This is a genomic window from Paenibacillus harenae DSM 16969, assembly GCF_000422465.1.
Lineage (GTDB): Bacteria > Bacillota > Bacilli > Paenibacillales > Paenibacillaceae > Pristimantibacillus > Pristimantibacillus harenae.
Map to the genome: position 1 here is coordinate 309,070 of NZ_KE383844.1, position 461,373 is coordinate 770,442.

Genomic DNA, 461,373 nt, shown 5'->3' on the forward strand with positions numbered 1-461,373 from the left:
TTCCCGCCGGGGCCGGGGCCATTCCCGCCGGGGCCGGGGCCATTCCCGCCGGGGCCGGGGCCGTTCCCGCCGGGGCCGGGGCCGTTCCCTGTTCCGTTTCCGGTACCTTTCCCGTTCCCGTTTTTCCCGGGACCAGGGCCTATAGCGTCGGTAACGGTTGTCATTAACGGCGGCAGATTTTTCCCTCACGTCACGCAAGCCTATCGCGTGCCTTTCCGTCCGGGGCTGACGATTTATCATGCCCTTGCCGAGACGCGAGTCGTCCGCTTCAATGTATACGGTCAAATCACATCCGTCAGCGGCATCCCGATCGGCGGCAATATCAGCTACCGGCTCCTATTGAACGGCCGTATCATCCCGGCGACGCTGCTTAGCTTCCCGGTTCAACGCAATAACTCTGTCGCGCTCGAGCTGATCTATTCGCATTTTACACGCGAGGATGAGCAAGAGAGCTTTGAGTAACAAACGAAACAAAGAAGAGCTGGAACGGAACGTCTCCCCGGACGTTTCCTTCCAGCTCTTCTCTTTTCGTGACAATTCCCTCTCAGTTAGAAAGGACATGACCGGCACCGGTTAACCCTATTGTCGCATATGGAGCCAAATTGCCTATTTTCACTTCATGAAATCCATCATAGAGAGTAATCAAAGGTCAAATGAAATCATGTTACTGCAATAATCCAGTATAGCGTCCAGTTCGAGTTGGTGCGAGTGCGGGTGCCGGTGCGACCGTTCCACTAACCCTACGCGGATGCGACCAAGTCCGTTCCTCCCACTAACCGGCGTTCGGATGCGACCGTTTCTCCACTACCCGTACGGGTGCATCCCGGCACACATTCTCCCAAAATCAGCTACTTTATCGCCTTGCCTTTGCCGCTCAACAGCTTCAGTTGGTCATTCTCGTAGCCGACCTCGTAGGTTACCTGATATTTGCTGAGCACATACTGGCCCTCTACCCGCTCATCTACCGATAACACGGCAATGACGGTCGCCCGGTCATCTTCGCCGCCGCTAACGTGCATGTCATCGATGACCACATTCCGGGTGCCGAGATAACCTTCGCGGAATTTCTCGTAGCTCGTGCCTTCCTTCCAATTGCCCCCAAGGAGGGAATACGCATAGACATAATCCGCATTATTTAGGCTGTCATAGAAATGCGTAACGAGATAGCCGGCTAACTCGTCGATCGACGATTCTTCCGCCAGCCCCGCCGATTCATCATCCGTCTCTGCATCAGGCAGCTCATCCATCGGCTCTCTCGACCAGCTCTCCGCAAGATCGATCACGTTGCCGATCGGAATACTGAAGCCGATCGAGCCTTGCTCGTAGCCCGCGGAATTGATGCCGATAACTTCTCCGGTTTCCTGGTCGACAAGCGGTCCGCCGCTGTTGCCCGGCGCGATCGGCGCCGAAATTTGATACAGATCGGAGTATAGATAAGGCTCGATTTCAAAGCTTCGGCCCAGCCCGCTTATAATGCCCGTCGTGACGGTGTTCTGAAAGCCGAGCGGGCTGCCGACCGCCAGCACCTCGTCCCCGACCTCTGCCGTTTTATCGCGTACGACCTGCAGCGGCTCCGTACCGGCCAATGCCGGAACACGCACTACGGCTACGTCCGTCTCCGTGCTTATGCCGATGACCTCGCCGTCCAGTTCGTTAGCGTCAGCCGTTTTTATTTTCACCTTACGTGCCCCGGCTACGACATGCGCGTTGGTGATCAGATCTCCGTCGAGATTATAGAGAAAGCCGGAGCCCTGCGAGCCGTTCTCCGTTTCGATCATAACGACTAATTTCTGCGTTTTAAAAATAATATCCTTAAGCGTCTTCGACTCCCTCTCCGCAGATACGGCTAGCATCGGCTTGCCGGTCAGCAGGTCCGGAACCTCCGTATGTACGGCATACGCCGCCCCTATCCCTCCGCACAGGATCAGGGCCGATGCGACGATGCTTGTCCATGCCCGTTTTCTCATCCCATCGCCCCCTTAATCCAAATACCAAGTCGCATGATCGACGACGACGGTCGTATTCTCAACATATACCCCATACACGGTGCTTATAAAATTCATCGTCTCTCCGGGTTCCACATATTCAGGCGTCGCTAACGCCGTTCCCGTGCCCACCTCTTTGCCTTCCGCATCATACACCGTAAACTCGATCGTAATCGAGTAGATCGGACGGGTGGCCGCGTTCTTTAATTCGCCTTCGATGTTCAGATCACCGAATTCATCCAGCGTCGATTCAATCTTTACGACTTCCACCGCAGCCGTCTGATTCTTCAAATCTTCTGCGGCCGCTTGCTGCATCGCCTGCTCCAGGCGCTGCCGCTCCGCCTTCTCAAACTGCTTCTGCTCCCGCTCAATCCGCTGCGACAGCTCGGTCAAGCGTTCGTCTTCTGCAAAAGCCAGCCCCCTGGCCGTCACATCCAGCGCGTCGCTATAATTTTTTTCCTTCAACAACGCCAGAGCATCCTCATAGCACAGCTCTACGATTCTCGCGATAATCTGCTCCTGCAAGCCGGCTGTTTCATCTTTGTCTAAAACTTTAGCGGCATGAAGCTTTTCCTCCAGCTCATCGACCGTATTCAAACCGGCAAGCTCCGCCGATAATTTCATAACACCGAGCTTCACTTGAATAGTTTCCAGCCGCTCTTTCGATTTCGCGTAAACAGGCTCATCATGTCCGATCAAACCATCCTTCGCCTGCTCAAGCGCTTGCTCCGCTTCAATTAACTTCTGATCCTTCAGCTGCTCTCCGGCGGCTTCAAGCGTCCGATTCAGCTCCATCACCTGACGAACAATATCCATATCCGCTTGAACCGCGGCAAAGTCCGGCCGGGCCTCGGCCGCTTCCGCAAGCTTCGCCAGCGCCTCCGCATATTTGCCCGATAAAGCCTCGGTCTTCGCTTCGCTCTGAAGCCTCAGCACTTTATCATTTATTTCCGATTGATACATATAGTAGGCCAGCACGGCTGCAGCGGCGGCAATCGCAAGCAGCAGCGGCGCGAGCCATACCCACATGGATCGTTTGTCTTTCGTTTTCATGATTTCCGATCTATTTAACGGCTCATCGGCCGGTTCCGTCACAATCGAAACGTTCGTCATCGATATTCCGGCAGCCAGCTCGGCGCTAACTAACCCTTCGGCATCTTCCTTCTCAGCAAGCAGCCGGCCGCATTGACTGCAATAGACGGCATCGTCTGTCCGTTTCTTCCCGCAATGATGGCAATACACTTACGTTCATCCCCCAGCCCACATTCTCTCCCTGTATATCTATCTATTCTATATGAAAAAGTAAATGATCTCCATTCAAAAATAAAGGGAAAGGCAAAACAAGCCGTCCCCTCATCTGAAAGATTTTGGGAACGGCTTGGCAAGCTTAATTCGGGTTGATTACCGGAGGTCCTAACGGACCATGTCGTATCTTCCGCGCCGAACACAATGTCCGCCTGCTGCTTGGAGAAGCAGACATGGTCCATTTCTCCGTTGCCGGGGTCGGATACGGCTGCGTCATATGCCGGAACCGGAATCAGCTGATATCGCTCCATCCAACTTTAATCGTTCCGCTCGACTAACGTAAAGGAATTGTATAGGTCTATTCGGTATAAATGGGTAGAACGAAAGAAACACGGTGCGGAGAGAGAAAATCGTTCTGGTGAAACGAAGTGCTTTAAAGTATGATTTAAAGAGTTATTAAATGAATCCGGATTGGTGACATATGACAGCGAATAAAAAAACAATTGTAATTCTCATGCTCTTTCTCATCGCAATAACGGGGATAAGGCTAACCTGGCTCCATATTCAAAAGCCTTTAGATCATCCTCAAGCAGTAAACGGCACGCTGGACCTGCACGGCTGGAACCTTCCGGACAACCGTACGATTACGCTAAACGGGGAGTGGGAGTTTTTCCCTGCGCGCATGCTCGAGTCAGAAGAGGATGTTCCCCCCTCCGAAGGCGGAGAGGAAAAAAAATACATTCAGGTTCCCGGTAAATGGAAGCATGCGTTTCCGGATAAACGCAACGGTTCCTTACGCTATGGCACATACAAACTGAAAATTCTTCTTGGCGACAACGCCGATAATCAAACCCTCAAATTAAGAATAAATGAAATCCGCAGCGCCTCTGCCGTATATGTGAACGGGCAGCCGGCAGAGGGAGCCGGTCAACCGGCGGAAGAAACTGAACTGCACCAGGCCCGGAACATTCCATACTCCGTCTCCCTCCCTCCCGGAGAACAGCTTGAGCTTATGATTCAGGTTTCCAATCATGCCGGAAACGGCGGGATTACGAAATCGATTCATTTCGGTTCGGTTGAAGCGATTAATCATCGAATTTTACTTTCCATAAGTCTGCAAGTGATACTCTGCGTTGTCTTTTTGGTACATGGACTGTATGCCGTCATGCTCTATCTGCTGGGGGCTGCCAATAAAGGGATGTTCTATTTTGCTATGGTCATCCTCAGCGCCGTTCTAAGCGTGGTGGTTGCGGACGAGAAGCTGCTCTATCTCTGGCTCCCTTTGCCCTACGAGGCAACCGTTAAAATAGCTCTATTGACTTATACCAGCGTCGTTGCATTCATCCCGCCCCTGCTCAGGCAGTTGTTTCCCGAGTTCGGGAATGCTAAGGCGCTGCGCTTGTTTGCAGGCTTCTGTACGTTATACGCCCTGTTCATCCTGATTGCGCCGATGTCTTACGTGCTTGCATTCAGACCCGTGCTGTCGGTCGTCCTGCTGCTTTCCGTCATTTTTTCGGCGCATATTTTGCAATCCGCAATCCGGAAGGACAAGGACGCCATTTATTTGCTGATCGCCTGCTCCAGCCTTGGGGCTAACATTGTATGGACGGTGATCAGCGCCAGAGTATCATATGAGATGATGCATTATCCGTTTGACCTGATCATTACCGTATTGAGCTTTGCCGCCTTTTGGTTCAAACGTTTTTTCAGATCAAACGCGCAAACGAGGCTGCTTGCCGACCAGCTTCAGCTGGCTAATAAGCAAAAGGACGATTTTCTGGTCAACACCTCGCATGAGCTGCGCAACCCGCTGCACGGCATCATGAACATTACGCAGAGCTTGCTGGACGATCGTACCCACCCGGCAAACGAAGAGCATAGGGAACGGTTGGAGATTCAGATCGCCGTCGCCAGGCGTATGTCGCTGCTGCTGGACGACCTGATTGACGTCACGCGGCTGAATGAGAAGACGATCCAGCTGCAGCTCAAGAGCGTCCATGTGCAATCTGTCCTTACAGGCATTATCGAAATGCTCAGATTTATGCTCGACGGCAAACCCGTTTCACTACATATCGATATGGCCGACAGCTTCCCCGCCGTCAAGGCGGATGAGAACAGACTCATTCAAATTGTTTTTAATTTGCTTCACAACGCGATCAAATTCACAGATGAGGGCACGATTGCCGTCAGCGCGTCTATCGCTGGCGGAATGGCGCATATTCATGTTCGGGATACAGGAATCGGGATGAATGAAGAGACGCAGCAGCGAATTTTCTCCCCCTACGAGCAGGGCGAATCGAATCGTTCAAGATCAAGCGGAGGTTTCGGGCTCGGGCTTAGCATCAGCAAGCAGCTTATCGAGCTTCATGGCGGTTCGATATCGGTCGACTCTTCACCCGGACAAGGCTCCGTCTTCACCGTCACTCTGCCTTTATCCGAGAATGCCGATCATCCTATGGAAGCCGGGAACTTCTCTTCCGACGTCCTTGCCCTGCCGTCCGCCGCTGAAGCGGATGCCGTTGCAGACATGCCTGCAGCGGCTTCAGCCGCCGCGGCTAACAAGCCGAAGCTGCTGCTCGTAGACGATGACAACGTTAATTTAAAAGTTTTGACGGACATTCTATGTACGGTCCAATATGAGATTGCAACCGCCACAAGCGCATCCAAAGCGATCGCCATGCTGAAATCCGCGCATTTTGACCTGATTATATCGGACGTGATGATGCCGCACATATCGGGGTATGAGCTGACCCGGCTCATCCGGGAACGGTTCACCATCTCGGAGCTTCCCGTCCTTCTCCTGACGGCAAGAAATCGTTCGGAGGATATTTATGCCGGCTTTCAAGCGGGCGCGAACGATTATGTGGCGAAGCCGGTGAATGCATGGGAGCTGCGCTCCCGCGTCCATGCTTTAGTGGAACTGAAGTCTTCTATCGAGGAACGGCTGCGGATGGAGGCGGCCTGGCTTCAAGCCCAGATTCAGCCGCATTTCCTATTTAACACATTAAATTCGATTGCGGCGCTCGGAACGATGGACATTGACAAAATGCAGGCTTTGCTTGAAAAATTCAGCCATTATTTACGGACCAGCTTCGATTTCCACAACTCCAACCGTGTCGTTTCGATCGATCGGGAGCTTGCTCTCGTCCAATCCTACTTATTCATTGAGAAGGAGCGATTCGGCGGGCGGCTGGAGGTTCAATGGGAGCTGGATGCGGACATCCACCTTTTATTACCTCCCTTATCCTTGCAGACGCTTGTAGAAAATGCCGTGAATCACGGCATATTGCGGCGTGCCGGCGGGGGAATCATTACGATTCGGATTGAGAATGCCGAGGATTGCTTCGAAGTATCGGTGCATGATAACGGCGTGGGCATGCCTGAAGAGAAAATTAGGCAGGCGCTCGATAAGCCCTACGATGCAGGCAAGGGGATCGGCCTGCGAAATACGGATCGCCGCCTGAAACAACTGTATAATAACAAAGGACTGCATATCCGAAGCGCTCCGGGCCAGGGGACGACCGTCGCCTTCCAAATACCGAAATAAGGAATGACCCGCAACGGTTCATTCCTTATTGTCCCGCTTCCAATTGTCGTACCATACGGAAATGTGCATACTTGGCAGCTCGCTTAATTCTTCCGCTAGGGCGGCTGAAAGCAAGCGATATTGGCGATGCACCGAAATGCGGTTGTTGGCTGCCGCATAGATTTGCATTAATGCAAAATGCGCTTCCTCCGCCTGCGGGTGACGATCGCATATTTCAATATATTTCTCAATCGCTTTATCCCGGAGGCTGCAGGACAAGTAAAACTCCGCCAGCTGATAGGAAGTTCGGAGCCACAGCAGCTTTAACCGTTGGCGCTCGCATTCCGCCCACCAATATTCAAATTCCTGCAAGTAGTCTCCTGCGTACAAGTCCATCGCCTTCTCGTAATCCTCGATCGTTTCGTTCGTTATTGGCAGTCCGGACTGAATTCGGCTCTCCCACTCCGCCACATCCAGCGCGACCTTCCCGATCGTTAGAATATAGCCTTCGGTCGCATTCGATATGGTGAAATGATCGCCATACGGCTCCAATGTCTTCCGAATATGGTAGACGGAAGTATACAATTGCGCGTAAGCTCTGCCCGTCTCGTACTCCGGCCATAGCAATTCGATCAAGGTTGACTTCCGGACCAGCTGTCCCCGGTGCTGCAGCAAGTAGAGGAATAGCTCCTGCACACGGGTCGTCCGCCAGCGCATAGTCGTAAACTGGTCCCCGGATTCAATCGATACTTGTTGAAACAGGTTCATTCTAATCGTCTCTTTATCCGCTCTGGGAGAAACGGATGCTTCCTCCAGCCGTGCTTGCAAGCGTTGTACGGTCTTCAGCAACCGCTCCGATTCAACCGGCTTCAGCACGTAATCGAGCGCATTGAGCTCGAAAGCCTGGATGGCGTATTTATCATAAGCCGTTACAAACACGATATTCAATTTAGGCTTGCTTTCCAAAATCCGAGTCGCCAATTCAATGCCGTTGACTTCAGGCAGGTGGATATCCAGAAACACCACATCGGCATCTTCCCGAAGAATACTTCCCTTGGCTTCAATCGGATCGATGAACTTGCCTATAATTTCAATAGCGCCGCCGGAAACCTTTAACAGCTGATGCTCCAAGTAATTTAAAGCCAGGTATTCATCATCTACAAGAATAGTTTTCATTGAGACACCCCATTCGACTGTCTGTCTGGCGCCCAAAATTGCCATCTGCATTTCGCCGCAATAAGCAGGACAAGCATAGTATACGAATTTCTTGTGATTTTGTCGAATGATGTCAGTCGGATGTAAGAGGGATTCCGACCAAGCTGCCCGAACTTTTTATCCACTCGTCAATTTCATTCGGATGCAGGGGCTTTCCGTAGAAGTATCCCTGCATGACATGACAGCCTAACCGGGTCAATAATGCAATATGCTCCTGATTTTCCACCCCTTCGGCGATCACGTCCAACTTCAGATTTTCAGCCATTAAAATGATGGCATTAATAATTGCCCGTTTGCTGGGCGTCTCCAAATCGTTCGTAAAAAGCCGGTCCAGCTTTAAAGCATCTATGGGAATCCGGTCCAACAGCCCGATGGAGGAATAGCCCGTTCCGAAATCATCCATCGAGACTCTGACGCCTAATGCGCGAATTCTCTGCAGCTGGCGGATAATATCGTTAATGTCATGCACCACCACGGATTCCGTTATCTCCAGTTCTAATAATTGCGGATCCAATTCCGCCCTCTCCAATATATCTTGAATCAGCTCAAACAGGTTGTCGCTTTGAAACAGCTTGATGGACAAATTCGCGGAGACCGGCTGCGCAGCCCCTTTCGCTTGCCATAACTTGCACTGCTTGCACGCCTCTTCCAATGTCCATCTCGTCATGGGGACGATGAGCCCGGTCTCTTCCGCAATCGAAATAAACTCAAGCGGCGACACCACGCCCAATCGAGGATGATTCCACCTTATCAACGCTTCGAAACCGACTAATCCATTCGTTTTCACATTCCATTTGGGTTGATACACCATAAAAAACTGTTGAAGCTCAAGAGCCCTCTGCAGATCCTTTTCCAGCTCCATCTTCCGAACCTCTTGAACGCCCAGTTCCTCGTTATAGACGCAGAATCGATTTTTCCCGAGGCCCTTTGCCTTATACATGGCCGTATCCGCGTTTTTCAGCAATGTCAGCCGTTCCGGGCTATCAATAACTCCGATGCTGATTCCTATGCTTGCCGTAACGTACAGCTCATTGTTTTCGATATGATAGACCTTTTTGATTTCATTCAAAATCTCGCTAGCCAACCGTTCCGCACGCTCCGCGCCGCATTGCTTCTCGATAATCAGAAACTCGTCTCCGCCGATCCGGAATACTTGCCGGGTTCCGTTTATGAACTGACGCAAGCGTCCGCCAACCTCGTGAACCAGCAGGTCGCCCACATTATGGCCTAACGTATCGTTGATCGCCTTGAATTGGTCCAAATCAAGAAATAAGATGCCCACCCGCTCATTGCCGGCATGCGAATCAAAGAAACGGTTCATTTCATTTCGGTTCGGCAAGCCCGTAATGGTATCCTGGTAAGCCAGCCTCTCCAGCACATGACGGTCAAAAAACATGGCCCCCCACGATACGGCCAAAATAATAAAAATGGTAATGGTTACGCCATATAGAAGGAAGAGATCGGATGACGGATTGTGTTCCATGACCGTCCCGGCATGGTTTTGAAAGCGCGCCGCCTTCATTCCCGTATAATGCATGCCGCAAACGGCAAACCCCATAACAACGGCAGATAACCATTTTGTAAGACTTGATCTCGAATGATTCCTGAATCGCAGAAACAACAACAAGGCGACATAGGATACCACTAACGCAATAACAGCGGACAATGCCCAAATGACGCGGTTATAACTAAGATGAACGGGCATGATCATGGCTTCCATCCCCATGTAATGCATCGTCACGATCCCGCTGCCCATAACAAAACCGCCGATGGCGATTTTGTGCCAGTTAATCGCTTTAGGCATCGTAATATAAAATGCAATAAACGACGAAATTACGCTGGCCAGCATAGACATTACGGTCAGAAAAACATCGTATCTCACGCTCGTATTCAAATGAAAGGCGAGCATGCCGACAAAATGCATGGACCATACGCCGCTCCCCATGACAAGAGCGCCGGCAAACAGCCAAAAGAATTTCGTTTTACCGCTCGCATCCGAGATTTTGGCCGTAACATTTAATGCGGAATAGGAAGCCAGTATCGCAATTACGATCGATAGGCTAATAATATAATAGTTGTAGCTTCCATCCATTCATCTGCCAACTCCTTCAAAGCTAATAAACCTGCTTATCCATTTCTTTTTTATCACTCTCCGCACAATAAAGCTTTATTTTAATCAGCCGAACTATACAATTTCTCGACTTCAGTCCTAACAAAAACGACCCCGTTGCACCATCGTGCATGGAATCGCCTTTATGGAACGCAAGCTATGATTTTCGCAATAAGGACATCGCTCCTCAAAAACGAAAGGCCGCCCCGAAGACGGCCTCACATTCTTCTGCTTATAATTGCGTTTCCTTAAGCCGCTCAATTAGATACTGCCGGACGTCCGATCCGAGATCGGCGCGTTCGAGAGCGAAATCGATCGTCGCTTGCACGAAGCCGAGCTTGTCGCCGACATCATGCCGACGGCCGTCGAAGCGATAGGCCGACAGCGATGCGATACGGTTCAGCTGCTGCAGGCTGTCGGTCAGCTGAATTTCGCCAGCCTTCCCCGGCTTCGCCCGCTCAAGCAGCTCGAAGATGGCCGGGTCCAATACATATCGCCCGACGACCGCATAATTGGAAGGCGCCTGACCGGGAGCCGGCTTCTCCACGATATCGCGGACGCGGGCTACCTGCTGCCCCGCCTCAATATCAACAATGCCGTATTTATGCGTCTGGTCCCAAGGCACCTCCATCACCGCCACGACGGATGAATGCCGCTGCTCGTACACGTCCATCATTTGGCGTAAGCAAGGCGGGTCGGAGGTCAGAATATCGTCGCCGAGCAGCACCGCGAACGGTTCGCCCGCAATAAAGCGGCGGGCGCACAATACGGCATGACCAAGACCAAGCGGCTCCTTCTGCCGCACATAATAGATGTCCGCAAGCTGCGAAATTTCCCGCACCAGCGCCAGCATCTCCTCATTATGGCGCGCCTCCAGCTCCATTTCCAATTCAACCGATTTGTCGAAGTGATCCTCGATCGCCCGCTTATGCCGCCCGCTGACGATCACAATGCTTTCGATTCCCGATTGGACGGCTTCCTCCACAATATATTGGATGGCCGGCTTATCGATGATCGGAAGCATTTCCTTCGGCTGCGCTTTCGTGGCAGGCAAGAACCGCGTGCCTAATCCGCCTGCCGGAATAATCGCTTTCCGTATCCGCTTATCCATTCACGTATCGCTCCCCATCGTTCCTCTAGTCTGCATGAAAAACATTTCTGCTTTCATCATAACCTTTCCGCACGCAATAATCTATCTGAGGGGGAGAGGAAGGATATTTCCTCCTCGATCAGGCTTTCTTCTTTTTGTTCTTCTCGTAGAACTGCGTCGCTTTGCGGCGGTTGCCGCATCGCTCCATGCTGCACCATCGCCTTTGCCCGCTCTTGGAAACATCAACGAAGTGAAGGATGCAATTCTCATGCTCACATTTGCGGATTCTGTCCGGCGGGACGCTGCTTAACGTATCGAACATCGAACGGATAATGGTATAGCCAATATGATCCATAGGGGTTTTGCCTTCGTACTCCAATACAAGCTTAGCGCCTTGACAACTCGTTGTCAGTTTAACTTTCAGAGCTTCCGTATACGTCTTGATCTCATCAAATACGGATGCCGAGAGGCTGCCTTGGCACTCTAAATCGTTTAGAACTTGTGTGAACATGTTACGCAATGCCGCAAGCCGGTTTCTTAAACGGTCATGATTCACTTGGTCTGATGGATGGTCTATATCAGGCAGCAATAAGCCGTTCTCCTCAAGCCATGACTTGATTATTTCGGGGTCAGCCAACAGGTCGGCCGGTTGTTTATTGCGCATGACCACGGTGTTCAGCAAGTTGATCCAAGCGGCTCCGCCTAATGTAAACAGTGATTTATCCATCATATTTCAGCTCCAGATTGAGATTAATTCAGACTATAAGGTGATCGTTTCTTTGGAATCCAGAATAACCACATTCAGTTCGCGGTTTGCGTTTGCCGCCTGGAGGCGGGCAAGGATGTCAGGCGTTTCTGTATAAAGAGGCGGGTGATGGATAGCCCTGTAATGGATTGGCACTAATGTGGATGCGCCCAAAACTGTTGCTGCCGCTACCGCTTGCTCGGGAGATAAGGTGATCGGCTGTCCGCTAGGCGTCATTCCCGGAAGCTCCAAAACTGCTGCATTCACGGGAAGACAGGCCGCATCGAAGGGGCCGTAGGTTTTCGCTATTTTCCACCAATAACCGTGCCATAACGTATCCCCGCAGTGAATGAGTTTTTTTCCGCCGCTTTCTACTATCCAGGCGACTTGCGGATCTCCGATGCCATCAACCGAATAGGTTGCCGTTATCTTCATATCACCGATCGCGAACGATTCGCCCAGAGCCGATTCATGGATGTTGTTCAGAGATGTTTCTCTCGCAAGCTGCGCCGTTTCCTTAGGGAAGTATACCGGAATATCATCGCCATAGTAAGCGGATATGGCCTCAGGGTCGAAATGGTCACCGTGATGGTGGGTGATCAGGACGACATCGACTGGACCGAATTCATGAAGAGGATACAAAGTTTCGTGCGGCCGGTTGAATTTGCTTGGAAAATGGAATAGAGGGTCGATTACCACATTTGTTGCTTTCCCTTGTATGCGAATGCCGGCCCATGGAAGCTTCTGAACGATCATCATTACCATTCCTCTCGGTTTAAGGTCTAACCCCTTTTCATAACCTTTAATAATTTGTTTATCAGGTTATATTTGGAGTATGCATCCTTTTTTATAACCTGTCAATATAATTTATAGAGGTTAGTGAATTTGATTTTATTTCGACTTACAAATGACCGACTTCTGTTACAACATCCACGCGGAGAAAATAAAACAATTGTCGGAGGACAAGAACAATATATTCATTTCCGAAGTCGGAAGAAGAAACTTGGGAACAAGCACGAATTAGAGAGCAAGATTACAAAATTCACCTTGTGCTATAACTAATGTTGTACTTATTTAAAGACAAAGAGGAGATGAGACGAATGCATAAGTTGAAGGGCAAGGTTGCTTTAGTTACAGGCGCAAGCAGAGGGATTGGAAGGGCCATTGCGGCACGCTTGGCGCAAGAAGGCGCATTAGTAGCTGTTCATTATGGCAAGAACGCGGAAGCAGCGGAAGCAGTCGTTCGTGATATGGAGCGGATCGGGGGGACCGCGTTCACGATTGGTCAGAAACTGGGGTCATCAGAAAGTATACAGGCTCTGTATAAGGCATTGGATGAAGCATTAAAAGAACGTACGGGTGACACTCGCTTCGATATTCTAGTGAACAACGCAGGGATTGCCCTATCGGCTCCTATTGAGGATACGACGGAGGAAGCTTTCGATGATATCATGACAATCAATGTAAAAACACCGTTTTTCCTGACTCAACAAGCTTTGCCGCGTTTACGGGACGAAGGCCGAATTATAAACCTGTCGTCCGCTGTAACAAGAATTTCACTGCCCGCCATTCCCGCCTACAGCATGACCAAGGGAGCAATCAACACACTGACGCTCGCCTTATCCAACCAACTCGGCCCGCGTGGAATTACGATCAATGCCATCCAACCTGGATTCGTGGCCACGGATATGAATGCCGGGATGCTGCAAGATCCTGCCGGACAGAAATTCGGCGCTGATTTTTCTACCTTTGGAAGATGGGGGCAGCCAGATGATGTCGCGGATGTCGCCGCTTTTTTAGCCTCTCCTGACAGCCGCTGGGTTACCGGGCAATTGATTGACGCCAGTGGAGGCTCTCATTTGTAAGCGGACGTGAAAACCAGCTAATGTTTAATGACATATAAACCGTCAAAAAAAGCCCTCGTCGTATGCAAAAAAATGAACGAGGGCTTTCTTCTTAGTTATTATGCTTTACTGCCTACGGTGAAAGTCGCCGAAGCTACGGCATCGTAGCCGCCGCCGTAGAAATAAACGAATTTGTACGTCATACCTTCTTTGTACCTGTCCGGGTAACCATTGTTCCTCGGATCATACGTAAATTTGAATGTTCCGTCCGTCACTTGCGCGTACATCCACCAGATCGAGGCGATTTCTCCCGGCGTTTCATTCACTTCGTATAACCCGATCCAATCGCTCTGAGGCGCTCTGGCGTTCTCGACCGTAACTTCTGCCGTATCTTGTACGCCATTTAATACATTTGTCGACAACGTTATCGTAACATCCTTCACTGCGCCGTCGAGCGTTTTGCCCAGTGCCTTTAAAGACTCTCCGCTTTCATTGCCGTATGCGTCAAGAGCGCGGACCTCGATCTTGTACGTCGTATTCGGCTGCAGTCCGTCGAGGGTCAGCATCAACGGATTCGGGACCGGATCTTTGTAAAACTCCGAGAACGCGAGATATTCCTTGGCGACTTCCCCTGTTTCCGCATTCTTTGCGACGATATTATAATCATGAACGAGCAGATTGTCTTTCGCTTGCGTCAGCAAAACGGTCAGCGCGGTTATCGTTGTTTTGTCGTCTACGACGGAAAGCATCGCGTCTCTGTTGAAATAGGGCGCCTGCTTGTCCCTTCTCGCATCCGTATATTTGAAGTTGTGCTTATTGGCGGGGTAGCTGATTTCAAAAGGTTCGCCCGTCCAGTCATTGTTGTGGATATCGCGGCGTTTGATCAGCACCTTGTTGTTGTGAACCTCTACGATGAGAGCTTGGTTCAAGACATCGGCGCCGTCGGGAACTTCCCCTTGGATTCTTCCGGCATCAAGCCACAAGTAGGCTCCGGTGGACGTTCCGATGGATGTGAAATCCTTTTGATGAATGATTCTGGGATCGTCTAACGGATAGTGCGTGTGGCCGGAGAACGAGATGACTTGCGGGTACGGTTTCAAAGTGTCGTAGAACAGATCTCTGTTTACCGTGAAGCCCCATTCGCTGCCGTAGATCGTGCCTATGATCGGCTGGTGATGGAAGACGAAGATCGGTTTTTTCGGGTCGTCTTCATGCGCCAGCTTCAGCTTCTCGCTCAGCCATCCGATTTGCGTTTCGGTGAATGTTCCTTCAGTCGCGCCGTCTTCCGTACCGAGAACGATAAAATGATACCCTTTAATTGCCTTATGAAAGTAAATGGATTTCATTCCTGTTTTCTCGAGAAACAGGCTTTGGGCGTCGGCAACAGACAAACCGTTCCAGTAGTCATGGTTGCCGATGGCGCACAGGGAGACATCGGCTTGTTTTTTCGCGTTGTAGACGGACATCAAGCCGTCATATTCTTTTACCGCGCCGTTATCGGTCAAATCTCCGACCATCATGAACGCATCTTGCCTCGGGACTGCGCGGTTCAACTGATCCATTGTTTCGGTGAACTTCTTCAGGTTTCGGTCGTTGGAAGTTTGGATGTGAATATCGCTGATCACCGGGAAGACGAGATCGGGTTTATTCCAATGCGTCAGCCGCGCGGATGGATCGGACTCCGCTGCCGCTTTCAAAGGATGAAGCGAGTCCGCGAGCGACAAGCCGATCACGGCGCCGGCGAGCTTGGTCGTTCTTAGCAGAAAGGTGCGCCTATCCATTCCCTGATTCGCGACGTCATCCTTACTTCCGTTCATCTGCCGGTTCTGCTTGTCTTCTTTCATCATCTTGAGCCTCCCTTTCATATTGAATTTGTCTTTCATTCTATCAAACTATAATCGACCAGCGTAAAGCGGTTGTAAGAGAAATAATATAAATATGTAAAGAGGATCGCGCTCTGTACAACTTCATTTCATGTATGGGTTACAGGTCCAAAGCAATACGCCGACCCCCGCAAGGCTTTCGAAACGAAGGATGTGACAATGCCTTGAAGGGCTGCCGCCGCTGTCTAACGGGCGCCATTTCAAAGCATAGCGTTTGGTTTAAGCTTGCGCCACAAGGGGGACACGTACGATAAAGCTTGCGCCGGCAAGCTGGTTGACGTGCGGATCGAGCATGATACTGCCGCCATGGATATTGATGATTTTCTTCGCGATAGCCAATCCAAGCCCGCTGCCGCCCTTGCTTCTCTCCCTGGAGGCATCGCCCTTATAGAACCGCTCGAACAACCGCTCCCGGTCCTCCTCGTGGATACCGACGCCCGTATCAGTAATCTTCACGACGGCGAAGCTGTCCTGCTCCGTCAGCGAGAAAGAAATTTTGCCTCCCTCCGGCGTGAATTTCATGCTGTTGGACAGCAGGTTCATCCACACCTGGCTCAGCTGATCGCGATCCGCCCGGATCACCGTCTCTTCCATGAGCAGCTCCACCGTCTGCTTCTTTGCGAGCCAATGAGGCTCGCAGGCGAGCACGACATCTCTTAATTGCCGGTCCAGACGATAGGATTCCGGGTGAAAAGGATGCTGCTGCGAATCGAGAGATGCCAGATTGAGCAGATTTTCGCTTAAGCGCGACAGCCTGGTGCTTTCTTGCTTAATGATGTTCACGTAACGTTCCCGTTCCGCTTCCGTCACGTCCTCGCTTCGCAGCGCTTCGGCGAAACCGCCGATCGATGTCAGCGGCGATTGAATCTCATGCGATACGCTGGCGACAAAGTCCTGGCGCATCAGCTCAAGCTGCGACAGGCTGTGCGCCATCCGGTTCATGCTGCCCGCCAGCTCGCCCAGCTCATCGCCCCGCTTTTCCGGCAGACGCACCGAGAAGTCCCCTTCCGCCATCCGGGTTGCCGCATTTGTCATCATCTTCAGCGGCCTTACCAGATACCGTGCCGCCACCAGGATGAGAGCCCCCCCGACGATCAGAATCGTAACGAGCAGAGTGACGGCCGTCCATATAAAATTGCTCGTTTGCGGGAACCGGTCCGGCTGCACGAATACCGCCCAGCTCTCATTCCCGAATTGCACGCGCTTGCCGTAAGCAGGCGGAGCAGGCGGTCCTTCACTCTCCTGATCGAACATATTGACTCTGACATCGTTGCCTCCAAAAACGCTGACAAGCTGCTCATATGTAATTCTCTCTATCATCGCCTCGGCTCGCCCGCCCACCATTATGAGACGACTGGAACGGTTAACCGCCGCGATTGACAGACCCTGAAGCGACGACATTTCTTCCAGAAACTGCTGTATCGAAGCCGGCTTCGATACGGCATATAGCTGCTCGATCCGGTCGATGGAGCTGATCAGCTGATCCGGCAGCTGTCCCCTCGCATCCCGCTTGAACAGCTGGTTCGTGAACAAAAAAGCTACGCCGATGCTGATCACCACAATGATAAGGAAGGTAGCCGTAATCCGGACGTACAGGCTGCGGATCATAACCACTCCTCCAGTCTGTAGCCCAGCCCGCGTATCGTTACGATGCGGAAGCGGCAAGACTCTTCGGGAAACCGGTCCCGCAGCCTTTTGATATGGACATCGACCGTCCGTTCGTCGCCTTCGTAATCCATTCCCCATATTTGCTCGATAAGCTGGTCGCGCGAGAAGGTTTTGCCCGGGTAGCTGGCCAGCTTGAACAGCAGCTCGAATTCCTTGGGCGGCAGCGTCACCTTCTTGCCCCCTGCGGTCATATGAAAGTCGGTCTGATTCATTTGGATACCGCCAAACTCCACCGTCTGGGACGAGGCGATCCGATACCTTTTGAGCAGCGCCTTAACGCGGACGATAAGCTCCGGCGGATCGAACGGCTTCACCATATAATCGTCCGCACCCAGCTCGAAGCCCTTTACCTTCTGCGAGGTCTCGCCTTTCGCCGTCAGCATGAGAAGCGGTATATCATAGCTTGAGCGCATGGATGCGCACAACGCCCATCCGTCCATGCGGGGCATCATCACATCGATAATGGCAAGGTCCGCTCGCACCGCCCCCAGCTTCTCCAGCGCGTCAACGCCGTCTATCGCTTCGATGACCTGGTATCCTTCCCTTCGCAGGAAAAGGCTGACCAGCTCCCGGATATTTGAATCATCGTCTGCTACTATAATTTTGGGCATCGATTGTGTTCCCCCAGTTAAACTTTTGAGTCCTGACATCAAGCATACAACAGCAACATGAACGTTACATGAACGATATTGACATGAATTGCAGTTTATAATAATTTTAAAGTAGTACTTATTATTTTACACAGGTTCCGAATGGAGGAAATAGATATGGTATACAAAACAATAATTATCGGCACCGGTCCCGCGGGACTGACATCGGCTATTTACTTGGCGCGCGCCAACATGGAGCCGCTCGTTATCGAGGGCTGGCAGCCGGGCGGCCAATTGACGACGACGACGGAAGTGGAAAATTTCCCGGGCTTCCCCGACGGCATCCTCGGCAGCGAGCTCATGTCCAATATGCGCAAGCAGGCGCAGCGTTTCGGCGCGACGTTCAAGACCGGCTCCGTGAAGAGCGTTGATTTCAGCAAACGGCCGTATACGCTTGACGTCGAAGGGCTTGGCGAGCTTCAAGCGGATTCGATCATTATCTCAACCGGCGCGTCTGCCAAGTATCTCGGCATTCCGGGCGAGCAGGAAAATATCGGCCGCGGCGTGAGCACCTGCGCAACCTGCGACGGCTTCTTCTTCCGAGGCAAAAAAATTATCGTCGTCGGCGGCGGCGACTCCGCGATGGAGGAAGCGGTATTCCTTACCCGCTTCGCTTCCGAGGTTCGTCTCGTTCATCGCCGCGAGGAGCTGCGCGCTTCGAAGATCATGCAGGATCGCGCCCGCCAGAACGACAAAATCGTCTGGAGCCTGAACCGCACGCCGCTCGAAGTAGCCGCTGCCAGCATGGGCCTACAAGGGTTGAAGGTGCGCAATAATGAAACGGGTGAAGAAGAGCTTCTCGAGACCGACGGCTTGTTCATCACGATCGGCCACACGCCGAACACCGGCTTCCTTGGCGGCCAAATCGACACCGACGAACAGGGCTACATCATCGTGAAGCCCGGTACGACCGAGACGAATATTCCAGGCGTGTTCGCCTGCGGCGACGTTCAGGACCGTCAATACCGTCAGGCGATTACGGCAGCAGGCAGCGGCTGCATGGCGGCGTTGGACTGCGAGCGTTACTTGGAAGCTCAGGTTCATGAGGCGGTACACGTTTAAAATTTTTTTAACAAAATGGCACTAGTACAAAATGTGCAAATTATGTATAATCATTTTGTTGAGAGATACAATAGAAAGGCAATGCTACCGCAACCATATGTTCTCCTTGTGCTTCGCGTGAGCGTCGCCTGAACATTTTCAATGGGAAAGGTACAACCTCGGCTTTATTAAGCAGAGGTTGTACCTTTTTCGTGTTTTACGATACAAATTGGCAGAATAAATCCTGAAGGAGCGATGAACGAATGTTATTAGAAGCGATTTATCACAGACCGAAGCAGAACTGGGCGTATGCCTACGACGGCAAGACGCTGCACATCCGCCTGCGCACGGCCAAAGGAGACGCGGACACGGCGGAAGCCGTTGTCGGCGACAAATACGCTTGGACGCAAACGGTCACAACCGTCGCCATGCGCCTTCTCGCATCCGATGCCCTGTTCGACTATTGGGAGACGGCCGTAATCCCGCCCTTCCGCCGGCTGCGTTACGCGTTCCGCTTAACAAGCGGAGAAGAGACCGTTCATGTCACGGAGCAAGGCTTCGTTCCGACGCTGCCGGATAATCCGAATACGTTCTTCGACTTTCCTTATATGAACCCTGTCGATGTGTTCGAGCCGCCGGCCTGGGTGAAGGACGCCGTCTTCTATCAAATCTTCCCCGAGCGGTTCGCGAACGGCGATCCGTCGCTTGATCCCGGGAATGTGCTGCCTTGGGGCGGCGAGCCTACGCCTCAGAACTTTTTTGGCGGAGACCTGCAGGGGGTTCTCGACCGTCTCGACCATCTCGCTTCGCTCGGCATTAACGCGGTTTATTTCACGCCGATCTTCGAAGCGACGACGAACCATAAGTACGATACGCAGGATTATATGAAGGTGGACCCGCATTTCGGCACGAACGAGAAGCTGAAGGAGCTGGTGGACGCTTGCCACGCCCGCGGAATACGCGTCTTGCTGGATGCGGTATTCAACCATTCCGGCAAAACCTTCCCTCCTTTCGTCGATGCGCAGAAGAACGGGCAGCAATCGAAGTATGCGGACTGGTTCCATGTCCGGGAATGGCCGCTTCAGGTCATGGACGGCGTTCCGACCTACGAAACGTTCGCGTTCGAGCCGTTAATGCCGAAGCTGAACACGGAGCATCCGGAGGTCAAGCAGTATCTTCTCGAGGTCGCGCGTTACTGGATAGAAGAGATCGGGATCGACGGCTGGCGGCTTGACGTCGCGAACGAGGTCGATCACCAGTTCTGGCGCGAGTTCCGCCGGACGGTGAAGGCCGTTAATCCGGAGGCGTATATCCTGGGCGAAATTTGGCATGATTCGATGATGTGGCTGCAGGGCGACCAGTTCGACGCGGTCATGAACTATCCGTTCACGAACGCGGTGCTTGATTTCTTCGCCTATCGGAAAATCGATGCGCGTTCCTTCGCCGATGCGATCGGCGCCCAGCTCGCCGCCTACCCGCAGCAGGTGACGGAGTCCGCGTTTAACTTGCTGGACAGCCACGATACGCCGCGCCTGCTTACGATCTGCGGCGACAATACCGAAACGATGAAGCTGTCCGCGTTGTTCCAGCTCACCTATCCGGGAACGCCGTGCATTTATTACGGCGATGAGGTTGGAATGGGCGGCGGCGGCGATCCGGACTGCCGCAAATGCATGGTGTGGGATCCGGCGGAGCAGAATACGGAGCTGCTGCAGTTCTACAAAGCAGCTATCGGGCTTCGCCACAGCTTCCGCGCGCTCCGCAGCGCGGATATCCGCTTCGTGCACGTCGGCGGCGCAGACGGCACGCTCGCGTATGAGCGCCGCGACGGCGATCAGCGGCTGCTCATTGCGCTGAACGCGCGAAGCGAAGCGGCTGAGCTTCGCTTCGCCGTAGAGGCTGCCGCAGCAGACGCCGCGCCGCATGCGGTCGGCTTCACCGGCTTCGCGGAGGCGGCCGGTGGCGCCGTGTCCGCAGCCGATGACCCGGCTGCGGCAGCTGTACCGGCTGCTGCTGCGCCAGCTGCAGCCGCTGCTCGTGGAGGCGGCGCGTCAACCTGGACGCCGCTGCTCTCAAGCAGCAGTGACGGCGGCGCGTCACTGGCGACCGATGCTGCCGGCCGGCTGCAGCTTACCCTGCCGGCATACGGCTATCTCGTTTTGCGGCAGGTACACGCATAAACTATGCTTTATGGCAGCCCCGCTCCCTCGGTGGCTGCCTTCTTTTTTCAAAAAAACCGTCTCATACTCAAAAGAACCAAGTACCTGCCAATGCTAATATCCCCGCCTTATTTTGTCCACATCTCCTGTGTCGGAATATTGAACGCCGGTACGGCTCCGCCGCATGTCGGTTATACTAATAACGACGAAACTTAATTCATGAGCTAAAGAGGGAATCGATTTGCATACGGCACAGAAGCTCTTTCACGAAGCTGAACAATTTATAGCCGCCTGCTATGCGGAATTAGACAAAGCGGACCATATTGATGCAAGGCTGCGCCAAATTCAAGCCGATATCGAGAAGACCGGCTATTATGAGCACACCTGCGAGGAGCTGTCCCATGGGGCAAAAATGGCGTGGAGAAACAGCAACCGCTGCATCGGACGCTTGTTCTGGCAGACGCTTGAGGTCATAGACGCCCGGCAGCTGGAGCTCGAGGACGATATTTGCGGCGCGCTGTTTCATCATATGAAAGCCGCGACCAACAACGGATTAATCAAACCGACGATAACGGTATTCAATCCGGGAATAAGGCAGGAACAACAGGTCCGGATTTGGAATCATCAGCTTATCCGATATGCGGGTTACGAGCGTGAGGATGGGATTCTAGGCGACCCGGCGTCCGTAGCTTTTACAAAAGCTTGCATAGAGCTGGGCTGGGAAGGCTCCGGTACCCCGTTCGACGTGCTGCCGCTGGTCATTCAGACAGGAACGAAGCCGCCGAAACGGTACGACATCCCGAAGGAGCTCGTGCTGGAGGTTCCGCTCTCGCATCCGGAATATCCGGCCTTTGGAGACCTGCAGCTGAAATGGTACGCGGTACCTATGATTGCGGATATGCGGCTGGAAATCGGGGGCATCGCGTACACGGCCGCTCCTTTTAACGGATGGTACATGGGAACGGAGATCGGCGCGCGCAATCTGGCGGATTCGAACCGTTATGATATGCTGCCAAGAACAGCCTCTCTTCTCGGGCTGGACACAAGCAGAAGCAGTACGCTGTGGAAAGACAGAGCGCTTATCGAGCTGAACATCGCCGTCCTTCATTCGTTTAAAACCGCAGGCGTCAGCATTGTCGATCATCATTCGGCGGCTGCGCAATTTCAACGATTCGAAGAGAAGGAGCGCATGAGCGGACGCCGAGTCACCGGTGAATGGTCATGGCTTATTCCGCCGGTCTCCCCTGCCTCCACTCATCTATTCCATAAGTCCTTTGACAACAGCCGCGTACTGCCGAATTTCTTTTATCAGGAGCTTCCTTATTAGGGACTGTACAAGTGTAAACCGCTTTGACTTCTGGCGTTCCGTTAGCAGCCGCTTCATGCAGCCCGGTTCAGTGCCTTCTTAAGCGTGATGCCGGACCCGAATCCCTATGCCCAGTTCCCCGCCCGAAAGACGGGTTCGACCGTTCCGTCCGGCAGTTCGCCGTCAATGTCCAGCTCGGCCGAGCCGATCATGAAATCGACGTGGGTCAGGCTGACATTGGCGCCGCGGGCCAGCAGCTCGTCCGGCCCCATCTTGGTCCCGCCCTCCAGATTGGAGGGGTACGCGCTGCCGAGCGCAAGATGGCAGGAGGCATTCTCGTCGATGCCGGTGTTGTAGAAAATCCGGTTCATGCGCGAGATGGGCGAATCATACGGCACCAGCGCCACTTCGCCGAGATAAGCTGCGCCTTCGTCCGTCTCCAGCAGCGTTGTCAGATGCTCCCGTCCCGATTCCGCGTCATATTCGGTTACCTTGCCGTCTTTAAACGTAAGTTTGATGCCGTCGACGAGCCGTCCGTTCAGGTTAAGCGGCAGCGTGCTCGACACCGTTCCGTTCACCCCGGTGCGGCGGGGCATCGAATACACCTCTTCCGTCGGCATGTTGGCGACAAAATAGACGCCTCTTTCGTTCTCTCCGCCGCCGCCGCGCCACAGATGGCCTTCCGGCAGCTCCACGCGCAGATCGGTGCCCGGCGCCCGGTAATGCAGGCTGCGGTATCGCTTGGCGTTCATCCGGTCCTGCGCCGCTTTCAGATGGGCGATATGCTCGCGCCATGCCTGCACCGGATCTTCGCTGTACACCCGGTTCATGCGGAACACAGCCTCCCACATCGCATCCACGCGGCGCTCCTGCGCCAGATCGGCGAATACCTTGTCCGCCCACGCCCGCGTCGGCGCTTTGATCAGCGACCAGCTGATCCGGTTGTTACGGGTATAAGCCTGATAATTTTTGCGGGCGACGGCAGCCGCCTTCACCGCGGTCGCGACTTTCGTTGAATCGATGCCATTGAACAATTCAGGATCCGGCACTTTAATATGCAGAATCGCGCCTCCCTCTTCGGCCATCCTCTCCAGCGCGTCGGCCTGCCACTGCGGGTAATAGCCGAAGGAGTCTTCCGGCGCCTTCTCGTAACGGATGCGGGTAATCGCTTCATCCTCCCAATCGACCTGTACCAGCTTGGCGCCCGCTTCGTACGCCTTGGCCACGACGAGTCGGGTAAATTCCGCCGATTCCAGCGGTGACTGCACGATCAGCACTTGTCCATGCTGGACGTTGACGCCGACTTTTACAACCAGATTCGCATATTTCTCCAGCATTTTCTTAAATGAGTCCATGTTCTTATTCGCCTCCATAGGGTTAGACTGTACCGTACCAGTTTACCACTGAACTTCGTATTCCTAAAATAAAGGGAAGCTCCGCTTGCCTGGATCACAGGCTCCTGTGACCTTTTATCAAGCAGAGGCCCTGTCTGCGTTCTAGGGATGCCACCGGCTGCTCCGTATTTGCTGAAGCAACGCATGAAGCAAACGCATCGAAGATTTTCTTTTCAGGGAGTATTATTTTTCTAATGGTTGCCATTACCGTTAATTCGCCGATTTTAGCCTCTTTCATGATTTAACGGTTGTCATAGATCCTATTTCCTTGTTTTCTAATGAGTTCGGATAATAATAGTACAGATAGCGGCGATTATAACCGTTAGGTTTTCAAGAACGGCTTTTTGGGGCGAATAGCGATTATGGCAACCGTTAGACCATTAGAGCTCGTTGCTCAGCCGATATGTACGGTCTCGTTGCTATCTGTTCGAAGAATGATTGAACCGGAGAGCGCGTTTAAGCAAATGAAGAACAACCGAGGATTCCGGCGATTTCTGCTTCGAGGCCTAACCGAAGGTAAGCCTAGAGGTCGGGTGGCTTTCGCTCGCCCCCAATTTGCTCAAGAAGGCGGCAATCGACCAAAAACCAGAAATGGCGGTACAGGGCTGACCTCCCTGATACCGCCATTCCTTATTTTTGACGTTCTTCATCAAGCGAGCTGTCTTGTTAAGTGAGCAGACCTGCTTTGAACTTTTGAGACAGCCCCTTTTTCTGATTATTTCCGAACTTGCAAATACTCTTCTAGACGATCCCAAGTTTCCGTAATCCCCTGCTCCATTCCCATATCGATAACGGATTTTAGAGCTTCGGCGGAAACGTACACGGCGCGGTTAACAATCTTCGTCTTACCAGCCTCCTCGATGAAGGACAGCGTACATTCCGTGGAAGGCATGGCGTCCGATTCTATTCCCTCGGCATCCGAGAAATAATCGACGTAAACGATCTTATCGGGCTCATCGATTTCCCGATAAACCGACTTGCCCCAAGATTCCATCCCAAAGAAGTCTCCCTGATTTTTATCCATACATTTCATGCAGTAGTGCCAGGAGCCGCCCGGACGGAAATCCATGTTGGATACAGTAGTCTCCCAGCCGCGCGGACCCCACCATTGCTTCAAATGCTCGCCATCGGAGAAAACCTTGAATACGAGCTCCTTCGGCGCATCGAATACACGCTCCAACGTAAGGACATTTCCGTCTACCTTCGAAATCATTTTGTTCGTCATAATAAAATTCCTCCTAATAATGGTTTTATGATGTTTTTTCTTTAACCATCTCACTCATCGATGTTAATCCCGTTCATTATCTTGCCGTCTCAAATTTTGCAGGTATTTCTCCAAGTTATCGAACCGTTCGTTCCAAATGTGGCGGAAGGTATCGAGCCATCCGTCCAGCGCCTGGAGCGGCTCAAGCCGAAGCTTGTAATGGCGCCGATTGGCGTCTGCATGCACCTCGACCAGCCCTGCTTCGAGCAGCGCCTTCAGATGCTTGGATGCCTGCGGCTGGCGGAGCTTCAGCCGGTCGGCGATTTCTCCGACGGTGAGCGGTCCATCCAACAGAAGCTCCACGATCCGCAAGCGGTTTGGCTCGGCCAGCGCGCTAAACGTCGCGGCGTCCATCGCTTGCAAGTTCCTTTAACAATTCCGATTCTTCATGGAATACGGCGCAGGCATTTGTTTCAGAATAACTCATTTCGGATCACCTCGTTTCGTTTGTTGTACCGTACCCTTGTTTGTAATATACCATTCAAGGAATATTCCTGTCAATGAATATTTAAAACTTTTTTCCGCCATCGTCTATTTAACCGTTTCATGCCTCTGAGCAGGAAAAACTCCCGCTAAATTTGCCCTTGCCGGCACTTTCAATCAATTAAAGGGAATACCTGGCGTTAATGAAGGCGATGATCGCCTCTCTCCACCAAACAGCGCAAATTACCGGGAGAAATTCCAGCTAGTACGTTTGCATGCCGAAAAGGCCAGTTTAGCGGGAGCTTTTCCCTCTAGCCGCTACTCATCTATGTAGTAAAGGGCAGAGAATTTCCGCCCCTCCTTATCAAACCGTACCGTGAGGTAACCAGATAGGGAACCAAATCATCGTAAACATGATTAACCAACAACGTTCGATATAACCTCGATATTGCCGTGAGTTGCCTTAGCATAAGGGCAAACCTTATGAGCTTCCGCGACGACTTCCTCGGCCACGCTGGTTTCTACGCCTTTAATCGCGATGTCCATCGTAATTGCCAGTACATAACCGTCGTTGGCATCCTTGCCGAGTGTAACATGAGAAGCAATCGTCGTACCTTCTGCTTTAATTTTTTTGAGTCTAAGAACGGTGCCGATCGCGCCTTCAAAACATGCGGCGAATCCTGCGGCGAACAATTGCTCCGGATTTGTTCCGGCTCCGTTACCGCCTAATTCCTGCGGATATCTCAAATCCACATTCAAATTGTCATCGCTTGATACCGCTTTGCCTTCTCTTCCGCCCTGAACGTTTACGGTAGCCGTATACAATTTCTTTTCCATTTTAATCATTTTCGTATCTCTCCTTTAATTTTGGACTATTTTATTATTGAATTATTTCGTTGTTTTATACTCTAGACCGGTGACCGCAAGCTTTGCTTGCGTATTAGGTTCAACATATTTGAACGGTCGTTCAAATATGGGCAAAAAAAATGATCAGTCACTTTCCATCAAGATTTACAATAGTGACTGACCCATTCATTCCAATACGGACATATTGATCTCAATAATCTGGTGAAATTTTTCTCTGTCCGTTATCGTCTTCGTCATAACGCGAAGTCCAATTATTGCATTGTTAAAATAAGGAGACAGCCATTCTGCGTTGAGCGTCTTGGAAAGTTCTCCTGATTGCTGGCCTTCCACAATAAGGTCGTGTATTAACCGTTCTGCCTTGGACCATCCCATTAGAACATAATCGATCGACTCGGAATCATGTTTTGCCAACTCAATCGCGGTATTCACGGCAAAGCAGCCGTCAGGGGTCTCGTCTTTCTGCAGGACTGCCAATTCAAGCATCAGTCGAATGGCTTCCTTGGCTGAACGGGTATCAGCCATACGTCGCTTCACCGGACGGATAATCGCCTGATCAAACATTTCAATATAGCGTTTCAATGCTTTGACATACAAGGAATGTTTATCCCCGTAGGTATCATACAGGCTCCCTTTATGAATCCCCAAATGGGAAACCAGATCCTGGATGGATGTCTTCTCATAGCCTTTTTCCCAAAATAAACACATGGCTTTTATCAGAACGGCATCTTCATCGAATTCCTTTGTCCTGGCCAGCTTGTCCTCCCTCCTTCCAAAATAAATTTAGCATATTAAGAACGGACGGTCAAGAATTATTTTGACCGATCGTTCTTAATATGTCGAACCTTAGGAATTTCCTGAGTATGGTAAAATAGGATTGCGATGAAAATCCAATCTGAGAGTTGAAGGTGATAAGAATGAGTCGAAAGGAATACGTCTCCAGAATCAATAAAGTAATCGATTATATCAATAATAATATTGGCACGGAATTGAGTCTCCGTATTCTATCATCCGTTGCAAATTTTTCTCCCTACCATTTTCATAGAATATTCAAAGCAATTATGGGAGAGAATCTATATGATTTTATCCAGAGGATACGGATTGAGAGGGCTGCAAACTTGCTGCTTTATCAACCGGATATGACGGTAACCGAAATCGCATTGAATTGCGGATTTTCCTCGTCATCGATTTTTGCGAGAGCTTTTCGAGCTCATTTTGGCAAGTCAGCAACCTCATATAGGGAATCATTTAGCAAGAATCGCAAAATGAATCGCAAAGATAGTAAAGAACAAAATAATCCCGATCTTTATTATAAAGATTATCCAGTAACACCTGGAAAACTTACGGAGAGGGAACTTTTGAGTAAGAATGTAAGGATTAAATCTTCGCCAACCTACCATGTTGCTTATTATCGCCATCTCGCAGGTTACCAAAAAGGGGTTTACAGCCAAGAAATTTCGGAATCATTCAGGAAGGTCGAAAATTGGGTCGCTTCTCGCAATTTGTTTTTTTCGGCCACTCTAGGCATGGGAATCACTTATGATAATCCGGACATTACAGCGAGCGATAAGTGTCGGTACGATGCAGCCTTCACAATACCGAATGATATCACTGAAGCAAGCGGTGAAATTGGTGTCCAGGACATTCAAGGCGGATTGTATGCGGTTTGCAGGATTGAAGTCAGTAAAGATAATCCGTATGAATTAGCTATCGCGAAGCTGGGGGAGACAGTGGATTATTTATACGGGGAGTGGCTTCCTGATAGCGGTTTCCAGCTTGCTGACAAACCTTGCATAGAAATATACTACCGCGGTGACGAGAAACAACAAGAGCAGGTTGTTATCGATTATTGTTTGCCAATAATCTTAAACTAACGTTTGCCGGAGGTTTATTCATGACCCAATATATTGGAAATGGTGCTTATTGTTACGCAAATTCGACTTCAATGCTATTAGCATCTATCGGAGAGAATATTTCCCCTTCAAAAATTGAAGTTTTAACCGGCGTAGGACTGGGAGCTATTTGGGTTGATCATCTACCCTATTTCAGTAGTTGGGCTGGAATGCCTGACAAAGGAATTAGTGAGGCATTACGAATTCTCGGATTCGAATTTAAGGAGAAATATAGCCAAGATGGCGATGAACTGCCTTTTCAACAATTAGAGCAAGATTTACGAAAGGCGCCCGTCATACTCGGACCTCTTGATATGGGTTATTTACAATATAATCCGGATTATAAGAATCTCTTCGGGGTGGATCATTATGTCCTGGCTTACGACATGGATGATGAGTACATCCATGTTCACGATCCGGCAGGATTTCCATTTGTTTCGCTGTCACACGCTCTTTTTGAAAGGGCTTGGAAAGCGGAAAATGTATTCTATCGTACAAATGGTTATCGTTATTGGTCATCTCCGCTACGAACTGCTTTCCCAACAGAAGAAGAGATTTATCACCGGGCATCCACATTTTTCAAATCCATTTACAAAGAATCACAGGAATATGCGGAGAAGGAAAATAAGCTTTACGGAAAAGAAGCCATCGTTGCTTTAGCCGATAAAATAAATGACGGAAACGCAGCTCCTCATTTCATTGGGCACTTATCTTATTTTGTTTTCAGCGTGGGTTCAAAACGGTCTGGAGATTTCGCGGATTTTTTCCTTCCCTTCAATAAGAAATTATCTGACCTAAAACGGAGACAAGCGCATTTATTCGGGAAATGTCAGTTCAACATGGTTAAGAACAACTTTCAAATCGTTTCCGATACTTTAATGGAACTTGCTTCTGTTGAAAATGAATTTTACGAAGAGCTTCTTAAATAAGGGTTCTATTGTGTGATTGTTAAATAACCGGGAGAGCAATAGCTTTCCCGGTTATTTTTGTTTAGTAAACGAAGTCGTAACATCTTGGTTTCGTTATTTAGACCGTATGGAGTTTTTCTACAGGGAATCGCAGCACCGTTTTCAACTTTGACGGTTCAGTCTTACGGGGATCCGACAAATAAATTTCCCGATGAATTTTACTTGAACGAATAAATCCCTGTTCTATACAAAACTCTTCCATTCGGGCAAAGCTTTTCGGTTCATCGTCAAAACTTCCAATATGCATCATTTGACAACTCAATCCATCTTCGACATGTTCAAACCGAATTTTATCAAGGAACGGATTTGCCCTTTTCCTTTTCGACTGTTCCAAAAATCGTTGGAAATATTCTTCAGTCAAAAAATCGGGTTGGCGTATCATAATTGTGTATTTAAAATTGCTTTTGTCTGTCGCGGGCTTTGACCGATCAAGCAAGTCCCATTCGCCCTCAAGCGGAAAAACCGTATATTCATAGTATCCAGCCGGCACTTTTTCACTTTTGTAAGACATTCTCACTGCATAACTCATACTGTACAAAGCTTCTGTTGCCATGGCGAATTCCTCGCCGTTAGGATCCCCGGAACCACTGACCATAAAAAATGGCATTCTCGGCACCGCCACAATTTCCGGCATCGTTTTCGGCATATAAATCTGCTTATAATCTTTTTTATAATCTACCTTTTTGCCCAAAGCCATATCTCCTTTGTTATCAAATATCAACAACGCGGTTTAACATAGCCTTTTATAAAATCGTGAAGTCGGACCGGCATCGTTGTTTCTTAATTAATTCAATATTAAAAGTAAAACACTGACAACTGTATGTCAGCGTAAAAGACCCTAACATAATTATCGTCCGAATGTCCGGTCCATCATAACAGGCTCCCCCACAGATTCCTGGCGGAATGTCCCCTGTGCATACCCTGTTTATTTCACTTCTGCTCCGGATGTTGAACCTAGGAATAATCTGCTTTTGAATGTTTTTTGTTAGCGGGCGCAAACCAACCGAGAAGGGCAATCGCAACCAGGACGCCATAAAAGATAAGGGTCCAGCCCGTGCTATGCGGAAAATGATGAGCTAACACCCCTATATCTTCATGGGCAAGGGTAATCACAGCAAGCTTCACGCCGACCCATGCCACGATCGCGTAAGCCGTGGTCTCTAAAGCTGGCCGTTGAGCAAGCAGCTTTACAAACCATGTGGCGGCAAATTTGATCAAGACGAGTCCAGCGATTCCGCCAAGCACGACAATTATGAATTGTCCTCCGTCCATACCGCCGAAATCACCAAGCGGCGAATCCGGCAGCCCAAGCGCCAGAGCTACTGCGGCAAGAATAGAATCAATTGCAAAGGCAAGATCGGCGAGAGCAATTTTCCCTACGGTTGGCCAGAAGTCTTTTCCTGCAGCTTCTTTTTTAATATCCTCGCGATTATTTCTGTTAGCCTTGCCGAAGCGCGCTTTGATAATATGCTTGAACCCGAGGTACAGAAGATAAGCGGCCCCGATCGCCTGTATTTGCCAGACATTCGCAATAAAAGAAATCGCAAACAGAGCTGCGAAGCGGAAAACAAAAGCCATTATAATCCCGTAATTGATGGCTTTCTTCTTCTGGTCCTCCGGTAAGTGCTTCGCGATCACTGCCAGCACAAGGGCATTATCCGCCGATAACAAACCCTCCAATCCGATAAGAATCAGTAATGTCCATGCATACTCCAGCCAAAATGAATCCAACATAACCTCTCCTTTCAATGTGTAAATATGGTCCTTTTTTATATAGCATACCCGACAATTTAATGTACCATGTTGACGCCTTCAAAATACTCATTCATTATATTCATGCCTTCGAGATTAAAAAAGGCAATTCAATGAAGGGGGAATGAAACTTTTTATGACTTATCGACTTAAACCTTTGAAAGTGGCATTTGACTTTTTGTCGAGATGCATTTAAAATATTTTCTAATTAAGGTCGATAGATAATCTGTCTGAATTCAATGGGGGCTGCATTAGCATCCGGATAATCGTGAATTGTCCGTCTGAAAATGCAAAGGTTAACTTGATTTCAAGATTGAATATAAATCGGTATACTTCGTCACAGCTATAGTGATGGGGTATACCGTTTTGATTATGGAGGCAATTCATCATGCCCAAAGGCAGATTGGAAGCAGAAATCAGCAGGGCGCTGACGCAATGGGAGAAGGATTTTCTAGGTCGTGGATCAGTTACCGTAAAAACGGATATTCTTCGGGATATGATTATTGTAGTTTTGAGAGGGATCTTAACACCTGCGGAATATAAGCTTTCGGGAACAAGCGAAGGATTAATGTCGATCAAGAAAATTCGCTCCGATTTGATTGAGACGGGAAGAGAAGAATTAGATCGGATCATTGAGGAGCTGACAGGCGAAGAAGTCCTTGCATTTCATACAGATATCAGCACTAAAACCGGGGAAAGAATTATGGTCTTCAAGCTTTCATCGGATATGGAGAAGAAGTTAATGAATCAGCAATAGAAACTTAATAATTGGGAGATCTTCGAAAGCAATAGGCAGTTGAAGATAAACCGGCCATTGGCATGCTCGGACACGGATGAACAGTGTACATATTCACTGTACATTAAGTGTCGGCAGTATGATGATGCGCCGGTTTTTTTATAAAGAGAAAGAACTTGAGGGAGTGACTCATATTGAGTGATATTATTTTACAAAACTTATTGTCACCTGTAGTCTTGTTTTTTGCATTGGGTATCCTAGCAGCTATGATGAAGTCCGATCTGAAATTTCCCGCGGCGCTCAGTGATGCGTTAAGCATCTATCTGCTGATTGCTATAGGTCTTAAGGGAGGGATAGAGCTGTCTCACTACGCTTTAGGCTCTGTGTTAAAACCGATTCTGGGTACCTTGTTTTTGGGCGTATTAATCCCATTCATCGCTATGATCATCTTACGATTCATGAAGATGGATCTGAAAAATTCCATAGGGCTGGCGGCGACATACGGTTCAGTAAGTATTGTAACCTACGGGGCTGCTATTTCCTTTCTTGAGGCATACGGCAAATCGTTTGAAGGCTACATGAATGTCATAGTTGTACTGATGGAAAGTCCGGCGATATTCATTTCTCTGCTGCTATTGAAACTCATGGAGAAGAATAAGGAGCTCGCCATGGTTCATGCCCGGCAAAGAATAGGAATTAGAGCAGGTAATTCGTTGCTCCTCGGCGGTTTGTTTTCCAATGAAGTCATGAGAGAAAGCTTATTCGGCAAAAGTGTCTTGCTCTTGACAGGAAGCCTGCTGATCGGCTGGATTGCAGGAGAGGGAGCAGTGCCGATTGCTAAGCCGCTCTTCATGGACCTTTATCAGAGCGTTCTCATTTTGTTCCTGCTTAATATGGGTTTAATCGCGGGTCAGCGCCTTCCCGAGGTGAAGCAGCATGGCTGGAAAATAATACTCTTCGGCCTTTTCATGCCGGTGCTGTGTGGGTCTTTAGGGGTGTTGGTAGGCAATTATGCAGGCCTTTCAGTGGGCGGCACTGCCTTAATGGGGACGCTGGCAGGCAGCGCATCCTATATCGCAGCTCCTGCGGCGCTGCGCACTTCTGTGCCGGATGCCAATCCCTCCATTTATTTAGGGCTTTCCCTAGGCATTACATTCCCCTTTAATCTGATTATCGGTATTCCATTGTACTATGCACTGGCACAAATGGTCCATTAGCTCCGAAACACTTTTTCTTATCGGCGCGCCAGAGAAGCTGGAACTCTGTGTGATCTCACAGAGTCCTGTCCCCCTTGAAGGGAATCCTCGAGACAACCTGCGGTGGTCTTTTTACTCAAGATCGCCCGTCCCCCTACTGGTTGACTATCTGCTCTCCGCAGGCGCGTATAGCCAATAATTTCGCCTAAATTAGGATAAGGTTCCCCATACCCGAAGTAAATAAATGTCATCGGCTCCTAGACAACCGAATCCTTTATATGACATAATAACTTAAACGATTAAGTTAAAATAAGTGGCCGTTTTTCAAGCAATCTAAGTTCAATGGCGCAGCAGCCGGGAAAGGGAACGTTCTTTATGAAAAAAGCTACGCTGAAGGATATCGCCAAAGCCGCCGGGGTATCCGTCGCGACCGTGAGCTATGTGCTCAACAACGCGCCGAACCAGACAATACCGGACGAAACGAGATGCAGGGTGCTTGATGCCGCCAAGCAGCTCAACTACGTGCCGAACTTGACTGCCAGGTCGCTTGTGATGCAGAAATCCGGCCTTATCGGCATCCTGATCAACCGTCCCGAATCGGATGGTTCATGGAGCCGGCTCCGCCACGCGCATTTTGTTGACGGATTGGAGCGGCTGCTGACGGAGCGCGGCTACCACGTCATATTGTCCGGCCTCGATGCGGCCAACCCGAAGCTCGATATTATTTCGGAGCGAAAGCTGGATGGCGTGTTCGTCGTCGACGCGAAGAAAGAAAGCTTCCACCTGATCTCGAGCCGCTTCTCGGAAGGCGTGCCGCTTATTGCGGTTGACAGCGTCATCGATGACCCCCTGTTCTATAAGCTGAACTATGATTACGAGGATGCCTTCACGAAGCTGGGTGCCTCCGTCAATCTCGAACAGAGCTACCTTATCGCGGAAGATTTCAACAACGCCGAGCTGGCGGCGTCGATTACGCGAAGCTCTGGCATTCCGGCCGATCGGACTCATGTGATGAAGAACGAGGAACGGCTTAGGCAATTCCTTGCAATCAACACGAACCGAACCGGAATTGTGCTCAATGAATTCACTTCCGCCATTGCCGCCCAGCATGTCGATCCCGCCAAACTAGCCGTGATCTGCACGGCAGGCTGCCCCGATATCGTACCGCATGCCGCTTCCCGCATTGCGTTCGGCAGCCGGAAGCCGGAAGCGGCATTCGAACTCATGCTTCAGCTTCTGGACGATCCGGGGAGCGGCCCGAAACAAAAATATATTCAGATTAAAGCCGTTAATGGTTAATGGCACGCAGTATCTTTAGGTCAGCACCAGCCCCCTGTGCTTCGCTGTAATGATTCGCCGTTAGCAGCAGGCAGATCGAACGATAGATGAACCATAAATCAGGTTCATCTCTTTCTTAAATGACTTAAACGTTTAAGTTTATTGTAAATGGAGGAATCGCAATGCTTGAATTAGCGAAAGAATCAAACGCCTCGTCCATGCCCGCCCCGACGTCCATTTGGCGCAACCGCACTTTCCTGTCCGTTTTTATCAGCTACAGCGTTTCGCTGCTGGGCAATACGTTCCACAGCATCGCGCTTAACCTGTGGGTGCTGCAAACGACGGGAAGCGCGAAGTTGATGTCAGCCATTCTGATCACGCATCTCGTCGTCAGCATGCTGTTCGGCTCGTTCGCCGGTACGATCGCGGACCAAACAAACCGCCGGACCTTAATGTGGGTAACCGATCTGATCCGCTTCGCGCTCGTAGCCGCAATCGCCATCCTTGTCTATTTGCCCGATACGCCGTTCGTTTGGATCATTATTTTGACCGGTTTCGTCGCTTTCGCAGGAACCTTCCGAACCCCCGCCTTCCAAGCTTCGCTCGTAGAAATCGTCAAGAACGAGCAGATGACCCAGGCTGTCGGAGCGATCGGCATATCGGATAACGTGGTCCGGATCACAGGCTTTGCGCTGGGCGGTATTGCCGTCGCTTCCTTCGGAGGCGCCGCTGCGATTGCGATCGATGCAGCAACCTTTCTGCTGTCGGCATGCCTTCTCCTGTTCGCGGGGAAGTTCCCTTATTCCGCGGACACGCCCGCGGCAGGGAAACAGTCCTCTTTCAAGGAGGATCTCGCCGTCGGCTTCCGATACGTATGGCAAAATGCGTTCGCGAAAGCTGCGGTCATCTTGCTGCCGCTCGTTATGTTCTTCTTCCTGTCGACATTCATGCTTATCCAGGTGATGGCCGTTCAAATATGGCAGGCGCCGCCGTTCGTCTTCGGGTTATTGGAGGCCTGCATCCCTCTCGGGTATGTGGCGGGCTCCATTCTCATCATGAAACTCGATAAGCGCCTAACGCGAAGGGGGGCATGGATTATGGGCAGCATGCTCGGTATGGGCCCGCTCTTCATTGCGATTGCGCAAATGCCTTCCGCTGCAGCCGCCTTGCCGCTTATTCTGCTTGTCGGCTTCCTCTTCTCGTTTAGCACGACGATTATATTCATCGCGCTTCGCGTCGCCGTTGACTCCTCCGTGCAGGGCAGGGTGTTCGGTCTGCTTGGCGCCTTGACCAGCGTCGCTCCGCCGATTGGTCTTGCCCTATTCTCGGCGCTTTCCGATATTTACGGGCCGGCCGTCATCATTACGGTAAGCGGCGCCGCGATGATCGTATTCAGCGGCATTGCGTGCAGCCGCATGAAGGCGATTGGACGCTTTGACTAGCAACAACCAGTAACCCCTTGTCTAGCGGGAATTTCTCCCGTTAAAAGACCTGCTCCATCGAATCCGTTTCATCTAAAAGGAAATTCTCCCGCTAATACCGGCAATAGCGCAGCAAAACCACCTAGACCTCCGAATTAGAGGGAGGTTTTCCTGCTAACCGCTCTTTCAACGACTTTCCGCCGAAATTAGAGGGACTTTTTCCGGCTAGCTCTCCGCTTTAAACCTCGCTCCGCTCATGCTAGCCGGTAAACCACCGCTCGTTACACTTCCGACCTCATTCCTCCAAAGGTAGAGGGGGCCGATTAGCACGATCATATGCTGCATGCCGACCGATACGCAAAAAAAGAGCCGCCCGATACGCATCCGCGCAGGGCGACTCTCCACTTATCACTTCAATATAACCGTGCTGTAAGCCGGTATGGCCAACAGGCTGCCTTCGAGCACAGCCGCACCGTCCGTCGCGCGAACGAACTCCCCGAACGTACCGAACGTCGCCGAAGGCAACAAATCAACCGTCTGCGCCTCGCCCGACAGGTTATGAACGACAAGCACCCGTTCCTTCCCGGTCACGCGAATATATACGCTTAGCTTCGGATTCGCCGGATCCGGCTTATATTCCGCGATGCCGCCGTCCCGCAGAGCCGGCTCCTCGTTCCGCCACTTGATCAGCTCGCGGTAATGGCTCAGCAAGGAGTCCCTGTCTGCCGACTGCGCCTCTACGGATACGGCCCCCGCCTCCTTGTTATGGCGTGACGGCTCCCACGTCGTCTGGCCTTCGCCGCCCTTCGGATCGCTGTACCAGAGCATCGGCTCGCGGATATACTCATCCGGCTTCGCGCCCTGCATGCCGATTTCCTCGCCGTAATACAGATAAGGCGTACCTGGGAGAGTCAGCAGCAGCGCCGCCGCCATCCGGGCATGGTCAACATTGCCGCCCAGTACCGTCATGACCCGGTTTTGATCATGATTGCTCAAGAACGGAGCATCCACGAACGTCCCGCCCGACGACTTCTCGTATACGCCGTGCGCGCGCCCCAGCGAGAATGCAAGGTCCGGGTCCTGCTCGCCGTCAGCTGCGCTAAGCAGCCGTCCGGCCAAATCGAAATGGAACGCCGAATCCAGCGCTTGATCGAAATACGGCGCGATCACAGCGAGAGAATCCCATACCTCGCCGATCAGATAAGCATCCGGCTTCGCTTCGTTCATCCCCGCCCGGAACTCCTGCCACCACGCTTTATTCTTCGCTTGAATCTCCGGCGTGACGGCCGTCGATGCAAAATCGGCGTAAATATGTTTTGCCGCATCCAATCGGAAGCCGTCGAGCCCCTGCTCCAGCCAATATTGCCCGATCCTGATCATTTCCTCGCGAACCTTCGGCTCATCGAAGTTGAGGTCGGGCATGCCGCCCCAGAAGATGCCCAAATATTTGAGGCTTCCGAATTTGTGCCACGGATCGCCGCCGACCGCGCCGTCCGCCTTCACCACATCATCCGCGCCGGCGAAAGTATACCAGCCGCGATACGGGCTTTTCTCATCCGCCAGCGCTTCCTTAAACCAGGGATGCTCGCTGCTTGTATGGTTCACGACGAGATCCATGATGACTTCGATATCGCGCTTATGCGCTTCGTCCAGCAGCCGCTTCAAATCGTCGAGCGTGCCATAATCCGGATTCACCGCATAATAGTCGGTCGTGTCGTAGCCGTGGTAGCTCGGCGAAGCATTGATCGGCATCAGCCAGATTCCGCCGACGCCAAGCTCCTGCAAATAATCCAGCTTCGCGGTCACGCCGTTCAGATCGCCGATCCCGTCGCCGTCCGTATCAAAGAAGGACCGCACGAATATTTCATAATACACCTCGCCCGGCTGCTCATCTACCGTATAAGAAGCAGCGGCCGGTTCCCGGCTAACGCCCTCTTCCTCCGCAGGCGTAACCGTTGCCTTCCCGCCGTCTGCTCCTTCCTCGTCTGAGCAAGCGGCAAGCAAGGCTAATAACATCGCACACGACAATAACGTTATAATCCGCCGCCATTTCACGATAGCTCACTCCTTTAACCCTTCGATGCGCCGGACGTCAAGCCTTGCACCAGAAAGCGCTGCAGGAAGACGAACAGGAGCGTGATCGGAATCGCGATCAGGACGGCGCCGGCCGCGAACAACGTGAAGTTGCTGTTCTGATACGAGTTAACCAGATCCCACATGCCGACGGCGAGCGTCCAGTTCTCTTTGCTGCGCAGCACCAATTTGGCGAAAATAAAGTCAACCCACGCGCCCGTAAACGTCGTCAGCGCCACATACGTCAGCATCGGACGCGACAGCGGCAGCATGATTTTGATAAATACCTGCAAATGCGACGCGCCGTCGATCCTCGCCGCTTCGTCCAAGCTGCGCGGAATCGTATCGTAGAAGCCTTTTACCACGAAACCGCCAAGCACGGAGCCCGCCGAATAAACAATAATAAGCGCCGCATGCGTATCAAGCAGATTCAGCTGCAGCAGGAAAATAAAAATCGCGATCATGCTCATAAAGCCCGGGAACATGCCGAGAACGAGCATAACCGTCAGCGTATTCTTCCGTCCGCGGAAGCGGAAACGGGATAAAGCATACATGCTGAGCGTTGTCAGGATCGTTGAGAATATCATCGTAAGCGTCGCGATCTTGAGCGTGTTCAAGTACCACACGCCGTAGCGGAAGCTCGGATTCGTAAACAATTCCTTATAATGATCAAGCGTGAATGTCTCCGGAATCAAACTTGTGCTGAACAGTGAAGTTCCGGGCCGCAAGGACGACAGCACCACCCAAAGAGCCGGGTATACCGCGCAGACGGCGATCGCAATCAGAACCAGATAGCTTAAGGTCAACCGAACGAAGGAAGCCGATTTACGCCCCATTTTCATTGGATCATATCCTCCTCTTTGAATGACCGTGAACGGCGATAGTTCCAGATGGAGAAGGACGCTACGATCAAGAATATAACGATGCCGATGGCCGAGGCCATATTGAACTGGCTGTTGTTCAGCGTCAGCTTATAGAGCCAGGTTACGAGCAGGTCGGTGCTTCCCGCGAATTGATAATCGCCCTTGACCGGATCGCCGTTCGTCAGCAGGAAAATCACGTTGAAGTTATTGATGTTGCCGGCGAATTGCATAATAAGAATGGGCGCGGTGGAGAACAGAATGAACGGAACCGTAATAATTTTGAACTTCTGGAAGCCGGTTGCCCCGTCGACGTCCGCCGCCTCGTACAAATCCTTCGGAATCGCCGTCAATACGCCAAGTATAAGCACCATCGAAACCGGAATGCCGACCCACATATTGACCAGAATAACGGTAACCTTCGCCCAGAACGGATCCGTCAGCCAAGGCAGCTTGCCAAGGCCAAAATACCCCAGGTATTGGTTGACCGGCCCGAACTGGCCGTTGAACAGGTTGCGCATCACGAGCAGGGATATGAGCTGAGGAATCGCATAGGGAATAATAAACAGCGTCCGCCACAGCTTTTTGAAGCGTACGCCCTTCGACTCAATCAGCAGCGCGACGAGCATGCCGCCGAAATACGTCGTAACCGTAGCGATAACCGCCCAAATAATCGTCCAGGAGAAGACGCCGAAGAAGGTTCTGCTCCATGTTTTTAACGTCAGCAGATTCGCAAACGTCTCAAAGCCCACCCAATCGACAAGCGATTTCGGGGGAATATGGTTAGGCGACGCATAGTTCGTGAAGGCAAGCATGATCATGAAGATGATCGGCATGATGGTCAGGAACAATACGCCCAGCGCCGGAATCGCAAGCATCAAGTGCGGGAAGTTTTTGTCCGTCACGTGAGCCCATGTCTTCTGAAAATCAGGCGCAGCCACTCCTTGATCTCTTAACTTGCCGTTCCGATAAGCATCGCGGATATTCATAACATAGATAATGATAAAAACAGCCAAGACGAGCAGTGTGATAAGTCCGCTAATAAGCAGGTTGACCGAATGGTCCCCGTCGACCCGCACCATAATTCTTCCGACTTTTTCAAGCCCTTGCGTTTTTTCGCCGAGAGTGACGACGCCCCAGAGCGCTTTTCCTAGATTCGGTATAAAATAAACAAGCGCCGCCGCTTCGACGGCGATCAATATTAATCCTTTCATAAACTGGCGGTTATACAGTTGGCCAAGACCCATGAAGAGTACGGACAAAATAGCCGCGGTGCTGCGATGACGATTCATACCGCCCGGCTCCCTTCCTTTCATATGAGAAAACGTTGATGAAGCGACATGCGCATGTAGCTTCCTGTCTACATCGGTATACCCGCCGAACCGATTCGGCGGGTGATGACCCATGCTTCCAATATGATTATTTTGCCGCTGCTCCGTTGTTCGCGTCCTTGATTTGCTGTACCGCGTTATCAAGCGCTTCTTTCGCGTCCTTGCCGGAGTTCCATACATCGGCGAATGCAGCCGCGATCGGGCTCCATACGTTGCCCATTTCCGGAATGGATGGCATTGGCGTCGATTGATTGAACTGGGCAACGAAACCTTTTACAATTTCATTGTCTTGAACAGCCGGATCACTGGTAGCTTCCGAGTTAGCCGGAATCGCGCCCGTCAATTCAAAGTCTTTCAGTTGAGCCGCTTTCGTCGACGCGAAGCTTGCGAACAAACGCGCTGCCTGCGGATACTTCGAGAATTGGTTGACATACCAAGCTTTAACGCCGGAGAAGGAAGAAGCCGGTTGGCCGTTGATGCTTGGCAGCGGAGCTACGCCGAAGTCGATGCCCTCGTTTTTGTAATCCGCGATCGTCCAAGGACCGTTAATGTCCATGGCAAGCGTACCGCCTGTGAACAGGCCTTTCTTGATGTCATACGTAATGTCGCCGGAGTTCAGCGGAAGCACGCTGTCTTTCAGCGAGCCGTAATATTTCATGCCGTTAATCGCGCCTTCGTTGTTCAAGCCGATGTCGTCTTTGTTCTGACCGTTGTCGCCGTATACGTATCCGCCTGTGGAGATGAACGGATAATTGAAGTAGAAGTTGCCTACTTCCCACATAAGAGCAAATTTATTGTTTGGCACATCATTGTACGTTTTCGCGAATTCTACGATTTCGTCAAACGTTTTTGGAGCTTCGGGGATCAATTTCTTGTTGTAAAATAAAGCGTATGTTTCGATCGAACGAGGGTAGCCGTACAGCACGCCGTCGTAAGTAACCGCGTTGACCGCGATTTCGGAGTTTTCGCTTTTGGATTTCTCTTCATAGAAATCGTTCGGCAGCACAAGACCGGCGGTTACCGCTCTGCCCAGGTTATCGTGCGGGAATACAACGACGTCGGCGCCTAGTCCGGCTGGACCGTCCGTTGTCAGCTTCGTTACCTGGTCGGCTGCGCCAACCTCTTCGAACTTCACTTCGATGCCGTATTTTTCGGTAAATTCCTTCGCGATCGCCTCTACGAAAGGACGCTCTTCTTTACTTTCCCATACCAGCAGAGACGCTCCCTCTTCCGGTTCGATATCTTCAGCGTCTGCAGCGCCTTCATTCGTGCTGCCCCCCGTATTGTTGGTTGGCGCGTTCGTTGCGTTTCCTGCGTTCTCCGTATTGCCTCCCTTGTTGCCGCCGCATGCCGATACGATAAATAGGGCAACGATTAATGACATTACAAACCACTTTTTCATGCTAGGAGATCCCCTTCCATAATGTGTTTCAGCCTGGTTTCGAAAATTGCGCCGTTCCGACCATTCCAATTTCTCACTTTCATAAAATGCTGTTTTCGTACAAACAATAAGCATGCCGGCTGTCTATGCCGCCTTAAACGAGCGGGTTATTTTCCTATTGGACAAGCAAGTGCAAACGTTTGTACAAAATGAGCCGGAAAGTGCTGTGAAACCGGCATTTATACCGTTTTTCACAATAATTATCCGATGGAATTGTCATGAAAGCGTTCTATTCGTGTATTCATCATACAACACGGGCTTGAGTTTGTTAAAACGTTTGCACAGTCCGTTAACCGATCATAATTATAGTATCTCTTCGATTTTCTTCGTATTTCTCTTTCTGCTTCAGTTTTTCAACATTTGTGAAACGCATTCCTTAGATATATATTTACATATAAACAACAGTTGCATTAGGATGAAGCATATAATGCACACACGATTGCGCGAAGGGGCTCAATAGATATGGTTACGATAAAAGATATTGCAAAAGCCGCCGGAGTCTCTCCTTCTACCGTATCCAGGGTGGTATCCAATCACCCTCGAATCAGTAAGGCGACCTCACAGAAGGTAAAACGGATTATGGAAGAGATGGGCTACCATCCGAATGCGATGGCGAAGAGCCTCGTTTCAAAAACGACGCAAACCCTTGCCATCATGCTGCCTCGTCCTGCGGAAGAGCTGTTCCAGGATTTTTTCTTCGGCGAATTGCTTCGCGGTATACTGACGCAGTCCACGCGCGCCGGTTACGATATGCTGCTCACCGCGGCCACCTCGCCCAGCGATGAGACGGAGACGGTATCCCGGCTCGTATTCGGCCGAAGGGTTGACGGCGTTATTCTATTGTCGTCCCGCGTGAACGATCCGTTAATCGACATGCTGAGCAAGCACAATTTTCCGACCGTACTAATTGGACGCACGGAAGATCATCCTAATATTCTATCCGTCGATAACAATAACGAGCAGGCTGCCTATGACGCTACGCATCATCTCATCATCCAAGGGCATGAGAGAATAGGGTTTGTCAGCGGTCCGCCGTCGCTTATGGTGGCGCATGACCGGATGAAAGGCTATCGCAGGGCGATGCAGGAAGCGGGGCTTCCCATTCGCTCCGAGTGGATTGTTGAGGGCGAGTTTCTGCAGCAAAGCGGCTACCGTGCGATGTCCTTCATGATGAGCCTGCCGGAGCGGCCGAGCGGTCTGGTCGTTATTGACGATGTGGTCGGCTTCGGCGTGCTGCGCGGCTTAACCGAGCTCGGCTACAGCGTTCCCGATGATCTCAGCATCGTAAGCTTTAATAACATCGCGCTATCGGAGCTTGCCACGCCGCCGATCAGCTCGATCGACATCGGCACGTACCAGCTTGGCTACACGGCATCCCAAATGTTAATCCGGCTTATCCAGGAAGAAACCGTGCACCAGAACCGCGCGATTATCCCTCACCGGCTGATCGTGCGGGAATCATCGATTCAACCCGTATCCAAAAGGAGCTGACACATATGTCTGACAAGCAGAAACATCTGTCGACGTCCTTGTCGGAGGACGCAACCGTTTCGCAAAAAATTTTAAGCGCAGATAAGCGTGAATCTTATACATCCTTAGAATTTAAAAAACCATATATAGTGGATGCCATTATCGGCAACTCCAAATTTCTGGCCGCGCTCGGACGTACGGGCAAAATGTACCGCCTGTGGTGGCCGAATATCGATTTTCCGCAGCATGTCGATGCCGTGCGGACGGGGCTTCAATGGGAAGGTTCTTCCGTTTCCTGGTTTGACGAAGCGGCGGACGGCTGGTCGCATGAAACGGCGTATATTCCCAAAACGAATATTTTACGCATAAAAGCAAGCTCCGAGCAGCAGCCCGTACATGTGGAGAGTCTGCATCTTGCCGTGCCGGGCGAGGATCTGCTCGTCCGTGAGTATACGTTTACGAACGTAAGCGATCAGCCTGCTTCCTTCTCGTTTGTCCTTCATTCTTCCTTCCTGATCAGCGAGAACCGGTTATATAACACGACCATGTTTAATGAAACCGATGACGCTTTGGTTCATTTTCGCCATACGTATTATTTTGCGCTTTCAAGTGCAAACGTATGCGCAAGTTACCAAGCGGGCTTGGCGTGGGAAGACGTGCAGGAAGGCGTGTTGAACGGCAACACGATTGACATGAAGCCGGACGGCGCGATGAAATGGAACATCGACGGCCTTGCAGCAGGCGAATCCGTCACGATTCCCGTCTATATTGCGGCAGGTCATAATGAAGAGAGCGCGCTGCAGCAATTGCGGACGGCGAAGAGCAAATTGAGTTCGGAATGGGTTGCCGAAACGGCCCGCTACTGGAGTAATTATTTGGCCGCGGCAGCGCCCTGCCCGATTGACGACGCAGAAATTTCGGAGCTATACGACCGTTCTCTGCTTATGTTCAAGCTGATGTCCGACGAGCAGACCGGCAGCATTATTGCGGCTCCGGAATTTGACGAGCATTTCTCCCGCTGCGGCGGTTATTCCTTCTGTTGGGGCCGGGATGCCGCATTCATTACGACTGCGCTTGATAAAGCAGGTCTGGGTTCGTTATCCGACAGCTTCTACGCTTGGACGCTTACAGCGCAGTCTCCTGACGGATCATGGCAGCAGCGCCATTACCACGACGGCAGCCTGGCGCCGTCATGGGGCTTGCAGATTGACGAAGGCTCCTCGATTCTGTGGGGCATGTGGCAGCATTATATGGAGAAGAAGGACAGCCGCTTCGCAGAGCTTGTATGGCCTGCCGTCGAGAAAGGCGCAGCCTTCCTGATCGGATTCCTTGATGCCGGGAGCGGACTGCCTAAGCCGAGCATCGATCTGTGGGAAGAGCGCGAAGCGTCGCATACGTATTCTTCGGCCGCCGTGTGCGGCGGTTTGACCGCAGCCGCGAACTTTGCGGAGCTGGCCGGCCGCGACGAGCTGGCTGCGGAGTGGACGGCTGCGGCTGCGCGAATCTCGGCTGCTATTACGGACAAATGCTGGAACGAGCAGGCGGGAAGCTTCTATCGCGGCATTAATCTTACCGTTAATGGCGGTAAGTACGAGCAATCCCTTGCCGCGGGTGCCGGCGGCTATGCGGTTGAGCGGAATAAAGGCTATAAGAAATATGTGCTGGAGCATGATCCGGTACTGGATATCAGCTTGCTCGGCATTGCCGTACCGTTCGGCGCCGTACCTGCCGATCATGATTACATGCGCCGCACGGCTGACGCCGTGGAGCAAGCTTTGACCGTTCCCGGCGTCGGCGGCATTAAGCGGTATGAGGATGACATCTACATCGGCGGCAACCCGTGGATTCTTACGACGCTATGGCTTGCCCACTACCGTATTCAGACCGGCAGCATCGACGACGCGAAGCGTCTCCTCAAGTGGGCGATGGCGCACCGTACCGAAACCGGCCTGCTGCCGGAGCAAGTGGACAAGAACACGGGCGAGACCGCTTGGGTCGTGCCGCTCACCTGGTCGCATGCGATGTTCATCCTGACCGTCTTTATGCTGGCCGAGGCCGAGGCGGAAGGCGCGTTGAAGTAAGCTTCATTTTGCTGATAAGCAGCTTATTCGGGAAAGTGAATAAGCTGCTTATTTGCGCTTATGCAGCAAAGGGTAGAAAGTATGTAGAGTTTATTGGGCCGCAAATATGCTGCTAAAAGCCCAAATTCGTTCTACGAACCCTGATGCTATCCTGTATTTCATCCAATATAATTCCAGCATTCCTGCCTTTCTTGTCTCTATATTGGATTTTTTGCAACATAAGGAGCTAAATATATCCGTTCTGCATGAATGGAGGGTCATTCAAATGGATGGAATCCAGTATAGCTCCGGATGTCAACGGAATTACTTTTTTTTACTGTATGAAATCCAATATAGCCGTCCACTTTCCAATCGCGTGCAGCTCCCAGCGCCGGTGTGGTGTTGCATGATGGCGGTCGACCAATATACGCCAACCAAGAACAGCAAGCCGAACATGCACCTTCACCAAATACAGCAGACTGATCCCTATTCGGTAACTGATTTTTTCTTTTACCTGATTCGCGTCACTAAAAGAGAATATAGATGCTCATGTAGAGAATATTGATGCTCATGGAATGACTTGACAACCCCGCTCCTATTTGTAATAATTATAAATAAGGAATTAGTCTAATAATTATCACATCTAAAACCACCGTCCTTTCACGTATTCCGAGGATGGTTATAGCGCAGACTACCTTCAGAAAGGATGATAACGATGATTACTGTTCAAGACCATCTCAATTTGCAAATTGCGAACTGGAGTGTGCTTTATATTAAGCTTCACAATTATCACTGGTACGTGAAGGGTTCCCAGTTTTTTACCCTGCATGCCAAGTTTCAAGAGTTCTACGAAGAGGCTGCGCTTCACGTCGACGAAATCGCCGAACGGCTGCTTGCTCTGAAAGGCCGGCCAATTGCAACGATGAAACAGTATTTGTCGACTTCCAGCATTAAGGAAGCATCCGGCGCCGAGAATGCCGAGCAAATGGTCGATCAGCTGATTGCGGATTTCACCACGGTTATCGGAGAATTGAAGGAAGGCATGGAGGCGGCTCAAGCGGCCGGCGATGAAACAACGGCGGATATGCTGCTTGCGATTCATACGACACTTGAGAAACACGTGTGGATGCTTAGCGCCTTTAATGGAAAATAACTTGCACAGATAAAGACCCCAATCTGCTCATGCCATACAAGGTCGAAAGCGATTAAAACCTTAGCATGGAAATGGCGGATTTGGGGCTTTTTCTATTGCTTATATATGAGGTTCCAAAACGTTCTTCCGGCGGCCAAAATAACCTGAAGCGGCCCCGCCGAGGCGGTTATGAGCTATCAGCCTATTAAGCGATCGCAGTGATTCGAGAAGGCGAGCGCTCGAACAGCCGCGCCGCCGGAATGTGCGGGGAACCGGCCATGTGCAAGTATCTGATGCGGCAATCGCTTCACCGTTTCAAGATGCAGCAATGACGTTATATTTTGTTGCAACGGGAGGCATAGTATTATCGTCAACCATACATCCGTCAATTGGATGTTTCGGGCAATCGATGCGTTTATCAATGAAATGAAACACGTCTCAGCGATCGGAGGGGTCTATATTCCAAACTATATTCCATACCTTTTACTTGTTATTATCAGCTTCGTTCTTTTAATACTCTCTTGGCGCAAGGCTAATCACAAAGCGCTGGTTCCGTACTTTTTCTGCACCGTCGGAATTGTCTATTTTTTCGAATATGTGACTCTTATTTTATTCAAAGGTTATGTGTATTTCCCCGGAGTATTCGATAACAGCTATTTCGATAACGTTCTTGGAGCCAACGTATCTAACGGGTTAATTGTCCCGTCCGCAGCCATTTTTATTGCCGCATTTGAGCTCGGATTTTGGTGGATCGCACTCATTGCCGCAGTGTTTATGGGGATTGAGGAGTTGTTCTTGCATCTGGGCATATACCGTCATTTTTGGTATAAGACGATTTATACCGGCCTCAGCCTGCTGGTTCTGTTCCATATGGGAAAATGGATATGGCGTATCATTCGATTCCGTACCGGCCGGTTCATACGTTTCAACGTTCTTTACTACGGAAATATATCCGTACAGGGGACGTTCATGTTTTACTTGGTCGCGATTTTTCATCTGTTCTTTTTCCGTGTTAACTGGTTTGACGACCCTTCCAGAGGCCATATCGCTTTTATCACTTTATATTTTTTCGTTGACTCGATCTTTTACAGCTTGGCAGTTATATTAAGGGCTCATTGGCTTTGGAATGTCTTATTGATCGGGGGATTGGCGTGTATTAATTTTTTGCTGCTAAAACTCAGCGTTCTTGAAATTTCGAGCTATTGGGTTCTAGGGTTATTGACCTTATTGCAGACGGGTGAGCTGTTCCTGCTCATGTATATGCGGAAACTTCTAGTCAATGAAAATCTTTATGAGAACAGCAAGAACCTTGTGTAGGGGGAGTGGAATTCTGCATCATGGTTCCTTGGCTTATGACTATTGCATGTATGCAGGAGGGTTTCGTTCAGGTGAATATCGCTAAAAAAAAAAGGCAAAGGATGACGCCTTAAATCGCAATCACCCTTCGCATGCCGGCCGTTTATTTCGTTATGTCGTTAAATGAATGGAATTTTCGATTGCACCTATAATTATACGAGCTTAACCGAGCAGCTTCCTATTACGTTATCCGCCCATAACGCCAGCAGTCTGTCGTCTTCTTTTAGCGCAGCTACGCCTGCGGGCGTTCCCGTATAGATGATGTCTCCTACTCCAAGACCGTAGCGTTCGCCCACATATTTGACTAGCTCGGATACGCTGAACAGCATGTCCCCGGCATTGCCGCGCTGCGCTTCAGCTCCGTTACGCACGAGAACAAATTCCTTCTCCGCAAGCGCCGCTTCACCAGGGTATGACAGCCAATCGCCAAGCGGAGCAGAACCTTTGAAGCCTTTGGCCGCCAGCCAAGGCTGGCCCTTTGCCTTCAGCTTCGATTGCACGTCTCGCAGCGTCAAGTCCAGTCCGAGCGTCATGCCGTCGATACACGTATCGGCATCCATTCCAGGCTCATAGTCCCTGCCGATTCGCAGCACGATTTCAAGCTCGAAATGCACCTCGCCGGCTGTACCGGGCAGCTCAATCACATTTCCGTTCATCGGCACGATGGCATGAGACGGCTTGGTGAAGACGAGAGGCTCATCCGGCACCTCGTTGCCGAGCTCCAGTGCATGCAGCCTGTAGTTCCGGCCGATGCAGTAAATATTGCGGATTTCATTCGTGTTCATCGGTTATTGTACCTCCTTAATGGTTAAGCCCGTTTATCGAAATCCTCTCATCGCGGCCTATTGTTTCTGGGCGGCGATTTGCTCCGCCAATTCGTTCAGCTCCGTCCAGCGGTCCATCAGCTGCTCCAGCTTCTCCTCCAGCCGCTGCTGCTTAAAAATCAGCTCCTGCAGCCGCACGGAGTCGCTGCTCGCTTCCTCCATGCGTTCGGCAATCGCGCTTAGCTCGGCTTCGGCATCCGCAATCCAACCGTCGATTTGCTCAAAATCCTTCTGGTCCTTATACGACATTTTAAGCGCGCGTTCCCGTCCTGCCGGTTTAGCAGACGCTGCCGCCCCATTCGCAAGAGCTGACGCTGACTTCACCGCAGACGCCGATGCCGCCGCCGATCCCGCTGCGTCTCCTTCGCCCTGCTTCTCAACAAAAGCCTGATAATCCGAATAGTTGCCCGTATGGTGCGTGATTACCCCGTTCCCTTCGAAAGCAATCACCTTCTCTATCGTCCGGTCCAGGAAGTAGCGGTCATGGGAGACGACGAACACGACGCCCGGGAAGTCGTCCAAATAATCCTCAAGCACGGTCAGGGTTGAAATATCGAGATCATTCGTAGGCTCGTCGAGAAGCAATACGTTCGGCGCGTTTATCAGCACGCGAAGCAATTGAAGCCGCCGCTTCTCGCCTCCCGAGAGCTTCGAGATCGGCGTCCACTGCATGGCCGGCGAGAACAGGAACCGCTCCAGCATTTGGCCGGCTGAGATCGTCGAGCCGTCTGCCGTCTTTACCTGCTCCGCTTCTTCGCGGATATACTCGATGACGCGCAGATTCTGATCCATCTCTTCATGCTCCTGCGAGAACCAACCGATCTTGACCGTAGCGCCTAGCTCGACCGTTCCTTCATCCGGCATTAACTTGCCTGCGATCAGCTTCATCAGCGTTGACTTTCCGCTGCCGTTGCGGCCGACGATGCCTACGCGGTCCTCCGGAACCGCGATATAACTAAAATCACGGATCAAGGTCCGATCGCCGAACCGCTTCGTAACCCCCTCCATCTCCACTATCTTGCGACCGAGCCGGCTTGACGCAACCGATACGTCCAGCTTCCCGCCTGCCTGCTTCGGCGCATTCTCTTTCAACGCTTCGAATCTGTCGATCCGCGCCTTCTGCTTCGTCGTCCTGGCCTTCGCCCCGCGGCGAATCCAGGCCAGCTCGTTACGCAGCAAATTCTGGCGCTTCGATTCCGAAGCAGCCTCTCTCTCCTCGCGGTCAAGCTTCAGCTCCAGGAACCGGCTGTAATTCGCCTGATAGAAATAAGCCTGACCCTTGTCCAGCTCAATGACGCGATTGCTGACTCGGTCAAGGAAATAGCGGTCATGCGTAATCATCAGCAGCGCTCCCCTGCGCTTCTGAAGCATGCCTTCCAGCCAAGCAACGGAATCGTTGTCGATATGGTTCGTAGGCTCATCGAGAATAAGGACATCCGATGGCAGCAGCAGCGCAGCCGCCATGGCCACCCGCTTGCGCTGGCCGCCGGATAACGTCTCTACCTTCGCTTCGTAGTCGACGATGCCGAGCTTCGACAGTGCCGTCTTCGCCTCGCTCTCCAGCTGCCAAGCGTCCAGCTCATTCATCCTCTGGTTCGCTTGGATCAGCTGCTCCTGGAGCGTCTCGTCATTCGGCTTCAGCTCAATCGCTTCGAGCGCCGCCGCGTATGCGCGCACCGCGCGCAGCTGCGGCGAATCGCCGCCGAGTACATGCTCGAGCGTCGTCTCGCCCGGCGCGAACACCGGATCCTGCGCCAGCATGCGCACCGTTACGCGATTGCCGACGGATATCGTACCCGAATCTGCCGGCTCCATGCCGGCGATCACCTTCAGAAACGTCGATTTCCCCGTTCCATTCACGCCGATGATGCCGATTTTATCGCCATCCTCAACGCCGAACGTGACATCTTCAAATAACATCTTCTCGCCGTAACTCTTCGTTATATGCTCAACCGATAATAAGTGCATGGGACAAACCTACTTTTTTAGAATGATATAGCCGCAAGAAGCAACCACTCGTATCATACCACAAAACAGGCTGCATCTTCACTTTGCGGTAGTCTAAGCGATTGTACAGCCTTATCTATGTGCAACTCATTTTCCAAGCAGAAACGCCTGTCGGCGTCATCCGGGGACGCCACCGAAACTCATGAAGCAAGCTCAGCGAAAAACGGTATCGTGGTGAAATATATGCCAAGTTTACGTGCTTATAAAGTCTTATATTTTTAGGATATGTTAAATTCTAATGTTGATATTTGACCATAAGAAAACCGCCTTGGTGAAAAGGCGGTTTATTAAGCTATCGTTCCCCATTTGCGGAATGAGCAGTATAACTTAAATTATTAAAACTTACGTTTATGATAGGGGATACCATCGCCATCTTCACAATAGGATTTGAGACTATAAAGGAAAATAGCCCAGTTGTAGTTACAGGAGCGATAAAATGGCGTTACTTCTTTCCAATTCATATGACGCAAAGTAATAAAAGACTTCCCGTTCTTCTCTTCAATATCAAAGGAAATAATCGTACCCATCCATTCTGGATCTGAGTCTATACACTGCCAAACGACTTTTTTATTAGTGATCAATTCCTCTATTCTCATCTTAGTTATGTCATTGCTGCCGAATCGAAATTCATTAATAAAGCCAATCTGATTATTAATAATGAGTTCATTGGTCCATATTTCCGACAGTCCTTCAGCGGTGGTTAAAGTTTCATACACCTTCGACGCTGGAACATGTACGGTTTGCAAGTGCTCGATATTTGCCATGCCTTACTCCTTTCTAACTGCAATAATTTATGTTTGATGCTTATGATAACATATGATGAATATAATAGTTTCTTCTGGATTGCTATGTTGCAGTTATTGCAATTATTTGAAGGTGACGTGCGTGACTTCACCATTTAACTGCTCTGCACATTTTCTCAGAGAATAGCCCTCAATCATACATTCAATAAAACGAACCCAAATATGAGGTCTCCTCGTTCGTTGCAGTGGGGTATTTAATCATCTCCGAACAGTAATATTACCCTCATTATAGAACATTTGTTCGTAATCATCAGATATCAACAATAACGTTTAACATAGCCTTTTTTTAAAAAAGGAGCTTGCACCTCGTCTCAATGACGATTTGGCGCAAGCCCCTATTTACAATTAGCGTTTGCCGATCATTTTCTCCGGACGGACATATTCATCGAACTGCTCCGATGTCAGAAGGCCGCTCGCAATGGCCGACTCCTTCAGGGTGAGACCATTCTTATGCGCGTTCTTCGCAATCGCGGCCGCGTTCTCATAACCGATATGCGGATTCAGCGCCGTTACGAGCATAAGCGATTGATCCAGATTGCGCTTGATCGCCGCTTCATTCGGCTCGATGCCGACCGCGCAATTATCGTTGAACGAAACCATGCCGTCTGCCATCAATGCGAGAGATTGCAGGAAGTTATAGATGATGACCGGCTTGAACACGTTCAGCTCAAAGTTGCCCTGGCTTGCAGCCATCGAGATCGCTGTGTCGTTGCCGATGACTTGGCATACGGCCATCGTGAGCGCTTCGCTTTGCGTCGGGTTGACCTTGCCCGGCATAATCGAGCTGCCCGGCTCGTTCTCCGGAATCGCAATCTCGCCGATGCCGCAGCGCGGGCCGCTGGCCAGCCATCTGACGTCGTTGGCGATTTTCATCAAATCGGCCGCGAGCGCTTTGATTGCGCCGTGCGTGTAGACGATCTGATCGTGGCTGGTGAGGGAGTGGAATTTATTCACTGCCGTCTCGAACTTTTTGCCCGTTAGAGCGGATACTTCCTCCGCAACCTTCACCGCAAAATCAGGGTGCGCGTTGAGCCCTGTGCCAACCGCCGTGCCGCCGAGCGCCAGATCGCGCATTTCTTCGACGCTCTGTACGAGCATCGCGCGCGTTCTGTCCAGCATCGAGTACCAGCCGCTGATTTCTTGGCCAAGCGTGATCGGCGTCGCGTCCTGCAGATGCGTACGGCCGATTTTGACGATGTCATTAAACTTCTCCGCTTTCGCGCGAAGCGTGCCGTTCAGCAGGTCCAGTGAAGGAAGCAAACGATCCTCCAGCGCGATCACGCCAGCAATATGCATCGCAGCCGGGAATGTGTCATTCGAGCTCTGCGAACGGTTCACGTCGTCGTTCGGGTGAATGCGCACGTCGCTGCCGCGTTCCGCCAGCAGGCTGTTCGCGCGGTTCGCGATAACTTCGTTGACGTTCATATTCGTTTGCGTGCCGCTGCCTGTCTGCCAGACGACGAGCGGAAAGTGCTCATCCCATTTGCCGGCTACGATCTCGTCGACGGCTTCGCCGATAATAGCCGCTTTCGCGGAATCCAGAACGCCAAGCTTCTCGTTCGCAAGCGCCGCAGCCTTCTTAATATAAGCCATAGCGTACACGACTTCGATCGGCATCCGCTCTCCGCTGATTTTGAAGTTTTGCAGACTGCGCTGCGTTTGAGCGCCCCACAGCTTGTCCGCCGGAACCTTGATTTCACCCATCGTATCCTTCTCAATGCGATAATCCATGAATTGAACGACTCCTTTGCCACCTATTGATTTGTCTATGAATGACTCTGTTTCTGTTATAACGCTATTCACGCCGAGAAGCAAGCGGACCACAATTGCCCCAGGTCTTAGGCAAGGTCGACCTCAATAAATATCGCATATCTCCCGGACCGGACCAAGTCGTCTGATCGGTTGTATCATAGAGATAGTAATATTGTTCTTGCTCGCTGACGAGAATAAACGGATCACGAATCCGGATCTGCTCACGAAGGATCATTTCGACGTTATCCCTTCAAATAAATACCCTGACAGAGAAGCTCCATCAGGGTATTGTCTTACAAGCCTTTCGCTTCGCGGTAAGCCGCGATATAAGCGGCCGCCTTCTTCTCGATCAGCGACAGGTCGCCGGTCTTCACCGCGTCCTTCGTCAGATCCGAGCCGATGCCGACGGCTACCGCGCCCGCCTTGACCCAGTCCTTCAAATTATCGAGCGACACTCCGCCGGTCGGCATAATGTTGGCCTGCGGAAGCGGTCCTTTGATGGACGGGATAACGCTTGGGGAATACAGATTGCCAGGGAACAGCTTCACGATATCGACGCCAAGCTCGAGCGCGTTCTGAATTTCCTGAATCGTCATCGTGCCCGGCATGACCGGTATCGCGTACCGGTTGCACAGCCTAATCGTATCGGGATTCAGCGCCGGCGCCACAACGTACTCCGCCCCTGCCAGAATCGCCGCCCGCGCCGTTTCCGGATCAAGCACCGTGCCTACTCCGATGATCGCGAAATGATCCGCATCCGGCGCTGCCGAGCTGGAATATTCCTTGGACAGCTGCTCGATGGCGCGCAATGCGAATGGAACCGTCATCGTAATCTCAATCGCTTTGATTCCGCCTTTGATGGCGCGGCGGGCCATCTCCGCCACTTCCTCCGCCGAGTCTGCGCGCAGTACCGCTACTACGCCCGCATCCGTCAGCTGTTGAAGCACTTTAAGCTTTTTCATTCGGTTGCCCTTCTTCCCATTTTGTTCATTTTCGTGCGAAAATGTTCTATCTGCTACGCCTATTATATTCGGAATCCAGCGATTCTTCAATCGTCTATCTACTTGGCATAGTCGATTTCAAGAAACTTCTCCACTTCATTCTTCCAACGCTCGTTCACGAACTGTACATGAAGCGGATGCTCGTTGTAAGCGTCATAATCGGCCTGACTGGCAAACTCCATGGCAAAACCGTGGTTATACTCGTTCTTGGCGCTAACCTGCTTGTATACCTGAAAGTTCGTGACGGTCGGAATCGACGTCAAGATCCGCTGGCCATCCTCCAGAAACCGGCGTTCCTCCTCCGATCCTTTCTCGTGCTTCAAGCTAAAAATAACCGAGTGCAAAATCCATTCCTTCGACTGTGCCGTCATGTCCATCGCTCTCCCTTCCTGGTATTATTCAACCATGATTTGAATGGCGAACTCATCTGACCGACCTCCCATAAGGAATCGTCCGTCTCCTACATGAATTGTAATAATATCAAGCGGAATTAGCAAATATATGCAGATGATTAAGGCGCACAGCCTAGTTTGCGGGAGATACTGCCATCTGCATTAAACGATCCATTTCTTCCCGGTAGCGGCGTTTCCGGCTATCATCCCATCCCAATAATTCGGACATAGCCGATAAAACTCCCTCTTTGTCTTGATGAACGGAATCGATATTGAAATATAGCCGTCCCGTACGACGTACCCAGAAGTCTTCCGGTTTGACGGCTCCTTCTTCCTCTACGGCATATCGCAGCTCGGCCGCCAATGATAGAGGCAACCCATGCGACCCCGCGAAGCTTCGGGATTCGTATGCCAGTTGAAAGAGCTTGGGAGCATTAGAGCCGTAGCGCCGAGCAAGCCGATTCGCAGCTTCTTCATCCAGTCCGCTATAACGGCTTTCCGCAATTTGCTCCTTGACGAAGCTGTCAAATCGCCGTGAACCGCCTACATCGCCGCCGGATATCGGCATATGCTTGGTGCTGCCCGCGGCGGAAAAGCTTTTCCCGTCAGCAGCCATAAGTTCGACCACCCGGTTCACAACGGTTTCGGCCATTTTCCGGTATCCCGTCAGCTTCCCTCCCGCTATGGAGAGCAAGCCGGACGGCGAGAGGAAAATCTCATCGCGGCGAGACACTTCCGAAGGATCCTTCCCCTCTTGCTGAATAAGCGGCCTAAGTCCCGCCCAGCTCGACTCCACATCCTTTTCCTGCAGCTTCATACTTGGGAATATGAAGTTAGCGGCTTCCAGCAAATAAGCCCGGTCCTTCTCCGTCATCGCCGGATGGGCAGGATCTCCCTTGTAGTCCGTATCCGTCGTCCCGAAATACGTCTTCCCGTCGCGGGGTATTGCAAATACCATTCTTCCGTCCGGCGTATCGAAATAAACGGCCTGCCGAAGGGGGAAACGGCGTTGATCGAATACGAGGTGAACTCCCTTCGTAAGCCGCAAAGTCTTACCTTCCTTCGAACGATCCTTTTCCCTTAGCTCATCAACCCAAGGTCCTGTGGCATTTACGACTCTACCGGCACGAACTTCATAGGCTTCTCCGCCGATGGAATCCCTAACGACAGCCCCCGTAATTTTCCCTTGCTCATACAAGAAGGATTCCACTCCCGCATAATTAACGGCAATTGCTCCGTACTCTGCCGCTTTCTTCATCACTTCAATCGTCAAGCGGGCGTCGTCTGTCCGATACTCGACATAGTATCCGCTGCCCAGAAGACCTTCCCGTTTCAAAAGAGGCTCCCTATTCAAGGTTTCTTGGACTTTGAACATTTTGCGCCGCTCTTGTCTCTTTACGCCCGCAAGGAAATCGTATACGCGCAACCCAATGGAAGTCATAAGCGGACCGAACGTCCCGCCTTTGTAGAAAGGCAGCATCATCCATTCCGGCGTCGTCACATGAGGCCCGTTCTCATATACAATGGCCCGCTCCTTCCCGACCTCCGCAACGACGCCGAACTCGAACTGCTTCAAATACCTGAGACCGCCATGCACCAGCTTTGTCGAACGGCTTGAAGTACCCGCGGCGTAATCCTGAAGCTCCGCAAGCGCGACCCGTAATCCTCTGGAAGCGGCATCGAGCGCGATGCCCGCTCCGGTAATGCCGCCTCCGATAATCAACAAGTCAAAGGTTTGTTCGGATAGAGCGGCTAGACTCGCTTTCCTGTTAAGTGAAGATAAAAATTGTTTTCCATGTTCTGACATGATAGTTCCCCCTTATTTCTCGATTGCCGAAAGCTCAGTGACATCCGGATACCATTTTCTGACGGCGGTATGCAAAAAAACCATGACAATTACTTTCAGCTTGCCCAAAGGCTTGCCGAAAGTCGTCATGGTTTCTCCAGTTCTCCAACCGATATTAACTTGTGTCCTAACTATACCACTATTCGTTCTTGAATGCTATGGCCGCTTGAACCGCCCGGCCCCATCCTTTGTACAGCTCGATGCGAAGGTTCGCATCCATTCGCGGAACGAACGATCGTTCGATCTTCTTCAATTGGCGAATTTGTTCGCGATCGCTCCAATAACCGACAGCTAAACCAGCCAGATAGGCGGCTCCGAGAGCCGTTGTTTCATGAACTGCCGGTCTTTCAACCGCAGTACCCAGCATGTCGCTCAGAAACTGCATCAGGAAATCGTTCATAACAACTCCGCCGTCTACGTTTAAGTTACTGAACTCCATACCGGAATCCTCTTCCATTACCTTTAAGACATCCTTGGTCTGGTAGGCCAGCGACTCTAACGTAGCCCGTACCAAATGCGCTTTGGTCGTACCTCTTGTTAGGCCGAATACGGAGCCGCGAACATCACTGTCCCAATGGGGAGTTCCAAGTCCTACGAAAGCAGGCACGACGTAGACGCCTTCGGTCGAATCCACCTGGAAGGCAAGCTCTTCCGTCTCGCCGGCAGAAGCGATGAGACCGAGCCCGTCCCGCAGCCACTGAATGGCCGATCCCGCTACGAAGATACTGCCTTCAAGCGCGTATTCGATCTCACCGTCTATCTGCCATGCGATTGTCGTCAACAATCCATGAGCGGACGTTACGGCCTTCGCCCCCGTATGCATGAGCATGAAGCAGCCGGTGCCGTACGTATTCTTCACACTGCCAGGCGTATGACAGCCCTGCCCGAACAAGGCCGCTTGCTGGTCTCCTACGACGGAAGCGATCGGAATCCGGGCTCCGAACAAGGCTGCATCGGTCTCTCCATATACCTCCGAGGTCATGCGGACTTCCGGCAGCATCGCTTTGGGGATGTCGAGAATATTCAACAACTGCTCATCCCATTTTCCTTCATGAATATTGTAGAGCAATGTCCGGGAAGCGTTGGAAGGATCGGTAACATGTATGCGCCCCCCTGTCAGCTTCCACACCAGCCAACTATCGATGGTCCCGAACAGCAGGTCCCCCTGAGCAGCCTTTTCCCGCAATCCTTCCGTTTCGTTGAGCAGCCAGGATAACTTCGTCCCGGAGAAATAAGGATCGAGCAGAAGCCCGGTTTTGCCCGTAAACAGCGGTTCATGCCCGGAAGCTTTGAGTTCCGCGCACAAGTCCGCGGTCTGTCTCGATTGCCAGACGATTGCCCGCCGTATAGGCTGACCGGTAGTCTTGTCCCACACAACCGTCGTCTCCCGCTGGTTGGTAATGCCGATGGCCGCCACTTGGCCGGGAGCAACCCCGGAGCTATTCAACGTGCCGCGGATGACGTTAAGCGCCGACTGCCAAATTTGCTCGGCATCGACTTCAACCCATCCGGGCTTCTCATAATGCAGAGGAACTTCCTCGCGAGTGATATCCCTGATATTCCCTTCCCGGTCTACCAACATCGCCCGAGTGCTTGTCGTACCTTGATCCAATGTTAAGATATATGATTCCATTAAGAACACCTCTTTATTATTCAGGATTACAGCTCTCTATGCCTTATCTATCGTTAGGGGCGGCTTACGCCCACAATTGCTGCCGGGATGTCGTGATAGCAGCCGCACCCGCACGGAGAGCTTCTTCCACTTCCCCAATCGTACGGATTAATCCCCCTGATATGACAGGGATTCCGGTCCTTTCTCGAACCTCAGCGATCAAATGCGGTACAATCCCTGGTAATACTTCGATGAAATCGGGCTTCGTTTTCCCGGCCAGCTCTATGCTTTTGTCCATCGCTCCCGAATCGATCAGAAAGATTCTTTGGATCGAAATCAAACCATTTTGCTTCGTTTTCTGAATAACGGCCGTTCGCGTGGATATTAGACCTGCGGGACGAATTTGCTGACATAGAAATTCCGCGGCATATTCATCGTTCTTGAGCCCCTCGATAAGATCGGCGTGAAGCAGCACTTTCTTGCCATGCTGATTAGCCAAGTCGACCATCGGCTTCATGAGTCCGACCCGGCCTCCCAACAAGACGATATACTCGAACGAAAGCGAAAGCAGCTTCTCCAGCTCTTTCATACTCTTGATCGCTGGCAGTACCCGTTGGTTAGCAAAAGACAAGTTCGTCACTCCCTATCGTTACATGTGCTATACCGCACTCTTTTTAATATGACATAGGAACGGCACGAATTCAATGAATGAAAGCAAAGAGGCCCGCGGAATTCTAATGCCGGAGCAAGCCCTAGGCGACCGCTATCGTCTTCGGTAATTCCGTACTCATCGGATATGCCAAGCCGGGCAGCTTACAACCCTGACAAACAGCTGTCAGGATTGTTATTCTATAATAAAGACAATAGAACATGATCAAGGGGGTTCACGATATGCAAAAATCTCGGCCGGCCAAAGCTGCAGCGCCAATACTCGGCAAGCGGGCGCTGAATCGCGCATTGCTCGAACGCCAATTGCTGCTGCGCCGCTCGAATTTATCGGCGCTGGAGGCCATCGAGCGCTTAGCGGGCATACAGGCGCAAGCGCCGAATCCGCCGTACTTCGGCCTATGGTCACGGCTCGAAGGCTTTCAACAGGAGCAATTGTCCGGGCTGCTGCACAACCGGGACGCCGTACGGATCGTTCTCATGCGGTCGACCATCCACCTCGTTTCCGCACGGGACTGCCTCACCTTTCGCCCGATCCTGCAGCCTATGCTCGAACGCGCATTATGCTCAGCCTACGGCCGCAAGCTCGACGGCGTAGAGCTCGTGCGCCTTGCAGACATCAGCCGCGAGCTGGTCGAGGCGCAGCCGCTGACCTTCAACGAGCTGGGCAAGCGGCTTGCCGGACATTGGCCGGGCTGCGATCCGGCCGCACTCGCAAGCGGCGCCCGCAACCTGCTGCCGCTTGTACAAGTGCCGCCGCGCGGCATATGGGGCTCCGGGGGTCAAGCTGCGCATACCACCGCCGAGCATTGGCTTGGCTTCCCGCTCGCGGAGACCGCCGCGCCGGACAGCCTGCTGCTCCGTTATCTGGCTGCCTTCGGCCCCGCCTCGATCCGGGATATGCAGGTATGGTCCGGCTTGACGAAGCTGCGCGAAGTAGTCGAGATTCTCCGCCCGCAATTACGCACATTTGAGGACGAGAACGGAAATGAGCTGTTCGACCTGCCGGACGCGCCGCTTCCTGATCCCGGCACCATTTCCCCGCCGCGCTTCTTGTCCGAGTTCGATAACATGCTCTTATCCTTTGCGGATAGAAGCCGAATCATCGACGAAAGATACAAACCGCTCGTCTTTACCGTCAACGGCATTATTCGCGCCGCCTTTCTTATCGACGGCTTTGTGCGCGGCATATGGAGAATCGAGCAGGCGCGCGGAGAGGCCGCACTGCTGATTACACCGTTTGAGCCGCTGAGCCAAGCGGAACAGAAAGCTCTGACGGAGGAAGGCGCGGGCTTGCTCCAATTTGCAGCGGCGGACTGCTCACACGATATCAAATTTTTGATTGGCGATTTATCTACAACTTTAAAATAAAGTCATATATGGGTTATGCAGTTAACAAAAACGTCGGGAATCATAAATCTTTCTTCTACGAAATACTGCTCTAGGCGGAGGTTGTAATTGCTCCGTACTTTGAGCCATTTGAGGCCGTCCGGGGGATTAGGCTACGCGGGGGCATGATTTGCACATCCGGACGGAAACCGGCCGGACTGTAGTTCATCGCCTTATTCTTTTGGAAAAGTACTCCATGGGAAATCGCAGGTTTACTTGGGGACAAGTATGGATCTATATGAGTTGAATGAAAGAAACGAAAGCGTGGAGCGGAGAGAGCCAATCGTCTGGAGAAACGGGCTGGAACAGCGATTGTAAGAATGATTTGCTCTCGCAGCGCTAACAGCTGATGTAAATCAATCGTTCAACTTATATAGAACCTTAGTAGGTATAAGAATTTTTCAAATAGGGTGCTTTTAATGTGTTGGTAACAAAATATTTATCGTCATCGAAAAAATGTGACAATACCTGCAGAGAGTAACATTAAAATGGCAAGTATCATGAGGAAGTATCCAAAAAACCTTATTGGTTTGGGTAATGTGTTTAAATCCACTTTTTTGGGTGGACCTCCGCCTTCAATGTTTTGCATCGGCAGTAGTTCTTCATTAAAAGTGTTATTATGACTGATTTTTTCGAGCGAGCTTGGTTGAGTCTCATATGTGTGTTTTTCATCTTTTTTATCCATAACATCGTCTCCTTACTAATTAATTTCTCTTACCCTATAAGAGCGGAGAAGGTGTATCATCTTTTTTTATTTATGAAAAATAAACATTAATGGAAGGAGCGATCATATGTTGAAAAAAATGCGCAATACCTTGCGCTAATGGGCGAAGACCCTTCGACATCCGTTACCGACCCCTCGGGTCAATGAGGGCACTCTTCGGTTCTCCCCTTAGCCTCAAACCAAACCTTTCAGACATCGGTCCATCCGCTCCAGCGCCTCCGTCAGCCTGGACACGGAAGAGGCGTAAGAGCATCGGATAAAGCCTTCGCCCCCCTTGCCGAATACGTGACCGGGAACGCCTGCGACTTTGGCTTCAACCAGAAGCCTGCGGGCAAAAACATCCGAGGAAAGCCCCGTATGCGCTACGGACGGGAAAGCATAGAAGGCGCCTTCCGGCTCGTGACAGGGCAGCCCGATCTCCCGAAGTCCCTTTACGAATAGTCTTCTGCGCCGGGCGTACGATTCGATCATCGCATCCTTCTCGCCGAGGCCGTTACGAAGCGATTCGATCGCAGCGATCTGACCAAGGATCGGCGCGCACATGACGGTGTACTGGTGGATTTTCAGCATCGCCGCAATAAGATCCGGGTGGCCGCATACGTACCCGATCCGCCAGCCCGTCATGGCAAAAGCTTTGGAGAAGCCGCTTATCAGCAGCGTCCGCTCCTTCATCCCCGGCAGCGATGCAAAGCTGGCATGCTTTTGTCCATAGGTGAGCTCTGCATAAATTTCATCGGAGATGACGATCAGATCGTTCTCGCGGACGAGCTTCGCTATCGGCAGCCAATCCTCATAGGTCATTATCGCACCGGTCGGATTATTCGGATAATTCACGATCAGCACCTTGGATCGCGGTGTGATATGCGGCTTCAAAGCTTCAGCCGTCAGCTTGAACTGATCCTTCGCGAATGTCTCGACCTCGACCACCGTCCCGCCGTTCAGCTGGGCAATCGGCGAATAAGCAATGTAGCTGGGAACCGGCATAATAATCTCATCGCCCGTCGTGATTAACGCCCGCAGCGCCGCGTCAATCGCTTCGCTCCCGCCTACCGTCACCATGATTTCATCTGCGGGCTCATATTGGACCTGGAAGCTGTTGTACAAGTAACCCGCAATCTCCTCGCGAAGCTCGAGCAGCCCCGCATTCGGCGTATAGGTTGTTCGGCCAAGCTCCAGCGCGCGTACGCAAGCGGCCCTGACCAGCTCCGGCGTTACGAAGTCCGGCTCCCCGACGCCGAGCGAGATGATCTCCTTATTCCCTTCAGCCAAGCTGAAAAATTCACGAATGCCCGAAGGCGGGATTTGACGTACAACCGGCGACAGTTTTTCAAACATAGATCCTTTTTCCACAGCTTCTCCTCCTCATGTCTGCGACCCAAAAAAAAAAAGAGACCCATCCCTGTAAAGGGACGAGTCTCCACCCGTGTTACCACCCTAGTTCCGCGCATAAGCGCGGCACTCCGCTCACGTATCCATCAATACGCGTTCCCGTTAACGCTGGACCTGCGGCAGAGCTTACTCACCTTTCAGCCTGCTTCTCGGAGATGGCTTTCCGCTAGCGCCGGAACGTTGGTTTTCAGCTGCCCCAACTCTCTGTCCGAACCGGTGTCTAACGTACTCTTTCTCGTCATCGAATAAAATGCTATTCAACTTGAAATATTGAATCCGCTCTGATCGGAAGATTGTCTCTCACCGAGACCGCCCCGAGGACGGAGCGGGCATGCAGCCCCTTCTCGCCGAAGACGTCCATCATCAGATCGGAATTTGCGATTCATAAATTTTACCAATAATAACACCGATGACGAAGATGCGCAATACTCTTTTTTTTGGGAAAAAAGACGGTTTGGTGAGTGATAGGTTAAACCTATAATTATTATCCATTTTATATATTTCCGATATGGAGAGAAGGACTGTATGATACAACTACCTGATCAGGCTGAGACAGAGGCAGCTAACGAATGGACTGGTGGAGGAGAATGAATGATGAGCGATATCGTAAAAAAACAGTTCGATAACGTCGCAAAGGACTACGACCGGCAGCGCCGGCAGTTAATTCCCTGCTTTGACGATTTTTACGGCATGGCGGCCGATTGGGTCCAGTGCGGGCTTGCGGCTCCGCGCATATTGGATCTAGGGGCGGGAACCGGCCTTTTCTCCGCTTATATGCGAAGCAAGTTTCCGGAAGCCCCGCTCACCCTGATCGACTTTAGCGAAGAAATGCTGAGGCAGGCGCGCGCCAGATTCCAGGATGACCCGAATGTGCGTTATATCACGGGAGATTATACGACCTATCCGCATACGGAACGCTACGACGCCGTCGTCTCCTCTCTCTCCATTCATCACTTGACCCATGCCGGTAAAAAGCAGCTGTTCCGAACCGTTCACGGCTTGCTGGCAGATGGAGGGGTCTTCGTCAACGCCGACCAGGCGGCTGGAACGACGCCTTATTTCGATGAAGCTTATATGGCGAAATGGGAAGAAACGATACGGAGGAGCGGCCTGTCGACGGAAGCGGTCGAAGCCTCGATTGAGAGGAGAAAGGCGGACATAAACGCCAGCGTAAGCGATCAGCTGGAATGGCTTCGCGAGGCAGGCTTCGCGGACAGCGATTGCGTGTACAAACACAATGGATTCGCCGTCTTTGCCGCCCGCTGCCTAGGGTAAGCCGATCGCTCGCGAAGCGGGATTCATGCTTGGGGAAGCGGAGCCTTAAGATGCGCTACGCATTGATATATCCTTTTTTGAAAATAGCGTACCACTGCTCCAGCGCTTCCCCCTGATAGACGCCGAGCCGCTCCAGAATCAGCTTCGCGAACTCCACGGCGGCGCTGCCGTTGGCCGTAATGAGCGGGCCGTCTGCCACCGCCTGCGCATCCACGTAATTCGCATCGCCTCTGTACGCCGGCGCGCCCTGCTTTAAGTTAACCAGCATATTGCCGGTGTGCTTATGCTGCTCCAGAAAACCGTGCCTGCCGAGGAAGGTCGTCGCGTCGCAGATCGCCGCCACTCCCGCCTCCCGCTCCAGGCAATACCGAATAACATCCGCCGCCTTCTCGTTGACCGGCTCGCTCCAGCCGGTTCCGCCGGGCACAATGAGCATCGCGATGTCCAGCTTCGTCCACTCTTCGTCGCCCGCCGCATAATCCGGCAGCACCTTGAAGCCGCCCATCGACGTTTTTGGCTCACGGTCAACAGCGATCGTCTTTACCTCATAACCGGATTGCGGCTGATTTAACTCCGAGCACACATAGCCGGCTTCCCAATCTGCAAATCCGTCGGTCAAAAATACTAACACTTGTTTCATTTAAAATCCCTCCCAGGTTCTTGGCTTCTTCATGCGTTAAGCATATCCCAGCTCCCCTGACAAAGGCTGTCAGTGAAGCTTAACAAGCATTCTTAAATAGATGAAGCATACTGCGCTATCGTGCGTTATAATGTCTGCAGAGGTGAACAAGCATGGCCAAATGGGAAAATATGCTGAAAATCGTATGGTTGCTGCGATCCGGAAAAACAATGACCGCCGAACAGCTGTCCGAGGAATTGGAGATGAGCGTGCGAACCGTCTATCGGTATATCGATGCTCTATGCGCAAGCGGAGTGCCGGTTATTGCGGAGCCCGGCCATGACGGCGGCTATTCGCTGCCCGGCTCGTTCAAGCAGGCTCCTTTATTTTTTGACCCTTCCGAATTGAAAGCCGTGCTCCACGCCGCATTATTCGCCCAAGGCGCCGGTTATCCCTTCGAGGACGATCTGCAGCGGGCGCTGCAAAAAATACAGCTGTATCACGGCGAGAAGAAGCCGGGTGATTGGGAGCGCCTGACTACCGGAATGGACGTCATTCCGAACGCGGGACATCAAGCGCTAAAGCCCGCGCTCCAATTGCTGGAGAAATGCGTAGCGGAACGTTTGACAATAAGCGTCCTCTATTCCAAAACCGCGGATGAAAAGCCGGAGCAGCGGATACTCGACCCGTATGGCCTCGCATTCCGCTCGAACCGGTGGTACATCGCCGCCTATTGCCGCCGGCGGCAGGCCGTGCGCACCTTCCGCGTCGACCGGATCGAACAGGCCCAAGCTACCGGACAGACGTTCCAGCTTCCGGACGGCTTTTCCGCCAAATCGTATTTTGAACAAGTAGCCTCTGTACAAGCACCGGCAAGCGAAGACGCATGCCTCATTCTTCTTGAAGGGTCGGCGGACAGTCTGGACCGTCTAGCGGGCCACTGGTATTTGCGGAACTGTATCGTGGATCGCGGGACCCGAACGCTTGCCCTGCGGATCGACTCGGAAACGATGTTGAAATATGTACCGCCGCTGCTGCTGTCCTACGCCTCTACCGTCCGCGCGGTGGATCCTCCGGAACTGGTGAAGGAGATGCGCAACCTCGTTCTTGAGCTGGCGAATCATTACTCGCCTGAATAATTCGCGTTATTTTGTGCGCAGCAGCCCGCATAATTGACACCCCCCTGTTTTGATCCATCTCATGATACAATGGGCGAGACGGTCATCCAGAGCCATTCAACACTTCTTAGTTAGCTTAACGAAAAGGAGCGAATAGAATGAGTGTGATTTCGAGGAAAGCGGGTGCTATATTCATTCCTGTAAGCGACATTGCGAAAGCGCGGGATTGGTATTGCTCCCTTCTGGGGCTAGAGCCTACTTTCGAGATTATTGCAGGCCACTTGTGCTGTATCCCCATGGATAACAACGGCTTGAATCTCGTCTTGGACAGCAAAATTTTCAACGAAGAGTCCACCTACCGAAATCCGGCCTTTCACTTTAACGCCGACGATATTCAGGAAGCTTATCAATTCATGAAGCAGCGCGGCATCGAGCTTGTTACGGCCATCGAGAACGGACATTGGTTTAATTTCAAGGATCCGGACGGCAACCTGCTGATGATTTGTAAATGTTAAAAGGCTAAAAGGTTAAGCACCTAAATAAGACTAAGCGCGTTGCGAGACGCCTTTGGCTTATTTTTTTCAGGGAATGATCGGGATCCTGAAGCGAGAACTGCTGCAGATCCCGATAGATTTATCGCCGGATGAGCAGGCGGAGTGAAGCAAGCTGTTGGGCGGCTTGAAGCTAAATCGACATGGAATCCATTCGATCGGTCAGTCTACAAGAATGGGCGGCCGGCACGAAACGAGCGAAAGCATCAACTTAACTTCACCGTATTACGCTTCCGGCTCAGGCTCCATGACGGCATCGTCCTTATGCGCCTCAATAAAGGTTACCGCTTCGTACAGTATGGAGGCGGCTTCCGCTCTCGTCAGGATGCGGGCCGGATCAAAGTTACCCTCTTCATCCAGCGATGCGATTTTATACAGCAGCGACCGCTGAATCGTGCCTTGGTAGGCGGCGTTGATGTCCTGCTCGTCCGTGACGGGGATGAGCATCTTAACTAGCGGATACTGGCCCGTCAGCTCAACGGCCTGCACCAGATAATGAACGAACTGTTCCTTGGTCAGCGGCGCTTTCGGGTCGATCTCCGCCGGAATGTCCAGACCGTTATAATGGGCGATGATGAAGTCCTCCGCATACCAGGCGTCATTGGCTACCTTCGTATAATAATCTGCCGCAACCGGCGCACGCATAAAATCGATAGCCGCAAGGCTGATCTGCGTCGTCCGCACAATCAATGAAATCCCTTGCGCTGCGGTTAATTGATCCTCCGGATTAAACGTCGCAGCACTCACTCCTCTTACGATCCCTTTCTCCTGCAGCGCCTTAATTTGAGCTTTATTGTCCACGTTTGCGATATCCGTAAAAACATCGGCCGCGAAAGCCCGAGTTACAATGGATGCGGATAATAGCACTACGGCAGCTGCCATTGCGGCACTCCAACGTTTCTTCATGGTCGTCCACCTCTTCATCTAGTTGTTATGTCCTACCCTTAGGACGGTCACGCGTCAAAAAAGGTTGCAGCTCCTCATGTTCTTTACATTCTCTTTGGAATTAATTAACGGTCTGAAAACAATTGCAAAATACCCGTTTTACAATTGTTACCTAAAATTTAGACAAGGGAGTTCGGTCTTATGCCTATATGCCTATAACGGACACCAACAAACTATTCGAAAGTAGGATGTACGATGAAGAAGAAAATTGCAATTCTTATTGGTGCGGTTTTATTGCTTTCTTCCGTAAGCACGGCGCTTGCTGCTCCGACAGTTCCAACTGCTTCCGCAGTTGAAACCGTAATGACGGACGGTATCGTCGAAAGTACAGCGATGGTTCCTTTACGAAAAGTGTTCGAAGATCTAGGCGCAATCATCGAATGGGATCATGAATCCAAAACGATTCACATCGATTTCCCTGAAGAAGATAAAAACGTTCTTGTCGATGTTGCTGAGAAATCGGCGCTTTACATCGGTTCACAAATCTTTTTTGAAGATAATATGAAGCTGGTTGAAGGCCGCATCTATGTTTCTGCGGATTTTATTGAAACCGTAATGGGCGGGCAAATTGAGCTTGTTCAAAATATGTACAAACTGGTTGTCGTAGAAGAAGCGGCACCGGCACCGGCAGCTTAATAATAATAGAAGAATAGGGAGTGCATGACTTTGTTGAAAAAATGGATGGGTAAAACGCTTCTGATTGCAGGAGTAGCAAGCCTTTTGTTCACATCAGTCGGACAAGCGGCTTCATCTTTAAAAGGAACGATCGATATCGACGGCTCCAGTACCGTATTCCCGATTACAGAAGCGGTTGCAGAAGAATTCGGTAAATTGCACACGAACGTGCGGGTTCCAGTCGGCGTATCGGGTACAGGCGGAGGATTCAAGCGCTTCTGTGCTGGCGAAACCGCCATCAGCAACGCTTCCAGACCGATTAAAGATTCCGAGAAAAAAGCTTGTAAAGATAAAGGGATTTCTTATTTAGAGTTTGCCGTTGCTTATGACGGACTATCCGTTCTGGTCAACCCTAAGAACACTTGGGTAAAATCTTTGACTGTTGAGCAATTACATGCCATTTTCAAAGCAGACAGCACAGTTAAAACCTGGAAAGACGTAAATAGCGCATGGCCGGATGAAGCCATTAAAATTTACTCCCCTGGTTCGGATTCCGGTACATTCGATTACTTCACGGAAGCGATTAACAAGAAAGCGCAATCCAGCCGCAATGATAAACAAATCACGTTCAGCGAAGACGACAACGTGCTTGTGCAAGGTATTGCTAACGACAAAAATGCTATCGGCTATTTCGGATTTGCTTACTATGAAGAGAACAAGAAAAAGCTGAAGCTTGTCCCGGTTGACGCCGGCAAAGGAGCTATTACGCCAACGCCAAAGACGATCGCGAATGGAACTTATGCGCCTCTTTCCAGACCATTGTTCATCTATGTGAATAAGAAGGAAATAGCTCGTCCTGAAGTAAAGGAATTCACGAAATTCTACTTGCAAAATGCCGGTAAATTGGCTACAGAAGTAGGTTACATCGCTCTTTCATCCAAATGGTACCAATCACAATTAAAGAGAGTGAAATAATTTCATTAAATAGAAGTGAAGAGCCCTGCTTTCTTATTTAAATGGGAAGCAGGGTGCTTTTCGTTAACTTACAATCATGATTATAGGGAGTTGCAGGATTTTGGAATTAAGAAAAAATGGTTTAGTTATTCTTATAGTTGTTCTTCTTCTATTCTTGGCGGCTTGCGGGAATAGCCAGGATCCAACGGATAACGGGAGTGGAAACGAAATAACGGAGGAAGAAACCGGATCTGAATCCGAGAATGCCTTGGCCGATGGCGGTGAAGCTCAAATGCTGCTCGCCGGTATGATCGAAATCGACGGCTCCAGTACGGTCTTCCCAATCACAGAAGCCGTTGCGGAGGAATTCGGAAAGATGAACTCCGGCGTGAGAGTGCCGGTAGGCGTCTCGGGAACCGGCGGCGGTTTCAAACGATTCTGCGCAGGCGAAACAGCCATCAACAACGCATCACGCGTCATTAAAGACGAAGAAAAGACATTATGCGAGAGCAATGTCATTGATTATATCGAGCTGGCGGTTGCTTATGACGGCTTGTCTGTGCTTGTGAATAAAGAAAATGATTTTGTAGACAAACTTACGGTTGATGAATTAAAAGCGATCTTCCAGTCCGGCAGCAAAGCCGTAACCTGGAACGATGTCCGCGCTGATTGGCCGAAGGAAAAAATAGTCATGTTCTCACCCGGCACCGACTCCGGTACATTCGATTATTTTACGGAGGTCATTAATGGCGAAGTCAAAGCCATCCGTAATGATACTCAAATCTCATTCAGCGAAGACGACAATGCGCTCGTTCAGGGCATTGCTGGAGATAAATACGCGATCGGTTATTTCGGATTCGCTTATTATGAAGAAAATAAAGACCGGTTAAAGCTGGTTCCGATCGACAACGGCAAAGGACCGATTCTGCCTAATGAAACAACGATTAATGACGGGACCTACGCCCCTCTCTCAAGACCGCTGTATATTTACGTAAGCAAAGACCATTTGTTAGACATGGAAGTATATGAATTCGTGAATTATTACATTGAACAGGCGCCAACGCTTGCGGAAGAGGTTGGATATATCGCTCTTCCCGAAGAGATGTATGCCAAGGACATGGAACTTTTATTGGAATAGGTTCACTTGCAATACGAAGGAGTGCGGGGATATGAGAAATCATTTCCCCGCTTTTTATTATATCGGCGCTATCTGTATTCGACGCTTTTGGCACTACCTAGGCTATCTCCGCTCCAATCGCATGCAGTTTGCCTAGTCAAAATTTCAATCCGCTCCATCCGCCCCGCTTTGACTGTACTTTATACATCCAAAAAGCCGCCAAATACACCATTTGATTGGACAAAATCACTGCTTGACCGGTTTTTCTGATAGAATGGTAAATACATGCCAACACACGGAGGTTACGATATTGGATTACATTGTACTGGACATTGAGTTCAACGGACGAAAGTTTGCGAGCGAGCTGCCGATGGAGGTTATTGAAATCGGCGCCGTTCGTTTAAATAGCGCACTAGAGCAAACGGATGAGTTCTCCTCCTTGATCAAGCCGGTGTACTTCTCCAAGCTGAACAGCTTTATTAAGAAAAAAACCGGGATCCCGCAGGAAGACATCGACCGGGCCGGCCGGTTTCCCAAGGTTATTGCCGACTTCATCGCTTGGCTGAGCCGCAGCGAGTCCTTCATGCTCATTACATGGGGCGGCGAGGATTTGAAGCGGATCGTATTCGATACGAGGATGCACAAGCTGGATGACGGCTTCTGGCTCGCCGCGGACTATTTTGACCTGTTGAAGGGGTATATCCGGTATAAAAATGTCACGAACGACGTAAGCGTCGAAGCCGCGCTGCTCGATCTGGAAATAACGGCCGAAGGCACGGCGCACCGCGCGCTGGATGATGCCCGCATGACCGCGGAAGTGTTCCGCAAAATTTACGGGGTGCTTGACTTCGACCTTAAGCAGCAGTTCAAAGACAGCTTCACCAATGCGAAAGAACGCAGGATGGTGAAGAACGCGATCCGCTCGATGAAGGCGCAGAAGCAGGTACCGAAGTGGGAAATCTTCGCCGAGAAGTATTTGGAGGGGAAAGCTACATTCGAGGATGTGCGAAAGGTTGCCGAGCTTCAGCAGTATTTTGAGGCGGAAACGGAGAAGGCCGCAGAAAAAAAATCATCCGGGCAGATAGGCTAGGACAAGCATCCGCTATGAATATAAATACCAAATCAATGCCGGCCTACGAGCTGCTCTATATTGTCGGCATTATTGCCATATCGTTCTCGTCGATCTTCGTCCGCTGGTCCAGCGCCGATGTCGCCGTCATCGCCATGTACCGCCTCTTCCTGACCAATCTGCTCATGCTGCCGCTCGTATGGAGGCATCGTGCGGAAATGTTCCGTTTCACGGGACGGCAATGGCGCTTGCTGACCGCTTCGGGAATTATGTTGGGCCTGCATTTTCTGCTCTGGATGGCTTCGCTGCGGCTAACGACGGTGGCCAGCTCCACCGTTATATTGACGCTGGAGCCGGTGCTCGTTATGCTGGGCTCCTACTGGCTGTTCCGCACGAAGGCGAACCGGATGATGCTGTGGGGCATGGGCATCGCGATGATCGGCTCCATCGTCATTGGCTCAGGTGATTTCAGCCTCTCCAGGGAGGCGCTGCTCGGCGATATTTTATCTTTTCTGGGCGCAGCGGCCGTCGCCGTTCATATGCTGATCGGCAAGCAGCTTCGCAGCGACATGAGCGCCTTCGCTTACAGCTTCTGGGTCTTTCTCATCGCGGCCGTGGCTCTGGCGGCCTACAACGGACTGCGCGGAACCCCATTCACCGGCTACGGCGCGAAGGAATGGGGCCTCTTCCTGCTGCTTGCCATCGTTCCGACGCTGTTCGGCCATTACTTATTTAACTGGCTGCTCAAGCATATGAGCGCGGCTGCCGTATCGATGTCGGTGCTTGGCGAGCCGGTCATCTCTTCCTTGCTTGCCTGGGCGCTGCTCAAAGAAGTGCTGACCGCCTACCAGCTGGGCGCAGGCGCCTTGATTCTATTCGGCGTATGGCTGTTCATCCGCCATGGCAAGGCTTATGACTAATGAAGCTCTGCAAGCCCGTACAAATCACACTTCGGTATGCAGCAGCTCCGCGGAAGTGCTCTTTTGCGATTCAACGTTGGCGATAAATATTATCAGCAGCGCGTTGACTAGGTCTTGCATTGTGCGGTTTCATTTGCGTATACTCTTTATATCGACATGCAAGAAGGTCAAAAATAAACAGACAGGAGCGAAATGCGACATGACACCACGCACCAAGGAGCAAAACGATGAGATTCGCGCCGCGCGCATTCGCCAAATACTCGCCGCGGCCGCCGACGTCTACTTGGCCAAAGGCGTTATGCTGGAGATCCGCGACGTCGCCGCGCGGGCCGGGCTCGGCTACGGCACGGTATACCATTATTACCGTAACAAGCACGAACTGCTGCACGACATGCTCTGGCATGCGTTCGAGCAGGCGCGGGCGGCGACGGATGCGGCGTTCGACCAAGACGGTGCGCCGCTCGGCCGGCTGCGACGCGGCCTGAAACATTTGCTTCGCCTATGGCTGGATCAGCCGTCCGTATATATCTTATATAAGATGGTTGCGGAAAATTTTCATCACATGCCGAGCGATCGCTTCCCCGGGTTGTACGACCGGTTCCGGCAGGAGCTGTACCAGCCGGTCGCGGCGCTGTTGCGAGAGGGAGGCGGCCTCCCGTACCCGGAGAAGCGGGCCAATATGGTCATCGGGTCGCTGATCGGCTGCGCCGGACTGTATATCCATCACCGGCATATGGAGATCGACATCGACGAAGCGGTGGACGTCTGGTTCGCCGGGACGGTCGGAATCGACCATGAAGACAGGAAGGAGATCTGACCAATGGTGCAATTGAAATCTGCGTCCGAGATCGCCGAGATGCGCAAAGCGGGCGCGCTCGTCGCCGCGTGCCACAAACAGGTGTCGGCGATGATCCGCCCGGGGGTGACGACGCTGGCGATCAACGACGCCGTCGAGCGGTTCATCCGCAGTATGGGCGGCTCGTCCCCGACAAAGGGATACAAGGGGTTCCCCTACGCCACATGCGCCTCGGTCAACGACGTGATCGCACACGGCTTCCCCAGCCGCGTGCCGCTCGCGAGCGGCGACATCGTCACGATCGACGTCGTCGCCGAGTTTGGCGGCTGGGTCGGCGATTCGGCGTGGAGCTACGCCGTAGGCGACGTGTCCGAAAGCGCGAAGCGGCTGATGCGGGTCGCGCGAGAGTGCATGTCGATCGGCATCGACAAGGCGGTCGTCGGGAATCGGATCGGCGACGTCATGCACGCGGTGCAGACTCATGCGGAGAAGAACGGCTACTCGGTCGTGCGCGATCTGCTCGGTCACGGCGTCGGCCGGAGCATGCATGAGGAGCCGAACTACCCCCACGTGGGAAAGCCCGACCATGGATTCCGGCTCAAGGAGGGAATGGTGCTGACGATCGAGCCGATGATCAACGCCGGCGCCCCGCAGATGTTCGTCGAGGCTGACGACTGGACGGCGCGGACGGTCGACGGCGAGCTGTCGGCGCAGTATGAGCATACGATCGCCATCACGGCGGACGGTCCGGTCATCCTGACGGGGTGAGCGCATAAGGCCGTCCCCGCATCGCCGTGTTGGCGCCTATTCGGGGACCCACATTCCTCCACCAGCTCCGTTACCTGTTCCGCCGCTTGCCTCGTCTGATCGGTCAGCTTACGGATCACCGCCGCCACAACGGCGAAGCCTCTGCATGCTTCGCCGACCCGGGAGGCTTCAACCGCAGCGTTCAGAAATATTACCGTTCACATATTTGGTCGTGTAGCTTTGCACGGGTTTTATGGGCATTAAGTGCCTATCCCGATGATGCGGATACCAATGGTATGACCTTGATTCCGGCTTCGCTATTTCTTGCTGCTCCTCATCCCGGCCACGACCTTCAGCTCTCCATCCTCTCCTGCCTCGAAGCGATGATAGGCTTCGGACTCTCTAGGGATGAGCGCCATTTTGCCCTTCTCGTTGAAGTGAATGCCCCAGCCGTATTTCTTCGGCAGCATAGAGGCCCGGAGGCAAGCCGTAGGCTTCGAGAAAAATACCTTCCGAATCTCCGCTCCGTTCTCTGCAAGCTCTTCGGCGGAATATCCTTTATGGCGAACGTGGACCTCGTACATCAGCTCTTCCTGCGTGTAGCCATACGGCTGGCCCGCAGCCAGCTCATACTCCAGGCTCGGCTTCGTCCGGCCGCCCTTCTTGTCCGGCGGCACCGTGCCGAATTCAGCCGGACAATCCGGCGAAACCGTTATGAACGTATTATAGTAGTTCCATTCCATCATGCATTCCTCCCTCTTCAATTCGTACCATTATAGCCTCCGGATCGTTTTTTTTCACAAGCCTATCGAGAACGGACCCGATTTATTTACATTCTTCCTTCCCGTTAAATGAGACTCAGCAGATGGTTGCGAGTGTGTTCGTAAGCGTCCTTCCAGCCCATCTTCGCGTAAAAACGCAGCGCGTCCAATCCCTTGTAATACCTGGCCCCGAGCAATCTTTCCTTGAAATCCGCCGCCAGAATACCCTTACGCTCCTGATCGTCTCTGAACGCCTTTATGACATCTTGACCCGGTATCGCGGTTTCAACAATCGACAAATCTACAAAATAATCGCCGTATGCGCTGTTAGCATCAATAATTCCCGTAATGGCGAGGCCGTCCGTCAGCAGGTTCCATGCATGGCAATCATTATGGACAAAATGCCGATGCGGCGCGTTATAAGGGGAAAATTCCAACAGCCGGGCATAACATTCCTCGAACACATCCTTTTCAAGAAAGGTCGTGCGAAAGAGCTCCGTCCAATTTTCCCAGAAGGTCCCTGCCTGATCTTCCTTATAAAAGTCGGTGACATACTGCTGCCAGCTATCGTATTTCCCGTTACCGTCCGCGTCCAGCCAGCCAAAGCCTTTCGTTGCGCTAACGTCCACCTGGTTCATTCGCGAGATGACTCGGATCAGACCGGGCAGCAGATTCCCTTTCTGCTCATCCGGCAGATCAGCCAGCATGCCGCCTGCGAGCCGTTCTGAAATCGAATAGGTCAGACTCCCGTACGTCCCGTCACTCAGAACTCTCGGGTAAGGCACACCTTGCGAAGCAAGAAGATTAGACACAAAACGCTCTCGATCATAGGCCCCTTCCAAGTCGCTGAACCGTATGACGAAAGCTTTGGCGCCCAGCTCAAAGAAATAAACGCTGCTCAGGTTACCTCCGCTGACAGGTGTAATTCCCGTCGCCTGCTTGCCGTACAATTCATGCAGCAGCCGCTGTACCGCCTCTTCGTTTAGGCTTGGTTTCTCATAGACCGTCATTGCCGTTCCTCCCCTGTATGATTTTGGGTACGTTGCAGCAGTTTGCATGAGCCGAGTTGGATGAAATCCAGTATAGCTCCTCTTATTCGCTAAATGCGGCTCCTATCCTGCACAGATTCCATTATAGCTTAAACCTATACATTTATTGGAATCTATCAGAATTGACAATACTGCCTGATTTGAGGAAAGCCCCCACTATTCGCATCTACAGCAACTAAACAACCTAGATAGAGGAAGATTTCCCTCCTGGCTTATAAGTACGCATAGAGAAAGACGGACTACAGCTGCAGTACCGCCTTCTATTCCATGCTTATGTACAAGAGCTCAAGCAGCTCAAGCCTGCTCCCCGGCCAAGAAACGCCGCAGCGCCGACACGAGAAGATCGTGATCCTCCTGGTCCGGCAGGCCCGAAACGGTAACCGTCCCGATCTGACCCCGGCCTTCAACGAACAGCGGGAACGCACCGCCCGCTCCTACATAATCCTTTAGCGGGAGGCCGTATTTCTCTTCCATCGTCGTGCCTTCACTGCGGAGCCGGCAAGCCGCATGCCAGGAGCTGGCGCCGAAGCGGTTGGCTACATTGTTTTTGCGGCGAATCCAGTCCTCGTTCTCCGGCGACATGCCTTCCATGGCGTGAAGAAACAGCCGGTGCCCTTCCCTCGTAATATCGACCGTTACCCGTTTGTCTCTTTGTCTAGCCTCATCTACGACCATCAAACCAAGCTTTAGCGCCGTATCGTTCGTAAAAGCGCGGAAGCGAAGCTCCTGCTCCTCCTGCTCCATTCGCTTCAGCTGTTGATGCATGGCGTCCATCGCATACAACTCCTCTCAAGTACCATCATGTCAAGTATACTTGACGCCGTTAGGGAGATCCATTCTAAGGACTCAGATCCTTAAACAAACATAGATCAAAAAATAACTTCCGCAGCAAATTTAAAAGTAATTGCAACAGTTAAGCAGCTCCGCCCGCATTGTTGGATGAAATCACTTCAAGAAAAGACCATCACAATCTTTTATTCAGCCTTAGCAGCCGACGGATCGCCTAAGACCGTGTCCAGCCACTGCCTGGCTATCCATTCATGGCCGGCAGCCGTCGGATGCACGCCGTCCCACAGCCAGTAGGACGCATCTGCGCGCTTGCAAGCTTCGTTCAGCGCCTCTTGCATCGGCACGAATACGGCTCCGAATTCCTCCGCCAAATCGCGGACGGTCCGCTGATACGCTGACAGCTTCTCGGACCATGCAGCCCAATTGACTGCAGGCGCGCCGGTATTTAGAATAAATGGCTCGCACAGCACCAGCTTCGTATCCGGCAGCACCTCGCGCGTCTCCTCCAGCACATGCCGGTAAGCGCGCCCGAACCGGTCGGTGACGCCGCTCGGCTCTCCGTTCATCGTTCTCCAGGCGTCATTGACGCCGATCAAAATACTGATCATATCAGGCTTCAGGCTGATCGCATCCTCATTCCAGCGCGCATACAGATCCGATGCCCGGTCCCCGCTAATGCCGCGGTTATAGAAAACAGGCTTATGCTCCGCCCATTCATAGCCGAGCTTCGCCCCGATCAAATAGGCGTAGCTGTGCCCAAGAATATGATTCGGATCGTCACTCCGCCCCCTTGCGCCGTCCGTAATGGAATCTCCTTGAAATAAGATGACCCGGTTTGTCTTCATATTGGTTCCCCCTCGTATGGTTTCACATAACCCTGTGTTATTTCAACAAATCAACAAGGCTGAGGGCACAACCCTAAGCCTCTACCGCTGTCGCCGCCGCTTGACCTTTCGGACGGAATCCGAAGCCGAGCAAAGCGAAGGCAAGGAATGAGGCGCCTAAGAACAAGAAGACGCTGTGTACGGACACATAACGGATGCCGTAGCCGCCTAGCGTCGGGCCCATAATGCTTCCGATGCTGAAGTGGATCGAAGCGATGACATTCGCCGCCGGCAGGATCGCCCGGGGCAAAATATCCGCCGCATACGCAAGGCCGAGCGAGTAGAACGATCCGACCACGCCCCCGGCTATGACGAATAAGACAAATAGCAGCCAAACGCTGCCCCCTGCGGCAGGGATCGCGAAGAAAGCCAGCGAGCCGACGATGCCGCATGCGACCAGCACCGGCTTTCGTCCGATGCGGTCGCTCCATATGCCAAGCGGCAGCTGCAGAACCAGACTCCCTGCGCCGAAGGCCAGCAGCAGAAGGGAAATCCAATGCTGGCTCAGCTCGATGCGCAGGGCGTACAGCGGGAAGCTGCTGTTCATGGAAGCTTCCATCAACCCGTACAGGAAGCCCGGGATGAGTACGAACCAAGCCGCGCGATAGGTGGCCACGAAACGATTCCCCGCCGCTGCGTCCTTCGCTGCCCGTTCGGGCATCTCATTTTTCATCCGGAGCACGAGAAGCAGCACCATGACGAAGAACAGACAGGATACCAGGAACGGAACCGGTTTTCCGAACGGCAGCAAATTAATGCCAAGCGGTCCTAAGCTGAAGCCGAGTCCGTAGGCCATGCCGTACAAGGAAATATATTTGCCCCGCCGGTCCGCCGGACTGGAGCTTACGATCCACAGCTGGGTCGCAAAGTGAAGCGAGCTGTCGCCCACGCCGACAAGCAGGCGCAATACGAACCATGCCGCAAGCGACTGGGTGAACGGAAAGAGCAGACTGGCAACTGTGACCAGCGTGATGCCTGCCAGAATAACTTTTTTGTAACCGAAACGGATAACCGGCTTTTCTACGAAAAACATCATGCAGAAGATTCCAATATACATGGCAGCCGAATTTATGCCGTTCATATCCGCCGTTACGCCGGAATCCTCCAACATAATCGACAGCAGCGGCAGCAGCAGGCCCTGGCTCATACCCGCGACGACGACCACCAGAAGCAAGGTGATTAATCGAAATTTAGAATAATGAGAAGCTGAAGCGATAACACCGGATGACAAGCTGTTGCACTCTCCTTGCGATAACTGATGTGAATCATTTTCCCTTACACATTGTATACCTGACGGCCAAGTCTGACAATCGCCCCTTACTAGCTGCTTATGTGCATATCCCCAACAACAAAAATAAGGCCACCCGGTAGCTTCCGGTTGACCTCATCACGCCATAATAGAATGTTCTAATTATACGAAGAGCTGCGATGCCCGAGTCCGCCATGCCTGTTATTTGTGGCCGGCCAGCCACTCCGTCAGCGCTGCGATCTGCTCTTCCGCCAACTGTCCTTTATAAGCGGGCATACCGCTGCCGCCGTTGCTGATTTGCGCATGAATCTCTTCAGCGGACATTTCTGAACCGACCTTCCTTAAGTCCGGTCCCCCGCCACCCGACAGGTCAACCGCATGGCAGCTTACGCAGTTCTGCGAATACAAGGACTCCGCTTCTGCCGCGCTGACTGCATTTCCGCCGTTGTCGGGTTGCGTATTTCCGTTTGTTCCATCTGTTCCGTTTGTTCCATTAGCGCCATTCGTTTCGTTCGCGCCATTTGTTACATTACCATTATTCGCATTATTGCCGCCGCAAGCCGACAGCATGGCCGCCAGTACAATGACTGCAGTCCATAGCAACCATTTTCTTCTGTTCATTATCGTTTCCTCCTGCATCAGGGAAATTGTGATTACGATACCCCGAACGGATTCGGCTTATGCGCGGCATGGCAAACATTTTCTGAATAGGAAATGCGGCGGAACGTCTTCTCGTTCACGGATGGATTGTTCATCTAATTGCCTACGATAGCTATTATCCAAGAGGTTCGGCGGCAATCTCCCGGATCAATTTCGGCAGCCATTCGTCCAACGGCTGGAACGGGAAGCCCGCCGCATCCGCTTTGGCCGTGTCCATATACCATGGCTCGGGAATGCCGAACGGCGACATATGGGCTGCTTCCGTCTCGCGAAGCAGATTAGCCTGCCTACCTGCCGCTTGTTCGATTAGCGCAATGATTTGCACCGGTGTAACCTCTCCCTTCGAACAGGCGTTAACCGGTCCTTCCAGCGGGGATCGGCCGAGCCAGGCCAGGAAAGACGCCGCTTCGCCCGCATGAATGAACGACATTTGCGCATCCGGGTTCGGCACGCCGAGCGGTTGTCCTTGCCTTACATGTTCAACGTGAAAATGCAGTCTCCGCGTGTAATCGTCATCGCCCAGCACGATGGGAAACCGTACCGCCGCTGCCGGGAACGGCGCTTTTTGAAAAATAACCGCTTCCACAAGCCGCTTGCCTTCCGCATAATCCGCTTTAGCCCGATTCCCGGGAATCGGATAGGTGTAAGGGTCAAAATCGCTCTCCTGCAGCCGGCGTTCACCGAAAGGATAGACGCTTAGCGACGAAGTTACAATATATTTGCCGATACGGCCGGTAAACAGCTTAACCGCCTCCTCCGCCTCCTGCGGCGTGTAGCAAATGTTATCGTACACAACGTCAAACTCTGCGGAGCCGAGCACGCTGCCAAGCGCCGCCGGGTCGGTCCGATCCGCTTGGAGCCGTCTGACCGAACTGCCGAACGAATCCGGCGTATTCCCCCTCGTAACGATCGTCACATCGGCCTGTTCCCCGATCAGCCGTTCAACCAGCCTTTTGCCAAAAAACCTTGTACCGCCCAAGACGAGTGCTTTTGTCACAATGAACACCTCCCGCTTATCAACGTTGTTTTCGCTATCCGCGCTTTTCCCGTAAACAAATAGATTCTCCTCTTCAACCCGAGACCGGTTCCGCTAAAAGCTCCTTATACATCCGTTCCAGTACGGCGACGCCTGACGCTTCGCTCTCTTTCGCCCGCTCCAGCAAACGAACCGCTTCTTCGGCATTCGCCGGATCGTTCGGCTCGCCCCCGTGCGGATGAGGGAACAACTGTTGGAACACGCGGAACGTCTCCGCAACCTCTTCATAATGCTCCGCCGCTTCCTTGGCCCATTCACTCGTTTTCCGTTCCATCTCCGTCCGACCAGACCATTTTGAGGGCAGCGACCTTAAAAATTGCGCGGCGTATTCCCGGGCGTCCAAGGCGACCTCCGCGTTATAGGCGTTGCCGAACGGATTTACCGTACGACTGCGGAAGGCTTGCATCCATGCGTCGTAGCCGGCTAATCCGTGCCTGTATTCTCCGGATAAGGTCGGTGCTTCTTCACGGGCGAATTGCACAATTTTCTCCAGAGACGTTTTCCAGGCTTGCAGCGGATCGACCGGAACCGATTCACGGATACGCAGCATGAAGACGAAGTTGAGCGGCAGCTCGTTTAATTTCGAATATGGCAGCGGGCCCTCATGCGACGGATCTTTGCAGTAAAGCTCCTGCTTCTCGTCGTCATAGCCGTATATCACCCCGAATTCCGGAATAAACAAGCTCCACCCGATTGCCGGTATTCCCCGGTCGATCGTTTCTTGAGCGAATTTAACGGCTTCCTCAAGCTTCTCAGGAGGGGCCGGCGTTCGAAATCCGTGCAGCTGCTCGCAGGTAAAGCCAAGAATCCCCAGCCCATTCTCCAGCAGCTCGGTCGGCGAGAACATCGTCGGTCCGGCAGGGCTTACATCGTTAGGATGGATGTTCATGCGGAACGCATGGCCCGTCAGACCCATGACATCAACGAGCGTGTATAAATCCTTTTTATCCGTGTATTGCAGGGTGGCATAAATCGATTGCGCTGCGGCGGTAAACGTTTTTTCCCAAGAACGATTGGTCATAAAAGAACATCTCCTCCCATTGGTATCGGCGGCGCAAGAATGCGGCGGGTGCATCCGCCGGATTTTTTCTTCTCTTGCGCATAGCCTTGAAAATAGACACGAATCCGTTCCCTTTGCACCTTCGAACGTGAACGGGAGATCGATGTATACACGGAGCCCAGCGATACGCCAAGCGCTTCCGCAATTTCCCCCGGCGACAGCTGGCGGAACACATGCGCCTCGAAAATCGCGCGTTCTTTGGCCGTGAGGCATCGAAGCAGCTGAAAGAGGCCGACATACAGGTCCTTGCGCATGAATTGAACCTGAGGGTCTTGATGAGCGTATCTTTCCTCGTCCAACCGGGCTGTCATCCGAAATAACAAGCGGTCCAAATCGGAGCCTTCGACTTCGTTGGGACATACGGCGAGCTTGGCTTCCAGAACGGAAAAGGAGCTCTCTTTCCCATTAGGGCCTCCCCGGCGAATTTTCATCAAGGCCTGGTTGTGTACAATCCGCTGCAGCCAATATTTGAATCTCCCCGGCTCCATCAAGGTTTCGATCCGCAGAAATGCGGAGATGAGCGCCTCCTGCACGATGTCCTCCGCCAAATGACCCTCCTGGGTGATGGAGGAAGCCCAGCCTAAAGCCCGTTCACGGTGACGGCGCACCAATTCGCCGAACGCTTCCCGGTTGCCCGATCGTGCGTGACCAACCAGCTGTTCGTCCTTCATAGTCACGACCGGCTCGTTATTCGGTTCTGATGAAGCGGAATGCGGAATCAGCTCTTGCCTATACACAGATTCACCCCTGAGTGCAGTATGTATGGTAAACGCTTCGTGTCTTATACTTAGATGCCGGGCGAAGGAGAATCCTTACAGCGCATTGAAATTTTTTTCTGTTAAACGATCGGCCCCAGGACATCGATGGAAATATGCTCGCCCGGCTTACAGTCGTCATCGAATCGATACTTTTCCAGCACCATACCGTTCTCTTTGGCGGAAATCCGGTTAGCTTCCCTGAACTCCGCAAGCAGGGCATACGGGCTTGGCTCCCACGGATGAGGTCCTTCATATCGGACAGCCGCATATCTGGACTCCGGAATCGCGAAGCCCATCATTCCTTCCGGAATATCCGCAAGCCCGCTAACCTGCAAGCAGTAGAAATACGTGAACATGACTTCACAGTTGTACCATGGCGCCCAGTACGTTTCCGGATCAACCGCATGCCGGATCTCGCTCTTCCGTTCCATGAACAGCTGCTTCGTTCTCCCTATTTTGCTGAAATCACCATCTTTGAAGGAGACGTTTACCGGAAACCCTACAAATTTCATCTCGCCCAGCGTCAAAATCTCTACTTCCCCAGCTGTACCGACATTCATTACCGGCTCGCTCATGCGCATCCGCCCTTTCCAGCATCTTTGTTCAACTTCACTCCATATTTTACCTGTTAACTATTTCACCAAAGCCGTTCCAACTCCTCTATTCTGGCATACAAGCAGAAACGACTGTCGGCGTCCTTGTCAGAGGACGCCGACCGTTTACTCCGTATTTTCTGAAGAAACTCATGAAGCAAGCTTATCGAAAAACGGTATCGCAGAGAATTCTAAGCGCATATAAGTGTAAAACTTATAAATTCCAAGAATTTATAAAGAACGCCGCCGGTCCAAGTTGGACCGGCGGCGTTCCTGTTATTATTGCGGCGCCCGCTTCGGCAGCAGCCGGACATAATCGTCCGAGAGCTGCATCAGCTCGAGAATGTAATCATAGTCGGCGCGATAAGCGCTGAAGTCGGTTACGGGCTCCATCGTCCGGATATCGATGGCCTTGCCGTCTTCGAACCCTTTGCCGGGTACGAATAATATCTCGTTGTTGAAAAAGGAGCCTGTCGGCAAATAATACCGCATCCCAATCACATTCCGCTCGATATTGAGCAAATCCTGGCCGAAGGCCGTATAATTTTTCTCCATCAGCGAGATGCCGAGCAGGTTGGAAACGGTTGGCATAATATCGACTTGGCCGCCTACTTGATCTACCGCCTTGCCCTTCGTGCCTGGAACATGAATGAACAGCGGAATGTTGAATCGGCTGACGAGATCATCATACTTGATCCCGAGCTGGGAGCTGGCCCACTCCGCGTCCGTATCCTTGGACTGCAGGCCCGCGTGGTCGCCGTATACGACGAGCATCGTATTCTCCCACAGACCGCTTGCTTTAAGTTCTTCTATAAAAAGGCCAAGCGCGTAATCGGTATAATTGACCGACATGATATAGTCGCCGAGCTGCGTTCCCTTCAAGCCTTCAGGCACCGCGATGTGCTGCCGGTCCTGCGGCACTTTGAACGGGTGATGGCTTGAAGTCGTCACGATTTGCACGTAGAAGGGCTTGTCCTGCGCTTGGTGCTCCTTCAGCTTCTCCAGGCTTACCCGGTACAGCTCCTCATCGGATGCGCCGAACGAGTTGAAATGATCGTTATGGAAGCTGGGCTTATCATAATACTTGTCGAAACCAAGCGCCGGATACAACCGGTTGCGGTCCCAGAACGTTACGTCGTTTATATGAAACGTGTTCGATACGTACTGCTCCTGCTGAAGCAGCCTTGGCAGGCTGGGAATCACCCTGTCGCCGTAGCCGGTAGACATTGCGACCGCCCCGGTCGGATATATCGAGGTGTTCGACATAAATTCGGCGTCCGACGTATTGCCCTGACCGATCTGTTGGAAGACATGCGGGAAATAGAAGCTTTCGCCAGCCAGCTTATTCAGCACAGGCGTAACTTCCTTTCCGTCCAGCTTCAAATGAATCGGAAAGGTCTGAAAGGCTTCCAACTGAACGACGATCACATTCTTCCCCTTCGCCGCGCCGAAATAATCCGGTGTTCCCGCGACCGCCGTGCCCGCGTCTTGATATGGATAACCATCCTGCAGGCCGGCCGCCGCCGCCGCGGTTTCCTCGACGCTGCCGTTCATCGCCTCTTTCTGATCCTCGCCCGCTTTGATTGCGGCCGCGATCTGGTAATTCAGAACGCCGAGGCTCTCGGCCTGCACGATTTCGTTCGGAATCCCGATGCCGGACCGGATGAGCATGCCCGAGGTCACCGCACATACAACGGCAAGGGCAACAAGGATTTTCGGCCTGAGGATCCGCTTCGCTCCGTCATGCCGGACGCCTCTTATTTTGTTAACGACATAAATGATAAACAGAATGGCAAGATCGAGAAAGAACAAATAATTAACGGCTTGAATCGTCGAGCCGACGCTGTCCCTAATTTGCAGCACCTGGTCGAGTCCGCTCAGCGCCGTATAGGTCGGGAGAGTTCCGTAGTAGCTGAAATATAACGTTGAAGCGAATAGCAGCAGCGATAGGACCGCATTCAGCGCGCCAAGCGCCGTACCTTTCCATCTGGCCGGGATGACCAGCTCGACAACGGCCAACAAGACGATGACGGCAGCCGCATCGGCCAATAACTTATCCGCCTGAATGCCATGGAAGACGAAGTGTCGGAAAAGGGCCATTTTTAACATGATGAATATAAAAATAACGACAGTCGGAGACCGGCGGTCCCCGCTAGGTTCAAATCTCAAATTGTTCGCTCCTTTCACGCGCTAATCGTTGAATATTCGCAGTTTGTAAATTTACTGTAAATATACAGGATAGCACGCAAATCGGAGCATATCAAATCCTAGTTGCTGGAAAGGCTACAGGTTAACAGAGCCAGCTTTGAGCTGCCGTCGCTTCGCGTGAACCGTCAGCTGCATTTTCGTACCGTTCGGCGGTAAAGTCTATGAGCTGCTTTCATCGCCATGCCACAGCCTGCGGAACGACTCGTTCCCGGCAAGCAGCTCCTCGGCCGTGCCTTCCGCCTCGATTCTGCCGTCCTTCATTACAATGATGTGGTCGGCCTGCGCCAGGGCGGTCTTCCGATGCGAGACGACAAGGCATGTCGCGTCGCCGCGTTCGCGGAACAGGCGGGACCACAGCTTCTGCTCCGTCTCGACGTCGAGCGCGCTGGACAGATCGTCGAACACGTACAGCTCGCTGTCGCGTACCAGCATGCGGGCCGCTGCCGTGCGCTGCGCCTGACCGCCGGACAGCTTGACGCCGCGAGGGCCGATAACGGTATCGAGACCGTCCTGTAAATGACCGAGGTCGTCCTCCAGCACCGCCGTATGCAGCGCCCTCACCAGCTGACCGGACTTATCCGGATGGCCGAGCAAAATATTCTCGCGCAGCGTATCGCTGTAAAGCCTCGGCACCTGGGCGGTGTACGCGCTTCTGGGCGGGATGAAGAAATCGCCCGGCTCCTTCACTTCTTGCCCGTTCCAACGGACGGTGCCGCCGTCCTGCGGCAATAAGCCGAGCAGGGTTCGGACAAGCGTCGTTTTACCGGAGCCGATCGGTCCCGTAATGACGGTGAATGTCCCGCGCTTCAGTTCCAGGTCGATATCAGCTATCCCTCTTCCCGTCTCGGGATATCGATAGGTAAGCCCGCTCGCTTCTAGCCGTTCCAGCTTCTCTCCGGCAGACAGTTTCGCCGCGGTTGAAATCATTCCCTCATCTTGCAGATGCAAGGAATTCGGCGCCGTCAGCACATCGGCGGGTGCGCCTTGCAGAATGCCGGTCAGACGGAGAAGCGCGACCGCCATCTGCTTGAAATAAGTCAGAAACCTTCCGAAGTTCGAGATGAACTGCGTCACGAACGTTAAGTAATAGACGAACAAGGAGAAGTCGCCGACCGTAAATTCGCCGCCGCGCATTTTCTGCCCGGCGAGCAAGAGAATCAATCCCGTGCCGAGGTTGACGGAGTTGGAGAAAATCGAGTCCAGCGCTTCGGTCATCAATTTATCCTTCAGCATGGTCTTGCGGCGGTCGTCGTTCAGCTTCCTGAAGCGGTCGATGACGCGCTTCTCCGCGCCGGCCACTTGAATCGCCTGCACGCTGCCGAACATTTCGCTGATCGCGCCGGTTACCTTGGCCGTTGACTCGCGGCTGTCCGCGCGGTATTTCTGCAGCCGGGTTGTCGCCAGCTGCGCCGCCAAGACGACGATGACAAGCGGCAGAAACACAAGCATCGTCATTTGGGCATCGATGCGAATTAGAATAAAGCAGGAAACCGCGGCGAAGCAGGTCATGCCGAACACGTCGACGGACCAGCTCACCGCCTCCTCCGATTGATCCACGTCATCCCGGAAATGGCTGATCGCCTCGCCCGGTGAGCACGGAATCGCCCGCGCGCCCGGCTCCTTCAAGATATGCTCCAGCAAATTCCGGCGCAGCACCATGCCCATGCGGAACCGGAAATTCACATCGGTTATGAATCCAATCAGCACCATAGCGCTTCGGGCAAGCGCGGCGGCGAGCAGCAAGGCGATAAGCCCCCAGGTTCCGTAGCCGACTGCCGAGTCGATCGTCAAGGAATCAAAAAACGCTTTTGTAATCAGTCCGGGAAAAATCGGCATTAAATAAATAATCGTCCACATCAGCGCATTGGCGATATACCAGCCCCGGCGATAACAGATCAGCCGCCACATATACGTAAACGTAGTCATACGGTCACCTCCTCAAGACCTGCCGCGAGCATGCGGCTGAAGCGCGATTCCGGATCGGAAGCCAGCTTCGTCCGCGGACCGGCCTCTACGATGCGGCCCTGCTCCATAATAACGATCTGATCCGCCCGCTGAACGGTCGTAAGCCGGTGCGCGATAATGATACAGGTGCGGTTCGTCAGCAGCTTGTCGACAGCCTGCTCCAGCCGATGTTCCGTAAGCGGATCAAGGCGCGACGACGCTTCGTCCAAAACGACAACGCCCGGATCGGTGAGGAATACGCGGGCGAAGGCAAGCAGCTGCGCCTCACCGGCGGAGAGGCTCCCGCCTCCGGATGCCAGCGGCGTATCAAGGCCTTCCGGCAGCGACTCGTACCAGCCGCGCAGCCCAAGCTCGCGCAGAACGCCGATGATCGCTTCATCCGTAATGCGGTCGTCATAGAAGGTCAAGTTATCCCTTACGCTTCCTTGCAGAATCTCGATATTTTGCGTGACGAGCGCCGCCTTCGAGCGAAGCTCCGCCAGCTTGCACTCGCGAATGTCCGTTCCGGCGAGCCGAATGCAGCCCTGTTGCGGATCGTAGAAGCGGAGAAGCAGACGGGCCAGCGTCGTTTTGCCGCTGCCCGTTCTGCCGAGCAGGCCGAGCACCTCGCCCGGCTTTAAGCGCAGGTGGAGCTCCTTAAGCGTCGGTTGATCGTCGTAACCGAACGTTATGCCGTCCAGTTCCACGGACAATGGTCCTGCCGGCAGCTCCGCCCCGGGTCCGTCTTCAATCCGCGGACGCGTCGCAAGCAGATCCCGAATGCGGAGCAGACTGGCGTCCGCCTTCTGCAAATCCTCGATTTGCGTGCGGATCTTCTCGATCGGCTTCGCGAGGAGTTCCGTATAATAGAAGAATCAAATAAACCGTTCCGATGGAAATGCTGCCCGCCTTCCACAGATAAGCGCTGATGGCGAAAGCCATGGCATTGCCCAGCGCAAATACGATGATCGTCGTGATCCACATCGACGAGAAGCCGAGGAACGCGCTTCTCCGAAGCGGCAGCATGCGGCGCATTAACGAATAGAACCGGTTCATGACAAAGCCGGTCGCCCCGTTCGCGCGCGTATCCTCCGTCCCCTCCAGATGCTCTCCGACAAATCCGTAGAACTCGGCGTTGATTTGCCGCCACTTGGCCCATACCGGCACCGCGAATTTGCGGATCCATTGGATGACATACACCGCGAAGGCAACGAACAGCAGCATGCCCGCCCCGATCAGAACATTCTCGCGAAACAATAACACGATGATCCCGATCATAAGCAGCAAATTGCCCGCCAAATGGATAATAAAACTGGAGAAAAAGTTGGCAAGCGCATTCACGTCGCCGTCCACGCGCTCGATGATCGAGCCCGAGGTGTTCGATTTATGAAACGACATATCCAGCTTCAAGCAGTGCTCGGCCAGATCGCCGCGCAGCCGGTTCGTCGTGCGCCATGCGAGATTCTCGCCGGCATAGGTTGCTATGACGGATACGAGCTGCTGGATAAGCGAGAAGCCGATAAACAGCGCAGCCGCGTAATACAACGGTTCTAGCGATTTGTCCGATTGCGCCGTATCGATGAAATAACGGATGATTTGCGGGTTCACGAGCTGCAGGGCAATCGTCGTAAAAAGCAGGATCGCCAGCCCGATCAGCGCCTTCTTCTGCGGAAGCAAATACCGGCTCAGCATCGCATAGTAATGACCGATGGATTTAAAACCTTTTTTCTTGCTCATATGCGTCTCCTTTTAATTAAAGATGTATAAGTATAGCTACTCTATTCGAATCGGCGGTTGCCGTCGAACCATATGTAACGGTAGAGCTTCTGCCATGTTTCGAGTCATGCGACACGCTTCCTTCCCGGGCAAAACATATCCGCATTATAGCACATATGTTCGGTTTGCGGTTGTAAAATAAATCATTCAATTCCGAGATTATAGAGGAAAGTGTCTTCTCGCTAAATATGATAAACTATCATTAAAAAATGATAGAAATAACCAAGGAGATTGCAACCTATGAAACTGGTATCCTGGAATGTGAACGGTATACGAGCATGCGTGACAAAAGGCTTTATAGATTATTTTAAGGGAATGGACGCGGATATATTCTGCATTCAAGAATCGAAGCTGCAGGAAGGCCAGATCGATCTGGCGCTGGGCGACGGCTATTGGCAGTATTGGAATTACGCGCAGAAGAAGGGATACTCGGGAACGGCCGTTTTTACGAAAATGGAGCCTCTTTCCGTGCGGTATGGTTTGGAGGAGGATTCGGAGCCGGAAGGCCGGATTATTACGCTGGAGTTTGAACGCTTCTACCTGGTCACCGTCTATACGCCGAATGCGAAGCGCGATCTGTCGCGTTTGGATTACCGCTTGGAGTGGGAGGACCGGTTCCGCAGCTACCTTCTCGGGCTGGATGCCGTTAAGCCCGTCATCGTGTGCGGCGATTTGAACGTGGCGCATCAGGAGATCGACCTGAAGCATCCAAAGCCGAATATGGGCAACTCCGGCTTCACGCTGGAAGAGCGCGGCAAAATGACCGAGCTGCTCGGCGCGGGCTTCGTCGATACGTTCCGCCATTTCTACCCTGACCGGACGGATGTCTATTCCTGGTGGTCCTTCATGCCGAAGGTTCGCGAGAGGAACGTGGGGTGGCGCATCGACTACTTCCTCGCTTCCGAGCGGCTTCGCCCGTTGTTAACGGATGCCCGCATCGATACCGAGATTTTGGGCAGCGATCATTGCCCGGTTATTCTCGAGCTTGGCGATATCGACGCCGGCTAGGGGCGGGCCGGAAGGGCTGTTACAGCCTTCCGGCGGCTCTACAAGCGGTAGTCCACCATCTTACGCGTTCGACCAAACCTAGCTTTTCTGCGGGCTAGTCCCCTCTCGAACGCTTCCATTCGCCATGAACTCACTTATCCGCCTAGTCGTCGTCTCAAGCTTGCCAGTCTCCCTCCCACCGACTTTCTGCCTGTTAGCTGCCTTACGCGTCCGTCTTTTCACTTAACTCCAATAGAATTATTATAGACCGCCTCTACACGTACATTGCGTTTTCAGCAGCAGAATCAACATACGCTGCCGCCGTAATCCGAAAGACCTATGGACTTTGGATATACAAAATTTCCGGTAAAAGGAAGGAAAACGGAAAATTTTGTCGAATTCCACGTAGTCAAAATTAGGTTTGTGGAGGCGGTATAATGGTTCATTCAGAAGATCATTTCGAAAAAGTTTATAACCATGTAGAAAAATATATGGGTCCTATTGCAGGGGTTTACCGTGAACTGGTTCCGGACAGCTTATCGATCGATATTATAGTGGCGGCACCCACTTTAAAACGGAATCATTATACACTGGTAACATATGGCATGAGCAAATTGCCTATGAATGTCCCGGAAGGTGCTGAAGATTACCGTTTTGCCGAGCTTATGATCTGCCTTCCTCCAACGTGGAAAATTTCAGATGAGGCTTTTGAGGATGAGAGAAATTATTGGCCGATTCGCGAGCTAAAAACTTTGGCAAGATTTCCGCATGAGCATAATACCTGGCTGTATTTAGGTCATACCCTTGCGAACGGGGGAACTACAAAACCGTACAGTGAAGACGTGAAGTTTCAAGCCATGCTGCTTTCGCTTCCGGATGTGGAGGATAAGCAGGCATTTTTTAATTTAGAAATCGGCGAAAAGTCCGTGCACTTCTTCACGCTTGTTCCGATCTACCGGGAGGAAATGGAGTTTAAGTTGAAGAACGGCATGGAGGCTTTGTTTGCAAAGCTCAATAGAATTGGGACGGATGATGTCGTTAATCCAAATCGCAAAAATGTTTGCAAAAAAGTGTTTGGAATCTTCTAGCATACGATTTCACGATTAAAGAGGACTGCATCCGACAGTCCTCTTTTTCTTTTAAACATCTACTTCTATTAACCACAGGCTACAGCCTCTTGTTGGAGGAGCGTCAATCCTTATTTTTTTCGTCGCAGAAGCTTGACTCTCCCCAAGCTGATCCGCGACCACATCCACTTTATGAACGAGCACGGGCATTAAGTAACAGCTTCTGATTTTGCGGCGCGGACGAGCTTTTTTTCTCGGCGATGACTTCCCTCTGCACATGCTCGAAGGGCGGCAGACGGGGCTCGCGTGCTATCTGGCCGCGGCGGCGGACGCCTTCGCGCAGCAGCAATCCCAGCTGCATCTCAGGCAGGTTACATTTTACTTTGCAACAGAGCGAGCGCGGTCTGCATCTTGTCGATGTAGGCCGGGTCGCCGCCGGTGCACATAAGCTTCACGCTCCCGCTTCCCGCGCCGCCCGGAACGCCGTAACGGCTGATTAACGCGGACAGTCTCTTCACCGTGCCCAGATTGCCGTCGACAATCTCGATATGCGGCGGCAAGACCTCCCGGAGAATATCTTTATAGAACGGATAATGCGTGCAGCCGAGCACGATAATGCCGTATTCGTTCAAGTTGTAGCCGGACAGCTTCGAGAGGAAGTAATCGCCCATGACCTTGCGGTCGAACTGCAGCGATTCGCAATAATGAACAAGCTCCGGCAGCGGAAGAGAGTCCACCATTCCTTGCTCGTCCACGCGGGAGACGAGCGCGTAATATTTGGGCAGCAGAAGCGTCAGCGGCGTAGCGAATACGAGCACTCTTTTGCCCGTTGCGCGGATCATTTCCACCGCCGGCTTCACCGCCGGCTCCATTCCGACGATCGGGAGGGAGTACGCCTCCCTCAGCTCGTTGATCGCGATCGATGTCGCCGTATTGCACGCCACGACCAGCGCGTCGATTCCTTCCTTCATCATCATCCCGACGGTTTCGAAAATAAACGACTTCACCTCATCGTGCGGCTTCGTGCCGTACGGAACGTGGAGCCTGTCCGCCATATATAGAAAGTCATTATCAGGCATCATTCGGAGCGCTTCCGCCAGAACGGTAAGACCGCCGATCCCCGAGTCGAAAAAACCAATTCTCATGTGTCACCGTATCCTTACGTTTAATTATCGCTTCTCCTATATTAACTCATCGAGCACGTTCTGGACACCCTCGAGATTCCCGAGTCAACAAAAAACAGGCCCCTGAAGACAGAGGCCTGACCGATTGGCGCTCCAAGGTACCATAGAAACTTGGTACTATGGGGACGCAGAGTCCTGCTGTATAGTTAACTCATCCGAATGATGCTCGCAGATAGCCGAGGTGAAGATGCGCGGTGAAGTTAACAACGGTAAAGAGACAAGAGCTGCAAAGAAAAGCAGACATTCTTAAGCAATATGAGGTTTACGGTTATCAAGTGGCTTATTATTTACTCGAGAATGAAACGCTTGCCGCCGAAGCGGTCAGTCAGGCGTTAATCGAACTGATGCAAGACGATCAATTCTTCGATCAGCCCCAGCCCCTTCAGAAAGAAAAGACGAAGCAAACCTTTATGAAGCAATCGCTTCAAATCAGAATAGCAGCTGCTCGAACGCGGACGGGAACTTAATCCCCTGTCCGCGTTCTTTTGCTTGCCGCCATCGTTTCGCATGTATCATCCGCTGCTACCGCTGCGAGAGCAAAATCATTCTTACATCGCTTCTGAAGCTTCTGCAGCCTCTGCTTCTTGTTCTTCCACACCTTCTGCACCTTCTGTACCTTCTGCTGCTTCTGCCGCTTCGCCAGTCTGCTGCTTCATAAGCTCGGCGACGATCTGGTCCGTCGGTTGTGTAAACAGCGAATACGCGATAGCGGCTTCCTCCTGACGGCTCAGCGCCTGTTTGGAAAGGAAATCGACGGCGCCGCCGCTGTCAGCTTGGACCTCCGGTCCGTGGATGCCGAGAGCGACCATCATTTGCACCGCTTGGACCGCCCAAGCGCTGGTATCTCCGCCAAGCTTAACGCCGCTAAATAGCTCCGGCGAATACTGCAGGCTGTATAGGCGCCACAGCATGACGGCAGCCTCTTGCCGCGTAATGACGCGATCCGGCTCGAACAGTCCTGAGCTGCCGCCCTTCACCATTCCCAGCTCGTGTGCCATCTGAATGAATGCAGCGGCAGGATGTCCCTCGAGATCGGCAAAAGCAAGCTCCGTCGACGAGCTTCCTTTCAAGTTGCTCATAACGAGCATATCCTGCACAAACTCCCCTCTGGTCAGAGGCTGCTCCGGCATAAATTCCTCTGTCGCGTCATTCGGATAATAGCCGAGCGATTGAAGCGCAAGGATGTATTTGCCATAAGGGTGACTCGCATTCACGTCCGCGAAGCCCGCAGGCTGAACGCCCTTCTCCGCGTAACTAAACGGATTAAGATACGGTTCCTTCATATATAGAACGTTACCGTTCCCGTCCAGCTTAAACGCCGTGAATTGTTTGCTCAGCTGATCGACGAATAAATTCTCATCCACCTGCTGCAGCGGGCGCGGGCCGATATACGCATCCGAGATGACGAGTCCGCCTGCATCTTCCTTATTCAGCGAGGAAACCAAGCTGCTGAGCCGAAGATCGGCATAATAGCCGTCAAACTTGCCCAGCTCCCCGGCCGATTGCGGCTCGAAGGGCTCAAGCGCTGCCGGCGCAGCGTATTGCGGGAAGAACTTCTCGATAAATTGCGGATAAAATAAATTGCGCAGCACGCTCGTTTTATTATAAGTAAGGAATACGCCCGTGTTCTGCTCCGGAATAAGGAATAAATAAGAACTGAAGCCGGGCAGATCGCCGCCTTTGGTAATAATGCGGGAGCTGCTTCCCGCTCCCGGCAGCTGGAATGGCGCTTCGAAGCCATAGGTCGTATCGGGCAGCAGCGGGTGAATAGACGAACGGTACTGCTCCATCTGCCCTACCGCGTTCTCCGATAACAACCGGTTCGCGCCTGCAGCCCCGCCATTAAGGAAGGCAATCATAAATTTGCCGATATCTTCCGCCGTTGACAGCATGCCTCCGTGCGGCATGACCGTAGGCGTGAGGGTATACAGGTCTATCGGCTGACCCGCCGCATCGTAACCGACAGCCAGATTGTCCTTCAGCGCTCCCTCCAGCAGAAACCCGCTGTTACCCATGCCTAACGGCTGGAACACCTTGCTTTCCATATAAGTCTTATATGGCATGCCGCTTACCTCTTGCACAATGAGGCCAAGCAGCAGGGAGCCGAAATTGTCATACATGTACGAGCTGCCAGGCTCCCGGACAACCGGAGGCATATTTGCGCGGACATAATCTTCGATTTCGACGACTTTATCCAAATCGTTGTGAATGTCACCTGCCTGCGGGTCACGAATCTCGAACCCGGTCGTATGCGTCAGCAAATGCTCAATCGTAACCGGCTTGTCGAACGGATTGTCAAAGCTGAGATTCGCGACGTACTTGCGGAAGTCGTCCTGCAGGCTTATTTTGCCCTGCTCGACAAGCTGCATAATCGCAACCGCCGTAAAGGTCTTCGATACCGAGGCGATCCGGAACACCGTAGATGCCGGATCGACAGCCGTTTCCTTCGCTTGATCCGCATAGCCGTAGCCTTTCTGAGCGACGACTTGTCCATCCTTCACGATGACGACGGACGCTCCTGTGTACTGCGGCTTGGCGGACTCCGATGCAAAAAATTCTTCCAAAAAGGCGGCGGCATTCTCCGCGTTTAGCTCAGTCGGCTGCCCTGTACTGCCGTCGGCTGCGGCAGAGGCGGCCTGTATCGTAGAAGTAAGCATGAATAAGGTCAATAAAGCGGCTGTGAAGGTTTTCATCCATAGAGACGGTTTTCTCATATGCGTCAGCAAATTCAATGTAACGTTCACTCCATTTCCGGTTTTTATTTTCCGTTCTTAAGCGATTATAACGCTCTCTCCATCTCCCTTCACTCCCTATTAGGCGTTCATGAACGGGCATGGATTGCCGCAATAGTTTGCAATCGGCAATCGACATGACCCTCTATTTCTACGAAATACTGCGTTGATAGATTCACATTTTTTGAGAAAAACTTCCAGTCACCGTACTCATATAAAGATAAGCGACCGCGTTTAATGCTAGCTATATCGCCAAATCGAATGTATTGGGCCGCCTTAGTTTCCAAATTTGAAACTATTCGATTAAAGTTGAAGTCAATAATAATTTCAGTTTTTGACACTATATAAGTTGATCGAAAGAATCGCAGGACTGACCTTTTCGAACCATTCGGCTGCAACAGCGATCGTAAGAATGATTTTACTCCCGCAGCGATAGCTGCTGATGTGAATCATTTGTTTAACCTATATAACTAACAATACGTTTTCGTACTGTTTAAGCACTTGCAATTAAAAGGAGCCGCTCAGAAGGTAGACGAATCTACTTCCGGAACGGCTCCCTTGGCCGATGATTATTATTCCGCTACAAAAGGTTTATCCTGCGATACGGCCAGCTGGTGGAGATAGATGCCCGTTCCATCGCCAATCGCATAGTTGAGAATCCGCTTATTCACAGGAACGAGTGCGGCGCGGTAAAGAGTCGGGAATACGGGAATCTCTTCGACCATCAGCTGCTGCCATTCCTTATAAATGTCCTGGCGAACCTTCACGTCGAACGCTTCCTGAGAAACGCCTGCCGCAAGCAATTTATCCTGCTCTTCGCTCGCATACCGCGGGAAGTTGTAGATGGCGTCGCGACCGTACAATCCTGCCGGGTCAACGTCGATGCCTACTCCCCATGCGCCCTGATACACGTCTACCTTCGGATCGTCTTCGCCGTTCGCGCCGACCCGGTCGTAGAACGTATTGAATTCGACCATCTCCAGCTGAACGTTTAATCCGATCGCTTGCCACGATTGCACATAGTACCGGGCTAGAGGCTCTGCGATATCGCCCCCGGTCATCGAGATAAAGTTAATGACAAGCTCGCTTCCGTCCGGGTTGGTACGGTAGTCGCCGCTCAGTTTGTATCCGGCGTCGTCCAATATTTTCTTCGCCGCTTCCGGATCGTATTTAAGGCCCGGATTGGCGGAATCGTGATACTCCGGATGAGACGGCGGAATAAGCGTCGTTGCGTTCCAGCGCAGACCATGATAGAACCGTTTGCCGACCTGATCATTGTCTACGGCATGCCACATCGCTTTCCGCAGATTGATATCGGCCATTTTCGCCTTTTCATCCGGCGCGACTTTTCCGGCCTCCGCATCCCATTTGCCCAGCTTAAAGCCGATATACGTATAGGCGCGGTCGATTGCGCCCAGAAACTCTACGTTCGACATATCCGCATTGTCCGGGAACTGGTCGACCGGGAAGGAATCGACGAGATCGACGCTTCCGCTCTCCAGCTGCTGAATGACCGTGGTTGGATTAATGACCTTAAGGACCACTTGATCAAGGGCGGGCTCGCCGCGCCAATAATCCGTATTTTTGGTATACACGACCGATTCGCCCGGTACGATGCTTTCGACCTTGAACGGTCCGAAGCCAATCGGCTTCTCGCGCACCTCAGGCGAGGAGGAGATTTTGTCGACGGGCATATTGCCGAAAATATGCTTCGCGAGCGGGTAGCTCCATACGCCGCCGGTTAACAAAGAAGGCGTGGATTGAATATACGTGATTTTCAACTGTTTCTCGTTCAGTACTTCGATCCCGGAAATCGTATCCGCTTTGCCTTCATGGTATTCCGTCATCCCGACGATATTGGTGAAGTTGGAGTCGTAACGGGGACCGTCATATTTCGGATCGCCGATGACCTCATGGGCGAACAGCCAATCCTCGGCGGTTACCGGCTTGCCGTCATGCCAATTGACATTGTCTTTAATGGTGAAGGTGAACGTGCGTCCGTCCTCCGACACTTCATACGTGGCTGCGCCGTCATTCGTATATACGTAGCTCTTATCCCATGTCAGCAGCCCTTCGTCAAACCACCCGAGCACCTGCGAGTCCGGATCGCCGGAGTAGAAGTTCCAGTTCAGCGTTCCCTCGAACGGCGTATCGGACACGAGCCCGAACGTGATCGAGCCCCCTTTAATCGGTTCGCCTTCATTTTTCTTCACGTTGCTGAAATCTTCAATCGAATAGAGGCCGTCTTCAGCGGGCTTGGCGCTCTCGGTAGGCGCCGGACTGCTCTCCCCCTCTGTCGGCGACGGGCTGTTCGTGGCATTGCCGTTCCCGTTGTTGGATGAGCAGGCGGCTAGCATCATCATAAATACAAGAAGCAGCGGTACAAATAAAGACCCTTTTAACCTTGTTTTCTTCTTCAATCGATCTCCTCCTAACAAAATATGTGCCTCTTATCCCTTCCTTTGTCTTGCGTCTGTCGCTCGCTTTAATGCTTGACCGACATTGTTTATGCAAAGCATCAGTACCAGAATCAGTATCGATGCGGGTAACCATATCCACCATCTAAACTCCAGCGTTTGCGGGTTTCTGGCATAGCTGACGAGCGTGCCCAAGCTGGGCGTGCTTTCGGGAAAGCCGAACCCCAGGAAGGAAAGGCCGGATTCCAAGCCGATGTTGGCCGCCAAGTTCAAGGTCATCGTGACGATAATAATGGAGCTTAAATTCGGCAGCACCTGGCCAAACATGATTTTCAGATGCGAGGAGCCGACCGTCCGCGAGGCCTGCACGTACTCCAGCTCTCTTTCCTGCAGCGCTTTGGATCGGATTAATCTGGCGATGCCCATCCAGAGAAAGGCGGTCATGATGAGCGAGAACGATACGATGCCGTATTTCGGCACTGCCGTAACGAAGGCAATGACAACCATTAAGGTCGGCAATATCATGAAGAAATCGACAAACCGCATAAATACGTTATCTACCGTACCTCCGAAGTAACCGGAGGCGAGCCCGATCAGAATGCCGATCATCCCGGTAAGCAGCGTCACGATAATGCCGATCGACAGGGAATTTCGAGTCCCGATAATAAGCTGGCCGAACACGTCGCGTCCGCCATAATCGGTGCCCAGCCAGAAATCGGCGGAAGGCGGCTGATTCAGCGCGAAGAGATCGACGGTGACAATTTGCTTTTGGTCCAAGACAAGAGAAACGCCGTAGACGATCACGACGACCGCGCCAAGGAAAATTAAGGATGCAAGAGCTACCTTATCCCGAACGATCTCCCGCCACAGGATCTTCCAGCTTGACGGACTTTTGCCCGCATCCTGCGCCGCCGTTTGGTCCGCATATGTATTTCCCATTCGATTCACCTCAAGGTCCCGAGTTCTTATTTAATCCGAATACGAGGATCAACGGCGCTTAGGATCATATCCGACAGCAAAGCCCCGATTATGGAAGCTGCGCCGTACAACAGCACGAGCGCCGTCACTACGCTGAAATCCCGCAAAGAAATGGAGCTGAGGAACAGCTGTCCCATCCCCGGATAACTGAAGATGCTTTCGATAAACACCGTACCCCCGATTAACCCCGTAATTTCATAGCCGAAAAAAGCGGCGATCGGCAATAACGAATTCCGTAATATATGCCGGTTATAGACGCGCGCTTCCGACGCTCCCTTCGCTCTCGCGGTTATAATGAAATCTCTCTGCTTCGTATCGATGATTTCGCTCCGCAGCAGCTGTACGGTCGTTACGGTTGTAATCAGCGCCATAGACAGCGCCGGAAGCAGAATATGATAGAATTTGCTGACGACATGCTCCCAGGTTCCCGGCGTAAGGCCCGGCGTAACGCTCCCTTCGGTCGGAAACCAGCCGAAATGAAAGCCGAACGCCCACAGCATTAATAATGCGAAAATAAACAACGGGGCGGCAAAGCCCAGGTAGGTATAACCCGTAATCATGCGGTCTGCCCAGGTGTCGTGATAGCGGCCGCTTATAATGCCTAGCGGAATCGCGATCAGATAGGTGAGCACAAGCGTAAGCAGGGATAGCCAAACCGTGTTCATCATCCGCTGGCCGATTAAGTCGGCAACCGGCATTTTAAAGCGGAAGGATTGACCGAAATCACCTTGCAGCGCCTTCGTGAACCAATCCCAATACTGCACATACCAGGGATTGTTGAGGCCGAGCCTCTCCCTCTGCGCTTCAAGCGCCGCAGGATCGATGCTCGGGTCAAGCAAGCCCGTAAGCGCATCTCCCGGCATGGCTTTGGCCAGCAGAAAGACGAGAATGCTTAATAACAAAATTTGGGGAATCATGATGATCATTCTACGCGCCGTTGTTTTCCACATCGCCCTCACCCCTTCTCAGGCAAAGCCGCTAGATGTGTTTTCGAAACGGGTCTTAACGGATACGCCAGGCCTTCTTCGTCAAAATATTGCTCATAAGCCTGTTCATATTCCGCTTTGACGGCCTCGCGAAACTTGATCAGCCGCTCCCGCTTCGAAGGATCCATATCCGGTATTGCCGTTATAAGGCGCTTCGTATAAATATGCTGCGGATTCTCAAAAATATCTGCCGTTGTGCCCTGCTCGACGTATCTTCCTTTGTACATAATTCCTATATGATCACACATATGCCTAATAATCCCAAGATCATGACTAATAAAGAGATAGGTAAGCTTTAACTGCTTCTGGATATCCTTCAGAAAATTCAGTACCTGGGCTTGTACGGACACATCAAGCGCAGAGACCGGCTCATCGGCTATAATCAGCTTCGGCTTCAGCGCGATGGCCCTCGCAATGCCGATCCGCTGTCGCTGGCCTCCTGAAAATTCATGAGGGTACTTATGGATCGTTTCCGGACTTAGGCCTACCTGCTCCAACAGCTGCTGTACCCGGCGCCTCTCTTCCTGCGCGGACAGCTTCTCGAAATTGCGCAGCGGTTCTGCGACAATATCGAGAACGCGCTTCTTGGGATTCAAGGAAGAGTACGGGTCTTGAAAAATCATCTGGATGTCTCTGCGGAAGCCGGGGCGGCTCCGCACCCCGCCCCCCAGGATGGGCTTTCCTTCGAAGAGGACCGTCCCTGACGTAATCGGATTTAAACCGATGATCGCCCGGCCTGTCGTTGTTTTGCCGGAGCCGGATTCGCCGACAAGACCGTAAGTCTGGCCCTGCTCTATCGCCAGCCGGATACCGTCCACCGCCTTGATCGACCGGAGCTTCCGGTTAAAAATTCCGCCGCGGACCGGGAAGTGGACCTTCAAATCCTGTACCTCAAGAAATGGCATGACGGGCACCCCCCTCCTTCTGATCGGGAAAGCGAAAGCTCTTGTAGCAGGTGCATCTGACAAAATGGCCCGGCGCGATCTCATGCATGCCCGGCTGCTCCTCATGCGCCGATTCGTCGATCCAGGGAATTCGCGTTCGAAAGCGGCAGCCTTGACGGGGGAGATTTTGCAGGGATGGAACAATCCCTTGAATGACATGGAGCCTGGACTTCGCTGATCCGGCGGACGGTATGGACTGCAGCAGCGATCTCGTATAGGGATGCCGCGCATCGGACAGCAGGGTGTAAATATCGGCGATCTCGACGATCTGTCCGGCATACATGACCGCCACGCGGTCCGCCATTTCGGCAACGACGCCCAAATCATGCGTGATCAGCACAACGCCTGCCTCGCTGTCATTTTTCAACCGTCGAATAAGTTCTAGAATTTGTAATTGTATCGTAACATCAAGAGCCGTAGTCGGCTCATCGGCAATCAGCAGCTTCGGCTCGTTCGCAATCGCGATGGCGATGACGATCCGCTGCCTCATACCGCCGGATAATTCATGGGGAAACAGCTCGTAGGTATGCTCCGGACGAGGAATGCCTACTTTCGTAAGCAGGTCGATAACCTTTCGTTTTCTTTCTTTGGCCGATACCTTCGGGTGATGGAGGAGAATGACTTCTTCGATCTGGGAACCGACAACCATGAGCGGATTTAGCGCCGATAACGGGTCCTGGAAGATCATGCCCAGCTCGTTCCCGCGCAGCTTGTTCAGCTTCGAAGGAGGAAGCGCGGCAATATCTTGTCCTTTGTAAAAGATACTCCCCTCGATCCTCGCCCTCGTATGCAGGCCCATAATCGAAAAGGCAAGCGCGCTCTTGCCCGAGCCGGACTCGCCTACAATCGCTAGAATTTCATTCTTTCTCACCGTCAGCGAAACGTCATCCACCGCCGCGTAATAATCATCTAAAATCCGGAAAGAGGTTGTCAGATTTTCAATTCTCAATAATTCTTCATTCAATGTAATCCCCCTTGCGAATCGGACATAGATCGTTTAATTATCAAAAAATTCTGAAAACTATAAACATAACAAGGTTTTGATAGAAAATAGAACATCGGGCTTCCATTTCTTTAAGCATATGCCATATCTTAATACTAGATTAATATACTGTCAAGTATTAACAAATATAACAATTTAACTGTTTTTTCGACACCATTCTACATGTTATTCGACACTCTTCCTGTTACTTGGAGACTAGCAAGTATAGTAAAAGCGTTCGTTAATTCGAATCCAACGCTTCCGGCGCAGGTCAGCCTTAAACGTGGATGATACCGCGCCTATTACGCAGGCGCTGCGGGGATAAACGGAAGGAGCGCCTGTAAATAAAAACAGCCGATCACGGTTGTACCCGGTCGACTGTTTTCACTATTCCATGCACTTTCTTCGGCTCTCTCAAATCGGCTGCGATGATCAAATTGGAACGCATGTCATCTCGATCATAGACGGGATGACTACGGTCTCGCTATAATGGATTTTATCCAGCATAGGAGGCTGTTTTAGTCGATCCCCGTGGCTATATTGTATTTCATCCAGCGAAAAACTCTATATAGCGCCATTTGAAGACAGGAACCCGAATTACACTGTACAGAATCCAGTATAACTCTAGGAACCTGTCATAAATGAGCTACTATCATGGACAAAATCCACTATAGGATCTAATTGTGTAAAACGGCCCGCTCTTCTCCCCTCCGTCCGTACAACCGCCGATTCTTTTTAAGGGTACGATGCATTACGCCTTATTTCCCGCGCAGAGGTATCATTGTTCCAGATATGACAATCCAGCTGCGCGGGAATTTTTTTCAGTCAAAGTAGTTAAGACACATCGCTTCGCGTACCTCCCGCATCGTCTCGCGGGCAATTTCACGGGCCCGATTCGTCCCGGTCATCAGAATTTCATCGACCGCCTTCGGTCTCGACGCATAATAGGCCCGCCGTTCCCGCATCGGTTCAATTAGCTGCTCCACAGCCTGCGTGATTAACTGTTTACATGCTGAACAGCCTAAGCTCCCCCGCTCGCAGCCTTCTCGGATCTCAGCCGATTCTTGAGGACGAAACGCGCGGTGGTAAGCGTAGATCGGGCATATATCCGGATGGCCCGGATCCTGTTTATGCACGCGCGCAGGGTCGGTCTTCGCTCTCCGTATCTTGAATGCGATCTCCTCCGTCGTGGAGTCGAGCTCGATGGCGTTGCCAAGGCTCTTGCTCATCTTCGCGCTTCCGTCCGTTCCCACAAGCCGCGGCATATCGCCTACGAGCGGCTTCGGCTCCACAAGGATCGGCTGGTACAGCTCATTGAACCTGCGTACGATTTTGCGGGACAGCTCCAGATGCGGAAGCTGGTCGTCCCCCACCGGCACGATCGATGCCTTGCAAAAGGCAATATCCGCCGTCTGGCTGACCGGATAGCCGAGAAATCCGTAGTACATGTCGTCCAAGCCGGCCGATTTCGATTCCGCCTTGATCGTCGGGTTATGCCGCAGCGAATTAACGGTGACGAACATCGAGAATAGAACCGTCAGCTCGGCGATCTCCGGCACCATGGACTGCACGAAAATCGTAGTCCGGTCCGGATGGATCCCAACGGATAAATAATCGAGCGTAATGTCCCGCAGATGGCGCCGGATTAATTCCTTTTTGTCAAAATGGGTGGTCAACGCCTGCACATCCGCAAGCAGCACGAAGGTCTCATACTTATTCTGCAGTGCAACGCGATTGCTCAGACTGCCGACGTAATGGCCAAGATGAAGCTTGCCGGTCACCCGGTCCCCTGTCAATACCCGTTCTTTGATCATTGAACATCCTCCTCAAATGTTTGCGCAGCAAACATATCTTCGAAAGCATTTGCTTATTTGGTTGAACATTGAACCGCCGCCACCAACCATCCTCCATGGCCATCACCCCCTTTCAAATGCAAAAAAACCTCATCCAATAAGGACGAGGTTATCGTGGTACCACCTTAATTAACCGATCGCCGCACTGCATGCAGACGTTCCGATCATCTCTAACCGGTGCGGAGACCCCAAATCGCGATCTCGATACCGTTCCCATGATAACGGCGGGAAACCCGGCATTCTCCTACTGCATCCAACGATGGTTCGGCGAAGCAACTCCGAAGGCCATTCGATCATACGCCGGACACCGGTTCACAGCAACCACCGGCTCTCTGCAGTCCATACTCGCATGCCTACTTACCCTTCTTCTGCGTTGTTTCTTGATATGTGTAAGATGTTACTGCATATTGATTATCCCGTCAATATCCAGCTGGATGAAGTTGAACAAGAGCTGTACCTTACGGGCGAATGAAGCTTTAGCAAAGACTGCTGAACTCTACCGGCCGGTATTACGTCACGGAACAAGAGCGATGGCGCGGATCGGCGAACCGCTTCCGCCCGCGATTTTGAGCGGCATCGCCATAAAAAAGCAGACGGGCGGCAGCTGCTCGAGCCGATTGAGACATTCGATTAAATAAATGCTTCTCAACACCTTCCGGTGGAAGTAGCAGGTGCCCGCTACGCCGTCTTTCACCGGCGTGCCCACGGCGGCGGTATCCGTACCGACAGCCCTGACCTTGCGCTCGATGAAGAAATCAGCCGCGTCCTCCGTCATCCCCGGCTGATTATCGGCATAGTAGCTCCACTCCCTGGAGGATGTCCAAAATTTCATCCAGCCGAAATGAATGAGGACGATATCCCCTTCTTGAATCGTCGTATTCGTCCCGTCCAATACCGATTGAATATGCGCCATCGTCGCCCTCTCGCCCGGCTGCCACTCTCTGAAGGTCAGATCAACGACCACGCATCTTCCGATTACCGCGTCAGGCGGTTCATGCTCAATCGTTCGTCCGGACAAGTCGCCGTGAACATGATAAGGAGCGTCGATATGTGTCCCGGTATGCTCGGCAATCGTAAGAAGCTGGTTCGCGTAACCGTCATGCTCGTGCGTCGCCGCGGGACCGATCATAAGCGGAGGATGGGACGGCCACCTCGGAATTCCCGGTTCCAGTAGGACGGATAAGTCGACTGTCTTTGAGGAACGAACAAGGTTATGAAGGATATCGATTGGATTTTCTTCTTTATTCATGGCTGCGGCAGCTCCTTCGTTTCAGGATAAAAAGCGCTATCTTCCCCATCATAGCATCCGATATAAGCGGATACCAGCATGCACAGACAGCATCCCAGGCGCATATCGCGCCGGGGATGCTGCTTCAACTTCACCTTTGGTTCTGCACGAAAACGTAATGAACGGACGATCACTTCGGCGCGAAGAGACCCTTGTACTTCTCGTTGATCGCATCCGTAATCGCCTGGCCGTTTTACGTTCACTTTTTATTCCATGTATCCTTTAACGGGACGATACGGTTGAATACGAGCCGGCCGGATGCCGTGTATTTCGGGTCTGCGCAAAAATAGCCATGCCGGAAAAACTGCATTTTGTCCTCCGGACGCCTATGCAAGACGGATGGCTCAACCCTGCAATCCTTCCATACTTGAAGCGAATCCGGGTTAATGACCTGCTCCCAGGCTCCCTCCTCGGTCGGTATTTCATCATGAAGCAGCAGCCTGTCATACAGATAGACATCGGCCTTGACGGCATGCTCCGCCGATACCCAGTGGATCGTTCCCTTCACCTTACGGCCCGCAAACCCGATTCCGCTCTTCGTCTCCGGATCATAGGTACACCGCAGCTCGGTGATTTCACCCGTTGCCGGATCCTTGACCACTTCCTCGCATCGGATGAAATACGCCCCCTTCAGCCTCACCTCCGCGTTCGGCGCAAGCCGGTGGAAGCCCTTCGGCGGCTCCTCCATAAAATCCTCGCGTTCGATATAGATTACGCGGGAGAAAGGAACCTCCCGGCGGCCCAGCGACTCATTCTCGCTATTGTTCTCGATGGACAACAGCTCCGTGCTTGCCTCCGGATAATTGGTGATGACCGCCTTCAGCGGCCTAAGCACGCACATGATGCTGTTCGTCTTCGCCTTCAAATCCTGCCTGAGCGCATGCTCGAGCATCGAGATATGAACCGTGCTTTGGGTCCGGATACCGCCGATTTCCTCAATGAAGCTCCGGATGCTGTCCGGCGTGAAGCCTCTTCTTCTCAGCCCCCGGACCGTAGGAAGCCGCGGGTCGTCCCAGCCGTCCACATAACCGCCCTCCACCAATTGCCGCAAAAACCGCTTGCTCGTCACTACCCCCGTCAGGTTCAATCGTCCAAACTCTCTTTGCCGCGGCGGTTCCGGGATATCGAGCTCATTCAGAACCCACTCATACAGCGGCCGATGGTCTTTGAATTCTATGGAGCATAGGGAGTAAGTGATACGCTCAATCGTGTCTTGGATCGGGTGAGCAAAATCATACATCGGATAGATGCACCACTTACTCCCCGTCCGGTAATGCTCCGCATGGATAATCCGGTAGATGACCGGATCCCGTAAATTGATATTCGGGGAGGCCATATCGATTTTCGCGCGAACGACCTTGGATGAAGCCGGGAACCCGCCGTTTCTCATCTTCATGAACAGCTCCAGATTCTCTTCAACCGAACGGTCCCGGTACGGACTATTCCTGCCCGGCTCCGTCAACGTTCCGCGATATTCGCTTACTTCCTCGGGCGTTAAATCGCATACGTACGCCTTCCCTATCTTCATCAATTTCACCGCGGCGTTAAAGATTTCATCCGAGTAATCCGAGCCGTAATAGATATGGCTGCCCGGGTCGTAACCGAGCCACTTGATGTCCTCGATAATCGCGTTTACATATTCGATATTCTCTTTAAGCGGATTCGTATCGTCAAAGCGCAGATGAAAATTGCCGTTGAACGTTTTGGCAATCGTATGGTTCGTGTGGATCGCGTAGGCGCTTCCGATATGCAGATAGCCGTTAGGCTCCGGCGGAAACCGCGTGCGCATGTTCCTGCCGAATGCTCCTTCCGCAAGCTCCGATCCGATCAGTTTGTGCAAGAAATGCTCGGAATGAACATCCTTTTCATTATCCATGCCTGCTCCTCCTTGTTAGCTGAGTGATAAAACTAAGCATCCAAGCTTTCTATGCCATAAAAAAAAAATTTCACCTCCAAGACTTCGCGTCTTGGGGACGAAATTTTCGCGGTACCACCCCAGGTTCGTTAATATGTCGCCATATTAACCTCTTCAAGTACGGCATGATCCTCCATGCTTATACTCTAGCTCTATAACGGGAGCTCCCGTCACGCCATCCCCGGCTAAGGTTCCAACGTGCTGCTCAGAGGCTTGGTTCAAGAAACGATCTTTGCTCCTTCTCAGCCGCCGGAGCTCTCTGTATAAAATTTCGTCCCTCTACTCTTCTCTTCATCGCGTTTGAATATTGCTTCTATGGTAGCAAACCGACCTATATTTGTAAACCGCGCTGCGGCAGCCTACATTCCGTACCGCCCGAGCAGCTCGCGGTGGCGGGCTTTCATCCGCAAATAGCTCTCCGCCGCGGCGCCGTTGCCCCAATCGAATATCGTAAATTCGCCGATGCCGAGCCCCTTGTCGTCAACCTCTCCCGAATGGCCGTAGTTCTCCATCATGAAGCCGTAATCCTGTTCGTTGAAGAAGGGATAGACCTTCTCCCACTGCTCCTTCGTCCGCTCGTTCTCGGGACAATACATCATTACGAATGCGCAGCGCAGAGCTGCCAATCCCCTTTCGATATATTCCTCCCGCTGCAGAACGATGCCGTACTCGAGGATGATTTCCGCGAATAAGCTCTGTCTCGCGTCATTCCACTCGCCGTCGCTGTTCATGACGCCGAATCCGCCCAGCGCGTTGACATGAATATAAGGCGGCTGCCAGGAGGCCTGCGTCATCAGCAGTTCGTCCAAGCACCTCTCCCCAATGGTCAGATACCTGCTCTCGCCCGTGTATTGATAACATCTGAGGAAAGCATCGGCACACCAATAGATTGAGAAATTGCATTGCTTGTACATATTATTTCGGATAAATTTGTGCCCGACATGCTCCGCGCTGCCGAAAGGCGAGCAGGACCAGTAGGTTTCGAAATCCTCCCAACGGCCAACCGGAACGACCTCGCCCGCCGTTACATCCGCCGCCTTGACGGCGGCGTCCGCATAATCGAACCGGCCCGTAATCGCCGCAAGCTTCAGCAGCAGCGTCACCGATAACGCCGTTTCCGGCGAATCATGCAGGATGTCCAGCGGCTGCAGCGTCACATAATCAAGCCAAGCCGGGAAATAACCGCGCTCGTCCTGCAGCCCGATCAGCGCATCCGCGTAGTCTACGGCATACTGAAGCAGCCTCTCGTCCTGCTCCAATTCCTCATACCACTTCACCATCCACAGCGCCGTCCAGCTCATATCAAGCACATGATAAGGAGCCGATCTCACGGTTTGCCAAGGCTTCACCGGGTTCCGGTTAGAGTTGCCCCAATAGGCCGTATCCCAGCCCTTCGACCGATTAAGCAGCAAGCCGTTCTCTTCGACCTGCTCCATCTCGGTTGCGATCACCGCAGGGAACAATCCCTCCCGCTGAGGAGCGGATAACGCCAATTCCTTGGTCAGCCTCGCCCTCTCGAGCATAGATTCATCCTTCGTTTCCAAACCGTACCGGTATACGCCATGCGCGGAACGAAGCGAGCTGAACCACGCCTGGTTCCAGATCGAGAGAAACTCTCGCTCGTTAACGGGTCCCGGGTAATTCGGGCTCTGCGTGTAATTGACGATAAAAGCAGCCGCGCCCACTTCCTTGCCGTCCAGTCGAAACTGCTGCCATACGCTTTCACCCCACGTTTCAAAAGCCCAGCGATACGTATACTGCACCAGCTTCATCAGCGGCAGCTGAAGCGGTGCCCCTTCTTGAAACAACGGGCCGCCCCATTTCTCCCACATCAGCTGAAGAACGGGGCGCCAAGGATTTTGCAGCACCTCAGGCTCATCGAAAGTGAACAAATAGAAGCCGAAAGCCACTGTGCCTGCCGTATATTGCGCTCCCGGCTTCCTCCGGTACAGGACATGCTCCTTCACCTCATATTGACTCATGCCGAGCGTGAGCACATTGCGCACCGCATCATTATCCATATACCACCTGACGTCCTGACCCTGCAGCATCAAGTCCAGATCCGGCATCAGCATCAGCGTACGCTGTTCATCCTGCACAATGAGGGCGGGAGAACGAAAGCTGTGCTGGTCGATAATATGATCGTCCGTCGGGGTCAGATGCGGCGCCCAATGAAAGGTTGGAGTAAACGCGGGCTCCACCGTAAGGCGCCAGTCATCCTGCCGGACAGGCTGTTCCAATTGAAAGGTTAATCGGATTCGGAGCACATTCGGACCCAGCCGCTCCTGTTCGACTTCCGGGCGAACCGGGCCGATCGTCCCGTATGAAATTTGATTGACGTACTGGCCAAGGTCATGATCCCCTTCCAGATCCAGTACAAGCTTCTGTTCATTTTCCACAATGACTTCCTCCTACGATTAATGCCATCTTAGATCTGCCTATCCACTATCCTCTAACACCTGACATAATGAGCCTCAAGCGAAGGGAATAGGACATGCTGCACCTCGTTTCTTTTTGAAAAGCAGATCGTGTAAGCGGTTACGAAAGACTATTTCCGTCCCCCGTTTGGCACTCATTGTACAACATAATAAACGCCGTGCAAACAGAATCTCTCGTTCTGTCTGCGTGGCGTTTATCTATTAATTGCGCTTTACACTGTAGGACGGCATCGCTCTTGAAGCAGCTATCTTTCCGTTAGAATTTTATCAATACTTGCCAATTGAATACAAATACATAATACCTCGATTGATTTCTCCAGTTCTTTCAAAGAGGGAAAGGTAGGGGCTATGCGTATATTACGGTCAAGCGGGTCTTTGCCGTAAGGAAAAGTCGCTCCGGCCGCAGTCAATGTAACACCGGCTTCGGCGGCCATCTTCACAACGATCCTGGCGCAACCGTCCAATGTATTCAGACTAATGAAATATCCTCCATTTGGTTTGTTCCAGGTTGCAATATTCTTCCCGCCCAGCTCTGACTCTAATTTATTTAGGACCATCTCAAATTTGGGTTTAATAATAGCCGCATGTTTTTCCATGTGTCTACGTACATGATCCATATCTTTCAGAAATCGGACATGCCTTAGCTGGTTGATCTTATCGGGACCAATTGTCTGGACAGCAATCTGTTTCCGAATATCAGTTACGTTTTCAACGCTTGCTGCCATTGCAGCAACACCGGCTCCAGGAAAAGTAACCTTGGAAGTCGAACAAAATATAAAAACACGGTCGGGATTTCCGGCCTCTTTACATGCATTTAGGATATTTTTCAAATAATCGGGTTTGTCAGTCATATGATGTACAGTATAAGCATCATCCCAGAAAATTCTAAAATCTCTTGCCTTCGTTTTCATATTGGCAAGCCGGTCGACCGTCTGATCCGAATAAGTGATTCCATCGGGGTTGCTGTATTTTGGAACGCACCAAATTCCTTTAATTGTATCGTCTTGGTCGACAAGCTTTTCAACTGCATCCATATCCGGTCCGTCATGAAGCATATCCACTGCAATCATCTCAATATTTAATAATTCACATATCGCAAAATGTCTGTCGTAACCTGGACTTGGGCATAAAAACTTAACGGCAGATTGTTTCCCCCACGGCAGCCCGCCGCCATAAACACCGTGAAGCATTGCTCTGCTTAAGGTATCATGCATCATAGCAAGACTCGAGTTGCCCCCGATTATGATTTCATTTGAACGAACTTCAAGTATTTGGGAAAATAACTCTTTAGCTTCGGATATCCCGTCAACACCGCCGTAATTAAGAAAATCCGAACCGTCCAATCCCTTGGATGTGACTAAATCAAGCATGCTTTTGGAAAGTTCAAGCTGTTCCGGACACGGTTTCCCTCTGGACATATCCAATTTCATTGTCTGATTCTTATACTCGGCATATCTTTCTTTAAGAGATACATCATGCTTGTTTAATTCCGCTCTATTCATGTTCCAAAAATCAGTACGATTTCCCATGCGCCAACTCTCCCGTCAGAGAAAATATGATGAACTCCATTACAGCTAATTATAATAAGAGTACTAATATAAATGAAATTCATATTTATAATATCAGATATAAATGGGATTAATGGATAGATGGCTGGCAAGGGTTTTCATAAATAGCGTCGAACCATTCGGCAGCCTTTCCGGGGTTGAACTATCGTGCAAAAAGTTCAGCGCGTCCACGACTTTCGTCGGGTTCCGCCACTTGCCGCAGTCTGTTCCGAATCGCGACGTTATCTTACCTGAAATACGGTTCGCAATATTTAACTTTAATTAACAATCAAAAAATAAGTCATTAATTCCTCATCATATAACTTCTCTTTATAATTAAATGATTCCCTTTCAATACCATATACTATAAATCCCATAGATTTATACAGTCTTCTCGCGCTCTCATTAACAGTTATAACTCCAAGATTCACTTTTTTTAGTCCGTCAATTTGGGTAGCTTTCGATAATAATTCTTCAATTAACCTTCTTCCCACATTCTGGCCTCTGTATTTGGGTTTAACATAAGTACCCCATAGATTGCCCTTATGATTGAGTTTCTTCGACTGTTCCCGAATGAATCCAACCATCCCTATTATCTTATCATCTTCTGTAAAAGCACCTAAAATGAAATTCTCTTGAGTAGCACTGATTCTAGCTGCAACCGACTCTAGCGTCTTATTAATTGATTCATCATAATCTGCAGAAAATGCTTCCGGATGATCTCGCAGTGCTTCTAGTCTTAAATCCCAAAAAATATCCACATCATCCGGCACTATGTTTCTTATAGAAATCAACATTAACTTACCTCCCAAAAAAGGATGGTCCTCCACTTCGTACCCGTTAGTTGAACAGCCTAAAGCCGATTGATGTGCGTGTCTTTAAAGCCGAAATCATACTTCAACCCATACCCCATGAAACGATCGATTCCGATATGTGCCGTCCAAATCAACCCAATTTCTATTACGAGGTCCATATGTACAACGAGTCCAAATAAAAGGACAAGCGTACTGAGTAAATACGTGTGAAAAAGATTGTAAGTTCTTGCACCTACTACATTTCCTTTCAAATACCCAAGCATTGATATGTCAGGAGCAAGTATCAACAGGATAAACAACCACCAACTGAAATCGAAACGATAATACACAAAAATACAAACAATGAAAACTACCACATTCTCCAATTTGATAAGTATTTTATTCATGGATTATGATTGCTCCTCCAATAATTCGGCCGAATATAACTACCTCTTTTGTTCCCGATAGCATAATTACATTGAACTCGGGGGTGAAAATCTCAACTCATGCTTTGCCGTTTGTATCACAGTTCATTCGCTCTAACAACTCCGAACCGAATGGGTGATCGATGATGTACCGCCAGCTACCGTCCGGCTGTTTTCTTACTACTTCAGATGTGTGACCTTGAATTTGAATCGGACTTCCGTCCTCTGCTGTGTAATGTAGAATGAAATGTGCACGGAGCAAAGCGAGAGCAGTAGCAAGTTGGCCGGTTTGAAGTCCAAAGAGCGGATCGGAAAAATTATCCATGAACCAAGCCGGACGTAAAAAGGAGGAACTAGGGGTCACCTCACTAAACTTTCCTTTTCGCCACATAAAAAAGCCCGCCGCCACAGCAGGCCCACAGGCTTACAGCCATTCACTATACGCAGCAGCCATTCGCCGCAAACTTTCCACCGGATCTCCTGCCGTAAAATACTCCAGGCCTACATACCCTTGATACCCGGCTTCTGTCAACCGCCTAAAAATGTACGGGTAATGAAGCTCTCCCTCACCGAGCTCACCTCGGCCCGGATTGCCTGCCGAATGAATATGCCCAACCCGCTCCAGCATACGGAGCAGATTCGTCGTCACATGCCCTTCGGTAATCTGTTGATGGTAAATATCGAAGAGCATTTGCACTTGCGGATGACGGACTTCTTGCAGAATATCCCAAGCCTCCTGGGAGTAGGACAAAAAATAGCCGGGATGATCGATAAGGGTATTCAGCGGTTCTACGGCCAGCGTCACACCGGTCCCCTCCAGCAGAGGAAGGCTCGCACGGAGTCCTTCTACTAAGCTCCGCCGCTGCTCCTCCCGGGGTACACCGGCTTGCTCACTGCCCACTGTCAAGATGAGCGTTCGGCACTGCAGTCGCTTCGCCACCTCCAGCGTTTCTTTTAATCCATCCAGATAAGCCGAACGTGCGGAGGGTTCTGTCAGATTCGCTTGCTTCACACAGAAGGCACTGAGCGATAAATCCAGTTCCTGTGCCAGCTTTGTCATCAGACCTAAGTCCTTCTTCTCCCAGCCCCAGAACTCGAAGGCCCGAAAGCCCTCTTCCTTCACCTTACGAAGACTGTCTTCCAATCCTAGCTCGCGAAACACGGAATCGATACATACCGATAGCTTCACACGTTACAACCTCCCATACAGCACGGCTCCAGCCTACTATGTAAATCGGAACCAGCCAAAATCGAAATTCGAGCCCGACAGGAAGAGAAAGGTCACCTTCTGCATCCCCGTCACATGTGTCCAATGCAAAGGCTGCTCTTCATATCCCTCGGTCCTTACGAATTCGACCAATTGCTGTTGTTTTCCTTCCGGACTCGTGAAGCGAAGTTGAATCGTGTTCTTCTCAATCGGTGATCTGCCGTAACGACAAGTAAGTACCGAGTACTATCCGCGGGAAGCTATAAACCTGACCCATCCCCGCTCCGCATTTTGTTGCGCCCACTGCAAATGATTGTTATCCGTATAAAGCCGATACGGACACTCTATATAAAGAATGAGATCCAAATACAAATCGTAGAGCGCTCTTCTGTCGCGCTGCGCCGGCGTCAGTTCCTGTATACCGTAGCCTTCAAGGAACGAATGAGAGTTATTGAAATGGCCAAAATACACCTCCATAAGCGGATCGCCCCATAATGTCCGTTCAAAATCGATTATCCCCGTAATTGTACCGTCCTTTACAAACACATTTCCGTCCCACAAATCCCAATGCACAAGTCTGGGCTCTGTTACTTCATCAAGCGAATCGAGCCGGAGCGAGATTTCATGCCGTATCGTATCATAATCGGCAGTCAGCTGTACCCCTGCACTCTCGCCGTCAGAAAGCACGCTTAACAGCATGCGATGAAAGGTGTCCTTCCACGAAGGACCAGCAATGCCGCCTACCGCATAAATGCCGAACCGTTCTCCGCGAATTTCATTGATTCGACGGTTATAAACGCCTAACTGACGTTCAATTCGAGACCTTTGCTCCTCAGTCAGACCCTCCTTCACCTTATTGTAAGGCTCGCCTTCCAGCTTCTCCATAATGAAGTACTCACAATTCACGAGCGATTCCGAAGCGTCATAGGCATAAACGAGCGGAACAGGAACGGAGCCATCCTGCCTCACAAGACGCAGCACCTCCACCTCGGTGTTCATAAGCCCCTGTTCGTACGTCATCATCTTCGTATTCGAAAGCGGCGCCGCCTTCACGATATACGTACGGCCGTCCTCTATCGTAACGGAGTAGGCTGCGTTCGCCCAGCCATCCGTCAGTTCCTTAACGGCTGACGCCGGTTGGCCGAATGCGTGCTCTGTTATTGCAGACAATTCACTTTCGGTCAGATTCCATTTTATTCCACTATTCATAGTTGGTATGCTCCCTCATACAATTTCGTTAATGGCTTTAAACAAATACGAGAATAGATTAACATATTTTGTATGAAGCGGAGTGATTTTTTTTTTTGGTGGGAGCTTTGTTTGAAAGGCGCTGCTTATCACTGCCAACGTTCAACTCTTCGCATTTTCGAGCTGTTCTTTTGGGAGGATTAAGGCTCGAATATGTAAAATGTCAACAGAATTTAATCAAGGGTCTGAGATAGTAATCTTGTCCTAGTTCATTTGCGTTCCCTAAAGAAAAGCCGACTCACACGTTTAGAGAAGTCTTCTATTCCAAAACTTGCCGAATCAATCCGGTTATACCAGTTCGTTATGGTTTCCAATATCCATAAAGGTACCTGTACCTCGCATATCAGAGGATAAAAATGTTTGTATGCCCATACCAAATGTTCCCATCGACTATCGTTTCCTTCCTTGATATATTCCGATACATCAAGAACTTTTCCTTTTCCCTCCTGCAAAAGAACATTTTTTAAATGAATATCCCTTGGGTTCAGCCCCTGACTTCGGACAAACTCGCGGGCCTCCTCAACGTCTTGGATCACTTTCTCTGGAACACGGATACCTTGTAGAAGACAATCATATAAGGTAACTCCTTGTTCAAAACTTAAAACCAAATAGTTAGGTCCGACTCCATAACATTGGGGGAAATACTGCGATCCTTTTAAGCGTTTGTATATACCTGCTTCCACTTCCTTTTTCTCTAATGCCTGAGCGGAATACAATTTATATGCGTAATTAGGGGTGTCCGGGTAGTAAAAGACCGCGGCATCCGTTCCGATGCCGATGCAACGCAAATCTTCTGCAAAACCGATGACGGAAACAGGCTTATTTTTTTCATGACCAACGACCTCAATATCCCTCAATGCTTTCTCAGCTTGTTTCCAATCTGAAAACATAATCATCTTCTCCTTGTTGTTTTGGCATTATTTTCGCCGACGGGTCCATTACCCTATTTTAATCCAAACTGAGCAAGCAATGCACAGTTCTGCACGACAATTCAATGTAAGTAGTGAACCATCAAATCAATTATAATGTCTGAATCGGGTTTTACTGTCCTTCCCATTTCTAAGAGATTGATTGTGAGTACTAAGGAGGAACTGAATATCTTTAAACATTGGGGACAGACTCCATTCATTGTAATCTGCTCCTTAAGACGTCATCAGATATTTCCTGCATTAATTACCCATTATCTGAACAGGCTGCCGAAATATCGGCAGCCTGTTGTTATTGCACTATCGTCAGTAATAGGTAAGCATTTGATGTGCTCTCCGGCTTTTCCCTTGCCCCACACGGAGCGTGCGAGTTTCTCCGCACTCCGCGCGCCATTCACACCCCATGACCTGTCAGACATGACGCATGCAGGAGTATTAGCGGGATGGTTTCGGGAAACATGTCTCCTTCATTTAACAAAGTATTGGTGGATCTGAACTTCCGTATCCGTTTATTCATGCCAAACAACGCCTTATACTCGTTATGACTCCCGCATGAAATGCTTCATGGCTTAGTTGAAATAGTATGATCTCTCCGATAGTGTTCATATGGAAAAACGGTTCAATTAGTCTTTCTTCCAATCTTCCTCGTATTGCGTCTATGACGTCATCTTGTTGTTTATATAAGCTATGTCGAAGTTCAATCAGCAAGGGAGGAGTTTCAACCCAAAATGATGGCATACTGCCTGAAGGAAACATGGAGTGATACCGAGGGGGTAAATGCCTTTCCTTCTGAAGATTGGCAAACACTGCATGATCCCATCCAACCAAGATGTGCCCGATATTCCACCTTATATTATTCGAGAAACCCTCAGGAATACCATCAAGAAGACGATCGTCCAGAGACTCTACTAATTCAATCGTCCATCTTCTCCACATTCTGAATTGTTCAAAAACCTGTTCTTCGCTCATTAATTCAGCCGCCTTATCCGAAATAATTCGAACTACGTCAACGCCCATTCCTTTCTAATCATTCGGCAGGCTTCTGCTACTATCCTGCCGTTCGTAACGAAGGGCTGGCATGCGCAGCCCTTCGGCATTGCTATCGTAGACGTTAGTTCAAAGAGATACTGTCTTTATGTTTACTCCGGGACCATACCACAACCGGAATGAGTAAAAGTGCGAGACCGCCTCCAACAAGAGACAGCGTTGCGTAACTGGAATTAGCTACAACCATGCCGGAAAATGCTCCGCCCGATGCCCCGGCCAGCGCCATTAACACATCAATGGTTCCTTGAGTTTTTGCACGAGTTGCAGGATCTGTGGCATCCACGATAATGGCTGTCCCACTGATCAAGCCAAAGTTCCAGCCAAGTCCCAACAATGCAAGAGCGATTATAAGTACCAGCATAGAATCTGCAGGCGCTGCAGCAGCGACGATACCAGCAGTCAGCAGAACACCTCCCGAAGCTATTGACATGGCTTGGCGACCGATTTTATCAACTAGAACGCCTGTAATGAGGGAAGGAAAATACATCGCGCCGACATGGATGCCAATCACTAATCCTACATCTCCCAAACTATGCCCGTGATGCTTCATGTGTATTGGCGTCATTGTCATAATTGCAACCATCACAATTTGAGTTAAGATCATTACGGTTGCACCTATAATTAAGCCTCTGGTGTTCATTTTATCTGAGCTCATCGTTTGCGAATCTGCTGGTTGGCTTGCTTTAGTTATAGCTTTCGAGACAACGAATGGGTCAGGCCGGAGAAAAATAAAAAATACCATTCCTGCAAGGATGAAAGCCACTGCAGCTAAAATAAAAGGACCCGCAAGAGCCGGGACACCGATTGATATTGCAAATTGGCCCGTAACATCTACCAAGTTAGGACCCGCAACCGCACCGACGGTAGTCGAAACCATTGCTATACTTATCGCTTTTGCCCGTTGGGTTGGCTTAGCTAAATCAGTTCCTGCATAACGTGCTTGCAGGTTTGTAGCGGTGCCTGCACCGTAAACAAGCAGCGATGCAAACAGAAGGACGATACTATGGCTTACTGCAGCCCAAATTACCCCAATAGCACCGATGCCACCTGCCAAGAACCCAACGGCAAGCCCTAATCTCCGCCCGTAACGTTGCGAAATACGTCCAACAAGCAAAGCGGCCGCAGCAGAACCAAGGGTGAACAAGGCGGCGGGAACACCTGCATAACTTTCCTTTCCCAGCATATCTTGTGCAAGGAGTGCGCCGACCGTTACGCCTGCTGCAAGCCCCGCACCGCCGAAAATTTGTGATATGACCACAATCAGCAAGGAACGCTTATACAGCTTTTGCCGCATATCAAGGGAATCGACGTAACCTCGCAAATGGCTGTCTTTTATACTACGGGATTCATGCGTCATCGCTTAGTACCACCTTTCTCAAACTTCATACTAAAGAATCTCCTTGGGTGAAATATTGGAATGCTCTACGTAACGCTTCCATTCGTGTACACCCTCTTCTATACGTGACGCTTTTATGCCTATGCTTTTTAAAATTTCAACCGCTCGAGCAGACATTAGACAATAAGGGCCTCGGCAATACGCCACAATTTCCTTATTAACCGGTAAAGTCGCAAGATGTTTCTCCAGTTGTTCAATAGGAATCGATATTGCACCTGGAATATGGCCCATTATATATTCATCCTCTGGCCGAACGTCTAACAATAAAACTTCTCCTTTTTCCATCAGTACCATAAGCTCCTCTAAAGCTATCGGTTCCATACTTGCGTGATGTTGCAAAATTTCAGTCTTTAATCGCTGAACCTCCACTAACTGCTTTTCGCTAAGTCGATGTAAGGACACCATAAAATCAGCGACAGATCGTTCAGCGATTTCATAAATCACATAGTTACCCTTCTTGTTGAATCGAACCAATCTTGATTCATGCAGCGTTTGCAAGTGCTGCGATACATTTGCAACACTCATTCCGGTAATCTTGGAAAGTTGATCTACAGATTTGGGGCCTTGAGCAAGCAAGTCGATCAGTTCCAACCGTTTCGGACTAGATAGGCACTTACCAATGCGGGCAAACTCCTGATAAAGTTGATCTTTCCATATTCGCTCTAAGTTCGTCACAAACTCACCTCAACTATTCAATTGTTTTATTGAATATTTCTCATATTAAAGCTGCTACTCTTTAATGTCAAGATTTTCCTTCATGTTCAGTTACTAATGATTTACAAATGAAGCTATCCTATGATACTATTGATAAAATTTTCAATAGGAGGCGTCGTGAACAATATACTAGCTGTTGTTTTGGATTTAGACGGAACGTTGTTAAATACCCATCGTGAGGTTTCCCGGCGAAACCTTCACGCTGTATTGGACTGTCACAACAACGGGATTCAAATCATTATTGCTACAGCAAGGCCTTCACGGTCGGTTCGGATGCTGCTGCCGGAAGCACTTCTGCAATTAGGCTGCATGATTTACTACAATGGCGCCCATACCGTGGACACTTCATGTCAAACGGAGGATCATGTGCTGATTGACCATGAAACTGTCTCCGATCTTTATGACGCCATTACCGCCCGAAGTGGTGAGCATCTAGTTTGCTTTGAAGCGCAGGACGCCATGTTTAGTAATCGTTCCTTGGCTTCGGAGCATTTTGATATTCTCGGCATGCCTTCAGACGCTCCGGTTCCTACGGTACTGTCCAGAGAAGAAATTAACCAGCTATGTCCTTCAAAGCTGCTGTTTCCCAATGTGCAAAATATTTACATGGAGTTGAAAAGCAGCTTCTCGCACCGGGTTAAGTTAATTCTAACAGATGGAGGCAGGCTGGTTCAGATTATGAATTCTTCCGTATCCAAGGCGGGTGCATTGGGACAAGTTTTGAGCCGAAGAGGACTTACTCCGGATCAGGTGATGGTTTTCGGGGATGATTACAATGACATGGAGCTGTTTGATCTTTGCGGGTATCCGGTGGCAATGGGGAACGCTATTAAAGAACTGAAGTTTAAAGCCGCCCGAATAACGGAGACAAATGACGATGACGGCGTAGCGGTTACACTTGAAGCGTTACTGCAATCCCGTCGTATACATCAGGATTCTTAAGCACTTAAATCAGATTAGTTATCAAGAGCAATCTGTGGAACTTCTTCCGGGGGAACCAAAGAATCCGCCCTTGAAAATTCATTTGGATCTGATAAGATTTCATCGAATCTAATCCATTTATCCATACCAAACTTTCTCCCTTAGCATTAAAAGCAAGCGTCAAACAGCCCTTATCATGCAGACATGATGAGGGCTGTTTGAATGGCGGCAACTTTGTGTCGATTTTCTCGCTAACTGGGTACTTTACTTATTGTGAGAGCAGTATTATATCCGGTCCCGGAATTCCTCCTGCGCAGCCAGCAGCTGCCCGATCTGCCGCATCTCGGCAACCGTTAAAGGCCCGAATGACATCGCCTTCGCGTTCTCAGTGACATGCTTTACGGTTCGGAAGCCCGGGATGGGAATCGTTACATCGCTTCTAGCCCATAGCCAGGCAAGGGCCCCCTGGGTCAGAGACCGTCCGCCTGAGGTCAACACTTCCCGGATAGCCCGCAATTGGTCCGTCATCTCCTGCGAAGGAACCCCGTCTTTAAAATACGTTAGCCACTCCAAGTCGCCGCGACGCCGGATATCCTTCGGATCGTGCACGTGTACCACTTCCGAATATTTCCCTGTCAACAGCCCCATCGCGAGCGGCCCGCGGTTAATGCTCGCTAATCGGTTGCGTTCACAAACATCCAGCATTGCGGCATTATCGAGAAAGACGTTCAGATTATGCTGGATCGCCACGCAATGCTTGCTCAGAGCGAAATGCTCGGCTCGGTCAGTCATATCGGTGGACCAGCCGAAGAAGCGAATTTTACCCTCGGTTACTAATTCCTCAAGCGCATCCATAACCTCCTGAGCCAGATGCTCCGGATAATCGCCCAAATGAAATTGATAGAGATCGATATAATCGGTACCAAGCCTGCGCAGCGAAGCTTCGCAAGCAGACTTGATGTAGGTACGGCTCGCATTATATCCTGCCGCCATTTTGGTTTCTTCGTTGGTGACGTACCCGAACTTCGTCGCCAGAACCGCCTTATCACGCCGCCCCTGCAGCGCTTGTCCAATCACTCTCTCACTGTGTCCGGCACCGTAATTATCGGCGGTATCGATCAAATTAATGCCGTTATCGAGTGCGCAGTGGATAGCGGCAATGGATTCCCTGTCGTCGGTCTCGCCCCATCCGAACGGCTTGCCCGTTTCCTCGTCGTACCACGGCCCGCCGATCGCCCAGCATCCGATTCCGAGCGCACTGACTTCGATCCCCGATCTTCCCAATTTTCGTTTGATCATTCCTTCATCTCCTTTGAATTTGATTTCATGTTCAGTATAATGAAGGAGATTGGATATCATAAGAGCCAAAAATGAACCAATATTAAGAACCAATTCGAAGGAGAGACATCGATTGTTCGGATTTAGTCCAGTAGAAGGCGCAGGTTCCGTCACGAAGCAGTTATGCGGCTATTTGCGCGAAAAAATCGAGAGCGGAACGCTCTCCCCCGGCCTTCAGCTGCCGCCGACGCGCAGAGCCGCCCAAGAGCTTGGCATAGCGCGGAACATCGTGATTGAGGTCTATGAGCAATTGACTGCCGAAGGATATATGACGTCGAAAGCCGGTTCCGGAACGTATATCGCCAGAGGCATCGAAGTCCGGTCTCAAGCGACGAGCTATTCCCCGTCTTTGCTAGTGTCGGCGTCCCCCGTTATCCCTGTTGCGCACAACACGAAGCTGATAGATTTTGACGCGGGAACACCCGATCTGTCTCGGTTTCCGCGCAGGCTCTGGAGCAAATACGTGAGAGAAATCACAGATTCGGAGCCTGCGAACGTATTTACTTACGGCGATGTTCAAGGAACGCCGGCACTTCGGGAAGCAATCGCCGATTATTTGCACCGGGTGAAGGGCATTCGCTGCAGCACCGATCAAATCGTGATTACGTCGGGCATCTCCGAAGGCTTCTTGTTGCTGGCCTCCGCCTTCTCGGACCGATTCCGCACCGTATATGTAGAAGAACCGACGATCGGGTTTGTCGCCGATATTTTTCGGAAAATCAAGTATGACATTAACCCGATCGAGGTCGATCATCAAGGGATGAATATAAGCCGAATCGAGCGGTCTGCACCTAGCGGATTGATCGTCCTGACGCCCTCTCACCAATACCCGACGGGCAGCATTCTCTCTATTCAGCGGAGGCAGCAGGCCGTCACGCTGGCCGAAACAGCCGGGCATTATATCATAGAAGACGACTATAATAGCGAGTTCCGCCATAAAGGAGGACCGGTTCCACCCCTGCAGCTCCTTGCTCCATCGCGAGTGATTTATGCAGGCACGTTTAGCAAAACGTTGTCGCCTGCGCTGCGGATCGGCTTCCTCATCGTTCCTCAGAACCTAATCGAGCTTGTCGTTCGGACGAAGACGGAATTGAACCTGACGACTTCCGGTATCACGCAGTCGGCTCTCGCACGCTTCATTATGGAAGGCCACTTCAACAGGCATATCCACAAGATGAGGGCTATCTACAAGCGAAAGCGCCTCTTCCTGGCAGATCAATGCCGCCGCATATTTGGCGAATGTGTTGAAGTTGTCGGGGACGAAGCCGGCATGCACGTCCAGCTTGCCTTTCGGCAAGACCTGTACGGACCGATCGATTGGCACGGGCTCGAAGTGTTCGGCGTCCGCCTCTACGCCTTCGACGACTATGCGATGTTGAAAGGACACCACCCCGGCAAGGTGGTACTAGGCTACGGGAATCTGACGGAGGAAGAGATTTCCGAGGGGCTGCGGAGAATCCGGCAATATACCGAAGCTTGGAAGCGCGGTTATTGACTTTCCTTTTCAAAAGATGAATTCATTCAAAATAGAGTAAAAAGCTTTTGCTGCTTCAGCAAAAGCCCTTTCTATATATTCGTCCGATCCCGATGTGATGGACTTTGCCGTGTACGCCGACTGCGGGAACTTCTCGTCGGCGAGCAAATCGTCGCGCTCCTTCACATGGCCGTCGCGCTGACTGTTGCCCGAATCAAGCGCCGTCATATCGACGACTCCTTCGCCAACCATTGCCGCCGCGTCGTTCAAATCAACCGTCCACGAGCCCGTCAAGCAAGGCTTCGGCCGCCTACGAGATCAGCCATGGGCGCTACGATGTCCAACTGCCGCAGAAGGTGAAGGAGCGGGAGCTTAACGAACTGATCGTATCGTTCAAAGAGATGGCCGGACGGTTGGAACAATTGGAGCATTCCCGTAATTATATGCTGGCAGGCTTGATGCATGAGCTGAAAACGCCCGTCACCTCGGTGAAAGGGCTCGTCCATGCGGTCAAGGAAAAAGTCGTGCAGAACGAGGATGCGGACGAATTCCTCAGGATCGCCCTGCAAGAGACCGGTCGGCTGGAGAGAATGGTTGCCGATCTGCTCGATTACAACGCCTTGGCCGCCGGACTCGTTCAATTAAACCGTCAGAATCTGGATGCAGCCGCGCTGCTGACTGAAATCATCTATCAGTGGACGCTGCATCAGGACGAAGATATCCGCGAGCCCGAGCTCTTGCTGTCAAGACAGCCCATAGAGATTGAAGGCGACCGCTCCGCATTCAGCAAATTATCATTAATCTGCTCAACAACATCGTACAGGCCAAACACCCGGACCGCCCGCTCCGCATCCGCATTGTACTCCGCGAATGGAAGGACGGCTGCGCCGAAATCGTTATCGCCGATAACGGCTCCGGCATTCCTTTGTCCGAGCAGGACTTGATCTTCGAACGTTTTTTCCGCGGGGAAAGCAAGAAGCAGATCATACGGGGTCTCGGTCTTGGCTCGACGTACAGCAGGCTAGCAGGCTGCTCGCGCAAGCCCAAGGCGGCGAGCTTATGTTGAAGGAAAGTACCGAAGAGGGCAGTTCATTCGTACTGACGCTGCTGCTTGTTGCAAAATAATATTCTTATGATCCGGTTCACTGAGCTGTCTGAAACGGCAAGAAAAGAGTCCATCCGGAATTGGATGGACTTGCCCTATTCTTTTCAATCCTGCCATAATGGGAAGAAGCTATAGTTGAGCTATAGTTACCCGATGAATGATGTTTTGTTCCTACCCCCATACTCCTACGATGATAACTCCCAGCGTAATTAAAATTGATGTAAGCAATCGTCTTGTACCATGTTTTTCTTGGAGAATAATTATTCCCATAATCGTACCAAATACTGTTCCTATTTCCCTCATAGGAGCGAGCTGAGCTACAGGTGCGAGCGATAAGGCAAATAAGAACAACAGATAACCAGCAGGTGCAATAATCCCGCCTAACAACATTATCTTCCAGTTTACTTTTAGTTCCTTTCGCATGCCTTTGGATTTAAAAGTTACCCATGAAAGAGCTAGTAAATTTCCTATATTTGTTGCTTCGTTTAAAACTACAGGTGAAACATAGTTCAATGCAACCTTATCAACAACAATGTAACTAGCTATGCATATCCCTACTGCCAACGCCAACACTGGCGCCTTTAATGTTGATGAATCAGAATCATTTCTTTTGAGTTTTATGTTGCTTAACAACACGATTCCTATGACAATACAGGTTACGCCTATCCATCCAAATGCAGTTAACTTTTCGTTAAGTAAAGTCACTCCTAAAAGTGGTACTAATAAAGGGCTGGTTCCTCTCATAATCGGATAAACCTGTGATAAGTCACCCACCGAATATGTAGCAGCGAGTAATCTAATATACATTCCGTGCAGGAGCATGGATGCAAGTATTGCCCAACAACCAGTTATAGTTAAGCTGTCATCCCATTCAACTATAGTCCACGGCAAAAACACAATAATTGCGACAAGTTGACAAAACCAAAGAAAAATATTTTTGTTTATGCTTCTTTTAGTATAAAGGTTCCATATTGAATGCAGGCAACCAGAACCGAGTACGAGTATTACAGCTAAACTAAACACTGGATCTGATTCCCAAATAACTTCAGAATTTCCGCCAATACAAGTCCCTCCTTAGAACGATGGTTATATTTATCAACAATCTCAATTTCAAAAATATCACCCACATCCAGCACCGAAGTAGCCATCTCCAATATAGAAGAACTCTGCGCTTGGGAATACTAACGCTACCGTAGCAGTTGATCTCTACTGCACGCATACTCCACAAATATTGAACGAAGCAGGTTCCATTTTTCAACCCTTCAAATATGAAAAAAATACCTCTTTTTATAGGGGGGCCGATTGTTATACTGTAGCTATCCGATTTCGGGAGGGAAGAGCTAGAGCTTGATACCTATTTCTGCAGGCGGTCCACCGGGTTGTTGAAGGAGTTCAAAATGAATAATATAAATAAACTAAACTACATAACATTAAGGGATCTTGTAATTATATTCCCAATAATCATAATAGTGATCGTGTTGAGAGACTTCGAATTTTCTGTTAGTGGTTATGGCGCAACAGCTCTTTGGTTAAATTCATCCATGAATTTAATTATAATTTGTTTACTACTTTATGCATTTATTCGCCTTTTAATTAAAAAAAATATTATATTTAATGAAAAATCACTTTGTTTAGGTAGGATGAAAATGCAATATTCTAATATTAAGAAAATTAATATGAGCAAAAAATTTATTGAAATATACACCAACAATTCGAAATGTCCTTTCTTTTTTTTCGTATTAACAAAGAATGAGATTGATGAAACGAAAAATATCTTTCAAAAAATTAGTATGGAGAATAATATTCCTATAAAAAAATCTTAAGAACTGTCGCGAATTTGATTTTAGTATTTACTTATTTATTAAGCTACTACAGGATAGCATAGTGAAGGGCTGCCACGCGGCAGCCCTTTCGTATTGTATGCTATCGTATCCGTTAGTTCAAGCCACTTTTGGGACTTAGAGCAGACATTATTTCAGCTTTGACAGTTGTGATTTAAATTTATAAACCGCCGGTAACCGGAAGATATGTGCCCGTTACAAACCGCGAGTCGTCTCCTGCTAGAAACGCAACAACCCCTGCCACATCGTCTGGATTCGCGATACGTCTCAACGGCGTAAAGTTACTAATCATTTGCCTGTCTGCATCGCACTAATCCAGGAGCTATCACGTTGGCCGTAACGCCTTGCGGGCCGAACTCCTGAGCGATGTAGGAAGAAAAGCTGTCCATTCCTCCTTTTGCCGTTCCATGCGCGATCATATACGGTGACGGACCACAAGCTACTGGAAATATATATGATTCGACCTGCCTTCTGTTCCACCATTGACGGAATAACCGCTTTTGTCGTTACGAATTCAGCTTTGTATACTCCCTTTCGTTTACTGGTTTGGCATGAAATTAGCGCAGCTTGTTAAAAAAAGTTCGAATGTCTTCAATCAACAAGTCCGGCGCTTCAAGCGCTGCGAAATGGCCACCCCTGTCAAATTCCGACCAATGCACGACATGATGATCGCGTTCGACCATTCGGCGGATCGAAGAATCGTTCGGGAATACTGCAACGCCTGTCGGAACGGTAGAACGCGGCCCTGGTACCCCCCACGACACTGAATCTTCCTTGTAGATGCGAGCCGAGGACCCTGCAGTCCCGGTAAACCAATATAACGACACGTTAGTCAGCAGTAGGTCGCGATCTACTGCATCTTCCGGGAGCGAAAAGGATGGATCGGTCCATTCTTTAAATTTCTCGATAATCCAAGCTAACTGCCCGACTGGCGAATCCGTGAGGCCATACGAAAGCGTCTGCGGACGCGTTGCTTGAATGATAGCATAGCCCGACGTTTCAAAGCCTTGAGAGGTTAACCTGTTATATCGGTCCATTTCCGCATCTGTCAAACCTACGCTTTCCGAAGGATCTCCTAAAGGGAAAGCGGACAACCCGTTGGAGTGAATGCCGATAACGCGATCCGGTGCAATGGATCCAAGTTTCGGAGAAATAATCGCCCCCGTATCCCCGCCTTGTGCGCCGAAGCGTTCGTAACCCAATCGACTCATCAGTTCCGCCCATGCCATTGCTACACGACTGGTGTTCCAGCCGGGTACCGTCGTCGGACCGGAAAACCCGAAGCCTGGAATCGAAGGGATGACCACATGAAAAGCGTCTTCCGATCGACCGCCATGCGCCTTTGGATCGGTTAGCCGACCGATAATATTCATGAATTCGACAATTGACCCCGGCCAACCATGGGTAAGAATCAGCGGCATGGCGTCGGGTTCAGGAGATCGCACATGGAGGAAGTGTATTTGTTGTCCGTCAATCGTGGTTATATATTGCGGGAATCGGTTCATTTCTTCTTCATACTTTCGCCAGTCGTACCCGGACCGCCAATATTCTGCGAGTTCGGCAAGATAATGGACAGGTACACCATAGTCCCAATCAACGCCGCTTAGTTCGTCGGGCCAGCGGGTGCGTGCCAAGCGCTCTCGTAAGTCGTCTATCGATTGCTGGGGAATCTGGATTCGGAAAGGCTTGATATCGACGTTATCGTTGCAGTTAATATCCTCAAGTTGTTGTTCAATCTTACTCATTCGGATTACCTCCTCTATTGTTCGGATCATGGCATGAAGCATGTTCCTGAACAAATGATAATCCATCCTTGTTGACAACGGGCTGTCAACAATCCCGATACATTTCGCTAATTTCTATCGCCGCTTTTTTTACAGCAGAAGCGATCCTCGTGGGTTCCAGCACGCACACCCCAGTTCGAAAACTAAGCAGAAAGCCAATCAACCAGTCGTTTTCCGGATAATGTACACGCACGATAAACGACCCATCGGACTGCCGTTCGATTTCGGACTCATCGAAATGATCCTCGACTTGGACTCTTGCAGCCCCATTGAATTTTAGAACCAAATCGATCATGTTATCATTACGCTTTGGGCCCCATCGCTCGTTCAATTCGGATAAAGAGACTTCCCGTCGCTCAAACTTGTCATGGAGCACTGTTAATCCGCGGATCCTCGATAGTCTGAAGTTGCGAAAATCGTTGCGTTGTAAGCAGAAGCCGTACAAATACCAGGTATACCCCTTCAAAACGAGACCCATCGGTTCAACCCGCCGCTCGGTTTCATTTCCTTGCATGTTTGTATAGGTAAAGAAAATCACCTTGGATTCATCGACGGCTTTGCTCAATGCATCGTATTTTAACTTTTCGGCGTGACTTTTTCGCCAAGGGTGTAGGTCGATCATGACGGATTCCGTCTTAATGAGCCCCTTCCCCTCTGCTTTCGACACTAATGCACCGACTTTTTCCAATAACACGTCAAGCTTCCCGCCGTTATACGCTTTTGATGATTGAAGTCCACGCAAGGCAGTCGTGAGCGCGGTGAGATCATCCATCGATAGCATCTGCCTGTCCAGGCGAAAGCTCTCCATGATTTCGAAACCGCCTTCTCCGCCCGTATAGGAAACGATCGGGATGCCTGCCATATTCAATCGGTCCAGATCGCGGTAAATCGTACGCAAAGACACTTCCAATCGGTCGGCCAAATCCTGCGCTTGCACCCGTTTCCGATTTAATAACAAGATAGTAATGGCCATAAGTCTTTCTAGATTCACTACTTCTCCCCTCTCTGACTCTCTTCTCTTTCCGGATGACGTCGTGGGATTGTTCAGCTATTGTAACCCGTTATCTTAGTCAGCTCTCGATAAAGATTTTTTGAAATATACAGCGGATTCATCATATCCAATGGCTTTATAGAAATCGCTTGCTCTTCTTGTAGCAAGTGCAACCAGCTTTGAACCACGCTCAACTGCTTTTGCTTCAATAAGCACCATAAGGTTCTTTCCGACACTCTTTCCCCTATAATCTTCTAAGACGAATAATTCCTCCACCCAACTGATTAAACCATTTGCGTAAAAAGTGGAGTGATGAAAACCTAATACATATCCAATAATACCTGTTTCAATCTCTGCAACGAATAAGTCTGCATTTTTGTTACTCAAAACTTCAAGAAAGGTTCGTGAGAAATCTGTTTTATTCAACTTAAAACTTGTCGAAAGCTGAGCGGATAAATCAAATAACTCCTCTTCATCTTTAGAAATTGCATTTCTGTAATTAATACTCATTGAATCCCCCCTCGAAATCCAACATGATAAACTTCACTCGATAATATCATTTTATGGATTATAATCCTTTCATTCCTGTCCCGGATTCTCAATGCAACCCATGAACAGCATTGTACCGGTCGAACCGTCTTCGATCGTGAAGAAGAACGGCCTGTTTACGTCCATGGTGAAGGATTGAGTAGCCGACTCCGCTTTCACTTCCACTGATGTAACCGCAGCCGCTTCCGTCCCTTGCTCATTAACTTCGATAAATGTCTTGTGCTGTACATTACTAATGTAAAGATTTGGCGGAATCGGCGCCATGTTTCCGAAGTTTGCCCGTTTCGGGTCAAAAGCGATTTCCATGCCCAAAGCTTTTAAAGCATCGTTCAATGAAACGGAATACTCCGACTTAAATCGCGGCACGCGGAGTTGTCCGTCTTCTAAATGGAACCCCTTAGTCAATTGATCGGGATCCGAGAGCAATACGGACATCATTTTACCGAGACCGGGGCTATCCACCGTTGGCAAGTAAACCACCATCCGTATAGTCCCTTTGCCGTAAGGCATGCGAACAGCCTGATACCCTTCTCCTGCTTTATACTCAAACTCACCTGATTGACTCATCATGGGAACTTGAATCGTCGACCCGTCCGGAATGGCAAATTCGCCATCGGTAGTCGCGTTTTCTTGGAACGGACGCGCCCATTCCCCATTGAAGTAGATTGCGTTTATCAGGAACAGAACCGTCAATGGATCGATTGGTCCTTCTACGATCTTCTCGATCTTTCCATTCGTTTTTTCCTTCACCCATTTGTTGATTTGATCCGGTGTTCCTGGTGCGGTCAGGTCTAGCGACGTCACTTCGGCGTCGTAATAAGTGCGGTTGTTGTCAAGGAATGTTTTATGGAATTCTTTCCCTTCTTTAGCCCACAGTGAATTCGCGATGCTTAACACTACGCTTGGATCCGCATGTTCAAGCACGTAATTCAGCACTTCGTTTCCCATGTTGATGTCTTGGAGCGTCAGCCCATTGATGCGCAGCACATCTTCCATCGCCTTCTTGGTCTCGGCGTCCGCGCCGTTATAAGTCATGACCAATGCGTTCTGAATGCTCAAAGGCGAAATAACCTTGTTACCATCGCGCTTTTCCGATTTCAGCAGCTCTTGATATAACATCAGCCCGAATTTATTATTCGCCTGCACCATTCTTTCGTTCACATCATTTGTAGTATACGTCAAGGTTGTTGGAGCTGGAGTTGTCGCCATATTCATTCTTGACACCCCTCCGCACCCAGTAACCATCAATATTGCTACGATGCAGCAGATAGTTAGCATTTTTCTCATATTAATCTCCTAGAAGCAATTTATCATCCTAGACGGGTGATAATACCGATATGTTGCAATAGGCGTGAAAACCAAAATCGAGGCACTCGTTCCACTAAAGAACGATACCCCCTGTGCCGGCGCTTCCACTATTAAAACTTTTTAATTCCAACTGCTTTCTTTCCCACAACAACTTCCAAAATTTAATCGATCAAAAGAAATGGACTTCTATGAGTTCGAAATGAAAATAGAATGCTGGCGGGGTATAATCAAATATATGATAACACGCAAGGAGGCTCTAAGGAGTGAGAATAAGCGAACTGTCAAAATTGACCAATGTCAGCATACGATCAATCCGGCATTATGATAATAAAGGTCTTCTACTTGCCGAAAGACTGGAGAACGATTACCGGGATTTTAATGAATCTGCCGTAGAACGAGTTAAGGCAATTCAATTATACTTGAAGCTTGGATTAACAATTGAGGAGATCGGGACATTGTTTAAGAGTGAAGTGGCAGATCCAGACGAATATGAATATTGCGAGGAGATGATGGCAACGTACGAAGAGAAATTAAGCACGGTGAATCGTCAAATCGAAGCACTTCATGGATTGAGGAGACTACTGGAGAGGCAAATTGTACTTACGAGTAAAAAAAAAATGACCTAACGCAGTCAAGGCCCGGGAGCATAATGAATCGCTCCAGGGCCGTTTTTATTTTATATTGACATTGACACTAGTGTAATCCTCTAAAATGAGCTTAGTCTCATCCGAAAGGAGTTTTATCATTGAATAGCAGCAACCGAAGTGAGAACATTGGTGTTGGAACCGAGAATACAGTGGGGAAGAGCAAATCGGTGACGGTCATCGGGCTTGGTCCGATGGGTCAGGCGATGGCGGCAGCTTTCCTTAAGCATGGCTATAAGCTGACCGTGTGGAACAGGACATCAAGCAAAGCAGACGAACTCGTAACAAAAGGAGCCGTCAAGGCGTCCACGATCTACGAAGCGTTGGAGGCCAATGAGCTTATCATCCTCAGCCTAACGGACTACGATGCGATGTATGCCATTCTCGAACCTGCATCGGAGGGCCTGTCCGGCAAGGTCCTAGTCAACCTGAGTTCGGACACTCCGAAGAAAGCGCGCGAGGCGGCGAAGTGGCTGGCCAACCGTGGAGCCGGGCATCTCACAGGCGGCGTTCAGGTTCCTCCTTCCGGCATCGGCAAACCGGAGTCCTCCACTTACTACAGCGGTCCGAAAGAGGTGTTCGAGGTCCACAAGGAAACGCTCGAGGTGCTGACAGGAACCGACTATCGGGGCGAAGACCCGGGACTTGCAGCGCTGTACTACCAGATAGGGATGGATATGTTCTGGACATCCATGCTCAGCTACCTCCATGCCTCTGCAGTAGCCCAAGCGAACGGTATTACGGCTGAACAGTTTCTGCCATACGCCTTCGATACAATGTCGTCGCTGCCGAAGTTCATCGAGTTCTACACGCCGCGGATTAATGCGGGGGAATATCCCGGCGACGTGGACAAACTAGCCATGGGATTGGCGAGCGTCGAGCACGTCGTTCATACGACCCAAGAGGCCGGCATCGACATCACCTTGCCAACTGCAGTTCTGGAAGTTTTCAGACGCGGCATGGAGAACGGATACGCCGGTAATAGCTTCACTAGCCTCATTGAAATCTTAAAGAAGTCCGATATTCGTCCATAAAAAAATGGGCCATTCCTAACGGGATGGCCTACGTTGAAGGTTGTTTCTTTTTTCGCTATACCTACTCATTTGCATGTACTTAAAAAAGGATCGTCCAGCCTTGCCTTACTTGATGCCTCGTATAAGAGACTCCGTCCACTTTCAAACCGCTTTGATCGAGCAGGGTGATAATATCGCCCCTGTCCCGAAGGAATTCGCCATCGGTTACCGGGATCGACATAAACTGTCCCGGCAGGATAACGCCATGTAGCTTAAACCTTCGTTTCGCCTTGTTGGCGATGGCCCACTCTGTCAGGTCGATAGCACGGTTGGAAGCATTCAGAAGCGTGACCGTTTCACCGGCTCCTCCTTCAGGCAGTATAACGGCTCCGGCGATTCGAATACCGCCTTTCACCGGATCCGGTATGACACCGGTATCGGGCACAGGTTCCTCCTCTTGGGCGCCGATCGCGTGCCCCGATTGGTCGTCCGTATGCCACAATTGGGACTGAAATGCTAGGAATACGGCGATCCATCTGTCTTCCGACGGGAAATGAATGAGCAGTCCTCCGTCCTGGTAGACGCCGTCGTCTTTCGTAAACCTGCCTTTGTTGCCTTGATTCATATGAATATTGTGAATGCCGTTGCCTGGTTCGAATCCGAAAATTTTGTCTCCCTTACCGTGTTCCGGGCCCCATCGTTCCCCGAATGCGTACAGAATGGCATCATCCGTTTCCATCGCGCGCTTGATGTAGAAGTCTAGCTTCTCGTTCAGATCGTTGTCTCTTCCCGGTATGTCGAAGGCAAGCGGCACCATGTCCTTTCGGTCGAACAGATTGCTGCGAATGTAATCGAGCGCCTGGCCGTCAGGCTTTCTTGCCAGCGGTGTAAAACCAAACGGCATAGCAGGCAAATCGGCAGTCATGACATGCTGAAAATGTTCAATCGTACAATACAAAAGCTCTGACGGATGAAGCTGTGACTTGACATTGACCGCAATACGAAAGTCCTCGTTATCTGTGCTGACGTGTACCTGATAATGGGCGTTCTGGTTCGTGCCTAAACGACGGTCGATCGCTTTGCATTTCAGTACTCCATAGGGGTGAATAGGCATAAGCAGGTCTCCTTCGATCCGGGCTCGACAAGCTCCGTTAGTGACTTTAGTTCTCAAAAAGATTCGTGACGCTTGAACTTTTCCAATATTACACTTTCCACGTGAAGGAAATAATTCCTCTCCCGATTCGTTGTAACTTTTTTGTAAAAAACATCAGCCGATGAAAAACCAGTCCTGAAGAGATCATGGAGAATCTAAAATCTAAATTTCCTGCGGACTCACCACCGAATCAATGGTCATGATACCAGCCTTTATCAAAAATCAATTCAAAGCGTTATGGTATTACCGTGCCCTGGGAATACATGTTTTTCGTTTGTACTTCTTAGTTGTGACCAACTAGTATCCACCTTCCCGTTCGACTCAATATTCATATTGTTTTGGAAAGGCAAATCACCTATAAAAATACCTAATCTTTCGATAACAATACTGATGGAATCATCTGAGTGACCTGGTGTGTGAAGGATATAACCAGGAATACCCAATCTCTCCGTGAATGACGGTTTATCGTTTTCGTTGATTATGTTTTGAGGGTTAATTACAATTTTTTTGAAATCTTGAAACTTTTTCATAGATTCATTTGCGGATTCAAGGAAATCCAGTTGCGATCTGCTGATGATTATTTCAACGCCCAAGGATTGCATCTCTTGTGCGATTCCACAATGATCGGGATGAAAGTGAGTGACAATTAAATAATGAACATCATGCAAAGGGATTCCATACTTTCGTAATTGACTCATCATCTTTCCAAGCGTACCAGGCAAGCCCGTATCGATTAGAAGATACTTTTTTTCGTAGTCGATCGCATAATAGTTTGTCGAACCATATCCAATATTTATAACATTCATTTGCTCCTCCGTTTTTTCCATTCATATTTATTGATATAGAGATCCCCCACAACTTCTGCAATGGGATGGAATCGATCATATGACTGGTATACATCATTTGCCCATTTTAATATTGTTGATTCGAGTTCTTTCTGCCTAAGTCCTATTATGTCCGTAACAGTTAAATGCCCTCTTTCTTGTACGGGCAATGCAGGGATCACGTTATCCGGGTGTGACAATTTGTATAGATCCATAATATTGCTCAACTGAGGTGTTTTCGAATACTCCCATTCTATATTTTGATCAAGTATTAAATACTGTCTGGTGAGATGCAAATTGTTGTTCCATATCCCATGAACCTCCGAATGTTGCAAACAATGCGCATCGGCAAATATAAATTGGTACAGACCGTTTTCACCTGCAAAGTTACTTGCCATATCATTAAAAACATCAAAACATTCAAATACTCCACCATTAGTATTTGACCCGCAAAATTGTCATTTACCGTAACGCTCCAATTTCACGCCTTTTTTCAGGGCTTGTCGCTCTATATTTTGCATAAAACTCTCCTTCGATCCTTCGATAATTATAATCGAATCAAAAGTTTCCCTTAAATCATCCTAACATTACTCAACATAGCTTTGTAAAAAGCTATTCATGTGAAGCAAGAGCGGAAGGATATCTTTATTCTGATTTTGTTTTTTGTCGAATTGTTTCAGTCTGATCAGTAAATCGATAATTTGATCATTCTTTTTTTCAAGATCTCTTACTAATTCGCAGATGGGATGCTTTTGCTCCAATACGATGGTTCGAATATTCTTTAACTTTTTACCTGTTATTTTCATAATGAATATTTTCACAAGGAGGATCAAATCATCATTAGTCACCATCTTCTTCCCATGCTTTTTCTCAAGTGAAAGTAGACCTAAACTGTTGTAATAGGAAATCGTTCTTTCGGTAATGCCGGTAGCCCGCTCTAGTTGACCCGTTGTATAAATTTGAAACGCCCCCTTTGAAACCACTATAAGGGTTAACGCTACGTTAGAGTCAATATATCAATACAGAGTGGAGAGTGGGCATACTCATTTTTACCTGTTTCTAATATTGACGCCTCTACCTTTAACTCAACTCTCCGCTTTACCACTATTTGTGATACGGTTCTCCGTACATCGGTAACGGCATATTTTAAGGCCATCCCTTATTTTTCATGGACGATCACCGAAATTCTTGAAGATTTCAATGAGGCTGGTGAAGCTATCATCAGCATGACCACTTGCAGTACCACGCTTGAAGATATCAAGAACGGCGGTGGGTAGAGAAGTATCGACACCTGCTTCTTTGGAGGTATGAACGACGTGCTCGATGCTCGCCAAGCCCATAGCAAGTCTTTCAACGTCGCCATGGTGCTTTCCTGTGTCGATACGAAGGGTGTAGAACTCAAGTAACTTAGATTTCCGAGACGTATGGCAGGAATTGTTCACCTGTAATGCCGTACGCTCTCGCCACCGCAAAGGCGTGAAGGTAGCTGAGCATTGCGGTCCAGAAGACATCTATCTGAATTTGGTAATACAACATGGCAAGTCCTGGGTCCTCGCCCTTATAATCAGTTCCAGTTAGCACCTCAAGAGTCTCCCTGTGAGCTTCGAAGATGTCAATCGGACCACTATAGAGTGTAATAGACTCCATATTGCCGATTTCTGAAGGTGAGGCTAACACGCCACCGGTGAGATGCCAGGCCCTGCGTTCGGTTAACCACTTCGCTGCTTCGCGTACTTTCTCCGGGGTATCCGAACTCAGGTTGACAATAACTTTGCCGTATAGTCTCTCCGAGACCGATTCGAGTATTGCATACATTGCATCATAGTCCGTCAGGCTGAGAATGACCAATTCGTTGGAGGCAAGAGCCTCGTTAACCGAGGATGCCTTAATGGCTCCCTTTGTCATAAGCTCGTCTGCTTTCTCTGAAGTTCGGTTCCATACGGTCACTTTGTAGCCGCGATTCAAGAAAGCGCTAACCATCGCCTTGCCCATGGGACCTAACCCGATGACCGTGACCGATGAGCGATTCCCACCTGCATTAGCATCACCAAATGACTCGTTGTTTGTTTTCTCACTTTGATTACTACTATTCAATGGAGAAACCCCTTTCAGCTTAAAATTCGATTTGGTGATAAATACTCTATTATAATCTTTTATTCCACCCGTTCCGACATCCTGAGCAGCTCAACCAGTGATGAGATGCTGTGGTCCCGATGGCCTGTCGCTACCGCCCGTCTAAGGAGATTATGCATAGGAGCGTGCCAAGTGACGTCAATGTTCGCCTCCTCGCCTATCTCAAGGTCGTATGCGATAGACTCATGGAAGATGCCGACAGAGGAGGCTGGCTTGGTGTAGTCACCTGAATCGATCTCATCCGCAAAACCTGGCAGGACCGATCCGATCATCTCAAGCCATTTAATGGAATACGGTACCAGCGAGCTTGCCTGCAGGCCGCGTGCCTTTACAAGGGCGGCACCCTGGAAGAAACCAAGGAGGGCCGGCAGCAACGTTCCTCCCACGGCGAACTCATAAAGTTTGGCGAGGTCCGGTTCCCCACCAAGGTAGACGGTGTCGCCGCCAAGCACCTTCAACGTCGTCTCGTACTCGTCGAACGTAGCCTTGTCACCACTGTAGTACAGGAGGGTGTCCGGTTTCCCTACGGCTGCTGGTACATTTTTGACTGCTCCGTCGAGAAACCTCGCACCGTGTCCAGTTGTCCAAGCGGCCATCTTACGAGCACCTGCAGGTGTACCAGAGTTCAGAGAGACTAAGGTTCGGCCAGCCAGTACAACTCCAGCTGGTTCCATTGCCTGGATCGTGGCATCATAAGTAGTAAGGCAAGTAATAACTAATGTGCTTGCCGAGATTGCGTTCTCGATTGTATCCGCGTGTACCGCACCCATGGCAATGAGGGGAGCAGCTTTCACGGCACTGCGGTTCCAGACCGTAGTCGGATGTCCTGCCTTGACGAATGTTTCGGCCAGTACCGAGCCCATATTGCCCAAACCGATGACTGATATTGATAAGCGATTCTCGCCCACCATCATTTCCCCAGTAACGATAGAGTTGTCACTTAAATTTTCCCCTGTACTACTTTGATCTTTCCTCTCCAATTGAAAGTCCTCCCCTAATAAATGAGTTAATTTTGAACCGCAAAACGTCTTCTCTGCGTGTTCAAGCCTGATTCTAAAGTATTACACTAGTGTTAGGGTCAAGAGCTGCCGTAAAAACAAAAAAAGACCACTGAGCAAATAACGATGCTCCATGGCCTATGTGCGAATAAGTGTTATTTTTTTACAACGTCAGCAAGCGAGACAAATCAACTCATTGAAAAAATTACCGCCCAGCATCTTGTCGTCGGGATTTAATAGATTTCGCCTTCATCACCCGAACTGTTACATTGAGTCGGGATTGCCGATGATTCATACGGCTTAAATACTTTTGACATAATGGTGGGACTGCTCAAGCATTTATTCGATTCAAAATCCAGCTTTACTAATCCTACTCCTATTATTTTGCTTTTTTGAGGGATAAAAACTTGGTAACAATATTTCATTGCTTCAATCATCTGTTCTGAGTAAAGCTGTAATGCGACAGTGCAATGGGGGTTCCAATTATCGGGGATGTAATATTGGTTTGCAAACTCAAGTAAATCTTCGAATTCCTTATGATATTGTTTATGCAATTTAATTAAGCCTTCTGTGACAGTTGGATCTATAAATAATGTCCCTGAAGTCGGGAAAGATGCGAGAATATCAAACTTAATATCAAGTTCTGATAGATTTTCAAAAAATGAGTTGAATTGTGTAGAATACCTTTCCAGATCAGGGATATCCTTGTAGACCGCCGCAGTCATATGCGGTCTTATTTCGGAAATCTCGTACATATTTGATGTTATTTGTTCATCATGTAGACCCTTCCAAATACTTTTAACATATTGCTCAAATTTTTCTTCGAAGAAGAACTCGACAGCGTACAAGCATTATCACCTCACATTATAATACTTCATATTACTATTTTTTTGGTGCTTTTATGTAAACTATGAATTAACTTTACCCGTCTGCCCGTTACGGAGAAGGCTGCCTATACATTACTGTCGGCAGCCTTCTATTGCAAATCCGGAGTACAAGCATTCAAACTCTACACTTGCCCCTCCCACTCTAGGTAGAACCGATCCACATATTGCTCCATGTATAGATGGCGTTCTTCAGCTATTTTTTTAGCGGTAATTGTATTTATACGATCCTTAAGTTTAAGCAATTTTTCATGAAAATGGTTAATTGCAGTGCTTTTATCATGACGATACTCTTTGGGTGTCATAGAATCACGAGGTACTATGTCGGGGTCATAAATAGGATGGCCTATCCAACCAGCATAGAGAAAAGTTCGTGCAATCGCGATTGCCCCAATTGCATCTAGACGGTCGGCATCTTGCACCACTTTTCCCTCTAATGTTCTCATTGGTGGATTAGTACCCGCGTTGTACGACATCGTTGAGATAATTTCCAAGACATGCCTGCATTCCTCTTTATTAACCAATTGAGTTTCTAGCCAGTCGCCTACTTTACGGAGCCCGCTCTCCTTTGATTCATTAAGCTTCTCATCAGCTACATCATGTAAAAGAGCAGCTAATACACAAACGAATATATCAGCACCTTCTGCGTCAGCTAATCGTTTACTCATTTGTACAACCCGATGAATATGCCACCAATCATGACCAGTTGGGTCGTTACTCAACTCAGCTTTTACAAACGCTTCCGTTTTCTCTATTATCTTCTTCTGTCTTAGTTCATTACTTGATGTCATATAACTGTTCAACTCCTTCAATGCCAGTCTACCATTTAGAAAATTCCAAATCCGTGTCCAACGCGTTCTCCCAATTGCTTAGCACTTTCTTCAAGATTTCTAGTTGCCCTTCCAATGCGTAATTCGAATCGGAGTAACAGCTTCAAACAGCTGAAAAAATTCTCGATTTCGCACTCGTAAGTCCAATAATTGATAGAGGCCACCCAGCTTCTTCCACTAACATAGGAGAATTATCGAAAAACATATCCTTGCCAAAACTCGCTCATCAGTTCGTTGGATATACGAAGCGCTTCTTCGCGGCTGGAGGCAGGTGTAGACAACATGTAACCATCCTCTCCGTTCCAACCTTTGCTTTCATCCTGCCCGCTTTGTTCGTGAATGGAAATCGTCACTTTCCGGAAATCGTCGGTGGTGTAGATCATGCCGTAAGAATAGTGCTTGGGATGCGCATCCTCGACATAATGGTAAACCACCCACCCTGAACGGTTATTGTCCAGCGGAATCGTCAACTGCCTTTGGTTTTCTGGCACCGGCAGTTCTTCTCCCTCGATATCGACGATTCCGTTGAAGGTTTGATCCCCCAGCCAACTCCTGTACAGCTTCCCTTGAATACGAATGCGTACCAGCTCCTCCGTGCCGCGATTTTCTTTCCCGAGCCGATATTTGACTCCTTGCGCATCAAAATCTATATCCCTTGGGACGTAATAAAATGCTACGCCACCCACGATGATCAAGATCGCGAACGAGAGAAGCGCCTTCCTCCGCATTATTTTTCACCCTTTCTGGCAAGCAGCAAGAAGCGAACAGCACCGCTGCGGAACAAACCGCGATCGGCGTCGTGGTTGTTCCTCCCGACCCGTGCCGCTAACGAGGCTGCGGCAATTCACCGGCTGCCGTCAAATTGTGCTTATTGAGCTAATCGTGTCCCTTTAGCGTACAGACACGCTGCTCCTCGCTCACTTTTTTACTCGTATATATTGACGTTCTTTCCACTCGAACTCATTCTCCAATTGAAATGTGGATAGTTCAAGTACGTGATCGAGCTCCTTTTTAGGTGTGTCCGCAAATCTCTCCTGTCCGTATGCCCAGCAGGAGTACAGTTCTATATCTTCACCGTTCCCCATATTACGACGCAAATAAGCGAATAGCTCTGTTAAGCACTTTTTGCTGGTTTTATATGAAAGGGGATGAGACTGTTTAATTTCGTCATTGATCTTGAAGGAACCGCCTTCAGGGTCTACTTGGTAAACCCAAGGATGACGGAACAGATGCGAGTAATCTTGTCTGGTGATGGGCCCGGTTATATATAAACCTGCAGCATCCTCCTCAGTCTCATAAATCTCCATAAGCTTATCGCCTTGCGGGTATTTCTCCAGTAATAATTGCGTGGGGAGTTGATTCCTGGCGGCAGGATTCACTTTCGTTACATAATCAATAAGAGTAATGAACGTTTTTTTCTGTCCGAACGAACCCGTTGGAAGTTCATGAGCTGCAGCAATATAATAGAATAGGGTCACAGTATTCATTTCATCTCCTATTTGTAGCTGATTCCGTTGATTCTTCTATTATTTATTCTGCATATCCGCTCCATTAACCTGCCCGTCTGCGGTTTCACACCCTCCCCCCTTCCGTCTTTCACCCGCTAGCGCAATGCGCTGCCAAGCGCACAAAAGACCGTTCATATCCGGTATACGGGCTATGAACGGTCTCCCACTTCACATTTTAACAGTTGCCGGTTGCCGAAGTCAGCTTACCCGAAACGCCGCTTTCGCCCACTTATACTCCGGGTCCGTCTGCGTTCCATCCTTGTAAGTCGAGATTAAGGCCCACCGGTCCTTGCCGGACGTATTCGGATAAGAAGCATGGTATAACAAATCATGGAAAATAATAGCATCGCCTCGCGAAGCGGTCAGATCAACTACGGTCTGGCCTTCAAGATCAGCATCCCCCAAACGATTGATGAAGCCGAGGCCGTCCGACGCGTCGCCGCCATGAAACGCCGCTCCCTTTAAGTGGGATCCGGGCACGACTTTCAGGCAGCCGTTTGCTGGTGTGGCATCGTCCAAGGCAATCCATACCGAGATTTTATGGCTTCCTTTCCAGTAAGGGTAATCCTGGTGCCAAGGCGATCCGAAATCGGTCGACGCATTTTTGAACACGAGCTTGTCGCTCAAAAAAACGACTTCTTCTCCGATAATTTCTTTCATCGCCGCGACCAAAACCGGATGCGCCGCGGCTTTTTTGAACAGGGAGCTTGCCACGGCCATCCCCACATAGACGCCTTCCTTGCCGACGCCGTTTTGTTCCACTACTTTTCGCGCTTCTTCCTTGTACAAGGCTGTTTCTTCCTCGGAATACAATCGGGGAAGCACGACATACCCGTTGCGCGAATATTCCTCTTTTACATGTGATGCCATAGCTTATGGCCTCCTCGTCATCGGTTTTGACTGCGTAATACTAAGTTATCTCGCTTGGACGAACTTGGAAATGCACTAAGCCTGCTATTTTGTGACCCGAAACGAACATATTGGCTTATTCATGATTTCGGCGGTTTTTTAAGGAAATGTGTAGATCAAATACGTGCACAAAATCGCTGTTCCCCTGCATTGAGGCACTTGATCGAATCGCCCATACTAAAACCATGATTGATCGGGGAAGGCGCCCTATCATCTGTGGCCCCGTATCTGCAAGATGCACATATTCCTGCACAATGATCGGGACTACGATCAGTAGGCAGCATGACAAGGTGTAGTACAATACGTATATGAAACAAATACGAGGAGCGCTTGCCATGTCATTCGATCTTATTCGTTCCACCGTCGATTTCGGCCGAATTCGACTCATGATGTCCGGCGATTTTATCGTGAAGCCGGGTTGGGTTTACGGTCCGGTCCGCCATCAATATCATCAAATCGTTTATTTTCCGACCGGCACCGATACCCGGTACGTTTGCTCGAACAAGGCGATCGTTCTAAGCAAGCCATGCATCATTATTACGCCGCCCGGAGAAACGTATTCCTATGAATTCGACAAATCCCATCCGGTAAGGCATCTGTTCATCACCTTTTACTGGGAAAGGGACCTTTCCGACGAGAACAACTCATTGCCGCAAAACGAATCCGTCTGTCTGCATTCCGTCGAAGAGACATTCGTACCGCTCTTGATCAAGCAAATCTTGTATTTGTCCAGCAAAAAGGTTTACTTGTGGGAAGACCGGTGCAAGCTGCTGCTCGCTTCGGCGCTTGCGGAGCTGGAAGGACTGAAGGGCATGCCTTCCTCCAAGTTCGCGCCCATCTCCGATACGAAGCATTCCTTGCCCGTATTGAAAGCTTTGGATTATATCGACCGTCATTTAAATGAGCCGATTACAATCACCCGGCTCGCTCAGGAGGCGGGTTGGAGCCATGAGCATTTCACCCGGAAATTCGTTCAGTACACGGGCATGTCACCGCAGAAGGCGATTTTGAGACGCAGAATCGAAAGGGCTTGTCAATTGCTGGTGCAAGAGAGATGGAACATTTCTGAAATCGCGTATGCCGTCGGGTTTCAGAATGTGCATTACTTTTATCGGACGTTCATGAACGTGAAGGGTATGACCGCATCCCAATACCGGCAAAAGTATTCCGCCCCCAATCTGAAGCATTTATCGCCCGTCAACGACTTGGATGCTTCGTATCCTCTGAATCATTATTACTACTACTCCTGAAAGCCCGAAAGGCAGGTGACGTCTATGGCAGCCACGTTGGACGGATCGGACAACCCGGAAAAATCATCGGAACGGAAGCCGGGTCGCCCGGGCAAATGGAAGCCGTTCCGCAAAAATTGGGATCTGTACTTGATGGCTGCGCCCGTACTTGCGTACTTCGTCATTTTCGAATACGTTCCGTTGTACGGCTTGCAAATCGCTTTCAAAAACTTCGTCGCCTCGAAAGGAATATGGGGCAGCTCGTGGGCAGGCTTCGTCCATTTTGAACGTTTTTTTGACAGCTATCATTTCTGGAGATTGATTCGGAATACGCTTGGCATCGGTCTGTATGAGCTTGCCGTCGGATTTCCTTTGCCCATCCTGTTGGCGCTAATGATCCATGAGGCGCGAAACCGGCTGTTCAGACGGTTTGTACAAACGATCACCTATGCGCCGCATTTTTTGTCGACGGTCGTCCTGGCCGGTCTATTGTTTATTTTCCTGTCCCCGCAGACGGGCTTTGTGAACCAGTTCATCCGCCTGTTTGGCGGAGACCCCGTCTCTTTCATGACGGAACCGGGCTGGTTCAAGACGATTTATGTTCTGTCTGGCGCATGGCAGCATATGGGATGGAGCTCGATTATTTATTTGGCCGCCTTGGCCGGGGTCGACCCGCAGCTGCACGAAGCGGCGAGAGTCGACGGGGCCGGGCGAATCCAGCGAATATGGCATATCAATCTTCCCGGCATCATGCCGACCATCGTCATTTTGCTCATTCTGAACGCAGGCCGAATACTAAGCGTCGGCTTCGAGAAAGTATTTCTGATGCAAAATCAGTTGAATATGGAAACGTCCGACGTTATTGCGACCCATGTATACCGGATGGGCATTGCGGGAGCCCAGTACAGCTACTCGACGGCAGTCGGCCTGTTCAACGCGGCCGTCACGTTCGTCATGCTGATCGCGGTCAATGCCATCGCCCGCAAAGTCAATGAAACGAGCCTATGGTAAAGGGGGGGCCCGGAATTGGGGCAAACGAGAGCAGATAAATGGTTCGAAGCTTTTATTTACGTATCGCTGTCGCTTACGGTCCTGATCGTCGTCTACCCGCTCGTCTTTGTTATAAGCGCTTCGTTCAGCGATCCTTCGCACATTATGAAAGGGAACGTATGGCTATGGCCCGTCGAGTTTACGCTTGACTCCTATACGAAGGTGTTTCAGAACAAAAACATATTGAACGGATACCTGAACACGATTGTGTATACCGTTGTCGGCACCGCAATCAACTTGTTGCTCACGACGATAATTGCTTACCCATTGTCCCGGAAAGATTTCGCCGGCCGGAACGTCATTACCGGATTTATGGTGTTTACGATGTTTTTCAGCGGGGGAATGATCCCGACTTATTTGCTGGTCCGCGATTTCGGCATGCTCAATACGATATGGGCACTCGTCATTCCCGGCGCGGTATCGGTATGGAACGTCGTTATTATGCGAACGTTTTTCCAGAGCAGCATTCCGTATGAAATTCAGGAATCGGCCCAGATCGACGGCTGCTCCAACATCCGGATTTTGCTCCGAATCGTTTTGCCGTTGTCGATGCCGATTTTAGCGGTCATGACTTTGTTTTACAGCGTCGGCCATTGGAATGCCTTTTTCAACGCGCTCATTTACATGACCGATCGCGGCCGCTTTCCGCTGCAGCTGTTTTTACGGGAAATATTAATCCAGCACGAGATGACTGACATGGTGCAGGTTCAGGACGAGTCGCTCGTGAAGCATATGATGCAGGTGGAAGGGTTGAAATACGCGGTCGTTGTCGTGGCCAATCTTCCTGTCCTGCTGCTGTATCCGTTTTTGCAAAAGTATTTCGTCAAAGGTGTTATGGTGGGGGCTTTGAAGGGATAACCCTTAAGCAATACATGACAGATCTTGATTAGGGAGGATTTGAGATCCATGAAGAAAAAATGGAAAGTGTCGATGGCTGCCGCGATCTGTATGACTTTATTGGCGGCGGGATGCAGCGGAAACGGCGAGGACGCCGGGAAGACGACGGATCCGGGAGGCGCAGAAAGTCAGCCCAATATGAATGCGGCCGGATTTCCGATCGTGATGGATCAAATCAAGTTGACCTTTATGGCGGGCCAGGCGCCGACGACCAATCCGGACTGGAACAACGTAAGGCTGTTCAACGAGTACGAACAGATGACGAATATCGATATCGAATGGCAGATGGTTCCGGCTGCCGGACTGAAGGAAAAGTTCAATCTGGTCATGGCCAGCCGGGATTATCCCGACGCTTTCCATACGGCCAGACTGACGGCGTCCGATCTGACCAAGCACGGCCAGGAAGGATCGTTCATCAAGCTGGATGATCTGATCGACAAGCATGCGCCGAACTTCAAAAAGCTGCTCGACGCAAATCCGGCTCTGAGAAAGGGCATTACGATGCCGGACGGACATATTTACTCGTTCCCGACTTATTACGATCCGAATTTTACGTATTTGCTCGTCAGTTCGCCCCTGTGGCTCAACAAAACCTGGCTCGATAAGCTGGGTATGGCTCCACCGGACACGACGGACAAGTTCTACCAATATTTGCAGGCCGTGAAAACGACCGATCTGAACGGCAACGGCAAAAACGACGAGATTCCGTACGCGGGGATCAAGCCGGACAATTTGATCAATCATTTGAAAGGCGCCTGGGGCTTGACGAACCGCGGACGCTTGCATGCATATGTCGATATCGATCCGCAATCCGATAAGCTGCGCTTTGTTCCGACCGATCCGAAATACAAGGAGATGCTGGAATATATACATAAGCTTTATAAAGAAGGGCTGATCAATCAAGACATCTTCACGGTGCAAAACAACGAATTTTATGCGAAAGGCTCGGAAGGCATCTACGGATCGTCGATCATTACAAGCATGGAAACGCTCATGAAGCTGACGAATTACATCGGTGCTCCCGCGCTTGAAGGGCCTCACGGCGACCGCGTGTTTTCCTTTATCGGTTCCTCTCTCGCTTCTCCCGGCGCGTTCGTCATCACGGACAAAAACAAGCATCCGGCCGAAACGGTGCGCTGGATCGATTACTTCTACGGCGATGAAGGAAACCTGAAGTTTTTCATGGGCTGGAAGGATGATACGTACGAGGAGCAGCCGGACGGCTCGGTGCAATATTCGCAAAAAATGGTCAACAGCCCTGACGGTAAAACGCTGGAGCAGATCGTCGCGCAATCTTTGACATGGCCGGGCGGTTCTTATCCGGGCATCGTGAAGGAGAAGACATTCAAAGCCGCATTGCCTTCGATGATCGCCGCCACGGAAACGGTAAAGCCGTATCTTCCGGAGGAAGTGTGGCCGGCCTTCATCTATACGCTGGAAGAGAACGATCAGATGACGCAGCTGCATAACGACATCGACATTTACGTGAAAGAAACGCAGGCGAAGTTTATTACCGGCAGCATGTCGTTCGCGGAATGGGACAAGTACGTGGAGCAGTTTATGAAAATGGGCCTCGACGAGTATATGAACATCTATAACGCCGCATACGAACGCTACAAGAAAGGTTGAAGCCATCATGCTGTGAAAGCGATGCTTCGGTGTGTGGATCATTTTACCCATATTCCTGGCAAGAAGCGCGCTTCTCGCCCATATGAAGCGCTCGTAAGGATCGACGATTAAAATTCACCATAGATTACATCTACTTTGCGGGTGGTGACACCGCCTGCAAAGTAGATGTACATAAATGTAATAAAACTTAGGCAAGAAAACGACAGCCCTTATGTCCGCTGCCGTTTCATCGCATTCATTTTAATCCGGATTTTTTCAACCTTTTTATCTGAGAATCTTTAATGATTCTCCAAAGCCAATCGTATACCCTTGTGGATCCTTATTGCGAACTCTTTCATCTGATAATTATTTGTCCTGAGTTCGTATTGAAAAAACGCCCTTTTAAATTTGAATTCAGCATATAAATTATTAATGCCTTCTACCATTGCATATACGTTTACGGCATTTTATCTTACTTTCAACCACTACGACATGGAATCTCTCCTTCAAAATCAATGTTCAATAGAACGGTTCTTGCAGCATTATCTGGGACATAAATAGCATACGAAGAGTTAAAAATCTTCATAAATCCGTAGCTAACCTTCCTCAGTAAATCATGTATCTCATTATCCACTAAAAATTGTCTCCATCTCAGACACAGACAATCAGTAATACGGGTTTGCTTCCAAAGAACGTTCGTACGATCCTTAGCTCAAGGTTGGTATATGAAAAGAAGGGCCATCCGATAAAGGATGGCCTTAATACTTGCCGTTACAAACATCACGGAGAACCCTACCTAAATGACTGGCATTCAGGCACAGTCAGCCATCAGGTTGTTTGGCTCCGCCATGATTGTCGCGTTCGATATGCGCTTGTCCCCAACCTGACAGCGAGCTCATAATCGGAATGAGAGTCTTGCCATAATCACTAAGAGAATATTCTACTTTAGGAGGAACTTGTGGATATACGTTTCTGATGACGACACCGTCATCTGCCAGCTCCCGAAGTTGTTGTGTAAGTATTTTTCGTGTAACTTGTGGCAAAGCTCTCTGTAACTCTCCAAAGCGCTTTGTTCGGCCAATCAGGTGCCGGAAGATATGAGGCTTCCACTTTCCGCTGATTACGGCCAGAGCCTTTTCGACAGGACAGAAAAGTTTTTCTTCGTTCATATTCTATCCTCCCCTGTATCAAAATGGATACCATGTTACTCAAAAGTGCGTTCTTGAGAGAATTCTGCTCAAGCAATTATAATACAAGGCATACAAGCCATACAAGCTGAGCATATTGCGGCGTTTGCAATTGGCGTTGTTGAAAAGCAAAGCATTGAGGAAAAATATATTAGACAAGGGAGAGAAGAATTCAAATGTCAAAATCAATGATGAAGGCAGTGCGTGTGCATGATTTCGGCGATCCAGGTGTGCTGAAATTGGAAGATGTGGAACGTCCGGAGCCGCAATCCGGCGAAGTTCTTGTCCGTGTTGTATATGCGGCAGTGATTCCACTGGATTGGAAAATTCGCAGCGGAATACTGAAAGATATATTTCCCCAGCCGCTGCCGTATATTCCGGGAGCAGTGTTTTCCGGCAATATTGAATCCGTGGGCGACAATGTAACGGAATTTAAAGTAGGCGATTTCGTTTTCGGTAAGATGAAAGGAACTTATTCAGAATATGGGATCGTTTCCGTTTCTGAACCATATTTAAACGGGTTGTTGCATGTGCCCAAAAATCTCAAGCTGGAAGATGCAGCGACGATTGGAGCAGGAGCCGAATCAGCATGGAAAGCTTTGTTCACAGAAGGAAACTTGGAATCCGGTCAGACCGTTCTGATTCATGCTGCGGCCGGCGGGGTAGGACAATTCGCTGTTCAACTTGCTAAATGGAAGGGTGCCAAAGTGATCGGCACCGCTTCGAGCGCTAATCTCGATTATGTAAAATCATTGGGAGCTGATCAAGTGATCGATTATACAACTAATCCATTTGAAGATGTCGTAAAGGATGTCGATCTGGTAATAGATACGGTTGGGGGAAGTACGCAAGATCGATCATGGTCGGTATTGAAACCGAGTGGATGCCTCGTCTCGTTGGTGCAACCGCCCTCCCAAGAGAAAGCACGTGAATTCGAAGTTAAAGCCAAACTTAGCACCGCGTTTCCTACGTATGATGACAATATAGCGGTAGCGCAACTGCTCGCGGATGGCACCATAAAAGCGGAAATTGACAGGATATACCCGCTGAGCGAGGTAAAGGAGGCACACATACGAAGCGAGGGCAGGCATAGTCGCGGAAGAATTCTATTAAGTGCTAATCCCGTTTGATTCCATTGTGTTGGGCCATTATTTGGCAAATGAACAGGATAGAAGTACTCAGACGGGTATGAACCCGTAGCCTTAAGAGGCTGATTCTTCCCATTTTCGCTCATTATGATTTTCTCCCCAAGCACACATCACTTCTAACGGGTATGAGCATTTTTTGGGAGACAGCTGGAATGAGCTTTTCCAAATCACTAAATCGTTTGGTTGATTCGATCAGGTGCCAGTAGTTCTATGACTGGTTTAGTATGAAGTCAATCAAAGAAAATAGAAAAAGGAGATCGATAAAATGAGTCCATCGTATTGGGGGCCAAAGTCTGTAACGTTTTGGCTGGTAGGAGTTGTTACACTATTGATGTTGTATATAGGAGTAAACGGATTTCTTCAACCAGAAGCCGCAATACAAGGTTTTGGTCTACCATTGCAAGATGCTGCTGACAAACCTATTGTTTGGATTAAAGCAGATCGGGATTTATTCATCGGAGTATTTATGCTAGCTTTGATGGTGCTTCGGATGAGAAAAGCATCCATGGTATTTTTATTAGCTGCAACAGGTATGCCTGTAGTAGATGCGATTTTAGTATTGCAAAATGCAGTAGATAAAACGCCATCATGGATTCATATCGTAACAGTAGTATACATGTTGATCGTGAGTTGGATGTTGTATCAACAAGAGAAAAAAGCAAATATTTCATAACTCTACTTGAGTGAAAACGCGCGCCAAATCTACAACCGGTTTAGATCACATAAAAAAGGAAGCTTTAAAGGTCGAGTAGACCGGGGGAATTTCACCCCCAGTCTCTCACAGAACCGAACGTGAAGGTCTCCCTCCATTCGGCTCTTGTAAGTCAGGATTCATTGGCTGAGCCAGCGGCAAATTTCGAGAAATAATTGAACCACCCTCGTATGACAGGATTCATTAACTTTGCTAACTCCTCTATGGAAACAGATTTATGGCGATTACGTATCTCTCTTATGCGATCTCGCAGTCCTTGTCCTGCACTTTTGCTGAAGCCACCCTAATATGAACCTATGCTTTAGACACTTCGGCGCGCAAACGTATAGAAAGAGCCGAAACCCATCCAAACGCCACCAATCCGGCGCACCCCATAATAACGCCGATCCAACTATTCATGACCATGCCCGCTGCGATAAGCAAAGGAGAAATGATGCCCGTCGCTAGGCAATAGGTCTTCCAGCTGCGATCACCTTGCGCGGCAAACCGGCGGGCAAAAACAAAACATGCCGCAACCAGGCAGATGAAAGCCGTAAAGAAAGCCAAAGAATGGATGGCCGCAGAGCTGCTCATCGACGTCGGCATGCCCTCGGGGGCGCCGGGAGGAAAGCTGAGGCCAGGATCTGGCCGGAACAGCCCGGCCGCGATCATGCCGATCCCGTAAATCCCGATGAGCAATGGTCCCCATACGCCTCCCTTACCGCCTTGCAGCAAACTGCGAATTCCCATGGCCGCTAACACCGAGAGACATCCGGTGACGATAAAACCGGTACTCTGAATCCAACCCAAATCGCCCAGTGTTAAGGTGCTGATGGCGTGACGCCTGATATCGAATCCCGTACGAGTGAACGCCTGGATGATGGCTACTGCGAAAAACAACGGTGCGGAAACCGCCCCACCGATCAGTAGCAGTTTATTCAAATTTAGATTGCTCTTTTGGACAATTGCATTTTGCATAGAAATCTTCCTCTCGTAATTATTTTCCCATAAAAAATGTCGCAAGCTCCGATGAAATGATCTTCGCATCAAGCTTCTTCGTATGGCCGAGTCCCTTCTTGCTTTTCAGTTGCGAACGGGGAAGCACCTCGGCCAGCGCCTGAGTGGCGCGACGCATCGAAACCGGGCTCTCCGTGCCCTCGAGCACCAGCGTCGGCATTTGGACCGTGTTCCACGTATCTGCGGGTAGCGGCTTTCCGGTCGTATATCCTTCAAGTAAAGCCGCATCATAAGGGATCGTGTGCGCAACTGCCATCAGGTTGGACCATACACCCGGCATCAAGCGCATGATCCCGACAACGAAAGAAGGTGCGCCCATCCCTTTGGTCATGAAATATTGGATGGCTTCGGCACGGCGATTGTCCGTAATCAACTCCGTCACTTGCCTGATAAAATCTTTTGGCGGCTGGCGGTCCGCCACATCCACGATGAAAGGAGGCTCATGCAGCGCCAATTTCGCGATATTGGCACCCCATGCCGCTGCCTGCAGGGCAAGAACCGCGCCGGACGATATCCCCCAGACATAAGCCGACCCGCCAGCTTCATCGATCAAAGCCTGAAGATCTTCGATCTCTCGCTCGATGGCATAGGGCTGCTTGTCTCCGCTATCCCCGCGACCGCGACGGTCGTAGTTGTAGACCGTGAAGCGCTCCGATAACAGGGAGGCCAACTTCACCAGTCCCGGGAATTTCCGGTAGCTGAACGCTCCTCCGACTAAGATAAGCGCTGGGCCTTGACCGGCTTTGTCATAGGCGATCTTGGTGCCGTCTTTCGATGTTACCGTGTACATGGAAATTCTCCTTTGCAAGTTATTTATCCGAGTTTCTATTAAAGCGACGATCCACCGACGGGAGAATCGACACATCCGCGGAAAAATTATAGATATTTTTCGGGGATCTCATTCACCTGACGAAGCTCGATCTCTCCTACTCCGAATCCGCGGGGATCCGGCATCCGGAATGCCCATTCGATTGCTTCTTCTCTCGATCTTACATCGATAAGCGTGAAGCCGGCGACAAGTTCTCTTGTCTCGTTAAAGGGACCCTCCTTCATAACCGCTTCGTCTCCTGGAACAGGATAAGAGAGACGGGTACCGCTTGAGCTCGGAAGAAGATCTTCGGAGGCGAGCAGCACCCCGGCTCTCGCCAATTGTGCGTTGTACTTCCGCATCGCTGTTAGCACCTCCCGTCTTGTTGGATGTTCGGATTCGGAATCCTTCGTCGCTTTGATGATCAACATGAATCGCATCGTGTGCACCTCCTATTTTTGAGGCTTTTGTATTGCCTCTACCAATACAACGAATGGAATCCATGAAAATCGACAGGTTGGAGGGGTTCTGAAATAAGAAACCGCCCACTGATGGGCGGCTTCCGAGTTATAGCGTGCTGGAGGCTTGTTTTACCAAATCAGTTAGCATTCCGCCATCAATCTGTTGACCATTTCGGAATTTGATCGTCTTCCTTTCCGGAGGGCCGTCGAACACCCCTTCGGGCAACTCCAGCCCCGCCGTATTGAAGATCGTGAAGCTGACAGCATCCTTTGAAGTCGAGATCACTGCTGCATATTTTTTGTTCTTTAGGAAATGAGGCTTGTTGTATTGCATGCGTTCCTGAACGTCGGGAATGGCGTTATGGACGACTTGGCGTAAAAAATGGGATAGACTGGCTTGCCACGGCTCTTTGACTTTCTCGATAAACTCGGTAACCTCTTGGCTCATTTGACCTCTCCTCTCGCTTTCTTGTCTTATTGCGCGGCGCTCTCGGACGCACGCCTCAAGAGCAACTCGCGCTCCTTCTCATTGCGCGCCAGCGAAGCTGCTCGGTTGAATTCTGAACAGGCTTCTTGCTTTCGCCCCAGCTTCATGAGAAAGTCTCCTCGTACGCTGGGTAAAAGATGATAATTTTTAAAGGACGGTTCTTGCATTAACGCATCGACGACTTCTAGTCCCACTTCCGGGCCAAACGCCATCGAGAGCGCGACAGCACGATTCAGTTCGACGACGGGCGATGGCGCGACTTGGGAGAGAGCGTCGTAAAGCGCCGAAATCCGGACCCAGTCCGTCTCGGAAGCCGTGCGGGCACGGGCGTGACACGCCGCAATCGAGGCTTGAATCAGATAGGGACCGAATGCCCTTCCGAGACGCTCGGCTCGTTCGATCGCGGTCAGCCCCCGACGGATAAGAAGGTGATCCCATAGCGCCCGGTTCTGGTCCATAAGTAGAATCGGTTCTCCGCTCGGACTGACCCGGGCTCTGAATCTGGAAGATTGAATTTCCATCAGTGCCACGAGTCCATGGACTTCCGGCTCGTCGGGCGCGATCTCAGCCAACATCCGCCCGAGCCGCAGCGCTTCATCACAGAGCATGGGCCGGATCCAGCTTCCGCCGGAAGTCGCGGCGTACCCTTCGTTGAACATGAGGTAGATGACCTCAAGCACAGACGACAAACGCGCCGCCAGTTCAGCTTTCGGCGGTACTTCGAAAGGAACGCGTGCCGCTGCGAGAGTGCGCTTCGCTCGAACGATCCGCTGGGCGACGGTCGGTTCCGGAACAAGGAACGCGCTTGCGATTTCTTCGGTGGTCAATCCCCCGAGCAGGCGAAGCGTGAGCGCTACCTGCGCCTCGGCGGAAAGGACAGGATGACACGTCGTGAAGATGAGGCGAAGGAGATCATCGCCAACGGGATCGTCGAGCGCTTCATCCCAATCAGGCTCGTGCTGACGGTCGATTTCCCAGCCTAGCTCCTCGTATTTGCGGTCGCGCAACTTGTTCCTGCGCAGGTGATCGATAGCTCGACGTTTCGCGGTTGTCATCAGCCATGCTCCGGGGTTGTCGGGCATACCCGTCTCCGGCCATCGCTCGAGCGCGACGATAAGCGCATCTTGCGCCAAATCCTCGGCAAGTCCAACATCGCGTACCATTCGTGCGAGACCGGCGATAATCCTAGGCGACTCGATTCTCCAGATTCCATCGATGGAACGGTGGACTGCGGATTTCTTCACGACCTCGGCTTCCTCGTGACCTGTGCCCGCATTTCAAGTTCCTTGGCTAACGCTTCCGAGTCCTGGGTCAGTTCCGGCGCCTCCAACACTTGGCGCAGCTCGACTTCCCCTTCGCCGAAGCCGTGCGGATCCGGCATTCGCATTGCCCACTCGATCGCTTCTACCCTTGACTTCACCTCGATCAACGTGAAGCCGGCGATCAGCTCCTTCGCTTCCGTGAAGGGCCCGTCTACCACTTTTGCCTTTCCGCCTGGTTCGGGATAAGAGATGCGAATCGCGCTCGAACTCGGGTGGAGTCCTTCCGCTGCAACCAGCACGCCAGCCCTCGCAAGCTCCTCGTTGTACCTTGCCATTGCGTCAAAAAGCTCTTGACTCGGCATGACGCCGGCCTCGGAATCTTTTGTTGATTTGACGATCATCATGAATCTCATTGTGAATCTCCTCCTTGTTTATGATTTGCCTCTATATTCGCAACGAACGAGAGACATCGGAATCGACAGGTCAAAAAAATTTTTCTAACTTTCTTAATCAGTTGGAATGGCCTATTCGAACATGCCTATTTGGCCTACGACGATAATATACTTTTTAATCAACCGTCAGTCAAGTATTATCAACTATTAGGTCTAATTAAGATTGACTTTAAACCCTAAAATCACTACGATATAGCTAATGTTGGTATTGGAGGTCAAATTTAATGGGTGAAATAAGAAATGCTGAGCGTACTCGGAAAGCGATACTCCAAGCAGCAAAGGAAGAATTTTATGATAAAGGTCACAGGGGGGCTAGAATTGAAGCGATTGCGAAAAGAGCTGGATGCAATAAGCAATTAATCTATCATTACTTTAAAAGCAAAGATCAGCTCATCAATGAAGTTATCGATGATTTCCTTACTTCATTGCCGCAAGGTAATTTTGCTCTTCCGTCAAATCCTGTACAGATTGCGGAATTCAGATACAAAATCAATGTGGAACATTTAGTGGATTTTTTAAAATATACAGCTTGGGAAGCTATAGAGAATATCCCTGAAAATAGTAACGGAGTAGAACGAAGGATGAAAGTCCTGCATTCTTATGTTGAGGATATGAAGTCTAAACAGGAGATGGGACTGGTGCCACTGGAGCTGAACCCGGCTCTAATCACCTTAATGATTTCTAGTCTGACGATTTACCCTCTACTTTACAGTAAGGTTACGCGTATGATCACTGGGTATTCTGCGGAGGACCCGGAATTTCAAAAGCAATGGGCACAGTTTTTACACCTTATTAGTGAACGCATTTTTGAATATGTAAAACCGGAATAGCCACCCGCAAAGTGGATGGTTATATGTGTAAATTATTCATTAGGTTGGACCACCAAGCGATTATCTGGACAAGCGTATGAACACTCCTTGAAATACAGAGTCACCACTTGCTTAGGCGTATCAACAAAAGCCGACCAAAACTAGTTGTGTTCCGATGATGGCAATATCGCATTTAGTTGAGAAAAGGCAGCCAGCCGGCTGCCGTCGTGTTTTTATTAGCTTTCGGTTCGTTATACTCGCTCACTGACTTTGATTAATAAGCAAATGAGAAAATGTGACTAGACAACCTTCACCGGTTGGGGATTGCGCAACAATTCCCACCTTGATGTCCGTGGAGCATTCCAGCCCAAAATATCGAATGGTTTCCCATTTTTGTCCATCCTCTGAATAGTAAAATGAAAAGCAGCTACCTGTTCTCGTAATTTTTAGAAAGGGATTTCGTACTTCCACTTTGTACGAGATACAATCATCCGAAGTCGGGTTGGTCACCACGCTTATAATGGTGGGCCTATTTTCAAAAAACTCGAAACAGAGTTTTGCCCAGTGGGATTCATCCGACATGATCATTAAACATCCTGAATCATAAGGATCCTTCATTTCCACGGACACCCTTGTTTCCACCTGGAAATCCCCTTTGACTTGCTTATAAAGGAACGGTGCGGATGACCTTGTAGATTTTCCTGACGGGTCTATAAAAAAATCCGATTTAGGAGGGGCAACCACCTCGAAGGAACTATCCTGTTTAAAGCTCCAAGTGTCAGGTTCGTTCAACCACTTTAATTCCGAGCTTATCGCGTTATCAACGCAATGGTCAAATAGATTCAATGCCCTCACTCCTTTGTATGAGATGACAATTATACTGTAATATCAATTCCACATTTTATTAAATAATCCTGCCCGATAAGCAGGCTGCCAATCATGCAGACAGCCTGTCGTCATGGAGCTATCGTCATCAATAGGTAAGCATTTGATGTGATCTCCAGCTTTTCCCCTGCTCCACACGGAGCGTGCGAGTTTCCCCGCACTCCGCGCTCCATCTAACTGAATTTACTAGTCCATAAATTCCTCGTTACTTATCCCCACGTTCCTACCCGATCGGTGCAATGCACGCTTGGAAAACAATCGTTCTTTTCCGTTAGACTTGAGGCTGTTCCTCCACTCCCAGCTCCAGCGTTCTGCCGAATCCACCTGTTCTTCACACCCCATGACCTGTCAGACATGACGCATGCAGGAGTATTGGCGGGATGATTTCGGGAAACATGGTTCCTTCATTCCCATCCTCAGTTGTAAAAAGATTAAACTTTCTAATCTCCTGTTTTCACGTTGTTAGAACTTATAACAGAACTTGTCGAACGGTATCCGTTAGCTGAATTCCAGATAAAAGTCATGGTTTTGATATCTAACAACACCAAAACCGGATTATCCTCTTGGAAGCTTAGAAATCCAATTCATTATTGTTAAAAGATGCTCTGCGTAATGCTGATAAGTATTGTTTCCAAGCGCTCCGTCAACAGTGTCCCCCAGCAGCCTGGTGAATTCCCCAAATGGATCAAATGCGGACTCCGGCAACCCCTCTACAACCGCTACGACCTGCCTAAAAGAGGCGTCCCATGCCTGAATGATTTGTTCAAGAGATTGATCGCGTCGAACTGCAACAGCCTGCTCGTTGAATAAATTGATGTCGGTCTCCTCAGGCTCGTAGTGCTTGCCTTCAAGCGCATAACGAATTTCAGTTAAAGCGAACTGTTCATGAGCAATAAAGTGCGAGATGACCTCTTTTATGCTCCACTTACCGTTCACGCCTGGTGTTTCCATCTGCTCAGGCGAAAGCCGCTTGATTCCTTCATTAAATTCTTTATATCCATTATGAAGCCGACACAGAAGTTCACCCTTGCTAACAAAGTCATCCATTACAATCCCCCCAGTATGTGGTTCAACACTCTTCTTCAATATCTACTCTTATTGTACCGACTTCTTTTGGGGTAAGAATTATTTTATCTAAACTATCTTCCCGACCAGTTTAATCCTGCGGCAGCCTCGTTGTGATGGAACTATCGTAACGGGGGAGTTCAACGACTTGTACCGAAAATATGAAAAAAAAGCCAGGCAAGGTACACCACTGATGGCTGGCCTCATTTTGCTTATTGGTGTGGTAACATCTCTACAATTTCACCCTGCACCATTGATGATCTTTTTGTGCGTTACGTTACTTTTATTCAGTTCTGTTGGTTTTATGGATGATCACAAAAAGACAGCGTGGCAAGATCGGTCGAGTAGACAGGTACGATAGCAAGCATTGTTCCCTCATTCATCATCTGATGAAGCCTGCGCAATGATATCCTTCAGCGAAAGCCCCTTGGGAGAAGCGTTGCTGTATATTGTCGGTAACCATCCCGTATCCAGCTATCAAGCACTGATGGATTAATAACGGTCTTATCCCTAAGCTGTAGAAATTGCGGATGGTGCTGTTGCACCCACAGCCTTGCTTCCTTAATATTATCTACGCTGGGAATAACTAATGATTTGGGGATCAGATCGAATAAATTGTTGTTGACCACGCGTTTTTCATACAGCCTAGTGAAAATAGAGGTATAATCATTCCTGATTGTTTTTGAACCACTTGTTCTGCTCATATATGACCGTATACGAAATATTAGTTCTGGAATCGTCACTTACTTCGTTATATTGCTGCAGGGTACTGGGAATCATGTTCTCGCCTGCAGGACTCGTTGAAATGCTGTATTCGTTCTGAAAAGTGCCAATACCATAAACTCTGTCCGCCATGATTTCCTTCGGTTGATAAACCAGAAAACATGCAGCCGCCAAGAGGGTAGCGCTGCTTATTTCGATACCGAACAACAACTTTACCCCATATTGTTGCTATCGTGTTCCTTTAGCCTAATGACCTAGCGCTTTCGAACGCTCCTGCATTATCTTTATCCGATTATTGAGGCATTGAAAACTAAAAATTCGTTTGCATAAAGTTATTTTTTCAAAAACTGCATTAAGAATTCCACATTCGGCAACCCATACTCTTCCTTCTCAACTTCCTCCATAATAAGACAATTGATGATGTAAAAGTACCAAGCCAACAGCTTCCGTGGATCTCCCAGGGAGAATTCTCCAGCTTGCTGCCCTTGAACAAAGATTGGAATAAGCCTGTCGAGTACAACATCCTCTGAATGTTGTTCAAGAATCCGTGCGGCCTCATCTGGAATATCACCCGTCTTGCGGGCCTTTAGAATTAACATAAATGCATATTTGCTGCTCTCATCAAGCATACCTTCGGTTAAAGCTTTGATTTGTTCAAATGGAGAGCCAGGCAAATATTGAAGGTTCTCGGTTTCCTTCTTCGCTTCTTCGATTAACTCCTGAACAAGCGTAGTGAAAAGCTCGTCCTTGGATTTGAAATATCGGAAAATTAGACCTTCGCTGATACCGGCTTCCGCAGCGATCATACTCGTTTTCGTTCCCAAGTATCCGTGCCGGGCAAATCGTTTTAGCGCCGCTTGCTTAATCTGTTCTCTGCGTTCGTCGCGGATCTGATTAAGTTGGTGTTTATTTAATGGGGACAATGATCCTCAATCTCCAATCTTATTAAGGGTTTATCCTCATCGTACCATGAAATCTCTAAATTATCCCCTTTACAATTTCGTTCTCTGTTGCGGTTGCAAGAGGACGTATCCGCTTGATAAGTTCCTCCAGAAATTGCTCCGGGCGGGCAAAACAAGCAAGATGGCCGGCATTCCGAATTAGTACATATTCTTTGAAAGGAGCTTCAATCTTGTTGAAGTATGCTTTTGCCGTTGCAGTCGGCGTAATGATATCTTTATCGCCATGCATAATAAAGAACGGCAATTCAAAGCGCAGTCCAACCTTGTCGAAGTCAAAAGCCACTAACTCGTCAAAAAGGTGGCCAAGGGAGAATTTCATCCCTTTGAAAATATCGATGAGATCGCTGAACTTGTGTTCTGGGGAAGAGAGCATAGACGGCAATATGAGATCCATAATCATATTCGGCACGTCGTTGACCACTTTAACGAGGTATTGATTCCTCATTTCGAAATCCTCGCGGCTCCATCGTGTTGGATCCGGCCCCATTTTCTCGACCAATTGAACTCCTTTCGCATGGCCAACATTGCGGAAAGAGTCCACCGTCAACTGGTACGTGAGATGCTGAGGATCCGGAGAATTTTGATCGGTACCGACATAGGCATAAAAAAGGTCGGCACGCTGTTTCGCCATCATAATCCCGATCAGGCTTCCTACTGAACTGCCGATGAGAATCACTTTCTGCTGTCGGAGTTTGTTGCACAGGTACTCCGACAACTCGATCCCGTCCTGAACAAGGCGGTTAAAGGTGATAGTGCCGCTTCCTTCTTTTCCGTTCCTCGTGAACGTTTTGCCAGCGCCTCGCTGATCCCATTGAACGATGGTGAAACATCTCTCCCAAGAACGAAGCAAAGGACTGAAAATGGAGTATGGGGAAGCTGGTCCGCCATGGATGAACAATACAACGGGATTATGATAATCCTCTCCCCGTATTGTTACCCACTGGTCGATGCCGCCGATTCTAACGTAACGGCCTTCAACGATACGATTCGGCGTATGAATCTGAAGCAGCCTTGTATTTTTGCGTCGATTGCGATTTCGCAGAAATATATCAGGCAGGATGTTCGTTTTACTCATTCTTTGCATCTCCTTTTGAAATGAATAGCGAAACTTTTTTTGAGTGAGTCACTTACTCATTATTAAATTACAACATTCTCCTCTTATTGTCAATCGCGTGAAATAACAGCACTGTTGCCCCGTTAATGCCATCGATTGTCTAAAACTTTATCACTCGCAGGCTAAACCATCGCTTATCAAGACCTAAAATTAAAAAATCCAATAAAACCATGAAGGTTTACATATTATACATATCTAATATGTAAACCCGTTAGTTGAACGAATAAGGCTGCCATCGAGGGCAGCCTATGTTACTATTACGGATATAATTTCTCAAATTCGTTTTTAGTCAGGCCATAAATATATTCGTCATAGTGTAGACCTTTTGTAAAGACCATATCTCTTATTATTCCCTCTTGAATAAATCCAAGATGCTCCTGCAATGCTACAGATCCATCATTAAAGGCATAGACATGAGCGTTAACCTTCCGATATCGTAACTCTCCAAAGTAATATCGAAGTACTGCCTTTATTGCATCTGAAGCATAGCCATTACGCCATTGGTCTCGAAATATCGAGACTCCATATTTGAAAGTTCCATTTCGTGAATTGCAACTATTTGTGCTTATACTTCCGACAAGTGTTCCATCAAATGTTTCAATTGCCAAAAATACATTGTCCCCGTTTGAGGTATTAAGGGCTTGGCGTTCTGCCCACTGTCTTGTTCCTTCTTCTGATCTCGGAAAATGTATTTCATCACAAAGTCTAGCATTAACCGAATCCATATCATTGTTATGAAACTTGTCCCAGTCTGATGACAGAACTGGCCTTAACCTGACTTTCAAACCATCCCACGCATAATTGCTCATATATTGATCCTCCTTAATGATTCATTAAGCCCATTTCATCAGGCATAAGGGTGGAGATCCTACTCGAGGATCTGATTTAGTTATGACTACATTGTTCTCAATCCTTTCTAATATGGGAAATTGTAACATGGTGGAAATCAATTTGAATATGGCTTGGTTATGTAGGCATTAGCGTTATCTGCCAGTTAATTGAGTGAAAAAATGGAGCATCTGCACTGCGCTCCACTATCGTACCCGATAACATAAACCACGATTTGTCAGTTTACAGATAACTTAAATATCAAAGCCCATTTTGCGTTTTTCAATCCCTCCGGAGTTAAATCAATGGTTTCCCACTCATTCTTATCTGTGGCTTGCATCCCCCATACGGCAACCTCGTCATTTTCTGAGACATCCAAGCTTTTATTTAGTTGGATAGTATTGCTTCCTGTATTTCTAATATCACGATCGATGTATGTAATACTTGATGCCGTACCGTTTTTATTCGCAAAAGCTGTTGTGATCTCATACAGTGGTTTACTGCCTTCAATTGAAACTGTCTTAATCGATGCAATAAATTCGCCTTCATAGTCCTTTGTCTTATCTTGTGAATCCTGCATTGAGATACCAATGGAACTGTATGTCTTCGTTTTCGTTCCCTTTTCCCAAAGTTCAATTTTAGCAGAAATATCATTTTTGTTTCCGCCGTACTTCAATTTCACTGCACCCGACATCGTGCCAAGAAAAGGTTGGAATTTCCGTGCCTCTCCGGCAAATAAATCGATTGGCTCCACGTGCAAAGCAGTTCCTTCAACTTGTTTTGTTATTGCTGTTTCCGGTTGGTTGGATACATCCTTTGAGCATGCACACAGCATTGCAGCAGTAATAAGTATCAAACCGATAAGATTTAGCTTCTGCAAAATAATTTACACCCCTTCTTTTCACATTGTCTAATTTACCATTAACCAGGCCATAGTTAGAACACAATTTTTTAAGTATACTGCCTAGCTCAACGAAGCTGCCATTCTATGCCGGCAGCCTCACTGATTTTCTATCTTATCGAAATAAGAAATATAGAAGCGTTCCAATAACAAGCACACAGGTTCCGATTAAACTGGGATAACCAATAATGCCTCTTCCCAAGCGGTAATGACCTGCCAGTAAGAACCATTGAGGCTGCCATTCGTAGTTGCAGCCAACATGGAAGTATCGTTTCCCGTTAGAATTCTTATAAAACGAATAATTTGGAGTTTGAACAAAAACGAGCGCCTCTGTACGATGGGATTACACAAGGGGTCAAAAGCCCTTTAAATCCACATCAGGGGGTCGCTCTACTATGAAGTTTAAGGCACAAGACAAGCAAAATCAACTCATTGAAAACATTACCGTTCATCACCTAGTCGTAGGCGTAGATATCGCCCAGGAAGCTCACGTCGCTCGCGCTGTAAGCTTTCGGGGAATCGCTTTAGGCCATCCACTGGAGTTTGGCAGCCATCTTGAAGGGTTCAAACAGTTAGGCCGCTGGATTCAGGATTTACTCAAATCCTACAAGTTTAATAAAGTCATTGTTGGGATGGAACCTACTGGCCATTACTGGTTTAGCCTAGCACGTTGGCTTATCGATCAAGGCATTGAGGCTGTTCTGGTTAATCCACAGCTTGTTAAGAAGAACAAAGAAAACCGAGATAATACACCATCTAAAAGCGATCATAAAGACGCTTTAGTCATTGCAGATATGATTAAAAACGGGTATTACTCCCCCGTTCGTTTTCAGCCGGTAGCATACGAGGAGCTGCGTATTCTCATGGCAAATCGAGAAACCGTTACTAAGCGCCTTAACGCTGCAGTTAACCAGATTCATCGCTGGGTAGACATTGTCTTTCCTGAACTTCGTCAAGTTTTTAAAATCCTTACCTGCGCCAGTGCAATTGCTACGCTCAGACTCTTTCCATTGCCGAGTGATGTTCGTCGGTTAACGAGGGAGCAAGTCATTTCTGGATGGAAACAATTTATGAAGCGTCACGCCGGGGTTAAACGAGCGGATCGGCTCATTGCACTTGCTAAGTGCAGCGTCGGTACTACTCAAGCACTCCATGCTTACAAGCTTCATCTACAGCACCTGCTTGAAGAATACGACCTGCTTGTCGGTCTTGCAAAAAGCAACGAAACCTATTATTCAACCAGAGTTTTCCCACAGGTAGCATAAGAGATTGATTGTACCTCACCGGCTCAAGCATTCGCAGGATAATAAGAAGCACGGAGTATCGGGATACGTTACGCAAAAGGGCTATGACCCGTTCCGTTAAAAAAATCGACCTCCACCCCTTAGTTAAGATGTGACGAAGGAATGAAAGGGCTATGACCCGTTGAGACATGGGAGCGAATACCAAGATTCATCGAAATAACATTTTTTAAAAACAAGCCTATCATTTTCTACAGCAACACATTTGTGTATAGGGTGAGACCAGCTGAAAATAAATACCCCGTCTTTTTTTAGGTAAGAAGCAATGCGGCGAAAAGTCCCCTCAAGGTCGGCTGTCCAGCCTATGGCATAAATCGAATAAACAAAGTCAAAATAACTCTCTGGTATGCCACATTCTTCTTCCATGGGAGAACAGATTAATGTCGCTGAAAGACCACACGCCGTCAAATGCTGCTTTGTCTTTTCGATTTGGTTTTCCGATAAATCCATTCCCCATAGTTCAGATGCTTTGCGTTCCCCCAGATATTGCAAGGAGTGACCGCTTCCACATCCTATTTCTAGCATCTTTTTTCCTGAGACATCGCCAAAAAGCTTGCACTTTTCTTCCGAGACAAATGCTCCATAGAACGGAAGTGCGGTTTCTCCTAAAACATCAGTTCCTTTTGTATCCCAAAATAAACTATTTGTTTCATGAATACTACGCTTATCCATGTCGACCGAGATGGCGCCAACCTCACCACCGCCTATCATGTTTGTTCTATGAACAGAACTCTTGTCCATGCCGTCGTCCTCCCCAAAAAAGTCCCCTTTATTAGCACTTATATAATACCACATACTGGAACTGCTGCCCGTTACTTCAATGAGCATCAAAAAGGATCTGGCCTCGCGTCAGCTCCTCTACTATCGTGCCGTAATGAAATTCGTGAGTAATACCTACGGAATTACTTCGATTTTAATAGCTGTCACTTGTGGTATACCTGTTAATCTAACAAGTGCATCTGAGACCCAAGCTTTAATTCTTTGTCCTTTCTCCAATGCTCCAAAATCTAAGGATTGTTCTCGAGTGAGCCAAACTTTGTCCGGTTCACCTATTCTTGACTTATTCTTTTCAATCAACATGGTAATGTTATCTTCATCAACTTCTTCAATAATCCCTGTTAGGTATGATTGTTCCTGTTCTTGAGCACATCCCATGGTAACACTTAAAACGGAAACGAGTACAAATAATATAATTTCTTTCACTGTTAACCTCCTTGTTTTTAGCATAGAAAAAGCAGCCGGTCATTCTGGCGGGCTGCCGTCGTGTCTTGATTTCAACCAAAGAATTCGTTAGCATAGACCTTCTTTTTATGATTCATCTAAATACCTAGATCAATTCAACCCATAGCCAGTAAAATAAAAATGGAATTGTACAATCCAAAAGCACTAACAGTACAACGACCTTACTCTTTATTTCGTTTATCATACCTCCAATTGCTTGTTCAAACATCTAGTAATATGAACATCCTCAAACATTTGTTTCTAACCTTGGTGAAGTAAGTGATTCCATTTATTAAACTTCGGGTTTCCGTTACTTCAACGAGACCAGGGAGCAGCTGCCGCACCGATCTGCTCCCTGGTTATTGCGCTATCGTTCCCCATTAGGATTAATGAAGATTTAAGAACACACTTATCGAGCAAAAATACCTGCACTAATCAACAGAACAGCTCCAAAAAAAACAGATGTTGCAAATATGAGTAGATCACATTTATCTTTGTTTATAATCGCCCGAATTGTAATTAAGAAAAACAACATAAATAAAAAGGATAATAAGGCAAAGGGAATATCCAACTTGTTCCGCTCCATTCTAATAATATGATTCTTAAATATCTTAGAGTATTTTACTCAAATAAGCACTTGGATATATAAGTATTCTGAGGGAGCTAAATGCCATCGATAGTCTAAAACTTTATCACTCGCAGGCTATACCATCGCTTATCAAGACCTAATTTTTAAAAAATCAAATGAAATAAAGGGTTTCACATATTATGCATGGCTAACTTGAAAACTTATAAATTATAAACTTAAGATTGCCGTTCGGTAAATTCGCCGGACGATTGATCAAGAAAAAAGACCTCTCTCGAGGTCTTCCGGTCAAACAAGCGGAGCGTCCATTCCCATCGCGGCCCACTCTTCTCTGGCAGGGCCGTAAATCCCCGGAATCGTCAGACCAGCTTGCCGCATCAGGATCGTCAATTGGCCCCTGTGGTGAATTTCATGCTTCACAAATGCGTCTAGAGTGAATCCGTTCTTCCACGGATCCCCATACAAATTGACTTCCTCCAGCAAGGTCTCATCCGTCCATTGGGTGCGGATGGCCTCCAGCATGGATGAAACGGCGGTCCGGTAAGTAGATGCGATTTCGGCAGCCGATGCCGGCGACTCGGTGTGCTTGTATGGCGCATCGAACTTCAGGCCCGTTCGGTGAAGCATCTCCGGAACGGTAGTGACGATATGCCAGGCCAGTCTTCCAAGCGTCCGATAGCCGGGCAGCACTTCCTGCTTAAGAGATTCGTCGGTCAAGAGATCTAGCAGCTTCTGGGTTCCCTCCGCCTCGTATGTATAATCCGCAATAAAGCTTTGCAACGATGTGTACATCATCATTCCTCCTTTTTTTATCTGGACGGCAATCCGTCCAACAGCTATAGTATGGACCCTACCCACTGACAGCGTGTTGTCAGCAGGAAGTATGAAGTTATTGAAAATTACTTGTACAGCTCAACAACCCGCTTGGCTTGACCACTGATTTCCTCGGCCAGGGTTTCCGGCTCCAGCACATCGAGGTCTTCCAGACGCTCCTTCCGGCGGGGGAATACTTCCATATCGACCCGAAGCTGACGGATGCGAGACAGCTTGAACGTTCGATAATCCCTTCTGAGTCTGCAGTAAGCGTATAAGTACCAGGCGCTTCCTTTCCAGGCAAGCCCGATCGACTCTACGGCTCTCTCCTCCGTATCTCCTTCCGAACTTGAATAGGTAAGCCAAACCACATTCCGGTTCCGGGCGGCCAGCCGAAGCGCAGCCAGCTTGTCCTTATCCGCATCCACCCTCATCCACGGGTTCACGCCTATAATCAGCTGTTCTCTCTCCTCCTCCAAACGGTGTCGATCGGATTTGGCAAACAGCGCACTGATCTTGGCCAGCAAATGCTCCATTTGCTGGTCCTGCAAAGTAGACTGCATCCCTTTCAAGGCCGTTACAATAAACGAGAGGTCATCGTAGGTGACAATCTGTCTCTCTATACGAAACTCGTCCATAATCTCGTATCCGCCATCTACCCCCGCAAACGAGGCAACAGGCACTCCGGCAGCATTAATCGCCTCAATATCCCTGTATATAGTACGCAGCGAGACCTCAAACTGGCGGGCCAGTTCTTGAGCGCCTACTCTCTTGCGGCTGAGCAGCAGCATGGTAATACCCAACAATCGTTGGAGCTTCAATCATAGGACCTCCCAGAATAAGACTGTTACCATATATTACCAAATTAACTCGACTTTTTAAAGACTTCCTTCTGCTTATGGAACTTCAGGCAAGTATGCCAACAGCACGAAAAAGCCTCCCATATTGCGCACTGTTTATTGGGCGCTGGAGAGGATTGTATGGATGGCCCGTTTAACTGAATAAAGCTACCGATCATAATTGCTCGGCAGCTCTTTGTTATTGCACTATCGTACCCGTTAGTTCAACAACTATTGGGTTACTTGTGATACAGTTTTATCCGCTGACTGTACAAGTAGCGCTCTCCCCGTACTCTTGTTTTAAGCTAGAGCTTTTCCCAAAAACTCAAGCATTGGGAGGTTAAATTGTTCGGGCCTCTGCAGCGGTGCGAAATGACTCACACTGTGTAGGTTAACTAATTCCGCGTTTGGAATGCTTCGGGCAAGATACTCAGCGTGTTCGCGCATTATGAATTCATCATGCTCACTATGCACAATCGCAACTGGTACCCTGATCTGAGCCAAATCGTACGCCGAATAGTTTGGTTCCGTTTGCATCATGAGGCTGACCGCTTCAGAAAATGCCTCGAATTGATCCGGTGTGGCTGATAGCTGCGCATAGTCCTTCGCATGTCGGCGGAGACACCGGGCAAGGATCGGACTGATCTCCGTAATTTCCTTTGCACCGCTCGGATCCATGTTGCAGCCAAAGAAGAAGACACCAGCAACACGTGTCGGTGCTTTCATAGCAAGAATCATTGCGATGACAGCGCCGTCACTCCAGCCCACCAAACCCGCTTTCTCAAGGTGCAAAGCATCCATTACCGCCAAAACATCGGATGCCATCAATTCATACTTAAACGGTCGCTCATCGCGCGTGCTGCGGCCGTGGCCTCGGCTGTCTACCAAAACCGCACGATAGCCACTCTTCACCAGCGATGGAACTTGATAACCCCAATTGCCACTGTGGCCCAGGCCGCCATGAAGCAGGATCACGGCCGGTCCGGACCCGTAAGTGGCGTACCAGATTCGAGCACCGTCGTGTTCGAGATAGCCTTGATCAATCATGTCCGGCAGCGGTGCAGCTCCGTCCGCTTCAAACCTATAGAGAGCGTCGTCGTACGTATCCATATTAATCTCCTTTTTATCGAGTGGACTTTAATCAGCATCCATTATAGCACAGGATAAACTGGGAAATTTCTTATCGATTGCGGCATTGAACTTAACTCCCGTTACTTCAACGAATCAGGAGCAGGTCGCTACGGCGCCTGCTCCTGTTAATTATTCCGATGTCGTTCTGTACTCATGGATGTTTCCATCAGGCTCAGCAAAGAAAGCAGTTGTTTACCCTTCAATCATGGCGTGATGGTGCAATGCCCTCAATACATCCATTGTCCAAATGCTTTTCCAAATCCTTTGGCTTTCTGCATCCGTATTCCAGTTGAGAACGAAATTCCCCTCTTCGGATTGAGTTATTATTTCATTTTCTAGGCTGCGGATGACTTGGTGCTTTATTGTTTCATATAGCGGACTTTGGGGCGAATGAGCGAAGAAAAAAGGTTTTGCGCTGTATATTGTTGCCCATTTCGACTGATCCGTTTCGATGATCTCAAAAATGTCGGCTTTGAGCCAATCTAGGATTTCTGTCTTATACGGTTCGACGACTCGCGCGGCCAAACGAAGGAAGCAGAGAGCTTTCAAAAAATAAAATTGGTCATAAGTTTTTTTAGGATTTCGAATCGATGATAATGGGGTTTCAGTTACGGCTTCGAGAAAATCGTTTGGAACCAAGTCCCGATATTCGAAAAGAAATCCAACCAATTCAGCACCAGGGTTATCACCCCACCTGCTAGACGTTTCGTTGGGCCTAGGGTGCCAACATTTTAGGGAACAATCATAGGAATCAACAATGTATTGGATCCCCTTTTGAACAATTTCATCCCTGGATGTAGCCCCAACTTCACTGAGATATTGGAAAGCCATGGAGGTATCCATTGCATTGGTATAGATGGGATGCCCTTCACCCATATTTTTGAATCCGCCATCTTCACCCTGATAGTTACTTAGGACACGAAGTAACGCTTGAGAAGAACCTTTTTCGAAGTGAAAGCGAAATAGCTCTTGTTCGAGATCTCTCCCATTTTTCATTAAATAATTTTTTGCGGCTTCGAATTTTTCGAAAGAAAGTTTCAAGTGCTCTACCACCAATCTTATATATCTATTCCCAAACTCTTCTACATAATTGTCTAAAATCCTTCATTTTCGTTCTGGCACACTACTCCCGTAAGCACAAAGAAACGATGGATTGGCTCCATCGCTTATGTTTCAACTATCGTACCCGTAATAAAACTATGTATACCTCCTTGAGATATTCGGCTTACCCCTATATCGGTTCGATGGGATCCCCTTCAGAGTTAATCGGAATGACAGTGCTGAACTGCAGCGATATGGCAGGCGGCACGTGACCGCTTTGGAAGACCTCTTCCAAGAACGCGGTCGTGGCATCGACCGTAACGGCATGAACCGACACCGCATGATGGTCACTGTAGTGAAGAGGCACGTCCGAGAACGACATATGCTGCGCACCGTTCACCCGAAAGAAGCAGGCATTCGTTAGAGCCGTGAACGCATAACGCTGACCATCGATATAGTCATACGCTATTTTCTCGTTCATGGCCGCAGCCATCGCATCATAGGTCGAAGCTTCTTGTCGCAACAGTAAAACGGGAACAGAGGATGTTACGCCGTCCCGACGGAAGAGGTGAAAGCTAGGATCGAGGAGGATAGCGGCCTTTATACGATTGTTCAGCTTGGTCACTTCGAGGACGGCGGCGCCACCCAGCGAATGCCCGACTGCTGCAACGTTCTCCAGATCGATTAATCCTTTCAACTCAGGGTCGGACCGGTTTACAGTCTCGAGATATTCTATAACAGCGGTAATTGACTGGGAGCGGCCTTCCAGAAGACGGTACCAGCCATTATAATCGGAGCTCTTCAGCTCGGCCATTTCTTTCCCTTGTTTAATAAAGCTACCGTCAGGATATACGGTGAATACGGATTCGTGCGGGGCACTAATAGTGACGATAATATACCCCTTCGGTACAAGATTTGAGATGATCCTAAGATACATATCACGTTCCACGCCGAATCCCGGAGACCATAGAATAACCGGCAATGCCTCTCTTATTGTAGTTGCCGTTTCACCTGTCGTTATATCATCGGTGACGTTCAGTTTTTCGAGGTCTACGCCCATCTCCCTTAAAACGGAAGCTGCCTCTGCCTGACAAGGTGTATATAGGTCTATCCCTCTAAGAGGGCTCCCTCCGGACGAAGGGTAAAAAATGCTGATGGCGAGTCGTGGGTCTTGTTCCAAAACTCGTATGGTTCTCCCGATCATCTTATCGCTCCATTCGTGAATGCTTAAAACCCGTACCTACCATATAAACATTCCACTTATTGCCACGTTATCCTGCCTGTTACTTCTATGAGCATCAAAAAGGAGCTGTCCTCGCGGCAGCTCCCCCACTATCGTATCCGTTACTTCAATGAGTTGTATGTTTTTATGGTTTGTTTCCCTTGAAAATCGTACGGAATTACATCTGATTCAATTAGTTTTCTTATTCCGTGTTTATAATACGGCATTTTCTGATCAGCCTCATCAAGACCAACCCACTTTACCACGGCTATTTCATGTGGTCGTGTAATCATTATGTCTGTACTCTTTAGTTTTGCTTTAAACGTTACAAAGATTACGTGCTCACCTTTATCTTCAAAAAAGCATTCGTTTACTGCACTAATACCAAGTAATTCAACTTCGATACCTGTTTCTTCTCTTGCCTCTCTTATCGCCGCAGAAGACCATGATTCGTCGACCTCTACTGCACCACCAGGTAATGACCAACTTGAGGAGTGAATATTTCTAACGATTAATACCTTGTCTTGCTCCTCATTTGTAATTAGTGAATATGCCACATCAACTCTATACACGAATCAGCATCCTTCCACTATTTGGTTAGTTACGTATTCGATAAGTACTTGTTAAACCCTTCTGATTTACTAGCTGTCCATTAATGAAAACCGGGAGCAGTCTGCCGTGACTAAACTGCTCCCTGTTTATCCGTTTAGTAAATTAGATTATCATTCTTTAATAAATGCACCCCCCTAAGGGCAAAGTAATTGGAATACTGTGTAAAAAAGGGGGGATTAAATGAACCAGATTATCGCTTTAATGTTAGCCATATCGTTTATTATGCCACAAACTAACGCCCAAGCAGCACCTCAACCAACCCATGATTCGACACAACTTAGAGTAGAAGACATGCTTATGCTTTTTCTAACCCCCAATAATTATGAAGTAGTTGGAGACTTTTATTATCCTAATATTCTAAAGTTGAAGCCCGAAATTGAGCCGTGGCACATTACTGTTGTTGAAAGCAATAGATTGAATGGATTTCGTGGTTTTATATTCTCAATAACGATTGAGGTAGAACCTACCCTGGGACATCATGTTCCTGTAGGGAAGGACCGTATTACTTATCAAATATCTGTGGGACCTACGGTGAAATTGGTAAACTACACCCATTTAGCCACATATGAATTACCTTCAGATTTGCACGAATATGTAGCTTTTGAAGAAGTTTACTGAGCTCTAGTTTCACAATACTGCAGTTAGTAGCAAAGGCTGCCGATCATGCCGGCAGCCTTTGTATGTGTTTATTGAGCTATAGTACCCGTTAGCGCAACAAAGTTTCGCTCACATAGTCGGGGATGGGACAATGCTCTTAACTCAAAACAGAAGGCACATACGCCCCAGTCAATAGAGGAAATTTCCCCCTGCTGTCGAAAGTATGATCAATAGACTTACCATAGGAGGCATTCAGAACATCCATGAACGAAAACCGACGCTCGCCAGCCATCCATTCGCAGAAACGATTGCTAGTTATAGACGGTATCCCTGGCTCCGGAAAAACGACGGCGGCAATTCGCATACATAACCTGCTAACAGCGCAAGGCGTACGCGCAAGATGCCTGCTTGAGCTGGAAGAGAATCACCCGTTGCTGCCGCCCATGGAGCATTACTATGCGTTGAATACCGCCGAAGGCGCCGATGCCTTCATTCGGCAGCTAGTCGACCGGTACGGCCGGTTCGTCGAGGAGCAGTTGAACTCCCCCGAGGACATCGTCATTATTGAAAGCGTCCTTTTCCAAGATGTCATCAGCGTCTCGCATCTGCAAAGCATGAATATCGCGCAGCTCCAAAGCTTTACCGAATCGCTGCAGCGGCTGTTGATGCCGCTGAACCCTCACCTGATCTACTATTACCACGCCGATGTCGAAGGGCAGTGGCGATACATATGCGGTATACGTGGTAACGAATGGGGACCTGTCTCCTTTAAATCGGACGAAGATTTCGTTCAAGCTGGCGAGGTGTGGAGCGCAAGTCAGGCGTTCGTCCGCACGGCCATCGATGCGTGGCTGATCCCGAAGTTGATCATCGAGAACAAGAATTATACGTGGGCAGAGTATGACGAGCGGATTGACGGCTTTGTGTCGGAATCGTTGCTAAAAGCAAGCGCCAGCCCTGCAATAAACAGAATTCGCCATTCGTAACGGCGAACGTTCAAACCAACCGTCATGAACATGCGATTAAATGGAAAAAGGACTGGCCCGAACTTCCTTTGGTCGTCGAGCACTAACTATCCTGTCCGTTCGTAGTAAAACTGCCTTCGATCCTACGGCAGCTTCATTGAGCTTTTGTATCCGTTAGTTCAATAGCTTTCGCTCATTCTTTGTCTTCAGCAACAAATACTAAGTTCAAGTCATCTTTATGGATAAATATGTTTTCATATATATTCCCTTTAGCGGTCCCCCCTATCTCGGTGCTTACGATTTCGACTTCAACATGATCAAAATGGACACTAGTTGTTTGCTCCTTCTTAATTCCACCAGTCAAAAAGTTCACACCATCACTGAACGATTTGAAAATAATAAGTTTACTTTCAAAGTATTGTTTATCTATATTCAACCACTCAAAATTTTTGAAGACAGAAACAGTGGATCGTTGGGGAATGCATTCAATATGGCAAATTCCACGATACGAAGGGAGAGTATACATATACGCGTGTACATTATTTGGAGTCATAGTTATACCGTATTTAAAGGAAAATGATTCATACACCATCTCATAAAATAACGGAATTACAATATCATCCCATGCATCATAACCAAATGCGTGAATAGGTATTAAATGGGGGTATAGGCTTGTTAACGCATTACTAAAGTTTATAAGTATTTCAGTATCCGAGATCTCGTTTAATCCTAGTTCGATCTCATGGTCAAAGAGCTTTGAATTTCTCCGATCGATCAATATACCATCCCTTTCTGTATGGTCACATTTAACAAACATAGGTAACCTCGTCTTACTGCGTATTGAACTATCGTACCCGTTAACATCCATGCCGCTTACGCGACACCACAGATTATGGAAGCAATTGCGTTCTTCCATGGGAGCGTAATTATTGTTTGCTTTGAAGAAATTCTTGAATTTCTGTTGCAGCACGGTAAGCTCGTTGAATGGCCTCGGAAGGAATATAAAAATCAGGATCTCCACCAAGTAATATACGGATTGAAGGTGCTTTAAGGCTTTCACGTACTTCCGTTAGAAAAAATAAAATTTGTTTAAGTACATCTTTTTGTTCTGAGGTAAGAGCACCCTCTACCTGATAAGCGGCTTCTATTTCTCTAAGGGTTTGAGAATGAGATATATCGAATAAGGTTTTTGTGATTTCCAGCCATTCATTCGAATATTCCGGGTGGAGGTGCACTGTTGGCTCTAATATTCTGTATGTCGCAAATATATTGGAGGAGGTTTCTCTTAAGGACATGCCGGTTTGCTCACCTTTAATAGCGTTATCCAAATAAAACATTGTTTCAATTAAATGGCTCCTTCCATTAGCCACACTTGCTCCTAGAACGTTCGTGATTCTATCTGATTGTTCATTATTTAGTTTCAATTGGAACAAATTTAGTAAAACGGAAATGATCAACAAAACTGCAAAAACCAAAGGTACCAATCGAAAAGTTCGCATTATTATCAACTCCTAATCTTAACAGCTTCAATCACTTACCAACCTGCCGGATATTTGATTTGTACTATTGACAACAATAGATTGATTTCAATTTTTTACCAACTATTCTTAAATGAAAATCTGCTTTCTAATTATCCCAGAATATAACAACTTTGTTTATTGGTAATTGATTCCTCTTAACTAAACTGCCAAATAACCTAACGCCTCGCCTATCAGTACATATGTACAAAATTTCTTATTTTGTAAAGATATAAAAGAGCTGCCACGGCAGCTCCTTCAACTTTACACTTGAATAGTAACAACACGATACTATATCCTTCTTATACCACAGTAATAACACGAAAAACAGAAGTTTCAGAGCGAAAACGAGTTATAACTTATGTAATAACACGAAAAAGCGTTCGATATTTTGAGATTAAAGCGACCACAAAACTGCTTGAATTGGGCAATAAAAAAAGCCGCCCATTAGGACGACTCACTTTAGTGTAAACCCTATAATTGTCGCAGCTTGCCGAATTATTTACTCCCGACGCTACATTCGAAGCCTTCGATGAGCAAGGAAACTTGCGCGTGAATGAAAGGCCATTAAGAGATTCAAGAAACCATTAATGACAATGTAGGTCCGGCGCAGCCGAACCATCATATCTTCTCACACGAAATAGACGTCATGTCGGCAACGACGGCGAAGGCGGTATTAATATATTGGTGTTCTCGTCAATAAACTCATGTTGTCCATATCCACTTCATGCGAATATTTAGACTGCGACCGGCTTGACACCGGCAACTGAGACTTACTTATAGTTCGACGCGATCGTTTCCAGATATTGCTCAATCGGAACCGAATTCCGTAGCGCCAATAAGCTGTTTCCAGCTTCGCCGACGACAGTTCGAAATTGATTGCTTTCCCCGGTGGCTTGCGCAGCGATGGCATCTACGATCGTTTGCGGGTCATCAAGTTGATCTTCAGGCGAATTTTCCATCAAATTGCCTACCTTTTTCATCAGATCATCGTAAGCTTTAACGTTCTCGTCCTTGTTCCAGATGACGCTATGCACGAAATTATTTCCTTTGGAGCCACCTTGCTCGATAAGCCGAAGCTCGATGTTCAATGGTTTGAGCTCGTAATAGAGGCCTTCCGTCAAACCTTCCAAAGCAAACTTGGACATGTTATATAGAGATCCCAACGGGACAGCTGTCGTTACGCCCATAAAGGAGCTGATATTAATAAACATTCCGCCGCCTTCTGCTCTGAAATGGGGCAGGAATTTGCGAATGACATTGATCGGGCCGCGGACATTCACGGCAAACTGCCAATCGATAGTACCCTCTTCGGCTAATTCAAGCGCCCCGTAAGATCCCATCCCCGCATTGTTAACAACAACGTCGATTTTCCCAAAGGCTTCAATCGCATCGTTTACAGCCTTTTGGACTTCCTCCACATTCGTGACATCCAGCTTGAAGATTTTAATATTGTCATGTGTGGTAAGTTCTGTTTCTTTCTCCGGCGTGCGCATTGTCGCGGCTACGTTCCAGCCAAGCTTTGCAAAATGGATCGCCGTCAATTTCCCCAGTCCTGAGCTTGTTCCGGTAATAAAAATCGTCTTCTTTTCCATAGTTGAAATCCCTCCATTATTTATTCTGCAATTGTTCACTTCAGTCGGATTCAAGCATATTAATCACGCTTCTGATATGAGCTAGCACCATTCTTTGCGACCAACAATCTTCATCAAATATATATCGAACGTTCGATCTAAATTTTGCGAAAAGAATCGGGCCGAACCTTAATCGTTCCAACCCTTTTCTTGGATTACTGCGTTCCAGCAAAAGAGAATTGCTTGATCCGCGACATCATCTGTCAGTTCCAGCATATCCTGTTGATGACTCTTAAGGAGATAGACAATGGAGCCGTAGTGCATCTGCACCATCATTTGAGGCTGTAATCGAACGAATACACCTTCCTCAATTGCCTGCTGATACAGCTTCTCCAGTGGTCCGCACCAGCCGTCCCTATAAGCCTCTAGCTTGGATTGCTCGTAAATATAGGGAGAAAACGAATACTGCTCAATGAACCGAAACCCCTTCGGGTACTTAATGCCCAGCTCAATTAAGTTTCGCCAAACCTTGCGAAATTGCGTCAGAATTGAATTGGCTTTGTTCATGTCCTTCATCACGAACTCTCCATTAAATCGCACGATCGCCTTGTACAGTTCGTTAATAATATCTTCCTTGCTGCTGAAGTAGTGATAAATGTTTCCAGTGGAAACACCGGAAACCTTTGCGATTAGCGACATGGATGTCGCCTGAAGCTCCTTGTCGATAATCAGATGCAGCGTTGTCTCCAGAACGGCCTGCTGCACCTTGTTATATTGCTCGAACATGCACCCATCCTCCTTTCGCCTAGAATGATTAGAACGATCGTTCGATCTAATCATAATGCACGACGCGTCCGCTGTCAACCGTCTGGATAAGCAGCGTAAATCTATGGAATGTTTGACCCGCCGTCGCTAACCTGTCGTTTGGCACAATAAACAGCCGTACTGTCAGTTCTTTGTTTTCGAAGGTACTAAACTGCGCGCAGCCGGCGATCCCTTTTCACTATTTTAACCCGTTACTTTAATAGAGCAAATGGAGCCGCGTGCAGCTCCATTCTAACGTATCCTGTTAGTTTAAGATAAGAAAGAACCTTCGGGATTTATTGCGGCGGTTGAAAAACGTCAAACATATTTCCAATAGGATCGTAAAACGTAAAGAAGCTTCCATGTCCTTCAACAACGATAGGACTTATTTTCGCATCAAGTTGTGATAGAAAATTTTGAAATCCTTGAATGTCCTTAACACGAAATCCGATTGTGTAATGATCTTGACCATTTACCTTGAATGTGGCTGCGGTATCATCATTTGTCTTTACTAAAAATAAACTAGGACCCATAGAAAAATCTACAAAAGCAAGATCATCGTTAAGTAGTACTAGTTTTGCGTTCTAAAGTAACTGTATTCGCTATTAACCAATATTTCACTTCCCAATGCACACTACTTAATTTAAGTTAACTGCCAGTTAGTTGAGAAAACGGCAGCTACTAATACCGGCTGCCGTATCTTCTTGTTTATTGCTATCGTACCCGTCCAATTACCTAAAGTTATTTTTTTAGGTTTGCTTTCATAAGAGAGGCAATCTTTTGTTCGTCTCCATTCTGAATCCGTTCCAGTTGATTAATGACAAGTTCTTGCCTTTGTACGGAATGATTTTGACTTAACTTTGCTTTTCCCTCTATCTTGTCGATTCTTATTTTGAATCCTTGAACCCCTTTATTCAGCCCAGCGATAAAGTCTGTGTCTACATCTTGCAATCTATATGAACTATCAGGGGCTTCATACTTCAATACCATTTCATGCAAGGAATCCATTAACTCCTTTTCATCATCAATAAGTTTGACTTCGCCGTATACATGAACAGTCAAATAATTCCATGTTGGAACTGCTTTATTTGTTTCATACCATGAAGGAGAGATATAGCAATGCGGACCATGAAAAATGGCTAAAACAATTTGATTGCTAATATCCTTCCACTGAGGATTCGGACGTGCAAAATGCCCATATAAGTATTTGTTCTCCTTATCCAAAATTAATGGTAAATGAGTAGCGAAGGGCACTCCATTTTGGTGTGAAAATAGTGTTGCAAAGCTATGTGCTTTGATAACGTCGTAAGCGCCTTTTATTTTATCAATGTGAAAATGTGAAGGAATATACATGGTTTTCTCCTCCTCGTTGTCGTTTGCTCTTATAACAAATCTTTCCTTTGCTTAATGACAGAAGGAGCAACTGCCGTGGCGGCAAACTGCTCCCTGGATCGCTGAACTAACGTTCGCCGTTTTCTGAATATCATTCCAGAGAAATGTTATATAAGGGTTTTGCTCATTATAAAATCTATTTGTTCTTCATCCCCCATATAGAAAGAGTGGGCTCCCGTTTGAACAAAGTCCATTCTTTTATAAAAGGTAATTGCTCTCTCATTTTTTTCCCAAACCCCTAGCCAGATCTTCTCTTTATTCCGTTCTATCGCTATTTCTATTGCTTTATTTATTAGATTTTTCCCAAGCCCCTGTTCATGAAATTTTTTCCTTATATAAATCCTCTCGATTTCAAGCGTATCATTGCCCATTTTTTCAGTTTGAGCATTATTGGTGTTTATCTTTAAATACCCGGCAATTTCCTCATTAGAATAAATAAAATAGAATTCCGAAGAGATATTTGATAATTCTTCTTCTAATTGTTTTAAGTTACATGCTTTTTCCAAGTAGGCTTTCACATTTTCAGGTGAATTTTGATTCTTAAATGTCTCATTAAATGTTTTAACACTAATTTCTTGAAGTAATCCTAGATCTTCAAATGTGCATTTTTTTATATTTATAGTCAATTTATTTGTCCTCCTTTACTAAATCAATAATTTCTCTTGTTTCCCTTTTTTACAAGCTCCCAGTCTTTTTCTACATTTTTTTTGACTCTTTGCAGCAGGTTAAAAATCGTTTCCACTTCACTTTCGGAGAATCCAGATAGTGCGGTCATATTGGAATAATCGTTTTCCTTTTTTATAAAAGGGTAAACAGTCTTCCCTTTCTCTGTAGGAAATAGTTTTTTAATTTTTTTGTTATATTGATCGTCATTCTTTTCAATAAATCCATTAATCTCCAATTTCTTTATAGCACGAGCAGCTGTTGTTCGGTCTACCTTTATCGTTTCAGCTAACTTTTCTTGAATAATTCCTGGATTTTCAACTATTCGCACGAGGTACAAATACTGCCCTTTTGTAAGGTCAAATTCTTTGAATTCTATATTGCTTATAGAATCTAATGCCCTGGCAATCATTCCAATTTCACGTAGAATTTCCTTCATATACAACTCCGCTAATTTTGAATTTTCAAATGTGGTAAGAAAATAGTACATTATTTTTGTTGCATTTACAACAAAATTTCTGCAGACTTTTCCATACAAACTTGCCGGTTAGCCATCCATGCCGCTCACACGACACCGCAGATTATGAGAAAAATTGCGTTTTTCCATGGGGGCGTGATGAAGGACTACCATGCGGTAGCCCTTTCTGTGTTCAACTATCGTGTCCCGTTATTGTAAATCGATCTACTCAACGTACTGTGAAGTGCCATGTGCCACTAACTTATTTCCACTGACCGATAACGACAGACATCATTCCCTGGTGCAGTTCCGTTTCACATAAAAAAATGGATGGCCCTGAATGGAGCGAAAGAATAGTCATTTTATTGTCCGGTCGTTTCCAATGTACCTCGAATCCCAGATTACCCATATATTCAGTAGATTCCTCAAGATTTTTAACTGGAACTTGCAAGAACGAAACACTTTTAAGTATCGACTCTACCAAATTAATTCCCCCATCCACTATCCGTGACGTTCAAAATTTACTATACCAACTGTGTTTCTCATTCTGGATAAGGTTACTAAGATTTACCCGCCAGCTCAACGACTGCCAAGCGAATCTACCTGTTAGTAAGAAGTTAAACTTGCCTTTTCCATACTACAACCATTAAATATCCCAATACTATACCGCTCACCATCATGGCTTCGTCGAAGTTCTTATTTAAGGTTTGTGAAAAAGGTAATGAAATTACGGTCCCGGAATAAAACAGCACAGGGAAGAACAGCACATACAAGGCCGGGACTCCGATGATCACCAGCGCTATCAAATCCAGCCTCCACGCTCCGTGTTTATGGAACTCTTTATATAGACGGGGTAACCCCAGCAGAAGGCCAAGAACTACAGGGAATAAGATAGCCAGTAACAGCGTTTCTTGAATGTCCGTGTTGAACGTTTTTTGTGCTTCTAACATTATGGAATGCTTCCATTCAACACCACCGATAAATACTGTAAAAAACAAGGCCACAAAAACCATTAACGACAGCATTCTCTTTATTATAGGATTCATGCCATTCCTCCGGATCTACAGAAATTCATTCAATTCTTATTTGCCTTTCTAATCCCTGCAAAGTTACGTTTAGCTTAATGCGGCGGTGTCATCCGGTTAAAACAATCCCCGGCGAATGAGATTAGCCGTCACGGGGACTTTGCCCACTTCCCTTGGCCATACGGATAATTGACCAATATGACGGATTTCATGGGAGATAACATGCCGCATGACTTCTCCATATTTGAAGTTAACGGGATCCCCCTCTGGCGTTAATTCCGATAACTCCTTCAATTCCATTTCATTGGTCCACGACATGACAAAAGGACGAACTTCCTCGTGGAACCTGGCAGATAAATCCGTTACTTTCTGCAGGCTGGCATAGTTTTCGAATGGCTCAGTGAACTCCGGCTTCCCTTGCAGACTAGATATCCAGCTGAATTCCACAAGCATAAAAAAGACCACGGGCAATCAGCCCGTAGCCAGAAGGTTGCGGACACGCGCACCGCGTATCCTAAGCGCAAAACTGTTCCGTAATGGGGGCTAGTTGCGGTACAACATCTATACGATTTTTATTCATAGCTCCCACCTCCTTTGTCGATTCCATAATCTTACATGACGACTTCCGGAACGTCAACATCTTTTGCCCATCGGGAGAACAGACTACAAAGAAAGCAGCAGGACCTAATCAAATTTTCGATGCCTGCTTGCAAAGAATCAATATGATGGTATAAATCCTTCCTTTACCAAGCAAATTAAACAAATGGATAAATGGCATGAGACTTTAGGAGGCTAGATCAACATGAATACATTTAATGATACCGAAGACCGGAAAGACGGTGTTCAGAAGGATGTTTATGGGGTTCTTAGGGCGGAGACGGAAGTTGATTCCGACGTTAATGAGGACCGCAACCGGGAACAGCAATTGGACGACTCTTTCCAGGATTGGTACCGCAATATCGGATATTGGGTTCAGCAAAAAGAAGATATGACCCAGGTGCCGAAGTCAAACGTCTTTGATGATTTACCTGATAAAGAAACCGAATAAATGTACGATGAATGTGAGCAAGGATGATGACTTTTTTGTTTATGGGACCAAGTTCTTGGTATATGGAGCTTGATCCCAATTTCCACTAATGCTTATTTATTATTTAGATTCCTTAAAACCATCGGCATCTTTTTTGCCTTCTTCGTTAACTTCTTCTCTGACTTGTAATTAGGATTCGCCGATTTAAACCTCGCCGCATCCATTCCGTCCATGATGTTCATCTTAATACCTCCTTTGGTTAACTGTTATTGTCTCCTTATTTAATTACAAAATGGGTTCCAAATACTGTTGCGGCAGCAATAAATGTTCTACTTTTGGGTATCATAAGCCCAAGGTGGTGTATGAGAATGTGGATTATAAAGACCGAGCATAAAAGAGATGCAGACGGCGGAACTGCAGCGCTAGAACTCGAAACAGAAGATAAACGTTTTGATGTAAATATAAGATGGGATGGCTGCGCTGAGATCCATGTATATTCAATAACGGAAGAAAATCGTGAAATCAATGACACCTTCCATACTTGTGATTTAAAAGGATTTATCGATGTGTTGCAGTCGCTCAACAGCGTATGTAAAGAATACTTTGGTGAAGGAAGCTATTGGGAGGACACTCATGATGTTGAATTTGTCTGAACTCGGAAATCTTCACGCCGATATCCAAGCCGTTCACGAGATTGTCCAAACACTAAAGGTTATAATCGATGGTAAAGAAATTGAAATTGAAATCCTTAGAAATCAGGACGGTCATTATTTTTATGAGCTAAGCCATTACTATAAAGACGCGGATAAAACCGATCCCCACGATCCATCGGGGAATAGTTTTTCATCTGTTGAAGAAGCGGCGCGAGGAGCACTCCGCCGCGCTACGATGTTTTACCGGAGTACGGATGAAGGTGGAGCTTGGGTGAGAAATGAGTCTTTCACTCCATAGAAATATACGGCACCGAATATCAGAAGACACCATTAAGGTGTCTTATTTGCTTGAAATGTACCCCAGAACGATCAGACGCTATATACGTGATAAACAACTTAAAGCTTCACAAGTTGGTGGGGAATGTGCTTGATTGCTACCTCAACACCTTGATTATAATTGTATGAGAATACCATTCCTGGAGGGGTAATATTAGCTCAGCGTTATCCATCTACACAGTAATTTCTTCGTCATTCTTTACCACCTAATGAACGAATGAATAAGATTCCGGAAAACGCTGTAAGAAGTGCTCGAATTTCTGATTTCCACAACATATCAATATAAAAAGGGTGGCCGAGTCCAATTCGTTGCACCCAATACAAACTTGGAATAAAGGTTATTATTGCTAGAATAATCGCGAATATAAAGAGTTGAAAATTAACATTTATTTGACCCTTTATTACCCTGTATAAAGCTTTCCACTCCATAAGGATTCCAAAAACGAAGAACAACACACTCATCCGGATATAAGTACTTATTGACGAACTATAACTTAGTGAATTTTTTGCTTCTTGTATTTTATAATAAGTTTCATTCATCAAGTAAAGCGAAGATAATATGCCGATTAAAATGATTACAGAAAAACCAAGTTTATGTTTCAAAACATCGCCTCCTTAATAATTTTCTTTTCGGTTCAGTACAATGCATTCCTGCCAGTTAGCTTAACGATCACATATGAAGCAAAACAAGAGGAGATGCGGATCTCCTCTTGTTTGTAAGCAGCTATTTAATGATTTACCACGTTAACCAACCACTGGTTCGCTGATAGCCACGTAATAATTCATATTCTGCTGTATTGCAACTAAATGAGTGGCTGGGGTCTTCTGCAACTACTGTTTTCACTTTTATTCGATAAGATGTGCTTTTCGCCCCAATCACTCATTTTATCAAGAAACACAATCATCGATCTTCCAGACGATGTCAACATATATTCTACTCTCGGCCGGGGTTCAGGGTATGATTTCCTTTCGATGATTCCATCACGCTCAAGTTCGCGAAGCTGTTCCGTTAGTATTTTTTTCGAAATAGACGGTAAATGCCGCAGTAATCCACTATAACGCACTGGTATGTTATTTTTATATAAGTATCGAAAGATCGGAATTTTCCATCTCCCGCTTAACATCGTAAATACAACCTCTACCGGGCACTCATTAAGTCGGACAGGCATTTGCTCACCTCATTTTTACCAACATTATAACCCATATCATAACCCGTATGGTTGGATACTTAAAAGTGCCTTATTGTTCATCATTCATAAAGTTCATATAATCTCGCGTAGAGAGGAGTGAATGTGAATGAAAATTGGAATCCTTGGAGCTGGAAATGTAGGAAGAATTTTAGGGGAGGGATTTGTTAATTCAGGTCATCTTGTTTTAATCAGCAGCCGAGAACCGCATAACTCGAAACATGTTTCTTGGAAGCAAGTTGTAGGCCAATCCGGGGACATTACATCATTTGAAGAAGCCGCCCAGTTTGGGGAGATCATCATTATAGCACTCCCTTGGTCTTGTTTAAAAGATGTGCTTGAAACGATCGATCCCGTCTATCTAAAAAATAAGACGGTGATTGATGTAAGCAACGCCGTACATTTCGACAACGGTCCGCGCTTACTCCTCCAAGATACATCGGCTGGGGTAATCGTCCAGAAGTTATTGCCGGAAAGTCATGTTGTTAAAACACTCAATACAATCAGCGACAAAATCATGACTCATCCAAATTTCATAGAAGGTTCGCCAATCATGTTTATGTGTGGAAACGATAATCCATCTAAAGATCAGGTCAGAGCTCTGCTGAAAGATATTGGTTGGACAACAGTTATTGACTTAGGTGACATACGGCAAAGCCTTCTGCAAGAATCAATCATGCTTGCATGTGTAATTAGTGAAAATCAATTACAATCGTCAGGATCTGCATTTGCTTTGTTAAGACATTAAATTATTGAATTTCAGCGTACTCTAGCCCGAATTAACGGGACTGCTGTTATCGTCGCGCGGCAGTCCCATAATGGAGAATATTCAACTCGTTTCCCGTCATTATCACAGTTGTAAACAATGCTTTGATTATTTCTTTTGAGAGGCATAAAGAAACCGACAGTATCCGATTTCAGCAGCATTCTTCATCAGTTCAAGATTTAGCCATCCTGCAAACTCATGAAATGGCTTATCGATGAAAGGCCATCTTGTTCGTTCACTAGAAAGAAGCTCATCATCCGGTAACTCAGCCACTGCAGCTTCCCATTTATCACGCAAACGGATTATGGTTTCCTTCGTATCTTTTATATTGCCAGGACAACTAACTTCTTCACGAGATAGCGTCCCATCTCCAAACGAATAGTCAAGAGCCATTGACCACCAAAAGGTAATATGCCAGGTTAACCAAGCAATATTAGCCGGTCCAATATCGTATGCCTCTGATTCCGGCCAATCTGCGCGCCAGACGCCTGATTCATTAGAAACATGGAGTCCTTTTGCGGCAGGTCGCCAGTGATACTCGTCGTCTGTTAGACCTGTAAGATGAATGTCAAGTATTTGCCATGAGATTTGCAATTGAAAGTTTAGTGTATCCCGGATGCTGCTTGTTGACTTCTGAATATTATTATCGTTCATTTCCCCCGCCTCCAATTAGGTGTATAAAACAAACATATAGATATAAAGTTTGTTTATTAACAAACATTTTACTTTTATTAACAACACTCCACCTAAACAACTACAAAATTAGTTTGTTCATTATTGCATAAAAAGCCTGTTCAACAAATCTGCCAGTTAGACTTTATAAAATGAGCAGGCGCCGCAGCGTTCATAATCTGATTCTCGATATTCCCCATCATTTACTCCCATACAATTCTATGATTAAAGTATCACCCTAGAATAACATCCTATTTCCTCAAGTGAGATGCTCTTCAAATCAATCACTTTCGATACATCTACTTCCATTTGTGGCGATGACTTTTTTATTATCACGTGATACAATCAGGACGGAATCCATGGAAATAAGGGTTTGATTCCATGATGGACAAGGAGAGAAAGTATGAAGAGGTTGACTTCAGAAGCAGTGTTATTTCGCAGCAGGGGCAACAGCGACTCAGGGAAAGTATCTTTTATTGAATTGTTTTTTGACTTAATCTTTGTCTTTGCGGTTACCCAGTTATCCCATTCCTTTCTGGAGAACTTTACTTGGGTAGGTGCAGTCCAACTCGGGCTTCTGACAATGGCCATTTGGTGGGTCTGGATATTCACCGCATGGGTGATGAACTGGTTGAATCCGGAAACTACCCGTGTACGTTCTATGCTCATTGGGCTCATGCTGATTGGGCTGATCATGTCGGCCTCGATACCGGAAGCTTTTGAGAAATCAGGGCTTTATTTTGCATCCGCCTACGCCTTGTTCCAAGTGGGGAGAACCGCTTATACCGTCTGGGTACTTCGTAAAGGCTCGACAGAGCTTCGCATCAACTTCATCCGCATTCTTAGTTGGCTGAGCTTATCTGGGATCTTCTGGGTTGCTGGGGGGATTGCACATGAGCAAACTCGGCTGGTGCTATGGTGCATTGCGTTGTTCATAGAATACATCGCCCCCTCCATGGGCTTCTGGTTGCCTAAGATCGGCAGAACCCCAACCACAGTTTGGAATGTGGAAGGATCCCATATGGCGGAGCGATGCGGATTGTTCATGATTATTGCTCTGGGTGAATCGATTCTGATTACAGGGGCGACCTTCGCTGGGCTTGAATGGAATGTCCTTACGCTAAGTTCATTTGCTACCGCCTTCCTTAGCACAGTCGCCATGTGGTGGATTTATTTTGATGTAACAGCCAAAACAGGACATCACTTCATTGCTCATTCCGCCGACCCCGGCAGAGTTGCCCGTTCCGCCTATACCTATACTCATCTACTCTTGGTTGCAGGCATCATCTTATCTGCCGTAGCGGCTGAACTGCTGCTCGCGCATCCAATCGGCCACTTAGATACCAAGACCGCTGCCGTCATACTAGCAGGTCCAGCCCTATATTTGCTCGGTAATATGTTGTTCATGCGTATTGTAGCAGGTGTCGTCTCTGCGCCCTATATAGCAGGTATAATCATGCTGGTTATTCTATTTCCTTTTGCCACCAGTATATCTGCCCTGCTCTTATCCATCATCGCAACTGTTACGCTTATTGTCGTCTCCATTTGGGGCTCCGTTTTCACTGAACGACTTTGCCAAACAAAGCCACTCCTGGGGAACCATAGAATAGAATCGCTTTAGAACTGTAGCGCATTATCGTGTATGCCTCGCGCCGACCAAGGCAACGGCAACAGCCAACAGGACCAATTAGGAATCACCTCCTTTTCCTGCCCTTTACTTCAATGAAGACTGCCATCAAATCGGCAGTCTTGTTCGAGTTTGTTGCGCTATTCTGCCCGTTGAGCAAAGCTGCCATGAGGCACCCCTTCGGCATTGAACTCCCGTGGGTCTTGTTCCAAAACCCGTATGGTTCTCCCAATCATCTTATCGCCCCATTCGTGAATGCTTAAAAGGTCATACTTCGTTTTTTATTCAGATGACAAACTTCGTTCTATTTCCTTTGACCAAAATAATAGGGCTTCATCATTCCCATGACTATCAATACATTGGAAACCTAAAGGCATGCCATCAATTTTAGTTAAGGGTATGCTTACCGTTGGAAGTCCTGCGTAAGACCAGATTGCGGTCATTCCTGCCCATCCCGTTCTTTCAAAACCTTTTGGTGCCACTCCTCCTTGAGCGGGTGAAACCCACAAATCAATGCCATTCTTCATTTTGGCTTGTTCCAAATCAATTCTTAATTTCATTTGTCCAACACGGTATTGATCTAATTCCTCTAAAGGCACGGTTTGACCGTGTTTAATGGCCTCTCTTACTGAAGAGCCATACAGATGTTCATACTGTCGGAACCAACTTTCGTGAACCTGCGACATTTCTGCTTGAACCATTCTGATCATGGCATCGCCTGCTATGAAGGCATCATCCCACGGCATATCGACATTGCGAATTGAGTACCCAGCTTGCTCCAATAATTTAAGCTGGTTTTCGAAAGCCCGTCTAACATCATCGGACATAAAATTCATATACATGCCATTTGGGACACCAAGTATAGGTTTTTTATCCGAATGGAAGGCGTGCCAGTTAGGAATGAAATGAGAACATGCAAATTGCATACTTTCAATGTCCTGTGTGAAAAATCCGATTGTGTCAAAAGAGGGTGAAAGTAGTATAATCCCATCTATTGCGACACGAGCATAGCTTGGTTTAAACCCCACCACACCACAAAATGAGGCAGGGGCAATGACTGATCGGAGGGTCTGAGTGCCGACTGCGATTGGACATATTCCAGCGGCCACCGAAGCAGCTGATCCAGCACTTGAGCCGCCGGGTGTGTGTTCAATGTTATGTGGATTTCGGGTAGGTGTTACGCTATGATAAGCAAATTCTTCTGTAACGGTTTTCCCTGCAAATAGTGCTCCCATTGATCGAAGATTTGAAATAAAGGAGCCTTCGCTCGTTGTCAAAGCATTAGAGGGCAGTTTGGAACCTGCCCGAGTTGGAAAATCATTAACGTGTATCAAGTCCTTAATGGCAAAGAGAATACCAAAAAATGCGGGTCTCTCATTTTGATTAGGGAACTTCTCCAATAAGCTGCTCACATCACTAAATAAGCGTGCTTTGAAATTCTCCTCTGGAATAAAAGCGTTTACATATGGTTCGACTGTAGAGTAACGGCAATACAAATTGGTCAGATAATCAGTTAATGAAACTTTATTTATGTCCGCTAAAGATGCATCCTGAAGAAACAATGATATCCCCTCCAAAGAAGTGGTAGTTTCATTTTTAGGTTACCATAACCTAGGTTACTCCTCTCCGCGACTTGTGATTTTTCTACGTCAATTCTACTGACTTAAGGGTTGTTTGAGGAAATTATTCCGTAAAGGGAATCCCTCCAATATGAGCTCTCCTTCGTTCGTGTCTCTGGGCACGGCAGCGCCTGCTCATCATGTTTATTATTCTTCTATCGTTACCCGCCCCCGGTTTAGCGTAATAATTTATGCAACAGCTTAATTTTCGGTCTAATACTTAAATTTTCACTGGACACTTTCCGTTTTCCGGTTACTTGACCTCAAAGCCTTCGAACGACGCCCAGTGTTCTTCCTCATCGGAGCCGCAATGGCCGAATACCCCGGTCTGCATCCCTTCTTCGCTCCGGTCAAATGCAGGACATTGTCCTATCAAGGTCCACGCTTCTTCTTCAGGCAATCGAAAACCCGCTTCGACGGCTTGTCCATCCTGCGTTAAAGCTAAACGAAGGATGACGGGATCCGACCCGACAGCAGCCTTAGCCACAACGTCCGCTTCAGCGCCTTCCTCACGCACATGTACGACATGTCTGCCTTCGGGAAGAAGCTCGATCACGAGCTTAATATAATGATCGTCATCGTAGTACCACAGAAGCCCGGCCTGCTCGTACGGAAGCAGCAGATTCATCTCTACTATGGCCTGTACCTCGCTTGCGGCTGCCGGCATAGGCCGAACTAGCAGGTTGCGTGCCGTATTCTCGGTTCCGTAAATAGAGCCTGGACGGATACGGATCTGCAGTCGCCCATCCTCATCGAAACTCCAGTCTTCCTCGTTCCCTCTAATCCAACGCCATTCCTCACTCAACACGCCAGTCGCTGCTTTTGCCTCAAAACCTGCTTTCATGCCGAAGTCCCCCTCTGATCTTTTATTCGATTAGCCCACACATACCGAAACTGGTTTCATTATACCTGAACAGCCATAAGAAGAAACATCGTCCGGAATAGTCACTGGGCTATACGGCAACAAGCCGCCCGAGGCATCCCCCCGAGCGGCTTCATTCAGCAGTTCCGTACGTTGTTACTAGCCTCTATCTCTATACGCTCTTTACTTGATCCCGCCATACATGCTCAGGCTGCCAGTTCAACAGCCGCTTGGCTTTCTCGTTGCTTAACAACGTCTCATATCCCTCTAACGGACGGCGGAAATCATTCACTTCCGGGAACCGTTCAGCCATTAATTCCCGGCTTGGAATAGCCATGCTGGTGTCGTCCGCCGTCAGATTAAGCGCTATGCTGCCGAGCCCCTCCGCTTCAATCGCCAGCCGGCAGGCCTCCGCCGCATCTCTTGTATCGATGTAGCTCCACAAAATGCGATCGCGCTGCGCCGGGTCATGAATAAATTGAGGGAACCGCTCGTACGCCTCGGGTGCGATGACATTGCCCAGACGGAACGACACGACCTGCATGCCCGTTCTTCTGTGGATCATATCCGCAGTCTGCTCGTTCACGATTTTCGATAAGCCATAGCTGTCCTCCGGAAGCTGCGGATGATCTTCATCGATTGGCACGTATACAGGTCCGAACCGCTCGCGGGCAAACACAAGGCCGTAGGAGGATTCGCTTGATGCGATAACCGCTTTGCGAATGCCAAGCCCCGCCGCCGCCTCCAGCACATTATACGTAGACATGACATTATTCTGGAACGTTACTTCATTCGAATGCGAATAAGCAACGGGGATGGCGGCCAAATGCACGACGGCATCCGCCCCGGCCAATACGCCGTACACTTCCCCCAGATTGGTTAAATCAACGATTACGGTTCGGCATAAATGCTCAGCCGGTTGTTTGACATCCGCATTGACCACTTCATATCCCTGTTCGACAAAATGCTTAACCACCCATTTGCCGAGCATGCCGCTTCCGCCTGTTACGACTACCTTTGGCACGTTGCTGTCCACTCCTTCTGCTTATCCTAAGAGCTGTTCAATACGCTCCACGATGTCCGTGCTCAATTCAATGCCCGATGCTTTCGCGTTCTCCTCTACCTGCTCCGGACGGCTTGCGCCTATCAAAGCGCTGGATACGTTCGGCTGCCGCAAAATCCAAGCGAGAGCCAGCTGTCCAACCGAGATTTCAAGCTCGGATGCCACCTTGCTCAGTTCAATCACTTTATTGATTTTCTCTTCCGTAACGCCTTTGCGCATGCCGTCCAGCTTTCCCGCGCGGCTGTCAGCCGGAATATCGTTTGCCGAACTGTACTTGCCGGTCAGCAGTCCTTGGGCAAGCGGCGAGAATACAACCTGCCCGATCCCGTTGCGCTCGCCGTAAGGAATGACTTCTTTCTCAATATACCGGTTAAACATGTTATAGATCGGTTGGTTCACGACGATACGATCCAGCAAGTATCGATCCGCAATGCCATGGGCTTCCGCCATCTGTGCCGCCGTCCATTCGCTAACGCCTACGTACAGCACCTTTCCTTGGCGAACCAGATCGTCAAGCGCCCGCAGCGTCTCGTCGAGCGGCGTATTCGGGTCATGACGGTGGCAGTAATACAGATCGACATAATCGGCTCCAAGCCTGTTCAGGCTGGCATGGCACTGCTCCATAATGTGCTTGCGGGATAAACCGCGATCATTGGGCCCGTCGCCCATCTGACCGAATACCTTGGTGGCCAGCACGTAGGATTCCCGCGGGAATGACCGAAGCGTTTCGCCCATCAGCTTCTCGGCCTCTCCCCGCTCGTACACATTTGCCGTATCAAAAAAATTGATTCCCAGCCCATAGGCGGATTGAATCGCTTTCACGGCATTCTCGCGTTCAACGTAACCTCCATATGTCAACCAGCTTCCCAGACTAATCTCACTAACCTTCAACCCGCTTTTCCCTAATTTACGGTATTGCATCTACACTCAGCTCCTCTTCATTTCGATGGCAACCAACCTGTTGTCGGGATATCTCTAGGCCTGCTTCTCTATTCTAGATAAGAGTCGTGTCTTTTGAAAGTAGTGAAATTATTTTTACTTTGTTATAACTAATATAGATACTATACTTGAAGTCACTATTGGAATGGGCATCTTTTTTACGAATCCGCCCGGCCTTCGATGCGTGTTTCCATAAACCGCTCTACTTCCGCCCTCAGCGGCATCCCGCTCTGAGCGCCAAGCTTCGTAACGGACAATGCGCTTGCGGCGACGGCGAAGCGAACCGCTTCTTCCAGCGTCGAGCCTTCGCTCAGCTTGACGGCCAATGCGCCGTTAAACGTATCGCCCGCGCCGGTCGTGTCGACCGCCTCTACCTTTCTCCCCGGCTCGTTCTTGATCGCGCCGTCCGCTAATTTGTAATAAGCCCCCTTGCGGCCGCCGGTCATCACGATACGATTCGGATACAATGCGATCAACTGCTCGTATGTCAGCTCTTGATTGTTATCTAAGCCCATTAATATGCCAAGTTCGTATTCATTCGGCGTTACCAGATACAGCTGCTCCAGCAGCTCGCCGGGCAGCTTCATGGCCGGAGCAGGATTCAAAATAACGGGAATGTCCAGCTTATGAGCCAGCTTAACGGCTGCCTCCACGGTAGCGAACGGAATTTCCTGCTGCAGCAGCACCATATCCGAATTCGCAATTTGATCCTTCAGAAGCGGCAAATCCTCCGGCAGCAAGCAATGGTTGGCGCCCGGAATAACAATAATCCGGTTATCGTTGTCGCATACGGTAATCACCGCAATTCCCGTTGACTTGTGAGGAACCGTTCTCACATATTGCGTATCGACGCCTTCCTTCTCCAGCGCCTCCGTTACCAGCTTAGCGAAATGATCCTCGCCTACGCAGCCGATCATCGTCACCTGTGCGCCAAGACGCGCGCAGGCTACCGCCTGATTGGCTCCTTTTCCTCCCATAAAGCTGGAGAAGGCGGTACCAAAAATCGTCTCGCCTTGGCTTGGCATGATCTCCGTTTGCGTTACCATATCGATATTCATGCTTCCTATTACCGTTATTTTCGGCTTCGCCATACCCGCACCCCGTGTCTTGAATCAGAATGATCATTCGCATAGTGAAATCGGTTACACAATTTTGCCTAATTTTATAATTCGTTCCGCCCCCTGTCAACCACCCAAATCCAGCGCGAAATTTCCCCTCCGCGATCTAACCGGGGGATCGCCTCAGCCGCCCTTCACCTTCCGTTTACGCGTCAGATGCAGCGCAACAAGGAACAATGCAGGAAGCGCAATGCAGAAGCTCAGGTCGAACCACGGATAATCGCGGACAATAATCTCGTTATAGACGGCTATATTGGGCGTGCCGGCAATCGTGAACACAAGCAAAAGCATGCCTAGCGGAATCGTCAGCATGCGGCTTTCCTTCAACCGCAGGAGCTGTGCAATTCCGGAGGTTAGCGAGTAATATACGAGCAGCATTTTGAAGAAAACGGTAATGACCCATAGGAAAGCAAGGATAGCTTCCAATCGCTCCAGGAAATTGCCAATCGATATTTTCTGCGCCAGCACGAATGTCGGGTAATATTTCGTTTCCATGAGATTCGGTCCGAGCACCAGCACGCACAAAGCCACGATGACAAGCAACAGGAAGCCTCCGATGGCGAAGCCCGAGATAATCGGCCTTGTCAGCTTGGTCTTGGCGGCAACATGCGGTACGAGCATGAGCAGAACAACCATTTCCATGAATCCGGCTGCAAACGGAGGAAAAGCCCCGCGCATAATCGGACCGAGCCCGCCCGCCGCAATAGGCTGCAAATTCTCGATTTCCGCCTGCGGCATCAGAAAGACGACAAGAACGGCAAGCAGCGACATGAATACCGGAAAGAGCAGCTCGCTCATTCGCGCGAACGCTTCTACGCCATAGCGGTACGCGATAATAATGACCGACAGAAAAAACAGAAGAATGGCGTTGACGGGCGTTTCCGGCATTAACTGCGTCGTCATGAATTGGCCCATCTCGCTCATCAGCGTTAGACCGCACATGAAAAATTCAATAATAAACAAAATACTTACGGTGCTGCCCGCCCATATTCCTAATCTTTGCTGCGCGGCAGAAATGAGGCTCTCGCCGCGAAGCCGATTTGCAATCGCAGCAAACAGACCGCCCGCAGCCATTCCAAGCAGTAGAGCCAGTACCATGGACAACCATGCGTCCTGCTTGGCCGAAGCAGCCGTAATGGTCGGCAGAATCAGAATCGAATCCCCGATCGATGCGAGAATAATGAGGATCGTGAACTGCCTTACGGACATTTTGGCATTCGTATATTCTTTCATCTTCTTGCCCCTGTCCCCGACATCTGTATTCTAAGCATCTATTCTGTATACGAGCTTTATGATTTGAAACAAATTAGGGAGCCTAACTTCCAGAACGAGAGCGGCGTAGAAGGCCGTTCCCGCAAGCAAGAACAGTATGAACACAACCAGCTCCTTCGTGAGCTTCCGGCGAATCAGTCCAGGCGCTTCCAGCCAGAAAGCGCCCGCCGCAAATGCCAGTACGGCAATCAATGAAGGCATGCTCCATACGCCCTTCCCATCCTTATTTTTTCAAGGTTGATTTGCCTGTCGTTCCCGTTTTGCGAATATATAATTCAATATCGAATTCTACCTTAGCGAGGGGGAAATATTGATCGTTCCAGCTGTCCTCGACCTGCTTCCAATAACCCGGGTGCTCCTTTCCAAACTTGTTGCCGAAGCCGAGTATATCGGATTTCATCCGCTTCGCCCGCCTGACGGCCGCTTCCGCATTGGATTTAAGAACCTGCGCCGTCTCCTCCTGCAGGCGATTGATCGTCGCAGGGTCGGTCACATCGACATCCATGCATGGACTGTCCACGATGTTGGCTTCCGTCAAAATATGAACAATGATCTCAGGCTTGCCATTCCTCAGCTTCGTCTCCAATTTGGATTTCGAGGAGATGACCTCGATTCCCGTATATTTTCGATCGCCGCATGCAAGCTCGATGGAGGTGCTTGTCAGGTTATCCGTAATGTCTGTATATCCTTTGCTTTCCTTTTCACTCAGCCAGCCGATCATCTTATCTTCCTTAAAGGCGGCTATGCCCATATAACGGAAACGGCTTGGAGGCTGAAACTTTTCGATATTGGTTTTGGATTCGGACAATGCCCGATCACCGATCAACTGGATACCGGGGAGCGCAAGCTCGAAGCCTTCTCCGGAAAGTCTGTTCATAACCTCGTCGAGCGTAACCGATACCGTTGGCGCCCAAGCCTTCTCGGAAGTTATCAGCGACCGCTGCATGCTGTGAGTGGGCAGCTTCTCCAGCGGCGTATATAGCTTCAACAGCTTTTCCGCTTTCATCCCCCTCGCGATTTCGATATGAAAGTCCATCCGCGCTTCATTATCGCGCAGCATACCGTCCAGTACATCGTTAATTCCTTTTTTGGCGAGCGTCTCGCTTAATATAAGAAGCTGCAGATGACCCATGTACACTTTGCGCGGAGCTTCAGCCGTCAGGGATCTTGCAGCTTCGAACACCGACTTCCCTCTGCCCTGGAACAGCGTAACGGGCGGACGGTCACTGGTGCTCTTTTGCATCGATATCTCGCTTGGATTGACGGTCTGGAACGATACCAGGTATTCGCCTTCCTCCCAATCAACGCCGATTCCAACCACAACAAGTAATTCATCCAGCTCCCTCCTGCTCCAGCAGCCGGCAAGCATAAGCAAGCATAACCCAATAAGCGTTATCCTATAGATCATGACGGTTCTGCCTCCTTACCATCGCTTGCGGATCCTTCCTCTGCCGGCTCCGATCGAAGTGTCAGGCTTTTTGGATTTCATCCACCTCGGCAAGCGGATAAGCGCGTCCTCCATCTCCGTTGACCGGTAGGGAGCGAGCGGCTCCATATACGCTTCTCCGAAGGAACGCTGCGCGCATAAATGCAGCAGCAGAACGAACAACCCCATAATAATGCCGAACAAACCGAAGCTGGCAGCCACGGCCATAAATGCAAAACGCAGAACCCGTATCGGAATCGACATGGCGTACGCCGGCAGCGTAAACGTGGAGATAGCCGTTACGGATACGACGATAACCATCGCCGCCGATACGATTCCAGCTTCGACGGCCGCTTGTCCGATAACAAGCGTACCGACGACCGATACGGCTTGACCGATCGCGCGCGGCATGCGCAGGCCCGCTTCCCGCAAAATTTCGAACGTCATTTCCATAACAAGCGCCTCGACAAATGCCGGGAACGGCACGCCCTCCCGCTGCGCCGCCAGGCTGAACAGCAGCGAGGCAGGCAGCATATCGCGGTGAAACGTCGTGATCGCGATGTACAGTGAAGGGAGCAAGAGCGAGATGAAGACGCTGCAAAACCGAAGCAGACGAAGCGCGCTCGCATAATAGGCGCGCTGGTAATAGTCCTCCGTTGACTGAAAAAACGCGATGAGCTGAGTCGGCACGATCAGCACGTTCGGCGTGCCGTCCACGACGATCGCAACCTTTCCTTCCAGCAGCTGGGCGGCGACAGCATCCGGCAGCTCCGTATTGTAGACCGTAGGGAACAGGGAATATTTGCCGTCCTCGATTAACTCCTCAATATAGCCGCTGTCGAGAACGCTGTCGATATCGATCGCCCGCAGCCTCGAGCGTGCTTCTTCAACAACAGAAGGCTTCGCAAGTCCGTTGATGTACATGAGGGCGACGTCGGTCTTCGTCAACCGTCCAATGGAAAGCGTCTCGAGCCAGAGCCGCGGGTCTTTAATCTTCCGCCTGATCAACGCCGTGCTGGTGCGAAGCGTTTCGGTAAAGCTTTCTCTCGGTCCTCTTACGGAGGTCTGATTCGTCGATTCGGTAACGGCGCGGCCTTCCCACTGGCGAATGTCCGCGCAATAGGCTTGATCGCTTCCATCAAGAAAAATAATGGCGTCGCCGGACAGCAGGTTCTGATACAAAGATGCCATCTCCGAAACCGTCTTAATGGAACCGATTCCGAACAGCAGCTCCTTCGCTAAAGCTGCCTTACGATTAACGTCTGCCGCGTCCTCCTGCTGTGGCTGTGAATTACCGTTCAAAGAACGGTCTAATACATCAAATATATAATGGTTAACGGCGGCCGCGTTGGACAGGCCGTCAATATATAGGATAGCTGCCGCAGCAGCATCCGCTTCCTCGTATCGGATCTCGCGCATGACGACGTCATCGCTCCCGCCGAAATCGCTCAGGATGCGATCCGTGTTCCGTCCGATCATGGTATCAATCGGGATCGACGCATATTCCTCGAGGATGGGGGGATCATCGAATTGCCGATATTGGGCTGGTGACTTTCGGTGCATGCGCAAACGCTACCTTCTCCACATAGGTCATCTTCTCATCATTATGACCTTTGGATTTTGGGCCTAAACATGTATGGCTGTACACGGAATTTATGTTATATTTTCTATATTAAGATATTTGTGGCGAACCCTATTAAATGCCATAAATAATAAATACGATGAAGGAAGCGAGTGTTCGTTCGTGGCAAATAAAGCGGTAATACTCGGCTCGAATTTTTACACGGGTTTAAGCATCATACGAGGTCTCGGAGCGAACGGCGTCCATACCGTTGCCATGGATTATTCCAAAGAGAATACATACGGCGCTAAATCCAAATATTTAAGCGAGCAGCTCATTGTCCCTCATTACAAGAAGCAGAAGGAAGAGCTTGTGCAATACTTAATCGACTATGCCAAACAACAGGACGATAAGCCTGTTCTTTTTCCAAGCGTCGATCCCTATGTGGAATTTATAGATTCCCGCCTGGATGAGCTTAAAAAATACTATCACATCCCTATGACCGAGCAAGGATTCTGGAGCGGCATCATGGATAAAGAATATCTTCACTCGCTTGCGGTCAAACACGGCGTTTTGGTTCCGGAATCCGTTAGCCCGTCGGAAGAGAACTTCGAAGAACGGGTAGCCACAGGCATCGGATTCCCTTGCATTGTGAAACCGACGGATTCTCCCTCATTCGTGTCCGCGTTCCGCGCTAAAATTTTCACATGCCGCAACATCGACGAAGTACGTGCATCCATCCGCAAAGCGGAGCAGGCCCGGCTTGAGGTCATCGTGCAGCGCATTATTCCGGGTTTCGACGATCATGTGTATACGTATGACGCTTATTTGGATCAGAATAGCAAGGTAACCCATTGGATGACATGCCAGAAGCTAAGACAATTCCCGATCAATTTCGGAGCCTCGTCCTTTACGAAGCAGAAGTATGTAGAGGAGCTCGACCGTATCGGAGCCCCTTTCCTGGAGGCGATCGGCTACAAGGGATTTGCCGAAATCGAGTTCAAGAAGGATGCGGAATCCGGCAGCTTTTATTTATTGGAGATCAATGCCCGGACAACGACCCTGGACCCCCTGCTTCGCAAATGCGGAATCAATTTCCCGCTGCTTGCCTATAACGAGCTCACCGGAAAGCCTATTGGAAGCCAGGCGATTCGGCATGATACAGGCATAGCCTTCTGCTTCCTGTTCGAGGATCTGATCTCCTCCAGGGATTACGTACGAACGAAGCAGCTGCGCGTCATGCAGATCGTTAAAACCCATTTTGCGAGAAAAGCCCCGGCGATCTGGCACATCGATGATCCCGCTCCCGCATTCCATTTCTTATCGATGCTGTTCAAGAAAGCAACAAGGAAGCTGGCGAAGGGCTAGAGGGCTTCTTGCTTAAATTCCCGATGAAAAGAGGCCATCCTTCCGGACGGCCGCCTTTATTTTCAAGCTCATTCGCCTTGAGACTTGCCCAATTAGAGAGACTGTCCGCCTGACGCTTCGAGGCGCTGCGCGTTCACCCAGCCCATCTCATCCGTACACAAAGAGGCGATAACCCCGCCGATATCGTCGGCTTCACCGACTCTGCCTAATGCGGTATGCGAGCCGATAAAATCTCTCATCTCATCATTGTCCCTTACTGCGCCTCCGCCGAAGTCCGTAGCGATCGCTCCAGGGGCGACCACATTGACCCGAATGCCTCTTTTTCCCCATTCTTTGGCCATGTACTTCGTCAAGATTTCGATCGCGCCTTTCATCGCCGCATAAGCTCCGAAGCCCTCAATCACAAAACGGGTCAAGCCCGTTGAAATATTGACGACTCTTCCATTGTCGGCAATGCGGGGAAACAGCTTCTGCGACAGGAAAAATACACCCTTGAAATGCACGTTCATCAGGCTGTCGAATTGTTCCTCTGTTGTTTCCGCAACAGAAGCGTGTATCCCGAATCCCGCATTGTTGACCAAAATATCGAATTGCTCCCGATTCCATTTTTCGTTCAGCACGCCAGCCAGCTGGGAGACAAACGCATCGAAGGAGGATACGTCGCCGGTATCAAGCTGCAGCGCAGCGGCTTTTCGGCCATTGTTTTCAATTTCCTTGACGACTTTCTCCGCTTCTTCCTTCCGGGAATGATAGGTGATAATGACATCCATTCCTTTGCGGGAGAGCGCGATAGCGGAATTTCTGCCGAGTCCCCGGCTGCCTCCAGTTACAAGTGCAATCTTTTGAGTTGAATTCATAGATCCCCGTCTCCTTTTGCTCATTAATGTCAACCACTTGATAACTTGTTATTCGCGGTCTATAGTGAGTATAGAGCTTCGAGTTAACTCTAGGTCAAGGGGTAAGGTGAAAAAAATGAATTATTCCATTAACGAGGTCGCAAACAAATTCGACCTGTCCGTCCACACGCTGCGTTTCTATGATAAAGAGGGCTTGATGCCCTTTATCGGGAGGGACAAATCCGGCAACCGGGTGTTCACCGATACGGATCTCAACTGGGTGGCTATGGTTTGCTGCCTGAAGGATACGGGAATGTCAATCAAAGAGATCAAGCAGTACGCGGATTGGTGCATGGAGGGTATGCAAACGATCGACGAACGGAAAGAGATGCTCGCCGCACATCGCAAACAAGTCTTAAAGCAAATCGAGAACTTGAAGAAAAACATCGAGCTCATCGATTCAAAAATCGCGGTCTACGATAATCCGGAGTTGGCTCAAAAATTGTACGGCAGTCTCGATAAACAACAGTGAGTTCTTCACACGCACAAGGGCAAAGAAACGACTGTGATAAACCCGCTTTCGGACAGCCTCAGCCACTTTGTTGAACGTTACCGAAAAAAGCCGTAAAAAAAATGGGTCGTGGTATACCGGTCTTATGCAGAAACTAATTTATCGATATCCTGCTTCACTGCGCGTCTATACTGGATTTGATCCAGCGTAACATTCAGTTTCGGCTTCAATTCGAACCTATACTGGAAATCATCCAGCGTGCACGCCAACATGCTCGTTTTTTCGGCTGATTTCGCACATTTGATTGGATGGAATACAGTATAGCCGCCGACATACCGCCAAACCAACCAAAGTTACTGCAAAAATCCACTATAGCACCATACAGCGACCAATTGATTTTTTTAGCGGTCAAGTAATAGCGAGACCATCTCGCGGAAAAGTTCAACCGTTCATTGTAGAAAGAAAAAAGGAACCAACCGCTTGCCTAAGCAAGCGCTTGGTCCCTTCCCTATTGTCTTAAATGGCGCCTATCGCATGCTTCGCGCGGGCAAGCTGCGTCGCCTCCACCATGTTGCGCAAGGAGGCGATCGTTTCTTCGAATCCGCGGGTCTTTAGGCCGCAGTCCGGATTGATCCAGAAGAGCTTCGGGTCCAGCACGCGCAAGGCGCGTTCGATCATGCCCGTCATTTCCTCCACCCGCGGAATACGCGGACTATGGATGTCATAGACACCTAAACCGATTCCCAATTTATAGGTATTCAGCTCGAAGCTATGAATCAGTTCGCCGTGGCTGCGGGAGGTCTCGATCGATATGACATCCGCATCCATCGCTTCAATCGAATCAATCATGTCGTGGAACTCGCAATAGCACATATGCGTATGAATTTGCGTCGTATCCTTCACCGTGCACGTGGTCATGCGGAACGCTTTGACCGCCCATGCCAAGTACTCCGCTTGCTCCTCTTCCTTCAGCGGCAGCCCTTCGCGAACCGCCGGCTCATCTACCTGAATCATGCCAATGCCCGCAGCCTCCAGCGCCTCAACCTCTTGCCTTAGCGCATAAGCCAGCTGGTAAGCGATTTGTTCGCGCGTAATGTCCTCCCGGACGAAAGACCAGTTCATGATCGTAATCGGGCCGGTCAGCATTCCTTTCACGGGGCGTCCGGTTCTCGACTGCGCATACTTCGTTTCCTTGACCGTCATCGCTTCCTCGAATGCGACATCTCCGAAAATAACCGGCGGCTTCACGCAGCGGGAGCCGTACGACTGCACCCATCCGTTCTGCGTGAACGCGAATCCCGCAAGCTTCTCGCCGAAAAATTCAACCATGTCCGTCCGTTCGAATTCGCCGTGCACGAGCACGTCCAGACCGATCTCTTCCTGCAGCTTTACCCAAATATCGATCTGCTCCCGGATGAAGGCAGCGTACCGCTCATTGCCCCATTCTCCCTTACGCCACAGCTGACGCGCCTTGCGCACCTCTGCGGACTGCGGAAAGCTGCCGATGGTCGTCGTCGGAAAAATCGGGAGCCGCCATTTCTCCTGCTGCGCAGGATGGCGCTCGGAGAAAGGCCGGCTGCGTTCCGGCTGCACCGCGCTTATGGTTGCGACGGCTTGTTGAATGTCGCTGCGGTTGCGCTCGCCGGATTGCTTCAGCGCCTGAAGCGCACTCTCGTTGAGGTCCAGCTCGTCGGCGACGATCGCCTTACCCGAATTGACGGCTTTCGTCAGAAGGACGAGCTCGTCCAGCTTCTCATCCGCAAAGGCGAGAGCCTCCTTCAGTTCGGGGATGAGCTTCTCCTCCTTGTTCACCGTGACCGGAACATGAAGCAGGCTGCACGACGACTGCACGATCAACCGGTCGGCCGTTACGCATTCAGCCAGCTCTTCCAGCAGCTCCAGCTTTTCGCGAAGCGAAGCTTTCCAGATGCCGCGGCCGTCAATGACTCCCGCCCCCAGCACCTTATCTGCAGGGAAACCAAATTGTTTAATCGCCTGCCTGTTGCCGGCCAATCCATGCACGAAATCAAGCCCGATCCCTTGGACGGGAAGCTGAACGATATCCGTGTAGTTTTCCGCCGATTCAAAATAGGTTTGCAGCATCACGTTCAAGCCAGGCACCGCAGCGGCAAACCTCCCGTAAATCGTCTGCAGCCGCCGAAGATCGTCCGCGCTTACTTTCGTTACAAGAATCGGTTCGTCGATTTGTACCCACTGAACCCCTTCGCGCTTCAGCTCCTGAAGAATCTGTACATAGAGCGGCAGCAGACGTTCCAGCCAGGCATCGGTTTCCGATTTATCGTAGCCTTTGGACAGCTTCAGGAAGGTTAACGGACCTACGATAACCGGCTTGCCTTCGATTCCGAGCTTCTCCTTCGCTTCCCGGTAGGCGATAAGAGGACGATTCTCGGTAACAACAGGCTTCGCCCCATCAAGCTCAGGCACGATATAGTGGTAGTTGGTGTTGAACCACTTTGTCATCTCGCTGGCTGCCGCATCCTTCGTCCCACGGGCAATCCCGTAATAAACGGACAGCGGCACAACGCCGCCTTCATAAGCAAAGCGCTTCGGAATAATCCCGAACATTGCGGCTGTATCCAGAACATGATCGTAATAGCTGAAATCATTGACCGGGATGAAGTCGATGCCCTTCTCCTGCTGCTTACGCAAATGATTCAAGCGGATTTCCTGCAGCTGTCTATGAAAATCCGGCTCCTCCAGCTTGCCGGACCAGAATGCTTCAAGCGTTTTCTTCCATTCGCGCTCCGCGCCGATACGCGGGTATCCCAGAACACTGCTCTTCACCATCTTGCAACACTCCCATATAAATTGTTACAAGAAAGATAACATGTATTCGCTGATATAGCGTAACTGGATTATGCTATACCTAGTCATAGCCTAAAGCTATACCTGAGCTTTTAAGGGGCCGCCGATCGCTCGCTGGAGCGCTTCTATATAGGCCGCGCCGAGCTTGGATAAGGTCGTGTTGCGATGAGAAATCCAACCGACATTGATCGTTTCCTCGCAATCAAGCGGTACGGGAATAATTTCGTTGCCGTTCAGATCGGCGCTCAGAATCCCGGTCGATATCGTATATCCGTTCAAACCGATCAATAAATTGAACAGCGTCGCCCGGTCATTGACACGGATGCTCTTCTTATGGGACAGCGTGCTGAGAATCTCTTCCGCAAAATGAAAGGAGTTGTACTCGCCTTGGTCGAAGGACAGATATGGATAATGCTGAAGCTGGTCAATCGTGACGATCGATTGGTTCGCGAGCGGATTTTTAATGCTGATGAAAATATGCGGCTTAGCCGTAAATAAGCTGTTGAACTGCAAATTCGCCGTTTTGAGCAGCTTGTTGATTACTTTCCCGTTGAACTCGTTCAGGTATAAAATCCCGATCTCGCTTCGCAAGCTTTTGACATCTTCGATAATTTCATAGGTTTTGGTCTCGCGCAGCGTTAACTCGTATTCTTCTTGGCCGTACTCCCGAACGAGGCTTACAAAGGCATTCACCGCGAAAGCATAGTGCTGGGTCGACACCGAAAAATGCTGCGGAGAAGGTTTCGCGTTCAGATAGCGGCTCTCCAGCAATTCCGCCTGCTCGACGACCTGCCTGGCATAGCTTAGAAATTCAACGCCCTCCTTCGAGAGCGAGATTCCTTTATTCGACCGGTCAAAAATCGCAATCTGCATCTCTTCTTCCAAATCCTTAATCGCATTGGATAGGCTGGGCTGCGAAATAAACAGCCGCTTGGCCGCTTCATTGATGGAGCCGCGGTTGGCGACTTCAATCACGTATTTTAATTGCTGCAGTGTCAAATGAAATCATCCCCTCTTCGCTCACGGCAAGAACAAATCATTCTTACGATCGCCGTTGCAGCCGAATGCTTTGAATAGGTGAACCCTGTTCCTTCATTATACATAGAAAACCTGTACGTTCACGGCTATATCTGCTTATCGTGATTTCCTGTTCTCATTCGGATCAAATTTCTCTACGTTGGTTGTCCCCTTCTTTTGGTTATCGTCTATTCCTTCGGCAGGATCGTCCGGTTGGTCACGGGGGAGGACAGGATCACCGACGTGTTGACATTCCCGAAAGGCATAAGCCGCTCCACGAGCTCGCTCAGCGCATCCATCCCCGTTACCGCCGCTTTCAACATATAACTGACCGTCCCCGTTACGCGGTGGCATTCGATTATTTCTTCATCCTTCATAATGCGCTTCTCGAATTCCGACGGGCTTACCTTCAATTCGCTCATTTGAATAATGAGCTGGATGTTCCTGCCGACCGCGGCCGGAGATACCCGGGCGCCGAAGCCCGTAATAACCCCCTTCTCCTGCAGCCGGAGCAGCCGCTCCGAAATACTGGGGCGGCTTAGAGCCAGCCGCTTGGACAGCTCGCTAACGGTCATCCGCCCATCCTCCTGAAGCAATTGGAGAAGCGAGCGATCCAATTGATCCATCATCAGCGGACCCTCCTTCATTTTGCAGATCAGACACCGACAATTATTGCAATGTTACTTACTCTCACATGAATTTCATTCAGTTTATTATATAACCGACTCACGCCGTTTTGTATCCTTATAGTAACAAACTCAAGCAGGCGGTGCATGCGGAATGTTTAAAATATCAGATGACAAATTGAAGGCTATTCTGCGAAATTGGCTTCATATTGCAATAGGCTGCTTCGTTACGACCGGCGGGTTAATTATACTGAAGCATTCGGATATCGTTACCGGGGGAACGGCAGGCCTTACTTTAAGCTTATCGCCGCTGCTGCATGTCCAATTCCACTATTTGTTCGCCCTGCTCAACCTCCCGTTTTTTGTTTTCTCCTTCTTCTATATGGGCTTTTCCTTTACTGTCAAAACCATTCTATCGATTGCGCTTCTCTCCGCATTCAGCGTCATTGACAGCGTACTGCCCGCCTTCGCCATCCCTTCGCTGGTCGGCGCCGTTGTCGGCGGAGCCTTCATCGGGATCGGCCTCTCCACCCTGTTCCGGAACGGCGCATCTCTCGGAGGCGCGACGATTGCTGCCGTTTATTTGCACAATAAACATGGAATTAACCCCGGCATAACGAACTTCTCCTTCGACTTTCTGGTCATCCTCACCAGCTTAGCCGTATTCCCGCTCACCAGCGGGTTGGTCTCCGCCTTATCGATTGCCGTTACCTCGGGTATCTTGTCCTTCTATAAGCGAAGAAAGCGGGGGACTGAGCAAGCGAAAGATGAACCTCTGTCAGGCGCTGCGGCACCGTAATGTTTACTGTGTTTCATCTTCATATTAGACCGACCCAATAAAAGAAACAGCGGCAGCCAGGGACTGAAAATGAAGTCCTAGACTGCCGCTGTTTTATTAAACGATCGTAAGCTTACTTTAGAAATTAACCCCGGATTCCGTTGTAGCCCAAGACTTTCTCCAAGAGCGTGAAACTACGTAGAAAACAAGTGTCATAACTAATACGATCGACCCGATAACAAGGAATCCGGTAGCGTGAGTGCCTGTCGATTCTTTTAATGGACCAAGAATATATTTAGGAAGCACAAATCCTCCTAAACCGCCTGCAGCTCCGACGATCCCGGTAACAACTCCGATTTCCTTGGAGAAACGTTGCGGAACAATCTGGAACACCGATCCGTTACCCATACCCAAGCAAGCCATCATAACACTTGTATAAAGAAGCATAACAAGGAATGAACTAGGCATTGTTGCAATCGCAAACGCGCATATTGTAACTACACTAAACAATATGGTCAAGAATCGCATTCCGCCAACTTTATCCGCAATCCAACCGCCTACGGGTCTAAAGAAGCTGCCCGCTACTACGGTAAGGGTAACCAGGTAGCCTACCTGTATTTTGGTTAAACCGCCTGGATTTACGCCATCGCCATACACATCATAGAAGAAAATGCTGAAGTAGCTGGCAAATCCGACAAAACCGCCGAATGTAACCGAGTAGAATATGGAGAACCACCAGGTGTCCGCAAATTTAAACACACTAAGGTAATCCCTCAAGGTTTTAGGAGCAGGAGCATTCGGAGCATCCTTGGCTAATATTGCATAAACAATCATGATAACGACTAAAGGTATAAGTGCCATTCCAAAAACACTGTGCCATCCGTACGCTGTCGCTAGCTGAGGCCCAAAAAATGTAGCTAACGCAGTACCGCTGTTCCCAGCTCCGGCAATTCCCATCGCCAGACCCTGATATTGCGGAGGATACCAACGGCTGGCCAAGGAAAGCGAAACGGCAAAGCTTGCACCCGCGATACCGAGCAAGAACCCGATCGACTGAATTTGAATCAGGCTTGTTCCGCCGAGCCAACCCCAGAGAAGAGGAATAGTGGTAAGCCCCATCCCGATAAGGCCTGCTTTTTTAGCGCCAATACGGTCCGCCAATATCCCCATCGGTATCCGGAAAATGGAACCTCCCAAAATCGGGATTGCTACCATGGTAGCCTTCTGAGTGTCCGACAAACCAAAATCTTTGGTAATGAAGAGTGCTAAAGCTCCGCAAAATACCCAAATCATAAAGCTTACATCAAAATAGAGAAAAGCTGACAACAAACTTGGAAAGTGACCAGATTTACGAAAACTTTGTGCTTCCATCTTCTCATGCCCCCTAAAATTGATAAACCCTGGTTTCATTTCCGGCTAAATCAGAGCTTTGGCCGGGATTCGTTCATGTTCGTTCGATGCTGCTATCTTAATCGCCTTTTTAAAAACTCGCTCTTTAATACTCGGTATTCCCTCCATTTCTCGGTCGTAATTGGGCAAAAAGAGGCCGACTGACAGAACTGCATAAATGCGAATTCTGTTAATCGGCCCCTTTGCCGTTGCAGCCACACCGTCGTGACTGACTTTATTAATAATCGATGTAAAATACAAAGCCTACCCGTCTACAATTTTGTATGGATAGACTGCAATGCCGGAACTGACACGCCATTGTGCCGTTGAGCAGTTGAAATCTTATATTGCTACTATAATTCGCTTTTTCATTCATGTCAATAAATATAACATAAAATTTTAATTTGATCGTTTTCACTATCAATTACAATCCTTTTTGCCGAATTTCTACATTTTTAGTGTAATGTTTTATGACATACATGTCCATCGAGTTGACATTTCCGAATGCCCAAAACGAAAAAAGCTATTCTTTTTGTTAATAAAGAATAGCTTTTATTCGTTTTCAGGGTGTATTAAAGGGGCCGCCTATTCTTAATGCGAAATATTTCTTATTCCTCTCTCTTCTGAACGGAATCGCGAATGACCAGCTGGGTTGGAAATTTATAAAGCTGATCCACCTCTTTTCCTTCAAGAACCTGAAACAACAGATGGGCGGCCAATGCCCCGCGTTCATACTTGGGCTGCATAACCGTCGTAAGAGAAGGTCTGACATACTGCGCTAATTCAATATCGTCAAAGCCAATGACCGAGACATCGGACGGCACCTTGATGCCATGCTCCTTGAACGCTTTCATGCCGCCGATGGCCATTTCGTCGTTGGCATATACGATTCCGGTTGGCAGGTTCCCTTGCGCGATAAGCATTTTGGTCATACTATAGCCGTTATCCCGGTTGAAAATCCCGAATTGATGCAGATGCCCATTCCAATCCAAGCCATGCTTGCGCAGCGCGCTTTCATATCCGTTCACCCGCATCGCGTGAAGACGGTCCAACGCTTTGCCGCCGACATACGCGATTTCCCGGTGGCCCTGCTCAATTAAATATTCCGCCGCCATGCAGCAGCCCTTCTCGTTATCAACCTCGATGCTGACAACAAATTCGTTATCGACTCTCCGGTCGAGCAGAATGATCGGAAATTCTTTTCGGGCTGATTGCATAATAATGTCTTCGCTAATATTGTAGGCTAATACGATGGCGCCATCGACCCGCTTCTCCGTCAAGAACTTGATCGCGGTGGACGACTCCTCGCCCATCGAGCTGCAAGCGAGCAGGTCATAGCCTTTGGACATCGTCACGTCTTGAATACCCTTCACCAATTCCGAATAATGCGGTCCCGATAAATCCGTCACGATAAGCGCGATCGTACGCGTGCTGTTTCTTTTCAAATCGGAAGCGATTCCGTTTTTCTGATAATTTAACTCGCGCGCGGCTTCTAAAATCTTCTTCTTCGTATGCTTGCTTACTTTGGAGTTATTATTCAAGGCGTACGAGACCGTCGATATCGATACACCTGCCATTCTAGCGACATCTTTAATCGTAGCCATATGTGTCTAGTCTCCCCACACTTCCGAAACAGGGAAATCCCTCGTCCGAAACCGATGTTTTTCTTTGTCTGGGCCATCCGGTTCGAATACCGGCGCCCGTTATGGACAAGGGAGCTATGAATATAGCTCCCCTGCGGCTTCTGCCTATCCGTTATTCGTTGCTGGACTCGAATTTCGCCAGCTGTGCTTCCACTTCTGCAATAACCTTGTCAATTCCGGCCGCTTGCAGTTGTTTTCTGTATTCGGCCACCGCTTCTTTTGGATCCTTGCTCGTCTTGCCGAGCATAAGCTGCATGCCCAGCTGCGAATTCACGTTAGAAATAGCGGCAATTTCCGTCGTCACATTTTTGGAATCAAAGCTGAATCCCATGTAAGGATCGTTGATGGAGAACTTGTCCCATTCCGCATATAAGGTATTTCGAACCGGATTCTCCGAATCCATGAGCAAATTATATTTATCATTCCGCAAGGACCATGCCGCAAAACCGCCGCCGTCAACCTTATCGTCAAAGCCTTCCGGCGTTTTCTTAATGCCATCCTCGATGACGTACTGACGGCCTTCAATACCATACTGAATCAAATTGTAGTATTCCGGATCGGTCATGAACTTCTCGATCGCCATCAGAGCGCGTTCCGGATTTTCGGAATTCGAGCTGATAACGGTGGAGTTCTCTACGCCCATTTTCCGTTTGATCTTCTTGTTCGCTTCAGCGAAGGTATAGAAATAAGGGTCGGCTTCCGGCTGCGCTTTCATATCCGTGCCATACTTGCCGATCCAGTCCTGCGCGTGAGTAAGGTAACCCGCCGAGTTAGCCGCTCTCATGTTCGTTCCGGCATCGACCTGCGAGGACAGGATGTCCTTCGGCCAGTAGCCTTTATCCGACCATTCCCGCATCTTAACGGCCCAATCTTCAAACTCCCGGGTGAAGGCCGGGTGGAATACCTTTTTGTAATCCTCCGGACCTTTGGTCACGAGATTAAGCTCGGTTAAAGCGATGCCTGGCGCGTTAAGCCACATATCCGTCGTGTCGACCAGCATTCTGTACATGTTAAAAGCGTCGTTGGCGTTGCCGTTGATCGGCGGATACGACTCATTGGCAAGCACATTGTCCATGTATTTCTCCATGTCTTCAATGGTGCCGATTTTCTCCATGCCGTACTTCTTCAGCAGGTCGGAGCGGTAGGCAAATCCGGCTGGCGTGTATTCACTGTACAGGGAAGGCACACCGTAGATCTTGCCGTTGAATTTCGAACCCGCCCACGTTTCCTCGGGAATGGCCGCCTTTAACGCAGGGGCAACCTTATCCAGCATGTCCGTAATATCGACGAGCGCATCCTGTCCAGCCAGCGAGAAGTAGGAAACCGCCGCACCCGGAGAACCGTGGGACATATCAAACTTCTCGCCGGAGGCGAACAGCAGCGGATACTTGGTTGCGATATCCGGCCAGTCAATGTACTTAACCTCCAGCGTGGCGTTAATATCGCGTTTCAGCAATTTGTTGATCTCAGCCAGAATGTCCTTGTTGGCGACGCCTTCCGCACCCCATAAATAATAAACCAGCTTAACTTCTTTGGAAATGTCTGCTCCGTTCGAGTTCGCAGACCCGGCCGGGGCTGTAGAAGCGGTGTTTTCCTCCTTTGACGAGCAGCCTGCCAATAGGCTGGTCAGCATGATCGCAGCCAGCGCGAACACCAATAAATTTTTACCTCTCATTTTTGTTGCCTCCCTTTTCTAGTTCCAAATCTTCTATAATAAACACTCCCCGAGCAGAACCAATTGCATGGGGCATTTATTAACCTTTTACTGCGCCAATCGTAAGACCGGATACAAAGTAGCGCTGAGCGAAAGGATACAACAGAATGATCGGGCCCGTGGCCAATACGGCCGTAGCCATCTTAATGGATTGCGTCGGCAGCTCCGCCGTATCAATAACCACGCCCTGATTAATGAGCGCCTGGATATTCGTCTGGTTGATCATGCGCTGCAAGAAGTATTGCAGAGGAAATTTGTCGGGCGTCTGAATGTAAAGCATGCCGTTATACCATTCGTTCCAAAAACCGAGCGCCGCAAAAAGACCGACGGTAGCAAGCGACGGGATCGCCAGCGGAATGAAGATTTGCCAGTAGATACGGAAATCGCCCGCGCCGTCGATCGTAGCCGACTCATATAAGGAATCGGGGATCGCTTTCATGAAATTCCGCATCAGGAAGATCGACCATGCGCCGACTACGCCCGGCAAAATCATGGCGAACAAGCTGTCCTTCAGGTGCAAATATTTCACCATCAGGATATAGCTTGGAATTAAGCCCCCGGCAAACAACGTCGTAAAGTAGATCATAAAAGAGAAGAAATTACGGTATTTGAAATCCTTCCGGTTGAGCACGAAACCTGCCATCGACATCATGAACAAGCCCAATGACGTACCGACAACCGTAATAAAAATCGTTACGCCATAGGCTTTCGATAACGCGGCGGAGTTGTTGATCAGCATGCTATACGCCCTGGTCGACCATTCATTCGGAACCAGCTTGTACCCTTCGCGAATGATTTCCTGTTCATTCATCAAGGAGGACGAGATCATAAGGACAAAAGGAAACAGACAAGCCAAGGCGAAGCAGGCGATGCACAAATAGCTGACGACTTTGATGGAAATACTGCCCAGATCTTCTTTTTCTTTATTTTTTTTCATTCTGATTTCCGCCTCCCCGTTTAAAACAAAGCGCTGTCCGGCTCGATTTTACGAACGATCAGATTAACGACCAAGACAATTACCAATCCGAATAACGATTGATAGAAGCCGACTGCCGCGCCCATGGAGAAGTTGAATTGTCCCACCAGGCTGCGGAAGACATACGTATCGATGATGTCCGTCTGCGGATAGAGCACCGAGTTTGTGCCGATCAGATTATAGAACAGGTCGAACGAGCCTTTAAGAATGCCGCCGAGGCCAAACAGAAACAACAGAATAAAGGTCGGCTTCAGCATAGGCAAGGTCATGTAGCGGATACGCTGCCATCTGCTGGCCCCATCCATGTAAGCGGCTTCATACAGATCGTGGCTTATGCCTGTTATCGTTGCCAGGTATACGATCATGCCATAACCGGTTGCGCTCCATATTTTAAAAGCCACGATGATATACTTCCAAATACCGGGATCCGAATAAAATTCGTAGCGTTCCATACCGAACGAGGTAAACATCGTATTCATAAAGCCGGAATTAAAATTGAACATATTGTAGGCAAACACGCCGACAATAACCATGGAAATGAAATGCGGCAGCAGCAGCACCGATTGCGAGATCTTCTTGAACCATTTGCCCGAAATTTCGGAAAGCATGATGGCAAACACGATTTGAATGATGTTCCCCAGAGCCAGGAAAGCAAAATTGTAAAGCAGCGTATTTTTGGTTATGTTCCAAAGATCGCCCGTTTTAATAAGAAATTCGAAATTTTCCAAACCAAGAAATTTGCTTCCAAAAATGCCTTTGCTAATGTTGAAATCAACAAACGCGACGTATGCCCCCGGCATGACAAGATAGTGAAAGATAATAAAGTATAAGATGACGGGCGAAAGCATTAGAAACAGAATCTTGTTCTTCATTAACTCCCGCAGCATATTTCCGCCATGAACCTTAAGTCTTGTTATGACATACATTCAGCCCAACTCCCGTAATGGTTCTTCTTATAGAAAGCCTTTCCGTTAAACGCGCTCTCATTTCTTCTAAAACATAACCTCCCCACAGTGATGAGATAAAGGTTGCCTGCATTTGCGAAACGTTTCGATTTTTAATTGCACAAGATGATCAATTTTCACGGCAACAACGGATTAGAACAATATCCGCCGCCAAAACAAGGTGTAAGCACTTTCAATTCCAAGATTGTATATCGAAACGTTTCTCTTAAATCGAATATTACTACAGGGTCTCCTTGAAATCAATCCTTTTTTTATAAAAATGTATCCGTTTCCAATCAGCGTCTATTCGCAGGCCTAGTTACCCGGCTTCGCTCATTCGTCGTTCGCAGAGCCGCATATGGGGTAATCTCTTCTATCCATTATCCGCAATAAGCGCAGAAAACTCGAAACGTTTCGAGTTTATCAGTCGACCGATTCACCGATCTGCACCGTGCGCTGGGAATCGTTCAATCGTCAACCGTTTACGGCTTCATTCTTTTTCGCTGCGTCGCTGCCCTTCTGCAGCCTGTCCCGCTGCACGAGATACATGGCCAACAATACACCGATTCCGCCAAGCACTTGATAGACCGTAATCGATTCTTTAAGCAAATAATAGCCCGACACCGCAGCCGTAATCGGAAGGATGTAGCCATAGAAGGACGACTTGAACGGTCCCAGCTTGGCGAGACTCCAATTATGCAGCGTAAATCCGAGCATCGTCGCCAGCAAAGCCGTATATACCAAGCTCATCCAACCCGTTGCCGAAATGGAGGCATAAAAGGCGAAGTCCCCTTTCCAGAGAACGTACGGCAGCAGGACAACGGCTCCGGCGGTCATCTCCCATGTGATCAACAGCATCAACGGGTAGCGCGAAGTTAGCCTGCTCATGAGAATCAGATACACGGCGCCAAATAAACTTCTGAGCAGCAGCAGCAGATCGCCCTGCAGCGTATCCATTCCAAAATGCAGCCCCTGCTCGCCTCCGGCAACGATCACAATTACACTGGCAAAGGCAAGCGGCAAACCGATCAGAATCCGGGGGGTTATTCGAATCTCTCTAAGCGCAAGGGCGATAATGACGGTTAACACAGGCATAAAACCCCGGCCTAATACAGCGCCGTTAGCCGCATTTGAGAACTGCAGCGCGTAAGACAGCATAACCTCCATGCCTACCGCGGAGAGGATGCCGAGGAACAGAATAAGACCCAAATCTCTCTTTTCCATCCGGAGGCTCATTCCTCTTCGGCGGGAATACATATAGGTCATGCACCAAAGCATCGGGATGATACACACATATCGAAGCCCGTTGAACATGACGGGGTCCCACTCTTGGCCGCCGATTTTCATAGAGCTTATATTAATTCCCCACAGCAGGTAAACAGCCAGGAAGCCTAAATGGGGAAGCAAGTTTTTGTTCATGATCGGGTAATCCACCTTTCACGGCTTTGTAAACTTTTGACACCGCCTCCTATTCTACTTCTAATGCCTCTGTAAGTCATCCCCAAAAAGAATGAAGCCGCCAGAGAGGTCCTCCCGGTAGCTTCATTCATGAACGAAGGCTGGGCTTCGTATCGCCAAGGCGCTTGGATTTCGGGGACAAAAAAAACCGGTCGAGACTGCCATCTCGCCGGATTATTATTTTTGTTATTCCAGACTGAATAGCCTGTTCATGGGCACTTGCAAATCTTTGAATACGATCGATTGAATCGTTTCCTGCTCCGTATACAAATGACGAACCTGGTAACTGCCATCCTGCAGCGCATACACATGAACCGTTCGATTGCCAGGATCGGCAATCCAATATTCCTGCACCCCATACTTCTGATATAAGTTGAACTTCTCATTAAAGTCCTTCAATGCGGTGGATGGCGACAGCACTTCAATGATTATGATCGGCACACCATGACAGCCATTCTTAGAAATTTGCTCCTTCGAGCAAACGACCGAAAGATCGGGCTGCATGACGTGATCAGGTGACTGATAATCATCACTCTCGCTGAAGAACACATCAAATGGAGCAACGAACACATAGCAGCTCCGATTCTGAAAGAATGTCCGCAGAGCGAAATGAAGCTCACCAACAATAAATTGATGCAACGAGGTAGGAGCCGGCGACATATTATAGGCTTTGCCGTTAATTAACTCCCACGTTCCATCCCAGGTCAACCAATCTTGAAAGGTATGAATTTTCTTATCATCCGGATTTGACACGATGTTCGACCTCCTTCTGATTTTACGTATCATATTTATCTAATTGTAACATGATCAAGATAATCGTTGCTATTTTCACTCATTCATTACCATCAGTATTACCCGATTATTTACAAGTGTTTCACCCCTAACCTCTCATAGGGGATCCAACAAAGATAAGGCAAAAAAATCTTAATATGTGCTCGATATCGTGCATTCGGTCATGCATGACCGTCGCCCCTTGCCTCAAAGACCGCTACATGTCATGATCACGATACAGCCCATTATTTTCAGGAGGTCTTATACATATGGACCAATTCATTGCCGCATTGAAAGAGCATTATGACTTGGAGATTACAAGCCTTTCACAACAGCAAGGCGGCTGGTCCGCTTTCGCCTATAAGGCGCTTACCCGCAATCAGGCTTATTTCTTAAAGGTTTACGACAAAAGCAGAGCCTCTACTCCAAAATGGACAACCCTCATTGATGACTACGCGCCGGTCCTGGTTTGGCTTCAACAGCACAGCGGTTTGAAAGGCAAAATTCCTGTACCGCTTCTCACAAAGGAAGGCCGTTATACATGTGAAAATGAAGACGGGATCCTTCTGCTCTATGAATATATCGACGGAGAGACGATCGCGGAACGGGAGTTAACGAAGGAACAGGTATCGCAATTGGCGGAAATCATATCCGAGCTTCATTCGTATGACGATAATCTCCCAATGAAGACGGGTGCTTTAAAAGAAAGCTTTGACGTTTCATTTTTGCAGCAGCTGAGCATGATGTTGAATAACGAGTCTAACCCTATGCCGAGCGATGTCGGAGAAATGCTGGAGCCTCATAGGAAACGATTAAACAGTCTGATCGTTGCCGTAGAACAGCTGTCAGCTGCTCTGAAGAACAGTCCATCCCGCTTCGTACTGTGCCATACCGATATTCACAACTGGAACCTGATGCAATCCGGACAGACGCTTCTGTTGATTGACTGGGAAGGATTGAAACTGGCGCCCGTCGAGGCGGATTTGATGTTCCTGACCGACAAACCTTATTATGACGATTTCTTAAGTATTTACCGTGAACGTCATCCGAATTTCACGATCAATCCCGATGCCTTGCGGTTCTACCAGGGCAGGCGTAAATTGGAGGATATCGGAGAATGGCTGGAACAGCTCTTGTTCGATAAGCAGGATGCGAAGGAAAGAGCGGCCACCCTGAGCGGCTTAACGAGGGACTTGCAGAGCTTATCGCAATGAGGTTATGTCAGAAGTTATAATGGAATGAGCAATTAGTTGGCTATTAAAGGAGGCTTACGATCATGTTAGCAGAAATAGAAAAAGTCGAGGCCGGATATATCGCTCGTTACGAGCGGCATTTCAAGCATACCGCCGAACAGGTATGGGCAATGCTGACCGAAAATGACAGGCTTGCGGAATGGTTTCCCGAGCTTCGGGTAAGAGACCTTCGCACAGGCGGCATCATTGCCTTTGACATGCAGGACGGTACGTTCGAGGAAATGGAAATCGTTGATCTGACGCCTTATTCCGCACTGGAGTACACTTGGGGCGAGGACCGTGTCCGCTTCGAGCTCTACCCGGAGGCGCAGCAATGCCGGCTGGTTTTCATTGAGAAGATTAGCACAATAACGGATCAAACACCGAAGGATCTTGCGGGCTGGCATGTCTGCCTGATCGTCATTGAAGTCTTGCTTGACGGCAGGAAGCTGGAGGACCGTATGACAGAGTGGAAAGTATGGTATGAGCAGTATAAAACGCTGCTGAACAGCGTGGAAGGAAAACGCGAACAATGAAAGGGGAATCCGGATGGAAACCTTGAACCAAGCACCGGTCGTGAAAGCAGAAATGCTTATCAGGAAACCGGCCGCACAGGTATTTGAAGCTTTTGCCGATCCGGCGGTCACGACTAAATTCTGGTTCACCAAGAGCAGCGGGAAGCTGGAAGTAGGAAAGAAGATCCGGTGGGAATGGGAAATGTACGGCGTATCCGATGAATTAATCGTCACAGCTTTGGAGCCTAACAAGCGGATTCGAATCGAATGGTCGGACGGCACCGTGACCGAGTGGATTTTTACACCCAGGACGGAGAACGAAACCTTCGTCACGATTATAAACTCAGGATTCTCCGGAGATACGGACGCGATCGTCAGCCAAGCCATTGACTCCATGGGAGGATACACGATCGTACTCTGCGGGCTAAAGGCGCTGCTGGAGCATAACATCAGGTTGAATCTTGTGGCGGACAAGGCTCCCGATGCTCACGTACAGAAATGATCGGCTGCGTCTTCGCCCAGCCTAACCCAAAGGTCGAGTAAGGGAGAAACTCCCTTACCCGGCCTTTTCTACGCTATTTTCTCTTACACTCTAGCAAATGTTTAATCCGCGTCTCTTCGTCCCTCTTCCGCCGAATCCCGCCTCGCTTTGAAGTAAGCCCCGTTCTGCAAATCCGCAACGAAATCCTGCAGCCACTCATAATAGCCGACCGCATGCTTGAGCTTATGCAGATCCTCCAGGCACAGCTTGCGCTCCTCCTCCGACGTTTCGAGCTTCAATATCATCTCCGATAATGGCGGGATGACGGCATCGATCGCCTCGCGCATCACATCGATCTCCCGCTGCAGCTTTGTCGTGAAGAAAGACTGGAAGGCTTTGAAGAAATCGGTCTCCGCTACGTAAAGATCCTTCCGCTCCTCCTTCTCCTTCAGCTTGGTCACCATTTTGGATTCAACGAGCGAACGGACCGCATAGCTCATATTGCTCTTGCTCATGCCCATGCTTGATTTCATTTCTTCCAGCGTCAGCGGTTTATCCTCGAAAAACATAATGCCGTAAAGCTGGCCGAAGGAATAGTTAACGCCGTAAAGGTCCATGGTCTGCGCAATCGCGTCGATCACTCTCGCCCTAAGCTCCTCGCGAGGTGACGAAGGGTCCTGCATTTTGCCTAACGTCTTTTTTTTCACCTTTTTACTCCCCTTCTCTTATGATCGGCTTTACATAATATTCATCTGGTTTTTACAGAGAATTGACCCTTCCATCCCGGTATGAACGTACAATAATTTTTGAACGATGAATCATAATCATGCAATAACAGGATGTATTATATCAAATATTCAATAATATTCGTACGGTTATAAAGGAGGAAAAATGAAATCGGCTCGATTGTACAATGATTTCAAAGCACTGCTGTTCACGCTGCCGGCCTTGGTCCCTCTCGTTCTGTTCTGGTTCTTTCCGCTTGCTTACGTGATCTATCTCAGCTTCATGGAATGGGATTTCATGAGCCCCGAGAAGCTGTTCGTCGGCTTCCAGAACTATCGGGATTTATTCGAAAATCCCGATTTCTACGATTCGCTTCGCGTCACCGTCCTGTTCTGTCTCGGCAGCGTGATCCCCATTATCGTCGCGGGCCTGCTGCTTGCCTTGCTGCTGAACCAGAGGCTGAGAGGCGGCGCCGTCTATCGGACGCTCATGTTCTCGCCATGGGTGACGCCTACGGTTGCCGTGTCCATCGTATGGTCATGGATCTACGAGCCCGATGTCGGACTGGCCAACAACATGCTTCAAGCCGTCGGCATCGAAGGCGTCCGCTGGCTGGAGGATCCGAACTGGGCGCTCGTCGGCGTCTTGCTCGTCACCATATGGAAATCCGCCGGTTGGAGCATGATCTTCTATCTGGTAGCCATTCATAACGTTCCCTCCGATCTGCTGGAGGCTGCGGAGCTTGATGGAGCGGACCGATGGCGCAAATTCATTAATGTGACGCTGCCGCTCATTTCTCCGACGACATTTTTCTTAATTATCGTCCAGACGATTCAAGCGCTTCAAGCCTACGATCAGATCAACGTGCTTACGCAAGGCGGTCCGGCCGGATCGACGCGAACGCTTCTCTATTTGTATTATCAATCCGCATTCACTTCTTTTCAGATCGGGGAAGCATCCTCTATCGCCATTACGCTAATTTTTGGCTGCGTCTTATTGTCGCTGCTCTCCTTCTTTATGGGGCGGCGCACCGTTCATTATACCTAAACCGGCAGGAAGGAGAAATCGTATGCACCTCTGGAGAAACCTAGGCACCCTTGCGCGTCACGTCACGCTCGCCGCCGCAGCCATTCTCATGGCCTTCCCGTTCTATTGGATGGCGAGCAGCGCATTGAAGACAAATGACGAGATCTGGCAATTCCCGCCGACATTCTGGCCGCAGACCCCCTTGTGGGGCAATTTCGCGGAAGCATGGGCCGAGGCGCCGTTTACCCGCTATTTGCTGAACAGCGTGTTCGTAGCCGGAGCCATCGTCGTTATTCAGATCATCAATTCCGGAATGATGGCTTACGCCTTGACCCATATGAAATTCCGCTTGAAGGGGCTCTTCACCTCCGCCATTCTGATCGGATATATGGTTCCTGCCACGGCCACTTATTTGCCAAGCTATGTCATTCTAGGCGAGCTGCATTTGCTTAATTCGTACGGCGGCCTTATTTTATCGAACGGTGTCAGCGTGTTCTCTATCTTCTTGGTCAGACAGGCCTTTCTTCAGGTTTCCCATGAGCTGGTAGAGGCCGGCAAGATGGACGGCGCGTCGCATTTCCGCATTTTGTGGACGATTCTGATCCCGCTGACGCGCTCCTCCTTTGCCGTGCTCGCCCTCATTACTTTTATTGAGCAGTACAACAATTATTTCTGGCCTATGCTCATTACGAAGGACCCGAATCTTCAATTGGTATCGGCCGGCCTTCGCAGCTTTTTCGTCGAAGGAGGTGCATACGGGCTCAAATGGCCGCTTATTATGGCAGCCAGCGCCATGACGATCGCGCCGTTAATCGTATTGTTCGTCTTCACGCAGAAGACGATCATCCGCAGCGTCAACCTGTCCGCAGGTGCAAGCAAAGGTTAGGAAAAAATAAAGAGTGGAGTGAAACCAATATGTCAAAGGTAAAAAAAATGTTTTCCGGAATGGCGCTGACTTCGATTCTGTTCATGACGGCATGCGGCTCGAACGCAGGAAATAACGGGAACGCGGAAGTTTCTCCCCCGGCAAATGCCGGTGCCGCCCCATCCGGATCCCCTGCCGCCGCAGAGCCCGTAACGATTGAATTCTGGTATGGCCTTGGCGGCAAGCTCGGCGAGAACATGCAGCTGCTGATCGACAAGTTCAATGCTTCGCAGCAGGAAGTCATCGTTAAGCCTATCGTTCAGGCGGATTATGCCGAGACGGAGCAGAAGCTTCAAGCCGCTATCGCATCTGGCGACGTGCCCGCAGCCGTGTTATCCTCCAACGTGGAGTGGGCGCGGAAAGGGTATTATGCGCCCTTGAATGAGCTAATAGCAGGACAATCAGACTTCATGCAAGAAGATATTATCCAGACGTTTCTGGAGCAGGGCAAGGTGGACGGAGATCAGTATTTCCTTCCCATGTACGGTACGACTCAAGTCATGTACTACCGGAAGGACGCTCTTGCGAAGCACAACATCAAGCCCGAGGATCTGACAACCTGGGAGTCCCTTGCCGAAGCCGCGGCCAAGATGACCGAGACAGCCGACGGCAAAACTACCTTTTACGGATGGGAGCCGATGTGGGGCAAAGACAATATGATCGATGCCGTACTTAGCAAAGGCGGCAACATACTGAGCGACGACGGCCAAACCGTACTGATCGATTCTCCGGAGTGGATCTCGACGTGGGAGCTGTTCCGCAAATGGATTCATGACGATCAAATCATGCGCATTCATTCCGGCGGACAAGGCTGGGAATATTGGTACAAAACGATCGACGATGTCATGAAAGGACAGGCCGCAGGCTATACCGGTTCCAGCGGCGATCAAGGCGACCTGGACTTCACGCAATTGGCGGCCATGGAGCAGCCGGGCTGGGAAGGAATCGGCGAAGGCAAACCCGTCGCATCGGCCATTATGGCGGGTATCCCGGCAAAAGCAAGCCCTGAGCAGCAGCAAGCCGCACTCAAATGGCTCAGCTTCTTCATGAACGCCGAGAATACCGCCTTCTGGTCGATGAATACCGGCTACATTGCCGTCCGCGAATCCGCGCTCGACCATCCCGATTTCGTCGCGTTCAGCGAAGCTAATCCGCAAAGCACGATTCCGCTGAAGCAGGCTGCCCATGCGTCATCGCCTTTCCTCGATCCGACCGGCGGCAAAATCAACGACGCGCTCGGCATCGCGGCGGACAAAGTGCAAATCGGCAACGTATCCGCCGAAGAAGCGCTGAAGGAAGCGAAAGAAACCGCGCAGCGCGAGCTCGACAAGCTTAACAAATAACGGGAGGCTCTTCGCATGCCGCAACTGATTGCAAAGAACGACGTTTTTTCCGTAGAAGCCGTCTTATTCGATAAAGACGGCACGCTCATGGATTTTATGCACACTTGGGGATATTGGGGCGAGCTGCTGCTCGCCCTCTTCTCCCGGGAGCTTGAAGCAAGGGAGCTAACGCCGCAAATCATGGACGTAACGGCGCTATGGGGATTATACCGCGCGCCAGGCGGCACTATCGCCGATTACGATCGCAACGGCCCCTTCTCAATGGGGACCGCCGGCGAAATTTTGACGCTGTTAACCTGGCAGGGCTACCGGTCAGGGCTATCCTGGGCGGAAGCGACCGTGCTTGCCCGGCAATGCAGCCGGGAAGCCAACGAGCATTTGGAACAATCCCGCATGGTTCGGGCCGTGCCGGATCTTGTTCCGTTCCTGGAGCAATGCCGCGCGGCCTTCATCCCTCTCGCCGTCGTCACGGCCGATGAGACGGCCGCCGCCGAGAAGCATCTGCAGTGGCTTGGCTTGCGGCACTATTTCGCCGCCGTCATCGGCACCGATCTGGTGGAGCGTGGCAAGCCGTACCCCGACATGGTCGATCTGGCCTGCCGCAAGCTGTCCGTGCCAAGCTCTCGGGCGGCGGTTATCGGGGATTCCAACGGCGATATGAGAATGGCGAAGTCGGCGGGAGCGGCGGCGGCCATCGGCATAACCGGACCGCAGGATACCGGGGCGGACCACCTGCCCGACGCTGACGCGGTCATCTCGTCTTATCGGGAGCTCGCCCTGCGGGATAGCGGAGCATGAAAGGCGACGCAGGCACGGGCTGGTTATTGTTAAGCCTTGCCATCGTGCTGGAGTTGTCCGGCACCATGGCCATGAAATACTCGAATAGCTTTACCAATTGGATCCCATCCGTGTTGATGTTCCTCTTCTACGGAGCAAGCTTTACCCTGCTGAACTTTGCGCTTGGCTATATGGAAATCAGTACCGTCTATGCCGTTTGGTCCGGCGTCGGAATCGTACTGATTACGCTGGCGGGATTTTTTATCTTTCAGGAACGATTGTCGTTGACCTCTATCCTATGGATCGGAGTCATCGTTGTCGGGGTCATCGGCTTGAACATAAGCAACAAAGGACATTAATCCGATTTTGGATTTCAGCAGCAAACCGGGAGGTATGTAACCCATATGATGACGGATAACCAGGAAGAACAAGCCGAAGCCCCTCTTCTCGCATTTCAGGTCATAACGGATACGCATGTTACGAGCGATCCGGAGCATGCGCATAACCGCAATTTCGAACGCGCGCTCAAGGATATGATCGCCAATCAGACGGGCTCCTGCGGCATCATGCATGCCGGAGACGTGACGGACCACGGCTTCCCGGAAGAATACGAGGAGCTGCGCCGGATCTGGAACGATCATAAGGATGACCTGCCGGAGCTATATTTCACTACGGGCAATCACGATGTCGGTCTGGGCGTCTGGCAGGATCGCCTAAGCCGGTTCCTGTCGGCAACGGATATGACCGCTCCTTACCATGATCATTGGATCCACGGTTACCATTTCATTTTCCTTGGAACCGAGAAGGGACTGGAGCTATTTTGCGACTTGTCGGAAGATCAGTTGAAGTGGCTCGATGCGAAGCTTGGCGAGGAGGCTTCGCCGGAGCGTCCCGCGTTCGTCTTCCTGCACCAGCCGCTGAAGGACACGGTGGCCGGCTCCTTCGAAGCGCAAAATTGGTTCGGCGTGACGCAGGATTCGGAGCTCAAAGCGGTACTGTCGAAGCATCGCCACGCCATTCTCTTCACGGGCCATACGCATTGGGAGCTGGATGCGGCTCATAATTTCCGCGACGGCGACGGCCGGCTGCCCGCTATGTTCAATGCGGCATCGGTCGGCTATCTATGGACGGACGGGGATGAGCATAAGGACGGAAGCCAGGGCTACTACGTCGAGGTTTACGAGGACCGCGTGCTCGTCAGGGGAAGGGATTTTGCGCAGGGAGCATGGGTGGAGGCCGCGCAGTTCCAAGTGAATTATTCGGTACGCGGATAGAAAAAAAAGCAAACACCGCCACGCAACCGGGGACTGCCCCTGCTCGCCTGACGGTGTTTTTCTAATAGAAGGAAAGCGAAACGCGTCTCGTCCGGAGCAATCGATTAGCCGGAATTGCTTAACGCCTCGTACCCGTTTATTTCGGAAGACCAAAATCCGGCGTTCCGTCATCCTTCCAGCCAAACACCTGCGCTCTCGTATGACGGTTCGGATCGTACAGAGGATCGCCTTCAATGTCTTTGTAATCGCGGGCGTGATACACCAATACGTCCTCTCCGTCTTCGGAGACCGTAAAGCTGTTATGGCCGGGGCCGTACAGGCTGGCCTCCTCGTTCGTCCGGAAGACGGGTGCCGGCGATTTCGACCAGGATTTCGGTTCAAGCAAATCAGCGTCCTCGTCGGCAGTCAGCAATCCCATGCAATAGTGATGATCGGTTGCGCTTGCCGAGTAGCTTAGGAATAAGCGACCGTTGCGCTTTAATACGGCGGGGCCTTCATTGACAAGAAAACCGATGACCTCCCAATCATACTCCGGCTTCGCCAGCATGACCTGTTTGCCCTTCAGCGTCCACGGATTCTCCATGGCCGAGATATACAGATTGGAATTGCCCGGAATATCCGGATCCTTCTGCGCCCACACATAATAAATCACGCCGCGATGGCGGAATACGGTAGCATCCAGGGCAAACGAATCCCATTGCGTGCGAATCTGCCCCTTCTCCTCCCATTTTCCTTCGAGCGGATTGGCTGAAGCATTCTCAAGCGCGTACATCCGGTGATCGAATAACCCGTCCTTTGTCTCTGTCGTCCTGGCGGCTGCAAAATAGATATACCACTTGCCGTCGATCTCATGAATCTCCGGCGCCCAAATATTGGCGCTCAGCGGCCCCGTCTCGTATTTCCGCCATACGACCGAAGGCTCCGCTTCCTTCAACCCCGCTAAAGTCGTTGATCTTCTCAGCTCGATCCGGTCATATTCCGGTACCGAGGCGGTGAAGTAATAATAGCCATCCGTATGCTTATAGATCCACGGGTCGGCACGCTGCTCGACAACGGGATTCGCATAACGTTTATTTTTGTCCATCAACGATGCTCCTTCATGCTTGTTATCCTTTTACGGCTCCAGCCGTCATACCGTCAATAAAGTATTTCTGGAAAGCCAGAAATAAGATCAGAATCGGCAAGATGGAGAAAAAGGAGCCGACGATCAGCAAATCGTAGTTATTTCCGTAAGGGGTCAGCAAGGTCTTCAAACCGATCGGAAGCGTGTACTTCCCGGCGTTGCTGATGACCATAAACGGCCACAATATATTATTCCAGCTGTTCATCCCGTTCAATATCGCCATCGCCGCAAAGGACGGCTTCATGACCGGCAGAATAAGCCGAATGTAGATCCCGTATTCCGTAGCGCCGTCGACCCTGCCGGCCGCGATCATTTCTTTCGGGATGCCTCTTAAATACTGCCTGAAGAAGAAAATTGTCGCGGCATTCGCGATGCCGGGCAAAATGATGGCCGAATAGCTGTTCATCATCCCTAAATGAAAGGTCAACGTATAAAGCGGCAGCAATAAAATCTCAAACGGCACCATCATAATCAGCAGGACGCAAATAAAGAGAAAGTTCTTCCCTCTGAATTCATAAGCGGCGAACCCGTAAGCAACGGTCGCGCTGACAATCAACGTTAAAGCTACCTGCACGATGGTCAGAAATAGAGAATTGGAGAACCAGGTAAAGTAGGAGTGGCTGCCCGTGAACAAAAAGACAAAATTATCGAAGCTCATAACCGACAAATCGAATTGCAAATTCAACCCATACCTGACCAGCTCTTTGCCCGGCTTGAACGATCCGATCGTAATGGCATAGAAAGGAATGAGAATGAGAACGCAGACGACGGAGAAAAAAACAAAAAGGAGTGTTTTCGCACCGATGCTTATTTTCATGTCAGTCCTCCTTCTTAAACATTCCGGTTAATATCAGCTGCGTGATGTTAATCGCCATGGCGATCAACAGCAGCACGATCCCCACCGCCGCCGCATAGCCGAGGTCATTCTTCTCAATGCCTTGCCGGTATAGATAGCCGACAATGGTAAGTCCGATATTTTTAGGCGAGTTATTCCCGTTCCACAGCATCATGCTCTCAATAAACATGGCCAGACCCGCATATATGCTGATCGTAATGACATAGATGGTCGTAGGCTTCAATAACGGCATTGTAATTCTCGTAAACTTCTGAAATGACGAAGCTCCGTCAATGGATGCCGCCTCGTAATATTCTTCCGGAATGCTCTTAAGGCCGGAGAGAAAATACAGCATATTGACGCCGATCCACCTCCAACTGGCCAGCGCAAGCAAAGCGACAAAGCCGGTGACCTGCCCCTTCAGAAACTTGATCGGTTCAACTCCGAACAAGCCGAGGAAGCTGTTAATAAGCGACCCTTCCATTTCACCGAACATCAGCCGGAAGACGGTACCCGCAACGACGATGGAAGTGAGCGCCGGGAAAAAGAACGTCGATTTGAAAAACTCTCTTCCCCACATAAACTTATTGTTGATCAGCACGGCAAACAACATCGGAAACGGAATAAGAATGACGAGCGTCAGCACCATATAAACGACGCTGTTGGATACCGCTTTAAGAAAGACGCCGTCACTCATCAGCTTGGAGTAGTTATCCGATCCGATCCATTCGGACGGTTGGCCCAGCATCGTATGTTGAAAGCTCATTCCTACCGAGCTTGCCAGCGGATAGGCCCAGAAGATAGCGAATACGGCGATAAACGGCAAAACAAAAATATAAGGAGCGACCTTTTGCGAGTATAAGAAGTTTTTTATCATCACGATACTCCTTTGTCATAATAGGGCCGCCCTGATGAGGACAGCCCGTCCCCTTCCCACAAAGCTTTATTATTTCAGCTCTTGCTCGATCTGCTCCTGCGCCGCGTTCAACGCTTCGGCGATGTCTCTTCCGTCCTCGAAAATCTCGTTCAGCGTAATCGTGCACAAAATATTGTTAATCGTAGGCGAAGCGGAGGTTGACTTGATCAATTGAATTTCATCCTTCATTTCATTCAGGACGTCGAATGGATTATTTGCGAAATACTTCACGAATTTATTGTCCGGATTATGCGTGACGTCTTTCATTTCCCATACATCCGTATTGACCGGGTCAAAGCCCAGCGTATTCCAAATCTCGATGTTGGCATCCAGCGACAGCTTGGCGAAAGCGAGGAAATCCTTGGCCAATTGGATGTCTTTGGCCGTCTTCGTTACGACGGTTCCCGTACCGCCGCCGCCCAGCGATCTCGGCATGCCTTCCTTGATGACGGGAAGCGGCGCAATGGCAATCTTCCCTTCCAGATCCGGCATGTAGTTCGTGTAACGGGACATATGCCATAACGGCATCATGGCCGACGCGTAATTGCCGGAGTTGAACTCGCCGTAGGCTTCCTCCGTATCCGGCTGTCCGCCGGCAATCGTAGCCAGCACATTGCTCGCCTGCAGATCCTTCAGAATCGTAAGCCCTTTGATCATTTGCTCCGAGTTCACCTGAGGCTTGATTTCATCGTTCGTAAAGTCCGAATCCTGTTGAGCGAGCATCATGGCTGACTGCCATGTCGCGCTTGTATCGGCCGTTCCCATATATTTGCCCGTTTTCTCGTACACCTGGATCCCGGCTTTTTTATAATCCTCCCATGTGACGATATCTTTGTAATTAACGCCCGCTTCCTCCAAAATCTCCGTGTTGTAGAAAGCGACCGTTGCGCCTACGTGGGTCGGCAGGCCATAGTTCGTGCCGTCCTTGCTGTATAGATCCAAGCGGGATTGAACGATCGTATCTCTGAATGGATCAACCGCATCATTCAACGGTTCCAGCTGCGGCGTACCCGCCAGGAAATTAGGGAATTTGCCAAGCTCTACGTCAGCGATATCAGGCGCCCCTTCGCCTGTCTGCACCGCAATCAGCAGCTTGTTGTGCATATCGTCGTAAGGCATCACCGTTACATTCAGCTTGATTTGGCGTTCAGGGTTCGCTTCATTCCATTTCTTGAGCATCGTTTCAAAATGCTGTCCGTGCAGTTCGACGAACGTCCAGTATTCCAACGAAATCGCGCTCTCGCCCGCCCCTCCGTCAATCACCGTCTTCTCTCCGCCCGCATTGCCGCCGTTCCCGCAACCCGTCATCCATACCGTGAATACCGTTACCATAAATAAAAGAAGCCATTTTTTCTTCATAAGTAGCCCTCCTTGTTATTTACCAATAAAATGCACGTCCATCCCAAGCGCTGATATGTACCGGTATTCCATCAACCAAATTTCTCGTTTCCGCTCTCGCGAAAGCGCATTCATTTTTCACCACCTATTTCACGTTTTTCTAAATCAGTTCTTATTTAACTAAACCAATTCGCTTTCAACAATAAATTAGCATACAAAAAGTGGAATGTAAACATAAAAATATTAATTGGTTAACAAAACCCTAAACTAAAATAATCAGGCCAAAATCGCGTAATTACGACGTAATACGCTTCCAGTGTGTACAAGCAAAGCAACCATGTAGTAATATGTTGAAAGAGAGCGCCACAATTCGTTTATTAATTCATATTTATATAAAACAAATCAAATAGGGATAAGAGAGGGTTTGGTTACATGATCTACATCAAGGATTTGATGGGCGGAATTAGCATATTTAAAGCGTTAAGTTCTGAAATAAGGATTCAAATCCTTGAATTGCTCGCAGATAACCAATCCCTGAATATGAACGACCTCGCGAATAAACTGAACTTAAGCAACGGCGCCGTAACCATGCATATCAAGAAGTTAGAAGAAAGCGGCTTGATCGCAATCAATACAACGGTCGGCAAGCATGGCATCCAGAAGCTGTGTTATTTGAATAAAGACAAGCTCATGATCGACATACGGAAAAAAGAGGCGGATAATCTATACGAGGTTGATCTGCAAATCGGCCACTACAGCAATTACCAGGCCGCTCCGACATGCGGATTGGCGACTAAAGACAGCATTATCGGAGATTTTGACGATCCAAGATATTTCGCCGACCCGCAGCGGATCGATTCGGAAATCATTTGGCTGGCCGAAGGCTTTCTGGAATACCGGATCCCCAATTACTTGAAGCCCAATCAAACCTTCCGCGAAATTCAATTTTCCATGGAGATCGGCTCGGAGGCGCCGGGCTACTGCGACAACTACCCGTCGGATATTTATTTCTACATCAACGGAATTGAAATCGGCTGCTGGACAAGCCCCGGGGATTTCGGCGATGCCAGGGGAACCTTCAACCCCGATTGGTGGCCTCCTCATCTGAACCAATACGGAATGCTGAAGCTGATACGCGTTAACCATGAAGGCAGCTTTATTGACGGATGCCGGATTTCGGATGTGACGATTGACCAAATCGATCTAAACTACAAGAGTGAATTGACCTTCCGCATCGCCGTCACGGATAAATCCGTTAACAAACGGGGGCTGACGATCTTCGGCAAGCATTTCGGCAACTACAGCCAGGATCTGCTGGCCCGCGTTCTCTATGACGTTAACCATGAGTAAAGTTAGGAATCAAGGAAAGGGATGTCTATCACAACCGTGATAACATCCCTTTCCTTGATTTCGAGCCGACTCTGCCAACCTCTTCTTCTAAATATCAAAATCTTCCTCGTCACGTCTGCTGCCGGCCCGCTCTTCCGGCGAAAGCAGTCGCAAGCCGCTTCATCTCTCATATGTAAAAAATACTTTACATAATGAATGGTTTAGGTTACATTATGTATATCAAACTTGACTGGAAAGTAAAGGATATTCTATAGGAGGAGTCAAACATGTCCTACCAAGAAAAGAAGAACATCGTGTCTTTGATCAGCAGCTTACTGATTTTTGGAATTTATAGCTTCTATGTGTTTCAAAAGTACCAAGACAGGAGCCTGGATCAGACGGATGCCTTCAGCTTCTGGGGAGCCTTCATTCTCATCTTGATCCCGGTGACGATCGCGGCCAAAATCATTATTTCTATCGCATTCAGCATTTTCTACAACGTAACGACGAATGAAAAAGAACCTTCGTTCGCCGATGAGCTCGACAAGTTAATTGCATTAAAAGCTACCAGGAATTCTCATTATGGATTTGTGTTCGGCTTTCTTCTGGCGATGGGATCGCTGGTCTTGCATATGCAGCCCTCCGTGATGTTCATCATCCTTATTTGCTCAGGGCTCGCGTCAGAAATCGTCGGCGTTGTCTCGCAGCTTTATTATTACCGGAAAGGAGTCTAAGATGGGCAAAAGTCTTATTGGCAATAACGTACGGAAATTACGGTTTAACCACAATGAAATGACTCAGCAGCAGTTGGCGGATCAAGTAGGGGTAACGCGGCAAACCATCGTGACCATTGAAAAGGGAAACTACTCCCCCTCTCTGGAGCTCGCCTTTCGCATTGCACGAGTCTTTGGCTTGCCGCTTGAGGACGTTTTTTTCTTGGAGGATCACCAATAACCGGTTGGGAGGAATGTGAATGAAAGCGATCGTATGCACAAAATACGGCACACCGGACGTTCTTCAGTTACAAGAGGCAGCCATGCCTATTCCAAGGGACAATGAAGTTCGAATTAAAATCTATGCCGCAACCGTAACGCCGGCGGACTGCTCCTTCCGGAGTGCCGATCCTTTTATAGTCAGATTGGTTTACGGTCTCATCCGGCCCAAAAATAATATTTTAGGGGTTGAGCTGGCCGGGGAAATTGAATCAGCCGGCAAAGACGTGACAGGCTTCAAAGCGGGCGACCGGGTTTTCGGAATAAGCCCGGCCAGCTTTGGCGCTCATGCCGAATACAAATGTCTGCCGGAAGACGCCCCTTTGGCCGTCATACCGGCCAACGCGACCTATGAAGAAGCGGCCGGCCTTTGTGACGGAGCGCTAACCGCATTAGTTTTCCTCAGGGACACTGCCAATATCCAGCGCGGACAGAAGGTTCTTATCTATGGCGCTTCCGGATCGGTAGGCATTTATTCGGTACAGCTCGCCAACTATTTTGGAGCCGAAGTTACCGGGGTATGCAGTTCCGCGAATATCGAATTGGTGAAGGCTATGGGAGCCGATAAAGCGATCGATTACACCAAAGCGGACTTCACCAAAAACGGCGAGACGTACGACATTATTTTGGATGCGGTAGGCAAGCGATCCTTTTCGAATTGTAAAGGCTCGCTAAAGCAAAGCGGGGTCTATCTTACGACGGTCCCTACACTGGGGATCATGCTTCACATGTTCAGGACTTCAAAGACCGGCGGCAAAAAAGCAAGGTTCACCGCCTCGGGCTTAAAACAAAATAAGGAAAATCTCAATTTCCTACGAGAGTTGTTTGAGACGGGAAAAATAAAAGCGGTCATCGATAGACGCTATTCGCTGGATCAAATCGCCGAGGCCCACCGCTATGTTGAAACTGGGCGCAAAAAAGGGAATGTCGTGATCACCGTGGGCCGAAACTTGGCCACGCAAATTACACGCATTTGATCATACCCGTTTTCCTCCAAGTAATCTCGCGTTGTATCGTTACGCTAAAGATGAATGAGGCATCTGTTTAAATGTTTGAATGAAATTAAGAATTCATGTCTTTGAAATACTGATATAGATCATCTGGATTTGATGTTCTGAATATGACTTCTTCTTTTTGAAATAAAAGAATTTGAGGATAACTATCAAGCTTTAATATTTTGTCGTAGTCATATTTCTCTTTATCTCTGGTATCTATAAATGAGACGTTAGTTATGCCATCCTCTTTTAAAAATTGGTTATTGATCTCATTTATTTTTTCATTGACCTTTTTTTGAAAATTTTCATCTAGGGTTACATTACTAAATACATGTACAGAGTAGTCGCCTGTTTGGTTTTCTACTAATTCCTTTATCGCATCCTTTTCCGAACCATTTTCCAAATTACTCGTACAACCAACAACTATAAATAAAGCAATAACCATAACAATCCATAAATGTTTCAAAATTCATACCCTCCTTTTAATTACGAAGAGATTGGTTAGTATCAACCAATCTGAGGAGTCTTTGTAATAATGAAATCGCCATTAGCATTTTCTTTTTATCGTAGCCAAGTTTTATTTTAGTGATCTTTGCTCCATTGTCAACGTATTACCAATTACCAGAACGGTTATCCTCATGGTTATGATCGATCCAAATTTCTTAAAGAGTCCAAGTTCTAACCATTAACAGGAGTTTGAAAAGCTAATCGAAGGTTTGATCGTGCTCTCCATTTCTGGTGCCGGGAGCTGCTCGAAATAATGAATCTGCCGGCCTTCTTTGTATATAACGCCTGCCTTCTTGCGAAGCAGACTCCCTACTTATGATGTCCGCGAGGCTTCTTCCCGCTCCAGCGCTCGTCGACCTTCTCACTGGCCGCTTGGTACCGGGTATCCACGCTCAGCCGGTATTGGTTCGTCGTGTTTTCGAGCGAGCAATGCATCAGGAACATACCGAAGATAAGGACGTCGCCGGCCTCGTATTCCGTCGTCGCCCACTTCCCGCCGAACCGTTCGGTTACGATAAGCGGATCGTCGGTATAATGCCCGATTCCGGCGTCGCGGTCCGAATCCTTGGAGCCGTACGACTGCTTCAGCTCTTCAAAGTTATGGGAGTCCAGACAAATCGCCAGCCCTCCCATTGCGTAGTCAATATCCCCAAGCGGAGACCAGACGGTATAAAGGTTATGCGTGCCCCTGCCCATGTAAACGATGTCGTAATGCGCGCCGGTGAAGTCTCCCCGTCCGACCGCCCGAAGCCACTTGTAATGATAAGTGAGCGATCGTTCCTCAAACAGCGCATCGAAGAAGCCCATGATGCGGTCGCCGTTCAGCACGCTGAGCAGCTCCGGCAAATCCTCGTTCGTCCCGCCCATAAAGATCGTGCGGCTGCCGCCCGCCATAACGCCTTCCTCCAGCAGCGTATCCCGCTCCAGCTTGCCCAACCGGTCCATCTTCTTCAGGATACTCCTGCGCGCCAGCAGCACCTGCTCCCGGTCATGAAAGCCCCGAAGCAGCAAATAACCGTCCTCCTTCAGCCTGTCACGCAGCGCGTCTATGTCGTGCAGCAGCTCATTCGAGCTTCTTAGTTCCGTTAAATGCGGCCCGCCCAGCTCCAATTCCCGGCTTCCTACTTTAACCATCATTTGCAACACTCCTCCGTTCAGATAGCTTTATTGTAGGAGGCCGCCCCTCTTCAAGCCATGGAGCACCGTCTGTGAATCATGTATAATCGTACGTAAATAACTAACGATTGCGATTATATCACAAGGAATCATGTAAAATAGAACGAATCCGCATAAGGAGAGACTCACCGTGGATATGAAGCCCTATATGGATATTCCCTATACGCTTGAAGGAAATCACGAGCTCCCAGACTGCCGCTTCCGGTCCATCTGGAAGGTGCAGGCCAATGACGCTTATCAAGTCGTCAAGCCGGACGGCTTCTCGTTCCCCGGATTATTTATGACCTGCGGCGGGAAAGGCCTGTTCACCCAATCGGAGAAGCAAGCCCAGCTCGTCTCCTGCACGTTTCTTATCGCGGAAGAGACTGCCCCATGCTCGTACGGCTGCCATGGAGGCCACTGGGATTTTTATTTTATCGAGTTCAGCGGACTCGGCATGGCGCGCCAACTGAATCTTCCGATCGGGCACGCGGTGACGACGGCCAAAATGCCCGAGGCTGTCCAGCTTTGCGAACGGCTCATCGACGGGCTCATCCTGCAGCCGGCAGGCTACGGCTATGCCGCGCATCTTATTCTTCAGGAGCTACTGCTCCTGTTTGCACGCGATCAGGCCGCCATTCCGTCCGCCCGCTTCCCTGAGCTGGATGAGGCGCTCTACCGGATGCACAAACATATCGGCGTTCCTTTTCGGGTAGAAGACTTCATTCGCGGCACGGGCTTATCGCGCACCGTTTTTTTCGAGCGGTTCCGCGCCATGACCGGCATGCCGCCCAGCCGCTATATGCTTGAGCTTAAGCTGGCCTCCGCCAAGGCTTCGCTCGAGACAACGAATGTATCGGTGAAGGAAATCGCCGCCTCGCTGAGCTTCTACGACGAATTCCATTTCTCCAAAGCCTTCAAGCAGCGGTACGGCGTATCTCCTCGTGCTTTTCGCGATAAGCGCTAGAGCGCTTAGAGAGGGGAAAATCGATTTTGGCACTGTCAGACCCGACTGTTCGCGAAAGATATAGCTAACATTCATGGAAGCCAGCTTAGTTGCCAAATTTGAAATTAAACGGTTGGAGTTGGTGCTGAATCAGGAGTTAATTTCAAATTTTGAAACTGGTCAACGAAATCCGGAGGTTTCTCTCGCGAATGAAGCGTTTAGTTTCAGTACTCGAAACTAATCGACTAGGTGCCTCATTGTAGTAAAGAATAGTTTCAGTTTTTGATATTACAACAAAAAAGAACCCCAGCCCTGCTCTTAGAGCAGGTCCGAAGGGTCCCTTCCAGCCTATCAGCAATCGTCTGCCGCCGCATTCCGTTCGCGTTCGTTCCGCATTCAGTTCACCTTCGCGGGTGAGTCCGCCGCATTCCGTACGCGTTCGCGGGTGCTTTCAACCGCATTCAGTTCGCAGGCGCGTTCTGCCGCACTCAGTTCGTGGGTGCGTTCTGCCGCACTCAGTTCGCGGGTGCGTTCTGCCGCACTCAGTTCGCGTTCGCAGGTGCGTTCTGCCGGAACTCCGAAGGCGTGCAGCCGGCTTTCTTACGGAAAATTTGCGAGAAATGGCGGACGTCGGGATACCCGGTTTGCTCGGCGATCTCCCCGATCTTCAGCTCGGAGCCGCGAAGCAGCTCCATCGCCCGCTCAATGCGCAGATGAATGATATACTCCTTGAAACCCTGGCCCATCTTCAGCTTGAACAGCTGGCTGAAATACACCGGATTCAGGTACACGATGGACGCCACCTTCTCCAGCGACAGCTCGGAGGAGAAATGCGCATGAATATACTGCAGCGCCACCTCCACCGCCTTCTCTCCGCCGCTGGCATAATGATCGTACACCTGGGTGGCAGATGTCTTGCGCATCTGCCGGACTTCCCGCGGCACGGAAGCAAGATCGGTAATCCGCCCGGTATGCATCACCTGAAACGGGATTTTCAAGTAGCGCTTCAGGTGTGCGCGCAGCCGCTCGATCAGCGCTCCAAGGCTGGCTCCCTCCCGCAGCGTAACGAGACCGAGCAGGCTCTTGGCGTCAAAGCTGGCCACAAAGCCTTGCCCTGCGTCGTCAATCAGCTCGGACAGCACATTCTCTACAATAAAGTGCTCCAGTCTCAGATCGGCGTCGCTGTCCAAGCGCAGCAGAATAAGATGAAAATGCGGGTGCTTGCCGACAAAAGGCGTCAGGTCAATCCCTCCAAGATCGAGATCGGCGGCCCATCGCGCAAATACGGCTTCCCGCAAAAAACGGAGGTTGCGCGTCAGCAGCTGCGACTCCTTGTTCCGCTCGTTCTCCTCGGCGATTTCCTCTCCCAGCTCCCTGATTTTGTCGATCAGAATATCTTTCCCGATCGGCTTCAGCAAATAATCCTTGGCACCCAGCCGGAGCGCTTCCTTCGCGTAAGCAAATTCAGAATAGGCGGAGATCACGACCCACTTGATATGCGAATGACGCTTGCGCGTCAGCTCGATCAGCTTAAGCCCCGTCATGCCGGGCATGAGCACATCGGTCAGCACAAGGTCGATTGACTCGTTCTTGAGCAGCTCGACCGCTTCCTCCGGAAGCTCGGCCATCCAAACCCGATGCTCCGGGAAATGATTGCGTATCGTCCGCTCAATGCCGCTTCGAATAACGCTTTCGTCGTCCACGACGAGAATATTCAAGAACTCTCCCCCTCTCTGCCTGAAATCGGAAACGACGCAATAACGACCGTTCCCCGTCCCGGTTCGCTTTCGACCCGCAGGCCGCAGGTTTCACCGAACATCAGCTGAATTCGGCGGTGCACATTAAGCAGACCGATTCCTCGCCGGCCCGTCTGCCCGGCATCCGTATCACCCGGATCATGCGCGCCTTCCAGCGCTCCGGTTAAACGCCGCAGCGTCTCCGGATCCATCCCTACCCCGTCATCCTCTACAACGATTTCCAGTCTGCCGCCCGCTTCCCGGGAATAAACGCGCAGCAAGCCGGAATGGCTGAGCGGCTCCAGACCGTATTTCACGGCGTTCTCGACAATCGGCTGCAGAATCATCTTTGGAACCTCAACATCCAGCCAGCGCTCCTCCACCTCGATTGAAGTGCGTACCCGCCCGCTAAGCCTTGTTTCAATAATCGTAAAATAATGCTGAAACTGCTCGAGCTCCTGCCTCAGCGTCGTACGGGAAGCTTCCTCCCAGTCGCTGCTGTAGCGAAAAATGCGGGATAAGGCCAGGATGACCCGGCCCAGCCGGTCATTCTCCCGCTCATCCAGCATCCAATAGATCATATCGAGCGTATTGAACAGAAAATGCGGATTCACCTGGGATTGAAGCGCCTGCAGCTGGGCGTTCTTCTCGCTGATGGAAGCGAGCTTGATCCGCTCGACCAGCTCATCCATGCGCTTCACCATCCGATTGAAGGAGTCGACCAGCACGTTAATCTCATAGTAGGACTGCACCTGCACTTTACCTTTGAAGTTCCCGATCTCCACCTGCTTCATCTGATGAATCAACCGCTTGAACGGCGAGGAGAACGAACGCGAGACGAGCGTTGCCAGTACGGTAGCGGCAACGACGAGCAGCAGCGTTACCGTCAGCAGAAACTGCTGCGTCTGCTTCAGCTCCAGCCGCAGCTCCTCATTCGGCGTGATGCCGATCATTGTCCAGCCGGCCATGCCGATTTGGGCGGCGGTTACCATAGCCCCGTCCCTTTCCCGGACGAAAACCTCATTCTTCTTCAGCGTCCCCAGCCAATCCTGCGGCACATTCGCAAAGTCTTCCGTCTCTTCCTTCGTCCGTATAATGTCCTTGCCAAGCGCATCCCGGATGATAACCAGGCTGCTGGGCCCCAAGCTGGCGTTCGACAGGGCCGACACAATGGCGTCCGCATCCGTCTCGATAAGCACAATGCCGATCGACTTCAGCGCGCTAAGCTCGTACAGCTGCCGTCCGAAAGCAAAAACAGGCCGGCGAATTCCCCCGCTCATCAAGGATTCCGGGAATACGCCGAGCCATTTCATCTCGCCGGTGGTCTGCTTCAGCTCGTTAAACCACGACGTCTCTGAATAGTCTCTTACCGAAGCGCCGTTAGTAAGGTCAAAGCTGAACACCTTGCCGCGATTTGTAACAATATGAATGCCGATGATATCGCTCCGCGAATAGAAGATAGCGCCGATGTTATCGGTAATTCTCCGCTCCAGATTAACAGCCTCGACCGGTTCCGCGGCAGCGTACTGCTGGAGCAGCCTCATCAGATCATTGTTGCTGTTCAGCGACTTTGTCACACTGTCGTACCCTTTAAGCAGAAGATCGAACAGGCCGACTGTCTGCGAAATATTTTTTTCGGCAATGACGCCGACCTTATCCCGAATTTGCTCCGTCGCCCGCTGGTAATAAACCAGGCTTACAATAAACAGCAGGCCGAGCATGCTGAGCAGAAAAATCGGGAACAGGCGGCCGTGAATCGTTTGAAAATTTTTCATGATCCTATCTTAACCCTTTACGGCACCGGCTACCATGCCTTTCGTAATTTTCTCGGCGAGCAGGAAATAGGCGACGATAACCGGCAAAGCGCCAAGCACCAGGAACGCGCCGATTGCGCCGTAGTTAACCGAATATTGGCTGACGAAGCTGTTCACGCCGAACGGAAGCGTCTTGAGCCGCTCGGAAGAAATAAATGTCGCCGCTAGTATATATTCGTTCCAAATGTTAATGAAGGTTAGAATGCACACGGTCATAATCGGCGGTACCGACACCGGCAGCATAATGCTGCGGAAGATACGGAATACGCCCGCCCCGTCCATAATGGCCGATTCTTCGATCTCATGCGGAATCGACTTCATAAATCCGCTAAGAATAAAGACGGCGATCGGCGTCTGGAAGGCGATATACGGCAGGATGAGCGACAAATGCGTGTTCAGAATATCGACATTGCTGAACATAATCATGAGCGGGAGCAGCGTGCCCTGCAGCGGAATCATCATGCCCAGCAGAAAGATCAGCAGAACCAGCTGCCCGTATTTCCAGCGGAAGCGCGAAATGGCGAATGCCGTAAGCGAAGCCAGTAAAATAACGCCAACCATGGTCACCGAGGTAACAAGCAGGCTGTTGGATAAATACTTCCAGTAGTTTCCGCTCTCGATGGCGGCGCTGTAGTTGCTCCATTGCCATTGCGATGGAAGGGCGAAGAAATTGCCCGACAATATTTCCTCATTCGTCTTGAACGAATAGAGCAGCAGCCACAGAAGCGGATACAGCTGGGTAACGATCAGTACGCCAAGCACGGCGAATACCATCATTTTGGCAAAAGAGAAACGAATTCGCCGGGTTGCAACGGCAGGCGCGGCCGGTATTGCTGCAGATTGATTCATGCGAAGCGCCTCCTTCTTACGTGTATTTTTTGTCCAGACGAGTGAACAAGAAATTGATAATCACGGTTGCGGCCAGGCAGACAACGACCAGGAATGACGCAATGGCGCTGCCGTAGCCGTATTCCTGCGACAGGAACGACATTTTGTACATATGGCTCGAAATCACGTCCGTCGCATTTGCGGGTCCGCCTCCGGTCATGACCATAATCAGGTCAAACGACTGAAGGGAGCCGATAAATGAAAGCACTACCGATATTTTAAAAATCGGAATGATCATAGGCAGCGTAATATATCGATCGGCCTTGAAGCCGTCCGCTCCGTCTATCTTGGCGGCTTCGTAGATGTCGGCCGGAATGTTCTGAATGCCGGTGAATTGAATTAAGACATGATAGCCCAAGTATTGCCATAAGCCGACCAGAATGATCGCAAAGATGGCGATTTTCGGTTCGGTCAGCCAGGAATGAGTCCATTCCTCAAGACCGATCATAATAAGCAGTTGATTGATCATGCCGCCCATGGAGGCCGGATTATAGATCGTCTTCCACAGTTGCCCAATGACGACGACGGACAAAATTACAGGCAGAAAATAGCTGGATACAAGGAAATTGGGCTTGCGGACATAACGGCTGATCAGAATAGCCACGAACAGCGCAATCGGAAGCTGGATGAGCATAGAGAAGCCAGCCAGCATAAAAGTGCGTCCGACGGCCGGCCAGAAGACGGCGTCCGACGTCAGCATTTTCACGAAATTATCGAAGCCGACAAACGTTGACTCCCCGATGCCGTTCCAGTCCAGCATGCCGCTGTAGAAGGAAATGAGTATTGGAACAAAAACAAGCGAGATGTAAATCAGCAAACAAGGCAGCACGAATGCCGCGATCGTCCACCTGGATACTTTCAGTACGTTCAAGGCATCCAACTCCTTCAAGCTTTATCGCCGATCAAGCGTAAACGGCTGAGCCGGCCTTTGGCGGCAAAGCAATCGTTTCGCGGTGAAATATAAGCTAAATTATAAGTGCTAAACTTATAAAGTCTTATATTTGAAGAAAGGGGGAGCGCTGGGCAGCCCCTTTAACCATCACAAGGCGGCAATTATTTATTGTCTTCGTAAGCTTTCTGATGCTCTTTCGCCACATCGGCAGCTTCTTTCTTGGAAACGAACAGGTTTTGAATGCTGGACAAATGAATTTGGGACGTTCCCGGGTTCATCGTGTTATCGAATGAGAGATCTCCGCCCTTTACTTCCTTGAACAGGTTCAGAACGTCGACTGCCATCTTCGAATAACCGGCAGCAGCAAAGTCCTCATCGATGTTTTGAGCGACGCCGACTGCGCCTTTCACCTTGAACGCTTCGATCGGGTAGTTGATCATAAAGAAGTTCAAGAAATCGAGTGTCTCCTCCAGATGCTCGCTGTTCTTCGATACCGCGAAGCCGCTGCCCGGAGCCAGCATGAACTCGTTCGGATCGCCTTTGCCGTTTACGGCAGGGAACTTGAATACGCCGATATTGTCATTTTTGCTTGCTTCAGAGGTTTCGATACCGCCTGTTGCCCAGCTCCCCATGTAGTACATAGCCGCTTGGCCCGTCTTGAACAGGTTCTCGCCGGCGTTGTAATCGAAGGATGTGGCGCCTTCTTGGAACGCGCTTGCTTGAACCAGCGATTGGAATGCGTCAACCGCCTCGGTGAATGCCGGATCTTCAAATGTTTTGCTGCCGTCCAGTACGGACTGCAGGAAGCCGGGACCGTTCGTGCGGAGCAGGATGTTCATGAACAGGAACGAGCCGGTCCAGCTGTCCTTCTCGCCGATTGCGATTGGCGTAATGCCAGCCGCCTTCAGCGTCTTCGCCGCTTCAACCATTTCCTCGAATGTCTGCGGAACCTCAACGCCCGCTTTCTCGAACAACGATTTGTTGTAATAGACAACGCCGATGTTGTTGCCGTCAGGCAGCGCGTACAGGTTGCCGTCGAATGTGTAGTAGTCCAGAATGCCTTCCTGGAACGTATCCTTCAGACCGTTCTGCTCGACCATCTCATTCAGCGGCGCGAACAGGCCGGCTTCAACGAATGGCTGCATTTGAGCGGCCGGGTTCACGATCGTAATGTCCGGAATTTCCTTGGAAGCCGCTTGCGTCTTCAGCTTCAGCTTCTGCTGGTCGGTATTCAAGGAGTCCAGCTCGATCTTCACATTCGGATGCTCGGTCTCGTACTTCGATACGATTTCGCGAATCATTTTATATTTCGGATCCGTAGGGTCCGGATAAATATTTTGGAAAGTAATCGTTACTTTCTTGCCGTCTCCCGCACCGGCTCCGTTTCCGTTTCCGTCTCCCGCTGCCGGTGTCTCGCCGTTCGTATTTCCTCCATTAGCGCCGCACGCGGTAAGTCCAAAGGCAAGGACGCCGGCCAATGCAAAGCTAAGCCACTTTCCTCTTCTATTTCCCATGTTTATATCCCCCTTAATGGTTATGGAGCTATTATGCTTCATATCCGTTCCTCTCACAATGAAGTTTCTTAGGATGAGATGTTTGTTTTCTTTAGGTGGGGTTATGCTGCATTATTTCCTGAACACGCAAGCAGAAACGCCTTTCGGCGTCCTTGTCAGAGGACGCAAACCGTTTCGCGAAGAATTCTAAACGCATATAAGCGTAAACCTTATAAATTATTAGCATTAAAAAATACCGCCAAACATCATTCCCGTATTCGGAATAATGCCGGCGGTACTGGCCGCAGCCTATCTTAAAGCGATATCGTGCCTTCGAATATCAATCGTCTCACGCATGAACGTTTTGATCGTTGCAATCGCCATTTCTTCGGACTGCCTGGCGGCGGCGAATAGAGGGATAAGCTGTTGATCCGCCGAGCCTGCCAGCCGCTCCGCCTCATCGAATGCCGCCTCCAAGGACTTGTAATGCTCAACCGCCGTTCGAAGCTCTGGCCAGTAGGTCTCCAGCGCGGCAAAATACCGGCTGATGTCCCGTTTGGCAGCGGCATAGCTGCGGATAACGGCCGATATTCCCGAACGGTCATAGTCTCCGCTATGCAGTGCCGCTAGTATGGCATCATATGCCGAACGCCCGCAGGCATAATCCGCTTCGGGCAGCATCGGATCATGCGTTTCCCATTTATGAACGGCTTGCATGAGCGACTCCCTGCAGATTTCAAGATGATCGAGCGCGATGCGATTCTCGAACACTTGGTAGTACCAGTAAGGCGAGGCATTTCTGCCAAAATCCACATACGGCAGCAGCACAAGCTCATCCGCTTCTCCATTCGATATCCATAACGCTTCCCGTTCGTCATCGTAGCCGGCGGCAATGACGAATCGGTTATTCCATAGGATCGCTCCTATTCCGCCGTCAATCGCGCCTTTGATCTGAGCGATGGCATCCCGCTTGTAGAGCGGAAAGGTCGCGTCAAAGTAAAAGCCGGCTCCCGACCAAGCGGCTACGCCGATAAAGTCTGCGGCAAGAAAGTTTTCCGCGATCCAGTTGTAAGCGACAGGCGATTCCGCCGTTAACCGCCGGCTGACCGTAAAGCGAAAGGCTGACGCCGTCATGCCGGCGAGCATCGGCTTCGGGAAGGAAAACCATCTCTTGCGGGTCAATACGGCGTGCATGGCGTCGATATAAGAATTCGACTCAATGGTCATCTTCAAATCCGCTAGTATGACAGCCATAATTGTACACCTCTCTCTGCGCCTGCGCGGTTACTTAGGCGTATGCGCTCCCCAGCGCGGAACGACGGACCGCTTTGGGTCAGGATAAGCGCGGGATATGGCGCGAAACAAATCGACCGCCCGGTCTTCAAGCGATTGCGCGGCCGTCAAGCCGCCGATCAGTTCTTCAATTAGGCTGCGATCGATTTGCCGCCTCCCGTTCGTTTCGGCAATGCTGCCCTCCATATCCGGAATAGACGCGGCTAATTGCTCGTATAGTACCGATGCGTCGTCCAGTTCCGGCCAAATGCCGCGCGCCTCTCGCAAATACGCACAAATTTCTTTTCGGGAATGGAAGTAGGAATCCAGAATATAGACGGCCCCGTTCTCATCGTAGCCGCCTTTATGAAGAGCGTGAATGAGAAAATCATAGGCCAGCTTGCCCGAGGCTATATCCTTGTTCGGCAATGTTTTATAAGGGGTATCCCAGTCGTAAATAGCGAGACGAAGCGATTCGAGAAGCATCGCTTCATCAGAGACAATCACCTTTTCCCCGAATAGCTGGCAATACCAGAATTCGGTGAAATTAAGACCGAAATTGTCATAGAGCACAACTTGACGGTCACCCGACCAGCCGTCCTGAACAAAAAATACACGGTCCTCGTCGTCATAGCCGTCAATAACGCCGAACTCCGGTATCCAATAAATGGCGCCGATTCCCTCGTCCAGACTGTCCTTCGCTGCCTGTACCGCTTTCTGCTGGTAATGGCGGAACGTCGGGTGCCTGGTTCTCCCTCCGTCCATCACCGTAAATAACCCTACATTTTCAATGGCCGGCCTATGCTCGTTAATCCACTGCCCGTAGGCCGTTACCGATAGCGGCAGCAGCTGTTCATGAACCGTAAATTTGAATGCCATCCCGGTAAGCCCGGCGAGCCTGTGCTTCGTACCGTTGAACAAATGGGCTGCCGTCAGTATGGCGTAGAGGCTGTCTATATAAGATTTGGACTCCCGCTTCATCAGAAGCTGTTCCAACCGCACGACCGGCATCGCTTCGTCCCCCCGTCTCCCGTGCTACTCTATCAGGTTCAAGCGACTCAACGCCTGCTCGCACCTGCTCTGAAGCTTCTGCTTCAGCCAGCGGGGAGAAATCAGCTCCTCCCATTCGGCAACGAGCAGATGCTGCAGAAAGCTGTCCGCATCATAAAAAGAAACGGTATAAACAAGCTGCTCCAGCGCATGTATGCGGTAACCGTTCCAGCTGTCCCCATTAAGCGCGGCCGGCAATTTCACTTGCGCCAAATAAGGCGTACGTGCAGGCTTCCTGCCTTCAAAATCTGTCGTTTCCGCCACCGGGCCGTGTTTAAAGGCTGGGCCGGAAATCGAAATCTGACAAATGCCGTCCAGTCTCAAGCTCGTCGGCCTCTCGTCGCCTTCGCCGTGTACAAGGACATAATCGGCATGATAGCGGGAAGCAAACCTGATTGGAGTTACATGCAAGCTGCGCTCCCCTTCCTCGTCCTTATACAGGATCATGACGGACCGGCCTTCCGACATGGCGCTGGAAAGCAGCTCCATATGCTGGATCGTCCGCGGATGAACATCGAAGATCGGCAGGCGCAGACGATCCCCGCTTGCGGTCTCCTTCGTGCTCTCGAATCGGCCAAGCAAGTCGGCGACGCGGCCGACAGACCCGGAATGATCGTAATTGTAATGCCGGTAACGAAGCGCGAGATAGCCGAGCACCTTCTTCTCCTCATCCGTCATATACATATGCGGCAGGATAAACGCCTCGTCTTCATAGCAGTAGCCTCTCTGCTTGGCTACGTATTTCAATGGCGCGCGAAGCGACATTTCCATATATTCAATATCCCGCGCGGCTTGCCGTCTGGAAATCTCGAATTCCTTGGCGAGAAGGCTGCTGTTCGGGTAGTTGCCCGCCCGTACTTGCTGATCAAACCAACCGATACGATGCATGTTGCTCACGTCCAAACAGCCCCTTCCTTTGCTTGTTTCTTCATTACAGCATTAAACGGCCCTTCATGCAACGATAGCTTAACCGTTCACGGCGTCTACCTTCTCCTGCGGTGCGTTTACGCATCGTTTGCATACTTGAAAAGACATTCCCTTCGAGCTTGTTTGCGTATACAGAAGCTTAATTCTGGTGCTTGCGCATATGGGGCAGGTCCCCCTTCCGCGGGAAGGAAGTTTCCATAACACGCGGCCTCTTTTTGTTTTTGGCATCGGTTTCTAACCTCGTTTCTTTGAAGATGCCATCATTATAAAACAAGTGGTACGACATAAAATGTCGTACCACTTGAGCTGTTCATTATTTTCTGTCGGCTGCAGACGATCTAACCTTTTCTTCCATATTTCCTGGCATAGGACATGATGCGGCGATACATGCTTTTATTCATTCGCCTCAGCGGGTAGAACTGGGGTCTGGTATTCACTTCAAGAATCCAAGCCCTCCCTCTGGCGTCCAAGGCAACGTCGAGCCCCAGTTCCCGAAATCCGCTGATGCGCTTGTCAAATAAGCGTCCAACGGATGTGCCGAGCCTCTTCAGCTCAGCTTCCTTCTCCTTGATCCTGGACTTGCTGAACCCCGCTTTCGACATCGTTTGCTGAAAATAGCCGAGATCGCCGCCTTGATGGTAGTTTGTCGCCACCTTGCCCGGCCTGCCTACCTTCGTGAAGAGCGCCGTGCTCTTCCATACGCCGCCGACCGATTTCTGAACCATGACGCGAATGTCGAAAGGCCTGCCGTTCGCGGCGGCAAGCTTAATGCCCTTCTGCATCAGAAAAGAGCGCCCCTTGGCGCGTTTCTTCAAATGTCCATAGAGAGCATCGCGTGTGGGGAAACGTTTTTTTGCCGAGTTATGTTGGGTTTGATAACCGTTCCCGGCCTTTGTTATGCGCACGATATGAAAGCCGCCCGTCCCGCCGGTAGGTTTAAAATAGACGGTGGAGTAGCGGGAAAGCATGCTTCCGAGACTGCTTCGGCTGAACAGCAAGGTCTGGGGAACATAGGATCGAATTTTCGCTGCGCGCAGCAGCCACTTCGTTTTTAACCATTTGCTCTTGATCGAGGTGCTTTTATACCTCATGCCGTCCCTCCTCTCTCCCCTAACATATGAGAGGCGGTTATAGCTTGATCGTGCTCCTGTCTAGCTGCCTTTTTCGTTTCTAGTATCCGCCCGCCGTACGAAGGCTGTCAGCCAAAGCCCGAAGGACCACAGGGTCAATTGGAGACAATGGGCTATTGCCGTAACGAACCCCCGATCCAAAATGAACTTCCTTCACGCCTGTCTGTTCGATAAACGCCTTAATGCCATGCGGCTTCAAGCCGCTGCCGGCTAATATGTTCACCGATCCGCCTTGCGATGCTTCGACCAGCCTGCGTATAGCCGGAATAGCCTCCATGGCCGAACCCGGCCCCGCGGAGGTAAGCACCCGCGTGATTTGAGGATATTGGCCAAGCGTCCGCAGACCGTCAGCCTGGTCCATCAGCTCGTCGAAAGCGCGGTGAAATGTTACTTGTAAGCCGTCTGCCAGCGGCAGCAAAACCTCCATGGCCGGTTCGTCAATTCGCCCTTTCGAGGTCAATGCGCCCAGAACGATACCTGCAGCGCCGCTGGCCGCAATGGCTCTTATTTCTGCCGCCATTGTCAAAATATCATGACCCGAGTAAACGAAGGATCGGCTGTGCGGACGAACCATAACGAACACAGGAATGCTCACGGCTCTAACAACCTGCTCGACTAATCCAATCCCCGGGGTCAAGCCGCCTTCGGTAATAGCGGTAACCAGCTCCAGGCGATCCGCGCCGTTCGCCTCGGCCGTCAGCGCATCCTCCATACAAGCGGCGATAACTTCCAATACCATAACTAAGTAAGCCTCCCGTTTCTCTAATTCTCTCCCTGCCTGCCACTTCTCGTTAGGTGATATTTCACTTCGTTTCTCCGCTGCTGACTGCTGGCATTGATGATAAACCCGGAATAACCACAAAGAACATGCAGCCGCCGCATATTGCGGCACTGCATGTTTCTCTTCAGCTTGCTTCAGGCCTATCGCCTCATCTAGTATTTGGAACGTTCCACCACCACAAACGAAGGATAGGTTTCAAAGGTTGCGATGTTTCGAAAAAAATGAAGCAGCTATATTAATATTGGTCACCTCCAGTTACTTCCCAAGTAGAGCTTCGCGGATAATTTCTAGAGATTTCAGCTTAATATGCGGGAAATCGCTAATAATCCACTGCGGAACTTCGTATACGCGGTCATGACGTACGGCGTTCAGGCCTTTCCATACCATCGTCTCCTGGAGTCCTTTCAGGTTGTCCTTGGCATCTTGGTCCCCGCCTGCTCCAGGAGTCCCTACTTCCATAAAGATATAATCAGCGTCGAAATCAGGCAGCGCCTCCAGTGAGATTACTTCGATTCTCTTCACGTTCTCCAGGCCGGGAACCGGCTTCAGCCCCAACTCGCCAAACAGCGTCTGCGACAACGCCTGGTCCACGCCGTGCACGCGAACTTCTTTCGGCATCACCCTCAAATACAGGAAGGTGGCATCCGGCTCTGCCCGCTTGCCAAGCTCCTCGCGCAATTCGGCAGCTTCCCGGTCAAATTCTGCGAGCCATGCCTCCGCTTCGGCCTCACGGTCAAGATAACGCCCAACCTCCCGCAGCCCTTCTCTCCAGTTATCAGCCTTATCAACCACAATTGTAGGCGCGATCTTCTGCAAATTTTCCAGCGTATCCGTCGAGCGGGCGATAATCAGGTCCGGCTCTGAATCGATCAGGGATTCCATATTCACGCTGTCGCCTAACGGGACGACCTTGGCTAAAGGAGAGCCGTCGATATAAGGCAAATCCGTTTCTCCCAAATACGTGCCCATCGCATGCGGGATTATCCCCAGCGCCAGCAGCGTATCGGCAAGCCGATAGTCCAGCACGGCAATCTTCTTCGGCTCATCCTCCAGAACAGTTTGTCCGCCCGCATGCTCGATTACGCGCCGGTTCGCCTCCCCAGCCGGCTTCGTATCTGTCTCTTGATTGGCAGTCTCATTAGCCGTCGCATCGGCGGTTCCATTAGCTCCGGTCTGTCCGCCTGGCGTTTCCCGGACATTTCCCGAGCATGCCGCAGACAACAGCAGCAGCGCCAAAGCCAGCAGCGGCAGCCCCCTCCTCCCCCGTCCAAACCGTATAAATGACATGATCAAATTGACTTTCATCTCCGCATGCTTCCCCCTTATGTCGATTAGCCGCTCCGGATATAAGCTTATCCTCGCGGTAAATAATAATGATAATCTTTATCAATAGAAGCTATTGTATAGGAAGCCCTGCAGAGAGTCCATGTCTGAATGCAAGATTTTATGCTTGTACAGATTTAAGCGTGCACGATCATCGTTTTGTCCGCTTGCCAGGTTTAACCCTCACAAGTTAATCGGCTGTTATCTGCGCATGAGCGAGTTCAGTAATTGGACCGCCGATTCCAGCTGCCATTCCAGCGAGCTCGGGGCATAGACCATCCACTGAAACCAGTCCAAAATCGCATAACGCTTCGTACGCACCGCAGTATGCCGCTGCCATAACAAATCCTCGGCCAATACCCTCTCCATTCTCGCTTTCTCCTCTGGCGAACATACAAACAGCAGCAGCATATCCGCATCATAGTCTGGCAGCTCCTCGGGCTCCACCTTCATCCAGTTGAAGCCCGTTCCCGGCGCAAACTTGCCTGCTTCCTTCCGGATCGGGTCCGGCGGCGTCAGCTGCAGCGAACGATAGAATACGTGTCCTACGTTCCGCGTGCTGTACATCCTCAAACCGTTTTCCCGCATCACGCCTATCGCAAGTACGGCCCCGCCTGCCTGCTGCCGGATCAGCTTGCGTCCCTGCTCCTCCTTATGCTCGAACCGGTCAAGCCACAACTGCGCATGAAGCTTGCGGTCGACAATGAGCGCAATTTGCCGCAGATGCCCGTATACGTCCATGTTCGTCCATGAAATAGACAGAATCGGCGCGATATCCCCGATATGCTCGCGCGCTTTGATCAGCACGTTATCCTTGCACAGGATAAGATCAGGACGAAGGTTCAGGAATACCTCGCGGCTCGTTTCCCATGCCTCGGAGCCGTGCATAGGCAGGCTCAGCTCTGTCGTATCGAATGTGAAGCTCGGATGCAGCTGGGCAGCGCGGGGCGCCACGCCAAGCGTATACAAATGATCCGTACAAGGATAGGACAGGGAAATGACGCCGGGGCTGCTCTGCTTCAAATAGGCTGTCGGAGGATAACCGGTGCTTTCTTTGAAACGGCGGCTAAAATAAAACTCATCCCGGTATCCGACAGACTGAGCGACCTCGCGTATGTTATGAGCGGAGGCGAGCAACAGCTCCTTCGCCCGATTTATCCTTAGTTGCGTAATATAGGCGCTTGGGGACTTATCCATAAACCGCTTGAACTGCTGCGAGAAATAGACGGGATGCAGACCGGCCATCTCGGCCAGCGTCTCTACGCGGAGGTCCCGATGATAGTTATCCTGAATATAGCGCAGCACCTGCTGCAGCCAATGCTCTTCTTGTTCGGAGCCGCCTGCTTCGCCGGCTGGCGCAATCATCTGCAGCAGCTCCATCAAATACTGCTGCCGCTGCAGACGAAGCACCGGAACAGGAATCGCCGGTGCCGGCTTGGAAAGCAGCATGAGCTGCTGCTTGACGCGATTAAACGGACCGGTGTATTTTCCCTCTGCCGTCAGACCCAGCTGCCGCTCGTACAACCGGTGCCGTTCCGTCCGCTCAACGGCGCGGAATAGATCGAATTTCGCCAAATACAATTTCAGAGGAGTTTCTTTGTTGGGCTTAATGGAAACAGCAGTACCCGGATACAGCAGAAACAACCCATGGCGGGCAAGCTCGGACGACTGCTCCCTGTAGTGCAGTTCACCCTTCCCTTTGTCGCAATAAATAAGCAAGAACGCAGACAATGCCGCAGCTTGCGGATAGATTACGGCCTCCGTATCTTCCACGATGACGGACTCGTGAACTTCTGCCATCAGGCTGTCCCACGGCTCATTCCCTTCCGGCAATTGGCTCATGCCATTCACCTCCTTTGCCTGCATGTTGTAATTCAGATTACCATTCACCGGGTTGTCTTTCCACTTTTACATAGCTGGCAGAAAACACAAGGAGGCTGCAGCAAGTCGCAAACTATATAAGTTGAACGATTGATTTACATCAGCTGTAATCGCTGCGAGAGTAAATCACTCTTACGATCGCTGTTCCAGCCAAATGGTCTGAATAGGTAAGCCCTGTTAGGTAACCATTTGGACTGCAAAAAGCGACCACTTCGTTTCTCCAGAACGATTTGCTCTCTCCGCTTCACGCTTTCGTTTCTTTCGTTCAACTTATATAACAACCTGCCGCAGCCCCGCTAGCGGATGAAAACAATCCGCCATTAATCACGCCTGCTTTATTATCGTTTCAAATGCGCTCCAGCTTCGTCACTCTTCCGTCGGAAATCCATTCCGCCGCATAGACATTGCCTTTCGAATCGACGCATACGCCATGCGGCGAGCTAAACCGGTCATCTCTGTAATATTCCTTCGGAAGATTCGGCCATCCCTGCTGCTTATATGCATTCTGATCTTCTCCCAGGTGCGTAATCAACGTATCGTTTTTATCGAAAATGGTGTATCGGCTGTGTAAATCGGGGAAATACATCTCGTCCCCGAAGAAATAGAAGCTGCATGGCATGTCCATATCGTTATCGAACTGCCGCTTGAATTCGCCGTCCATCGTAAATACCTGAATACGGGAATTGCCTCTGTCCGCAACGTACAGCTCCGGCTCCTGATTGCGGGGATTTACCGAAATCCCGTGCGGGCATTTGAATTGCCCCTGCTCGGAACCCGTGCCGCCCCATGAGCGAATGTAAACGCCTTCAGATGTGAACTGATGAACCCAATTCCGACCGTAGCCGTCCGATACATAAATATCGCCGTTCGGCCCGACCGCCACGTCGGTAGGGACGTATTTGCGCTCCGCATCGTAAATATCCGGACGATCCGGCGCTCCGATCGTTAACAGCTCTTCTCCTTCGAGCGTCAGCTTAACCATAAGTCCGCGACTCGTATCCGTCACGTATAAGTGCTCCTGATGGAAATAAAAACCATGCGCCCCGCCTTCGAACTGTTCCCCGAATGCGCGAATAAACTCTCCTTGCTCCGTGAAAACAACAATCGACGGCGTTCCGGTATGAAATACATATACCCGATCCTCCGAGTCCGTCACAATACCGTGCGTGTAGCCTACATTGACGGAATCCGGCCATTTGGCCCAACCTGCCGCTACCTGGTAAACGTGTGAGTTTGATCCTGCTTTCAAGACAATTCCTCCTCGACTCTGGCGGTTTTTCTGCTGAACATTCACCATCTTCCCGAAGTTGTCCAACCTCAACATCATACCATTTTACCGTTGTTTTTTGGAGATTGGATCTATCTCGGCGTAAGCTGATTTCTCCGCCCATTAACAGAAGCGTGTTCATATAGCGTATACTAGAAGCTTCTGCAGTTCATGTGAAGGATGTGATCATACGAAGTTTATATATACTTATGGGTATCGCCTGGAGGAAATCGGGCTGTGCCAGCTGGAGATGCGTTCTTTTTTTGGTAAACAGTCCGACACCGGCCTCTTAATGAGTGAAATAGCCGTTCATCCCGACCGCAGCCCGTTTATGAGAGAGCGGATTGAGGTGCTCTATGAAGGGGACAGGCTCGAAGAGATTTTGGAGCAGGTGGAGCAAATCGAATTACGCGATCAAACCTTTAAAGTCATCTTCGTCAAAATGAATGATTTGGCGCCGGAAGACAAAATTGAATTCGACGAGCAGCGCGTCATTGAACGCGAGATTGGCATTCATATCGAGGGTGAAGCCGATGTACGGCGGCCTGATCATGTTTTCGGCATTTTAACCTGGGGCGGACGCTGGTATTTCGGCAGCTATATCAAGAGCAAAGCCGTTTGGCTCACCCATATGCGGAAACCAAGAAACTACTCCATTGCCCTAAGCACGCGAGTAGCGCGGGCCGTGGCCAACATTGCCGTACCCGTACCCATGCAGGTGACGGCCATTGATCCCTGCTGCGGCATCGGGACGGTGCTGGTCGAAGCGCTATCCATGGGGATCGATATCGTCGGGCGAGACAGCAATCCTTTTGTCGTTCAAGGCACTCGTGAAAATTTGGACCATTTCCATCTCCAAACCGATGTTGTCTGCGGGGATATATCTGAAATTTCGAATCACTACGATGCCGCTGTCGTGGACATGCCTTATAACCATTTCTCGCACACCTCTTCCGAGGCGCAGCTTTCCTTGCTGCAGCATACTCGCCGAATCGCCGACAAAGCTGTCATTGTTACGGTTGGCGCGATCGACGAACTGATTGTAAGCGCAGGATTTTCGATCCATGACCGCTGTACCACGAGAAAAGGGAACTTCATCAGGCAGATTATTGTTTGCACCTAACCGTATAGCTTACGGTCGTTGTATTCCTCGCATATGCAGGCTCATTGCAGTAAACTGAAATGATGCTCCAATCTACGATTAAGAGGTGTATTACATGTCCATTAATTTTAAACAATCGATTATAAATCGACTAAAAAGAGAAATAGCTCAGCTCGAAACGCAAAGCTTGGACGAGAAGAAGAAGAAAGATACAGCCGAAGCTAAACTGAAGCAATTACATCGGGATAGCAAAAAAAGCGCACTACCGAGCGATTTGAGCAATAAATTAACCCGAATAAATAAATTAAATGCAGAATTAACCGAAATCGCCGGGAGACAAGCTGATTTAGCCAAGCAGTTGGTTATTAAGAAGGCGGAGCTAAAAAACCGCACATAGCTCTTCCTTGAACAGATTGCCATCTGTCTCTATCCGTTACTTCAACAAATTATTTGGCCGGCGGTGTGCATTGGCCCTTCCGCCGACAAAACCAGTCGTCGGAAACAACAGGGATTATGCTTTCTTAATAAATTGTAAGCATCAGACCCTCTGCATTAATGAGGGTTAGAATGATGATTAATGCAGTAAAAAAGATGGCCGCTGCCGTTTTGCCGATTGGATCTTTGACCCTGAAATGCGCGAGACACGCCAATAACATAGTGACTCCAAGCCAAATGCCAGCCCATGCGACCGCCTCTACATACCAGTAGCCTATAATGAGTAATGCTGCTCCGATTAACTGGACGATACCTGTGACGACACGAAACCATTGCGGTAGTCCAAGATTCTTGAAAATATCAGCCCAGTATTTGGCTCCTGCAATCTTGGCGCCTCCTGAAAAGGCATAGTATAAGACAAGTAAACTTTGAAGAACGATGGAGAATATAGTCATTAGGATTTCCTCCCTTTATTTTAAGTGCCAAAAATTTCGTATTACCATTCTGCCTACAACTTTTTGAGCTGCCTACCCATTCTCACCTGATTTTCCCTTCCCGTAGGTGCTTCGAAAACAATAATCAACTCCTTAGTTTAAATGTTCTTTTCGGGACATCCTCGGTATTCTTCGTGTAATCCGGTTTCCCTTGTCACTTACTATGTCGTAAGTCAGCGAGGAAACGTGACGGATACGGTGAAAATTTATTTGGGATAAGTAAAATGCAGAATTCATACATCCTCCGTTGTCACGTTTGTTGAATTTCGTACGACATATAAGTAAAAAGGAACGAAGGAAGAAGTGATGTAATAATGAACGATCATGATTGGCTGGTGGAACAATTCGAGGCGCATCGAAAACACCTGCAAACGGTGGCTTACCGGATGCTCGGATCTTTAAGCGAAGCGGATGATGCCGTACAGGAGTCATGGATTCGTCTTAGCCGCACCGATACTAGAGAGGTCGAGAATATGGGGGGATGGCTGACAACGATAGTCTCTAGGGTGTGTCTGGATATGCTGCGAATTCGTAAATCGCGGCGTGAGGAGCTTGCGCTGGTGAATGTGCCTGAACCGGTTAATAGCCGTCAGGACGAAAGCAATCCTGAGCACGAAACATTGTTGGCCGACTCGGTTGGTCTTGCGATGCTGATGGTCCTTGGAAATTTGAATCCCGCCGAACGCATCGCATTCGTATTGCACGATATTTTCGCCTTATCTTTCTCGGAGATCGCCCCGATTATAGGGCGTAACGAGGCAGCAGCCAGACAACTTGCGAGCCGTGCGCGCCGTCGGATTCAGGGAGCGAAAGCGACTGCGGATTCGGAGGAGTTCAAGCGAAAACGGGAGCTTGTAGATGCTTTCCTAGCAGCGTCGCGTTCTGGAGATTTTGAGAAGCTTCTTGCGGTATTAGACCCCGATGTTGTGCTCCGGCAAGACCCTGCATTTCCTCCGGTCGCAGCATGGCCAGTTGTTCACGGTGCGGAAGCTGTGGCAAAAGGCTTCGCTGGTCGCGCCCATGGTGCACGGCCGGTGCTCGTGAACGGATCTGTAGGCGTGGTTGTTGCTTCTCGCGGTCAAATGCTTTTCGTGCTCGAACTCAAAATTGTGGATGGCAAGATCACCGAGATCGACATGACTGCCGATCAAGCGCGCGTTCGCCGGCTCGACTTAGCAGAAATGAAGAGCCCGATTATGCCGGCAGCTTCATCATAACTGTTTATTGATCTATCCTCCCCGTTGAGAAGACGGCAGCCGGTGAAGTAGCTGCCGTCCCTACGTGCATATTGAGTTATAATTACCCGAGGAAGTTTAACATCTGATCCTATTCCTGCCAGGTCACCGGTTTATCGAGTATGACGCCATCCGTCTCCACCCATTGGCGGAGACTGCCCGCTTGGACTTGAATTACGATGAAAGACAAATCGCCAGTACCGTTATTGCGTAGAGTGCGTTCGCCTTCAGGTGCAACGCGAACCGTCGTGCCTTCCTTGACATCAATAATCTGTCCATCCACCTGGAACTGACCTCGGCCGCCAATGAAAAGGTATAGCTCCTCATTCTCTCGATGTGTGTGATAGAACGGGATCGAGCCTCCTTGCGGAAGTTGGTTCAATGAAACCTCCATACCCGTTAGTCCAAGCCTGTCCTTCAGAAAGTACTTTCCCGGGATGGGGACCTTCGACATACTCATAAGGCTGCTAAATGGACCTGCTTCCACAACGCTGAAATTTATATTATTCATTTGATAACTTCCTTTCAATTTGATTTTAATAAAGGCACAAGATTATTATAGGAAAATTTCATAGGCTGCATTTCTTATGAATTGCTACTTTTTGTTTATTTTATATTTGGCCCTTGGCGGCATTCGAAGAATGAATCACTTCTTGTACCACTATAATATTCATGGGGACTATTGTAAGATGAATAACAAATAAACATGGGGAGATGGATTGCGATGTGGGATCGTAAAGAACTGAAGCGTGAAGCCAAGGATGTGCTGCGGAGATCGTACTGGAAAGCATTTTTGGTAAGCATTATTCTGGGATTTGTCGGTGGAGGCGGCGGCTTTCCCAGCTTTAACTTTAACGCTGGATCATCCGGTTCTTCAGGCATTTCCGACTCCCCCGGCGTGGAGATCGATTGGGGGATCTTCGCCCCCTTCCTAGCTATTGCGATTGGCATCATGATTATTGCCATTTTGTTCGCTCTAGCGTTTCGCATCCTACTCGGGTTTCCCCTCGAAGTCGGTTCGATGCGTTACTTCAAGCAATCTGCGGAACATGAGGCGAACCTGAATCATTTGGGCTTTGCTTTTAACAAGGGCAGGTATCTGGATATCGTGAAAGCGATGTTGTGGAGAGGTTTTCTGAATTTCTTATGGTTCCTGCTCCTCATCATCCCCGGGTTCGTGAAAATGTACGCTTACAGCATGGTGCCGTTTATTTTGGCGGATAACCCCAACATTGGGTATAGGCGTGCGGTGGATGTAAGCAATCAAATGACGCGGGGACATAAATTTCGTATGTTCGTGCTTGATCTAAGCTTTCTCGGATGGATCATCCTCGGAACTCTTGCCCTCTTCGTCGGCGTCCTGTTTGTACTGCCTTATATCAATGCCACAAAGGCGGAGCTGTATCTGAAATTACGCCAACTGGCGCTGAAGGACGGCCTGACAACGGAAGAAGAGCTTCGGCTGACTCAGACACCTGTCTATTAAACGTCAGCTGCCACTTGAATAAACTTATAAGGCTTGATATAACAAATATTTTATCGCCTTAAAATAAAAGCGGAGCCTAAAGACGGGCTCCGCTCATTTTATCTTGTCTTTGATTCCATCAGACGCCGCGATGAGAATCTTGTCAAACCTTTCAGAATCGCTTCTTTTTGGTTTACGGTAGAGAGAAGTTGTAGATGCTGCTAAAGGCGATTACGGTTTTGAACATAAAGGAATAACTGCCGCCCCTAGCGAATGTATTGAAAATAAATCCAAAAAAAGAAACTGGAGAATGCGATGACCTTTCCGATTTTCATCGATCTTGGCTTTATCAAGCTGCATCCTCATGCGGTATTTGAAGCGCTCGCTTATTTTATCGGTTTTCGGGTGTACCTCATCACGCGCAGCAAGGACAAGCTTCCGATTGTGCAGGGCATGTGGGTCATTGTCGGGGCTATTCTAGGAGCAGCTATCGGTTCTAAACTATTGTATTGGCTGGAAGACCCTATGCGGACGATCGCGAACTGGCATAGCTACACCTATTTAATGGAGGGCAAAACGATCGTCGGCGGGCTGCTGGGCGGACTGATCGGTGTGGAGTGGACGAAGAAACGCGTGGGCATTACCCGGTCCACGGGAGATGATATGGCGCTGCCGATTATAGTCGGCATGTTCATCGGGCGCATCGGCTGCTTTATGACAGGGCTTGATGATCATACCTACGGCACGCCGACAACTTGGATAACCGGCATCGACTTTGGCGACGGCATCCTCAGACACCCGACTCAGCTGTATGAAATGTTTTTCTTGCTTGTGCTTAGCGTCATGCTCTACCGGTTGAAAAAAAGAGCGGCCTTGCCTGACGGAGCGGTCTTTCAGCTTTTTATGACGGGGTATCTCTTGTTCCGCTTGACCGTCGATTTTATTAAGCCGACTCCCCATGTCTATCTCGGACTTAACCATATTCAGCTGGCTTGCCTCGCAGGCTTAATCTATTATTTTGCGTTGATGTACAAGTGGCTGGGACAGCCGCTGCGCTCCCATCGAAAGGAACTGTGACGATGACAACCAAAAACAGACCCTATATCTTCTACGAGCTAACGAACAGCATCTGTTCGAAGTGTTTACGCAAGGTTGAAGCTAAAGTCATTATTGAGGACGATCAAGTGTTTCTGCTCAAGTATTGCGGACATCACGGACGCGAAAAGGTACTGATCGCAAGCGACGCCGCCTATTATAAGAAATGCCGCGAATTTCTGAAGCCTGCGGAAATGCCGCAGCAATGGAACACGCCGATCCGCTACGGCTGTCCCTATGATTGCGGATTATGTCCCGACCATGAGCAGCATAGCTGTCTGACCCTGCTCGAGGTCACGGACCGCTGTAATCTGCAATGCCCGATCTGCTATGCGGAGTCCTCCCCGCACCGGGATTCGTGGCGCTCGCTTGAGCAGATCGAGCAAATGCTCGACGCCATCGTCCGTAATGAGGGCGAGCCCGACATTGTGCAAATCAGCGGGGGCGAGCCTACGATTCATCCGCAATTTTTTGAAATATTGGACCTCGCCAAGAGCAAGCCGATCAAGCATATGATGGTCAACACCAATGGCCTGCGCATTGCTCAGGACCGCAGCTTTGCCAAGCGGTTAGCGGAGTATATGCCCGGCTTTGAAATTTACTTGCAGTTCGACAGCTTCCAGGAGGAGGCGCTGCGAGAGCTTCGCGGCGTTGATCTGCGCGACGTCCGCCGCCGGGCTCTGGAGCATTTGAACGAATTCAATATCTCGACCACGCTGGTCGTAACGCTCAAGAAAGGGCTGAACGATCATGAGATCGGCGACATTATCCAGTTCGGCCTGAAGCAGCCCGCCGTGCGCGGCGTGACCTTCCAGCCGATCCAGGCGGCAGGACGATTGGAGGATTACGATCCGGCGAAGGATCGCCTGACTCTAAGTGAGGTGCGGCAAGGCATCATTGACCAATCGGGCGTTTTTCGTGCGGAGGATATGATTCCGGTGCCTTGCCACCCCGACTGCTTGGCGATGGGCTACGCCTTGAAGCTTGGTGGGGAAGTACTGCCGCTTACCGGTTTAATGGACCCTCAAGTCTTACTGGAGGGCGGCCGCAACACGATCGTGTTCGAGCAGGATCAGACGCTCAAATCGAAAATATTCGAGCTGTTCTCGACAGCTCATTCCCCAACCTCTTCAGCGCTTTCGCTGAAAAACCTGCTATGCTGCTTGCCGATGGTCGCCGTGCCTGACAACATCAGCTACGATAACGTATTCCGTGTCATCATTATGCAGTTTTTAGATCCCTATAATTTTGATGTGCGTTCCGTCAAAAAATCTTGCGTTCACATCGTACACCCCGATGGACGAATCATACCTTTTGACACGTATAATATGTTCTATCGCGGCGATCAGGAGAAAAAGCTGGCCGAGCTGAGAAATGAATTTGACATGCGCCCGGGAGGTAAAATCAATGAGTGGAATGAGTGATGAGGAAAACAAGCAGCCAGACGCGCCGTCTTCCGGCAAAGCGCCAGGGCATACCAAGCAGGTATGGCTCGGAATCGGGCTGCTCGCTTTACTGCATTTATTGCTTTTCGTATTTCCTATCGCCTTTTTCTTTATCAGCATCGCGCAGCTCGTATACCTGATTCCTGCTATCGTTATTTTTCGCAAAAAAAGCGGCATCGTTCAAGGATTAGCGATCGGAGCCGGCATTACGGTGCTGTTGAACGCTGCCTGCTTCGGGCTTTTGATTAGCGGGAATTTCCCTCTGTAAACTCTACTATTTGTGAAGTTGATTCCGTGTTGGAGCAGAACAAAGCTGCCGCTCGGCAGCCCGAATTGTTTAGGTAAGGCGAACGGATGCCGATGCAGTTTCCAAAATTGAAACTAAATGATTTTATTTTCCATTGAATAGGAAGTTAATTTCAAATCTTGAACCTATTTAGCGGAAGTCGGAGGTACTGATCACGGATTGAACGGCTTAATTTCAGTTTCTGAAACAAAACGGCTTGCGGAGTCCATTGTAATCGTAATGAATTTCAGTTTTTGAAACTAACTTTACGTACATTCTGCTTGATCGGTTATCCTATCATAATTACCTAGTCATTCCGGCATCGCCTGAATCGGAAGCGAATATTTGGCGAAGCCTTCGCCTTCATAGTTGTAGCGTTCGCAAATAATGTATTTCCGATCATTCGCGCCTACGATAATGTCGTTGTCGTTGACATATTGGTCGACGACGCGGCAGGCCGCATCATAGTCGCCACTCTTGTTGGGCACGACAACGCATTTCTGAGGTGGCAATGTCGTCTTGAAATACCATTCTGGAACGCCGTCGAAAGAGTCAACTTCCACACAGAGGATATAGGCGTGCATATCGGACTCGCTCTGCGTAGGAACCTCCGGCCAAATGCCGAATTGAATGGAGGGGTTTTTGACGAATGGGAAATGCTTTGTCGACGACAATAACCCTTCTTTCGCATGATGGTACTTACCGCTCATGTCTTTCAAGCTGATGCAAGGAATTCCTATTAGCTTCAATTCGCCATGTTCTACGATCTGCGGCTTCATATCTTCCATCATTTTCACCTCGAATTGGGATTGTCGTCGTATGACTTTGAGCGCCTGCGTGACATATTGAGGCTGATAGTTTTCTTCACTGGTTTTCTTTGCAGAGTTGTTCATTCCGTGCACTCTCCTCTAACAGGATAGGAATATAAACTTTCACAATGGCGTCCCGCTCTATATTCATTCCTTGAAACGTGTGATATTCCGCGAACCATTGCCTCTTATCGTCCAGCCGATAGCTGGCGTTCGCCGAGATCCAGCGGTGCATCTGATCCAGAACGCCGGTCAATAAGCCATATGTCTTGGATACGCAGCAAGCATATGAACCGGAATCCATGTACTTCTGCTCGAGTCCTGCCATATCCTTGGCTGCCGGTTCAGCTGCAAGTATCCCGTTCTCCCACCAATATTCTTCATAATCTTTAGCGCCGTAATGATAGGACATATAATATTTCCCTTCGTCGTCCCGTTGGTTTCCGTCAGACTTCCTCTCGTACCAATCGATCAACCGCTGTTCGGCAACCCTTTGAGCTTCGGCTCCGTATCCCCGGCAAAAGAAAGCTTTTGCCGTCACCAGATCGACGACTTCAATCGTTTCGTTGCGAAGCTTTCGTTGCACGGGGAGGTTGAGGTTCATTCTTGTTACTTTGCCGTTGTATGCGATGAACTCCTCCATGTACTGATGCTTGCCGATTTCAAATGTACTCTTCGGCAGCCATTCTGACAGTAACCGGTTCCAGCCGTCCTGAACAGTCTTAGGTGACTGCGCGGCGATTTTTCTTATGGCATACAACCCTCCGATGAACGGCTCTTCCGTAAAGGCATCATTCACAATACGTTTCTCTTCACTGATGATGAGTACTTTGTAACCATACCGAAGCCCGCCGTCCGTTTCAGGAAGATCGGTATTATGGCCGAAAATCCGCATCTTTGCGGATTTTCCCGCCTCGCTTGCTGCAAGCTTCTCGTTAACAACCCGAAAAGCCTCATTTTCCATCCCTTCTTCCTGCTCGGAAATGTGCAAATAGGCATACATCTTGCCCGGCATGAACCGAATGACTTTGACGTCGGGGAACCGTTCGGTCTGCTCTCTGTCTTCCATGTAGGCGACTTGCTCGCGCAGGCGGATCGGCTCGAAGCTGAAGTAAGTGTCGGCATTGCGATAGACGGCCGGAGTCAATCCGACGATCTTCTTGAACACCTTTGCGAACGCATGATAAGACTCGAATCCGCTTTCCCACGCGAGCTCCTCCACCGTACGTTTCGAATTTCTCAAATGATTGGCGGCGACACTCATTCTTCTTTTGCGAATGTAGTCCTTGACGGGATGTCCGGTAAGCGCATAGAAGACCCGATACAATTGGGCAACTGAAGCGTAAGACTCTTCTGCAATTTTGGTGAGATCCAACTCTTCTCCCAAATGCGCCTCGATATAGTCGATCGCCCTTTCTACTGATTCCTCATAGCTCATTTTCGTCACCTGTCATTTAGTCTTCTTGATTATCATTATACCAAAGGAAAATGCCCCCAGTATGTTCGAAATTCTCGAAAATCAAAAGACCGCCGCTTAAAGCGGCAGCCCAAACCTCCGTCGGATTCCCGCCTTTGCTATTTGTTATAAATCAATTTAACTTAATTTCCACCTTGATTATACCGGTTAATTATTTGACAATATTCATGGGAAATAGGCTATCGGTATTCACGATCTTAATATCCCAACTACGACCTAAAGGAGTGATGGTGTTTGAATACGAATCAAAACACAATAGAATCTGTGAGAGGTCGTTATTTGTAAACAATTGGACCTCTCATCAGGCAATGGGAGGCAAACCGGCAATGATGTCGTTAAAGAACATGGTACGGGGATCGGAAAATGAGTCCGTAGCCAGACAATTGATTCCGTTTTGGGAACATGATACGGGGACGTTAAAGTTTTGGAGAGCAAGCAGCAATTTCGTCTACTTGTTTGAAAGAAACGGTACCCGGTTTTTTCTCCGGTTTATCCACGAAGAAGATAACACCATCGGGAATATTCAGGCAGAGCTTGATTTTATGCTGTACCTGATTTCCAAAGGCTATCCGACAGTCGCTCCCGTCCCTTCCAGAAACGGCAATTGGATCGAAACAATCCGGACGGCGGCTGACGGAAGTTATTACGGCGTTGTATTCGAGCAATCCAAGGGAATCCATCTTCCGCTTGATCAAATGACGGATCGGCATGCCGAGGAGTGGGGAAGATCGCTTGCTTCACTGCACATTTTATCCGAAACGTATTCTTCCGGAGCGGCAGCGCGAGGAAGCTGGCTCGATACGCTGACATTCGTTTCTTCCATATTGCAACGGCATCCCCATGAGCAAGGCGCCTGCCAGGAGCTTGAACAATTGCGCGGACAGCTCTCGGAGCTTCCTGCCGGCGCGGAACATATGGGACTGATTCATTATGATTTTGAGACCGACAACGTTTTTTATGAGGCGGAACAATCGCGGTTTTGCGCCATCGATTTCGACGACGCGATGGTTCATTGGTACGCGATGGATATTGCGTCCGCGCTATCGGATCTGGTGGAACAAGAGGATGACAACTCGCAGCGGAAAATAGAGCATTTTCTAACCGGGTATCGGTCGATCAAGCCTCTGGATGAACGTTACGTTCAGTTCTTTCCCCTATTCCAAAGGTTTGCAGACCTCTATACTTTCGCTCGACTGCTCCGCAGCGTTGAGGATATGGATATCCACGGCTCGCCGGAGTGGGCGATCAGACTCAGGGATAAGTTGATGGGCATATGCGATCGGATACGCAGGCGGTACCGACCGGCAGTTACACTCAGCCCCATAGATCAAAGCAATTGGTATGCCTGCACGCAACTTGAAGTAACGGACGAACAAAAGAACGTTTTTCCTGTATCGGCTGTCTATTGGCTCGCAGAGTCGGCCTACTGCGGGTTTACTCCTCTGGCTATTTACGATGGCGAACAATTAGCGGGCTTCGCGGTTTGCGCCGTCGATCCCGACGACGGGAGCTGCTGGATCATGGCCTATATGATCGATCGCAAATTCCAACATAGAGGGCTCGGACGTTATGGCATGGAGAAGCTTATAAACCATATCAAAGAGAAGCACGGCTGCCACAAAATCGTTCTTGGACATCGGCCTGAGAACGAGCGGGCAGCCGGGTTATACACTTCACTTGGATTTATAGAAGTAAAGCGTGATGAACATGAAGTCATACGTGAATTGAGATTTTTGAAATAAGGATGACTTTATAATCCCCATAAAATTTCGGTTCACTTGGGGCTGTCTCAAAAGGGATAAGCTTGACTGAGGGATAACTAAGGCCCTTAGCCGTATGCCTATACTGGAATTCATCCAGTTTAAGAGCGGATTTTTGTCCCAGATGGTGGCTATCGTGGATTTCATCCAGTGGAAAGCCTCGTATCTGATTATGAGTCCTCAAACAGATAAAGTTACTGCGAAAAATACTGTATAGGCCGAAATTAGGATGTGATGCTCGATAGTTACTGTACGAAATCCAGTAAGGATGTGATGCTCGATAGCTACTGTACGAAATCCGGTATAGGTCTAGTCGCTATACCCTTTCCTCGACAGGAATCTGATCGGTAATCGCCTGGTCATACTCTTCTCTAGTCTTCATTACCGTGGGGTAATGTTCAGAAGCCCATACCTTTAACATTCTCAAGTACGGAATCAATGTTTCTCCAAGCGGAGTTAGCGTATACTCTACGATCGGCGGTACCGATGGCGTGACTTTACGGCTGACCAATCCGTCCCGCTCCAGCTGCCTCAACGTTTGCGTTAACATTTTCTGCGATATCCCTTCGATGCGCCTCTTGATCTCTCCATATCGGATCGTACCGTCCTCCAAGGAATAGATGACCAATGCGGTCCATTTATTGGATATAATCTCGAGTACATGGCTATAGCTGCAAGCGGTCAGGGATATGTCAAATGTCTTCATGCGCATCCCCCTCCTTCCCTTACGCACCTTCGAGTTCGTAACCGACCTGAAAGTGCCGTCTAGCTACATCTTAGTATATGGCTTATTGTGTGTCTATACCTCGATAAGGAGAGATGCAAAATGAAAGCTTACGTCATTCAAGGCGGTTTCGGACTCGATCACATTGTAGAAGTCGATCGCCCGGTTCCAACCCCCGCCCGTGGAGAAGTACTGATTCGAATGAAAGCCGTATCGCTGAACTCACGCGATATGGGCGTTATAGACGGATTTTATAATCCCGAACTGAAAGAACCGCTCGTTCCGGTATCCGATGGAGTAGGCGAGATCGTCGCCTTAGGCGAACAGGCCGGCAAATTCCGGATAGGAGAACGCGTGAGCGCGATCTTTACCCAAAGCTGGCTGGCTGGCGAAGCTACGCAAGAGAACTGGATATCGTCGTTAGGCAGTCCGCTGCAAGGGCTGCTCGCGGAATATGTCGTGCTGCCTGAAGAAGGATTGGTTCGCGTACCCGAATTTCTGACCGATGTCGAGGCGGCGACTCTGCCTTGCGCCGGCGTTACGGCGTGGCATGCGATCGTGGAAGAGGGCAAAGTGAAGGCCGGCGATACGGTTGTCGTCCAAGGCACCGGCGGCGTCTCCTTATTCGCCCTGCAATTCGCCAAGCTGCAAGGCGCCAAAGTGATCGTAACGTCAAGCAGCGACGACAAGCTGGCACGCGCGAAAGCGTTAGGCGCCGACTATGGCATCAATTACAAGGAAACGGTGGAGTGGGACAAAGCCGTATTGGAGTATACGCAAGGCCTTGGAGCCGATCATATCGTCGACCTTGGGGGCGGAGCAACGCTTAACCGTTCCATCTCCGCCTTAAGGGTAGGCGGTCAAATCAGTATCGTCGGCATTCTATCTGGAGCCAGCGTCGAAGGATTGGCCATTGTCCCTGCCATTCTTAGAAGAGCGAAGCTTCAGGCGATTAACGTAGGCAGCCGGGCGATGTTCGAGAGCATGAATACCGCTATCGAGCATCATCGTCTTCGCCCAATCGTGGATAAGGCGTTTCCGTTCCCGCAAGCGGTCGAGGCCCTCGCCCATCTGGCGAAAGGCTCCTATTTCGGCAAGATCGCCATCCTATTTTAATTCAAACGAAACAAAGAGCGATCCTCTTCCTAATCGGAGAAGATCACTCTTTGCCATTTTCGCAGCTCGATTGCCTACAAATCGGCGTTTAATGAGATTTGCCCATTTGCAAAGACGATATCCGAAATAAATTCGGTTCCCTCAATGTCGAAATTCACAAAGCAGTCAAGGTTGGAAATGGCTGCGGTAAACAGAGACAAGCTGCCGTCATGGTTATCTGTAAGGAGCATATCTCCGCCCGTATGCGTGTAATCAAGGGTTACGATTTGTTTAGCAGCCGGATTGAAATAAGCCGCATGAGAGCGGTGAAGCCCGGAGCCCCAGGAATAGGTGAAATACAATTCCGATCTTCCATCGCTGTCCAAATCGGCAAGAGCCATGCTCGTCACGCCGAAGCCCCCGAACCATTCACCGAGCGAATATACTTTACCCTCATATAGCAGGAATGAAGCGGAAGACGTGTTATATTTGAAAATCATATAATCGGAGTTTTCTCTTACATATTCAGGTGTAATGTTATAGCACGTGTCTGTGTCATAGCCCGATTCAAAGTCCTTTTGCAGAGCTAGAAAGGCATCGACTTCTTCCTGAGCTCCGACCAAAGCGGATTTCACCGGCAACTCCCCGTCAAGCTTTTTAATTTTAAAAATATTCCAGAAATATTCATTCTTTTGGACATTGGCGGCATCCTTGTGCACCTTTGCCAGCCATATCTCTCCATCCAGCAGATAGAGCCGATAGGCAGGAGAAACGGACGGATCGGTTAATGCGTACTGGTACCGCCCTTTATATGATGAAATATCAGGAACACCGGTACCTTCCACAAGAAAACTATTCTTATACTCATGCTCATCCACCGTTATCCGCTCGTAGACGATTTCCATTTTTTGCTGATTACCGGCTTCGTCGGTTAGGATGAGTGCGTTTTCAGTTAGGGTGTAGTATTCCTCATACCCCTCTGTGGCGATAAAGGAGCTGAGCGGATTCATGTAAACCTGTTTTTCGAACCCATAACTGCCATACAGCTCCCCCGTCTCCTTCGGCATTTCATTCACCGTTGGATTCGCGGCACAAGCGGCGATAGCTATTATACAGGCAACGGCTGAGAAGGCGGCAATCCATCTTTTCGGCTCCTTAAAGCGCAGAACATTGTTCACGCGCTCCCGTACACCAGTCTCTCCGAAAGCCAAGCGGATGAGAAGCACTGCAACGATCGCAATAGACGCCGTGGTGCTCATGTTTAGCACTATTAAAAACAGCGTTTCCAGTCTCATCCCTCCTTATGTTCATCAATCAAGCGTTTGAGCTTGTCTGCTTCCTTTTTGGAAAGGGTCTTATTTCCGAAAAACGAAACGAGAAACTGCGGCAACGAGCCCTCGAAGGCCGACTTTATAAAATAGACACGACCAGCATAAAGCGATAATCGCTTTCATATGGCTTCAAGTTTATCATATTTGCCTCCCACGGGGTTTATCATTATAAACCGCAACCTCAGATTATAACCATAAACCGAGGTTGTCAATCAGAGAGTTAATCACATCCAACCGGTTTCAGGCATAGTGTAAAAGGTAATCGGCATTCGCCCAGTTCGGGCAGACACTTTATCCCCAAGGGGGACGGGAAATGCAAAAGAATTTCGGAAGCTACACAAAATGCGAGGATATCCCCATATCTCACCCACCGCAGTATCAGCCGCAGCAGCCGGGCATCGAGTCTATCATGATTCCAAGACCGGTATCCGAGAAGGCTTCCTATACCGGATCCGGCAAGCTGCTCGGCAAAGTTGCCATTATAACCGGCGGCGACAGCGGTATTGGAAGGGCGGTCGCCTATGCCTTTGCCAAGGAAGGGGCGGATATCGCCATCGCCTATTATAACGAGCATGGCGATGCCAAAGAGACGCAAAGCCGGGTGGAGCAAATAGGAAGGCGTTGTCTGACGATGGCAGGGGACATCGGCGACGAGGACTTCTGCAAGTCGGTCGTGGAGCAATCCATGCGCTGCTTCGGACGAATCGATACGGTCGTCAACAATGCGGCTGTCCAATTTAATCAGCCCAGTATCGAACTCATTACCCGCGAGCAGCTCGAATTGACGTTCCGAACGAATATATTTGCCATGTTTTATCTGGTCAAAGCGGCTCTTCCCTATTTAAAGCCCGGCAGTACGATCATTAATACGAGCTCCGAAACCGCGACTAGAGGATTTCGCAATCTGATCGATTATTCTGCCACCAAAGGCGCGGTCAGCACTTTTACCCGATCGTTGTCGATGTCGCTTACCGAACGCGGAATCCGCGTCAATGCTGTGGCTCCCGGGACAACGTGGACGCCGCTTATTCCGGCGTCGCTGCCGCCGGAGTACTATATATCCTCCGGCTACGATACGCTCTTGAAACGAAGCGCGCAGCCGGCGGAAATGGCCCCGGCTTATGTATATCTTGCATCTGACGATTCCTCCTATGTCGTCGGCCAGGTCATCCATATCAACGGAGGCTCGTATTTCGGTTCTTAAGATTATTCCGGCGATAAGGAGTGTCTGAGGGGAGAACGCTTATGAAGAACAAAGATGATATCCAGTCGCAAACGGATAAAATCTTTCAGAAGAACTCGCGAAAGAAAGCTCTAATTATTCAAGGCGGTTACGAGCCTCATAATCCCCGTGCAGTAGCCGAGGTGCTCGCGGCCTTGCTCGTCCGGGAAAACTTTGAGGTTGAAATATCGGATACGCTCGGTATATTGGATGATCGGGAAAAGCTGATGCGGGTGAATCTGATCGTTCCCGTATGGACGCTTGGAACGCTCACCCCGACTCAACTGCGCAATCTCTTGGACGCCGTAAGCGGCGGAGCCGGTCTTGCCGGGATGCACGGCGGCATGGTGGACGCATTTCGCTGCGAGGTCGAGTATATGCTGATGGTGGGCGGTCAATTTGTCGCGCATCCCGGTGGGGCGGGCATTACGTATGAGGTTCGTATTTGCAGCCGGGATTACCCGATCACGGCGGGTATCGGCAATTTTGTCGTCACAACCGAGCAGTATTATATGCTTGTCGATCCAGCCAACGTTGTTCTGGCGGCCACCTGCTTCCCGCGCGCACGCTTTCCGGAAGTCTGGAGACCGGTGTCTATGCCGGTCGTATGGATCAAGCAATACGGGGACGGCCGGGTGTTCTTCAACGCTTTGGGACACTCTCTCGATATCGTAACCAGGCCGGAGGTGCTGAAGATGATGCAGCGGGGAATGGCTTGGGCGGCACGTTGACCGGAGCGGTCCCCAAGCAGTTCGAAAGGAAGTGATCTCTTGAGAATTTGTATTGCGAGCGACGGACATACTTTGCGTGCAATCGCGGATCTGTACCAGATACCGCTTGACGGGCTGACAGAGCTCAATCCGCATATAGCGGAGCCTGACCGGAACATTGGCGGCAGCGCGGTAAATCTTCCCCCGCTGCATAGGGACAATAGGGAACGGCTTTACATCCCCCCCGATTGCCCGCCTGCTCCTGAAACCGGTTATCTCGACCAATGGATTCCGCTTACGCCGCTTGAAGATATGGAACGCACCGTGTATGACGTCCTGATCGTCGGAACCGGCGCGGGAGGCAGCGCCGTGCTCTGGCGGCTATGCGAGCAGCTCCGCGCCAAAGGCAAGAGGATCGGCATCATCGATGCAGGCGGCCTTCTGCTGCCGATGCACGCCCAGAACCTTCCGACGATCGATGTGAAGCGTTACGTGCAGTTATTTACGAATCCCAAATTCTCGATCCCGATTGGCAAGCAAATCCCGGACTTTCCCGCAGCGACGCTGTTTCATGCGCTTGGAGGAAGAACCTTGTTCTGGTCCGGCGTCTCCCCGCGCATGCATCCATCGGCACTGTCGAAATGGCCGGTTTCGTTAAAGGAGATGAGCTATTACTACAACGTTGCCGAAGATATTATGAAGGTTTCCCGGGCGTATACGGAAGGCTCTTCGCTGACGCAGCAGCTTGTCAAGCTTCTTCGGGAAGGCGGATACACCGAAACTTCGGGCTTTCCGCTTGCTGCGGACACGGCCCAGACCCGTTACGGGCGCGTCAAGTCGAACGTATTTTTCAGCGCTATGAATTTTTTCGGCTACTCCTTGAATCTTAGACCGTTCGATTTGGCCGTCAATGCGTACGCGGTCAAAGTGCTTTCTCACAACGGAAAAGTTGCAGGAGTAGAGGTGAAATGCAACCAAAGATCGCATATTCTTCAGGCAAAGAACGTCGTCCTGTCGGCAGGCGCGTTGGAAACGCCTCAGCTTCTGATTCATTCCGGAATTCAAGGCGGGGCGATCGGCCACTACTTAACCAACCATTCCTTTCTTATGGCGCACGGGCTGATGGACAGGGAGAACTTTCCCGAGTTGATGGGTACGCTCGGCGTATTGATTCCGCAGACGGAGAGTCAACCTTTTCAAATTCAGCTTTACGGACCCGGTGAATATTTCTGGTACAGCTACGAGCGACAGCCGATTCGCAAAGAAGTAGGCGTCCGATTCGAAGGCTTCGGCATCGTGGAATCGCGGTATAGGAATCGGGTATATCTGGACCCTAGCCGGCTGAACAAATACGGCGTTCCCGAAATTCAGATCGACTTCTCTTACAGCGATAGAGACCGGGAAATCATAGAGATGACGGCACGGGGAATCGAGCGGGTATCCGATATTATTCAGGCGCCGCTGCTTACGGAGAATGGCCGTTCGGACCTGTGCCTGATGCCTGCGGGACAAGATAATCATGTATCCGGAACTTGTCGAATGAGCGAGAACCCCGCATTGGGCGGTACGAACCCTTTTGGCGAAGTGTTTGGCATGCCAGGCTTATTCGTGGCCGACAATAGCGTTCTTCCGCCGATCGGCGCGTCCAATCCGACGCTTTCGACGGTGGCGCTGGCCATACGTACCGCGGACTATTTGGCGTCGCGGCTCTGATCCGGCGACCGGCGCCGCTGCATATCTTTTTACTGCAGCGAGCCGCATCGCGATTAAAAATAGATGAGTATAGTCCGCGCTCTTAACAATCTGGCATGCAGTGAGGATGCACGAGCTGATCCATTCTAATAGCCTTTTTTGATCTCATGGACCTGCCTCAAGAAGTCGCCCGGCAGGACGACTCCGCATCATGTTTTCGCAGCATTAGGTTCGATAATAGGACAACACCCAGCACACGCCGTTTCGGTCGGTAACGATCGCTAGCAGCCCGTTAAACGGAGCTTCGTACACTTCCGTATTAATCGTCCCTCCTGCTGCAAACTCACCGTATATCCTCCTGAAACCTTCCTCCGTATCGATTTTCAAGAAGACTCTCACGTAGTCGCCTTTCAGCAACGGCTTCGACGCTTGAGTATCGGCAAACTTAATACTTGCACCCTCCACATGCAGATCCGCGTTGAGCACCGCTTCCCCTTGCTTACGCAGAATCTTGACTTCGCCGCCCAAAACGCTTTGATAGTACTTGATTTCGTCCTTGCAGTTATCAACTACGATAAACGGTTGCGCTATCATCATTTACATCCTCCTAAGGTTCATTTGATCATATTTGGAACGTGCGATTTCAATGGCGTGAGAGACATCTTGCTCCGTATTCAAATACACAGACACCCATCCTGAACCGGGATACATATGATGCGCCATTGCTTTCCCCTCATTAACCCATCGGTCGCGTTCCGATTTTGGCAAAAGCAGGTCAAATAGGCGGTCACCATGAAGATGCCCGATTTCCTTGCCGTTCAATTGAAATTCTATCCCTCCGAACCGATGAGGATGGATCGTGACGCCAGCCCAGGACGACAGCTCTTCGGTCAAAACTTTTCCTCCGTTTCCACTCATCTCGGCATCTCCTCCTGTTCGCTCAGATTGCGAAGTACGGTCTTCAGCAGGCTTAACAGCAAGTCATACTCCTCGTCGGCAATGCCCTTCCGGGTCTTGTTCTTAACGCGATTCAGCGCTGCCTGCACCTTCGGCGCCACCTCGCGTCCCGATTCCGTCAAATAGAGCAGCTGGTAGCGATTGTCGGCGGGATCGGCTTCCCTGCGTACGTATCCTTCGGCTTCCAGCTTGGCGATCGCCTTGGCGGTAGTCGTCTTGTCAATGAGCAGCTTCTCGCTCAGTGCTTTCTGTGTGGTTGCTTCCATACGCGCAATCGCCATCAGAAAAATATACTGCCCGCTTCCGATTCGATATGGCGCCAACTCGGTTGAGATCAATACCTGCATATGGCGATAGATGGCCGAAATGTATTGGCCGTGCGATTCCGTTGCGCCTTTGCCATTTTGCCCCCAAAGTTCGTTCAGTTTACTCCCCCCTTAAATAGAATGCTATTGCAACTAATTATAGGATATGCGATATAGGATGTTATTGCAACTATTTTTTTTAAAACTCATCCAGGCGGTGTTTCATGACAGAGGCCTTATCATACTAAAGTATCTGTTTTAACTTACCTTTTCCTGTCATATTGTTATAAAAGATAGGTATGATAGGGAGGTTAAATAGGTTGAGGAAGAGTACAAATCCTTTTAGAAGGTCTGCAGTCATTACCGGAGTGTTATTAATAGCCGGGATGGTTGCAGGTATATTTAGTGTTGTTCCTGTTATTGATGGAGCAGACTACATTGTCAAGGCTTTTACATATGAAAACCAGGTACTACTAGGAGCGTTTTTCCAGTTGTTAATGGTGGTTGCATATGTCGGTATTCCTATTTTGATGTATCCGATTTTAAGTAAGCATAATAAAGGTTTAGCACTTGGATCTGTTGCTTTCGGCATTATTGCAGGCGTGTTCATTATTATTGGTGTAATCATTCTTCTGTTGCTATTGGCATTGAGCCACGAATTTGCAAAAGTCGGAACTCTGGATGTGTCGTATTTTCAGACCTTAGGCGGATTGTTACAGGCAGGACGCGATTTGGTGAACCATGTGGCAACGACTCTGGCATTTGTTTTAGCTATGCTCTTGTTTAACTGCATATTTTACCAGACAAAACTAGTACCGCGTTGGTTGTCGGTTTGGGGTCTTATTGGATCTACAGTGTCCATATTGGCAAGCTTATTATTTATGATTCGCTTCATCGGTCTGGATGCAGCCTACATGATGTTGAACATTCCAATCGCCTTTCAACAATTGGTTTTGGCTAAATGGCTAATCGTTAAAGGATTCAACGGGACGGTACAGGATTCTAAATCAAATTAATATGAAAGCTAGCTTTCTCGCACACCGGCTGGCGTCTCGGCTTATGCAGCTTCTTTCCGTTTAAGTTCGCGAGCGAGTATCTTCATAAAAAATACACCGCCCAAGGTTTTCGACTCTTGTGGCGGTGTATTCATAAATCATATACTTCTACTTTTTCAACAGAAGATACAGGAAGTAAGGTCCGCCGATGAGCGCGACCATAATGCCCGCCGGAATGCCTGCGGGATCGACGAGATTGCGTCCAACGGTATCTGCGAACAAGAGCAGCCACCCGCCCATAAGTACAGCGATTGGAACGTAATACTGGTGACGGCGTCCAATAATCGCCTTGGCGATATGCGGAGCCATCAGACCGACGAACGCGATGCCTCCGGTGACGGATACGGCCGCAGCGGCCAGAGCAACGGCAATCCCGAGCAGCAGCAGCCGGTTCCGGTTAATGGAGACGCCGGCCCCGACGGCAACCGCTTCGTCCATCGCCAGCAGGTTAAGAACGTTGGACTTATACAGCGTGTACGGAAGCAGGATCGCAAGCCACGGCATGAGCGACCATACGAACGGCCAATCCGCTCCCCAAATATTGCCCGCCAGCCACTTCGCGATAAAATCGACCTTCCTGTAATCGGCCGAAGAGATCAGGACAATCATTAAGCCTGACAGCGCCATCGCGAAGCCTACTCCAACGAGCACGAGCTTGACAGGCTGCAGCCCCGTCTTTTTGGAATAAGAGAACAAATAGATTAGTGCGGCAGTGGCCAGCGCTCCTCCGAACGCGACAAGCGGAAGCGCATAAGCGAACGTCTTCGGATCGAGAGGGAAATAAAGAAAAAATACCGAAATCGCCACGCCTGCTCCCGCGTTAATGCCGACAATGCCGGGATCGGCCAAATCGTTTCGCGTAATGCCTTGCAGGATTGCGCCGGACAGAGCGAGAGCCATGCCGGCCAGCAAAGTCACGACGATTCGCGGCATACGAATGGAGAACAGTACGAGATTTTCCTTGGTTGTACCATGCCCAAGCAGCGCCTGGATCAACCGATCGAAAGAGAGCGACCCGGAGCCAATGCTGATTCCAACAACGATCGTCGCCAGGATAAGCAGCAGCAAGGTCACGAGGACGGCAGCTTGTTTTTGAACTTTCGCGGCCCTGATCATGACAGCGACTTCACTCCTTTACGCACAACGAACAAGAAGAACGGGAGCCCGAGTACCGCCATAATAGCCACGACCGGCGTCTCGAAAGGTGCGAAGAGCGTTCGGCCGAGCGTATCCGCCATTAACATAAACGTCGCTCCCCAGACGATCGACATCGGGATGACCGCGCGATAATCGGTCCCGAACAGCGCTCTTACCATGTGGGGAATCATCAGCCCGATGAACGCCATGTTTCCGACGAGCGCAACGGCCGCACCGGCCAGCAAAATAATCATGATGTACAATACAGCTTTAATGTAAGCCGTTCTTAGCCCCAAGCCTACGGCGACTTCTTCATTCAAGCTTAAAATCGTAAGCGACTTGGACAAGACGATTGCGACAAGGAGGGCAACGACGATGAAAGGACTAATGACTTGAATTTGCCCCCACGTTGTGCCGACCAGCCCCCCTGCTGTCCACATCGTCACGTCTTTGGACGACTTGAACAAGAGGCCGATACCGTCCGATACGGCATACAGAAATGCGGACACCGCCGAGCCGGCCAGGACGATCCGGAACGGAGACAAGCCGCCTTTCTTCGCCGCGCCAATGCCGATAACAAGAAGCATGCCCAGCGCGGCCCCGACGAAGCAGATGAGCATGATCCCAAAATAATTTAGCGCCGGCATCACGGCAATAGCCAGGGCGAGCGACGCGTTCGCTCCAGCAGTCAGCCCGAGCAGTCCGGGGTCCGCAAGCGGATTGCGCGTCAAGCCTTGCATGATCGCGCCGGCCACCGCAAGCGCGGCGCCGACAAGCATGGCGGCCACTTCCCGCGGGTAACGGATTTCCCGAAGCATCGCGATCTTATCATCCCCGACACGGTTAGCCAGGACATGCCAGAGCTCGCGCAAAGACACATCCTTCGCGCCGAGCAGCATAGCGAGCAAGAACATGACCGCAAGCGCCGCAAGGCTGATTGCGATTTTGAGGGCAAAAGAATGGAACGACCGACTGCCACGCATGATGCGTTTCCTCCTTCCAGGTTATAATGACGCGAAAAAACCGAGATCGCCTGCATCTTGCCTGAGGCATCTCGGCCTTCTTCACCAGTCCGCATGCTATGCGAAGCTTATTTCAGGAAACCTTCCTTGAAGATGTTCAACAGATAATCGAGTGTCATTGGATCGCTGTACGTTGCAGCTTCCGTTTCGATCTCAATGATGCGGTTATTTTTGACGGCAGGAATTTTCTGCCAAGTATCTGTCTGCATGAAGGAATTGTCTCCCTCGGCGCTTCTGCTTAGAACGACGTAATCGCCGGCGTAGTCACTGAGAACTTCCGGGGATAGGGTATAGTAGCCCGGACCAAGAGCATCCGCTTTAACTTTCTCCGGCATGTTCAGTCCCATCGCCTGATACAGCAGCTCGGTTCCCCGCGCCCAGTTGTTGCCGAACACATAGAAGTTTTTCGAGTCGGTCTCGATGACCGATACCGTCGCGTCCTCGCCGATCTTCGCTTTGATTTCTTGTCCGACTGCTTCAGCCCGCAGCTTGAAATCGTCAATCCAAGCCTGCGTTTCCTGCTCCTTGTTCAGCAGCTTGCCGATTTCGAGCTGCTGCGCCAGGTAATCCAGTTTCCCCCAAGTGTATGCGACTGTAGGCGCGATCTCCTCCAGCTTATCGATACTTTTGCTGCTTGCGTCAGCAATGATCAGATCCGGTTCCAGCTCTACGATCTTCTCCAGATTGTCTTCGGATACAACGGTTACCCCGGTCACTTTCTCGGTGAAAATCGGGTTTTTGAACGTCCACTCATCGACGCCGATAACCGTTCCGTTCAGCGAGATGACGTTCAGTGCGTTCGTTAGAGCGACAATGCGCTGCGGATTGGCCGGCACTTCTACCGGGCCGAGCTCGGATTGATATGTAATCGTGCCGGAGTTGGTCGATGGCTCGGACGCCGCCGGCTCGCTAGCGCTTGGAGAAGGCGATCCGTTATTCGCGTTATTGCCCCCGCAAGCACTGATAATGACACACAACAAAAAAATAAATGGAATAAGCAGTTTTTTATTCACCTTGATGATTCCCCCAAATGATATTGATTATCAACCTCACTTGAACTAATATAACTATATTTAACTGGGTTGTCAACAAAATAAACGCTGTATTCTAGGCCATTATCACCAGACATTCCTCTCTTTCCCGCATAACACAATGAACATCGTTTCCTGAATGACATAAAGGGCAAAGAGACAAGGATCGATAAAGGTAACCTTGGCCTGCACAGGTCCGCCCGATATGCAGCCCAGCAAGAAGTCCGTATAATAATAAAACCAGATTTCCTTTTCTTTAACTACATTAAGCGCGTAGCAGTCGGCAATATCCGCCGCGTGATTCCCGTATACTTTGTTGCCGAGTTCATCACAGGCTACAAGGCCGAGAGCACCTATGGATTCTTCGATTCTTTTATCTGCTACGATTAGCACCTTGTAGGCTTTTCGCATACAGACTCACGTTTGTGAGGCCCGCATCCTGCAGGGAGAAGACGTTCGGCGTTGCCGTAACACCGAAGTCGCATTTCCTCATCACGCGTCCCTTGACTTAAGTCAATGAACATTCATAGCTCTCCCATTACAATGAGATCAAAACAATAATGAGGGGGTTATTCGATGGTTAGCTCAAAACAAGAACGATCGGATCAGCGAAAAGCTGCGCTGACTGGGGGAATATCGCTTATCCTGATGGTGTTAGCCGCATTTTTTTCGTATGGCTTTATCCATGGAAGCCTTATGGCGCAAGGGGATGCCGGCACTACGTTCCGGAACATCCAGTTATCGAGCATGCTATTCAAGGCTGAAATTTTTGGTTGGGTCGTCATCCTCATCTGCGATATTGCGGTCGCTTGGGCCTTCTATATTTTTCTGAAGCCTATCCATCGCCATCTTTCTTTGCTTGGCGCGTGGCTCCGTCTTATTTATTCGGCGATTCTGGGAATAGCGATCGCAAACTTATTGTTCGTCATGCACCTTACGGATAAAAGGAATGATCCATCCCTGTTTCCAACCGATTATCTTCAAGCTCAGACGCTTCTGCATATGGATACATTCGAATCGATCTGGTCTGTTGGTTTAATTATTTTCGGGGGACATCTTCTAATTGCGGGCTATGTCGCTTTCAAATCAAGCTCTATCCCTAAACTCGTTAGCATCTTATTATTAATAGCCTCCGTCGGCTATATCGCGATTCACATATGCAGCACTTTTTTGCCGCAATATGAAGGGGTTGTTTCGGTACTTGAATATGTATTCATGGTGCCCATGTTTGCGGGAGAATTCGGCTTTGGATTATGGCTGCTTTTCAAAGGAGGCAAATCATGAACTTTGGACTCGTTTCTTAATTCTGCTTAATGATTCCGGAGTCAAGCCCAAAAAACTTGCCAATTGATGCTGGGGTACCCGATCGATTAATTGAGGCCGGTTCCGTAACATCGATTTGAATCGTTCTTCGGGTGTAGACGCGATAAATGCTGCGAACTCCTCCTGCATCTGCCCGAAACTTTCTTCGATCATCTTGCGTGTCATTAGCTCCAATTGCCTGTGTTTGCGATACATTTCCTCTTCGGTATACAAGTCGCCAACGACAAGACAGGAGTCTTCCAGACACATAAAGGCATACTCGGACGGTTTAGGATGAACGAACATCGAGATAGCTTGTTCTTCCGTATAGAAGTTGGACGTGATCTCTTTGCCTCCTTCGTCAACCGAATACTGCCTGACGCAACCCTTCAGCACGAAGTAACATTTAGCGGGAACGTCTCCTTGTCTAAGGAGTACCGTTCCTTTTTTATATGCCTCAACAAGGATCTCGTCGAGAATCGTCTGCTGGTCTGCTTCGTTAAGAGGGGTAAATCTAGTCATATACTTAAGCAATAAGTTCTTCATTGGATTTTCCTCCTCTCTGCTAACAATAGACCCGTTCATTTATCGCCGTTTGGTACAATTAATGGCCTCGCTGAATAACACACGATTTTTCCAAAACTCTGTTTATGAGGATCGAACGTCACAGAAGTACAGAGCCTCGACGTAGAACGCAATTTTCTCATAGACTTTTCCTTCGAAGCTGTTTAGACTCGATAATTCCGTCAATCCTTCAAGAATTCCTTCCCCGTAATTATACTTCAGCGACTGAATTCGATCCTGTGTCATATAATCGGCATTATTGTTCTGATATGTTTCTAGCGTCTTATCAAACAATTCATCGTGTTCATATAAACATAGATGCTGTTGTATTCATCCGTAATTTCCGCTGGGATCGGCGGACTCTCGCTAAACCCAGCCTCATCCTGATCACCTGCTATGTAATATCCTTTACTGCGAATCGGCGTCTTCCCGTCCAGCAATCGACCTAACATTGATTAGTACAAGTTCACGCGATATTCCCCTCTCGCGGGCATAACCATTGTTTATTGCATGTATAAACTCACACCGTTATAATAAAACTAATGAAGGAGCCGTGCGCCAACACGACTCCTAGCACAGTAGACCGCTTCAAAGGCAGTCGGCTTTGGTTATTTAGTCAGAAATAGACCGTTCACCTAGCAGAGGGGCGGTCTATTCCTTTTGGTTGATCGCTGCAACGATGGTAACAACCACCGTTAGCAGCGCAATAATTAACGCACCAAAACTGATCATCAGCGTCAACGCGTCTTTAACCTCCATAGGCATCCCTCCCTTATTGGAGAGGTAGCCCACCACCCTTGCAAGCATTCTATGTGCTTGTCCTATTATAGCATAATTTGTCAGATGGATTAACAGACAAACGAATACTATTCTATGCCTTTCAGCTATTCCTCGTCCCCGCCGCCACCGGATGGTAGGTGGCTACAACACTGTTGTTTGCAGCATGTTGGTGGTTGTTTGCAGTCGAAAGCCTATCGACGGATGCGCAAAATATTGATGCATACGATCGTGCTCGACCCGAAGCTTCATGAACATGTTTTCAGAGCGCGAGCGTTGACTCCGTGTTATCTTTTAGCGCATTTAAGTACAGTGCAAAGAGGACATCGCCGTAAAGGTGTATCCGAGTCGCATACTATTATCCTGCTCAAGCCATCTCTACGTCCCCCGTCGCCACTAGATTTCCCTCATAAAAATCCAACCACTCCAGCTATCAAGTTTTGTATAAAGCCATTTTAATTGTACATTTCGAATGAAACTCTGCATCTCAAATTCGGATTTACAAGGAACTATGCATCCGGAATGGAATCCGGAAAAAAACTCTTATATGTAAAATTTATCGTGACGGGCTCCCTCTTTTCTGCTATTGTTTATTCAATTTATTCTTATAATTCAAGTTGGGTGGAGTGGTCGGACATGAGGGCTTACGGTTACCTGATTAAAATGCGGATGCTGACCTCGCTCGCCTACCGTTTCGACGTGTGGATCGGCATGATCGGCGACGTCATCCTGCTCGCGGCGACGGTCTTCATCTGGAAAGCGGCATACGGCGGCGACGTTCTCGGGTCGGGCGCATCCGTCGTCGGGCTGGACGGCATGATCACGTACACGGTCATCTCCGTCCTGATGACCGCCGTGTTCAGCACCGGCGTACAGAACACGATTTACACCCAAGTTCGTGAAGGCAACATCGCGCTAGACTTTATGCGCCCGCTGAACCTGCTCGGCATCTATTTGTCCGAGGACCTTGGGACCATGGTCAGCTCGATCGTGAACAAAGCGGTTCCGCTCGTGCTGATGGCGGCTCTGCTGTTCGGATTCCCGATGCCGGACAGCCCGATAGCGGCCGCGTTGTTTACCGTCAGTTGCATGCTCAGCTTCATGATCTTGTGGCTCATGAGCGCGATGGTCGGACTCGTTGCTTTCTGGGTGGCCGAGCTCGGCAATCTGGGCATGGTCAAGGATGCGTTCGTCCGCGTGCTGTCGGGGAGCATGGTGCCGCTATGGTTTTTCCCCGAAGGGCTGCAGCGGGTGTCGGAGTGGCTGCCGTTTCAGTATACGTACCAGCTGCCGCTCAGCGTCTACATCGGCATGGCAAAGCCCGCGGAGGCGCTGCGCGGAATGGGCGTGCAGTTGATCTGGATCGCATTGCTCGGCGTGCTGCTCGCTTGGATTTGGACGCGGGCGCGCGGCAAAGTGATGGTACAGGGAGGATGAGGCGAGCATGAGCGATGTTAGGCACTATTTGACCGTATTCGGCTATTACGCGAAGCTGGCGATTCAGCGGCAGCTCGAATATCCTCTTTTTCTCGTCAGTTGGCTGCTCATGATCCCGACGCAATATTTCGCCGGCGTGTGGATGCTCCGCATTATCGTCGACCGGTTCCAGCCGCTCGAAGGATGGGCGTTCGACGATCTCGCATTTCTGTACGGCCTCGGGCTGCTCAGCCACGGGCTCGTCGTCGTGTTCTTCATCCCGACTTGGGGCACCGAGTTCGCGGTTATTCGCGGAGAGTTCGATCGGCTGCTGCTTCGTCCGATGAACGTCTTTTTCCAATTCATTACCGGATATTTCAACTTCATCGGACTAATCGACCTCATACCGGGCGTCGTCATCTTCTTGTATGCGGCACACGCGGTCGATTTCGTCTGGGGACCCGGCAACGTCGTCAAGCTTGCGCTCGTCGTGATCGGCGGCCTGTTCATTCGCGGCAGTTTGTACACGATCGTCGGGGCGGTCGCTTTCTGGACGAAACGCAGCCGAAACCTGATCAACATGTCGGTTGCGACATTGGAGCGAACGACCATGTATCCGCTGACCCTGTACCCGCATGCGGTGCAGGCGGTGCTGACGTTTCTGTTCCCGATCGGCTTTATCAGCTTCTATCCGGCGGAGAGCTTCCTTGGCAAGACATCATCGCTGGAGCTGCCGCTTGGCATGGCGATTTGGACGCCGATCGCGGGCATCGTCTGCATGGCTGTTGCTTATACGATTTTCCGGATGGGATTACGCAAATACGAGAGCGCAGGTTCATAGGGGGCATATAGAGTGGCGATTATCGAAGTTAACGATTTGGTTAAGGAATTTGTAGTCGTGCGCAAAAAAACGGGACTTGGGAGCGCGCTGCGCAGTCTGGTTCTCCCGGATAAAAAGATTGTGCGGGGCGTGGACGGCTTGTCGTTCGACATCGAGCAAGGGGATATCGTCGGGTATATCGGACCTAACGGCGCGGGAAAAAGCACAACGATCAAAATGTTGACGGGCATCCTCCACCCGACGGCCGGCAGTATCCGTGTCTGCGGCTTGTCGCCGCAGAAAGAACGCAAAGCCGTCGTGCGCCAGCTTGGTGTCGTGTTCGGTCAGCGCACGCAGCTGTACTGGGATTTGCGCCTGGGCGAGACGTTCGAGCTGCTCAAGCGGATTTACCGGATCGAGGACAAACGGTTTAAGGCGACGCTGGACATGCTAAACGACGTGCTGCGCATTGAGGATTTTATCGATACGCCAGTGCGCCAGCTTTCGCTCGGCCAGCGGATGCGGGGCGATCTGGCTGCGTCTATGATCCACGAGCCAACGGTGCTGTTCCTCGACGAACCAACAATCGGGCTCGACGCCGATGCAAAGCATGCGATTCGCCGGTTCATTCGGACGATGAACCGCGAGCGGCGCATGACGGTCGTATTGACGACGCATGACCTCGACGACGTCGAGCAGTTGTGCTCGCGTCTGCTCGTCGTCAATCACGGCCGTATCGTCGAGGACGGACCGCTGGACGCGATCGTCGGAAAGTTGGCGCCGCACCGCCTGCTCGTGATCGAGCTCTCCGAAGCTGCGCAGTTGCCCGGGCATGAGCACGCGAAGATCGTGCGGCAGGACGGGCTCAAGGTGTGGTATCAGTTCGACAAATCCGGCATTACGGCGGCCGAGCTGATCGCCGACTTATCGGGAAAGCTGCCGATCCGCGACCTTAGCGTCCAGGAGCCGGACATCGAGGACGCGATTCGTGAGGTCTATCGGACGACCGGGTGAAGCGCTATCCTTACCCGGCAGGCATTAGCTTGAGTTTCTCTAAGCGTATCTCGTCTAACAGAGAAGCATTCGCGAGAAAATCTTCTTGATATCCGTATTGTAAATAGAGGAAAGAGGGATTACTCCCTCTCCCCTCATTCCTTGTGCCAGGTTATCAACTGTTCTGCCTTTTTGCGGGGGCGTGGTTGCGGTATATTGTCTGGAGAGTAATATCCCATATGAAGGGCGCCAACGACCTTCTCCCCGGGTTGAACCCCGATGGCCTTGCGGAATCGCGGGTCCCAGTTGTATTCATTGGTTTTCCAGACGACTCCGATTCCCCGGTTCCATGCCAACAGCTGAAAGTTCTGAATAAATGCCGCGCACGCCAGAAGAGCTCCTCAGCCTCCCTCGGCCGCGGTTCTTCTCTGGCGACAACAATCAGGTGTGCGGCCGCATTTTCACAGTAATCCCGCTTCGCACTCTCGCCATATTGCTCGAGTTCTTGCCGGGTATAAGTTTCAAGCACTGCCTGTGCAAATGTTTTCCGTCCTGCATCCGAGAAGAGGATAAACCGCCACGGATCCTTGGCTGAATGATACGGCGCCCATACGGCATCGTTCAGCCATTCAAGGATTACCTGATCCGGAATACCTTGCTTGCTGTACTTCCTGACGGTTCTCCTCTCCCGAATCATTCGGGCCAATTGATCGTACATCGCTGCTCGACTCCGTCCCGGTTAATTATTTTTTTCAAATACGTTCACGATCTCATCGATGGCATATGCGTTGGCTACGGGCGAAAAACCGAAGTTAAACCATTCATTATCCCCCACAAGATAAACATGACCATTTTTAACCGCATTAAGATTATTCCAGACCGAACTATCTGACATGTCTTCATAAGCTGTTCTCGCCTGTTCCGCATTTTCGCCGCTGTCCACCTGGAGAATGATATGGTCCGGATTGTATTCCGGCAGCATTTCCAAAGAGACGTTTACACTGCCCTCGTCTTTCGGAATAGCGTCAACCGGTTTCAGGCCAAGCTCCTGGTGAATAATTCTCCCTCTACTCGACAGTTCCCCAAAAATATAGGTTCCTTTAGGGGTTACTCTCATTTGAACTACCCCTACTTAAACACTAACGCGGGTGAGGATTCTGGGTAAGCCCGCCCAATGGCAGGTAGTTTGACCAGGCTAGCTCCGCGGTTCCCGCGGTTGAAACCTTGACGCTCACATCAAGGCTTGGAGGCGCAATCCTTCCTTCAAAATGTTTCTGGCTGCATTATGATCGCGGTCATGGTGCGTTCCGCATGCGGGGCACTCCCATTCTCGAAGTCCCAACTTCTTGACCTCGGGGTTGCGATAGCCGCAAGCCGAGCACAGCTGGCTTGATGGGAATGCTTCCCCTACCATGATGACGCTTCGTCCGTACCATACCGCCTTGTAGACAAGCATAGCGCGAAAACGGGACCAGCTCACTTCACCGATCTCCCGTGACTACAGGGTTTTGCCGGTAAGAAACCCGAGCGCACCAGATTCCCGCATACAGCTTCCCATTCTTGAAGCCCGCGTCATGCAAGGCGAAAACATTCGGCGTCGCAGTACAATTATTTTCCTTCTAAATAGGTTATCTCTTCATGGCTTACAATGATATTCCCCTCATCGATATCTCCCCATTGTCGATCCGAAGTAACGATTGCTTGGAGCGGCATGGACTTAGAAGCGTCCCCTTTTTTCTTTTTCCTTACATCATAGAGATAATAAGAAACATCTTTCACATGAAGGCCGTAACTATCTGGTTCCTTAAGCTCTACCGTATAGGATTTCATCACGGCGACATTTTCGTTCATCCATCCCGCAACTTCTACTGCAGCACCCTCTTGCCCGCCTTCAGCCTGAATGGATCCTATTGGAAGTCCGTCCGGGTTATAAAAATCGATTTGCATAGGAGCTATTTTCAAATAGTCGATATCGATCGCAAGGATTCGATCCAATTCGCCCTCTGCCCGGTCCATCCAGGCAATCGTACCGGTCGGATTCCACTTTATTTTCTCAGACGGCACATATTCCTCCTGCGGCAGTGGTATAGTCTGAAGCGGAACCCCTTTATTATCGTAAAAGGTCAATTGTCCGCTCTCATCATCATGTACAAACCTCTCGAAGGTTGGCGAGAGGAACAGGGATGGCGCTCCGGTCGTCGAATGAGGGATTACGCGATATTTCAGAAGATGGACATCGTCCTCTCCTGTCTTCAAGTCAAAGATCCACACATTCCCGAGGTAACTCTGCATGAACAATTTCTGCTCATCGGCTTTCCACTGGGTTTTGTAGATGTAATCATACTCATTCGTAAGCGGCCAGAAGTTTTCTCGAAGCCGTTCGGTTGTTCCCGTAACCACATTGTAAGTGGACAAGTGGTATTGCCCCGCTTCTTCCGTTAGTTCAGATTCCAGAAATAATAAACGATCGTCAACGAGCGGAATTAACATATTATAACTGCTCATGAATGTGTTGTTCCAACGATTACCGGAATTGCTCAGCCTATCGTTCCATTTCACATGCACCTCGTCCGTAGAAGGATCATGGGCTACCAAAGCGTTGATTGCATTATGGTTCCCATAGAACAAATGAATGGTGTGATACGAGATTCCCTGCAGCTCAACTTCAGGCCCTCCGCTTAACGTATAGCTATCTTGTGATAGACCAATCGGTTTGGCAACAAGATCACCGTTAGCGTTCCGCTCTGCTTTAAATTCCAAGGCTTTCAAGTTTAATTCCTCGAAAATAATCTTTTTCATCTTAGCAGTAGATTCCTTCGTAAGCCTATAGCCGGTATGTGTATCTGTCATATCCATAAGCATGGCTTGCTCGCTTGTTTCGTCGATCCATAGATGAAAAGCGTATTCCTTGTATTCCGAAGCAAGAACGATATCATAGTCGGGAATTGCCGTGTTTAATATTCCTGGTATTTGCACTGCGGTATGGATAGCTCGAACGATTATATCTATTATTTCATGATCTGTGAATTCAACTGCAACCTCAGGATTTACTGAACCGTGAGCGAGTGAACTCGCGAGTATGATTTGTTTGATATTCTCATTAATCTTTAGATTTTCAATTAGTTGTTCTTCTGATTGAAACAAGTCAATTAAAGCAGCCTTCGCGGTTCCCGCCAGCCTGTAATGCCCATTCTGGCCGGATTTGATGAATAAGCCGTCATTCTCTCCCCTCAACCAGAATGAGAACTTCACGCCTTCACTATCCGCAAATTCTACAGAAGCCATATAATCAGGTGAGGCGATATCAAGCTGCGCACTGTCGTATTTAGCAGTATGAATGGCTTCATTGAAACGTTCCATTGACTTCTGGTCCGTTATGGTCATCAATCCGCCGCTAACGGTCTGGATAGTAATAGAATTAACAGCGTTAAGATCGGTCAATGTTCGGTTCTTTCTCTTATCCTTATCGTTCGAATCGACACATCCAACAAGGATCGCTGAAATAACGATTAAGAGAATGAGGAGATTTATCTTCTTCAAACAAACACCCCTTCCTATTTTAACCATCTAGACGTCAGATCGAGGATAACAGTTGCACAATAGTAAGAAGGTGGGGGCCAGTACGGCGGGAATACCTCCGAAGATATGCTAATGCCCATTTGCAACGATCTCCCTTGACTACGCTTAAGAGCAATTTGGGAGAAGAAGTTTGTAGACTAAAAATTCAAATGCCGTAGAGTAGGAGCAAGCGGAACAGCCTCGACAGTTGACAGAAGGTGGCAGCAGTTGGTAGTGAAGTGACAACCGCCCAACTGTGGATCTCTCAGGAGTTTCTGCAACTGTTTTATTCAACTTCTTGTTTGTAGGCCGTTGAACGAAACACAACAAAAAAGGACCGCAACAGGTCATACATCCATGACCCGTTGCAGCCCTCTATCCATGTCCCACAACGAACCCCTTTTCTTGAATAGTTCCAACGTCGAAAAGCAGGGGTTCCGATCAGCGCGGCGGGAATGCCTCGATGGATATGCCAAGACCCATGTGCAACGACCTCCCTTGGCTAAGCTTGGGAGCGATTGGAAATTAAGAAGCCAGTGGAGGGGTTGTTGAAACAGTATGGTTTGAGCCAAGGCGAAGTATCCACCTGTGGCTAGGTCAAGCCGAATAGAACGCCAACAAAAGGCCAAGTGAAGCAAGGTGGCACCTCAAATGGTGGTTGGAGCTTTTAAGAGGCTTCAACGCTGTTGTTTGCAGCTTGATGGCTGTTGTCAGCAGTCGGCTCTTCCCCGATTGAACGGCTTCCCTCGGCTTTGCTACGCTTTTGTTGTACCTATCCTGCCAGTTTACCTGCGTGCAATCATGGATGGAAATGCTTGGCCGTTATGTGTCGTAGTGTAACGGCGAATCGTTCCGGTTCCTCAAAAGGAATGTTATGTGCGGATTCTTCAAATCGGATTAATTCTTTCGATGGTGCATTTAATATATTGAAAAATTCTTCTGTTATTTCATTAGGGGTATTATAATCATATTTTCCCAGTAAAAAATAAACTGGTACTTTAACTTCAATTATTTGTTGAAATAGATTAACATTCAATACTTCAGCCCACATTGTTTCAATCGAAAATAAATTCCCTTTTCTTAATTTTACGATATCTGCATCCGTGTACTCTGTTCTATCCCTAATCGTATCCTCGGTCCTTCTAAAAAACTCCCTGTGCTTATATACGACACCTCCGAATTGATTCAACCATTTTCTTTGGATAAACAAGCCTTTCAGCATATCCTGATAAGGCGGACAACCGATTTGAGTTAACTCATCAATTGCTTCTTGAATTTTATTCTTTTCAGCATAATCCATAGTAAATTTGTAACTCAGCCACTCACCTCTGGCCAAATGTACACTTTGTCCTACTCCGATATACGAATAAAATAATTCCGGGTACCTTTGGATCAATAACATGCCTATAATACTTCCCCATGAATGGCCGACAACAAATATCTTCTTTTTTTGAAATCTGTTGGCTAAAGCCACTGTTAACTCATGTGCGTCTTGAACAAACTGATCAATATTCATGGTTTCTTCAGAAATGCCGTCATTATAAGATAATCCCGAACCACGTTGATCCCAATTGACAACAATATAACTTTTTTCTAGTAGTGACTGATGTTCTGGTGCCCAACCGATCTGTGCATTTCCAGGTCCCCCGTGAAGGAAAAGGACAATCGGATTGTTTACATTCTCGCCTCGGATAAGTATCCATTGGTCTAAATTACCGATCTTCATCTTCTCTAAAGAACTAATGCTTGAATCACAAGCAATAACCGGGGTTGATCCTTTTATTCCCAATAGCATCTGCCTCCTTTTGCCGAGTATTTCAATGACTTGCTGCACTAACCAGCATTATAATACAGAAGCGTTAGATGGAATCTTGGTGCAAATCCGGATTTAAAATGAATTGAACATATTTTCTTCTCTTTCTTGTTTGCAATCTGTTGAACGGGAAACATGATCAGGGCTGTGAGCGACCTGCCCGCCAACAGCTGTCAGAGCCCCTAACCCCGACGCGATCTCTCGGCTCTTACTCTTCCCCCGTCGCAATCGGATTCCCCTCATAGCTAATCCAATCGCTCCAGCTTCCCGCATACAGCCGCACCTTGTTATAGCCCGCCTCCTGAAGCGCGATCACGTTCGGCGTCGCGGTCACGCCAGAGCCGCAGTAGACGATGATCTCGCGGTCGCGGCCCAAGTCGGCGAAGCGCTCGGCTTGCGCGGCATCGTTCTTCCAAGCGCCCGATTCCGTCAGGCCGTCTTTCCAGAAGCGGTTGATCGCACCAGGGATGTGGCCCGCCGCCTTGTCGAGCGGCTCTACCTCGCCCCGGTAGCGCGGCGCTTCGCGCGAATCGATGAGCGTCACGCGTTCGTCGCCGAGCCATTCCTTCACTTCGTCCATCTCCGCCAGCATGTTATGCTGGACTGTTGCCAGGAACTTCGACGGAATGAGCACCTTCTGCTCCGACGTAACCGGGAAACCCGCGTTCGTCCAAGCCGTGAAGCCTTCGTCCATGACGTACGCCTGCTCATGCCCAAGATACTTGAGCAGCCACCACAGACGCGAAGCCATCGCGCCGCCCTGATCGTCGTATGCGACGACGCGCGAAGCGTTTCCGATTCCGACGCGGCTGAGCGTGCCCGTCAGTTCCGCGGCGTCCGGCAGCGGATGACGTCCGCCATGCTCGTCCGCCGGCGCGGACAGGTCCTTCTCCAAATCCAGATAGACCGCTCCCGGAATGTGTCCGGCTTCGTACAACTCCCGGCCGGCATCCGGCTTGCCCATCAAGAAGCGGCAGTCTACGATGACCATGTCCGGCTCGTACATGCGGGCCAGCACCCATTTTAACGAAACGATATTCTTCATTCAGTTCTCCGTCCTCTCTATTTCCATTCATCGCAATGATTCTCTTCAACTCCGTTTTAACGCTTCCTCCGTCCCCGCCTCACCATACAACTCGTTCAAATGCTCGATATGAGCCACTCCCCAGTCATTCATGGCCTGAAGCAAGGGGGTCAATCGCTGACCGTACGCCGTAATGGAATATTCGACCTTGGGAGGAATCTCGCGATATACCTCGCGATGGATGATATCGTGATACTCTAATTCCCGCAGCTGTTGCGTCAGCATTTTTTTGGTCACATCCGGGATCGCTTTTTGAAGCTCGCTGAATCTCATCGTGCCGTTTGATAATAAACGAAGTAAAATAACGGGCTTCCATTTCCCGACAAGGATGTCGAGCGCCGTTTCAAATTTACAATACGTGGTCATTCGATCGTCATCCGCTCCTTTAATGGCCTAAGGTTTATTTTTCTATACTACGTTTATTAAAAGTGCCTACTTCCGAATAACCATCCCAATCCATATTATATAGCTGAGCATGCATGAAGAACAATCATTGGAGTGATCAACATGAATATCGCGTTATGGATCGTACAAGGGCTTCTGGGAGCGGGCTTTATTTTTTCGGGTTGGATGAAGGCGTTCCTGCCTGTGCAGGCAGCAGCGTCATGGCCTTGGGTAAAAGATGTGCCGAGAGGGTTCGTTTCCTTTATCGGGATAGCGGAACTCATTGGGGCGCTGGGGTTAATTGCGCCTCAGGCGACGAATGTCGCACCCGTATTGACGCCGATGGCCGCCATCGGGCTGGCCGCCATCGTACTTTTCGGCGCCGTCTTCCATGTCATGCGCAAAGAATATCGTGAAATCGGCGTGAACATCGTGTTCATGGCGTTAGCCCTATTCGTGGCCATCGGCCGCCTCTGAACCGGAAACGTTTACGGGGTTCCTTACACGGCTTGCCCCGGCCTCTTGTTGCAAGCGGCTGGACGAAAAGACCAAAGAGGACTGCGGCAGCCTGCCTTCCGGCAACCTGTCGCAGCCCTAAATCCGCGTTCGAAACGGTCCAATGCCGTCTCTTCTTCTCCTGTGACAATCGGTTTTTCCTCTTGGAAATTCACTCGCTCCAGCTAGCGGAAGCGCTTCGGTAACCGATAATCGAGGCCGGATCTGAAATCAACTCTGATTCTCGACCAGCTTATACTCGGGAGTTTCCTCCCCTTGCCATAGAAGCCGCATTTCTTCGCTCGTTGCCAGCAGCTCGGACAGGCTGCCTTCCGCCTCAATCCGGCCGTCCTTCAAGACGATGATGTGATCGGCTTTGGACAGTGCGGCCCGACGATGGGATACGGCAATGCAAGTCATATCGCGCTCCTTGAATAATCCGTCCCATACCTTCTGCTCCGTCTCCACATCGAGTGCGCTGGACAGGTCGTCAAATATATACAAATCAGCGCCTGTCATCAGCATGCGGGCTGTCGCAGCCCGCTGAATCTGACCGCCGGACAGCATGACGCCTCTTGGGCCGACGAATGTCTCCAGACCTTTATCCAGATCGCGGATGTCCTTATCCATAACGGATAAACGAATCGCGCGTTCAAGAGCGAATTCACTGTCTTCTTTCCCTACCGCTATATTTTCCCTCAGTGTATCACTGAACAAACGCGGAACCTGCGGCGTATAGGCAGCATAGGGCGGCATCAGAAAACTCGCCGGGTCAACCTCTTGGCCGTTCCAGCGAATCGTTCCCCGCTGCTTGGGCAGCAGCCCGAGCAGCGTCCTTACCAGCGTCGATTTGCCTGAGCCGATACGGCCGGTAATAACGAGGAATTGGCCGCGCTTCAATCTGAGATGAATATTCTCGATCCCGTTGTCCGAATTCGGATATCGATAATTTAAGCCGCTTGCCTCCAATTCACGCAGCTTTTCTCTATCCACCTGCAAGGTCTCGGGCTGCGGAGGCGGTTCCTTATGCAGATAGGTTTCCCGAAACTCCATAATGCGGTCCTCTTCGCCGGATCTGAACAGCATCCGCATCCGGTCGAATGAAACCTTTAGCCGCTTATGCTGGAACACCATATAACCGAATAAAGAGATGCTGTAGCCGATACTCATCAAGTAGCTTGTAAACAACGCGAAGTCGCCTACTGTAAATTGACCGGCCTTCATCTCCGCTGCGCACATAAGTAAAACAAGCCCGGTGCTGATGCTTAGCACATGCTGGCTGAGCGATTTCATCCATTGCTTGAACAAATCATCCTTGAGCGCCGCCTGACGGCGGCTTTCGTTCAAATGCTCGAAGCGTTTGGAGACATGCTCCTCAGCCTGCCCAAGCTTCAATGCTTGCACTGCCCCGAAGGTCTCTGCGATGAAGCTCGTCACCTTCCCTGTCGCCTCACGGTTCTGCTTTCCGTAGCGGCGGGCGCGGCTCCCTGATAAATTGTTGATCAGCGTTACCAGCGCAAACGGCAGCAACGCAACAAGCGTAATCCGCCAGTTGATCGAAGCCATAATACTAACTGACATGACGGCGAACACGAACATTCCCCAAAAATCGACCCAGGATTCCGCATATTCAACGGCTTCATTAACGTCATCGCGAAATCGGCTCATCGCCTCGCCCGGCGATGCCGGCAGGTTCCTTCCGGGCCAGCGCATAATGCCGGCCAGCATGTTCGTGCGCAAGATCGCTTGAATATGATAAATATAAGTAATCCACTTATAAAACGCCGCGAAAAAAACGCCGACTCTTGCAAGCCTGACAACCGCGATAAACACAAGCGGCGCAGCAAGCCACATAAACTCCGAGCCCTCGACAGCCACCCGGTCAAAAAAACGTTGCATGCCGATGCCGATCAGCAGCGGCAGCGAATGAAAGGCGCACCATAACACGCCATTCACAAGAAATAAGGCCAGTCTGAATCGAAAGAGCCGGCCGATAAACCCGGTGATTGTCATGCAAGCTCCTCCTCTCGTCCGCTTTGCAGCAGTCTGGCATAATGCGATGCCGGATTCGCCGCCAGTTCTTCCCGCGGTCCGAATTCCAATTGCAAGCCGTCGCCCACCACCATAATTTTATCCACCTGCTCCAAGGTAGCCAGCCGATGAGCAATGATGACGCCCGTGCTGTGCTGCAGCAATTGATCCACTCCGGATTGCAGCATCGCTTCCGTCGCGGCGTCAAGCCGCGAGGAAGGCTCATCCAGAACGATCAAGCTCGGCTTGCCAAGAAACACCCTGGCAAGCGCGAATAACTGCGCTTCTCCAGCCGACAGCGATGAGCCGCCCGCTGACAAATGCGTATCCAACCCTTCCGGTTGAGCCAAAATCCAGGGACGCAGACCAAGCCGTTCAATCGTCTCCATAATAGACGTATCGGATACGTTCTCGTTGAACAAGGTTAAATTGTCACGAAGGGTGCCGTCGAACAATTGAACATCCTGCGTCACCATACCGACCCGGCGGTACAACGCCGGCAATGCGAGCTTCGTGATATCAACCCCGCCAATGCGAATAACGCCGCTGTCCAGATTGTACAGGCGAAGCAGCGCCCGGCTAAGACTGGACTTCCCGCTGCCTGTTCGCCCAATTATGCCGAGGCGCTCCCCCGGCTGCAGCGAGAACGAAATATTTTGCAGAACCGGTTTATCCTTGTTGTAGCTGAAATATACTTGTTCAAACTCCAGACTGAGCGCGCCCTCTGGAAGCCGCTCATCTTCGCCGTCAATGATCTCCGTGCGCTGGGACAGCAATTCCCGGGAACGAAGCATACCCGACTTTGCCTTTTGGAATTCCTGCACCTGATCGCCAAGCCTTTCAATCGGATCATTCAGCATTTGCGTATATTGGTAGATCAAATACAGCATGCCCAGGCTGATCTCGCCAAGCATATAGTAACGAACGCCCAGTACCATGACAGCCGTCACTGCCAGCGTAAACAAGGCAACTGTCATATTCCAAGGTACAACGCGAAGCATCCAGGCTCTTCTCCCTTTCAGAAAGACGGCGCGCATGGCACGGTGGAAGCGATTCATGACGTAAGGAACATGCCCGTTCGCCTGCACATCTTCGATGCCGGCAATCCGCTCTTCGATCAAGCTGAACAGAGTGGCGCTCGCTTCACGATCGATACTGGAAGACTGGACGCCCACATTGCGGATTATCGTCATCGCCAGAACGGATAGAAGCGTAAACGCCGTCATCACAACAGCGATCGGCACATTGACCGTATACATAAATCCGAGAATGCCGGTGAGCAACACGAAGCTGCCGATGACTTGCACAATAAACATGGCAAAAAAATTAGAAATGCTGGACACGTCTCCGTCAATACGCTCGATCATTTCGCCCGGCGTCTTCTGGTTATGGAATCGCATATCGAGCCGCAGGCAATGCTTCAGCAAATCGCCGCGAAGTCGATTGGTCGTGCGCCAGGACACATCGTTCCCCAAGTAAGTGACCGCGACCCCCAGCGATTGATTGGCGACAGCGAGTACAAGAAACAAAGCCGCAAGCTCCAGCAAATCGGCCATCCTCCCGTTCCCCGCCGCCGCATCAATAAAGCGTTGAATGACATGCGGATTAATCAATTGCAGACTCGTCGATCCAAGCAGCAGAATTAACAGCAGGAAGATCCGCCCCTTAACCGGCTTCAAGTAACGCAACAACCAAATCGTAGATATTTTCTGTTGGTCAGCCATGGCGTCTCCTCCTTCTCATTAGCAACAACAATGTATAGTCTAGTCGATATTCAGCCGTGCCGCCAGATAAAAAACATTTATAATCGAACGCGGTCAGCTTTGGTTCCGGCATATGGGGCAGTCTATTTCTTTTGGTTTAACGCTACAAAAATGGTGACAACCAGCATCAGCAGCGCTGCGATAAGCGCACCAAAAACCAATCATCAACGTCAATGCTCTTTTAACCTCCACGGGCATTAAATTAACAATGGCCGGCAACCGCTTATGAGCGCGGGAACTACCGGCCTTTTTCAACTGCGTACATGGGTGCTGTACGATATATCAAAGCAATACGAGCGGAGACTTGGTCAGGTACTTCCTGAACGTTTTTTCAGAGTCGCACGTTGACCCATGTTGACTCCGGAGCATAAAAAAATACATCGCCAGAGCTCACAAGCCGCATGGCGATGTATTCATCAGAAGCATACTAACTAGTTTCCACTCGTTTTCTCCTCGTCCCCCGTCGCCGCCGGATTCTCGCTATATGAGATCCACTCGCTTCAGTTTCCCGCATACGACTTCGTTGTTTCGAATCCCGCATCCCGGAGGCCGGGAACATCGGGTATTGCGGTTGCCGCCGCCTCCATCACACCCAAGCATCGTTCGAGTAACCGCGCTCTTCCCAATACCCGACATGCTCCCCTTCGATCAGCTCGATCCGGTTCAACCACTTCACCGACTTGTACGCGTACATCTTCGGCACGATAAGCCGGACCGGTCCGCCGAGGTCGCTCGGAATCGGCTTGCCGTCATGCATGACCGCGACCATGACATCGTCCATGTCGGCCTGCTCCAGCGTCAGCGTATCGGTGTACACCCCATCGCCCGAGTAAAATTTCACGGTCTTGGCGTTCGGCTTCACGCCCGCTTCCTTCAGCAGCGTCTTAAGCGGGATGCCCTCCCACGTGTTCTTATATACCGACCAGCCCGTCACGCAGTGGAAATCGCTGACCTGCACCGTCCGCTTCAGCGCCACGAACTTTTCCCAGTTCCATTTGAAGCTTTTGTTGACAAGGCCATCGATCGTGAACGACCAGTTCCCATTCGAAAAAGCAGGAATCGGCGTTACCGTATACACGCGAAAATGTCCCTGAGCCCCTCCACCCATCGGCGGCGCCGAAGCAGGCAGCGGTACCGGATCGGGCACGAGCGTATTCGCGTTCTCCTCGATCAGCTTATCGATCGTCTGGCTGCCCCCGGCGCTTCCAAGCGAGCTGCCCAGCCACTTCAAGAAAGATGGCCCAAGCGTAACCGCCAGCCCGGCGCCGATCGCCCCGCGGATGAAAGCTTTCCGCGTATAGACCGGCTGCGGCGCGGCGGGATGTAGCCCCTGTCCCTCTGTCGCACACGCGTCATTCTTAATCGTTCGGCGGCTGGGTTCCTTCAGCCATTTGACCCGCGTAATCGAATGGTAAATGATATAGGGAAGCCCGATCCAGGTGAGCAAATCATGCACGACCAGAGCTGCGTTCGAGACGCCCGGACCGACCGCCTTGAACTGCCACAGCAGCACGCCGGAGACGAACCAGCCAAGCAGCAGCGCGAGCACGACAAGCACATTGAACCGCTGCCACGGCTTCTGCTTCAGCTGCTTCCAATGCTTCCCGGCAAGCAGCAAATAGTAGACGACCGGCAGGATCGACGCAATGCCGACGACGATATGCAGCCACTTGATCCATACCCGTCCCTCGCCAAGGAAACCGCGCCAGAACCCGCCGATCAGAACGAGTCCCGTTAAGGCCAGAATGACAACGATCCAGCCGTTCCACGCATGAAGCGAGACCAGCTTCTTCCCATAGCCCTTGCGCAAGCGCTCCAGTAATCCGCTCATTCGTCATCCGCCTCCTTTTTCCCGTGACCTCCAACTCCGCGCAAGCTTATCCCCTCGGCAGCCTCCGGAAGGGTGAACCAGAACTCGCTCCCTTGCCGCCTGGCTTCCCGAACGCCAATCTGCCCGCCATATTGCTCGACAAGCCGCTTCGCGATCGAGAGGCCAAGACCCGCACCGCCGCCTTCGCGGCTTCGCGATTGATCGGAGCGATAGAATCGTTTGAATATCCGATCCCTCTCGCCCGCCAGAACGCCCTCGCCTTCGTCCGAGACAGACAGCCTGGCCATTCGTTCCTCCGATTGCTCCGCCTCTATGGAAATGACGCCGCCCCGCGGAGAATGCCTTACCGCATTCTCGAGCAGATTTTGCAAAATCCGCTGCAAATGCCGCGGCGCGATCTGCAGTTTCAAAGGCCGCTCGGACAGCTTCACCTTAAGCTGCAGCGACTTCGCTTCAAGCGGCAACGTGAACCGCGGCAGCAGCTCGACAAGCACATCCTCCACGATCGACAGCCGGAACTCCTCCGGCTCCTGCTTCACCCTATCGAGGGTCGATAACTCGAACAAATCCTGAATCAATTCGCCGAGCCTCACGGTCTCGGAACGAATGGTAGCGAGGTAAGAGCGAAACGTCTCCTCATCCTGGATGACATCGTCCTCCAGCGCCTCTACATAAGACTGTACCGAAGCAAGCGGCGTTCGCAGGTCATGCGCCATATTCGCGACAAGCTCCCTTTGTGCCGATTCGGCCGCCTTCACCTGGCGGAAGCTCTCCTCCAGGCTGCTTCCCATATGATTAAACTGCTCGGCCAGCTGCCTGAATTCTTTGAGCCCCGTATGCTCGACTCTCGCCTTCAGATCGCCCGCCGCAATGCGACCGGCGCCTTCCCCGACACGCCGTACCGAAGCTACCAACGGACGCAGCAGCACAAAATAAAGCGCCGCCGACACCGCCCCCGCGCCAACCGTGGCAGCCGTCAACCATATGAACTGCTCCATCGTTAATAGCATGTAACGGTAGAACGCCACCAACAAAATAATAATAAACGCAAGGCTGATCGTATTCGCCAGCAATAAATAAGTACGCAGCTTCATCCGCCCGCTCCCTTGCCGTCCAGCTTATAGCCGATTCCCCACACCGTCTTGATCCAGCAAGGGTCGGACGGATTGTCTTCGATTTTCTCCCGCAGGCGGCGAATATGCACCGTGACGGTCGTCGTGTCTCCGTCGTATGCGACATCCCAGATTTGATTCAGCAGCTGGCTGCGCGAGAACACTTTGCCCGGGTAGAGCGCTAACAAATGCAGCAGATCGAACTCCTTGGCGGTCAGCTCCGCTTCCTCTCCTCGAACGGTTACCCGCCTTTCCTGAGGGAAGATCGATAATCCGTCGAAAAAGAGCGGCTTCTCCGCTCCCGCTGCTGATCCCCCTGCGCCACCTGCTGCAAGTAGCTGCTCTTTTGCCGCCGCAACGGCTTGAACGCCCGTTCTTCTCAAAATATTTTTGACGCGCAGCACGAGCTCCCGCGGACTGAACGGCTTCGTCATATAATCGTCGGCGCCCATCGTTAGGCCAAGCAGCCGGTCGGCTTCCTCCCCTCGTGCCGTCAGCATAATGATCGGCGTCTCCTCGACCTGCCGTATCCGGTCGCATACCTCGATCCCGCCAAGCTTCGGCATCATCAGATCGAGCACGAGCAGATCCGGACGATGCTCGCTCCACAGGCTCAGCGCTTCCTCGCCGTCCGCCGCCACCCAGACCGAACAGCCCTCGCGCTCCAAATAACGACGGCAAACATCCGTAATATTCCGTTCATCGTCGGCTACAATAATTTTGGCGCTCACCGCTGGTCCCTCCTGCTTCTATCCGCATCTTGTTCTCTACCTACATTATACAATTGTTTCTGTACGGATACGACTCCAACCGGCAGCAGCAGCTTCTGCACTGCAGTGACTGCGAGCCTTCCTGTCAGCTTTCTAAATGTATAACGAACAGCAGACAACGGCCAGCATCCTTTCATCAAGGAGAACCGACCGATTGCCTGTGCAAATCATTCTTTTTCCATGCATCCTCAGACTCTAATCATCTCTCTTGACATGGGCACCCTCTTACATCCCTTTGCCGTCCTTCTCCGCTTCCTTCATACCCTCATCCATCATGTCTTCTTCCTTCATGCCTTCATCCATCATGCCTTCTTCCTTCATGCCTTCTTCCTTCATGCTTTCTTCCTTTATCTCGCCGTCTTTCATCTCTTCTTCGCCCATTTCTCCCTTTTTCATATCCTCGCCGCCCATTTCCGCATCCTTCATCTCTTCATCCTTCATACCTTCATCCATCATGCCTTCTTCCTTCATGCCTTCATCCTTCATGCTTTCTTCGCTCATCTCGCCGTCTGTCATCTCTCCGCCCATATTCTCATCTGCCTTACTCCCATTCATTTCGGATTGCGCATTATCCGAGCCGTTCATCTCCTCCTTCATCTCATTCTCATTCGCATTACAAGCGCTTAGCGCAAGCATGCTCCCCAGTAATAGCACAGCCAAAATTCCTTTTCTCATTTTCATTTCCCTCCCGGATTCATTTCGTAAGATTACTCTACCTGCCCCTCATCTTAACGAACAATCGTAACCATACAAGAACGAACCTCTTGCGAAAGCATTAGAAATACCTTACGAATGTATGACAGACCCGACCCCGTCTTCTCCGAAAATAAAAGCAAGAAGCCATAATATACATTGACAGGAATATTCCTTATGGGGTATATTTGGAGCGTGAAAACCTTGCATCGTCTGGCTGCGTTTATGGAAAAATATAAAAATTACGTTTCTTTGGAGGAATGACTATGTCAGAAAGCAACGGCACAACAAGCGGCGCCGAGAAGGAGTTTGTCATTACGCGCGTGCTCAACGCCCCTCGCGAGCTCGTCTTTAAAGTATGGACCGAAGCGGAGCATATGGCGCACTGGTGGGGGCCGAAGGGGCTCACGCTCAGCGTCGTCAAGCTGGATCTCCAGCCCGGAGGAATATTCCATTACATCATGCGGACCCCGGACGGCGATGAAATGTGGGGCAGATTCCTGTACCGGGAGATCGTCGCGCCGGAGCGGATCGTCTTCGTCAATTCCTTTTCCGATGCGGAAGCCAATATTACCCGGCCTCCGTTTGACGATCCATGGCCGCTCGAAATATTAAATACGGTAACCCTTGCCGAAGATAACGGCAAAACGACGCTCACCCTCAAGAGCTCCCCGATCAACGCGACTGCCGAAGAGGTGCAGGTGTTCCAGGCGGGCTTCGATTCGATGGAGCAAGGCTATGGCGGAACGTTCGATCAGCTGTCCGAATACTTGGAAAAGGTGTAATAAGCAAATCACCGCCCGCCGGAGGCCGGCAGGCGGTGATTTATCATCTCATTCAGGCGATGTTAACAGCTCTTCGGCTTTATTGGCAGCTTTTATGACTGAATGATTTCAAGTGTTTCAGCACTTCGCCCTCAGGATGGATCCCATCGCGTTAATACGACCGGACCTTCCTTCGTGATGGCTACCGTATGCTCAAATTGAGCCGCCCAAGCGCCGTCGCGTGTCCGGGCGGTCCAACCGTCGTGTGCAATGTAAATGTCCGCACGCCCCGAAGTTATGATTGGCTCGATCGTGATGACCATGCCCTCTTCCAATGGAATGCCCTGGCCTGGCAAACCGCTATGCACAACATCGGGGAATTCGTGCATGCTTCTGCCGATCCCGTGACCGACGAAGGAGCTCACGACCTGAAAGCCTGCCCGCTCCGCTCTCGACTGTACCGCATAGCCGATATCGCCGAGCCTGTTGCCCGGCATGGCCTGCTTGATCCCGTCAAGAAGAGCCTGCTTAGCGGTCTGGAGCAGCTTCTCAGTCGCCGATGTCGTTCTGCCGATCGCATAGGTCCATGCGGAATCCGCCTTCCACCCATCCAGATCAGCTACCATATCTATCGTAACAATGTCCCCTGTCTCCAGCGGGACCGAATCGGGAAAACCGTGGCAGACCACTTCGTTAACGGATGCGCAAGTCGCAAACGGGTAGCCTTTATAGCCCTTCTGAGCGGGTGTAGCTCCCCGATCCAACATAAATCGCTCAACAAACCGATCGATTTCCTGCGTGGTTACGCCCGGCGCAATTCGTTTGGAAAGCGCCTTGTGACAGGCGGCGACAATACGCCCAGCCTTCCGGATTCCGCGAATATTTTCCTTCGTCTTTAAATCCACTGCCATGAGACTGATAACCTCCTTCAGTTTTACGTAGCAAAATCCGGCCTCGTACACCTCGATTAGGTCTTGCTTGTAAAATCCGGTTTCGTAAACAACTGCTCAAGGTTTTGTACCGCAAAAATCCGGCTTGGCAAGCATAGGCTCAGGTTAGGCAAGCCAAATCCGGTTATGTAAGCGTATACGAGACCGTTTTCCGCTTCCGAACGCATCCGGATTTGTCTATGTTTTAACTTATTCGCGCGGAAGGGTAGGCATACCGGATGAATATGACGAATTTATGCAAAAATGTTCGTGTGATGCGCAGCCTGTATTTTGTACATGGAATTGGTCTTCTGACGCCAGCTATGCCAAACAACAAAAAGGCCTTGCCGCCTGTGCGAGCACAAGAGGCAAAGCCGGTTTATCCATTATGATATTAGCCAACCGAGGAGTTGATCCTGCCTAATTCGTGTTCAACCAATGTCGTTAGTTCATCCTCGTAGCCGCCGGTAATCCGGTATTTACGAATATAATCCTTAACAAACTTTCGCGGGTCCTTGGGTTGAAAAATTCTCGTGAGTTCCTTCAGGCTTTCCTTGACTTCATTTTGGCTGTGTTTCGCCATGAAATCTCCTCCCCTTTACGTTGGATGGTCGTCCTAAACAGCAATATACGAGACCGCAAGCGGTAATTGCACCTCAAGAACCCCCGTTCGGTGCAGGCATCTCCATGGCTGAAATGTCACAATGTTTTAATTTTTCTTACTATTATAACATTTTAGATGAAAAATGAAAGTTAACATTTCCTAATCATGCGGGGAGGCTTGTTCGGGTTTAGCCTCAGACTTGTATCCGTTCTCCGCTCCATTGGCCGTATAAGCTTGAAGCGGAGGCGATTCATCGGCTTTCGGCCGGGTTGATGCAGACAGTCGGTCTTTACGAAACATTCTTAAATAAGCAATGACTCCAACAACAGCTACGATGATGCCAAATGCGAGTACAAGCACCGTTACCCAGCCTTGAACCATGATCTCGCCCCCTCTCCATACTAAAATTTATCGGAAAATTTCAATCATTTGTTTAACCTTTTCCAAAACCGAAAAGGTTTCCATATATTAGGTATTATTATAGCGAATCCGAGACGGTCAAGCAACTTGCCAAAGTAACGGCTCAAAGAATCCGGTAGGCGCCGCTGCCCCATGCGAGCAGCTTGCCGGCATCATCCTTCACTTCCGCCTTAAGCGTCAGCGTCCTCTCCGTCCGGTGCACTAACCCGGCCTCGCAGGTTAGTACTCCGCCCTTGCTGCTGGTTAGAAAATGCGTATTCATACTTGCCGTTACCGCACGCTCGTTCGCTTCCGACAGCATGGCGACGAGCCCCATCGCGTTATCCAGCAGCGACATCAATACGCCCCCGTGGACAAGGCCGAGCAGGTTGAGATGCTGCGGCGACGCGTCCAGGCAAATCGTCGCTTTGCTAGCGTTCGCCTGCACGACCTCACAGCCGAGCAATCCCCAGAACGTCGACTGCGCGCGTTCCGCCAGCCGCGTCAGGTGACCGGCCTGATCCGCCTGCTGGACAAACCATTTTTCATCCATGCCGCTTAGCCTCCTTTATCCTCCGGGGATGAATCGATATGAACCTTGGCCTCATCCTCCTGAAGCTTGCGCCGCAGCACTTTGCCGACCATCGTTTTTGGAAGCGTTTCCTTAAACGAATAGTGATGCGGCACCTTATAAGCGGCGAGCCTCTCTCTGCACCAGCGGTCCAGCTGGCTCTGCGACACCTGCCACCCTTCCTTCAATACGATAAACGCTTTAACCGACTCGCCCCGATAGGCATCCTTCACGCCGATAACCGCCGCTTCCCGCACGGCCGGATGCTCGAACAAGACCTCCTCCACCTCGCGGGGATAAATGTTAAAGCCGCCGGCAATGATCACATCCTTCATTCTATCCATGATGGTAAAAAAGCCGTCCTCGTCCATCGTTGCCAGATCGCCCGTATGCAGCCAGCCGCCCCGCAGCACCAGATCCGTCTCCAGCGGCTTATTCCAATAGCCCTGCATGACCTGCGGTCCCCGAATAACCAGCTCGCCCAGCTCGCCGGCCGGCAGCCGCTCGCCCGTAACCGGATTCACAACGGCGGCGTCCGTATCCGGAAACGGAAGACCGATCGTACCGATCTTGCGCTTGCCCCATAACGGATTGGCATGCGTGACCGGAGAGGCTTCCGTTAACCCGTAGCCCTCGATCAGCTTGCCGCCGGTCATCGCTTCGAACTGCTCCTGAACCTCCAGCGGCAGCCCCGCCGACCCGCTGATACATACATTAATGGATGACAGATCGTTGCTCGCCGCAGCTTTATGATTAATAAGCGCGACGTACATCGTTGGCGCACCCGGAAAAATCGTCGGCTTCTGCCGGTTAATCGTCCGAAGCACCGTCTCCGTCTCGAAGCGCGGCAGCAGAACCAGCGTGCCGGCGCGCGAGACGGACATATTCATTAATACCGTTAATCCAAACACATGAAACAGCGGAAGCGCGGCCAGAAATTTTTCTTTGCCGTCAACTGCCTTGTAGCACCATGCCGAGGTTTGCAGCGTATTGGCCGTCAGATTGCGATGCGTCAGCATGACGCCTTTCGGCGTTCCCGTCGTTCCGCCCGTATACTGCAGGACGGCAAGGTCGGAGCCGCGGGCGGGCTCGGGCAGCGCCGCATGCTCCGTTCCCGCAGCAAGCAGGCGTTTATAGGAGACCACGCCCAGCTTGCCGTATGGAATGTCCGCGCGGAAGCCTTCTTTGCGCTGCTTAAGCGGATACAGCATGCTTTTCGGAAAAGGAAGGCCATCCTTAATAGACGTAATAACGGCATGCCGAAGCTGCGGCAGCGGACCGCTCCCGGGCTGCTCGCCCCGCACTCTGGCCAGCCTTGCATAAAGCAAATCGACCGTAATGATGGCCACGGCTCCGCTGTCCGCCATCTGGTGCTCGAGCTCCCGCTCCACGTAGAGCGGATTCGTCTGCACGACGACGCCTCCTGCCAGCAGAACGCCGTAATACGCGATGACCGCCTGCGGGCAATTCGGCAGCATAATGGCGACCCTGTCGCCCTTGGTTACCCCAAGCGATTGAAGACCGGCAGCCAGACGGAGGGCATCCGCATGAAGCTCGCGGTAGGTCACCGTTTTGCCCATAAAATGCAAGGCCGCATGATTCGGATAACGATTAACGGCGTTTAACAAAAACTGAACGATGCTCTGATCGGGATAATCCAATGAGGCAGGGATCTCCGCCGGATAGTGACGGAGCCACGGCCGGGGAAGGTACTCGGCCTCTGCGGCAGGGTCGGCGGATGAGGCGGCGGTTGGTTCGGTAGGCGGATCGTTAGCAATTTTATTAGATGAGGCTGCAATTGGTTCGGCAGGTCTTTCGTCAGGTGATTCTTGAGCGGCTCCGACGGTTGGTTCGGCAGGCGGTTCGACTTCGAGAGACGATTCAAAAGGCGCGTCGACAGGTGATTCGATTAACGAGTCGACAAGCGATTCGTCAGACGAATCAGCAGGCAATTCGTCAGTTGCTTCGACAGATGATTCTCCTGAAGCTTCAGCCTGCTGAATCTCTAACTCACCGCCGGGCGGTGAGGCGGCGGCAGGAGTCTCCTCCGTGGCATTCTCTTGCGTATCGTTATTTGACGGCTGCTCGGGCAAAAGCGGGTCTTGCGGTCTAAGCGGATCCATTTACGGCTCTCCCCTTTCACACGACATAATGCTCGCTTCGAATGACGCGTGATGCAATCTTGCGCTTCAAGGCTACCGTATCGGCAAGCGGCGCCCGCATGAGCTTCTTCAACACGGACAGCTGCATTTGCAGCCCGTCTCCCTGCTCCAAAGCGGTAAGCGCCAGCTTAGCCAGCGATTCAACCCGCTCCATCGCTTCCTGTACGAATACGGTCGTCATGGCGACCGCATGCTCTGTTTTGTCGGCTGATGCTCCTTTCGTTATTTTTTGCGTCCTCAGCAGCGCGCTCTCCATTGCAAAAATCTGAATCATCAAATCGGCTAAAGCGCACAAAACCTCCTGCTCCTCTTCAAGCCTTGTTCCTAGCTTTTGGACCGCAAGGCCGCCAACGGCGAGAAATGCTTTTTTCGCTTGGCCGACCCTGAACGCTTCCTTGCTGAGCGGTTGATCGAACGGTGGAAGCGGCATCGGCTGCATCAGTTCGGCTTGCAGCGCCTTCACTTTACGCAAGAGCGGCAGCTCGCCTTTGAGCGCTTTTTTCATCAAGGTGCCGGGAATGAGCATGCGGTTAATTTCATTCGTCCCTTCAAAAATACGGTTAATCCGTGAATCCCGGTAAATCCGCTCCACCTTGTACTCGCGGATATAGCCGTACCCGCCGTGAATTTGCACCCCTTCATCCGCTACAAAATCAAGCGCTTCGGAGGCAAAAACTTTTACGATGGAGCACTCCAGCGCATACTCCCCGATCGCCTTCGCCACCTGCATGCCGTCATTCGCCGCGCCTTCCGCCTCCGTACTCTTCAGCATCGCATCGATCCAGCCCGCCGTACGGTATAAGATGCTCTCCAGCACGAACGTGCGGATATTCATATCGGCCAGCTTGGCGCCAATGAGCGGATAGGAGGAAATCGCGCGCCCGAACTGCTTGCGGGTATTCGCGTAAGACGAAGCCAGCTCGATCGTTTCTTTTGCGGACCCGAGGCATCCGGCCCCCAGCTTGAAGCGGCCGATATTCAAAATATTAAAAGCGATATGGTGTCCTTTGCCGATCTCGCCAAGCACATTTTCAACCGGAACCTTCACATCTTCAAAAAATAACGGGCGCGTCGAGGAGCCCTTGATGCCCATCTTATGCTCCTCCGGCCCGATGCTGAATCCAGGCATCCCTCTCTCGACAATAAAAGCGGTGAAATACTCCCCGTCCACCTTCGCGTACACGATGAACAGATCAGCGAAACCGGCGTTCGTGATATACAGCTTCGAGCCGTTCAGTACAAAATGCTTGCCGTCCGGGGACAGCCTCGCCGTCGTTTTCGCGCCGAGCGCATCCGAGCCGGAAGCCGGCTCCGTCAAGCAATATGCCGCAATTCTCTTGCCTGATGCCAGGTCCGGCAAATAGGCCCGCTTCTGCGCGGGTGTGCCGAAAAATACGATCGGAAGCGTGCCGATCCCCGTATGCGCCCCGACCGAAAGCGCGAACGACGACGCACGTGACATCGTCTCCGCCAGCAGCGTCGTGCTTACTTTATCGAGCCCAAGCCCGCCGTAGGCCTCGGGCACATCCGCTCCGAGCAGGCCGAGCTCGCCTGCCTTGCGCATAAGCTCTACCGTAAGGTCATAATTCAGAGCCTCCAGCTCCGCGTCGCGCGGAATAATTTCCGCTTCCAGGAACTGCTGCGCAGCCTCCGCCATCATCCGCTGCTCTTCCGTGAAGTCCTCGGGCGTCACGACCGACTCCGGCACACTGTCCTCCACGACAAACCGGCCGCCAAAACGTATCGTCTCCGTCATGCCGCTGCACTCCTTTCGATCCATTCATTTCAACTGATCAACCATTTTCCATTCGGGAACATAAACCTATAACACGCTTCAATCCCGTTCTCTTATCAGCGGCCCTTTTCGAAATATATACACCTCATATACACACCAAATACAAACCATATACACCTTTCACATAGCCCGTTTCTCCGGTCACGGCTTATCAACCCATTCTAAGTACCACCTGCTGGGTCTTATACAAAGTTACTTCAAGCCTTCCACCCCTCCAGCGTCGGGGTCCGGTTCCCGCGTCCGCCGGTTTCTACGATCTTTACACTTCCAACACGCGAAACGTCCTATTCCGTCGGTTTCTACGAGCCATACACTTCCAACACGCCAGCCGCTCCCATTCCGCCGCCCACGCACATTGTTACTATGCCGATCCCGCCGCCCCGCCGGCCTAGCTCATGTATAAGCGATACGGACAGCTTCGTTCCCGTACAGCCAAGCGGATGGCCGAGTGCAATCGCCCCGCCGTTCACATTCACCCGCTCCGGATCGATGCCCAGCTGGTCGATAATCGGCACGCATTGCGCGGCGAAGGCTTCGTTCAACTCAAATAGATCGACCTGCTCGAGTGTAATCCCCGCCTTCTTCAGCGCCTTCGGCACCGCCTCGATCGGACCGATGCCCATCACCTCGGGCGCAACCCCTGCTACGCTATAGCTGCGGAACGCCGCCAGCGGCTTAAGCCCGAGCTCCGCCGCCCGGGCGCGGCTCATGATGATGACGGCTGCCGCACCGTCGCTCATCTGCGAGCTGTTGCCTGCCGTAACGGTTCCTTCGCGGGCGAATGAAGGTTTTAGCGGCGCCAACGTCTGCATCGATGTTTCCGGGCGGACGCCTTCATCCGTATCGAAGGTAAACACCTTCTCCCAAGGACGCCCCGCATCATTTACGCCCGATCTGCTGACCGTAAGCGGCACAATCTCCTCCCGGAAGCGGCCTGCTTCAATGGCCTCGGCCGCCTTGCGATGGCTCGATGCCGCAAAAGCATCCTGCATCTCCCGCGTCACGCCATAGCGCCTTGCCACCTCCTCGGCGGTATGCCCCATACCCATATAAACCTCGGGCTTCGCGTCGACAATGGCCGGATGCGGCGACAGCTTGAAGCCGGTCATCGGCACATGACTCATGCTCTCAACGCCACCCGCCGCAATAATATCCGCCTCGCCAAGCCGGATACGCTCAGCCGCGTAGGCGATCGCCTGCAGACCTGAAGCGCAGAATCGGTTAATCGTGACGGCCGGCGTTGTCACCGGCAATCCTGCATAAAGCGAGATCGTTCGGGCAAAGTTCAGCCCCTGCTCGCCCTCCGGCATGGCGCAGCCGATGATCACATCTTCGACCTGGTCCGGCGACAAGCCGGGCAGCCGTTCGAGCGCGCCCTGCAATACGGCGCGTCCGAGATCCTCCGCCCTTGTCTCCGCGAGACTCCCCTTCGCCGCTTTGCCTACTGCCGTCCGCACGGCGGCAACAATTACAGCATCGCGATCATGTTCGGTAAACGGTGTTGATGATGTCGACATCGCGTCTCCCTCCCTATACTTTGATTATGTGCGGGTGCGCCAGGGTGTCTCTGCCGCACGGCGCATGGTTCTGCCGCACGGCGCACGGTTCTCGTGCATGGCGCACCTACGTGCATGGTGAACCACGTGCGGCGCACGCTTCTCGCTTGCACAACATGCGGCGAGCACAACTTGCGGCGTGCTCGAATTAAGGGAAAATCTCCCGCTAATCCTGCGGTTTTCTAGCTTTAATGTGAATAGAGGGAAAATCTCCTCTTCATCCGAGCTAAATTAGACTTTCGGCCGCAAACCGTCCGAATTAGTAGGAGGATTTCCCGCTAACAGCCGTAAATCCGCAACAATATGTCTATTTTGAGGGAAGAATTCCCTCTATTTCAGGTGTGTGGCAGAGTACTCTGCCATCTAGGGTACGGTCGCTCTAAATCCGCAGCGACCTGCCGGCTCTACCGCTGCGCTTAATTTCGCAGCGGCTTGCCTGTGGACAGCATGTGGCTCATGCGCTGCTGTGTTTTTTGCTCGCCGCACAAGCTGAGGAATGCTTCGCATTCCAAATCGAGCAAATATTGCTCGCTCACCTCCGCGCCCGGCTTCACGTCGCCGCCGGCCATCACATGCGCCAGCTTGCCGGCGATTAACGCGTCATGCTCGCTGATATGGCCGCTTAGCCGCATCGCCTGCACCGCAACCTTGAGCACTGCCTTGCCCTCGCGCCCGGCAACGCGAATGCGTTTCTCCACAGGCGGCGTATAGCCCGCCCGGTCCAGCTCCAGCACCGCCCGCTTCGCTTCGGCGATGCGCGACTCCTGCCGCATGATCACGCGATCCTGCGGCCGCATCAGGCCCAAACGGTTAACCTCGTGGCCGCTTGAGGACGCTTTTGCCAGCGCGATCGTCTCGAACAGCGCATTTAAGTATGGCTGCAAATCTCCCATCTGCTTGCCGCTTCCCGGAGTATGCGCCCGTTCGGCTGCCATCGCAGCTGCCTCCTTACAGCCCCCGCCTGCAGGAATAAGGCCTACCCCCGTCTCTACCAATCCAAAATAAGTCTCCGGCGAGAAAATAATCCGATCCGCAGGCAAGCAAGCTTCCACTCCCCCGCCAAGCGTCATCCGGTGCGGAGCCGCGACAACCGGACGTTCAAGCCGCTTCAGCTCCAGCATGCTGCTCTGGAAGAAGCGGATTATATCCTCGACTTCCTCCCATTCTCCGCTCTGAGCCTCCATCAGAAGCAGCATCAGATTCGCGCCGACGCAAAAATTACGGCCCTCGTTCGCAAGCACGAGTCCCCGCCAATTTTGCTCCACCTCCTTCACGCTTTGCCGGATGGCCGATAAAATATCACCGCCGATCGCATTGTTCGGAGAATGGAACTCCAAACATACGACATCATCGCCAAGATCGATTAAGCTCGCTCCTGACGTAGACAGCACCGTTTTGCCGGAGGCTTTGAGCGCCGCGAGAGAGATACTGTCCGCTTCCGGCACTTCCAGCCTATAGGAGCCGCCTGCCGCATATACCCTTTTATCCCCCTCCATGCCGTAAAAGCTCTCATGCCCGCCCTCGATCCAAGCTGTCACCCATTCCGGGATCTCATCGCCCTCCTGCCGCATCTGCTGCACCGACTGCGCCAGCCCGATCGCATCCCACAGCTCGAATGGGCCCAGCTCCCAATTAAAACCCCAACGCATCGCCCGGTCGATGTCCGAAATGGAATCGGCGATAATACCGACCTGAGCCGCGGAATATAGGAGCGTCTTCTTGATCGTCGACCAGGCAAACTGAGCATATCGGTCGCGAGGATCGGTGCGGAGCAGCGCCTTTACCTTCGCTGCCGTTCCCTTCGCGGCTTTGGACGCATCAATAACCGGGGAGCCGACAGGCCGCTTCGGACCGTACTCGAGCGTATCCAGCTGAAGCGACTCAATCTCGCTGCCGCTCTTTCCTTTCACCTTCCGGTAAAAGCCGGCGCCGGATTTTTCGCCCATCCGCCCGCTCGCAACGAGCCGTTCAAGCAGCGCCGGCCTGGCAAAAACAGCCTGCTCCCCAGGGTCGCTGCTCCTCTCCCGCACATTGTCCACGACATGCAGCAGCGTATCCAGTCCGACCAGATCCAGCATACGGAACGTCGCCGTTTTGGGCCTGCCCATGGCAGGGCCGGTGAGCGCATCCGCTTCCTCCACCGTAAGACCGAAGCGCTGCATATCCTCGAGCGTCACCAGCATGCCGAAGGTACCGATCCGGTTGGCGATAAAATTCGGCGTATCCTTCGCAATGACGACTCCCTTGCCTAGCCGCTTCTCGCAAATCTCGCGCAGCAGGTGCACGGCCTCGGGGGCCGTATCCATGGTCGGAACGATCTCCACCAGCTTCATATAACGAGGCGGATTAAAAAAATGCGTTACCGCAAAATGCCGCCGGAATCCCTCGCTCCTCTCCTCCGTCATGGACGCCGCCGATAAGCCTGATGTATTCGTCGTCACAATCGTGTCCGGCTGCCGGACGGCGTCTATGACGGCGAACACCTCCCGTTTAATGTCCAGCCGCTCGACAACCGCCTCGACAATCCAATCGACATCCCCGAGCGCTTCGGCATGATCGGTCAGATTGCCGGGCGTCACTCGATTCGTCCAGGAAGGATCGTAGAGCTGGGCAGGCTGCGCTTTTCCCATACGCGCTATGGCCGCGCCCGCCAACCGGTTGCGCACCTTGGCATCGGCGAGGGTAAGCCCCTGCTTCTCCTCTTCAGCCGTTAATGTCCTCGGCACAACATCGAGCAGCAGCACACGCATGCCTGCATTTGCAAGATGGGCGGCAATGCCCGCCCCCATCACGCCCGAGCCGATGACGGCCGCTCTCCGGATCGAGCCTGCATTTCGAATCGATGATAATTTGGTCATTGGCAGCCTCCTTAAAATTAGTTTCATAGGTGAAAGATCCCCTTATTTCGCGTTCTGAAGCCCTTCAAACAAAATAACAACACAAAAACCAGTTACTCCAACTTCTAATAACCTTCGTCCCTTGCAGTTACCAACCACCGTCCCCAACCAATCATCAATCACGAAAGAACCGCGCTTCGCTCACCGGCCGCGCGTTTCAGGTGCATTTCTGCACCTCATTTCATGCTTCGCTCACCCTATTCGCTATTCAGGTGCATTTCTGCACCACATTTCACGCTTCGCTTACCCTATTCGCTATTCAGGTGCATTTCTGCACCTCATTTCACGCTTCGCTTCCCGGTCGCGCTATTCAGGTGCATTTCTGCACCACGTTTAGCGGACGTTTCTGCGAGTCAAAGGTAAAAGTGCCGTTCATTTCACTCGTTTAGCGGACATTATGCAAATCAAAGGTATTAATGCCGTTCATTTGGCTCGTATTGCGGATGTTCGGCGAATCAAGGGTAATTGTGCCGTTCATTTTGTTCTTTCACCCTATTACTCGCCAAAAACACTCTCCGCCAGCAGCTCCGCCACATCGCGCGCGATCACCCTCTCGTCCGCCGACAGCGCTTTTAAGCCATCCTCCATCATCGTCAGGCAATAAGGGCACGCCGAGCTGATCACCGACGGCTTCACCTCGAGCGCCTGCGCGGTTCGGGCATGATTAACGCGCGTTCCCGAGTGCTCCTCCATCCACATGAGGCCTCCGCCCGCGCCGCAGCACATCCCGTTCGAACGCGAACGCTCCATTTCCTCAATGGTGACGCCCGGAATCGCGCGAAGCAGGCTGCGCGGCGCTTCATAGGTATCGTTATAACGGCCGAGGTAGCACGAATCGTGAACGGTAACGCGCTCATCAACCGCGTGAACCGGTCGGAGCGCACCCTCCACCAGCAGGCGGGCCAGCAGCTCGGTATGGTGCTCCACGACCACATCCCCGCTTAAGCCGAAGTCGGGATATTCGTTTTTGAACGTGTTATACGTATGAGGACAGGCGGTAACAATCCGCTTGACGCCGTACTTCTCCAGCATTTCGATGTTTTCGCGGCAAAGCTCTTGAAACAGCAATTCGTTCCCGATCCGCCTAGCCGTATCGCCCGAGCTTCGCTCCTCCAAGCCCAAAGCGGCAAAGCTGACGCCCGCACGGTCAAGCAGCCGCACCACATCGTACAGAACGCGGCGGCTTCGCATATCGTAAGAGCCCATAGAGCCCGCCCACAGCAAAACATCCGCTTGCCGCCCCTGCCGCTTCAGCTCCTGCATGGTTTCCACCCGGATGCCGGTACGGCTTTCGCACTCGGTTATCCAGGCGGCGCGTTCGGCTCGGGGCAATCCCCACGGATTGCTTTGGCGCTCGATGTTTTGAAGAGCGCGTTGTCCGTCGGGTGGCAGCTTGCCCTCCATGAGCACAAGATACCGGCGCATATCAATGATTTTATCCACGTGCTCATTGCCGACAGGACACTGCTCCTCGCAATTGCGGCAGGTGGTGCACGCCCAAAGCTCCTCCTCCGTTATGACCTCGCCGACCATCTCGATCTCCTCGGGCTTCGCGCCTTCCCGCTTGTTCCATGCCCCCGATTGAGCGGCCATCGTCGGCGCAATCGTCGTCCCCCCTTCGGCCGATGACTCCCATGCAGGCAGAACAGCCCCCATCACATGAGCATAGGGCTCGCGGTCTCTCGACTGCCACAGGCTGGCGGGAAGCCACGGCGACTTCGATGTAATGGCCGCGCCTTTTTCGGTCAGATGGTCCCGCAGCTTGACGATCAAATGCATCGGCGATAGCAGCTTTCCGGTGCTGGCGGCCGGACACACATTCGTACAGCGACCGCATTCGACGCACGCATACAAGTCGAGCATCTGCTTTTGCGTAAAATGCTCCACCTTCCCCGCGCCAAACGACTCCGCCTCCTCATCCTCCAGATTAAGCGGAGTAAGCCGGCCGGGAGGCGCGCTGCGCCGAAACCATAAATTGACCGGGGCGGTCAGCAGATGAAAATGCTTCGACTGCGGCACGTAAATCAGGAAGCTAAGCAGCACCAGAAGATGCAGCCACCAGAACAATTCCGTACCGAAGCTCGCCGTCCAGCTTTGCGGCTGAACCCCGGCCGAGTGAAGCAGCTCCGCAAGCGGTTCGCTTATCGGCGCGTATTTTGACGCTACTGTGTGGCCGGAGCCCGGCTCCGCCGCCAGCCGCTCGAACGCCAAGCTGAACAGAACAGTGAACATCAACGAGCCGATAAACCACATCACGAGCGAAGGCTTCCAGCCTCGCTTCAGCCGGGGAAGCCGCTCTCCATAGCGGCGGAATGCCCCGTACAGAACTGCCGTCAGCACCAGCGCCACCGTGATCTCCTGCGTCCAGGCAAACCAGCCGTAATAAGGGAGCGGCAGCGGTGTGCCCTGGTTCAGCCCTTTCCAGATCAGGTCCGCCGCACCGAACTGAAGCACAATGAATCCGTAAAAATAAACCAAATGCATAATGCCGCTTCGAATATCGTTCAGAAGCCTGCGATGTCCGAAGACTTGGGCGCCGAAGCTGCTTTGGCTTCCGTTCCTCCGTTTATACCGCGCAAATACGGACGGTACTCCCAGCCGAATATACGAGACACGCCTCAGCACTACCGTCACGAACATCCAAATCGCAAGCGTAACGACAGCAGCGAACAACAACCATTTTCCCCAAACCATCATCTGCCCTGGCGTCAAAAAAGACCAAGCCGTTGCCATATGCCCCGCCCCCTTATATGCCGGTCTGTGTAACCAACACCTATGCGCGAAGTATTCGGACAAGCATTGAAGCGCTTACAAAAATAGCCGCGGTGCTCATATATATGACCTTTTGATCGCGAACATGCCGCCCTCCCGGTGAAAGCGGACGGTCTATTCGGCCGGGCTGCCACATATCGTAGCACTGATGGACAGTTGTGTGAGGCATTTCAAAATACCGGAATAAGTGAGGGAGCTTCTATGCTGAAAATCGTGGTGCTTCTCAAGCAAACGTTTGATACCGAGGAGAAAATCGTCGTGACGCCGGAGGGCGTAGATGAACGCGACGCCAAGTTCGTCATCAACCCTTACGACGAATATGCGTTAGAGGAGGCAATCCGGCAGCGGGAGAAACACGGCGGACAGGTCATCGCCGTCACCTGCGGTCCCGAACGCTCGCAGGATGCGCTTCGCACCGCGCTTGCGATCGGAGCGGATGAGGCAGTCCGGCTGGACAGCGGCAAGCTGTCCGATGACAGCGCCTCTGTCGCTGCCGCGTTAGCCGCCGTCATCGAACCGTTGAAGCCCGATTTGCTGCTGGCCGGTTTATTCGCGGTCGACAGCGGCTCGGGAAGCGTTGCGCTCCAAGCGGCGGAGCGCCTGGGGCTGCCGCACGCATCGTCGGCGGTGAAGGTGGACATTTTGACGGCTGCAGAGCTTATGGCGCTGCCTGCAGCAGGTGAAACCGGTCCGGCAACGGGACAAAATGCGGAACGATACGCGTTAGTAGAGCGTGATGTGGAAGGCGATACGGAAACCGTGGCTATCCCGCTGCCTGCGCTCATCACCGCGCAGCAGGGGCTGAACGAGCCGCGTTACCCGTCGCTGCCGAACATTATGAAGGCAAAGCGCAAGCCGCTAAGGACGTTGACGGTGCAGGAGCTTCCAGAGGAAGCAAGCCTCGCGGCCGCTGCTCCGCGCACCGTGCGCACGCAGTTGCTCCCGCCTCCGCCCCGCGCAGCCGGCAAACGCATTCCCGGCTCGCCCGCCGAGCAAGCGGCGTCACTTGTTTCGCTGCTTCAGTCGGAAGCTAAGCTTTTGTAGGTCACTTGTTTCGCTGCTTCAGTCGGAAGCTAAGCTTTTGTAGGAGGAGAGCTAGGGGGACAACTGATTCCTGTCCTTCCCCCATCCTCTTCTATGTTGCAGTTTGTACAGCAGAATGGGGGTATTACGTTGAAGGGCTCGCTGTCTTACTACCCTGCACCCTTCGTCTACTCTGCTGTTCAATAAGTTAGTTTCAGATGATTTACATTTAGCGTGCTTAACTGTTACAGGAGAGGAGCTGCAACATATGCCTAAAACTATACTCGTGTTTGCCGAGAGCCGGGACGGCGCCCTCCGCCGCGTCGCGCTGGAAGCGCTCGGCGCTGCGCGGCGGCTCGCAGGCAAGGACGGCGCTGTCCATGCCGTCCTTGCCTGCTCCGGCGGCGCGGCGGAAGAAGCCGCCGCGCTGCTTGCGCGGGGGGCGGACGTCGTGCATATCGCCGACGATCCTTCCCTCCGCGCCTATGCGCCCGAGGCGTGCATCGCCGCCCTCGGCGCAGCCATGGACGCGGTGCGGCCGGACGCGCTATTGCTCGGCCACACCGCTATGGGGCGCGAGCTCGCGCCCCGAGTGGCCGCGGCCCATGGCGCCGGCCACATCGCCGACGTCACCGCCATCGAAGCTTCTGACGATGGCGGCGACGTCGGCTTCATCCGCCCGCTCTTCGCCGGCAAGGCGTTCGAGCGGCGCAGCTTTACGCCGGGCGCACCGTGGGTGATTACGGTGCGCCCGAACAACCTGCCGGCGGCGGAGCCCGTCGAAGCCGCCGAACGCAAGGGCACCGTTCAGGCTCTGCCGTTCACGGTGCCGCCGCTGTACACCGCCGTGCGCAGCCTGGTGCGCCGCACCGGCGGCCAGCTCGATCTCGCCGAAGCCGACGTTGTCGTTTCCGGCGGCAGGGGCGTGCGCAGCGCAGCGGGCTTCGAGCCGCTGCAAGCGCTCGCGGCCGCGCTGGGCGGCGCGGTCGGGGCCTCCCGCGGCGCCTGCGACGCAGGCTATTGCGATTATGCCCTGCAGATCGGGCAAACCGGCAAGGTTGTCACGCCGCAGCTCTATATCGCCTGCGGCATCAGCGGCGCCATCCAGCATTTGGCCGGGATGAGCCAGTCCCGCGTCATCGTCGCCATCAACAAAGATCCCGACGCGCCGATCTTCGGCGTCGCCGATTACGGTATTGTCGGCGACTTGTTCGAGGCAGTGCCGCTGCTGACCGCCGAGCTTCAGCGCGTCCGCTCCTGATCCCAGCGGTTATGAACATCCCATTCCAAATTACATCTCTATCCCGTTTGTTTCAACAAGCAACTGACTTTAAGCGATAAGCTGCTAAAGTGTAAAACGGAAAAAGGGCGTTCCCCCCATCTGCCTCAACAGGGACAAATGGAGGGGGAACGCCCCTTTTTTACCGCTAATTCCTTCGTTCTACTGCACGATTAACGCCGTAACACCGTTATTCCCCGCAGAAGAACGCCGAGCCGCTCAATATCGAGAGCTTGTCCTTATCCCCGCCCCGCCACAATCAAGCGTAATCCGGGCGAATTTCCCTGATGCAGTCCGGCGACTCGTAGGTCTCGTCACGCACCGCATTGGTAACGGGATACGCCCGCATGAGATACGAATCCATAGCCTCCAGATGCTTGCGCAGGCTGCTGAATTCCGTTATGCGCGGGTTAAGCCAATCCTCCATGCCTTCCTCATCCAAAATAACCGGTACCCGAGGCTGCCATACCGACATCGCGCCGGACGAGGCTGCCGTAATCATCGTGAAGGCCCTTACCTCCTGGCCATTCACGTTTTTCCAACAATCGTACACACCCGCGATGCCGAGCAGCGGCTGGTTCGGGATCACGATATGCATCGCGCGCGGATCGCGTTCCTTCCCGAATTGCTTCTGCCCAAAAAAACCGCTGCACGGCAGGACACAGCGCTGCCTCCGCAGCATCCGATCCAAATAAGGCTTTTCCGATAGGGTCAAATGATCCGCATTAACGGAATCCTTCGCCCAGAAAGGGAACAGCCCCCATCTCGATTCCTGCAGCGTCCGCTGATCGAACCGGTCGTTCATGACGATCGATACCGTTTGCGTCGGCACCACGTTGAACCGGTTCGTATACCCCCGAATTACCTTTTTGACCTGAAACATTTCCACCATATCGCCAATTTCTGCCGTTAACGAAAAACGTTCAATCATCGCGACCACCCTTTTCACGTTGTTTGAACCAGTTTTTGTTAAAAGCAGTCATACTATGCATGGAAAGCCAAATCTTCTCAGGCGAACGATCTATCTGCCTGATTATCTGATACAGACTTCGTCTTACATCGTAAACCGCTTCCGGAACTTGAGCGGCGGCATCCCCGTATGCGAAGCGAACAGCCGCGAGAAATGCGGCGTCTGCCGGAAGCCCGTCTCCTCCGCGACTCGCGCGATCGTCCAGTCGGTCTTGATAAGCAGCAGCTTCGCCTGGTCCAGCCTGTAATAGAGCAAATATTGCTGCGGCGTGCAGTCGAACACCTCTGTCATGCAGCGCGTAATGTAATTCGTATGCAGCTGAAGCACATCGCTCAGCATCGTATTGCTGATCGGGCTGCGGTAATTCAGCTTCAAATAAGCGGCGGCGCGCTCCGCTACCGATACGGCGGCTTTCGCCGCATCCGACCGCCAGCCTTCGTCGAGCATTTGCAGCAAATGCAGGAACCGCTGCTGCCGTTCCCAGAAAGCGCCGTGCGACGAGCTTTTGGCCGCTTCGTGCAGCTGCGAGAAGATATGCTTCGCCTCGTCCGGGTAGGTCAGCTTCATTTTTTTGGGCAGGCGGATCGCATAGGTATAGTAGTCGCCGCGCAGCGAGCCGGTCTGACTGCCTTCGGTTTCCTCCCAAGCGCCGACCGTCTGGAAGTGAATCCAATCGAACACGGTCTCCTCCTCGCACGGCTTCGTGGAATAATGCCACCGGTCCGGCCGCAGGATGAGAACGTCACCCGGTTCGAGCGTCCATCTGCGGTTCTCCTCCGCGACGTGCAGCGCCCCCTTGTTCACGAACAGCAGATCAAATACGCCCAGATTCGTCCGGTTCGGATGCTCTTCGCCGGCTCGGTAGGTTAAACGATTAGATTCTATAAAAAACGGCAAAGGCGGCGAACGGAACGTTAGCAATAATTCCTCTGACAACCTGATCTCTCCCCATTCAAAACGGATGATGAAACGCACGAACCGCAAGCCGGAGTTACGCAGAATACGATTCTGTGATGCCCGGCGTTAAGCAAAAACCGTTTTGCAATCATTTCTTAATTGTGTAAACGCGTGAAACTTCCCCTGTGTAAATATGCAAAAAATGACTACAGACCATGTTACTTGAAATCTGTTTCGTTTGTCTACAATAAAACAAAAAAGACGGCTTCTCATCCCGCTTTTAAACGGTTTGTCTCTTTTTTAATAGAAAAAGGTACACTCTACTCTGAAATGAGAGAATGTACCTTTATTAAAATAGATGAATTTATAAATTTAGCACTTATAACGATATAAGTTGAACGAAAGAAACGAAAGCGTGGAGAGGAGAGAGCAAATCGTTCCGGAGAAACGAAGTGGTCGCTTTTTGCAGTTCAAATGGTTACCTAACAAGGGTTTACCTATTCAGACCATTTGGCTGAAACAGCGATCGTAAGATTGATTTGCTCTCGCAGCGACAACGGCTGATGTAAGTCAATAATTCAACTTATATAGTAGAATGTTCCGGAAAGAATGTTCTTACGGACGATCGGCTAACCCGCGTTTTGCTCCGTAAATCTCGGGGCTAACGGTTTAACGGACGTCAGAAGCGTTATCATCCCAAAATGAACCATTTGAAAAATCTAACGGTCATGAGAAGCCTTATGGGGCCGATTTTCACTATATTCCCATTGATTTATTGGAAATAACGGCTCTTGCGTCCGTTAGATTCCGATATCCGTGGTTTTCGTTATAACGGCTCTCGCGTCCGTTAGATTTCAATATCTGTGGTTTTCTTTGAATTAACGGCGCTCACGTCCGTTAGATTTCGATATTCGTGGTTTTCTTTGAATTACGGCTCTCACATCCGTTAGATTTCAATATCCGTGGTTTTCTTTGAATTAGCGTCTCTCACGTCCGTTGTCAGAAGAAAATAAAGTATTAGACTGAAAAATAAAGTGTTAGACTAGGAAAATAAAGTTGTAGACTTAGAAAATAAAGTAATAGACTGGCAACTGGTGCCCGTTGGTTAACGGGAGCATAAGGAATTTTTGAAAGGTTATTGATACAATAGAAAGGTGGGAGATATTTGATAGAAACAAAGCGTCTTATAATTAGAGAAATGGTGCAGTCCGATTATGATGCATTGTGCGGAATATTGTGTGATGAGGAAGTAATGCGTGCTGCTTATGAAAGTGCATTCAACTTAGAAGAAGCACAAAATTGGCTTAACAGACATCTTAAAAGATATGAAGAATATGGTTTTGGACTTTGGGCTGTTGTATTAAAAGAAACAAACGAAATGATTGGTCAATGTGGCTTGACAATGCAAGGCTGGAGAGAAAAAGAAATTTTGGAAATAGGATTTTTGTTTCAAAAAGCGTATTGGCACAAAGGTTACGCAACAGAAGCGGCAATTGCTTGCAAGGAATACGCTTTTTCAGTTCTTAATGCAAATAGGGTTTATTCTATTATTAGGGACACAAATATAGCCGCTCAAAAAGTTGCTGTTCGAAACGGTATGAATATTATTGATAAAGATACTAAGAATTTTAGGAATATAGATATGGAATTTTTTCTGTATTCTGTAGAGCGAACAAAATGAGCAGGTGAAATTGAAAAAGGTTTCCATGATGAACCCATATACTGTTTGAAATTGAGCTAACGGAGAACGTTAGTTCAACAAAGCGGCGGCAGTCTAATACTTTATTTTCTCGTTCAGAGCTGCCGCCGGTGAAAATATTTGGGTCAGTCTAAAACTTATTTTTCAATACCTGATATTTTTCAAACTCTGAAACAGCGTCAAATCAACCAACCCAGTCTAATACTTTATTTTCTTTGGACCTCCGTTAGATTTCGATATCCATGGTTTTCTTTGAATTAACGGCTCTCGCGTCCGTTACAGTTTGGTCTTATACTTGCGTAAATTCAGAATCGGTCTACTAGGCTTATATTTCACCGCGAAACGGTTGCGTCCTCGGAAGGACGATCGCCAACGTCTCTGCTTGTGACATCAATCATTCAACGACCCCCAACGTCTCTGCTTGTGACATCAATCATTCAATGACCTCCACATACGGGTCTTTACTCTATCCCGCCGCCGCTAGGCTTGCTACCCGTCTGCCCAGGCTTCTGCCCTGCTCTTTCTCCGTCTCCGTCGGATTATATTCGAATTTAATGCTTTCGCCCGCGATGTCGGCGCCCAGCTTCCGCAGCTTCATTTCGATTGTATCTACCGCGCCGCAATAGATGGGATAGGATGTGTCGCCAGAGCCGAAGACCGCCGCCTTCTTGCCGGACAGATCGAGTGTGTCCATTTCTTCGTAAAAATCCGTAAACTCATCCGGAAGATCCCCGTCCCCCCAGGTATAGGCGCCAATGATGATCCCTTCATAATCGTTGAGCTCGGCCGCGCTCGCATCGAACGCTTCCTTGGCTACGACCTCTGCGCCCGCTTCCTTTGCGCCCTCGGCGATCGCCTCGGCCATTTCCTCCGTATTTCCCGTCATACTCGCATAAACGACCAGTATTCTCGGCACCCGTCATTCCTCCGCTTCCCCATTCTTTTATCCTCAGCACGTAGCATGCTATACGTTTAACGATTGGATTCCATTGAATAACGTCGCCATATGGATGCTCTCGCCTTGCATATCGACATCCGTCACCGGACAGCCGAGCTTGACAGGCAGAAGAGTCACCTGATTGCAAAGGATCGCAAACTGGAACAGTCCTCTATCGGTACAAGCGAATACGTCTTTGCCCTTGGCCTGCACGGAGAAAATAAACGGTCTGCCGAAACGGATCCGGTCAAACCTTCCCTTCTTGTCTCCAATAATCAACTCGCCTGAATCGCTTGACCCGATAAGATGTCCTTTGAACACAACCAGGCTTGTTATGCTTGCCTGCAGTTCGAAATGAGCCCATTCATCCATGAAACGGTCATAGAGCGAAATACCGCTCTCGTGTCCGGTAATTAAATACTGGGGCAGATTCAGAAAGTCATAGACCCGCTTATCCGCGCAGGCCATCTTCTCCCATTTGAGACCGGCCTTCGTCCAGAGGCCGTACTCCGTGGCCGCATAGCTGGTTCCGCCGATTTTGCGGTACTGGTAGCACGGTATAGACAGTCCGTCATTTTCCCATACGTCTCCATTCCATTCATATAGGCCGCTGCTCGAGCATGCGTGCAGCAAATCGTGCTGCAGCTGCAGCCGGTTCACATGCGTCCAATCCGGCAGCCCCGAATGAAGCTTCTCCCATTTCCCCTCCGTATCGATCTGATAGACCCCGTGACCGACCGATGCCGCGAACAAGCTGTCCGAACCGGCCTTGATCGATGAGAAAGGAAAGAGCAGCCAGTTCCAGGGCTTACTCGCTTCAGTCTGCATGACATTCTCTCCTCCAAATGCAATATCGCTGCGGGAAGCGTTCAAGCGTTCCCGTTATTATAATTGATAACGATTATCATCTTCATGTATATGATAACCATTATCAACAACGTTGTCAATGATCCCCTTATTCTGTTTATTGGCATCCTGGTGACGGCTGCTTGTGAAACTCCGTACTGCGCATGCGCACCGCAGGATAAACGAAACAGCCGATCAGGGTATATCGCTTCTGATCGGCCGTTACATCATTTCACTTAAAGCCCCAGCTCCAGCTTCAACAATACCTTAATCTGATCCTTCTGAAACTGTACATCGCGTACCTTTACCATATCCTGCAGCGGCAGGTCGATCGGTATGATCATCGTCTCCAGCAAATGAAGGGGGAGCCCGATGTCCTTCACCGACAGCGATTGCGGCCGCAGCGCAATGTTGGAATCCCGCCGCTCCAATCGGTATACCGCATCCAGCACTGCCGGAATTCTATCCTTGTACGTCACATTCATATGGGCGACCAGCCTGCCTTCTTCCAGCTCGAAGAGGGCGCCGTCCAGCCGGACATCTTTCGCCAGCTCGATTGCCCCATCCCCATTCCCGTCGTTCCCGCTAGCGGCATATTTGCCTTGCAGATGCATTTTGATCAAATGATTGATATCCGATTCGGTCAGCACCAGCTCCGGCTTTCGTTTTTTGACCATATCCATGGCTTTCGCTTTGACGTCGATCGGCTCGTAGCTCATGTCCAACTGGTCGTCCGGCGCAATATACGACAGCAGCCACCAGGCTGCGCCGCCAAGCAGAAGGATGACGATCACTAGAGTCGTCAGCAATCTTCTTATCGCTCTCCGCATCCGGCATCCCTCCTATTCCGTTATTCTTGCAAGCAGTGGAGTCAATTTTCATAGATCGTGCTATAATGTATCAAAAATCATGCTGCTGTTTCATGGAAGCCGAGAGGAAGATCCGTTATGAATCTGAACCAAACCCCGACAGAGCGCATAGGCCTCGAAGAAATCGTTCAGGCTCAAATGCATTTGAAGGATGTCGTTACCCGTACGCCGCTGCAGCATAACCGCGTGCTCTCCGAGAGGTACGGCTGCCAGGTGCTGCTCAAGCGCGAGGACCTGCAAATCGTTCGTTCGTTTAAAATAAGAGGCGCGTTTCATCTGATGCGCTCCCTGGATTCCGATACGTTAGCCAAGGGCGTCGTCTGCGCCAGCGCCGGCAATCATGCGCAAGGCGTGGCCTACTCCTGTCAAACTCTTGGCATCCCGGGCAAAATCTACATGCCCAGCACGACGCCGCGGCAAAAGGTGACGCAGGTGTCCTTCTTCGGCGGCTCGCGGGTTGAAGTCATTCTGACCGGCGATACATTCGACGACGCCTATGCAGAGGCGGTTGCCGAAAGCAGCCGAAGCGGCATGGCATTCATCCACCCCTTCGACGACCGCAAAATCATAGCTGGCAACGGCACGGTCGGCCAAGAGCTTATGGAAGCCGCTGAATCCGCGCCCGACTTCGTATTCGTAACCGTCGGCGGAGGCGGCCTTGCCGCCGGCGTTGCCTCTTACGTGAAATCCGTCTCTCCTTCGACGAAGATCATCGGCGTAGAACCGGAGGGCGCGCCTTCGCTGAAGGCTTCGCTGGATGCCGGTGCCGTTACCCCGCTCGATCAAATCGATAAGTTCGTTGACGGCGCGGCCGTTAAGAGGGTAGGCGATTTGACGTTTGCGATATGCCGCGACCTGCTCGACGGTGTCGTTACCGTACCGGAAGGCAAGGTTTGCACCACGATGCTGGATCTGTACAACGAGAATGCGATCGTTGCCGAACCCGCAGGGGCGCTGCCGATTACCGCGCTCGACGCGTATCGTGACCAAATCAAAGGCAAAACGGTAGTTTGCATCGTAAGCGGCGGCAATAACGATGTCGACCGGATGCAGGAAATCAAAGAACGTTCGTTGATTTACGAAGGATACAAGCATTATTTCATGGTAAGCTTTCCGCAGCGCGCAGGCGCGCTTCGTGAATTTCTCGATCAGGTGCTCGGTCCGAACGACGACATTACAAGGTTCGAATATACGAAGAAATCCAACAAGGACAACGGTCCCGCCTTGGTCGGCATTGAGCTGAAGCACCGCTCCGATTACGATCCGCTCGTCGAACGCATGGCGAAGAAAGGCTTTCAATTTCTGGAGCTGAACAAGGATCCGGTCCTGTTTAACCTGTTGATTTAACCAGTTGATTTAACCAGTTGGTCGGCCTGCTGCTTCAATAAACGGATTTTGTGCTTCTCATTATCGGGTTTCAGCAAAACCGCCCAGCCCCCGCAATCGGGAGCTGGGCGGTTTTGGTTTTACCAGGCGTAAGCGCGAGGCGCTTCGCCGCCGGGGCCCGGGAAGATTTCGTCGATGCGTCTAAGCGCGGACTCATCCAGCGAGATTTCCACCGCACGCAGCGACCGCTTGAATTGATCAAGCGTGCGCACGCCGATGATCGGCGCCGTAACGGCCGGATTCGCCAGCAGCCATGCGAGCGATACAAGATCCTCCGGCTCGCCCAGCTCGTCGCAGAATGCCGAATAGGCTTCCAGCTTCTCGCGGTGCTGCTCGAACCGCTTCGAATCGCCGCTGCGGCGGCCTCCGTCCTTGCGGCGGTGATTACCCGCGAGCAAGCCGCCGTCCAGCGGGCTCCATGGAATAACGCCAAGCCCCAGCGCCTGCGAAGCCGGAAGCACTTCCAGCTCAGGCAGACGGCAGAGCAAATTATATTTATGCTGCTCGGATACGAGTCCGATCAAGCCTCTTGCCTTCGCTTCGCCCTGCGCGACCGCGATATCCCAGCCGGCGAAGTTGCTTGAGCCTATGTAGCCGACTTTTCCCTGCGCCGCCGCCGTTTCGAATGCTCCCCACAGCTCGTGCCAGTTGACGCTGCGATCTACGTGATGCATTTGATACAGCTCGATGTGGTCGGTTTGCAGACGCTTCAGGGAACTCTCCAAATGCCTGCGGATTTTATAAGCCGACAAGCCAGCCTCCCGGTTTGGACCGTCATGAGGGTCATGCATATCGCCATATACTTTAGTAGCGAGAACCGTACGCTCGCGTCTTCCGTCTCCTTGCTGGAACCATTTGCCGATAATTTCTTCCGTGCGTCCCGCATTTTCGCCCCAGCCGTAAATATTGGCCGTATCAAAAAAGTTGATTCCTGCGTCCATAGCGGCATCCATAATACGGAATGATTCCTTCTCGTCGGTGTCCACGCCAAAATTCATCGTACCGAGGCACAGCCGGCTAACCCGGAGACCCGATCTTCCTAATTTCGTGTACTGCATACTCTTCATCGCTCCTTCAATTTATGAATAAAATGAATTACTCATTTATTATACAAAAATTACACAAAGTAACCAAACCGCGTAAATGCCCGCTTTACATTCATCCGCTATACTATCGGCAGGAGGTGCGACACATGATAAGATTCGAACAAAACCGGCAGCCCAAATTGTTAATTTTGTACGCTTCCTACGGAGAAGGCCATCTGCAGGCCGCACGCGCCATTCGCGATGCGCTGGAGGAGCAAGGCAACCATCGGACGGTCATGGTTGATCTGATGGCCGAATCTCACCCCTGGCTGAATGAGATGACGCGCCGCTTCTATCAGCGGAGCTATACGCACATGCCCTCCCTGTACGGCTGGATGTATGATTTCACGAGACCGATGAAGCATGATTCGCTGTTTGGCGGCTTGCTGCATTCCTTCGGCCGGGACAAAATAAGGCGGATTCTCGCCGCCGAGCGGCCCGATGCCGTCGTTCATACCTTCCCGCTCTTTGCCCTTCCCGAACTTAAGCGGCGCAAGCGACTATGGCCGCCCTCATATGCGGTGATCACCGACTTTGACCTTCATCGCCGCTGGGTTCACCCGAGCATTGACCGCTATTATGTCGCAACGGATGATTTGAAGAGAGAACTAACCCATCTCGGCATTCCCGGCAGCTCGATTCAAGTAAGTGGCATCCCGCTCAAGCGCGGCTTCCGCCAGGCGGAAGCAACCGCCGAGCTTTACGAGCGGTATGGGCTGCAAGCGGATAAACCGGTCATACTGATCATGCCGGGCGCGCAAGGCGTTATGCCGGACGTAGAGCTGATTTGCGGAGGATTGCTGGAGGATCCGAACGTGCAGGTTGCGCTGGTGTGCGGCTATAACCATCAACTGAGGGAGACGGTACAAAATCAATTCCGGCGCCATCCGGATAGGTCGAGGCTGCATGTCTACGGCTATGTCGAGCAAATTCACGAGCTGATGGCGATTTCCGGATGCCTGATTACGAAACCGGGAGGCGTTACGCTTTCCGAAGCGATCGCGGCCGGGCTGCCTATTTTTATCTACAGGCCGGTTCCGGGCCAAGAGAAACAAAACGCCTTGTACCTGCAGTCCAAAGGAGCTGCAATCTTGGCGTATGCGCCGGAAGAGCTTGCAAGCCAAATCACGAAGCTGCTCGGCGACCCTCTCCGGCTTGCCGCAAGCAGGCTGTGCACCAAACAGCTGCAAGCGTCGCAAACGCCTGCGGAAAGCATTGTTTTGGATATTCTATCCAACTTGCGTATAATAGATAGAGCATCCATTCTATAACCTCGGATAAGGAGCTTGTGCGTGCAAACAGTTCAAAAGTCATGGTTTGGAGCGGAGATGAGGCTCATCTCCGTTATTTTGTTCATTGTCGAATTTGTCAGAGGCGCCGTTCTTGTCAGTCTTCTTCCGATCTACGGCGCCAAGACGTTAGGGCTCGCACCCGATGTGATCGGTATCGCGATCTCTGCCCATTACATAACGGATACGCTGCTAAAAATGGTCATTGGCTATTTGCTCGACCGTTTCTCCATCCGCCTCGTTGTCCTGACCGGACTGATTATATCGCTTGCCGGTGTTTATTTCTTGCAGTTCGCCGAGCTCCCGTGGATGTTCATCGGCTCTGCCGCGTTATACGGCATCGGGATGTCCCCGATCTGGATCGTGTGCCTGACGAGAGTGTCCGAGGAGAAGCGCGCTACGCAGATGGGGCTTCTATACACCATTTGGATGGTCGGCCTTGGAAGCGGACCGATTGTATGTAATATTTTGCTTGATTACAGCGTATCGTTTACGTACCAGCTGCTTGTCTGGATGTCGCTGCTTGCCTGCCTGCTGACTTTCTTCATGAGCAAAGAGAAAGCCGTCAGCCTGCAGCAGCCCCCGCTTCGCAAGCAATTCGCCGTTCTTAAGGCGAGGCTCGGTCATATGAAGCTTCTGCTTCCAGGCATGATATTGCAGACGACAGGCGCGAGCATGCTTGTCCCGATCCTGCCAAGCTTTGCCGATCAGGAGCTTGGGCTGTCCGGCACCCAGTACTCGATTCTGCTCACTGTCGGCGGAGTATGCGCTGCTGCAGGGCTGATTCCGATGGGCCGCCTCTCAGACAAGCTGGGCGGCAAAAAGTGGTTCCTCGTCGCCGGCTTCGGCGCCTTTGCGCTCGGACTGTACATGCTGGCATGGGGACTCTCATTTTGGTATTGTTTACTTATAGCCATCACGCTTGGCCTATCTTATGCCGCCGTGCTTCCCGCTTGGAATGCGCTGCTCGCGACCTATGTGCCGCCGAAGCAGGAAGGGCTCGGATGGGGCATATTGTCCACCTTTGAAGGCATTGGCGTTATGATCGGTCCGGTTGCCGGAGGTTTTATCGCGGCCTGGAGCGGGGAAACCGCCGTCTTCTGGGTCAGTGCCGTCCTATTCGGGCTCATAGGCGCCTTTTATTTATGGTTTCCCTTTCAAGCCTTCGCGGCAAGCGGCGATGCTACAAACAAGTAGAACGGAGTTACCTGTATGAATGAATGGGTCAATTGGATGGAATATATTAAGCATATGGACCTTGATTCGATCCAGCGGACGCTGGAGAGTTATTCCGGGTGGGGACCTCTCCCGGGCATCCTGCTTCCGATGATCGAGTCGTTTCTCCCCTTCCTGCCGTTAATTGTCATCGTTGCGGCAAATGCGAATATTTACGGCCTCGGCTTCGGTTTCTTATTTTCGTGGATCGGCGTGACGGCCGGAGCGGTATGCGTATTTTGGATCAGCCGCAAGCTGGGCCGCAACGTCAAGGGAAAATTGGAGAGGCGCTTTCCCAAATCGGAGCGGTTCTTCAATTGGGTCGAGCGAAAGGGCTTTACGCCGCTCTTCCTGCTTGCCTGCTTCCCCTTTACCCCGTCCATTGTCATTACCGTCGTATCCGGTCTCAGCAAGGTGCCGTTCCATACGTTTCTGCTTGCAACTATTCTCGGCAAATCCGTTATGATCTTCAGCATATCCTTGATCAGCTTCGACATCGGCAATCTCGTCGACGAACCATGGCGAATCTTCGTGTCCATCACGGCCGTTCTTGTCATGTGGTTTGGCGGGAAAAGGCTGGAATCACGCTATCAAGTCAACGGATAAGGCGGCGTGATGACGGCTTTATTCCTGAACGGGACCATGTACGCGGCTATGCCTTTCATGTCCTGGTTTGACGCCGGCGCCACCGCCATCGTCCTCCTCGTCGCCGGAGCGCTGCTTGGCGGCATGTTCATGTTCGTCCGAATCGCCACGGACGATTCCGACAGATATAAGGAGTTGAAGGAAATCGTGGAGACGCTGTTCGGCACCCCTGCCCATCTCAAGCGGCAGCCGGAGGAGAATGCCGGCTCAACTCCCGCCAAGAGCCAATCCGCCGCGTCTTCCGGTACGGTAAGCCCCTTCTCCGAGCCGTGTCCCGCCTGCGGCATTACAGTCACCGAACGCGATTCGGACTGCCCCGCCTGCGGTTTGCGTTTATTGTAAGGCCTCCTCCCTTTTAACCGCTTGCACTCATACATATCTTCCTTTTGTGGCAAACTATTGAGGATCTTCTTGTGAAGATATCGCCTATGATGAATACGCAGGAGGGGTGACCACATGGCAAACGAGCATACGTCTAATCAGCAGAAAGCAGCAAGCAAGGCGCAATCGAAGGCAGACCGCGGCCAGGCCGACAAACAAGCGGCTAGCGATCTCCAATCGGATGCTGACCGCGCAGCGGTGCCGAAGCACGGATTATAAGCACAGGAAGGTTGGTTGACACGATGAGCAATCAAGATCATCATGAAATGAATCCGATGTCCGGCGAGCCGGTCGAGGTCAGAGGCGTTTACAGCAACGAATTGGGCCGTGAAGAGAAGCTGGATCGAGGAGATGTCTTCCCGGCTGATCCGCAGATCGGAACGACAGAATGGGAGCTCGTTGAGCTCGAATTCAACAATCACCATAAAGGACATACCGATCCGCGACTAGTGCCGCATGATGACGACGACGATCCGGAAGCGCATATGCAGCATCCCCGCCGTCACACGACCACTAGCAAGAAACAGGATAAACAGTAGTTATAGTAGAACAGACATCCAGCAGGACGCATCAGGCCGGAACACGAAACTCGTGTATCCGGCCTGATGCGTCTTGGTTTACGACTGCACTTCCTCCGTATCCTCCAAGCCGGCGTCTTTCGCCTGGTCTTCCCGCTGCTGCACTTGGTCAAGCAGCTTATCCAGCCGCCGCAGATGATAGGCATACTCGAATAGGCCAGATGCGACAAATACAAGCCGCTTATGCCCATCCGGATCCTCCAGAATCGAGGCGGTCAGTTCCTCGATCAGCCGGTCCTCCCGCTCGTCCTCCGGCTCAATCTGCGCTTTTGGCTTCATTTTTCCATCGGCCTTCAGCAAAATATTCTCGTGATACTTCGTCAAATCCTCAAGTCGGCGGTCAAAGCGCTGCGCCCATTCGCCCGCATTTGGCGAGGCAAAGTAATGCTCCTCCACCAGATCCAGCAGGTCCGCCCCTTTCTGCAGCGTCTTGATCAGCTGCTTCGACAGGAGCAGCTGGCGGGCATGGCTCGTCTTCGCGCGGGCCAGCAACTTGCGCTCCTCCTCGAATACGGCATAGCTTTCCTCCAGCTTGCGAAGCGTGCCGTGAAGATGTTCCTTCTCCTTCCGGAACACCTGCTCCTTCATCTCATTCGAGATCGCGGTCCGCAGCAGCAGCGAAAGCTGGCCGTACGCCCGTTGAACAAGCGCAGTGAATTGCCTGCGCGGCCGCGGCGGGAAGACAAGCACATTGACGGCGAACGATGCGCCGATCCCGGTTAACACCATTAAGAACCGCTCGACCGCCGAATCCCAGCCTTGCCCGTTCGCTTCCATAATGGCCACAACCGTAACGAGAGTCAGGCTGATCGTACCCTCCATCCGCAGCCGGATACTGATGAGAATGACAACGATACAGACAAGCCCGACCGCTATCGGCGTATGTCCGAACAACCGGACGGCGGCAAGCGCGATTAGCGCGCCGAGCAGATTCGTTTGCACCTGATCCGTCACTCGTTGCCAGGAACGGTAGATCGACGGCTGTATCGTGAAAATAGCCGCAACCGCCGCAATAAGCGGAGACGCGAAGCCGAATAGGCCGCTTAGATAGATCGCTAACGCGACCGCCATTCCCGTCTTTAATACTCTTGCGCCAATCGTCATAGAGGAACAGCCTCCGTCAGCTGCAGCTCTGCGGAAGCCGCCTCCCTCCCGTTAACCCAGATCGATATCCGGTGAATGCCGGCATAATGCTTGCGCGTCGTTAAATCCGCGAAGCGGTGCACGCGCGAACCTTCCGGAGCGGCGCCCCCGGCAAATTCCCGGTCAGACAGCAGAAACCGTTTCAACGACGTTTTACCGCCGGATTTCACAAAATCAATGCCATACTCAATCCGCAGCTTCGCCCGCTCCCCCTCGCGCAGCCGTACGCGGTAATGAAGCGCAGCCTCGCCTCCGATCGGAACGCTCGTTGGCGTCACGCTAACTTCCGCTAACGAAACCAGCGGGTTTGCAGCGTCATCCTCTTCATGCTCCGTATATCCGAACAATGCCATCACACGCGGATTGGCTTTCTTGATCAGCGTCCGGCAGCCGTGCCTGACGATCCAGTCCGTCTTATCGTCCTGCCCGATCCATGATGCGGCCAGCTCCGCGACGAGCTCCGGATGGTCCTTTGCGATATCATTCAAATTGTTCGCCACGCTCTTGCGCACATAGAGGGACGAATCGCGCTTCAGCTTGTCCAGTATCGGAAGGACGGGAGACGGGTCCCGTTTAAAAAGCGGCAAAGCCTGTGCCCAAGGCAGGCGCGGTCGGATGCCCTCGCTTGCCAGACGCCGCACATGCTCGTTCGGATGCTCCGCCCAGGCCAGCATCTGCGCAACCATCCGGTCAGGATCGGCTAATATAAACGCCCGAACCGCAAATTCAGAGGTCGAGCGTTTCGTGAACCGCTCCAGCGCCGCTATCGATAGATCCCAATTTTCAGACGCCATGCCAAAAACCTCAACAAAGTCGGGAAAAAACAAATAAGGCAGCCCCGTACATTTCTCATCGATGCGATATAACACAGCCAGCGCCTCTTCGTAGGCTTGAGGCAGGGCAGCGCCAAGCGCCGCCGTTATTTTACGCGTACGGGCTTTCAGCTCGAGCTGCTCCCAATCTCCGTCCCTCACGTTCCCGGCAAAGGCCGTCCCGTCGAATGGCGCCCAGTCCGATTTCACCAACCCGGCAAATCGTTCAATAAATAATCCGTCATATATGGCCTTAAGCGGCTCCGCCAACGCAAATCCTCCTCCTGCATTCCTCATTCTTATAATTTAACAAAAATAGCCCGGAAACGCACCTTCCGGAGCGCTCCTGGGCTGTCTTCAATACATTCGCCGCTTAGGCGTAACGGCCGATTACGTCTGAAAGCTGCTGGGCAATTGCGTTCGGACCTGCCGCAAGCTGCTCATTGGTAAAGCGGACGCGGACAAACGATTCGTCCATATCCATCGCTTCAGCGAAGAAGCTCGACAAGCCGCGCGCGCGGCGGTCGATCTGAAGCACCAGCTCGACTTCCCGGTCCGACGGGTAGAACATCAACTCGAGCTCATCCAGCCTGCCGCGGAATTGCGTTGTCGGCACGAACTCCAGCTCTTGCACGAACGGCATTCCCCGGCCGAGACGGGAGGAATACTCGCACTCCGCCTTGCGCAAGCGGAACCCTAATACGTTAACGGCTTCAAGCACGGTATTCATCGGTGCCGTCGGAACAACTTCAATGCGGTCATTGTCGCCCGGATCTACGCCGCCGCGTACGTCTAGCTCCGTCTTCACCCATACCGGCGCGCGTCCGATCGTAAGCGGCGTCTGATGAGGCAGCCGGAACGAGAACGGCACCTCGCGCTGCTCTCCCGCCTTAAGCGTGAACGGCGCGCTTACATGGAATCGGCCGACTTCTCCGCGCTGCGTATATTTATTGTCATTGCTTTCGCGTATATATTCTGTCATAACCGATAGCTGGATCGTTTCAATTTGCTGTTCTACGTTGCCGCCCTGTATCCGTACCACTCCGCGGACCTCTTCGCCCGGTGAATAGCGCGGCTTCTCAAGCAGCGTATCAATCTTTGCAGAGCCAATTCCGATACTGGCCAAAAAACGGTTAAACATGTTTACGACCTCCACTCAATTGGTAGTTACCTTACTGCATAAGCATATTACGGCATCTTGAAAAATAGGTTTCAATTTGGGAACGCCGTTATGACATGCCGTTATGTAGACTTGGAATGCTTCTTATAAGGCAATCGGATCCGGAAGATCGTTCCGACGCCCATTTCGCTCTCTACCGTAATTCGACCTTGATGGTTATCAATGATTTTGTAGGTAACCATCAATCCGAGGCCGGTTCCCTTATCCTTCGTCGTATAGAACGGCTGCCCAAGCGTGGACAGCTGCTCCTTTGAAATGCCGGATCCTTCATCCTGTATCCGGATGCCGATCGCTTCCGACTCATCCAAGGACATGTCGACCGCGACCACTCCCCCGTCCGGCATCGCTTCGATCGCATTTTTAAGCACATTAATAAAGACCTGTTTCAATTGATTCTCTACGCCCATTACCCACAAAGGCTGATCGTCCGAACGGTAGTCAATGATGACATTATGCAAATTAGCCTGCGTTTCAAGCAGCGTGAGCGTTTCAGCCATCATCTGCCGGACATCCCTGCACGAGAAATCGTATACCTGCGGCTTGGAGAGCATCAGCAGCTCGCTAACGATGGATTCGATCCGGACAAGCTCCGATTTCATAATATCATAAAAATGGCCGTTGTCCGTTCTGCCCGAAGCGATAAGCTGCAAAAAGCCTTTTAACGAGGTGAGCGGATTACGGATTTCATGCGCGATGCCTGCCGCCAATTGCCCCGCCACATAGAGCTTCTCTGAATTAATTAACAGCTCTTCGTTCTTCTTCCGTTCCGAAATGTCGCGGATAATGAACTGCTCGATCTGCCTGCCCGAGAAGGTGGCGCTCGCTCTCACGATTTCCGTATACAGCGGCTTTCCTTTCATGGAATGCCACAGCAGCTCAATCGGCTTAACCTGTCCGCTAATATGTCCGGCCTTCAGCCAGGCGGCCATTTCCAGATGACAGCTCTCATCCAATCGCCGGTAGATACAAGTTCCAATGATGTCGCACTCGCTCAGCGCCTCGAACATCGTCAGTCCGGCGCGGTTGATAAACTCCCACTTGCCTTCGCTGATTAAGGCGATCGTGTCCAAGGAGTTCTCAACCAGCAGCCTGTACCGCTCGTTAATCTGGCTGTACCGGTTCGCCGCGATCCAGGTCGTGAGACTAAAGCTGAGGATGATCAACGTGGAGACGCCTAGCATGAACGCCAGCAAAAACAAATAGTCATTCATTTGCTCCGTCGACAGGATGTCGGAATACTCCAGTGTCAAAGCATGCAGCCCCAGCTGGTGCATCAGCATATTGGACAAGCCGAGCGCAAGGCTGCCCTTTAGCTTATATTTAGCCGGTCTCTTCTTCTCCAGCCAGTAAAGAGCCAAATACGCCCCCGCGAAGCTGGCCATAAAAGAAAATCCGTACATCAGCCAGTTCATGTGAAACCGGATAACGGAATCGGAAAGCATCGACATATAGTGGAGCATCGTAGCGCCAATCGCCATCAGCGCGGCGCTGAACAGAAGTCTGCCTCCGGAAAGCTCCCTCTTGCGCAATACGAGCAAGGCCAAATAAATAATGATGCCGCATACGATCAGAATGAGAAGAATATTCCAATCAATAATGATTCTATAGTCGGACGCCAGCAAGGATACGACATGCATCGTCCATATGCCAAGCCCGAATACGGCAGCCCCGCCCGTTGTCCAGTTCAAGCTGTCCGTGCGTTCTCTCGGCTGCGCTTGATCGACCATATTCAGCATCGTATAGGAAGCGAAGCACATGATGGTCAACGAAAGCGCCAAGTAATAGGGGTCTCCCTGAATGATAGGGTCGTTCATGGTACTCCTTCAATTTCAAAATATTTACTTGCTCAATAGGAAATTCGACAATATCCAATAAAATCCTTTCTTACGTTCGTGGAAAATTGCATATTTTTGTCAGAAAATAAGATGAGAGTTTCTCAGCATCCCTTTTTCGGCTAAAATGGTAGAATGGACTCGGTAGATTCGGTCTATACTTGAGAGATAAGATAGGAGTGAAATGATGAAAATCATAAAAGAGTTTAAAGAATTTGCCATGAAAGGCAATGTCATCGACCTCGCAGTCGGCGTTATTATCGGCGGCGCATTCGGGAAAATCGTAACCTCCCTCGTCAATGACATTATTATGCCGCCGGTCGGCGCTATATTGGGCTCTGTCAGTTTCAAGCATTTGAAGTTTTATCTCGTAGACACGGATACGATGACAGAGGAAGACTTAGCAAAGGCCCCTGCTATCGCCTACGGCCAATTCATCAATGTTTTGCTGGACTTTTTGATCGTTGCATTCTGCATTTTTATGCTTATAAAAGTCATTAACGTTCTCCGCCGCAAAGAGAAGAAGGCGGAAGAGAAGCCGGCTGAACCGACGGAGAAGGAGTGCCCGTACTGCTTGTCCCAGGTGCCGATCAAGGCAACGCGCTGCAAGCACTGCACGTCCCAGCTGGAGGCTGCCCAGCATGGCTGAGGAGCTGTTCGATATTTATGACTGGCAATTGCGTCCGCTCGGAACCGCTACGCGCGCGGAGACCCATGCGCACGGGTATTGGCACCGCACCTTTCACTGCTGGCTGACCAGACGCGAAGAGAACCGCCGATTCGTGCGGTTTCAGCTTCGCCAGGCCGGCAAAGACACGAATCCCGGCTGCTATGATATTACGGCTGCCGGCCATTTATCCGCCGGAGAGACGATTCGCGATGCCGTGCGGGAGCTCGAAGAGGAGCTTGGCGTAACGGCTGCGTTCGAGCAGCTCATTCCGCTGGGTCAGATTCGCGAGGAAGCAAGCGGCGAGGTGAACGGCGCGCTATTCATCGACCGGGAGGTCAGCGACGTCTTTGGCCTTGTCTGCGAGACGGCTTTGACGGAGCTGCGGCTCCAGCCGGAAGAAGTGGCCGGGATTTACGAGGCCGACCTGGATGAGCTAATTGCTTTGTTCGAGGGCTCGCTTGGCGAGGCTGCAGCGATTGGCGCCGAGCTTGACGGCAATACAGGCAGCCTGACGCCGGCGCGGCGGTCCGTGAAGGCAAGCCAATTCGTACCGCGCGATGCGTCTTATTATGTGAGCGTGCTTCGGGCGCTGCGCGATTGTACGTAACTTGAGCATCGCCTCCGCTCGAGCGGCCGCGAACCCCCCACGCTCTCTCCCAATTGCTGTACCACATGTCAATTAATCCATGGATATTATAGAACTCCGTATACCGTGGCGCCAGGTCGAAATCATCCAGCTCCGGCTGATTGTACAACTGGGCCGCCATTCCATGGAAGCAGCCGTGCAGCTCCATTTCGATAAAGCTTCCCAGTTCGTCAAGCGTCCGGAAGGACAGCGGGTTATACGTAACCCTCTGTTCCGCGGCGGCTTTGTAGCAGGGCGTGCGGCGAAACGCCTCCGGCACCTGCGTCCAACCCGCAATCAGCCTCCGGTCATACCCCTGCCGGTCATACCAGCTGTACACACGATTAATGTAATCGCGATGAAACCGCAGAAATTTTTCTCCAAATCCCGGCGGAGGCACAGTCCCCGGGGTCACATGATTCGTATGATGCCACACGCGGTGCTCATCTAACAGCGCTTGCGGAAAATTCGGTATTCGCGGCATCCCGTTTCCCTCCATGCTTGTTCGTTTTTTCCGGTATTCACTCAGCTCAGCTTATAGTATGCGATGGCATGCGCCTGCGTGAGTATATGCCCATATCCATGTACCCGATGAGCATCGTCCGCATTCATCCTTCTCGTCAAATATGTATCGGTCAGATAGCGCCAGTCTCCCAGAAATTAAAAGAGCTGCCCGAAGAGTCTACAGACTCCCTGGACAGCGCCTATCTACTAAAATCTAGAACAAGGAATTATGGCGGCGGCATTGATCTTGCACACTTCTAACACAAATATCGAACGTAACCGTTACGTCGTTGTATCTGCCGAATTGACAGCAGATTCTAACGCAATCCTTATCGCGCATTCTGAAGAAGCTTACTACGCGGCAGTCGCAATCCAGCAACCGCTGAATCGTTCTCGCGTCGTGGCAGCGAATGGCTTTCACCAGCTTCTCTGCGACATTTTCGTTTCTCAGCTGATCAAAAATTTTGCTTAGCTCTTTGCCGGCTTCCTGCACTCCTTCAACAGCCGGATCCTGTTTTCTGCGACCTTCGCTCTTGCATCCGCAGCTAGAAGAAGATATGCGTACACGACGACGCGAAGATTTGCGAGTTTTTACGCTGCGAACTTTCACTTTTAATTTGGCGGACATTTCTATCCCCCCTTCCCTCCTGAATATACTCTATTCTATGTTCTAGTAAGAGAATGGTATGGACGTATAGTCCCCGACAAATGTTGAAATCGGATTTTTCACATGGCGAGCCCTTTCGACAGAAGGTTGTCCATTTAGACAACAGCGGTCTACCGCGGCGCGTGGAATCATACATATGAATGGAAGGAATTGTCGATGAAAGAGGTGAGCAGTCATTTGTTCGAACGAATAAATCGGCTTCAGGTAGAGCTGCCGCCATCCCCTTATGCGGATGCGAATGCCGCGGCGGCTGTTCAAGAGCTGCTTGGCGGTAAATTCGGTGAAATGTCTGCACTGAACAATTACATGTACCAGTCGTTTAATTTCAGGGAGAAAGAGCGGCTTAAGCCATTCTATGATCTGTTGGCCATCATAACGGCGGAGAAATTCGGTCACGCAGAGCTTGTAGCCGCGGCAATTAATAGGGTGCTTACCGGCACGACAAGCCCCGGCGACCCCAATTCGGCGCCGAAGAAGGAGGGCCTAAGTAAACGCAACAGCTATTTTTTCACCCGAACGGCGCAGGCCTCGATGCCCGGCGATTCCATGGGCCGTGCCTGGTCAGGTGACCATGTATGCAGCAGCGGCAATCTTGTGCTGGACCTGCTGCACAATTTCTATCAGGAATGCGGCGCTCGCACGCACAAAATGCGGGTCTATGAGATGACCGAGCATCCGACTGCGCGGGCATTGATCGGCTTCCTGCTCGTTCGAAGCGGCGTTCACGTGCTCGCCTGTGCGAAAGCGCTGGAATTAGCGACAGGCGCCGACGTGAAAAGCCTGATTCCTATTCCCGACCTCAGCAACAACCGCTTCGAAACGGCACGGAAATATGAAGCGATGGGGCTGGGCAATAAGCTGTACACGTTCAGCCCGAATGATTACAAGGATGTCGTGCTGATCTGGCATGGCCAGAATCCGCTCACCGGCGCGCAGCTCGAAGTCATTCAAGGAGCGCCGCAAGGAGCGCCGATGCCGGATCTGAGCGAGGTGCCCGAGGAGTTCGCGCCCGGCATCTCGCAGGAGAATTTCATGGGAATCGCGCAGCGGCTCCGGAAGAATGCCGGTCTATAGCCCGAACGAGATCACGCAGCCTAACCAAGAAGACCTCCTTATTCGCCGGCAGCGGCTTGCTTGGAGGTCTTCCCCGTCTCTTCATTTCTTCGCGTGCCCGCTGTGGTATACTTGGGCAATAACGAGAAAAATGAAGGTGATCACGATGCAATTTCTAGCCATGCTCACGATGCTTATCGATCATATCGGACTCATCTGGTTTCCCGAAGATGCAGGCTGGAGAATCGTCGGACGGCTGGCAATGCCGATCTACGCTTATGCCATCGTGCTCGGTTACTTCCGAACAAGCCATATAAACCGTTATTTGAAACGATTGGCCTGGATTGCGCTTATCTCGCAGCTGCCTTATCAATTTGCCTTTCACCTGCTTGAAGTCAATACGGTAGGCTCCTTATTCATGTGCCTGCTGCTTCTTCGCCTTCTCGACAAATATAAGGGGAAGCCCGCCGTTCCGTATTTGATCGCAGCTGCTTTCGTTATCCTGCTTGAAGTGCTGCCCTTCAGCTACGGCGCCTATCTGGTTCTGCTCGTATTGATTTACCGCTATGCCGAAGCGCAATGGATGACGCTGCTTCATTTCTCGCTCAATGCGGCCAGCGTGTTCGTAAAAGGCTGGGTTCTTCAACTATTCAGCGTGTTTGCTACCGTGTTCATCATCTATTTACCCGGCTTTCTGCGCAGTCTCGACAAAATCCGCATGCCGCGATTCGTCTGGCGCAGCTTTTACCCGCTTCATCTAACGATTCTTGCCGTGCTCTCGTATTACATGAGCAATCAAAGCTTTCAGGAATTATTGGACTTTATGTAAAAAGTTCCTTATGAACGGAGCCTGTTCATCAGCTCCCTCAGCTCTTGCCCGCACAATGCGGCTGAATGCCAGCCCGGTTCATCCTGTCCGAGCAGCCGTCGCACAAAATGGGTAACGGCCTGCGGAAGCGCAAGCTCTTCCTCCCAGCCGCGCTCTCCCTGCCCTTCATCCGGCACATATCCCGCATACATCATGAACAAGAACAAATGGCCCAGTCCGTATAGATCGCTGGCGGGAACGGGGACTCTCATCCGCCTTTTCACTGCCGACCAGCTGCTGCCGGCTAAGACATCCGCTTCCGCAGCGGCAGGCTCCGTTTCCTTCAATCCAGAGCGCAGCGGCTCCGGAAGCCGCTCGCCGATCCGGCAGGATAGACCGTAGTCGATCAAATAAATCCGATCCTCCTGCATCAGCACATTCGGGATGCGGACATCCCGGTGGACAAAACCGGCTTGATGCAAATAATCCAGTGTCTGCAAGAGTTCCTTGACGATACGAAGCGATTCCAGCAGCGAAAATGTGCGGCCTTGCGCCATCATTTTATGCTCCAGATTATCGCCTTCGACGAGCTCCATAATAAGCGCTTCATGGCGGCCACGCCTCTCGTACCGAATCCACTGCGGAATTCGCGGATGCCGCAGCTCCTGCAGTATCCGGCTTTCCCGCTCCAGCAGCAATCTTCCGAGCTCCTTCTTGCTGGGCATGTTTCGTTTCAGAAGAACGGTTCGGCCTGTCTCCATATCCGTGCATGCATAAGCTTGGCCATAGCTGCCCATACCAAGAAAACGATTGATGCGATAGCGGCCCATCCATAGAATGCCGGTCCTGAGCGGATAGTCCTGCCACTGGCGGATCATTTCCGAGCCTCGCGCTATTGGGTTCCACACCGTTACTCACCTCCGGGAGCGGCAAAGATGATGCTTTCGAAGCGAAGTTTTGCTTCGCAAAACTTTTAAGCGCCTAATTTTACAATATCGCACATCAATCCACAACTGTCCTAGAAACCTTATCGACAAAATAACGTACTTATTAACATATGAAAGCTTACGCTTTCGAAATCCTTTTTTGCTTCACAAAACATTAAGCGTATGCTTTCGAAGCGAAGTTTTATCCAAAAAATTTTTCAGGAGGTTGATATCATGTTCAAGCATCTGCTTCAACGTTTATTGCACTCCGTTACCGGCCGCAAAAATCACGGCTATCATCACTATAGCAGCAGCGATTACAAGAAAGGCTATCATCAGCCGCAAAATCGTCCGCCCTACTACCCGCCGAAGGGACACGGCTATTACAAAAAAAAATACAGCAGTTACTCCAGTTAAGCAAAAAAGAAACTCGATTAATGTCGAATTTTGTTGAATGTTAGGAAAATGTAAATAAAATAAACAAAATCCTGACGACTGTTTCATAAGCGGCTAAAAGATTTACGTTAGAATGGGGGAAATCGATCGGAGGTGTCAGCATAAATGATGAAAGTCATTACCTTCAAAAGTCGTTCGGTCCCTGTCTACTACCCTAACGAACAATCCGCATCAGTAGATCTGCTTCATCATAAATTGTACGAATTGGAATTAGACTTTGATTTCCGCAAAAAATGGAGACGTATCAAATCCGTAGAAATGGTACGGGATGTCGCTATTTTTCAATACAACGACGGAACGAAGCTTTACCTGGAAGTATGTTAGGCCGCATAAGCCAAAAGACCTGTTGACACACGCGCCCCGTGTGATTCTTCAGGTCTTTTTGCATTCCTTTCATGCGGAAAAGGAGCCTCAACGCTGCTTGGCGAATACCAATGGGGTACGGCATTTATCCGGACTAAGGGAGGAAACAAGAAGATGAACGACAGCCGCAGCCGTCTAAAGCCCGAAGTGTGCGCCTACCTTGAGCGTATTGGGTATGAAGGCAGCACGGAGAACAGCGCGGAAGTGCTTGCCAGGTTACAGGAGTGCCATCTTCACCGTGTGCCTTACGAGAATTTCGATATCTTGCGGCGGAAGCCGCTCTCGCTTGAATTGGATGATCTGATCGATAAAATAATCGTTCGGCGGCGCGGCGGCTACTGCTTCGAGTTAAACGCCTTGTTCGGCTGGCTGCTGCGGGAGCTTGGTTATTCCGTAACCGACTTCGTTGCCCGTTTCTGGCGCGACGAGCCTAATCCTCCGCCTAAGCAGCGGCATCATGTTCTTAAAGTCGAAGTCGATGGCGCGTTCTATTTGTGCGATGTAGGCGTGGGTGGAATTGTGCCTCTCCGGCCGATCAAGTTGACCGAGGGAGAGGTGCACGTGCAGGGCTCCGAGAGCTACCGCATGGAACGCGACGGGCAATTCGGCTGGGTGCTATGCGAATCCCATCACGGCCAGTGGCGGTGGCTGTACTCCTTCACCGAGGAGCCAAAGCTGCCTAAAGATTTTATTATGGCTACATACTGGTGTGAGAACGCTCCTGAATCTATATTTACGAGAAATCCTATGGCTGCGGTGCGAACCGCCGAGGGACGCAACACGATTGCCGGAGAACAGTTTCGTATTTTCACCTCCGAAGGCGTTAAGACGCTGACGCCCCATTCGAAGGAAGAGTATAACGAGGCGCTGCGCACTTATTTCGGAATCGTGCTGGAATAAGCATTCATTGAGGCCGGCTCGGAACGGCGGATCATTGACAGGTCGAGCAAAGCCGACTCCATCGGCATGCTGAGGAGCAGCCCCTGTACGTAATCGCAGCCCCATTTGCGCAGCATCAAATATTGATCGTCATATTCAACGCCATCGGCTATGACCTCCAGCCCAAGCCTGTGAACAAGCTGAATAATGCTTTCGACGACGATTCGTTCCGCGCTGTCATTTTTCATCTTGCGTATAAAGGACTTATCGATTTTCAAGCATTGAATAGGTAATTTATTCAGGTTTGCCAGGGAGGCGCAGCCGGTTCCGAAGTCGCCCAATACGGTACGCACGCCCGATGCGCGGAGCCCGCTTAGCGCCGCTAAGGCTGTATCTGAAGTAGAAATAATCGCATGCTCCTTGATTTCGAGTTCAAGAGAGGCTGGAGCAAGATTGTACTCCTTCAGGATATGCAGCACCGTCCGGGCGAATGTCGGGTCCTGAAGCTGCAGCGGAGATACGATAACCGACATGATCAGACGGCTGTTCGTACCGATGGGGTTCAGCTCGCGCAGCATCCGGCATGCTTCGCGCAGAACCCACTCGCCGATTGGGATGATTAACCCGCTATGCTCGGCGAGGGGGATGAATTCGAACGGCGTAATCATGCCCAGCTCGGGATGATTCCAGCGGATTAGGGCTTCAAAGCCTCGGAGTCTCCCGTCTTCCGTGTGATAGACCGGCTGATAGCTCAAATGAAACTGGCGCAAAAAAAGAGCAGGCCGAAGCGCCGCTTCGATATCTGTCCGTCGATTCAAAAACAGCGTATCCTCCATATTGTAAAACCGCACCCGATTGCCGCCGTGCTCCTTCGATTGGTACAAGGCCAGTTCGGCACGGCATATAAGCTGTCCACTCGTCCGTCCATCCTTCGGATATACCGCTGCGCCGATGCTGGAAGATAAATAATGTTCGGTTCCATCGAACTCGATGGGACGTTCAACCGCGTTTTTGATCGCCTCAACGGCCAGCAAACCTTGCCTATCCTTGCCCTCGAGCGGCATCGCTACGAGAAACGTATTGCCTCCGATCCGCCTAACTGTCGAGGATACCGTTCTCGATTCCCTGAGCCGTCTGCTGACCATACCCAGAACATAATTGCCGAATTCCATGCCCTTCGTTTCATTCACGCAATAAAACCGGTCCAAATCAATAAGCGCCACGATCATCTGCAACCCTGCCGCACGAACAATGCTCACCGCTGCCTCCAGCTGCGCAAAAGCTTCATTGCGGCCGGCCTGACTGGCCAATGCATCCCCCATTATTCCACTCCCTATACCGATCCGTTAATTTATTCCAGTTTGCCAATAAAGTATTAGGAAAATTAAGCAGATAGCTTTAGAAGAGTGTTAGACTTCTTAATAAGCGCGCAAGCAGAAACGCCTATCAGCGACCTTGTCAGAGGACGCAAACCGTTTACTTCCGAGAACCATCCCGGCTTATTGAGGTGAGGCGAACAGATGCTGGCGTAGTTTCCAAAATTGAAACTAAACGGCGGAGTCTGGTGCTGAATCGGTATATTCCCAGCTTTATGCAATTTTCATCCAAATCGGGGAATCTCATAAATTGCTAATCATCGTAAAAGAACCATCCCGGCTTATCGGAATGGTTCATCTAGAGATGGTCTCTATTCATAGGCTAACTCTGGCTTATGCTGGGATGCTGCGCTATGTACTTATAGCCGAAGCCCCATACCGTCCGGATCAGCCTAGGCTCCTTCGGGTTCTGTTCGATCTTCTTCCGAAGATTGACGATATGTACATCAATGGCGCGATCCGTAACGAAAGAATCGAAACCTCGAATCGCATTGATGAGTTCTTCCCGGCTAAACACTTTGCCGGGATGGGCCAGAAAGAGCTTCATCAACTCGTATTCCGAGAAGGTGGTTTCCACCAATTGCCCTCTTACGAGCAGCAGCCTCCGCTCATAATCAAGCTGGATCGCCTCATGCTCATCAACCGTCTCGACCGCAGCCGCAATTTGGAAAGCCGTCTCGGCCCGCAGCGAATTCGAACGTCGAATTAACGCCTCGACACGGGCCGTCATTTCATGCATGCTGAAGGGCTTGCACATATAATCATCCGCGCCTGCCTTCAATGCCTGAACGCGCTCGGATACCTCGCTCTTCATCGAAAGAATCATAATGGGAACATTCGAACGTTTTCGAATATGCGCGCACACTTCCATACCATCCAGATCAGGCAAAATTAAATCAAGCAGCACCAGGTCCGGCGAAAAGTCCGCGGCAAGCCGCAAGCCCTCATCCGCGCGGTATGCCTGCATGACGGAGTAGCCCTCTTCCGATAAATACATAGATAGCATATCACTCATCATGACGTCATCTTCTATAACTAGAACTTTGTACATTGTCGTCACCCTTTTTGAAATTCTAAGAATTTATAAGTTCTATCACTCTTATTTGCGCTTAGAATTCTCCTCGAAACGGTCCACGTCCTCTGACAAGGACACCGGCTGGCGTTTCTGCTTGGGACCTGCGGATCTCTGTCAATATTTATTGTAACTCTACTATACAATACAGAGATTCAAGGGACAACAATTTGTTAGAAAATTGTTAGGGTTTATTGTCGAACATGTTTGGCACGCTGCGAATTCCTTCCAATAGCCGCTTAAGCGCCATTTCCAGCACATCGATGGACGCCCGCAGCAGCTCCCGGTCCGGATTCGGATGTCTCGCGAGCCTATCCGCTTCAAGCGCGGCCTCCTGCAGCTCAAAGGCGGACAAATAACCCGCCGCTCCCTTCAGCGTATGAATCATCCGCTTCATGTTATCAAGCTCAGGCTGAAGGAGCATGGTGCGCAGCTGATCTGCGAACCATTCATAATCAAGCGAGAACTGCTCCATCATATGCAGCAGAATCGGCAGCTTCCCGTTTACCCTATCCAGCGCGCTTTCCACGTCCATGCCGGCTATAGCCGGCAGCAAGGCGCTATCCTCCCGCGATGGAATGGGCAGTGATCCCGTCTTCCGGATTAGCTCGCGGCCTTCCTTCAGCCAATAGGATATGACCGTGTGCAGCCTCTCGGAAGAGATCGGCTTCGTCACGATATCGTTCATTCCCAGCTTCAAGTAATGCTCATGATCGTTACGGAGCACATTCGCCGTAACCGCTATGATCGGAATTTCATTATACTTCTCCTGCCCGCGTATCATACGGACCGCTTCGGTTCCGTCCATGACCGGCATATGGATATCCATCAAAATCAGATCCCAATGCCGCTCTTCCAGCTTCCGCAGCACTTCTTGGCCATTCTCCGCCAAGCCGACCTCATAGCCCTGCTCCTTCAAAATTTCAATCGCGACGAGTTGGTTGATTTTATTATCCTCTGCGAGCAGGATCCGTGTATGCGAGCCGGCACCGGTAACCGGAACAGGCGATGCCTCGTCTTCCTGTCCCTTCCCTTCGGCCCGCTTCTGTTCAAGGGCGTTGTCGATTGCCCGCAGCATGTCTGTCCGAAGAATCGGCTTTATTAACAAAGTGAGCGGTCTCTGCTCGCCCGGCAGCTGCATCATTTCGTCCCGTCCGTAGGACGTCGTCATCGCGATCGTCTTCACGCCGGCTGCTTCCGCTTCCTCGTGGAATTCCAGCCAGGTCTCCGCGCCGTACATGTCCGGCATCTCCATATCAAGCACGATAAGCCGCGGAAGCGCTCCGGCTCCAATACGCCGGAGGCGGTCCCTTGCCCGTTTCCAAGAATGGAAGACGATCGGGGTTAAACCAAAGGCTTCGACGATATGGCTCCAATGCTCGGCCATTCCCTTATCATCCTCGACGATCCAGAGCGGCTGCTCTCTCATTTCATCGTTGACCTGCCTGCGCTGGCCGCTGTACTTGTGAGTAAAGCCGAACGGAATCGTGAAATAGAATTGGCTGCCGACGCGAGCCTCACTTGCTGCCTCCAGCTTGCCTCCCATGAGCTCAACCAGGGAATGGGAGATGACGAGCCCAAGGCCCGTGCCGCCGAATTTGCGTGTTGTCGAGCCATCCGCCTGCGTAAACGGCTTAAACAGCTTCTCGACCTGCTTCTCGTTCATCCCGATTCCAGTATCCGCAACGAGGAAGCGGATATAAACGATGCTATCCGTTTCTTCAGCCACTTCGAGTTTCAGCTCCACGCTGCCCCTGTTCGTAAACTTAATCGCATTCATACATAGATTGAGAAGTACCTGTTCAAGCCGCATCGCATCGCCGATAATCGTCTGCGGCAAATCCTCCGGCATGTCGATGATGAATTCGAACTGCTCCTTGCCGCCAAGGAACACGCTTAATTGATTGGTCAGCCTATGCATCAGCTCTTCCGGCTGAAACGGCAGCCGCTCGAGATCTACCTTTCCCGCCTCGATCTTGGAAAAGTCCAATATATCATTAATGATCCGAAGCAGCGTTTCCGAGGAAGTGTTCATCTTATCCACATAATCCTTCTGCGATGCGGAAAGTCCGGTCTTGCGCATCAACTGCGCCAGGCCGATAATCCCGTTAAGCGGCGTCCGGATCTCATGACTCATCAGCGCCAGGAATCTGCTCTTCGCCTGATTCGCTTCCTCCGCTTCATGCGTCGCCTGGACAAGCTTCGACTGAATCATTTGCTGCTCGGAGATATCGCGGGCGATACAAGAGTAGTAGAGCTCTCCGGTATGCTCATTCTGATGCGCGACAACGACCATGGAGACATGCAGAGTATCGCCGCTCTCCTTGCGAAGCTGCACGCCGCTCTCCCAATAGCCGTTCTCCTTGGCCAGCTCGGCTCCCTTTACGAGCTCCGCATACATGCTCTTCTGCAAGAAGCTCTTCACCTTATAGCCGCCGTCCATTACGCTGCCGATCCCCATCATCTCGCGGCCGGCGCGATTCATGTAAATGATTTTGCCGTCCGTATCCGCCGAAGCGATCAAATCCTTCGCCGATTCGACGATATCGAGCAAGCGGTTGCGGGCAATTTCCACATGCTTCCGGTCGGATACATCCAGCACCATGCCGACGACGCCGGAGAATCTTCCATTTCGGTCACGCAGCCCGTTCGAGCTATGAAGGGTAGGGATTTTGGTTCCGTCCTTATGGATGAAGGTCCATTCCCGTTCATAAGAGAAGTTTTCATTGCGCAGTTCCTTGAACACCTCGAGTCCGGGCTTCACCTCTCTCCCGAGCCTGGCCGACAGCCTCTCCGCCTCCGCATGAATCTCGTCCATATCCATAAATAAAAGCGGCGTTGCGATCCCTGCCAGCTCCTCCGTCTTGTAACCAAGCATGTCTTCCGCGGTTTTGTTTAAATAAGACACCTTATAATTATTGTCTAATACGATGAAGCCGTATTGATTCTGGTTAATGATCGCTTCCAGCCGGTCGAACATCTCCTGCAAATGCACCATCATGCCGTTTACGGAGTGGGCAAGCTGGCCTACCTCGTCATGCGGCTCCACCGCCAGGTGCTCGGCTTCGAAGCGCCCGGCCGCTGCCTGCTCCGTAACGCCAAGAATATTTTCCAACCGTTTAATGATGCGTTCAAAATAGAGAAGGAAAAAGATAACGATAATGACCTCCGCTACCGCGATCATCGTAAATATGCGCCAGAAGATCGGGTTCAGGCTCTCTCCCAGCTTCGCCATAGGCTCCTGGAGAGAGATCCGCCATGGCGTCCCGCTCACCTTGGTATGGAAGGCGGCATAATCCTTGCCGTTAATCGCCACCCTCACCATACCCTCGTTTGTCTCCAGCATGCTGTCGACAACCGGATTCAAGGGATAACCTTCACGATATGAAAGATAGCTGTCCATACGCGTCGAATCAGACCGAAAGAGCATGGCGCCGTCATCGTTAAACAGGATGCGGGTTACCGCACTCTCGCCTTCGGCTGCGACGTATTCGAGCAGCTTAGAGAATAATATCGAGGCGTATACGACGCCCTTCGCTTCATTCGAATTCCCGTAGACAGGCACGGCAATGAACGACAGCGGCGCATCCGAGAATTCCGGCGTATACGGATCCGTCAACATCACCTGGCCCTTCATCGCTTCTTTGAAGAAAGGCTCTTCTCCCATCCCGAGCGTTTCGCCTTTCATGTTCCTGCTTCTCCCGCCGCTATCGATGAAGCCGATGGAATAATAGGGGCTTCCGCTCCGGGTCAATTCCGCATTAAAATAATCCAGCCGCTCCTGATCCGTTCCGAAGCGCACCATTTCCGTACGGCTAATGACAAGCACCTCCGCTTTGAGGACCGCTATCCAAGACGCCATGTCGTTCGCCCGGCTTCTCAGCTTACTTGTTGTTTTCTCGATTTCCGAATGAAGAATAGCCTGCTTGACCGCCGAATAATTCCCTACCCCGGCGATAAGCAGCGGTATGAAAGAGATAAGGACAATTAATATCAAGCCTTTCGTCCGCATGGACATCTTGTTCAAGCCGCTTCCCCCTCCTGCTGTGCATGATCGCCGCTTGTCGAATGTTGACACTATTATACCTTCCAGATGCGGTTAGGAGAAGACAAAACGCCGGAACTAGCCGCGCTTCCGCGCTTCCAATTCCAGCGTTCCGTGATATCTATTGCGTATCCTTCGCCAATCGATCGCCGCAGCTTACTCTGCAGCGAGAATGGTTTCAATCCGGTCAAGCTCCGCTTCGGAGAAATCCAACCGGTTCAAAGCCGCGACGTTGTCATCGATCTGACCGACCCTGCTTGCGCCGATTAAAGCAGACGTTACCTTGCCGCCTCTCAGTACCCAGGAAAGCGACATCTGGGCAAGCGATTGACCTCGTTCCTGCGCAAGCTCGTGGAGCTGCTTCACCTTACTCAGCTTGCTCTCCGTAATGTGGTCCGTATTCAGGAATACGCTTGGACCTGCCGCGCGGGAGTCGGACGGCACGCCGTTCAAGTAGCGGTTGGTCAACAAGCCTCCGGCCAGCGGCGAGAATACGATCGAGCCGATCCCTTCCTTCTCCAGCACATCCTGCAAGCCATTCTCGATCCAGCGGTTCAGCATGGAATAGGACGGCTGATGAATGAGACACGGCGTACCAAGCTCCTTCAAAATAGCGGCGGCGCGAGCCGTCTGCTCCGCGCTGTAATTCGAGAGGCCGACGTAAAGCGCCTTGCCTTGGCGAACGACATGGTCGAGCGCCATCATCGTTTCCTCCAGCGGCGTGTCCGGATCGGGACGATGATGATAGAAAATATCGACATAGTCCAGCTTCATCCGCTTTAAGCTTTGATCCAGGCTGGAGACCAAATATTTTCTCGAGCCCCATTCGCCGTACGGACCTTGCCACATATAATAGCCCGCTTTTGTCGAGATGATCATCTCATCGCGGTATGACGCGAAATCCTGCCGGACGATTTGTCCGAACGTCTCCTCCGCCGACCCCGGCGGCGGTCCATAGTTATTGGCGAGGTCAAAGTGGGTAATGCCCAGATCGAAAGCCCGGCGGATCATTGCCCGGCCGTTCTCCAGCTGGTCAACCCCTCCGAAATTGTGCCATAATCCCAATGAAACCGCGGGAAGCTTTAATCCGCTTCGTCCTGCGCGGTTATACTTCATGCCCTCGTAACGATTGTTTGCTGCTGAATAGGTCATGTCCGGTCGCCTCCAAAGTCTGAATGGGGAATCCTGAATCTTGTATGTAAAAAACCTGCTGCAGCTATTATTCTACAAGTTAGCGCGGACAAAAGATATCCCTATCCCCTCACCCGCTTCCTTTCCAATTTCAAATGCGGGCTGTTCCTTACCGTTTCTTCGAAGAAGGCAGGCTGCTCGCGAACAAGCCGCTCCCACGCTTCCACGCAGCGGGGATCGAAGTGTCTTCCGCTTTCCTTCTGTATAATTTCCATGGCCGCTTCATGCGACATCGCTTTGCGGTAGGACCTGGAGGAAGTGAGAGCGTCATAGACGTCCGCTACGGCCGTGACGCGCGCCAGAAGCGGTATTTGCTCGCCAGTCAGCTTATCCGGATAGCCGGTGCCGTCCCACTTCTCATGATGGGAACGGATAACGGACAGCTCCTCCGGCATAAAGCCCAATCTCTTGCAGAGGTCGTAGCCGGATACGGGATGCACCTCAATGACCTCGCGCTCCTTCGGCGTCAACTTTCCGGGCTTATTCAGGATCAGGTCGGGAATGCGCAGCTTGCCGACGTCATGGACGAGGCCGCCTTGCGCAATCGCCCGCAATTCACCGGAGGACAGGTCCATCTCCTCGCCCAGTTTCAAAGCGTACAAGGCTACGCGGTAATTATGACCGGCCGTATAGGAATCCCGCGCCTCCGTTGTCATGACCAGCTCCCTGACGCTGGTAGACATATAAGTGTTAATCCAATCCCGCGGATTCGCCCGGAACATCAATTTAACCGAGGAGGTTATGGATTTCGAGCTTACATATTGATTGACGATGCCGGCTACCATAACAATAACCGATGCGAGCAGCAGGAAGTGGTACAGCCACCAGCTGGCATTCCATGCCTTCCCCGTTACGATTATCAGCTGGGCAACGATCATCCAGCCCGAACTGTACACGACAGCCATTTGCAAAGGAAAGCGGGAGGATAAATAGGTGTTCAAATAACGAAGCATTGTCCAGCCGTTCACGACAACGATAAAAACCGTCACAATCCACATCATCGTCTTATCTTTCAAATGAAAATATTGCGTGATATCCGGGAACGTCCAAAGCGCGGCGCATATCGCAACAAGCAGCGCCGTCCAGACCGGCATCAGCCAACGCTGCCATTCTGCGAACCACTTGATAAGCGGCTGATCGACGGAGACGGATGACAGCCACAGCCAGATAACCGCCAGCATAATGCTAAGCTGGGCCGCATTGCCGGAAATGCTTGAATGATGCATGAGAAAGCCGGGGGTCGATAAACCGTGAAGGGCAAACATCGCGGCCAGGGATACATAGGATAAAGAGAGAAAGCTAATCTTAATGTTACGCAGCTGCGTCGCCACGATGCCTACCGCGATGGCAAGAACAAGCGCAATCACGGAAATAAGACTGACCATATAAAAATGCTCCTGCGGCGCATTAAAGCTCCTATCCGCCGCCGATGCCCGCAGCAGCGAATAGCCGAGCAGCGGTATGGCCATCGCCAATATCAACCGTATGTATACTCCCGTATTTTTCTGCAAGCCCATATCCTCCTACAATTCATACATAGTTTGTGGTTGTACATATACCGCCTGAAGGTGGTGTGAAGGGATTCGCACTATGGTGAGGAATTCGGGTCTGATCTATCGATTCATTTGCCCCTAATCTGTAAAAATAATGTTGATGTATGTTGAATTATATTCTAATCCAATCATATCATCCCTTTTGCATCCTATAAACTACAATTAATATGAATCGACAATTTGTGCAAGACCTATTTTTATTTTATTTTCGTTTAAGGTTTTTTTGTGCTTGTTTTGTTATAGTATTGAAAGACAGACAATCTGAAGGGAGTTTAAGGAATGAATAACAATGACTCGCAGTCCAAAAAAGACGCAGAAAACGAATTGGCTGCGAAAGAGGAGCGTTACGCGAACGATAACGAAGATCGGCAGGACAAGCTCTCGGAGCAGGATGCTGCCATAGAGGAGGAGCTTCAGCAGGAGGCCTCCGAGATGCTGCCGGAAGATGCAAATGAAGAAATTCGCGCAGCTTCGGCCGATACTGTGGAGCAGGCGCCAAGAGGAGGAAGCAGCAAGGTATGGATCGCCATCTCCGCGGTTCTCGCTGTTTTGCTCGTCATCGTCATGATAAAACCGCCTTTCGGAGCAGCCGGCAACGAAACGGTTGCTACCGTTAATGGCGTTAAAATTACGAAGGACAAGCTATACGACGCATTGGTGACGGCCGGCGGGGCGGCTACGCTGGACAACGTTATTACGGAAGAGCTTATCGACCAAGAGGCCCAAGCAAACAACGTAACGGTTACCGATGCCGATGTCGACGCCGAGATCGAAATGATTAAGAAACAATTCGGCGATGACGCGACTTTTAATAGCACGCTTGCCCAATACGGCATGACACTCGAATCGTTGAAGAAGGATACGAAGATCAACCTGACGATCCGTAAAATTTTGGAGCCGAAGACCGAAGTGACGGATGAAGAGATTCAGCAGTTCTACGATGCGAATAAGGAAGGGCTGGGAACGCCTGAGCAGGTTCAAGCTTCTCACATCCTGGTTGCTACGAAGGAAGAGGCTGATGCGATTCTCGCCGAGCTGAAGCAAGGCGGAGACTTCGCCGCCATCGCGAAGGAGAAATCGACTGACCCGGGCTCCAAGGATAACGGCGGCGATCTTGGATTCTTCGGCAGAGGGGATATGGTTGCCGAATTCGAGGAAGCGGCATTTGCGCTGAAAGTAAACGAACTTAGCGGTGTGGTGCAAACCGAGAACGGCTTCCACGTCATTAAGAAAACGGCTGAGAAAGCGGCCGTCGTTCCGACTTTTGAAGAGAAAAAGGAAGAAATTAAAAACCAGTTGGTTGCATCGGAAGCAAATGAGCTTTCCGAAGCGTGGCTGGCTGAAATCCGCGAGAAAGCGAAGATCACGAACACGCTCGCTCCGGAAGAAGCGACGGACGACGCTGCAGACCCTGCAGCAAATGCGGCGGAGTAAACCATAAAATGGACCGTGTTCCAGAAGATCGATTCGATCTTGCGGAGCGCGGTCCTCTTCTTTGTATGGAGGCCGCTCTCCGCTTGGAGGGGAAGCAAAGAGCGGCTTTTGAAGATAATATATCCTATTCTATTTTTTCGATTCGGAGTAGATATATGTTTTACTAGATTGAACCATTTTGAAAGGCGCGTTCCATTGCTTCCAGGATAGCCGGCTGATGCCGGGGACCGCAATATGTCACGGCGGGCGCAAAACGGTGCGGAACCGTGTATATGAGTATGGTATGATGGAAAGAAACGTTTTTCAATAAACCGTTTGGAGGGAAACAAGTGAGTAACTATGAAGTAAGAACCTACCGGGATACGTATGCCATGTACGAATTAACGGAGCAAAGCACGAATTCCAGGGTGCTGGTCTGTCCGGAGCGCGGCGGGATTGTAACCTCGTGCCGGCTTCACGGGCTGGAGCTCTTTTATTTGGACAAGGCGACGTTCGAGCACCCTACCGCGAATATTCGCGGCGGCAATCCGATCCTATTCCCGATCTGCGGACAGCTTGAGGATCAAGCTTTTACGTGGAACGGGAAGCCGTACAAGATGGCTAACCATGGCGTCGCCCGCACGGCGGCGTGGGAGGTTGTCGGCACATCGGCTGACGGAGAAGCTTCCGTTACCATCCGCTTGCAAAGCAATGAGCAGCTGCTGCAGTCCTATCCGTTCGCATTCGAGCTGGTTTTCACCTATGCGCTGCAGGACGGGCAATTACATACGCGCCAGCAATACCGCAACCTGAGTGAAGCCGAAGCCATGCCGTTCTATGCGGGGTTCCACCCTTATTTTGCGATTGACGGGGGCAAGAACATCGCTTACGAGACGGACGCGACCCGTTATCTGGACTATAACGACAATCAAGTGAAGCCGTTCGAGGGCGCCGTCGATTTGGAGGGGCTCGTGGAATCCGTCTGCTTGCTGGACACGAAGAAGAACGAAATTTCATTCCCCGGCGCGGAAGGCGCTCGCGTGCGACTGCGTTACGATGAGATTTTCAAATATATGGTGCTGTGGTCGGTGAAGGACCGCCCGTTCGTATGCGTGGAGCCATGGATGGCCATGACAGGTGAGCTTAATCGCCAAGAAGAGCTCGTCATGCTGAACGCCGGCGAGGAACTTCGCGCGAACTTGACGATAAGCTGCGAGCGTTAAAGGCGGCAGCGGATGGCGGATGATTGTCCGCCTACCCTGCCCCCGTTCCGCTTGCTTCTAGTACCCTTCTCCCTGCCCGCCGGTTACGATCGCGATGCCGGAGCTTGCGCCGATGCGGGTCGCTCCGGCTGCAATCATTTGGAGCGCAGTCTCGCGATCGCGAACGCCGCCTGAAGCCTTAACGCCGAGGTCCGGTCCTACCGTACGGCGCATAAGCGCGATATCTTCTGCGGTTGCGCCGCCCTTGCCGAAGCCCGTAGACGTCTTCACAAAGTCGGCGCCCGCTTTTTTGCAAATATCGCATGCCGTTACCTTCTCTTCATCCGTCAGCAAGCCCGTCTCCAAGATTACCTTCAGCACAGCCTGTCCCTTCACCGCCGCGGCAACGCCTTCCACGTCGCGCTGAACGCCTTCAAGATCGCCAGACTTCAACAGTCCGATGTTCAGCACCATATCGATTTCGGTGGCGCCGTCCTCAATCGCAAACTTCGCTTCGGCCGCTTTCGAAGCCGTCGTCGTCGCTCCCAGCGGGAATCCGACTACCGTTGTAATGCCGACATTCGAGCCCTTCAGCTCTTCCGCCGCCGTCTTGACCCAGCCCGCATTTACGCACACGGTTGCGAATTGGTACTGTCTCGCCTCACGGCAAATTTGCAAAATCTCTTCCTTCGTCGCATCGGCCTTCAAAATCGTATGGTCGATCATCGCCGCGATTTCCGCCTGCGTATTATTGGTACTGTTACTCATCTCTAATTCCTCCGCTTCCTCACTTTACGTTTGTCTAGCGCGGCTGAAGCGCGCTCGACCCAATACGACCTATCCTATCCAATTCCTAGAATGAGATACGCATATCCAGATTCATTATACGAAGCTTTAGGGAAAACAACAATGTTCGCCATCCCAACGTTTTACTTTTGTGCTGCCGTTACGCTATGATGGATATGCTTGTTTGAAGCGGATTTCCACGGTTGCGGCTGAAAGCTCCGCTTTACCAAATTTCAGGAGGTACATCCGGCATGGAGAATATGTTAAGCAAAATAAATGAAGCTGCGGCCTACATACGCGGCCGGCTGCAGACGCAGCCGCAAATCGGCCTCATTCTCGGCTCGGGACTCGGCGTTATGGCGGACGAGGTAACGGAAGCGACCGTCATTCCGTACGAGCAAGTCCCCCACTTCCCCGTTTCCACTGTGGAAGGACATTCCGGCGAGCTTGTCATCGGACAGCTGGAAGGCAAGACCGTGCTCGTTATGAAAGGCCGCTTTCATTATTATGAAGGCTATTCGATGAAAGAAGTCGTGTTCCCCGTCTACGTGATGAAGAAGCTCGGAATCGAGACGCTGCTCGTCACGAATGCGGCAGGCGGCATGAATCGTTCCTTTGCGGCAGGCGATCTCATGCTTATTACGGATCACATTAACAACACGGGAAGCAACCCGCTGATGGGCGCTAATATTTCCGAGCTCGGACCGCGCTTTCCCGATATGTCGCAAGCTTACAACCGCGAGCTGCGCTCCATCGTAGCAGGCCAGGCGGACGAGCTCGGCATCAAGCTGCAGCAAGGCGTCTACGTCAGCATCTCGGGTCCTGCCTACTGCACGCCGGCCGAGCTGTCCATGATGGCCGGATGGGGCGCCGATGCCGTCGGCATGTCGACCGTACCCGAGGTGACCGCGGCTAACTACTCAGGCATGCGCGTCGTCGGCATCACCTGCATTACCGATATGGCGATCGGCGACGAGCTTGAGCCGCTGACGCATGAGCAGGTCGTCCGGGTGGCGGAACAAGCCCGCCCGAAATTCATTTCGTTAGTGAAGGCTTCCGTCCGCTCCATCCCGCTTTAATATTTGCCAGTTGAAACGCTTCTCCGCCTTGTCGCGGGGAGGCGTTTTTTTTCTTAACGATTTTTTAGAATATTCAAAAAGGTTTTTCATGGAAATATGTAGAATACCTATTGTTGGTATTACGCAAAAATACGATGACGGAGGATGAGAGTTTTATGCGTAAAAAGAAGCACTGGATTACCTCAACTTTGCTCGCTTCCGCCCTGCTGCTCGGTTCTTTAAGCAGCGCCGCTGCCGCAGATGATACGGCGGCGCCGGCGGGCAAACATTTTACCCTGCTGCATACGAATGATATGCACGCCCGAGCGGTGGAGTCAACAAGCGGCGAGATGGGATTCGCGAAGGTAGCCGGCATTTTCGACAGCTACAAGAGCCAGAACCCGAACACGCTAGTGCTGGACGGCGGAGACGCGGTTCACGGCACGACCTTCGCAACACTGGTAAACGGCGAAAGTATCGTAGAGGTTATGAACAAAATGGGTTACGATGCGATCGCTCCCGGCAATCATGAATTTAATTATGGCTCTGCCCGCCTTCTCGAGCTGGCGGACAAGCTCTCCATCCCGATGATCAGCGCAAACGTGCAAGGTGAAGGCGGAAGCCGTCTGTTCGATCCTTACATCATTAAAGAGGTTGACGGAGTGAAAATCGGTATATTCGGTTTAACGACGCCCGAGACCGCCTACAAGACCCATCCGAAAAACGTCGAAGGCATCGCCTTCACCGATCCGGCGAAGGAAGCGCAGCTTATCGTGGACGAGCTGCAGGACAAAACCGACGTTATTATCGCGCTCGGACACATCGGCATAGACGAATCCAGCATCGATACGAGCTTGAAAATCGTGAAGGAGGTTGCAGGCATCGACATTTTCGTCGACGGCCACAGCCATACCGTGCTGGAGGATGGCCTGACCGCCGCTAACGATACGCTTATCGTTAGCGCGGGCGAATATACGAAGTATGTCGGCGTCGTCGACTTCTGGGTAGACGGCGGCAAGGTTGTGAAGAAGCAGGCCACGCTTATCGATCAAGAGGAAGCGAAGGATATCGTTCCTAATGCCGAGGTTGCGGCTGTTGTGAATTCGGTTCTCAAAAGCCAGGAGACGATCCTTTCCGAGGAAGTCGGCGAATCGTCCGTCCTGCTTGAAGGAGCGCGCGAGAAGGTACGGGCGGGCGAAACGAATCTCGGCAACCTGCTGACCGACGCGCTTCGCGATATAACAGGCGCGGATGTCGCGCTCACGAACGGCGGCGGCATACGGGCTTCGATCGATGAAGGCGTCATTACGAAAGGCGAGGTCATTACGGTGCTGCCGTTCGGCAACCAGATCGTGACGCTGGAGGTAACCGGAGCGGATATTAAAGCCGCGCTGGAGAACGGAGTGACCGACTTCCCGAATCCGAAGGGCGCATTCCCTCAAGTCTCCGGCATTACGTTCATGATCGATTCGGCCGCCGCTGCGGGAGACCGGGTGCACTCTATTATGATAAACGGCAAGGAGCTTGAAGCGGAGACTAAATATATGCTGGCGACAAACGATTTCGTAGCGGCAGGCGGCGACGAGTACACCATGTTCGCCCAATATCCGCAGGCCGGCATGTACGGCTCGCTCGACGAAGCGCTCATCGCGTATATTCAGAAGCTCGGCAAAGCCGAGGCAACGGTCGAAGGCCGGATCACGGAAGGCGCCAAACCGGCTCCTCCACAGCCGGATCCTAAACCGGAGCCGAAGCCCGAGCCGAAACCGGAACCTAAACCGGAACCTAAACCAGAACCAATGCCGGAGCCTGCTCCAGCTGTCCATATCGTGAAGAAAGGCGATACGCTGTGGGCCATTGCCAAAAAACACGGCACGACCTGGCAAAAGCTTCGCGATATCAATAATCTGAAAAATCCGAATCTCATCTTCATCGGACAAAAGATTAAACTCTCCGCCTAATCGGCTCTAGCAAGCAGAAACGCTTGTCGGCGTCCTTCCGGCGATGCAACCGTTTCGCGGTGAAATTTAGCCTGGTTATGAGTATACTTTCTTATCTTTCAAAAGAAGAGCAGTCTCAAAGGGTCGTCGCACCCTTCGGGACTGCTCATTTCTCCTCTCCCCGCGGCCGGCCTTACACTTGCACCGCATTCTCATTCATCCAGTACCTTTCGCTGCCCGGCAGATCGTCGAACCAGGAGGCGTCCTTCGGACAATCCAATACCATGAACCGGCCGTAATGCCCTTCCTTCGATTGGTGATATTTCAAATAAGCCTTCCCGTTCTCGATCGCCAATATTTCAATTTTGCCGGAGGAATGGCTCATCGATAAGCGCACCCGCTTCCCGAGACCCGACGTCTTGGCCTTCGCCTGCTCCACGATGCGGTACGCCCGCTCCAGCGGCACCACAAAATCGCGGTTGCCCGCAACCGGCCGGTTAATGAAGAAATAATAAGGCGTCACGCCCGCCCATGACAGCCGGTCAAGCAGCTGAGCAAGCACATCCGGATCGTCATTAATGCCGCGAATGATCGGCGTCTGATTCACGATGATCGCTCCAGCCTGATGCAGGACGTCGAAGCCGCGCTTCGCCTCCGCCGTAATCTCTCTCGGATGATTGATATGAGCCATCACATAAATGCGCTTCTCCGGCGTAGAATACTGGCGGATCAGCTCCAGCAGCTGCTCATCCTCGTAAATGCGCATCGGATTAAAGACGGGAATTTTCGACCCGAGACGAATGATTTTGACATGCTCGATTTCCCGCAGCTGCCCGATAATCGATCTCAGCTTCGGCGTGCCCAGGATCAGGCTGTCTCCGCCGGTCAACAGCACGTTATTGATCTCCGGATGCTCCGCGATGTAGGCGAGGCCCGGTTCCACATTAGACACCGCTTCCTTCACGTCGTTGCGGAACAACCGCTTGCGGAAGCAGTAACGGCAATACGCGCCGCATACCTCCGAGACGATAAGCAGCGCCGTCGTCCCGTATTTGTGCTGGCAGCCCGGCACCACATAGTTTGTCTCCTCGTCGGACGCGTCCCAGCGGCCGTACTCCATCAGCTCGCCCTCATTCGGAATGACAAGCCTGCGAATCGGATCCTCCGGGTCATCCCAGTCGATAAGGGATAAGTAATAATCGTTCACGCGAAAAGCGAATTTTTCCGTTATCGGTCGCAGACGCTCCCTTTCGATCTCCGGTATAGCGGTAATTTTATCGATACTCATCATGTACTTTGGCTGCGGCATCCAAACTCCTCCTCTATAGAATTTCGTGTGCACGCTTCGCCAGTGGGGGGCCAAAAACGCAAAAAAGACCCTACCGGACACAACTGTCCGCCGGAGAACCGCAAGCAAAGCGCAGTCCGAGACTGTGCCTCATGCGATTCCCGCATAGGGTCAATGATAAGTGAAATTTATAAAGTCTGATGACCCATCCACTGCCGACGAGGTTAGCTGACGGACTCGGGTAAGATGGTACCCTAAGATCGGCATCGCTGCGCAATCCATTCGCCCCACAAAAATGGTTCCCCCGCTTTCCGATACCAACAATCGGAAATTAAGCGTAACTTAAGTTTACATAAATACAAGCCCGGCCGTCAACCGCGGCGCGGGAATGCCGACTATCTTTGGATAAGCTTGAAATCATCGTAATGGAAGCCCGGCGCAACGACGCACGATACGAGCACCGGCTCATCGCCAAGCGGTCGCGCCATTTGCCACTCGTTCGCAGGGACCAGAGCCTGCGGCTGCTGGCCGGCCTCAACGTCCGGTCCGACAATGATTTCTTTCCTTGTCTTCGGCGCCGCCTCCGTTCCGCCAAGCGTGAGCAGCAGGGGACTGCCGGAATGCCACAGCCACAGCTCGTCCGAATAAACGGTGTGCCAATCCGAGAACTCCTCCGGATGAAGCAGAAAATAAATAGATGATGCCGCGAATCTCGGCCCTGAATAAGGCGCCCCGAGCACCTCCTTCGGAATTTCAAAGCTTGCCTTCCATATCTCTTTGTACCAGCCTCCTTCAATATGCGGCTTCAACTCAAGCGCCTGCACGAGCGGAGACAGCTGTTTCTGTAGAACTCCCATCCTGTTCATCCTTCTTTCTCTATTTTTTAAAAAATGGATTACTTATTTTATAACGCCCTGCGCGTTACGTCAATTCAGTAAACGGGTGGGAATATCGGACTGACGATCGTCTCGAGAGGCGAGTTTTCCATCATTGTCACCAACTTGAGGGCGACCGCCTCTCTCGAGATTATTTTGCAGCCGTTTGCCGCCTTATATGTGCTCATTCTCGCGATACTCGGGCTGCTGCTGACGAAAGAGTCGAAGCTCATCTTCAAAGGGCTGAGCAATGTGTTTCGATGGGAGAAACCGAAGCTTCCGAAAGAAGCCAGGTCGGTTAACGAATCTTCGGGCGGATGAGATGGGGAATGCTGCTGAGCCAAACGGCTGTGTATGCGCCGATGACACTGGCGAATTCGGGTGCGGGCTCTGCGCCGGTAGCACAGGCAAGGGACGCTGGTGGACATGGCGTTAGTGACTGCTAATTAGACCGGAGCGACGGATTTGTGCAATAATGCCGGCAGTTGCTGTGAAAAATGGTTTCATAGAAATTATCAAGACCTAAACTTAAGAAAATCAATTAAAATAAAGGGTTCTACATATTATGCATGACAAATATGTGGAACCCTTATGTTTAACTATCGTGCCCGTAACAAAGCTGCCGATCTATGCCGGCAGCTTCGTCCTGGTAATTCTTTATGCTATAGTACCCGATAGTTGAATGATTTAATTATAATATTCCAACTTTTTGTCCTATAGCCTGACAGCAGGGTAGCTTCTCTTTAAATAAGGGCCGACTATTGACCCAAGACATAGAGCGTATTTTTCTTCTGAGCCTTGCCAAGTTCCTTTGCCAGCTTGATTCGTTGCGCTTCCCCGCCGCTTAAAGTTGGAGCTGGTTGTCCAAGCGAGATATATCCTAACCCCACCTTGATTAGGGTTTCCAGCATGTTCGAAATGGTCCTATACTCTCCGAATACTTCTAGCGCATCCTCCACACTCAACGTTAACACATCGTAGATGCTCTTCCCTTTGTAAGTAACTTGCAATATTTCATCTTTATATCTAGTTCCTTTGCAAGCTAAACATGGCCGATTGATTAAACCGAGCGGCCCCATATCCACCGTTTCCACCCCGTCCCCCTTGCAGGCCGGGCAGCATCCGAACTCCGTATTAAAAGAGAAGTGACTGGCAGTAAAGTTTTTATCAACCGATGCTTGTTGCTCGGCGAATATATGTTTCTTCTATCATTTAAGGATGGCGGCGCAGTTCCCGGAGATCCTCTGCTGAAACCCGCTGCCTGTACTTCTTCAAGACTTTGTGGGGAATGTCCAGGAACAAATCGTTCGGAAGCTCAAAATTGCGAATCATTCGGGGCTTTTCGACATATCTTCGGTTCAATAGCCCATTTCCTGTAAGTTTTAGAAATGATAATGTGGGTTAGAACGGGAAATATGGTAGTATTTCCATGTTCATCATCAAAACTGAGGTAGTGGTGAACAGAGTAAATTGCTCTGTTACGTAATTGTCAAAAAATTAGGCTAGAGATGAAATGCCTAGTGATCGCTGGGTTCGTAACTGATCCCCAGTGCTATTTCGAAAAGCTGGTGAGAATTCCTTCCACCAGTAGCTTCCGATTTCTTTTACTGTTATCGGAGAGAACAATCAATCCCCAGAAAGACAGTATACGGGCTTGTCTATAAAATTAGCCTGTACATATTTGAATTATGAAAGGATGTTTATTATGAAAAAGACAAAAAGGTTTTTAGGTTTTCTCTTGGCTTTGGGTATGCTTTCTTCTTTTGGTACTGTTGCCAGTGCAGAGGCAAATAATGCTGAAACAGAAGGAACTGCCCCCGCTGGCGAGATCGTTTTAACCCCTGCAGAAAACGATAACTATTTTAGAAGTCTAACCAAAAATGAACGGGCGAAAATAAACGAAAAAATTCGGATTGCTGAGGAAGTTGCAGAGGAACGTGCGGCTAAAGCCTCCATAACAAGAGCAACACCAACTAAGATTTCAATACCGGGTACGTTCACTATGTATCAGCAAACTGAAAGTCAATACTGCGTTCCAGCAACTGCAAAGAGTATGGTGCAATATCTTACTGGGTCATCTGATAGCCAAGCTACGATAGCAAGTGCTTTGGGAACCGGTGCCAACGGCACAGATCCTACAACGCTTGCGCCATACTTAAATAGCAAGCAAAGTACAGTTAATTATGTTTATTCTGCAAATCCAAGTCAAACAGCTATGGGCACTTATTTATATCACGATGTTGTAACCATGCAATCGCCGGGGTCGATGGGGATTTCAAATCCGACTGGAGCAAATTGGCATTATTCAACAAATGGTCACAGCCTGGTGGTTAACGCAATATATGACGACAAGTCTAAAATCCAATTCGCCGATCCACTTGGCGGAACGCAATCTGGATGGGCATATTATTATGAAAAAACAGCAACTGTTGCTAATAGTGTTTGTACACGGGTAGTTTGGTAAGATTTATTAATAAAGAGGTGTTTGTTAAGCAAACACCTCTTTATTTCAAGTTGATGGCTTTTGCGAAAAGGAAGGGTTAGTTTGAAAAAAATAATAGGTTTGCTTGGCTTGGCTTTTATAATGATTCTATGTAGTTGTGATGACAATTCCGAAAACGATTTTGAACAAACAATTACCGCAAGCACTTCGATTCCAAATGAAACAATTTCGATTTATGACATTAACAATGCAAAAATCGGAGAAATTGAACGTTATGGAATCTTAGTGCTAACCGATGACAGCATTATTTACAATAAGATTCCGACTGGGTCTGTTGACTCGATAACCGAAATGGATTATTATCGTTACATTTTTGAAACAAACGAAAATATAAAATTGGGTACAGTTAAAAATTGGTCATACGAAGCTAAGTATGACACAACAGTCATTGGTAACTCTTTATACATGATGGTCACAACTGGTGAAATATCGGATATTGAAAACAGAACGCTTCATCTTTATAAAGTGGACTTAATCAGTAACACTATGTCAGTTATTTTTTCTGAAGAAGGGGGATTTCCCTACAACACCATGACAGCTGTGGGAAATAAACTGTTAATGGTTAGAATAATCCCTACCGGCGGTTCTGAGTTAGAAGAATATAACACAGAAACGAACGAGAGAAAGATTCTAAAGAAATTTGATTTTGATGACAAAGCAAATACAGGAGAAGCTATCCGACAGATAACATCAGACGAAAATACAATTTCATTATTACGGTTGAAAATAGAATCAGATGGGAAATTATGGTTGTACCTGGATGTATACGACCATGATATGAGTTTCCTGCGTTCTGTTGATGTGTCAACGATTTCATCTAATTCTACCGACTCGCCCGAGAGCGAATTACGTCAAGGAGTATCAAATTTTGTCATTGCAAACGATTATATCTACTATGCGAATTTTAGCATTACAAGATTTTTAGGAAAAATTGAAAATGACTCCCTACGCTCTATTATGGATGTTAATCCAGAATTCGAAATGTCCTCAGAATCTGTAAAAAGCAAATCTTCGGGTTTATTTTATCAATCGTTCGGCAAAGACAATGATTTATATCTACTAAATTACACAGACGGCACGCTAAGAAAAACGACGTTTAATGGTGATGACGAAAGGTATTATTTCATCAACATTTCGAGAAATACAAATGACAATCTCTTAATTACAATGAAATATAAAGACCCCAAAACAGGAGAGGAACTTGTGCCAAAATTATACTATGTTAATTTGTCAGATTTGGAATTTTCATAGGTTCACTCCCTTATAATCATGTTCACCGTATTACCCTATTACAAATGAAGATGGAGTACGAGATGATAATGTATTTTTGTTGGAACATGAGAATGATAGTCGCGTATGGAAAGCCAGAAGTTTAGAGGATACCATACTGTGATATTATAACGATGAAATATACGCAGAACTGCGGGTAGGCCACAAAAACCTACCCGCCCCGTTGAGTTATCGGGGAACGATAGTTCAATGAAGATACGAAGGCAGACGGTCAGAACGATCGGCCTTTTACCAACTAACCGGGCAATACCGGGACAGTATGACTTTTGGTTTCACCAAAACTCATATTCATCAACGTCGTATCCATTTCGCAGTAAAGCTCCAATAATAGTCCTCTTAATCAGTCCGGTTGGTTTATAGTGTATGTTTCCGCAGACACTAGTAATTGTTGGCCGGCTAACACCGCTCCATTTATGCAACTGTTGTTGCGATATCCCCTTACGGTCCAACCAAGCTCCTAATTTCGTTCTATCCCGTCCTAGATTCTCACTCCATGCCATGATAATCCCTCCCGTTATAACTCGTTTGGGATTATTTTGGACAAGGACAGCTAAAATTATACCTGCTCTATGAATATTTTTAGCACTTTGTGCAAGCTATGCCCATAGGATAGTTCCATAACCAGATATGGAACGACAGACTTCGGCGCCAGTCTAGTTCTATAACCGGTTATAGAAGGGGTGATTCGACAACATGGCAATATTGGCAATTGATGCGGGCGGAGACACAACGAAGATTTATGACGGCAGCAAGCTTCACCGCTTCCCTTCAACAATCGGTTATGACTGGAGGGAGCGGAATCTTAACCAGCAGCAGGGCGAGCACGATTTTGAATGGGTATATCGCGGGCAGCGCGGTTTTGCCGGAACACTGGCGCTACATGAGAGCGAGTGCGCGGAGAGTAGGAAAGGAGATACAAAGCCCACCCGGACGCGCTGCTCCGGATCCTGATCGCATTACACCAGTATGCTGAGGGAGTAGAGTACAAGATCGTCGTCGGGCAGCCAATCAAGACACACACATCCGAGGAAAAGCGACTCATCAAGGAAATGGTCATCGGTCGGCACGAGCTGACGGTTAATGGCCGGCAGCGGCAGCTTCTAATCACACGTTGCGAGGTTGCGGCGGAAGGGGTGACAGCGGCTTTGCTGATTCCCGGCGGCGGGACGGTCCGGGTGATCGACATCGGCAGTGGCACGGTGAACTACGGTACGCTGATGGACCGCCGCTTTAATGATCGTGGTAGTTTCACTCTCGTATCGGGCATGGAAACTATTCGCTCCGTTAATCCAGTTGCTTTCGGTCGCCAGATCGCTCTCAGGGCGCTTGCGGCAGGTTGGGGCAAGGATGATGCTGTCTATCTATGCGGAGGCGGAGCGGAGCCGTTACTGGCGGCCATACATGCTTATTTCCCGAATGCCCAGCTGATCCCGGGTGATCCGGTTACCGCAAACGTCCGAGCATTTTATTTGATCGCGAGGAAGCTCTATGGCTAAGGACATAGCAATCATTCAAGTGTGTTTCAATCTGCTCGATCCGTATCAGCGGGCTCTCTATGATCGGGCCGCAGGCTTTCCGAATCGTTCGGGTTACGTTAAGCGGTTGATTCAATGGGATGCAGAGCGCGCGGGCAGAGGGAAGTTGTTGCTACGCCGTACAGGTCAAATACGGCGGTCACAGACGATTTTCAGGCAGAGGGTTTTATTTAAGGGAGGGTGATGACTATGGGAATCTTGGCACCAGCTTTACAGATCGCCGGTATTGCAATCAGCAGCGAGTTTATCAGCAGGTTGATGGAAGAGAACGGGCACGGCGGCAAGGTAGTGTTCGTTAAAATCATTTCCTACATCGGCTGTGCTTACATTGCCTTTAATTGCTGGTGGGACGGGGTTCGGTACGTGGCGCATACGTTCGGGGTGAGCTTGTGATTCGCGCATCCGCTCGTTCTGATCTTGCTGGATGGTCGCTTGTCGGTTTGGCTTCTGTAATTGGGGTTTATGTTTGCTATTTGTTTGTTTCGGTTTCAGGATCTATTGCCCATTCCATCGTCAAAATATTCATCTGATTCCATGTATAAAAAATTTCTTTTTGAACATAATCGGTTTTCGGTCCTGGTTTCGCGGGCTTCGCCGCGTTCATCCGAATTTTGTCCCAGATTCCTACGTACGTAATCGGCATAGACATTTTGAAGCGACCGATCGGCTCTTGCGTTACAACAACACATTTTTCGATGGACTGCCAGCCCTCCAAAGTGCCGAGTTCATGCGGTGCAGATGATGGTTTGTAAAGGAGTTCATCCTCTTCTTCCAATTCCTCATCTTGTTCCGTATTCAAATAATGTTTGAGCAGGGGTACAAGCGTGTCAGAAATGAGTGTACTTTTTCCGCTGCCGGAGACACCGGCGATCCCTACCATGACACCAAGCGGTATCGTGGCAGTGACATCTTTTAAATTGTGCAGGTTCGCATTACGGATCGTCAATGTTGGCGTTTGTTCCGAGACGGTACGTCGTTGCTCCGGCTTTTTGTATGGCAGCAGTTTCTTACCCGATAAATACGGGCTTATGCCCGATGATTCAGAACGAAGATAGTCCTCAAGATTTCCTTGAAATATCAAATGTCCCCCCTGTTTTCCTGCAGCTGGACCTAATTCCACAATATAATCTGCTCCTAACATGACATTCGTGTCATGCTCCACTGCGATCACGGTATTTCCGGAAGCGGTGAGTGATTTCAACTTGCCTAGCAGAATCGTTTTCCGATTCGTGCAACCCTGCTGAAGGCTCATCAAATACATAGAGCAAGGAATCAAACTGGGATTGAAGATGGAACATCAGATACAGCCGTTGAAGTTCCCCTCCGCTTAAAGAGGGGATGCTTCTTAAGACTGTCAAATGGGATAGTCCTACATCCAGAAATAAATGAAGCTGCTTTGCCAATCGTTCAGCAATTTTCCTGCCCTGGGAAGTGAAGTCCAATTCCTTATGTAAAAGACTGTCCATGAACTTCGAAAGGTCCGCTATCGTCATGTTACAAAGTTCGCCCACATGTTTTCCCAAGCACAAGTTCTATCCTATATACAATTTCAACTTGTCGATTTCGATGAGATTGAACTGACGATATTCTTCCACATCGTCTATTTCTCCCCCAAGTTTTTTGTCCGGTCTGACTGTATCGTCATCGTGGCATGACCTAATTTTACCATAATTACATAGTTTTCATTAAAGAAATCTGCCAGTTAGCACAACAGGCTGCCGAGTGAATCATCAGCAGCCTACGTAGTGAAGCATTATGAAGCTATCGTACCCGTTCAATGAACAATGGAGTGGTGGACTTAGAGATTAGAGAAAATATCGTGCAAGTTGTTCCAATTTTGTCCGACCCAAATGTTTTCTTCTCGAAATCTCTTTAGTGGAATTGAATCATTTTCACTTTCAACAGTTACCCATTCCGCTTCTTTCCACCAGGTTAATCTAACGGACCTAACCAACTTCTCTATCGTTAATGGCTGATATTCACGGTAACCTTTTACGAAAGCACTCACTCTGCCCATATTGATTGACCCAATATCCAATGTACAGGACAATATAGGTCGTGAAATATCAAATTCAGGATAAACGTAATGCATTCTATCAAAGTCAAGAATGGCGGTTAATGAATCGTTCGTGAATAAAAGATTATCTACAAATAAATCCCAGTGCCCCCAGCCTCGTTCGCAATTTAAAAAAATATCGATTTCCGTTTCATCAATGATTTTCCTTTGTACCTCCAATGCCCTGATCGTCTTTTCGCATTTCATGTTACCTGCATGAGCCCATCGTTTGTTCCAAAGCCCAAGCATCTCTTCTTTATTTCGAATATCCCAATGTAAGGGATAAGGTTTCGCATTTTTTGAATTTAGTAATTGATGCATCCTACCTATGGCATTCCCCAGAGTGTACGATTGATTTTCGTTTGCCGAGCCTGGTGGTATAACGTTCCCTTCACATAAACTCATTAATACGAACCGCTCTTGAGCGGGCGTCCTTAAAACATGCCTCCCTTGATTTAAAAACAACTTAGGAGTAGGGATACCTTGCTTATACAGATTAAATTGATGGGTCAAAGAAATCTCAAGACCATTAACGAAGTTTTCGGGATAACGTGTCTTATTGTATTGCTTTACAAATAAACTTCCTACATCCGTTTCAATTTTCCATTTTAGATTTAAGTAACCTTGCTCGATCTGCAAGAAATCATAGATTTTTATCTTAAAAGTATCAGAAATAGAGCTTAGGATATCATCCCTGATTAAAGCAACTGCATCGGACATTATACTCCCCCAATTAGACAGAACTGGTGTTCGAAACTCATTATAAACTAAGTTATTAGGGAAGTCATTACTACGCAAAACTTCGGACGCCGGATGCGGATCAGCTCGAGACGACGGTCGTCCGCCGCGATCTGCTGTCTTACGCCATGCTCGTACTGCTCGAGCGGCTGACGCCGACAGAGCGAACCGTTTTTGTCCTGCGTGAGGCGCTGGGCTTCGATTATCCCGAAATAGCCGAAATGCTCGGCAAGCGGGAAGCGAATTGCCGCAAGCTGATGAGCCGGGCAAGAAGCAAGATGGGAGTATCCGAGGAGGAGTCGGTCTCGGCAGAAGCGGTTGAATTGGAATGGGTTAGCCGGTTCCTCACATCCCTCGAGCAAGGCAACGTCGATCATGTGCTGTCTTTGCTAACCGAAGACGTTTTGCTCGTCGCCGACGGAGGCGGAAAAGCAACCGCGTATAAACGTCCGGTGCAATCGAGCGATCACGTAGCCCGAGCTCTGCTCGACGGGTTCAAGAGCATAGGGTCCTATCAGGGAAAACTTCACTTCGAGGCTGTCCCTCTGAACGGTGAGACCGGCATAGTACTCCGTTCGGAGGTTGAAACTCTGGCCGCAATATTAATACAACTCCGACGCGGAAAGCTTGCCAGAATGTATGCCATACGAAACCCGGATAAGCTTGCCTGGGTTTAGTCAGTCGACTGCGGATTTTTCCAAGTCTCCTTCAAAGTTAAATAATTTACAAAGTAAGGCCCATCCCGCAATGGGTGGATTTAATACTTGCCGTTAAAGACAGCGCGGGGAACCGTATCACAAACATAAGCCAAGGATCATTAAGTGCGGCGCGGAATATCCATCCGTAAGTATCAAGCCTGAAGCAGTCTCCAAGCCGGTGCTGCTTCAGGCTTTTTTCACATGAACATACCTCACTTGCGCACCATCCCTCCCCCTCACTTGGCTGACGCGGAAGCAGTCGCGTATAATCGAACCATATCGAACGAATTCGCGTTCGCGAATAAGAAAGGAATCATTCATCCATGAGCGTACGACTGTTATATATCGAGGACGACCGGGAGATCGGAAGCTTTGTCTGCAAGCATTTGGAGAAGCAGGGCTATGAGGTCCACTGGGTGACGAGCGGCGAAAGCGCGCTTAAAGCCGCAGCTGGCTGCAAGCTGGTTATTCTCGACGTCATGCTGCCGGGACTTGACGGCTTTACCGTCGGACAGCGGCTGAAGAAAGCGGATCCGGCGGTCCCGATCCTCATGCTGTCAGCCCGTACCTCGATCGACGACAAACTGCAGGGTCTGCAGTTCGCGGACGACTATTTGACCAAGCCCTTTCATCCCGACGAACTGACGGCGCGCATTGAGGTGCTGCTCCGCCGGTCCGGCGCTGCGGGCTCCGAGCCGGTCGCCGTAAAGCATCTGCTCGTATACGAGCAGCAGAACCGGGTCGTTAATAGCACGACCGGAGAAGAAATCACGTTGACCGGAAAGCAATTTCATATTTTCAGCTATTTGCTTCGCCATCTGGGACAAATCATGACGAAGGAGCAAATTTATGAAGCCGTCTGGGGTGAATCTTTTATCGAAGGGGATAAAACGTTAATGGTTCATATCCGTTATTTGCGCGAGAAAATCGAGCTGAATCCGGCGGCTCCCGAGGTCATCGAGACGGTGCGCGGCATCGGATACCGGGTACGCCCGTGAAGAAGCTTGTGAAGCGGCCCCGCGGCCCCCGATTTCATCAAACCCTGTTGACGCGCTACCTGCTTATTATTCTATTCGCTTTTCTGTTTATCCCGATCATCTTTCCGCTGGCATCCTTTGTTTATATGCTCACCGAAGAGTATACGAGCAGCCGGAATGAAGACTATTTAAAATACGGCGATGGCAGCACCCTCGAAGCGATGTGGCATCAGGAGGCTTCTCAGCTCGATGAAGAAACGCCGGAGCAGACTGACCGCAAGCTGCAGGAAATGAAAAGAAATTATCCGGAAGGCTCCTTCTTCTGGGTCGACGCGTCGGGAGAGACGCAGCTTCAGCTCCCCCGGCAGGAGCAGCTTCCCGAACGATGGACGCATGCGGATGCGATCCGGTATATGAAGAAGCACATCGACGGCGATCCTTACACGGTCGTTGCTTTCATCGGCCCGGATAACTCCGGCGCCGGCTTCATGGTCATGCAACTGCCGCGGTCTCTGATCCAGCTATCGACTCCGGTCGGAGCCGGAACGCCCTTCTATATCGCATTTCTGTTCATCATGTTCGCCTTCTTCGTCCTGCTGTCGCTGCTCTTCTTCCGGCAAATCCGCAGGCGGCTGCTCCGGCTGCAGAGCGCGATGAAGGTGCACGGCAGCGACGGCCTCCCGATGCCGATCGTGCAGAAGAAGCAAGATGAGATCGGGGAACTGGAAGCCGCCTTCAATGAAATGACCGATCAGCTTCGCGGCAGCAAGGAACGGGAAAGCGCCGAGGAAGAGCTGCGCAAGCGCCTCATCGCCAATTTATCGCATGATTTACGAACGCCGCTTACCGTAATGAACAGCCATGCGTATTCGCTTCGTGGCGAAGCGCTCAGCGAGCACGGGAAAGCCGCCGTTAAGCAATTGGAGCAGAAAATCGCCAGTCTGGGCAGCCTGATCGAAAATCTCTTGTCTTACACGCTGATGACCGGAGGACGTTATCCGCTAAAGCTGGAGCAGCTGGACGTGCTGCGGCTGGTTAGAGAAAGCGCGGCGGCCTGGTATCCGCTGTGGGAACAGGAAGGCATCGAGCCCGATATCGATCTGCCTGGCGAGCCTATCATTTGGCGCGTGGATAAAGAGGGCTTCCGGCGCGTGCTCGATAATCTATTTCAAAACATCGTTCGGCATGCGCACAACGGGCAATATATCGGTCTCTCCTCGGAGACTCGCGAGGGACAGACGGCACTCGTCATTTCCGACCGGGGAGCCGGCATGGAGAGCGAGTCAAGCGGCAAAGGCGCCGGCATTGGCCTCGCGATCGTGGAATATCTCATTGCCGAAATGGAGCTCGAATGGCGCACGGAAAGCACCGCAAACAGCACCCGTATCAGCATTTTTCCCCGGCAATTGCAAACGTAGCACGGATTGGCCGGCCCTAAGGAATTTTCTCCTTGGTCAATTTTAAACGAAATTTAAACTTGCTCCGACCGCCCTTTAACCTTCATTCGCTAAAGTAGGCAATGAGGTGATTGGACATGAATAATTGGGTCATAGAAACGAAAGGGCTAAGCAAGCTCTATAGAGGGCGTTATGCCGTCAGCAATCTGAATTTGAAAATCAAAAAGGGAGACATCTACGGCTTCCTTGGGCCGAACGGCGCGGGCAAAACGACGACCATCCGCATGCTGCTCGGATTAATTAAACCGTCGAAGGGCTCGGTTCATATTTTCGGGCAACCGCTTGAAAAGGAACGGCTGTCGATCCTGCGCAAGGTCGGGTCGCTCGTCGAGTATCCTTCCTATTACGGCCACTTGAGCGCGATCGACAATCTGGAAGCGATCCGCCGTATTATAGACGCTCCCTCCGCCAAAATCGACGAGGTGCTGAACATCGTCGGTCTGTCGAAGGACGCCCGCCGTCCGGTAAAAGGCTTCTCTCTCGGGATGAAGCAGCGTCTTGGCATCGCAAGCGCGCTGCTCGGCAATCCGGAGCTGCTGATCCTAGACGAGCCGACGAACGGCCTGGATCCTTCCGGCATCCAGGAAATTCGTGAGCTTATCAAGCAAATGCCGAAGCAGCACGGAATTACCGTTCTCCTCTCCAGTCATTTGCTGAGCGAAATTGAGCTTACCGCAGGGACGGTAGGCATTATCCGGCACGGGGAGCTCGTGTTCCAGGATACGATTGAGCGTCTGCACCGGCAGGCGCATGAGCAGGGCACCCTTTCGCTCGTCGTGTCAGAGCCGGAGCAGGCTGTTGCCGTATTGCAAGAGCAGGGGCTGGGCGTTAGCCTGATGAATAACGTCATTCTGCTCAAACATATCCCCGACGCCGCGATTGCGCAGGCCGTCAAACGGCTTGTCGAGCGCAATCATGCCGTCTACCGGATCGAGGAGAAACGCCAATCGCTGGAGCAGCTATTCCTCCAAATCGTCGGGGAGGGTGGCCGACCATGATGCTCAAAGCTTTTTCTTCCGATCTGCTGAAAATCCGGGGCAAGGGCTTATGGTTTCTCATCGCGCTCGGTCCTATCGGGCTCGTTGCGATGCAGGCTCTTAATTTCGGGCTCCGATACGATTATTTGTCGCAAAGGCATGCCGGACGGATGTGGGAGGCGCTGCTCGGCAACATGCTCATGTTCGTTCCGATCGCGCTTTATCTCGGCGTGACGCTCGTCTCCTCCCTGCTTGCGAACGTCGAGCACAGCACAAATGCCTGGAAGCAGCTGCTGGCGCTGCCGATTTCCAGAGGCGCCGTATTTTGCGCGAAATTCGCGCTTTGCGTTCTTCTGCTCGCCGTCTCCTGCTGCCTGCTGGCCATCGGCACGGTTGTGCTCGGCCTATCGCTGAAATTCGGCATGGATATTCCGTTTATGGCGATTTTGAAGCTGAGCTTCCTGCCGTTCATCGCTGCCCTGCCGGCGCTGGCGCTTCTGCTGTGGCTGAGCCTGACGGTCAAGAACCAGGCGCTTCCCGTGACCTTCGGCATCATGTCGGCCATCGTCTCCGTCTATTCAGTGAATTTGTCCGAATGGTTCCCGCTGAATTGGCCTTTGTTCGGCTATACGGGCCCGCGTCAGGAGCTGTTTGTTGGAGCCGGCTTCCTGTGCGGAGCCGTGATTTTGCTCTTCGGAGCCGTTCATTTCAATAAAAAGGATGTGAATTGAGGATGGCAAGCTTCCTTCGATTACTCGCTTCGGAACGTCTCAAGCTGTCCAAATCGTACATCTGGCTCCTTGTTCCGTTAAGCCCGCTCCTGTCGCTGGCGATTGGACTGCTCGTATCGCTGGATACCATGGATACGACATGGAAGTACGGTAATTACGCCATTCTCGTCACGGCGATGGCCTCGTTCCATGCGATGCTGTTTCTTCCCGTCTTAACGGGCATTTTCTCGGCATTCGTCTGCCGGTACGAGCATGGCGGAGGCGGCTGGAAGATGCTGCTGTCGCTCCCCGTTTCCCGCACGGCATTATTTTTCGCCAAATTCACGGTCGTTGCCTCATTGCTCGCGGTTACGCAATTGCTCTTCCTCGCCGCGGTGTTCGTCGCCGCTGCCTATCAGGGCATTGACGGCACGATCCCGTGGAGGTTGCTGCTCACCGGAATCGGCGGAGGCTTCCTTGCCTGCTTGCCGCTGGCCGCGCTGCAAATGCTCGTATCGGTCGGCTGGAGCAGCTTCGCCGCGCCGCTTGCGATCAACGTCGCTTTGACCGTGCCGAATATGCTTATTATTAATTCGAAGACATTTGGTCCGCTCTATCCTTGGGCGCAGCCGATGCTGGCCATGCTCTGGTACGGCGAGGAGGATTTCGGCAGCCTCGCGCTGCCGATGGAGAACATTGTTATAACCATTCTGGGAAGCTTCGCCGTCTTCCTCGCGGCCGGACTTCTCTATTTCAACCGCAAAGAACAAGCGTAACAAAAACAGGCAGTCCCTCGGGTCTCCACGACCTTACGGGACTGCCTGTTTCATTATTTGCTGCCGAACTGCGCGTGATGCAGCCGGCTGTAGATGCCGCCCGCTCCCACCAGCTCCTCGTGGCGGCCTTGCTCGGAAATGCCCTCCTCGGTCACGACGACGATCCGGTCCGCATTCTTGATCGTCGCGAGCCGGTGCGCGATGACGAGCGTCGTCCGCCCGACGGACAGCTCGGCAAGCGACTGCTGAATCGCCGCTTCCGTCTCCGTATCGAGCGCCGACGTCGCTTCGTCGAGAATGAGGATCGGCGGATTCTTGAGGAACATCCGCGCGATCGCAAGACGCTGCTTCTGCCCGCCGGACAGCTTCACGCCGCGCTCGCCGATGACCGTCTCCAGCCCATCCGGCTGTGCCAGAATAAAGTCCTCCAGCCGCGCGCGGCGGGCCGCGGTCCAAATCTCTTCATCGGACGCGCCAAGCTTGCCGTAGACGATATTCTCGCGGATCGTTCCCGCGAACAGAAACACGTCCTGCTGTACGATGCCGATCTGCTTCCTTAGCGATTCAAGCTTCAGATCGCGGATATCATAGCCGTCGACGGAAATGCCGCCGCTCCCGATTTCATAGAACCTTGGCAGCAGGCTGCATAGTGTTGTTTTGCCGGCGCCGGAAGGCCCGACGAACGCGACCGTCTCCCCTGCCCGGATCGTCAGATCGATGTTCTGAAGCACCTTCGCTTCGCCTTCGTAACCGAACGTAACGCCGCGATACTGAATATCGCCGCGCAAGCGGTCAACCTGGACGGCGCCCGGCTTATCCGCAACATCCGGCTCCGTCTCCATCAGCTGCACGTAACGCTTGAAGCCTGCAATCCCTTTCGGGTAGCTCTCGATGACGGCGTTAATTTTCTCGATCGGCTTGAAGAAAATGTTCGTCAGCAGAACAAACGCAACGAATTGCCCATAATCCAGCTCACCCTTAATGACAAACCAAGTTCCCGCGATGAGCACGAAAATGGTGACAAGCCGCATCAGCATATACGTAATGGACGAGTTCAAGCCGATGAGCTTGTAGGAGAACAGCTTCGCATCGCGGAAACGGAGGTTGTTCGCCTTGAACAGCTTGCCCTCATGCTTCTCGTTCGAGAAGGCCTGCACGACGCGGATCCCGCCTACGGTGTCCTCGACGCGCGCATTGAAATCAGCCATATCCGAGAGCAGCCGGTCGACCGCCTTCGTCATTCTGCCGTTGAAGTGCAGAACGAGCCAAATAATGACCGGAATGATGACAAACGTTAAAATCGCCAGCTCCAGATTAATGTAAGCCATAATGCCGAAAGCGCCGACCAGCGTCATGGCCGCGATAAACATGTCCTCGGGCCCGTGGTGAGCGACCTCGCCGATCTCGAACAAATCGTTCGTGAGGCGGGAGATCAGATGACCGGTCTTCGTGTTGTCGAAGAAACGGAAGCTCAGCTTCTGCACATGGTCGAACAGCTTCTTGCGCATGTCCGTTTCGATGTTAATACCGAGCATATGGCCCCAGTAGGTCACGACATATTGAAGGATCGTATTAATGACATAGATAACGAGCAAAATGGCGCAAGCCGTAAGAATGAGCCCCCAATTCTCGTCCGGCAGCAGGGTGTCGATGACATAGCTGACCGCGAGCGGGAAGCACAGCTCGAGAACCGCGAGCGCAACCGCGCAGCAGAAATCGAGCAGGAACAGCTTTTTGTACGGCTTATAATAGGAAAAAAAACGTCGAATCATCCTTTATCCGTTACTCCTTCTTCTCTCTATAGTTGATAATCATTTTCGTTTAAAATGATATAGAAACGCGCCGCGGCTGTCAATCAATTGTCGAAATCGATCCGCTCATGATGCGTATACACATTCATCTCGCCGCCGCGGATAAATCCGACGCAAGTAATGCCCAGATCGTTGGCCAGACGAAGCGCAAGGTCCGTCGGCGCCGACTTGCTGAGCAGGATGCCGCAGCCGATCTTGGCCGTCTTCAGCACCACCTCCGAGGACAGCCTCCCGCTGAAGGCGATCGCCTTATCCGAGGTGCGCAGCCGGTGCAGCAGACAGTAGCCAAACAGCTTGTCGAGCGCGTTATGGCGTCCGATGTCCGTCCGCACGGCCAGCAGACGGCTGACCGATCCGATCGCCGCGTTATGCACGCCGCCCGTGCTGCGAAAGTCGGCCGAGCTGTCCTGCAGCTCGCGCATGAACCGGATGCACTGCGAAGCCGGGATGCGGGTGCGGGTCATGACGGTTTTGGCCGTCAGCATATCGTTATGAAAATAAAACTGCCTGCTCTTCCCGCAGCAGGAGCCGATAAAGCGCTTCGAGTATTGGCTGCGGTCCGCGGACAGCTTGTGCTCCAGCTCGACATAGGCAAAGCCGGTATCCTCATGGATCGTCATCTTCTTCACCTGCCCGGCGGCGCGGACGACGCCCTCGGAGGCGAGGAAGCCGATGACCAGCTCCTGCAGATCGGACGGCGAGCATACGAACGTCGCGAACTCGTCCCCGTCGATTTTCAGGGTAAGAGGAAGCTCCGCCGCGATGGTATCCTCCATTTCTAACGGCTCGCCGCCGCCGCTGTACTTTCGCATTTTCCACTTCGCCGTATTCGAAAAGTCCATGCGTCCGCGCTCCTTTCTTCCTATTCACCATACCTGATTTGCGGCAGCGGCGGGTTCGTATTTACACCCCCATCTACTCGCTTACCCAGTTACTCACTTACTTACAAACGTTCTCCTGCCCCCTACGCCGGCGGCTCCGTCTCCAGCTCATCGATTCGCTTCTCCACGTACCTTGTATCTTTCAACGCATGATAGGTATCGGCACGCTCCACGACTACCGTGGCGTTGTATTCGGGAATGCCCGCTTCCGGCTCATATACCCCTTTGGCGAACAGGCTGTTTCCTTCCGGCCAATAGACCTCGATATTTCCGCGCGCCATATCCTCGCATTTCACTCTGCCGTGAAAGGCGCCGGTTCGGTTATAGACAACGACGGCGTCGCCTTCGTCCAACCGCAGCTCTGCCGCATCCCGTCCGTTCATCAGCACATCGTAACGCCCTGCAGCATTGAACGCATCCTTCTCGCCATAGATCATCGAGTTGAACTGCTTGCCCCGCTTCGTCGTCGCGTAGAAATGACCCTCCGGCTTGCGCAGCTCCGGCAGCTCGATCGCCAGCAGATTCCCTTTCCCGTCCGCCGTTGGACATTCGCCGCCCTCGCAAAGCCATGCCCCTCCCCATTGGAACACGTCGCCTTGATTCTGCAGCAGCTGAATGCCGTCGTAGCTAGGCGCAGTACGGGCAATCTCTCTCCGAACGGCAGCGGCATCTTGGAAGGTAACCGCCTCCCGAAGCTCCGGCTTGACGCGCGCCGCCAGGTCCGCATAAATCTCCCATTCCGCCCTGGCTTCTTCCACCCTGGGACCGTCTATCGCCGGCGAAAAATAAACCATGCGTTCGGTGGACGTGGACGTCCCGCCTCCAGGCTGCTCATAACGCGTCATGGCAGGCAGAACAATCACCTCTTCCCGGGCATCGAGCAGCGTTGAGCTGTTCAGGATGATATCCTGGTGCACCCGCAGCTCCACCGCCTCCAGACAGCGCTTCACAAAATCCGGGTCAGGCATCGTCTCGACAAAATTGCCGCCCGAGGTATAAAATAGCTTCAGCTTGCGCTCATGCCGATCCGGAAGCAGCGCGTTTTCGAGCGAAACGCCAACGATATCGCCTTGCCATTCCGGGAGCCGGAAACCCCAGGCCTGTTCGATTCGGCTGACATCCGCTCCTTTGAACTCGCCGCCCGGCAAGCTGAAAGGGTCAGCCCCCATCTCCCCCGAGCCCTGTACGCCGCTGTGCCCGCGGATCGGCATAAGGCCGCAATGCCCGCGCCCGAGAAATCCCCGCAGCAGCGCCAGATTCGCAACCTGCGAAATATTGTCCGTACCGAAGCGGTGCTGCGTCAGTCCCATGCTCCAGACGAACACGCCGGACTTCGAGGCGGCCAGCAGCTCCGCGAACTCCTTCATCCGTTCTTTGGCCAATCCCGATGATTGCTCGAGCAGCTCCCAGCGCTGCTTCTGTACATGCGCCTTCAGCTCCTCATATCCGTTCACATGCGCCCGCACAAAAGAATGATCGATCGCCGAGCCTTGCCGTGTCTCCTCCATCTCGAGCCAATGCTTCATGACGCCGTGCATGAATGCGATGTCTCCGCCGATGTTCACCTGATAGAAGTCATCGGCCAGCTTCGTCCCGAACAGCGCCGATTCCGGAATCGACGGAATCCAGTAGCCCTCCATCGCAGGCTCGCGGTAGGGGTTGATGACGATGATTTTCGTCCCTTTCCGCTTGGCGGCGTACATGTACTTGGTCGAAACCGGCTGATTGTTGGCTGCCACGCTCCCCCAGAATACAAGCACATCCGTGCCGATCCAATCCTTATAGCTGCAGGTAGAAGCACCCACGCCAATTGATCGCTTTAAGGCCGTCTTGGATGGAGAATGGCAGATCCGCGAGGCGTTATCGATGTTGTTCGTTCCGATTAGCCGCGCCGCCTTCGCCGCCATATAGTAGGACTCGTTGGTAATTCCGCGCGCCGTTAAGTAAAATGCCAGCTGCTTCGGGTCGATGGCCCTTGCTTTGGCCGCTATGCGGTCCAGCGCCTCATCCCAGGACAGCCTGCGGAAGCTGCGCTCCCCTTTGCCGCGAATGAGCGGATAAGGCAGCCGGCCAAGCTTGCGCAGCTGCGTGCTGTCGAGCTTCCGGAGCTCATCGATATCGGAATGAAGGATCGACGTCTTAATGGCAGGCATTGTATTCAGGCGCAGCACGTTAAGCCGCGTTGTACATAGATGCGGACCGTCAAGCGTCTGATCGTAAAGGCCGGACACGCCAAGGGCGCAGCCGTCGCACACCCCCCGCGTCAAAATCCGGTAGGCGTAAGGCAAATTGTCGCGGTTATCCCAAACAACCTTCAACGTGTCGCGAATGTGATGCGGCTTGACACGCCCCAGGCCGAACGGCGCCTTGCTGACCCACAGCTTCGGGTCAGGACGTCTCGGCAGCTTAATCGGCCCGCTATGCTTCGTTGTCGCCATAAACCATTCACCCCGTTAACTAGTTTATCAATTAAGCGTAATTTAGCTTCATCCTCCCATCAGCTATATCGGGAAAATAAAACTTGTAGACCTGGGAAATAAAGTATTAAACTAATTTTATATAAATTGAACGATCGATTTACATCAGCTGTTATCGCTGCGAGAGCAAATCAATCTTACGATCGCTGTTCCAGCCAAATGGTCTGAATCGGTCAACCCTGTCAGGTAACCATATGGGCTGCAAAAAGCGACCGCTTCGTTTCTCCAGAACGATTTGCTCTCTCCGCTCCACGCATTCGTTTCTTTCGTTTTATATAGACCGTTCTTCTAACTAATTCTTTAGAAAGGGTGACCCATAAAAATGGCAGCTTCAAAGGGAGATTTAAGAACTTGCGGCAAAGGACACAACTACTATAAAAGCAGCGACTGTCCTACCTGCCCGGTCTGCGAACAAGAACGGAAACCTGACGAAGGATTCCTTGCCCTGCTCTCGGCGCCGGCAAGAAGAGCATTGGAACACAATGGAATCACTTCATTGCAGCAGCTCGCAAAATATAGTGAAAAAGAGATCTTGCAATTTCACGGGATGGGACCGGGATCTTTGCCTAAACTTAGAACAGCTTTGCAGGAAAACGGGTTGTCATTCAAAAACGAACATCTACATGGTATGAAGGCAGACCTTAGCGAATGACTAAGACTTTCATTCTCGTCTAGCTCGAGTAAGCGCATACAATAAAGAGCTGAGGAAGGTGGAGAAGGCGCGCTCAGCGTGAGACAAGCAGCAGCGAAGGCATTCATCCCTCTGACCAAGTCCCTGGTAAGCGGCCACAATTACACTCCCTCACCTGTCCCGCTTCAATTAGGCTGCACCTGCACCGCAGCCTGCTTGCCGCTCACCTGGATGCCCGTCTGCTTCCTGCCGTTATCGGCAAGATCCTTCAGCATGCGTTCGAGCAGCTCTTTCGCCTTCTGGCCTTCCTTTCCCTGGATGCGCACGACAAGCTGTACGCCGCTTCCTGTCGCGAGCAGCTTCGCCGCCTGCCTGAGCTTCGTATCATAATCATGCTCTTCAATATGCGGAGTCAAGCGAAGCTCTTTCACCTTGCCAGACTGCTCCTTCACCCGGGTTTCCCGCTTCTCACGGCTTGCCTGCTGCTTCGCCTGCCCTTTGGCTGTCAGTCTGCACGGCGGCGGACTGCTCATCAGCGAGGTGCAGACCAAATCAACCTTCAACTCGCGCGCCATCGCGAGCGCCTCCTCCCGGGATACAATCCCAAGATCCTCGCCGTTCACGCCCGTCAGCTTCACTTCCGATGCGCGTATTTTCTCATTCATCATCATCATCGATGCCATCCGTATCCCTCGCTTCCTTGCTAAACATACGGAAAACGGCAGCCTGCAGCAACCAAACCGCCGTTGTTCCTTTCCCTTATTATACTCTTTCTTCGAGCATCCAGCGCGGTCTGTTTGCCGATGGCTGCGCCCGGACCGCCCCCGTCTCCTGCCGCCCCGCGTGCTGTTCGATTCACTTGTGCACTCCGATTAGAGCAGGCCAAGTTGTTACTGCTGCAAACCGATCTTGCCGTCTCCCGCATCGCCGAGGAGGTTGGCTTCAATAACGCCGCCTATTTCACGTCCTGCTTTGCCAGATTCGAGGGCATCACGCTCCAGCAGCGCTTCTCCTACGGTTGAAGCAGCAAGAAGCAGCTTCGATTGGAGCCCCTTACCTTGTTAGATCGCACTCCTTATAGGGAAAAACCCCTGTTAATCTCACCGCTTAGCCGCTGCCTCATCTTTTAAAAGGAAGGCTATATTAAATTCTAATGTTGATTTATGACCAAAAGAATACCGCCTTGTGAAAAGGCGGTTAATTGCTATCGTTCGCCGTTAGCGCAGTGGATGGTGCTATTCGTATCCGGGTGCATTGATGTATTGGGCTGTCCTTGAGCGCCCGTAAGTTACTGTCGTTGGCGTTCATTTGCTTCGATTTGACGGAGGATTTCGTCAACGACGTGCGCGATCGGAGCGGTGGCGTCGATTATAATCCCGTTTTTAGGAATGCCTTCTTTCGTTTGATGCAAGCGCGCACTAATTTCCCGTTCCTCTGGTCTGCCACCCCAGTCAGTTGGGTCCAGCGCCACTCGCTCATCAATCCGCCGGAGAGAGGTTTCCAGGTCGACCTCAAGGACAAACACGCCGTCGAAGAGGTCGATGAATTTGGGGTAATTCCGCGAACCACCGCAGAAAAATGTTACCGCCTCATCCTGATTGTCGACCAAAGCTTTTACTTTATCAACATGCCAAATATGGTGTTCGGGTTTAAAGCCATCCGTCGGGGTACCAGTTTCCGGATCGCCTTGATAAGCCAATACACGGTCACCATGAATAGCATGGTAGCCGCGCCGCTGCAATTCGTTGCAGACCGTAGTTTTGCCGGCGCCGGAAACGCCTCCAATCAGATAATTCCTAATGCCCATGGCAGACCCTCCATTCAACTGGATAAGCACAATATATTAGATGTTTCTAACTGTCACTAAACTCCCGTTTTTAGTTTAACAAAAATAAGTAGCTCGGCCTTTATCCATCATCATCTGGGAAGACGCACGGGAGAAAGAAGGGGACGTCCGGAAAGGGGACACCAGCATGCGGAACAGCTTTTTCTCCGCAACGTTTGGTGGCCGCTTCGCGGACAACTGGATGAGCTTCATCCGGAATATGAGGTTCTCGATTGGCGGGGCCGATCTTACTTCGCCGACTTCAGCTGGCTGCCGGGTCTCGTAAAGCTGCTCATAGAAATCAAAGGCTTCGCCGCGCACGTCAGAGACGTGGACCGGCAAAAGTACTGTAATGAATTAAATCGCGAAACGTTCCTCCACGCAATGGGTTACCATGTCATTTCTTTCGCATATGATGACGTCGAGCAACGGCCCGAATTATGCATCGCCTTGCTGCGTATGGTACCGAGCCGCTATCAGACACAACAGACGCCAGTCTCAAGAGCGCTGCTCGCTGAGAAAGAGGTCATTCGTCTTGCCGTTCAACTGGCTCATCCGGTCCGGCCGAAGGACATTGCCGATCATTTTCAGATTGACCAGAAGACGGCGGTACACATGTTGAAGAAACTATGTTCAAAAGGCTGGCTTTCCCCCGCTCGAAGCGGTAAAGGAAAGAGAGTCGTCCGGTACGAACTCGGCCATGGCATGCTGAATTATTTAGACTAACCGGAAAAACTCCCGTTTTAATCACCGCTTGACTGCCGTTTTACTGTTTAATGGGACAATGTCCCCTCTAATTGGAGCAGCTTGGGCGAAATAGCCTTATTGCACCTTTTTTAGCAGGAGCAATTCCCGGTAGAGTCCCCCAAAGGCAAATTCGGGCATTTAAATGGAGGAATCCCCGTTAATCGGGGCACTAAAACGTCACTACAAACCGTGACTTATCTCTCGAAAGAGAACGGCTGCTTATTTCGATCATGTTATCTGCCTCGGGGCTGTCACAGGGTTCATGGGAAGGTTGAAGCAAGCGGCCGACAGCCTAATACTCAGCACGCCGCTCCTCAGCCTTCCGAAACACTCATCAATCTATAAAACGACGCCGGGTCGACAGGACCGCTGAACAAATAGCCCTGCGCGATTTCACAGTTAAGCTTCTGGAGGCAATCCAGCTGGTCCGCATCCTCTACTCCTTCCGCAACGACTTGTATGTTCATTTGATTTGCCAGCGTTATAATCGCCTGAACGAGGTTACGGTCAATGGACTGATAAAGGATATCTTGAATGAAGGAACGGTCAATTTTCAGCTCATCGATAGGCAGATATTTCAAATAGGCTAACGAGCAGTAACCGGTGCCGAAATCATCCATGCTGATTTTCACGCCTAAAAGCTTCAGCTCCTTTAACACATGGATCGACGATTCAAAGTTAATCATGTTGCTTTCCGTAATCTCAAGCATCAGATGCTCTGCATGAATGCCGGAATCACGTATCGCATGCTTGACCACATCAACAAAATTTCGCTGGACAAACTGCCGCGATGAAATATTTACCGATACCGAAAGCGGAGAACCGGTCCGTTCCTGGAACATTCTAATTTGCCGGCACGCCACGCCGAGCACCCACTCCCCCAGCGGGACGATTACGCCCATTTCTTCGGCGACAGGAATAAACTCCGCGGGCGGTATGCTGCCATACACCGGATGGTTCCATCTCACCAAAGCTTCGACGCCTACAATTTCCCCCGTGGCCATCAGCACTTTGGGCTGGTACATCAGATAAAGCTGTCCCCTGTCAACGGCTAGCGGCAGCTCGTTCTCAATAAGCACCTTACGCTTAAGGTCGCATAGCCGCCGTTCATCCATATGCTGGTTCAGCTTTCCTTCAATATGCTGATCAAGCGTATAGAAGCCTAAGCGGGTAATCGTCTCCTCATCTTCCCCGTCGCTCGGGTAACTGGAGATTCCGCATTTGAATTCAAGCTTGATCTCATCATCGCCGATCCGGTAAGGCTGGCTTAGCTGCTGCTCGATAAAGGCGTACAGCGTGAGCGTCTGCAGCTTGGATACGCCAGGAAGTAAAACTTTAAATTGATCGTCCGCCACTCTCGTCGTGACGGACTTCCCGTTCTGCGCTTGATTAAGCCGGCCCGCGATCATGACGAGCAGCTCGTTGCTGTTCGTCCGCCCGATCGTGCTTCTCAGCCATTTGAACCGGTCGATCTGGATCAGCAGAAGCGTAAACTCCCGTCGTTCAGTTAATAAGCGGTTTAACTCGTCATATAGCACCCTCGGGTTTGGCAAACCCGTTAAATAATCGTGGTTAGCGAGAAAATGGATCATTTTATCCGCTTGCTTGCGGTCGGTAATATCCCGGAACACGGATACAATCTCTACCCGTTCCCCCTTCCGGAACGCCTTCGAATTGACTTCGACGGCGACGGATGCGCCATCCTTCCTTCTGATTTCAACCTCGTCCACCGCTGCGCTGTTTTTCATTAAATCAACAACCGCGGAAAAATGATCTCTGATACTTATGTATTGCAAAGGAGAAGCGCCGCCAAGCTCGTCTTCGTTATAACCCGTCAACCGTTGAAATAAATCATTTGAACCTCTGTATTGCGGGGTAAAATCTTCATTCATGGTAAACAACGCGATTCCATCGTTAGCATGCTGAAAGATTTCACGGAAGCTCTCTTCGCTTTGCTTAGCCTTCTGCTCAGCCTTCATCAGCCGGCCAACATACCTTGAAATTAAGAGATAGAGCAGGATTCCGGTGACGAAGACGTACAATGCGCCCTTCAACGTTTCCTCCCATTGAAACCCGTGATACACCCAGAAGTCCGTACCTACGATCCAAACAATGCCGCACAGCATGTATAGACCAACAATCTTTGTGACGCTTACATTCAACATGGAGCTTAGTCTATGCTTGAACATTCGCCGAATCGCTCCTATCCGCTAACCCTTCTCAGCCAATAGATTCGACATTTTACTACAAAATCCTCCATTCTACTTCCGCAGCAATTTCCAAACCCTGGCTAAAGCAAGTATCAATAAGCAGACGGACAAGCCGATGCATCCCCCCGTAAAATCCAACAAAACGTCCGTCGTATTCCCCGTCCGGTGTTCGGAGCTGAGCTGATTCCATTCATCCGCAGCCGGAACCGCAATGACAACCAACAGCGTCGCCAGAATCGCGCGGAATACGCGGCGAATATTGAACGAACGCACGAACATAAAGAATAGAGCGGCAAATGTGGCATAAACGAACAGATGCGCGCCTTTGCGAAAGAGAAATTCAATAAATTTGTATGGATTAGAATGCGAATTTACCGTAGTATACTGGTATTTAATCGTTATATCGGGCAGCCACCTGACTAAATCATGAAAGCTGAAAAATCGGAGTAACAAAGGTTGTATACTTTGCTGTTCATACGATTGGGATGAGAATACGAAGACAAGCGTGAGCCACGCTGCAAGCAATATTCCCCATAACAGGGGAGGCAACCATCTTCCATTGTTTTTCATCAATAAACCTACCTCCTTTGAACCTATCCTCTCTATCATACTTGAAAAGATAAGGACGGACAAAATCCATCCCTAAGCTTCATGCTGAAGTGCTTTTAGGATGTCTCTTCAAGTAATGCGAATACCGTTATCATCTATTGGAAGATTCCTAGTTTAGCCCGTCCGGCTTTGCGTCGCAGAATTTCTTCAGGTTTTCATTGAGAAAAAAAAACGGAAGAACAAGGAATTCTTGTCCTTCCGTCATCCGAATGATCAGCCCCGGTTAAGCCTTCTTGCGCTCGATACTAATCCACACCAGACCGGCAGCCATACAGGCGGCGCCGCACATTTGCAGCAGCGTAATTGTCTCGCCAAACATAAAGTAGCCTGCTGCGACAGCCGCCGCCGGCACCGCATAACGGAAGAAGTTGGAGCGCGTCGCCCCTACTTTAAACATGCAGGCGTTCCATACAACGAAAGCCAGCACCGTGCAAATGAGCACATTATAGGCGATAGACAGATAATGACCCATATTGAGCGCCTGCCAATCCGTCTCGCCCCAAGCGCCGAACGTCAGCGGAAGCATGAACAAGGAGCCGAAGGCGATCGTCCAGGTGCTCACACGCAGCGCCGAGTATTGCTTCATCAGCGACATCGAGCTCAAATTAAACAAAGGGCCGATGATGCTGACGCCGAACGCCATTGCGTTGCCAAGCATGTTCTCGGACGACAGATTGAAGCCCTCGCCGCCGCCGAGAATTACGAAGCATACGCCGACGATCGAGATTGCTCCTCCGACGATAAGCCGGGCCGTAATCGATTCCCGCATGAACAGCGGCGCGAATAAGGCGGCGAAGATCGGCCAAGGCGCCACGTTCAGAAGCGAGGCATTCGCGAGCGTCGTATATTTAATGGAATACATCACGGTAATTTCAAGCAGCGTAATACCGATCAATCCGATGAGGGCCAGCTTAGGGACGATCCTCCACGGAATGCCGACGCTCCCCTCCATGCGCCATAGGATGAAGAAGAAGAACGGCACAGCCAGTCCAAATCTTAAAATCGAGAAAACAATCGGATTAAACGATTCCATCCCTAACCGGGAGATGCCGAAGTTGGCTCCCCAAATAACGGCAACCAGCACCAGACCGCCGTAATTCAACCATTTGTTATTCATTTTCTCCGCTCCATCCATGCTTGTTATCTCTATCTGTATAAGTCCTCGTACATCATAGCATGAAGATGCCGCCTTGTAATAGCTATTCAAGCATAAACGGCTAATGCCTTCCTTAGGTGGCAAAAGCAACCGTTTCGCGGTGAAATATAAGCCAAGTTATAAGTGCAAAACTTATAAAGTCTTATATTTTTAAAAAGATGTCAACAGCCTTCATGACGCAACCTGATTTTGATTGTATTGCGTGTGAAAGCGCTGTACATTACGATTAATTCAGTTGCCGGAGGCGAATAATAAACTAACCGGCAGATTTTTGAAATGGAGGTTCTAACATGAGTAAACAGGCATCGGACTCCAGAGGCGTAAAAGTATCTGTCCAACGTTTCGGCCGCTTCCTTAGCGGCATGGTTATGCCGAATATCGGCGCCTTTATCGCTTGGGGACTTATCACGGCTTTATTTATACCGACAGGCTGGTTTCCAAATGAAAGCCTAGCCATGCTAGTAGGCCCAATGATTACTTATCTGCTGCCGATTCTTATCGGATACACCGGCGGACAAATGATTCACGGCGTACGGGGCGGCGTCATCGGCGCGGTCGTCACAGCCGGCGTTATTGTAGGTGCGGACATTCCAATGTTTCTCGGCGCGATGATCGTCGGCCCTTTCGCTGCATGGGTCTTGAAGAAGTTTGATAAATGGATTGAGGGTAAAATCCCTTCCGGCTTCGAAATGCTGATCAACAACTTCTCGTCCGGCATCATCGGCGGCGGTCTTGCCCTTCTTGCGTTCAAAGCAATCGGCCCCATCGTTGCCACATTCAGCAAGCTTCTCGCAACCGGCGTGGACTTCCTGATCGACACCGGCTTGCTGCCGCTCGCTAACATTCTGATCGAGCCGGCCAAGGTCTTGTTCTTGAACAATGCGATCAACCACGGCATTCTCGGACCGCTCGCTCTTGAGCAGGCATCCAAAGCCGGGCAATCCATTATTTACATGCTGGAATCGAACCCGGGACCGGGTCTTGGTATTCTGCTCGCTTATTGGCTCGTTGGCAGAGGAACGGTTAAGCAATCGGCGCCGGGCGCCGCGGTTATTCATTTCTTCGGCGGTATCCATGAAATTTATTTCCCTTACATTCTGATGAATCCGCGCCTCATCCTTGCGGCAATCGCGGGCGGTGTCACAGGCACGTTCACGTTCTCAATCCTCGGCGCAGGCCTTGTCGCCGCTCCGTCTCCGGGCAGTATTATCGCCTACATGACCATGACGCCAAAAGGAGGCCTCTTCCCGATGCTGGCCGGCGTTGCAGTCGCAACGATCGTATCGTTCCTCGTCGCATCGCTTCTGCTCAAGACGAGCAAGCAAACGGACGAAGAAGGCGATGAGCTGGAGCGCGCATCGCAGAAGGTGCAGCAGATGAAAGCGGAAGCGAAAGGCACCGCCGCTGCCGCGGCTGCGGGTACGACTGCAGCTGCCGCTGCCCAAGCGGTACGGAAGTCGAACGATCAAGTGAACAAAATCGTCTTCTCCTGCGATGCGGGTATGGGCTCAAGCGCGATGGGCGCGTCTATTCTTCGCAAGAAGATCCATGCGGCCGAGCTTCCGATAACGGTCATCAACACGGCGATCAGCGATATTCCGAATGATGCCGATATCGTCATCACGCACAAAACGCTTACGGACCGTGCCCGTCAGAAAGCGCCTGACGCGGAGCATATTTCGATCGACAACTTCTTGAAGAGCCCGGAATATGACACACTGGTTGAAAGACTAAAAAACTAACTATCTATGGCCGCTTAACGCTGACAGAGCTCTGTCGGCGTTAAGTTCATTCCTCGTTAAGGAGGATGATCTCTTATCAAAGCATCTACCAGGCAGCGCCGTATCATTGAGCTTCTGCTCGAGCAGAAGCAGGAAATAACCGCAGCCGACATTGCCGAGATCGTCGGAACGAGCACGAGAACGATCCATCGGGAGCTGCTCGATATCGAGCCTCTGCTCGAGGCCAGCGGCATTACGCTTCATAAAATATCCGGTTTGGGCATCAAGATCGAGGCCGATCCCGAGACGATCGAGCGCTTCAGGCAGACGATCGTAAGCACCGACCCCCTCGAGTATGCAGCGGAAGAACGCAAGGTGCTCATTCTGTGCAGACTGCTTGAGTATGAGGAGCCGGTGAAGCTGTTCTCTCTCGCAAGCGAGCTGCGCGTGACGATGCCCACGATCAGCCACGATCTGGTTGAGCTGGAGGATATGATTACGAAGCAAGGCTTGATCCTCGTGCGAAGAAGAGGCTACGGCGTCGAAATTGCCGGCCCCGAGGAAGCCAAGCGCAGCCTGATCAGCCTGCTCGCTTACAGTCATCTGGATGATTCCGATGTATTCGGACAATACAAGGACCAGGCTGCTGCGCATCCGATTACGGCACAGCTGCTCGGCATGGTCGGCAAAGAAAGCTTCATGAAGCTCGAGCAAGCTTTATGGGAGCTGAACGGCGAATGGCAGAACGACTTGACGGATACCGCCTATACGCGGCTGCTCATTAAGCTTTCGGTGACGCTCACTAGAGCCGGTCAAGGCCATCTCATCCCCGCCCGAACAGGCGGACCCTATCGCGAGGTCAGCCTGCTCGAGCGGCTGCTGGACCGCCTGCAGCTAAAGCTGCCGGATGAAGAGAAGCAGTATCTGGCCGGACTGCTAAGCCAAGAGGACGTTCAGAAGAAAGCGCTGCTGATCCACCACGACGATATGTCGCTTATCGAAACCGTGACGCTGCTCATCCGTTATGTGCAGGAACGGATTGGGGTCCCGCTTCTGCAGGACCGGTCGCTTGCCGAAGGATTGATTCAGCATATCAAACCGGCTTTCCAGCGCATCAGGGAAGGCGTCGCCATCCGCAATCCGATGCTGGCGCCGATCAAGAAGGATTACGGCCCGTTGTTTTCCATCGTTCGCCAAGGCGTTAACGAGCTTATTCGATCGATAGAGGTGCCGGATGAGGAAATCGGCTACATTGTTATGCATTTCGGCGCTTCCCTGGAGAGATTCAAGCAGTTTCCGCGAACAATAAGAGCGGTGCTTGTCTGCACAAGCGGAATCGGTTCCTCCAAGCTGCTCGCCGTGCGTATCACGAAGGAACTTCCGCAGATCGAATTGATCGGCCATCACTCCTGGTATGAGGCCGCAAGAATGTCCGCGAGTCAATATGACCTGATCATTTCGACCGTTGACCTGCCGCTGGATCCGGATCAATACATTAAGCTCAGTCCTCTGCTGACTCGGGAGGAATCGAATAAGCTTCGCTCTTATATAGAAGGAACGACGCTCAAGAAGCTGGCTCCGGAGAACAAAAGCGAAGCGGAGGACGGATCCGCGACCGCGGACGACGGACCATCGCCGATCGACCGCTTCGTGCTGCTTCAGCGTTACAGCGAGGGCATTTTGCAGCTGCTAGGCGGTTTTCGCGTTCATGACTTGACCGTCGAGCCAAGCGGCATGCGCTTGGAGGATCAGCTCCCCCGGATGATCGCGCTGCTTGCACGACCGGAGGCGCTGGAGCATGGCGATAAAATCGCGGCGCAGCTCATTGCGAGAGAGCGGCAAGGAAGCCTCGTCATTCCGGAAACGGAGCTTGCGCTCATTCACACCCGAAGCGAATGGATTCAGGAGCCGCTCCTTATGCTGTACAGATATAACGAGCCCCTTATGCTGAGCGACGATGAAGACGGAGCCATTAGCGCCATGCAGGTTCTCATGATGCTTGGCCCGATGAAGCTGGACAAATACAGCCTCGAGATTCTCAGCGAAATAAGCGCCATGCTGCTCCTACCGGATATGATCAACGCTTTGACGAACGGCGATTTGCCAAGCATCAAGGCATTCATTTCGCGCAAGCTGGAGCATTATATAAAAACCAAAATGGACTGGAGAAGTTAAACCATGACTATTCTAGCAAAAGAGAAAATCAGACTGAATGTACAAGTAAAAGACAAATACGAGGCGATCCGCATGGCCGGACAGCTGCTGGTTGAAGCAGGTCACGCGCCTGCCGAATATATCGGGAAAATGATTGAACGCGAGGATGCACTGTCCACCTATATCGGCGGCGGTCTCGCCATGCCGCATGGCACAAACGATTCAAAGGCGTTAATCCGCTCGACCGGCCTTGCTATCCTGATCGTTCCTGACGGCGTCGACTTCGGCGGCGACGAACCGGCGCAGCTGATTATCGGCTTGGCGGCGGTCGGCGACGACCACCTGAACATCCTCACGAACGTGGCCATGCTCGTATCCGAGGAGGAAGACATGCAGCGCATTCTGAACGCGGCTTCGGAAGAGGAACTGATTTCGATTTTCGAAGAGGGAATGCAGGGATGAAGGCCGTACATTTTGGCGCTGGTAATATAGGCCGGGGCTTTATCGGATTGCTGCTGCACGACTCGGGGTATGAGATTACGTTCGTTGACGTAAATGATACGCTTGTGTCGCACCTGCAGGAGAAGGGACAGTACACGGTCAGGCTCGCCAATGAGCAAGCGGATACCCGCCTTGTTGATCATGTCACTGCTATTGACGGGAAAAATACCGCTTTAGTCGCGGAGGCGATTGCTTCCGCAGACCTCGTCACGACCGCCGTCGGCGTGTCGGTGCTGAAGCATATTGCCGGCGCGATCGCTAGAGGAATCGAGCTTCGTATGGCCGGAAGCAGGCAGCCGCTTCATATTATTGCTTGCGAGAACGCATTGGGCGGCAGTACGACGCTGAAGGAGTTCGTGTATGAGCACCTGCCGGCTGATGTAGCCGCGGACTCCGCTCAGGTCGTTGCGTTCCCGGATGCAGCCGTGGACCGGATTGTGCCGCTTCAGCAGCATGAGGATCCCCTGCTTGTCACAGTCGAGCCGTTCTACGAATGGACGGTAAACCGTTCAGCCGTTCTGCCGGGGCACCGGGAAATCAAAGGCGTACACTATGTCGACAAGCTCGAGCCCTATATCGAACGCAAGCTGTTCACCGTGAATACGGGACACTGCTACGCCGCTTATCATGCATACTTGAAGGGGTATTCGACCATTCAGGAAGCGATGAAGGATCAAGCAATTGTAAGTGAGGTTCGAGGCGCTTTGCAGGAATCGGGAGCCGCGCTCATTCAGACCTATAAGTTCAATGAGGCGGAGCATAACGCGTATATTGACACGATTCTGGAACGGTTCGTTAATCCGTATTTGATTGATGAGGTAACGCGAATCGGCCGCTCGCCGATCCGCAAGCTTTCGACGAATGACCGACTTGTCCGGCCAGCCTTGCTGGCGCAGGATTGCGGCGTCGTTGTTACGCATCTGACGAACGCGATGGCAGCGGCTTTGCACTTTGACGCTGCGGATGACCCGGAAGCTGCCGAGCTGCAGCAAGCCATTAAGGAGCTTGGTTTAGAGCAGACAATCACAAAATATACGGGCCTTGATGAGCAAAGCCCTCTTCATAAGCAAGTCGCGGAGCAGTACCATGAGCTGGGAAGGCTGCATCCGCAGGGAAAGGAATGATCAAACGATGACAACAGCATTGAAAGGCATAGGAGCATCGCCCGGCATTGCCATTGCGCGCGTTTTCTCCCTCTCATCCGAGCGTTATATTCCCGTTCGGACGACGGTTACCGATACTCAGCAGGAGGTCGCGCGGTTTCGTGAAGCCGTCGCCGTCGCCCGCAAGGAAATCGAGGCTATCCGTATTTCTGCGGAAGAAAAGCTCGGTGCGGAGAAAGCGGAGATTTTCGAAGGTCACCTGATGCTGCTGGAGGACCCTGATCTCATTGATGCCATAATAGAGAAAATCGGGATCGAATCCGTTTGCGCGGAATTCGCGCTTTATGAAGTATCGCAGTCGTTTATTGAGCTGCTGCAATCGATGGAGGATGAGCTGCTGCGCGGACGCGCGGTCGATATCGAGGACGTCTCCGGCCGCGTCATGAGCCGTCTGCGCGGCGTTCCGCATATGGATCTCGCCAACCTGACGGAGGAATGCGTCATTATCGCGAGGGATTTGACGCCGTCGGATACGGCGCAGCTTAATCTCCATGTCGTCCGCGGCTTTATTACCGAGGTGGGCAGCCGTACTTCCCATTCCGCGATTATGGCCCGCTCGCTGGAGATTCCGGCAATCGTGGGAGCCGGCGCATTGGTGCGCGACATCCCGGAGCATGCGATGGTGGTGGTCGACGCGAATGAAGGAATCGTGCTAGTGAATCCGGCAGCGGATGAACTGGCAGCTTATCAGGAGAAGAAACGTAAGGATGACGTCCGAAGGAGTGAGCTTGCGAAGCTGAAGGATCAGCCGAGCCTTTCGGCGGACGGCAAGCGGGTTGAGCTGGCCGCCAATATCGGAAAGCTCGAGGATATTCAGCGTGCGATCGATAACGGCGCCGAAGGGATCGGACTGTTCCGCACGGAGTTTCTCTATATGGGCCGCAGCTCGCTTCCGACGGAAGAGGAGCAGTTCACCAGCTATAAGTACGCGCTTGAGAAAATGAACCCGAAGCCGGTCGTCATCCGCACGCTCGATATCGGCGGCGACAAGGAGCTCCCTTATATGGAGCTGCCGAAGGAAACGAATCCGTTCCTCGGTCAGCGCGCCTTGCGCTTATGTTTGGACCGGCAAGATCTGTTCCGCACGCAGCTGCGGGCGCTGCTGCGCGCCAGCACCTACGGGAATTTGAAAATCATGTTCCCGATGATCGCGGTGCTCGAGGAGCTAGTGGAAGCGAAGAAGCTGCTGGAGGAGGAGCAGCAGAAGCTTCTGGCCGAAGGCGTAGCGGTGTCGGAAGCGATTGAAGTCGGCATGATGGTTGAGATTCCGGCCGCCGCGGTGTCCGCCGATCTGTTCGCACCCGAGGTAGACTTCTTCAGCATTGGGACAAATGATTTGATCCAATACACGATGGCGGCCGACCGCATGAACGAAACCGTTGCCTATCTGTATCAGCCATGGCACCCTTCCCTGCTTCGTCTCATCCGCATGGTTATCACGGCTGCCGAAAAGGAAGGCAAATGGGTCGGCATGTGCGGCGAGATGGCGGGCGAACAAGCAGCGATCCCATTATTGCTGGGACTCGGCCTGCATGAATTCAGCATGAGCGCCGGCTCGATTCTTTCCGCGCGGGAGCTGATCGGCCAGCTGAACCAGGCGGAATGGGCCGCACACGCGGAACAAGCGCTGACGATGCGCAGCACGCAGGAAATTACGCAATTTGTTGAATTTATAAGAAATGGAGTGACCAAATAATGGTTAGTCAAACTTTTACAATCGTTAATCCAACGGGCTTCCACGTCCGTCCGACCAAAACCTTCGTCCAAACCGCCAGCACCTTCCCTTGCAAGGTGAGCGTGATCAATAAAGGCAAGAAGGTCAACGGCAAAAGCTCCTTAAGCATGCTGACGCTGGGCATCGCCGCGAAAGAAGAAGTAACGCTCGAGATCGACGGCGAGCAGGAAGAACAAGCGCTCGAGACGCTGGGCAAGCTGCTGACGGAGATTCACGAGTAGGATTGGTTGGCGGGTTGGCGTGGTGCGGGGAACTTGGTTGAAGTCCGGAGAAGCTCGGTTGAGACTTGTATAATGATCGGATGTAACTTATTTGTGATTCGTGTGATGCTCGGTTGTAACTAGTTGAAGTTCGTGGATGTTATTGATGCTCTGTGAAACATAGTTGAGACTCGTGGATGTTCGCTGATATTCAGTTTTAACATAGTTGAGACTCGGCTGGAGCTCCTGTGATGTTCGGCTAAAGCCCGGTCGATTAAAACTCGTGTGGCCTGCGGTTAACGGGAATTTCTCCCTCATTATTCTATTTTCAGCCTCAAGTGAAGTTTAGAGTTTTGAAAAAACCAATTTTAACTCCCTTACGCAAAACGAGCCTTAGAAGCAATTCTAAAGGTTCGTTTTTTGCATATTTTTTATTTCCCGTAAAGTAATGCCGACGCTGGTAAGCTTGGGAATAAGCGAATAATCAAAACGTTCTCAAAATGTCATATTTGTTATCGTCGTTTTTAATATAATAATCCATTGATTCAGTAGTCAAAATAATTTGGTCACCCGTGTCAATCTTATAAAATGTTTTTACAATTGTTGTATCTTTTTCCGTTATACTAACTTCATTTTTCCCTAAAATACTCTTTCCTTGAAAATGAATTAATAATTCCTTTTTACTTTCCTTTTCATCGAGGCTCATTTCTATCATCTTGCTCATTTTAAAATAATAGCTGCTAGCATCTTTATTTCTACCATAACTTCTTTCAACAACCAGCAAATATGGCTCTTCATTTTCCGATTGAATTAAATATCCGTATAGAAATGGAGATAGCACCTTGATAAGATTTGAATTAATATGACCGATCTTTTCAACGTTATCAGAATGAGTTAACATACGTATTGAATTTAGAGTAGGCTGAGGAGGTTTTTTAGTAAAATCATATATTAACCTACCACCAACAATTAAAAGTATGATTAAAACAATGATGAATATCCCTCTAAAATCTTTCAATCTAATGCTCACTCCGCTCGACCACCTCTAGTTTTTCTTAATAGCCGTATTGTAGGGGGTATTCCCTAGTGTAGGAATATACTTAAAGGCATCAGTTGAAGTAGCAGCCCGATGATCATTCACACGAATAAAGCTTGTGGTTCCTGTAGTTTTTTATTAAAGTATTTTACTTATATTATAAAATCTAATAAAGGCATATTGCGGATAATCTACTTGAAGCTGTTTTTGATCCAATCTGCCCACGGGAAGATAATACTCGTAAGTTTCATTAGAATCTATTTTTGTAATTAACCTTAGGTCAGATCTATCACTATTCGTTTCTCCTTTTGTACCCTCGTCAATTACGTTCGAGTTATTGACCAGTACTAATAAGTGGTCTTGAAGCTCTCCTTTTTGATATACGTGTTCAGAATCATTATAGATTTTTATTTTTAATGATTCATATCCATCATTTTCGCCATATGAAATATTCAAAGGGATAATATTTGTATTAAATTGATAATCTACACGTTGCTCATTATTCATTCTCTCTAAGGGTCCCGTTAGAAAAAATTTCTCATAATTCATTGATACTACTTTATTTTTCGAATCCCAATTTATAGGGATTTCTAAGCCTTCTGCTACCCATTTTGCCGGTATCATTATAGTTCCATTTTTGTTTGCAATAGACGTATCTAATTTTACATTTTTCCCGTTAATTATAGCCTCCTTCTTGTTAAGAGCAGCTATAATAGATAATTCTGATGATTTGAAAGTAACTGTTTTGGTACTATTATTCCATTCAATTTCTCCATCGAGAACATCCGAGAAAACTCTCAATGGAACTAATGTTCTATTATTTGTATCAATATATGGCATTGTTCCTTTTGAATAGATTAGAAATGCACCATTAAGTTTTAATTTTAAGGCATTATTTTGCAGTGATTCTGCTGAAGTACTCGTCAAAGGGACTAATAAACATAAGAACGCAAAAAAAGTCATTAAAATGTTTTTTTTCATAAAAATACCTCCGTTTAATTTGATAATACCATAAGTAATAAACAAATTCACTCGGGTTACCCCAAGTGAATTTGTTTATGAGCCTCTGCCAAAATCGCGAATGCCTTGATACACAAAGAGAATGTCAACTCGCATATTCGTTCGTTTGGGCGTGTTTCAGACGATTTTTTTATACTTGCCGGATAGGGTTATAAGTGGTGATCATATCCAATTGGAACGTCGATGGAGGATCGCTTTTTCCGTGCAAAAAAATACCATGATGCCGTCTCCTCTGATAAAATAGAAGAAGGAAAATCTAAAAATATCCATTAACCTCTCTTGTTTACGCTTTTAACCCATTAAAAATCACATAGGTATCTTTTTACCATTTTACACAAGTCTGGAAACTTAAAATTAGGAGATTAGAGATGAAAGATTTTAATATGTTACTTCGAAATGAAGGGCTGGATAGGTTTGAAACAGAATTATCTGCAGTTGTAAGACCGGCAATTCGAATTCAAACAAATGAGATAAGGGAAGAAGCTATTCCAGTTGGAGCATCGAAGATCGGAGGAAGACCTGATTTACCAAAAGGAATATCCTGGCCATACTTTTCGGTAAGTATGCCTTATTCGTTCATCGGACAGATAAATATGGCTGATATTGAAGAAACTAAGAGGTATCTACTTCCAAAAACGGGGATGTTATATTTTTTTTTAACATCTGATAATTTGTTCAGTATGACGGGAGACTATTATAATGAACAAAATGCTAGAGTGTTTTATGTGAATGAGGCGATTGATCTGGAGAGGGCTGATTTCCCACATAACCTAAATCCCAATTGGATATATAAAGCTTGTGAAATCAAGTATTGTTACGAACCTAATATGCCGCCTGCTGAATACTCTGTTGTTAAAAGTCTTGGAATCAGCCTGGAAGCTAAGGAGCTTTTTAAAAAATACTGTAATTTTTCTGAGGCATTTCTTGAAAAACACAACTTCACTGCTAATTTTATAACTAAACTTATGGGCTATCCCGACCAAATACAAGGCGACCTACAGATACAGTGCGATGATAAGTTTCCTCTCGACTGGATATTACTTTTTCAGGTGGATTCAGACTATGAAAAAACTCACATGATGTGGGGCGATTATGGGAGGTTGTATTTCATGATTAAACAGCAGGACTTAATCGAAGGTTTTTTTGAAAACTGCTTTGTAATTTACCAATGTTAATTAATTTTCTATGCCGAAGGCTCAAGAGATAAAGCAGCAGCTACTACAGCGAATGATGCCGCCGAACAATGAATCCATAAGCAAGATTTCAAAGGATAGCGGAATATCGGAAACAGCGCTATATAAATGGAGAAAGGAAATTACTCGTGACGCCAGGCGTCAATCACAGGCCAATAAGCTTAGCGTGTCGGAACAGCAAAAAAATAATGAAGTCATTAACAACCGGAATTCCAATGCTTACAACCCCCATCAGATTGTTCCCAGGCTAGCGGATCTAAACCTGTCTAGCATCGGAGTCTGCCTTCTATCGCGTTATGCATCTTATCCTGGCAGTCCGATGAAGGGGTCGACCTTACTATATAAGTTGAACCAGAGAATTGCGCGACTCGAGTGGAGAGATATGGCTAACACATGCCACTTGATTCGTTTAACGGCCGCCACATACGTTATTTGTGCAATATCGGCCATTTTAAAAATGTAACGGAGCTGACAGACGCTATTTCCCGATTTCAGCTCATTTTCGGGCTGAAAATCTTCGGATAAGGCCTGTAGCAGCCGTTACAATTTTGAAACGTGCTTTTTTAGCAAATAAGGGCTCAGACAACCGTTAGAGTGAGAATGATTAAAATCATTCCTCATTCTGCCTGGTGTACGGCAATTCATTTGTTCAACTTATATAGAAGCCGGTTTGTCAGTTATTAGTTTTTAGATTTGTTAGCAGCGGCTGCGTTTAATTTGCCGATACTGAAGCAATCCCTTTGTCTTCGTTATCCTTTGCCTTACGGTGTGAAAAAGTAAAGTAGGTTAACGAAAGCGCCCCGAACAGTACCGCATTTCCCGCGAGTGTCAGCATATAGCCGCCGATGGAGCTGAAATCCCCGCTGGAGATGATGTCTCTTAGACCGGCAATGGAATAAGTCATCGGCAGGTATGGCGAGACGCTTTGCAGCCAGCCAGGCAAAAGTTCGATCGGGAACGTACCCGCGGAGCTTGTAAGCTGGAAGATCAGAAGAATGACCGCGATGAATCTTCCCGGATTTCCCATCGTTGCAACCAGAAACTGAATAATCATCATAAAGGTGATGCTGATTAAGATCGTAAACGCCATAAATAACCCTAGGCTTTGCACCTCAAGCTTCAGTATAAAGAGGAGCGCCGCATCCGCGATCAACGCTTGAATCGTACCAATGAGCGCCAGCGTGAGCGCCTTGCTCCAGAACCAGCTCCAGCCATTGGCCGGACGGCCTGCAGGCTCTCGAACCGAATAAATAATCGTCAGCAGCATCGCCCCAACGTAGAGGCCGAGTGAAAGGAAGTACGGCGCAAGCCCCGTGCCGTAGTTCACGACCTCTGTCACCTTCTCCACATCCAGCTTAATCGGATCGGCGAACATATCGACTTGCGTATCCGTCAGATTCAAGCCGGCGGTTTGAGCCGACGCTTCTCCGAGCTTGCTCGAAAGCTCCTGGGAACCGTCTTCCAGCTTCAGCAGCCCGGAAGCCACTTCATGAGCGCCGTCTTCAAGCTCCATCGAACCGTTAACGAACGGCGCAACGTTTGTGGCCAGCTTAGACAGCCCTGCCGACAGCCGGCCCGCACCGGCATTTATTTGCTGAGCGCCTGTCGACAGCTCCGCTCCGCCTGCGCTTGCCTCGGATAGCTTGGCGCCGAATTGCTCCATGCCGGCTGTGAAATCCGCCGCTCCGGCAACCAATTGTTCGCCGCCTGCCCCAATCTTCTCCGCACCTTCCGCCGCTTCCCGCAGCTTCGCATCGAAAGCGGATAAGCCGCCGGACACCTTCGTCAGTCCGCCGTTTAATTGTGCGGCTCCGCCGCTCAGCTTCGCCTGCCCTGCGGCCGATTGCTCCAGACCCGCAGCCAGCTCCCGGCTCGCCTTCAACATATTGGCGAAGCTATCGCTCTGGGCCAGCTGCGGATTTGCCTCCGCAAGCTGCGCCAGCCCATTCGCAAGCTGCGCCGCGCCCTGCTTCAGCTGCTCTTCGCCCGCAGCCGACTGCTCAAGCCCGGCAGCCAGCTCGCCCGCTGCTTGCTGCGCATCCCCGGCGCCTTGCGCCAGCTCGCCGCTCGCTCCGGCGAGCTGCCCCAAGCCTTCGCCGAGCTCCGCCGCTCCGGCGCCAAGCTCACCCGCGCCGCCGCCGAGCGATGCGGCTCCCGCGGCAAGCTGCTGCTGCACGTCCTGCAGCTGCGCCAGGCCGCTTGCGAGCGAGGACGCGCCGCCTGCGAGATCGGCGCTGCCAGCTGCAAGCTCGCGGCCGCCGCCGTTCAGCTCGGCGGCCCCTGCCTGCAGCGTCAGCGAACCGCTGGCGAGCTTGGCCAAATTATCCGCGATGAGCTCCGCTCCATCCTGCGCCTTCAATGCGCCGTCGGCCAGCTCGCCGGCGCCGTCGCTTGCTTTTCCGATGCCGTCCGCAAGCTCCTCCATCTGCTCAAAAACAGTCCGCGTATAAGCCGCGGTAACCTCCTTATTCAACTCCGCCTTCATCGTATCGACCGCTTTGCTGCCGATCTGCGAAGCCAGGAAGTTGTAGCTTTCGTTAGCCAGATAAGTCAGCTGCGCGGGAGACGGCTTATCCGACGTCAGCGTCGTTGTCTTCTCGGAGAAGTCCGCCGGAATCTCAATCGCCATGTAATAACGGTGATCGGTTAATCCGGATTCCGCCTCCTCCTTATTCACGAAGTGCCACTCAAATTCCTCATTTTCCTTTAACTGTTCCTCAAAATCGTCGCCGATATGCATCATTTCTTCATTATAAAGGTAACCCTTGTCCGCATTGACGACCGCGACCGGCATTTTGTTCAAATGACCGTACGGGTCCCAGAAGGCACCGAGAAACATCGAGGAATACATGACCGGAATCAGCAGCACCCCGATAACCGATATGAGCAGCATTTTGTTGCGGGCGATCCCGGACAATTCTGCTCCGAACTGTTTGAATCCTTTAAATTTCAAATTGTCCACTCTCCATTTTAACGAATTGACCGAATTTGTCATTTGGTCATTTAATAGCGTAAAAAAAGGCAGCAGGCTCATTCCTGTTCCTGTGCCGGAGCCAATCCTTCTTGTATATATAATCGCAGCTGCTCGGCAACTTGCTGCTTGCCCAGCGGTTCATGCGTTTTTGTCCATTCCACGGTGAGTGCCATATAGAGCTTCAGCATGACGAATGCAGTCATTTCCGGGTTGCACGGCTTCAATTCGCCCTTGTCGATGGCCGCTTCCAATTGCTGCCGAATGTAGCCGACAACCGCCTTCTCGATTTGCAGCATACCCTCTTGCGCCATCGGCGTGCCGATCTCGCGGACCTCCTGCGACAGCTTCAGCGCCAGCTCATGCTCCTCGCGGAATTCCAGCAGCTGCTCCAGCGCATCGTACAAATTTTCGAAAAATCGCCGATTCGGATCAACGACCCGCTCCGCGACCTGCTTCATTTCAAGGATAAGCCGCTGCATGATTTCATGGAAAAGCTCTTCCTTATTCGTAAAAAAGGTATAAATCGTCCCTTTTCCCACATTTGCGATCCGGGCTACCTGATCCATCGTTGTCGCTTTGTAACCAAACATCGCAAACGACTTCGCCGCCGCATCGACGACCTGCTTCCGCCGGTCAATCGCCACCGCTGTCGCCTCCTTTCTTTCTAAAACTGACTGAAAAACCATTTCAGTCAGTTCGACTAAAACATCATAGCACGCTGCACGGCGGATTGCAACTTGGGTTTTATTCTGCCTACCTCCATCCACCCCGCCCAACTGAAACTAAACTCCCGCCTTCTCCATCATCCCGCGCGCGATCCATACGCCCGCCGCGCCGGCTTGAGCCAGTCCGCGCGTGATGCCTGCGCCGTCCCCGCCGCAGAATAGTCCGGCGATTTCCGTCTCGAATGAATCCGTCAGCTTCGGACGGGCGGAATAAAACTTCGCTTCAACGCCGTAGAACAGCGTGTGCTCGGAAGCAATACCCGGCGTTACCTTCTCCAGCGCCTCCACCATCTCGATCAGGCTGCGCATCGTATTGTACGGCAGCACAAGCCCGAGATCGCCCGGCACCGCTTCCTTCAGCGTCGGCTCCAGAAAGCCTTCGCGGATCCGGCTTTCCGTCGAGCGTCTCCCTCGAATAATATCGCCGTACTTCTGGACGATCACGCCGCCGTTAGAAAGATCATTCGCACGTTTGCAGATTTCCCGCGCATATTCGTTCGGTTTATCAAACGGCTCCGTAAACTTATGCGACACAAGCAAAGCAAAGTTCGTATTCGGCGAGCCAAGAGCCGGATCCTTATAGGAGTGACCGTTCGCCGCCATGACGCCGCTATGATTTTCGACGACAACATGCCCGGACGGATTGCTGCAGAACGTACGCACCCGCGTGCCGACCGAGGTGTTGAATACGAATTTCCCTTCGTACAAATGCTCGTTGATTTCACGCATTACCACATCGCTCGTCTCGACGCGCACGCCGACATCGACCTGATTATTGTACATTTGCAGGCGCCGCTTCTTCAATATTTCCGACAGCCATTTCGAACCGTCGCGGCCCGGCGCGATCATGACCAGATCCGCTTCATGCGAATCGCCGCCCTTCAGCGTGATGCCCCGCACCTTATGCTTGCCATCCTGCTTCACCGTTATCATATCCTCGACTTCCGCCTTGAACAGCATGTCGATCCGCGGCTCCAAGTAGGCGCAGATGGACTGCAATATCTCCAGATTTTGCTCCGTTCCAAGATGGCGAACCTGCGCTCGCAGCAGCTTGAGCCCCGCCGCGTAGCCCCGTTGCTCGATATCGCGGATCGTCTCCGTCGTCGGGTCGGTAATGTTCGTCGTAGCGCCGTGCTGCAGATTAATATCGTCCACGTAACGAATCAGCTCAAGCACCTTGGAAGGAGCCAAATAATCGGTCATCCATCCGCCGAACTCCGTTGTAATGTTGAACTTCCCGTCGCTGTAGGCGCCGGCGCCGCCGAAGCCCGCCGTGATCGAACAGGCCGGCAGGCAGCCGGCAAAATCCTTTTTGCCAGCGGCAGGCGGACACAGCTTGATTTTCTCCTCCAATATCGGACAGCTGCGTTTATATATCGAGTGGCCCTTATCCACTAACAAAACCTTCCAATGAGGCGCTTTCAATGTCAGCTCATAACATGCGAAAATACCGGCCGGACCTGCTCCAACCACAATAACATCGTATTTGCTCATACTTCTACTATTCCTCCCGTATCGCTCGAATAGACACAAAAAATCCTGACTCCGAATAGGTATGCCAAAGCAGCCTATCCGTAGCCAGGAATTATCGGTTCCTTGTAGAAACCCTCAAACCGTATCTTTGAGGATATACGAACATAAGAAAGCATAGCGCAAAATAACGAATGTGTCAACTGACCAAATCATAATTGTTCGTATTCGGTTGAATTATACGCTTTTTCATTATTTCAATTACCCGATACACATCCAAAAGACGAACATTGGACAATCCTCACCGAGACACAAATACACCCGCCCCCGTCTCGGGATGACTTTGCTTTGTCAAAAGAGATATAATACTTGTACCGGCTCATCATCATCTGCCATGCAGAACAAAAGGAGTGTTTCCGAACATGTCATACAAAGAAATTACGTCCATAGAGGAATGGAATAAGGTTTACGAGAACTCATCCGAGCGTCCTCTCGTCGTTTTCAAACACAGCACAACCTGCCCGGTCAGCGCGAACGCGCACCAGGAGTTCTCGAACTACCTGAACGGCACGCCGAATCAGAACGTGGAATACGTACTCGTCAAGGTGATTGAGTCGCGCCCCGTATCGAATCAAATCGCCGAGGACACGTCGGTGAAGCACGAATCCCCGCAAATCATTTACATCGATAAAAAAGCAAAGGTGTGGACCGCTTCCCATTGGTCCGTCACCAAAGCGCATATTTCCGCCGTACTCGACTAGAGCCGTACATCAGCATTCGATCGGGTTAGATAGATGCGGAGCTTCAACCAGCAGAAACGCCTGCCCTTAGCACTTGTCAGAGGACGAAACCGTTTCGAGGAGAATTCTAAGCGCATATAAGCGTAAAACTTATAAATGCTTAGTGATTAAAAAGCCCAAACCTTCGCCGACATGCGATGGATTGGGCTTTTTTTTCGTGCAGCAGCTTAAATGCTTATTCCTCCGGATCCAGCTTGCATTCCGACAGCTTGAGCATCTTGGTGCGGTGCTTCCATTTGTGACCGAGGAAGATGGCCAGAAATAATGGAATGCCTACATAAGAAGCGATCATATACCCCCAGTCGATGCGGCCGTCATTCAGCGCGCCGACAAATTGGCCGAAAATTACGATCAGACAGAGCGCCATCGCAAGCAGCGGGCCGAACGGAAACCATTTGGCACGGTACGTCAGCTCATTCAGGCTCCGCCCCTGCGCCGCAAACGCCCTCCGGAAACGGTAATGGCTGATCGCGATGCCAAGCCAGACGATGAAGCCCGACATGCCCGATGCATTGAGCAGCCATACATAGACAACGCCGTCGCCGAAGAAGGATGCGAGAAAAGCAAGCATGCCGAGCGCAGCCGTCACAAGCAGCGACGCAGCCGGCACGCCGCGTTCATTCAGCTTGGCCAGAAATCGGGGGGCTTTTCCGTCCTTCGCCAGCACCCAGAGCATCCGGGTCGATGCGTACATGCCGGAATTGCCGGCCGACAGCACCGAGGTCAGAATGACCGCGTTCATGACCGAAGCCGCAACGGCAAGTCCTGCTTTTTCGAAAATAATCGTAAACGGACTCGTTGCAATATCGCTGCTTGCGATTTGCTCGTCGGTATGCGGGATCAACAGGCCGATGAGCAGGATGGCGAGGATATAAAACAGCAGAATGCGCCAGAAGATCGTTTTGATCGCTTTCGGGATATTTTCGCGCGGATTCTCGCTCTCGCCCGCCGTAACCCCGATCAGCTCGGTTCCCTGGAAGGAGAAGCCGGCTGCCATGAACACGCCCAGGATAGCCAAAAAGCCCGCGGGAAACGGGTTTTCCGTCAAATTCCGGAAACCCGCCGCTTCCCCCCTCCAAATGCCGACGACCATCATGAGGCCGAGCGCAATGAACACGATAACCGTTATGATTTTGATCATGGCAAACCAATATTCCGATTCGCCGTACCCTTTAACCGATAATAAATTCAACCCTGTCATCAACAGCAGAAATAATCCGCTCCATAGAATCGACGGACTGTCCGGAAACCAAAATTTCATGATCAAGGTCGCGGCCGACAGCTCGGCGGCGATCGTTATGGCCCAGTTGTACCAATAGTTCCATCCTAAAGCGAAGCCCAGCGAAGGATCGACGAAACGGGTGGCATACGTGCTGAACGTTCCCGATACCGGCATATGCGTCGCCATTTCCCCCAGGCTGGTCATTAAGAAATATACCATGATGCCAATCAGCGCATAGGCAAGCAGCGCTCCGCCCGGACCCGCCGAATGAATCGCGCCGCCGCTCGCCAGGAAAAGTCCCGTCCCGATCGAGCCTCCCAGCGAGATCATCGTGATATGCCTTGCTTTTAGCCCTCTGCGCAGCGAAACTGCGCCTTTTTGTTGCTTACTCAACGATTAACACTCCATTCATGCCTTCTCTAGTTGCGCGATATGCCCTAAGTTTGCTAATTTTTCCGTTTTTTATCCACAGCTCCCGCAAATAAACCGTTCAAACGAACTAACCGATGGACAGAAATTCATTATATAATGAATAGGAAATAATTCTATGGTAATAAGAGAGGAATGGTACAATGTTTGGAAAATTGGCTGCAGACGCTCTTGGACTGAGCGACATCGGGTCGGTAATCAAGCCTGAGGATTACAGCAAAGTCGATTCTGACGACTATGTCATGCACGAGGACAACGAGAAAATTTATTTTCTCATTAAATCGAAGTCGGACGAATATTGCTTCACCAATCTGGCGCTTATCCATTTGGACGGCACGAGCGCTATGAGCAAGAAACGCACGCTGAAGCGTTATTCCTACAGCGCCAACCAGATCTCGCAGGTTTCTCTCGAAACGGCCGGCACGGTCGATCTTGATGTCGAGATCAAATTTTCGATCGGCTCGGTTCCCTTCAACATCGACGTGAACAAGAAGCACATCGAAGAGCTGAAGGACCTGTATAAGGCGCTGATCAAAATCTCGGAAATTACGCGCGAGAATGAAATCTCGCTTGAATACGCAAGACGCAGCCTGGATCTCGCGTCCTCGACGCTGCAGCACATCCACAAAGGCGATTTCAACATCGTCGAGCAGTTCGACGGCCTGAATAAATCCGCCTTCAACTGGCTCGTGAACACGCACAAGCAGTACAAGGTGAAGGATTTCGGCACGATTTTCGAGCGGTATATTAATAACTAGGAAAAAAGCAGACCGGCGTTTTCGTCGGTCTGCTTTTTGGGGCTTGGGTAAAATTTTGAACGAATGCGGCTGGGCTTCTTCCGATCCGACAGCAGCCCAATCAAATCACCAGCCTATGAATAGGTTAATATCAGCAGGTAACGGGAGGCTGGGTAAATGAAGGATCGCAGCGACGTGCTAAGCGCCGAAGACATCGGATTAATTGCGGCTATATTAGTGTTGGTAGGCGATGTATTCGCCGTATGGGCGTTGCTCAAAGCCAGAAAGGAAGAGGCAGGAAACCATAAATAGCCGCAAATAACCTCACATAACCACAGATAACAAGAGATAACAAGACATAACCACTGATAACCACAGATAACTACAAATAGCCGCAGATAGCCTAAAGAAGTCTAAAGAAGACTAAACGAACAAAAAAAATCTCGTTAAATCTCAGTAATCATAAGTAATCTAACCAACAACAAATCGCTTCATATCCCCCCTCAGCTCAATGAGCGAGGCAGTTTAGACTCCATACACATCCATCGCCGCCAGCACGCCGCGTCCGGCATCCACCCGGTAGCCGTGACGCAGGAGCACGGCCTCCAGCGCCCCCAGCGTCAGCAGCACATTGCGCTTGCTGCAGCTGTAGCCCATCGTGCCGATGCGCCATATTTTGCCCTTCAGCGGGCCGAACGAGCTGGCGATCTCGATGCCGAACTGCCCGAGAAGCATCGTTCTCACCGATTCGCCGTCGATGCCGGCCGGGATTTCAACGCAGGTGACGACGGTCATTTTGCACGAAGGGTCGCCGTACAGCTTCAGCCCCATCGCCTCAATACCGGCCATTAGCGCAGCTTCATGCTGACGGTGCCTGATATAACGCGCCTCGAGTCCCTCTTCCAGGACAAGCCGGAGGCCTTCGCGCAGCGCATACAGCATCGAAGTCGCTTCCGTATGATGATTAAGCCTAGCCGGGCTCCAATAGTCCTGCAGCTGGCTAATATCCAAATAGTTACTTTGGATCGGGCGCAACAGCGGATCCTCTTCGTCGTCAACCGGTAGAAGGCCCCTTTCGATTTTTTTGCGCTTCTGCAGCTTGGCTTCCGCGCGTTGGTTATATGTAATCGGCGCCATCCCAGCCGGTACGGACAAACATTTCTGCGTGCCGCCGATGACCGCATCGAGGAGCAGCCGGTCCGTTGCCACCTCAATTCCGCCGATCGTCGCGACGGCGTCAACGACGAGCAGCGCCCCCGTCTCTCTGCACACTTGCCCGATGCCTTCCAGCGGCTGTATCCTCCCCGTGGACGTCTCGCCGTGCACAAGGGCGACCAGAGCCGGGCGATGCTCGCGAATCGCGGCCGCAATCTCGGAAACGTCGAAGACGGCGCCCCATTCTTTCTCCAGCGTAACCACCTCCGCGCCGCACCGCTTGGCGATTTCCGTCAGCAGGTGGCCGAAGCGCCCATAGATGGGCACCAGCACCTTATCCCCGGGTTCGATCAACCCGACGAGCACAGCCTCAATGCCGGAACGGGACGTCCCGTCGACGGGGAACGCCCATTCGTTCGAAGTCATGAACAGCTCCCGGAGCATGCCCATCGTTTCATTCATCAGCGACGTAAACTCCGGATCGAACTGTCCCAATATCGGGTAAGACATCGCCCGCAGCACGCGCGGATCGACCTCCACCGGACCGGGTGTCATAATGGTGCGCGGCGACGGCGACAAGTCCCTGTATGCCTTCATGGTAGCCCTTCCCCCTCATAGCCTAATCGATAGAGCAGCTCCGTCAGCACGAGCGCTCCTGCAGCCAGATCGCGCGGCTTCGTGTATTCCTCCGGCGAATGCGATATGCCTCGCCTGCTCGGAACGAACAGCATTGCCGTCGGGCAAATATGCGCGAACATTTGGGCATCATGCCCCGCTCCGCTAACCATCCGCTTCGACGGCACGGACAGGCTGCAGATCACCTCATCCATCTGCCGCTTCAACTCGTCATTCATCGGCACCGGCGCCTCTTGAAACCATACCGTGCCTTGAATGGTTAGCTGCCTTGCATCCGCCAGTTCCGTAAACGTACGCATCACCCACTCACAGAAGCTGTCGAGAGCCTGCTCGTCGACATGCCGCGCGTCTACGGTAAAACTTACCTTGCCGGGCACGACATTCGGCACATTCGGCTGCACCTGCAGCCTGCCGACGGTAGCGACTAGCGGATCGCCGAGTCTGACCGCTTCCTTGCGCAAAGCCTGCATCATCGAGCTTACGCCTTCCAATGCGTCCTTGCGCAGCCGCATCGGCGTAGTCCCCGCATGGTTCGCCTCCCCAAGCACCTCGAACTGCAGCCTGCGCTGTCCGGCAATCGCTTCGACGACGCCGATGACCGCCCCTTCCGTCTCAAGGACGGCTCCCTGCTCGATATGCGCCTCGATAAAAGCCCCAATGTCGCTGCGGCGGCTTTTCCTCCCGACGCCTTCGCCGAAGCCGCAGCTGCTCATGGCATCCGTGAAGGTCACGCCGCGCGTGTCCCGCAAACCGGCGACATGCCCAAAATCCCGTTTGCCAACGATGCTGCCCGAGCCCCAATAAGCCACCGGAAACCGGCTTCCTTCCTCTTCGCACAGCGAAACGACCTCCAGCGTACGCTTCGGCTGGCCGAACTGCCGACGCAAATAGACGAGCGCCGCAATGCCGGCCGCTATGCCGTATGCCCCGTCATACATCCCGCCCTGGATGACCGTATCGATATGCGAGCCGGTTAGAACGGAAGGTGCCGAAGCATCCTCGCCCGGTAATTTTCCGAATAAGTTGCCAACCTCGTCAAACTCCGCTTTCAGGCCGAAGCCGTCCATTTTGAGCGCTAACGCCCGTTGCGTCTCCAGCCAGCCGTCAGAGTAAAGCAGCCGCGATATGCCGCCTTGTTCATCCGTGCCGTACGTTGCCAGCTCATTCAATATCTGCATGACGAAGCTTTCAAAATAGTCCAGCAACCGCTCCTTTTCCTGCGGATGAGAAAGTACGCTTCGCGCCATAGCTGCTCCTCCCTTCCTGTCAGCGAATGCCTATCGAACCCACCGGCCCTGCATCCGGCCGCTTACGCCCTGCTCAGCGTCATATACCCGCCGTCCGGCAAGGTAAGTCGCTGCGACCTTACAATGCATGGTCTCGCTTATATAAGGACTATGCTTATGGCGATGATACAAATGCGCGGCTTCCAAAATATAAGTCTTATTCAGGTCAACAAGCACAAGATCCGCATCCATCCCGATCCGGATCTCGCCTTTGGCAGATTGAAGACCGAACCGTTCCGCCGGGCCGCCGGACAGCAGACGGCTGAGCAGCGGAAGCGGAATGCCGCGGCGCACGTGGCCTTCGCCGATGACCAGCTCCACCGAGCTCTGAGCGCCGGCGATGCCGCCCCACGCATCGAAGAAATTGTCCGCCTCCTTCATGGATACGGGGCAAGGCGAGTGATCGGAAGAGATCATATCCAGATCGCCCGCAGCGACGGCGTCCCACAGCTTCTCGCGCTCCCCATCGTCGCGCAGCGGAGGCGAGCATTTCGCAGCCGCTCCCTTCCGGTCCAAATCGGAAGACGTAAGGACCAAATAGTGCGGACACGTCTCGACGGTTACATCCATGCCTCGCAATCGCGCCTTCCTGATCGCTTCAACTCCCGCCGCGCTGCTGATATGGACAAAATGCAGCTTGCAGCCCGTCTGCTCCGCGTAGAATAACGCGCGGTTAACGGCTTCCAGCTCCGCTACGATCGGCCGCGACGCCACGTAATCCGCCGGGGTCAAGCGCCCCGACGCGCGCATCGCCTGGCCGAGCTTCGATACGATCGGCTCGCTTTCCGCATGCAGGGCAAGCACCTTGCCAAGCCCTGCAATGATCTTCATTCCTTCGAGCAGCGTATAGTCATCAACCTCGCGGAAGGCATCCTCGCCCGGATCGCCCGGCGAAGACATAAACGCTTTGAAGCCGACGACGCCGGCTTCATGCAGCGCTTCAAGCTCATGCAGCTTGCCCGGCACCAGCCCGCCCCACAGCGCGTAATCCACATGGGAGCGGTCCTGCGCGGCTGCAAGCTTCTGCTGCATGGCCGATACCGTTACGGTCGGCGGGATGCCGTTCAGCGGCATGTCGACGTAAGTCGTGCAGCCGCCTGCCGCAAGAGCGGCCGAGCCGGTCTCGAAGCCTTCCCATTCGCCGAGCCCGGGTTCGTTCAAATGCACATGAACGTCAATCATGCCCGGCATAACGGTAAGTCCTGCGGCATCAACCACTGCAGCCGCGGAGCCGGCGTCCAGCCCCTCGCCCAGCTGGACGATTTTCCCCGCCAGTATTCCGATATCCAGCGCCGCCACTCGATCCTTAAGCACAACGTCTCCGTTTTGGATGATTAAATCCAGCTTGCGATGTCCCCCCATCCGGCTCCCTCCACCTCTCGCGTTGTTTGCCCTGCTCCCTTTACTTTAGCTCGACGGAGATCAGGCTCGAATCCACTTCCTTCAGCAGGCTGAGGTCATGGTAGGAAGACGGCGCCGGTACCGATTTGATGTTGCCCACGCTCTTCAGATACTCGCCTACAGCCGGACCGTTGCTGCCGTTCACATAAGTGTCGCTTACCTCCATGGAATAGACGTTGCGCATCATGATCTGCGTCAGCTCCTCCTCGCCGAGGTGCAGCTCCGGAGCCAGAATTTTAATCGCTTCCTCACGGTTGTCATTAATGTAATCCGTCGCTTTCTTCAACGCGCGCAGCACAGCTTTCAGCGTATTCGGATTTTTCTCGATAAAATCGTCGGATACTTGAATCGTCGTATGCACGCTCATCCAGTTCACGTCGCCCTGCTTATCGGGCAGCTCGCTCTTCGTCCCGCTGAACAGGAATTTGCCTCCGCCTTGAATCGCCTTCGTAATGAACGGCTCCCATGCAGCCAGCGCGTCGATGTCGCCCTTCTCGAGCGCAACAACCGCGTCGCTTGGCGCCAGATTGACATATTTGATTTTGCCGGCGTCCACGCCAAGCTCTTCCGCCATGTTATTGATCGCGATCATCACGTCGGCTCCGCTCGGAATGCCGATCGTCTTGCCCTCGAGATCCTTCGCGCTGTTCAGTTCCAGCTTGCCCGATCCGACAACCGCTTGCGTACCGGCGATTTGAGCCAGCGGCGCGATGATTTTGACCGGAATATCCGTCGATTTCAAAATAATGTCCATGAAGTTCGTTTGAATGCTGACCGGCGCGCTGCCCCCGGCGACCATCGGACCGATATCCGGACCGCTCTCGATCAGCTGGCTTGTTACGGTAAGGCCCTCCTCCTTGAAGTAGCCCAGCTTATCCGCGATAATTTGCTGCGACGAGATTTGCGCATCGCGCACGCCGACCAGCGTCAGCTCCGTCATCTCAAGCTCCGTCGACGCGCCGCTGTTAGCCGGAGCATTCGACGCTTCATTTCCGCCCGTAGATGCCGGTGCATTATTTCCGCCGCAAGCGGCAAGCACAAAGGTTAACGACATTAAGGCAACAGCGGATTTCAACCATTTTCCGGATTTCTTCATTGATATTCCCTCCATTTTTTCTCTATTCTTTTTGGTTTGAAAAAAAATTCAGCCAACCGTTCCTATCGCGGAGCTACTTCTCGACGGCATCGCGAAGTCCGCCTTTGCGCCAGACCATGATCCTCCTCTCAACCAGCTTCAACAGGTATGAAAACAAGCTGTATTCCAAGCCAATCAAAATGATGGCAACGAACATATTCGTAATTTTAAAATAATTTCTGGCGTCCACGATGATATAGCCGAGGCCCGACTTCGCTCCCATCATTTCGGAGACGATCAAGGCGGAGAAGGATAAGCCCAAGCTCACCTGCGCGCCGACGAGAAAATTCGGGATCGCCGAGGGCAGCATGACTCTCGTAAAAACCTGCCGCTCCGTCGCGCCCAAGCTGAGAGCCGACCGGATCAGCGTGGAAGGCACCGACTTGAAGCCGTCAAGCGTATAGACGAGCACCGGAATGAACGTTGTCCATGCGATAAGCAGCACCTTCGGAAACTCACCGATGCCGAACCAGATAATGAACAGCGGCAGCAGCGCCAGCGCCGGAATCGGACCGACCAGATTCAGAATCGGCGAGAACCAGTTCTCCACCGCCTTGAATTTACTCATAATGACGCCAATCATTACCGCTGCCGCGCTGCCGATTACGAAGCCAAGCAGAATCCGGATCGTGCTTGACAGGATGCTGTCTGTTATAATGCCGGTCTTCGCCAGCTCCCAGCCCTCGCTGAGCAGCACCGTCGGCGCGGGGAGAAAGTTCGGATTGAACAGCTTCGCGCTTTCATTCACCCTGGAGAACAGCTCCCACAACACGAAGAACAGCAGCCCCGGAAGAACGTTATATTTTTGAAAAAAACGCTTTGCCCCGCTCATTACGACCCCACCTTCGCAGCTGCAGGCTCCTCGTATTCATCGTCCATCAGAACGCGTTCGATTCTGCTCATCATTTCTCCGAAGCCCGCGGAATAAGATGATCTCGGATGCTTAATGCCAACCTCGAAAATATCCGCAATCTCGCCATGCTTCATCACGACGACGCGATCCGCCAAGTAGACGGCCTCGCTGATGCTGTGCGTAACGAATAATATCGTCGGCTTCAGCTGACTGCAGATTTTCTGCAGCTCCACCCGCATCATTTCCCGCGTCAGCACGTCCAGCGCGCCGAACGGCTCATCCATGAGCAGAATATCCGGCTTGCTTGCCAGCGCCCTCGCGATGCCGACGCGCTGTTTCATTCCGCCTGACAGTTCTGCCGGATAATGCGAAGCGTACGTTTCCAATCCGACCAGCTTCAGGAACTCTCGCGCCGTCTCCTTGGCTTGCGCCTTGGGCGCCTTCTGCACCTCCGGCCCGAATGAAATATTGTCCAGAACCGTCATCCACGGGAACAGCGCGTGATCCTGGAACACCATCCCTCTTGATTTGGACGGCCCCTTGATCGTTTCCCCGTCGACGGTCATTGCGCCCTCATCTGGCAACAGATAACCCGCAATCATATTTAACAGCGTTGATTTGCCGCATCCGCTATGGCCTAATATGCATATGAACTCATGTGAATGAACGGTAAGATCGACGTTTTTCAGAATCGTCCGGCCTCCAAAGCTCTTCCCGACCCCTCGCACTTCCAGCTTCATTCCCTCAACCCCAATCCGATCAATTGTTAGATTATCTAACACATATCTGATGCATAGCTACATCATAATCGGTCCTATTCAAAAAGTCATTGTGCAGCTTAGCCAAAAATATACCGCCATTGTTGAATATTATAAACAAGCATCCATTTACAGCCGCTTTCACTAGTGATATATTGTGTCATATAATATAACACTCACTTGAAGGCGGTGCTGCGGTCATGCTGCTCAAAGAACTCATTTCTCTTCCCGTTTACGCGAATGCGAAGGTGGTTGCCGGACGCGCGGGCATGACGAACAGCGTCCAATCGGTCAATATCATGGACGCGCCGGATATTATTCATTATTTGAAGCCGCAGGAGCTGCTTCTTACGACCGGCTATGCGATGAAGGATCATCCGGAGGCTTTGCTCGCGCTTGTCGCGAATATGGCGGAGGTCGGCTGCGCCGGGCTGGCGATCAAGACCAAGCGGTTCTTCCAGGAGGTTCCGGCGGATGTGCTTCAGCGCGCCGAAGAGTTGCAATTCCCGATTATCGAGCTGTCCCTCGAACAATCCCTTGGCGATCTGGCCAACTATTCGCTAAGCCAAATATTGGAGAAACGGACGGACGAGCTGCATTATGCCTTGTCCACGCACAAGCAATTTTCGCAAATGATTATGCAGGGCAAGAGCACGCAGCATGTCGTCGATGCGCTCGCGGGGCTGATAGCCTCGCCGGTCCTATTGCTGAATCAGCAGGCGGAGCCGCTCTTCCGCTCCGGCTCCATGCCGGAGAAGCTTTACAGCAGCGCACTGCCGTTGCTGCAGCTGGAGCTGGCGGCTCGACAACCCGCGCCGGCCGCTTATACTCTGCAGCTTGTCCCGCAGGAGGCTGCCGGAGCGGTATATACGGCCGCGGAGCTGCAGCCGATTGTTACCTATCAGTTGGAAGGCTTCTTAATCGCATTAACCAACGATAACGATAGCGGCAGACAGCTTGCCATTCTTAGCAAGCATGCATTGGAGCAAGCAGCCAACGTCATTGGTCTGGAGCTCATGAAGAAGCAAGCCGTGAAGGAGCGGTCGCGCCGGTATAAGAACGAATTTTTCTCCGATTTCGTTGACGGCTTGATCGCTTCGGAGCAGGAGCTCATGCATCGCAGCAGAAATTACGGCCTGCTCCATCATCCCGTCTACATCAGCGTCGTCGCGCGGCGCGATACTTCATTCGGGCATCCGCACGACTCCGGCGCACTGGAAGATGCGGATGGACGCTACATATCGGAGCGCGACCGGCATTACAACTTGCTCAAGAGCGAATTCGCCAAGCTGGAGCTGAAGTTTGTGCTTTTTACGAAAAACGATTATTTCTGTTTTCTGATCGCCCTAAAGTCCAATCAAGACGTCGCCAAGGGAAAGGACAGCCATTTTCTTGAGCAGCTGAAGGGTATCGTGTTCACCCTTAGCCACACCCACGGCATTCCCGTTTCGATCGGCTTCGGCAATCCGGTCTCGCAGTTAACGGATATCCCCGTCTCCTACAAGGAAGCGGTCGAAGCGCTCCAGACCGGCTATGACGCGCGCAAGACGCAATTCGTTCAGCCCTACCGCGCCAAGAACATCACCAGCCTGCTGCGGATGATTCCCAAGGAGGAGCTGAGGGAGTACTATAAGGAGACGTTCAAGGATTTGCTGAGCATCGAAGGCAAAGAGCGCCTTGATCTGCTTAAGACGCTCAGCACCTTCTATGATACGCATTGCCAGCTTGCCGAGACAGCGAAGCTGCTGTTCGTACACCGCAATACCGTCACGTACCGCCTCGATAAATGCGAAAGGCTCACCGGCCGCGATCTGCGAGACCCGGTCGAGAGCCTGCGATTCCGCGCCGCCTTCCAGATGGAGCCGCTTATTCAGGCGGAATAACTGGAGGAGTCGCGCTGCTGTAATCTAACGTGCTGCCGGGGTCGCGAAAGTTGCAGGCAGCAAGAAGGAAGAACGAATAGGATGAACTAGGAAAGAAAAAGCTACAGTCCGCGCCGCGCCTTCATGCATCTGAGCTTGTAGGTTTTGCCGTAAGCTTTGCCGTAACGGATAATTCTGCGGAGCATGGATCGATCCGGCAAGAGCGCGAACGGGCACGGGTCGGGCACGGTGTTCACCTCCAAAATCCACGGCTTCAGGCTCCGGTCGAGCGCCAGGTCAAGGCCGACCTCGACGATGCCCGGGTACGCACGGTGAAGGCGCTTGACCGTACGGATGCCGATACGGTCCATATTCTTCAGCAGGCGCGATCTGGATTTGCTATTCATGCTGCCCTTCAATAAATAGGCAGTTGGATAGATCGAGCCGCCCTGACTGCCGTTTGTTACGATTTTATGGGGATGGGCGACCCGGCCGACCGTTCCGGTAGCCTCCCACCCTCCCTGCGGCGAACGCTGGACGACAAGCCGGATATCGAAGGAGCGGCCTCTATGCTTCAGCAGCCGCACCCCCTTTTGCACCAAATACCTTTTCCCCGCGGTTTCCTTCTTAAGGGAATAATGGAATTTGTCATAGGATGTGAATATTCTTCTCCTCACGCCGCGCTGGTACGAATAACTCGCCCTCTTGCGACCCGCTCTTTTTATTTCCGCCTTCATCACCCCGCGTCCAAGCGATCCGTGCGTCGGCTTTACATAGACCATCCTGTACGTGCCCAGCATTCTCTTCAAGCTTCGCTTCGTCAGAAGGACCGTATACGGGATATGCCCCCGCAGCGTCCGATCCTTCCACAACACCTTCGTCTTAGCCCACTTATCCGATATACGTCTGCCTCTCTTGCCTGTCGATAAGGTCTTGCCTTTCTTGTTTTTCTTACTTTTCTTCCTGTTCACGTACTCCCTCCACTCTTATATTTGCTCTCAATAGCATACGAACCTTTTGCAAAAATGGATGTAGGCCGCTGACGTCGTAATCCGAACCAACACGAAACGAGAACATATGCTTAATTAACATATGGATCCAAAATGCTAAAACATTAGGAGGCTCGAACCGTTTGTCTAACCTGACCCCGCTTCAACGGCAAGTTATGCAAATCTCCAGCTATCACCCCTGGTACGGCGCTTTGTTACAACGGGAAAAAATAGGCGCCGCGGCAGCGGAGCTTTCGAAGCTCCCTCTTATAACGTCGGATATTCTGGAAAAGTACTATTTCACGCAGCAAAATAGGACGGAGCCCGGATTGTCCATATACAGGACGTCCGGTACCTCGTCCGGTATACGGAAGGCCATCTATTACTCCGAAGAAGACGACGAGAGCTATATCGCAAGCAAAGCGGCATGCTTCGAGGAGTGGCTGGCAGAGAGTCTGCCTGGCCGCAATTCTCCAGACGGACGCTCGGGTTTCGTTCGCAAAGCTCTCGCGGACATGGGGACCGGGCACGCGGCAAACACGGCTTTAACGATTTTCGAACGGATGGGCTTGCAAGCGGACTCGCTTTCCTTCTCCCTGCCGATCGAGGAGCATATCAAGAAGCTGGAGTCCTTCCGCCCGGAGCTGCTGTATACGATGCCGTCAATTCTGGATGCCATTGCAGCCGCGGCAAGGGATCCGCAAGTGCTCGGCATACGGAAAATCATAGTGGTCGGCGAAATCGCAACGCCGGAATGGCAGGAGAACATCGCGCAGCGGTTCGGTATTCGCCGGAGCGATATTTTGGATACGTACGGCTCCATTGAGATCGGCGCGATCGCATCTTATTCGCATGCCCTCGGAAAATACGTTTTTGCCGACGGCATTTATGCCGAAGCCCTGCCGGCCGAGCAAATCGATCCGCTGTTCGAACCGCTGCGGGACAACGAGTCGGTACTCGTGCTTACCTCGTATGTCCGCACGCTATTTCCCGCGATTCGTTACGTCACCTACGATGTCGTCAGGGATTTTCAAACGGTGGAGGTAGACGGAAAGCCTCGGCAGTGCTTCACCTGTATTTCCAAAAGAATCGGCGCAGACCTGAAGCACGGAGAGAAAATCAGCATCTACGACATCGAAAGCGTCGTGCATCAATTCGCCAAAGATGCGGAGCTGCGCGTACGGCTGCAGGACAACAGATTATCCGTCCGTATCAGGAGCCAATCGCTCGACGAGAACTTGCTCGATCAGATTCAGCAAGCGCTCGAGCACAAAATCCCGGATATCGGACTTATGATACGAAACCGTATTTTAACAGGCATTACCGTTACTCGCGCGGCAGAAGACGAGCAGCTTGAGCAAGGTGCGGTTAAAGCGAAGAAATTATATTTTTGAGAGGTGATCCCCTGCTCATGGCGGAAAATATGCTGTCCATTATCGGGAACACGCCGCTCGTTCGGCTCTCGAAGCTGTTTGCGAATGAACGCGGCATTCAGGTATACGCCAAGCTGGAGCTGCTTAATCCGAGCGGCAGCGCGAAGGACCGGTCTGCCATTCGGATCATTCAAGCGGCCTGGGAAGACGGCCGTATCGGTCCTGGCTCAGTCGTTATCGAATCCAGTTCGGGCAATATGGCGATTAGCCTTGCGGCGATCTGCTCTTACCTCGGCATGCGCTTTATCTGCGTCATCGATCCGAAGACATCGCAGCAGAACATCCGGATCATGCGGGCATACGGTGCCGAGATCGAGTTAGTGGAAGCGCCCGAGGCGATAAGCGGCGAGTTCCTTCCGGCCAGGCTGCAGCGTGTGCAGCAGCTGCTCCGGAACATTCCGAACAGCTACTGGCCGAATCAATACGAGAATGAAAATAACTACTTGTCCCATTACGAGGGAACCATGCGTGAAATTGCCGAAGCGCTGGAAACTGTTCATTATGTGATCGGAGGGGTCAGCACCTGCGGTACGATGCTGGGCTGCGCCCGTTATGTGCAGGAGCATAAGCTTCCAGTGAAGACCGTTGCCGTCGATGCGGTTGGCAGCGTTATTTTTGGCGGGGCGAAGGGTTATCGGCGGTTTCCCGGCCTCGGCGCCGGCATCGTTCCGTTATTCGGGCAAACCCGGTTCATGGATTTTGCGATAAATATATCCGACCGGGATATGGTCATCGGCTGCAGATCGCTCGTACAGCAGGAATCGATACTGGCGGGGCCATCCTCCGGCGCAGTCGTCTCGGCTCTGAAATCGCTGGAGCCCGAGATACCCGATCATTCGGTATGCGTCGTCATTTTGCACGACCGGGGAGAACGTTATATGGATACGGTTTACTCAGATGAATGGGTAGAGAAGCAATTCGGGAGCGATATGTAAAGCAGGAAAGGATCGTGAACATGCTATACCTGGGAGACGAACATATACGTCAAATCGGATTACATTGGGAAGAGCTTGTGAACTGCGTGGAGACTGCCGTGAGACTTATGGATAAAGGCGAATATGCGCAGCCGTTGAAGCCTTACTTGCGATATAATAATCCGGCTAACCGGATTATCGCGATGCCTGCTTATATCGGCGGCAGCATGAACACAGCCGGCATCAAATGGATCGCCAGCTTTCCGGGGAACATCGATGCGGGTCTTCCGCGCGCTCACAGCGTAACGCTGTTGAACGACGCCGATACCGGCATCCCTTATGCGATGCTGAACACGCCCCTGCCAAGCGCGGCTCGAACGGCTGCCGTCAGCGGCATGCTCATTCGCCATTTCCTGCGCTCGCAGACTGCTTCCCGAACATTCCGGCTTGGCATTATCGGTTTTGGGCCGATCGGTCAGCTCCACTATGACATGTGCTGCCGTTTATTCGGCGACCGGTTGGAGCAGCTGATGATTTATGATATTCGCAAGCCCGTCCCTGGAAACCCTGCTCTTGCCGGAGTAAGCGCCTCATTGCGCGATTGCACGCAAATCGCTGACAGCTGGCAGCAATTATACGGCGAAAGCGATATCGTCATGACATGCACGGTAAGCACGCAACGTTATATCGACGCTCCACCGCTTCCAGGAAGCCTGCTTCTTGATGTATCCCTGCGGGACTATACCGAGACCGCAATCGGCGGAATACAGCACATTATCGTCGACAATTGGGAAGAAGTATGCCGCGAGAATACGGACATCGAGCTGCTTCACCAGAAGCGCGGTTTAACGAAAAACGACACCCGCTCATTAGCGGATGTCGTATGTCGCAGCGCTTTGGCAGAGCTCTCCCCTGCGGATACCGTCTTATTTTGCCCGATGGGAATGGCATCGTTTGATATCGCAATTGCCCATTATCTGGTCAGGCGCGCCGAGACGACGGGCATCGGAATCCGGCTTACATGAGCTCTTCCTTCCTCCCTTTACCTGCCAACCGGCCCAAGCCGGTTATGGTGAAAGGGATAGCTCACCGTACCGGAACCCTTTTCATTCGAACTTCCCTCAATTGATTTGAGCGAATCCGTCAGCTCCATGAACCATTCCTCGTCCCATGTAGCTAACGCCATATCGATTAAATTATGGACAACCTGGGCATTATCTAATTTTATATCGGTGGAGCTTCTGAGCCAGTGCTCCCGAACAGCGACAACTTTACCAATGGTTTCTTCATTATCCGAATTGACAACATAAACCGTAACGATTCCTTGCAGGATATCGATTGTGTCAATAAAACCGTGAATAAGCTCGCCTTCTTTTGATTTCCCTTGCACCCAATCGCCTATGTTAAATTTCATCCTGAAGCACCGCCTATCCTTATAAATTAAAGAACCCGTCTAACTGTAACTTCTTTCAATACTGTTAGTTTAATTATTACAGTTCAGTTTGTCAAGTTCACTTCACATTCTGCTTTAATAAATTTGATTCTAGAAATAACGGAGAAATTGCTGATCGGCTACCATCTCGTATCGTATGCCATAGCCGGACTTATAATCGGCGGATGCGGCAGCCAAAGCCTGACTCGCCTTGGCTCCTCCATGATTTAATCTAGCTCCATCCCCAGAAGAAGCCGTCACGTTCCCAAGCTGCCTTGCCTCGATGCAGCTTGCGGAACAACTTCTTAACTTCTTTGTCGATCGATTGGTTTCCGTGCTCATTCACATAAATAAACGACTCGCCAAAGCGGCTTTTAATGTAATCTACTGCCGTGCTTTGATGCAAGATCCCCTTATCCTTTACTTCGTTCAGCATCCACTCTGCGACATCTTCCGCCGTATAGCTCATATCTCTCATTCCTTTCATTCCTTTCAATCCTTTCATTCCTTTCAATCCTTTCATTCCTTTCAATCCTTTCATTCGAATTGACAACCTGCCGATGATTTATATATATTATATTTATTGCAATTTAATTTTTTAAAATACATTGAAAAGGAGGAGCGCAGTTTGAACTCGAATGAAGCTTTGAAGCTGGACAACCAAATATGCTTTGCCCTCTACGCCTGCTCTCGGGAAATGACCAAGCTTTATCGCCCAATGCTTGAAAAGCTAGATCTAACCTATACGCAGTATGTCACCATGCTGGCGCTATGGGAGCAAGACCACGTATCGGTAACAACGCTAGGCAGCAAGCTTTATCTTGATTCCGGCACATTGACGCCTCTGCTTAAGAAACTCGAAGCCGCCGGACTTCTTACCCGCACCCGAGACCGCAGCGATGAACGAAGCGTAATCGTCGAACTGACCGAGCAAGGGAAGGCGCTAAAAGAAAAGGCAGTCGATATTCCCGCCCAATTAGCCTGCAAGATCGAGGGCACCCCCGAGGATGCTTCGATCCTGCTTGGACAAATTCGCGAATTACTCCATCGGCTTCAGCATAGCTCAACCAAAGAATAAGCTCAGGGAGGTAGAATAAATATAATGTCTCTTTACGATATTGATGTAAAATCGATTAACGGCGAAACCGTCACGCTCGAGCCTTACAAAGGACAAGTGCTGCTCATCGTGAACACAGCTACCAAATGCGGCTTTGCGAACCAATTTTCCGGCCTTCAAACGCTGCATGATAAGTACCGCCAGCATGGATTTTCCGTCCTGGGCTTTCCTTGCGGCCAATTCGCTAATCAAGAGCCCGGGAGCGACAGCGAAGTAGCTGAAACATGCCAGATCAATCACGGCGTGACCTTTCCGTTGTTCGCGAAAATTGATGTAAAGGGCAGCAGCGCTCATCCTCTTTTTCAGCATCTGACGAATGAGGCGCGCGGCGTTCTCGGATCCAAATCCATCAAGTGGAACTTCACCAAATTTCTGATCGACCGGAACGGCAAAGCGCTGAAGCGCTTCGGATCAACGGATACGCCGGAGCAGGTCGAGCCTTATATTCAGAAGCTGCTGAATAACAAAGGATGACCTACAAGCATTAGTTTACGGTATTAATTCTAAACCTGCTATATGTAAAAAACACGACAAGCAAAAGCATCAGCGCCGCAAAAATATGCGCGTTATTCAGTATGAAGGAATTTCCGGGGCCTTGCTCGGTCAGCAAAAGGCCTCTTTCCCCTTCCCTTCCCGGAATTCCGTAAACGAAACCATACATGACATTCTGACCCCAATGAATGCCCGTACTCATCCAGATTGATCCGGTTTTCAACAGCGTATAGCCAAGCGAAAGGCCCAATATCATCGAGAAGACGGTGTTTTGCACGTTAAAGCCTGCCAGCCAGACATCGTCAACGGCATAAATCATTGCTGATAGTAATAATAAGAGAAGGCTCGGAATCTTGTCCTTTAAATGGGCAAAAACATACCCTCTAACAATGAGATCATTGATCAACGATCCAAGAAACATGCCTGCTAAAGCTTCTATCAAAAAAATGACCGACTCCGGCGCCACTTTTACACCCGTCACCCGAATATTACCGAAGATCCAAAGCAGCATATACATAGTCGCCCAAATAACCGTTCCGTATACAAAACCAATTCGCAAATTTCTTTTCCAGCCATAATGTGCTTTCATGCCTAAATCCCTAATCCCGTTCAATCCTGTCAACCTCGCCACATGACGGGCCAGCACAAAAAAGAAAGCAGCATACAACAGCCACGGAACAGTGCCCAATGGAATAAAATGCGGAATTAAATTGAAATACAAATCAATAATCAGAAAACCCATTACCGGGAATAATATGCCCATCGAACCCCCCTTCTTCTATATAGAGGTACCATTGTATAACTACAATATATAACCACTATATAACCCACTAATATATAACCACTAACAATATAACCACTAAAATTATAGCTAGAGCTAGTATATTCGCAATTCAAAACTTTATGGCCCCGACTTTACTTTCCACCTGTCCTCCCTCCTCTTCCGCGCACGCTATCCGCTTCCGTGCACGCTTCCTTTTTTCGCTTTAAGACACTATCCCCTTTACTCAGGATCAGTGATCCGATCGCTATCCATTAACATTTTTATCACTAAGTCTTTCACAGCCTAAGTTATTTGAATCCATTTCCCCGCCCCTACTTTACTTTCCGCATGCCCTCCCTTCGCTTCCGTGCACGCTATCCGTTTCCGTGCACGCTTTCCGCTTTAAGAGACTATCCCCTTTACTCAGGATCAATGATCTGATTCGCTATCCTTTATCATTTTTATCACTAAGTCTTTCACAGCCTAAGTTATTTGAATCCATTTCCCCGCCCCTACTTTACTTTCCGTCTGCCCTCCCTTCGTTTCCGTGCACGTTATCCGCTTCCGTGCACTCTTCCTTTTTCCGCTTTAAGACACTATCCCCTTTACTCAGGATCAGTGATCCGATCGCTATTCATTATCATTTTTATCACTAAGTCTTTCACAGCCTAAGTTATTTGAATCCATTTCCCCGCCCCTACTTTACTTTCCGCATGCCCTCCTTTCGCTTCCGTGCACGCTATCCGTTTCCGTGCACGCTTCCTTTTTCCACTTTAAGACACTATCCCCTTTACTCAGGATCAATGAACTGATTCGCTATCCAATGTGGGATGCACTGGATTGTGAGCAGAGAACATCAACTTGATATCACGCACCGAAATCGAGCCCCGTATCTAGCGGCCGGCAGATCCAAATTATTTTCAAGGATCAATTGCCCAAAAATACTATTGTAATTTCTTCTAATATTTGCTAGAATGAAGAAATAGGAACAAATGTTCGCATTCAGTCAAGTATTAGGAGGGTCTTAATGGACCGCATTATGAAGTTTAATAGGCTGTTTCCCAGTGATAAAGACTGCATAGAAGCCATTCATAAACTAAAATGGCCATCCGGCTTCCGTTGCCCCGGCTGCGAACACCATTCTGCTTATACGATTACCACACGACGGCTTCCATTATATGAATGCGCAAAGTGCGGCCGGCAGAGCTCGTTAACCTCGGGTACGGTCATGGACAAAAGCCGCACACCTTTGCGCAAATGGCTGCTCGTCATGTATATTGTTGCTACTTCCGAGAACGGCATAAATGCTGTGCGGCTATCGGCGCTTATTAAAGTTACCTATAAAACAGCGTGGTCCATGTTGAACAAACTTCGCCGAACGATATCAATAACCGATCGCAGAACCCTGCTTTCTGGTAGGGTAGAAGCCAAAATCGAAATTTATATGAGGCAGCTTTTGCTTACATTCGATGACTTTGAGCGGGAGCATGCCGCAATTGCGGCTCGCTCGATCTCTCCGGATGGTTCTTCTTATTTAAAAATTAAACTTGTTTCTTGTGAACAAAATCCGCGCACATTATTAAACAAAGATGCGCAACAAGAGTTCATAGACTCGCATGTCCATTCTGATGTCGCTCATGTTGAGTTTACCAGAAGATATGTCAACCTCCCACGAACGGAAACCTTACTGCCGCGTTTAGCAAGAAAGGCTTTTCAGTGGATTAACGATACATTTAAAGGTATAGGAATCGCCTATTCGCAGTTATACCTTGATGAATTCTGCTTTCGTATTAACCATACTAATCATTCCGGGCATTGCCCGTTCCAATACTTGCTCCAGCTATGCCTCAACGCACTACAACGCCAGCCGTTCAAAGCACCCATATGAGTCTATACCAATCGTATCACAAATGCTTCATACCGTTAATCGCCAGCAGCCATCCACGCCCTGAGGCATCACAATGAAGGAAAATAGAAAATAATTATTTTCAAGACAAAAATCTCAAACTGTTTTATCGGCTCTAAGGCATGTAGGGTCTATCTGGGTCTATCTGGGTCTATCTGGGTCTATCTGGGTCTATGCTGGGTCTATGCTGGGCTTATGTGGAGTTTGTACAGTTTAATATGCATTTTTTATGCCTACTGTAAAATGGATTACATACTCGAGCTATGCGATTCATCAGCTCCTACGTTAAACACCCGACCAGATATACGCTAATGTCATACCGCATAAGTGAAATAACTGAAATAGTTTTGAAAGCTGCCACTAGCCTGAGCCGATGGGATAGTGTCTTAAAGAAGAAAAACAAGGGATATTATTTAGGAAAATACTAAGAAGATGCAGCATTTGGTGTGCTATTGATTTGCTTATGTGTGCTATTGATTTGCTTTTGAGTGCTATTGAATTGCACTTGGGGATGTGGATACGATCATTTCCGCCCATTCGCAATAGAAGGAGCCGATATGCTAATATACAAAGTGGATAATATAAGCCCATTTTTTAAACGTAGTTAGGGAGGAAACTTACATGCAGAATCATCAAAAACGTTTCGGAGTGCTGTTGCTCCTCATGGCTGTTCTTCTCGTTATGGCCTCAGGCTGCGGGGGGACTAAAATGAACTCCGGGAACAATAGTCTTGGATCCGGCGGCAATGCAAGTACGAACGCGCCAACTGAGAGCCCTACGGAGGAGCCGGCAGCGGACGAGCCGGCAGCGGAGGAGCCGATAGCGGACGAGCCTGTACTGCTGGGACCGGACAAGCATCCGGTAGTTACGATCGAGCTAAGCAATGACAAAATTATTAAGCTGGAGTTGTATCCGGAGATTGCTCCTAATACGGTAGACAACTTTATTTCTCTCGTTCAGAAAGGGTTCTATGACGGTCTTATTTTCCACCGTGTTATACCGGGTTTTATGATCCAAGGCGGCGATCCGGAAGGAACCGGTATGGGCGGACCGGGTTACAGCATTCCTGGCGAATTCAGCGGGAACGGCTTTGAGAACAAGCTAAGGCATACGAGAGGAATTCTATCGATGGCAAGAACGAACGAGCCGGATACTGCAGGCTCGCAATTTTTCATTATGGTAGCCGATGCTCCTTCGCTGGATAATTTGTACGCCTCCTTTGGCAAGGTTACAGAAGGCATGGAAGCCGTGGATGAGATCGTGAACCAGAAAACCGGAGCAAACGATAGACCTGTTGAACCGATTTCCATGAAAAAGGTTACGGTCGACACGCTTGACATGACATTCGAGGAACCGAAGAAGGCTGAATAAGAGAATTAGGATTTGGTTCTGGAGAATACAAATGAAGGATAGGAGAAGGGCTGAGCCCTTCTCTTCTTTAATTTCAAGAATAGAATAAAATGAAATCATTGGGAATTGACTTACTTAACGCCTAGTCTCATCCGGTAGCTGAACATGACGTCCAGCGTTCTTCCGGCAAAATAGTTCTCAACGATGCTTTGGTATGCTTTAATTTCCTGATCAAGTCCAGTTGATCCGAGCTTAAACACAGATTGTATGCCGCCTTGGCTCACAGCCAATCCGAAATAGCGCTTTGCATCGCATTGTTCCTTATTATCGAACACGATTTCCTTCGAAAACCGAAACAAACCGCTGTTTCTGATTTGAGTCAAATGCTGTTCCTTGTCGCGTTTACTTGCCCGATATTTCTCTGGGACATGTATTGCAATGATCGCCTCGGACTTGTCGATAAGCCGCTTGTAGGCAGCCTCGACTTGCCAATGCAGCGTTGGCGGCCAGTCGCAGTCATAAGCAGCGAAGATTCCGCCTTCTCGGAGAACTCGGGCAAACTCACGAAGCGTGCTAACCGGCTCCATCCAATGGAACGATTGTGAGCATGTCACGATATCGACGCTGGAAGACTCCAGCGCCAACTGATCAGAGTAGCCCTTCTGGAAGGAGATATGTTCTGCATTCGTGAGACCTGATAAATGCTCTAGAGCCTTGCCTCGCATATCATCGTTTGGTTCGAAACCGATGACCCGCTCCGCCCTTTCCTTCCAGACGAAGGAGGACAACCCCGTGCCGCAGCCTACATCGGCGACTACGCCCGGCTTTCTGCCTAGGTAGTTTGATAAAATTTCGACTACCGTTTCGGGCGCTTTGGGACGATGCCGGTCATAGTCATTTTCGAAACCGGAGAAACGGTCTATATTACTCTGCAAATGGCTCCCTGAAGACATGAAGACAACCTCCATTCTAATTTGGGCATGCTTCTTACCAATAGTATACAACAACGATGGCAGCCGATTAAACTTTGCTTTGCGATCCCTTTTTCAAGTTTGCTTATTGCTAATTGGCCGATTTGTGACTTACTATTGTATTAACAAATCCAATGAGGAAAGTTGGTTTTTTCTATGAAGGAAATTCCGATACCGTTTGTGCGAAGCAATCAGGCTGGCATCGTCATTGTCCTCAGTATCGCGATTGTATTTCAGTTCCCATGGCTCATCGCCGCGCTTTGGATTATTCAAGTCATCGGGCTTGCGTTCGGTCCTAGAGCGAATGTATTTATTATTGCGGCACGTCCATTTCTTACACGCCTGATCGCTTCCGCCAATACAGAAGCTGCAGAGCTTCAGCGGTTCAATAATTCCCTCGGCGTAGGGTTTCTGACTCTTTCTCTGCTTAGCTTGGCGCTTGGCTGGGAGCTTGCCGGATACATCTTTGCCGGTATGATGGGCTTGGCCGCGCTGGGGGCGATTCTAGGGTATTGCATTGGCTGCACCATTTATTTTCAATACAAGCAATTTCTCGCCCGGAGATTGAAACGGGATTAACCAAGCAAGCTTGCTGATAAAAGCGTACTGAGCATAAAGCAAGCATAACAAAGCAGAGAAGCAGAGTTAATAACGCGGAGCTATAGTGCGGAGCTGTAGAGCAGAGCAGTAATGCGGGACTGTAGAGCAGAGCTTTAAAGCAGAGCAGTAGTGCGGGCTAGAGCTAATAAGGTTGAACTGTCCACGTGGAGCTAAAATGAGACGCAGTGAGCTAGTCAGCAAATAAAGGTGCCTTTGCGGTTCGGTTGGAACCTCAAAAGCACCCTTATCATTATAGCTTCACTACCGTTCTCCCTCTGGAGCGGCCTTTTAGCATCAAACCAACCCGTTCGCTTATTTGCTCCAGGCTAATTTCTTCACTTAACCTCTCCAGCATCGGCGGCTTGTACACCGATGCAAGCAGTTCCCATATCTTGGCTCGCTTCTCTTTGCTTACCATTACGGAATCAATACCGATGAGTCGCACTCCCCTAATGATAAATGGATATACGGTCATCGCCAGCTCAGTGCCTCCCGTTAAACCGCTGGCTGCTACGACTCCGCCATACCTCATGCTCGGCAGTATGGAAGAGAGCGTCCGGCCGCCGACACAGTCGATCGCGCCCGCCCATTGCTGCTTGCTTAAAGCGCGCTTCGCGTCAGTCAAGAGCTCTTCACGAGATAGGAATTGCTGAACACCAGCTTCAAGCAGTATTTCGTGCATATCCGGCTTTCCGGTACTGGCGGTCACCCGGTAGCCCAGCTTTGCGGCAATCCCAGCAGCTATGCTGCCTACGCCTCCCGAGGTGCCCGTAACGAGGATCGGACCATCCTCCGGTTGAATGCCATTTTGCTGAAGCTCGAACAAGGACAACGCTGCCGTTAACCCGGCTGTTCCCAGAATCATAGCCTCTCTCATCGTCAATCCGTCCGGAAGCTTCAGTGCCCATTCGGCCGGTACTCTGGCATACTTGCTGAAACCGCCGAAATGACTGACGCCCAGACCAAAGCCGGTCACAATGATTTTGTCGCCCGGCTGAAACTGGCCGCTTTCACTTGTTACCACCGTACCCGCCAAATCGATCCCCGGAATAATGGGGTAATTTTGCACGATGTTCCCGTCCTTTATGCACGCCAGCGCATCCTTGAAGTTAACGCTGGAATACGCGACTTTGATGAGCAGATCTCCCTCGGGTAAATCGCTGAGACCGATCTCCTTAATTTCCGCTTCAACCTCATTATCCGATTTGTTTACGACCAAAGCTTTGAAGGTTGACATGCGTACCCCCTCCTTACGAATTCAACCGTTTCGGCTTACTTGTATTACGGGTAAACAATCCGGTTATGAACCTTGGATAATCAAATTTAACCGGCTTGTCCTTTACGGGATCTTTCAAGTATTTTATCATAATCAAGTTATAGCATTTCCAATCCGCTGCGGATAGTAAAAATATCACTTTTTCGGAAAAAGCGAAAGACCCGTAAGTATGCAGCTTACAGGTCAAGTTCGTATGATCTGATCGATTAAGCATGTGAAACATACTCTCACCGGTAAATGCTTGTCGAAGCTCTTACGTCATTCCGAACAGTCAGCCTGCGCAAAAATTCAAAGTCCGGGTAAACGACCAAATCCTGAAGATATGCTGAGATTCGGCTTCCCGGCCTTCTCATCCGGTTAAGCGCAGCGATGATGTCCTGTCCCGACTCAATGCCGATGCCGTGTCCGAAATACAAATTATCATCCAGCATGACGACGTTCTCGCCCTGCCACTCCGGCGTATCGGGATCGTGGTCGGGATTTTTGAAATACAGCACATCGCCGGGATATGCTTCGTTCCGATTATTGACCGTAATTAGGGATAAATCACGGTCGTGCTGCCAATCCCGCAAAAACAGGTTTTGAAAATATGCGTTAAAAACGGCATCGCCAAGTGTATCCAGAGCAGCTTTGTAAAAAACAATAATAATTGCGCCGGCACACTCGAAAGCGTAAAGCCTGCCATTATAGAAAATATCGTTAATGCCAACCGAAGGAAGCACCCCTCGTCTGAGCTGAAATCCGCCGTTTGGCGTTCGAATCCAAAGCCGCTCATTACATCTCGAGGTATCAAATGTAGCAAAGCTCACCCCGCTGGCATACATCGCTTTCGCCGCTTCGACCGTATGATAACGCATCTTCAGCTCGAATTCCAATGCATCAAGCGAGGAGTAGCGGTAGGTAACCGGACTTCTCTGCTTTTCCCGCAGAATCTCGCGTTCCAATTCCGATAGCCCCAACGGATTAATCTGGAAAATACTGCTGCCTGCAACAAGAATCACCCTATGTCCCCTCCAAACCTTCAGATGGGTTATTGTACGTGCAAGGGGGTTCTTTGGTGAGGAAGCGAGCAAGCCATCCAAACGATGCCGCAAATCAGCGCAGCCGGAATCGCTCCCCAAATACCGGCGAGCTTAAAGCCTGCAATAGCTGACCAAGCCAGCATCGGAAACAGCAGAAGCCAGAAACGCGACAGCGTCTGCCCTCTCTTCGCATCCTGCTCCGCCCAAGGGAATTGTGCGATAAACGGCTCCGAAAACCACTGCTTCCACTGCAGCTGCAGCCAAGAAGCGCCGACCGTCGTTAAGGCGACGAGTAAAAAGACAGCTACAGGCCCCGGCACCAAAATAACGGCGTACGAGGATACCGATATGAAGCTTAGCCAAACACGGATATGCGTCATCCCGCGTAAAAAAGCTTTCAGCCGCATCTCGGCCAGCATCGTCCCGGCATCCGATTTCCTGAATAACCGTTGTGACCGGCGATAGAAAAAGGGACGCTTAAAGCGAATGAGAGGTTTCGACTCGACGACCTGGCTCATTAACAGCTCCGTACTGCGCAAGCGCGCCTCGCTCTCCAGCTTCATTTCCGCTTCAAATCGAATCGCCGATCGCAGCGCATACCAAAGCAGCACGATAAATATGGGAATGCCCACAGCAATTGAAATATAGAGCACCGCGTTATTCTGCGCCCCGGCTATCATCGGAAAGAGATAAGCTGCGGCGAACAGCAGCATGCATAGCGATTTGATCACCCATTCTTGCCAGCCTCTATATTTGCCATTCAGCGCGTGGCTGCTAATGGACATCGCCATCCCGGTGATCAACGTAAAGCAATAGCCCAGGCCCATTTGCGGCCATGACATTCCTTCCGCATTCGCTAAGAAAGGAAGCAGAATAAGATACGGCAGCAGGAGGACGACCGCTTTTACCGCAAAAGTATACAGGATCCCCCTCCGCCTTAAAGCTTGCAGCCATTCCGGCCGCTGCAGGAGGAACAGCCGATCCGCTTCTTCTACAAAGATACGGACCTGGCCGAGCAGCATGAGAATAAACAATACGATGGGATACAAAATCGTCCAGGGGATGCCTGCCGCCCAGTCCGGCATGTCCATCCATAACTCGCGATACAAACCGCCGAATATAATAAGGCCGGGTATGAGCAAATAAAGCCAAACCGACCAGTCCATCACGCTGCTCCATACGCGAAGCTGCCGCTTCATGTTATTTCTCATTCGAATCCGGAAAAGTTGATGCGCCGTCATCATGACTCTCCACCCCCTAGGTCAAGGCATGGAAGCACTCGAACAACGTCGCGTCCTCCGCACGGCCCGCATCGATTCTCACCTGCGCCAGCGTACCTTTGGCAACGACGGATCCGCTGTTGATCAGCACGAAGCTTTGACAGATCCGCTCCGCGGTGTCCAGTACATGCGTGCTCATAAGCACGCCCGCCCCCCGCGCCCGCTCGAGCTCCAGCAGCGACAGAAAATCATTCGTCGCCCGCGGATCCAAACCGACAAAAGGCTCATCCACGATATAGATATCCGGCTCAAGCAGAAATGCTATAATCAGCATCAGCTTCTGCTGCATGCCCTTTGAGAAGTGGGTCGGATAATGGTCCCGCTCCTCCGATAACCTGAACCGCTCCAGCAGCTCATTGGCTTTCGAGGCAAACTGACTTTCTTCTATGCCAAAGGCTGATGCCGCCAGCCTTAAATGCTCCCACAGGGTCAAATATTCGTAAAACACCGGCTGCTCCGGAACATAAGCATACCTTTTTCTTTGGCCGCCAAGCTGAACCTCTCCGTTCACATAGGCTATTAAACCGAGAATGGTTTTGATTGTCGTACTTTTACCCGCTCCATTGGGCCCGATTAACCCGACGAGCTCGCCCGGCGCAACCAGCAGCGCGACATCGCGTATAGCCGGCTTCTCTTCTTCATAGCCGGCTTCCTTAATATCTATGTGCAGAACGTATTCCTGCCCGCTTCCTTTTTCAAAACCGTGCATGTAGCTGCCTCCATCCTTCAACTCCTATATAACCTATTACACTTCTACGAGATTACCCTCGATCCGTGTCATATAGAAGAGCGTAGCTGCATCAAAATACGCAAATATATTTTGATTGCCATATATATTACAGCAAACCGGCTTCTATCAGGCCGTTCCGGATACCCTGCTCATCGACATGCGTAGTTACGTAATCCGCGAAAGGCAGCAACTCCGGATGCGAGTTACCCATGGCGATCCCGAACCCGACGGTCTCAAGCATTTCCTTATCGTTCAGGCCGTCCCCGAAAGCAACCGCATCTGCGGTCGAAAGACCCAGCTTCTCCAGCAGCGCGGCAATTCCTTGCGCTTTCGAGCCTCCGGCCGGCAGCACGTCGATTGCTTGCGGGTGCCAGCGGATGAGCTTCAGCTCCCCTAGCAAATCATCATAAACTTGCTCATCGGGGCTTTCGCAGTGAAGGAACACTTGGTAGATGCCGTCCGTCTTCCAAAACTCCGGATTATACCCCGGCAAATCCACCTTCAGCGAATTGACCGACTCGATAATAAAAGGATGGTCCTCTTTGTCGGCGAAAAAAGCATGCTCCCCCTCGAAGACAAGACCGTGGTTATGTTCGGCCGCCCGCTTCACCAGCGCCTCCAAGCTGCCCTTCTCGATTTCGCGCTTATACAGCGGAACCCCTTTGTAGACGACATACGCTCCGTTCAAACAGACGAATGATTCGATTCCCAGCTTCTCAGCGAGCGGTTTGATGAAGTATGGCGCTCGGCCAGTGGCAATCACCGGCTCGACTCCGCGTTCTTTCAGCTCGGCAATTGCTTTTGCCGTATCCTCCGGTATTTCCTTATGCTCATTGATCAGTGTTCCGTCGATGTCAAAAAACACGATTTTGTAACCCATACTGCTTCCAACTCCTGTTCCTTGCGCAGACGTAGGACGCCTGTCCTTTTTTTCATAAGTATATAGAGTTTCCTACAAAATAGAAATAGCCGAGGCGCTGTACGAAAATGTCAAGCCCAGGCAAGAAGTAGTTCGAAGGTCGCTTGACTCCCGCCTTCCTTCTCCTGTATATTGATGGAGATTAGTTGAATACGTACGGCTTACGAAGGAAGCACCCGTAAGAGAAGGCGAATACCGCCTATCTTGCAGGTGCTTTTTTTTTGCGTTGTTCGCCGTCAATCAAGGAGGCTCATTAACTATGATTTCCGTTCAAAAGCTAACCTTCTCTGCGCTCGCTTTGCTGTTCGTCCTGCTAGCCCTGCTTCATCCCGTTCCCGCAAACGCCGCCTCGTTTGAATTTTCCGTTACCTACAAATCGTCCTTCGACAAAATGGTAGCGGCCGCGGACAAAGCGACCTCAGCCAAGCTGGCCTCGCAATACGCACAGCTGCAGACCGTGCAGAAGCAGGACATCGAATGGGACGCCAAGATTAACCATCTTCATTACCGGAATGAAGAGGCCGAGCTCTCTACCCGCAATCGGATCAAAGCAATCGACGCGGCGAAGCTTGCTCAACTGGTGGCCGATGTAACAAAAACCAAGAAGAAATACGAGCCGCTATTCGATCTCTATGATTCGTTAAGACAGCAGCTCAGCCTGGCTAAATCTTTCAAGGATAAATGGCTCGTCAGCGTTCTGACGCCGCAGGTTGAAGCGACGAAGGCCGCCGTTACGCTGGCCAAGCTGGATATCCGCAATAAAGAGGCGGCATTGAAGAATGCGAAGACCTCCGCCTCCCAAACCATAAAGAAGCTAAAGGACATGCTGGCAGCCATCGAGACGGTGGAAATCAAAATTAAAGCGGCGAAGAGCTCGGTCAGCAGTACGAAGAAACATTTTACGACGGAAACTGCCGTATTAAAGCTGGTCGTAAAGAAAGGAGATTCCAACGGGGCGCTCAGCTCCTTCACCAGGCTGCTCTCCTACATGAAGCAGATCCATGAGCAGAAGCAAAAAATGTTCTCCTATGAGGAACAGATCTCGGCGATTATCGCGAAAGTCGATTCCCAAATGGCTGCAAAATAACGCCGGTAGACAACGAAGACACCCACGAGGGTGTCTTTTGGTTGATTAGATTTTCCCGGGGAGAAATATCACCACCGTCGTGCCGGCGCCAAGTTGACTCGAGACCTCCATTTTCCCGTTGTGAGAAGCAATGATTTTATTCACCATCATCAGCCCTAGACCATTGCCGTCCGGCCTCGTTGTATGAAACGGCTCGCCAATCCGCTGCAGTACTTCTTCCTGCATGCCTATGCCGTTATCGGTAAAGCTAATCCGTTGATAGGAGCCTGAGGTATCTAGCACGACGCTGACCTCCCCGCCGAACGGGAGCGCCTCCAGCGTGTTTTTTAAAACATTTAAAAAGGCTTGCTTGATTTGGATGCGGTCGCATGGAATCGTAAGCCCTTGCCTAAACTCACGTCTCACCTTGATGCCATTCGTTTCATATTGACTATCAAACAGGGCCAAAGCCTCCTGAAGCAGCTTCTCGCATGGCTCGTCCTTGAACGCAGCCGCCTGCGGTTTGCCTAATATCAAAAACTCGCTGACAATCGCGTTCATTCGCTCCAGCTCGGTCATCATGAGGTCGTAATGAGCGGGATTAATGTTTTTGCCCGCTAATTGGAGCATGCCCCTTACCGTCGTCATCGGATTTCGGATTTCATGGGCGATGCTTACGGCTACCTGGCCCGCAAATACAAGCTTCTCGGACTTTCGAAGCAGCTCCTCCGCGCTCTTCATTTCCGTTATGTCCCTCATGCTGCCGACTACCCGGATCAGACACTGCTCCCGATCATGGATAGGCACAACATCCAGCAGCATGTGACGGGGCATTTGGTTTAATAGCAGCGTAATTTCCGCACCTATGCAAGCTTCCTGGTCAAGGATAGCCTGCTCAAAATACTCCCCGATCCCGTTCACGTCGAAAACACGTCTTCCGAGACATTCCTCCTTGCTCCCGATTTCGGGAAAAAGCACCGCTAAGCTGTTCTCGTTCAGATCCATTATAGTGCCATATGCATCTGTGATGACGGCGCCGCAAAAGTTGGTTTCCAGCAGCACCTGATTCAAAATCTGCAGCTGGGTATTATGCTGCCGCAGCAAATACTCCCGTTCAATCGAATCTACAATAGTTGATAAAAGAGTGAGCAAATGAGGGTGAGAAAAAACGATATCCGTCATCAATGACACGGTGCCGAGCATTTGCCCGCTATCCGCTTTACGCAGCGGAACACTGTAACAGGCCAGACGGTGCAGCACTTCGTGGAAATGATCCTCACCCAGAAGCTGTACGGGCTGTTTATGGAGCAGACATAATGCAGGAGAATTGGTGCCGACTTCCTCGTCAAACCGGACACCTTCAACGATGCCCAGCTGACGTACCGTATCAATAATGGTGGGGTCGCCTTTAAAATCCAACACGTAGCCTTTATGATCCGAAATGGCGACAAGAAAGGGATTTCCCGATACGGATAAGAGGAATTTATCCGCGAATTCGTAACTGACTTCCAATATTTCTTTGTACTTGCTGCGCTGCGCTTCCAGCTCCGCCGCGGTATATTGCTGTTTATGAAAGGGAAGCGCGTTCGGATCAAGACCGATCCGCCGACAATGTTCATTTGACTCCATAATCATTTGCTTATCTATCATGTAAGTGTAACAAACCTTTCTAAATGACTAACATCCCTTTTATTGGTCTATTACCATTATTCTACCTGAAAGCCGGACTATCCTTCCCCTTTTTTATTAAAAATAATTTAGGTGGGGCAACCAAACCCGAACCCACCCAAACCCTCCCTTCCAAGGGAGGGCCCCAAGGGTTGCATCCTCTGGACACCCGCAATTGGGCTAACGTCTGTACAGCAGAGGCGAGTGTGAGCGGCGGTCGCGTAGGAGCGCTTTCATCCTTGCGGGACACGCTGGGAGTTTGGAGTGAATACGGGACACACTGGAAGTTTGAAGTGATTGCGGGACAGAGTATCATCATTTCCAAACAAGAACAAAATCGCGCCATCCTTATAGGGAGGGCGCGATTGTATGATTGATGTTAGTGTTTCAATTTAACCTCGTTAAGGATACGGTCGATAACCGCCTGCAGCGTGTGAGCGCCGAGATCGCCTTGGCCTCTTTGGCGCAAGGAGACTGTGCTTTGCTGCAGCTCGTTCTCGCCTAATACGATTGTGTAAGGCACCTTCTCCAGGCCGGCCTCGCGGATTTTGTAACCCAGCTTCTCGCTGCGGTCGTCCGCCTCGGCGCGAATACCGGCTGCAGCGAGCGAACGTCTCACCTCATAGGCGTAATCCGCATATTTATCCGAGACCGGCAGTAGCTTCACTTGAACCGGGGACAGCCACAGCGGGAACGCGCCCGAATAATGCTCCGTCAGTATGCCGACAAACCGGTCGATCGATCCGTATACCGCGCGGTGTATAACAACCGGCCGATGCTTTTGGTTATCCTCGCCGATATAGGACAGTTCGAATTTCTCCGGCATCTGAAAATCAAGCTGAATCGTGCCGCACTGCCAGCTCCGCTTCAAGGCGTCCAAGATATGAAAATCGATTTTCGGGCCGTAAAAGGCTCCGTCGCCTTCATTCAACCGGTACGCAATTCCCCGGTCCTCCAGGACGTTTTTTAGCGACTGCTCAGCCTGATCCCATAGTTCCTGCGAGCCCATCGAATCATCCGGCCTCGTCGACAGCTCCACTTTATAAGCGAAGCCGAACACGTTATACATATGGTCGATCATCGAGATGGCCCGTCCGATTTCATCCTCGATCTGATCGGGACGAACGAACAGGTGGGCATCGTCCTGACAGAACGTACGCACCCGCATCATGCCGTTCAGCGCTCCCGAATACTCGTGCCGGTGAACCTGTCCGAATTCCGCAAGCCGCAGCGGCAGCTCCCGGTAGGAGCGGCGGCTGTTTTTGAAAATCAGCATATGCCCCGGACAATTCATCGGCTTCAGCGCGTATTTCGTCTCATCGACGTTTGTAAAATACATATTTTCTTTATAGTGATCCCAGTGGCCCGATTGCTCCCACATGCGGTTGTTCATCATGAACGGCGTCCGCACTTCCTCGTAGTCGCCTTGCCGCAGCAGCTCTCTGGCAAATTCCTCGAGCTCTGTGCGCACCGTCATCCCTTTCGGCAAATAGAACGGCATCCCGGGCGCTTCCTCCGAGAACATGAACAAGCCCAGCTCCTTGCCAAGCTTGCGGTGATCGCGTTTCTTCGCTTCCTCAAGCAGCTGAAGATGCTCATCGAGCTGCGGCTTTCTTGGGAAAGCCGTGCCGTAAACCCGCTGCAGCATTTGATTATTGGAATCGCCGCGCCAGTAGGCGCCTGCGACATGCAGCAGCTTGAACGCCTTGATTCTACCCGTCGACGGCAGGTGCGGGCCTCTGCACAGGTCGACAAACTCCCCCTGCTCATACAGCGTAATGACCACATCCTCCGGCAAATCGCGGATAAGCTCCAGCTTTAACGGCTCCTCCATTTGCCCGAACCGTACATTCGCTTCCTCCCGGCTCACCTCGCGGCGGCTGATCTGCAGATCTTCTTGAATGATCCGCTGCATTTCAGCTTCGATCGCGGCGAGATCATCGCTGGATAACGGCTTCTCTACAGCGATATCATAATAGAAGCCGTCCTCGATCACCGGACCGATCCCCAGCTTTACGGCCTTGCTGCCGTAAATCCGCTTGATAGCCTGCGCCATGACATGCGCCGTGCTGTGACGGCAAATCTCGAGCCCTTCCGGGCTGTCCAGCGTCACGAGCTCAATCCGTCCGTCCTCCCGAACGGCATGCGACATGTCGACGAGCTGTCCATCGAGGATAGCTGCCACTGCGTTCTTTCTCAGGCCGATACCGATCGATCCCGCGATTTCTTCCACGGTCGTGCCCTGCACATATTCCTTTCTTGTTCCATCCGGCAAAATTAATTTCATCTTCATCCTGCAGCCTCCAATCGAATAAAAGTTGAACGCAAAAAAACGCCTCTCTCCACAAAGGGACGAGTGCGTTCAGCTCGTGGTTCCACCCTCATTCGATCCGCTGCTTTCTCCGCCGGCCTTCGGCCAGCGCTTAACAGCATGCAGGATCCTTATTGAGCATCCGGTAACGGGGATGAGACGGTGTCATTTACTGCCGCGACGAAGGAGGCGCAGGTTCAATCACACGGCTGCAAAGGGGTAATCTCGCAACCGTAGCTGAAGAAGCTTGCAGCAATCGCTTCTCTCTCTGTGCAGCCCGTTATTGGAAATCATGTCTTTGGTCATAGCCTATTTATGGCTTGATTGTAATCTGAATATTTCGATTCGTCAACCTCACTAGTCCATCGTCCCTACACCGTCGCCGACCGCTCATGCAAATAGTCGGACGGCGAGCTCCCCGTGCTTCGCTTGAAAATGCGGTGAAAATAAGAGACGTCGTTATAGCCCAAATAGTCTGCAATCTCGCTGATCGTCAGTTGCGATTCGGTCAGCATGTAGACAGCGGTCTTCATGCGCTGGTTATGAACGTACTCGCTGATCGTCTGATTGGTGACGGTCTTGAATAAAGTCGCCGCGTAGTTCGGCGTCGTCTTGATAACGTCGCCGAGATCCTCTTTGGTTACCCTGCCGCGGTAATGCGTCTGAATATACTGCTTCATGCTCTCCACGCGCCGGTGCTTCTCCGACGGGATAACGCCCCGGTCCCGCTCCTGGTTCAAATAGATGAGCGCCTCCGTCAACAATGCCTGCGCCATCTGTTCGAAGTACGACGGACGTTCCTTCCACTGCGTCAGAATTCCGCGCAAGCGCTCCTGGATCACTTCGTAGCAGCCCAGCTTCTGCTTCAGCGGCTCCTGCAGCTGCAGGACCGGAAGGGCGGCTTCCGCAGCCGCCCGGAAATTGACGACATATTTGGTATGCAGCACGGTCGGAATGCTTTTGCCGTAATAAGGGACATGGCCTGGAAGGAGCAGCAGATCTCCCTTCTCCAAAATCACCTTCTCCTTCTTCACCCAATAAACACATTTGCCGTAAGTGACCAATGCGAGATGAAAGCTCCGGGTCTCTCCCAAGCCCTCCTCATACCAATCGGCTCCGTTGTCCTGATGCGCATCCGAAATCGCAAGCATCCGATCGCCTCCATCGTACTATAGTATATTTATAGTACTATATTTCTTATTTCGTTTCGAGCGGCCGCGTTACAATGAATAAAACGAGGAGGCCTTCAAACATGCTAAAAACAAAAATTATTTGTACGATGGGACCCGCTTGCGATTCTATTCCGACCCTCAAGGAAATGATCCAAGCCGGCATGACCGTCGGCAGACTGAATATGGCTCACGGCGAATTAGAGGATCATGTGCAGCGGATGGAAAATATCCGGCAAGCGGCCCGGGAGCTGGGGACGTTCGTGCCGATTATGATGGATATCAAGGGACCGGAGGTGCGGATCGGAAAGCTGAAGGAAGCGTCCTGCGAGCTAATCGTCGGCGAGGAGCTCGTCCTTACCACCGATGAAGCGCTTGGCGACGCAAGCCGGCTGCCCGTCAATTACCCAGGGCTGCCATCCGTGGTTACGCCTGGCGACCGGATTCTAATTGACGACGGGCTCGTAGATCTTACCGTGCTCTCCGTAAACGGCGGCGACATCCGCTGCAGCATCGTTAGCGGCGGGACGCTGAAGCCAAGAAAAGGCGTCAATCTTCCCGGCATCAAGACGACGCTGCCTGGCGTTACGGAACGTGACGTAAAGCATATTCACTTCGGGCTGAAGCATAACGTCGAGATTATCGCTGCTTCATTCGTGCGCAAAGCGGAGGATATTCTGGAAATCCGCAACATTCTGGAAGAAGCCGGCGCCGGACACGTCCAGATCATCTCCAAAATTGAAAACGAAGAAGGCATGACGAATCTGGACGCCATTATCGAAGCTTCGGACGGCATCATGGTCGCGCGCGGCGATCTTGGCGTCGAAGTGCCGATCGAAGATGTGCCGATGATGCAGCGCGAGATGATCAACAAGTGTAATCTGGTGGGCAAACCGGTCATCGTCGCGACGCATATGCTTGAATCGATGCAGGTGAACCCTCGCCCTACGCGCGCCGAGGTGAGCGACGTCGCCAATGCGGTGCTGCAGGGCGCCGATGTCGTGATGCTGTCGGGAGAGACCGCAGCCGGCAAATATCCGGTTCAATCCGTCCGGACGATGGCGTCGATCGCGGGAAAAGCCGAGATGATGATCGATTACAACGAGCAGTTCACGAAGAAAAGATCGCAGCACAGCACCGACATTACGGAGGTCATCAGCCAAGGCGTCGTCAGCTCGTCGCTTGAGCTGAACGCGAAGGCAATCCTCACTTCAACGGAAAGCGGCTTTACCGCTCGAATGGTGTCGAAATATCGCCCGCAAGCGCCGATTATCGCCATTACGCAGCATGACCACGTGCTGGCGAAAATCTGTCTGCTCTCCGGCGTTATCCCCGTGAAGGGCGATGCCGTAACAACGACCGACGAAATGTTCGAATCCGCGACGCGTAACGCGGCGGCAACGGGCTTGATCGTTCCCGGCGACACGATCGTCCTCTCTGCAGGGGTGCCGCTCGGCCAAGCAGGAGCAACCAACCTGATCAAGGTTGCGCAAGTATAAAGCGGCAATCGTCAGGAGCTTGCCGGTATCCGCTGATATCGGCAGGCTCCTTCTCTTATGACAGGCATGAGGTTTCACAATATGTATGCTTATTCCCCGCTTGTGAATGATAGTATAATGGGAATACACTAATCGGCAATTCGTAAGGAGGAACAAGGGGCATGATGAAAGAACATACGGTCCATTTCAAAATTATCCGGGGCAAAGAAACGAAACATTTAACAGGCTTAATCTACCTGGAGGAGAACGCGAAGCCTACCTTGCAGGATTTTGCGCAATGCTTGAAGCAATGCGGTCACGATGTGCATATCGAGAACGGGGAGCAGTTTATTTTCAGATCGAATAAGCCCGGTGAGGATTACCTGATCGACGTTCTGGAGGACTATCAGCCGGGTGCAAAAGATCCCCTTGCCGAAAATCTGGCCAAAAGCTTCATCAAAAATACCCCGATTCTTTAACCAGCAGCACGCGGCAGACTAACGCCTTAGCCCCATTTTACCGCGCTCATTATCCTCATTTTTAAGACTTTGGAAATATTTTCAACCCAGCCGCGTTATGTTACGCTTTCTTCATCAAATAAAACACCAAGCCCGCAGCAAGGTGCAATGACAAGAAAGTTGGTGGCTCTTGCGTAACGCTGAAGCAGTCATTACCGTATACATGATTCTAATTTCATTGCCGCTTATCCTGCTCGCCTTCATGGTGATCAGGCAATCGTTTCAATCCGACCGGGAGATCAAACGAATTTTGAAAAAAGGACATTCCGCCGAAGCAACGGTCAGCTCGTTACGCCAGACCAATTCCGAAATCAACGGCCATCCCGAGGTATTTATCGGCTTAACGATTCCAAGAGAGCATGAGGAGCCTCTTCGCACGATTATCAAAACCGCCATTGATATGGTTCATATTCCCGAGTATCAGCCCGGCCATAAAGTAAGGGTTAAAGTGCTGGAGGTCGACGGGAGAGTAAAGGTGGCTTTGGATGGTTCACAGGTTTATTAACGCAAAGAGCGCCTCGTTGGGCGCTCTTTTGCCTCGCAGCACCGCCGGATAGACGGTGTTCCCTCCGATTTATTTTTTCGTCAAACGGACAATAAAGAATACGCCCTCGATGATCAGGCCGATCACAAAGCCGGCAACGACGGCCTCCAGAAAGGCAAAGAGGCTGATCAGGTCTTCCCACCCGGTCGTACCATTGGCGTACATGCCCATCCATACTAGTCCGGCCGCCAAGCCTATTTGAGAAAACAGCCACAATCTCCAGGCACCCAGCCACCCGGTGAATCCGAAGAGGAACGACAGGATCGCAGCGAGTATCATAAAACGGAAAGCATGCGTTCCGGTAAATGGCTGACCCAGCAGTACAAACCGGATGATCCATAGCAGAACGCTGGTAAGCAATGACGATACACCGGCAATCAACCACCACTGGCTGCTTCTTGCCGCAGGAATCCAGCGCATACGATACGCCCCCTTTCTTATTTTCAAGCCTGCTTACCCTTATAAACGTTTGCTAGGTTGACTATGTTTCGTTCAAACGAAGCGTTTGCGATCAAGATCGAGTCTAACCCTTCGCCGGCGGAAATTCGTTTACTAATCAAACGGCAACCGGAAACAGCAGTTTGAACTCCGTTCCCTTCCCGAGTTCGCTCTTCATGTCTACCTTTCCGTTCATCTTCTTTATAATGCTGAACGATACCATCGTACCGAGGCCGGTTCCCTTTTCCTTCGTCGAATAATAAGGGGTTCCGAGCCTCTTCAGCTGTTCAGGGGTCATGCCGTGCCCGGTATCGCTAATGATGATAAGCGCTTGACCATGCAGCTTATCGGTCCGGAGATCCAGAACGCCGCCTCCCTGCATGGCTTCTATTGCGTTTTTGCCAATGTTGACCAAGGCTTGACGGAATTTATAACGGTCTCCCACAATATATGGCGTACATTGCCGGATTAAATTGACGTTGATTTGAATATTATTGTAATTCGCGTAGGTCAGCAGCACATTGGCCAAGTACTGAACCTCTTCATTAATATTGATTTTCTCGACCACTTCCGGGTCGGGCTTGGCGAGCGAAAGATAGTCGGTAATGATCAGCTCCGCACGGTCCAATTCCTCGAAGCATATTCTTTTATAATATTCCTTCTTCTCTTTGTCCAGATCGGCCGAACCGAATAAATGGATAAAGCCTCGAACTGTCGTAAGCGGGTTCCGGATTTCATGAGCGACGGAGGCGGCCATGTCCCCGACGATTTTCATTTTTTCACTCTTAAAAACCTCTTCCTGCATATAGAAGTAATTTTTCAGCAATTCAATTAAATAGACGCATAGTCCGATGAAAACGCCTTGCAGCAAATAGGTTTGCACCGTAAGCAGAGGCTTACTGGTCAGCAGCTCAAGCTGTCCCGTCAGTGTAAGATAGATACTGAATGTAAGAAGCTTAACGAGCGTGCATAAAATAAAGGCTGTTGCAATTTTTTGCGCTAATTTCATGGAACTGAAAAATTTCAGAAAAAAAAGCACGAAAACAAAGCTTGGCAGCAGCGCTGCCAAATACTGCAAATCGTTGGAGTTGCCCAAGATATAGCGATATACGTTGATCGTCAAATATAACAATAAAGAGACCTGCCACCCGCCGTATAGCGAACCGATGGCCAGCGGAATCGAACGAAAATCATAAATTAATCCGTTTAGATTGACAGGAATGGACATCGTAATGATTAGAGGCACGGCGAACAGGAGATATAATAAAAACCGGTACAGCAGCGTACTGCTTTTGGTTTTAAAGATATAGGGGTACATAAGCAGCGGGGTAAAGATAACGAAAATATTCAATATAAAATCTTTCAAGTAGCCTATCATAGGAGCCCCCAGCTTACGAATTCTCGGAATAGTGAACGGATGTAAACGACAGTATCAATATATCACAAATAAGAGAATAAGAGGCGGGGAAATGAAAGAAGTTGCTCAAGAACGACGCCCGCCCGGATGGAGCAGCTTCGCTTCCCGCGAGGCGTACGCCAGCCGTTCGGGCATTTGATTACACGGATGGAATATCCTAAGATAGGAGTAGGAATTCGAGGAGGCGACCGTTCAACATGAAACAAGAGATCATGGACAGATTCATTTCGTACGCAAAAATAGATACGCAATCTGAAGAGAGCAGCGACACCTGCCCTTCCACCCCCGGACAGCTGACGCTGGCCCGCATGCTGGTTGATGAATTAAAGGCGATCGGCATGCAAGAAGTGACGATGGACGATAACGGGTATGTCATGGCTACGCTGCCGGCCAATACGGATAAGGAAATACCGGTCATCGGCTTTCTTTCCCATGTGGACACGGCTACCGATTTCACCGGCGCTGGCGTAAATCCGCAAGTCGTAGAGGGCTACGACGGACAGGACATCATCTTGAACGCGGAGCAGCAGATCATCCTGTCTCCGCGCGACTTTCCGGAGCTCGCCGGCTACAAGGGGCACACGCTGATCACAACCGACGGCACCACTCTGCTTGGCGCTGACGATAAGGCCGGAATTGCGGAGATTATGACCGCGATGGCTTACCTGATCGCTAATCCGGAGATAAAGCACGGTAAGGTGAGAGTCGCCTTCACCCCGGACGAGGAAATTGGCAGAGGTCCGCATAAATTCGACGTCGCCGCATTCGGGGCAGCCTTCGCTTATACGATGGACGGGGGCCCTCTCGGAGAGCTCCAATACGAAAGCTTCAACGCCGCCGCAGCCAGCATCAAGGTCAAAGGCAAGAACGTCCATCCAGGTACGGCCAAGGACAAGATGATCCATTCGGCCAAAATCGCCATGGAGCTGCACGGACGCTTGCCCGAAAAAGATGCGCCTGAACATACCGAAGGTTATGAAGGCTTCTACCATCTGACCTCCTTCGAGGGAGACGTCGAGCAGACGCAGCTCCGCTATATTATCCGGGATTTCGACCGGGACCGGTTTAACGGAAGAAAAGCCGAGCTGACCCAAATCGTGGAGGAGCTGAAAGAGAAATACGGAGCCGAGCGCATCGAGCTTGCCTTCAAAGATCAATATTTCAACATGAGAGAACGCATCGAACCCGTCATGGAAGTGGTCGACATTGCCCGGCAAGCGATGGAAAACTTGGGCATTCATCCAATCATTCAGCCGATCCGCGGCGGCACCGACGGCTCCCAGCTTTCCTATATGGGATTGCCGACGCCGAATGTGTTCACCGGCGGGGAAAATTATCACGGCCGCTTCGAGTACGTATCGGTCGACAACATGGTGCTGGCTGTAAAAACCGTCATTGAAATTGTGAAGCTATACGGCGAGAAGGACTAAATATATGCTTGAAAATGACCTGAGATAAGGGGATGACGTCCGTGAAAATCGGAACGGCGCGAACGATCGCAGCCGAGTGGGTAAAGAAGGAGGCCAGCCGGGAGGCCGGCTTCCGGGGCGCCTATTTCAGCGGCTCGACGGTAGGACAGCCTGACGCCGCTGCGCTGCCGGCCGCATCCGACATCGATGTGGTGGTCGTTCTCGATCAGGCCGAGCCTCCGCTCAAGCTCGGGAAGTTCATCTACCGGGGCGTCCTGGTGGAAGCAACCTATCTAACCTGGAACCGGCTCGCATCGGCTTCGGAGGTGCTGTCGTCTTATCACTTGGCTGGCAGCTTCCGCGCGGATACAATCATTGCCGATCCAACGGAACATCTGCGCCGGCTGCAAGCAGAGGTGTCCCTCCGATTCGCTGAGCCGGAATGGGTTCGCCGCCGCTACGAGGAAGCTCTGCTGCGAGTCGAACACGGGATTCGTGCAACCGATACCTCCGCACCGCTGCACGACCAAGCGACGGCATGGGTGTTCCCGACCGGAGTGACCACGCATGTGATACTCGTTGCCGCGCTCCGGAACCCGACTGTTCGGCTCCGCTATCTCGCTGCCCGCGATGTGCTTAACGAATACGGACACGCCGATCTCTATCAGGATCTGCTGGAGCTGCTCGGCTGCGTTCATCTGACTCCCCAGCGCGCCTTGCGCCATCTTGCCGAGCTGGAGCGCACCTTCGACGCCGCAGCGGCAGCAGCCAAGACACCGTTCTTCTTCAGCACCGACATCACGGCAGCAGCGCGGCCGGTCGCTATCGATGGAAGCCGCGCGCTCATCGAGACCGGCCGTCACCGCGAAGCGGTCTTCTGGATCGTCGCGACCTTCGCGCGCTGCCAAAAGATTCTCGCCGCAGACGCTCCTCTAGAGCTGCAGCGCGAATTCGCTCCAGCCTTTGAAGCTATCCTCGCCGACCTCGGCGTCGCCGATGCAAGCGACCGCATCCGCCGCGGCGAAGAGGTTCTCCGGCTCCTGCCGAGGCTCCGCGATACCGCGGAGACGATTCTGTCCGCCAACCCCTGACCTCGCTCACCCTATTCGAACAGCCCAACCGAGTACAAGAAAATGAATACGATTAACAAAGGAGCAATATAGCGCAGCAGGAACATCCACGACTTGTAGAGCCATCCGTTAAGCCCGGCTTCGGCTTCAATGATCGCTTTGTTCCAGAACGCCGCTTAAGGCGTCACTCCAATTTCTTCGCGATCAGCTTGGTTTAACCATGTGGCAAGTATGACGTAAAAGTCCCTGCGGCACGTGCTTCAAGCGCGCTGCAGGGACTTTGTCTCTCTATATAATTATTCGTTCAAATAAGTATTAATTCGATTGGCGAGGGAACCCGCTACCGCGTCTGCGGATTTGCTGCCGGAGAAATAAGCCGCCGATTCCTCGGCAATCATGCTCAGCACTTTCGGGTCTTGATTGCTGTATTTCCCGATGTTCGGCATCAGGTTCTTGATTTTCTCGATATCCTCGTCGCTCAGCTTCGGCGTGACGGTTTCTCCGTCCGCCCCTCTTATCATGATGCTGTTTTTCTTCCCGTCGCCTCCGGTGCTGGTTCCCTCCAGCATATTCCTTGTCTCAATCAGTTTGTTGCTAAGAGCCGTCTTATTCACCGGGAAGCTCATCAGGGATCTGGAAGACTGCATCTCCTCGGAAAGCAGATATTTAACGAACGACCACGCCGCTTCCTTCACTTCCGATTTGGCGTTCAGGCCGAGCACCTGGCCCGATTTGAACGGGTAACCTTCGTCCTGGCCCGTCCCCGGAGGACGGATCATGTCCAGCGGTTCCCCGCCGACTGCCTGCGGTTTAATAGCGGCTTCCATGGGAGAAGGCATACTTGAATAGCTGAAGCTGGTATTCGCCGGTCCCATCCTATCCGCGGTTGCGAGACCGTTGTCATACATTTGCCTGATCTTCTCCATGTAGGATTGGAACGCATCGGCATCGAACGTCGCGGAATCGCCGTCCTTCTTCACCAATTGCCCGTATACCGATTCGGTGAGGTAGCGAAGCAGCGCTTCGGGCGCCATCATGGAAATGCCGAATTTGCCATCGCCGCTTGTTTTGCCGATCAGGTCGACGAATTGGTCCCACGTCCACGTTTTATCATCCAGCCCGTTCTGCTCGAGAAGGGCTATATCCCCGAGCATGGCATCCAGCGAGAATGAGGTTGGGATGCCGTACCAGCCTTCGCCTCTCGAAACGCCCGCAAAGACGTTCTCATAATAATCGGATTTGTTGAAGCCCGCGTCTTCTCCGGCCGCTTCGTTCCAATCCGACAGAAGCCCTTTCTCCGCGTATTTGTCGACCGGGAGATATTCAACGGAGATGATGTCCGTCGCGTTGCCTGACATAATCGCGGTATTCACGTTGTTCGCGTATTTCTCTACATCTTCCTGCTTAGGGCCCGTATCCTCTCCGCCTTTCCGCATCACCATTTTGTCGCCCCCGCTCGTGTCCGCGGGCACAAGCTCCTCGATTTGAATGTCGATGTCCGGGTTCGCGGCTTCGAATTTCTGTTCCGCTTCCGTTAGGAAACGGTCCTTGGTCAGGACGCTCATCGTTACGGCCGTCTTGCCGTCCGTCGTTTCAGGTGCGCTGTTCGAAGATTCCGGTGTTCCGCTCGTTTCGTTATTCGCTTTGCCTCCCGAGCACGCCGTCATAGCGGCGCACAGCAGAATTAGCGCACCCGATTGCCAAGCTTTCCTTTTTCTCATATCGATTCCTCCAGATTTCGTTGGATTTGATTATTAATAACGAACGCGGTCTCCATCGCTGATCGGTTCGCTGGATTCCTTGACATATTGCTCGTTAGGCATCAGCCCGTCCGTCACTACCGTATCGCCATTCTCGTCTTTGATCGTGATGTAGGTCTTGCTGACGTAATAAGCGGCGCCGAGAGGACCGTCCTTCTCCGAAACCGTGTATATGTAATAGCCGTTATTGTCCTCTTCAAGGACGGATTTCGGTATTTGCATCCCGAATGATTTGCTCTGGCTCGTGATGCTGACGGCGGCTTTCAATCCAGGCTGCAGGTTGGCATCCTTCAAATCGAATGTGATTTTTTTGCTGCCGCCCTCCGGCTCATCCTCGATTTCGGAGATAATTCCCTCTACGCTCCTCCGCGGTTCTTCATCAAGATGCACCTTAGCTTTGTCTCCGATGCGCAGCATCGCAGCGTCGTCGCTGTTCGCCGTAATGGAAAACTGGTAGCCGGAAGCGTCGTCCGCAATTTCGATAACAGGCTGCCCGCGGCCGGCGGCGGCGCCCTCGGCAGCGTTAAGCGAAGTGATGACGCCGTACACGGGTGATGTCAACATGCCGCCTTCGGTGATTTGCTTCTGCAGGTCGCCGATTTTACGCTGCTGCATCTGCATATCCAGCTGCTGCATTTCGATATCGCGTTTCAGGTTGTCGACACCGGTCGTATCATCGCTTCGCAGCAGCATTTTCAATTGGTCCGCCATTTTTTCCAGCTGAATCCTTTCCTGCTCATAGCGGGTCTTTTCATCCTCTAACGTCCTTTTTGTTGAAGAAGTATCGAATGTAATGAGCGGGTCGCCTTGGCTCACCCGGTCGTTCTTACTTATGTGGATCTTCTCGACCTTCCAATCCCCTTCCGGAAAAAGCTGCGCTGTATGCGCCGATTGCAGGAAGCCCTCGCCCGATACGTCCAAGTCAAGTCCTCCCGTTTCGGGCTTCTCGACAGATACTTTGGGCAAGGACATCCCCTGTATCGTATTGGACAGGAACGTAAGCGCGAGAAGCAGGGTGAAAAAAAGGCCGATCATCCAGCGCAGCGTCTTTTTTCGTCGTTGCATGTTCGAATGTTTAACCTCCTAAAGTTTTGTGAAGCATAGGCTTCTTGGCATTCTTCGCAACAAAACTCGCTTCGGAAGCATACGCTAAGTTTTGTGAAGCATAGGCTTCTTGGCATTCTTCGCAACAAAACTCGCTTCGGAAGCCTACGCTTATTCACCCCTTGATTCCCGACATTTGAATGCCTTCCACCAAATGCTCCTCGCCGTAGAGAAAAATAAGCACCATCGGCGTCATGTACAGCACGGATGCGGCGAATGCGACCCCACGCGCTCCTTCGGCGATATTCGCCAAATAGACGGACAACGGCTGGCGGATCTGCTCGGTCAGAAACAAGATCGGCTGTTCGACCATATTCCAGTTATCCACGAAAGATAATAAGATGAGAGCGGCAATGCCCGGTTTGGCAAGCGGCAGCGCGATATGCAGGAATGCGCGAAAATAACCAGCGCCGTCGATCTTCACCGCTTCCATGTAAGCATCCGGAATACCCATCATGAACTGCCGCAGCAGAAACACGCCGAACGACGCGAAGATACCGGGAAACACGATCGCTCCATAGCTGTTCAACAGACCAAGCTTATCCGCGATCAGGTAATTCGGCACGAGCGTAACTTGAAACGGCATTAGCATCGCCAGCAAGTAGACGAAGAAGAGTTTGTCTCTTCCCGGGAACGCTAATTTGGCGAAAGCAAACCCGGCTAACGTGCCGACGACCGCCTGCCCGAGGATGATCGGCAGCGTCAGCTTGACTGAATTCCAGAAATGCAGCAGAAATTTCGGCCGTGCCAGCAGCACCTCGCCGAATTGGGATAGCGTGACGCTCTCCGGAATGAGGCGAATGGCTGTATGTTCGCGGGCAGAAGCGGAACCGCCGCTGTTCAAAGCATCGTAATGGCGGCTGATTTCATCCTCGGACATGAACGAGTTGCTTGCCGTCAGCACGACGGGAAACAATATCGCAGCCGCGATCAGGACAAGGAATATGACTTTGAAACTCGTTACGATATGGCGTAAAGCGGCAGTCATTGCTCAAGTGCCCTCCTTGATTGTCTTTCCGCCCAGAACAAGACGTACACCGTTGCCCCGATCACGATCGACAGCAGAACCGCCGCCGCCGTTAATTTCGGATAGTCCAGCGACTGGAACATGTTGTTCATAAAGTGCTGCAGCGTATAGATGGAGTCATGCGGATAGGCTCCGGCCACCAAATACGTTTCGCGAAACACCTTGAACGACGAGACGATACTCATGACGATCACGAAAAAAGATGTCGGCGCGAGCCCCGGCCACGTAATATGCAGAAACTGGCGGATCGCTCCCGCACCGTCGATGGATGCTGATTCGTACTGTTCCGCCGGAATATTGGATAAGCCCGCAAGAAAGATGATCAGGTTGTAGCCGGCGTTTTTCCATACGAAAGCGGTTAGCATAACGGCAAAGGCCCATCTCGTGTTCATCCAGTCCACGGGATCTATTCCCCATTGCTGGAGCAGGCCGTTGACCGCCCCGTTCCATTGCAGAAGCAGCTGCCACACCAGGATGACTGAAGCGACCGGCACGACCAGCGGAAGAAGGAACATGGAGCGGAACGATTGCCGGAAAGGCAGCTTCCCGTTAAGAAGCATAGCCAGTCCCAAGGACGCCGCGAAGACCACGGGTACGCTGACACCGGCGAACATCAGGGAGTTGATGAACGCTTTGCGGAATGAGCCGCTTGCCCACAAGGCTCCATAGTTCTCGAGGCCAACAAGATTTCCGTTCACGGGGTTGTCGATCAACGAATAATAAGCAACCGCCCCGAACGGGATAATGAAAAACAGGAGAAACCCGGCAAGGCTCGGCGCCAGGAACAGCAGCACGAACGGTGCGTCCCGCCGGTATTGTTGTCCAAGCCGTTTCAGATAATTGCCTCCTTTCATGAGCGAATGGCTTCTCGCCCTGTCGTCATCATGGCCCCATCTTATCCGCTCTGTGTGACAACCGTGTGACAAGCCCTGTCGTGACAAATCCGTACATGCTCGCTTACAATTAAGGCAATGAAACGGACAGGGATCTGCTGAAGGGAAGGAAGGATCAACATGAAACCGAAGGTTCTTATTGTTGAGGACGAACGGCGCATCCGGGAGTTGATCGCCGATTATTTGGAAGAGGACGGCATGGACTGGTGCGAATGCGACCGCGGCGACAAGGCCCTGGATATATTCAGGGGGCATGAGCCGCAGCTGGTGATTCTCGATATTTTGATGCCGGGCCTCGATGGGTACGACGTGTGCGAAGCGATCCGGGCCGAGTCGGACGTGCCGATTATTTTCCTAACGGCCAAGTCGGAAGAAGACGATAAGCTGCTCGGTTACGACCTGGGGGCCGACGATTATGTGACCAAGCCGTTCAGCCCGAAGGTGCTGGCGGCCAAAATAAAAGCGCTGCTCAAGCGGGCCGAGACGGCAAAGAAGGCGCTGTCCAGCGAGAACGACGGCGAATGGTTGGATGTGGAGGGTCTGATGCTAAATGTCGAGGCCAGGGAAGCGTCGCTTCACGGCGCGCCCCTCGTGCTCTCTCCCAAGGAATTCGATTTGCTGCTCCACTTCATCCGTAACCGCAATCGCGTACTAAGCCGCGAGATGCTGCTGGACGCCGTGTGGGGATATGATTACGAAGGATTTGCCCGGACGGTCGATACCCATGTGAAGAGGCTGCGCCAGAAGCTGGGCAACCGGGCGGAGTGGATCGTTACCATGAGAGGCAACGGCTATCGGATGAAGGTGACGCCGTGAACCGCTGGAGGCACTCCGTCGCGTTTCGGCTGTTCGCCGTCACCTTTCTCGTCGTTATGCTTCTTCTAGGGGTACTGCTATCGGTACTCGCGGGCAGCTTCTCCTCGTTCTACGAGCGCCGGCAAATCAAGGACATTACGGCGCAAATGAATCTCATCCGGGACCGTTTCGTACAGGAAAAAATGAAAATCCCCTCTCAAGTCGGGATCCCTCCGTATTTTTTTCAGTTTGAAAACGATTATTACGCAAGAATATCGCTGGTAACGATGGATAACGACCGCATGCTCGTCCAACGATTTTCCCGGAAGCAGAACGATGAATCCCGCGTCCCTGTAACATCGGACCTGGATCCTGAACAATTTTTCGAATACTTGAAACCCGGCCCCGATATGCAGGATGCGAAGTTTATGCTCGGGCTTCAGGAATTGCGGCGAAACAGAGAAGCGATTGCACAGGTTATGAATCAGGGTAAAACGCTCGTGTATCGTTCAAGCGGGATCGGGGCGATGGAGTATGAGGGCGAGCAATTGCTTGCTGTCGCTCGGGTAGAGTCCAGCGGGAACGGAAACGGAACCTTCCTGTTCGCCATCTCCTCGCTGCAGCCGGTTATCGGGGCGGCAAAGGTCATTCGCGATTTCTCCTGGTATGCGTTCGGCGTCGCTTTCCTGCTGGTGCCGCTCCTGGCCTTCCTGTACGCCGGCATTCTGACCAGGCCCCTCCGATCCTTGAACGCTCTAGCCGGCAGGCTGGCATCGCTCGATTTCACCGTCCGCACAAGGTGGCGCCGCAAGGATGAGATCGGCGAGCTGGCGCGAACTTTCGATTTTCTGGCGGATAATTTACAGTTGGCATTGGCTGAGCTTCATGAAGCCAATGACAAGCTGCGGGAGGACATCGAGAAGGAAAAAAAGCTGGAGCGCATGCGCCGCGATTTCGTAGCCGGTGTTTCCCATGAGCTCAAAACGCCGCTCAGCCTGATCGGAGGGTATGCGGAGGGCTTGCAGGACAACATCGGGTCCGGGGCCAAGCGGGAGAAATACGCGGAGGTCATTCTGGAGGAGACGCGGCGCATGTCCGCCATTGTCGGCGATATGCTCGATCTATCTCACCTTGAAGCCGGACAATATCGGCTTGCCCTGGAGCCGTTCGACGCATCGGACCTGCTCAAGGAATCGGCCGAACGCGCGCAAGCGATCGGGGCGGGGAGCCGCTTCCGCGTAATCCTTTCTTTGCCTGCTGAAGGCAAAGAATCCATAAGGGTCACTGCGGACCGGTTCCGCGTTGATCAAGTGCTGACCAATCTGGTAACGAACGCCGTACGGCACGTTCCGGAAGGAGGGACGGTCACGCTGGCGGCTTGCCGCGACGGCGATGAATGGCGTTTCACCGTCCATAATGAAGGAGAGCCTATTCCGAAGGAGGAGCTTCCCCGCATCTGGGGCCAATTCTACCGCATTGATAAAGCTCGGAACCGGGAAAGCGGCGGTACCGGTATCGGGCTTGCCATTGTGAGGCAAATTCTCGAGCTGCACGGCAGCCGGTACGACGCGTGCAACGAGAAAGGCGGCGTGACTTTTGCTTTCACGCTTCCAGCCAAGAATTAAACTTCCACAGGTTTATAGCGCTGTATCATTTCCTAAGCATCAAAAAAAACCGATCGTGGGCGATCGGTTTTTTTCCGCCACTCGAACGGCTATGCTGTTTCTTTGCTCTTCTCACTTAAGCCAAGCTTCGTGACAAGCGGCTTTATCGTCAGTCCTTGCACGAGCAGCGAGAACAATACGACGCTGAAGGTTAATACCAAGACATCGTCCCTTCCTTCGAAGGTTGGCGGAAGGCTTAGGGCAAGGGCAATCGAAAGACTTCCTTTCAAGCCTCCCCAGTTCAGCACCGCTTTCCATGAACGCGGGAATCCTTTGATGAAATGCACGCTCGCATAGAGCGCAATCGTCCTCCCTAGCAATACGATGACGATCGCCGCCGCGATCATAATCCACTTGCCCTCGAAGTCGATGTTTTTGATCTCGAGCCCGATCATTAAGAAGATGAGGGAATTTGCTACTAAAGTAACGACATCCCAGAAAGAGTTGATGTTAGTCTTCGTCGTCTCCGACATGCCGATACGAGCCCCGTAGCTCCCGAATATCAAGCCGCCGACGACAACCGCGATTACACCGGACACATGGAAATGCTCGGCGATAAAAAAACTGCCGAAGAACAACAGCATGGAAAAAGCAATTTCCAGCGGATAATCATCATAGAAACGGATAATTTGCGAGAACACGTATCCGAGGACCGCCCCGATAAGGATGCCGCCCACAGCGAATTTCATAAACAATAATAAGCCGCTGCCAAGCCCCATCCAGCCAAGCTCCATGTAGGAAAGAAGGTATACGGACGATATTTGAAACAGCACGACTGCGATCCCATCGTTAAATAACGATTCTCCTTCAATAATCGTTACGACCTTCTTGGGTACGCCAAGTGATTTGAAGATGGAGATGACGCTGATCGGGTCCGTCGCGCTCATTAGCGCAGCGAAGGTAAAGGCCACGATGAGCGGGATATGCAGCAAATAATAGGCCGAGAAGGCAATGATCAGGAAGGACAGCAAGGTGCCTCCGAATGCCAGCGCCAGCACCGGCTTGCTTTGCTCCCTGAGGTGGGAGAACGGCAGCTTTAACGTTGCGTCGCCCAATAAGATAGGCAGGAACAACGAAATAATGACCGCTTGAAACACATGCGATTGCGTGATGAACGACTCCGCTTCTTCCAATAACGGAATATGCGTAATGCCGAGAAGAAGCCCAACGATCACCAGAGCGATGGAATAAGGCTGATTTAACTTCTTGGCGATTGCGATAACAAATACCGATACCCCGAGCAGCACAAGCAGCTGAATAAATGTTTCGTTAAATAAATGCATAACTTCCCCCTGATTCTGTAAATGAATTTACATCCATAATAGCCTATTGTAAAAGCTTTACCAATAGATAAGCTCAGAATCCTCATCTTATGTTTAAAAAAATGCAAAAAAGGGGCTGCACCTTAGCCATGAATATCGCCAAGGGCAGCTCCTTCCTGTCTTTCATATCCGGCTACGCAAAAAATCCCGACCGCCCTAAGCGATCGGGATTTTCAAACGCGATTGCAACTCGCGCTGCAAGTAAACTCATACGCCGGAAGTTGGCCAGCTCATTACGGTTTCCAGCATCGTTTGTAAATTTCTGGCGCGATGCAAATTCGGCTTAGCCTTTAGCCTCGCGAATTCCTCTTCGATATGACGGACATAGTCGCCGCGCAGCCGCTCCAGCTGATCATCCGTCAGAGCGTACAAGAAGTGGCGGACGAAGTCATAGGAAAGATAACCCTCCATGCTCTCGAGGAAGGAGTATGGCGATTGCTGGTACCACTCTTTGGCATATGCTTTCAACGCATCCGTTATGCGGTCGTCACCGCCAGCCATTGCCAGCAGCCGGTCGGCTGAGATGAGATTCCGGTATTGTACGGCATTTCCTTCAGGATATGTATTCGGCAGGGCATAGAATCGCAGCAGCTTCTCCAAAATACGGACATACTGCTCCGGATCTGCGCGCTTCGTTTGAAATTGACAGATGACCGCGGCATGCGCGATTTCCTTCAGCAGCTGGAGCGCTTCGGCAGCTTCCTTCTTGCTCGGCGTACCGGCAAAGAATACGCCCTGATTCCCCGCCCGAATATCCGCACGGTCAATCGCAAGATGAAGCTCATCCTCGAACTGCTCCTTGCTGTAGGGCAGCCACTGCTCGAAACGGTCCATCAGCTCCCCTCGTATGCCGAACTCTCTGCGGATGATGGAGCCGAGCTGAATCCCGCCGCTTCCGCTAACCTGCATGAAGATTTCGTGCAGCAGCTTTTCGAGCGATTTGGCCTTTTTCACGGCATGGATGTCTGCATCAGGGACCGTATATACCGCCTCAGCCTCCTTCCGCTCGAGCATGGCCGTGAATTGCCTGATCTCGGATAGCAGCGCTTCACTCATCCTTACCCCTCCTTTTTCCCCTTATCATTCCACCGTTCGGTTATTTTAAGCTTCCCTCTCCAATCGCTTATTGACTGCAGCATTGGCCTCTGTTAAAATTTGATTAAACGATCAAATAAAAATTTAAACGATCAATCAATTTTAAGGAGCGGATAACGATGAAATCAATGACAAGAACAACGATAATAACGTGCCGGAGCGGGTAATCAAGTGGCTTCCTCTATTCAGCGCGGTAGTAGGCGGCGGCGCACTTTGGTATACTTGGATCAAATATCTCGATATGGCGGAGCCTGCTGTTCCCTGGTATGGATGGATCCGGCTTGCGTTTACGCTGTTGATCGGAGTGCTGTGCCTGGCGGCGACCGTCTTATTGCTGCTAGGGAAGCCTTTTGGAATGTCTGTTTTAAAAGGCGGGTTAACTCTGGTTCCTATCATGCTTATGATGAATCTGGTTATTCTGGTCATTCGGATCATCCAAAATATTGCGCTCGGAAAAGCACAGCCTTTCTTCGAGCGTATCTTCACAGAGCCAAGAAATTTTGCTATTCCGATTATTGTAATGTCATTGATATTGTTAAGCGTCATCAGCAAGAAGGAGAAAAATAAAAACAGTCATTAAGGAGAACATATGAAGGAAAGCAGCAGAAAAGGAGAAGGAAAACAATCGTTTATCGCGGAAGCAAGGCGTGAGCAAATGTTCGAGGCGGCAATTCAAACGCTTGACGAGATCGGATACGTACATGCAAGTCTTGCGCAGATCGCCAAGCGGGCGGGCATTAGCACGGCGCTCATTTCATACCATTTTGCAGACAAAAGCGATTTGATGAATCATCTGCTGATAAGACTTTTAGAACGCTCAACTTCTTACATTTTAGACCGTGTGCAAATGGAAAGTACGGCCCGCGATAAACTGAATGCTTTCATCACAGCTAGTTTAGCTTACCAAGGTACGCATCCCGCGCATAATACGGCGCTGCTGGAAATAATCTTTAACGCAAGGACGCCCGATAACGTTCCGTATTATAAATTAGGCGATGATGACGAAGAAGACCACATCCGGAATGCGCTTCTGCAAATTTTGCGTGACGGTCAAGAAAACGGCGAATTCGGAGCCTTCCATGCCGAGGTAGCGGCTACCCTGATTCAAGGCGCTATCGCCGAGTATATGCTGACCAATACGGCTATCACCAAAAAGGTCGATCTGGAAACGTACAGCAGCGAGCTGATCGGTCTCGTGGAGAAAATCGCGCTCCATCCGAAACCATTGCCGGTTGAATAATCCGGGCGCAGTCAGGAAAACTTATGTACCATCCCCATACGTTTAGAGGTGTGAGTCCCCATTGGAATGGTACGGCAAATTAAACGACTACTTCCCTGAGCATGAAATGAAAAACCCGCAGCAACTCAAGGAGCTTATCGAAGAACACGATTATTACCACAAAGAGGAAACCGATGATTACGTGATGCTTTACGCCGATTTCCCGGACTTTATATTTATCGATTATCTGCTGGTCACCTCCAACACCCGGGGGAAAGGCTTCGGAACCAAAATCCTCGATAAGTTGAAGGAACAAGGGAAAATGATTCTTCTCGAAGCCGAACCGGCTTTGCCTAAGGACAGCGACAGCAAGCGGCGGCTTCAATTTTATGAGCGGAACGGTTTCAAAAAAGCGGATCTCATCCGATATACCCGCAGAGACGAGCAGGATGAGCCCTATTCCATGCACATCCTGTATTGGTCGCCTGCCGGCATGCCGCAAGCGATTGTGAAGGAAATGATGGAGCTCGCATGCGACGAAATTCATAATTTTAGGGCGAGAAGGCATTATGGACGCCAGCTGGTCGATCTCGATGAAGCGTTGGAATGGAAACAGTGACCCTCTCACTGTCAGTAAGCCGAACAGGCTGCCGAAGGATCGGCAGCCTGTTGTCATTGCCCTAACGTTACCCGACAGCTTAACGGCTGTAACGGATCGGCAAATGTTTATGATACGGTTCGACGTGCTTTCTGTAACGGCATGTTATCGCTTAGACCAAGGGTCTGCGCTGTTGAAGCATGAATTTCGCGGATAAGCTCCGGATTTTCCAATAGTGATTCGCCATAAGAAGGAATCATTTCTTTTATTTTCGGTTCCCACGCTTTGATATGCTGCGGGAAGCACTTCTTCATGACTTCAAGCATGACGGAAACGGCCGTAGAAGCACCCGGAGAAGCGCCGAGCAATGCTGCGATCGAGCCATCAGCGGCACTAATAACTTCCGTACCGAATTGAAGCGTTCCTTTGCCGGCAGCCGTATCTTTAATAATTTGCACACGCTGGCCTGCTACCAGTAAATCCCAATCCTCGCTTTTGGCGTTCGGTACAAAATCCCGTAATTCTTCCATGCGCTGTTCTTTCGATAACATAACTTGCTTGATCAGGTATGTCGTCAATGAAACGTTTTTAACGCCTGCCGCCATCATCGTTACGAGATTATGCGGTTTGACGGAAGTTAACAAATCGAACATGGAACCGGATTTTAAAAACTTTGGCGAGAAGCCGGCAAACGGTCCAAAGAACAACGATTCTTTCTTGTCGATCACTCTGGTGTCCAGATGCGGAACAGACATCGGAGGAGCGCCGACCGGAGCTTGGCCGTATACTTTTGCATGATGCTGCGCTACGACATCCGGGTTCTGACACACCATAAACAGTCCGCTTACCGGAAATCCTCCAATCCCTTTTCCTTCGGGAATACCGGATTTTTGCAGCAAATGCAGACTTCCTCCGCCTCCGCCGATAAAGACGAATTTCGCACTGTGACGTTCGACGGTACCGCTATCGACATTCCGCACCTTCAATTCCCACAAGCCGTCGCTCGTACGTTTAATATCATCAACATGATGGTTGAATACGATATCGACGTTTTGCTTCTTTAAGTGGGCGAACATTGTGCGCGTTAAAGCGCCGAAGTTGACATCCGTTCCCGATTCGATTCTTGTAGCCGCTATCGGTTTATTCGTTGTCCGGTCCTTCATCATAAGCGGAATCCATTCCATCAGTTTTCCCGGGTCATCGGAAAATTCCATTCCCTGAAACAGGGGATTGTTAGACAGCGCTTCATAACGTTTTTTCAAAAACGTTACATCCTGTTCCCCTTGCACAAAGCTCATATGAGGTACAGGCATGATAAAGTCCCGCGGATTACGGATCAGACTGCTGTTTACAAGGTAAGACCAAAACTGCCTTGAAACCTGATACTCTTCATTCACTTTTAAAGCTTTGCTAATATCTATTGATCCGTCCGGTTTCTCGACGGTGTAGTTAAGCTCGCACAGTGAAGAATGCCCCGTTCCTGCATTATTCCATTCGTTGGAGCTTTCCTCTCCCGCGTTTGCGCGCCTCTCAAACACTGTAATTTCCCAGTCCGGTACTAATTCTTTTAGCAGGGACCCCAAAGTAGCACTCATGATTCCGGCACCAATTAAGATAACATCTGTTTTCGTTTGTCTGCTGCTCATTTTTACCGTCCTTATACCCTACAATTTGCAGAAAGGATGTAAGCACTTCTGCTTAGGCGCCACAGCAAGCCAGGGGGCGACCAAGTCACACATCTTTTCCGGATCAATTATTAATCTGTTCTTAGTCTATCACTATTATTAATAGATTAAAATATTAATTTACTTTTTTATCAACGTTATAAGCTATTAAAAAGCTGGTAAAAAGGGAAGAAGCGGACAGCAGCCGGCTTCAAAAAGTGTTGAATAAATGACTGATAAATCGGCAATAGCCGTTAATTGTGCTTTATCTCCTTTTCCGCAATCCGTCAGGACCACCTACAGTAAAGTGAAAATAAGAATACACAGCTGTGATTTTCTCACATCGTGCCCCTTCATTCCTCTATTGCAAGATCGTTCTCTTTACACCATTCAATAACTAATTCCCTCATCCTTTGTTCTTTGAATGCATACCATTGTTTTTCGACGCCATGTTCAATGATTCCGTCTTTAAATCTTCTAAATGCCCCTCTTCCTTGAATAGCTTCAAACAATTCTTCCCGAACTTCTGCATTTTCTAATGTCTTGATAAATTCTTCTACTATTTCATACTCACGGTACTCGCTTCTTAATGTGAAATTGAGGTAAACCTCGTCTTCATCCTCTATAATTTTTATGGCTTGTTCAATGTTCTCTCTTTGCCAATCCGGATATATTTCAAGTGGCTCTTCATCTTCTGCCGCTCTCATCTCTTCGCTCGATAATGTTATAACCTCTCCTGTCCGGGTGTTTATATATGTAAGGGTCTCATCCATTTGAATTTCAATTTCCGAAATTAGATCATCTAATTTTACCGTTGCTGCTCTCTTCATTTCACGTCTCTCCTTCATTGAAATTCCTTCTTCAAAACAGTTTATTCAAATTATCAGAATAAATCAAAGAGGAGCTGCTTTTAAAGCACTAACTCCTCATCAACTATTGTCAGCCTTTGCAAATAAAGTCCGTTTATTTTTCAGGATCACTCATACTGGCAGGTGAAAAATGAAAGTAAAAATCGCCCTCCACCTGCGAAGCAAGTGAAAGGCGATTTTTTACTTCATATTACAATTACAGCCAATCTGCGTAAGCAAGCAATCGATAGATGACAACCGCCGCTTGAGCGCGTGTTGCGGTTGCTTTCGGATGGAGATGCTCTTTATCCACCTCTTCGATTAGCTTCGCCTCTACTGCAGACGAGAGTGCATTTCGAGCCCATATAGAAATTTCATCCTCATCCTTATAAGGCTTCAATCTTTCTTGAGATTCATCTACATCGTCCTTGCCGAGCAGCTTAAGGGCTCTCATCACCATTAAAGCCATTTCTTCTCTTGTAACCGGGTCATTAGGCCGGAATCGTCCTTGAGCGCCCTGCACTAGCCCCCATCTCGAAGCGGCGTTGACGTATTCATAGTACCAAATCCCATGAGCTACGTCCTGGAATGAGAGTGCCGCGCCTTCCTTAGGCAGCTTTGCTTGCTTTGAAAAAATCTACACAAGAAGCTTGGAAATTTCCGCTCTCGTAATGGTGCGTTCAGGTAAAAAATGCTGTTTGCCTACTCCGTTCACGATATGGCGGCTAATCAGTACCTCTACGTTTTTACGGCTCCAGTGGTTGATCAGATCTATAAAGATAGGATCATACAGCAGCACCGCATAAGTGCCATGCTCTATGACATTCGTTTCGATCAACGCGCCCATCGCATTGACCTTTCCTCCGACGTACTTCCATTGTCCCGGCTGCTGTGGATCCTCCCGATATATTCCTAATTTCAGATGATTAACTCCAGCCAATTGCTTCGGATCGTAGGTTAGCGATAGGTGCATCGGCAGCTTCAGCTGTTGACCGCTTTGTTCCTTTACGGTGTAGGCGGCCGAGAAGGCCTTCCACTCGTTTCCGCTTGGCAGCACGATTTTCTCGGAATCTGAAATGTGAAGTTGCGCATTTCCTGTAAATGCATGAGGCGGAAGCAACAGCATTATTTTACCGTCAAAAGCTTCAATCTTCCCGCCTTGCTCCGTCACTCTGTGCAAGAATGGATCGTCTAGTATCGGCGGCGTTGAGCTTGCATGAAAATCCAATTGTTCGGAAGATTTGCTTCTCGGGGCATTTAGACCATTTGGAATTGCGCGAATGCCGGGAATGCGATTTACCGGCGATACAATCATTGTATATTCGCTATCATCAGCATATTGAGCCCTTAAACAAAGAAGAGGCTTATATGGGGCAGCTGTTACGTTACATATAGGAGGCAGACCCCACCTCCTTCATAACCATTTGGCAGCAGGGCGAAATGATTGCTTTCTACGGAAAGGTCCCTTTACATAATAAAATGCTGCAAGTGTTGGCGAACGAATCCTTATTTCAACCTTTTATCCGTAGATGGAAGCCAATACCGAAAGCATTCTTGTTATCATTTTTAGGAATCAATCCGGAACTCGCGGAAAATACTCGAGCATACATCCTTAATACGATGATCAATCATTTTCTCCTTTCGGAATGGATAATCGATTTCACTTGTCTAAAAGAGTGGTTTCCTGTATTCGAGCTCGCAAAAATTGATCTAGAGAAAAAAGAAAAACTTTGGGGAGATGTTGGTCCGCGAAATAGGCGATCTTGAAATCGAGGATGTAACTTTTAACTTGCTAAAGGACTACTTGGCTAAGCAATCAGCTCGATTAAAGCCAAGTAGTCTAGGACATCGAATATACCGCCGGTTTTTCTAGTAATTTACGAATAAGAGGGTTGGCACTGGTAACAGTAACAGCTTCGCCGGTATTTCCCTAAAAGTTGATTTCCCATATTACATTGCACATAAGCCGGATTCCTTAGCGTACGGGTTGTCCGACATATTAGAGTAATTTTTCGCTTAGCGTACGTTTTACGCGACGTTAAAATGTTGGCGGGACCCCTACATCTGCCTCGAACTCTTCCTAAAAGTCATAACTATTTAACTTCAGGAAAAATCCACTTTCCTATCGGTTCGAAGATTGCCGTAAGCGGGATGGCCGGACTCGGTATATCTACATCGGCAATGAGCATAGTCCCAATCACTGCGGCGGTCAGCATCAACCCAATATTAACGATTATTTCTATCTTCGTCTTTCCATGCAAAGCGCGAAATTGCCAAAATGACAAATATGCAACAAAAAGCAGGAATAATGCAATGGTTAGAAAAATCATTACCAGGCCACCTCCAGCCGTTATGGTTCCGTCAAAGACAGCATGCGTTTACGTTTGATGACAAGCGCAGTCAGCAGCATAGCTAACGGAATAATGATTTGAAACGGTATGGAATACCACTGCCATATTTTGGTTGCAAATTTGATCATTTCCATGTTGTTCTTATACATAAAGAGTGAAAATTCCAGCATTAACAGACTCAACGGAATAAGATATAAGCGGTACTGTTTGCCGGGCAACGCTGAAGAAAACGATTTTGCGCTTGCATAGAGACATACGCTTATTTTGACAAATGCCCCCAATAAAAAAGTAATGATGGTTATCGGTTCTACGCGTTCAAGGAATTCTGCAATGGAAATATACTGATAGGCCGTGTAACTCGGGAAGAGTAATTTCGACGATATATTTCCCAGTACCAAAGTATTTCGAACGTTGCTGAGAAGCAGCATAAAACCTGAGATTAGAAGCGCCCACAACACTGTTTTCTTCGCCTGTCCGATCTTGTTAATTTGCGGAATAATCATTGCAAACACAATGGTTTCTCCGAACGGAAAGCCAACCAGTTCCGTCATTCCTTCCAATATCGGCATCCAACCGCGATCGACTACAGGCAGCAGATTTTCAGGTTGGAGATCCTTTATCATTAGGATGGAAAGCATTCCTTCCACCAATACAAGAAGAAGAAGTGATACCGAGCAGCGGGAAAGCACTTCCATACCGGCATAAGCCGCCCATAAAACAATCGCAGTCATCGTAGCAGCGATCATGAGAGGCGACGTCTCGGGCAGCGCAATGATCAAGATATATTCATAAAAGTTTTTTAAGACGAGAACCGCGAGATGGAAGCTGTACCAAGCATAGATGAAGCCGATAAGGCGCCCGGCCCACACACCGAACAATACTTCAGCGATCTCAACGAGAGTCCTGCCAGGATATAACTGGCAAAGATGCGTATACATCCAAATAATACCGTACGATACAATAACGCTCAAAATAATGGAAATCCAAGCATCGTGTCCGGCTACGGCGGCAAGAGGCACTGTTAGCGGGGTACCGACTATCCACATAATCATCAAAGCTGTAAGTCCACTGCTGGAAAGCTGCTCGATTGAATGTTTCATTTCACTTTTACTCCTTCCATACCTGCCTAAAACTTTTAAAGATGACCGTTTTGAATCTCTCCAGCCCTCATTTGACTATCTCTTGCTCCCTCAAATGCACCGGTGGGCCTGACATGCCTGCACGTTTTAAAACAAAATCCACATCGACTGTAACGACAGCTTTCGCGAATTTCTTGTCCCATTTCAGCTTGAGTTTTTGCCACTCTTTATTGTTCTTCTTATGAAGCTGGTCACCGAACCCGAAAATATCGGCTGCGTATTTCTTCTGCACACTCGCAATCATCTTCTGTGTATCCTTACGAACCACCCTCATTAACGTATCTTCCACCAAGTAATAATAATTCGGATTCGAGAAATCAAGATGAGTATTGTTCTCATCCAACGTTCCAGTTCCTTTTAAATGAACGGTGAAGCTTACCTTACCTCCTTTAACCTCCGGTACTATCTCCCGACTGGTGCTGTGCAATGTTACACCGACGTTACCTTTGTGTTCCGGCAGCTGCAGGGTCATTACACCTCTTTTCAACTTTCCCGTTACCCATAGCATAAGCTGGGAATCATAATTATTTAGATAGCCCACAAGTTTCAAATTTTTAAATATTGCCGAATGATTTAATTTAAACGTCAGCTTGTTTTTACTTTTTTCGCTGCCTATTTGCTGCCCCGGTACCAATTCGATCGCCCCCATGACCGGTTCGATTCCTTCTCCGGAAGCTGTGTTCAGCAGATCGCGTAACGTGACAGCCGTACGCCCGAGAAGAACTTCCATCTCACGCACCGCTTCAGTTGGGAAGAACTCCAGCGGGTAATCAACCTTAAGCGCCTCGCTCCCCTTCTGCTCTTTGACAACGAGTACATAAGTACGGAGCCGTGTTTTTGGGTTCCGAGAAAAGTGATCCATGATTTCTTTGATCCCTTTCCTTGCGAGCTTCTCTCCGATCAACAGGACGCGTCGGTGGGAGATGAACAACCTTCTGGATAGTTTACCCTGCAATTGCTCCATAACTTCCTGAGCGTTTTTACCTGTTCCCGTTTCGATGAAATAATTATTGCGACCTTGCGAAACATTTCCGATCTGGCGAGCAGGCACAGCGACTTGAATCATGCCCACATAACGGCCATCATCCTTTAGATCAATGGAAGAAGCCATCACCATCGCAATATCGTTGATCTCCGCACGATCCTTGCAACCTGCGCATACCATTGCCAATACAATAAGCAAAGCAACGATCATCCCTCCGCGCATCTTATTGACCTTCCTTCTTATCCGTCTCATCGCTTTGATTCGGACCTGGCCGTTGACCCGAAGGAACGCGTAGAGGCTCGTTATAGCCTGTCAGCCGAGGTCGCAGTTTCATTGCCCAGTGCGGCGCACGGAACAGAATATCTTTCAACCCGCCTATTGACAGCGGCGCGACCGGTTCGAAATATGGAATTCCAAACGATCGTAATGAATTTAAGTGAATCAGTATACAAACAAATCCCAGCCCAATGCCGTAAAGACCGAGCGTCCCTGCCAGCAGAATGAGCGGAAAGCGCAGAAGGCGGGTGCTGAAAGCAAAATTAAACCGGGGTATGGTAAAATTGGCAATGGCCGTAATCGAGACGACGATAACCATCGGTGCGGAAACGATACCTGCTTGCACCGCCGCCTGTCCGATTACAAGTCCCCCTACAATACTGACAGCAGAACCAACCTGCCTCGGCAAACGAACGCCCGCTTCACGCAGTCCCTCGAACGTTATTTCCATTAATAGCGCTTCTGCAAGTGCCGGGAATGGACTCGCTTCACGAGCTCCCGCAATACTTAGCAGCAGATTCGTAGGGATCATCTCCGGATGAAATGATGCAACCGCCACATATAGCGAAGGAAGAAAAAGAGAAATTAAGATAAACCCAAAACGTATATAACGAATGAATGTCGGAATTAAGAACCTTTCATAGTAATCTTCTGCACTTAGCATCAAGTTCCAGAATGTGACCGGCACAATGAGTGCGGCTGGCGAGCCGTCAACCAGAATTGCTATCTTGCCTTCGAGCAAATTAGCCGCAACAATATCCGGCCGCTCCGTGGTATGCACTTGCGGAAACGGAGAGAAGGGCATATCTTCAATGAATTCTTCGATATAATTGGACTCGATCACCCCGTCGATCTCGATTCGCGTTATGCGCTCACGTACTTCCTGCACGACGGAATCCGTCGCAATCCCATCGATGTAAACGACTGCCACCTTCGTCTGTGTAAGTTCCCCGACTGTAAACGACTCAATCTTGAAACGCGGTGTTTTCAAACGTTTGCGAAGCAAAATTATATTGGTTTGGACCTGTTCAATAAAGCCTTCACGCGGTCCTCGAATAAGCGGTTCTGCCTCCGGCTCCTCTACACTACGCGATGGAAGACGCTCCAAGCCGACGATCAATACACTCAACTCACCGTCGAGAACAATTGCCACACCCCCGTCAAGCACACCTTTTACAAGATCATCAAATGTGTCTGCCGTACGGATTTGCCCTACTCTCAGCGTATGCCTCAATTGTTCGGCCAAGCTCAAAAGCGATTTTGCTTCGCATTTACTTTCGCTATCCCGCACCGTTTGCAATAATTCATGTTCGAGAAGCTTCTTATCAACCATTCCGTCTACATACACCAGCAATGTTTGTATTCCAAATAGATCCAATGATTGAAATACGATGTCCGAACAATTCTCGAATGTCTTTTCCAATTGCTCCCGATTGACGTCTAATTTATGATTCATGACCATTTTCGGCTCGGACACAAGATTCAACTCCTGTATTGGCTTATAAATACGGGACGATTTCATCCATTTCTTCATATATCTTTTCATATCCGATTCCTTCTTTTTCCTTCTTTATTTATATATAAAGTTGAACGGGTTCCCCTGTTTTACAGATCAATGTATGGAAATCAGATTGAAAAAAACATAACTTCATTTCCGTTTTATGGATTACGACTTCAGTATCCCCTGCTTCATCTAAAAAATACAAAACGGCTTCATGCGGCTTGATATCGGGAACGGCCCATTGTATCTCTATGGGGTCCCACCACATGCCCATCAAGCTAAGAACCTTCATTTTGGAATCAAGTGATGAACTCTCTTATTTTCATGAGTAGTCGATTTGTTTACTTACAAATAAACATGATGCCAAATAAGCCTAAACCACGAGGCTTTTTTTAAAAACGTTAGCTATGCAACCTTCTTGGTAGACGTGGTATACTCGCAAACAACACCTAAGATATGAAAGCCAAAGAACTCAGCCTTCCACTAAAGAAGAAAAAGAGAAAACTAGTTTCAAAAAAATAGTTAAGTAAATTAAATCAAGCGGAATCACAAGCTGGGTGGTTCGTCTGGCGGGGGTTCGGACGGATCATAGAAAAAACGACGAAAGCGTTAACCTTCGTCGTTTGGCTTCAATTTAAGTTTTCGTTCAAGTGTATTCTTCAATATGTTCCTTACTCTTGTAATTGTTGCTTTTCCTTTGGACAAGTCAACAATTCTATTAGTAATTTCCATCTTAGATAAGCTATTTCCTCAAATAATTGCGCTATTAAAAAAAGCAGAAAGCCGATATTACACACAGGCTTTCTGCTTTTTTCATTTATTCTACACCAATCATGACGTTAAACAAAACCATAGCTACTTCAGCTCGGCTCGCATTTTTATGCGGGGCAAAGCGATTGTCAGAGCTTCCTTGAACTATCCCATTGACTGTTGCTGTTTTTACGTAAGGAATTGCCCATGCAGGAATTTCTTTGGTATCTTTATAGTTCAATTTATAACCATTTTGCAAAGGCTCGTCTAATCCGCGTATAAGAATAGCAATCATCTCAGCACGTGAAATCTTTTGGTTCGGCTTTAGTGTACCGTCTTCATAGCCGTTAATAATTCCTGCTTGAACGGCCGTTTGCCAATACTCTTCAGACCAAGCCGGGATTTGATTTTTATCTGTAAAAGTAAGATTCTTTTTCTCAGGTTCCAGTCCTAAAGCTTTCACAGTCATCGTGATAAATTCAGAACGTGTAATTGATTGATTTGGCTTAAACTCATTATTTGCATACCCATTCACAATGCCGGAGTCTCTTAGAACCATAATCGGTCCATTAGCCCAATGATCTTCAGATACATCTGCAAATGGAGGTTGTTCTTCTACTGGAGCCATTGCAGCTGCGAACCGGCCAATGAGACTTTCCTCGCCAAATTCCGTTACAAGCTCCGGATCTTTCTCTAATTGCTGAACAGTAATAACCTGGTCAGCCGGCGGGACTGTGTACGTCACTGATTGGTTTTGATTCCAGGATTGAGAGTGCAGCTTCAAAGTGAAATAAATAGTTTTTAATCCTTGTGGCTCTGCTACCCCTGCTTCAGATAAGACGCTTGCAGGAGCATGAACTGTAATCACCGCGTCAGTTTGGTCAAATTCTTTATCGGAATTAATCCAGGTATCCAGCGAAAAATCAACGTCCCAACCAGCTGCTTTCAACTCTTCAGCGTTTACCGCTTTGAGTTCTTTAACCAGATTCGACAGTTCATCTTTTACACTGGTACCTGTTTCCAAATCCTCGGTTGGAATAATTTCGCCAAAGATGCTTTTCAGCTGATTATCCAGATCAGGAGATTTACTTAGATTCTCTAATGTAGATATTAGAACATCGACCATTTCTTTAAATTCCATCGTAATGCGTACATGTGTAGCTGTTTCGCTGCTTCCGTTCGGGAGTGTAACCGTTTCTTCTCCCAGAATATCGACATGCCGGAGAGTAAACGGATTCTGTTTAACAATCTCTTCCATGAACTTTTTCATCTGTGCGGTAACCTCTGCTTGAGACTGCTCAGACGTTTCATTTTCAATGCCTAAAAACTTATTGTCGGCTGTAGATTTTACATACAAATCGCTGCCCTGAATGTAAACGTCAAGAGCCGGCTTTTTAGCGCTTGGCCACAGCTCCGTCCCCATGATCGGGGTTGGATCTTGTAAAGAGATCTCCATGTGAGCATTCTGAAGATCCTTTTGTTGTTGAGCGATGATCACACCGCTTTTTAACACTTGTAATACCCGTTTTAATTCATCATCTTGTACAGGTACGTTGGTGTCAATCGTCACTGTGCTTTTCGACTCAAAAGAGGTTACATCTATTCCTTTTTTAAACGCCTCTGTAAAAATAGGGGCATTCGACACACAACCTGTCAGCAATAGTAACGCAGATAGAATAATAAATACCGTCTTTCTCAAAGTTGTTCTTCCTCTCCTGGTGTAATTTCATATTTTTATAACCATTTTACAATACATTGTATAATATTAATATTATTAAAAATTGGGAGTACCAGTTCTATTCGCACAAAAAATTACACGACTGTTCTTATCCATGACATTCGTGTTCTGCCAGTTAGTAAGCGTCAAACAGCCCCCACCATGTTTTCATGATGAGGGCTGTTGTTTACGACAGCTATTATTGTTGTTTAAATACACGGCAAACTAGAGGCAGCGCCTGTGACCATTGAATGCGCGATTGAGTTGAAGCCTTTAAAGGTTGACAGTGGCAGAAGCCTTTACTCTCCTACTCTGATACCTTGCAACAGCCCAGTCAATAAAGAAGCCCGCAGCCATAAAGATAAGAAACACATTCGGGTAACCATACCTGTTGAAGGCGACGAATGGAACATAGATTACTGTAAAATAGGCCAATGCAAGCAGTAAAAATAAATACGGAATCTTCTTTTGCCGGAGGGCTCGCATAAGCATAATCAGCAAACCTGCTGCTCCAATCAGCATAAATACGATATGATAAATGCCCGCGATCCATATATTTACGCCAAATACCGTTTTCCAATAGTAAGGAACCGCGTATAATCCAATTACTTTATCGACCGTATACCATTTCAAATATTTCAATGGCTGATGCTGGAAGCCGAAGATTACAATTTTTTGGGCCGTTTCCGCCAGAGCGGCATCGGAGCCTACAAATAAATTATCACTGCTGCCCTCGTATTCCGGATGGGCGTCGAAGAAGGCCTTTGAAGGCGCCCCGTAGTGGATAAGCGCACCCAATAGCATCGGATTGCCTGCTGATTGCGTGAATGGAATGAATTTATCAAACGTGATGTAATTCCGAACCCACCATGGAGATAGAAGAAGGATCATCGTTAGCGAAATAACCGCCGTATGCTTCACTATCGTTTTCCAGGATACCCTCTGCACAAGCCATAAAAAGAACCAGACAGCGGGAAAAAGCACCGTATGCGGCTTGAAATAACAAGCTAGTCCAACCATAACGGCCCCAATAACGTAATACTTCGTTTGCTGGCTCTTTAAGGCGAGAAGGCTAAAGCAAATGAGCAATATGAAAAGGGTGCGGAACATCGTTTCCGATAAAATGGCGCCGGAAGCAAAATAATCGGGCAAATAAAGCGCGGTTGCGATACTGGCAATAATAGCCGCTCTACTATTAAAAAGCTGATTTGCCGCTACAAAAATCAAATAGATCGAAAAGGCCTGAAGGGCTGCCTGAAGGACTCGGAATGCTATAACCGCTCCATCTCCTTGTCCGAAGATGAGCATGAGACCAGCCAGCACAACCGGCATTCCCGGCATGATGAAAGTTGACGGCTCCTCGCCGCTGTTATAAGCAATCGTGTGCTTATTCAACAAAATCTTAGCGCTATTTACATACTTGACGTCGTCATTATTCAATTTTTCATAAGACCCCAGCAGAAAGTGATCGCCATACAACAGAACGGATGCGGTGCTAATTGAGAAAACGAGAATGATGATTACGAGTAAAGTGCTGCGAATAGGACGGGATACGTGGTTAAGCTTAAACAAAATTTACACACCTTTCTATCTATATATACGAAGGATATAGAATTGCCTTCATAACTATAATTGAAACGAACGTGGCTTGTACAGCCCAATCTATAAATTGGAATTCGTTTGCATATTTTTACTCTTCATTAAGAACGAATAATAAAGCTTTTTTGTTGCGTTAACCTGGGTGCGAAGGAAACATAATGAGGAATGGGCGTTGATATTTACAAAAAAACTGACCTGCCGGTACTTTCATACCGCAGGCCGTTTCTCATTTGCTACACTTTTAATATCGTTCTCAATTCAAGTAAATCGTCAATGGTGGCATCTGCTTGCGCAAGTTCGTCCTCTTGGGCAAAATCAAACCGACAGCCAATCGCCATCAAACCATTGTTTTTTGCGGCATTGATATCAGACAGTTAAACCTGATACGTTAGTTCTTGTGAATACGCTCAACATATTCTTCCTTGGTTAGCCCGAACAAAATGGAATCAAAATATCTTCCATCCGTGAAGTACACTTGGCGACGGATACCTTCTTGAACACATCCTACTTTTCTGAGCATTGCAGCCGAGGCCTCGTTCCCTTCTAGAACGGAATCATTAAACTTATTAAGCCGACGCTCGAAGAAAGCATATTTTAAGAGGATATGTACGGCCCTGGTGCCGTAACCCTTTCCTCGATGATCTCTGTCGATTTGAATTCCGATGCTAAACGTACCGTTTCTTTCGTCGATGCTGTTAAGGTTAATTCCGCCGACATTTTCACCATCTAAATCTTCGATCGTAAACATAAGGCGATTCGATGAGAAGTCTGAGTACCTATCCGCAAAAGATTTTGCTTCTGTAACCGTTGGCGGCAATTCAACGGCACATTCTAAAAGGCGTCGTGCAGGGGAATCAAAACGGTTGATATAGTGGCTTTCCCAATCCTCCGGTTGGATCGCACGCAATCTTATAGCTTCATCTTGCCAAAAGTATTTGCTGAAATCTATATTTCGCACAGGCGTACCTCCAACATTATTTACTTAATAACAATTTAAACCATGGATATCGAAGGTTGGTAGTCATTTTTAGTTATAAGTAAACTATCCGTTGGCGAGATCATTGGTATCGGGCCAGCAAGTCGGAGAGCCTTCTTCGGATTGCTTCTTTCAATTCCATCGGTCCCTCCAGAATCGTCTCATTCCCAAGTCCAATGAAGAATTCCGCGAAAAAAGGAATGTCGCTGCGGGACACGTCCTTGTCGATCGCCCCGCTTCCGTCTTCGCGCACATGCAGCATGGGGACAAGCCAAAGCTCGGCTTCGCAACGCTGGACGCCGGATCGGCTCAGCTCCGCGCGAAGGCGAACGGGATCCCTCGGTTCTGCGGCATGCTGCCGGCTAAGGCGAATGTCGCCCAGGTCAATCGGATCAGTACCGGATGTGTCATACACCGCCTCACGAATCCGGTCGCACCGGAACACTCGAAAGCCCTTGCGCAGGAAGCAGTAGGCCGTACAATACCAGAATCCATTATTCGCATAAATGCAGACCGGCTGAATCTCTCGGCATCTCGCCGCTTCTTCCTTCGACTCGTATTCGACAGTCAGCACCTTTTGGTGTACGGCAGCTTCAAGAAGAATGCCCAAGCAAGGGGCATCGCCCCTTCTAGTCGGCGTAACAAAGTCGACCCGGTTTTTCATGCTGTCGATTCGGTCCCTAACGTCCCCGGGCATATGGAGGTAGAATTTGTTTAACGCCGAGACGGATTCCGCTTCGAACGGCAGCGAGGAGTAATGGCGCAAGGCGTGCACCGCAAAGAACATCGCTACGGCCTCTTCCTCCGTGAATGCGATGGGAGGCAGAACTCTTTCCCTTAAGACCTGATACCCCCCATGCGGACCTACTTCCGAATAAAGGGGTACACCCAGTTCGCTGAGCTCCTGCAGATCCCTCAGAATCGTGCGTTTTGAGACCTTGAATTCGTCGGCAAGCTCCTGAACCTTAAAGCGCTTCTTCCGATTTACGGTCATCATCAATTCCATCAGCCTCTTGGACTTGAGCATCCTGAATATCTCCTCTTTTATAAATAGATGAGTTAATGACATGTTCTGTCACTATTATGCCTTACCATTGAAACTGTTAGCAACATCTATCAATAGGAGTGTTGACCATGCGTAAATATACCGTACTATTTTTCCTTATTATGTTCATGATTGGAACCGATACTTTCCTTATTTCGCCTTTGCTCCCGACGCTGCAGACGCAATTTGGCGTCTCGACGGGGATTGCCGGATGGATGCTCGGCTCTTATACGCTAGGATCGGCCGTCTTCGCCCTGATCGCCGGTCCTCTGTCCGATGGCTGGAACCGAAGAACCGTTCTGCTTTGCGGACTGCTCGGATTCTCTGTCTCGACGATTCTGTGCGGCTTCGCGGACAGCTTCTGGACGATGTGCCTTTTCCGCTTTCTTGCCGGTGTCAGCGCGGCCTTCACGGCACCTCAGGTATGGGCATCCATTCCTGCCGTTATGCCGGCTTCCAAAATATCGAAGACAATAGGTGTCGCCTTCGCCGGACTTGCTGCTTCCCAGGCGCTTGGCGTGCCGATCGGAAGCTGGCTCGCAGTCGCCCACTGGTCCGTTCCGTTCTGGACGATTGGAATCGCTTCGTTGGTGCTGATCGCCGTCGCTTTCTACTTGCTGCCCGACATAAAACCCGGCACCCGCGAGCGGGCATCGATCCTTCGCCGGTATGTCCCGCTGATCACAAGCGGCAAGGCAAGGAGCGGCTTCCTTGCCTATCTGCTCCTTCACTTAGGCAGCGGTACCGCATTCGCCTTCGTCGGCAAATGGTTGGCCGATCGCTTCGAGCTTCCAATCGGTCAGATTGGTACCGTAATGATGTTTCTCGGGTTCGGCACTTTGCTGGGAAGCATGATTAGCTCCTTTGCGACCCGCAAGCTGGGTAATGCGAACGCAATCGTAACAGGAATGTCTTTGCTCGTGGTACTATACGCGGTTATGCCCCATCTATCCATTCTCCCTATTGTGACGATCGTCTATCTGATCATTTTCGCGACGCTCGGTATTGTCTTCCCGATTGTTATGGAGGCGCTCACTTCGCTGAACGCCTCTATCCGGGGAACCATTTCCAGCTTGGCCAACTCGACGATGAACGGCGCGAACACGCTCGGTGCATGGATAGCCGGCATACTCTATGTTCAGCTCGGCGGATATTCATCGATCGGCATCTTCTCGGCGGTCTGCCTTGCTCTCTCGCTCGGAACGTTCCTGTTCGGCGGCGTTATGGGGAGAAAATCAGCGCGTACAAGCCCGAAATCGACAACCGCTTCCTAAAAAAGCAAAGAGCAGTCCCCCCGCGACCATTTGCCGCGGAAGGGCTGCTCTTTCGACCCTTTAAGCCGTCATTGCTCGAAAATACTTATTAGCAGCCGGCCGAAACATTAAAATGAATGCAGTGACTACTGCGGCCAAATGAACAATTCGGCTTAACCCGAACAGACTAGAGTATAATGTCAAACCAGTAAAAGCTTTGTCAAGCGAGTTCCCTTCCAAAATCCACTGGATTGGATCAATTATCAAGGAAAGAGTTCCAACCCCGCCCAGAAGAATCGATAGAGCTATACGAGCCCAGTTATTCCCGCGATACATTTTAACAATGATGTAAACGAGTACAGTAAAGATTATCGTTCTGACACCAACTGCCATAAGAATACTACTTCCTGACCCTGAGTCTTCAGATAGGATTTGAGTAACAGCGATGATCATTTCAAATACTCCGGCTGCAACTGCAACGAGCCAAAAGAGAAATGACTTTTTTACCTCCTGTGGAACCCTCTTATTGTTCATCGTAACATCCCCTTTCAGATGATTATTTTATCTCCATCTTACTTTGGTGGGGATATATTCCATAACCAGCCTGAGACTGATTTGTACTCGATCTTGAGATCCAGGACACAAAACCAGCTTCCCCGCCCGTACGCCAGCTCTCATCTGACGTCTGTTCGAGTTTTTTGAGCACTCATACTCTGTTTCCATTTCGATTATTCGTTAATGGATATAGGTATCCTGATAGAATCAGTACCCATAATTTTTTTGCCGCCTTTTATATTGGAGCCGACTTCGACACCAAATTCAAATGTCTCTGGTTGATATTTGGCATTTTTATCAGGAACCAAATCAATTACGACCGTTCCTGTGCCGCCTCCCGTTGGTCTATAACTGCGGTCTCTTCCGACTTCAATCCACGCTTTCCAATCGGCTC

Annotated in this window: 432 protein-coding genes, 17 pseudogenes, 2 riboswitches and 3 other annotated features (1 of these 454 only partly in view); of the genes and pseudogenes, 159 read left to right on the plus strand and 290 right to left on the minus strand. The window is 50.5% G+C overall.

The features are described 5' to 3' along the window. On the plus strand, positions 1-462 hold a 462-nt coding region (locus H581_RS38490; RefSeq protein ID WP_036720075.1), incomplete at its 5' end, for a hypothetical protein. Between the two features lie 386 nt (positions 463-848). Here H581_RS38490 and H581_RS0125450 read toward each other — a convergent pair. Next, positions 849-1,967 carry a S1C family serine protease gene (locus H581_RS0125450; RefSeq protein WP_028612454.1) on the minus strand — a complete coding sequence of 373 codons (1,119 nt, stop codon included), beginning with the start codon at positions 1,965-1,967 and terminating at the stop codon, positions 849-851. A gap of 12 nt (positions 1,968-1,979) precedes the next feature. Then, a complete protein-coding gene (locus H581_RS0125455; protein ID WP_028612455.1) occupies positions 1,980-3,227 on the minus strand; it encodes an FxLYD domain-containing protein in 1,248 nt (415 codons plus the stop codon). 484 nt (positions 3,228-3,711) lie between these two features. Between H581_RS0125455 and H581_RS0125465 the strand changes: the two genes are divergently transcribed. Further along, entirely contained in the window at positions 3,712-6,777 is a 3,066-nt protein-coding gene (locus tag H581_RS0125465) for an ATP-binding protein (protein WP_028612456.1), read from the plus strand. Between the two features lie 18 nt (positions 6,778-6,795). Here H581_RS0125465 and H581_RS0125470 read toward each other — a convergent pair whose 3' ends face one another. The 5 genes from H581_RS0125470 to H581_RS0125490 form a co-directional block, all read right to left on the minus strand. Beyond that, complete coding sequence (locus H581_RS0125470) at positions 6,796-7,932, minus strand: response regulator (protein WP_028612457.1); 1,137 nt, start codon at positions 7,930-7,932, stop codon at positions 6,796-6,798. Positions 7,933-8,044: 112 nt separating this feature from the next. After that, positions 8,045-10,063, minus strand: a complete 2,019-nt coding sequence (locus tag H581_RS0125475; protein ID WP_028612458.1) for a bifunctional diguanylate cyclase/phosphodiesterase — start codon at positions 10,061-10,063, stop codon at positions 8,045-8,047. A 250-nt stretch (positions 10,064-10,313) separates the two neighbouring features. Continuing rightward, the gene (galU, locus tag H581_RS0125480; protein WP_028612459.1) at positions 10,314-11,192 is read right to left on the minus strand and encodes a UTP--glucose-1-phosphate uridylyltransferase GalU; all 879 of its coding nucleotides are present in this window, start codon (positions 11,190-11,192) and stop codon (positions 10,314-10,316) included. 118 nt (positions 11,193-11,310) lie between these two features. Continuing rightward, positions 11,311-11,901, minus strand: coding sequence for a CGNR zinc finger domain-containing protein (locus tag H581_RS0125485; protein ID WP_156889692.1), 591 nt, complete (start codon positions 11,899-11,901; stop codon positions 11,311-11,313). Between the two features lie 30 nt (positions 11,902-11,931). Continuing rightward, positions 11,932-12,675, minus strand: coding sequence for an MBL fold metallo-hydrolase (locus H581_RS0125490; RefSeq protein WP_245600151.1), 744 nt, complete (start codon positions 12,673-12,675; stop codon positions 11,932-11,934). A 341-nt stretch (positions 12,676-13,016) separates the two neighbouring features. Here H581_RS0125490 and H581_RS0125495 point away from each other — a divergent pair, with 341 nt between their 5' ends. Further along, positions 13,017-13,781 carry an SDR family oxidoreductase gene (locus H581_RS0125495; protein ID WP_028612462.1) on the plus strand — a complete coding sequence of 255 codons (765 nt, stop codon included), beginning with the start codon at positions 13,017-13,019 and terminating at the stop codon, positions 13,779-13,781. A gap of 98 nt (positions 13,782-13,879) precedes the next feature. Here the strand turns inward: H581_RS0125495 and H581_RS35390 are convergent, their stop codons facing one another. The 3 genes from H581_RS35390 to H581_RS0125510 all read right to left on the minus strand — a co-directional run bounded on the left by H581_RS35390 (position 13,880) and on the right by H581_RS0125510 (position 17,922). After that, positions 13,880-15,607, minus strand: coding sequence for a metallophosphoesterase (locus H581_RS35390; protein WP_245600152.1), 1,728 nt, complete (start codon positions 15,605-15,607; stop codon positions 13,880-13,882). Between the two features lie 255 nt (positions 15,608-15,862). Beyond that, positions 15,863-17,251 carry a sensor histidine kinase gene (locus H581_RS0125505; protein ID WP_028612463.1) on the minus strand — a complete coding sequence of 463 codons (1,389 nt, stop codon included), beginning with the start codon at positions 17,249-17,251 and terminating at the stop codon, positions 15,863-15,865. After that, a complete protein-coding gene (locus tag H581_RS0125510; protein ID WP_028612464.1) occupies positions 17,248-17,922 on the minus strand; it encodes a response regulator transcription factor in 675 nt (224 codons plus the stop codon). Before H581_RS0125510 ends, H581_RS0125505 begins: the two co-directional genes overlap by 4 nt. 156 nt (positions 17,923-18,078) lie before the next feature. Between H581_RS0125510 and trxB the strand changes: the two genes are divergently transcribed. From trxB to H581_RS0125525, 3 genes are all read left to right on the plus strand, one after another. Continuing rightward, positions 18,079-19,023 carry a thioredoxin-disulfide reductase gene (trxB, locus tag H581_RS0125515; protein ID WP_051251369.1) on the plus strand — a complete coding sequence of 315 codons (945 nt, stop codon included), beginning with the start codon at positions 18,079-18,081 and terminating at the stop codon, positions 19,021-19,023. A gap of 242 nt (positions 19,024-19,265) precedes the next feature. After that, positions 19,266-21,182, plus strand: coding sequence for a glycoside hydrolase family 13 protein (locus tag H581_RS0125520; protein WP_028612466.1), 1,917 nt, complete (start codon positions 19,266-19,268; stop codon positions 21,180-21,182). 220 nt (positions 21,183-21,402) lie between these two features. Next, positions 21,403-22,488 (plus strand): nitric oxide synthase oxygenase, encoded by a 1,086-nt coding sequence (locus H581_RS0125525; protein WP_028612467.1) that lies wholly within the window; start codon positions 21,403-21,405, stop codon positions 22,486-22,488. A 104-nt stretch (positions 22,489-22,592) separates the two neighbouring features. On the opposite strand, the gene H581_RS0125530 is transcribed toward H581_RS0125525, so the two are convergent. Continuing rightward, entirely contained in the window at positions 22,593-23,822 is a 1,230-nt protein-coding gene (locus tag H581_RS0125530) for an aminopeptidase (RefSeq protein WP_028612468.1), read from the minus strand. Between the two features lie 458 nt (positions 23,823-24,280). On the opposite strand from H581_RS0125530, the pseudogene H581_RS39765 reads away from it, so the two are divergent. Continuing rightward, positions 24,281-24,470 (plus strand): annotated as a pseudogene (locus tag H581_RS39765) (transposase); the annotation flags it as partial. Positions 24,471-24,576: 106 nt separating this feature from the next. Here the strand turns inward: H581_RS39765 and H581_RS0125540 are convergent. The 5 genes and pseudogenes from H581_RS0125540 to H581_RS39385 all read right to left on the minus strand — a co-directional run. Further along, positions 24,577-25,086 carry an SRPBCC domain-containing protein gene (locus H581_RS0125540; RefSeq protein ID WP_028612470.1) on the minus strand — a complete coding sequence of 170 codons (510 nt, stop codon included), beginning with the start codon at positions 25,084-25,086 and terminating at the stop codon, positions 24,577-24,579. Positions 25,087-25,149: 63 nt separating this feature from the next. Then, positions 25,150-25,479 (minus strand): ArsR/SmtB family transcription factor, encoded by a 330-nt coding sequence (locus tag H581_RS0125545; protein ID WP_028612471.1) that lies wholly within the window; start codon positions 25,477-25,479, stop codon positions 25,150-25,152. Between the two features lie 486 nt (positions 25,480-25,965). Beyond that, positions 25,966-26,394 carry an organic hydroperoxide resistance protein gene (locus tag H581_RS0125550; RefSeq protein WP_028612472.1) on the minus strand — a complete coding sequence of 143 codons (429 nt, stop codon included), beginning with the start codon at positions 26,392-26,394 and terminating at the stop codon, positions 25,966-25,968. 186 nt (positions 26,395-26,580) lie between these two features. Continuing rightward, positions 26,581-27,009 (minus strand): TetR family transcriptional regulator C-terminal domain-containing protein, encoded by a 429-nt coding sequence (locus H581_RS0125555; RefSeq protein WP_245600174.1) that lies wholly within the window; start codon positions 27,007-27,009, stop codon positions 26,581-26,583. A 6-nt stretch (positions 27,010-27,015) separates the two neighbouring features. Further along, a pseudogene (locus tag H581_RS39385) lies at positions 27,016-27,120 on the minus strand (TetR/AcrR family transcriptional regulator); the annotation flags it as partial. A 209-nt stretch (positions 27,121-27,329) separates the two neighbouring features. Between H581_RS39385 and H581_RS0125560 the strand changes: the two are divergent. Together H581_RS0125560 and H581_RS0125565 are read left to right on the plus strand one after the other, a co-directional pair. After that, a complete protein-coding gene (locus H581_RS0125560) occupies positions 27,330-28,286 on the plus strand; it encodes an AraC family transcriptional regulator (protein WP_028612474.1) in 957 nt (318 codons plus the stop codon). 20 nt (positions 28,287-28,306) lie between these two features. After that, entirely contained in the window at positions 28,307-29,233 is a 927-nt protein-coding gene (locus H581_RS0125565; RefSeq protein WP_028612475.1) for an ATP-binding cassette domain-containing protein, read from the plus strand. 97 nt (positions 29,234-29,330) lie between these two features. Here H581_RS0125565 and H581_RS0125570 read toward each other — a convergent pair whose 3' ends face one another. Both H581_RS0125570 and H581_RS0125575 read right to left on the minus strand, forming a co-directional pair. Next, the gene (locus tag H581_RS0125570) at positions 29,331-29,963 is read right to left on the minus strand and encodes a GyrI-like domain-containing protein (protein WP_028612476.1); all 633 of its coding nucleotides are present in this window, start codon (positions 29,961-29,963) and stop codon (positions 29,331-29,333) included. Positions 29,964-30,226: 263 nt separating this feature from the next. Then, positions 30,227-31,003: a TerC family protein gene (locus tag H581_RS0125575; RefSeq protein ID WP_028612477.1), complete on the minus strand. Its 777-nt coding sequence runs from the start codon at positions 31,001-31,003 to the stop codon at positions 30,227-30,229. Between the two features lie 409 nt (positions 31,004-31,412). Between H581_RS0125575 and H581_RS0125580 the strand changes: the two genes are divergently transcribed. The 4 genes from H581_RS0125580 (at position 31,413) to H581_RS0125595 (ending at position 35,676) form a co-directional block, all read left to right on the plus strand. Beyond that, positions 31,413-31,781 (plus strand): Na-translocating system protein MpsC family protein, encoded by a 369-nt coding sequence (locus H581_RS0125580; RefSeq protein WP_028612478.1) that lies wholly within the window; start codon positions 31,413-31,415, stop codon positions 31,779-31,781. 173 nt (positions 31,782-31,954) lie between these two features. Continuing rightward, positions 31,955-32,977: a sodium-dependent bicarbonate transport family permease gene (locus H581_RS0125585; RefSeq protein WP_028612479.1), complete on the plus strand. Its 1,023-nt coding sequence runs from the start codon at positions 31,955-31,957 to the stop codon at positions 32,975-32,977. Positions 32,978-33,331: 354 nt separating this feature from the next. Further along, a complete protein-coding gene (locus tag H581_RS0125590) occupies positions 33,332-34,255 on the plus strand; it encodes a LacI family DNA-binding transcriptional regulator (protein WP_028612480.1) in 924 nt (307 codons plus the stop codon). A gap of 161 nt (positions 34,256-34,416) precedes the next feature. Next, complete coding sequence (locus tag H581_RS0125595) at positions 34,417-35,676, plus strand: MFS transporter (RefSeq protein ID WP_028612481.1); 1,260 nt, start codon at positions 34,417-34,419, stop codon at positions 35,674-35,676. Positions 35,677-36,063: 387 nt separating this feature from the next. On the opposite strand, the gene H581_RS0125600 is transcribed toward H581_RS0125595, so the two are convergent. From H581_RS0125600 to H581_RS0125615, 4 genes are all read right to left on the minus strand, one after another. After that, complete coding sequence (locus H581_RS0125600; RefSeq protein WP_342663451.1) at positions 36,064-37,710, minus strand: alpha-amylase family glycosyl hydrolase; 1,647 nt, start codon at positions 37,708-37,710, stop codon at positions 36,064-36,066. Between the two features lie 14 nt (positions 37,711-37,724). Beyond that, positions 37,725-38,564 carry a sugar ABC transporter permease gene (locus H581_RS0125605; protein WP_036720253.1) on the minus strand — a complete coding sequence of 280 codons (840 nt, stop codon included), beginning with the start codon at positions 38,562-38,564 and terminating at the stop codon, positions 37,725-37,727. 2 nt (positions 38,565-38,566) lie between these two features. Next, positions 38,567-39,880 carry a carbohydrate ABC transporter permease gene (locus H581_RS0125610; RefSeq protein ID WP_028612484.1) on the minus strand — a complete coding sequence of 438 codons (1,314 nt, stop codon included), beginning with the start codon at positions 39,878-39,880 and terminating at the stop codon, positions 38,567-38,569. A 127-nt stretch (positions 39,881-40,007) separates the two neighbouring features. Then, positions 40,008-41,321, minus strand: coding sequence for a sugar ABC transporter substrate-binding protein (locus H581_RS0125615; protein ID WP_028612485.1), 1,314 nt, complete (start codon positions 41,319-41,321; stop codon positions 40,008-40,010). A 501-nt stretch (positions 41,322-41,822) separates the two neighbouring features. Here H581_RS0125615 and H581_RS0125620 point away from each other — a divergent pair. From H581_RS0125620 to H581_RS36705, 4 genes are all read left to right on the plus strand, one after another. Continuing rightward, positions 41,823-42,851 carry a LacI family DNA-binding transcriptional regulator gene (locus H581_RS0125620; RefSeq protein ID WP_028612486.1) on the plus strand — a complete coding sequence of 343 codons (1,029 nt, stop codon included), beginning with the start codon at positions 41,823-41,825 and terminating at the stop codon, positions 42,849-42,851. Between the two features lie 5 nt (positions 42,852-42,856). Continuing rightward, positions 42,857-44,911, plus strand: a complete 2,055-nt coding sequence (locus tag H581_RS0125625) for a glycoside hydrolase family 15 protein (RefSeq protein WP_084134780.1) — start codon at positions 42,857-42,859, stop codon at positions 44,909-44,911. A 685-nt stretch (positions 44,912-45,596) separates the two neighbouring features. Beyond that, complete coding sequence (locus H581_RS0125630; RefSeq protein WP_028612488.1) at positions 45,597-46,043, plus strand: Dps family protein; 447 nt, start codon at positions 45,597-45,599, stop codon at positions 46,041-46,043. A gap of 405 nt (positions 46,044-46,448) precedes the next feature. After that, entirely contained in the window at positions 46,449-47,339 is an 891-nt protein-coding gene (locus H581_RS36705; RefSeq protein ID WP_156889693.1) for a hypothetical protein, read from the plus strand. A gap of 191 nt (positions 47,340-47,530) precedes the next feature. Here the strand turns inward: H581_RS36705 and H581_RS0125640 are convergent, their stop codons facing one another. The 10 genes and pseudogenes from H581_RS0125640 to H581_RS0125685 form a co-directional block, all read right to left on the minus strand. Further along, positions 47,531-48,163 carry a fumarylacetoacetate hydrolase family protein gene (locus H581_RS0125640; RefSeq protein WP_028612489.1) on the minus strand — a complete coding sequence of 211 codons (633 nt, stop codon included), beginning with the start codon at positions 48,161-48,163 and terminating at the stop codon, positions 47,531-47,533. A gap of 57 nt (positions 48,164-48,220) precedes the next feature. Beyond that, positions 48,221-50,170: an ABC-F family ATP-binding cassette domain-containing protein gene (locus H581_RS0125645; protein ID WP_028612490.1), complete on the minus strand. Its 1,950-nt coding sequence runs from the start codon at positions 50,168-50,170 to the stop codon at positions 48,221-48,223. A 374-nt stretch (positions 50,171-50,544) separates the two neighbouring features. Next, positions 50,545-50,973: an SRPBCC family protein gene (locus H581_RS0125650; RefSeq protein ID WP_028612491.1), complete on the minus strand. Its 429-nt coding sequence runs from the start codon at positions 50,971-50,973 to the stop codon at positions 50,545-50,547. A gap of 111 nt (positions 50,974-51,084) precedes the next feature. Continuing rightward, a pseudogene (locus H581_RS38090) lies at positions 51,085-51,207 on the minus strand (IS1595 family transposase); the annotation flags it as partial. Positions 51,208-51,357: 150 nt separating this feature from the next. Further along, a complete protein-coding gene (fumC, locus tag H581_RS0125655) occupies positions 51,358-52,743 on the minus strand; it encodes a class II fumarate hydratase (protein WP_028612492.1) in 1,386 nt (461 codons plus the stop codon). Between the two features lie 314 nt (positions 52,744-53,057). Then, positions 53,058-53,726, minus strand: a complete 669-nt coding sequence (locus H581_RS0125660) for a bifunctional 2-keto-4-hydroxyglutarate aldolase/2-keto-3-deoxy-6-phosphogluconate aldolase (protein WP_028612493.1) — start codon at positions 53,724-53,726, stop codon at positions 53,058-53,060. Between the two features lie 98 nt (positions 53,727-53,824). Further along, positions 53,825-54,142: a Dabb family protein gene (locus H581_RS0125665; protein ID WP_425414647.1), complete on the minus strand. Its 318-nt coding sequence runs from the start codon at positions 54,140-54,142 to the stop codon at positions 53,825-53,827. A gap of 148 nt (positions 54,143-54,290) precedes the next feature. After that, positions 54,291-55,964 (minus strand): glycerol-3-phosphate dehydrogenase/oxidase, encoded by a 1,674-nt coding sequence (locus H581_RS0125670; RefSeq protein WP_036720081.1) that lies wholly within the window; start codon positions 55,962-55,964, stop codon positions 54,291-54,293. A gap of 178 nt (positions 55,965-56,142) precedes the next feature. Further along, positions 56,143-57,636, minus strand: coding sequence for a glycerol kinase GlpK (glpK, locus tag H581_RS0125680; protein WP_028612496.1), 1,494 nt, complete (start codon positions 57,634-57,636; stop codon positions 56,143-56,145). Between the two features lie 64 nt (positions 57,637-57,700). Continuing rightward, positions 57,701-58,246 carry a glycerol-3-phosphate responsive antiterminator gene (locus H581_RS0125685; protein ID WP_028612497.1) on the minus strand — a complete coding sequence of 182 codons (546 nt, stop codon included), beginning with the start codon at positions 58,244-58,246 and terminating at the stop codon, positions 57,701-57,703. Positions 58,247-58,506: 260 nt separating this feature from the next. Here H581_RS0125685 and H581_RS0125690 point away from each other — a divergent pair, with 260 nt between their 5' ends. Further along, positions 58,507-59,652 (plus strand): winged helix DNA-binding domain-containing protein, encoded by a 1,146-nt coding sequence (locus tag H581_RS0125690; RefSeq protein WP_051251372.1) that lies wholly within the window; start codon positions 58,507-58,509, stop codon positions 59,650-59,652. A 463-nt stretch (positions 59,653-60,115) separates the two neighbouring features. Here H581_RS0125690 and H581_RS0125695 read toward each other — a convergent pair whose 3' ends face one another. Both H581_RS0125695 and H581_RS0125700 read right to left on the minus strand, forming a co-directional pair. After that, on the minus strand, positions 60,116-60,355 hold the full coding sequence (locus H581_RS0125695; protein WP_028612499.1) for a hypothetical protein: 240 nt from the start codon (positions 60,353-60,355) through the stop codon (positions 60,116-60,118). A 213-nt stretch (positions 60,356-60,568) separates the two neighbouring features. Beyond that, complete coding sequence (locus tag H581_RS0125700) at positions 60,569-61,729, minus strand: aminotransferase class I/II-fold pyridoxal phosphate-dependent enzyme (RefSeq protein WP_051251419.1); 1,161 nt, start codon at positions 61,727-61,729, stop codon at positions 60,569-60,571. 67 nt (positions 61,730-61,796) lie between these two features. Then, positions 61,797-62,034 (minus strand) — a binding site (T-box leader). A 343-nt stretch (positions 62,035-62,377) separates the two neighbouring features. Between H581_RS0125700 and H581_RS0125705 the strand changes: the two genes are divergently transcribed. Further along, positions 62,378-63,058, plus strand: coding sequence for a class I SAM-dependent methyltransferase (locus H581_RS0125705; RefSeq protein ID WP_028612501.1), 681 nt, complete (start codon positions 62,378-62,380; stop codon positions 63,056-63,058). Positions 63,059-63,113: 55 nt separating this feature from the next. Here the strand turns inward: H581_RS0125705 and H581_RS0125710 are convergent, their stop codons facing one another. Further along, the gene (locus tag H581_RS0125710) at positions 63,114-63,698 is read right to left on the minus strand and encodes a type 1 glutamine amidotransferase family protein (RefSeq protein WP_028612502.1); all 585 of its coding nucleotides are present in this window, start codon (positions 63,696-63,698) and stop codon (positions 63,114-63,116) included. 152 nt (positions 63,699-63,850) lie between these two features. Here H581_RS0125710 and H581_RS0125715 point away from each other — a divergent pair, with 152 nt between their 5' ends. Further along, positions 63,851-64,816: a helix-turn-helix transcriptional regulator gene (locus H581_RS0125715; RefSeq protein ID WP_028612503.1), complete on the plus strand. Its 966-nt coding sequence runs from the start codon at positions 63,851-63,853 to the stop codon at positions 64,814-64,816. A 137-nt stretch (positions 64,817-64,953) separates the two neighbouring features. Further along, positions 64,954-65,310, plus strand: coding sequence for a VOC family protein (locus tag H581_RS0125720; protein WP_028612504.1), 357 nt, complete (start codon positions 64,954-64,956; stop codon positions 65,308-65,310). Positions 65,311-65,571: 261 nt separating this feature from the next. Here H581_RS0125720 and H581_RS0125730 read toward each other — a convergent pair whose 3' ends face one another. Continuing rightward, a complete protein-coding gene (locus H581_RS0125730; RefSeq protein ID WP_028612505.1) occupies positions 65,572-66,252 on the minus strand; it encodes an S-layer homology domain-containing protein in 681 nt (226 codons plus the stop codon). A gap of 234 nt (positions 66,253-66,486) precedes the next feature. Between H581_RS0125730 and H581_RS0125735 the strand changes: the two genes are divergently transcribed. The 7 genes from H581_RS0125735 (at position 66,487) to map (H581_RS0125770) (ending at position 72,530) form a co-directional block, all read left to right on the plus strand. Next, entirely contained in the window at positions 66,487-66,927 is a 441-nt protein-coding gene (locus tag H581_RS0125735; RefSeq protein ID WP_028612506.1) for a copper amine oxidase N-terminal domain-containing protein, read from the plus strand. 33 nt (positions 66,928-66,960) lie between these two features. Beyond that, positions 66,961-67,881, plus strand: a complete 921-nt coding sequence (locus H581_RS0125740) for a PstS family phosphate ABC transporter substrate-binding protein (RefSeq protein WP_245600175.1) — start codon at positions 66,961-66,963, stop codon at positions 67,879-67,881. 100 nt (positions 67,882-67,981) lie between these two features. After that, entirely contained in the window at positions 67,982-68,998 is a 1,017-nt protein-coding gene (locus H581_RS0125745) for a PstS family phosphate ABC transporter substrate-binding protein (RefSeq protein WP_342663452.1), read from the plus strand. 289 nt (positions 68,999-69,287) lie between these two features. Next, positions 69,288-70,067 carry a 3'-5' exonuclease gene (locus H581_RS0125750; protein WP_028612509.1) on the plus strand — a complete coding sequence of 260 codons (780 nt, stop codon included), beginning with the start codon at positions 69,288-69,290 and terminating at the stop codon, positions 70,065-70,067. A gap of 14 nt (positions 70,068-70,081) precedes the next feature. Next, positions 70,082-70,966, plus strand: coding sequence for a DMT family transporter (locus H581_RS0125755; protein ID WP_028612510.1), 885 nt, complete (start codon positions 70,082-70,084; stop codon positions 70,964-70,966). Between the two features lie 199 nt (positions 70,967-71,165). Further along, positions 71,166-71,783 carry a TetR/AcrR family transcriptional regulator gene (locus tag H581_RS0125765; protein ID WP_028612511.1) on the plus strand — a complete coding sequence of 206 codons (618 nt, stop codon included), beginning with the start codon at positions 71,166-71,168 and terminating at the stop codon, positions 71,781-71,783. A 3-nt stretch (positions 71,784-71,786) separates the two neighbouring features. Next, the gene (gene map / locus H581_RS0125770) at positions 71,787-72,530 is read left to right on the plus strand and encodes a type I methionyl aminopeptidase (protein WP_028612512.1); all 744 of its coding nucleotides are present in this window, start codon (positions 71,787-71,789) and stop codon (positions 72,528-72,530) included. A 62-nt stretch (positions 72,531-72,592) separates the two neighbouring features. On the opposite strand, the pseudogene H581_RS39770 reads toward map (H581_RS0125770), so the two are convergent. From H581_RS39770 to H581_RS35415, 14 genes and pseudogenes are all read right to left on the minus strand, one after another. Beyond that, positions 72,593-72,721, minus strand: a pseudogene (locus H581_RS39770) (methyl-accepting chemotaxis protein); the annotation flags it as partial. 105 nt (positions 72,722-72,826) lie between these two features. Beyond that, the gene (locus H581_RS0125775; protein ID WP_245600153.1) at positions 72,827-73,255 is read right to left on the minus strand and encodes a DUF6157 family protein; all 429 of its coding nucleotides are present in this window, start codon (positions 73,253-73,255) and stop codon (positions 72,827-72,829) included. A 101-nt stretch (positions 73,256-73,356) separates the two neighbouring features. Continuing rightward, the gene (locus H581_RS0125780) at positions 73,357-74,280 is read right to left on the minus strand and encodes a phosphotransferase family protein (RefSeq protein ID WP_028612514.1); all 924 of its coding nucleotides are present in this window, start codon (positions 74,278-74,280) and stop codon (positions 73,357-73,359) included. A gap of 333 nt (positions 74,281-74,613) precedes the next feature. Continuing rightward, positions 74,614-75,093 carry a heme-degrading domain-containing protein gene (locus H581_RS0125785; RefSeq protein ID WP_028612515.1) on the minus strand — a complete coding sequence of 160 codons (480 nt, stop codon included), beginning with the start codon at positions 75,091-75,093 and terminating at the stop codon, positions 74,614-74,616. A 200-nt stretch (positions 75,094-75,293) separates the two neighbouring features. Then, positions 75,294-75,953 (minus strand): SGNH/GDSL hydrolase family protein, encoded by a 660-nt coding sequence (locus H581_RS0125790; protein ID WP_028612516.1) that lies wholly within the window; start codon positions 75,951-75,953, stop codon positions 75,294-75,296. A 73-nt stretch (positions 75,954-76,026) separates the two neighbouring features. Beyond that, positions 76,027-77,223: an MFS transporter gene (locus tag H581_RS0125795; protein ID WP_281169571.1), complete on the minus strand. Its 1,197-nt coding sequence runs from the start codon at positions 77,221-77,223 to the stop codon at positions 76,027-76,029. A gap of 219 nt (positions 77,224-77,442) precedes the next feature. Continuing rightward, positions 77,443-77,862, minus strand: a complete 420-nt coding sequence (locus tag H581_RS0125800) for a c-type cytochrome (protein WP_028612518.1) — start codon at positions 77,860-77,862, stop codon at positions 77,443-77,445. A gap of 154 nt (positions 77,863-78,016) precedes the next feature. Continuing rightward, a complete protein-coding gene (locus H581_RS0125805) occupies positions 78,017-78,898 on the minus strand; it encodes an NAD-dependent epimerase/dehydratase family protein (protein ID WP_028612519.1) in 882 nt (293 codons plus the stop codon). Positions 78,899-78,971: 73 nt separating this feature from the next. After that, positions 78,972-79,958: a hypothetical protein gene (locus tag H581_RS35400; RefSeq protein WP_051251374.1), complete on the minus strand. Its 987-nt coding sequence runs from the start codon at positions 79,956-79,958 to the stop codon at positions 78,972-78,974. Then, positions 79,955-80,734 carry an RNA polymerase sigma factor gene (locus tag H581_RS35405; protein ID WP_051251375.1) on the minus strand — a complete coding sequence of 260 codons (780 nt, stop codon included), beginning with the start codon at positions 80,732-80,734 and terminating at the stop codon, positions 79,955-79,957. The genes H581_RS35400 and H581_RS35405 overlap by 4 nt, the downstream gene beginning before the upstream one ends. A 101-nt stretch (positions 80,735-80,835) precedes the next feature. Continuing rightward, entirely contained in the window at positions 80,836-81,330 is a 495-nt protein-coding gene (locus H581_RS35410) for a GyrI-like domain-containing protein (protein WP_051251376.1), read from the minus strand. Between the two features lie 297 nt (positions 81,331-81,627). After that, entirely contained in the window at positions 81,628-83,517 is a 1,890-nt protein-coding gene (locus H581_RS0125825; protein WP_028612520.1) for a sulfatase-like hydrolase/transferase, read from the minus strand. Between the two features lie 198 nt (positions 83,518-83,715). After that, positions 83,716-85,482, minus strand: coding sequence for an ABC transporter ATP-binding protein (locus tag H581_RS0125830; RefSeq protein WP_028612521.1), 1,767 nt, complete (start codon positions 85,480-85,482; stop codon positions 83,716-83,718). Next, positions 85,479-87,237, minus strand: a pseudogene (locus H581_RS35415) (ABC transporter ATP-binding protein). Before H581_RS35415 ends, H581_RS0125830 begins: the two are co-directional and overlap by 4 nt. Positions 87,238-87,516: 279 nt before the next feature. Here H581_RS35415 and H581_RS0125840 point away from each other — a divergent pair. Together H581_RS0125840 and H581_RS0125845 are read left to right on the plus strand one after the other, a co-directional pair. Continuing rightward, complete coding sequence (locus H581_RS0125840; protein ID WP_028612522.1) at positions 87,517-88,284, plus strand: exodeoxyribonuclease III; 768 nt, start codon at positions 87,517-87,519, stop codon at positions 88,282-88,284. Between the two features lie 416 nt (positions 88,285-88,700). Then, positions 88,701-89,351 carry a suppressor of fused domain protein gene (locus tag H581_RS0125845; protein WP_028612523.1) on the plus strand — a complete coding sequence of 217 codons (651 nt, stop codon included), beginning with the start codon at positions 88,701-88,703 and terminating at the stop codon, positions 89,349-89,351. 350 nt (positions 89,352-89,701) lie between these two features. Here H581_RS0125845 and murI read toward each other — a convergent pair whose 3' ends face one another. Then, complete coding sequence (gene murI / locus H581_RS0125855; RefSeq protein ID WP_028612524.1) at positions 89,702-90,475, minus strand: glutamate racemase; 774 nt, start codon at positions 90,473-90,475, stop codon at positions 89,702-89,704. 233 nt (positions 90,476-90,708) lie between these two features. On the opposite strand from murI, the gene H581_RS0125860 reads away from it, so the two are divergent. Beyond that, positions 90,709-90,981 carry a hypothetical protein gene (locus tag H581_RS0125860; RefSeq protein ID WP_028612525.1) on the plus strand — a complete coding sequence of 91 codons (273 nt, stop codon included), beginning with the start codon at positions 90,709-90,711 and terminating at the stop codon, positions 90,979-90,981. A gap of 81 nt (positions 90,982-91,062) precedes the next feature. Here H581_RS0125860 and H581_RS35420 read toward each other — a convergent pair whose 3' ends face one another. The 20 genes from H581_RS35420 to H581_RS0125970 form a co-directional block, all read right to left on the minus strand. Then, positions 91,063-93,246 carry a serine hydrolase domain-containing protein gene (locus H581_RS35420; protein WP_245600154.1) on the minus strand — a complete coding sequence of 728 codons (2,184 nt, stop codon included), beginning with the start codon at positions 93,244-93,246 and terminating at the stop codon, positions 91,063-91,065. A gap of 572 nt (positions 93,247-93,818) precedes the next feature. After that, on the minus strand, positions 93,819-95,609 hold the full coding sequence (locus tag H581_RS0125870) for an oligopeptide ABC transporter substrate-binding protein (RefSeq protein ID WP_051251421.1): 1,791 nt from the start codon (positions 95,607-95,609) through the stop codon (positions 93,819-93,821). Positions 95,610-95,696: 87 nt separating this feature from the next. Beyond that, complete coding sequence (locus H581_RS0125875; protein ID WP_028612527.1) at positions 95,697-96,602, minus strand: ABC transporter permease; 906 nt, start codon at positions 96,600-96,602, stop codon at positions 95,697-95,699. Between the two features lie 26 nt (positions 96,603-96,628). Beyond that, a complete protein-coding gene (opp4B, locus tag H581_RS0125880) occupies positions 96,629-97,591 on the minus strand; it encodes an oligopeptide ABC transporter permease (protein ID WP_028612528.1) in 963 nt (320 codons plus the stop codon). Positions 97,592-97,596: 5 nt separating this feature from the next. Next, positions 97,597-98,532: an ABC transporter ATP-binding protein gene (locus H581_RS0125885; RefSeq protein ID WP_028612529.1), complete on the minus strand. Its 936-nt coding sequence runs from the start codon at positions 98,530-98,532 to the stop codon at positions 97,597-97,599. Beyond that, positions 98,519-99,535 carry an ABC transporter ATP-binding protein gene (locus tag H581_RS0125890; RefSeq protein WP_028612530.1) on the minus strand — a complete coding sequence of 339 codons (1,017 nt, stop codon included), beginning with the start codon at positions 99,533-99,535 and terminating at the stop codon, positions 98,519-98,521. Before H581_RS0125890 ends, H581_RS0125885 begins: the two co-directional genes overlap by 14 nt. Positions 99,536-100,374: 839 nt before the next feature. Beyond that, the gene (trpS, locus tag H581_RS0125895) at positions 100,375-101,367 is read right to left on the minus strand and encodes a tryptophan--tRNA ligase (protein ID WP_036720086.1); all 993 of its coding nucleotides are present in this window, start codon (positions 101,365-101,367) and stop codon (positions 100,375-100,377) included. Positions 101,368-101,502: 135 nt separating this feature from the next. Then, positions 101,503-101,786 (minus strand) — a binding site (T-box leader). Between the two features lie 134 nt (positions 101,787-101,920). Beyond that, complete coding sequence (locus H581_RS0125900) at positions 101,921-102,655, minus strand: cyclase family protein (protein ID WP_028612532.1); 735 nt, start codon at positions 102,653-102,655, stop codon at positions 101,921-101,923. A gap of 238 nt (positions 102,656-102,893) precedes the next feature. Then, positions 102,894-104,570, minus strand: a complete 1,677-nt coding sequence (locus tag H581_RS0125910; protein WP_028612533.1) for a glutamine--tRNA ligase/YqeY domain fusion protein — start codon at positions 104,568-104,570, stop codon at positions 102,894-102,896. Positions 104,571-104,660: 90 nt separating this feature from the next. After that, positions 104,661-104,913: a binding site (T-box leader), on the minus strand. 55 nt (positions 104,914-104,968) lie between these two features. After that, entirely contained in the window at positions 104,969-107,008 is a 2,040-nt protein-coding gene (locus tag H581_RS0125915) for a hypothetical protein (protein WP_156889694.1), read from the minus strand. Positions 107,009-107,292: 284 nt separating this feature from the next. Continuing rightward, entirely contained in the window at positions 107,293-108,576 is a 1,284-nt protein-coding gene (locus H581_RS0125920; protein ID WP_028612535.1) for an aspartate aminotransferase type Ic, read from the minus strand. Between the two features lie 296 nt (positions 108,577-108,872). Then, positions 108,873-109,391, minus strand: coding sequence for a GNAT family N-acetyltransferase (locus tag H581_RS0125925; protein ID WP_051251377.1), 519 nt, complete (start codon positions 109,389-109,391; stop codon positions 108,873-108,875). 56 nt (positions 109,392-109,447) lie between these two features. After that, entirely contained in the window at positions 109,448-109,795 is a 348-nt protein-coding gene (locus H581_RS0125930; RefSeq protein WP_028612537.1) for a DUF4260 domain-containing protein, read from the minus strand. Between the two features lie 97 nt (positions 109,796-109,892). Next, positions 109,893-110,204 carry a YybH family protein gene (locus tag H581_RS36710; RefSeq protein WP_028612538.1) on the minus strand — a complete coding sequence of 104 codons (312 nt, stop codon included), beginning with the start codon at positions 110,202-110,204 and terminating at the stop codon, positions 109,893-109,895. Positions 110,205-110,237: 33 nt separating this feature from the next. Beyond that, complete coding sequence (locus tag H581_RS0125940; protein ID WP_028612539.1) at positions 110,238-111,002, minus strand: hydroxypyruvate isomerase family protein; 765 nt, start codon at positions 111,000-111,002, stop codon at positions 110,238-110,240. A gap of 264 nt (positions 111,003-111,266) precedes the next feature. Beyond that, the gene (locus H581_RS35430; RefSeq protein ID WP_051251378.1) at positions 111,267-112,229 is read right to left on the minus strand and encodes a phosphotransferase family protein; all 963 of its coding nucleotides are present in this window, start codon (positions 112,227-112,229) and stop codon (positions 111,267-111,269) included. A gap of 248 nt (positions 112,230-112,477) precedes the next feature. Beyond that, positions 112,478-113,158 carry a protein kinase family protein gene (locus H581_RS0125955; protein WP_028612540.1) on the minus strand — a complete coding sequence of 227 codons (681 nt, stop codon included), beginning with the start codon at positions 113,156-113,158 and terminating at the stop codon, positions 112,478-112,480. 549 nt (positions 113,159-113,707) lie between these two features. Then, on the minus strand, positions 113,708-114,163 hold the full coding sequence (locus tag H581_RS0125960; RefSeq protein WP_028612541.1) for a DinB family protein: 456 nt from the start codon (positions 114,161-114,163) through the stop codon (positions 113,708-113,710). Between the two features lie 142 nt (positions 114,164-114,305). Then, positions 114,306-115,598, minus strand: coding sequence for an MFS transporter (locus H581_RS0125965; RefSeq protein ID WP_028612542.1), 1,293 nt, complete (start codon positions 115,596-115,598; stop codon positions 114,306-114,308). Between the two features lie 30 nt (positions 115,599-115,628). Beyond that, positions 115,629-116,312, minus strand: coding sequence for an ArsR/SmtB family transcription factor (locus H581_RS0125970; RefSeq protein ID WP_028612543.1), 684 nt, complete (start codon positions 116,310-116,312; stop codon positions 115,629-115,631). 156 nt (positions 116,313-116,468) lie between these two features. Between H581_RS0125970 and H581_RS0125975 the strand changes: the two genes are divergently transcribed. After that, entirely contained in the window at positions 116,469-117,293 is an 825-nt protein-coding gene (locus H581_RS0125975) for an HAD family hydrolase (RefSeq protein ID WP_169507545.1), read from the plus strand. A 264-nt stretch (positions 117,294-117,557) separates the two neighbouring features. On the opposite strand, the gene H581_RS0125985 is transcribed toward H581_RS0125975, so the two are convergent. Continuing rightward, entirely contained in the window at positions 117,558-118,571 is a 1,014-nt protein-coding gene (locus H581_RS0125985) for an aldo/keto reductase (RefSeq protein ID WP_028612545.1), read from the minus strand. A gap of 112 nt (positions 118,572-118,683) precedes the next feature. Between H581_RS0125985 and pdxR the strand changes: the two genes are divergently transcribed. Next, positions 118,684-120,105: a MocR-like pyridoxine biosynthesis transcription factor PdxR gene (pdxR, locus tag H581_RS0125990; protein WP_028612546.1), complete on the plus strand. Its 1,422-nt coding sequence runs from the start codon at positions 118,684-118,686 to the stop codon at positions 120,103-120,105. A gap of 9 nt (positions 120,106-120,114) precedes the next feature. On the opposite strand, the gene H581_RS35435 is transcribed toward pdxR, so the two are convergent. Further along, positions 120,115-120,378: a YceI family protein gene (locus H581_RS35435; protein WP_028612547.1), complete on the minus strand. Its 264-nt coding sequence runs from the start codon at positions 120,376-120,378 to the stop codon at positions 120,115-120,117. Between the two features lie 149 nt (positions 120,379-120,527). Here H581_RS35435 and H581_RS39775 point away from each other — a divergent pair. Together H581_RS39775 and H581_RS39780 are read left to right on the plus strand one after the other, a co-directional pair. Further along, positions 120,528-120,695, plus strand: a pseudogene (locus H581_RS39775) (histidine kinase dimerization/phospho-acceptor domain-containing protein); the annotation flags it as partial. Positions 120,696-120,898: 203 nt separating this feature from the next. Then, complete coding sequence (locus tag H581_RS39780) at positions 120,899-121,150, plus strand: ATP-binding protein (RefSeq protein WP_425414655.1); 252 nt, start codon at positions 120,899-120,901, stop codon at positions 121,148-121,150. Between the two features lie 210 nt (positions 121,151-121,360). Here the strand turns inward: H581_RS39780 and H581_RS0126005 are convergent, their stop codons facing one another. The 7 genes from H581_RS0126005 to H581_RS0126035 all read right to left on the minus strand — a co-directional run bounded on the left by H581_RS0126005 (position 121,361) and on the right by H581_RS0126035 (position 127,569). Beyond that, on the minus strand, positions 121,361-122,212 hold the full coding sequence (locus H581_RS0126005) for a DMT family transporter (protein ID WP_028612549.1): 852 nt from the start codon (positions 122,210-122,212) through the stop codon (positions 121,361-121,363). A gap of 978 nt (positions 122,213-123,190) precedes the next feature. Beyond that, positions 123,191-123,322: an SDR family oxidoreductase gene (locus tag H581_RS39105; RefSeq protein WP_245600155.1), complete on the minus strand. Its 132-nt coding sequence runs from the start codon at positions 123,320-123,322 to the stop codon at positions 123,191-123,193. Next, positions 123,315-123,449: an SDR family oxidoreductase gene (locus H581_RS39110; protein WP_342663453.1), complete on the minus strand. Its 135-nt coding sequence runs from the start codon at positions 123,447-123,449 to the stop codon at positions 123,315-123,317. Before H581_RS39110 ends, H581_RS39105 begins: the two co-directional genes overlap by 8 nt. Positions 123,450-123,587: 138 nt before the next feature. Continuing rightward, on the minus strand, positions 123,588-124,775 hold the full coding sequence (locus tag H581_RS0126020; protein ID WP_051251380.1) for an epoxide hydrolase family protein: 1,188 nt from the start codon (positions 124,773-124,775) through the stop codon (positions 123,588-123,590). 85 nt (positions 124,776-124,860) lie between these two features. Continuing rightward, positions 124,861-125,805 (minus strand): helix-turn-helix transcriptional regulator, encoded by a 945-nt coding sequence (locus H581_RS0126025; protein WP_028612552.1) that lies wholly within the window; start codon positions 125,803-125,805, stop codon positions 124,861-124,863. 75 nt (positions 125,806-125,880) lie between these two features. Next, the gene (locus tag H581_RS0126030; RefSeq protein WP_028612553.1) at positions 125,881-126,315 is read right to left on the minus strand and encodes a GNAT family N-acetyltransferase; all 435 of its coding nucleotides are present in this window, start codon (positions 126,313-126,315) and stop codon (positions 125,881-125,883) included. A 69-nt stretch (positions 126,316-126,384) separates the two neighbouring features. Beyond that, positions 126,385-127,569 (minus strand): serpin family protein, encoded by a 1,185-nt coding sequence (locus H581_RS0126035; RefSeq protein WP_051251381.1) that lies wholly within the window; start codon positions 127,567-127,569, stop codon positions 126,385-126,387. 356 nt (positions 127,570-127,925) lie between these two features. On the opposite strand from H581_RS0126035, the gene H581_RS0126040 reads away from it, so the two are divergent. Together H581_RS0126040 and H581_RS0126045 are read left to right on the plus strand one after the other, a co-directional pair. Further along, a complete protein-coding gene (locus tag H581_RS0126040) occupies positions 127,926-128,288 on the plus strand; it encodes a MerR family transcriptional regulator (protein WP_028612555.1) in 363 nt (120 codons plus the stop codon). Positions 128,289-128,407: 119 nt separating this feature from the next. Continuing rightward, positions 128,408-129,340, plus strand: a complete 933-nt coding sequence (locus H581_RS0126045; RefSeq protein WP_028612556.1) for an NAD(P)-dependent oxidoreductase — start codon at positions 128,408-128,410, stop codon at positions 129,338-129,340. A 448-nt stretch (positions 129,341-129,788) separates the two neighbouring features. On the opposite strand, the pseudogene H581_RS39115 reads toward H581_RS0126045, so the two are convergent. The 11 genes and pseudogenes from H581_RS39115 to H581_RS36715 form a co-directional block, all read right to left on the minus strand. Further along, positions 129,789-130,433, minus strand: a pseudogene (locus H581_RS39115) (DUF2278 family protein); the annotation flags it as partial. Between the two features lie 266 nt (positions 130,434-130,699). After that, on the minus strand, positions 130,700-131,278 hold the full coding sequence (locus H581_RS0126055) for an MBL fold metallo-hydrolase (protein WP_028612558.1): 579 nt from the start codon (positions 131,276-131,278) through the stop codon (positions 130,700-130,702). Continuing rightward, positions 131,275-131,739 (minus strand): annotated as a pseudogene (locus H581_RS39785) (DUF5946 family protein); the annotation flags it as partial. The pseudogene H581_RS39785 and the gene H581_RS0126055, both read right to left, overlap by 4 nt. 144 nt (positions 131,740-131,883) lie before the next feature. Next, on the minus strand, positions 131,884-132,279 hold the full coding sequence (locus tag H581_RS37460; RefSeq protein ID WP_169507546.1) for a MerR family transcriptional regulator: 396 nt from the start codon (positions 132,277-132,279) through the stop codon (positions 131,884-131,886). A 183-nt stretch (positions 132,280-132,462) separates the two neighbouring features. Continuing rightward, a pseudogene (locus H581_RS35445) lies at positions 132,463-133,390 on the minus strand (NAD(P)-dependent oxidoreductase). Between the two features lie 59 nt (positions 133,391-133,449). Beyond that, on the minus strand, positions 133,450-134,409 hold the full coding sequence (locus H581_RS0126075; RefSeq protein WP_211231504.1) for an NAD(P)-dependent oxidoreductase: 960 nt from the start codon (positions 134,407-134,409) through the stop codon (positions 133,450-133,452). A gap of 251 nt (positions 134,410-134,660) precedes the next feature. Then, positions 134,661-135,275 (minus strand): 2'-5' RNA ligase family protein, encoded by a 615-nt coding sequence (locus tag H581_RS0126080; protein WP_028612562.1) that lies wholly within the window; start codon positions 135,273-135,275, stop codon positions 134,661-134,663. 161 nt (positions 135,276-135,436) lie between these two features. Next, complete coding sequence (locus H581_RS0126085) at positions 135,437-136,102, minus strand: HD domain-containing protein (RefSeq protein WP_028612563.1); 666 nt, start codon at positions 136,100-136,102, stop codon at positions 135,437-135,439. Positions 136,103-136,332: 230 nt separating this feature from the next. Then, positions 136,333-136,869: a hypothetical protein gene (locus H581_RS0126090; RefSeq protein WP_028612564.1), complete on the minus strand. Its 537-nt coding sequence runs from the start codon at positions 136,867-136,869 to the stop codon at positions 136,333-136,335. A gap of 189 nt (positions 136,870-137,058) precedes the next feature. Beyond that, entirely contained in the window at positions 137,059-137,628 is a 570-nt protein-coding gene (locus H581_RS0126095; RefSeq protein WP_028612565.1) for a hypothetical protein, read from the minus strand. Positions 137,629-137,847: 219 nt separating this feature from the next. Then, positions 137,848-138,519 carry a phytanoyl-CoA dioxygenase family protein gene (locus H581_RS36715; RefSeq protein WP_028612566.1) on the minus strand — a complete coding sequence of 224 codons (672 nt, stop codon included), beginning with the start codon at positions 138,517-138,519 and terminating at the stop codon, positions 137,848-137,850. A 374-nt stretch (positions 138,520-138,893) separates the two neighbouring features. Here H581_RS36715 and H581_RS35455 point away from each other — a divergent pair, with 374 nt between their 5' ends. From H581_RS35455 to H581_RS0126120, 4 genes are read left to right on the plus strand one after another with little or no spacing between them, the layout of a single operon-like run. After that, positions 138,894-139,808: a helix-turn-helix domain-containing protein gene (locus tag H581_RS35455; RefSeq protein ID WP_051251383.1), complete on the plus strand. Its 915-nt coding sequence runs from the start codon at positions 138,894-138,896 to the stop codon at positions 139,806-139,808. Positions 139,809-139,832: 24 nt separating this feature from the next. Then, a complete protein-coding gene (locus tag H581_RS0126110) occupies positions 139,833-140,798 on the plus strand; it encodes an ABC transporter permease (protein ID WP_028612567.1) in 966 nt (321 codons plus the stop codon). A 15-nt stretch (positions 140,799-140,813) separates the two neighbouring features. Next, positions 140,814-141,695, plus strand: coding sequence for an ABC transporter permease subunit (locus tag H581_RS0126115; protein ID WP_028612568.1), 882 nt, complete (start codon positions 140,814-140,816; stop codon positions 141,693-141,695). Between the two features lie 48 nt (positions 141,696-141,743). Continuing rightward, entirely contained in the window at positions 141,744-143,363 is a 1,620-nt protein-coding gene (locus tag H581_RS0126120) for an extracellular solute-binding protein (protein WP_036720093.1), read from the plus strand. Positions 143,364-144,163: 800 nt separating this feature from the next. Here H581_RS0126120 and H581_RS0126125 read toward each other — a convergent pair. After that, positions 144,164-144,511: a winged helix-turn-helix transcriptional regulator gene (locus H581_RS0126125; protein WP_028612570.1), complete on the minus strand. Its 348-nt coding sequence runs from the start codon at positions 144,509-144,511 to the stop codon at positions 144,164-144,166. A 194-nt stretch (positions 144,512-144,705) separates the two neighbouring features. On the opposite strand from H581_RS0126125, the gene H581_RS0126130 reads away from it, so the two are divergent. Continuing rightward, on the plus strand, positions 144,706-145,659 hold the full coding sequence (locus H581_RS0126130; RefSeq protein ID WP_051251384.1) for an NADP-dependent oxidoreductase: 954 nt from the start codon (positions 144,706-144,708) through the stop codon (positions 145,657-145,659). A gap of 103 nt (positions 145,660-145,762) precedes the next feature. Here the strand turns inward: H581_RS0126130 and H581_RS39125 are convergent, their stop codons facing one another. Continuing rightward, a complete protein-coding gene (locus tag H581_RS39125; protein ID WP_245600179.1) occupies positions 145,763-145,843 on the minus strand; it encodes a hypothetical protein in 81 nt (26 codons plus the stop codon). Positions 145,844-145,942: 99 nt separating this feature from the next. On the opposite strand from H581_RS39125, the gene H581_RS0126135 reads away from it, so the two are divergent. Next, positions 145,943-146,350: a DUF4267 domain-containing protein gene (locus H581_RS0126135; RefSeq protein WP_028612572.1), complete on the plus strand. Its 408-nt coding sequence runs from the start codon at positions 145,943-145,945 to the stop codon at positions 146,348-146,350. Positions 146,351-146,501: 151 nt separating this feature from the next. Here the strand turns inward: H581_RS0126135 and H581_RS39790 are convergent, their stop codons facing one another. The 7 genes from H581_RS39790 to H581_RS0126165 form a co-directional block, all read right to left on the minus strand. After that, complete coding sequence (locus tag H581_RS39790; protein ID WP_084134824.1) at positions 146,502-146,642, minus strand: group II intron maturase-specific domain-containing protein; 141 nt, start codon at positions 146,640-146,642, stop codon at positions 146,502-146,504. Between the two features lie 41 nt (positions 146,643-146,683). Continuing rightward, entirely contained in the window at positions 146,684-147,346 is a 663-nt protein-coding gene (locus H581_RS0126140; protein ID WP_036720096.1) for a DUF998 domain-containing protein, read from the minus strand. Positions 147,347-147,365: 19 nt separating this feature from the next. Further along, entirely contained in the window at positions 147,366-148,175 is an 810-nt protein-coding gene (locus tag H581_RS0126145) for an alpha/beta fold hydrolase (RefSeq protein ID WP_028612574.1), read from the minus strand. Between the two features lie 86 nt (positions 148,176-148,261). Further along, on the minus strand, positions 148,262-148,633 hold the full coding sequence (locus H581_RS0126150; RefSeq protein ID WP_028612575.1) for a YciI family protein: 372 nt from the start codon (positions 148,631-148,633) through the stop codon (positions 148,262-148,264). A gap of 127 nt (positions 148,634-148,760) precedes the next feature. After that, on the minus strand, positions 148,761-149,102 hold the full coding sequence (locus H581_RS0126155) for a DUF1801 domain-containing protein (RefSeq protein WP_028612576.1): 342 nt from the start codon (positions 149,100-149,102) through the stop codon (positions 148,761-148,763). A gap of 26 nt (positions 149,103-149,128) precedes the next feature. Next, positions 149,129-150,385, minus strand: a complete 1,257-nt coding sequence (locus tag H581_RS0126160; RefSeq protein ID WP_028612577.1) for an RNA polymerase sigma factor — start codon at positions 150,383-150,385, stop codon at positions 149,129-149,131. Beyond that, positions 150,382-150,816 (minus strand): YciI family protein, encoded by a 435-nt coding sequence (locus tag H581_RS0126165; protein ID WP_028612578.1) that lies wholly within the window; start codon positions 150,814-150,816, stop codon positions 150,382-150,384. Before H581_RS0126165 ends, H581_RS0126160 begins: the two co-directional genes overlap by 4 nt. Before the next feature lie 263 nt (positions 150,817-151,079). Here H581_RS0126165 and H581_RS0126170 point away from each other — a divergent pair, with 263 nt between their 5' ends. Next, positions 151,080-151,685, plus strand: coding sequence for a TetR/AcrR family transcriptional regulator (locus H581_RS0126170; RefSeq protein WP_028612579.1), 606 nt, complete (start codon positions 151,080-151,082; stop codon positions 151,683-151,685). A gap of 240 nt (positions 151,686-151,925) precedes the next feature. On the opposite strand, the gene H581_RS0126175 is transcribed toward H581_RS0126170, so the two are convergent. The 7 genes from H581_RS0126175 to H581_RS0126205 form a co-directional block, all read right to left on the minus strand. Continuing rightward, the gene (locus tag H581_RS0126175) at positions 151,926-152,510 is read right to left on the minus strand and encodes a DUF1349 domain-containing protein (RefSeq protein ID WP_028612580.1); all 585 of its coding nucleotides are present in this window, start codon (positions 152,508-152,510) and stop codon (positions 151,926-151,928) included. A gap of 594 nt (positions 152,511-153,104) precedes the next feature. Next, positions 153,105-153,596 (minus strand): DinB family protein, encoded by a 492-nt coding sequence (locus H581_RS0126180; RefSeq protein ID WP_028612581.1) that lies wholly within the window; start codon positions 153,594-153,596, stop codon positions 153,105-153,107. Positions 153,597-154,280: 684 nt separating this feature from the next. After that, entirely contained in the window at positions 154,281-154,544 is a 264-nt protein-coding gene (locus H581_RS0126185; RefSeq protein ID WP_028612582.1) for a hypothetical protein, read from the minus strand. Positions 154,545-154,669: 125 nt separating this feature from the next. Then, the gene (locus tag H581_RS0126190) at positions 154,670-155,260 is read right to left on the minus strand and encodes a TetR/AcrR family transcriptional regulator (RefSeq protein WP_028612583.1); all 591 of its coding nucleotides are present in this window, start codon (positions 155,258-155,260) and stop codon (positions 154,670-154,672) included. A gap of 55 nt (positions 155,261-155,315) precedes the next feature. Continuing rightward, positions 155,316-156,374, minus strand: coding sequence for an alpha/beta fold hydrolase (locus tag H581_RS0126195; RefSeq protein ID WP_028612584.1), 1,059 nt, complete (start codon positions 156,372-156,374; stop codon positions 155,316-155,318). Positions 156,375-156,670: 296 nt separating this feature from the next. Beyond that, positions 156,671-157,222 carry a GNAT family N-acetyltransferase gene (locus H581_RS0126200; RefSeq protein WP_028612585.1) on the minus strand — a complete coding sequence of 184 codons (552 nt, stop codon included), beginning with the start codon at positions 157,220-157,222 and terminating at the stop codon, positions 156,671-156,673. Between the two features lie 257 nt (positions 157,223-157,479). Further along, positions 157,480-158,121 (minus strand): hypothetical protein, encoded by a 642-nt coding sequence (locus H581_RS0126205; RefSeq protein ID WP_028612586.1) that lies wholly within the window; start codon positions 158,119-158,121, stop codon positions 157,480-157,482. 416 nt (positions 158,122-158,537) lie between these two features. Here H581_RS0126205 and H581_RS0126210 point away from each other — a divergent pair. Then, positions 158,538-159,341: pseudogene (locus tag H581_RS0126210) on the plus strand (IS110 family transposase); the annotation flags it as partial. Positions 159,342-159,578: 237 nt separating this feature from the next. Here the strand turns inward: H581_RS0126210 and H581_RS35460 are convergent. From H581_RS35460 to H581_RS0126250, 8 genes and pseudogenes are all read right to left on the minus strand, one after another. Next, positions 159,579-160,184: pseudogene (locus tag H581_RS35460) on the minus strand (class I SAM-dependent methyltransferase); the annotation flags it as partial. Positions 160,185-160,337: 153 nt separating this feature from the next. Then, complete coding sequence (locus tag H581_RS0126220) at positions 160,338-160,646, minus strand: hypothetical protein (protein WP_028612588.1); 309 nt, start codon at positions 160,644-160,646, stop codon at positions 160,338-160,340. An 892-nt stretch (positions 160,647-161,538) separates the two neighbouring features. Further along, on the minus strand, positions 161,539-162,042 hold the full coding sequence (locus H581_RS0126225; RefSeq protein WP_028612589.1) for a DinB family protein: 504 nt from the start codon (positions 162,040-162,042) through the stop codon (positions 161,539-161,541). Positions 162,043-162,149: 107 nt separating this feature from the next. After that, positions 162,150-162,884, minus strand: a complete 735-nt coding sequence (locus H581_RS35465; protein ID WP_051251385.1) for a helix-turn-helix transcriptional regulator — start codon at positions 162,882-162,884, stop codon at positions 162,150-162,152. Between the two features lie 318 nt (positions 162,885-163,202). Next, on the minus strand, positions 163,203-164,012 hold the full coding sequence (locus H581_RS0126235) for an alpha/beta fold hydrolase (protein ID WP_028612590.1): 810 nt from the start codon (positions 164,010-164,012) through the stop codon (positions 163,203-163,205). A gap of 213 nt (positions 164,013-164,225) precedes the next feature. After that, entirely contained in the window at positions 164,226-165,074 is an 849-nt protein-coding gene (locus tag H581_RS0126240) for a prenyltransferase/squalene oxidase repeat-containing protein (protein WP_028612591.1), read from the minus strand. A gap of 190 nt (positions 165,075-165,264) precedes the next feature. Beyond that, on the minus strand, positions 165,265-166,134 hold the full coding sequence (locus tag H581_RS0126245) for an alpha/beta hydrolase family protein (protein ID WP_169507547.1): 870 nt from the start codon (positions 166,132-166,134) through the stop codon (positions 165,265-165,267). Between the two features lie 284 nt (positions 166,135-166,418). Beyond that, complete coding sequence (locus tag H581_RS0126250) at positions 166,419-166,868, minus strand: NUDIX hydrolase (protein WP_028612593.1); 450 nt, start codon at positions 166,866-166,868, stop codon at positions 166,419-166,421. 220 nt (positions 166,869-167,088) lie between these two features. On the opposite strand from H581_RS0126250, the gene H581_RS35470 reads away from it, so the two are divergent. After that, complete coding sequence (locus H581_RS35470) at positions 167,089-167,526, plus strand: DUF3888 domain-containing protein (RefSeq protein ID WP_051251386.1); 438 nt, start codon at positions 167,089-167,091, stop codon at positions 167,524-167,526. Between the two features lie 242 nt (positions 167,527-167,768). Continuing rightward, the gene (locus H581_RS0126260) at positions 167,769-168,491 is read left to right on the plus strand and encodes a P-loop NTPase family protein (RefSeq protein ID WP_028612594.1); all 723 of its coding nucleotides are present in this window, start codon (positions 167,769-167,771) and stop codon (positions 168,489-168,491) included. 172 nt (positions 168,492-168,663) lie between these two features. Here the strand turns inward: H581_RS0126260 and H581_RS0126265 are convergent, their stop codons facing one another. The 9 genes and pseudogenes from H581_RS0126265 to H581_RS35475 form a co-directional block, all read right to left on the minus strand. After that, positions 168,664-169,287 (minus strand): hypothetical protein, encoded by a 624-nt coding sequence (locus H581_RS0126265; RefSeq protein WP_245600159.1) that lies wholly within the window; start codon positions 169,285-169,287, stop codon positions 168,664-168,666. A gap of 109 nt (positions 169,288-169,396) precedes the next feature. Further along, positions 169,397-169,969 carry a hypothetical protein gene (locus H581_RS0126270; RefSeq protein ID WP_028612596.1) on the minus strand — a complete coding sequence of 191 codons (573 nt, stop codon included), beginning with the start codon at positions 169,967-169,969 and terminating at the stop codon, positions 169,397-169,399. A gap of 791 nt (positions 169,970-170,760) precedes the next feature. After that, positions 170,761-171,582 carry an SDR family oxidoreductase gene (locus tag H581_RS0126275; RefSeq protein ID WP_028612597.1) on the minus strand — a complete coding sequence of 274 codons (822 nt, stop codon included), beginning with the start codon at positions 171,580-171,582 and terminating at the stop codon, positions 170,761-170,763. Positions 171,583-171,750: 168 nt separating this feature from the next. Further along, positions 171,751-172,347, minus strand: coding sequence for a TetR/AcrR family transcriptional regulator (locus tag H581_RS0126280; RefSeq protein WP_028612598.1), 597 nt, complete (start codon positions 172,345-172,347; stop codon positions 171,751-171,753). A gap of 759 nt (positions 172,348-173,106) precedes the next feature. After that, positions 173,107-173,718 carry an FMN-binding negative transcriptional regulator gene (locus H581_RS0126285; RefSeq protein ID WP_028612599.1) on the minus strand — a complete coding sequence of 204 codons (612 nt, stop codon included), beginning with the start codon at positions 173,716-173,718 and terminating at the stop codon, positions 173,107-173,109. Positions 173,719-173,864: 146 nt separating this feature from the next. Further along, the gene (gene paiA / locus H581_RS0126290) at positions 173,865-174,383 is read right to left on the minus strand and encodes a spermidine/spermine N(1)-acetyltransferase (protein WP_028612600.1); all 519 of its coding nucleotides are present in this window, start codon (positions 174,381-174,383) and stop codon (positions 173,865-173,867) included. 23 nt (positions 174,384-174,406) lie between these two features. Continuing rightward, a complete protein-coding gene (locus H581_RS0126295; protein ID WP_028612601.1) occupies positions 174,407-174,859 on the minus strand; it encodes a MarR family winged helix-turn-helix transcriptional regulator in 453 nt (150 codons plus the stop codon). A gap of 635 nt (positions 174,860-175,494) precedes the next feature. Then, positions 175,495-175,923: a hypothetical protein gene (locus H581_RS0126305; protein WP_028612603.1), complete on the minus strand. Its 429-nt coding sequence runs from the start codon at positions 175,921-175,923 to the stop codon at positions 175,495-175,497. A 96-nt stretch (positions 175,924-176,019) separates the two neighbouring features. Then, a pseudogene (locus H581_RS35475) lies at positions 176,020-176,349 on the minus strand (DinB family protein); the annotation flags it as partial. A gap of 355 nt (positions 176,350-176,704) precedes the next feature. On the opposite strand from H581_RS35475, the gene H581_RS35480 reads away from it, so the two are divergent. Then, positions 176,705-176,950, plus strand: a complete 246-nt coding sequence (locus H581_RS35480; protein WP_036720098.1) for a hypothetical protein — start codon at positions 176,705-176,707, stop codon at positions 176,948-176,950. 92 nt (positions 176,951-177,042) lie between these two features. On the opposite strand, the gene H581_RS39390 is transcribed toward H581_RS35480, so the two are convergent. After that, positions 177,043-177,171, minus strand: a complete 129-nt coding sequence (locus H581_RS39390; protein WP_281169573.1) for a hypothetical protein — start codon at positions 177,169-177,171, stop codon at positions 177,043-177,045. A 126-nt stretch (positions 177,172-177,297) separates the two neighbouring features. On the opposite strand from H581_RS39390, the gene H581_RS0126325 reads away from it, so the two are divergent. Further along, positions 177,298-177,582 carry a hypothetical protein gene (locus H581_RS0126325; protein WP_028612604.1) on the plus strand — a complete coding sequence of 95 codons (285 nt, stop codon included), beginning with the start codon at positions 177,298-177,300 and terminating at the stop codon, positions 177,580-177,582. Further along, positions 177,563-177,880 carry a hypothetical protein gene (locus H581_RS0126330; protein ID WP_245600160.1) on the plus strand — a complete coding sequence of 106 codons (318 nt, stop codon included), beginning with the start codon at positions 177,563-177,565 and terminating at the stop codon, positions 177,878-177,880. The genes H581_RS0126325 and H581_RS0126330 overlap by 20 nt, the downstream gene beginning before the upstream one ends. 230 nt (positions 177,881-178,110) lie before the next feature. Here H581_RS0126330 and H581_RS0126335 read toward each other — a convergent pair whose 3' ends face one another. Together H581_RS0126335 and H581_RS39795 are read right to left on the minus strand one after the other, a co-directional pair. Then, entirely contained in the window at positions 178,111-178,521 is a 411-nt protein-coding gene (locus H581_RS0126335) for a hypothetical protein (protein ID WP_028612606.1), read from the minus strand. A gap of 200 nt (positions 178,522-178,721) precedes the next feature. Beyond that, entirely contained in the window at positions 178,722-179,087 is a 366-nt protein-coding gene (locus H581_RS39795; protein WP_084134792.1) for a winged helix-turn-helix transcriptional regulator, read from the minus strand. A 127-nt stretch (positions 179,088-179,214) separates the two neighbouring features. Between H581_RS39795 and H581_RS0126340 the strand changes: the two genes are divergently transcribed. Next, entirely contained in the window at positions 179,215-179,853 is a 639-nt protein-coding gene (locus H581_RS0126340) for an NADPH-dependent F420 reductase (protein WP_028612607.1), read from the plus strand. 126 nt (positions 179,854-179,979) lie between these two features. Here H581_RS0126340 and H581_RS0126345 read toward each other — a convergent pair whose 3' ends face one another. Next, complete coding sequence (locus H581_RS0126345) at positions 179,980-180,525, minus strand: DinB family protein (RefSeq protein ID WP_051251388.1); 546 nt, start codon at positions 180,523-180,525, stop codon at positions 179,980-179,982. A gap of 421 nt (positions 180,526-180,946) precedes the next feature. Between H581_RS0126345 and H581_RS0126350 the strand changes: the two genes are divergently transcribed. Further along, positions 180,947-182,164 carry a low temperature requirement protein A gene (locus H581_RS0126350; RefSeq protein ID WP_028612609.1) on the plus strand — a complete coding sequence of 406 codons (1,218 nt, stop codon included), beginning with the start codon at positions 180,947-180,949 and terminating at the stop codon, positions 182,162-182,164. 287 nt (positions 182,165-182,451) lie between these two features. On the opposite strand, the gene H581_RS35485 is transcribed toward H581_RS0126350, so the two are convergent. The 9 genes from H581_RS35485 to H581_RS0126400 form a co-directional block, all read right to left on the minus strand. Further along, positions 182,452-183,732, minus strand: a complete 1,281-nt coding sequence (locus tag H581_RS35485; protein WP_051251389.1) for an amidase — start codon at positions 183,730-183,732, stop codon at positions 182,452-182,454. A 310-nt stretch (positions 183,733-184,042) separates the two neighbouring features. Continuing rightward, entirely contained in the window at positions 184,043-184,633 is a 591-nt protein-coding gene (locus H581_RS0126365; protein WP_028612610.1) for a beta-xylosidase family glycoside hydrolase, read from the minus strand. Positions 184,634-184,823: 190 nt separating this feature from the next. After that, positions 184,824-185,675, minus strand: coding sequence for an NAD-dependent epimerase/dehydratase family protein (locus H581_RS0126370; RefSeq protein ID WP_028612611.1), 852 nt, complete (start codon positions 185,673-185,675; stop codon positions 184,824-184,826). Positions 185,676-185,696: 21 nt separating this feature from the next. Next, positions 185,697-186,635 carry an aldo/keto reductase family protein gene (locus H581_RS0126375; RefSeq protein WP_028612612.1) on the minus strand — a complete coding sequence of 313 codons (939 nt, stop codon included), beginning with the start codon at positions 186,633-186,635 and terminating at the stop codon, positions 185,697-185,699. Positions 186,636-186,811: 176 nt separating this feature from the next. Next, positions 186,812-187,744, minus strand: a complete 933-nt coding sequence (gene rbsK, locus H581_RS0126380) for a ribokinase (protein WP_028612613.1) — start codon at positions 187,742-187,744, stop codon at positions 186,812-186,814. Between the two features lie 150 nt (positions 187,745-187,894). Next, the gene (locus H581_RS0126385) at positions 187,895-189,004 is read right to left on the minus strand and encodes a GerAB/ArcD/ProY family transporter (protein ID WP_028612614.1); all 1,110 of its coding nucleotides are present in this window, start codon (positions 189,002-189,004) and stop codon (positions 187,895-187,897) included. Between the two features lie 30 nt (positions 189,005-189,034). Then, a complete protein-coding gene (locus H581_RS0126390) occupies positions 189,035-189,244 on the minus strand; it encodes a hypothetical protein (protein ID WP_028612615.1) in 210 nt (69 codons plus the stop codon). A gap of 22 nt (positions 189,245-189,266) precedes the next feature. Next, positions 189,267-190,451, minus strand: a complete 1,185-nt coding sequence (locus tag H581_RS0126395) for a Ger(x)C family spore germination protein (protein WP_028612616.1) — start codon at positions 190,449-190,451, stop codon at positions 189,267-189,269. Between the two features lie 15 nt (positions 190,452-190,466). Continuing rightward, positions 190,467-192,032: a spore germination protein gene (locus H581_RS0126400; RefSeq protein WP_028612617.1), complete on the minus strand. Its 1,566-nt coding sequence runs from the start codon at positions 192,030-192,032 to the stop codon at positions 190,467-190,469. Between the two features lie 181 nt (positions 192,033-192,213). Here H581_RS0126400 and H581_RS0126405 point away from each other — a divergent pair, with 181 nt between their 5' ends. Continuing rightward, entirely contained in the window at positions 192,214-193,398 is a 1,185-nt protein-coding gene (locus H581_RS0126405; protein ID WP_028612618.1) for a carboxylate--amine ligase, read from the plus strand. A 92-nt stretch (positions 193,399-193,490) separates the two neighbouring features. Here the strand turns inward: H581_RS0126405 and H581_RS0126410 are convergent, their stop codons facing one another. After that, positions 193,491-194,255: an SDR family oxidoreductase gene (locus H581_RS0126410; RefSeq protein WP_028612619.1), complete on the minus strand. Its 765-nt coding sequence runs from the start codon at positions 194,253-194,255 to the stop codon at positions 193,491-193,493. 115 nt (positions 194,256-194,370) lie between these two features. Here H581_RS0126410 and H581_RS0126415 point away from each other — a divergent pair, with 115 nt between their 5' ends. Further along, entirely contained in the window at positions 194,371-194,766 is a 396-nt protein-coding gene (locus H581_RS0126415) for a MerR family transcriptional regulator (RefSeq protein WP_036720101.1), read from the plus strand. Positions 194,767-195,261: 495 nt separating this feature from the next. Here H581_RS0126415 and metE read toward each other — a convergent pair whose 3' ends face one another. From metE to H581_RS0126435, 3 genes are all read right to left on the minus strand, one after another. Further along, a complete protein-coding gene (gene metE, locus H581_RS0126425; RefSeq protein ID WP_028612622.1) occupies positions 195,262-197,553 on the minus strand; it encodes a 5-methyltetrahydropteroyltriglutamate--homocysteine S-methyltransferase in 2,292 nt (763 codons plus the stop codon). A gap of 96 nt (positions 197,554-197,649) precedes the next feature. After that, entirely contained in the window at positions 197,650-198,570 is a 921-nt protein-coding gene (locus H581_RS0126430) for a LysR family transcriptional regulator (protein WP_028612623.1), read from the minus strand. A gap of 206 nt (positions 198,571-198,776) precedes the next feature. After that, entirely contained in the window at positions 198,777-199,214 is a 438-nt protein-coding gene (locus tag H581_RS0126435) for an Lrp/AsnC family transcriptional regulator (RefSeq protein ID WP_028612624.1), read from the minus strand. A gap of 154 nt (positions 199,215-199,368) precedes the next feature. Between H581_RS0126435 and H581_RS35490 the strand changes: the two genes are divergently transcribed. Then, the gene (locus H581_RS35490) at positions 199,369-200,013 is read left to right on the plus strand and encodes a YitT family protein (protein WP_051251390.1); all 645 of its coding nucleotides are present in this window, start codon (positions 199,369-199,371) and stop codon (positions 200,011-200,013) included. Positions 200,014-200,130: 117 nt separating this feature from the next. Here H581_RS35490 and H581_RS0126445 read toward each other — a convergent pair whose 3' ends face one another. From H581_RS0126445 to H581_RS0126480, 7 genes are all read right to left on the minus strand, one after another. Further along, positions 200,131-201,363: a nitrate/nitrite transporter gene (locus tag H581_RS0126445; protein WP_028612625.1), complete on the minus strand. Its 1,233-nt coding sequence runs from the start codon at positions 201,361-201,363 to the stop codon at positions 200,131-200,133. Between the two features lie 626 nt (positions 201,364-201,989). Beyond that, the gene (locus H581_RS0126455) at positions 201,990-202,985 is read right to left on the minus strand and encodes a LacI family DNA-binding transcriptional regulator (RefSeq protein WP_028612627.1); all 996 of its coding nucleotides are present in this window, start codon (positions 202,983-202,985) and stop codon (positions 201,990-201,992) included. A 151-nt stretch (positions 202,986-203,136) separates the two neighbouring features. After that, on the minus strand, positions 203,137-204,699 hold the full coding sequence (locus tag H581_RS0126460) for a DUF3502 domain-containing protein (protein WP_028612628.1): 1,563 nt from the start codon (positions 204,697-204,699) through the stop codon (positions 203,137-203,139). 79 nt (positions 204,700-204,778) lie between these two features. Then, the gene (locus tag H581_RS0126465; RefSeq protein ID WP_028612629.1) at positions 204,779-205,675 is read right to left on the minus strand and encodes a carbohydrate ABC transporter permease; all 897 of its coding nucleotides are present in this window, start codon (positions 205,673-205,675) and stop codon (positions 204,779-204,781) included. A 20-nt stretch (positions 205,676-205,695) separates the two neighbouring features. After that, the gene (locus H581_RS0126470; RefSeq protein WP_245600161.1) at positions 205,696-206,640 is read right to left on the minus strand and encodes an ABC transporter permease; all 945 of its coding nucleotides are present in this window, start codon (positions 206,638-206,640) and stop codon (positions 205,696-205,698) included. 492 nt (positions 206,641-207,132) lie between these two features. Continuing rightward, complete coding sequence (locus tag H581_RS0126475; protein ID WP_036720314.1) at positions 207,133-208,077, minus strand: DMT family transporter; 945 nt, start codon at positions 208,075-208,077, stop codon at positions 207,133-207,135. A 225-nt stretch (positions 208,078-208,302) separates the two neighbouring features. After that, complete coding sequence (locus tag H581_RS0126480) at positions 208,303-208,869, minus strand: Uma2 family endonuclease (protein WP_425414648.1); 567 nt, start codon at positions 208,867-208,869, stop codon at positions 208,303-208,305. Between the two features lie 287 nt (positions 208,870-209,156). Between H581_RS0126480 and H581_RS0126485 the strand changes: the two genes are divergently transcribed. The 3 genes from H581_RS0126485 to H581_RS0126495 all read left to right on the plus strand — a co-directional run bounded on the left by H581_RS0126485 (position 209,157) and on the right by H581_RS0126495 (position 211,136). Beyond that, positions 209,157-210,101, plus strand: a complete 945-nt coding sequence (locus H581_RS0126485) for a phosphotransferase family protein (protein ID WP_028612633.1) — start codon at positions 209,157-209,159, stop codon at positions 210,099-210,101. Between the two features lie 62 nt (positions 210,102-210,163). After that, positions 210,164-210,655: an SRPBCC family protein gene (locus tag H581_RS0126490; RefSeq protein WP_036720104.1), complete on the plus strand. Its 492-nt coding sequence runs from the start codon at positions 210,164-210,166 to the stop codon at positions 210,653-210,655. A gap of 13 nt (positions 210,656-210,668) precedes the next feature. Next, entirely contained in the window at positions 210,669-211,136 is a 468-nt protein-coding gene (locus H581_RS0126495) for an SRPBCC family protein (protein ID WP_028612635.1), read from the plus strand. 101 nt (positions 211,137-211,237) lie between these two features. Here H581_RS0126495 and H581_RS0126500 read toward each other — a convergent pair whose 3' ends face one another. Then, positions 211,238-211,798, minus strand: a complete 561-nt coding sequence (locus tag H581_RS0126500; RefSeq protein WP_036720316.1) for a GbsR/MarR family transcriptional regulator — start codon at positions 211,796-211,798, stop codon at positions 211,238-211,240. Positions 211,799-212,006: 208 nt separating this feature from the next. Here H581_RS0126500 and H581_RS0126505 point away from each other — a divergent pair, with 208 nt between their 5' ends. Genes H581_RS0126505 through H581_RS0126530 form a run of 6 tightly spaced genes read left to right on the plus strand, consistent with a single transcriptional unit; the run spans position 212,007 to position 217,186 of the window. Further along, positions 212,007-212,888 carry a carbohydrate ABC transporter permease gene (locus tag H581_RS0126505; protein ID WP_028612637.1) on the plus strand — a complete coding sequence of 294 codons (882 nt, stop codon included), beginning with the start codon at positions 212,007-212,009 and terminating at the stop codon, positions 212,886-212,888. 22 nt (positions 212,889-212,910) lie between these two features. Continuing rightward, positions 212,911-213,753: a carbohydrate ABC transporter permease gene (locus H581_RS0126510; protein WP_028612638.1), complete on the plus strand. Its 843-nt coding sequence runs from the start codon at positions 212,911-212,913 to the stop codon at positions 213,751-213,753. Positions 213,754-213,782: 29 nt separating this feature from the next. After that, the gene (locus H581_RS0126515) at positions 213,783-215,135 is read left to right on the plus strand and encodes an ABC transporter substrate-binding protein (protein WP_028612639.1); all 1,353 of its coding nucleotides are present in this window, start codon (positions 213,783-213,785) and stop codon (positions 215,133-215,135) included. Positions 215,136-215,150: 15 nt separating this feature from the next. Continuing rightward, positions 215,151-215,933, plus strand: a complete 783-nt coding sequence (locus H581_RS0126520) for an HAD family hydrolase (protein ID WP_028612640.1) — start codon at positions 215,151-215,153, stop codon at positions 215,931-215,933. Beyond that, on the plus strand, positions 215,930-216,271 hold the full coding sequence (locus H581_RS0126525) for a DMT family transporter (RefSeq protein WP_028612641.1): 342 nt from the start codon (positions 215,930-215,932) through the stop codon (positions 216,269-216,271). Before H581_RS0126520 ends, H581_RS0126525 begins: the two co-directional genes overlap by 4 nt. 45 nt (positions 216,272-216,316) lie before the next feature. Then, on the plus strand, positions 216,317-217,186 hold the full coding sequence (locus H581_RS0126530; protein WP_036720107.1) for a metallophosphoesterase family protein: 870 nt from the start codon (positions 216,317-216,319) through the stop codon (positions 217,184-217,186). Positions 217,187-217,322: 136 nt separating this feature from the next. On the opposite strand, the gene H581_RS0126535 is transcribed toward H581_RS0126530, so the two are convergent. The 4 genes from H581_RS0126535 to H581_RS0126550 form a co-directional block, all read right to left on the minus strand. Beyond that, positions 217,323-218,270 carry a glycoside hydrolase family 43 protein gene (locus H581_RS0126535; RefSeq protein ID WP_028612643.1) on the minus strand — a complete coding sequence of 316 codons (948 nt, stop codon included), beginning with the start codon at positions 218,268-218,270 and terminating at the stop codon, positions 217,323-217,325. A gap of 22 nt (positions 218,271-218,292) precedes the next feature. Continuing rightward, the gene (locus tag H581_RS0126540) at positions 218,293-219,126 is read right to left on the minus strand and encodes a carbohydrate ABC transporter permease (protein WP_028612644.1); all 834 of its coding nucleotides are present in this window, start codon (positions 219,124-219,126) and stop codon (positions 218,293-218,295) included. 1 nt (position 219,127) lies between these two features. Then, positions 219,128-220,021: a carbohydrate ABC transporter permease gene (locus H581_RS0126545; RefSeq protein WP_028612646.1), complete on the minus strand. Its 894-nt coding sequence runs from the start codon at positions 220,019-220,021 to the stop codon at positions 219,128-219,130. 69 nt (positions 220,022-220,090) lie between these two features. After that, positions 220,091-221,419 (minus strand): extracellular solute-binding protein, encoded by a 1,329-nt coding sequence (locus H581_RS0126550; protein ID WP_028612647.1) that lies wholly within the window; start codon positions 221,417-221,419, stop codon positions 220,091-220,093. Between the two features lie 411 nt (positions 221,420-221,830). Between H581_RS0126550 and H581_RS0126555 the strand changes: the two genes are divergently transcribed. The 4 genes from H581_RS0126555 to H581_RS0126570 all read left to right on the plus strand — a co-directional run bounded on the left by H581_RS0126555 (position 221,831) and on the right by H581_RS0126570 (position 224,696). After that, entirely contained in the window at positions 221,831-222,748 is a 918-nt protein-coding gene (locus tag H581_RS0126555) for an ArsR/SmtB family transcription factor (protein WP_028612648.1), read from the plus strand. A 266-nt stretch (positions 222,749-223,014) separates the two neighbouring features. Continuing rightward, positions 223,015-223,461 (plus strand): hypothetical protein, encoded by a 447-nt coding sequence (locus H581_RS0126560; RefSeq protein ID WP_028612649.1) that lies wholly within the window; start codon positions 223,015-223,017, stop codon positions 223,459-223,461. A gap of 1 nt (position 223,462) precedes the next feature. Beyond that, positions 223,463-223,681, plus strand: coding sequence for a helix-turn-helix transcriptional regulator (locus H581_RS0126565; RefSeq protein ID WP_028612650.1), 219 nt, complete (start codon positions 223,463-223,465; stop codon positions 223,679-223,681). A gap of 19 nt (positions 223,682-223,700) precedes the next feature. Then, positions 223,701-224,696 (plus strand): NAD(P)-dependent alcohol dehydrogenase, encoded by a 996-nt coding sequence (locus tag H581_RS0126570; protein ID WP_028612651.1) that lies wholly within the window; start codon positions 223,701-223,703, stop codon positions 224,694-224,696. Between the two features lie 85 nt (positions 224,697-224,781). Here the strand turns inward: H581_RS0126570 and H581_RS0126575 are convergent, their stop codons facing one another. Further along, positions 224,782-225,180: a hypothetical protein gene (locus H581_RS0126575; RefSeq protein WP_028612652.1), complete on the minus strand. Its 399-nt coding sequence runs from the start codon at positions 225,178-225,180 to the stop codon at positions 224,782-224,784. Positions 225,181-225,530: 350 nt separating this feature from the next. Then, on the minus strand, positions 225,531-226,358 hold the full coding sequence (locus H581_RS0126580; protein WP_028612653.1) for a phytanoyl-CoA dioxygenase family protein: 828 nt from the start codon (positions 226,356-226,358) through the stop codon (positions 225,531-225,533). Positions 226,359-226,533: 175 nt separating this feature from the next. Between H581_RS0126580 and H581_RS36720 the strand changes: the two genes are divergently transcribed. Then, positions 226,534-227,343 (plus strand): helix-turn-helix transcriptional regulator, encoded by an 810-nt coding sequence (locus tag H581_RS36720; RefSeq protein WP_245600181.1) that lies wholly within the window; start codon positions 226,534-226,536, stop codon positions 227,341-227,343. Positions 227,344-227,864: 521 nt separating this feature from the next. On the opposite strand, the gene H581_RS0126590 is transcribed toward H581_RS36720, so the two are convergent. The 13 genes from H581_RS0126590 to H581_RS35500 all read right to left on the minus strand — a co-directional run bounded on the left by H581_RS0126590 (position 227,865) and on the right by H581_RS35500 (position 243,758). Next, entirely contained in the window at positions 227,865-229,040 is a 1,176-nt protein-coding gene (locus H581_RS0126590) for a response regulator (protein ID WP_028612655.1), read from the minus strand. Further along, positions 229,037-230,833, minus strand: a complete 1,797-nt coding sequence (locus H581_RS0126595) for a sensor histidine kinase (protein ID WP_036720109.1) — start codon at positions 230,831-230,833, stop codon at positions 229,037-229,039. Before H581_RS0126595 ends, H581_RS0126590 begins: the two co-directional genes overlap by 4 nt. A gap of 9 nt (positions 230,834-230,842) precedes the next feature. Next, entirely contained in the window at positions 230,843-231,721 is an 879-nt protein-coding gene (locus tag H581_RS0126600) for a carbohydrate ABC transporter permease (protein ID WP_028612657.1), read from the minus strand. 16 nt (positions 231,722-231,737) lie between these two features. Then, positions 231,738-232,631: a carbohydrate ABC transporter permease gene (locus H581_RS0126605; RefSeq protein ID WP_028612658.1), complete on the minus strand. Its 894-nt coding sequence runs from the start codon at positions 232,629-232,631 to the stop codon at positions 231,738-231,740. 182 nt (positions 232,632-232,813) lie between these two features. Then, positions 232,814-234,166: an extracellular solute-binding protein gene (locus tag H581_RS0126610; protein ID WP_028612659.1), complete on the minus strand. Its 1,353-nt coding sequence runs from the start codon at positions 234,164-234,166 to the stop codon at positions 232,814-232,816. 288 nt (positions 234,167-234,454) lie between these two features. Then, positions 234,455-235,399, minus strand: coding sequence for a hypothetical protein (locus H581_RS0126620; protein WP_028612660.1), 945 nt, complete (start codon positions 235,397-235,399; stop codon positions 234,455-234,457). Positions 235,400-235,429: 30 nt separating this feature from the next. Continuing rightward, entirely contained in the window at positions 235,430-236,428 is a 999-nt protein-coding gene (locus H581_RS0126625) for a hypothetical protein (protein WP_028612661.1), read from the minus strand. A gap of 24 nt (positions 236,429-236,452) precedes the next feature. Next, positions 236,453-237,355 carry a helix-turn-helix transcriptional regulator gene (locus H581_RS0126630; RefSeq protein ID WP_245600182.1) on the minus strand — a complete coding sequence of 301 codons (903 nt, stop codon included), beginning with the start codon at positions 237,353-237,355 and terminating at the stop codon, positions 236,453-236,455. Positions 237,356-237,732: 377 nt separating this feature from the next. Beyond that, entirely contained in the window at positions 237,733-238,485 is a 753-nt protein-coding gene (locus H581_RS0126635) for a YheC/YheD family protein (protein ID WP_028612663.1), read from the minus strand. A 79-nt stretch (positions 238,486-238,564) separates the two neighbouring features. Further along, complete coding sequence (locus H581_RS0126640) at positions 238,565-239,263, minus strand: copper homeostasis protein CutC (RefSeq protein ID WP_028612664.1); 699 nt, start codon at positions 239,261-239,263, stop codon at positions 238,565-238,567. Between the two features lie 297 nt (positions 239,264-239,560). Further along, complete coding sequence (locus H581_RS0126645) at positions 239,561-240,610, minus strand: ABC transporter substrate-binding protein (RefSeq protein ID WP_028612665.1); 1,050 nt, start codon at positions 240,608-240,610, stop codon at positions 239,561-239,563. 219 nt (positions 240,611-240,829) lie between these two features. Beyond that, positions 240,830-242,470, minus strand: coding sequence for a helix-turn-helix domain-containing protein (locus H581_RS0126650; RefSeq protein WP_028612666.1), 1,641 nt, complete (start codon positions 242,468-242,470; stop codon positions 240,830-240,832). 385 nt (positions 242,471-242,855) lie between these two features. Continuing rightward, positions 242,856-243,758, minus strand: a complete 903-nt coding sequence (locus H581_RS35500; protein ID WP_051251392.1) for an NHL repeat-containing protein — start codon at positions 243,756-243,758, stop codon at positions 242,856-242,858. Between the two features lie 217 nt (positions 243,759-243,975). Here H581_RS35500 and H581_RS0126660 point away from each other — a divergent pair, with 217 nt between their 5' ends. Next, entirely contained in the window at positions 243,976-244,899 is a 924-nt protein-coding gene (locus H581_RS0126660) for a TRM11 family SAM-dependent methyltransferase (RefSeq protein WP_028612667.1), read from the plus strand. 94 nt (positions 244,900-244,993) lie between these two features. Beyond that, positions 244,994-245,275 (plus strand): hypothetical protein, encoded by a 282-nt coding sequence (locus H581_RS0126665; RefSeq protein WP_028612668.1) that lies wholly within the window; start codon positions 244,994-244,996, stop codon positions 245,273-245,275. Between the two features lie 124 nt (positions 245,276-245,399). Here H581_RS0126665 and H581_RS0126670 read toward each other — a convergent pair whose 3' ends face one another. Next, a complete protein-coding gene (locus H581_RS0126670) occupies positions 245,400-245,768 on the minus strand; it encodes a DoxX family protein (protein WP_028612669.1) in 369 nt (122 codons plus the stop codon). Positions 245,769-246,121: 353 nt separating this feature from the next. On the opposite strand from H581_RS0126670, the gene H581_RS0126675 reads away from it, so the two are divergent. Beyond that, a complete protein-coding gene (locus H581_RS0126675) occupies positions 246,122-247,024 on the plus strand; it encodes a sigma-70 family RNA polymerase sigma factor (RefSeq protein WP_028612670.1) in 903 nt (300 codons plus the stop codon). A gap of 109 nt (positions 247,025-247,133) precedes the next feature. Here the strand turns inward: H581_RS0126675 and H581_RS0126680 are convergent, their stop codons facing one another. Then, positions 247,134-247,553: a cupin domain-containing protein gene (locus H581_RS0126680; RefSeq protein ID WP_028612671.1), complete on the minus strand. Its 420-nt coding sequence runs from the start codon at positions 247,551-247,553 to the stop codon at positions 247,134-247,136. A gap of 213 nt (positions 247,554-247,766) precedes the next feature. Between H581_RS0126680 and H581_RS0126685 the strand changes: the two genes are divergently transcribed. The 4 genes from H581_RS0126685 to H581_RS35510 all read left to right on the plus strand — a co-directional run bounded on the left by H581_RS0126685 (position 247,767) and on the right by H581_RS35510 (position 251,315). After that, positions 247,767-248,528 (plus strand): DUF975 family protein, encoded by a 762-nt coding sequence (locus H581_RS0126685; RefSeq protein ID WP_028612672.1) that lies wholly within the window; start codon positions 247,767-247,769, stop codon positions 248,526-248,528. A 294-nt stretch (positions 248,529-248,822) separates the two neighbouring features. After that, positions 248,823-249,584, plus strand: a complete 762-nt coding sequence (locus H581_RS35505; RefSeq protein ID WP_036720112.1) for a prolipoprotein diacylglyceryl transferase — start codon at positions 248,823-248,825, stop codon at positions 249,582-249,584. Positions 249,585-249,586: 2 nt separating this feature from the next. Next, positions 249,587-251,026, plus strand: coding sequence for a radical SAM protein (locus H581_RS0126695; RefSeq protein WP_028612673.1), 1,440 nt, complete (start codon positions 249,587-249,589; stop codon positions 251,024-251,026). Further along, positions 251,010-251,315, plus strand: a complete 306-nt coding sequence (locus H581_RS35510; protein WP_051251393.1) for a hypothetical protein — start codon at positions 251,010-251,012, stop codon at positions 251,313-251,315. The genes H581_RS0126695 and H581_RS35510 overlap by 17 nt, the downstream gene beginning before the upstream one ends. A 329-nt stretch (positions 251,316-251,644) precedes the next feature. On the opposite strand, the gene H581_RS0126705 is transcribed toward H581_RS35510, so the two are convergent. Then, on the minus strand, positions 251,645-252,226 hold the full coding sequence (locus tag H581_RS0126705) for an effector binding domain-containing protein (RefSeq protein WP_245600162.1): 582 nt from the start codon (positions 252,224-252,226) through the stop codon (positions 251,645-251,647). Then, positions 252,198-253,580, minus strand: coding sequence for an AraC family transcriptional regulator (locus H581_RS0126710; RefSeq protein WP_028612675.1), 1,383 nt, complete (start codon positions 253,578-253,580; stop codon positions 252,198-252,200). Before H581_RS0126710 ends, H581_RS0126705 begins: the two co-directional genes overlap by 29 nt. A gap of 365 nt (positions 253,581-253,945) precedes the next feature. On the opposite strand from H581_RS0126710, the gene H581_RS37485 reads away from it, so the two are divergent. After that, entirely contained in the window at positions 253,946-255,361 is a 1,416-nt protein-coding gene (locus H581_RS37485) for a GNAT family N-acetyltransferase (protein WP_084134798.1), read from the plus strand. A 334-nt stretch (positions 255,362-255,695) separates the two neighbouring features. On the opposite strand, the gene H581_RS0126720 is transcribed toward H581_RS37485, so the two are convergent. Beyond that, positions 255,696-256,085 carry a winged helix-turn-helix transcriptional regulator gene (locus H581_RS0126720; RefSeq protein ID WP_028612676.1) on the minus strand — a complete coding sequence of 130 codons (390 nt, stop codon included), beginning with the start codon at positions 256,083-256,085 and terminating at the stop codon, positions 255,696-255,698. 120 nt (positions 256,086-256,205) lie between these two features. On the opposite strand from H581_RS0126720, the gene H581_RS0126725 reads away from it, so the two are divergent. After that, positions 256,206-257,219 carry a zinc-dependent alcohol dehydrogenase family protein gene (locus H581_RS0126725; RefSeq protein WP_028612677.1) on the plus strand — a complete coding sequence of 338 codons (1,014 nt, stop codon included), beginning with the start codon at positions 256,206-256,208 and terminating at the stop codon, positions 257,217-257,219. 74 nt (positions 257,220-257,293) lie between these two features. Here H581_RS0126725 and H581_RS0126730 read toward each other — a convergent pair whose 3' ends face one another. Then, the gene (locus H581_RS0126730) at positions 257,294-258,493 is read right to left on the minus strand and encodes a hypothetical protein (RefSeq protein ID WP_028612678.1); all 1,200 of its coding nucleotides are present in this window, start codon (positions 258,491-258,493) and stop codon (positions 257,294-257,296) included. 349 nt (positions 258,494-258,842) lie between these two features. Here H581_RS0126730 and H581_RS0126735 point away from each other — a divergent pair, with 349 nt between their 5' ends. The 3 genes from H581_RS0126735 to H581_RS0126745 are packed head-to-tail and all read left to right on the plus strand — an operon-like array spanning position 258,843 to position 262,174. Then, positions 258,843-259,733: an SDR family oxidoreductase gene (locus H581_RS0126735; protein ID WP_028612679.1), complete on the plus strand. Its 891-nt coding sequence runs from the start codon at positions 258,843-258,845 to the stop codon at positions 259,731-259,733. Positions 259,734-259,774: 41 nt separating this feature from the next. Further along, positions 259,775-260,482 (plus strand): ThuA domain-containing protein, encoded by a 708-nt coding sequence (locus H581_RS0126740; protein WP_051251394.1) that lies wholly within the window; start codon positions 259,775-259,777, stop codon positions 260,480-260,482. Between the two features lie 39 nt (positions 260,483-260,521). Beyond that, entirely contained in the window at positions 260,522-262,174 is a 1,653-nt protein-coding gene (locus H581_RS0126745) for a GMC oxidoreductase (protein ID WP_036720115.1), read from the plus strand. 204 nt (positions 262,175-262,378) lie between these two features. Here H581_RS0126745 and H581_RS0126750 read toward each other — a convergent pair whose 3' ends face one another. Genes H581_RS0126750 through H581_RS0126760 form a run of 3 tightly spaced genes read right to left on the minus strand, consistent with a single transcriptional unit; the run spans position 262,379 to position 263,457 of the window. Next, entirely contained in the window at positions 262,379-262,750 is a 372-nt protein-coding gene (locus H581_RS0126750; RefSeq protein WP_245600163.1) for a VOC family protein, read from the minus strand. Next, positions 262,751-263,071, minus strand: coding sequence for a luciferase domain-containing protein (locus tag H581_RS0126755; RefSeq protein WP_028612683.1), 321 nt, complete (start codon positions 263,069-263,071; stop codon positions 262,751-262,753). Then, on the minus strand, positions 263,068-263,457 hold the full coding sequence (locus H581_RS0126760; protein ID WP_084134799.1) for a MarR family winged helix-turn-helix transcriptional regulator: 390 nt from the start codon (positions 263,455-263,457) through the stop codon (positions 263,068-263,070). Before H581_RS0126760 ends, H581_RS0126755 begins: the two co-directional genes overlap by 4 nt. 257 nt (positions 263,458-263,714) lie before the next feature. On the opposite strand from H581_RS0126760, the gene H581_RS0126765 reads away from it, so the two are divergent. Next, a complete protein-coding gene (locus tag H581_RS0126765; RefSeq protein ID WP_028612685.1) occupies positions 263,715-264,431 on the plus strand; it encodes a DUF4386 family protein in 717 nt (238 codons plus the stop codon). 147 nt (positions 264,432-264,578) lie between these two features. On the opposite strand, the gene H581_RS0126770 is transcribed toward H581_RS0126765, so the two are convergent. The 4 genes from H581_RS0126770 to H581_RS0126785 all read right to left on the minus strand — a co-directional run bounded on the left by H581_RS0126770 (position 264,579) and on the right by H581_RS0126785 (position 268,071). Continuing rightward, positions 264,579-265,586 (minus strand): FecCD family ABC transporter permease, encoded by a 1,008-nt coding sequence (locus H581_RS0126770; protein ID WP_028612686.1) that lies wholly within the window; start codon positions 265,584-265,586, stop codon positions 264,579-264,581. Next, the gene (locus H581_RS0126775) at positions 265,583-266,590 is read right to left on the minus strand and encodes a FecCD family ABC transporter permease (RefSeq protein ID WP_028612687.1); all 1,008 of its coding nucleotides are present in this window, start codon (positions 266,588-266,590) and stop codon (positions 265,583-265,585) included. Before H581_RS0126775 ends, H581_RS0126770 begins: the two co-directional genes overlap by 4 nt. 107 nt (positions 266,591-266,697) lie before the next feature. Beyond that, positions 266,698-267,642, minus strand: a complete 945-nt coding sequence (locus H581_RS0126780) for an iron-hydroxamate ABC transporter substrate-binding protein (protein ID WP_028612688.1) — start codon at positions 267,640-267,642, stop codon at positions 266,698-266,700. A gap of 105 nt (positions 267,643-267,747) precedes the next feature. Next, positions 267,748-268,071 (minus strand): hypothetical protein, encoded by a 324-nt coding sequence (locus tag H581_RS0126785; protein WP_028612689.1) that lies wholly within the window; start codon positions 268,069-268,071, stop codon positions 267,748-267,750. Positions 268,072-268,236: 165 nt separating this feature from the next. Here H581_RS0126785 and H581_RS0126790 point away from each other — a divergent pair, with 165 nt between their 5' ends. After that, on the plus strand, positions 268,237-268,944 hold the full coding sequence (locus tag H581_RS0126790; protein ID WP_028612690.1) for a DUF4386 domain-containing protein: 708 nt from the start codon (positions 268,237-268,239) through the stop codon (positions 268,942-268,944). On the opposite strand, the gene H581_RS0126795 is transcribed toward H581_RS0126790, so the two are convergent. After that, the gene (locus tag H581_RS0126795; RefSeq protein ID WP_028612691.1) at positions 268,939-269,508 is read right to left on the minus strand and encodes a Crp/Fnr family transcriptional regulator; all 570 of its coding nucleotides are present in this window, start codon (positions 269,506-269,508) and stop codon (positions 268,939-268,941) included. The genes H581_RS0126790 and H581_RS0126795 overlap by 6 nt on opposite strands. Positions 269,509-270,177: 669 nt before the next feature. After that, positions 270,178-270,285, minus strand: coding sequence for a putative holin-like toxin (locus H581_RS38510; RefSeq protein ID WP_169507548.1), 108 nt, complete (start codon positions 270,283-270,285; stop codon positions 270,178-270,180). Between the two features lie 654 nt (positions 270,286-270,939). Between H581_RS38510 and H581_RS0126810 the strand changes: the two genes are divergently transcribed. Genes H581_RS0126810 through H581_RS0126820 form a run of 3 tightly spaced genes read left to right on the plus strand, consistent with a single transcriptional unit; the run spans position 270,940 to position 273,553 of the window. Next, complete coding sequence (locus tag H581_RS0126810; RefSeq protein WP_028612693.1) at positions 270,940-271,740, plus strand: ABC transporter permease; 801 nt, start codon at positions 270,940-270,942, stop codon at positions 271,738-271,740. Between the two features lie 7 nt (positions 271,741-271,747). Beyond that, positions 271,748-272,560, plus strand: a complete 813-nt coding sequence (locus H581_RS0126815) for an ABC transporter permease (protein WP_028612694.1) — start codon at positions 271,748-271,750, stop codon at positions 272,558-272,560. A gap of 12 nt (positions 272,561-272,572) precedes the next feature. Then, a complete protein-coding gene (locus tag H581_RS0126820) occupies positions 272,573-273,553 on the plus strand; it encodes an ABC transporter ATP-binding protein (protein ID WP_028612695.1) in 981 nt (326 codons plus the stop codon). 134 nt (positions 273,554-273,687) lie between these two features. On the opposite strand, the gene H581_RS39395 is transcribed toward H581_RS0126820, so the two are convergent. From H581_RS39395 to H581_RS0126855, 8 genes and pseudogenes are all read right to left on the minus strand, one after another. Beyond that, positions 273,688-273,888, minus strand: coding sequence for a nitroreductase family protein (locus H581_RS39395; RefSeq protein ID WP_281169575.1), 201 nt, complete (start codon positions 273,886-273,888; stop codon positions 273,688-273,690). 137 nt (positions 273,889-274,025) lie between these two features. Then, positions 274,026-274,250, minus strand: a pseudogene (locus tag H581_RS39400) (nitroreductase family protein); the annotation flags it as partial. A 21-nt stretch (positions 274,251-274,271) separates the two neighbouring features. Further along, positions 274,272-274,649, minus strand: a complete 378-nt coding sequence (locus H581_RS0126830) for an ABC transporter substrate-binding protein (protein WP_028612696.1) — start codon at positions 274,647-274,649, stop codon at positions 274,272-274,274. 114 nt (positions 274,650-274,763) lie between these two features. Then, positions 274,764-274,997, minus strand: a pseudogene (locus H581_RS0126835) (zinc ribbon domain-containing protein); the annotation flags it as partial. Between the two features lie 143 nt (positions 274,998-275,140). Next, positions 275,141-277,072 carry a YhfM domain-containing protein gene (locus tag H581_RS0126840; protein ID WP_028612698.1) on the minus strand — a complete coding sequence of 644 codons (1,932 nt, stop codon included), beginning with the start codon at positions 277,070-277,072 and terminating at the stop codon, positions 275,141-275,143. A gap of 817 nt (positions 277,073-277,889) precedes the next feature. Beyond that, positions 277,890-278,879, minus strand: a complete 990-nt coding sequence (locus H581_RS0126845) for an alpha/beta fold hydrolase (protein ID WP_051251395.1) — start codon at positions 278,877-278,879, stop codon at positions 277,890-277,892. A 232-nt stretch (positions 278,880-279,111) separates the two neighbouring features. Beyond that, complete coding sequence (locus H581_RS0126850; RefSeq protein WP_028612700.1) at positions 279,112-279,948, minus strand: sulfurtransferase; 837 nt, start codon at positions 279,946-279,948, stop codon at positions 279,112-279,114. A 45-nt stretch (positions 279,949-279,993) separates the two neighbouring features. Then, positions 279,994-280,353 carry a winged helix-turn-helix transcriptional regulator gene (locus H581_RS0126855; protein ID WP_028612701.1) on the minus strand — a complete coding sequence of 120 codons (360 nt, stop codon included), beginning with the start codon at positions 280,351-280,353 and terminating at the stop codon, positions 279,994-279,996. Positions 280,354-280,494: 141 nt separating this feature from the next. On the opposite strand from H581_RS0126855, the gene H581_RS0126860 reads away from it, so the two are divergent. Next, positions 280,495-280,848: a DoxX family protein gene (locus H581_RS0126860; protein WP_028612702.1), complete on the plus strand. Its 354-nt coding sequence runs from the start codon at positions 280,495-280,497 to the stop codon at positions 280,846-280,848. Between the two features lie 249 nt (positions 280,849-281,097). Here the strand turns inward: H581_RS0126860 and H581_RS0126865 are convergent, their stop codons facing one another. The 8 genes from H581_RS0126865 to H581_RS0126890 form a co-directional block, all read right to left on the minus strand. After that, positions 281,098-282,879, minus strand: coding sequence for an ABC transporter ATP-binding protein (locus H581_RS0126865; RefSeq protein WP_028612703.1), 1,782 nt, complete (start codon positions 282,877-282,879; stop codon positions 281,098-281,100). Beyond that, positions 282,876-284,621 (minus strand): ABC transporter ATP-binding protein, encoded by a 1,746-nt coding sequence (locus H581_RS0126870; protein ID WP_028612704.1) that lies wholly within the window; start codon positions 284,619-284,621, stop codon positions 282,876-282,878. Before H581_RS0126870 ends, H581_RS0126865 begins: the two co-directional genes overlap by 4 nt. A 122-nt stretch (positions 284,622-284,743) precedes the next feature. Further along, entirely contained in the window at positions 284,744-284,788 is a 45-nt protein-coding gene (locus tag H581_RS39530) for a hypothetical protein (RefSeq protein WP_342663459.1), read from the minus strand. Positions 284,789-285,246: 458 nt separating this feature from the next. Next, positions 285,247-286,491, minus strand: a complete 1,245-nt coding sequence (locus tag H581_RS0126875; protein WP_028612705.1) for a molybdopterin-dependent oxidoreductase — start codon at positions 286,489-286,491, stop codon at positions 285,247-285,249. Beyond that, positions 286,488-287,585, minus strand: coding sequence for a sensor histidine kinase (locus tag H581_RS35530; RefSeq protein WP_084134802.1), 1,098 nt, complete (start codon positions 287,583-287,585; stop codon positions 286,488-286,490). Before H581_RS35530 ends, H581_RS0126875 begins: the two co-directional genes overlap by 4 nt. Further along, positions 287,582-288,334, minus strand: coding sequence for a response regulator transcription factor (locus H581_RS0126885; protein ID WP_028612706.1), 753 nt, complete (start codon positions 288,332-288,334; stop codon positions 287,582-287,584). The genes H581_RS35530 and H581_RS0126885 overlap by 4 nt, the downstream gene beginning before the upstream one ends. Then, a complete protein-coding gene (locus H581_RS38100; protein ID WP_156889695.1) occupies positions 288,331-288,492 on the minus strand; it encodes a hypothetical protein in 162 nt (53 codons plus the stop codon). The genes H581_RS0126885 and H581_RS38100 overlap by 4 nt, the downstream gene beginning before the upstream one ends. Positions 288,493-288,598: 106 nt before the next feature. Beyond that, positions 288,599-289,048 carry a midas domain-containing protein gene (locus H581_RS0126890; RefSeq protein WP_028612707.1) on the minus strand — a complete coding sequence of 150 codons (450 nt, stop codon included), beginning with the start codon at positions 289,046-289,048 and terminating at the stop codon, positions 288,599-288,601. Positions 289,049-289,332: 284 nt separating this feature from the next. Between H581_RS0126890 and H581_RS0126900 the strand changes: the two genes are divergently transcribed. After that, positions 289,333-289,851, plus strand: coding sequence for an SRPBCC family protein (locus tag H581_RS0126900; RefSeq protein WP_028612708.1), 519 nt, complete (start codon positions 289,333-289,335; stop codon positions 289,849-289,851). 131 nt (positions 289,852-289,982) lie between these two features. Here the strand turns inward: H581_RS0126900 and map (H581_RS0126905) are convergent, their stop codons facing one another. Continuing rightward, a complete protein-coding gene (map, locus tag H581_RS0126905) occupies positions 289,983-290,741 on the minus strand; it encodes a type I methionyl aminopeptidase (RefSeq protein ID WP_036720125.1) in 759 nt (252 codons plus the stop codon). A gap of 257 nt (positions 290,742-290,998) precedes the next feature. On the opposite strand from map (H581_RS0126905), the gene H581_RS38650 reads away from it, so the two are divergent. Further along, positions 290,999-291,151, plus strand: coding sequence for a hypothetical protein (locus H581_RS38650; RefSeq protein ID WP_156889696.1), 153 nt, complete (start codon positions 290,999-291,001; stop codon positions 291,149-291,151). A 2-nt stretch (positions 291,152-291,153) separates the two neighbouring features. On the opposite strand, the gene H581_RS0126910 is transcribed toward H581_RS38650, so the two are convergent. From H581_RS0126910 to H581_RS0126950, 8 genes are all read right to left on the minus strand, one after another. After that, positions 291,154-291,342: a hypothetical protein gene (locus tag H581_RS0126910; protein ID WP_028612710.1), complete on the minus strand. Its 189-nt coding sequence runs from the start codon at positions 291,340-291,342 to the stop codon at positions 291,154-291,156. Between the two features lie 180 nt (positions 291,343-291,522). Next, positions 291,523-291,744, minus strand: a complete 222-nt coding sequence (locus H581_RS0126915; RefSeq protein ID WP_028612711.1) for a hypothetical protein — start codon at positions 291,742-291,744, stop codon at positions 291,523-291,525. 142 nt (positions 291,745-291,886) lie between these two features. Next, on the minus strand, positions 291,887-292,315 hold the full coding sequence (locus H581_RS0126920; protein WP_051251396.1) for a PaaI family thioesterase: 429 nt from the start codon (positions 292,313-292,315) through the stop codon (positions 291,887-291,889). Between the two features lie 5 nt (positions 292,316-292,320). Further along, on the minus strand, positions 292,321-294,456 hold the full coding sequence (locus H581_RS35535; protein ID WP_084134803.1) for a long-chain-fatty-acid--CoA ligase: 2,136 nt from the start codon (positions 294,454-294,456) through the stop codon (positions 292,321-292,323). A gap of 16 nt (positions 294,457-294,472) precedes the next feature. Then, entirely contained in the window at positions 294,473-296,251 is a 1,779-nt protein-coding gene (locus tag H581_RS0126930; RefSeq protein ID WP_028612713.1) for an acyl-CoA dehydrogenase family protein, read from the minus strand. 338 nt (positions 296,252-296,589) lie between these two features. Beyond that, positions 296,590-297,807, minus strand: coding sequence for an acetyl-CoA C-acyltransferase (locus H581_RS0126935; RefSeq protein WP_051251397.1), 1,218 nt, complete (start codon positions 297,805-297,807; stop codon positions 296,590-296,592). A 455-nt stretch (positions 297,808-298,262) separates the two neighbouring features. Continuing rightward, the gene (locus tag H581_RS0126940; protein WP_051251398.1) at positions 298,263-300,704 is read right to left on the minus strand and encodes a 3-hydroxyacyl-CoA dehydrogenase/enoyl-CoA hydratase family protein; all 2,442 of its coding nucleotides are present in this window, start codon (positions 300,702-300,704) and stop codon (positions 298,263-298,265) included. Between the two features lie 534 nt (positions 300,705-301,238). Then, the gene (locus H581_RS0126950) at positions 301,239-303,476 is read right to left on the minus strand and encodes a heterodisulfide reductase-related iron-sulfur binding cluster (RefSeq protein WP_425414650.1); all 2,238 of its coding nucleotides are present in this window, start codon (positions 303,474-303,476) and stop codon (positions 301,239-301,241) included. A gap of 243 nt (positions 303,477-303,719) precedes the next feature. On the opposite strand from H581_RS0126950, the gene H581_RS0126955 reads away from it, so the two are divergent. Beyond that, positions 303,720-304,559, plus strand: coding sequence for an electron transfer flavoprotein subunit beta/FixA family protein (locus H581_RS0126955; protein WP_028612717.1), 840 nt, complete (start codon positions 303,720-303,722; stop codon positions 304,557-304,559). Positions 304,560-304,806: 247 nt separating this feature from the next. Next, on the plus strand, positions 304,807-305,799 hold the full coding sequence (locus H581_RS0126960; RefSeq protein WP_028612718.1) for an electron transfer flavoprotein subunit alpha/FixB family protein: 993 nt from the start codon (positions 304,807-304,809) through the stop codon (positions 305,797-305,799). A gap of 277 nt (positions 305,800-306,076) precedes the next feature. Here the strand turns inward: H581_RS0126960 and H581_RS0126965 are convergent, their stop codons facing one another. Both H581_RS0126965 and H581_RS0126970 read right to left on the minus strand, forming a co-directional pair. Then, the gene (locus tag H581_RS0126965; RefSeq protein ID WP_028612719.1) at positions 306,077-306,748 is read right to left on the minus strand and encodes an SOS response-associated peptidase; all 672 of its coding nucleotides are present in this window, start codon (positions 306,746-306,748) and stop codon (positions 306,077-306,079) included. A 123-nt stretch (positions 306,749-306,871) separates the two neighbouring features. After that, on the minus strand, positions 306,872-307,723 hold the full coding sequence (locus tag H581_RS0126970) for an AraC family transcriptional regulator (protein WP_028612720.1): 852 nt from the start codon (positions 307,721-307,723) through the stop codon (positions 306,872-306,874). Positions 307,724-308,849: 1,126 nt separating this feature from the next. On the opposite strand from H581_RS0126970, the gene H581_RS0126975 reads away from it, so the two are divergent. Continuing rightward, entirely contained in the window at positions 308,850-309,365 is a 516-nt protein-coding gene (locus H581_RS0126975; RefSeq protein WP_028612721.1) for a GNAT family N-acetyltransferase, read from the plus strand. Positions 309,366-309,849: 484 nt separating this feature from the next. Here the strand turns inward: H581_RS0126975 and H581_RS0126980 are convergent, their stop codons facing one another. The 3 genes from H581_RS0126980 to H581_RS0126990 form a co-directional block, all read right to left on the minus strand. Continuing rightward, positions 309,850-310,299, minus strand: a complete 450-nt coding sequence (locus tag H581_RS0126980; protein WP_028612722.1) for a flavodoxin — start codon at positions 310,297-310,299, stop codon at positions 309,850-309,852. 48 nt (positions 310,300-310,347) lie between these two features. Continuing rightward, a complete protein-coding gene (locus H581_RS0126985) occupies positions 310,348-311,148 on the minus strand; it encodes a hypothetical protein (RefSeq protein ID WP_036720127.1) in 801 nt (266 codons plus the stop codon). Between the two features lie 254 nt (positions 311,149-311,402). Continuing rightward, positions 311,403-311,996 (minus strand): hypothetical protein, encoded by a 594-nt coding sequence (locus tag H581_RS0126990; protein ID WP_028612724.1) that lies wholly within the window; start codon positions 311,994-311,996, stop codon positions 311,403-311,405. Between the two features lie 117 nt (positions 311,997-312,113). On the opposite strand from H581_RS0126990, the gene ilvA reads away from it, so the two are divergent. Continuing rightward, positions 312,114-313,382, plus strand: a complete 1,269-nt coding sequence (gene ilvA, locus H581_RS0126995) for a threonine ammonia-lyase IlvA (protein ID WP_028612725.1) — start codon at positions 312,114-312,116, stop codon at positions 313,380-313,382. A 119-nt stretch (positions 313,383-313,501) separates the two neighbouring features. Here the strand turns inward: ilvA and H581_RS0127000 are convergent, their stop codons facing one another. After that, entirely contained in the window at positions 313,502-314,479 is a 978-nt protein-coding gene (locus H581_RS0127000; RefSeq protein ID WP_028612726.1) for an aldo/keto reductase, read from the minus strand. A gap of 134 nt (positions 314,480-314,613) precedes the next feature. Here H581_RS0127000 and H581_RS0127005 point away from each other — a divergent pair, with 134 nt between their 5' ends. From H581_RS0127005 to H581_RS0127030, 6 genes are all read left to right on the plus strand, one after another. Beyond that, positions 314,614-315,777, plus strand: coding sequence for an MGDG synthase family glycosyltransferase (locus H581_RS0127005; RefSeq protein WP_028612727.1), 1,164 nt, complete (start codon positions 314,614-314,616; stop codon positions 315,775-315,777). Between the two features lie 21 nt (positions 315,778-315,798). Continuing rightward, positions 315,799-316,992 carry an MFS transporter gene (locus tag H581_RS0127010; RefSeq protein WP_028612728.1) on the plus strand — a complete coding sequence of 398 codons (1,194 nt, stop codon included), beginning with the start codon at positions 315,799-315,801 and terminating at the stop codon, positions 316,990-316,992. Between the two features lie 15 nt (positions 316,993-317,007). Beyond that, the gene (locus H581_RS0127015) at positions 317,008-317,616 is read left to right on the plus strand and encodes a TVP38/TMEM64 family protein (protein ID WP_028612729.1); all 609 of its coding nucleotides are present in this window, start codon (positions 317,008-317,010) and stop codon (positions 317,614-317,616) included. 9 nt (positions 317,617-317,625) lie between these two features. Then, complete coding sequence (locus tag H581_RS0127020; protein WP_028612730.1) at positions 317,626-317,997, plus strand: zinc ribbon domain-containing protein; 372 nt, start codon at positions 317,626-317,628, stop codon at positions 317,995-317,997. Positions 317,998-318,111: 114 nt separating this feature from the next. Then, a complete protein-coding gene (locus H581_RS38515; protein ID WP_169507549.1) occupies positions 318,112-318,255 on the plus strand; it encodes a hypothetical protein in 144 nt (47 codons plus the stop codon). Positions 318,256-318,278: 23 nt separating this feature from the next. Further along, a complete protein-coding gene (locus H581_RS0127030; protein ID WP_028612731.1) occupies positions 318,279-318,575 on the plus strand; it encodes a hypothetical protein in 297 nt (98 codons plus the stop codon). 78 nt (positions 318,576-318,653) lie between these two features. Here H581_RS0127030 and H581_RS0127035 read toward each other — a convergent pair whose 3' ends face one another. The 4 genes from H581_RS0127035 to H581_RS36725 all read right to left on the minus strand — a co-directional run bounded on the left by H581_RS0127035 (position 318,654) and on the right by H581_RS36725 (position 323,563). Next, entirely contained in the window at positions 318,654-319,718 is a 1,065-nt protein-coding gene (locus H581_RS0127035) for an FUSC family protein (protein WP_028612732.1), read from the minus strand. After that, a complete protein-coding gene (locus H581_RS0127040; RefSeq protein ID WP_028612733.1) occupies positions 319,715-320,839 on the minus strand; it encodes a DNA alkylation repair protein in 1,125 nt (374 codons plus the stop codon). Before H581_RS0127040 ends, H581_RS0127035 begins: the two co-directional genes overlap by 4 nt. A 103-nt stretch (positions 320,840-320,942) precedes the next feature. Further along, a complete protein-coding gene (locus tag H581_RS0127045; protein WP_028612734.1) occupies positions 320,943-321,710 on the minus strand; it encodes a sporulation protein in 768 nt (255 codons plus the stop codon). A 101-nt stretch (positions 321,711-321,811) separates the two neighbouring features. Continuing rightward, positions 321,812-323,563, minus strand: a complete 1,752-nt coding sequence (locus H581_RS36725) for an ATP-binding protein (RefSeq protein WP_051251399.1) — start codon at positions 323,561-323,563, stop codon at positions 321,812-321,814. 202 nt (positions 323,564-323,765) lie between these two features. On the opposite strand from H581_RS36725, the gene mscL reads away from it, so the two are divergent. The 3 genes from mscL to H581_RS38110 all read left to right on the plus strand — a co-directional run bounded on the left by mscL (position 323,766) and on the right by H581_RS38110 (position 325,327). Further along, positions 323,766-324,230 (plus strand): large-conductance mechanosensitive channel protein MscL, encoded by a 465-nt coding sequence (gene mscL, locus H581_RS0127055; protein ID WP_028612735.1) that lies wholly within the window; start codon positions 323,766-323,768, stop codon positions 324,228-324,230. Continuing rightward, positions 324,223-324,858 carry an NUDIX hydrolase gene (locus H581_RS0127060; RefSeq protein ID WP_028612736.1) on the plus strand — a complete coding sequence of 212 codons (636 nt, stop codon included), beginning with the start codon at positions 324,223-324,225 and terminating at the stop codon, positions 324,856-324,858. Before mscL ends, H581_RS0127060 begins: the two co-directional genes overlap by 8 nt. Positions 324,859-324,937: 79 nt before the next feature. Next, a complete protein-coding gene (locus H581_RS38110; protein ID WP_156889697.1) occupies positions 324,938-325,327 on the plus strand; it encodes a hypothetical protein in 390 nt (129 codons plus the stop codon). Positions 325,328-325,594: 267 nt separating this feature from the next. Here the strand turns inward: H581_RS38110 and H581_RS0127065 are convergent, their stop codons facing one another. Next, positions 325,595-326,008: a hypothetical protein gene (locus H581_RS0127065; RefSeq protein ID WP_028612737.1), complete on the minus strand. Its 414-nt coding sequence runs from the start codon at positions 326,006-326,008 to the stop codon at positions 325,595-325,597. A gap of 216 nt (positions 326,009-326,224) precedes the next feature. Here H581_RS0127065 and H581_RS0127070 point away from each other — a divergent pair, with 216 nt between their 5' ends. Both H581_RS0127070 and H581_RS0127075 read left to right on the plus strand, forming a co-directional pair. Then, entirely contained in the window at positions 326,225-327,121 is an 897-nt protein-coding gene (locus H581_RS0127070) for a manganese catalase family protein (RefSeq protein WP_028612738.1), read from the plus strand. Continuing rightward, positions 327,108-327,929: a TraX family protein gene (locus tag H581_RS0127075; protein ID WP_245600167.1), complete on the plus strand. Its 822-nt coding sequence runs from the start codon at positions 327,108-327,110 to the stop codon at positions 327,927-327,929. The genes H581_RS0127070 and H581_RS0127075 overlap by 14 nt, the downstream gene beginning before the upstream one ends. A gap of 8 nt (positions 327,930-327,937) precedes the next feature. On the opposite strand, the gene H581_RS0127080 is transcribed toward H581_RS0127075, so the two are convergent. Further along, entirely contained in the window at positions 327,938-328,816 is an 879-nt protein-coding gene (locus H581_RS0127080; RefSeq protein WP_028612740.1) for a serine/threonine protein kinase, read from the minus strand. Between the two features lie 252 nt (positions 328,817-329,068). Here H581_RS0127080 and H581_RS0127085 point away from each other — a divergent pair, with 252 nt between their 5' ends. From H581_RS0127085 to H581_RS0127095, 3 genes are all read left to right on the plus strand, one after another. Next, positions 329,069-329,251: a hypothetical protein gene (locus tag H581_RS0127085; protein WP_028612741.1), complete on the plus strand. Its 183-nt coding sequence runs from the start codon at positions 329,069-329,071 to the stop codon at positions 329,249-329,251. Between the two features lie 144 nt (positions 329,252-329,395). After that, positions 329,396-329,614 carry a hypothetical protein gene (locus tag H581_RS0127090; protein WP_028612742.1) on the plus strand — a complete coding sequence of 73 codons (219 nt, stop codon included), beginning with the start codon at positions 329,396-329,398 and terminating at the stop codon, positions 329,612-329,614. Positions 329,615-329,767: 153 nt separating this feature from the next. Then, positions 329,768-330,553 carry an arylamine N-acetyltransferase family protein gene (locus tag H581_RS0127095; RefSeq protein ID WP_028612743.1) on the plus strand — a complete coding sequence of 262 codons (786 nt, stop codon included), beginning with the start codon at positions 329,768-329,770 and terminating at the stop codon, positions 330,551-330,553. On the opposite strand, the gene H581_RS35545 is transcribed toward H581_RS0127095, so the two are convergent. The 5 genes from H581_RS35545 to H581_RS0127120 all read right to left on the minus strand — a co-directional run bounded on the left by H581_RS35545 (position 330,529) and on the right by H581_RS0127120 (position 339,727). Beyond that, on the minus strand, positions 330,529-331,854 hold the full coding sequence (locus H581_RS35545) for a putative bifunctional diguanylate cyclase/phosphodiesterase (protein ID WP_051251400.1): 1,326 nt from the start codon (positions 331,852-331,854) through the stop codon (positions 330,529-330,531). The two genes, H581_RS0127095 and H581_RS35545, sit on opposite strands and share 25 nt — an antisense overlap. A gap of 376 nt (positions 331,855-332,230) precedes the next feature. Beyond that, the gene (locus H581_RS0127105) at positions 332,231-332,959 is read right to left on the minus strand and encodes a response regulator transcription factor (protein ID WP_028612744.1); all 729 of its coding nucleotides are present in this window, start codon (positions 332,957-332,959) and stop codon (positions 332,231-332,233) included. 205 nt (positions 332,960-333,164) lie between these two features. Beyond that, positions 333,165-336,998, minus strand: a complete 3,834-nt coding sequence (locus H581_RS36730) for a response regulator (protein WP_245600183.1) — start codon at positions 336,996-336,998, stop codon at positions 333,165-333,167. Between the two features lie 183 nt (positions 336,999-337,181). Further along, positions 337,182-338,177 carry an L-glyceraldehyde 3-phosphate reductase gene (gene mgrA / locus H581_RS0127115; protein WP_028612746.1) on the minus strand — a complete coding sequence of 332 codons (996 nt, stop codon included), beginning with the start codon at positions 338,175-338,177 and terminating at the stop codon, positions 337,182-337,184. Between the two features lie 101 nt (positions 338,178-338,278). Next, positions 338,279-339,727: an HD-GYP domain-containing protein gene (locus tag H581_RS0127120; RefSeq protein ID WP_245600168.1), complete on the minus strand. Its 1,449-nt coding sequence runs from the start codon at positions 339,725-339,727 to the stop codon at positions 338,279-338,281. A gap of 321 nt (positions 339,728-340,048) precedes the next feature. Here H581_RS0127120 and H581_RS0127125 point away from each other — a divergent pair, with 321 nt between their 5' ends. Together H581_RS0127125 and H581_RS0127130 are read left to right on the plus strand one after the other, a co-directional pair. Beyond that, entirely contained in the window at positions 340,049-341,203 is a 1,155-nt protein-coding gene (locus H581_RS0127125) for a peptidylprolyl isomerase (RefSeq protein ID WP_028612748.1), read from the plus strand. Between the two features lie 329 nt (positions 341,204-341,532). Further along, complete coding sequence (locus tag H581_RS0127130) at positions 341,533-342,405, plus strand: aldose epimerase family protein (RefSeq protein ID WP_028612749.1); 873 nt, start codon at positions 341,533-341,535, stop codon at positions 342,403-342,405. A gap of 57 nt (positions 342,406-342,462) precedes the next feature. Here the strand turns inward: H581_RS0127130 and deoC are convergent, their stop codons facing one another. Beyond that, the gene (gene deoC / locus H581_RS0127135) at positions 342,463-343,152 is read right to left on the minus strand and encodes a deoxyribose-phosphate aldolase (RefSeq protein WP_028612750.1); all 690 of its coding nucleotides are present in this window, start codon (positions 343,150-343,152) and stop codon (positions 342,463-342,465) included. 269 nt (positions 343,153-343,421) lie between these two features. On the opposite strand from deoC, the gene H581_RS0127140 reads away from it, so the two are divergent. Beyond that, the gene (locus tag H581_RS0127140; RefSeq protein WP_028612751.1) at positions 343,422-344,249 is read left to right on the plus strand and encodes a purine-nucleoside phosphorylase; all 828 of its coding nucleotides are present in this window, start codon (positions 343,422-343,424) and stop codon (positions 344,247-344,249) included. Between the two features lie 155 nt (positions 344,250-344,404). Then, a complete protein-coding gene (locus tag H581_RS0127145) occupies positions 344,405-346,189 on the plus strand; it encodes a 5'-nucleotidase C-terminal domain-containing protein (protein ID WP_028612752.1) in 1,785 nt (594 codons plus the stop codon). 172 nt (positions 346,190-346,361) lie between these two features. On the opposite strand, the gene H581_RS0127150 is transcribed toward H581_RS0127145, so the two are convergent. Both H581_RS0127150 and H581_RS0127155 read right to left on the minus strand, forming a co-directional pair. Then, the gene (locus H581_RS0127150) at positions 346,362-347,477 is read right to left on the minus strand and encodes a KamA family radical SAM protein (protein WP_028612753.1); all 1,116 of its coding nucleotides are present in this window, start codon (positions 347,475-347,477) and stop codon (positions 346,362-346,364) included. A 177-nt stretch (positions 347,478-347,654) separates the two neighbouring features. Beyond that, a riboswitch (cyclic di-AMP (ydaO/yuaA leader) is annotated at positions 347,655-347,804 on the minus strand. A gap of 47 nt (positions 347,805-347,851) precedes the next feature. Beyond that, a complete protein-coding gene (locus H581_RS0127155) occupies positions 347,852-348,313 on the minus strand; it encodes a cupin domain-containing protein (RefSeq protein ID WP_036720129.1) in 462 nt (153 codons plus the stop codon). Positions 348,314-348,403: 90 nt separating this feature from the next. Here H581_RS0127155 and H581_RS0127160 point away from each other — a divergent pair. Then, positions 348,404-348,652, plus strand: a pseudogene (locus tag H581_RS0127160) (cation/H(+) antiporter); the annotation flags it as partial. Between the two features lie 437 nt (positions 348,653-349,089). Here the strand turns inward: H581_RS0127160 and H581_RS0127165 are convergent. After that, the gene (locus H581_RS0127165; RefSeq protein WP_028612756.1) at positions 349,090-349,425 is read right to left on the minus strand and encodes a hypothetical protein; all 336 of its coding nucleotides are present in this window, start codon (positions 349,423-349,425) and stop codon (positions 349,090-349,092) included. Positions 349,426-350,036: 611 nt separating this feature from the next. Here H581_RS0127165 and H581_RS0127170 point away from each other — a divergent pair. The 6 genes from H581_RS0127170 to H581_RS0127200 all read left to right on the plus strand — a co-directional run bounded on the left by H581_RS0127170 (position 350,037) and on the right by H581_RS0127200 (position 354,052). Beyond that, positions 350,037-350,795 (plus strand): cysteine peptidase family C39 domain-containing protein, encoded by a 759-nt coding sequence (locus H581_RS0127170; protein ID WP_028612757.1) that lies wholly within the window; start codon positions 350,037-350,039, stop codon positions 350,793-350,795. 81 nt (positions 350,796-350,876) lie between these two features. Continuing rightward, positions 350,877-352,085 (plus strand): hypothetical protein, encoded by a 1,209-nt coding sequence (locus H581_RS0127175; protein ID WP_028612758.1) that lies wholly within the window; start codon positions 350,877-350,879, stop codon positions 352,083-352,085. Between the two features lie 732 nt (positions 352,086-352,817). Next, positions 352,818-353,075 carry an acetate and sugar kinases/Hsc70/actin family protein gene (locus H581_RS0127185; RefSeq protein WP_028612760.1) on the plus strand — a complete coding sequence of 86 codons (258 nt, stop codon included), beginning with the start codon at positions 352,818-352,820 and terminating at the stop codon, positions 353,073-353,075. Further along, positions 353,075-353,620, plus strand: coding sequence for a ParM/StbA family protein (locus H581_RS0127190; RefSeq protein WP_245600184.1), 546 nt, complete (start codon positions 353,075-353,077; stop codon positions 353,618-353,620). Before H581_RS0127185 ends, H581_RS0127190 begins: the two co-directional genes overlap by 1 nt. Further along, on the plus strand, positions 353,613-353,843 hold the full coding sequence (locus H581_RS35555; protein ID WP_036720132.1) for a hypothetical protein: 231 nt from the start codon (positions 353,613-353,615) through the stop codon (positions 353,841-353,843). Before H581_RS0127190 ends, H581_RS35555 begins: the two co-directional genes overlap by 8 nt. Before the next feature lie 5 nt (positions 353,844-353,848). After that, entirely contained in the window at positions 353,849-354,052 is a 204-nt protein-coding gene (locus H581_RS0127200; RefSeq protein ID WP_028612762.1) for a hypothetical protein, read from the plus strand. 76 nt (positions 354,053-354,128) lie between these two features. Here the strand turns inward: H581_RS0127200 and H581_RS36735 are convergent, their stop codons facing one another. The 3 genes from H581_RS36735 to H581_RS0127215 form a co-directional block, all read right to left on the minus strand. After that, entirely contained in the window at positions 354,129-354,779 is a 651-nt protein-coding gene (locus tag H581_RS36735; protein ID WP_156889698.1) for a hypothetical protein, read from the minus strand. Positions 354,780-354,810: 31 nt separating this feature from the next. Next, positions 354,811-355,182 carry a hypothetical protein gene (locus H581_RS36740; protein WP_028612764.1) on the minus strand — a complete coding sequence of 124 codons (372 nt, stop codon included), beginning with the start codon at positions 355,180-355,182 and terminating at the stop codon, positions 354,811-354,813. Positions 355,183-355,457: 275 nt separating this feature from the next. Further along, positions 355,458-356,435, minus strand: a complete 978-nt coding sequence (locus H581_RS0127215; protein WP_028612765.1) for a phosphotransferase — start codon at positions 356,433-356,435, stop codon at positions 355,458-355,460. Between the two features lie 146 nt (positions 356,436-356,581). Here H581_RS0127215 and H581_RS35565 point away from each other — a divergent pair, with 146 nt between their 5' ends. From H581_RS35565 to H581_RS0127245, 6 genes are all read left to right on the plus strand, one after another. Beyond that, positions 356,582-357,130: a sigma factor-like helix-turn-helix DNA-binding protein gene (locus H581_RS35565; protein WP_084134805.1), complete on the plus strand. Its 549-nt coding sequence runs from the start codon at positions 356,582-356,584 to the stop codon at positions 357,128-357,130. Positions 357,131-357,474: 344 nt separating this feature from the next. Continuing rightward, positions 357,475-358,149 carry a response regulator transcription factor gene (locus tag H581_RS0127225; RefSeq protein ID WP_028612766.1) on the plus strand — a complete coding sequence of 225 codons (675 nt, stop codon included), beginning with the start codon at positions 357,475-357,477 and terminating at the stop codon, positions 358,147-358,149. After that, entirely contained in the window at positions 358,146-359,546 is a 1,401-nt protein-coding gene (locus H581_RS0127230; RefSeq protein WP_028612767.1) for a sensor histidine kinase, read from the plus strand. The genes H581_RS0127225 and H581_RS0127230 overlap by 4 nt, the downstream gene beginning before the upstream one ends. 116 nt (positions 359,547-359,662) lie before the next feature. Beyond that, the gene (locus H581_RS0127235; RefSeq protein WP_028612768.1) at positions 359,663-360,583 is read left to right on the plus strand and encodes an ABC transporter ATP-binding protein; all 921 of its coding nucleotides are present in this window, start codon (positions 359,663-359,665) and stop codon (positions 360,581-360,583) included. After that, positions 360,580-361,293, plus strand: a complete 714-nt coding sequence (locus H581_RS0127240) for an ABC transporter permease (RefSeq protein ID WP_028612769.1) — start codon at positions 360,580-360,582, stop codon at positions 361,291-361,293. Before H581_RS0127235 ends, H581_RS0127240 begins: the two co-directional genes overlap by 4 nt. Before the next feature lie 2 nt (positions 361,294-361,295). Beyond that, positions 361,296-362,048, plus strand: coding sequence for an ABC transporter permease (locus H581_RS0127245; protein ID WP_028612770.1), 753 nt, complete (start codon positions 361,296-361,298; stop codon positions 362,046-362,048). A gap of 53 nt (positions 362,049-362,101) precedes the next feature. On the opposite strand, the gene H581_RS0127250 is transcribed toward H581_RS0127245, so the two are convergent. The 3 genes from H581_RS0127250 to H581_RS0127260 form a co-directional block, all read right to left on the minus strand. Next, entirely contained in the window at positions 362,102-363,820 is a 1,719-nt protein-coding gene (locus H581_RS0127250; RefSeq protein ID WP_028612771.1) for an ABC transporter ATP-binding protein, read from the minus strand. An 83-nt stretch (positions 363,821-363,903) separates the two neighbouring features. Further along, positions 363,904-364,701, minus strand: a complete 798-nt coding sequence (gene fdhD / locus H581_RS0127255) for a formate dehydrogenase accessory sulfurtransferase FdhD (RefSeq protein ID WP_028612772.1) — start codon at positions 364,699-364,701, stop codon at positions 363,904-363,906. A 122-nt stretch (positions 364,702-364,823) separates the two neighbouring features. Then, on the minus strand, positions 364,824-367,178 hold the full coding sequence (locus H581_RS0127260) for an FdhF/YdeP family oxidoreductase (protein ID WP_028612773.1): 2,355 nt from the start codon (positions 367,176-367,178) through the stop codon (positions 364,824-364,826). A 361-nt stretch (positions 367,179-367,539) separates the two neighbouring features. Between H581_RS0127260 and H581_RS35570 the strand changes: the two genes are divergently transcribed. Continuing rightward, on the plus strand, positions 367,540-367,869 hold the full coding sequence (locus H581_RS35570) for an RNA polymerase alpha subunit C-terminal domain-containing protein (RefSeq protein WP_051251402.1): 330 nt from the start codon (positions 367,540-367,542) through the stop codon (positions 367,867-367,869). 164 nt (positions 367,870-368,033) lie between these two features. On the opposite strand, the gene infC is transcribed toward H581_RS35570, so the two are convergent. Together infC and H581_RS38520 are read right to left on the minus strand one after the other, a co-directional pair. Further along, complete coding sequence (infC, locus tag H581_RS0127270) at positions 368,034-368,522, minus strand: translation initiation factor IF-3 (RefSeq protein WP_028612774.1); 489 nt, start codon at positions 368,520-368,522, stop codon at positions 368,034-368,036. Between the two features lie 29 nt (positions 368,523-368,551). Continuing rightward, complete coding sequence (locus tag H581_RS38520) at positions 368,552-368,707, minus strand: hypothetical protein (RefSeq protein ID WP_169507542.1); 156 nt, start codon at positions 368,705-368,707, stop codon at positions 368,552-368,554. A gap of 10 nt (positions 368,708-368,717) precedes the next feature. Here H581_RS38520 and H581_RS37490 point away from each other — a divergent pair. Then, positions 368,718-368,870: pseudogene (locus H581_RS37490) on the plus strand (helix-turn-helix domain-containing protein); the annotation flags it as partial. Positions 368,871-369,136: 266 nt separating this feature from the next. On the opposite strand, the gene H581_RS0127280 reads toward H581_RS37490, so the two are convergent. Continuing rightward, positions 369,137-369,655: an AAA family ATPase gene (locus tag H581_RS0127280; RefSeq protein WP_028612775.1), complete on the minus strand. Its 519-nt coding sequence runs from the start codon at positions 369,653-369,655 to the stop codon at positions 369,137-369,139. A 166-nt stretch (positions 369,656-369,821) separates the two neighbouring features. On the opposite strand from H581_RS0127280, the gene H581_RS39535 reads away from it, so the two are divergent. Both H581_RS39535 and H581_RS39540 read left to right on the plus strand, forming a co-directional pair. Beyond that, the gene (locus tag H581_RS39535; RefSeq protein ID WP_342663455.1) at positions 369,822-369,959 is read left to right on the plus strand and encodes a hypothetical protein; all 138 of its coding nucleotides are present in this window, start codon (positions 369,822-369,824) and stop codon (positions 369,957-369,959) included. A 44-nt stretch (positions 369,960-370,003) separates the two neighbouring features. Further along, complete coding sequence (locus H581_RS39540) at positions 370,004-370,399, plus strand: hypothetical protein (RefSeq protein WP_342663456.1); 396 nt, start codon at positions 370,004-370,006, stop codon at positions 370,397-370,399. Positions 370,400-370,734: 335 nt separating this feature from the next. Here H581_RS39540 and H581_RS35575 read toward each other — a convergent pair whose 3' ends face one another. From H581_RS35575 to H581_RS0127310, 3 genes are all read right to left on the minus strand, one after another. Further along, positions 370,735-372,609 carry a putative bifunctional diguanylate cyclase/phosphodiesterase gene (locus H581_RS35575; RefSeq protein WP_051251403.1) on the minus strand — a complete coding sequence of 625 codons (1,875 nt, stop codon included), beginning with the start codon at positions 372,607-372,609 and terminating at the stop codon, positions 370,735-370,737. A gap of 72 nt (positions 372,610-372,681) precedes the next feature. Then, complete coding sequence (locus H581_RS35580; RefSeq protein WP_051251404.1) at positions 372,682-373,200, minus strand: VanZ family protein; 519 nt, start codon at positions 373,198-373,200, stop codon at positions 372,682-372,684. A 262-nt stretch (positions 373,201-373,462) separates the two neighbouring features. Beyond that, positions 373,463-374,356, minus strand: a complete 894-nt coding sequence (locus H581_RS0127310) for a DMT family transporter (protein WP_028612778.1) — start codon at positions 374,354-374,356, stop codon at positions 373,463-373,465. Between the two features lie 329 nt (positions 374,357-374,685). Here H581_RS0127310 and H581_RS0127315 point away from each other — a divergent pair, with 329 nt between their 5' ends. Continuing rightward, positions 374,686-376,137 (plus strand): PTS mannitol transporter subunit IIBC, encoded by a 1,452-nt coding sequence (locus H581_RS0127315; protein ID WP_028612779.1) that lies wholly within the window; start codon positions 374,686-374,688, stop codon positions 376,135-376,137. Here H581_RS0127315 and H581_RS39135 read toward each other — a convergent pair whose 3' ends face one another. Beyond that, positions 376,138-376,380 (minus strand): hypothetical protein, encoded by a 243-nt coding sequence (locus tag H581_RS39135; RefSeq protein WP_028612780.1) that lies wholly within the window; start codon positions 376,378-376,380, stop codon positions 376,138-376,140. Between H581_RS39135 and H581_RS0127325 the strand changes: the two genes are divergently transcribed. Genes H581_RS0127325 through H581_RS0127345 form a run of 5 tightly spaced genes read left to right on the plus strand, consistent with a single transcriptional unit; the run spans position 376,288 to position 381,890 of the window. Next, positions 376,288-378,291 (plus strand): BglG family transcription antiterminator, encoded by a 2,004-nt coding sequence (locus H581_RS0127325; protein ID WP_425414656.1) that lies wholly within the window; start codon positions 376,288-376,290, stop codon positions 378,289-378,291. The genes H581_RS39135 and H581_RS0127325 overlap by 93 nt on opposite strands. Before the next feature lie 3 nt (positions 378,292-378,294). Next, complete coding sequence (locus tag H581_RS0127330) at positions 378,295-378,732, plus strand: PTS mannitol transporter subunit IIA (RefSeq protein WP_028612782.1); 438 nt, start codon at positions 378,295-378,297, stop codon at positions 378,730-378,732. Then, complete coding sequence (locus tag H581_RS0127335; protein WP_028612783.1) at positions 378,729-379,895, plus strand: mannitol-1-phosphate 5-dehydrogenase; 1,167 nt, start codon at positions 378,729-378,731, stop codon at positions 379,893-379,895. The genes H581_RS0127330 and H581_RS0127335 overlap by 4 nt, the downstream gene beginning before the upstream one ends. A gap of 7 nt (positions 379,896-379,902) precedes the next feature. After that, complete coding sequence (ptsP, locus tag H581_RS0127340) at positions 379,903-381,630, plus strand: phosphoenolpyruvate--protein phosphotransferase (protein ID WP_028612784.1); 1,728 nt, start codon at positions 379,903-379,905, stop codon at positions 381,628-381,630. Beyond that, complete coding sequence (locus H581_RS0127345; RefSeq protein WP_028612785.1) at positions 381,630-381,890, plus strand: HPr family phosphocarrier protein; 261 nt, start codon at positions 381,630-381,632, stop codon at positions 381,888-381,890. Before ptsP ends, H581_RS0127345 begins: the two co-directional genes overlap by 1 nt. Positions 381,891-382,353: 463 nt before the next feature. Here H581_RS0127345 and H581_RS0127350 read toward each other — a convergent pair whose 3' ends face one another. Together H581_RS0127350 and H581_RS0127355 are read right to left on the minus strand one after the other, a co-directional pair. Beyond that, entirely contained in the window at positions 382,354-382,899 is a 546-nt protein-coding gene (locus H581_RS0127350; protein WP_028612786.1) for a hypothetical protein, read from the minus strand. A gap of 144 nt (positions 382,900-383,043) precedes the next feature. Beyond that, complete coding sequence (locus H581_RS0127355; RefSeq protein WP_028612787.1) at positions 383,044-383,886, minus strand: copper amine oxidase N-terminal domain-containing protein; 843 nt, start codon at positions 383,884-383,886, stop codon at positions 383,044-383,046. A 407-nt stretch (positions 383,887-384,293) separates the two neighbouring features. On the opposite strand from H581_RS0127355, the gene H581_RS0127360 reads away from it, so the two are divergent. Further along, complete coding sequence (locus H581_RS0127360; RefSeq protein WP_028612788.1) at positions 384,294-385,100, plus strand: YwqG family protein; 807 nt, start codon at positions 384,294-384,296, stop codon at positions 385,098-385,100. 730 nt (positions 385,101-385,830) lie between these two features. On the opposite strand, the gene H581_RS0127370 is transcribed toward H581_RS0127360, so the two are convergent. From H581_RS0127370 to H581_RS0127380, 3 genes are all read right to left on the minus strand, one after another. Further along, positions 385,831-388,071, minus strand: coding sequence for a YhgE/Pip domain-containing protein (locus H581_RS0127370; protein ID WP_169507551.1), 2,241 nt, complete (start codon positions 388,069-388,071; stop codon positions 385,831-385,833). A 77-nt stretch (positions 388,072-388,148) separates the two neighbouring features. Beyond that, a complete protein-coding gene (locus H581_RS0127375; protein ID WP_028612790.1) occupies positions 388,149-388,736 on the minus strand; it encodes a TetR/AcrR family transcriptional regulator in 588 nt (195 codons plus the stop codon). Positions 388,737-388,874: 138 nt separating this feature from the next. Then, positions 388,875-390,311 carry an NAD(P)/FAD-dependent oxidoreductase gene (locus H581_RS0127380; protein ID WP_028612791.1) on the minus strand — a complete coding sequence of 479 codons (1,437 nt, stop codon included), beginning with the start codon at positions 390,309-390,311 and terminating at the stop codon, positions 388,875-388,877. 61 nt (positions 390,312-390,372) lie between these two features. After that, a riboswitch (purine riboswitch) is annotated at positions 390,373-390,472 on the minus strand. Between the two features lie 237 nt (positions 390,473-390,709). Between H581_RS0127380 and ytxJ the strand changes: the two genes are divergently transcribed. Beyond that, positions 390,710-391,048, plus strand: a complete 339-nt coding sequence (ytxJ, locus tag H581_RS0127385; RefSeq protein WP_028612792.1) for a bacillithiol system redox-active protein YtxJ — start codon at positions 390,710-390,712, stop codon at positions 391,046-391,048. 214 nt (positions 391,049-391,262) lie between these two features. Here ytxJ and H581_RS0127390 read toward each other — a convergent pair whose 3' ends face one another. Beyond that, the gene (locus H581_RS0127390; protein WP_084134829.1) at positions 391,263-392,639 is read right to left on the minus strand and encodes an amino acid permease; all 1,377 of its coding nucleotides are present in this window, start codon (positions 392,637-392,639) and stop codon (positions 391,263-391,265) included. A 242-nt stretch (positions 392,640-392,881) separates the two neighbouring features. Here H581_RS0127390 and H581_RS0127395 point away from each other — a divergent pair, with 242 nt between their 5' ends. Next, a complete protein-coding gene (locus H581_RS0127395) occupies positions 392,882-393,496 on the plus strand; it encodes a PH domain-containing protein (protein ID WP_028612794.1) in 615 nt (204 codons plus the stop codon). Positions 393,497-393,652: 156 nt separating this feature from the next. Next, positions 393,653-393,787 carry a hypothetical protein gene (locus H581_RS39405; protein ID WP_281169577.1) on the plus strand — a complete coding sequence of 45 codons (135 nt, stop codon included), beginning with the start codon at positions 393,653-393,655 and terminating at the stop codon, positions 393,785-393,787. Positions 393,788-394,000: 213 nt separating this feature from the next. Here H581_RS39405 and H581_RS0127405 read toward each other — a convergent pair whose 3' ends face one another. The 6 genes from H581_RS0127405 to H581_RS0127430 form a co-directional block, all read right to left on the minus strand. After that, on the minus strand, positions 394,001-395,227 hold the full coding sequence (locus H581_RS0127405; protein ID WP_028612795.1) for a pyridoxal-phosphate-dependent aminotransferase family protein: 1,227 nt from the start codon (positions 395,225-395,227) through the stop codon (positions 394,001-394,003). After that, complete coding sequence (gene allC / locus H581_RS0127410; RefSeq protein WP_051251406.1) at positions 395,224-396,513, minus strand: allantoate deiminase; 1,290 nt, start codon at positions 396,511-396,513, stop codon at positions 395,224-395,226. The genes H581_RS0127405 and allC overlap by 4 nt, the downstream gene beginning before the upstream one ends. A gap of 30 nt (positions 396,514-396,543) precedes the next feature. Further along, the gene (locus H581_RS0127415; protein ID WP_028612797.1) at positions 396,544-397,914 is read right to left on the minus strand and encodes an allantoinase; all 1,371 of its coding nucleotides are present in this window, start codon (positions 397,912-397,914) and stop codon (positions 396,544-396,546) included. 40 nt (positions 397,915-397,954) lie between these two features. Next, a complete protein-coding gene (locus H581_RS0127420) occupies positions 397,955-399,049 on the minus strand; it encodes an ABC transporter substrate-binding protein (RefSeq protein WP_028612798.1) in 1,095 nt (364 codons plus the stop codon). 73 nt (positions 399,050-399,122) lie between these two features. After that, positions 399,123-399,920: an ABC transporter permease gene (locus tag H581_RS0127425; protein WP_084134809.1), complete on the minus strand. Its 798-nt coding sequence runs from the start codon at positions 399,918-399,920 to the stop codon at positions 399,123-399,125. Continuing rightward, complete coding sequence (locus H581_RS0127430) at positions 399,920-400,681, minus strand: ABC transporter ATP-binding protein (protein WP_028612800.1); 762 nt, start codon at positions 400,679-400,681, stop codon at positions 399,920-399,922. The genes H581_RS0127425 and H581_RS0127430 overlap by 1 nt, the downstream gene beginning before the upstream one ends. 218 nt (positions 400,682-400,899) lie before the next feature. Between H581_RS0127430 and H581_RS0127435 the strand changes: the two genes are divergently transcribed. Beyond that, complete coding sequence (locus H581_RS0127435) at positions 400,900-402,582, plus strand: PucR family transcriptional regulator (protein WP_028612801.1); 1,683 nt, start codon at positions 400,900-400,902, stop codon at positions 402,580-402,582. A gap of 101 nt (positions 402,583-402,683) precedes the next feature. Here H581_RS0127435 and H581_RS0127440 read toward each other — a convergent pair whose 3' ends face one another. Further along, positions 402,684-403,532, minus strand: coding sequence for a YheC/YheD family protein (locus tag H581_RS0127440; protein ID WP_084134810.1), 849 nt, complete (start codon positions 403,530-403,532; stop codon positions 402,684-402,686). A 161-nt stretch (positions 403,533-403,693) separates the two neighbouring features. Between H581_RS0127440 and H581_RS0127445 the strand changes: the two genes are divergently transcribed. Genes H581_RS0127445 through H581_RS0127455 form a run of 3 tightly spaced genes read left to right on the plus strand, consistent with a single transcriptional unit; the run spans position 403,694 to position 406,922 of the window. Next, the gene (locus H581_RS0127445; protein WP_028612803.1) at positions 403,694-404,944 is read left to right on the plus strand and encodes a phenylacetate--CoA ligase family protein; all 1,251 of its coding nucleotides are present in this window, start codon (positions 403,694-403,696) and stop codon (positions 404,942-404,944) included. 17 nt (positions 404,945-404,961) lie between these two features. Continuing rightward, on the plus strand, positions 404,962-405,918 hold the full coding sequence (gene sbnA, locus H581_RS0127450) for a 2,3-diaminopropionate biosynthesis protein SbnA (protein WP_084134811.1): 957 nt from the start codon (positions 404,962-404,964) through the stop codon (positions 405,916-405,918). 20 nt (positions 405,919-405,938) lie between these two features. Beyond that, positions 405,939-406,922 carry an ornithine cyclodeaminase gene (locus tag H581_RS0127455; RefSeq protein ID WP_028612805.1) on the plus strand — a complete coding sequence of 328 codons (984 nt, stop codon included), beginning with the start codon at positions 405,939-405,941 and terminating at the stop codon, positions 406,920-406,922. A gap of 17 nt (positions 406,923-406,939) precedes the next feature. Here the strand turns inward: H581_RS0127455 and H581_RS0127460 are convergent, their stop codons facing one another. Further along, positions 406,940-407,311: a hypothetical protein gene (locus H581_RS0127460; RefSeq protein ID WP_028612806.1), complete on the minus strand. Its 372-nt coding sequence runs from the start codon at positions 407,309-407,311 to the stop codon at positions 406,940-406,942. A gap of 250 nt (positions 407,312-407,561) precedes the next feature. Next, entirely contained in the window at positions 407,562-407,798 is a 237-nt protein-coding gene (locus H581_RS0127465; protein ID WP_028612807.1) for a DUF6953 family protein, read from the minus strand. Between the two features lie 159 nt (positions 407,799-407,957). Here H581_RS0127465 and H581_RS0127470 point away from each other — a divergent pair, with 159 nt between their 5' ends. Beyond that, complete coding sequence (locus tag H581_RS0127470; RefSeq protein WP_028612808.1) at positions 407,958-408,407, plus strand: MarR family winged helix-turn-helix transcriptional regulator; 450 nt, start codon at positions 407,958-407,960, stop codon at positions 408,405-408,407. A gap of 24 nt (positions 408,408-408,431) precedes the next feature. Continuing rightward, positions 408,432-408,920 (plus strand): glutathione peroxidase, encoded by a 489-nt coding sequence (locus tag H581_RS0127475; protein WP_028612809.1) that lies wholly within the window; start codon positions 408,432-408,434, stop codon positions 408,918-408,920. 10 nt (positions 408,921-408,930) lie between these two features. On the opposite strand, the gene H581_RS0127480 is transcribed toward H581_RS0127475, so the two are convergent. Further along, complete coding sequence (locus H581_RS0127480; RefSeq protein ID WP_169507552.1) at positions 408,931-409,680, minus strand: CPBP family intramembrane glutamic endopeptidase; 750 nt, start codon at positions 409,678-409,680, stop codon at positions 408,931-408,933. A gap of 1,048 nt (positions 409,681-410,728) precedes the next feature. On the opposite strand from H581_RS0127480, the gene H581_RS35585 reads away from it, so the two are divergent. Both H581_RS35585 and H581_RS35590 read left to right on the plus strand, forming a co-directional pair. After that, the gene (locus H581_RS35585; RefSeq protein WP_051251407.1) at positions 410,729-411,589 is read left to right on the plus strand and encodes a transposase; all 861 of its coding nucleotides are present in this window, start codon (positions 410,729-410,731) and stop codon (positions 411,587-411,589) included. Between the two features lie 639 nt (positions 411,590-412,228). After that, positions 412,229-412,978, plus strand: coding sequence for a peptidylprolyl isomerase (locus H581_RS35590; RefSeq protein ID WP_036720137.1), 750 nt, complete (start codon positions 412,229-412,231; stop codon positions 412,976-412,978). Between the two features lie 110 nt (positions 412,979-413,088). Here the strand turns inward: H581_RS35590 and H581_RS0127495 are convergent, their stop codons facing one another. Beyond that, positions 413,089-413,910: a class I SAM-dependent methyltransferase gene (locus tag H581_RS0127495; RefSeq protein WP_028612812.1), complete on the minus strand. Its 822-nt coding sequence runs from the start codon at positions 413,908-413,910 to the stop codon at positions 413,089-413,091. A 174-nt stretch (positions 413,911-414,084) separates the two neighbouring features. Here H581_RS0127495 and H581_RS0127500 point away from each other — a divergent pair, with 174 nt between their 5' ends. Next, positions 414,085-414,507, plus strand: coding sequence for a DUF4395 domain-containing protein (locus H581_RS0127500; protein ID WP_028612813.1), 423 nt, complete (start codon positions 414,085-414,087; stop codon positions 414,505-414,507). A gap of 271 nt (positions 414,508-414,778) precedes the next feature. On the opposite strand, the gene H581_RS0127505 is transcribed toward H581_RS0127500, so the two are convergent. From H581_RS0127505 to H581_RS0127530, 5 genes are all read right to left on the minus strand, one after another. Further along, positions 414,779-415,765 carry a YhdH/YhfP family quinone oxidoreductase gene (locus H581_RS0127505; protein ID WP_028612814.1) on the minus strand — a complete coding sequence of 329 codons (987 nt, stop codon included), beginning with the start codon at positions 415,763-415,765 and terminating at the stop codon, positions 414,779-414,781. A gap of 266 nt (positions 415,766-416,031) precedes the next feature. Continuing rightward, a complete protein-coding gene (locus H581_RS35595; protein ID WP_036720140.1) occupies positions 416,032-416,805 on the minus strand; it encodes a protein-glutamine gamma-glutamyltransferase in 774 nt (257 codons plus the stop codon). 29 nt (positions 416,806-416,834) lie between these two features. Further along, positions 416,835-418,070 carry an ABC transporter permease gene (locus H581_RS0127520; RefSeq protein ID WP_028612816.1) on the minus strand — a complete coding sequence of 412 codons (1,236 nt, stop codon included), beginning with the start codon at positions 418,068-418,070 and terminating at the stop codon, positions 416,835-416,837. Positions 418,071-418,083: 13 nt separating this feature from the next. Then, the gene (locus H581_RS0127525) at positions 418,084-418,815 is read right to left on the minus strand and encodes an ABC transporter ATP-binding protein (RefSeq protein ID WP_028612817.1); all 732 of its coding nucleotides are present in this window, start codon (positions 418,813-418,815) and stop codon (positions 418,084-418,086) included. Positions 418,816-418,942: 127 nt separating this feature from the next. Continuing rightward, positions 418,943-419,716, minus strand: a complete 774-nt coding sequence (locus tag H581_RS0127530; protein WP_028612818.1) for a Cof-type HAD-IIB family hydrolase — start codon at positions 419,714-419,716, stop codon at positions 418,943-418,945. 298 nt (positions 419,717-420,014) lie between these two features. Here H581_RS0127530 and H581_RS0127535 point away from each other — a divergent pair, with 298 nt between their 5' ends. Further along, the gene (locus H581_RS0127535) at positions 420,015-420,842 is read left to right on the plus strand and encodes a hypothetical protein (protein ID WP_028612819.1); all 828 of its coding nucleotides are present in this window, start codon (positions 420,015-420,017) and stop codon (positions 420,840-420,842) included. Between the two features lie 45 nt (positions 420,843-420,887). On the opposite strand, the gene H581_RS0127540 is transcribed toward H581_RS0127535, so the two are convergent. The 3 genes from H581_RS0127540 to H581_RS0127555 all read right to left on the minus strand — a co-directional run bounded on the left by H581_RS0127540 (position 420,888) and on the right by H581_RS0127555 (position 425,951). Then, the gene (locus H581_RS0127540; protein WP_028612820.1) at positions 420,888-422,471 is read right to left on the minus strand and encodes an ATP-binding protein; all 1,584 of its coding nucleotides are present in this window, start codon (positions 422,469-422,471) and stop codon (positions 420,888-420,890) included. 397 nt (positions 422,472-422,868) lie between these two features. Continuing rightward, complete coding sequence (gene thrS, locus H581_RS0127550; RefSeq protein WP_028612822.1) at positions 422,869-424,782, minus strand: threonine--tRNA ligase; 1,914 nt, start codon at positions 424,780-424,782, stop codon at positions 422,869-422,871. Positions 424,783-425,171: 389 nt separating this feature from the next. Beyond that, positions 425,172-425,951, minus strand: coding sequence for a helix-turn-helix domain-containing protein (locus tag H581_RS0127555; protein WP_028612823.1), 780 nt, complete (start codon positions 425,949-425,951; stop codon positions 425,172-425,174). Positions 425,952-426,052: 101 nt separating this feature from the next. On the opposite strand from H581_RS0127555, the gene pyk reads away from it, so the two are divergent. From pyk to H581_RS0127570, 3 genes are all read left to right on the plus strand, one after another. Beyond that, the gene (gene pyk / locus H581_RS0127560) at positions 426,053-427,468 is read left to right on the plus strand and encodes a pyruvate kinase (RefSeq protein ID WP_028612824.1); all 1,416 of its coding nucleotides are present in this window, start codon (positions 426,053-426,055) and stop codon (positions 427,466-427,468) included. 161 nt (positions 427,469-427,629) lie between these two features. Further along, a complete protein-coding gene (locus H581_RS0127565) occupies positions 427,630-427,926 on the plus strand; it encodes a hypothetical protein (protein WP_028612825.1) in 297 nt (98 codons plus the stop codon). Between the two features lie 169 nt (positions 427,927-428,095). Continuing rightward, a complete protein-coding gene (locus H581_RS0127570) occupies positions 428,096-428,470 on the plus strand; it encodes a hypothetical protein (RefSeq protein WP_028612826.1) in 375 nt (124 codons plus the stop codon). 69 nt (positions 428,471-428,539) lie between these two features. On the opposite strand, the gene H581_RS0127575 is transcribed toward H581_RS0127570, so the two are convergent. Next, positions 428,540-428,929 (minus strand): hypothetical protein, encoded by a 390-nt coding sequence (locus H581_RS0127575; RefSeq protein WP_028612827.1) that lies wholly within the window; start codon positions 428,927-428,929, stop codon positions 428,540-428,542. A gap of 136 nt (positions 428,930-429,065) precedes the next feature. Beyond that, positions 429,066-430,325, minus strand: a complete 1,260-nt coding sequence (locus H581_RS35600) for an ATP-binding protein (RefSeq protein WP_051251408.1) — start codon at positions 430,323-430,325, stop codon at positions 429,066-429,068. 236 nt (positions 430,326-430,561) lie between these two features. On the opposite strand from H581_RS35600, the gene pepT reads away from it, so the two are divergent. Both pepT and H581_RS0127595 read left to right on the plus strand, forming a co-directional pair. Next, positions 430,562-431,794, plus strand: a complete 1,233-nt coding sequence (pepT, locus tag H581_RS0127590) for a peptidase T (RefSeq protein WP_028612828.1) — start codon at positions 430,562-430,564, stop codon at positions 431,792-431,794. A 32-nt stretch (positions 431,795-431,826) separates the two neighbouring features. Beyond that, positions 431,827-432,864: a hypothetical protein gene (locus tag H581_RS0127595; RefSeq protein ID WP_342663457.1), complete on the plus strand. Its 1,038-nt coding sequence runs from the start codon at positions 431,827-431,829 to the stop codon at positions 432,862-432,864. 275 nt (positions 432,865-433,139) lie between these two features. Here H581_RS0127595 and H581_RS0127600 read toward each other — a convergent pair whose 3' ends face one another. From H581_RS0127600 to H581_RS0127615, 4 genes are all read right to left on the minus strand, one after another. Beyond that, entirely contained in the window at positions 433,140-434,564 is a 1,425-nt protein-coding gene (locus tag H581_RS0127600; RefSeq protein WP_028612830.1) for an ABC transporter substrate-binding protein, read from the minus strand. A gap of 33 nt (positions 434,565-434,597) precedes the next feature. Continuing rightward, complete coding sequence (locus H581_RS0127605) at positions 434,598-435,668, minus strand: efflux RND transporter periplasmic adaptor subunit (protein ID WP_028612831.1); 1,071 nt, start codon at positions 435,666-435,668, stop codon at positions 434,598-434,600. A 154-nt stretch (positions 435,669-435,822) separates the two neighbouring features. Next, a complete protein-coding gene (locus tag H581_RS0127610) occupies positions 435,823-436,695 on the minus strand; it encodes a carbohydrate ABC transporter permease (RefSeq protein WP_051251409.1) in 873 nt (290 codons plus the stop codon). Then, positions 436,692-437,588: a carbohydrate ABC transporter permease gene (locus tag H581_RS0127615; RefSeq protein WP_028612833.1), complete on the minus strand. Its 897-nt coding sequence runs from the start codon at positions 437,586-437,588 to the stop codon at positions 436,692-436,694. The genes H581_RS0127610 and H581_RS0127615 overlap by 4 nt, the downstream gene beginning before the upstream one ends. 159 nt (positions 437,589-437,747) lie before the next feature. On the opposite strand from H581_RS0127615, the gene H581_RS0127620 reads away from it, so the two are divergent. After that, positions 437,748-438,443 carry a response regulator transcription factor gene (locus tag H581_RS0127620; RefSeq protein WP_028612834.1) on the plus strand — a complete coding sequence of 232 codons (696 nt, stop codon included), beginning with the start codon at positions 437,748-437,750 and terminating at the stop codon, positions 438,441-438,443. Next, positions 438,440-440,047: a sensor histidine kinase gene (locus tag H581_RS35605; RefSeq protein WP_051251410.1), complete on the plus strand. Its 1,608-nt coding sequence runs from the start codon at positions 438,440-438,442 to the stop codon at positions 440,045-440,047. The genes H581_RS0127620 and H581_RS35605 overlap by 4 nt, the downstream gene beginning before the upstream one ends. An 89-nt stretch (positions 440,048-440,136) precedes the next feature. Here the strand turns inward: H581_RS35605 and H581_RS0127630 are convergent, their stop codons facing one another. After that, positions 440,137-441,369 carry a cation:proton antiporter gene (locus H581_RS0127630; protein WP_028612835.1) on the minus strand — a complete coding sequence of 411 codons (1,233 nt, stop codon included), beginning with the start codon at positions 441,367-441,369 and terminating at the stop codon, positions 440,137-440,139. A gap of 246 nt (positions 441,370-441,615) precedes the next feature. After that, positions 441,616-442,464 (minus strand): hypothetical protein, encoded by an 849-nt coding sequence (locus tag H581_RS0127635; RefSeq protein WP_028612836.1) that lies wholly within the window; start codon positions 442,462-442,464, stop codon positions 441,616-441,618. 190 nt (positions 442,465-442,654) lie between these two features. Between H581_RS0127635 and H581_RS0127640 the strand changes: the two genes are divergently transcribed. The 3 genes from H581_RS0127640 to H581_RS0127650 all read left to right on the plus strand — a co-directional run bounded on the left by H581_RS0127640 (position 442,655) and on the right by H581_RS0127650 (position 444,341). Then, positions 442,655-443,083, plus strand: coding sequence for a hypothetical protein (locus H581_RS0127640; protein ID WP_028612837.1), 429 nt, complete (start codon positions 442,655-442,657; stop codon positions 443,081-443,083). Between the two features lie 9 nt (positions 443,084-443,092). Next, positions 443,093-443,743: a TetR/AcrR family transcriptional regulator gene (locus tag H581_RS0127645; protein ID WP_028612838.1), complete on the plus strand. Its 651-nt coding sequence runs from the start codon at positions 443,093-443,095 to the stop codon at positions 443,741-443,743. A 61-nt stretch (positions 443,744-443,804) separates the two neighbouring features. Next, positions 443,805-444,341 (plus strand): GNAT family N-acetyltransferase, encoded by a 537-nt coding sequence (locus H581_RS0127650; RefSeq protein WP_028612839.1) that lies wholly within the window; start codon positions 443,805-443,807, stop codon positions 444,339-444,341. 107 nt (positions 444,342-444,448) lie between these two features. On the opposite strand, the gene H581_RS0127655 is transcribed toward H581_RS0127650, so the two are convergent. From H581_RS0127655 to H581_RS0127720, 13 genes and pseudogenes are all read right to left on the minus strand, one after another. Next, complete coding sequence (locus H581_RS0127655) at positions 444,449-445,966, minus strand: malate:quinone oxidoreductase (protein WP_028612840.1); 1,518 nt, start codon at positions 445,964-445,966, stop codon at positions 444,449-444,451. A gap of 371 nt (positions 445,967-446,337) precedes the next feature. Beyond that, positions 446,338-446,814, minus strand: coding sequence for a UPF0158 family protein (locus tag H581_RS0127660; RefSeq protein WP_028612841.1), 477 nt, complete (start codon positions 446,812-446,814; stop codon positions 446,338-446,340). A gap of 235 nt (positions 446,815-447,049) precedes the next feature. Beyond that, a complete protein-coding gene (locus H581_RS0127665) occupies positions 447,050-447,469 on the minus strand; it encodes an S-layer homology domain-containing protein (protein ID WP_342663460.1) in 420 nt (139 codons plus the stop codon). Further along, positions 447,470-448,003, minus strand: a complete 534-nt coding sequence (locus H581_RS0127670; protein ID WP_245600185.1) for an S-layer homology domain-containing protein — start codon at positions 448,001-448,003, stop codon at positions 447,470-447,472. A gap of 922 nt (positions 448,004-448,925) precedes the next feature. Continuing rightward, positions 448,926-449,162 carry a hypothetical protein gene (locus tag H581_RS0127680; RefSeq protein WP_028612845.1) on the minus strand — a complete coding sequence of 79 codons (237 nt, stop codon included), beginning with the start codon at positions 449,160-449,162 and terminating at the stop codon, positions 448,926-448,928. Positions 449,163-449,182: 20 nt separating this feature from the next. Continuing rightward, positions 449,183-450,283 carry a GerAB/ArcD/ProY family transporter gene (locus tag H581_RS0127685; RefSeq protein ID WP_028612846.1) on the minus strand — a complete coding sequence of 367 codons (1,101 nt, stop codon included), beginning with the start codon at positions 450,281-450,283 and terminating at the stop codon, positions 449,183-449,185. A gap of 67 nt (positions 450,284-450,350) precedes the next feature. Next, a complete protein-coding gene (locus tag H581_RS0127690) occupies positions 450,351-451,529 on the minus strand; it encodes a Ger(x)C family spore germination protein (RefSeq protein WP_028612847.1) in 1,179 nt (392 codons plus the stop codon). A 1-nt stretch (position 451,530) separates the two neighbouring features. Further along, complete coding sequence (locus tag H581_RS0127695) at positions 451,531-453,117, minus strand: spore germination protein (protein ID WP_028612848.1); 1,587 nt, start codon at positions 453,115-453,117, stop codon at positions 451,531-451,533. Positions 453,118-453,901: 784 nt separating this feature from the next. Then, positions 453,902-455,533, minus strand: a complete 1,632-nt coding sequence (locus H581_RS0127705) for an S-layer homology domain-containing protein (RefSeq protein ID WP_028612850.1) — start codon at positions 455,531-455,533, stop codon at positions 453,902-453,904. A gap of 291 nt (positions 455,534-455,824) precedes the next feature. After that, positions 455,825-457,123, minus strand: coding sequence for a glycosyltransferase family 39 protein (locus H581_RS0127710; RefSeq protein ID WP_028612851.1), 1,299 nt, complete (start codon positions 457,121-457,123; stop codon positions 455,825-455,827). 260 nt (positions 457,124-457,383) lie between these two features. Beyond that, positions 457,384-457,524: pseudogene (locus H581_RS39545) on the minus strand (nucleosidase); the annotation flags it as partial. Positions 457,525-457,538: 14 nt separating this feature from the next. Continuing rightward, a complete protein-coding gene (locus H581_RS0127715) occupies positions 457,539-458,108 on the minus strand; it encodes a GNAT family N-acetyltransferase (RefSeq protein ID WP_028612852.1) in 570 nt (189 codons plus the stop codon). Between the two features lie 100 nt (positions 458,109-458,208). Beyond that, positions 458,209-459,153 (minus strand): helix-turn-helix transcriptional regulator, encoded by a 945-nt coding sequence (locus tag H581_RS0127720; RefSeq protein WP_028612853.1) that lies wholly within the window; start codon positions 459,151-459,153, stop codon positions 458,209-458,211. A gap of 107 nt (positions 459,154-459,260) precedes the next feature. On the opposite strand from H581_RS0127720, the gene H581_RS0127725 reads away from it, so the two are divergent. Continuing rightward, a complete protein-coding gene (locus H581_RS0127725; protein WP_028612854.1) occupies positions 459,261-460,445 on the plus strand; it encodes an MFS transporter in 1,185 nt (394 codons plus the stop codon). A gap of 60 nt (positions 460,446-460,505) precedes the next feature. Here the strand turns inward: H581_RS0127725 and H581_RS0127730 are convergent, their stop codons facing one another. Both H581_RS0127730 and H581_RS0127735 read right to left on the minus strand, forming a co-directional pair. Further along, on the minus strand, positions 460,506-460,958 hold the full coding sequence (locus H581_RS0127730) for a hypothetical protein (RefSeq protein WP_028612855.1): 453 nt from the start codon (positions 460,956-460,958) through the stop codon (positions 460,506-460,508). Positions 460,959-461,152: 194 nt separating this feature from the next. Continuing rightward, positions 461,153-461,373, minus strand: partial view of a hypothetical protein gene (locus tag H581_RS0127735; protein WP_028612856.1) — the 3' portion only. 391 nt of this gene lie beyond the right edge of the window; only the last 221 of its 612 coding nucleotides appear in the window; the start codon falls outside the window, past its right edge — the gene reads right to left on this strand; it ends in the stop codon at positions 461,153-461,155.

Bases quoted from the DNA above. Each gene is read 5' to 3' on its own strand.
- H581_RS0125450 (WP_028612454.1), bottom strand. From the start codon at position 1,967: ATGAGAAAACGGGCATGGACAAGCATCGTCGCATCGGCCCTGATCCTG.
- H581_RS0125465 (WP_028612456.1), top strand. From the start codon at position 3,712: ATGACAGCGAATAAAAAAACAATTGTAATTCTCATGCTCTTTCTCATC.
- H581_RS0125470 (WP_028612457.1), bottom strand. From the start codon at position 7,932: ATGAAAACTATTCTTGTAGATGATGAATACCTGGCTTTAAATTACTTG.
- H581_RS0125475 (WP_028612458.1), bottom strand. From the start codon at position 10,063: ATGGATGGAAGCTACAACTATTATATTATTAGCCTATCGATCGTAATT.
- galU (WP_028612459.1), bottom strand. From the start codon at position 11,192: ATGGATAAGCGGATACGGAAAGCGATTATTCCGGCAGGCGGATTAGGC.
- H581_RS0125485 (WP_156889692.1), bottom strand. From the start codon at position 11,901: ATGATGGATAAATCACTGTTTACATTAGGCGGAGCCGCTTGGATCAAC.
- H581_RS0125490 (WP_245600151.1), bottom strand. From the start codon at position 12,675: ATGATGATCGTTCAGAAGCTTCCATGGGCCGGCATTCGCATACAAGGG.
- H581_RS0125495 (WP_028612462.1), top strand. From the start codon at position 13,017: ATGCATAAGTTGAAGGGCAAGGTTGCTTTAGTTACAGGCGCAAGCAGA.
- H581_RS35390 (WP_245600152.1), bottom strand. From the start codon at position 15,607: ATGATGAAAGAAGACAAGCAGAACCGGCAGATGAACGGAAGTAAGGAT.
- H581_RS0125505 (WP_028612463.1), bottom strand. From the start codon at position 17,251: ATGATCCGCAGCCTGTACGTCCGGATTACGGCTACCTTCCTTATCATT.
- H581_RS0125510 (WP_028612464.1), bottom strand. From the start codon at position 17,922: ATGCCCAAAATTATAGTAGCAGACGATGATTCAAATATCCGGGAGCTG.
- trxB (WP_051251369.1), top strand. From the start codon at position 18,079: ATGGTATACAAAACAATAATTATCGGCACCGGTCCCGCGGGACTGACA.
- H581_RS0125520 (WP_028612466.1), top strand. From the start codon at position 19,266: ATGTTATTAGAAGCGATTTATCACAGACCGAAGCAGAACTGGGCGTAT.
- H581_RS0125530 (WP_028612468.1), bottom strand. From the start codon at position 23,822: ATGGACTCATTTAAGAAAATGCTGGAGAAATATGCGAATCTGGTTGTA.
- H581_RS0125540 (WP_028612470.1), bottom strand. From the start codon at position 25,086: ATGACGAACAAAATGATTTCGAAGGTAGACGGAAATGTCCTTACGTTG.
- H581_RS0125545 (WP_028612471.1), bottom strand. From the start codon at position 25,479: ATGGACGCCGCGACGTTTAGCGCGCTGGCCGAGCCAAACCGCTTGCGG.
- H581_RS0125550 (WP_028612472.1), bottom strand. From the start codon at position 26,394: ATGATTAAAATGGAAAAGAAATTGTATACGGCTACCGTAAACGTTCAG.
- H581_RS0125560 (WP_028612474.1), top strand. From the start codon at position 27,330: ATGAGTCGAAAGGAATACGTCTCCAGAATCAATAAAGTAATCGATTAT.
- H581_RS0125565 (WP_028612475.1), top strand. From the start codon at position 28,307: ATGACCCAATATATTGGAAATGGTGCTTATTGTTACGCAAATTCGACT.
- H581_RS0125580 (WP_028612478.1), top strand. From the start codon at position 31,413: ATGCCCAAAGGCAGATTGGAAGCAGAAATCAGCAGGGCGCTGACGCAA.
- H581_RS0125590 (WP_028612480.1), top strand. From the start codon at position 33,332: ATGAAAAAAGCTACGCTGAAGGATATCGCCAAAGCCGCCGGGGTATCC.
- H581_RS0125595 (WP_028612481.1), top strand. From the start codon at position 34,417: ATGCTTGAATTAGCGAAAGAATCAAACGCCTCGTCCATGCCCGCCCCG.
- H581_RS0125605 (WP_036720253.1), bottom strand. From the start codon at position 38,564: ATGGGGCGTAAATCGGCTTCCTTCGTTCGGTTGACCTTAAGCTATCTG.
- H581_RS0125610 (WP_028612484.1), bottom strand. From the start codon at position 39,880: ATGAATCGTCATCGCAGCACCGCGGCTATTTTGTCCGTACTCTTCATG.
- H581_RS0125615 (WP_028612485.1), bottom strand. From the start codon at position 41,321: ATGAAAAAGTGGTTTGTAATGTCATTAATCGTTGCCCTATTTATCGTA.
- H581_RS0125620 (WP_028612486.1), top strand. From the start codon at position 41,823: ATGGTTACGATAAAAGATATTGCAAAAGCCGCCGGAGTCTCTCCTTCT.
- H581_RS0125625 (WP_084134780.1), top strand. From the start codon at position 42,857: ATGTCTGACAAGCAGAAACATCTGTCGACGTCCTTGTCGGAGGACGCA.
- H581_RS0125630 (WP_028612488.1), top strand. From the start codon at position 45,597: ATGATAACGATGATTACTGTTCAAGACCATCTCAATTTGCAAATTGCG.
- H581_RS36705 (WP_156889693.1), top strand. From the start codon at position 46,449: ATGAAACACGTCTCAGCGATCGGAGGGGTCTATATTCCAAACTATATT.
- H581_RS0125640 (WP_028612489.1), bottom strand. From the start codon at position 48,163: ATGAACACGAATGAAATCCGCAATATTTACTGCATCGGCCGGAACTAC.
- H581_RS0125645 (WP_028612490.1), bottom strand. From the start codon at position 50,170: ATGCACTTATTATCGGTTGAGCATATAACGAAGAGTTACGGCGAGAAG.
- H581_RS0125650 (WP_028612491.1), bottom strand. From the start codon at position 50,973: ATGGCAAATATCGAGCACTTGCAAACCGTACATGTTCCAGCGTCGAAG.
- fumC (WP_028612492.1), bottom strand. From the start codon at position 52,743: ATGGATTATCGCATTGAGAAGGATACGATGGGTGAAATCAAGGTTCCG.
- H581_RS0125660 (WP_028612493.1), bottom strand. From the start codon at position 53,726: ATGAAAAAGCTTAAAGTGCTTCAACAGCTGACGGATGCGGGCGTAGTA.
- H581_RS0125665 (WP_425414647.1), bottom strand. From the start codon at position 54,142: ATGGACATGACGGCACAGTCGAAGGAATGGATTTTGCACTCGGTTATT.
- H581_RS0125670 (WP_036720081.1), bottom strand. From the start codon at position 55,964: ATGTCAGAACATGGAAAACAATTTTTATCTTCACTTAACAGGAAAGCG.
- glpK (WP_028612496.1), bottom strand. From the start codon at position 57,636: ATGGAATCATATATCTTAACATTGGATCAAGGTACGACAAGCACTCGG.
- H581_RS0125690 (WP_051251372.1), top strand. From the start codon at position 58,507: ATGCAAAAATCTCGGCCGGCCAAAGCTGCAGCGCCAATACTCGGCAAG.
- H581_RS0125695 (WP_028612499.1), bottom strand. From the start codon at position 60,355: ATGGATAAAAAAGATGAAAAACACACATATGAGACTCAACCAAGCTCG.
- H581_RS0125700 (WP_051251419.1), bottom strand. From the start codon at position 61,729: ATGTTTGAAAAACTGTCGCCGGTTGTACGTCAAATCCCGCCTTCGGGC.
- H581_RS0125705 (WP_028612501.1), top strand. From the start codon at position 62,378: ATGAGCGATATCGTAAAAAAACAGTTCGATAACGTCGCAAAGGACTAC.
- H581_RS0125710 (WP_028612502.1), bottom strand. From the start codon at position 63,698: ATGAAACAAGTGTTAGTATTTTTGACCGACGGATTTGCAGATTGGGAA.
- H581_RS0125715 (WP_028612503.1), top strand. From the start codon at position 63,851: ATGGCCAAATGGGAAAATATGCTGAAAATCGTATGGTTGCTGCGATCC.
- H581_RS0125720 (WP_028612504.1), top strand. From the start codon at position 64,954: ATGAGTGTGATTTCGAGGAAAGCGGGTGCTATATTCATTCCTGTAAGC.
- H581_RS0125730 (WP_028612505.1), bottom strand. From the start codon at position 66,252: ATGAAGAAACGTTGGAGTGCCGCAATGGCAGCTGCCGTAGTGCTATTA.
- H581_RS0125735 (WP_028612506.1), top strand. From the start codon at position 66,487: ATGAAGAAGAAAATTGCAATTCTTATTGGTGCGGTTTTATTGCTTTCT.
- H581_RS0125755 (WP_028612510.1), top strand. From the start codon at position 70,082: ATGAATATAAATACCAAATCAATGCCGGCCTACGAGCTGCTCTATATT.
- H581_RS0125765 (WP_028612511.1), top strand. From the start codon at position 71,166: ATGACACCACGCACCAAGGAGCAAAACGATGAGATTCGCGCCGCGCGC.
- map (WP_028612512.1), top strand. From the start codon at position 71,787: ATGGTGCAATTGAAATCTGCGTCCGAGATCGCCGAGATGCGCAAAGCG.
- H581_RS0125775 (WP_245600153.1), bottom strand. From the start codon at position 73,255: ATGATGGAATGGAACTACTATAATACGTTCATAACGGTTTCGCCGGAT.
- H581_RS0125780 (WP_028612514.1), bottom strand. From the start codon at position 74,280: ATGACGGTCTATGAGAAACCAAGCCTAAACGAAGAGGCGGTACAGCGG.
- H581_RS0125785 (WP_028612515.1), bottom strand. From the start codon at position 75,093: ATGGACGCCATGCATCAACAGCTGAAGCGAATGGAGCAGGAGGAGCAG.
- H581_RS0125790 (WP_028612516.1), bottom strand. From the start codon at position 75,953: ATGAAGACAAACCGGGTCATCTTATTTCAAGGAGATTCCATTACGGAC.
- H581_RS0125800 (WP_028612518.1), bottom strand. From the start codon at position 77,862: ATGAACAGAAGAAAATGGTTGCTATGGACTGCAGTCATTGTACTGGCG.
- H581_RS35400 (WP_051251374.1), bottom strand. From the start codon at position 79,958: ATGACCAATCGTTCTTGGGAAAAAACGTTTACCGCCGCAGCGCAATCG.
- H581_RS35410 (WP_051251376.1), bottom strand. From the start codon at position 81,330: ATGAGCGAGCCGGTAATGAATGTCGGTACAGCTGGGGAAGTAGAGATT.
- H581_RS0125830 (WP_028612521.1), bottom strand. From the start codon at position 85,482: ATGACTACGTTTACGTATATGTGGCGGCTGATCTGTTATCGCCGGGGC.
- H581_RS0125840 (WP_028612522.1), top strand. From the start codon at position 87,517: ATGAAACTGGTATCCTGGAATGTGAACGGTATACGAGCATGCGTGACA.
- H581_RS0125845 (WP_028612523.1), top strand. From the start codon at position 88,701: ATGGTTCATTCAGAAGATCATTTCGAAAAAGTTTATAACCATGTAGAA.
- murI (WP_028612524.1), bottom strand. From the start codon at position 90,475: ATGAGAATTGGTTTTTTCGACTCGGGGATCGGCGGTCTTACCGTTCTG.
- H581_RS0125870 (WP_051251421.1), bottom strand. From the start codon at position 95,609: ATGATGATGCTAGCCGCCTGCTCATCCAACAACGGGAACGGCAATGCC.
- H581_RS0125875 (WP_028612527.1), bottom strand. From the start codon at position 96,602: ATGGGAAATACATATGCGGACCAAACGGCGGCGCAGGATGCGGGCAAA.
- opp4B (WP_028612528.1), bottom strand. From the start codon at position 97,591: ATGTGGAAAACAACGGCGCGTAGAATGATCATCATGATTCCCCAAATT.
- H581_RS0125885 (WP_028612529.1), bottom strand. From the start codon at position 98,532: ATGCCATTTCTTGAGGTACAGGATTTGAAGGTCCACTTCCCGGTCCGC.
- trpS (WP_036720086.1), bottom strand. From the start codon at position 101,367: ATGATCAAAGAACGGGTATTGACAGGGGACCGGGTGACCGGCAAGCTT.
- H581_RS0125900 (WP_028612532.1), bottom strand. From the start codon at position 102,655: ATGAATAAAGAAGAAAATCCAATCGATATCCTTCATAACCTTGTTCGT.
- H581_RS0125910 (WP_028612533.1), bottom strand. From the start codon at position 104,570: ATGGATAATGAAAAGGATGTTCATTCCGAGCATTTCTTGCACAAACTG.
- H581_RS0125920 (WP_028612535.1), bottom strand. From the start codon at position 108,576: ATGGGAAATCGTACTGATTTTTGGAACATGAATAGAGCGGAATTAAAC.
- H581_RS0125925 (WP_051251377.1), bottom strand. From the start codon at position 109,391: ATGTTGATTTCTATAAGAAACATAGTGCCGGATGATGTGGATATTTTT.
- H581_RS0125930 (WP_028612537.1), bottom strand. From the start codon at position 109,795: ATGAATAAAATACTTATCAAATTGGAGAATGTGGTAGTTTTCATTGTT.
- H581_RS36710 (WP_028612538.1), bottom strand. From the start codon at position 110,204: ATGTGGCGAAAAGGAAAGTTTAGTGAGGTGACCCCTAGTTCCTCCTTT.
- H581_RS35430 (WP_051251378.1), bottom strand. From the start codon at position 112,229: ATGAATAGTGGAATAAAATGGAATCTGACCGAAAGTGAATTGTCTGCA.
- H581_RS0125955 (WP_028612540.1), bottom strand. From the start codon at position 113,158: ATGTTTTCAGATTGGAAACAAGCTGAGAAAGCATTGAGGGATATTGAG.
- H581_RS0125960 (WP_028612541.1), bottom strand. From the start codon at position 114,163: ATGAGCGAAGAACAGGTTTTTGAACAATTCAGAATGTGGAGAAGATGG.
- H581_RS0125965 (WP_028612542.1), bottom strand. From the start codon at position 115,598: ATGACGCATGAATCCCGTAGTATAAAAGACAGCCATTTGCGAGGTTAC.
- H581_RS0125985 (WP_028612545.1), bottom strand. From the start codon at position 118,571: ATGATCAAACGAAAATTGGGAAGATCGGGGATCGAAGTCAGTGCGCTC.
- H581_RS39105 (WP_245600155.1), bottom strand. From the start codon at position 123,322: ATGATTAGTAACTTTACGCCGTTGAGACGTATCGCGAATCCAGACGAT.
- H581_RS39110 (WP_342663453.1), bottom strand. From the start codon at position 123,449: ATGATCGCGCATGGAACGGCAAAAGGAGGAATGGACAGCTTTTCTTCC.
- H581_RS0126020 (WP_051251380.1), bottom strand. From the start codon at position 124,775: ATGAGTAAGATTGAACAACAACTTGAGGATATTAACTGCAACGATAAC.
- H581_RS0126030 (WP_028612553.1), bottom strand. From the start codon at position 126,315: ATGAGTATTAATTACAGAAATGCAATTTCTAAAGATGAAGAGGAGTTA.
- H581_RS0126035 (WP_051251381.1), bottom strand. From the start codon at position 127,569: ATGAATATGGCGACAACTCCAGCTCCAACAACCTTGACGTATACTACA.
- H581_RS0126055 (WP_028612558.1), bottom strand. From the start codon at position 131,278: ATGAATGTTATAAATATTGGATATGGTTCGACAAACTATTATGCGATC.
- H581_RS0126085 (WP_028612563.1), bottom strand. From the start codon at position 136,102: ATGACATCAAGTAATGAACTAAGACAGAAGAAGATAATAGAGAAAACG.
- H581_RS0126090 (WP_028612564.1), bottom strand. From the start codon at position 136,869: ATGCGGAGGAAGGCGCTTCTCTCGTTCGCGATCTTGATCATCGTGGGT.
- H581_RS0126095 (WP_028612565.1), bottom strand. From the start codon at position 137,628: ATGAATACTGTGACCCTATTCTATTATATTGCTGCAGCTCATGAACTT.
- H581_RS36715 (WP_028612566.1), bottom strand. From the start codon at position 138,519: ATGGCATCACATGTAAAAGAGGAATATTCGCGCAACGGGTATGTCGTG.
- H581_RS35455 (WP_051251383.1), top strand. From the start codon at position 138,894: ATGTCATTCGATCTTATTCGTTCCACCGTCGATTTCGGCCGAATTCGA.
- H581_RS0126110 (WP_028612567.1), top strand. From the start codon at position 139,833: ATGGCAGCCACGTTGGACGGATCGGACAACCCGGAAAAATCATCGGAA.
- H581_RS0126120 (WP_036720093.1), top strand. From the start codon at position 141,744: ATGAAGAAAAAATGGAAAGTGTCGATGGCTGCCGCGATCTGTATGACT.
- H581_RS0126125 (WP_028612570.1), bottom strand. From the start codon at position 144,511: ATGAACGAAGAAAAACTTTTCTGTCCTGTCGAAAAGGCTCTGGCCGTA.
- H581_RS0126130 (WP_051251384.1), top strand. From the start codon at position 144,706: ATGTCAAAATCAATGATGAAGGCAGTGCGTGTGCATGATTTCGGCGAT.
- H581_RS0126135 (WP_028612572.1), top strand. From the start codon at position 145,943: ATGAGTCCATCGTATTGGGGGCCAAAGTCTGTAACGTTTTGGCTGGTA.
- H581_RS0126140 (WP_036720096.1), bottom strand. From the start codon at position 147,346: ATGCAAAATGCAATTGTCCAAAAGAGCAATCTAAATTTGAATAAACTG.
- H581_RS0126145 (WP_028612574.1), bottom strand. From the start codon at position 148,175: ATGTACACGGTAACATCGAAAGACGGCACCAAGATCGCCTATGACAAA.
- H581_RS0126150 (WP_028612575.1), bottom strand. From the start codon at position 148,633: ATGCGATTCATGTTGATCATCAAAGCGACGAAGGATTCCGAATCCGAA.
- H581_RS0126155 (WP_028612576.1), bottom strand. From the start codon at position 149,102: ATGAGCCAAGAGGTTACCGAGTTTATCGAGAAAGTCAAAGAGCCGTGG.
- H581_RS0126165 (WP_028612578.1), bottom strand. From the start codon at position 150,816: ATGAGATTCATGATGATCGTCAAATCAACAAAAGATTCCGAGGCCGGC.
- H581_RS0126170 (WP_028612579.1), top strand. From the start codon at position 151,080: ATGGGTGAAATAAGAAATGCTGAGCGTACTCGGAAAGCGATACTCCAA.
- H581_RS0126180 (WP_028612581.1), bottom strand. From the start codon at position 153,596: ATGGATGACTTTGTTAGCAAGGGTGAACTTCTGTGTCGGCTTCATAAT.
- H581_RS0126195 (WP_028612584.1), bottom strand. From the start codon at position 156,374: ATGAGTAAAACGAACATCCTGCCTGATATATTTCTGCGAAATCGCAAT.
- H581_RS0126200 (WP_028612585.1), bottom strand. From the start codon at position 157,222: ATGAGCAATTATGCGTGGGATGGTTTGAAAGTCAGGTTAAGGCCAGTT.
- H581_RS0126225 (WP_028612589.1), bottom strand. From the start codon at position 162,042: ATGTACACATCGTTGCAAAGCTTTATTGCGGATTATACATACGAGGCG.
- H581_RS0126235 (WP_028612590.1), bottom strand. From the start codon at position 164,012: ATGGATACGTACGACGACGCTCTCTATAGGTTTGAAGCGGACGGAGCT.
- H581_RS0126245 (WP_169507547.1), bottom strand. From the start codon at position 166,134: ATGGGCGTAGACCTCGAAAAACTGAACGTCACCGATGATATAACGACA.
- H581_RS35470 (WP_051251386.1), top strand. From the start codon at position 167,089: ATGAACCAGATTATCGCTTTAATGTTAGCCATATCGTTTATTATGCCA.
- H581_RS0126260 (WP_028612594.1), top strand. From the start codon at position 167,769: ATGAACGAAAACCGACGCTCGCCAGCCATCCATTCGCAGAAACGATTG.
- H581_RS0126265 (WP_245600159.1), bottom strand. From the start codon at position 169,287: ATGTTTGTTAAATGTGACCATACAGAAAGGGATGGTATATTGATCGAT.
- H581_RS0126270 (WP_028612596.1), bottom strand. From the start codon at position 169,969: ATGCGAACTTTTCGATTGGTACCTTTGGTTTTTGCAGTTTTGTTGATC.
- H581_RS0126275 (WP_028612597.1), bottom strand. From the start codon at position 171,582: ATGGAAAAGAAGACGATTTTTATTACCGGAACAAGCTCAGGACTGGGG.
- H581_RS0126280 (WP_028612598.1), bottom strand. From the start codon at position 172,347: ATGTTCGAGCAATATAACAAGGTGCAGCAGGCCGTTCTGGAGACAACG.
- H581_RS0126285 (WP_028612599.1), bottom strand. From the start codon at position 173,718: ATGTATATTCCTTCACATTTTCACATTGATAAAATAAAAGGCGCTTAC.
- H581_RS0126295 (WP_028612601.1), bottom strand. From the start codon at position 174,859: ATGAAGGAAATTCTACGTGAAATTGGAATGATTGCCAGGGCATTAGAT.
- H581_RS0126305 (WP_028612603.1), bottom strand. From the start codon at position 175,923: ATGAATCCTATAATAAAGAGAATGCTGTCGTTAATGGTTTTTGTGGCC.
- H581_RS35480 (WP_036720098.1), top strand. From the start codon at position 176,705: ATGAATACATTTAATGATACCGAAGACCGGAAAGACGGTGTTCAGAAG.
- H581_RS39390 (WP_281169573.1), bottom strand. From the start codon at position 177,171: ATGAACATCATGGACGGAATGGATGCGGCGAGGTTTAAATCGGCGAAT.
- H581_RS0126325 (WP_028612604.1), top strand. From the start codon at position 177,298: ATGTGGATTATAAAGACCGAGCATAAAAGAGATGCAGACGGCGGAACT.
- H581_RS0126330 (WP_245600160.1), top strand. From the start codon at position 177,563: ATGATGTTGAATTTGTCTGAACTCGGAAATCTTCACGCCGATATCCAA.
- H581_RS39795 (WP_084134792.1), bottom strand. From the start codon at position 179,087: ATGCCTGTCCGACTTAATGAGTGCCCGGTAGAGGTTGTATTTACGATG.
- H581_RS0126340 (WP_028612607.1), top strand. From the start codon at position 179,215: ATGAAAATTGGAATCCTTGGAGCTGGAAATGTAGGAAGAATTTTAGGG.
- H581_RS0126345 (WP_051251388.1), bottom strand. From the start codon at position 180,525: ATGAACGATAATAATATTCAGAAGTCAACAAGCAGCATCCGGGATACA.
- H581_RS0126350 (WP_028612609.1), top strand. From the start codon at position 180,947: ATGAAGAGGTTGACTTCAGAAGCAGTGTTATTTCGCAGCAGGGGCAAC.
- H581_RS0126365 (WP_028612610.1), bottom strand. From the start codon at position 184,633: ATGAAAGCAGGTTTTGAGGCAAAAGCAGCGACTGGCGTGTTGAGTGAG.
- H581_RS0126375 (WP_028612612.1), bottom strand. From the start codon at position 186,635: ATGCAATACCGTAAATTAGGGAAAAGCGGGTTGAAGGTTAGTGAGATT.
- rbsK (WP_028612613.1), bottom strand. From the start codon at position 187,744: ATGGCGAAGCCGAAAATAACGGTAATAGGAAGCATGAATATCGATATG.
- H581_RS0126385 (WP_028612614.1), bottom strand. From the start codon at position 189,004: ATGAAAGAATATACGAATGCCAAAATGTCCGTAAGGCAGTTCACGATC.
- H581_RS0126390 (WP_028612615.1), bottom strand. From the start codon at position 189,244: ATGCCTTCATTGATTGCCGTACTGGCATTTGCGGCGGGCGCTTTCTGG.
- H581_RS0126395 (WP_028612616.1), bottom strand. From the start codon at position 190,451: ATGATCTATAGGATAACGCTTATTGGGTTATGCTTGCTTATGCTTGCC.
- H581_RS0126400 (WP_028612617.1), bottom strand. From the start codon at position 192,032: ATGCACCGAAAGTCACCAGCCCAATATCGGCAATTCGATGATCCCCCC.
- H581_RS0126410 (WP_028612619.1), bottom strand. From the start codon at position 194,255: ATGAATTCAACTCAAAAGATTGCACTTGTAACTGGAGGCAGCCGGGGA.
- H581_RS0126415 (WP_036720101.1), top strand. From the start codon at position 194,371: ATGAATTATTCCATTAACGAGGTCGCAAACAAATTCGACCTGTCCGTC.
- metE (WP_028612622.1), bottom strand. From the start codon at position 197,553: ATGGTGAAGAGCAGTGTTCTGGGATACCCGCGTATCGGCGCGGAGCGC.
- H581_RS0126435 (WP_028612624.1), bottom strand. From the start codon at position 199,214: ATGGATCAATTGGATCGCTCGCTTCTCCAATTGCTTCAGGAGGATGGG.
- H581_RS35490 (WP_051251390.1), top strand. From the start codon at position 199,369: ATGTTTAAAATATCAGATGACAAATTGAAGGCTATTCTGCGAAATTGG.
- H581_RS0126445 (WP_028612625.1), bottom strand. From the start codon at position 201,363: ATGGAAGCACAAAGTTTTCGTAAATCTGGTCACTTTCCAAGTTTGTTG.
- H581_RS0126455 (WP_028612627.1), bottom strand. From the start codon at position 202,985: ATGGCTACGATTAAAGATGTCGCTAGAATGGCAGGTGTATCGATATCG.
- H581_RS0126460 (WP_028612628.1), bottom strand. From the start codon at position 204,699: ATGAGAGGTAAAAATTTATTGGTGTTCGCGCTGGCTGCGATCATGCTG.
- H581_RS0126465 (WP_028612629.1), bottom strand. From the start codon at position 205,675: ATGAAAAAAAATAAAGAAAAAGAAGATCTGGGCAGTATTTCCATCAAA.
- H581_RS0126470 (WP_245600161.1), bottom strand. From the start codon at position 206,640: ATGTATGTCATAACAAGACTTAAGGTTCATGGCGGAAATATGCTGCGG.
- H581_RS0126475 (WP_036720314.1), bottom strand. From the start codon at position 208,077: ATGAACAAAAACTTGCTTCCCCATTTAGGCTTCCTGGCTGTTTACCTG.
- H581_RS0126485 (WP_028612633.1), top strand. From the start codon at position 209,157: ATGGACCAATTCATTGCCGCATTGAAAGAGCATTATGACTTGGAGATT.
- H581_RS0126490 (WP_036720104.1), top strand. From the start codon at position 210,164: ATGTTAGCAGAAATAGAAAAAGTCGAGGCCGGATATATCGCTCGTTAC.
- H581_RS0126495 (WP_028612635.1), top strand. From the start codon at position 210,669: ATGGAAACCTTGAACCAAGCACCGGTCGTGAAAGCAGAAATGCTTATC.
- H581_RS0126500 (WP_036720316.1), bottom strand. From the start codon at position 211,798: ATGCAGGACCCTTCGTCACCTCGCGAGGAGCTTAGGGCGAGAGTGATC.
- H581_RS0126505 (WP_028612637.1), top strand. From the start codon at position 212,007: ATGAAATCGGCTCGATTGTACAATGATTTCAAAGCACTGCTGTTCACG.
- H581_RS0126510 (WP_028612638.1), top strand. From the start codon at position 212,911: ATGCACCTCTGGAGAAACCTAGGCACCCTTGCGCGTCACGTCACGCTC.
- H581_RS0126515 (WP_028612639.1), top strand. From the start codon at position 213,783: ATGTCAAAGGTAAAAAAAATGTTTTCCGGAATGGCGCTGACTTCGATT.
- H581_RS0126520 (WP_028612640.1), top strand. From the start codon at position 215,151: ATGCCGCAACTGATTGCAAAGAACGACGTTTTTTCCGTAGAAGCCGTC.
- H581_RS0126525 (WP_028612641.1), top strand. From the start codon at position 215,930: ATGAAAGGCGACGCAGGCACGGGCTGGTTATTGTTAAGCCTTGCCATC.
- H581_RS0126530 (WP_036720107.1), top strand. From the start codon at position 216,317: ATGATGACGGATAACCAGGAAGAACAAGCCGAAGCCCCTCTTCTCGCA.
- H581_RS0126535 (WP_028612643.1), bottom strand. From the start codon at position 218,270: ATGGACAAAAATAAACGTTATGCGAATCCCGTTGTCGAGCAGCGTGCC.
- H581_RS0126540 (WP_028612644.1), bottom strand. From the start codon at position 219,126: ATGAAAATAAGCATCGGTGCGAAAACACTCCTTTTTGTTTTTTTCTCC.
- H581_RS0126545 (WP_028612646.1), bottom strand. From the start codon at position 220,021: ATGATAAAAAACTTCTTATACTCGCAAAAGGTCGCTCCTTATATTTTT.
- H581_RS0126550 (WP_028612647.1), bottom strand. From the start codon at position 221,419: ATGAAGAAAAAATGGCTTCTTTTATTTATGGTAACGGTATTCACGGTA.
- H581_RS0126555 (WP_028612648.1), top strand. From the start codon at position 221,831: ATGATCTACATCAAGGATTTGATGGGCGGAATTAGCATATTTAAAGCG.
- H581_RS0126560 (WP_028612649.1), top strand. From the start codon at position 223,015: ATGTCCTACCAAGAAAAGAAGAACATCGTGTCTTTGATCAGCAGCTTA.
- H581_RS0126565 (WP_028612650.1), top strand. From the start codon at position 223,463: ATGGGCAAAAGTCTTATTGGCAATAACGTACGGAAATTACGGTTTAAC.
- H581_RS0126570 (WP_028612651.1), top strand. From the start codon at position 223,701: ATGAAAGCGATCGTATGCACAAAATACGGCACACCGGACGTTCTTCAG.
- H581_RS0126580 (WP_028612653.1), bottom strand. From the start codon at position 226,358: ATGATGGTTAAAGTAGGAAGCCGGGAATTGGAGCTGGGCGGGCCGCAT.
- H581_RS36720 (WP_245600181.1), top strand. From the start codon at position 226,534: ATGAAGCCCTATATGGATATTCCCTATACGCTTGAAGGAAATCACGAG.
- H581_RS0126595 (WP_036720109.1), bottom strand. From the start codon at position 230,833: ATGAAAAATTTTCAAACGATTCACGGCCGCCTGTTCCCGATTTTTCTG.
- H581_RS0126600 (WP_028612657.1), bottom strand. From the start codon at position 231,721: ATGAATCAATCTGCAGCAATACCGGCCGCGCCTGCCGTTGCAACCCGG.
- H581_RS0126610 (WP_028612659.1), bottom strand. From the start codon at position 234,166: ATGGGAAATAGAAGAGGAAAGTGGCTTAGCTTTGCATTGGCCGGCGTC.
- H581_RS0126620 (WP_028612660.1), bottom strand. From the start codon at position 235,399: ATGGCTGTCATACTAGCGGATTTGAAGATGACCATTGAGTCGAATTCT.
- H581_RS0126625 (WP_028612661.1), bottom strand. From the start codon at position 236,428: ATGCCGGTCGTGCGGTTGGAACAGCTTCTGATGAAGCGGGAGTCCAAA.
- H581_RS0126630 (WP_245600182.1), bottom strand. From the start codon at position 237,355: ATGCATCGTATCGGTTGGTTTGATCAGCAAGTACGGGCGGGCAACTAC.
- H581_RS0126635 (WP_028612663.1), bottom strand. From the start codon at position 238,485: ATGAGGTATAAAAGCACCTCGATCAAGAGCAAATGGTTAAAAACGAAG.
- H581_RS0126640 (WP_028612664.1), bottom strand. From the start codon at position 239,263: ATGGTATTGGAAGTTATCGCCGCTTGTATGGAGGATGCGCTGACGGCC.
- H581_RS0126645 (WP_028612665.1), bottom strand. From the start codon at position 240,610: ATGAAAGTCAATTTGATCATGTCATTTATACGGTTTGGACGGGGGAGG.
- H581_RS0126650 (WP_028612666.1), bottom strand. From the start codon at position 242,470: ATGAGCCAATTGCCGGAAGGGAATGAGCCGTGGGACAGCCTGATGGCA.
- H581_RS0126665 (WP_028612668.1), top strand. From the start codon at position 244,994: ATGTCCATTAATTTTAAACAATCGATTATAAATCGACTAAAAAGAGAA.
- H581_RS0126670 (WP_028612669.1), bottom strand. From the start codon at position 245,768: ATGACTATATTCTCCATCGTTCTTCAAAGTTTACTTGTCTTATACTAT.
- H581_RS0126675 (WP_028612670.1), top strand. From the start codon at position 246,122: ATGAACGATCATGATTGGCTGGTGGAACAATTCGAGGCGCATCGAAAA.
- H581_RS0126680 (WP_028612671.1), bottom strand. From the start codon at position 247,553: ATGAATAATATAAATTTCAGCGTTGTGGAAGCAGGTCCATTTAGCAGC.
- H581_RS0126685 (WP_028612672.1), top strand. From the start codon at position 247,767: ATGTGGGATCGTAAAGAACTGAAGCGTGAAGCCAAGGATGTGCTGCGG.
- H581_RS35505 (WP_036720112.1), top strand. From the start codon at position 248,823: ATGACCTTTCCGATTTTCATCGATCTTGGCTTTATCAAGCTGCATCCT.
- H581_RS0126695 (WP_028612673.1), top strand. From the start codon at position 249,587: ATGACAACCAAAAACAGACCCTATATCTTCTACGAGCTAACGAACAGC.
- H581_RS35510 (WP_051251393.1), top strand. From the start codon at position 251,010: ATGAGTGGAATGAGTGATGAGGAAAACAAGCAGCCAGACGCGCCGTCT.
- H581_RS0126705 (WP_245600162.1), bottom strand. From the start codon at position 252,226: ATGAACAACTCTGCAAAGAAAACCAGTGAAGAAAACTATCAGCCTCAA.
- H581_RS0126710 (WP_028612675.1), bottom strand. From the start codon at position 253,580: ATGAGCTATGAGGAATCAGTAGAAAGGGCGATCGACTATATCGAGGCG.
- H581_RS37485 (WP_084134798.1), top strand. From the start codon at position 253,946: ATGATGTCGTTAAAGAACATGGTACGGGGATCGGAAAATGAGTCCGTA.
- H581_RS0126720 (WP_028612676.1), bottom strand. From the start codon at position 256,085: ATGAAGACATTTGACATATCCCTGACCGCTTGCAGCTATAGCCATGTA.
- H581_RS0126725 (WP_028612677.1), top strand. From the start codon at position 256,206: ATGAAAGCTTACGTCATTCAAGGCGGTTTCGGACTCGATCACATTGTA.
- H581_RS0126730 (WP_028612678.1), bottom strand. From the start codon at position 258,493: ATGAGACTGGAAACGCTGTTTTTAATAGTGCTAAACATGAGCACCACG.
- H581_RS0126735 (WP_028612679.1), top strand. From the start codon at position 258,843: ATGCAAAAGAATTTCGGAAGCTACACAAAATGCGAGGATATCCCCATA.
- H581_RS0126740 (WP_051251394.1), top strand. From the start codon at position 259,775: ATGAAGAACAAAGATGATATCCAGTCGCAAACGGATAAAATCTTTCAG.
- H581_RS0126750 (WP_245600163.1), bottom strand. From the start codon at position 262,750: ATGATGATAGCGCAACCGTTTATCGTAGTTGATAACTGCAAGGACGAA.
- H581_RS0126755 (WP_028612683.1), bottom strand. From the start codon at position 263,071: ATGAGTGGAAACGGAGGAAAAGTTTTGACCGAAGAGCTGTCGTCCTGG.
- H581_RS0126760 (WP_084134799.1), bottom strand. From the start codon at position 263,457: ATGCAGGTATTGATCTCAACCGAGTTGGCGCCATATCGAATCGGAAGC.
- H581_RS0126765 (WP_028612685.1), top strand. From the start codon at position 263,715: ATGATAGGGAGGTTAAATAGGTTGAGGAAGAGTACAAATCCTTTTAGA.
- H581_RS0126770 (WP_028612686.1), bottom strand. From the start codon at position 265,586: ATGATCAGGGCCGCGAAAGTTCAAAAACAAGCTGCCGTCCTCGTGACC.
- H581_RS0126775 (WP_028612687.1), bottom strand. From the start codon at position 266,590: ATGCGTGGCAGTCGGTCGTTCCATTCTTTTGCCCTCAAAATCGCAATC.
- H581_RS0126785 (WP_028612689.1), bottom strand. From the start codon at position 268,071: ATGCGAAAAGCCTACAAGGTGCTAATCGTAGCAGATAAAAGAATCGAA.
- H581_RS0126790 (WP_028612690.1), top strand. From the start codon at position 268,237: ATGGTTAGCTCAAAACAAGAACGATCGGATCAGCGAAAAGCTGCGCTG.
- H581_RS0126795 (WP_028612691.1), bottom strand. From the start codon at position 269,508: ATGAAGAACTTATTGCTTAAGTATATGACTAGATTTACCCCTCTTAAC.
- H581_RS38510 (WP_169507548.1), bottom strand. From the start codon at position 270,285: ATGGAGGTTAAAGACGCGTTGACGCTGATGATCAGTTTTGGTGCGTTA.
- H581_RS0126810 (WP_028612693.1), top strand. From the start codon at position 270,940: ATGAGGGCTTACGGTTACCTGATTAAAATGCGGATGCTGACCTCGCTC.
- H581_RS0126815 (WP_028612694.1), top strand. From the start codon at position 271,748: ATGAGCGATGTTAGGCACTATTTGACCGTATTCGGCTATTACGCGAAG.
- H581_RS0126830 (WP_028612696.1), bottom strand. From the start codon at position 274,649: ATGAGAGTAACCCCTAAAGGAACCTATATTTTTGGGGAACTGTCGAGT.
- H581_RS0126850 (WP_028612700.1), bottom strand. From the start codon at position 279,948: ATGAAGAATATCGTTTCGTTAAAATGGGTGCTGGCCCGCATGTACGAG.
- H581_RS0126855 (WP_028612701.1), bottom strand. From the start codon at position 280,353: ATGACCACGTATTGTAAATTTGAAACGGCGCTCGACATCCTTGTCGGG.
- H581_RS0126860 (WP_028612702.1), top strand. From the start codon at position 280,495: ATGAATATCGCGTTATGGATCGTACAAGGGCTTCTGGGAGCGGGCTTT.
- H581_RS0126865 (WP_028612703.1), bottom strand. From the start codon at position 282,879: ATGACAATCACCGGGTTTATCGGCCGGCTCTTTCGATTCAGACTGGCC.
- H581_RS0126870 (WP_028612704.1), bottom strand. From the start codon at position 284,621: ATGGCTGACCAACAGAAAATATCTACGATTTGGTTGTTGCGTTACTTG.
- H581_RS0126875 (WP_028612705.1), bottom strand. From the start codon at position 286,491: ATGAGCGGATTACTGGAGCGCTTGCGCAAGGGCTATGGGAAGAAGCTG.
- H581_RS35530 (WP_084134802.1), bottom strand. From the start codon at position 287,585: ATGAAGCTGCGTACTTATTTATTGCTGGCGAATACGATCAGCCTTGCG.
- H581_RS0126890 (WP_028612707.1), bottom strand. From the start codon at position 289,048: ATGAGAAAAGGAATTTTGGCTGTGCTATTACTGGGGAGCATGCTTGCG.
- H581_RS0126900 (WP_028612708.1), top strand. From the start codon at position 289,333: ATGTCAGAAAGCAACGGCACAACAAGCGGCGCCGAGAAGGAGTTTGTC.
- map (WP_036720125.1), bottom strand. From the start codon at position 290,741: ATGGCAGTGGATTTAAAGACGAAGGAAAATATTCGCGGAATCCGGAAG.
- H581_RS38650 (WP_156889696.1), top strand. From the start codon at position 290,999: ATGAATATGACGAATTTATGCAAAAATGTTCGTGTGATGCGCAGCCTG.
- H581_RS0126910 (WP_028612710.1), bottom strand. From the start codon at position 291,342: ATGGCGAAACACAGCCAAAATGAAGTCAAGGAAAGCCTGAAGGAACTC.
- H581_RS0126915 (WP_028612711.1), bottom strand. From the start codon at position 291,744: ATGGTTCAAGGCTGGGTAACGGTGCTTGTACTCGCATTTGGCATCATC.
- H581_RS0126920 (WP_051251396.1), bottom strand. From the start codon at position 292,315: ATGGATGAAAAATGGTTTGTCCAGCAGGCGGATCAGGCCGGTCACCTG.
- H581_RS35535 (WP_084134803.1), bottom strand. From the start codon at position 294,456: ATGGATCCGCTTAGACCGCAAGACCCGCTTTTGCCCGAGCAGCCGTCA.
- H581_RS0126930 (WP_028612713.1), bottom strand. From the start codon at position 296,251: ATGACGGAGACGATACGTTTTGGCGGCCGGTTTGTCGTGGAGGACAGT.
- H581_RS0126935 (WP_051251397.1), bottom strand. From the start codon at position 297,807: ATGTCGACATCATCAACACCGTTTACCGAACATGATCGCGATGCTGTA.
- H581_RS0126940 (WP_051251398.1), bottom strand. From the start codon at position 300,704: ATGACCAAATTATCATCGATTCGAAATGCAGGCTCGATCCGGAGAGCG.
- H581_RS0126950 (WP_425414650.1), bottom strand. From the start codon at position 303,476: ATGGCAACGGCTTGGTCTTTTTTGACGCCAGGGCAGATGATGGTTTGG.
- H581_RS0126960 (WP_028612718.1), top strand. From the start codon at position 304,807: ATGCCTAAAACTATACTCGTGTTTGCCGAGAGCCGGGACGGCGCCCTC.
- H581_RS0126965 (WP_028612719.1), bottom strand. From the start codon at position 306,748: ATGATTGAACGTTTTTCGTTAACGGCAGAAATTGGCGATATGGTGGAA.
- H581_RS0126985 (WP_036720127.1), bottom strand. From the start codon at position 311,148: ATGCAGACTGAAGCGAGTAAGCCCTGGAACTGGCTGCTCTTTCCTTTC.
- H581_RS0126990 (WP_028612724.1), bottom strand. From the start codon at position 311,996: ATGCGGAGAGCGATAAGAAGATTGCTGACGACTCTAGTGATCGTCATC.
- ilvA (WP_028612725.1), top strand. From the start codon at position 312,114: ATGAATCTGAACCAAACCCCGACAGAGCGCATAGGCCTCGAAGAAATC.
- H581_RS0127000 (WP_028612726.1), bottom strand. From the start codon at position 314,479: ATGCAGTACACGAAATTAGGAAGATCGGGTCTCCGGGTTAGCCGGCTG.
- H581_RS0127005 (WP_028612727.1), top strand. From the start codon at position 314,614: ATGATAAGATTCGAACAAAACCGGCAGCCCAAATTGTTAATTTTGTAC.
- H581_RS0127015 (WP_028612729.1), top strand. From the start codon at position 317,008: ATGAATGAATGGGTCAATTGGATGGAATATATTAAGCATATGGACCTT.
- H581_RS0127020 (WP_028612730.1), top strand. From the start codon at position 317,626: ATGACGGCTTTATTCCTGAACGGGACCATGTACGCGGCTATGCCTTTC.
- H581_RS38515 (WP_169507549.1), top strand. From the start codon at position 318,112: ATGGCAAACGAGCATACGTCTAATCAGCAGAAAGCAGCAAGCAAGGCG.
- H581_RS0127030 (WP_028612731.1), top strand. From the start codon at position 318,279: ATGAGCAATCAAGATCATCATGAAATGAATCCGATGTCCGGCGAGCCG.
- H581_RS0127035 (WP_028612732.1), bottom strand. From the start codon at position 319,718: ATGACGATTGGCGCAAGAGTATTAAAGACGGGAATGGCGGTCGCGTTA.
- H581_RS0127045 (WP_028612734.1), bottom strand. From the start codon at position 321,710: ATGTTTAACCGTTTTTTGGCCAGTATCGGAATTGGCTCTGCAAAGATT.
- H581_RS36725 (WP_051251399.1), bottom strand. From the start codon at position 323,563: ATGAACGACCCTATCATTCAGGGAGACCCCTATTACTTGGCGCTTTCG.
- mscL (WP_028612735.1), top strand. From the start codon at position 323,766: ATGATGAAAATCATAAAAGAGTTTAAAGAATTTGCCATGAAAGGCAAT.
- H581_RS0127060 (WP_028612736.1), top strand. From the start codon at position 324,223: ATGGCTGAGGAGCTGTTCGATATTTATGACTGGCAATTGCGTCCGCTC.
- H581_RS38110 (WP_156889697.1), top strand. From the start codon at position 324,938: ATGGATATTATAGAACTCCGTATACCGTGGCGCCAGGTCGAAATCATC.
- H581_RS0127065 (WP_028612737.1), bottom strand. From the start codon at position 326,008: ATGTCCGCCAAATTAAAAGTGAAAGTTCGCAGCGTAAAAACTCGCAAA.
- H581_RS0127075 (WP_245600167.1), top strand. From the start codon at position 327,108: ATGCCGGTCTATAGCCCGAACGAGATCACGCAGCCTAACCAAGAAGAC.
- H581_RS0127085 (WP_028612741.1), top strand. From the start codon at position 329,069: ATGTTCAAGCATCTGCTTCAACGTTTATTGCACTCCGTTACCGGCCGC.
- H581_RS0127090 (WP_028612742.1), top strand. From the start codon at position 329,396: ATGATGAAAGTCATTACCTTCAAAAGTCGTTCGGTCCCTGTCTACTAC.
- H581_RS0127095 (WP_028612743.1), top strand. From the start codon at position 329,768: ATGAACGACAGCCGCAGCCGTCTAAAGCCCGAAGTGTGCGCCTACCTT.
- H581_RS35545 (WP_051251400.1), bottom strand. From the start codon at position 331,854: ATGGGGGATGCATTGGCCAGTCAGGCCGGCCGCAATGAAGCTTTTGCG.
- H581_RS0127105 (WP_028612744.1), bottom strand. From the start codon at position 332,959: ATGTACAAAGTTCTAGTTATAGAAGATGACGTCATGATGAGTGATATG.
- H581_RS36730 (WP_245600183.1), bottom strand. From the start codon at position 336,998: ATGTCCATGCGGACGAAAGGCTTGATATTAATTGTCCTTATCTCTTTC.
- mgrA (WP_028612746.1), bottom strand. From the start codon at position 338,177: ATGACCTATTCAGCAGCAAACAATCGTTACGAGGGCATGAAGTATAAC.
- H581_RS0127125 (WP_028612748.1), top strand. From the start codon at position 340,049: ATGAATAACAATGACTCGCAGTCCAAAAAAGACGCAGAAAACGAATTG.
- deoC (WP_028612750.1), bottom strand. From the start codon at position 343,152: ATGAGTAACAGTACCAATAATACGCAGGCGGAAATCGCGGCGATGATC.
- H581_RS0127140 (WP_028612751.1), top strand. From the start codon at position 343,422: ATGGAGAATATGTTAAGCAAAATAAATGAAGCTGCGGCCTACATACGC.
- H581_RS0127145 (WP_028612752.1), top strand. From the start codon at position 344,405: ATGCGTAAAAAGAAGCACTGGATTACCTCAACTTTGCTCGCTTCCGCC.
- H581_RS0127150 (WP_028612753.1), bottom strand. From the start codon at position 347,477: ATGCCGCAGCCAAAGTACATGATGAGTATCGATAAAATTACCGCTATA.
- H581_RS0127155 (WP_036720129.1), bottom strand. From the start codon at position 348,313: ATGGGAGTTCTACAGAAACAGCTGTCTCCGCTCGTGCAGGCGCTTGAG.
- H581_RS0127170 (WP_028612757.1), top strand. From the start codon at position 350,037: ATGAAAAAGACAAAAAGGTTTTTAGGTTTTCTCTTGGCTTTGGGTATG.
- H581_RS0127185 (WP_028612760.1), top strand. From the start codon at position 352,818: ATGGCAATATTGGCAATTGATGCGGGCGGAGACACAACGAAGATTTAT.
- H581_RS35555 (WP_036720132.1), top strand. From the start codon at position 353,613: ATGGCTAAGGACATAGCAATCATTCAAGTGTGTTTCAATCTGCTCGAT.
- H581_RS0127200 (WP_028612762.1), top strand. From the start codon at position 353,849: ATGGGAATCTTGGCACCAGCTTTACAGATCGCCGGTATTGCAATCAGC.
- H581_RS0127215 (WP_028612765.1), bottom strand. From the start codon at position 356,435: ATGTCCGATGCAGTTGCTTTAATCAGGGATGATATCCTAAGCTCTATT.
- H581_RS35565 (WP_084134805.1), top strand. From the start codon at position 356,582: ATGCTCGTACTGCTCGAGCGGCTGACGCCGACAGAGCGAACCGTTTTT.
- H581_RS0127225 (WP_028612766.1), top strand. From the start codon at position 357,475: ATGAGCGTACGACTGTTATATATCGAGGACGACCGGGAGATCGGAAGC.
- H581_RS0127235 (WP_028612768.1), top strand. From the start codon at position 359,663: ATGAATAATTGGGTCATAGAAACGAAAGGGCTAAGCAAGCTCTATAGA.
- H581_RS0127240 (WP_028612769.1), top strand. From the start codon at position 360,580: ATGATGCTCAAAGCTTTTTCTTCCGATCTGCTGAAAATCCGGGGCAAG.
- H581_RS0127245 (WP_028612770.1), top strand. From the start codon at position 361,296: ATGGCAAGCTTCCTTCGATTACTCGCTTCGGAACGTCTCAAGCTGTCC.
- H581_RS0127250 (WP_028612771.1), bottom strand. From the start codon at position 363,820: ATGATTCGACGTTTTTTTTCCTATTATAAGCCGTACAAAAAGCTGTTC.
- fdhD (WP_028612772.1), bottom strand. From the start codon at position 364,701: ATGGACTTTTCGAATACGGCGAAGTGGAAAATGCGAAAGTACAGCGGC.
- H581_RS0127260 (WP_028612773.1), bottom strand. From the start codon at position 367,178: ATGGCGACAACGAAGCATAGCGGGCCGATTAAGCTGCCGAGACGTCCT.
- H581_RS35570 (WP_051251402.1), top strand. From the start codon at position 367,540: ATGGCAGCTTCAAAGGGAGATTTAAGAACTTGCGGCAAAGGACACAAC.
- infC (WP_028612774.1), bottom strand. From the start codon at position 368,522: ATGATGATGATGAATGAGAAAATACGCGCATCGGAAGTGAAGCTGACG.
- H581_RS0127280 (WP_028612775.1), bottom strand. From the start codon at position 369,655: ATGGGCATTAGGAATTATCTGATTGGAGGCGTTTCCGGCGCCGGCAAA.
- H581_RS39535 (WP_342663455.1), top strand. From the start codon at position 369,822: ATGCGGAACAGCTTTTTCTCCGCAACGTTTGGTGGCCGCTTCGCGGAC.
- H581_RS35575 (WP_051251403.1), bottom strand. From the start codon at position 372,609: ATGTTCAAGCATAGACTAAGCTCCATGTTGAATGTAAGCGTCACAAAG.
- H581_RS35580 (WP_051251404.1), bottom strand. From the start codon at position 373,200: ATGAAAAACAATGGAAGATGGTTGCCTCCCCTGTTATGGGGAATATTG.
- H581_RS0127310 (WP_028612778.1), bottom strand. From the start codon at position 374,356: ATGAATAACAAATGGTTGAATTACGGCGGTCTGGTGCTGGTTGCCGTT.
- H581_RS0127315 (WP_028612779.1), top strand. From the start codon at position 374,686: ATGAGTAAACAGGCATCGGACTCCAGAGGCGTAAAAGTATCTGTCCAA.
- H581_RS39135 (WP_028612780.1), bottom strand. From the start codon at position 376,380: ATGAAGCGTAATGCCGCTGGCCTCGAGCAGAGGCTCGATATCGAGCAG.
- H581_RS0127330 (WP_028612782.1), top strand. From the start codon at position 378,295: ATGACTATTCTAGCAAAAGAGAAAATCAGACTGAATGTACAAGTAAAA.
- H581_RS0127335 (WP_028612783.1), top strand. From the start codon at position 378,729: ATGAAGGCCGTACATTTTGGCGCTGGTAATATAGGCCGGGGCTTTATC.
- ptsP (WP_028612784.1), top strand. From the start codon at position 379,903: ATGACAACAGCATTGAAAGGCATAGGAGCATCGCCCGGCATTGCCATT.
- H581_RS0127345 (WP_028612785.1), top strand. From the start codon at position 381,630: ATGGTTAGTCAAACTTTTACAATCGTTAATCCAACGGGCTTCCACGTC.
- H581_RS0127355 (WP_028612787.1), bottom strand. From the start codon at position 383,886: ATGAAAAAAAACATTTTAATGACTTTTTTTGCGTTCTTATGTTTATTA.
- H581_RS0127360 (WP_028612788.1), top strand. From the start codon at position 384,294: ATGAAAGATTTTAATATGTTACTTCGAAATGAAGGGCTGGATAGGTTT.
- H581_RS0127380 (WP_028612791.1), bottom strand. From the start codon at position 390,311: ATGAGCAAATACGATGTTATTGTGGTTGGAGCAGGTCCGGCCGGTATT.
- ytxJ (WP_028612792.1), top strand. From the start codon at position 390,710: ATGTCATACAAAGAAATTACGTCCATAGAGGAATGGAATAAGGTTTAC.
- H581_RS0127390 (WP_084134829.1), bottom strand. From the start codon at position 392,639: ATGATCTCGCTGGGAGGCTCGATCGGGACGGGACTTTTCCTGGCGAGC.
- H581_RS0127395 (WP_028612794.1), top strand. From the start codon at position 392,882: ATGTTTGGAAAATTGGCTGCAGACGCTCTTGGACTGAGCGACATCGGG.
- H581_RS39405 (WP_281169577.1), top strand. From the start codon at position 393,653: ATGAAGGATCGCAGCGACGTGCTAAGCGCCGAAGACATCGGATTAATT.
- H581_RS0127405 (WP_028612795.1), bottom strand. From the start codon at position 395,227: ATGAAGGCATACAGGGACTTGTCGCCGTCGCCGCGCACCATTATGACA.
- allC (WP_051251406.1), bottom strand. From the start codon at position 396,513: ATGGCGCGAAGCGTACTTTCTCATCCGCAGGAAAAGGAGCGGTTGCTG.
- H581_RS0127415 (WP_028612797.1), bottom strand. From the start codon at position 397,914: ATGGGGGGACATCGCAAGCTGGATTTAATCATCCAAAACGGAGACGTT.
- H581_RS0127420 (WP_028612798.1), bottom strand. From the start codon at position 399,049: ATGAAGAAATCCGGAAAATGGTTGAAATCCGCTGTTGCCTTAATGTCG.
- H581_RS0127425 (WP_084134809.1), bottom strand. From the start codon at position 399,920: ATGAGCGGGGCAAAGCGTTTTTTTCAAAAATATAACGTTCTTCCGGGG.
- H581_RS0127430 (WP_028612800.1), bottom strand. From the start codon at position 400,681: ATGAAGCTGGAAGTGCGAGGGGTCGGGAAGAGCTTTGGAGGCCGGACG.
- H581_RS0127435 (WP_028612801.1), top strand. From the start codon at position 400,900: ATGCTGCTCAAAGAACTCATTTCTCTTCCCGTTTACGCGAATGCGAAG.
- sbnA (WP_084134811.1), top strand. From the start codon at position 404,962: ATGGCGGAAAATATGCTGTCCATTATCGGGAACACGCCGCTCGTTCGG.
- H581_RS0127455 (WP_028612805.1), top strand. From the start codon at position 405,939: ATGCTATACCTGGGAGACGAACATATACGTCAAATCGGATTACATTGG.
- H581_RS0127460 (WP_028612806.1), bottom strand. From the start codon at position 407,311: ATGAAATTTAACATAGGCGATTGGGTGCAAGGGAAATCAAAAGAAGGC.
- H581_RS0127465 (WP_028612807.1), bottom strand. From the start codon at position 407,798: ATGAGCTATACGGCGGAAGATGTCGCAGAGTGGATGCTGAACGAAGTA.
- H581_RS0127475 (WP_028612809.1), top strand. From the start codon at position 408,432: ATGTCTCTTTACGATATTGATGTAAAATCGATTAACGGCGAAACCGTC.
- H581_RS0127480 (WP_169507552.1), bottom strand. From the start codon at position 409,680: ATGGGTTTTCTGATTATTGATTTGTATTTCAATTTAATTCCGCATTTT.
- H581_RS35585 (WP_051251407.1), top strand. From the start codon at position 410,729: ATGGACCGCATTATGAAGTTTAATAGGCTGTTTCCCAGTGATAAAGAC.
- H581_RS35590 (WP_036720137.1), top strand. From the start codon at position 412,229: ATGCAGAATCATCAAAAACGTTTCGGAGTGCTGTTGCTCCTCATGGCT.
- H581_RS0127495 (WP_028612812.1), bottom strand. From the start codon at position 413,910: ATGTCTTCAGGGAGCCATTTGCAGAGTAATATAGACCGTTTCTCCGGT.
- H581_RS0127500 (WP_028612813.1), top strand. From the start codon at position 414,085: ATGAAGGAAATTCCGATACCGTTTGTGCGAAGCAATCAGGCTGGCATC.
- H581_RS0127505 (WP_028612814.1), bottom strand. From the start codon at position 415,765: ATGTCAACCTTCAAAGCTTTGGTCGTAAACAAATCGGATAATGAGGTT.
- H581_RS0127520 (WP_028612816.1), bottom strand. From the start codon at position 418,070: ATGATGACGGCGCATCAACTTTTCCGGATTCGAATGAGAAATAACATG.
- H581_RS0127525 (WP_028612817.1), bottom strand. From the start codon at position 418,815: ATGCACGGTTTTGAAAAAGGAAGCGGGCAGGAATACGTTCTGCACATA.
- H581_RS0127530 (WP_028612818.1), bottom strand. From the start codon at position 419,716: ATGGGTTACAAAATCGTGTTTTTTGACATCGACGGAACACTGATCAAT.
- H581_RS0127535 (WP_028612819.1), top strand. From the start codon at position 420,015: ATGATTTCCGTTCAAAAGCTAACCTTCTCTGCGCTCGCTTTGCTGTTC.
- H581_RS0127540 (WP_028612820.1), bottom strand. From the start codon at position 422,471: ATGATAGATAAGCAAATGATTATGGAGTCAAATGAACATTGTCGGCGG.
- thrS (WP_028612822.1), bottom strand. From the start codon at position 424,782: ATGAAGATGAAATTAATTTTGCCGGATGGAACAAGAAAGGAATATGTG.
- H581_RS0127555 (WP_028612823.1), bottom strand. From the start codon at position 425,951: ATGCTTGCGATTTCGGATGCGCATCAGGACAACGGAGCCGATTGGTAT.
- pyk (WP_028612824.1), top strand. From the start codon at position 426,053: ATGCTAAAAACAAAAATTATTTGTACGATGGGACCCGCTTGCGATTCT.
- H581_RS0127565 (WP_028612825.1), top strand. From the start codon at position 427,630: ATGATGAAAGAACATACGGTCCATTTCAAAATTATCCGGGGCAAAGAA.
- H581_RS0127575 (WP_028612827.1), bottom strand. From the start codon at position 428,929: ATGCGCTGGATTCCTGCGGCAAGAAGCAGCCAGTGGTGGTTGATTGCC.
- H581_RS35600 (WP_051251408.1), bottom strand. From the start codon at position 430,325: ATGATAGGCTACTTGAAAGATTTTATATTGAATATTTTCGTTATCTTT.
- pepT (WP_028612828.1), top strand. From the start codon at position 430,562: ATGAAACAAGAGATCATGGACAGATTCATTTCGTACGCAAAAATAGAT.
- H581_RS0127595 (WP_342663457.1), top strand. From the start codon at position 431,827: ATGACGTCCGTGAAAATCGGAACGGCGCGAACGATCGCAGCCGAGTGG.
- H581_RS0127600 (WP_028612830.1), bottom strand. From the start codon at position 434,564: ATGAGAAAAAGGAAAGCTTGGCAATCGGGTGCGCTAATTCTGCTGTGC.
- H581_RS0127605 (WP_028612831.1), bottom strand. From the start codon at position 435,668: ATGCAACGACGAAAAAAGACGCTGCGCTGGATGATCGGCCTTTTTTTC.
- H581_RS0127610 (WP_051251409.1), bottom strand. From the start codon at position 436,695: ATGACTGCCGCTTTACGCCATATCGTAACGAGTTTCAAAGTCATATTC.
- H581_RS0127615 (WP_028612833.1), bottom strand. From the start codon at position 437,588: ATGAAAGGAGGCAATTATCTGAAACGGCTTGGACAACAATACCGGCGG.
- H581_RS0127620 (WP_028612834.1), top strand. From the start codon at position 437,748: ATGAAACCGAAGGTTCTTATTGTTGAGGACGAACGGCGCATCCGGGAG.
- H581_RS0127630 (WP_028612835.1), bottom strand. From the start codon at position 441,369: ATGCATTTATTTAACGAAACATTTATTCAGCTGCTTGTGCTGCTCGGG.
- H581_RS0127635 (WP_028612836.1), bottom strand. From the start codon at position 442,464: ATGAGTGAAGCGCTGCTATCCGAGATCAGGCAATTCACGGCCATGCTC.
- H581_RS0127645 (WP_028612838.1), top strand. From the start codon at position 443,093: ATGAAGGAAAGCAGCAGAAAAGGAGAAGGAAAACAATCGTTTATCGCG.
- H581_RS0127655 (WP_028612840.1), bottom strand. From the start codon at position 445,966: ATGAGCAGCAGACAAACGAAAACAGATGTTATCTTAATTGGTGCCGGA.
- H581_RS0127660 (WP_028612841.1), bottom strand. From the start codon at position 446,814: ATGAAGAGAGCAGCAACGGTAAAATTAGATGATCTAATTTCGGAAATT.
- H581_RS0127680 (WP_028612845.1), bottom strand. From the start codon at position 449,162: ATGATTTTTCTAACCATTGCATTATTCCTGCTTTTTGTTGCATATTTG.
- H581_RS0127685 (WP_028612846.1), bottom strand. From the start codon at position 450,283: ATGAAACATTCAATCGAGCAGCTTTCCAGCAGTGGACTTACAGCTTTG.
- H581_RS0127690 (WP_028612847.1), bottom strand. From the start codon at position 451,529: ATGCGCGGAGGGATGATCGTTGCTTTGCTTATTGTATTGGCAATGGTA.
- H581_RS0127695 (WP_028612848.1), bottom strand. From the start codon at position 453,117: ATGAAGAAATGGATGAAATCGTCCCGTATTTATAAGCCAATACAGGAG.
- H581_RS0127720 (WP_028612853.1), bottom strand. From the start codon at position 459,153: ATGCTCAAGTCCAAGAGGCTGATGGAATTGATGATGACCGTAAATCGG.
- H581_RS0127725 (WP_028612854.1), top strand. From the start codon at position 459,261: ATGCGTAAATATACCGTACTATTTTTCCTTATTATGTTCATGATTGGA.
- H581_RS0127730 (WP_028612855.1), bottom strand. From the start codon at position 460,958: ATGAACAATAAGAGGGTTCCACAGGAGGTAAAAAAGTCATTTCTCTTT.